The sequence below is a fragment of the Polaribacter litorisediminis genome (assembly GCF_019968605.1).
Taxonomy (GTDB): Bacteria; Bacteroidota; Bacteroidia; order Flavobacteriales; family Flavobacteriaceae; genus Polaribacter; species Polaribacter litorisediminis.
Map to the genome: position 1 here is coordinate 1,583,082 of NZ_CP082966.1, position 461,373 is coordinate 2,044,454.

Sequence of the window (461,373 nt, forward strand, 5' to 3'; positions counted from 1 at the left end):
TTTTTATGGTAATCACCCTTAAAACATATTCAATAGAAAAAAGAATTGTAATCACCCATTCAGAAATATTTAATTGATCGTGATATTTAGTATCAAAACTTTCTACACTTTCTAGCATGACCAGTATAATACTCGCAATAATGGCTACCAATAATATTACATCAAAAAGTTTGCCTTCTTTGGTATCTGCTTCATAAATAATTTCATGAAGTCTTTCTTTCCAAGAGGGTTTATTTGCTGAATTTTTCAATTTTAAATTAAATTTCTACTACAATACTACAAATATTATATGAATTGTTGATTTTTTTACGCCTGTTTTTCTCTTTATTCATTGGGGTTTCTAAAATAAATTCAAAAAAAACAATTTTTTTAAAACCGTATCTACTTTCTTCTCGTAAGTATTGGTGAGATTCAATTAAAAATAACTTAAAACTCACAAAATGAAAAAAAGTAAAATTTTAGTAGCAACCGTTTTCGCAGCGATTATCGGTTTAATTACAATCGCAGCAGATCATATTGATGCGCCTGCAACCAGTGGAACCAATGCGGACATTACAGACTTCTATGCCTTTCAAGGAGAAAACACACGCAACCTTGTTTTTGTAGCAAATGTTCAAGGGCTATTGAGTCCATCTGCATCAGCAACTGCCTCTTTTGATGAAAATGTGTTGGTAGAATTTAATATTGACACCAATGATGACAAAGTTGAAGACTTGGTGATTCAAGCAATTCCGAGAGACGGAAACATGTATTTTTTCGGTCCATTTGCACCATCATCAACAGGATTAAATAGTAATATTAATGAAATGGCAACAAAAAATGAAGTAGCAATTACTTCTTATGGAACCAGTGCAACAATCTCAGAAAGCAATGGAATGAAATTTTTTGCAGGGCCAAGAGATGATCCTTTCTTTATGGACTTTGCACAATATGGAGCAATTCTTGGCGGAAATGCATCTGGCTTTAACAATCCTGGGGCTGATACTTTTGCCGGCAGTAATGTACTTTCTATAGTCATTGAAGTACCTAAAAGTCAAATTGGAGGTTCAGGGACCATCAACACTTGGGTAACTACAAATACAAAACAATAATTATAATCAACTTTAAAAATAATATCATGAAAATTTATAAAATTAAATACATAGCAATTGCAATCTTTTCACTATTCATAATAAGCTGCGACAATAATGACGAGAACACGATGACCCCAGTAGCAACAGATTTTTCTGGAACGTTTTCACAAAAAGATCAAATGGGTAGACCAGCAGTAAACACTGTTTTTGTTTCAGCGGATAGCAAAGATGCTTTTAATGTTACCATTCCTTCTCAACAAGGAGCTATGTTTCAATCCATGTTCGAAACAAATTTAACCGGTTTAAGTCCTGCGTATGCAAATGCAGGAGATGCGAATGCATTAGGATTGGATGCACCTTCTTTTACCAGTTTACTAGCTACTGATGTATTAAATGTATCTTTAGACGGAACTACAACTTTCTTTGATGGCACCAACGTTTTAACAGGACGAGCTTTAGCAGATGATGTAATTACGGTGGAGTTATTGTTGATTTTTGGTGGAGAAGATTTTTCTGAAAACCCTACCCTGTCGGATGATCATGTAAGTGCAAATGATAAAGAATTCTTAACCTCTTTTCCTTATTTAGCATCTCCATGGTAAAATACTGAAGACACCCTCTTCAATTAAAAAACCGGCATGCTTTGAGGGGTGCGTGTCGGTTTTTACCTTTTAACCACTCCAATAATAAAACTACAAATTATGAAGTACATCCAACTTATTTTAATATTTGTAACTATTTCAATCACAATTAGTTGCAATAACCATAAAACCAAACAAATAACAAACTCTAAAGATTACAATAGCTTTCTAAACTTAACTGAAAATACATCTTTAAAAAATGCAATAAATGATTTAAATTTTTGGGGAAACAAATTAAAGCAGGCACCTAGCCAATATCCTTATCATTCAAAAATAGCTGCTGCAAATTCTAATATATTTAAACTTACAGGAAACATCCAACAGTTAAAAGAAGCAGAAAAGAATTTAATAACTGCCAATGAAAAAACAAATTACAACAATACAGGCTATTTAAGAAGTTTAGCAACCAATTATATTTCTCAACATCGTTTTCAAGAAGCTCTAGAATTATTGACCAAAGCGGAATTTATCGGTGAAAAATTACAACAAACGCACTTGATGTTAATAGATGTTTATTTAGAACTTGGCAACCTTCAAAAAGTAGAAGAATATTTATCGAAAGTTCAAAATTTTAAAGATTTTGACTATTTAATTAGGGTCTCTAAGTACAACGATCATATTGGTAATTTAGACAAAGCAATTGTGTATTTAGAAAAGTCTTTAGATATTGCGACATCGTCTAAAAATAAAAATTTAATGCAATGGAATTACACCAATTTAGCGGATTACTATGGTCATGCAGGTAGAATTAAAGAATCTTACAACGCCTATTTAAAAGCATTATCCATCAACCCAAATAATACGTATGCTAAAAAAGGAATTGCTTGGATTGTTTATTCTTATGAACGGAATCCTAAAGAGGCTTTAAGAATTCTAGAAACCGTATCAAGAGAAAATGCTGGGCCAGAATCTCATTTATTAAAGGCTGAAATAGCAGATTTTATGGGAAATAGAAATGAACAAGAAAAACAAATAACTCTATATAAATCTAAAGTGACCAATCAAAATTATGGAGCTATGTATGCAAAATACAATGTGCTTTTATTTGCTGAGGATGATAGCAACCAATCAAAAGCAATAGCAATTGCTAAACAAGAGGTAGCATCAAGACCCACAGCACAATCTTATGACTTGTTAGCTTGGTCTTTTTTCAAAAATGGGAACCATAAAAAAGCAATGCAGATTGTTAAAAACCATGTAATTGGCAAAACTTTTGAACCCGAAGCTTTGTTACACACAGCATATATTTTAAAAGCCAATGGTAAACATACAGAAGCAAAAAAGTTAAAAACTGAATTATTAGGAGCCATTTATGAATTAGGTCCGAATTCTGAACAAGAAATACATACTATATAATGAAATATTTAATAACATTTTTACTTTTGATTCCAATAAGTTTACCGGCATTTGGTCAGGCTTTAAAAGGAAGTGTTGTAAACTCTTTTAATGAACATTTAGAAAATGTTTATGTTATAAACGTAAATTCAAATTCGCATACCCATACCAATGAAAACGGTAGTTTTATGCTTGAAGAAACAGTTTTAAATGATACTATTCAAGTACATATTCTAGGCTTTGAAAAAAAAATAATTCAAGTTAGTAAAGAACATTTAGAAAATGGAATTATCATTGAGCTCACCACAAAAATTTTCCAGTTAGAGGAATTGGTTTTACGCAAAGAAATCAACGCATTGCAAACAATGGCAAAAATCGATTTACAAGTGAATCCTGTAAATAATTCTCAAGAAATTTTAAGAAAAGTTCCAGGATTATTTATAGGACAACACGCCGGAGGAGGAAAAGCAGAACAGATATTTTTAAGAGGTTTTGATATTGATCACGGTACTGATATTACGCTTTCTGTAGACGGAATGCCGATCAATATGGTGTCTCATGCACACGGTCAAGGATACTCTGATTTGCATTTTATAATTCCTGAAACCATACAAAAAATAGATTTTGGTAAAGGACCTTATTATGCAAATCAAGGTGATTTTAATACAGCGGGATATGTAAATTTTTCTACCCATACCAATATTCGTAAAAATATGATTTCGGTGGGATATGGAGATTTTAACTCCGTAAGAACTTTAGGGATGTTTCGTATTTTAGAAAACAGTAAAAACAGTAATGCCTATGTTGCAGTTGAATATATCGAAACCGACGGACCTTTTGAATCTAAACAAAATTTTAATAGACTCAATATTTTTTCAAAATACCATACTTTTTTAAACGGAAAAGATCAGTTGACATTAACAGCATCACATTTTACAAGTAGTTGGGATGCTTCTGGTCAAATACCACTTAGGGAAGTTGAAAACGGAAATATATCACGATTTGGTGCCATTGACGATACGGAAGGAGGTTTTACATCTAGAACAAATCTAAATGTTCAGCTAAACAAAACTTTATCAGACAAATCTGTATTTAAAGCCAATGTTTTTTATTCAAAATATGACTTTGAACTATTTTCTAACTTTACATTTTTTCTTGAGGATGCTGTAAATGGAGATCAAATAAGACAATTAGAAGACCGCAATATTTTTGGGATGAATGCTAAAATTATCAATTCTAAAAATTATGGTGATGTAGAGGTGAAATTTACTAAAGGAGTTGGTTTACGGCATGACTTTATTAAGGATAATCAATTATCTAGAACTAAAAATAGAAGTGAATTGTTAGAGAGAATTCAATTTGGCGATATAAAAGAATCTAATTTATATGCATTTTTTAATTCAGAATTTGAACTTGGAAAATTTAAGATATCACCGGCCGTTCGTTTGGATTATTTTAAATTTTTATACAATGATCATTTAAGCGATGTTTATAAAACGTTATCTAAAACGAAAGCAATTATCAATCCGAAGTTAAACTTTTTATATACCCAAAATGATCACTTACAATGGTTTTTAAAATCCGGAATCGGTTTTCACTCAAATGATGCAAGAGTTATTTTACAACAAAATGCAGATAAAATTTTACCAAAAGCATATGGTTTAGATATTGGAAATATCTGGAAACCCGCCAAAAAATTAATAATCAACACCGCTGCTTGGTATTTATTGTCTGAAGAAGAATTTGTATACGTAGGTGATGCTGGGATTATAGAACCTTCAGGAAAATCAGAACGTTATGGGATAGATGTTGGGTTGCGGTATCAATTCACAAATCAATTCTTTTTGGATTCAGATGCAACTTTTACAAATGCTAGAAGTTTAGAAAATAGTGCCGGTGAAGATTATATTCCTTTAGCACCCAGTTTTACAATGTCGGGAGGATTGTCTTTTAGGGATTTAGGAAATTTTTCTGGCGGATTTCGGTATCGTTATTTAGCAGACAGACCTGCCAATGAAGATTATAGCATTATTGCCGATGGGTATTTAGTAAGCGATTTTAACATCAATTATAAAAGGAAAGACATTATTTTTGGTATATCGGTAGAAAATATTTTTAATGTAGCTTGGAATGAAACACAATTTGCTACCGAAAGTAGATTACAGAATGAAGAAGACTCGGTAGAGGAAATACATTTCACACCCGGAACCCCATTTTTTGCAAAAGCAACAATTACCTATCAATTTTAGTTTGTGATCTTCTATCATAGTTGTTTACTGATAATAATTCAATAATATTTAATACATAGTTTGGTTAGTTTTAGTTGGATGGGAAGCCTGTTGCAGAAATGTAGCAGGTTTCTCGTTGGCGTTTATTCAACTTTACGGTGTCTTTTCCCAATTTCAGTTAAATACTGTTAACAATATATTAAAACACCTTTTTTGATGAAACGTTTTTAAAGATCAGACGTCTTTTCAATAGATAACAAATAACTAAAAAATTTCTATTATGAAATCATTAAAATCAATCATTGCCATTATCGCTATTAGTTTAGCCACTACTTTTTCTACAACAGCAACAGAAAAAGAACCATCAAAAATTACAAAAAAATTAAGAACAGAAATTGTTTCTATGCTAGGAGATAAAATTCCGTTTGTACTTGAAGAAACTAGTTCCGCAGAAATTTCTTTCGTCATTAATAACAAAAACGAAATTGTAGTTCTTTCTGTAGACTCTAAAGTAAGTGAGTTAAGCAATTATGTAAAGGGAAAACTGAATTATAAAAAAGTAAAAGTACAAGGAACTTTAGAGGGAGAAACGTATACAATACCTTTAAAAATAAATGCTGCAAAAAATTAACAATAAGTTGGTTAGTTGGTGCCCAAGATTAGTTTTACCGCTAACTTGGGCATTTTTTTTCTGCTAATCTTCGTATTGTTTCATTTCATCATCATAAAAAAAACCCGCTTTATCCATTCAATAATAGCTTTCAAAGAAGGCTATAAAATTAGGAGTATCTTGTTATTTTTCTAATTTCAGTTAAATACTGTTAACAAAATATTAAAATACATTATTGATGAAACGTTTTTAAAAATCAGACGTCTTTTCAATAGATAACAAATAACTAAAAAATTTCTATTATGAAATCATTAAAATCAATCATTGCCATTATCGCTATTAGTTTAGCAACTACTTTTTCTACAACAGCTTCTGAAAAAGAACCATCAAAAATTACAAAAAAATTAAGAACAGAAATTGTTTCTATGCTAGGAGATAAAATTCCGTTTGTACTAGAAGAAACTAGTTCCGCAGAAATTTCTTTCGTCATCAATAACAAAAACGAAATTGTAATTCTTTCTGTAGACTCTAAAATAAGTGAGCTAAGCAATTATGTAAAAGGAAAATTAAACTATAAAAAAGTAAAAGTTGAAGGAACTTTAGAGGGAGAAACGTATACAATACCTCTAAAAATAAATGCTGGAAAAAATTAACAACAAGTTGGTTAGTTGGTGCCCAAGATTAGTTTTACAGCTAACTTGGGCATTTTTTTTTGCTAATCTTCGTATTGTTTCATTTCATCATCATAAAAAGCACCCGCTTTATCCATTAAATCAGCCAATTCAGTTGCAATGTCTTCTTCATTTTCTCCTGTTAAATCCTCAAACCACTCTATTTCATCATCTTTAAGGTTAATCATAAAACGCGGAAATTCTGTATGCAACACAAAAACATCTTCCGGATACTCACTATTATCTGCTAATAAAAATTTGGGTAAAGTCATTTTTTCTTTTAATTTGATGCAAATTTACAAATATCTTTCCTTAACGATGTTTAAATGATGAATTTGATGTCCAGAAAATAAATACCCTAAAGCTCTCACAGACATTTCATTTCCAGAACCAACACCAATCCGCAACAAAGCTTCCTCTGAAAAGCTTTTATACAATAAGATTGTTCCTGCTCTTACAACAGCCATTTCTTCCAATAAATCCTCAAAATTTCTTACATCTACAGCTGCATTTTCAACAAATAAATCTTCATCAAAACCTGGTAAAGAAGTTTTATCGCTTCTAGAAAAACATAAGGCTCTATAACAAAAAACACGTTCTGTGTCTATAATATGCTGAATTAATTCTTTTAGTGTCCATTTTCCTTCAGCATAGGCATAATTTTGCTTTTCTACAGGCAAATTTTCAAATGTTTTTTTAAAAGCAGTTTGCGCTAATTCTAAATTCTCAATAATTGATTTTCCGTTTTTCTCAATAGCCTGAATATATTGTGCATAATAAGGCGCGTATTCGTTTTTAGGAATCATATCTATAGGTTTGTGTTTTTTGTGCTACGAAATTAATCATTTTTTTGCCATCAAATAAAACAACTTATTTAAGCGAGTAATTCATTTGGAAAAAAGTTTTGAGAATTTGAAGCATTCATAGAACATAAAACTAACCGTTGTAACATTCCCAAAGCAAAACTTTGTTACGATTTTTACCCTAGTTTATACAATCCTATTTCATCGAATCATTATATATTTACAAAAATTAATAGTCATGTTTTTTAGGCTTTTTTCATATTTTAAATTTATACTAAAATCTACAAATCAACATGGAGTGCATTCGCCTTTTATGTTTGATTTTGTAACCAAAGGTTTATATAAAAAAAGGAACTTAAACATTCAATTAGACGATTTTAATTTTGACGTTAAGCGCTCTAAAAAAGAAGAAGAAATCTTAAAAAAAGTTATAGGATATTTTCAGCCTTCTGCTGTAATCACAAATTTAAAAACTACAAGCACCTGTATAAACAACAATCTTAACTTATTGTATTTTAAAAATTTGAAAGATTTGAAAGACATAAAAGTATCTACATTAAGTGTAAGTCATCCAAATAGTTTTATCATCATTAAAAATATTCATCAGGATAAACTAGTCTTTCATTATTGGACAGAAATTACGCGTTTACATGAAGCAACGGTTACTGTAGACTTGTTTTATTTTGGTATAATTTTCTTTAGAAAAGAACAAGCCAAAGAGCATTTTATAATAAGAGTTTAACAGTTTAACATAAAGAAACTTTGTAACTTTGACACTTTAAATCTTTGTAACTTAAGTAAAATGAAAATATATACAAAAACTGGCGATAACGGCACAACAGCTCTATTTGGCGGAACGAGAGTAAAAAAATACAATTCGCGCATAGAGAGTTATGGAACAGTAGATGAGCTAAACGCTTATATTGGTTTGATTAAAGACCAAGAAATTAGTGAAAAAGTGAAGGACTCATTGCTTAAAATTCAAAATGAATTATTTACTTTAGGAGCAATGTTGGCAACTCCGCCCGAAAAAGAAACATTAAAAAACGGCAAGGAACGTTTAAATATTCCAAAAATTGATGATTCTTCTATACTTTTTTTAGAAAATGAAATAGATGAAATGGATACTGTGCTTCCACAAATGACGCATTTTATACTTCCTGGAGGACATCAAGCGGTGTCATTCTGTCACGTTGCTAGATGTGTTTGTAGACGGGCAGAACGATTATCTGTAGCGCTAAATGACGAAGAACCTTTGAACGAAAATATTTTAAAGTATTTAAACCGGCTTTCTGACTATCTTTTTGTGTTGGCACGAAAATTGACTCAAGATTTGGAAGTAGCGGAAATCAAATGGATTCCCAAAAAAAATAGTTAAGTTCTTTTTTTATCGATTTTAAAGAAATTAGATTTTTTTACACTTTAAAATACTGATTTAAAGTACATTAAAAATACAACTAATATATTAAACGTAAATTTCTTAAAAAAGACTTGCATAATTGAGTAAAAAAATTATTTTTGCACAAAATTAAACATTAAGAAAATGTATTGGACATTAGAATTAGCATCTTATCTAGCAGATGCACCCTGGCCAGCAACCAAAGACGAATTAATAGATTATGCTATTAGAACTGGATCTCCTCTAGAAGTGGTAGAAAATCTACAAGATATAGAAGATGAAGGGGATGCATATGACTCGATTGTTGAAATTTGGCCAGACTATCCTACAGAAGATGATTATCTTTGGAATGAGGATGAATACTAAACATAATAACAACTATAAAGTCTCAAAAGAGACTTTTTTTTGTTTAGTTAAAAAAATACTTTTTTACAATTGATAATAAATTGATTTACAATCAAATAATACAGCTAATTTTTAGCTGATAAAAACTTATATAGCATGAATATTTTAAATTCAGTAATTAAACTTTTTGTAGGTGATAAACAGCAGAAAGATTTAAAAAGCTTACAGCCTGTTGTGGAAGATGTTAAGAAATTTGAAATGGTAATTTCAAAACTTTCTCATGATGAATTAAGAGCGAAAACCCAAGAATTCAAGAACATCATTAAAACAGCTTTAAAGGAGTTTGATGATAAGATTGCAACCTTAGAAATAGAAGCCAAAGGTGCTGATATTGACAGGCAAGAAGATATTTATACTGAAATTGATTCTTTAAAAGATGAGTCTTATAAAATTTCTGAAGAAACATTATTAAAAATAATGCCAGAGGCTTTTGCCGTAGTAAAAGAAACTGCAAAACGTTTTGCAGAAAATAAAGAAATTGAAGTAACAGCCTCTCCTTTTGATAGAGAAATATCTGCAGAAAGAGACAATGTTACCTTAGAAGATGACAAAGCATATTGGGCAAATTCTTGGGATGCTGCAGGAAAACCAGTTACTTGGGATATGGTGCATTATGATGTTCAATTAATTGGAGGTTCTGTATTGCACCAAGGTAAAATTGCAGAAATGATGACTGGTGAAGGGAAAACTTTGGTTTCTACCCTACCCGTTTATTTAAATGCATTAACAGGAAATGGCGTACACTTAGTAACGGTAAACGATTATTTGGCAAAACGTGATAAAGCATGGATGGGCCCAATTTTTGAGTTTCATGGTTTGTCTACAGATTGTATCGATTATCATCAACCAAATTCAGATGCCCGTAGAAAAGCTTATAATGCAGATATTACATACGGAACCAATAACGAATTTGGTTTCGATTATTTACGTGATAATATGGCGAGTTCTAAAGACGATTTGGTACAAAGACCTCCAAATTATGCCATTATTGATGAAGTAGATTCTGTTTTAATTGATGATGCAAGAACACCTTTAATTATTTCAGGTCCCGTACCACAAGGAGACCGTCATGAATTTACCGAATTAAAACCCTTAGTTGCCGATTTAGTTTCTTTGCAAAAACAACATTTAGTAAGTGTTTTAGCAGAAGCTAAAAAGTTATTGGCAGCTGGAAATACTAAAGAGGGTGGATTTTTATTACTAAGAGTGTACAGAGGTTTGCCTAAAAACAAGGCGTTAATCAAGTTTTTATCGCAAGAAGGAATTAAACAAATTCTTCAAAAAACGGAAAACACCTACATGGCAGACAATAATAAAATGATGCCAGAAATTGATGAAGATTTATGGTTTGTAGTGGAAGAAAAAAACAACCAAATCGATTTAACGGATAAAGGAATTGCACATTTATCAGAAAAAACAAATAACGATACATTTTTTGTACTCCCAGATATCGGAGTTAAAATTGGCGAAATTGATACGGCGGATATAACTACAGAAGAAAAAGCAGCAAAAAAAGACGAATTATACAAAGATTTTAGTATCAAAAGTGAACGTATTCATACCATGAATCAACTTTTAAAAGCCTACACCGTTTTTGAAAAAGATGTGGAATATGTGGTCATGGATAATAAAGTAATGATTGTAGATGAACAAACGGGGCGTATTATGGATGGCCGCCGTTATTCAGATGGTTTACACCAAGCAATTGAGGCAAAAGAAAATGTAAAAATTGAAGATGCTACACAAACTTTTGCAACGGTAACCTTACAGAATTACTTTAGAATGTATCGTAAACTTTCTGGAATGACAGGAACGGCAATTACAGAGGCTGGCGAATTATGGGAAATCTATAAATTAGATGTTGTAGAAATCCCTACAAATAAACCAATCCAAAGAGATGACAAAGAAGATTTAGTATACAAAACTGCGCGTGAAAAATACAATGCAGTTATTGAGGATATCGTAAAATTAGTAATACAAGGACGCCCAGTTTTGGTGGGAACAACTTCTGTAGAAATTTCAGAATTACTAGGTAGAATGTTACAAATGCGTAAAATTCCTCATAATATATTAAATGCAAAATTACACAAACGAGAAGCAGATGTTGTTGCCGAAGCTGGTAAGTCTGGAGTCGTAACTATTGCTACCAACATGGCAGGACGTGGTACTGATATAAAACTATCTCCAGATGTAAAAAAGGCAGGTGGATTAGCTATTATTGGTACAGAAAGACATGATTCTCGAAGAGTTGATAGACAGTTAAGAGGGCGTGCAGGTAGACAGGGTGATGTTGGATCTACACAGTTTTATGTAGCCCTAGATGACAATTTAATGCGTTTGTTTGGTTCTGATAGAATTGCCAAAATGATGGATAGAATGGGCTTAAAAGAAGGTGAAGTAATTCAGCATTCCATGATCTCGAAATCTATTGAAAGAGCGCAAAAGAAAGTTGAGGAGAATAACTTCGGAATTAGAAAACGTTTGTTAGAATATGATGATATTATGAACGCTCAACGTGAGTTTGTTTATAAAAGAAGACGTAACGCTCTGGATGGAAAACGTTTACAGGTTGATATTGCCAATATGATTTATGATACTTGTGAATCGATTATCAACGAAAATAAAGCCACAAAAGATTTTCAGAATTTTGAGTTTGAATTGATTCGCTTCTCTTCTACTACCTCTCCTTTCTCTAAGGATGAGTTTGAGAAAATGTCTGACAAAGATTTAACAGATAAATTGTATGATGTTGTAACAGAACACTACAAAAATAAAATTGAGAGAAATGCAGTTTTAGCGTTTCCTGTAATTAAAGATGTTTATGAAAATGAAGGTGATCGTTATGAACGCATTGTAGTTCCTTTTACAGATGGCAGTAAATCTTTACAAGTAGTAACCAACTTAAAAGAAGCTTACGAAAGTGAAGGAAAAAGTTTGGTAACCGATTTCGAGAAAAACATCACTTTAGCCATTATTGATGAAAACTGGAAAGAGCATTTGCGTAAAATGGATGAGTTAAAACAATCTGTACAAAATGCATCTTACGAGCAAAAAGATCCTTTATTAATTTATAAGTTTGAAGCTTTTGAGTTGTTCAAGAAAACGGTTGATGAAATCAATAAAGAGGTTTTATCATTCTTGTTTAAAGGAGAATTGCCTGTTCAAGATAGGTCTCAAATTTCTGAAGCCAGAAATCAAAAAAGAGAACGCCTAAATACAAGTAAAGCAGATGTTCAAAACTCTACGGAACAAGCAATTCAGAATTCTCGTCAGTCACAACCTGAGCCTATTGAAACAGTGGTAAGAGAGCAACCAAAAATTGGTAGAAATGAACGTGTTACCATTAAAAACATCATGAGTGGCGAAGAAAAAGAGGTTAAATACAAACAAGCAATTCCTTTAATTGAAAAAGGTAAATTTGTTTTAGTAAATAAATAATGATGAATAATCCTATTTTAAATCCTTCTAAGAAAATAGTAATATTCCTTTTAATAGCATGGTGTATTGGTGTTTTATTGTTAGTTTTAGCAAGTACTAATCTTTTTACGGAATCTATGTTTCAAAGAAAATATACGATTACAAATGGTCTAATTTTTAGTGCAACGATAACTGCTTTAGTGGTGACAAAAAATTATTTAAAAAGTAAGAAATAGATTTCTGAATAGAAGAATTCATTACAATAGTAAGTTTAAAAACTCAAATACAAAAATCCGTTCAGAAAACATCTAAACGGATTTTTTTAGTTGATAAAATGAATGCAATGTTATTCTTTGATAAATTTAGTAGTATAATTTGATTCTTCCGAAGAAATTTTAATCAAATACAAACCACTAGATAACTCTTGGATATTTAGTTTTTCTAAATTGCTATTAAATTCAATAATCTTTTTTCCAACCACTGAATAAATTTCAACTTTAGTAATGGGTTTGATAGATGAACTTATATTCAAAATATTTTTACTTGGATTTGGAAATATTTTTACTGATTGTTGTAAAATAGTATCTTCTGTGCTTAAAGTACAATTAGATCCGACTGTATAAGAGAAGTATTTAGTAACTGCTAATCCGCCTGCAAAAGCAAACTTACAGGCATAACTTATGGTTTGTCCATTTGTTAAACCACTAACTGTTTGAGAAAACTTTTTAGTAGATACTTCGTTCATCATCGTTTCGGCAAACGGAGATTGTCTAAATAAATAAGCCACAACCCCTGTTTTATCTGTATCTAATAATTCGAATGTAATGGTAACATTAGAGCCATTGGTTTCAAAACTATAGGTATAACCAATTGAAAAAGCCCCGTCTATAGCTTCACTATCAGTACCAGAACATTCAGAATTAGAGTTTACCAAAGTAGTTGCTTCTAAGACCAATGGGTTATTTGAAGCCAAATTACCTGACAAATCTTTGGCAATGACAGAAAAAGAATAAAACGTTTCTTCCTCTAAATCATTTATAATATAAGATTTTTGTACCCCTGAATCTCCGTTTACAGTTTTTATTGTATTTCCATACGTTATCTCATAAACTACTTTACCAGATTCATCTGTGGCATTCAATAAAAGTTCTACACTAGATGCGGTTATATTTCCTATGGAAGCAGTAAAGTTTTCTGGAGCAGTTACATCAGAAATACTGCCTGTACAACTGTCTCCCACTACATATTGAAAATATTTTGTAACAGAGAATCCACCAGCATAAGCAAATTTAGCTGCATAACTGATGGTTTCTCCTGTGGTTAACCCACCAATTGTTTTAGAAAATGTTAAACCTGATACTTCATCAAATTCAGTTTCCATAAAAGGATTTTGTTGCCATAAATAGGCCACAACCCCTACTTTATTTGTGTCTAGTAACGTAAATGTAATCGTTACACTGTTACCTATGGTTTCAAAATTAACCTCATATCCTTGAGAAAAATTTCCCTGTTGTGCTTCCGCAGAAGTTTCAGTACAAGATTTTTCTTCATCGACCGAAATAGTGACAGGTTCAGAGGTAGTTTTTGCCCCCATATTGTCCGTAGCTATTGCAGTAATTTCGTGACTGCCTACACTAGCTCCAATCCATACAAAAGTAAAAGGTGCGGCAGAATCTTCTCCTATTTTATTGGTGCCATCAAAAAATTCCACTACTTGAACGGTACCATCTAAATCAGTGGTGATTGTTGTGATGTTAATATCTTCTCCTTCTTTAAAAGTAGTTCCATTACTTGGTGAAGTAATAGAAATTGAAGGACTTAAATTACCTTCCGCAGATACAAGAATTAAAACTTCATCAAAAGCTGAATATGTGCCATCACTAACTGTTAATTTACATTTATAGACTCCATTTTCAAGATTGGAAATATTTGGAGATACCGTCGTTGTGCTATCGAAATTGATAATTGATGGTCCATAAACCTGTTCCCAACTATAGGTAATTGTTTCTCCTTCTGGATCCATACTTAAAGAGCCATCTAATGTTGCGGTGGTTAATGGCGAAAGTACAGAAACATTTTCTCCTGCATTTGCCACAGGTGGAACAAAAGTTAAGTCACTTTTATATGAAAAAGTCATCCTTCCTAGATTGAATTCTCCGCTTTCGATAAATAGGCGTAAAATATGCTCACCTTTTGTTAATTCGATATCAGTAGCAGTATTAGTTATCCAATTTTCCCAGTCATTAGAAGTTTGCACAGAAATACTTGGACTTATCTTATTACCTTCTATTTCAAAATAGAAAGGGCCTCCTCCGCTAGAATTACCAGAAGCAGCTCTAAAACTTAAATCATAAATACCCGCTGTTTCTACATGAATAGAATATTCCATCCACTCTCCTGCGCCAAGCTCTCCAACCGTTGCTCCTTCTCCATTTACGATATTAGCATCTACATTTTCTTCTGTTCTAAAATTCCCATTATTTCCTATAGAGTTATCTACGTATGTTATATTTTGACCAATACCACCTTGAAATTTATCATAAAAACCAGGTTCTATAACGCCAGGAATCACCATTGGAGTTCCGGAATACGGAACTTGTTCGCCAACTTGAATATTAACAATATTGGTTACATTAAACTGATTATTAACAAATACTTTTGCATAAAAACCATGAACGCCTAAAGTAAGATTTGTTGCTTTTATTTGGTAAGGAGCCGTTGTAGTTTCACCAATTGAATTTGCGCCATCAAAAAATTCTACTTTTGTAACCCCTTCTCCAGTAATTGTTGCAGATAAATTTACGCTTCCACCAGGAAAAGCTTGGTCAAAATCTGATGATAAAACGCCAGAAACATCGATATCTCTGCTCGTTTTCATTTGGTTTGCAGGCACAATTAATTTAAATCCGTCAGAAAAAGAAACTGTGATTTCTGAATCAGAATAATTATGTGCAACATAGGTAGTTTCTCCATTTTGTTTAAATACAGCTGCAATTGGGTAATCTGCAGTAATTGTGGCATCTACAATTCCCATTGCATTTACTCCATGCAACCAATGATAAGTTTGTGCATCAGAAACACCAAACTTTAAATTTCTTTCTGGGTAGGCGTTATATAAATCTACAGCTTTTTGAGGATCTGTAAATGATAAATATTTCCAATACGTATCATGCCATAAATTATCATTATCCTCTCTACTTAAAACGCCCGTATTCGATTCAATTTCTGCCCAAAGTTTTTTAGAATATTCTTGATTGTGACCTAAATAAAAAGAACCACCATGAATGGGATACATTTCTATACCATAAGAAGCAGCGATATCTGCCGTCCAGAATGTACCATTATCGTAAGAATTTCCCCAAACTCTAGACACTAAACTATATTGTTGCGTTGCTTGAAAATTACGCTCGTACACATCAAACCAATACTCCTCTATAGCAGTTTGTTCTGTTGTATAAATATAAATCCCTAAATCCCTAATGCTATTATTTTCAGTAATGGTTCCCCAGTGGATTAAAGAAGAAGCAAACTGCATACTTTCTGATGTAGATTCTTGATCATTTCCTTGTGGAAACGTTGCAAAACCATTTGCCCAACTATGCCCAGCATAAGGACTATAGTTTCTTAGAAATGGAAATTGAGTGTCATTTCTATCAAAAGAAGCAGCATCTCTAATTAGAGTATTAATCATATCGCCCCATTCTGCAGCCCAACCTGGATCAAATTGTTCCATAAAAGCGGCGGCGTGAATGAAATATCCCCAATGAAAATGATGATCATTCAAGTTATTATCTTGACCATGACCTGCAGGATATCCTATCATTGCAGACCAATCGCTATTATAATAAAACAAGAAAGCTACTTCGCCAGACTCATAACTTAACCAATCTTCTAATCGCTCTTTAATCGTAGCAATCATTTTATCTCTCGCCTCAATATTTCCTGTTTGATTTGCTATTCTGGCTGTTTGAATTAATCGATTCATTACTTGACCTTCATTGTAAGAATCTGTCCACGTTGCTAAACCATCATTCTCTATTTGAGAAATTTTTGCATCTAAATCCGAAGGACTAAAACCTTCACTATAATTTGCTAAATAAGGAATTGTTGGTAAAATACCTTTGTAAGTATTTTCTACCGTAAAAGTGTTGCCATCTAACATTTTTAATGCTCCTCTTATAGAACTATATTCATATGTATTCGGAGTTGGAGAATTAGACGCTAAATTATACCATTGGTGTGGTAATAATCCTAAAAGCATGTTAGAATGCGTACCTTCCTTTACATCTACAGATGTTGTAAAAGTTGTAGTAACTTTAGAATTACTTTCATTGTAACTCCAAGAGGTTTCTGTATTGGTAGGGAATACATACGCATATTTCTTTAAATCTTGTGCTACAGCATTAACGTTACTTGTATTTTGTGGTAACATTGCCATAGACCAATAATCCTTGCCATTTAAAGTGGATGTATATACATTGCCTGCTTGCTCCCAGATACTTCCCAATGGTGCGTAAAAAACAAAATCTGCTCCTGCTGAAGCATTTTCTATCGTTAACATTTCATTTGTAATACTAGCAGAACCAGAATTTACTTTAATAGAAACGATATCGTCAGCATCTTTTTCAAAGTATAAAAAAGGCATTCCGATACCTGAAGTAGCTTTTAACTCATGATTATTATCTTTCCAATTCATGGTCATTGTCCAATCTGAATAATCAGAAACTGTTGTTCTAGGCGCATTTAATCCTGTTAATCCTACTTCGATTGGTGCAGAATCTCCTATCACACCAAAAGGAATGTAGGTAACAATTAAACCTGAATTTGTGGTTTTCATGGTCATTGGATAATTGAACAAATTATCTGCATGATTTTCTTTTATCAGTTTAGACCACCAATCATTTGTAGGTACTGGTTTCCCGATAGCGTTTCCGCTTAATTGAGGTGTGCCCGAAGGAAAACCATTTCTACCTGCAGCATCTGTTCCAGGATGCATGTTGGCATAACTACCACTGCCTACCTGAGTTGTTTGAGCTGTTGCTATGGTAGAAAAAGCTAAAATAAAGTAAATAAAAAGTATATAATTTTTCATAAAAAGTTTAAATAAAAATTCTGTAATATATTTCGTCAAAGTTAATTAATTTAAAAAATAAACGACTAGATAACACACTACAAAAACAATACAGCACTTGTTTTTCATGAAATCGACCACAACATACACTGTAACAAAATTTCTTTATAAATTATTAACCAGATGATTACATGAAGTTGTTGCACAATACTTATGTTTTTAAAGCACGTTCAAAACATAAGACTAAATCAATCAAATTATATACTTAAAAAAATTGATAAGAATCTAAAAACAAATTCTTTTAAAAAAAAATAACCGTTTAGAGAATTTCTAAACGGTTAAACTATTATTAAAATCCATTGTTGTCCGATAAAAGATAAAAAGACCGCTTTCGCTGTTAGAATAAAGAACAAAGACTTGAATGTAACTAACTGAAAAACAATATTATTACGATTTTAAATTTTTCGATACATCATAAATTCTAAAGCGGTTTTAAAAGCAAGGTATACTACTTTAAAAGCTCTTGAAAATCAATACTATCAATACTTTAAAACACTTTAGCTAATTTTAATCGGACAACACTAATTAAAATCTAAAAAACAGTTACTTTTAATCAAAATCGGTATCCATTTTTAAATAATCAAGAAATTCTCTTTTTGTATCTTTTTCCTTAAATTTACCACCAAACTCTGCCGTTACGGTAGAACTTTCTATGTCTTTTATGCCTCTAGAATTTACACATAAATGTTTAGCATCAATTACGCAAGCAACATCTTGCACTCCTAAAGCTTCTTGCATTGCTTGCACGACTTGCATTGTTAAACGTTCTTGAACCTGTGGTCTTTTTGCAAAATATTCCACAATTCTATTCATTTTAGATAAACCAATTACCTTACCTCCAGAAATATAAGCAACATGTGCTCGTCCAATAATGGGCAATAAATGATGTTCGCAAGTAGAATAAACAACAATGTTTTTTTCCACTAACATTTCACCATAATTGTAATTATTATCAAACGTAGATGCTTTTGGCTTATTTTTAGGATTCAATCCCATAAAAATCTCATTTACAAATGCTTTGGCAACTCTTTTGGGAGTTCCTTGTAAACTATCATCTGTTAAATCCATCCCTAAGGTGGTTAAGATATCTTTAACACTTTCTTGGATTTTTTTAATTTTTTCTTCGTCAGAAATATCAAAAGCATCGGCTCTTAATGGCGTTTTTGCAGAAGTTGCTACGTGGTTCTCTCCTATTTCTTCTATTCTGTCGTCATTCATTTTGTCGGTCAATTCAAAGATTTCAATCAAAATTGTAGTGCAAATTTAAGGGTTTGAAACGTATTATTTTAACTTTTTGCATCAATTATAATTATGTTATGATAAAATTATGATAAACTAAATTTTAGCGCTTTTATGCAAGCTCATAAAGTTTTGATCATGATTATTTAAAAATTTAAAACAATAAATTATACGCAAATATTTTAAAAAATTCTACTGTTTTAAAGTTTGGAATGGTGCTAAATAAAATCTATATGAAATTCTTTACTACGATCGATAAAACAAATGGTAATGATGACAAGAATACTGATTTAAAAAATATTTCGTGTTCAAATTATTTCAATGTTTCCACCAATTCTGATAAAGAACAATTTGTTTGTTCTCCTAAAATCATATTTTTTAGGGTAAATTCTTGTTTTTCCATTTCTTGAGATCCTACTAAAACAACGAATTCAATTTCACGTTTATTTGCGTAATTCATTTGTTTTTTCATTTTAGCAGCATCCGGAAAAAGTTCTGATTTCACATTGTTTTCTCTTAGTAAAGTTATTGCTTTCATACAATACAAAGCTTCAGCTTCCCCAAAATTGACGAACAATACTTTTGGTTTTGGTAAACTAACCGCTTTAAACAAACCTAACTCTTCTAAAACTAGATAGATTCTATCCAATCCAAAAGAAATTCCGACTCCCGAAACATCTTTTAAACCAAAAATACCTGTTAAATCATCATATCTACCACCGCCGCCAATAGAACCTATTTTAACACCCTTTGGTGCAGAAACTTCAAAAATAGCACCTGTATAATAATTTAAACCTCTTGCTAAGGTAACATCAACTTCTAAATTAGCAGATTTTAAGCCTAAGACTTCCACAGAATTTATCACAAAGCGCAACTCTTCAACTCCTTTTGTTCCTTCTTTGGATGTTGCTAACATTTTTTCTAAAGCGTCTAAATTCTCTTCATTATTGCCATCAAAGGAAAACAACGGTTGTACTTTTTGAATTGCTTCAACAGTAATTCCTTTAGACAACATTTCTTGCTCTACTTTTTCCTGACCAATTTTATCTAATTTATCTAAAGCTACTGTAAAATCAATTAATTTATCTTGGGCACCAATCACTTCTGCAATTCCAGATAATATTTTTCTATTATTAATTTTAATGGTAGTATCTAACAAACCTAAATGAGTAAAAACAGTATCATATAATTTTACAAACTCAACTTCTTGCCATAAAGATTTACTACCAACCACATCGGCATCACATTGAAAAAACTCTCTAAAACGTCCTTTTTGAGGTCTATCTGCTCGCCAAACAGGCTGAATTTGATACCGTTTAAAAGGAAATGTAATTTCATTTTGATGTTGTACTACATATCTTGCAAAAGGAACTGTGAGGTCATAACGAAGTGCTTTTTCGGAAATTTGACCAGTAACTTTTAAACTATCTTTTGTCGCTAATAATTTTTCATCAGCTTTGGATAAATAATCCCCAGAATTCAAAATTTTAAAAATCAAGCGATCTCCTTCTTCACCATATTTCCCCATTAAGGTTGATGAATTTTCAAAACTTGGTGTTTCTATAGGTTGAAATCCGAAGGTTTCAAAAGAAGTTTTAATCGTGCTCATTATATATGAACGATTTGCTACTTCTGTTGGTGAAAAATCTCTTGTTCCTTTTGGGATGCTTGGTTTCATTAAAAAATTTTTAGTTAGTTTTTGGTTTTTAGTTTTCGTAGTGCTACTCAAAACTAATCACTTAAAATTGCACATTTACAATTAAAAATTGCGTTTGCAAATATCGTGAAAACTTATAATTCTTTACTGATTGTATCACTTTTATTTTGATTTCTTAATGCGTTGATGGATGCATTTAACTCGAACCCAAGTAAAAGAATGATTGAGTTTAACCAAATAAATAACATTAAAATTAAAAGCGTACCAATAGAGCCATATAACTCGTTATATTTAGCAAATTCGTTTACATAATAACCAAATAAATAAAAGGTTAAAATTGATAAAATAGTAGTAAAAAATGCACCAGGAGAAAAGAATCTAGAATGTTTTCCTTCTTTTGTTCCGTATAAATAGAGCATTGAAACGGTCATAAAAATCATGAGTATAAAAATAATTCCACGCCCCAATTGCACCCAAATTAAATTATCTTCTAGCCAACCAATTGTTACAAATTCTTGTAAAACTAATTCGATAAATATGATTAAAACTACAGTAATGAGCAAGAAAACAACAATCACAATAGATACTAACATGGCTATAAAATAAGATCTAACACTGTTTCTTACTTCCTTAATATGATAGGAATATTCGAACCCGCCAAATATTGCATTGATACCATTGGTCATTAAAAAAATGGATCCAATAAAACCAAAAGACAACAAGCCTCCATATTGGTTTTTAATAATATCAACCAAAACAGAATCTACGGCATCAAATGTTTTTGGCGGCAACACATCTGCTATTAAAGATAGTAAACCTTCTTGAGCTCCTGGTATGGGTACAAACGGAATTAACGTAAGTATGAATAACAAAAACGGGAAAATCGCCATAAAAAAACTGTAGGCAATTCCGCTTGCCCTTGTGGTTAAAGCGCCTTCAATAATACCAATAATATACATTTCTAAGACATCATATAAAGACATGCCTTCTAATCCTGGAATTTTAATTTTCTTCCCGAATCTTACCAAAATATTTAAAATTGGTATTTTTTCTAGTTTGTCTTTAATTTCTTTGCTCATCAATGACTTTTCTAAGGAAAAAATCTATTTACTATTTACATTTATAAATAAATCTTTAAAAATAAATTCTTTTACAATTGGTGTTATAGAATCTTCTAAAAAGATACGATCTGTGCCAAAACCTAAACTTGCAATTAGTCCGTAATTTTCATGAAACACTAATGTTTTATAACGATTTTTATCTTTTTTAAGTTGATACATTTTATACGCTAAACTCTTCGATTTATATATATTTGGAATTTTGTTAAAAGTGTCTAAATCTACCAAAATTACATCCTTTTTTAAGTGATGTCTTAATGTAATATTTTTCAAAGAATCGCTTTTTTGTATATATTTAAAACTAACGATCGAATCTGTTTTGTTACTATTTAATTTTATTTTTTGAATTTTATTTTGTCCTAATTCATACCCATACATCGAGATGCTCTTTTCATTTCCTTCGCAAGAAATGAAAAGAAAAACGAGAAAAAATAAGGGATACATCAAATTTTTCATTCAATAATAATTTTATGGTTTAATAAAAGTCCGTCTATGGTATTTCTACTAAATTTTGCGTTTTTTAATCGGTTCTGTTGCGGATTGATGTTAAAATTAGAGGCAGTTCTAAAATCTGATTTTTCTAAATCCGTTTGATCAAAAATTGCTCCTTGTAAATTACAGTTGTCAAAAACAGCATTTATCAACCTAGTTTCAGTAAAATCTGTTTCCTCTAAATTACAATTTTTAAACTTTGTATCAGAAAGTTTTAATTGATAAAAAGAAGAGAAATTTAATTGACAATCTATAAAGTTTATTTGTAATAAAAACTGATTTACCTCATTAAACTTTACTCCTATCATTTTACAATTTATAAAACGTACATCCTTAAAAGCGGTATCTTTTACAACAGCGTTGCTAAAATTACAATGGATAAACTCACATTCTACAAACTGAATATTTGAAGCATGCACGTTCTCAAAATTACAATTTGAAAATGTACAATTGTCATATTCGCCTTTTTTGATTTTTATTTTGGTAAAATCAATTTTTGAATATGCTTCGCTGTCAAAAAAATCTTCCATATTTTTTTATCATGTTAAATTTAACAGTCAAAATTGTTTCATAATCAAAATTCAACTTGAACTTCTAAACCATAAATTTTAGAGCGCTTTTAAGCTCAAATCCAAATTATAAACTGAATGTGTTAAGGCGCCTGATGAGATAAAATCGACACCGCATTCTGCATATTTCCTGATGGTTTTTTCGTTAATTCCGCCAGAAGATTCAGTTAAACAACGATCTCCTATTAACTGAACTGCTTTTTTAGTATCTTCATAATTAAAGTTGTCAATTAAAATTCTATATACGCCTTCGTTAGAAAGGATTTCTTTGATTTCTGTTAAACTTCTCGCTTCTACAATTATTTTGATTGCTAACTTTTTATCGGCCAAATATTTTTTTGTTTTTGTAATTGCTGCTGTAATTCCACCGGCAAAATCGATATGATTGTCTTTAATCATGATCATATCGTAAAGAGCAAATCTATGATTCTCCCCTCCTCCTATTTTTACAGCCCATTTTTCTAATGCTCTAATTCCCGGGGTTGTTTTTCTAGTATCTAAAATTTTTGTGTTGGTTCCTTTTAATAAATCAACAAAAAAAGCGGTTTTTGTAGCAATTGCGCTCATTCTTTGCATGGCATTTAAAACCAAGCGTTCTGCCATTAAAATAGATTGAGATTTGCCAGAAACGTGAAAAACAACATCGCCAAATTTTACTTTTGTACCATCTTTTATAAAAGTTTCTACTTCTAAATCTTTATCAACATAGCTAAAAACTTGCTTTGCAAATTCCACACCAGCAATAATTCCTTCATCTTTTACCAGCAATTTTGCTTTGCCTTTCGCATCCGCAGGAATGCAAGAAAGTGAGGTATGGTCGCCATCTCCAACATCTTCACGAATTGCATTTTTTATAATTAACTCTAATTCCTTTTCAAATTGTGCTGTCGATATCATATTTTCTTGAATTCTGCTGTAAAAATAACAATGATTTTGAACTTTATGGAAGTTCTATTGAATTTATGTTTTAAAACTGATAAATTTGTAGCGGTAATGATAAAAAACTTCTCGTTACAATTCTGCCAAAAAGCGAAATACCAAGAAGTGAAAACCTTAAAAATTATGAAAATTAAATTGCTAGCCATTGGTAAAACGGATCATAAAAACTTAATTCCTTTGATTCATGAATATCAAAATCGTTTAAAACATTATGTAAAGTTTGAGCTAGAGGTTATTCCTGATCTTAAAAATGTAAAAAATTTAAGTGAAGTTCAGCAGAAAGAAAAAGAAGGAGAATTGATTTTATCGAAACTACAAAACACAGACCAGTTAATTTTGTTGGATGACAAAGGAAAACACTATACATCCATTGAATTTTCTAAATATTTACAAAAAAAAATGAATGCTGGCTTAAAACAATTAGTTCTAGTGATCGGCGGCCCTTATGGTTTTTCTGATGCTGTTTATAAAAAGTCACAAGGAAAAATATCACTCTCTAAAATGACATTTTCTCATCAAATGATTCGTTTATTTATTGTGGAGCAATTGTACAGAAGCTTTACGATTTTAAAGAATGAACCTTATCATCATGAATAAAAATCTGTTAACATTGTTTTAGTTTTAAAAACTCTTGAGGAGAATATGTTGTTATTTTTTTAAAAGCAGTAAAGAAAGGGTTATAAGATGCAAATCCTGTTTTGTAGGCTAAAGATTCAAACGTTTCTGTATTTAAAAAACCTTCTTTTATGAGTTCTATGGCATCTTGTATTCTACTATTCATTCTATATTCTGAAAAAGAAATTTTAGAATGATATTTAAATAAATATACGATATGACTTGCAGGAACTCCTAATTTTTCTGCAATATCACTTTGAGAAATTTTTGGATTTCTAAAAATTAATTTTTCTGTACTCAATTGATCTACTTCATAAATATAATTTTTAATGTTTGCTCTAATCTTCTCTTGTAATTTCTCATCTTGAGTAGTTTTTTTAGAACTTGTTTCTAATATCCAATTATCATCTGGGGTGGTTACTATTTCTTTCTTTTCAGATACAATTTCGTTATACTTTAATAAAGTACTATTCAATATCGGAAGTCCAAATAATATTTCTGGAGATATTAAGATTTTAAAAAAAATAACCAACCAAAACACCAACGAAAAAATAGCCATCGTTTTTCCGGAAGCACCTATACCCTGTCTAAATTCTTGAAATAAAGAAATTAAAACCATAATACTAGGAATTATATTAATTATATAAAAGAATATAGTCCAATTTTTTATCAAAGAAAAGTGTTCATTATTTAAAAGCAAGGTTTTTCTGAACCATATTTTTTTTCTCAACAAATTAAAAGCTATTACTAAATAAAACATTATAAATAGTAGCACAAAAAAGAAATTCGTGAAAGGTCCAAAATAGAATATAAAACTATTATCTAAAGCTTCGATTGCATTGATAAGATATAAAAATACAATGAAAATTAAATGTTTTAAATCTTTAAGGTTATAAGATTTTGCCTGAATTGTTAAGTATTTATAGTATAAATAATAACAAGGAACCAGAATTAAATAGAATATTGAATTTTTACCTGTAACGGGTTTAAAAACTGATTGTAAACCTAAGTGATAACTACCATGAATAAAAAACCTAAAAAAAACAATACTAATAATTAAAACTAAAAAAAGATTACAAAAAGGATTAGATTTATAAGACCTTAGCAATAATGCAAGGGTTACAAAACCAATGATCGCAGTGAACAAAAATAAAAATGATTCTAACAAATCTATTATGGGGATTTTAAAAGTGAAAGATAATATTTCTTTTTAAATATTATTTACTGATTCGTTAAAACTCTTACTGATTTACTGAAAATAGCGATATATCAAGGGTTTACAGAAGGTGATATATTATTTTTTATTATATTCGGACTACCAATTGGAATGAATTAAAAAAGTCCAATTATAATCCTACAAGCTTGCCAGTACAATTTTAATAGAAGATTTATAATTTTCAGTTCTATTCGGGGGAATATTATAAGAGTATATTTTAAATCTACCTAAAATTAAAGCTGGCAAGTTTCTTTAAATACTTTTTTCTTTAAGCACTTTTTTTTAGCAACTATTTTCCATATATCTTTTAGACTACTTTTTAAATTTGTCTTTTAATTTTACAGCGTAAAATAATAGCTACAATTACTTGGGTTATTACCTGATATTACCATGAAAAACAAAAAACATCCATCCTTTTAGCATTTTTTAGCTTTTGAAATTTACATGCTATATTTTAATATTTTGTTCTGATGGGTTCTTAAATATTCATTTATAAATTGATTACATTTGTCATAAATTAAATAGTTTTGATGAAACTCGTCTTCGCAACCAACAACTTAAATAAACTGAAAGAAGTACAAGAAATGTTACCGCAATCAATTCAATTACTGAGTTTAAAAGACATTAATTATTTTAATGAAGTTGAAGAAACAGCCATAACTTTAGAAGGAAATGCAAAATTAAAAGCCAACGATATTACCATTAAATTTGGTTTTAATTGTTTTGCAGATGATACGGGTTTAGAAGTAGCAAGTTTAGATGGCAAACCTGGAGTATATTCTGCACGTTTTGCTGGTGAACCAAGTAATTCTGAAAATAACATGCAAAAATTATTATTAGAATTAGAAAATAAAAAAACGAGAAAAGCACAATTCAGAACGGCAATCTGTTTAAATATTGACAAAAATCAATATATTTTCGAAGGAATTTGTAAAGGTGAAATTCTAAAAGAGAAACAAGGCGAAAAGGGTTTTGGATATGATCCTATTTTTAAACCAGAAGGATTTCATCAATCTTTTGCAGAAATGAGTGCTGAAGAAAAGAATAAAATTTCACATCGGGGAATTGCCATTCAAAAATTAGTCAGATTTTTAAAGAACTATAAATAAGGTTTTCAGACCTCAATGATTTTATAAATCAATAGAGGATTTTCATCATAATGGAACAAAAATTATACACAAAACACTTTATATTCTTATCAGTTTCGCTGGTGATTTTGTTTTTTATAAACATTAGTTTAGGCTCTGTTTCCATACCGACAAAAGAAATTATAAATTTCTTAACAGGTAATTCAACATCCAACGAAAGTTGGGATATTATTTTGTTTAATTTTAGAATTCCGAAAGCAATCACAGCTATTTTAGTGGGTTCAGGATTATCTATTTCTGGATTATTAATGCAAACCTTATTTAGAAATCCGTTAGCAGGCCCTTTTGTTTTAGGGATTTCTTCTGGCGCAAGTTTAGGCGTTGCGTTGTTAATTTTAGGTTCTTCGGTTTTTGGAGGATTTTTTCTAAGCAGTGCTGTTTCTAATTGGTCCTTACCAATTGCATCAAGTTTAGGTGCTTTTTTAGTATTATCAGCAGTAATTATTGCCGCTAATAAAGTTAAAAACACCATGTCTATTCTTATTATTGGTTTGATGTTTGGTAGTTTAACATCGGCGGTTATTAGTGTTTTAGCGTACTTTTCTGAGGCCGCAAAAATTCAGCAATATTTATTTTGGAGTTTTGGTAGTTTAGGAAATTTATCTTGGAACGAAATCAGTGTTTTTATCATGATATATATCCTTGGCTTATTAGCAACCTTAACCATTATAAAACCTTTAAATAGTTTTTTATTAGGAGAAAATTATGCAAAAAGTTTAGGCATCAATATAAAAAAAAGTAGAATTATTATTTTATTAATTACGAGTGTATTAACGGGCGTTATTACGGCTTTTTCCGGACCTATTGCTTTTGTAGGTTTGGCGGTTCCGCATATTGCCAGGATGTTTTTCACAACCTCTAATCACAAAATATTAATTCCGGCAACGGCAATCATTGGCGCAATTATTTTGTTAATTTGTGATGCTATTGCACAATTACCAACGAGCGAGTTTACCTTACCAATTAATGCAATTACCTCTCTTTTTGGAGCACCTGTGGTTATTTGGTTATTAATGAGAAAAAAGAAGATATTTGTATAAAATTACAAACTAATCCTCCAAGAATTAAAGGGTTAGAAAGTTGGTATAGGTAATAATAAAAATGGTGAGTACTCGTATTTACAATTCAGAAAATAAACAATTACAAAATTAAACATCAAGATAAAAATATTGTCCTAAAAACTGAAAACCTAACCATAGGCTATCAATCTAAAAAAGCGCAAACTATTGTAGCTTCAAATCTTAATCTTGCTATTGAAAAAGGCAAACTAGTAACTGTTTTGGGTAAAAACGGAATTGGAAAATCTACTTTATTAAGAACCATTTCTAAAGTACAAGAACCTTTAAACGGAAATGTTTTTATCAATACTAAAAATGTAAAAGACTTTGCTAGCAAAGAACTCGCTGCTGTTTTAAGTTTGGTGTTAACAGAACGTTTACCCGAAAGTCAAATGACTGTTTTTGAACTCGTTGCACTCGGAAGACAACCCTATACAAATTGGATTGATACACTCTCTGATCTCGATTTACAAAAAATACATTGGGCCATAGAACAAACTGAAATTGAGCATTTAAAAAATAAGTTTTTTTTTGAATTGAGTGATGGTCAGTTACAACGTGTTTTAATTGCCAGAGCTTTGGCACAAGATACAGACCTTATTATTTTAGATGAACCCACTGCTCATTTAGATTTGCATCATACCATAAAAATATTTTCTTTACTGAAAAAATTAGTGGATGAGACTTCTAAAACCATTATTCTTTCGTCTCATGAAGTAAATTTATGCATTCAATTTGCAGATGAAATCGTTTTATTTACCAATGAAAAAGTTCAAATAGGCACCCCAGAAACCTTAATACATGAGGACGCTTTTGATGATTTATTTCCGAAAGATATTATTAATTTTAACAGAAAATTACAACAGTTTATCATAAACAAAAAGTAATTTTGATTTTGCTTAAACTTTTTGTTACTTTTGAGAACGAATCTCAAATAATTTAATACTTTTTTAATTGATGAAAAAAATACTTTATGTTGCTAGTGCTATCGCTTTTATGGCTTGTAGTTCTAGTAAAGAGGCATCTAAAAATACAGATGCAAATGTAGATCAGGCTGAAAAATATGCCGCAACAATTACTGCAAAAGAACTAGGAACACACCTTTTTACATATGCTTCAGATGAGTTTGAAGGAAGAAATACAGGTGAACCTGGTCAAAAAAAGGCAGTAGAATATTTAAAAAACTTTTATGTAACAGAAGGCATTATTTCCCCTTTAGGAGGCGATGATTATTTTCAAGAAGTACCCGCAGAATGGATAAATAATAACACGCGAAGAGGAACTTTTAAAGATTCTGAAAACGTCGTTGCTTTTATTGAAGGAAGCGAGAAACCAGAGGAAATTATCGTGATATCTGCTCATTTAGATCATGAAGGTATCAAAAATGGTGAAATTTATAATGGTGCAGATGATGATGGCTCTGGAACTGTAGCTCTTTTAGAAATTGCACAAGCTTTTCAAATGGCTACAAAAACGGGTAAAGGTCCTAAAAGATCAATTTTATTTTTACATGTAACGGGTGAAGAAAAAGGTTTATTAGGTTCTAAATATTATGCAGATGAAGATCCTTTATTTCCATTAGCAAATACTGTTTGTAATTTAAATATTGACATGGTTGGTAGAATTGATGACCGACACAAAGCAGACCCTAATTATGTTTATTTAATTGGTTCAGACAAATTAAGTACAGAATTGCACGAGTTGTCTGAGGCAGTGAATAAAAAATATATGAACATTAATCTAGATTATAAATATAATGATGAAAATGATCCTAATCGTTTTTATTACAGATCAGATCATTACAACTTTGCAAAAAACAATGTGCCCATTATTTTTTACTTTAATGGTACGCATGCAGATTACCATAGACCGACCGACACTCCAGACAAAATTAATTATGAGTTGTTAGAAAACAGAGCTCGTTTGGTTTTTCATACAGCTTGGGAAGTTGCTAATAAAGAAACTAGAATTATAGCTGATAAAGCGGAAGTTAAAGAAGCATCAACAGGAAAATAATTTTCTTTTTTTCTAAATATTTTAAACCAAGTGATGAAAATTACTTGGTTTTTTGTTTTAATCAACAGTAATCTTACCTTTATTTTGATCTAACAAAAGAACATCAAAATGGCGGACTAATACCATCTGCAACTTGAATTTACCATAATAAAACACCCTTTTTTCTTTTACGGTAAATTCAAATCATAAATGGTATAAATTCGTTTCAATTGGTGTCACATTTAAATATGATATACCGCTTTACATGGACATTCAATCAACATTAAGATCTAATTTAAAGTAATAATCTACGAACTTCTATTCAATTATTTGAAGAGTTTTAATTTACATAAACATTCGCTTTGTACTAAAATGATGCTCAGGATAAAATTCGTTTTTAGCACAACAAAAGGATACCCAAATTTCATCATGCAAATAGGTTAAGAAATATTTTTTAATTTTATTCTCTCTGCTCTAATCCAATAAAAAATAGAGAAACTAATTCTAAATTTAATGGTAATGAGCATAACAAATTGAACGAAAATACAACTGCAGATATGTAAAATAAAATTTAAAAATAGGAGTCTGACTAAATAGTTCTAATGCTTATTTTCCTTCAACAATTCAGGAAACTTACTTTTAAACTTATTTAATCTAGGTACAGAAACTGCTTTTACATAGCCTTGATTTGGGTTTCTTCTTTCAAAATCTTGGTGATATTCTTCAGCCTTATAAAATTCAGTAAACTTGGTAACCTCTGTCACTATTTTACCATTGTATTTTTCTACATTTAATTTGGCAATCGCATCGTCTATAATTTTCTTTTCAGAAGCATTGGAATAAAAAGCAATAGAACGATATTGGGTTCCATAATCTGGATGTTGCCCGTTTACAGTGGTTGGATCATGAGAACCAAAAAAAACTGTAACTAAAGTTTCGAAACTCACTTTTTTAGGATTGTAATATACAGCAACAGTTTCTGCATGCCCCGTTCTTCCTGTTCCGATTGATTGGTACGTAGGATTTTTTGTTTGTCCGCCCGCATAACCAGAAACGGCTTCCTCTACTCCTATTACACTTTCAAAAATAGCTTCTACACACCAAAAACAACCACTAGCAAAATATGCGATTTGAGTATTTTCTGAAGGAATGTAAAGTGGCTTTTCTTTTATGGAATCTTCCTTTTTAGAGAAACCCAAACAAGAAATTAATAGGAGAGATATTGCAATGGTAAAAAATGGTTTTATAAATTTCATAGTATCATTAGTTTTTAAATGAATTGTGTTAAATTTTAGTTTTCAAGTTGATTTCATTACCAGATATCTATTCAAATCTTCCGAAAACTATATAAAAAGCTCGAATTCCATAAACCAGATATACTAGCATTTGCTAATTTTCTATTATAAAATTTGCACCAAGAAAAAGCGAATATCTTCTTGGCACAAATTTCCGAACTTTTAATCCGATAAAAAAACTCGAATCATTTTTTTTGTCGCAATTACATACCACTTTATACAATTTGTTTACAACTTTAGCATTTTATTAAGAAACCATCTTGTAAAACAGTAAGTAGATACTTATTTTTGTGACTAAATCTAAATAAATAAATGGAGCATTTTATAGTTTCTGCACGTAAATACCGTCCTCAAAATTTTGTGGATGTTGTTGGGCAACAAGCCATTACAAACACGTTAGATAATGCTATAAAAAATAATCATTTAGCGCAAGCGCTATTATTTACAGGTCCGCGTGGTGTTGGGAAAACTTCTTGTGCTAGAATTTTAGCAAAGAAAATTAACCAGCAAAATGCTGAACTTTCTGAAGATGAAGATTTTGCATTTAATATTTTTGAATTGGATGCAGCTTCTAATAATTCTGTGGATGATATTCGGAGTTTAACAGACCAAGTTCGTATTCCGCCACAAACTGGACAATATAAAATATACATTATTGATGAAGTTCATATGCTCTCTGCATCTGCATTTAATGCTTTTTTAAAAACTTTAGAGGAACCACCTGCACATGCTATTTTTATTTTAGCAACTACAGAAAAACACAAAATAATTCCGACTATTTTATCTCGTTGCCAAATTTTTGATTTTAAGCGAATTGGTGTTTTAGATGCTAAAAACTATCTAAAAATTATTTGTGAAAAAGAAGGAATAACAGCAGAAGATGATGCGTTGCATATTATTGCTCAGAAAGCAGATGGTGCCATGCGAGATGCACTTTCTATTTTCGATAGAGTGGTTAGTTTTTCTGGAAAAAACTTAACGCGACAAGCGGTTACGGAAAATCTGAATGTATTAGATTACGATACGTATTTTAATATGACAGATTTGTTGTTAAACAATAAAATTCCGGAAGTTCTAAATGCCTTCAATACGGTTTTAGCGAAGGGCTTTGAAGGACATCATTTTATAAACGGATTGGCTAGTCATTTTAGAGATTTATTAGTGGCTAAAGATAAAATAACCATAGAATTATTAGAAGTTGGTGATGCCGCTAAAAAGAAATATTTAACGCAGTCAATAAAAGCAAGCATTCCTTTTTTAATGCAAGCTATTCACAAAGCAAATGATTGCGATTTAAACTATAGGGCGAGTAAAAATAAACGATTGCTGGTCGAGTTAACTTTAATGCAGATTGCCTCTATCACTTTTGATGGAGAAAAAAAAAAGCCAGCTAATTACATAATTCCAGCAACATTTTTTCAAGCACTTTCTCCTGCACCAAAGAAGATTATAAAAATTGTTCAGAAAAAAGTTGCACCTTTAGAAACTCAAAAACTTTCAGAACAAAAACCAAAACTAGAAAAACCGGTTCTAAAGTCTGCCCAAAGACGCACATCATCACTTTCTTTAAAAAGTATCCATCAGAAAAAAGTAGTAAAAAAATCTGTTGTTGAAGAAAATTTTGACAATCACCCAAAAGATTCTTTTACAGAAAAACAATTACAAGATCTTTGGATATCTTATATCACTTTTCTTCAGCAAAAGGGAGAAAGAAGTATCGCTTCTATTTTTGCCACTGATGTTCCTAAATTAGAACCTAATTTTAAAGTTTCTTTTTCAGTGCCGAATAAATTAATGGAAGAACAGTTTAGAAAAGGAAGACCAAAATTATTGAATTTTCTGCGTAAAAAATTGAATAACTACGGAATTGATATTTTTGTTAAACTTAATGAAACCATTGAAAAAAAGTTTGCCTATACACCTTTAGAAAAGTTTAATAAAATGAAAGAAGTGAATCCGTTATTAGAAAAATTACGTCAAACTTTTGAGTTAGACTTGTAACAAAAATGTATAGGACTATTAGATTTAAAAAAAGTGGCTTATTTTTCTTGAAAATCCATTTCTTTGCCCAAATAAGACAATACCAAATCTTTCATTTCTAATCCAAGTTTTTCAAACTCTGCAATTAAAAGAATATCGTCACCTTTTTCAATGAACAATGGAATTGATTTTTCTTCTTTTCCCAAAAGTTTAATGGCATTCTGATATTCTTCTTTAGAGTTAATACTAACCTCATGAATTACAGGGCTTTCCCTAAAAGCCTCACTTAAATTAATAAAATCATCATTGGGTGTAAAAAATGTTTTTCTTTGCTCATCCGTTGCATTTTTAGCTTCAACAGAAGATGCTATTTTATAAGCACCATGTTCTCCAAAATCTTTAGAAAAATTCATGATGGCATGGTTATTTACTGCATCACTACCCGAAATGGCTATTAAATAACCAACATCATTTAACTCTATATTATCCGTTAAATTATCATCATAGATATCCATGATAATCGCTTCTAAATCCTCTTCTAGAGCTTGCTCAATAAAATACTTATTCGAATCAATTAATACAATACGTTTCCCTTTATCTCTTAAATATCCGGCAATTAGTCTAGAAGGATTTGAAGCACCTACAAATAAAATTGCATCTGAACTCTTTAAAAACACGCCTACCATTTTCGCAAATAATCTAGCTGTGGTAGCATTTAATAATACGGTTCCTAATACAATCATAAACACCAAAGGGGTAATATATTCAGCACCTTCCACGCCTTCTTTTAAAAGTTTACTTCCAAATAATGAGGCAATTCCTGCTGCTACAATTCCTCTTGGACCTACCCAACTAATAAATAATTTTTCATTTAATTTTAATTTTGAATTCATGGTACTTGCAAAAACGGCTAAAGGTCTAATTACAAAAACAATAATCGCAAACAAAGTAGCAGTTTTCCAGGTATATAAAAGCATTAAATCATTCATATTAATGTTTGCTGCGAGCAAGATAAATAGAATTGAAATCAATAATACGCTTAAAGATTCTTTAAAATAAAGCAATTCTTTTAAGTTTTTTAATTTTCCGTTTCCTAAAACCATTCCCATTACCACGACTGCTAAAAGGCCTGATTCATGAGCAAAAACCTCTGATTCTACAAAAACCAATAAAACAGTTGATAAAGAAACTACATTTAATAAATAATGAGGAATCAATTTTTTATTAATTGCATACGCCAATGCATGGGCAAATGTAAAACCAAAAGTTGTACCGAATAACAAGATTTTACCAAATTCAATTAAAGCTGTTTTGGTAAAACCGCCGCCACCGCCAACACTAATAAACTCAAAAACTAAAACGGCAACCAACGCTCCTATAGGATCAATTAAAATGCCTTCCCATTTTAAAACAGTAGAAATATCTCTTTTTAATGGAATATTTCTTAAAATTGGTGTGATTACAGTAGGACCTGTAACAATGATTAAACCTGCAAAAAGAAAGGAAAGATCCCAACCTAAATCAAAAATATAATGTGCTAAAATACCTGCGCCAAAAAATGTAATTGCCGATCCTAAAGTAATTAATTTTGTGATTACAGGACCTACATTTTTAATTTCACTTCTTTTTAAAGTCAATCCGCCTTCAAAAAGAATGATACTAATTGCTAAAGAAACAAAATAATACAAACTCTCTCCAGGAAACAATCCTTTTTCACCGTTCCAAACAGGTTCTATCCATTTAGTGCCATCTTCGCTAAAATAAGTAGCAGCAATTGGTCCAACCAGTAATCCTATTAATATTAAAGGTAATATTGCCGGAATTTTTAGCTTCCATGCAACCCATTGTGCCAATATTCCTAAAATAATAATTCCTGCTAATTCTATCATATTTTTAAATCCTTATGAATTGCTAAATTTAAGCATGTTTAGCCATCTTTAAAATTAAATTCAAAGTTTTTTTCTTAATCACAAAGATTATCAACAAAACAATCAAAATTATAAACAAGTTATTATTTGTTGAAATTTAATAAAACAACTATTCGTTTCGGTTAAGTATAAAATGAACAGGATCTTAGAACATTTATTATTTTAATTTTAGTGTTGTCCGATTAAAATTAGCTAAAGAGTTTTAAAGTATTGATAGTATTGATTTTCAAGAGCTTTTAAAGTAGTACACCTTGCTTTTAAAACCGCTTTAGAATTTATGATGCATCGAAAAATTTAAAATCATAATAATATTTTTTTCAGTTAGTTACAGCCAAGTCTTTGTTCTTGATTCTAACAGCGAAAGCGGTCTTTTTATCTTTTATCAGACAACAATGATTTAATTTACTGGTATTATTTAAAGATTGGAACTTTCTATGATTATAAAGAAGAATAATTTGCGCAACACTGTTTAATTTATATCTTTAGCTTTTAGCTTTACCAAAACAAACTTGAATGCCCATAAAATCAATACTATTTTTTTTAGTCGGATTTGTAATCGTTGCGATAGCAGCCAATCAAATTGCTAAAGTCTTTCAAAAAATTAAATTCCCTCTCATTACAGGTTTAATCATTACAGGTATCATTGCTGGTTCTTCCGTTTTAAATTTTATTCCGGTTGATGCCATCGATAAACTACACTTTTTAAATGAAATTGCATTGGCTATTATTGCATTTTCTGCGGGTTCTGAACTTTATTTGAATGATTTAAGAAGTAGAATACAAAGCATTAAGTGGATGACTATTGGTCAATTAATAATCACTTTTGTGATTTCTTCTTTGGTCATTTATTTTGTAGCAAATTCAATTCCTTTTATGGCTGGTTTGCCTGCAAAAGCTAAAATAGCGATCTCTATTTTATTCGGAACTATTTTTGTTGCACGTTCGCCTTCATCTGCCATAGCCGTTATTAATGAAATGCGGGCAAATGGTCCGTTTACCAAAACGGTAATGGGTGTAACGGTTGTAAAAGATGTTTTAGTAATTATCCTGTTTGCTATTTGTTTCTCCATATCAAAAGCGTTTATCAATGGCGATGAAATTGGTATTTTCTTTTTGGTCATTTTATTTTTAGAGTTGGTTGCTTCTTTCGGAATTGGATATCTTCTTGGTAAGTTGCTACAAATCCCTTTTAATTATAAAATTCCGCAAAGTTTAAAAGCTTTTATCATTGTTATTATTGGTTACGGAGTTTATATTTTTGCTTACTATGTAAAATTAGAAACGGCTATTTATTTGCATCACGAGTTTGTTTTAGAACCACTTTTAATTTGTATTATTGGTAGTTTTGTGTTGACTAATTACAGTAAACATCGAATTGAGTTTTCTGAATTGTTAGAAGAAATTAGTCCTTTTATATATATTGTTTTCTTCACTTTAACGGGTGCTTCTTTATCGTTACAAGTGCTATATAGTGTCTTCGGAATTGCATTTGCCTTGTTCTTTTTACGTTTACTAACGATGTTTTTTGGTGGAATATTTGGTGTTTATGCAGCCAAAGATAAAAAGGAATATCGCTTTATTGCTTGGATGCCTTATTTAACGCAAGCCGGGGTTGCCTTGGGTTTGGCAACCATTATTTCTAACGAATTTCCTACTTGGGGTTCTGAATTTGAAGCCATCGTTATTGCTATTATCGTCATCAATCAATTAGTTGGACCACCGTTGTTTAAATGGGCGTTAAATTTTGTAAAAGAAAGTCATACCAAAGCCAGTTTGCAACAGTTTGATGGCACAAGAGACGCCGTAATTTTTGGTGTAGAAAGTCAATCTATTGCATTAGCTAATGAACTAGAAAAGAAAAATTGGGAAACTCGTTTAATAGGATTTGATACCACGGATTTTAATAAGCAAACTAATTTTGAATATGTGCATTTAGAAGATATTTCTTTAAAAAGTATCTTATCACTTCAATTAGAAAAAACAGAAGGAATCGTTTTAATGTTAAGTGATGAAAAAAATTATCAATTAGCAGAACTAATTTACGAAAACATTGGCACAAAAAATGTGGTAGTCCGGTTAAACAAAAGAGAGAATTTTGATAAATTTCATCAATTAGGAGCCTTAATTATCGAACCTGCAACCGCCATGGTAAGTTTATTAGATCATTTTGTACGTTCTCCAAATGCCACCTCTCTCCTATTGGGTATGGATGAAAATCAAGATTCTATGGATGTAGAAATTAGAAATGAAGATATTCACGGAATGCGTTTACGAGATTTACGTTTACCTTCTGATGTGTTGGTTTTATCCGTTAGAAGAAGAGGTCAATTATTAGTTTCTCATGGATATACTCGTTTGCGTTTGGGAGATATAATGACTCTTGTGGGCTCTAAAACAAGTTTAGAAGCCTTAAATTTTAGATTTGATACTTAATAATCATGTTTCATAATTGTAAATAATGCTTTTAAATTTGATAAAGTTTTTGTCTGTTTTACACTAAAAATAGGAATATGTTTTACTTTTACATTTTAAACCATATCGATGTTAGGATTACAATTTGAAACCACAACTTCTTGGGCAGAAATAGCCAAAGATAATTTACAACAAATACTTACAGATCATGCTTTTTTAGAACAAAAAGCAGCCTCAAACGCCGTTTCTATTATTATCAATTATTCAGAAGAAACTGAATTGGTAAAAGAAATGAGCAATATTGCTATTGAAGAAATGCAACATTTTAAAATGGTACATTTATTAATGGTAAAACGAGGAATGGTTTTAGGACGTGAGCAAAAAAACGATTATGCGATACGCTTGCAGAAATTTTTTCATAAAACAAAAGATAGAACCAATGCTTTGGTGCAACGTTTATTAGTGGCAGCTTTAATTGAAGCGCGAAGTTGTGAGCGTTTTAAAGTGTTTTCTGAAAATATGGAGGATGAAGAATTGTGTAAATTCTATAACAACTTAATGATTTCTGAAGCCAACCATTATACTACTTTTTTAAAATTTGCAAGAGCATATCAAGATAGAAAAATTGTTGATGAAAAATGGAATTCCTTACTAGCTTTTGAAGCAGAAATGATGAAAGAAAGAGGCAATTTGGCTAAAATTCATGGGTAGAAATACTCAAAGTTCAATATTTAAAATTCTAAATTTTGAACTTGAATCTTGAATCTTAAACTTTAACCCTTCACTACAAAATGTTCTCTAAAGAAGAAGCTGCTGCTTTGCGAAAGTTATTTTGGACCAGTTTTGGAAAATCTTTTCCAAGAAAATGGTTACTATACAACACTAAAATAAAAGGGTTCTCCTTTAAATTTGTTGCGGATAGAAAAAAAGCAATGGTTTGTTTAGATTTTGAACATCCGGAAGATATTGCGAATGAATTGTTGTATGACCAATTAATTTCTTTAAAAAACCTATTAGAAACAGACTTTTTACCAGATGTTATTTTTGACGAAAACTATCAATTAGATTCAGGTAAAATTATTAGAAGAATTTATGTTCCTTTTGATAGTAAGTTTAGCATCTATAATAAAAATACTTGGCGAGATTGTTATGAGTTTTATGTTGATAACATGAATCAATTTGAACTCTTTTTTTATGAATATGAAGACTTTATACGTCAAGCAATTTAAAACCTAACTTTCTCTTCATACTTCAATACGCCCGCGTTAAGGATTGTAGTGAAAATCCTTTTCATTTGTTTAAATGAAAAGATTGTAGCGAAAAGCCTGACCAAGTTTTTTTACTTGGTAACGCCCAAAAAAACATACCTATATTATTTGATAAATTTTATGGATAATGGATAATTCGGAACCTCATGATTACTAGCCCTTATAGCATTTATAATTGGAAATATCAGATAGAAAACACCGATTGTAATTAAACCTAAAATACCTAAACCCAAAAATAAAATCAAAGGAATACAAATTAAAATGTATAAAAACATGGATATTCTAAAGTTTAAAATTGCTTTGCCATGCGCATCCATTCCTAAAATTTCATCTTTTTTAGTGAGCCATAAAACTAACGGAACAATGAAACCTCCAATACCAGTTGCAAAATCTAATAATTGACTTAAATGTGTTAAAACCAATAGCTGTTTATCTTCTTTCATTTTGTTGATTAATTTTGTTATACCTCTACAATTAGGCGTACAAATTCTTGTTTCGTTACACGAATTAATTACAAAACTAAACATCTATTTTAAATAATCCGTATCCGAAGTTCAATAAATTTTTAAAAATAAATGAATTCAAATGGCATTTATCATTGTAAATTATAGTGATAACATGTGTTTTTTACTATAGTATTTTATCAAAAAAAACAGTAACTAAGTCTTTACTTTTCCTTTTATTAAAAGAAAAAAATGATCTTCTTTAACATATTTTCAAAAAATAATAGTGTTATTTTTTATGAATTAAATTAAAAATCACCCTTCTTTTATATGCGCTAATATCTAAATTGTATGAGCAAATTCTAACTAAAATTTAGCGTTAAATTTGTGTTGAATAAATTAATAATTAAAACTACATATATGGATTACTTGAACATAGAGAAGGAAAAAATATTACCTGTAGTAACTGAATTGAATGTTTTATTAGCCAATTATCAGGTATATTATCAAAAATTAAGAAATTTTCATTGGAATATTTTAGGAAAAAATTTTTTTGATTTACACAGCAAATTTAAAGAAATGTACCACGATACAAGGATAAAAATTGATGAAGTAGCAGAAAGAATTATCACCTTAAAATATCATCCGATAAGTAAACTGTCTGATTATTTAGAAGTCTCAAAAATAAAAGAATCAAGTCCGTTATTATCTGATAAAGAAATGGTTGAAAATATCATTGGAGATCATAAAATTTTATTAGAACAATTAGGAAAGGTAATTAACAGAGCAGAGAAAGCAACAGATCAAGGTACCGTCGATTTAATTCGTCCTTATGTTAGGCGGTTAGAAAAATCTACATGGATGCTAAATACTTGGTCTAAAGACACCAAAAAGGAAATGAATACAACTTTTGTAGAATAATAAAATTTTTTATTATATCGTATTTTTGTATTTTTAACGATGAAGCTCAACACATAAAAAGTGTTGGGCTTTTATTTTGTGTAAAATCTTTATGTATTTTTACATCATGATTCAAAACGATACTATTATTGCATTGGCAACTCCTTCTGGAGTTGGTGCAATTTCTGTAATAAGACTTTCTGGTGACAATGCTATTGCTATTGTGGATGCATTTTTTAGATCCATAAAAAAAGGAAAATCATTAAAAAACCAGAAAACACATACCATTCATTTAGGACATATTTTGGATGAAGAAATTATTTTAGATGAAGTTTTAGTTTCAATTTTTAAAAATCCACGTTCTTATACTGGAGAAAATGTAGTAGAAATATCGTGTCATGGATCTACTTTTATTCAGCAAGAAATTATTCAATTATTTTTAAAGAATAATTGCAGAATGGCAGATAATGGCGAGTTTACCATGCGCGCATTTTTAAATGGTAAAATGGATTTGAGTCAGGCTGAAGCTGTTGCCGATGTAATTGCTTCTAATTCTGCCGCAAGTCACCAAATGGCGATTCAGCAAATGCGAGGCGGCATCACCAATGAATTAAAAGAATTACGCGGACAATTGTTAGATTTTGCAGCTTTAATAGAACTTGAACTCGATTTTTCTGGAGAAGATGTAGAGTTTGCGGACAGAACAAAGTTTAAAGAATTAGTGGCTAAAATTACCTTTGTTTTAAAACGATTAATTGATTCTTTTTCTTTTGGAAATGCCATGAAAAACGGAATTCCCGTAGCTATTATTGGGGAACCTAATGTGGGAAAATCTACCTTACTAAATGCACTTTTAAATGAAGAAAAAGCCATTGTTTCTGATATTGCGGGCACTACTAGAGATGCCATAGAAGACGAAATTATTATTGACGGTGTTGCCTTTCGATTTATTGACACTGCTGGCTTAAGAATTACAAAAGATGTAATAGAAAATATTGGGATAAAAAAAGCGTATGAAAAAGCAGATAATGCACAACTCATTATTTTGTTAATAGATGCCAATAAATTTAGTACGGCTCAAGACTTATTTCTAACTGAAATCCAAACAATAAAAACTCGTTTCCCCAATAAACGTTTGTTAGTCATTGCAAACAAAATTGATCATCTTTCTCTAGATCAAACTACTATCCTACAATCTGAAATTGAGAATTTAATTCTAATTTCTGCAAAAAATAAAACGGGTATTGATGCTTTAAAAGAAGAACTTACGTCTTTGGTAAATATTGGTGCTTTGAGTAATAATGAAACGATTGTAACCAATTCTCGTCATTTTGAAGCCTTAAACAATGCTCTACAAGCAATTACCTCTGTAAAACAAGGCATCGATTTAGAAATTTCTACCGATCTATTTTCAATTGATATTAGAGAATGTTTACGATATTTAGGTGCAATCACAGGAGATTACGATGTTGATAAAGATATTTTGGGGCATATTTTTAGCAACTTTTGTATTGGAAAGTAATTACCTTTCTTTTAACACATAACTAACTGATATTATGTAATTTAAAATATTTTACTTGCTTTTAGTTGTTGCCTATTCATTCTTTTTTAATTAAATTTATTGTCCAATCGTTGCCTTTATTGATTATTTGTTGCCCAAATTGGTAAATTATTATTTATATAAATAATTATGCACTATAGCGCTACATAATGTATCATATAAGGCTCTACCTCACTCCTAACCCAAAAACCCAAACAGAAAGAGTCGTAAATAAAAAGACAAAACAATGAGCTGAAACTATTTGCGCTCAATGACAAATAGAAATGCAAAATGGAATTTATGGATTTTAAGATATTGAAAAGTTAAAAAGCGGCTTTATCAGTTATGTAAAAATATTAGCAGAAACAAAAAACAATAGTGATGGTAACTATGGCAACCAGAATAGCTTGTTAAACACTTATATAAATTTTGTCCAAATGATATTACTTTTAAAGATGTAGATAAAAATTTTGTACAAAATTTTAGAAATTATTTTGATAAGGATGCAATTGCTAGAGCTGGAAAAAAACTATCTCAAAACTCTAAACATTCATGTTTTGGAAAATTTATGTCAAGTTTAAAACAAGCTATTAAAGATGATATTCTAAAAAATAAATCCTGGTCAAAATGTAAAGCATTTTAAACAAGGCGAGCCTCCTCATCGTGAATTCTTAACATTAGATGAATTACAAAAAGCAGTAAAAATAGAATGCGAAATTCCTATTTTAAAACTGCCTTTATTTTTTCAACATTAACCGATTTAAGGTGGTCAGCTATAGAAAAATTAAAATAATCTGAAATTTAACACTTCAAAGAAATGGGACATTACATAAGATTTACCCAAAAGAAAAACGTTGGAAAGGTATGCAATCTCGCTGTAAACCTTTAACTGTGCAATTATTTCCTTACTTCAAAAACTATTGCACCATATTCCAAACTATTACAACATTTATGGCTGATACGTGGTAAATCTAGTGCTATACTGTTGCTTTGTTGATTTTAAATTGTTTATATAAATCGTTTAAATTAAAACCCATCACAAATAGCTCGTATGTAACCGAAATATTGAAAACTCTTTCCTTTCCCCCTTTCACATTCCTTTTAAAACCCAATCCCAAACGGTCGTTTTACCCCTTATTCTTCCCAATGGATCAGTCAACAAGGCATATATCGTTGGCCTATCGGCACGCTATATGCTTAGTTATTGGCTGTAGGTTTTTGTTTTTTCAATTTATTGAATCATTGAATATTCTTTTAGCTTCTTTTATGTTAATTCTCGCCTTTGTTCCGTGCTTTTCTAATAAATGGAGTAAGTTACCACCATTAAGTAAAGTTAAAGGTTTTCCTTTAGCATCAAGGGTTAAAATAACTTATCATTTCGGGCATTGAAAAAATAAATAGATATTAACTAATTTAAAAAAGCAACTTGTACCCCTTGTTTATTATATACTCGATGTGTGCCCAGTATGGACATCTTTAATTTATCGAAAGATAAATAATTAATCTAGAGGGTGCAAGACCCTTATGGGCAAGGGGTAACCCTTCGGCTTCGCTCAGGACATGCCAAGCAGAAACCGCACCAGCCTGCCGGAAGGCAGGTACAGAGGCATAAGTATTTGGGTCAGCGAGCACATCTTTGTAACGCCCAAAAGAGTAACAAAAGGGTAAATATGTAGACACTCCATATCATTAAAACTAAATTTATGGATTTTTGTTGATGAATAAATCTTATAAAACAAAGCCTCTCATTTTTGCAAGGCTGTTTCATATTTAGAAACATTGTTGTCCGATAAAAGATAAAAAGACTGCTTTCGCTGTTAGAATAAAGAACAAAGACTTGAATGTAACTAACTGAAAAACAATATTATTATGATTTTAAATTTTTCGATACATCATAAATTCTAAAGCGGTTTTAAAAGCAAGGTATGCTACTTTAAAGGCTCTTCAAAATTAATATTATCAATACTTTAAAACACTTTAGCTAATTTTAATCGGACAACACTAATTTAGAAATGCTGTGCTATATTATATTATTTTTTTGAATGACGAAAGTCATTTTATTGCCGTTTTACTTATCTTATATTTGACCTGCTTGCTCAATTAATAATTAGCATTAATCTAAAACTTAAGTATATGAAAAAAATTATTTTAGGCTGCTTGATAGTTGTCATAAGTGCACTATTTACGACATGTCAGGACAAGAAGGAATCTATAGATGCTTATTCAGGTGCTACCAAGAAAAGCATTTCGAATATGAAAGCTACCAGCAATAGCGATTGGTGGCCTAATCAGTTAAACTTAAGTATGCTTCGTCAAAATGCTGCTTTATCGAACCCTATGGGTAAAGACTATAATTATATCGAAGAATTTAACAAACTTGATTACGACGCGCTTAAAAATGACATTCGTAAAGTATTGACAGAGTCACAAGATTGGTGGCCTGCAGATTATGGTAACTACGGTGGCTTGTTTATTAGAATGGCATGGCACAGTGCAGGTACGTATCGTACGGGCGATGGACGTGGCGGTTCAAGGTCTGGTCAGCAACGTTTTGCTCCCCTCAACAGCTGGCCTGATAATGTTAATTTGGATAAAGCAAGACGGCTTTTATGGCCTATAAAACAAAAATATGGTGATAAAATTTCATGGGCTGATCTATTAATACTTACAGGTAATGTAGCTCTTGAATCAATGGGTTTTGAAACTATTGGTTTTGCAGGTGGTAGAGAGGATGTGTATGAGCCTAATATGGATGTATATTGGGGTAAGGAAACCAAATGGTTAGATGATGAGCGTTATAAAGGGGATCGTGAACTTGAAAATCCTTTAGCTGCTGTGCAAATGGGATTAATTTATGTGAATCCTGAAGGACCAAATGGTAATCCCGATCCTGTTCTTGCTGCCATAGATATTCGTGAAACGTTTGGTAGAATGGGGATGAATGATGAAGAAACAGTCGCTCTTATAGCTGGAGGACATACCCTAGGAAAAACACACGGTGCAGGACCCGCTTCTCATGTTGGTCCTGAGCCTGAAGCCGCAGATATTGAAGAGCAAGGGTTTGGATGGAAAAGTACGTATAAATCAGGTAAAGGAGCTGATGCTATTAGTTCTGGTCTAGAAGTCATTTGGACCTCTACACCTACCCAATGGAGCCATTTATTCTTTTTTAATTTATTTGAAAACGAATGGGAGTTGAGCAAAAGTCCAGCAGGAGCACATCAGTGGGAGGCTAAAAATCCAAAAATGATGGTTCCAGATGCTTTTGATTCAGAAAAAATGCATAATCCTACGATGCTAACGACAGATTTATCATTACGATTTGACCCTGTTTATGAAAAAATCTCAAGAGAGTTTTATGAAAATCCTGATAAATTTGACAAGGCCTTTGCACGTGCCTGGTTTAAGTTAACACACAGAGATATGGGGCCAAAGACGACTTATTTAGGACCAGAGGCACCAAAAGAAGATATGATCTGGCAAGACCCTATTCCTGCAGTAAATCATGAGTTGATTACTGCTAAAGATATTTCTGATTTGAAAGCATCGGTTTTAAATTTTGGTTTAACAATCAGCGAAATGGTTTCTACAGCTTGGGCTTCAGCCTCTACATATCGTGGGTCTGACCGCAGAGGTGGTGCTAATGGTGCAAGAATACGCTTAGCACCTCAAAAAGATTGGAAAGTAAATAATCCAGAGCAATTAGCAAAAGTTTTGACGGTACTTGAAAAAATTCAAAGTGACTTTAATGCTAAATCTGGCGCTAAGAAAGTATCCCTGGCCGATTTAATTGTTTTGGCAGGTAATGCAGGAGTTGAAAAAGCAGCTTCAAACGCAGGGTATCCTATTGAAGTTCCATTTACACCTGGACGCATGGATGCCATCCAAGAGCAAACAGATATAGCGTCTTTTGAGTTACTAGAGCCTATGGCTGACGGTTTCCGAAATTATTTAAAAACTCCATATAAGATTTCCACAGAAGAGTTGTTACTTGATAAAGCACAATTACTCACACTAACACCACCTGAAATGACTGTTTTAGTCGGAGGTATGCGCGCTCTAAACGCTAACTTTGATGGATCGAAACACGGCATATTTACAACAAATAAAGATAAATTAAACAACGATTTCTTTGTTAATCTTTTAGATATGAGCACGGAATGGAAAGCAACTTCAGATACAAAAGAAGAATTTGAAGGTAAAGACAGAAACACTGGAGAAGTTAAGTATACAGCTACCCGCGCGGACTTAATCTTTGGTTCAAATTCCGAATTGAGAGCTTTGGCAGAAGTTTATGGTAGTAGCAATGCCAATGAAAAGTTTATAAAAGACTTTGTCGCTGCATGGGAGAAAGTTATGAAACTAGATAGGTTTGACTTAATCTATTAATAAGTCTTAATTTAATAGCTTGCGTAATTAAAGTATCTGCTTACTCAAAAAGCCAAGAATGATTTTTCAGCAATAAAACCAGTCCTTTTGGGCTGGTTTTACTGTTTTTCGAAAGCGGCAAAGCCTAAACGATTTGAGAAGAACAAATTTATCGGGAAAAACCTACAATTTCTTATACCCTAAGCATAATATTTTAAAACTGAAAGCAGCCAAGTTTTCAACTTCAACAGCAATTTATCTTATATACTCAGTTGTTAGGAATAGCTTATGCCTCTTTTTCAGGATTTTGAATTGAAAAGTCGGTATAAAATCAATTAGCCGATATTTGTTATAAAATATTCGAACCAATAATTTGGTTACAAGTTTTGTAATTTTTAAATGTGTACCAACGTGTTTGTAATCGAGTAGGTAAAGGGAGTTTCACCCTAAACCTCTCACAGAACCGTGCTTGAAAGTCTCCCCTCACACGGCTCTTCTTATACAAATCTAAGCGATTTTTACGTTATTTATAAATTCATCCTCAAATTAATTGAGTTGATAAATAAATAACTGCGTATAAGCTAAGCCCTTTGCTCCATTTCCATTACAGAAACTTCATCACTACTGCGGCTTAGTCTGCCTCTGCTTATAACTTCGGTATGCTACCTCTTGGTTGTTCCAATTGAGTATTTCCCTTTTTACTGGAAGCGAATCCTCTAGCGGTAGCCTTAAACAAGTCTGACATTTATAAGCAGTTTCCCAAGTTCCGTAAATAAGCCTAAATAAAGGTCTTGCCACCTGAATGACGCCAGACTTACAGAAAATAAATAGGTTACTTCTGTAATTATTATACTCTAATTGAATTCAATAATTTTCACTCAGTATCATACTTCGTAGCTTTTGACTGGAGGTTTGCAACTTCTCGACACCTCATCAGCGGTTCATTTTCATTCAACTCCTTTATTCATACCTGCCAACCTCATGGGCTGGATTCTCCTAAACGCTCAGCACCATAACTGTTAATTACAGCACCTTTAGGTGGTTTAAAGTCTCGCTTATACAACGACTCTGATAGACCTACCATCATCTTATTTACAGCATTCAGTCAGTTTATTGCCGTGACTGATTCTTGGCACACTATGGTTTGTTGCGTGGTTTAAGCACCTAATTTAGCAAATAAAAACCGAATAGAAAATCCGCAAGGATTTTCGTAAGTAGGCTAGAACTAGCAATAAATTATATACGGTGTTACCAGCTGGGTTTTGTTCTTTAATCCATTTAAAGTCTTGTGTCAATTAGCATTAAAGTATCTTGTATTAAATTGTCTAATTCACTTGCAGTAATAGTATGTGGGTTTATTCCGATTATCGAATAGTTAGGTGCAGGATTTCCGTGATGTGGCATCCAGGAAACACTATTTATCAGATTCAAATTATTGATTATATCAGAGCGATTTCCATTATCTCTGAAAATCACACCTGATGTATCTAAAAATGAAATTAATCTACCGAATGTCTGTTGTCCAGTCATTGTTCGCAATTCTCTATAGAATTTAAAGCGTAAATGAGATTCTAAAACGTTTCTCAACCATCCGAGAACTGTATCTTTTATAGAGTGGTCTGGATTAGTTCGGAAATTTTCTAACGCTTTGAGATGTTTGAAATAATCATTTTGTACTAATTCCTCAAGGTTGCAAGGTTCTAATTCAGATGAATTGGCTGAGAAGTTTTGTTTAATTCTCAATGTACTTTTATCTGCAATAGGAATGTCTTTTCCAATGGCGTGCAAAAAATATTCATTATGACTTAGAACAATTACTTGTTTAAGTTGAGATAAAGCTGATTTAATTATACCAATAGTATATGTTCTTCTATTTGTGTCTAAACTTGACAAAGGATCATCAAATACTAGTATTTTATTTTGATGATTTGGGTCTATATCAAGCTTTGATAAGAAAAAAGCTAAAGCAATTGTACTTTTATCTCCTTCACTCAAACATTCTTTTGCGCTAAGAGGTTGATTAGTATCAAATGAAATGGGATTGCCATTAATCGTAAGCGTGTAATTTATCTTACTTTGAGTAGCTCTTCCTCGTGGTGCAATATGCTCTACAGTATCAATTCTAAACGGTGTTTTGAAAATAGCACCTAAATAATGATTAATTCTGGTTTGATAACTGCTGAAGAATGCGGTTGCTGCTGTATTTTGTTGTTGAATTAATATTGGATATGCAGTTGTTAGCGCTCTCAAACGTTGCTTTTCAGCAACTATTTGATTGCAAATTTGAACAATAGCTGGCTCAAACCTTTTCTTAATTCTCTTTAATCTATCAACTTCTAATTGAGCATTTTCTATTGTTTGAATTCCGCCTTTAAATGCGGTTATAGCAGTATTGTATAATGTAACACTTTGATTATATGCAGTGATATTCGTTGTTAAATCTTGTATTAATGTTTGAAAAGTGGTTAATGAACTTGTATTTATGGCTGTTGTTGGATTTTGTATTTTTTGTTCCACTAATGAAATTAGAGTTTGAAACTCTGTCTGTAATTCACTAGCATTTGAAATCAATGAATTTATTGGCGCTTGAACCGTATTCGGTAAATGATTTGCCCAAAATGTAATTTTACTATTATTAGATGTGCAACCAGTATTTATGCCTTGAATGGTGGCGTCCAAATTAAAATTTTGAAGTGATGTTAGATGTGTTCTTAACCTAACTAAAAATGCATTGAATTCTTCTTTAAACTTACTTGTGTAAGCACTAATAATATCCATACTATTATTAATACTTTGTTGGCAGAATGGACAATTTAAATCTGTTTCGTTTTTAGATTCTTTAGAAGTAATATATTTATAACCAGTTTGAAGCCAATTTTCGGCTGATTGAATGGTATTATCATTTAAATCTTGACAGTGACTTGCAAATAACTGTTCTAATGTTTGATTTTGAATAGACTGTATGGTTGTTTGTAAATCTGTGAGTAAAGTTGTAAAATTAATATTTGCATTAACAGGCGCAATCGGTATCGTTAATTGTAAAGTTTGGATTATAGAATTTGCCCTTGCATTTGTTAATTTCAATTCTGCAGCTGTAATCGCTGGGTCAATTCCATTGAAATCTGTTGATGGTATTGACAAAAAGCTGGTAATTAATTCAGAAGTAATATTGTTGCCAACTTGCTGAATTAATTGTGATTCTAGAATAGTTTGATTCTGTCTTGAATTTGCTTTATCTAATTTATTTTGCTCTATTTGATTTTGAATAGCAACACCTTGAGCACCAATAACAAATTGGTGAAGTTGTTTTTTATGTTCTTCGTTAAAGTCAAATCCAGAGTATATATTTTCATTAACAAAATGAATGTCAAAAATTTCAATATTAGGAAAGGGTCTTGTCCATCCAGAAGCTCCAAAAGTGTGATAGATGTTTGGTGTTCCAAGCTGTGTTATTTGAGCAGCTTGATTTTGAGTATGAGCTGTAGAAATTCTACTTCTAATTATTGAAGGATTATCCGAAGTAAGCGACCTAAGTACAGAAGTCAAAGTTGTTTTTCCGCCACCATTATCTCCATAAATTAAAGTAAGTTTTTTGAAATTAACTTGTCCTGTGGCTGTGTAATTACGATACTTTCCTATTGATACAAGTTTCTCAATTTTATTAATCATATTCTAATTTTGCTTTGATGCGCAATGTTTCTTCAACCTTGTTGCCAACGGTCTTGTGTATGGTTAGTTGCGTGGTTAAACAACTAAGTTAGCAAACAAATCACAGATAGAAAATTCCAGCGGAATTTTCGTAAGTCGGCAGTGACCTAGCAATTAAATATACACGTTGTTGGGCTTAGTCTTTCTTCTATTATTTAATTGTTTTAGGGAAATGTTTATCGAAAAAACCTTTTTTATTTAGTAACACTATTAATGCTAATAGCATTGCATAAATAATAATTCCTGTGTAATCGTAAATCCAAGAGGGGAAATTTGAAATCTTAATATTATATAAACCACCTATTTCCCAATTTGTTCCAAAAAACGTAAAATTAACCCAATTAACACCACTATGGACGCCAACTACTAACCAAATAGAACGAGAATAATAATATAAGAGAGAAAAAACATATGAAAATCCAAAAAGACCTATAAAATAATGAGCATCAAACTCTCTTGCTATAAAATGCCCAAGTGTAAATATTAATCCCATTATAACAAAAATGATATGCGGATTTATGTATTTTTTTAATTTTTCAATTGGGTATGCTCGTGTTCCAAGTTCTTCAATAAAAGAATTCCACGCTATAAAACCAATAAGAAAGTAAATGTAATATCCAACATAAGTAAGAAATGAAACGCTATCGGGAACAGTAATAGGATTGTATTCTATGGTTTCTGCACTTATACCATAAATTATGTTTTTACTCGCTACTATTATTACACCAAATAGGAAGCCGAAAAATAGATTTCGTCCAATTTTAGGTTTAAATCCAAGTTGACTTAATGGTTTTTGATGAATATATTTTTGCGCTAACCAAATTATGGTGATGGAACATATTCCAAATAGAAAGAAAAAGAAAATGAGACCAAAACTTGGTTTAAAGTTTAAACCCGTATTCTCTTGAATATTTATCCCAAATAACGATGCTAACTTTACTAAAGGCAACATTATTGCAACAGATAAAAATACAACCATTACTACTACCAATATTTTAACTGCTAAATATTTTTTATATTTTTTTCTTATCATTTTTATCATAAGACAAAAGTATTTAGTTTAAATAAGATAGAATTGTATGAGACTAACCTTTCAGTATTTTTTTAAATTGACTAGGCGTTATTGATAATTGCTTTTTGAAGATTTTATTGAAATGACTTTGGTCAAAATAACCATTATCTAAAGCAATATTCCTTAATTTATCTTCAGAGTTAACTATTTCTTGAATAGTATGCTCAAATCTGATTTTTTCAAGATATTCAGACAATTTGTAACCTGTTTTCTCTTTAAATTTTCTGATAATATAATTGGGGTGCAATTGAAATTCTCGTGCAAATTTATGTAATGATATATTTTCTGTTGGATTGTCGTTAATATAATCTATAACATTATTAATCCATTTCAATTTACCTTTCACTTTATTGCACTCAAAATAATCTGTAATGGTTTCATAGCATTTTAAATCAATAATATCTTTATCCTCATTTTGATTTATTGAAACAAGAAGTTTAGAGATGCTAATGGATATTTGTTTTTCAAATTCATTTGTAGGAAGTTGGATGTTGTTTATTGAGGTAAATAAATCTGAGTTTCTTAATTCTAAATTGAGGCAACTATTACTATTTGTGTTGAACACATTTGAATGTTCATACTCGGCTCTTCGATAAAGTAAAGTTCCTGAATTTACAATACTTTTGCTATTACTTTTTTCCGTATAATTTCCTGATAACAGCAAACATAAATATGGTTTGTTGTGACTATGATTAGGAATTATTTCGTCCTTATTATGATGAGTTATTGAAACATTAAAGTTTTCAGTAGTGATGTTTTTTTGTTTTACTCCATAATATATGTTCTGTTTATTGTTCATTTTCGATTAAGCCCAACAATTATATAACCTCATTGCTGTTATATCGTATATAGTTATAATTGTCACATTTTTTTTTAAATCTTTGTCGATCTTTGTAAATGTAGTGAAATCAATTTGATTTTTCCGTTGACTTTAAAAATTCCGAAAAGTACAAAAAACAGCTATTTGCGAGTTTTAAATACTCCCAATCGTTTAAAAAGTTGTTTTCTAATTAAAGAATACTCAAAGCAGAACGAATTTGTAAGATTGCGAATTATTAAGAGTCACACAAAAACATTGGTTCCTCCCCTTATCCTTCCCAATGGATTAGTCAACAAGGCATATAGGAGCCTATACCGAAACACGGCGCAGGTCGGCACACCATATGCTTAGTTATTGTACTTTCGTTGTTTTTATTTTTCCAAATATTTTAAAATTGTTTTCGCCTTTTGGGTATAGCGTACCAAGTCATTTCTTATCAGTAATCTATAGGCACCAATCAATCCTATTTGTGTTTTTAAATATTTATTATTCTTCATTTCATTCCATTCTACATTATATTTCCATGAATAATTTAATTCTATAGAATTGTTCCCTGCAAAATAATCTCGATTTAATAGTGGGCTATGGAATTTTGACATTTCATCCCGATAGTCATACCAAGCGGTTTTAAGGATTCGGTTTTTAAAAAGTTCAGCCCAATTATTACGAATATAATAATCATCTAGTAGTCTTTTTAACTCAACATCATTAAATAATTGAATGTTATTACTGTTTATTAAATCATTATATGTTGCAGATATTACAGTTAAATTTGGAATAAATCCAGTAAAAATGATTGACTTCATAAGTCTAGAAGTATCTACCTCCATCAAATTATTATCCAAAAAATCAGCAAGGTAAAATCCTTCTGTTTCGGCTGATGTATTAATCGTATTAAGTCTCTCTAAATTTTCTAAATCTTTTTTTAGGTCAACCTTTAAATTTTTTAAATACGATTTTCTTATACGAGTGTTCTTTCTTTCCTCATTCCAATTATTAACCTGAAGTGCCAATAAAATTCCAATCATCACAAGAACAATCTCACCAATTACATATTTAAAATACCTGCCTGCGGCAAAGGCAGGCTTTCCAGTTTTGCCTGCCTGTCCGGTAGGCAGGTTTTCCATAAGCAAGTTTTGTCTAATTTTTCTAAAGAATTTTATCATTGTTTAGCGGTTTCTGGTAATGAAGCACAACCTTTTGGCTATGCGCAGTATTGATATATCGCATTTATGTTTTACGTTTTAAAATTAGTCTTTTCTAGTAAACTATCCCAAGGACTTTTTATGTTTTTCCTTGTTATTTTAATTTCTTTAATATCAGGAAAAGTATTCATAATTCCTGCGATCTGTCCTATTGCATCTTGCATCATAAGTTTTTTTTAAAAAATTCAAAGTCAATGTTTTAAATGATTTTAAGAATTTCTTTTTTTCTATAGTTTTTTTCTAGTATTATGTCATTCAATCCCTATTAGGCTAACATTTTTAAAAAATTGATAAACTCCACGCTCAAATCCATTTATCTAAATTATTTGTTAGTTTCATTTTGTTAACAATAATAAAAACTCATAATTATGATTACAAAAACAATACAAATTACAGAAGTTTCAATTGATGAATTAGCAGATAAAGTTGCTGATAAGTTGTTGCTAAAAATTGAAGATTATTTAAAAAAAAATAGCAAAAACCAAAAATGAAGAATTGCTGACGAGGCAAGAAGTAGCAACTTATTTAAGAATAAGTCTTGTAACAGTTAGTTCTTGGTCTAAACATGGCATAATAAATCCCATACGTATGGGAAATAGAATATTATTCAAAAAACAAGATATATTAGATGTATTAGAGAAACAATCAATAAATAAAAAAAAGCGGCAAATATAAGTGCCTTGCTTCATCTAACGCACAAAGTCACTTTTTTCATAGCACATCTTTTTTCTTTTAAATAAAGGATTAACAGCGCAAAACCTTTATCTCTCCCCTGCTCTAATTGTTTATAATAAAGACTAAAACAAAAGATAAAAATACAGAATTTAATGCAGCCATATCATATGTGTTAAATAATGCTATTGGGGTTCTGCACCAAATTTTAGTACTGATTATACTTTAGCTTTATGAAGCAGAGGAAACTTATCAAGTGCTCAAAATAAAACTACTTATTTGACGACAGCAGAAAAAGTTAGTTTCTGTTTGGATGATAATTCAGCGGAGGGAATGCAAACGCTGATAAAAAAGCGATGTTGTTCGTGTAAAATCCTAACAAAAAAAGAATCAACTTTAGATGGTGCTGATAGATTTGGAACGCAAACAGTTTCAATACCAAGTAAAAAATTTCAGGTTTAGATTTTTCATAATTAAATCCTGTTTTCGAATATAGCTGAAAAATGGCATAAAATAATTCTCCTATTTCTCATTGGCATTATCCATTTTTTAGTTGATTCCTAAAAATTTCCTTCAGCCTTTTGCTAAGTAATATAATTAATCCGATCAGTATCTATTTTAGAAATAAATTAAAACTGTAGGGTTTCCCCTAAATTAATAGAAATGTCTGCATTCATTTTTTTAGTAAACAGTATTTTTTTGGTCGAAAAAGAAATATTTCAACGTTTCATCAATTCATTACTATTTTGTTATCAATTTTAACAAACTTAAATCGAAGTGTTTACGTAATAAAAGTTAGTGAAATTCACTAATTAGAGAAGATAAAGGTTTTAACTCGTTTTCTTCCATAAAATGTTGATGAGGATAACGATTGGAACACGTTAACTTTACATTATTTGGTAGTTTAAATTCAACACAAGTAAAATCTTGTTCGTCTTTAGACCACGAAATTGTAAATTCTATATCCCTTTTAATTAAAATTTTATAAAGTAAATAGGAAGTTTCATTTGTAACATACAAAGCATTATTAACTTGTTGATTTTTAAAAAAACATAAGCCTCTTAAACTAGTATATCTAAAATTAAAAAGCGGAATTTCAATTTTAGTATCTATTTTTTCTGTTTCATTTTCTAAATTAAAAATAAGGTAGTGCTCTAAATTTAATTTCCAACTTACACCCGTATCTTTAAGCTCTTTTTTGTTGAGTATTTCCCAACTTTTTACTTTTTTTAATAGGGCTTTAGAACTTTCAGGCATGGTCAATAACAAATAAGAAACATTATAAATGCGACTATTCCTGTCTTTTATAAAAGGAAAATAATACCTGTTTTTCTTCTCTACATAGTCCAAACGCTTTTGAAATTCATTTTTTTTCAAACGCCCAATGAGTACACTTTTATCAAAAGTTTCTCTTTCACCTAAATATTGTTGATAGTGCATTCCAACAAATCTTTGCACCTTGTTTTTAGCTGTTTTATCAACAAGCATATTTCCTATATAATTTTCTAATAATCCCGATTTTGTTGGCAATAATGGTAGGTCTTTAAAACCATTATTTTCTTTTTTTAATTGATTAAAATTAGTATCTTTTAGATTTGAGGGATATAAAATTATCGATTTTAAATTTCTTTGGTTGTTTTGTTTTCTTGCATTTTTAATTTCATCTTGTTTTATGAACTCCTTAAAAACCAATAAAGGATTGTCTGTATATTTAGAGTTTTCAGCGTATTTGCTACTGTCTATAATTTGATAATTAGGATAAAAATGAAACGAAAGAAGGTTCTCTTTTTTCGTTACAAGCGCTATAGTAGTCAAAGATTTTTCTTTCTTATAATGTAAAGAGATTTCTTTATGCTCTTTGCTTGTTAATTTTATAGTAGTAAAATCATTAAGACACACATTAACTTTGATTTTTCCATTATGCAAGCCTATTACATTTTGGTTTTTTATCTTAAAATTTGAAGATTCTTTGATGATGTCAATAATTTTAAAAAAACACCAATAGGCATATAAATCATCAATCTTATTATAGTTTACTGTAAAAAAATCATCCTTTGAAGTTTCAAAATCATTTTCTAATAAGCAATAAATTTGTAAAAAATCTTTGTATCCAGCTGCTTGGGTTAAGGTTGATGAAAAGTAAGTTTCTTTTTCAAAATCACCAACTTTGGTAAATGGTATATTATTTAAAACAGCATGCAATCTACCCGTGTAAGTGGTAATTTTTTGAATTACTTTTTCATTGTTAGAGATGCTGTTTTTATGTAAATCTTTTTTTAAATCAGTCAATCTTATAATTATTTGATGACCCATATATTTTACAAATCTGTTTTCATAATTATCGTAGCTTACCTTTTTTTGTAATGTTAAAGCATGAGAAAAATATTGACCAGAAATTAATTCAATACCATCCTCTTTATTATTTGAGATATACTGTGTGTTTTTATTGAGCCATGTTTTATTTCTTGACGAAGATTTTCTTACTTTATCTATTTGTTTTACTTCTTCTTCGGTGATAATATTGTGTTTAGGATTTCGTTGAATTATTTCAAAACTTTTTATCAAATCTTCAAATAAAGCATCTAAAATAAACCACCACTTCGTATGAGAAGTATTGCCATTAGGTTTTTGTTTTATTTTATTATAAAGGTTTGTTAACAGGTTATAAATTAGTTTATAAACTATTCTAGAACAATCCTTTTGTAGCAATTTATAGTCTGTCTTATAATCTATTTGTTTAGGAAAAACCTCAAAAGATAGTTGTAAAACTTCTTTGCCATTAGGCGATAAAATTTTAATTTCATGCTTCCCTATAGCCCCGTCAAACGATAATTCTATTTCAAGAGTTCTTATAGAATGTAACTTTTTGCTCAATCTTTTAGAATACGCTACAAGTTCGTTATCAAGCCAGAGAGAATATTCTTTTGGATGTTTTATAGGATTTAAAATAGCCATGCAACTAGCAACTTGCCAATCGTATAAATAAATTTTTTCTGAATTTTCTACAGACTGTTTTTGTCCTAAAATGCTAAGCTTAAAGTTTTCTGTTACTATTTTAGAATCCTCTAATTTTTTATTTTCTGATGTGGTAACATCAAAGGTTCCATGATTTTTAATAGCATAACGATATTTTTTTGTTTGATTTTTTATCATACCCAAAAAGAGGTAAATCGATTTTCATCAAAGCGTTCTAACATAAATATTAATTTTTCTGTAGATTTTGGATAGTTTGATTTTTTTAGAATTGATTTTTTATTTTTTTCTAAGTATTCTAAATCTGGATATGAGGTGGCTACTTCTTCATTGGCGAGCAGGTTTAATAAGCCAATAATTACTTTTTGAGTACGGGTAGAACTGCCATGTACCCTTGGTAAAATTTTTTGCATAATTTGAAAGTCAATAGCTTCTTCTTGTTTAAGCAATTGCTCTTTTTTTGCATAAAGTACATAAAAAATAATCTCATCTCTAACTCTGTACGCAAAATGCAGGTTAGCAATTTCCAGTATTTTATTCATTTTTTTTAACATTTCAAGCGCTTCTTCAACTTGTAATTTGTCTGTTTTTGTGAGTTCTATACTTGCTATATATTCACTTTTTAAATTGGCATTTGTAAAATTTGTAAGCTTGTCAACTTTTTGTTTTTGTTTACGAATCCAGTCTAATTCTACTGTATTCATTTCAATAGAATTGGCTCTATCAAGCACTTTTCTTGAAAAAGGATAGGTAGTCTCATCCATGTTTACAGTACCTATTAAGTATAGATTTTCTGGCCAATAGATGTCATCATATAAAAAAGCGTTGTTGGCATCTTTTAATTGATTTTTTAATAGTAAAAAATCGGTTTTAACTTCATTGGTTTTTGTTCTAAAACGGGTTTCTACAATACTTAAAAAATCTGCAAAATAATGTTCTACTCTTGCCAAATTCATTTCATCAAGAATAAAAAAATGGGGCTTATTAATATCTTCTTTTGCCTTTATAATGGCTTCTGTAAGTGGTTTAGAAATAAAGTTTCCTTGTAAAGAAGTGTAACCAATTAAATCTGAAGCATCCGTCCAATCGGGTCTTACAGGAATTTGAATTACTTGATCTTTACTCATGCCAATTGCTTCTGCAAATAGTCTTGGAAGCTGTGTTTTACCAGTACCCGAGATACCTGCTAAAATTACAAATGGTTTGGTTTTTAAGGATAGATAAAAATTGATGATTTCACCTTTATTAAAATAGAATCCCTTTTGTTCTATGTAAGTTTCTATATGGTCTAAATGAGATTTTATATTTAAAGAAGTAGTAGCAGTTAGATTGCTTGATTCAGCTTCGGATATTTTCTTTTCAATATTTGATTTACAGGTATCAAGAATTTTGATAATGCTTTCTTTATTACTTAATGTTTTGAGTTGGTTGATGTTTATGAGGATATTTTTTTTATCAACGATACTTGTACTATTGTCATGTATGCATTTTGCTTCATTATTTTTGATAGAATTCCATTCCCAATTATCTGGTATTGTTAGTATTTTTAAAATTTCAAATCGGGTAATTGAGTTCCACTTACCATCAATATTATCTTTAAAAAGTGTATCTCCTTGTTGAATATTAGATGCTATCTCTTGGGTATTCGATTTTGTAAATAAAACCCACCTACTCTCTTTATTTACAATAAAAACATAATCATCTAAAGTGAGATTTTTAAATTTTTCTTCATTCCAATAGAAGTATTTATCGTTATGACTAAAAAGTTTTTCTGCATTTTTTGCTGCTGCGCTTTCTATTTCATAAACTATAACTTGTGCTGTCATTTAAGGTATTTTATTTTAAGCTTCTTTTTAAAAAATTTAGCGTTAAGGTATCATCGTTAATCAACCTTTTAACTTTTTACAAAAGAATTTTGTTTGTTTGAAGTGAATTTTCTAGGTTAATGGTATATCGCTTGACTATGCAATCTAGGAGGAAATAAAATTCACTGTAATTTTACTTAAAAATAGCTATTATATAATTTTTAATAATTATCTATTTAAAAAAAAATGTGGTTCTCAAAGGTAACAAATAATAACGCTTTCTCATAAAATTTAAGTGCTTAATATCTTTGCGTAACGTCTAGATTTAAAATTAAGGTTATAAATTTCATTATTTAGGCAATAAAAAAAGACAGTATTTTCAAACAGTCTTATTTCAGTTTTGTGTTGTTTTGGAACTACTGGCAATGTTTATGTCTATCGAAAGTTGCGTGTTTGAGTGCGAGGATTTTCCGAAGAAAAATCAGAAGCTAACAAACAAAACAACTCTCATTGGTTAAGCTAAAACTAGCAATTTTTTATATTCGGATAGCACAAGTATTTTATAAAGATTTCAATTGTTTTAAAACATTTTCAAGTTTAAACATTCTACCTTTCAGTGTTTTAATTTTAATTCCGTTTTTGTCTGCTAAGATTAAAGAAGGTAAAGCTTTCGTTTCCTATTTTTTTTCAAATCTTTTATAATCTTTATTCACTTTACTATTTATATCAATTACATTGGGCAAGTCAATTAAGAATATTATTAGATTTTGTTCAGCATACTCTTTAAATTCCGAATTTTCAATTACGTTCTTGTCCATTTTTTTACAAGGAGCACACCATTCACTTCCTGTTAAAATTATTAGAATCTGTTTATTTTCCTTTTGTGCTAATTCTTTTGCTTTATTCCAATCCGTAATCATTTTCACTTCTTGCGAAAATCCAAGTTGAACTAAGTATAAAAAGTATATTGTATTTATTAAGTTTCTCATTTTCTTTTTTGTGCCTAAGGTTCTAACAAAGGATTAATTGCTGCGTTGAAGCACTAAACTTAATAAATAAAAACTAACAAAGAAAATTCACGAGGATTTTAGTAAGTAAACAAAAAGCAAAAAAATAATTTTATAGGGTGTTGGCTTTTTGTCTTAAAATTCACTTTATCTTTCGAATTAAACATATTTATGCTTTATTTCCTCCAAATATTTCTTACTTAATTTCAATGTATTGATATAAAACATTGCCAAAATAATTAATGAAATTAGTATAGAAAAAATAATAAATAACTCCATACTTCAGTGCAAACGCATTAAAAACCATAATAATTGTATTTATATTTTCCATTTAAATTATTGTAAATCAATGATTTATTTATTGTTTTTGTTGCTTTAAAATTGTATACTACATTGATAATCAGTAATTTATATATCTTGAAAACAACAAACAAACTTAAGACCATATTTGGTCAAATACCCGATTTTAGACGCTCACACAAGCAGCTTTACGATTTAGAAAGCATCCTTGTTATTGGAATAATTTCAGTGATTTGTGGTGCAGATAGTTGGAATGAAATGGAAAACTATGCACAATCCAAAGAAGATTATCCGTATCAAAACTTGCTAGTTTAGTAGATAATTCTAAAATTTTACTGTAATTGCTAGAATCGTTGGCTAAGGTTCTTTCTAATTCCTGCCTAATTTGTTTTTCTTCCATCATTACATTGTTTTAATTCTGGCGTTTAATTCGGCTATGCGTTCCATCATTTTGCTAAATGATAGAGTATTACCATAAAACATACTTTCTTGCATGGTTTTATAATCTTTCTCCCAATCTTTAATTGTTTCCTCTGGTGGTAGAATGTTAATTAATTGAGGGTTATGGTTTGCGTAGTCAATTCCTCTTATTGCATTGAAATTCTTTCTGTGTGCTACAATTGTATTGTATAATTCAATAGCTTTCAAAGCTTCTGTGCCATGAATTGTATCCATTAGTTTTTCTAAATCATACAGATGACGACTCATTCTTTCTACTCTTATAAACTGAGTGTCTTTTTGAAATTCCTCATGCAATAGGAATATCTTCTCCAAAAAGGTTCGTTTAGGAGAAACAACAGGTATTGTTATTTCTGTTTCTGCAAAGGGAAGTTCTCTAAATTCCTCAGAAACCATAGAAATAATGGCTTTGTTTTCTATAGGCTCCATTAAGGAACGTGCGCCAACTTCTATCAATACTCTTGGTCTTAAATAATCGGATGTTTCTGTTAAAGATTTATATCGTAATTCAATAATTAATAGATCATTGTCTGTCTCTTTTGTTTCTTGGACAACTAATTCATAATCTTGAACACCTAGTTTAATTAAAACCTCATTGATGTCTTTATAAAATCATTACCAATAAAAGAACAAGATGCTTTACGTAATTTTTTTACTTGAGTTTTACTTAATTCACCTTCAAAGCCTAAATGTTTTCTGTCAATTACTAAGTCAATATCTTCTGAAAAACGTTCAATTAAATTCCATGCTTTACTCAAAGATGTTCCTCCTTTAAAAACAATATATTTTGAATACGGCAATGAAAATATAATATTCAATGATAAAGTTACCCACCAATCTTTTTCAACTGCAGAAGATGGAAGCCCAGTTTTTTCACTGACTTGATTGAATATGTTCAGTTTATCTTTTTCACTAAGTTTTATAAACGTTTTCATATTTAATTATTCTTCAGGATTTTTGATATCCAAACAGGAGCTAGTTTAGCATCATGTTCTACAATTTCTGGTTTTGTTTTTTCAAGATGTATTTTAATTCTTTCTAATTGCTTTGTTGTTACATTGTCTTTTCCAATTTCCTTAAGCGCTTGAATAATTAAACTTGTCATTTCTCCTTTTACTGCTAAGTTTTTTGGAGATGTTCGCTTGAGTTTTATTGTTCTTTTACCAACTACTATACTTCTTGGAGCTCCGTCAGTTAAGAAAACAATATTCATTGGAATTTGAGTTGATAATCCTAATTTATTAAGGGCTGTTGTTCCTGTTGGAATAATTCGTGCTTTATCTCGTTCTGCAATTGCAAGGGCTATTTCTTCTATCGTAGGATATAAAACTCCTAAAAGTTTGTCTTGTTTTGGGTATAAATATATTCCATGAGCTAGTCTTACTAAGAACTTTTTGTTTTCAAGTCTTAATAATGATTTTTTCACAACTTCAACATTTCCTATATCATCAAAGTTAGATGGGAATAGAATACTCCCTCTTTTCATTGATTTTATTTCGTTTTCAATTTTAGTTTGAACTGATTTAGTCATTCCTCACTTATTTATGTCCCAAATTTAGCAATTATTTGGGACAGTTATTTGATTTATGTTGAATATTATTCTTGGAGAGGGCAGAGTTTTAAAAGTACTTGAACGCACGGCTGGCTTTTTTTTCGCTTGTGGCTAAGGCTGTATATAAGTATTGTCGATATATCACATAAATGTTCTCTATTTGAAAAATAGTCTTTTCTAGTAACCTGTCCAGAGTACTTTTTATGTTTTTTTATGAATGTATCCAAAAATGAAAGTATATGTAATGAAACTGGGCCAGTAAGAAATCTAAATATTCTGTTATGATGACTTTTTTATTTTAGTCTCGGTAACGCATTACACAATTTATAGGCATAAAAACTACCAATCAATTTCATTTTTATTTTTAGATTTTAAAAATAAATTAGTTTTCGAAAAATGCTCATTTCCAAACCAATACCCTCTATTAGCACTTAAAGGCGATGGATGTCCGGATACTAAAATATGATGTTTATTTGTATCAATTAGTTTTAATTTTTTCTTTGCAAATCCGCCCCAAAGAAGAAAAACCAAATTTTCCTTTTCATCAGAAATTTGTTTGATCACCGAGTCTGTTAAAGTTTCCCATCCTTGTTTTTGATGACTACCAGCTTCGTGTGCCCTTACGGTTAAAGTAGCATTCAACAATAAAACACCTTGTTTCGCCCATTTTTCAAGATTTCCACTTTGTGGATATTCCTTCCCTAAATCCGTAGAAATTTCTTTAAAAATATTTTTTAAAGAAGGCGGATGCGTGATGCCATCTTTTACTGAAAAGCACAATCCATTTGCTTGGTTTTCCCCATGATATGGATCTTGACCAATAATAACTACTTTTAAATCTTCTAAGGAACAAAAGTCAAATGCAGCAAAAATATTAGATTCTTTAGGGTAACATGAATTATTTTGATACTCTAATTTCACAAAACTAGTGAGTTCTCCAAAATAAGGTTTCTCAAATTCTAATTGCAAAATATTTTTCCAACTATCAGCTATTTTTACTTGCATAGTTTCTTATTTTTGTAAGAATTCCAAAGATAGTATTTTGAACAAAAACATATCAGAAAAAACATTACAAGATTTAGAGTTTTCAACGGTTTTACAGCATATGTCAGAATTCTGTATTTCTGGTTTAGGGAAAGAAAAGGTTTTTGAAATTAAACCCATTCAAAACAAAAAAGAGCTCTTTAAGGAACTTGATTTAGTCAATGAATATCTGTCTTCTTTTCAAAGTGAAAACAGAATTCCTAATCATGGTTTTGATAATATTATAAATAGCGTAAAGCGTTTAGCTATTGAAAATAGTTTTATAGAAACAGATGCTTTCTTAAAAATTGCTACAACTTCACTAACGGTTAATGAACTTATTAAATTTTTTAAAAAGTTACAGGTTCAGTTCCCAACGTTCTTTGCGCTCTCTCAAAAAATTGAGTTCATCACGTATGTAGATGATGAAATTAAGAAAATCATTGATATTTCTGGCGAAGTAAAAAATAATGCCTCATCGGCTTTAAAACAAATTAGACGAGATATTAATAATATTCGGGGTAAAATTGGTGCTAGTTTTTCAAGTGCATTATCAAAAGCTATCTCTGCTGGATATTTAGACGATATTAAAGAAACTGTGGTAGATAATCAGCGAGTTTTGGCGGTTTCAGCTATGCATAGAAGAAAAATTTCTGGTAGCTTGTTAGGTTCTTCAAAATCTGGAAATATCGTATACATTGCGCCTCAAGCAACCCTTGCTTACAGTAGAGAATATCAAAATTTAATCTATGAAGAAAAGCAAGAAGTTGTAAAAATATTAAGAGATTTAGCTACAACAATACGTCCTTTAGTTCCTTTATTAGAAGACTATATTGAATTTTTAATTCATATGGATACCATTGGAGCAAAAGCAAAATATGCGAAAGAAATAAATGCTGTTTTGCCAAAAATATCCAGAGAAAAAAGAATATTTTTTAAGAATGCCTATCACCCTATTTTATGGCGAAAAAATTTTACTCAGAAAATACATACAGTTGCTCAAAGTATTGAACTGAATGAAAAACAACAAATTATTGTAATTTCTGGTCCCAATGCAGGTGGAAAAAGTATCACGCTAAAAACAATTGGTTTACTACAAATCATGTTACAAAGTGGTATTTTAATTCCTGTTGATGAACGCAGTGAAACCTATATTTTTGACACTATTCTAACGGATATTGGAGATAATCAATCTATTGAAAATCAATTAAGTACTTATAGTTATCGCTTAAAAAATATGCGTTATTTTTTACGGACTTGTAATGAAAATACTTTGTTCTTAATTGATGAGTTTGGTACAGGTTCAGATCCGGAGTTAGGGGGCGCTTTGGCAGAAATATTCTTGGAAGAATTTTATTATAAGAAGGCTTTCGGAATTATTACTACCCACTACTCTAATTTAAAAGTACTCGCAAACGAATTAGAGAATGTAACCAATGCAAATATGCAATTTGATGAACGTACTTTAGAGCCGCTGTATCGCTTATTTGTTGGTCAGGCTGGTAGTTCTTTTACCTTTGAAGTGGCACAAAAAAACGGAATTCCTTACAGCATTATCAACAAAGCAAAAAAGCGTGTAGAAACTGAAAAAGTTCGATTAGACAAAACTATTTCCAAGCTTCAAAAAGAAAGAAATACGCTCCAAAAAAGATCTGATAATTTAGAAAAACAGCAAGTTCAAGGTCAAGAACATTTAGATAATTTGCAAGAAAAAGAGCAACGTATTCAAGATAAATTATCTGGCTTTCAAGAGTTATATGATAAGAATCAAAAAATGCTTTCTCTAGGAAGAAAAACAAATGAATTATTGAATAAATACTTTCAAACCAATAACAAGAAAGAGCTAAACAGTAATTTTAATAAATGGGTTAGCGATGAAAAAGTAAAACATCTAAAAAAGAACCCAGATGCCCCAAAAACAAAATCACAAAAACAAAAAGCAAAAATTGTTGAAAAACAAATAGAAGCCGTAATTCAAAAAGTTGAAAAAGAGGTTTTAGAAAAAGTTATCGAAGTTAGAAAAGAGAAAAAAATAGAAGCGGCAAAAGTTGCTAAAGAAAAATCTTTATACATTTATAAAGTGAATGATAAAGTGCGCATCAAAGATTCTAATTCTGTAGGAACCATTGATAAGATTGATAGAAAAAGTGTGACCATCAATTACGGATTTTTCACAACCAAAACATCTGTTGAAAAATTAGAATTGGTGCAACAAGCAAAAAAGTAATTTTTTAAGGAAAATAAAGAATTTATTGAAACGAACTATCCTCAAGGCAGAGTCATACAGGTAACTGCCTTCCGTTAGGTTTCGCTCGTTTCATACTCAATCGAGTTGAGCTCAAGCTTTGACCTAAAAAGGTCAAAAACCTAAATTCTATTATTTAGATTCCCGTTTTCACGGGAATGACAATTTCAACGGAAACCCCGACACACAACATCGAGGAATTCTTTTCGAATAAAAAAAGCCTATCAAAAATTGATAGGCTTTTAAATAAAAATTTAACTACTAGTAATAGATATATATTATAATACTCTAACGTTTACTGCGTTTAATCCTTTTTTTCCATCTTGTAAGTCAAATTCAACTTCATCGTTTTCACGAATTTCGTCAATTAATCCTGACACATGCACAAAATGTTCTTTGTTTGATCCTTCTTCAGTGATAAATCCAAATCCTTTAGATTCATTGAAAAATTTTACGGTACCTTTATTCATTATAAAAAATTATGTTGTTATCAATTTAATTATTGACAACATTTTGAATGGCAAAGATAGGCACAATAACTGGTGAAATAGCCAAAAGATATGTTTTATTTCAGAAATTTGACTTTTACTTAATCGAAACAAAAAAGCATAAAAAAGCCTATCAAATTTGATAGGCTTTTAGATAAAAAATTAACTAGTAATAGATATATATTATAATACTCTTACGTTTACTGCGTTTAATCCTTTTCTTCCATCTTGTAAGTCGAATTCAACTTCATCGTTTTCACGAATTTCATCAATTAATCCTGACACATGTACAAAATGTTCTTTGTTTGATCCTTCTTCAGTGATAAATCCAAATCCTTTAGATTCATTGAAAAATTTTACGGTACCTTTATTCATTATAAAAATTATTGTGTTGTTAAGCTAATTACTAACAACGTTTATATTAGGTACAAATATAACGATAAATAAATTTATTTACATAAAATTAAAAAAATTAATTTAAATTTTTATTAAAGCCCACCAATATTGGCTTTAGCGAGATTAAATTCTTCTAAAATTCCTTTTAAAACCTCCTTTACTGGTTTTATTTGATGAATTAAACCAGCAATCTGACCAATTTCTAACTCTCCTTGTTCTAAATCGCCCTCAAACATCCCTTTTTTGGCTCTTGCTCTCCCTAATAATTCTTTTAATTTTTCTTTGGATGGGTTATTTTGATATAATTCTTGTATTTCTTCATAAAACTTATTCTTTATCAAACGGACTGGTGCCAATTCTTTTAAAGTTAATTGAGTATCACCATCTTTCACAGCAACAATGGTTTGCTTAAAATTTCGATGCGCAGAAGATTCTTCTGTAGCTGCAAATCTACTTCCTATTTGCACACCATCTGCACCTAAAACCATTGCTGCGAGCATTCCCCGACCAGAACCAATACCGCCAGCAGCAATTACAGGAATTTTCACTTGTTCTTTTACCATAGGTATCAATGTAAACGTTGTGGTTTCTTCTCTTCCGTTATGGCCGCCAGCTTCAAAGCCTTCGCACACAACAGCATCTACTCCAGCAGCTTCTGCTTTTAAAGCAAATTTCACCGAACTAACTACATGGACAACCGTAATTCCTTTTTCTTTTAAAAAAGCAGTCCACGTTTTCGGATTTCCAGCGGATGTAAAAACAATCTGAACACCTTCTTCTATAATAATCTCCATGATTTTTTCAATATCAGGATATAACATCGGCACATTCACTCCAAAAGGTTTGTCCGTTGCTTTTTTACATTTCTGAATATGCTCCCGTAATATATCAGGATACATAGAGCCAGCGCCAATTAAACCTAAACCGCCTGAATTAGAAACTGCCGAAGCGAGCCTCCATCCAGAAACCCAAATCATTCCTCCTTGTATAATAGGATATTGTATACCGAATAATTCTGTGATTTTATTTGTCATTATTGTTTGATGAATTTTATCGTTTTTTCCTGATTCCCTTTTTGAATTTTTAATAAATAAATTCCTTTCTCTAAATTAGAAACATTAATTTTATCTGAAATTAATTCCCGATTTTCCAAAATTTTATTTCCTAAAATAGTATAAATGTGAACATTGTATTCCTTAAAATGATCCCCATTACTTAAAATCGTAAAAAATTGTTTTGCAGGATTAGGATAGATGTTAATACTTATTTCCTCAAAATTAGGTACTGACAAAACAGTCTTGTAAGCTGCTTGAAAATTAGGAATTCCATATCCTTCTTGGTCTGTAGGATTTGAAAATCGATCTGAAACGGCTCTAATCACCTCCATGATTTCAAAGTTATTCTTGTTAGGAAAAGCTTGCCAAAAACAAGCTATTACTCCTGCCATTACTGGAGATGAAAAAGAAGTTCCGTTAGAAGTAGTAGAATTTCCAGAAGAAAAATTAATAATAGCTGTACCTTGACCTTGTGCCAAAACATCTGGTTTTATTCTATCGTCTGCTGTTGGACCAAAAGAACTGAAAGAAGCAATATTTCTTGAGGCGTCTACTGCTCCAACAGAAAATACAGATGCTGCATCTGCCGGAGCTCCAATATATTTCCAGGCATCATTACCACTATTCCCCGCAGCATTTACCAAAATCATTCCACGAGAAGCTCCTATCTCTGCTCCTCTTGAAATAAAGGTCGTTTTCCCATCCATATCTGCATAAGAATGGTTGTGATTAGGATTGTCAAAAGTTGTATATCCTAAAGATGTATTTATTATATCAACGCCTAAACTATCTGCTCTTTCTGCAGCTTCAACCCAAAGTGTTTCTTCTAAAACCGTTTCTGTTTCTGCAATTTCAGAAATGAATAAATAAAATTTAGCATTGGGTGCAGTGCCAACAAACTCGTTTTCTAGACTCCCAGCAATTGTTGATAAAACATGAGTTCCATGGCTATGTCTGGTATAATAATTCGAATTTCTATCCGCAAAATTATATCCTCCTAAAATTTGATTGTTATCTCTTATTTTCTGAAAAGCTCCCAATGTATTTACATTCGGAAAACCAGCATCAATAATAGCAATTTGCATTTCATCACCTGTAAAACCAGCCTGATGTAAAAAATCTGCATTTAACATTTTCACCTGATTTTCTGTATCTCCATAAATAAAATCGGTGTTGCCCTTTAAAAATTTATTTTGATGATTTTCTTTTGTCTTTTTACTGCTTAATTTTGCCCCCGAATTTAAATCCTTATTCGCATATTCTACTTTTTCTATAAATGGTAAAGTAGAGAATGTATCTTCAAGGAGCGCCTTCGTTGCTTGTACGTGAATTGCATTGAGCCATTTCGATGTACCAAGAACAGTTATTCCTGCAGTATTTTCTATTTCTTTTAAATATATTTGGTGAATTGGAACATCTTTTTCGTCTAACGTTATATTTTGTTTTGTTCTTCTATCTAAAGCTCTTTGAGAAAGCATCAAAGTTGGGTCTGCTAAAAAATTTGCCGAATTTGGTTTGTCCTTTAAGAACAACCATGCATCTTCTTGCTGTTGAGAAAACAACGAAAAGGTGCATATAAATATAAGAATGAAGCGTATTTTTTTCATGATGTTATGTTGAACTATAAAAATACCAATTTAAAATGCATAAAAAAAGCCTCATGAATTAAAATGAAGCTTTTCAAAAATAATAGTTCTTTAAATCTATCAGCTTAAATAAGCATAAAATTTTCCTCTTTATACAATTTTGATTTAAGAGATTACTCCAGAACCTAAAAGCTCTTCATTTTTATACCAAGCAACAAATTGACCTTCTTGAATTGCAGATTGTTGATTCTCAAATTCTACATACAACCCCGTTGCTACCTTGTATAAAATTGCTTTTTCTAAAGTCTGTCTATATCGAATTCTTGCTTCAACTTGCAGAATTTCTCCTGGTTTTAAAGCTAAATCTTCACGGATCCAATGAAGTTCTTCATTAGAGACAAAAAGTACATTTCTGTACAATCCTCTATGGTTTTTTCCTTCGCCCGTATAGATTATATTTTTTAGAACATCGGTTTCTATGACATATAACGCCTCTTTTGTGCCACCAACATTTAATCCTTTCCGCTGTCCTTTGGTAAAAAAATGCGCTCCTTGGTGTTTCCCAACTATTTTTCCATCATTTTGTAAATAAGAGAACTTTGTTGCAAAATAATGAAGTTCTGCTTCTTTGTTTTTAAACGTTGGCGTTGCTTTTGTGAATTGCTCAAAGTCTGAAGGAATATTTACAATAACACCTTCTTTAGGTTGCAATTTTTGTTGTAAAAATTCAGGTAAACGAACTTTACCGATAAAACATAAGCCTTGAGAATCTTTCTTTTCGGCTGTAATTAAATCAGCGGCTTTCGCAATCGCTCTTACTTCTGGCTTTGTTAATTCGCCAATAGGAAATAATGCTTTTGTTAATTGTTTTTGAGATAACTGGCATAAAAAATAAGATTGATCTTTATTCGTGTCTTTGCCTGCTAACAATTTATAAACAGATTTACCATCGATAATTTCTTCTCCTTTTCTGCAATAATGACCAGTGGCTACATAATCTGCACCTAACTTTAAAGCGATGTCCATAAATACATCAAACTTTATTTCTCGGTTACAAAGTACATCAGGATTTGGTGTTCTTCCTTTGCTATACTCATCAAACATATAATCTACAATACGTTCTTTGTATTGTTGGCTTAAATCTACTACTTGAAAAGGAATTTCCAACTTTTCAGCAACAATCATGGCGTCGTTACTATCCTCTAACCAAGGACACTCATTGGAAATAGTTACTGAATCGTCATGCCAATTTTTCATAAAAAGACCAATAACTTCAAAGCCTTGTTCCTTTAACAAATAGGCAGTAACACTAGAATCTACTCCTCCGGAAAGCCCCACAACTACTCTTTTCATTTTTTAATTTTGAGTTGGCAAAGTTACGGATTTGAAAATGATTTATGGATTGAAAGAATTGATGTGTTTATTGCAGAAATTGATGAATTCTAGTTCGTGTCAATTCTTGATCATTATTTGTAGATTTAAATATGAACTTATAACTTTACCGGTAACAAAATTTCCTTCCAAGAAAATTCTACTTCTCGTTCTTTATGTATTTTTCCTTTTCAAGATTCTCTTTGCTTGTTATTTCTCCATCTAAATAATACTCCCACTTCCCTACTCTTTTTCCGTTTTCATAAACTCCCGTCTCTTTTAAATCCCCATTTAATTCAAAATATTTTGCCTGCCCATTGGGCATTCCATTTTTGAAAGTGACTTCTTCAATTAAAATTCCATCGCTCGAATATTTTTGTGAGATGCCATCTTTTAAGCCATTTTTATATATCGATATTTCTGTAGATTTTCCATCTGGATAATAATTAATAAGTTTTCCTTCTAATTTTCCATCTACATAATTTTCCTCAGACAAAACGTTTCCATTAGCAAAAAAGTAAGTCCATTTTCCAACTCTTTTTCTATCCACCAAAAAACCTTTACTCTGCAGAATTCCACCCAAAGTATAAAATGAAACGGCAACTTTATTACTGCTAGCTGAAAATGTTTTAATAATTGTTGGGTTTTTAGAATCTGAAATGTCATAAAATTTAAAAACACCAACTTCTTTACCATTTTTAAATTGTCCTTGATATCGGATTCTGTCATTTGGATAATATTTTTTCCAAACGCCAGTTCTTTTATTGTTCGCATCAAATTGATTAATTTTTTGCGCAATAACAGATTCACTTAAAAAAAAAGAAGTGAAAAAGATAAAAACAACACAAACCCGTTTTATATTTATCATTTAAATAGAATTTTAGAGTAAATATACATAAATCATTTAAAAATGAGTATTCATAATTTAAAAGAACAACTTGATAGAATGAGTGCTTTAAAAGAAGACCGTCAAAGAGTTGCCAATTTTGTTTTAGAAAACCAACTTCTATTTAAAGATTTGGTTACGATTACTTTTACCGTTGAACAAAAAATTTCCATAAAAGCAGCTTGGGTTTTAGAATGGATTTGCACAAACCATCATTTAGAGTGGATTTTACCTTATTTAGATGAATTTTCCATAAAAATAGCAACCTTAAAATATGACAGTGCGATTAGACCTTGTGCTAAAATTTGCGAACATTTAGCCATTGCTTATCATGATAAAAATAAAAATGAAGTTCAACATAAATTAAAAAGTATACATATAAATGCCATTATAGAAACAGGTTTTGATTGGCTAATTACGCCACAAAAAATTGCCGTAAGAGCGTATACCATGAGTTTCTTATATTATTTTGGTTTAGAAAAAGACTGGGTACACTCGGCTTTAAAAAATTTAATTTCAGAAAAAATTATTCATGAAAGTAAAGGAACAAAAGCACTTGGGAACCATATTTTAACATTGATAAAAAAACAACAAATTATTTTAGGTAGATGATATAGCTCATTGAGAACGTTTTTTTTTCGGTTTAGCTTTGTTTCTTAAACTTCTTTAATATGGAAATTAAGACCTTAAAAATAAAGCACAAAACAAGTTTTCATCTTGTTGATTTTATTAATAGAAAAATTGAAGCTGATAAACACAATGAAATTGGTGTTCCTATTTTGCTCATTATGTATAATACAGGTATCGCTTCTTTAACTGCAGGATTATCACTTTATATCAATATTTCTTATATAATTTTAGCTATTTCAATCATTACAGCAATGTCTGCATTAGTGGCAGTCTTAAATTTAATGAAATTTAAATTTATAGTTTGGTTTTGTTTAATTAGTATATCGATCAATATAATTCTATTAATCTATCAAATAATAATACTGCAATAAACAAGTTTAAGCGTTAAAAAATATGTCATAAAAATTTTTCAGGAATTCATACCAAATTAGACTTTCAAATATTTATTTTTGCAGTTAACAACAGCATAAAAAATGAATTTAACTCAATTAAATGCCATCTCCCCTATTGACGGGCGTTACAGAAATAAAATATCTAAACTTTCTAACTATTTTTCTGAAGAAGCTTTGATAAAATACCGCGTTCGGGTAGAAATTGAATATTTTATTGCGCTTTGTGAAATTCCTTTGCCTCAATTAGCGGATTTTAATGCTGATTTATTCGTAGATCTGCGTAAAATTTATTTAGATTTCTCAACAACAGATGCTCAAAAAATAAAGGATATCGAACACATAACGAATCATGATGTAAAAGCTGTTGAGTATTTTATCAAAGAAAAATTTGATGCGTTAGGTTTACAACAATTTAAAGAGTTTATTCACTTCGGATTAACTTCTCAAGATATTAACAATACTGCCATTCCGCTTTCTATAAAAGAAGCAATTAACGATATTTTTGTACCGCATTTACATGAAGTTATACAAAAATTACAATCCTTAGCAATTGAATGGAAAGACATTTCTATGTTGGCAAGAACACACGGTCAGCCAGCATCGCCAACAAGATTAGGGAAAGAAATTGATGTTTTTGTAGTTCGTTTACAAGAACAATTCAATTTATTCAATAACATACCGAATGCCGCTAAATTTGGTGGTGCAACCGGTAATTTTAATGCCCATAAAGTTGCTTACAAAAATATTGACTGGAAAGCTTTTGGATCTAAATTTGTGCAAGAAAAATTAGGTTTAAAACATTCTTTTCCGACTACGCAAATAGAACATTACGATCATTTAGCTGCTTTGTTTGATGCGTTAAAACGTATGAACACCATTATCATAGATTTAGATAGAGACTTTTGGACCTATGTTTCTATGGATTATTTTAAACAAAAAATTAAAGCTGGTGAAGTCGGTTCTTCAGCAATGCCACATAAAGTAAATCCGATTGATTTTGAAAATTCTGAAGGAAATCTAGGAATTGCAAATGCAATTTTTGAACATCTTTCTGCAAAATTACCCATCTCTAGATTGCAACGTGATTTAACCGATAGCACAGTTTTACGTAATGTTGGTGTACCTATTGGCCATACCATTATTGGTTTTACAGCTACTTTAAAAGGTTTGAATAAATTACTTTTAAACAAACCAAAATTTGAGCAAGATTTAGAGAATAATTGGGCGGTTGTCGCAGAAGCAATTCAAACAATTTTAAGACGTGAAGCCTATCCTAATCCTTATGAAGCTTTAAAAGGATTAACGAGAACAAATGAGAAAATCAATCAAAAAGTAATTGCAAATTTTATTGATACGTTAGAAGTTACATCAGAAATAAAGGAAGAATTAAAAGCAATTACTCCGTCTAATTATACAGGAATATAAATTATGATGAATATAGAACACAGAAAAAAGAATAGAGAGATGTGTACTTTTAAACAATCTAAAGGAATAGTCCTTTTCTTGAGTCTATTTATTCTTCTCTTTACTCTTAATTCCTGTAAATCAGAATTCGAAGATAATTCAGACCGATTTAAACTGGGTGTTTTCGAAATTCCTGCTGGAAAAGGTTTTGTAAAAGAAACGATTATCCGAAAAGACAGCATTCAAATTAGCAAACATGGCGATCATATAGATACTTTGTCTATAAAATGGAAAAATAATTTTTTCTATACCTTAAAGTATATCAATCCTAAAAACGACTTACAAAAAGATCCGATGTTTGTTCAAATTAATAAATTGAAAGAAAATTCTTATGATTTTACAGTGAAAATAGGTTTTTCAAAATTCTCTAAAAAAGCAACAATGTTTAAAGTAAAATAATATGGAAATATTTTTACAAGCAGATACTTGGATTGCTCTACTAACACTTACTTTTCTAGAAATTATATTAGGAATTGATAATGTTATTTTCATTTCAATATCCGCAAATAAACTACCAGAAAATCAAGTAAGAAAAGCTACTTTAACGGGGTTAGCTTTGGCAATGATTACAAGAATATTATTGTTGTTTAGTGTTTCTTATTTAATCGCCTTAAAAGATCCTTTTTTAACGATAGATATTGGTTGGTTTAAAACAGGATTTACGGGCCAAAGTATTATTTTATTTCTTGGTGGTATTTTTTTATTATACAAAAGCACCAATGAAATACGCCAAAAAGTTGAGCATACCAATGAAGAGCAAATTTTAAAAACACCGAAAGTTATTTCTTTTAAAAGTGTTATTGTGCAGATAATTTTAATTGATATTGTTTTTTCTTTTGATAGTATTTTAACAGCTGTAGGTATGACAAATGGTGTTGATGGAGCCTTAATAATAATGGTTATTGCAGTGATTCTTTCCATTATTATGATGATGCTTTTCTCGCAACCCATTAATAAATTTGTCAATAGAAATCCAACGATTCAAATGTTAGCTTTATCCTTTTTAATTTTAATAGGTTTTATGCTAATCACAGAGGGCGCACATTTATCACACACCGAATTTTTTAACAAAACTGTAGGTGTTATTCCTAAGGGATATTTGTACTTTGCGATCGCATTTTCATTAGGAGTAGAAATGTTGAATTTAAAATTAAGAAAGAAAAAAGAGTAATATCAAACCGTTTAAAAAACATATCGTCCTTTTATTTCTGATTGTATTTTTTCTACCATCGGGCGTGCAAATTATGCATGCTTTAGAAAATCACATCCATCCTGTATGTAGTTCTAAAATAGAAAATCATCTTCATGAAGAAGTTGTCAATTGCGACTTTCATTTCTTTAAATTAAATCAAGGTTATTTATTTCCAGATACCTATAAATCAATTTTACCAGTTACAAAAACAGCTATTATTGATGTTCAATATCATTTCTTATTAGAGTATCAACCTTTATCTTATCCGCTTCGAGGTCCACCAGTTTACCATTAATTATTCTTATTAATTATTAATACTAAAGCATAAAAATGACTCGAAAATTCTTTTTATGTGCATTATTTTGTTGTGTAGCTTTTGCGAGTAATACACAAACGAAAGCACGTATAATTTCGCAAGATTGTAAATTTACTTTTACAGGTAAAGTAACTGATTTCCATGACAGTACTCCTATTATTGGTGCATCTTTATATATAGAAAACTTAAATAGATATACCACATCAGATTTAGATGGTAATTTTGAGTTTAAAAATTTATGTAAAGGCAAGTATATTGTTGAAATTAAACATATTTCTTGCGAAACTAAAAGGGTTATAATCAACCTTAATGAGAATTTATACAAAGATATTTTTTTAGAACATCATTTAAATGAATTGAAAGAAGTTATTGTTAAAACAACTTCAAAATCTGAAAAAACGAGTATAGAGCAATCCATTAAAAAAGCAACAATTGATAATTTTACGGATAAATCTTTAGGCGATGCATTAACCAATTTAAGTGGTGTATCTTCTTTAAATACCGGCAATACTATTGTAAAACCCATGATTCATGGTTTGCATAGTAGCAGATTATTAATTATTAATAATAATGTAAGAATGTTTGACCAAGAATGGGGAGATGAACATGCGCCTAATATTGATATTAATTCCAGTGAAAGAATTGATGTCATAAAAGGGGCAAATACATTAAAATTTGGGAGTGATGCTATTGGTGGTTTAATTTTAATTAGACCTAAAAAATACACGGTTATAGATAGTATTTTTGGTAGCACAATAACCTCTTTTAATTCTAATGGTTTAGGTGGCAATATTAATTCTGAAATTGTAAAAACTTACAAATCAGGTTTGTATGCTAAAATTCAAGCAAATTACAAGCAATTTGGGGATTTTAATACCCCAGATTATAATCTTACGAATAGTGGCTTAAAAAACATAAACACTTCTTTAAGATTTGGTTACAACAGTTATGAAAAAGGTTTTAATGTTTATTATAGCTATGTAAATAATGAAATTGCTATTTTGCAATCTTCGCACATTGGTAACGTGAACGATTTGGTGAACGCTATAAATAGTCAAGAACCCAGAGTTATTGAAGATTTTTCTTATGATATCAATTTTCCAAACCAATCTATTGTACATCATTTGGGTAAAATTGAAGCCTATAAACGTTTTAAAAATCTTGGTAAACTATCGATTCAATATGATTTGCAAATTAATAGGCGAAGAGAGTTTGATTTAAGAAGAGGCGATTTAAAAGATACTCCAGTAATTGATTTGAGGTTATTTACAAACTCATTTCAAACTGATTTAGAAATAAATTATTTTGAGAACCTTAAAATTAATACCGGTGTTCTCGCAAGATATCAACAAAATGATGCCATTGCCGGCACCGGAACGAGCCCTTTAATTCCTGATTTTGATAAATACGATGCTGCTATCTATTCTGTAGTAAATTATAATTTAGATGAAACTAGTGAGTTAAGTGCAGGTATTCGTTATGATTTTTCTAAAATAGAGGCAAGAAAACGGTACGATATTGAAGATTGGGAAGAAACCTATAATTATGATGAAATTTTTCCTGAATTTGAGACAGGTACCATTAATGGAACACGAATTTTAACAAAACCAAATTTTACGTTTCATAATATTTCAGCCAGTTTAGGATATTCTAAATTGTTTAAAAATGATGTAGCACTTCTAATTAATTATGGATTGGCTACAAGAGTACCAAATCCGTCAGAATTATTTAGTGATGGCTTGCATCATTCTGCTGCCAGAATTGAAACTGGTTTGTTGACTATGGACAAAGAAACTGCCAATAAATTTATTATTTCTTTAGAGAGAAATAATGATAATTTTGGTTTTGTAATGAGTCCGTATTTTAAACAAATAAGCGGTTTTATGCAGTTAATTCCTGTGGGTATTACCACCACTATTCGAGGTGCCTTTCCTGTTTGGGAGTACAATCAAATAAATGCTCAAATTTTTGGAATGGATTTTGATATCAACAAGAAAATCACCAATAATTTTCAATATCAAGGTAGTTTAAGTTTGTTACGAGGAAATAATTTGACGGATAATATTCCCCTTATTCACATGCCCTCTGCAAATTTTAACAATCGTATTACGTATAAAAATGATCGGTTAAATCAATTATCAATTAGTTTAAAACAAAGAACTGTATTACAACAAAATCAATTTCCAGATTACAATTTTTACACATTTAACGCAATACTACAAGAAGATGTTTTTGTAGATATTAGCGGAACACCACCTAGTTATTCACTATTTAACCTAAACACTTCTGCTGTTTTCAAAACCTCTGAAAAAGGAAGTTTAAAGGTTGAATTTAATGTAGAAAACGTATTTAATGTTGCCTACAGAGAAAACTTAAATAGGCTTCGCTATTTTGCTGATGAATTAGGTAGAAACTTCAATTTAAAAATAAAAATAAATTATTAAAAACACAAATTATGAAAACTTTAAATACAATTAAATTAGTCGCAATATTATTTATTTCAAGCATCTCAATTTCTAGTTGCTCTGATGATCACGACCATGATGATCATGACCATGAAGAAGAATTAATTACAACAGTTACCTACACTTTAACCAGTGATACTGATATTGTTACCTTAGAATTTAAAGATTTAACGGGTGGAAGTATTGATGATGCAACTTTTAATGTTTCTACACCATTAACTGCAAATACTACATATACAGGGTCAATTCAATTATTAAATGAAACTGAATCTCCGGCAGATAATATTACTGCGGAAGTTGAAGCAGAAGGAGACGAACATGAGTTTTTCTATGCAACTTCATTGAGTGGTTTATCAATTACTAAAAGTGATGCTGATGTAAATGGAAATCCAATAGGAATAGAAACCATAGTAACCACAGGCAATGCTGGTTCAGGAACTTTAACCATTATTTTAAAGCACGAACCAACAAAACCTAATAATGGCTCTTCTGCAGACGCAGGCGGAAGCACAGATGCTGAAGTAACTTTTAACATTACAGTGCAATAAACAAGTTTTTTATTCTACTAAAAAGCAGCTATTTCTTTAGCTGCTTTTTTATTTTTATAAACTGAATAATTCTTATTACATTTCAAACAAAATTTTTAAATATGTCTAAAGAACTTCTTTTAAATGATATAATTCTTGGTTACAGAAATTTAATTGCAGAAAGGTATGAATACAAAGATTTAAAAGAAAAATATGATTTTCCAAAAACTATCAATGAAAAAGTAGTAAATGATATAAAAACTTATTTTTTAACGTATATCTATCCTAATTTAGAAAAAAGAGCTGAATTAGATGAGGCATTTAGCACTTTAGACGACTTTATAAAAAACCCTCAAAAGTTATTAAATTTAGTATTAGAATCCTTAAAATTACTTTTTACCCATGGCAGGCATCTTCCCAAAATATTTAATGCGGGTTTAAAAGCGATGAAATCTTTTAGAGGAGCCACAAAATTTGAAAATGCTATTGTACTAATAGCCGCTCAAGAAAATAGCACGCCCCCTTTTACAACCAAAAAAATAAGTAAATTAATTCAACTTTTGCCTTACCACGAAATTGAAGAATTTATGAAAAACACTGAAAATTTTTTCAATATTATTTATGATAAAGAATTGGTTGAGAAGATTAAAGAAATCATTTGCTTTTTAATTTTAAAAATGAAGAAGAAACCTAAAATATTCTCTAAAAAAGAAATTATAGGTTTAACTTTAGCTTTAGAAACTATTTCTAAAGGAGAAGAACTGCTGAATACGTTAACTCAAAAAGATCAAGAAATTTTAATTGCCTTTGTTTTGCAAATAGAAAAAGATTATTTGCAAGAAATATTTTCAAAATAAGCTACTGTACATATTTAGTTTTTTTGATACTGCTCAATGATATAAAAGCACCTAAAAAGAAAATACCTAAAGCTAAAACACTCGTTTGAATTGTAAAAAAAGAAGTTAACAGTCCAAAGGTCACCATTCCTACAACCAAAGCTATTTTTTCTGTAACATCAAAAAAACTAAAATAAGATGCATGGTCTTTTGTTTTAGGTAATAATTTTGAATACGTAGACCTTGCTAAAGATTGAATAGCGCCCATGACCAAGCCAATTAAAGCCCCTAAAACGTAAAAATAAATATCTATGTTAGGAGTATCTTTGGTTAAATTAAAACCAATAAAACAAACCAAACCCCATATTACAATGGCTATTTTTAAAGTTTTAATATTCCCTATTTTGTTAGAAAGTCTTGAAAAAAGAAAAGCTCCCAAAATACCTACAAACTGAACTAATAAAATAGTTCCTAATAGATTTAAAGTAGGCAAGCCAAGTATTGTTCCGAAAATACCCGCCATTAAAATAATCGTCTGAACACCAATACTCAAAAGAAAAAAAGAAATCAAAAATATTTTAAGTTCTTTGTAAGCAAATAATTCATTGGCTACTTTTTTAATTTCTCTAAGACCTTTGATAAAATAATTGTCTTTTGGTAGCGATACTTTTTCTGTGTTTGGCAATTTTGCGTAGGTAATTTGGGCAAAACCCAACCACCAAATACCAACTAAAACAAAAGAAAGCTGAGAGCCAAATTGTTTGTCAAAAAAACCAAAAACTTCAGTTTCTATAAGCACCAAACAAATAAGCAGTAAAATTATAGAGCCTGAATACCCCATCATAAATCCTTTTGCACTCACATTATCTTGCTGTCCTGGATGTGCAATTTCTGGTAAATATGCATTGTAAAAAACAATACTCCCCCAAAACCCGATACTGGCTAAAATTGTAAATAAAATACCGACCCAAAGCGTTTCTTTACCTGTAAAAAAGAATAAACACATGACAGAGATAGACCCTAAGAGGCAAAAACCTTTTAAAAATTTCTTTTTGTTACCAGCATAATCTGCAATACCAGATAACATTGGGGACATTAAGGAAACCACTAAAAATGAAAAAGCTAAAGCATAATTATACAAAGAAGTAGAATTCCATAATAATCCTAAAAATTCTATTTTATTATCAGCATTTGCGAACCCTTCTGAAGTTGTTAAACCGGCATAATATATAGGAAAAACAGCAGTACTAATCACTAAAGAATACACAGAGTTTGCCCAATCATAAAAAGCCCAAGCATTTATCAATTTTTTGTCTCCAATTTTTAACATATATCTATTTTATAAAAAAGCCATTCAAAATTATTTTTTTGAACGGCTAAATATATGAAAACTTATGTTAGGTCTAGTTTTTCATTTACAAATTTCCTTTTGCGTTATATGTTGCTGCATATTTTTTAGCAGTTGGCAAATAATTTTTTAAATCTTGAATTCTAGATTCATTCGAAGGGTGTGTACTTAAAATTTCTGGTTGAGAACCACCTTTAGAGGTTTGACTCATTCTTACCCAAACTTCTGCAGCTTCTCTTCCGTCATAACCTGCCATAAGCATAAAAACAAGTCCTAGTCTATCCGCCTCTTGTTCATGAACTCTGCTAAATTTTAAAACTCCTAAACCAGAAGTAACACCAAAAGCTGTGTTCCAAATTTGCTGGGTCTTTGTACTTTCTCCAGAAGTACCTAAAGCAACAGCCAAACCACCAATTTGCTGCAGTTGTCCTTGAGACATTCTTTCTTGTCCGTGTTTTGCAAACGCATGAGCTACTTCATGCCCCATAACGGCGGCAACTCCGTTTACATTGGCACAAATAGGCATGATACCTGTATAAAAAACAACCTTACCTCCAGGCAAACACCAAGCATTTACTGTTTTATCCTCTATCAAATTAAACTCCCATTTATAAGCATCTGCTTCCGCTTGCATATTATTTGCGCGCATAAAACGATCTACTGCCGCTGCTATATTTTTACCAACTTCCTTTACCTGATTGGTCATTTCTCTATTCGTCGAAAGCTTGTTTTCTTTCAAAAAGCCCTGGTATTGCGCAAAACTTGCTGGCAAAACTTGAGCATCACTTACAAAATTAACACGTTTTCTTCCTGTAATTGGCACTGTACTGCATTCAGAAAAAAGAAAAACGGCTACTACTAAAACTATAATTTTTTTCATTTTTTTTAACTTTTTGATTCTCATTGTAAGACACTAAACCTGTAATTTAGTCACTTACTAAATGGAATATTAATTGCTATAAAATTACATATTCTATGGGTACCAAAAAAATAATTCTCATTAATGCTATTTTTCTCTAAACGCAAGATTTTACCCCCAAGTATACGGATTCCAAAGACGGTTAAATGGGTGTTTAAAATAATCTATTTAATTTCAGAAAGGTTCGCTTTATATCTTGCAGCAAAACTATTCACAACACCTATTGATTATAAAACTCCCAAAAGAGAATTAGGAATGGAAGATGCTTCTCAAAAAAAGTTGCATCATGTTGCATCCATCAAAAAAGATATTCATGTTTTGTCTTATGGATTTTCAGATAAAAAAGTTTTGTTAGTTCATGGCTGGGCAGGCAGAAGCACTCAACTTTTTATGATTGCCAATACTCTTTTAGAAAATGGGTTTATGGTCATTTCTTTTGATGCGCCTGCTCACGGAAAATCAACAGGAAAAACAACGAACTTATTAGAATATATAGAAACCATTAAAAGTATTTGTAAAGAATATGGCCCTTTTGAAGCTGCTGTTGGTCATTCTTTTGGTGCAATGGCAATTATGAACGCCCAAGCAAATTTAGTGCTTTTTAAATGTCTGGTAACCATAGGTTCTGGAGATAAAGTTGCCGATATTTTACTTAATTTTGCGAATAATTTAGGGTTAGATGCTATTTTTGGACAAAAATTAATTGATTCTTTAGAAAAGAAATGGAATATAAATCTAATGTATTATGACACTAATGAAGTTGCTAAAAAAGTAAAAATACCCGTTTTGGTAATTCATGATACCAAAGATGGAGATGTTTTTGTAAGTTGTGCTCTAAATATTCGTCAACATTTAGAGAATGGAAAACTAGATATTACCACTGGCTTAGGACATACAAAAATTCTTCGGGATAAAAATACAACCCAAAAAATAGTTCACTTTATAAAACAAAACACATGAAAAAAATAGCAAGTATTTTAATTTTAGTACTAATGATTAGCTGCGCAGGAAACGCACAAGATACATCAAAAGAAAAAAAAACCTATAAAATTGTAAAAACAGAGGCTGAATGGAAAAAATTACTTTCTCCTTTGCAGTATACTGTTTTGCGTGAAGCAGGAACAGAAAGACCTTTTTCAAGTGAGTTTAATAATAACAAGAAAAAAGGAACTTTTGTTTGTGCCGCTTGTGAAACCCCTTTATATAAATCTGAACATAAATATGATTCAGGTTCTGGATGGCCTTCATTTGATAGAGCTATAAAAGAAAATGTAGCATTAGATGTAGATTATAAAATTGGCTATGCAAGAACGGAGTTAAAATGCAATACTTGTGGTGGTCATTTAGGTCACTCTTTTGATGATGGTCCTAAAAAAACGACCGGAAAACGTCATTGTATTAATGGAGCTGCAATGAAATTTGTGGAGGATAAATAAATTAGCGGATCTCCTTTAAAAGAGTATCTTTAAAAATTTAAAACGATTTTAAAGATGAAAAAGATGAAATTTCCGAGTGCACAAACGGTTTTACTGATAATAGCTACTTTTGTTTCCGTTTTAACTTGGTGCATCCCCTCTGGGCAATATGAAAGATTAGCCTATAATGAAGAAAATAACTCTTTTTTAAAAACAGATAAAGAGCATTCTGTTGTTTTAGAGGCTACGCAAAAAACATTAGACGATTTACAGGTTAATATTCCTTTAGAAAAATTTACTTCTGGCGCTATTTACAAAGCTATCAGTATTCCTGGAACGTATCAAAAATTAGAAGCGAAGCCACAAGGAGTTATTGAACTAATTTTATCGCCTTTAAAAGGAATTATAGCAGTTGCTGATATTATTATTCTCGTTTTATTTATTGGAGGACTCGTTGCTATTGTAAATTTCACAGGTGCTTTTGAAGCAGGAATTACCAGACTTTCTAAACTTTTAGAGGGTAAAGAATATATTCTAATTATTGCGGTAACTTCTTTAATTGCATTAGGTGGCACTTCTTTTGGTTTGGGAGAAGAGACGATTGCCTTCTACCCTATTTTAGTTCCTATTTTTATCGCTGCAAAATATGATGCGCTCGTTGCTTTAGCCTCTATATATGTGGGTACTAGTATCGGTACAATGATATCTACAACAAATCCGTTTAGCACCATAATTGCTTCTAATTCTGCGGGTATTAGTTGGACAACAGGAATTGAAGGAAGAATTATAATGCTGTTCATAAGTTTAATTATTTGTATTTTATATATTATAAGATATGCACAAAAGGTAAAAAAAGATCCTTCAAAATCTATTATTTTTGATCAGAAAGAAAGTATCGAGAAAATATTTACCTTTCAAGAATCATCAGAAACCATCCATTTTAATTTTCGTTTAAAATTAGTGCTTTTTATTTTTGCTTTATGCTTTGTTGTCATGGTTTATGGGGTGATTAGTTTAGATTGGTGGTTCTTAGAAATGACAGGAGTTTTCTTTGTGGGTGCAGTTCTCATAGGATTTTTATGTAGAATAAATGAAACTATCTTTGTAAATACATTTATAAAAGGAGCTAGTGAATTGTTAAGTGTTGCTTTTATTATTGGATTAGCAAGAGGAGTTACTATTTTAATGGAAGATGGTTTAATTAGCGATACATTATTATATTATGCGAGTTCATTTACAGACGGCATGAATAAAGGGCTGTTTATAAACGCTATCATGTTTGTTTATAGCGGATTAGCATTTTTTATTCCTTCATCATCAGGAATGGCAGTTTTAACAATGCCCATTATGTCTCCTTTAGCAGATACGGTCTCTTTAGGTAGAGAACATATCGTAAATGCTTATCTTTTAGGCATCGGTTTATTCAACTTTATAAACCCAACAGGATTGGTTCTAGCTTCTCTTGCAATGATAAAAGTAGGATACGATAAATGGTTGAAATTTATAATTCCTTTAGTGCTAATTTTAATAGGAACATCGATGATTTTCTTGACAATTTCAGTTTATTTATAAGTATTCATTTATCGGTATCCAACGAAAAAAGTAGTTTCAAATTGATAAGCAATCATTTGCAAGTCTAATGAGTATAAAACCTTGTCAAAATCTTACTTTTTTATTTTTTTATTCTAGTTTTTATTCATTTCCTCAACTTTTTCATCAGTATATTTTTAAATAGAGATTAAATCTTTAAAAAGCGAACTCTAATTTTTATATTTGTAGTTCCAAATTAAAGTAGATACAATATGTTTAACAATTTAAGCGAAAAATTAGATAAAGCCCTGCACACCCTAAAAGGTCATGGTAAAATTACAGAGGTAAACGTTGCAGAAACTTTAAAAGAAGTTAGAAGAGCTCTTTTAGATGCCGATGTTAACTTTAAAATTGCGAAAGATTTTACTAAAAGAGTGCAAACCGCTGCTATAGGACAGGATGTTTTAACAACCTTAAATCCTGGGCAGTTATTAGTAAAATTGGTAAAGGATGAACTAACTAAATTAATGGGTGGAGACACGGTTGGTATTAATTTAAGTGGCGCACCAACAGTAATTTTAATGTCTGGTTTACAGGGTTCTGGTAAAACTACTTTTTCAGGAAAATTAGCAAACTACCTAAAAACTAAAAAATCAAAACAAGTTTTATTAGTAGGTTGTGATGTTTATAGACCTGCTGCAATAAATCAATTACAAGTTGTTGGAGAACAAATTGGTGTAGAAGTGTATGCAGAAGTTGGTAATAACAATCCTGTTGAAATTTCTCTGAATGCTTTAAAACATGCCAAAGCAACTGGTAAAAATGTAGTGATTATTGATACCGCCGGACGTTTAGCGGTAGATACAGAAATGATGAATGAAATTTCTAACATTCATAAAGCTGTGCATCCTCAAGAAACCTTGTTCGTAGTAGATTCTATGACAGGGCAAGATGCTGTAAATACGGCAAAAACATTTAATGACATTTTAAATTTCGATGGCGTTGTATTGACCAAATTAGATGGAGATACAAGAGGTGGTGCCGCTTTATCTATTAAATCTGTAGTCGATAAACCAATTAAATTTATTGGTACTGGAGAAAAAATGGATGCGATTGATGTTTTTCATCCTGATAGAATGGCAGACAGAATTTTGGGAATGGGAGATGTTATTTCTCTTGTAGAAAGAGCCCAAGATCAATATGATGAGGAGGAAGCTAGAAAATTACAAAAGAAAATTGCTAAAAATCAGTTTGGTTTCGATGACTTTTTAAGTCAGATTCAGCAAATTAAAAAGATGGGAAGCATGAAAGATTTAATGGGTATGATTCCTGGAGCTGGCAAAGCGATGAAAGACGTAGATATTGATGATGATTCTTTTAAAGGAATTGAAGCTATTATTTATTCCATGACGCCGTCTGAAAGAAGTACACCAAGAACGATAAATGCAAGTAGAAAAAAGAGAATTGCCAAAGGTTCTGGAACCTCTATTCAAGAAGTAAATCAATTGATGAAGCAATTTAATCAAATGAGTAAAATGATGAAGATGATGCAAGGCGGTGGTGGTAAAAAAATGATGCAAATGATGAAAGGAATGCAATAATTCATTGCAATATTTGTAAAACAAAAAGCATACGCAGATGAATTCAGAAAGTCATTAAAATAGATCATCTTGTGAAAATTTAAATAAGAATAGTATCAGAATTTATATTTTAAAAGAAAAATGATTTTATTAGACGGAAAAAAAACTGCAGCAGAGATTAAAGAAGAAATTGCTTTAGAAGTTAGAGAATTAAAAAATAACGGATATGACACACCACATCTTGCTGCAATTATTGTAGGCAATAATGGGGCAAGTATTACGTATGTAAATGCAAAAGTAAAAGCTTGTGAAAGAGTTGGTTTTGAATCTACATTAATTCGATTACCAGAAGAAATTACTGAAGATGAATTATTGAATGAAATCGCTATTTTAAATATTGATAATGATATTGATGGTTTTATTGTTCAATTGCCTTTGCCAAAACATATTGATGAGCAAAAAGTAATTATGACAATCGATCCAGATAAAGATGTAGATGGATTTCATCCAACAAATGTTGGTAAAATGGCTTTAAATTTGCCAACTTTTATTTCTGCAACTCCTTTCGGAATATTAGAATTATTAGACCGATACCATATTGAAACTTCGGGTAAACACGTGGTTGTTTTAGGCAGAAGTCATATTGTTGGTAGCCCAATGAGTATTTTATTATCTCAAAAAAGAAAAGTTGGTAATGCAACGGTTACGATGTGTCATAGTAGAACAAAAAACTTAAAAGAGATTACATTACAAGCAGATATTATCGTTGCTGCAATTGGTATTCCAGAATTTTTAAAAGCAGATATGGTTAAAGATCACGTTACTATAATCGATGTAGGAATTACCCGTTTAGCAGATTCTAGAAAAAAAAGTGGCTACCGTTTAGTGGGTGATGTTGCTTTTGATGAAGTTTCAAAAAAAGCTGACTTTATTACTCCTGTTCCTGGCGGAGTTGGGCCCATGACCATTGCCATGCTTTTGAAAAACACACTACTTGCTTGTAAAAGAAAAAATTAAATGAGAGTCACTAAAGCTAACAATTATTTTTCTGAATATTTTCAAATATTGATAGGAATTGTATTGACTAGTCTTGGCTTAAAAGCATTTTTATTACCCAATGGTTTTTTAGATGGTGGCGTTACTGGTATTGCTTTATTAGTAAGAACTCAAGTAGATATTAACATGTCTTACTTACTCGTTATTATTAGTATTCCTTTTTTAATTCTTGGATATTTTACGGTTTCTAAAGCCATTGTAATTAAATCTATGGTTAGCATACTTGGTGTAGCTTTATTTATTCATTTTGAAAATTTTCAGACCATTACAAATGATAAATTATTAATTTCAATTTTTGGAGGATTATTAGTAGGTTCTGGCATTGGAATTGCGATTAGAAATGGTTCTGTGCTAGATGGTTCAGAAATTCTCGGTGTTTTTATTAATGATAAATTCGGCGTAAGTATTGGTAAAGTAATTATGCTGTTTAACATTGTATTATTTTCTATAACGGCCTTTGTCATATCAATTGAAGTTGCCCTCTACTCTATTCTAACCTATATTATTGCAGCAAAAGTAACGGATACCGTTATAGAGGGTTTTGAAGATTTTATAGGAGTTACTATTGTTTCTAAAAAATACGATTTAATTAAGGTTGCTATTTTAGAAGAAATCGGCGTTGGTTTAACCGTGTATAAAGGAAGTTCTGGTTTTGGAAGCAAAGGACATACGGAAGACTTCGATATTATACATACTATTATTAATAGAATTGATATTAAAAAAATGTATCGAATTATTAACGGTATTGATGCGGAAGCTTTTATTGTTGAGTTTGATGTAAATAATGTAAAAGGAGGCGTTTTAAGACATTACTTAAATAAGAGGAAAAATGCTAAATTTTTAAGTTTAAAAGAATCCGTTTTAAATAAAGAAAAATAGATAAAAGCTTTATTTCATTTGTTACTTAAACACAAAAAACTCTTTCCAATAGAAAGAGTTTTTATATTATTTTTTTTAAAAAGATATACTTTATTTAATATCAGGATTTAAATAATCTGGTAATGTAGGATTGTTAGGATCACTAAAATCATTTGTTGGATCACCATCATTATTAGCGTCTTCATCTGCCGTAAAAACGCCATCGCCATCATCATCTACATCAAAATAATTAGGGAAACCATCTAAATCAGTATCATCATTAAAAAGATTGCCATCATTATCAACATCTTCTTCAATCGTTGGTACTCCATCATTATCGTGATCTGTATCTGGAACAAAATCTAGCAAATCAATGTAAAAAAGCAAATTTGTATCGACTAAAGAACTTGTATAGTTCTGTGGATTAGAAGACGGATATGCCAATCCTGAAGGTATAAAAAGCACTCCTTTTCCTCCATTTAAGTACGTGATTGGACCATTAAAAATACCACCCGTATCTGGATCTTTTTTAAGTTCACCTCCTTTTAAATTGGTGTATCCATAAGACCAACCTTTTATTACCGATAATAAGTTAAACCACAGTCCTCTTGTATTGCTATCAAAATTGGTATCACTAAAGGATGTACCAGACATTGTTCTGCCTGCATATTTCACAAAAACAGAATCTACTTTTGTTGGATACCCCTTATCAGGATCAGCGCCTGCATCTCCTTCTATAGCCACATAAACATATAATTTGTAATCTATAGCATTTTCTGTAACCTCCATCACTTTTAGATGTTCTGTATCATCAAAGATCGCAGTTTTACCAGTGACCAATGGCTTAACTGAATCCACCTCGGTATCATAATAATGATTCTTTAAAAATTTAACTATCGAATCGTTATCAGAAACCGCTAAAGCTATATGATTAACATCAGCAAAAGGATTCACTATAAAATTATTATCATCGCCGCAAGCGTACATTAAAATTGCTACAATTGCAACCGCAAATATATTTTTAATTTTTGCCATTTATTCTCAAAATTTTAAGCGTGCAATTTACCATTTTTATACCTTTGTAAAAAGACAAATTATACATTTTAACTTTTTTTATGAGAATAGATAAATACTTATGGTGCATTCGTGTTTTTAAAACAAGAAGTATAGCCACTACCGCTTGTAAAAAGGGACAAGTAAAAATGGATGGCAAAAATGTTAAGCCCTCTAAAGATATTTTTGGAAATGAATTGATTATCGTTAGAAAAAATCAGATTAATTATCAAATAAAAGTTTTAGATTTACCTGAAAGTAGAGTTGGTGCAAAATTAGTAGATATTTATAGAAAAGATACTACCCCAAAAGAGGAGTTTGCCAAAAATGAACTTTTAAAATACGCTAAAGATTACTATCGTAAAAAAGGAACAGGAAGACCTACTAAAAAAGATCGAAGAGATATAGAAGATTACACAGAAGATAGCGAAGAAAACGTATGATAGCAGAAAACAACATCATCTTAAATACATTGCAAATTAATCAGAAGGTTAAAAGAATTGCTTACCAAATATATGAAAGTAATAGTAACGAAAAAGAGGTTATTATTGCAGGTATTGTTGGTAACGGATATATTTTTGCCGAAAAAATTGTAAAAGTTTTACAAGAAATTTCTCCCTTAAAAGTCATCATTTGTGAGGTGCATATTCATAAGAAAAAACCTTTAGAATTAATTACAACTTCTTTGCAAGTTCATGAATATAAAAATAAATCTTTAGTTTTGGTTGATGATGTTTTAAACTCTGGTACTACCTTAATTTATGGTGTAAAACACTTTTTAAATGTGCCTTTAAAAAGATTTAAAACGGCGATATTAGTGAACAGAAATCATAAGAAATATCCTGTTAAAGCAGATTTTAAAGGGGTCTCACTATCAACCTCCATAAAAGAGCATGTACATGTTGATTTTTCAGAAAATGAATCGAAAGCGTATTTAGTTTAAAAGCTTTTCTAACTCTATAGCAACTTCACTTTTAGTCTTATCGTCTATTTGAATCGTCATTTTTGCCTGTTCGTAAAAAAAACGTCTTTCAAAGAGGTGTTTCGCAACAAATTCAGGAATTTGATCATTGTCTAAAGAAGCTATTAACGGTCTTTTAGATTTCTTTTTGATCAATCTTTTTACCAGCGTAGCAATACTTCCGTTTAAATAGATAGAAATGGTATCTTCTTTGTTTATTTCTTCCATATTATTGCCATAACATGGGGTTCCTCCTCCTAAAGAAAGTATAAAATTTTGGTCTTGAGAAAGTATTTCTTTCAAATATTGATGTTCTTTCAACCTAAAATAAATTTCTCCTTTGTTCTTAAAAATATTAGTAATCGACATGTTTTCATGTTCTATAATGTAATCATCTAAGTCTATAAAATTCATTGCCAAACTTTTAGCCATTTTTTTACCAATACTAGATTTACCAGACGCCATATACCCTAATAAGACAATTTTCATTATTATTTATTTTAGACAAATATCGTTAAAATTTATTCAATTTTATATTTCTATTTTAAACTATAGGTAGTATATTTGCACCTCATTTAATTTAAGACCTGGTAGCTCAGTTGGTAGAGCATCTCCCTTTTAAGGAGAGGGTCCTGGGTTCGAGCCCCAGCCCGGTCACTAAAAAGTTAAGCGCCTGCTTAACTTTTTTCTTTACAAGTATAAAAATGCGCACGTGGCGAAATTGGTAGACGCGCAGCCTTGAGGGGGCTGTAAACGCAAGTTTGTGGAAGTTCGAATCTTCTCGTGCGCACTTAATTAATGTTTTGTTTTTCTGTAGTTTAAAGCTAAAAAAATAAAAACATTTACTTTAAAAAAATCCTCAAAAAAAACTTTCGTACCGCTTTTTACACCCTTTAATAAATTTAATATTTTGTACACAAAGCCTAAAATAGTTATTCTAAAACATTGTTGTCCGATAAAAGATAAAAAGACCGCTTTCGCTGTTAGAATAAAGAACAAAGACTTAAATGTAACTAACTGAAAAACAATATTATTATGATTTTAAATTTTTCGATACATCATAAATTCTAAAGCGGTTTTAAAAGCAAGGTATACTACTTTAAAGGCTCTTCAAAATCAATACTATCAATACTTTAGCTAATTTTAATCGGACAACACTAATTCTAAAAACTAAAAATGAAGCAGGAAAACAAGTACCAGATTTAAATAAATATTGGTATGTTAAGTTTTCTTGCAGAAATCCTAAAACTGGAGAGATGAAGAAATTTCGGTTAAAAAAAGGGATCAATAAATATAAAACGCTTAAAGAAAGAAAATATGCGATTAAACACCTTCGCATAGCTGCGGAACGTGTTTTACAAGATGGTTACAGTCCTTTTCAGCGAAGAGAAATAGATGTCATAAAGAACAAACTTACACCACTAAAGAAGTTATTGAACTGGCTTTTAAAGAAAAAACATGGTTTGGAACACGATTTTTAAAATTAAAAAAGGAATTAAAATTTAGCATAGATTATGGCATCTATTCATTTAGACATATTGCCGTAATTCATTTATGTACTACCTACAAAAAAAAATCGGTTTAACCGATCTTGAAGCGAAAACAAAATGCTACCAATTACAAGGCATAAATCTTTAGACAGCCTTTCAAAATACCTTCGTGATATTGGAGCCAGTCTGACTAAAGACTATAGTGATGATTATAGTTTAGATTTTAAAAACCATTCAATTTTTTTAAACAGGCAAATAACAGCACGGTAATTGGTTTACAGCTTGTAAGCAGCAAGAAGTAATAGGATTCTACAACGGATCATTCATAAATATCGCACTTGTTTGGCAATAAGTGCGATATTTTTTTAAACAAGCAAATAACAGCAAAATTATAGGTTTAAAGGGTGTCAACGACGGCTTGCAATAGATTTACAAAGGATCAGCCACAAATATTGCAATAGTTTTGGAGAAGGTAGCAATAGTTTTTTGAAACAAGGAAAACAACTTTTTAAACCATGTCTATTATTTAAAACTCTTAAATAGCTGTTTTCTGTACTTTTCTGGATATTTAAACTCAGCGGAAAAATCAAATTGATTTTACTATTTTTACAAAGATTTAAAAAAGAAAAAATAATAACAATTATAACTATATGCGATATAACAGCAATGAGGATAGATGATTGTTGTATGCTATAACCACAGACAAAAATCACTATGAAATTAAAAAATTTGAAATTTGAAAATATTATAGAAGATGCAAAGAGTTTTATTGTAACAGAAAATGATAGTTATAGTGAAACTTACCCTGAATTTTTAAAGTATTTTGAAAAGATAGAAATGATAGAAAAACATCATTTAATTATTTCAAGTCATTTTGCTTATGGTTGGATGCCGACAATTATAAATTTAGACACAACACGAATAGATAAAGTTTTGTTTTTGCTAAATGCTGTAAAATCTGGACATTTATTAGATAAAGATGAAATTCTTATCATAAAAAACTGCATCAACAATTCATTAGTCGGTACATCAAAATTATTACACTTCATAAAACCTGAAAATTATGCAATTTGGGATAGTAGAATTTTTAGATACTTAACGGAAAAGAAAAGTGATTATGGAATTGGAAATCCTGAATATTATCTTGAATATATAGACGGATTAAAGATAATTTCTGAAAATGTGAACTATGAAACAATTCACTCTTTAATTTCAAGGAATTTTGATTATCCGTTATATCCAACGAGAGTGATTGAAATAATAATGTTTGAAACTGACAGGAAAAATCAATACGAGTTAAAAAATAATAGAAAATGAGATTTTGGTCTGGATTAGTCTTATCATTATTAGGAGGCTTAGTTGGAATAGGTATTTTTCGTGAATGGATAAAATTAAATTTTCCTGGTTTAGATGATTCAATACTCGATATTGTTTCAGTAATAGTGCTTATAATCGTATTAATTATTACCGCATTTGCCCATTTAAAACAATCAAAAGATTTAAAGAATATAGAAGTCGAACAAAAAGGACGAATTATTGAACTAAAACAGAAAAAAAACTTACTAAATGATTTAAAAAATATTGAAAAAATTAAAGTAATGTTGACAGGAATACAAGGTGACAGAGAGTCCATAAGATTTGCAAATTCAATTAAAAATATTCTTGTTGAGGCGAAATGGGAAGTTGAAGGAGTATGGGAAGATATAATAATTGGAGGTGTAGGTTTTGGAATAACTATACGTGAAAGTTCTTCTGACTCAAACTCTATTGGAAAAATCATGAATGAAATAATGAATAAAAATCAAATAAAGAGTAGAATTATATTCAAAGCTGACCTCGAAACAAATTGCATTGAAATTATTGTTGGCTCGCGTCCTTAATTCAATAATTTGAAACTAAGTTGAATTAAATAAAACTACAACCAATAACCTTCCAATAAGCTAACGCTTTATGCCTTGTTGACTGATCCATTGCTAAGAATAAGGGGAAAACCAACATTTGAGTGTAACTCGTCAGAATGCGCAATCTTAGATCTTAGACATTCGTTGTACTTTGAGTATTCTATAATTAGAAAATATTTTTTAAAATGATTGTTAGTATTTAAAACTTGTAAATAGCAGTTTTCTATACTTTTCGGGATTTTTAAATTCAACGGAAAAATCAAATTGATTTTACCATTTTTACAAACATCTATAAATATCTACAAAGATTTTAAATATAAAAAATAATAACGATTATAGTTACATGCGATATAACAGTAATGAGGATATATGAATGTTGCCAGTAATTGAAAAATCATGTAGACAAAGAACAATCAATATGAAACACTTATATAATTTAGGTAAAACTATGTAATTGAGATAAATCTAAAATATTATATTCCATGTTATTAACTTTAAAGATAACATAAGAAAAAGCATCTAATTCTGATTTCTCGACTTGTAAAATAACTTCTTCACGATTTGGTACAATTACTATTCTATTATTTGATTTTAAAATATTGTAATTAAAGTCAATTAACTCAACACTACCTGACTGTAAAATAAAACTAGCGGTAGATGAGTTATTTATAATAAATTGATTATCAATCTTATTATAAGTAATTATCACATCTCTACTCATTTTAATTATGTTTGAATATCGCCAGATATGATCAGCTTTATCAAAATGCTTTAATTTAAAAACAAGTCTATCAATTGAAACATAAGGATTATTATTAAAAAAACTTTCCTTATCTACTGCCTCTATTCGACTTTTCAATGCATTACTAAATGCGACCATAACATTCTTCGAAAAATCTTTATATTCGAAGTTCTTACTCGAGGTATAAGGTAAATACTTCTTTTCTATAATCTTACCAATCACACAACTTTCTCCGTGGCAATCTAATTCATGAGTCCAAGTTCCACATTTGAAAGTTTTTTTATCAGAATCTCTACATTGAGATTTAATAAATGAAGTCGTGCAATATTCAAAATGCATTAAAATCCATTCTTCAAATGATATAGATGAAAAACCAATATTAACAGTTTTTTTACATTCTACTTTATTCTTGGATAATAAATATGCATTAGAATGATCTGAATGTCCATCTTTATCATATACTGCCCATAATTCCGAATATTTTTTTTCAAAATATGCTAATTGAGCCTTTCTTATATAACAAGTAGGTTGAGCTTTATATTTATCTTCTATTATATAATCCAGTGGTTCCTGTATAATAGCCTTTCTAATTGATCTTTTTTTTGCTCCTTTTCTTAATTTGAAATTAGCAACTTCTTCATCAATTTGCAGCTGTTCTTCTTTAGGAATTGGTAAAATTGTAATAAAAATATTTTTATTATTTTCTAGAGTTTCATTTTTTAAATTATGGAAATAGTCAGGTTCAGATCTTTGTCCTTCACATACAATTAAAATTGTTTTTCTAAATTCTTGTGACATAAATTAAAAGAATTCTTTTAATGATTTTATTTGTGGCACACCTCCAAATTTGCCCGACAAATACCATTTATCAAAAGAAGTATCTTCTCTTAAATTTTCAAAATCTTGTAAACTATATAAATCAGTTTCTCCTTTTTCACTCTTTTCAGTAATCCATACTTGATCTTTTCTAATTAAATCTTTATCTAAAAGAGAAATGTCATGAGTTGTAAAAATTAATTGTGCATGATTTTTATTAATAACTGAATCTTGAAAAAGCATTACAATCATTTTTGTTATAAATGAATGTAAACTAGTGTCTAACTCATCAATTATAAGAACAGAACCATCTTCCAATGATTCAATAATTTTAGCACCTAATACAAATAAAGATTGTGTTCCTATCGATTCTTCTAATAAAGATAAGTTAGTAGAACCTATTAAATCATTACCATCATATAAATCATGAACACCACTAATATAAAAATCACTTTTTTTCCATAAATAGTCTATTTTTCTTTCAGGAGATTTACCTTTTTTATTAATATTGATACCTGTTATTTTTGTGTCAGCATAATTAATTAATTTCTCCAGTTTAAATTTTAAAGATTCATTTTCTAACAAATCTTCAGAAACCTTATCATTTAATAATTCATAATGAATTTTATTAGTGCTATTGTAAACATACATTTTTTTAAAATACAAATAAACGTCACTAATTACTTCATGAGGTTCATCAACTCCAAATTTTGATAATAATAACTGATTTTTAAAAACTGTAATTTCTTTCTTGCCAAATTTATCACCCAAGAATCCTTTTTGTATGTTTTTATCAGTTTCAGTGCGTCTCTCAAAAAGTACAACTTCTCTTTTTTGAGGATAATAACACAAAGATTCTTCTAAAACATTTTTATGTTCTATTTTAGTTACATACTTATATTTAATAGAATCTATTAAAAACTCAATTGCAATTTCTACTGGAGAAGTATTAGTTTCCTTATTAAATTTAAAAGGATCATAAATTAAAAGAGAATCATCAACAGCTGGTTTTTTTAAAATTAGATTTCTTAATTCAAAAAAAGCTCTTACAATATTAGATTTACCGGATGCATTTGCTCCATACATTAATGATGTTTTTAAAACCTTAAAATCATTAATTTCGAAATAATTAAAATCTTTAGCTTTAGAACTACTCGCTTCTAAAGTATAAATTACTTCCTCTTTATAAGATCGGTAATTCTTTAATTTTATATTTAAAATCATCTTGTTGTAATTTTTACGCAAAAATACAAATTAAACACGTAAAAAAATCCTTTTAGCCTTTGTATTTTACGTAAAACATTCAAAATAAAATTTCTAAAAAAATAAATTTCAAATTACTATGATTACAGTTTGTTCTTTTTTAGTGAATAATTAAATAATTAATAAACTATTGTTGACTGATTGAACCAAGAACTAAAATTATAGGAATATATAAAATTTCGAAATAAAAACTACTGGCAGTTAAGTAAGTAAGGGGAATTTCACCCCAAACTTCTCACAGGACCTTACGTGAACCTCTCAATTCATAAGGCTCTTATTATGCAGTCAATAGTTAGGTTAACTGATAACTCAACGCCCAATGATAAAACATATTTGGATAATCTTTAGTAATACGTCTTAACCATTTTATGGCTAAAACTCGACTTCTTTTGAAGCGTTTATACTTGTTCAAAATCCATTTAATAAAGGGATGATGGAGATAATAAAAAACAGGTTTTAGAGAGTTACGCTTTATTTTCCCATAATAATTTATCCAACCCCTAATTTTAGGATTTAGCATAAATGCTAGGTCTTGGAAATTAGATTAAGTTTTGTTATGAATGTTCAATTTCCTTAATTTTTTTAGAATTCGCTTCTTAAATTTTCGGCTCATCTTATAATCCCATTGAAACTTACTAATGGTTCAAAGCGTTACCCTTGCCCATAAGGCACTTGCATCCTCTAGATTAATTATTTACCTTTCGATAAATTAAAGACGCCCATGCTGGGCACACATAATAGCTAAAAAACATAGGCAGACAGTGGTTTCAGCAAGTTCCTGCTTCAATACAAGCTTAGTCTCTGTGGACAAGTTTGAAACTTCGAAATGCTCTACGTTTCTTAGCCTAAACGTTAGGAATAATTTAGTTGTATAAAAAAGAATGGAAGGAACAATTGTACTTATTTTAATAATTATAGCGTTTTCCACTAGTCGAAGTATAATGATTAGGAGGCTCCATAAAGATCTCAGAAAACCGTTCCCTCAATTCAAAAAACAGACCTTTGGGTATTATATGTTTTTCGATGTCGAAACAACAGGACTACTTCCACTTATTATAGACTACAGAGTAAAGAAAAACAGGCTTCCCAATGTAGTGCAAATTGCATGGTTAGTTTTTGATTCTGAAGGAAGTTTTATAAAAAGGGAAAGCTTTATTATTAGACAAGATTACCCCATACCAAGGTCATCAACCAGAATCCACGGAATAACTGATAAAAAAGCTGCTGAACAAGGTGTAGAATTTAAACATGTCGCTGAACTTTTTCTACAAGACTATTCAAATGCCGAAATAATTATAGCACACAACGCCCGGTTTGACGTTCTAGTAATGCAAGGAATGCTTGTGAAAAACAACCTGTATGTAAATCTAAACAGTAAAACAATACATTGTACAATGTTGAACACAACTTCAATGTGTAGATTACCTAAAAAACACGATTATCCAGGATATAAATGGCCTACTCTTGAAGAATTAACAAAGCAAGTCTACATTGGTTCTCAACGATATTCTCTAAAATTAAAAGGTTTTCATAATGCGAGTAAAGATGCCTAGTTAACAGCGAAATGTTATTTCAAATTAAAGAATCAAAATTTTAAGTTTAAGAACAATAAAGGAAAAGTATGGGAAGGAGTCAATCTTTCAGATAAAATGAGGACCTTAGAATTGCGTGAAGATGTTTATGCAATCTTAGATAGACCGAGAAAGAATCAAAAAATTGAACCTTATTATGAATACCATATTTTCAGAATATCTATAGTACTTATTTTATTTTGGATACACTTTATGATGTTTAATATAGATGATTCAAGTGACGAAAAAGGTGAATCTGTGAATAACTATTCTACACTTGAAGATGTCAACTTAAGACTAGAACCAACTTCAAAATCACAAATTATCAAAGTTTATCTTAAGAACACTGAATTCTTATCTAACGATTCCATTTCAAATGGATTCATAATGGTGGTTTCAAAAGAAAACAAAAAAATTGGATGGATACACAAAAAACATACAAGATAAAGTGAATCAACTATTGCCAATTACTAAGCATATGGCGTGCAGATAGGCCAACGCTATATGGCTTATTGTCCCATCAATTACTAAGGATAAAGGGGTAAAACAATCGTTTAGGTTTGGGTTTTAAAAGAAGTGCGACTTGGGAAAGGAGGTTTTTTTTAATATTTCTATTGCATACGAGCCATTTATAATACGTTTTTAATTTAAACGATTTAAATAATAGCTTTCCTTTTACATCATTTTTAAGTGTGTTTCCCCAATAGTTTTCACTAATTGATTTGCCACAGCAGCTTGTTTAGCATACAATTCCCAATTGGCTATCACCTCACTACTTTTTCGTATAATTTCATCCGCTTTTTTAATATTATTTGCCTTGGCAATCGTCATTAAATCAGCTTTTGTTATTTCTTTGTGTTTACCATTAATACTCAATGTGTGTTGGCTTACCCAACTATTTGTTGGGTCGTAAGAGAAACAAACATCATAGGCTGGCGCTAATTCCCATTTTTGCCCTTTTTTTAATCTGAAAGAAAAATTCTTTGTATGGTCATCATAATTAGTCGCTAAAACATTAAATACCATTCTCCTAAACATTTCTTCTGCTTCTGGATATGGCAATCGCAACAATCGCATGGTTTGAAAGAGTTGCTCATAACTATACCCATACAAATTATTATAATCATAGTGCTGTAAACCACACCAGGTTTGAATGTGATGTTTTGTATTCCCGTCTCTATCGAAACGTTTGGTCATAAAATGTGCTCTACCATTTTCTTCCAACAACTTACATTGCATCATATCTATACCACAGTCTTTTGCCATCAAATAATACGCATATTCTACACGACCCCAACCATGAGTTTCACCAAATTGCGCATCACTAACACCGTCTAATTTAAGCAACCAATGCTCAAATCCTTTTGGAACAGTTGTTTGCCCTGATTTTACAGCACCCGTTTTTTCATTGTAAGCAATTACTGCTTTTGGGCGCGCACCACCTGCAGAAGTTCCTACTTTTAAAACCTCGGTTAATGCTTTTTTTTCATCATCATGTAAATTGGTATTTAAATGTACTTTCTTAGACAACATTTTATGAGCCGATGCTACCAAACTACTTACCTCAATATCAAAACTTTTTTGTGGTGCTATTTGCGCAGGTTCAAACTCTAAAGCGCCCATAGTTCTAGTACCAATAAAACAAAGTTGTTCTACAGGATTCATGCTATCTGCTGGTCGTCCATTTTTTGCCAACCATACATTTATTAATTGATTTCCATAACGATCTGGCAATGCATCTGCTAACAAACCTGGCAACCCTTTAAAAGTGGCTATACTGTCATTTTTACCTTTTCGTAATTCTGGAAATGAAAAGATACGTGAACCTTCTGAAGTAGGCATTTTAATAGGCGAAATGTCCCATTGTTTTTTAAGAAAAGTTGGGCTGTATTGAAAACTTGCTAATTGCTGCTCCGTATCCCAACGAACAGCGCCCACCAATTCTCCCCATATTTTTATTTCTGCTACATCTACCATCCTAAATCATCTTCTTTTTCTGTTCCTTTTTTTACTTTGCTACTGGCACGCTCACGTTGTTCTTTCTTTAATTTAGCATACGCCAAAGGACTAATTTCTTCTACTACGTTAAACGCATCTAACACATAAAAAGCATCTAAAGCTCGCAACACTTGTATTAAACTGGATAATGTAATGGATTCTCCGTTTTCAATTTTACTAATCGTCCAACGATTTAACCCTGCATCTTCAGCAACTTGTTCTTGGGTTTTATTGAGTTTTAGTCTTGTTTTTTTTATAAAAAAACCGATCTGCTTTACAATAGCAGCATCTGTCATTTGAATCCATTCTGTGTTAGCATTTCCCATCATTGTGTAGGTTTTTAAAGTATTTTGCGAGCATTTACTAACAAATGTACAATTATTATTTAACATGTAATGATAGTATATACTATCATTGATTAATAAATACTCTATTAATGATAGCTTTTACCAACATTTTAAAAATCTCTTGCGATTGATGTATTGGAATGGTGTGAAAAATTCTAAAATCCATACTTGATGATGTAACTCCTAAGAATAAAACAGCATCCTTTTTAGCCGTTTGAAAAAAATAAAAAAACACTAGAATTTTAATAAAAAATGTGATTGTAAATCATTGTTGTCCGATAAAAGATAAAAAGACCGCTTTCGCTGTTAGAATCAAGAACAAAGACTTGAATGTAACTAACTGAAAAACAATATTATTACGATTTTAAATTTTTCGATACATCATAAATTCTAAAGCGGTTTTAAAAGCAAGTTATACTACTTTAAAAGCTCTTGAAAATCAATACTATCAATACTTTAAAACACTTTAGCTAATTTTAATCGGACAACACTAATTGTAAACATAGATTCACCAAAAAAAATATTTATTCTTTCTTTTTCATAGCAATTTACCACCTCTCAACGATGTGGTTTTTTTTTTGAAAAAACTGAATTAAAGTACGTAGTCCGCTGCCAATGGCTATTTGCTTTTTTATTGTTCTAATTTTTAAAAATAACTAGGTTTACATAAAATAAGCAATGTACCATTAGAGCTTTGGCTACAAGTATTATGACAAAAAACCAACTATTCGGCTGGCGCGCGGAATACCACAAAAGACTGAGGTGTATCGGCACAGGAAAGCTGTAAATGAAAAAATTAAAAAAAGGATTGTAAAAATAGATTGGAATTTCATCATTGGGATGGACACGGATTACAAATCCGCGTCAGCGGGGGAAAAGTTGAAATTTGCATCTTGTTTATTTTTATTATTGAGCCAATTATAAACTTCTTTTTCATATTCCTTGTATTTAATCATAAGTACAAACTTTTTTCTCTTTTTATTTAACAATCAATCCATTCTCCCAAAGTGCCAAAATAACGTCCATTTGAGACCCAAGAAAAAAAAATTTTACAAGCGTAGAAGATGACGTAAATTGGTTTTAAATATACTGAATTGCAAAATAATCGTAAAAATATATGTAACTTTAACCGACCTTTAAATCATTGAAAAACAATTATTTAATAAAAACGTCAATGGTAGTGATTCCGATTTTTCATCGGAATTGTATCGAGAACTCATTGAAATTGTATCGAGAACATTTTAGAAGTAAAGAAGTAAATAGAAATTAAAAGCTTCTCGATACAAAATTTATATTCTCGATATAATTTATTCTTATTTTAATCGAATAAATCACTCGAATTGGAAGAAATTTCACTCGAAGTGACAATCGGTTTATTAAGAATGATCATATTCTTTGTCAGTTCGAGACCCAAGAAAAAAATTTTTACAAGTGTAGAAGATGACGTAAATTGGTTTTAAATAAACTGAATTGCAAAATAATTGTAAAAATACAAGTAACTTTAACAGATCTCTAAATAACTGAAAAACAATAATTTAATAACAACGTCAATGGTAGAATTAGACCTTTTATTACCAAGTTCTAATTTGTCCCAAAGTTCTTTTGGGCTGTATACCCTATTTGGATTATTTTTTAAAATTGAAACTGCTTTTAAAGCATAGTTTTTATTTTTTTCTGACCTTGTATACTTTCCTCTAGGAATACCTTTTACCAAACCCTCTTCACACAAACCTAAAAAAGTACCTTTTGGACAGCCTTTTTCTTGTGAACTTTTGGTGTAAAAAACTTCTTTTGCAGATCTTGACCATATTTCTATTATTGAATAGGAATCCCTATAATTTTGAACACTTTTTAAAGCTGTTAAACCGTATTTATTCTTCTTTTTCATAGTTAAGATCATTCTCAGCAACCAAACCCAAACTCTCAACTTCTTGCTCTGCATAACCAACACTAACCTGCCCATTCATTAACATAGGCAACAACCAATCTCTTAATTCTGATAGTTTTTGGTTTTGTCTTGAATTTAATTCTCTTTTATTTCTATGATTTGACGAAATTTCTTCAAACTTATCTTCCAAGTCTTTTGGAGGTTTTACTAATAAAAGTTCTTTAATTCCTCTTACGTTTAAACTCTTAAAAAACGAGCCTGTATCCGTGTTCAACTTAATTTGCCTTTGCATTTCTGCTCCTTGAAAAGTGTAATATAAAAATGTAGGGTTAATTGTTTCTGGTCTAATTGCGGTAATATTTCTTCCAATACCAGCTTTAACTCCTTTTGGGATTTGAGCCAAACCTGCAACTCTACCTGCATTTGTAATTACGAGATCATTTTCTTTTACTTCAATTCTAGTTGTCCATCGTTTATATTCTTCCTTTGAAACAAAATATTTCTTTGACAAATCTATTAACCCATCTTGTTTTATGTTTTCTAATTGTAGTAAATAATATTCTCTATTTTCAAATAAATAATCTGATTTTTTTGAATGCAAACAATCTACAATTTTACAAAAAGAAGATAATTTCTTTACCTCCCAACCCTCAGGAATCTCACGCTTCAATTCTTCATTAAAAACCATTTCACCACCAGAAGACTTATAGGGTTTGCCATTTTTATCAGGAAAATCGAACTGTACAAACCAATAATCATAGAGCGTTTTTGCCATCGCTTCTAATTCTTGGTTTATCTTATTGTTGATTTCTATTTTAGTATCTAAATCTGAAAGAACTTTGGCGATTTGTTTTTGGGTTGATAGTGACCTGCTGCTAAACTTTAAATCTCCCAATAATCCTAAGTTTAAATTAGGTTGTGAAGATTGTGAAGAAAGATTATTTATATATCGATTTATATTATTTTGGGAGAAAAAATAATATAAATAGTGAACATCAGCTTTTGCCTTATCTATTCTTACAATACCAACTGCTTGATTTGTGTTTGCGGGTAAATCTTTTTTTCTAACAATACTTAGTTTTCCGAGATATGCACCAGCAATTGAAAATAGTAAGTCATTTTCTTTTAATCTAGATCTTTTAAGTTTTTCATCTGTTTTTTCATCAATAAATTGAAATAAACTATTATCTAAATGTTTAAACTGACCAACACTATCAGATTTTACAAAATTCACTCCTTTTGATGTAAATTTGCCTCCAACAGTAGTTGGTGTTGTACCTTTTGTTATAACTTTTGAAACACTTTCTAAATTAGCACTATTCATACTTCAAACTCTTTAAATTATTCTGAATTTCCTTTTCCAAACTTTTAGATTCAGAAAATAAACTTTCTAAATTGTTTTCAAAGGTTTTCATTTTAGCAGCAAAATCCTCCGCAGAAATGTCTATATATTCAATTTTTACTTCAAAATATTGTCCTGCACTTAAACTGTAATTTTTAACTTTAATATCCTCATAAGAAACCACTACCGAAAAATCTTCTTTTGCTTCTTTGGTATTAAAAACATCAATGATTTGTTGTTCTTCGGCATCACTTAAAACCGTTTTTTGGTTTTTACCGTCTTTCACTTTGGTGCCTAAATTAGAAGCATCCACCAACACCACATCTTTGGTATTTGCTTTGTCTAAAAACAAAATACTTACATTGGTGCCCGTAGTTGCAAAAATATTAGAAGGCATAGAAACCACGCCTGCTAACATTTTACTTTCTACTAATTTTTGGCGTATTTTTTTATCAATTCCACTTTGAGCAGTTATAAAACCTGTAGGTACCACAATGGCTGCTTTACCAGTTGCGGGTTTTAGGGTGTGCATAATGTGCTGTATAAACAACAAATAAATTGCCATAGAGTCTTTCTTGCTTTTCGGAATGTTTGGGATTCCTGCAAAAAAGCGGTCTTTGTTGGCTTTGTTATCTAAATCTGCGCTGTAATCAGAAAAGTCTAATTTAAAGGGCGGATTCGAAACAATATAATCAAAGGTTTCTAACTGTCCGTTTTCTTGTTTATGATACGGACTTAAAATGGTATTCCCTTGAATAATATTTTGGATAGAATGTACGAGGTTGTTTAAAATTAAATTCAAACGCAACAAGGCAGAGGACTTTTGAGAAATATCTTGCGAGTAAATGGTACATTTTTCTTCGCCAATGGCATGTGCAATATTCATTAACAAGGTTCCAGAACCTGCACTTGGATCATAACAGGTGGCATTATTTACATTTTTGTCTGTTACCAAACAAGCTGCCATAATTTTTGCAACTGCATGAGGTGTAAAATACTCTGCATATTTTCCGCCAGCATTGGTGTTGTAATCTTTAATTAAATACTCGAAAATAGTAGCGAAAAAATCGAACTTCTCTTCAAAAATTTGCTCAAAACTAAAGCTCACTAATTTATTGACCAAGGCTTTGCAAAAAGCATCTCTGTTGTCTGTTACGTATTTACTAATATTCTCGAACAATACTATACGTTCTCCACCTTGTGTTAACACTGAGAAAATATTATTATTTGCTCTGGCAACATCTAATAAGGTTTCATCAAAAATATCTGCAAATTTGTCTTTGTTTTGTTGCTCAAACAAACGTGATAGTAAATTTTTAGGCGCAATTAAAGCCGTGTTTTCGCTAATTTGCATACTTAATAGTTCTAACTCATCATCAGAAAATTCTTTAAGCGCATCATCTATATTTTCTGCTTCGGCTAATTTGGGTTCTATTTTTTTAAGTTCATATACATATTTATCATTCAAGAATTTATATAAAAATACTTGGGTGATAATTTTAAATTCATTTCCATCATTGCCTAAACCATAATTGGCACAAACGCTTTTTAAATCGTCTATTAATGCTTTGGTTTTGGTTTCAAATTGTGCTGTTTTTGTCATGCTATTTATGTACTTACTTTTTTTAATTGATTCTATTTCTGTTTAACACGCTAATCACTAAACGAGTAACGGTTTTCATTTCTTCTGGCTTACTAGAAGCTATAAAAAGCGTTAAACTCGCTAAAGTATCGTTGCTAATTATGGGTTGGTTATCGCTATTAAAAAGCAGCTTATTTTGTTGTAAAAACTTTAAAAAACAAGCTGCTGCAATCCGTTTGTTTCCATCTACAAACGAATGATTTTTTACTACAAAATATAAAAGCATGGTTGCTTTTTCTTCTATGGATGGATAAAAATCGTCTTCTCCAAAACCTTTTCCTATTTGAGCAACAGAACTTTCAAAACTTTTATCTTTTTCTTTTCCAAAAACATCCGAATCAAATTCGGTAAGCATTTGGTTAATTAATTCTTGATACTCAATTAAACTAGGGTAATTTGCTTCTTTAGTAGTGAACCCTTTTGCATCTAATTGTTCGTGATCATAATCATCTAACAAACTTAAACCCTTGGCAAAAACTGTAAGCCATTGATTGTCTTCCGTTTTTTCCTCAATAGCTCTACTTAAAATCTGAATACCACTTTTTAAGACTTTTACTTCTTGCTCTTTTTGATCTAATCGTTTTTGATTAATGGCATAACCTTGTACTAAGTAATCTTTTAAAATACTGTTTGCCCATATTCTAAATTTTGTGGCTTGTTGTGATTTTACTCTGTATCCAACAGATATAATAACGTCTAGGTTGTAGTATTTTACTTCTTTTGATTGAACTTTTCCCTGTATAGCTCCATGTTGAGTGGTGTGTGCAAATTTTGCACATACCACTTTTTCATCTAGTTCTTCTTCTTTAAAAATATTACGAATATGCCTACCAATAACTGTTCTGTCTCTTTCAAATAAAACAGATAACTGCTCTTGAGTAAGCCAAACAGTTTCCTTTTCAGATTGAATACTTACTTCAATTTGATTGGTACTAGATTCGTATATAATTATTTCATTCATTTTATACCATTTATCAGCGAGCGCCTTTTTTACAATCTTTTTTCTTTTCCTTTAAGCAACATAGCCATTATATTCGTTGATATATTCTTTTACTAGAATATTATTAATGCGTTTTACATCGGTTGCATTGATGTTGATGTTTTGTTTATTTTTAAATTGATTGATCACCAAACGCATCATCATTTTTTCTACATAACTTTCATTTTCTAAAATTTTAGCGTTTTGTAGAATCTCATTGTCAACATCTGACTTTAATCCTTTTAAGGCTTCAAACAATTTACGCTCGCTATCGGTTAACGGATCTTTTTCTAATAAGCGTTTATGAATACGTGCATACTTTGCATCATAATCGTATTTCGCTTTTAAAAGTTGATTTTCTCTTTCTAACTTTTTTGCGGCATCATAAATTTTATTTAATTCTTTGATGTTGGCTTCCATTTCTTCTTTAGAAACTTCACTTAAATTTTTCTTCTTAAACAAGCGTTCTAACTCCTCTCGTAGAGAAATAAATTCAGGGTCTTTTTGATCGAAATTACCACCCAACATTTCACGAGTTTTACCTAGTATATCTTTTAACTCGTCTGCCAAAACCATTTCTTCCTCTTTTATTTTCGTAAAGGCAAAAATGATATCTTCTAAAGCCGTATTTAAAATATTGTTGGTTTCGAGGTTGTTTTCTAGTGCTATTTTTTTGTTGATGAGTGCCAAACGATCATTCGTTATTCTTGATAAAACCGCTAATTTTCTAAAATCTAGTTTTTCTAACAATTCAAAATTACCAGACAAACGGATTAAATTATAGAGTTCTTTAGCGTTGTTTAAAACCTTGGCAATTTCTCTAATTTCTGTACGATCATTAATTTCTGTTATTTGCTGATTAAATACTTCTGCATTATTGGTATCAAACTTAAAAATAACATCTTTTATTTCTTCGATCTCTTTTTCTATTTCTTCGGATGATTTAAACAGGTTCGAATAATGTTGCATTTCATCGCCCAACTCACTTTGCAACTCGTTAAAATAATCTTGATTTGTTTTATCGAACTCTTTTTGAATATCAGCAAAATCGACCACAAAACCATATGTATGATTTTTATACGTTCTGTTAACTCGGGTTAAGGTCTGCAATAAATTGTGCGATTTTATTTTACGACCAATGTATAATTTCTTCAATCTTTTGGCGTCGAAACCAGTGAGTAGCATATTGTACACAAAAAGTAAATCGATGTTGCCTGCTTTAAAATCAGACACCCAATCTTTACGATCTTGTTTGGTGCCAACATCGTGCAAAATTACAGTAGCCTTATTTACTTTACTTTTCTCTAAACGCTGTTTTCCATATTTTTCTGGATCTTCTGCTGCTTGTTGAAAGTAGGTTTCTGGTTTGATGACATATTTTTTATGAAAGATTTCTTGCATCATTTTAGCTTGATCCGAAGAATCACAAACGACCATTCCGCCAATAGTAGCATCATCCATAGAAATTCTTGCTTTTTCCAAATCCTGAATGATATAATTAAGCATCGGTTCTACAAATTTATGGTGTGCATAGATTTTCTTTTTATCTGCATCCCCTTGCAATACTTTAATTTGCTCTAAAGTTTCTTGAAGTGTTAGTTTGTATTTGGTTTCTATTTCTTCACGAATTAAGCGTAAGGTATATCCATCTTTAATGGATAAATTATAGTAATATTTATGAATATAATCGCCAAATAAGGTTTTAGAATTGTACTCTTTGCCTAAAAGTGGCGTTCCTGTCAATCCTATTTTAATAGAATGTTTGTCTGCTAATTCTAAATTTGCTAAAAAACTTCCTTTCGGATTGTAACTTCTATGCACTTCATCTAAAAAGAAAATACGCTGAACATTTAAATTGTAATCGTTGTTTTTAATCACATCAGGATCGTCTTTAAACTTCTGAATATTAACAGCCGTAATTTCTGCTTTACCTGAATTGTTATGAATTACGTTGGTCGATTTAATATCTCTTGTAAAAGCTTCTCTACTACTAATTTTATGCACAGTTAATCCACGAGAAGTAAATTCTTTTGCAGCTTGATTCAACAAATCAATTCTATCAACAATAAAATAAAATTTAGGAATGATATTTTTTTGCTGATAGTAATCTGTTAAATGTTTTACATTAAAATACGCCAAGGCAGTTTTACCTGAACCTTGTGTGTGCCAAATGATCCCTTTTTTAATTCCGTTTTCTAACTTATTCTCAATGGCTTTTGTTGCAAAAATTTGGGGGTAACGCATTACATGTTTTTCCAAACCATTTTCTTCTTCTACATAGGCAAAAGCATATTGTAAGATAAATTGCAAACGTTCTTTCTGGAATAGCGAAGTACTTATGGAATTTGTGGGTGTATTTGGATTTTTATTGGAGGCAAATTCTTTTGAATTTTTAATACTGATAAGATTGTTGTCTTGCAGTACAAAGTTTTCTATTTCTTGGGATACTGGAGATAGAATTTTATTTAAATCAAACTGTTCTTCTTCTCTAAAATAATTGAATATTGGTTTTCTGTAATTTGTTGTGCTATAAAAAGCACCTTCTAGCATTTGAGTATCATTATCACTATATGGCATATTGTTAGAGAATACCATTAACTGTGTTAAGTTGATAAACTTTCTGAATTTCTTATTCTGAAAACGTCGTTGCATTCTTTTATGTTCTGCTAAAATTCCATCTCTGTTGTTTGGTTTTTTAACTTCAATAAAAATTAATGGCATACCGTTTATTAAGAGGATAATATCGGGTCTAAAATTATCCTCGTCTTTTTCATAAGGTAGTTCTGTAACTATGTGAAAAGAATTGTTTTCAAAATTCTTAAAATCGATGAGTTTAATTCCAGATTGATCAATCAGTTTCTTATAAAAAGCTCTTCCTAAATCTTCGTTTTCTAAGGTGAGCGAAATTTCTGTATAAAATTTTTCAGCTTCTTTTTGAGAAAGGTTTGTGTTTATTTTTTTGACTTGTGTGTAAAAAATATCCTTAAAAATATTAGTGCTAGTATCCCAATGTTGTTCTTTTAAAGACAGGTATTCATATCCTAGTTGGATTAAATGGAGAATAGAAGGTATTTTTACTCTAGAATCTTCGTTGAATTTCATAGCAAATGAATGTGCCTCCAATTTAAGAAAATTGCTTCATAAAAAAACTAATTTAATAAAATAAAGCAATCTTTTTAGGATATCTCTAATTATGTGAACACAGAGATACAGATTGTTTAAGGAGTGTAAAAAAAGAATAGCCAACCATATATACTATAAACCTCTTAAAATGAATATCTAAAGGTTTAAATTTTGCTTAAATAAAACAAAAGGGTGTCTCTTAACTTTTAAACGGCAGTTTATTTCCTAAATAAACTACCCTATTTGTATTCAAATCAAAATAAGGAAACTGCCCCATTGAATTTGGTGGTAAATTTTTAATTTATATTGCAATAGTTTTTTAAAATTATTGCACTAAATAGCTATCATGTGTTTTGTAGTAACAGATTACTCATAGTTCCATAGCCTTTCCCGAATTTCTGTTTGAAAGCGTTATTGCAATATTTATTTTGCACAGTAACCCCAAAAAGCTAAATTTGTAAGGGTAAAGGCAGTAAATTATTTAAAGCACGAATCTAATAGGATGATAGGCATTTTAATCGAAAAGAATTCCTCGATGCTCTGCGTCAGGGTTTCCGTTGAAATTGTCATTCCCGTGAAAACGGAAATCTAAATAATAGAATTTTGGTTTTTGACTTTTTTATGTCAAAATGCAACAAGCGAAACCTGCAGGTAAGCAGTTACCTTTATGGCTCTGCCTCGAGGAGAGTTCACTTTAGATTTTTTTTCTACTTCTTCACAAATTATTAACCTTTCTAAAAAGTTTTATACCTAAATTTGTTTATATGCAAAGAGCTCTATTCATTCTGTGCTTATTTTTAAGTTTAAGTGCATTTTCTCAAAAAGATAGTATTCGTACTACAATTTTAAAAGGTCAAATTATTCATGCAGAAAATAATACTGCATTAAGCGCCGCTCATGTTTTAAACCTAAATACGGTGGAAGGAACAATAACCAATGAAAAAGGTTTTTTTGAGCTACCGACAAAAGTAAATGATACTATTTTAGTCTCTTATTTAGGGTTTTCATCTATCAAACTAAAAATCACAAACGATTTATTAAAAAGCGGAAATGAGCTAGAAATTGCACTCTTTGAAAAACCTGAAGAAATAAGAGAAGTGATTATAAAATCTACCAATTTAATTGGTGTATTAGAGATTGATATCAAACAAGTTCCTAAAGACCGATTTACGAGAATTCATATCAACGGTTTGCCGCAAACTTACGAAGTTGGTAAGCCTAACAAAAATGATTTCTCCTCTCCTATTGCTGCGTTGTTTCAGCCCGTAGATTTTTTATATAATTTATTCGGAAAAAAACCAAAGCAACTAAAAAAATTACAAAAGCTTAAAAAAGAAGATAATTTGCGTAAAATGTTAGCGGGTAAATTTGATAGAGAAGTAATGATGGAATATCTACAAATGGATAGACAAGAATTAACGGAACTATTATCAGATTGTAGTTACTCTGAGTATTTTATAAAAAAAGCATCTGATTTACAAATGATTGAAGCGGTATTAGATTGTTACGAAAACTATAAGGCTATGAAAAAAGGAAAAATTGAACGCAATAGAATTCCTGAAAAAAACTAGTTTTTATTATAAATTCTTTGCGCTATACTAATTTTCCAACGGGATGTTCCAAAAAAGAGCTTTAATGACTTTTTTATAATTGAAAAGAGCCAAAAACAAATATGCTTTTGACTCTAATCAACTATTAAAACTAACTAAATAATATTAAAATACGGTGGTAATATATTTGTAATTATATCTTCTTCTAGAATTCCAAGTACTTCTCTTTGATTGAAAAATCTCTCCAGAATTATTATTTTTTTTCTCTTCGTTATTGGTGTCTTTTGACTTCATTATTGATTGTTTTTGTTTCTTATAAGACGTATATTAAATTGATTCGTTACAAGTTTTTTTTTGTTTAACACAATTTTAAGAAATAACGAATACCAAAAAAATGATGCAAAATTAAATCTCTATATATTGATGAGTTCGTACCCTTTCATATCAATGAAAACAAACGTCACGAAAGCTGTAATCTATTTTTCACCTTCTTATACCGAAAAAATTATCGTTTTCTTTTGCGGTAATTTTAAACAATAAAAAGAGAATATTAGGGCTAAAAAAAAAGCATCAGCGATTTACAAATATGTTCTTCTGGTGTATTCTTCTTATCGAAAAAAGAAATGATAAAATCCATATAAAATTCCATGAACCACACCTTATTGGTTCAAAAAATAGAAAGTAAAAAGTCTAAAATAATGCTAAGAATGGGCATTTATAAATTGGAGGAATTTAAAGACAGACATTCTATACATTTCATCAAATACCGCCGTAATAAATTGTTGCTTTTCGCTTACTTGTTATCAAGAAAATTACTGTAACGAAGGCTATGTCCTTTATTTTTAGTTCAATTCAGCAAAAATAATTTAAATCATACTACCCTATTTTAAAATTAAATGGATGTAACTTACTGTTAATGTTACTGTTAATGTTACTGTTACTGTTACTGTTGCTGCTGTTCTTGTTTTTTAGTTAAGGTATTACTTAAGGGCGTTTGCTCTTGATTTTTAAAGACACTTAAAACAACCTTTTTATCCGTATTTGGGATTTTTTTTTCTAAATTAATTTTTAATGATTTTTTACTAGTATTCATACAAAAAATTTTAACAAATATACAATTGCAAAAATAAAGTGACTTTTAAAAATTAGAAAACCTCACAAAAGATGAAATAAGTTCAACTTTAGTGAGGCTTTAAAACTAAATATATTTAAACTTTAAAACTATGATGCTTCTAAAACTTCTTTTACTTTATCTGCAGCTTCTTGAAATTCTGTAGCTGAAATAATTTCCATTCCAGAATTATCAATTAACTCTTTTGCTTCTTTAGCGTTTGTTCCTTGTAATCTGCATATAATTGGAACATTAATTTTGTCTCCCATATTTTTATAAGCGTCTACAACTCCTTGAGCAACTCTATCACAGCGAACGATTCCTCCAAAAATATTGACTAAAATTGCTTTTACGTTTTCATCTTTTAAGATGATACCAAAAGCAGTTTCCACCCTTTGTGCATCTGCAGTACCACCAACATCTAAAAAGTTAGCAGGCTCTCCACCAGATTCTTTAATTAAATCCATCGTTCCCATCGCTAATCCGGCTCCGTTCACCATACAACCTACATTACCATCTAAATCTACATAATTTAAACCAGCAGCTTTTGCTTCCACTTCAATTGGGTTTTCTTCACGTAAATCGCGCATTGCAGCATAATCTCTATGTCTATACAATGCATTTTCATCTAAAGAAACTTTGGCATCTACCGCCATTATTTTAGAGTCAGATGTTTTTAAAACAGGATTAATTTCAAACATTGAAGAATCAGAACCAATATAAGCTTTGTATAAATTCATCACAAATTTGGTCATTTCTTTAAAAGCCACACCAGACAATCCTAAATTAAAAGCTATTTTACGAGCTTGAAAAGGCATCATCCCAATTAAAGGATCTATTTCTTCTGTAAAAATTAAATGCGGTGTTTTTTCAGCCACCGTTTCAATATCCATTCCACCTTCAGTAGAATACATAATCATATTTTTACCCGTTGCTCTATTTAACAATACAGACATGTAATATTCATCTGGTTCTTCGTCTCCAGGATAATATACATCTTCGCAAATTAAAACCTGATTCACTTTTTTACCTTCTGCAGAAGTTTGCGGAGTAATCAACATCATTCCAATAATTTCATTGGCAATGCTTTCCACCTCTTTTAAGTTTTTGGCTAATTTAACTCCTCCACCTTTTCCACGTCCACCAGCATGCACTTGCGCTTTGATAACGTGCCAACCAGTTCCGGTTTCTGCGGTTAACTGTTTTGCAGCATCAACAGCTTCTTTATGGTTACTGGCTACAATTCCTCTTTGAATTCTAACGCCAAAACTATTTAAAATTTCTTTTCCTTGATATTCGTGTAAATTCATCTGTATCGTGTTTTAAACGGAAACAAAAATACAAATTCAAAGAAGAAGTTTATAAGTTTTTTCATAAAATTATTACGGGTTAAAAAACAGCTCATTACCGAGCATTTCCCTAAGATAGTTAGAGCGCTTTTAATCCTATTTTAATCAACTGAAATAATTTTAAGAATTTATTAACATTTATAGATGTTACATTTCTGCAACAGGCATGTCTTTATATTGGTCCTTTCTACTATATATCAAATAAATTTTATTAAAAATTTCATTTTATTCATGATAATAATTTGAACAACATTTTTAAATCATTCCTCCAATGTTAATAAATCGGATATGCTTCTTAAGTATATCCGATTTTTCATACTTTCGTATTTCGATATATAAAATATGATTGTAACCAAAAATATCCATAAATATTATGGTGATGTTGAAGTTTTAAAAGGTCTTGACTTACATATTAAAAAAGGTGAAATTATTGCTATTGTTGGGCCTTCCGGCGCCGGAAAAACAACACTATTGCAAATTTTGGGTACCTTAGACAAACCGAACAAAGAAGAAGATTTTGAGTTATTAATCAACAATATTTCTTTAAAAAATCTTTCTGACAAACAACTTTCTGAGTTTAGAAATAACCATATCGGTTTTATTTTTCAATTCCACCAATTATTACCAGAATTTACAGCCTTAGAAAATGTATGTATTCCTGCTTTTATCGCAAAAAAATCAAAAAAAGAGGCAGAAGCCAAAGCCAAAGAATTATTAGAATTTTTAGGGTTGTCCCATAGAATGAATCATAAACCCAATGAACTTTCTGGCGGAGAACAACAAAGAGTAGCTGTTGCTAGGGCTTTAATTAATAATCCTGCAGTTATTTTAGCAGATGAACCTAGCGGGAATTTAGACAGTGCTTCTGCAAAAAATTTACACGAACTCTTTTTTAAATTACGAGATGAATTCGGACAAACCTTTGTTTTAGTAACACATAACGAACTTTTGGCAAATATGGCAGACAGAAAGTTAACTATGAAAGACGGAAAAATTATTTAAATATTGTAACAATATTCTCTTTTTAACAAGGGGTTAAAACGCCTTGCAAACAAAAAACATGAAAAAAACTTTTTTTGAACTGATTAGTTATCTTAAAAATCCTATTTTAGAGAAAGATTCGAATACAGATTTTATTTATCGAATTAAAAAATTTGGATTTATACTGTTAATTTGCCTGTTATTGGGAATGGCATTCACTCCAATATTTTCAATTATCGAAGCTTTGGGCTTGGTAAATATGGAAGAACATGCCATGGAAGATATGATGAAAATGTTTTCTAAACCCGTAATTTTTCTTTTTGCTGTAATCATAGCTCCTATTTTTGAAGAACTAATCTTTAGAGCACCTTTAACCTTATTTAAAGATCCTAAAACTTTTAAAATTGTATTTTATGTTTTTGCAATTATTTTCGGATTCATACATATTAGTAATTTTAATATTACACAAAATGTTTTAATATTAACGCCAATTTTAGTGGCTCCTCAAACAATTTTAGGAGGTATTTTTGGCTTTATAAGAGTTCGTTTTGGTTTGGGCTGGAGCATGGGTTTACATGCCTGTTATAACGGAACTTTAATGTTGCTTACTTTTTCTGCTGATTTATTTTAAAATGAAAAAAGGAGAAATTAAAGAATTTTTAGACCAAAAAGTAATTTTATACAACAACCCTAAATTTATAGAATCTGATCCGATTCAAATTCCGCATTTGTTTTCTAAAAAAGAAGATATAGAAATTGCAGCTTTTTTAACAGCCACCATTTCTTGGGGAAACAGAACGATGATTATTAAAAATTCCTATAAAATGATGGAATTGCTAGACAATTCTCCGCACGATTTTATTTTAAATCATCAAGAGCAAGACTTAAAAACATTGGATAGTTTTGTGCATAGAACGTTTAACGCCATTGACTTTAAACAATTTATAAAATCTTTACAACATATTTATCAGCAGCATCATGGATTAGAAAAGGCTTTTGTCATAAAAGACAACACTAAAACATATCAAACTGCCATTCATCAATTTAAAAAGTATTTTTTTGAGGTTCATCATCAACAAAGAACTCAAAAACATGTGTCGGATCCCTTAAAAAATTCTGCTGCAAAACGCATTAATATGTTTTTACGTTGGATGGTAAGAAATGACAATGCTGGTGTAGATTTTGGAATCTGGAAAACACACTGTGCTTCAAATTTATCTTGTCCTTTAGATGTACATTCGGGCAATGTTGCTCGTAAATTAAAGTTATTGTTAAGAAAACAAAACGATTGGAAAGCACTAGCCGAATTAGATACAAACTTAAGAAAACTAGATAAAAACGATCCTGTAAAATATGATTTTGCTCTTTTTGGATTGGGAGTTTTCGAAAATTTTTAAACAGAAATAAACATCATATTAATAGTTATTTTTTGTAATAAATTAGATAACTAAGCCGTTGTAGATTTTGGAATCTAAAAAATACACAGTGCTTTAAATTTTTCTTGCCCGTTAAATGCACTTTTTGGCAATATTGCGTGTAAGTTGAAGATATTGTTAAGAAATCAAAAACGATTAAAAAAACACGTGTGGAATACTATAAAATTTGAGAAATCTAGATAAAAGCAATGCTGTAATTAGAGTTTTGCTCTTTTTAAATTGAGGGTTTTCGAAAAGTTTTAAATAGAAATAAACAACAGCCCAATAATTATATTATTTGTAATAAATTGGTCTTCTAAAACTTAAAGTAATGAAAAAAACACTTTTTATCATAGCAATCTTATATCATCAACTAAATATTGCTCAAGACCATAGAATCCCATTAGACACCACAGTTATCACTACAAATTCTGTTGTCATTAAAGGAAAAACTGTACCCTATAAAGCAACGACCGGTATGCAACCAGTTTGGAATGAGACGGGTGAAATTATTGCCTCCTTATATTATACCTATTACAAAAGAACTGATATTAAAAACGATGAACAAAGACCTATTGTCATGTCTTTTAACGGTGGTCCAGGATCAGCTTCTGTCTGGATGCATATTGCCTATACTGGCCCTAAAGTTCTAAAAATAGATAAAGAAGGGTTTCCTATACAGCCTTATGGCGTAAAAGACAATCCAAATTCTATTTTAGATGTAGCGGATATTGTTTATATAAATCCAGTAAATACAGGATACTCAAGACCTGTAGTCGCGAAAGGTAAAAAGCTTGACAAATCAAAATTCTTCGGAATTAACGCAGATGTTAAGTATTTGGCAGGTTGGTTAAATACCTTTATCACCCGAAATAACCGCTGGAAATCTCCAAAATATATTATAGGAGAAAGCTATGGCGGAACCCGTGTTATGGGTTTAGCGGCAGAATTACAAAATAGCCAGTGGATGTATTTAAATGGTGTTATTATGGTTTCGCCTGCAGACTATAAAGTTTTAAGAACAGAAAGCTCTGTAGATTATTCCTTAAACCTCCCCTATTTTACAGCTGCAGCATGGTATCACAAAATGCTACCCGAAGCACTGCAAAGTAAAGATTTATTAGAAATTTTACCTGAATCAGAAAAGTATGCCATCAATAATTTGTTGCCCGCGATTGCCAAAGGCGGATTTATTTCAGAGGATGAAAAAAATAGCGTTGCCGAAAAAGTAGCCTATTATGCTGGTTTAAGTAAAAAAGTGATTCTTCAAAATAATTTGGAAGTTGCACCAAGTTTCTTCTGGAAAGAACTTTTAAGAGACAAAAACGGACAAACTATTGGTAGATTAGATTCTAGATATTTAGGATTAGACAAACGTGAAATAGGTATACAACCTGATTATAATTCGGAGTTAACTTCTTGGTTGCATTCTTTTACCCCAGCCATCAATTATTATATTAGAGAAGAGTTAAACTTTAAAACCGATGTAAAATACAATCTTTTCGGGTCTGTTTCTCCTTGGGATAACACCAACAACAATGTACGAGAAGGTTTGCGACAAGCAATGGCTCAAAACCCCTATTTAAAGGTGCTCGTGCAATCGGGTTATTATGATGGTGCAACCACTTATTTTAGCGCAAAATATACCATGTGGAAAACAGATCCTAGCGGTAAAATGAAAGATCGTTTCTTTTTTAAAGGATACAGAAGCGGACATATGATGTATTTACGAGCTGAAGATTTAGAAAAAGCGAACAACGATTTAAGAACATTTATAAGCAACAGCTTGTCTAAAAACAGCTCTGCCAAATACTAAATAAATGCAGTTTAAAAACCCAGAAGTTTTATACTTTTTAGCCTTGCTAATTATCCCTATTTTAGTACACCTTTTTCAGCTACAAAAATTTTTAAAAATACCATTTACAAATGTTGCTTTTTTACAAAAACTAGTGCAACAAACTCGTAAAAGTTCGCGCATAAAAAAATGGTTAATTTTAGCCACAAGACTCTTATTATTTTTAGCGATACTTCTTACTTTTTCGCAACCTTATTTTAGTGATAAAAAGACAGAAACGAATCAACATACTTTTATCTATTTAGATACTTCTTTAAGTACAAATACCGAAGGAGAAAAAGGAAATTTACTACAAATAGCTGCACAAGAAATTATTGAAAATGCTTCTAAAAAAGATAACTATTCCTTACTAACGAATTCTGATTTTGATGCAGAAATTACGTATGATGAACTTAAAAACAAGCTACTAAACGTTAAAAATAGTTCTAAAAAAATCGATATAAAGACAGTTTTATTGAAAATAAACACGTTAACAAAAAATAAAACAAATACTTTATATAAACATATATTAATATCTGATTTTCAGAATACTTACACAGACGAGTTTACAAATGTAACACCCGCAATTTCAGGAATAAAACTAACGGCTAGTAAAAAAAATAATCTTTCTATAGACAGTGTTTTTATCAACAATACAAATACATCAAAGTTAACCGTAAACATTCTTGTAAAAAATCAAGGTCCGGCTAAAACCAATATCCCCATTGCTATTTTTAATGATGAAAAACTAATTAGCAGACAGTCCTTCTCTATTGATAAGAATACCCAAAAAATTGTTTCATTTACGTTTCAGAATCAAACAAAATTCTTTGGAAAAATAAACCTAACTTATAGCGATACTTTTGCTTTTGATAATGTCTTTTATTTCAGTTTAAATTCGGCTAAAAAAATAAACGTTTTAAGCATCGGAAAAGCAGCTAAATTCTTATCGAAAATTTACACTAAAGAAGAATTTAATCTCACACAATCATCCTTACAAAATGTTAATTATAATGCCATAGCAAAACAACAAATTATCATCTTAAATGAGTTAGAAGAAATACCAGAAAATATATATAAAAGTCTGATTAATTTTTCTGAAGGAGGAGGAACTATTGTACTCATTCCGAATACAAAATTAGAACTTAAATCTTATAATTTATTTCTAAATAAAATTGCCGATGCAAAAATTGAATCTAAAATTGTAGACACCTTAAAAATTACAACTATCAATTTTGAACATCCTTTATTTAAAAATGTGTTTTCTAAAAAAGTAACTAATTTTCAATACCCGATGATCAAGAGCTACTACCCTATTCTTTCTAAAAACAAGAGTACAATTATCTCCTTTGAAAATAATTCATCCTTTATAAGTCAAATTAAAGAGTCTAACGGCAATATTTTTTGGATATCGAGTTCCTTATCAAAAGAGAATAGTAACTTCTTAAATTCGCCTTTAATAGTGCCTGTTTTTTACAATTTTGGAAAATTAAGTTTTCAGCATTCCAAATTGTACTATTATTTAGATGAAATAAACACAATTGATGTTGAAACTGATATGAATAAAGATGAAATTTTATCCATTGTAAACTCAAAATCATCTTTTATTCCGCCACAACAAACGTTTCAAAATAAGGTAACTATCTCTACAAAAAAGAACCCCTCTAAGGCTGGATTTTATCATATTATAAGAAAAAAAGACACCTTACAAACTATTGCTTTTAACAATCCTAAAGAAGAAAGTATGCTTTCTTTTTTAGACATAAATGGCTTAAGGGAAGTAAATGGGTCTAGTAATTTTTATGCTTCTATTGAAGATTTTTTTACCGATTTAAACGAAAAAAATGAAGTTCAGTGGCTTTGGAAATGGTTTTTAACCTTGGCAATTGTATCTTTGCTTTTAGAAATTTTGATTTTAAAATTCTATAAACCATGAGTACCCTTCTTAAAAATGCAACGATTATAGATGCCACAAGTCCTTATCACCTTCAAAAAAAGGATATTTTAATTCGTGATGGAAAAATTGAAAAGATTGAAGATTTTATTCTTGAAAAAGCGCAAGATACTATTGTCAATATAGATAATTTACACGTCTCTTGCGGTTGGTTTGACACAAGTGTTTCTTTAGGTGAACCTGGTTTTGAAGAGCGAGAAACCATAAAAAATGGGTTACAAGTTGCTTCAAAAAGCGGGTTTACAGCTATTGCAGTAAATGCCAACACAGATCCTGTGATTGATTCTAAATCTGATGTTGCTTTTTTAATCAATCAAGCTACCAATAGTGCCACCAATTTATATCCTATCGCTGCTTTAACTCAAAAAAGTGAAGGTGTAAATATGGCTGAATTGTACGATATGCAACAAGCTGGCGCCATTGCTTTTGGAGATTACAAAAAACCTATTAAAAATGATAACCTAATGAAGGTGGCACTTTTATATGCACAAAACTTTGATGGTTTGGTTTTAAGTTTTCCCAAAAATAATGCAATTGCTGGTGAAGGCATTGCCAACGAAAATGTGAACAGTACAAAATTAGGACTTAAAGGAATCCCAGCTTTAGCGGAGCATATTCAAATAGCAAGAGATTTATTTTTATTAGAATATACAGGAGGCAAATTGCACATTCCCACAATTTCAACTTCAAAATCTGTCGATTTAATTAAGGATGCGAAGAAAAACGGATTGCAAGTAACCTGTAGCGTTGCCGTGCATCACTTGGTTTTAACCGATGATGAACTGCATGGATTTGATAGTAATTTTAAAACAAACCCACCTTTAAGAACAAAAGAAGACATAAAAGCGCTCCAAAAAGGTGTTAAAAATGGTGTTATCGATATCATTACTTCAGACCACGATCCTATAGATATAGAACATAAAAAAGTAGAATTTAGCGAAGCAAAAGATGGCATTATTGGTTTAGAAAGTGCTTTTAGCGCTCTCAATACTGTTTTACATGTAGCGGATTTCATCGACTGTTTAACTGTAAAACCAAAAGCTATTTTCGGAATTAAAAATCACACTATAAAAGAAGGAAATATTGCCGATCTTACTTTGTTCAATCCAACAGAAGAAATAATTTTTACCAAAAAACATATTTTATCCACTTCTAAAAACAGCGCTTTTATCGATAAAAAATTAAAGGGTGTCGTGTATGGTATTTTTGCAAATCATCAACTTATTTTAAACGCTTAATAGTATGGAAAACTTCACCGCTAAGGAAGGAAAGACCATGGCAATTGTTAGTTATTTTACCATTATAGGTCTTGCTGTTTCCTTTTTTTTAAATAAAAATAAAGAGAATTATTTTACAAGCTTTCATATTAGACAAAGTATTGGCCTGCATCTTTTATACTTTGCAAATAAATGGATTGTTTATGAATATATTGCATATAATGTTGGTTGGGGTTTTAGAATTTTAATTTTAGGACTTTTTATCTATGCAATTTTGGGTGCCTTGCAAGAGGAAGAAAAATTAGTTCCTGTTTTTGGTGAGAAGTTTCAAGAATGGTTTAAAAATATTTAAAATAAGAATTTATTTACTATGAATAATAATTTAAAGTATATCGTAAGAAAACCCTTAAAAGAAGTAGCCAATCCGCCTCTGCTAATATTACTGCACGGTTATGGAAGTAATGAAAAAGATTTATTTTCTTTTGCCGAAGAATTACCAAAAGAGTTGCTTATTATTAGTTTGCAAGCTCCATACGAAATGGGTTATGGTGCCTATGCTTGGTACGCTATTAATTTTGATGATATTCAGGGAAAATTTTCTGATTTAAAGCAAGCCAAAGAATCTGTTGATAAAATTGCCTCTTTTATAGATGAAATAAAAATAAAATTTAACACCAATACAAGTAAAACATTTTTATTAGGTTTTAGTCAAGGTGCTATTTTAAGTTATTCGTTAAGCTTCTTTTACCCTAACAAAGTAAATTACGTTATTGCTTTAAGTGGCTATATAAACACGGAATTATTACCAAACGAAATTTCTAAAAACATAGAAACGGCATATTATTGCTCGCACGGTGCTGTAGATCAAGTTTTACCTGTAGACTGGGCTAGGAAAAGTGCACCTTTTTTAAATAATTTAGGTTTACAAAATGTGTATTCTGAATATCCGGTAGGCCATGGAGTGGCTCCACAAAATTTTTATAGTTTTAAATCTTGGATTGAAAAACGATTATAATACCACCCTTTTTCATTATGGTTTATACATGAGAACTTTAAGTTTTCTATTGAAAATAAAATCCGTTTAAAAATTTAATAATATGGGTATTTACAACTCAAAAAAAATCCAGCTAAAAAGCTGGATTTTAATTTTATAAAAGTTATTATTTCTTACTGATTTCCTAATATAATTGGTAAACCGTCTTTACCAGAACCAATAACAACTACTTTACTATTCGGAGACTTCGCCAACTCTAATGTTGCACCAATTCCTTTTTCTTGTAAGATTTTGTCCGTTAAAGAAGCACTTAAAATTTTGTTTGCAATTGCTTTTCCTTCTGCATCAATTTTTTGTCTTTCTGCCTCTTTTTTTGCTTTTGTAAGTCTAAATTCGTATTCTAGAGATTCTTGTTCTTGTTTTAATTTTGTTTCAATAGCGATTCTTATAGTACTTGGTAATTTTACATCCTCTACCAAAACTCTTTTTACTGATAAAAACTGATCTTTTAAAACCAACTGTACTTCATCTAAAATTTCTTGCTCAATTACATCTCTTTTACTTGAATATAATTGCTCTGGTGTGTAACGACCCACAACACTTCTGGCCGCTGCGTTTATTGCCGGATCTAACAATTCGCGTTCATAATCTTCACCTTTAGTTTTTACTAAAGAACCCAAATTTTCAAACTCTGGTTCATACCAAATTGTACCATTTACCTTCACTTCTAGCCCGTTAACAGAAAGCACATTCATTTCATCAGATATTGATTGCTGACGTACTTTTAGTACAATCATTCTATTCCAAGGTGCTACAATTTGAAAACCTTCTCCGTACGTTTTTTCTGTATTAATACCATCTCCTAAAGTTTCAAAAAGTACTCCTCCTTCACCTGGTCCTATAGTAACTGTAGACTTTGAAAAAAGAATAATCGCTGCCACAGCAAGTATAATAAGAAAAACCCCACCTTTTGGAAACTTTAATTCCATTTGATTATTTGCCATTTTATTTGTTTTAAATTTCATCAAATTTACAACTTATAAACATCAATTACAATTGACTTGAATTATATGTTTCTTAAATTTTTCCAAAATACTTTCTAACAAACCACTCGGCTGTCAATAAACCAAGAATAACAAAAACAATCCATTGCCAATCCATTAAGTTTTTTTGTGTTGTTGCTGATTTCTGAACCGTATAATACGATTTATTTTCTAGCAGTTCTTCGATAAGTTCATTCTCTTGATTTTTAAAAAACAACCTCCCTCCTGTTTTGTCTGCTAACTTCTGCAACTTATTTACATTTGCGTTTGTAAACTGCTCTTCAATATCATATTCCGTAATTTTAAAACGACCGTATCTATTGATTTTCTGTCCTAAAACTGAAACTTTATAAGTATAATCACCAGAAATAAGGTTCTCTATTGCTGTTTGATACGATTTATTTACGAGAGAAAAAGGAAGACTCGTAACCTCTTTCGTTTCTATATTTGTCAAAGCAATTTCTAAAGAAGCTCTCGCATCAAATTGATAATTTTTATCCGTATAAAATGCAGAAATAGTGATGGTAGCATTTGCAGGATACAAAGTTTCTGCATTGACAACCAGCCGATCTCTCTTTTTATTAGAAGCTAAATACTGTACTAAATTTCCTATGAATTTATCAAAATCTTCAAAAGAATTCGAATTTAAAAAACTGGTAGCTCTCCATTTCCAGATTCCTTCTCCCAATAGAATAGCAGATTTTTGATTGTTTACATCAAAAGTTGCCAATAAAGGTTGCTGTGTTTCAATTCCGTTGCTGCTTTGATACACCAAAGTTTGATGTTCTTTCGTCATAAAAACCTCTCCAAACTTATCTTTTAAAGGCGGATAATTATTAAAACCAATATCTTCTTGCAAGAAAGTTAAAAATGAATCGTTATAAATTGCACCATAATTTTCCGTTTGATTGATGGCATTTTTTTGAAAACCTAGTTCTTTTTGATTTAAAAAAGTCCAATCTGTTTGTGCACCAGAAACCACTAAATAATTACGATTAGATTGTTTTAATTGCGAAATAATTTTCTGAAATTTATTATTAGGTTGATATAAAATTACCAATTGATAGTCATTTAATTGATTTTTAAAGGTATCAATCTTAAAAACCTCCACAGAACGCTGTTTGTTGCTTTCAATTGATTTTTTAAAAGCACCAATATCTGGATGCACCATGGATGTTAAAAGAAGTACTTTGGTTTGTTCATCAATAACTTCTACAGAGAAGTTTTTTGTATTATTTTTTATATTTTTTTCGTTCTCAATTTTTGAGATCGAAGCCGTATAATACTGCAAACCTTGTTTTAAGGACGTTAAATTTGCGACTATCGTTGCCGATTTTTTAGAGGATGAAAAAGACACGTTTTTTCTAAATAAAGTTTTTCCGTTGCTTATAATTGAAAATTGAGTCGTAACATTTTTATCACCTTCATAATTTAGAAGAACTTCTACAGGAAATTTATTTTTTAAATAACTGTATTTATTCACATTTAGCTGTGTTATTTTAATATCTATATATGTTGCAGTATCACCAATTACTAAAGGGTACATCGCTGATTCTAAATTGATAAACTCATAATCTGAACCGATTGTCTGGTTACCATCAGATATTAGCACAATGGGTGAAATTCTATTTTTTTGTAGATTTTTAATACCAATAATAGCTTCTGATATATTCGTTTGCTTATCTGAAAAAGACAAACTATCGAAGGCTTGTAAAGAATTTCCGAAAGTAAATTTCTGAATCTCAAACTTATTTTTTAACTCACTATTTTCTTCGATTCTTTTGATAATATCGATCACATTTTTATCTTCCTTAAAATAAGAAGTCGATTTAGAATTATCTACCAAAACAGACAAAACTGGTTTTATATTGATTATTTCTGTCTTTTTTATGGTTGGGTTTATCCACAAAAGAAGCAACAGAAAAAGGCTTAATCCTTTTAAAACAAATAAAATAGGTGTTGCACCAATTCTATTTTTAACCTTAAAATAATACTGAAAATAGGCTACTGATAAACTCAATATCAGCGCTAGAAAGATGTATAAAATTACAGTTAATTGCAATACTTTTATTTTAAGGGAAAGATATAAAGAACTATCTAAAAACAGAAAACCTATAACGTTAAATGTTATAGGTTTTTAGTAAATTATTTAATTTTTGGTTTTATATCTTTTTTCCTGAAGCGCTAAAAAAATGAAAAAATATATGCTATAAATTTATCCTATACAATGATATCTTGTATTTTCTTTTACATAACTATGTACTATTCCCATACTTTTAAGTTCATCTAAAATATGATAAACAACCAATATTCATAAAATATTATGCATTTTCTTTAGAATTTGAAAGCTTGTTAAATGCTCTTTTTTTAGTTCGTTTATAACTTTTTGACGTGTGATAGAAATTTCTTTAGTGCTCATAAGGTTTTTGTTTTATGAAGCAAAGACAACAACTAAATGGAAATCAATCCTTTACTATCGAATAACTATCAATTATCTTTTGACGAACTGCTTACCTCCTTAGATAAGTTGTAACTCCTTAAAGCTGTTAAACGCCTGATTACGTTAACATTCCTCCATCTACAGACAAGGTTTGGCCTGTTATATATGCGCTCATATCGGATGCTAAAAACACACAAGCATTTGCAATATCTTCTGGTGTACCTCCTCTTTTTAACGGAATTGAATCTCGCCATCCTTGCACTACTTTTTCGTCTAATTTATCCGTCATTTCAGTTTCTATAAATCCAGGGGCAACTACATTACTCCTTACATTTCTAGAACCCAACTCTAACGCTACGGATTTAGAAAAGCCAATGATTCCTGCTTTTGAAGCCGCATAATTTGTTTGGCCCGCATTTCCTTTTAAACCAACCACAGAGCTCATATTTATAATAGAGCCTGCTCTTTGTTTCATCATGGGTTTAATTACTGCTTTGGTTAAATTAAACACCGATTTTAAATTTACTTCTATCACTTTATCAAAATCCGCTTCCGAAATGCGCATTAACAAATTATCTTTTGTAATTCCTGCATTGTTTACTAAGATATCAATAGCACCAAATTCTGCCAATACAGCTTTTGCTAATTCTTGTGCTGCATCAAAATCTGCTGCATTTGATTGATATCCCTTTGCCGCAACTCCAAAAGCTTTTAACTCTTCTTCTAAGTCATTTGCTGCATCAACAGAAGAACTGTATGTAAAGGCAACATTTGCGCCTTGTTTTGCAAACTCTAGAGCTATTCCGCGCCCAATGCCTCTAGTTGCTCCTGTAATTATTGCTGATTTATTTTCTAGTAATTTCATGATGTTTATTTAGTTATTTTCGTCAGAAAAGATAATTCTGATCAAATATAAAAAAGAAACTCCCGAAATATTGAAATAAATTCAATATAAACGGGAATTTATATACGTTAATCGTTTAAAAAATTATTATTTCTTTAAAACACTCGCTACCATTTCTCCAATTTTTGCAGGCGAACTTACTACATGAACACCATTTTCTGCTAAAATTTTCATTTTTGCTTGTGCAGTATCATCTGCTCCACCAACAATAGCGCCGGCATGTCCCATGGTTCTTCCTGCAGGTGCAGTTTGACCAGCGATAAAACCAACAACTGGCTTTCTATTTCCATCTGCTTTAATCCATTGTGCAGCTTCTGCTTCTAAATTACCACCAATTTCACCAATCATTACAATTGCTTCGGTTTCTGGGTCATTCATTAACATTTCTACCGCTTCTTTTGTGGTGGTTCCAATAATTGGGTCTCCACCTATACCAATAGCTGTTGTAATTCCGAATCCTTGTTTTACTACTTGATCCGCGGCTTCATAGGTTAGCGTTCCTGATTTAGAAACAATCCCTACTTTTCCTTTTTTAAAGATAAAACCTGGCATAATACCCACTTTTGCTTCCCCTGGTGTAATGACACCCGGACAGTTAGGGCCTACTAATCTTGTATCTTTATTCGCAATATATGCTTTTACTTTTACCATGTCTGCCGTAGGAATTCCTTCAGTAATACAAATTATTACTTTAATACCTGCATCTGCAGATTCCATAATTGCATCTGCAGCAAAAGCTGGCGGTACAAATATAATGGAAGTGTCTGCTCCTACTTTTTCTACAGATTCTGCAACTGTATTAAAAACTGGTTTGCCTAAATGTTCTTGACCACCTTTTCCTGGAGTTACACCTCCAACAACGTTTGTTCCATAATCAATCATTTGACCAGCGTGAAAAGTACCTTCACTACCTGTAAATCCTTGTACAATAATTTTTGAATTCTTATTTACTAAAACACTCATGGTTTGTCTTTTTTATTTGTGAAGCAAAAATAGTTCTTTGTTCGTTTTTAAAAAAAGAAAATAAATACTTTCTTTTATGAGTTTTTTCTTTCTTTTAAAAAACGTTTAATTTCTGCCATTTCTTTTAATTTTTCTCTAGATTCCGAAACCGGAGTTCCGAAATAACTTTTACCTCCTAAAACTGATTTCGTTACGCCTGTTTGCCCCAAAATTACAGCGCCTTTGCCAATAGTAATTCCACTATTTGTGCCAACTTGTCCCCAAATAGTAACCTCGTCTTCAATAATTACACAACCGGCAATTCCGGTTTGAGATGCTATCAAGCACTTTTTACCAATAACGGTATCATGCCCCACATGAACTTGGTTATCTATTTTTGTTCCTTCTTTGATTCTGGTATCACCCGTAACCCCTTTATCAATAGTACAAGATGCACCTAAATCTACATAATCTTCTATGACAACTCTTCCTCCTGAAAGGAGTTTATCAAATCCTGTTGTTCTATTTTTATAATAAAACGCATCGGCTCCTAAAACTGTATTTGCATGAATGGTTACATTATTTCCAATAACTGAATTATCATAAATGGTTACATTTGGGTGAATTACACAATTCTTACCAATGAGAACATTATTACCAATAAAAACGTTTGGCTGAATAGTCGTACCCTCACCAATAACAGCGCTTTCAGAAATACTTACTTTGGATGCTATAAAAGGATTAAAATGTTTCGTTAATTTATTGAAATCCCTAAAAGGATCATCAGAAATCAGCAAAGTTTTACCTTCTGGGCAATCTACTTTTTTATTAATTAAAATAGTAGTTGCGGCAGATTTTAGTGCTTTATCATAATATTTAGGATGGTCTACAAAAACAATATCTCCTGGCTCAACAACATGAATTTCGTTGATACCAGAAATCTGAAAATTTTTATCACCAATAAAATCTACTTGTAATAGTGATGCTATTTGCTGAAGTGTCTGTGTTTTTTTGAATTTCATATTCAATAGGCGCTATTAGCTTATGTTCATGTATGATAAGCTAAAATACTAAAGCAACATTGCTTTTATTCTTTAATACGTTCTTGGTAAGTTCCTTTTGTAGTTTCTATTTTTATTTTATCACCTTCATTAATAAATAAAGGCACGTTTACAGTAGCTCCGGTTTCTACAGTTGCTGGTTTTGTTGCATTTGTAGCTGTATTTCCTTTTATACCTGGCTCTGTATGAGTAACTTCTAAAATAACACTTTGAGGCATTTCTACGGAAAGCGGCATGTTATCTTCAGAGTTTATAATAATAGTTACAATCTCTCCTTCCTTCATTAATTCTGGAGTGTCTAAAGCCGCTTCTAATAGCCTTATTTGTGTGTAATCAACTTCATTCATAAAGTGATAAAATTCTCCATCATTATATAAAAATTGAAATTTGTGTGTTTCTACTCTCACATCATCAATTTTTCTTCCTGCAGGAAATGTGTTATCTACAACTTTACCATTTGTAACACTTTTTAATTTTGTTCTTACAAACGCCGGACCTTTACCTGGTTTTACATGCAAAAATTCAATAATTTTATAAATATCATTGTTATATCTAATACACAATCCGTTTCTAATATCTGATGTTGTTGCCATTTCTAACTTTAATTTTTTAATTTGATTTAAAATATCCTTTCATAATACCCCTGTGAGAATCTTTAATAAATTGAATAATTTCATCACGCTCATGCGTTGCTTCCATTTCTGCTTCTATAATATCAATTGCTTGAGAATTGTTATAGTTTCTTTGAAAAAGGATTCTAAATATATCTTGAATTTCTCTAATTTTTTCTGTTGAATAACCTCTTCTTCGCAATCCTACAGAGTTAATACCCACATAAGATAAGGGCTCTCTAGCTGCTTTTACATAAGGTGGCACATCTTTTCTAACCAAAGAACCACCTGTTACAAAAGCATGTTTACCAACCGAAGCAAATTGATGCACTGCTACCATACCTGCTAAAACAACATGATCGCCAATAGTAACGTGACCCGCCAATGTGGTATTATTTGAAAAAACACAACCTTCTCCAACAAAACAATCATGAGCTATATGGCAATAAGCCATAATTAGGCAATTATCACCTATCGTTGTTTTCATTCTGTCTGAAGTTCCTCTATTGATGGTAACACACTCCCTAATGGTAACATTATTACCAATTTCTACAATAGTTTCTTCGTCATTAAACTTTAAATCTTGAGGAATTGCAGAAATTACCGATCCCGGAAAAATTCTACAATTTTCACCAATTCTGGCTCCTTCCATGATGGTTACATTAGAACCAATCCAAGTTCCAGAACCTATAATAACATTATTATGTATGGTTGTAAAGGGTTCTATTACAACGTTTCTCGCTATTTTTGCTTGAGGATGCACATAGGCTAAAGGTTGATTCATATTTTATTTTTTTCTAGCTATTTGCGCCATTAATTCAGCTTCTGCAACTAATTTTCCTTTTGCATACGCATAGGCTTGCATATGACAAATTCCCCTTCTTATTGGCGTAATTAATTCGCATTTAAAAATTAATGTATCTCCAGGCAATACTTTTTGTTTGAACTTAACATTGTCCATTTTCATAAAATATGTTAAGTAATTTTCTGGATCCGGAACTGTGCTTAAAACTAAAATACCACCACATTGAGCCATTGCTTCTACCTGTAAAACACCTGGCATTACAGGAGCTCCTGGAAAATGCCCCACAAAAAAACCTTCGTTCATCGTGACGTTTTTCATACCAACCACATGTTTATCTGAAAGCTCTATAACTCTATCTACCAATAAAAAAGGTGGTCTATGAGGTAAAATATCCATGATTTGATGAATATCTAATAACGGCGGTAAGTTTAAATCGTATTGAGGAACGTAGTTTCTCTTTTCTACTTTTATAATTTTTGCCAATTTTTTTGCAAACTGTGTATTGATTAAATGACCCGGTTTGTTAGCAATTACTTTTCCTTTAATTCTAGTACCCACTAAGGCTAAATCACCAATAACATCTAATAATTTATGACGAGCAGCTTCATTTGCCCAACGCAACGTAAGGTTGTCTAAAATTCCGTTTGGTTTTACAGAAATATTATCTTTTTTAAATGCTACTTTTAATTTTTGCATTGTACTCTCTGACAATTCTTTATCAACATAAACAATTGCATTGTTTAGATCTCCTCCTTTTATCAAATCGTTTTCTAATAACATTTCTATTTCATGCAAAAAGCTGAAAGTTCTAGCATTTGCTATTTCTTCTTTAAAATCAGACATTTTGCACAAAGTAGCATTTTGGGTTCCTAATATTTTAGTACCAAAATCTACCATGGTTGTTACTTGATATTCCTCTGATGGCATTAAAATAATTTCGCTTCCTGTAATATCATCTTTATAAGAAATAATTTCTTTAACAACATACTCTTCTATATAAGCATCTTGTTCTTTAATGCCAGCTTTTTCTAAAGCTTCTATAAAATACTTCGATGAACCATCCATAATAGGTGGTTCAGAAGCATCTACTTCTATTAACAAATTATCGATATCCAAGCCAACTGCCGCTGCCAAAACATGCTCTGAAGTTTGTATTTTAACTCCATTCTTTTCTAGGTTTGTACCCCTCTGAGTTGTTACCACATATTCCGCTTTCGCTTCAATTGTTGGCGCCCCCTCTAAGTCTACTCTGCTAAAAGCAAAGCCATGATTTACGGGCGCTGGCTTTAATGTCATAGAAACTTTATTACCAGTATGCAAACCTACACCTGTTAATGTAATTGCTGTTTTTATTGTTTTTTGTTTCTTACTCATTGTTTTTTATTTTGAGTCTTCAACTCTTTTTCTAGTTGATTAATTTTTAATACTATGCTTGGTAAACTTTTAAAAAGCGCATAACTTTTATTAAAATCTTGTACTTTAAAAGCAGGGGTACCATTTACAATTGTATTCTCTTTTATATTTTTTGAAATTCCGGCTTGTGCTAAAATTTTAACGTTGTTGCCTATCTTAATATGGCCTGCAATTCCTACTTGACCGCCAATCATGCAATTATCACCAATTTTTGAAGAACCTGCAACACCTGTTTGGGCAGCAATTACAGTATTTTTACCAATTTCTACATTATGGGCAATCTGTATTTGATTATCTAGTTTTACGCCTTTTCTTATAATGGTTGCTCCTAAAGTAGCTCTATCTATCGTTGATGCAGACCCTATATCTACATAATCTTCTATAATTACGCTTCCGATTTGAGGAATGGCTGTAAACTCTCCTTTGTCATTTGGCGCAAAACCAAATCCGTCGGCGCCAATAATACTGCCCGCATGTATATTACAATGCTTCCCTATTTGGGTTTCTGAATAAATCTTTACCCCAGAAAAAATAGTGGTATTGTCACCAATTACCGTATTATCACCTATGTAAACATGGGGATATATTTTAACATTATTCCCAATAACAACATTGTCTCCTATATAACAAAACGCTCCTAAATATTCATCATTACCAATCTTTGCAGACTTTGATATAAAATGAGGTGTTTCCCGACCTATTTTATTATTTTTTACTTTATTGTAAAATTCTAATAATTTTGAAAAAGATTGATACGCATCTTCTACTATTACAAGCGTTGCATTAATTTCTTTTTCTGGCTTAAAACTCTTATTTACAATAACAATTGAGGCATTTGTTGCATATAAAAATGAATTATATTTAGGGTTTGATAAAAAGCTTAGTGAACCTTTTTCCCCTTCTTCTATTTTAGATAACTTAGAAACTTCTTGATCAGGATTCCCTTGAACCTCTCCCTCTAAAATATCGGCTATTTGTTGTGCTGTAAATTTCATTAAAGGCAAAAGTATAAAAATTAAAGGTATTTGGCTAATATCATTTTACTTTGGGTAACAAATAAAGTATTTTACCACAGGTTTTGTGAGTGCCTGTAGATTTAATTGATCAGAAGCTTTCGCAATATCCTTTATTTTTCCTTTTTTATTTAAGATAAAAATAGGTTCGTCTAAATTGTAGGCTTGGTTTTTAATTTCTTGAGAAAACACAAAATAATTTATTTCATCTTTAGAAATGCCCAATCTTTTGGCAAACTTATCTCGCTTTTTATCTATCCTTAAGTCATCAAAAAAATCTTTCTGAATTTCTACACGCAATAATTTTCTATCTACAATCATTTGAGATAATAAAGAAAGTACTTTATCACTATGATTGGTCCATTCTTTTATGGCAGATAAAATATCATAATCATCTAATTTAGAAAACATTTCTAAAGTTTCATCTGTAAAATTTTCTTTATTTATTTGATGGTATAAAAAATATTTTAAAGACGTGCTTGCAAACAAATCGATTCCTTTTTCGGCAAGTTCTTTTGCTCGCCTTAACACATTAACCAACATATTTTCTGCAACTAAACCCGTTTTATGCAAATATACTTGCCAATACATTAATCTTCTTGCTACTAAAAATTTCTCTACAGAATAAATACCTTTTTGCTCAATTACTAAGGCATCATCTTTTACATTCATCATCACAATTAATCTATCTGATGAAATATTCCCTTCAGCAACACCCGTATAAAAACTATCTCTTTTTAAATAATCTAATCGATCTATATCTAATTGACTAGAAATTAATTGACATAAAAATTTACGTGGATATTTCCCTTCAAAGATCTCGATAGCCAGTGTTAATTTTCCATCAAACTCGTTATTTAAGCTGTTCATAAATTTAAGTGATATTTCTTCATGAGAAATTCCACTAACAATACTGTGTTCTAAGGCATGAGAAAAAGCACCGTGACCTATATCATGCAATAAAATAGCAATACACAAAGCATTTTCTTCTTCTTTAGAGATACTAATTTGTTTAAATCGTAAAACCCTAACTGCTTTTTGCATTAAATGAATACAACCTAAAGCATGATTAAAACGTGTATGATTTGCTCCCGGATATACTAAATTAGAAAAACCCATTTGTGCAATTCTTCTTAAGCGCTGAAAATAAGGGTGTTCTATAATATCAAAAATTAACGAATTCGGAATTTGAATAAATCCATAAATCGGATCATTTAAAACTTTTAATTTATTTGGTTTTTTTTTGTTCAAAAGACTTGTTTTATCAATCTATCGCAAAGTACGAACAATATTTTTTTTGGCAATATTTTATCATTTTAATACACTTCAAAATAGAACAAAACTGTACATTTAGGCATAAATAGAAAATCTAAAATTGAATTATGAGCGGTATACAAATTTTATGGGTAGATGATGAAATAGAGTTATTAAAACCTCATATCCTTTTTTTAGAACGCAAAAATTATAAAGTTACCACCTGCACAAACGGCGCTGATGCTATTGATTTAGTAGCCAAAGAAAATTTTGATATCGTTTTTTTAGATGAAAACATGCCAGGATTAACAGGTTTAGAAACACTTGCTGAAATTAAACAAAAACAAGCTAATTTGCCTGTAGTGATGATTACAAAAAGTGAGGAAGAATATATTATGGAAGAAGCCATTGGCTCTAAAATTGCAGATTATTTGATAAAACCTGTAAACCCAAGTCAGATTTTATTGAGTTTGAAAAAGAATTTAGATCATTCTAGGTTAATTTCAGAAAAAACCACTTCCAATTATCAGCAAGAGTTTAGAAAAATATCGATGGATTTAGCTATGACAAACTCTTATGAAGATTGGATTGAGCTTTACAAAAAATTGATTCATTGGGAATTAGAATTAGAAAACATTAGTGACCCAGGCATGTTGGGTATTTTAGAAAGTCAGAAACAAGAGGCTAATAGTCAGTTCTTTAAATTTATAAAAAGGAATTATGAAGATTTTTTAACCGCTCATGATAAACCTACTTTTTCTCATACCTTATTTAAAGATTATATAGTCCCAGAATTAAGCAAAGAGCAAAGTGTTTTATGGGTGGTGATTGATAATTTACGCTATGATCAATATAGAATTTTAGAACCTTTAATTAACAATCATTACAAAAAAGATCGAGAACATTCTTATTTTTCTATTTTGCCTACGGCAACTCAATATGCTAGAAATGCTATATTTTCTGGATTGATGCCTTCTGAAATGGAAAAAAGACATCCTAATTTGTGGAAAAATGATACCGATGAAGGGGGCATGAATTTGTATGAAAATGATTTTTTATCCGCTCAAATAAAGCGTTTAGGATTGGATATAAAACATGAATATTATAAAATAACATCCCTTAAAAGTGGTAAAGAATTAGCTGATAATTTTAATGGCACGAAACAAAACGATCTAACGGCATTGGTGTATAATTTTGTGGATACACTCTCTCATTCTAAAACAGAAATGGAAGTTATTAAAGAATTAGCTGGTGATGACAAGGCTTACAGAAGTCTTACTTTAAGTTGGTTTAAGAACTCTCCCCTATATGAAATCATTCAAAAAGCGCAACATTTAGGACAGAAATTAATTATTACCACAGATCATGGAACGATTAACTGCAAGCACCCAACGAAAGTAATTGGAGATAAAAACATCAGCTCTAACCTCCGTTATAAAACAGGTAGAAGTTTAAGTTATGAAGAGAAAGATGTCTATGCTGTTAGGAATCCTAAAGATATCTTTTTACCAACAATTGCAATGAATGCACCATTTATTTTTGCCAAAGAAGATCTATTTTTCGCCTACCCAAACAACTTTAATCATTTTGTAAAATATTACAAAAACACCTATCAACATGGCGGGGTTTCCTTAGAAGAAATGATTATTCCTTGTTCAGTGTATAGTCCGAAATAAAAAGCCCATCTTAACCTTCATATAGGTTCTATGAAAAAAATCACCAAAAATCCTAAAGAGTATCTTCCTGAAGATATTTTATTTCCTAGAATTTAGAAGAAGTAATAACTCACAAAGGCATTGTATTGCATAAGAAATATAAAGATTAAAAACGTTTTCTTATTGTTCATACTATTGATGCTAGTCAAGTTTTAGAAGATTGTTTGTTCGATTTTAAAATAATTAGGAATTTTAGATATTAGGAATTTGTATTCAATAAAAAACCTCACAAATTTTTACAATCTGTGAGGTTTTTAAAGGCAATGTAGCTTTTTGTTTAAAAAGAAGTTCTTTAATCAAAACCTCCACCTACTGGATCTGGGCTAGATGCTTGTGCTTTTTTCGGGTTTAAAATTATATACGTTCCAATGGCGGTTAAAGCAGCATATTTGCTGTAATTACCTATTTTTTTTATAGCTTCTTTTCTTGAAATTTCTTTCTTATTTTCCATTTGGTTTTCTTATTTAATTACTATTTTTTTGGATATTGTTTTATTCTCTGAAATCAATTTAACGGTATAAATACCTGCTTTTAAACTCGCTGGTAAATCGATTTTCTGATCTTTAGTGGATGCTAGTTTAAAGACTCCTTGTCCTAAAACATTGTACAATTCTATAGCTGCTGCTTTATCATTTAAGCCCTGTACATATAAAGTATTATTCGCTGCGTACATTTGAATTTTATCAACTATTGAATCATCAGTACTTAATGCTTTAGAATAACCAATATGCAAGTACAATGTTTTTTGAGTGTTTATGGCATCATCAAAAGATATTTTATAAGTACTGGTTGTATTCGTGATATCTGTAAAAACATCATTTTCTCTGTCTTCAAGCAGTAAAACTATATTTTCTGGTAAGTTTTCATGAAGTGATGAAAGTTGAACTTCGGCTTTATTTGAAAGTACAGTAATCGGAATGATAACTTCTTCTTTATCCTCTAAATTAATAGATTGAATTGCATACTTGTTTGTATTACTTTCATCTACTAAATGAGAATAAAAATCAAAAGAAGATGTACTAAAGTTCCCTAGATCTAAACCAATGTCAAAACCTTTTGTTGCATGGCTAAAAAACTTGATATCTGTTGTTACCGTATGAGCACCATTATTGGCTGATAATTTTATATATTGATGCACTTCCTTGCTAAATGTATTATCGCCTGTTGTTGGTTTTAAACTACGTTTTGCTTCCTTAAATTCAATGGAATTCTGATCGGCTTTTACTTTTATAAAAAATCCTTGTCCTGGTGTAAATGAACGATTTTGAATATCTAACTCACTAACAACAACATATTTATTTTGTGTGCTATTCCAAATGTATAAACCTTTAAATTCATCCTCTAGAATATCATAATTATCATTTATAAAACTGCTAGCACCATTTTTATTTGCTGGATAATAGGTTGTAAAAGGGTTTCCAATGGCATTCCACTCTCCCGGTTTTAATGTTTTAACGTTATTAGTGGTTGTTAAGGTACCCGTAAAACTAACCGAACCATCTGTACTTCTAGAAAGTGCATAGCTTTCTCCTGATGTAAATGTTAAACCTGCATCTAAATCTTCTGTATAATAGTTCCATTTTTGACCTGCTTCCTGACTATCATCATAATACCCTATGGCATATCTACCTGGACTCACAGCCGCATTTACACGAATATCATTATCTGTATTTAATGCAAATTCTTTAATATTTTGACCAGATACTGGTGGTGTAACCAAACTCCATAAGTTTGCTTTTAAACCTCCACGTGAATATTTAACATCTCCCGTAGCAGTGCCTACAACAAATAATACAGAACTATCTTCGTTATCAGAATTCATAATGATAGTACCATTGTTTACCATATTAGTCTTCGACTTTAAAGAAAACGTTGAATTGATAATAATTGTTCCTTCATTTTCCAACGAATTTATTTCTGAAATATCAGCACCAATTTGTAAAGTTGTACCTGATGGAATAAATACATTGTCTGTTGATGTGGGTACAATACCACCTGACCAATTGGCGGGATCACTCCACATGCCACTTACAATTGCAGTGTTAACACCGCATACTAAATTAAAACTCGCCGATGCATCTTTCTGAAAATTAGTAGTTGCAAAATCAATATCAAAAACTCTAATACACGTTAAATTATTATTTCTACAATCCAAATCTTGTAATTTCGTATTGTTACTAACATCTAGTACTGTAAGTCCATTATTAGATATCTGTAATATCTCTAAATTTGTGTTTTTACTTATATCAATACTTATTAAATTATTATTACGTACGCTTATACCTTTTAATTGCGTTAAATTTTTAATTACAGAAGGAATTGTACCATCTAATTGATTAGAATTTAACTCCACTTTGGTTACGTGTTTTTGCCCATTAATTATTCCTGTAGTAACCCCAAACCAAGCCCCAACATTTCTTTTTTGTGTGGCATCTGCTACCCAAGTAACTCCAGTATAACCACTAGATAAATCATTGCTCCAATTAGCACCTTTTGTACTATTGTATAAGGCGATTAATGCTTCTCTTTCTGCATCTGGAATAGAATTATTTGTAACTGCACTACAATTGTCTGAATAAACTACGCCGTTGTCGATAACACCTCCTTCTTCTTGGTAATTGGATAATTGCCAAGCTACTAATTCATCTGTTGGAACTTCTATACAACCTAATGCATTTCTATTTAAGCGTAATCTATTTGCAGTAGGATTAACATTTGTTCCAAAAATAGTTGGAGATACAGCAATTTTCAATTCTGAAATATTATTATATCGTGCTCTAAAATCTCTCAAAACTTCTGAGTTACTTAAATCTAAAGAGTTACTTATTTCATTGAATTCAATATTTAAATTTTCTAAATTTTCTAAATTAGTAATCGTTAGAGGTAAGCTTCTTAAATTATTATACTGTAATTGTAATTTCTCCAAACTAGTAATATTTCCAATTTCATCAGGTAAACTTGTTAAAGTATAAGTTAGTTGAGATCCTACTGGCCTTGTTCTTTGATAAGAAACATTAAGTTCTTTTAAGTTGGCGAAGTTTCCAATTCCTGATGGTAAACTCTCTAAGCCATTATAACTTAAATTTAGTTTCTCTAATGTTGCTATATTTCCTATTTCATTTGGTAAACTTGTTAAGGTGGCTGTATATTGAACTGAATTTATAATCTCTAATTGAGAACTTAAATTTAACTCTACCAAACTTGTGAAATTTCCAATTCCTGCTGGTAAACTCTTTAAACGATTGTTAGATAGATTTAAATACTGTAACTTACTTAAATTCCCTATCTCTGTTGCTATAGTCTCTATACTTCCATTTAATAAATCTAGTCTCGTTAATTCTGTTAAAGCTGCAATTTCTTTTGGAATATTTCCTGATACGTTTATGTAATAAGTTAACTCAATCTTTGTTACATGTTTTTGCCCGTTGATAATTTCTGTTGTAACACCTTGCCAAGAACCAACATTCGTTAATTCTGCAGCATCTGTGCTCCAATTGGTTCCAACCCAAGTGACTCCTGTTGCTGCATCTATTTTATCCCCTCCGTTAGTTGCTATATAAAAAGCAATTAATGCCTCTCTCTCTGTTTGCGGAACTCTAAATCCGGTACAACTATCACTAAAGGCAATCCCATTGTCCGCTGTTTGTGGTCTTTGCGCATACCTTGTATCCCAATTACTTACTTCTGCTATAGGTACTTCTACACAACTGATAAATGGATTGCTACTTATATTAAAATGGTATGATGGACTACTGGTACTAAAATTAGAAACTGGGGCATCTATTCTTAAGTCTGTGATTTTATTATTATTTAATTGTAATCTTGTTAACTTAGTTAAGTTCGTTAAATCTACTAAACCTTCTATGCCACTATACGAAGCTTCTAAGACTTCTAAATTTAATAACTTATTCATTGTTGTTGGTAAACTTCTCAACGTATAAGTAAGAACACCTCCTGTAGTTGCATCTCTTATTTGCATATTCTCTATATACAACTCTTTCAAATTACTTAAATTTCCAATCTCATCTGGTAAACTTGTAATTTTATTATTAGAACTACTTTGTGATAAATACAATTTTTCTAAACTCGTTAAACCACCTATTGTTGTAGGTAATTCCGTTAAATTATTTGCCTCTAATCGTAACTCAATTAAACTCGTTAAACCATTTATTGTTGAGGGAATTTCTGTTAATGCATTATAATTCAGATATAATTTTTCAAGACTAGCTATATTTCCTATTTCATCAGGCAAATTAGTTAAAGTTAATATGTGAACATTTCCTGGTCTTGTCTCTTGATAAGTGATTCTTAACTCTTTTAAATTTGCAAAATTTCCGATTCCTGATGGTAAGCTCGTTAAGCCATTATAACTTAAATCTAACTTCTCTAAAGTCGCTATATTACCTATCTCATCTGGTAAACTTGTTAAAGGCCTAACATAATTAAAGTTACCTAATCTATCTTTATATTGATAGCTTAAATTTAACTCTATCAAACTTGCAAAATTCCCAATTCCTGTTGGTAAAATCTCTATGTTATTATTTGATAAATTTAAATATTGTAACTTACCTAAGTTACCTATCTCTGTTGCTATAGTCTCTATACTTCCATTTGATAAATCTAGTCTCGTTAATTCTGTTAAAGCTGCAATTTCTTTTGGAATATTTCCTGATACGTTTATGTAATAAGTTAACTCAATCTTTGTTACATGTTTTTGCCCGTTGATAATTTCTGTTGTAACACCTTGCCAAGAACCAACATTCGTTAATTCTGCAGCATCTGTGCTCCAATTGGTTCCAACCCAAGTGACTCCTGTTGCTGCATCAATTTTATCCCCTCCGTTAGTTGCTATATAAAAAGCAATTAATGCCTCTCTCTCTGTTTGCGGAACTCTAAATCCAGCACAACTATCACTAAAGGCAATGCCATTGTCCGCTATTTGTGGTCTTTGCGCATACCTTGTATCCCAATTACTTACTTCTGCTATAGGTACTTCTACACAACTGATAAATGGATTGCTACTTATATTAAAATGGTATGATGGACTACTGGTACTAAAATTAGAAACTGGGGCATCTATTCTTAAGTCTGTGATTTTATTATTATTTAATTGTAATCTTGTTAACTTAGTTAAGTTCGTTAAATCTACTAAACCTTCTATGCCACTATACGAAGCTTCTAAGACTTCTAAATTTAATAACTTATTCATTGTTGTTGGTAAACTTCTCAACGTATAAGTAAGAACACCTCCTGTAGTTGCATCTCTTATTTGCATATTCTCTATATACAACTCTTTCAAATTACTTAAATTTCCAATCTCATCTGGTAAACTTGTAATTTTATTATTAGAACTACTTTGTGATAAATACAATTTTTCTAAACTCGTTAAACCACCTATTGTTGTAGGTAATTCCGTTAAATTATTTGCCTCTAATCGTAACTCAATTAAACTCGTTAAACCATTTATTGTTGAGGGAATTTCTGTTAATGCATTATAATTCAGATATAATTTTTCAAGACTAGCTATATTTCCTATTTCATCAGGCAAATTAGTTAAAGTTAATATGTGAACATTTCCTGGTCTTGTCTCTTGATAAGTGATTCTTAACTCTTTTAAATTTGCAAAATTTCCGATTCCTGATGGTAAGCTCGTTAAGCCATTATAACTTAAATCTAACTTCTCTAAAGTCGCTATATTACCTATCTCATCTGGTAAACTTGTTAAAGGCCTAACATAATTAAAGTTACCTAATCTATCTTTATATTGATAGCTTAAATTTAACTCTATCAAACTTGCAAAATTCCCAATTCCTGTTGGTAAAATCTCTATGTTATTATTTGATAAATTTAAATATTGTAACTTACCTAAGTTACCTATCTCTGTTGCTATAGTCTCTATACTTCCATTTGATAAATCTAGTCTCGTTAATTCTGTTAAAGCTGCAATTTCTTTTGGAATATTTCCTGATACGTTTATGTAATAAGTTAACTCAATCTTTGTTACATGTTTTTGCCCGTTGATAATTTCTGTTGTAACACCTTGCCAAGAACCAACATTCGTTAATTCTGCAGCATCTGTGCTCCAATTGGTTCCAACCCAAGTGACTCCTGTTGCTGCATCAATTTTATCCCCTCCGTTAGTTGCTATATAAAAAGCAATTAATGCCTCTCTCTCTGTTTGCGGAACTCTAAATCCAGCACAACTATCACTAAAGGCAATGCCATTGTCCGCTATTTGTGGTCTTTGCGCATACCTTGTATCCCAATTACTCACTTGTGCTGTTGGTACTTCTACACAACTGATAAATGGATTACTACTAATATTGAAATGATAGGTAACACTAGAACGTGCATTAAAATTAGCAACTGGGGCATCTATTTTTAGGTCTGCTATTTTATTATTATTTAATTGTAATCTTTTTAGCTTGGTTAAATTGGTTAAATCTACTAAACCACCTATTCCACTATTCGATGCCTCCATAACTTCTAAATTTAACAACTTATTCATGGTTGTTGGTAAACTCGTTAAGTGGTAAACATATTGGCTATTCTCATAGGAACGCATGTTCTCAAGATACAGTTCCTTTAATGCCCCCAAATCACCAATCTCATCTGGTAAACCTGTAATTTTATTATTAGAATTACTTTGTGATAAATATAGCTTTTGCAAACTCGATAAACCGCCTATAGTTGTCGGTAAACTAGTTAAATTATTTCCCTGTAACCTTAATTCTAACAAATTGGTTAATCCATTGATTGTCAAAGGAATAGATGTTAATCTATTATTGTTTAGTTGTAAAGAAGTCAACTTATTCAAATTCCCAATATTAGTAGGCAACTTTTTTAATTGATTATTATACAAAGTCAACTCTTCCAAATCTACCAAATCACTCATATCTTCCGGTAAATCAGTATTAAAATTAGGGTTATCTTCTCCTAATCTGTTATTGTGTAACCGTAAGAATTTTAGTTTTGTAAAACCACCTAAACCGGCAACTACTTGTAATTCGTTATCATTTAAAAACAAGGTTTCTAAATTGGTCAAATTTGCAAAAGCGGCCGGCGTATTTGATAACTCACAATTGGCAAAATCTAAAAATTGTAATTTGGTTAATTGTCCAAACTCACTGGGTATACTTGCAATATTATTAGGAGCTGCAACCAATCTTGTCAACTCAACCAAACCACCAATTTGAGGAGGCAATAAAGATATTCTTGTACTTGCAAATTCTAAAGTTTGTAACTTTTTTAAATTACCAATAGTTGTGGGTATTAAATCTACTTGAGTATTGCTAAAATATAATTGTTCTAAATCTAAAAAATTACCTAATCCAGCGGCTATTGAAGGTATTTGATTGTTATTAATGTTTAGTATTTTTAGTTTTACTAAATCGTAAAAATCATTTGGTATGGCAGTAATCGAATTATTATTCAAATACAATTCTTCTAATTTTGTTGCATTTTTTAGTTCTGTAGCGATGGTATTAATTCCAGAATTGGGTATATGTAAATGAGTTAACTCTGTAAAAACACCAATTTCTGTTGGCATTGGTCCATTTATTGCTAAACTTGTGGTATGAATTTCTGTAATTCTAGTTTCTCCATTAATAACTTCAACCTCTAACCATTCTGTATCATTTACTCCAGATTTTATAGTACTTGCATACGTGTAAGATTTATTTTCGTACAGTTTTTTTAATGCCTCTCTTTCTTTAGTATTTGGTGTTGCTGTTTTATCTGCTTGGTCGTAAGCTACTATTTTTAAACCCAAATCAAATGAACTACTCCTCAAATTTGTAAAACTAGATACATTTGGTACTTCTATAAATGCCAAGTTTGGCATATCTTTTACACCAAAAGAAGTATTTGAATTCATTACTGATGAAATAATACCATTACTAGGAAGTTTTAGAAAGCTAATATTAGATTCTGAAGTAATTATAGTTCTCATATCAGGAAAAGAACTAAAATCTAATGTTCCTGAAATATTGTTATATCCAATTGAAATAGTTTGTGTTGACAAAGGAAATAGACTTTCAGAAACATTTCCTACAAATTTATTTCGAGTTAGTTGTATATGCAATAAATCACTAAAAGAAGTTAAATCTGGAATATTACCTGAAATATCATTCGTAGATAATTGTAAAACTTGCAGTGTTGATGGTAATTTATTGACATCAATCTCACCAGATATACTATTATTTGCGATTTCTAAACGTAATAATTTGGTTAAATTTTTAAAATCTGGTAAACCACCAACTAGGTTATTACTATTCAAAAATAGTCTAGCAACATGTTTTTGACCATCAACATTATAAGTAGTTACCCCAAACCAAGTAGAAACATCAGAAGTTGAGTTTGGGTCTGTATTCCAATTGGTATTATTGGTCCAGTTATCGCCATTTGTGGCATTGTAAAAATCGATTAAAGCTTGTCTTTCTGCTTGTGATACTTGTGCGTTTATAGCAAGGCTTAAAAATGTAAAAAATAAAATTAATTTTGTTTTCATAATATTTTATTATAATTATCTAATTTTGCAATATAGTTCACATATAAAAGCAATAAAATACCTACTTGTAGGTATTTTTTCAAAAATATTTGTTTCATCATAGTTTTGTAACTGAATCTTTTTTAATGAGAATTAGTGAATTATTTAATAATATATCTTTATTATTTTTGCAACATGAATAAAAACTATTCTCTAAAAGAGCTTTCTAAAATTTCTTCTGAAATTATTTCAGCAGCAAAAAATAAAACACTGCTTTTTTACGGCCAGATGGGTGTTGGCAAAACCACACTCATCAAAGAAATTTGCAAACAATTGAAGGTTACAGATACCATCTCGTCGCCTACATTTTCTTTGGTCAACGAATATCAAACATCAAAAAATAGTAAAATTTTTCATTTCGATTTTTATAGAATTACGCAGGAAGAAGAGGCTTTAGACATGGGGATTGAAGAATATTTTGACAATGATGCTTGGTGCTTGATTGAATGGCCAGAAAATATAGAAAATTTATTACCTTTAGGTGCTGTAGAAATTCATTTAAGTATTTTAGAAGATGGAAACCGCAATATTCAACTAATACAATAACATAAACTATAATTTATGAGTCAATTTTCTCCTTTTAGTAAAGAAGAACTACTACCGCAAACCGAAATGCTGGAAATTAAAAAGAGAAAAGGTGAATTATTTATCGGGATCCCTAAAGAAACTTACACGGGTGAAAAACGTATTTGCTTAACGCCAGATGCCGTTACAGCGCTTTCTGCAAACGGACACAGAATCGTTATCGAAACTGGTGCTGGTGATGGTGCTAATTTTACAGATAAAGAATATTCCGAAGCTGGTGCAAAAATTTCGTACGATTCAGAGGAAGCATTTAAATGCAACATTGTTTTAAAAGTTGCGCCACCAACTGAAGAAGAAATTAGCTATCTAAACCCGCAAACAATTTTAATTTCATCGCTTCAGCTAAAAACACAATCTAAAAAATACTTTGAAAGTTTAGCTAAAAAAAGAATTACAGCGGTGGCTTTCGATTACATTAAGGATGACCAGGACACCTACCCTATTGTAAAATCTTTGAGTGAAATTGCTGGTACGGCATCTATCTTAATTGCTGGTGAGTTGATGAGTGGCGTAAATAAAGGAAACGGTTTGTTATTCGGAAATATTGGTGGCGTGCCGCCAACAAGTGTTGTTATTTTTGGAGCAGGAACTGTTGGAGAGTTTGCCGCCAAAACTGCTTTAGGTTTTGGCGCTAGAGTGAAAGTTTTTGATAACTCAATTACTAAATTAAGAAATTTACAAAGGTATTTGCCCGGACCAATTTATACCTCTACAGTGCAACCAAAATCAATAGCAAAAGCAATAATGCGCTGCGATGTTGCTATCGGTGCCATTAGAGGAAAAAACAGATCTCCTATTGTGGTAACAGAAACGATGATTGAGCAGATGAAAGAAGGTGCTGTTATCGTGGATGTTAGTATCGATAGAGGTGGTTGTTTTGAAACCTCTAATGTTACTTCTCATAACTCCCCAACCTTTGTAAAACATGGTGTTATTCATTATTGTGTGCCGAATATTCCTTCGAGATATGCTAGAACAGCTTCCGTTTCTATCAGTAATATTTTTACACCTTATTTATTAGATATCGCCGCAGAAGGTGGTTTTGAAAATGCTGCACGTTTTGATAAAAGCTTACGAAACGGCATGTATTTTTATCACGGAATCTTAACGAATAGAACGGTTGCAGATTGGTTTGATTTACCTTTTAGAGATATTAACTTATTAATCGTATAAAGAGATAACTCAAATACAAAAAGCGTTTGGGATCAGAACTTGTAGTATAAAAATTTTGTTTGATTTTTTTTAAACTAGATTCAAGTAATAATAAAATTTAACTTTACAAACTCTTTAAAATAAGTTCTCATTAAACAGCAAGAAACAACTCAATTTCCATAAATTTGCAATTCAAAATTTTAAAATGCTTCTTAAAAGAATAGGGTATTATTTAGTAGGTTTTTCATTAGGTGCCGTAGGTGTCTATTTCTTTTGGCAGAAAAAAAATGCAACTTTCGATTACGGACCGGATGCCAGAACCTTAAAAACGATCAGAATTAGAAAACGAGTATTTTCTGCTGAAGCTAAAAAATCGATGGAAAAATATAATATAGATACCACCAAAGTTTCTACTATTTTATATTTGGGTGATGTTGATTTCGGAAAAGGGAAACCTAGAGAAAAACCCTGCGCAGAATACTACGTTACAGGTAAAGACGCGTTAAAAAATGTTCATTTGTATGTTAAGCGTTGCGACTCTACATCCACTATTGAGAAAGTAATGGTAGACTAGTTTTTAGATTGAATAGATCTCAACGATCAATAAGCTCCTGAAACTTCTAATTCATTTTGTAAAAAACTCACTCCTTTAGATTACGATAATACAAGTCCTCAATTTTATCAACATTTTTAATTGTTTTTTTTAACCAATCAAAATATAAAATCTCCTTTTCTTGTGCTGATAATTGCCAATCTATATTGGAGCCTCTTAACTTTGTTGTTACCTCTTGAAGAATAATCGCTGCCGCAACTGAGATATTTAAGCTTTCTGTAAAACCAACCATCGGTATCTTTAGAAATCCATCGGCTTGGTTTTTTACAGTTTCCGAAACACCCTCTGCTTCTGCTCCTAAAATAAATGCCGTTTTTTTATGGATATCAAAATCTTGTAAAAAGCAAGAATCATTGTGTGGCGTTGTTGCTATAATTTGATAGCCATTTTTCTTTAAAGCATGGATACATGATGCTGTATTGTTACCATCTGAATTGTAGCGCGTAGAAGTAATCCATTTTTGGGCACCTTTTGCAACGTGTCTGGAGACTCTATTTACATATTTATTTTCAATAACATGTACATCTTGTATTCCAAAAATATCACAAGTTCTAACCACTGCACTTGCATTATGAGGCTGATAAATATCTTCTAAAACTAAAGTAAAATGCTTGGTTCTATTCTCTAAAACATTTTTAAAGGTTTCTTTTCGTTTCTCTGTTAAATAGCCTTCAAAATAATTTAATAGGTTTTTATCAATCATATTTACAAACTTATCATTTATTTATTATATTTTCGAAATATCTAAAAATATTTGGTTGTATATTCTTCAAAATTTTAAAATTAAATCTTGTAAGCCTCACATCCTAAAAACTATAAAATAGATGAAAAAACTTGTTGTGTTAACTGGTGCAGGAATTTCCGCTGAGAGCGGCATCAATACTTTTAGAGGTAGCAATGGTTTGTGGGAAGGTCATGACGTTACTAAAGTTGCGAGTCCTGAGGGTTTTGCTAGAAATCCTCAATTAGTTTTAGATTTTTACAATCAACGCAGAAAACAATTGCTCGAGGTTTTACCCAATAAAGCGCATTATAATTTAGTGGATTTAGAAACCGATTTTGATGTTGAAATAATTACCCAAAATATAGATGATTTGCACGAACGAGCCGGAAGCTCTAAAGTAATCCATTTGCATGGAGAGCTTCTTAAAGTTAGAAGTTCTATTGATGAAAACCTGATTTTAGATTGGAGAAAAGATTTATTTTTAGGCGATTTATGTCATAAAAAAAGCCAATTAAGGCCTCATATTGTGTGGTTTGGTGAAATGGTGCCGATGTTAAACAAAGCAGCTGAAATTGTTCAAAAAGCGGATGTTTTGATCATTATCGGAACGTCAATGCAAGTATATCCTGCTGCGAGCTTGATACATTATACACAACCTAATATTCCGATTTATTTTATTGATCCTAAACCGGCGGTTTCTGAAAATAATTTTGAAAATTTAACCATTATTAAAAATGTGGCAAGCTCTGGAACTACTGAGCTACTTCGCTTATTGCTTTAAGACCTTCCGAAGAGTATTTGATTTTAAATTATGATGATTCACTATTGCATTTATTTTATAAAAAGATCCATTGTTGTCCGATAAAAGATAAAAAGACCGCTTTCGCTGTTAGAATCAAGAACAAAGACTTGAATGTAACTAACTGAAAAACAATATCATTACGATTTTAAATTTTTCGATACATCATAAATTCTAAAGCGGTTTTAATAGTAAGATGTACTACTTTAAAAACTCTTAAAAATCAAGACTATCAATACTTAAAAAACACTTTAGTTAATTTTAATCGGACAACACTAAAAAAGATCTTTTTTAAAACGCAAAATAGCATTTAGAACTATTGTAAGCAAAAGCATTCCTGTAAATTTAGATTAAGAAGGAGTTAATCCTTTAGTATTCAAAAAAATTTAAACCGTTGGTCTTATTTTTTTAAGGTAAATGTAAAAGTTGTTTCAATATTTAAGGTTGATTTTATAGAAATTTCACCTTCATAAGCTTCCACAATTTTTTGAACAATTGACAAACCTATTCCTGCAGATTTAAAGTCGTCTTCCAATTTTTGAAAAGCCATAAAAATTTTATCAAAATAATTTTTTTCAATTCCTTTTCCGTTATCTTTAATTGAAAATTTCCAAAAATTAGGTTCTTCATAACATTTAATTTCTACGAAACCTTTTTCTCCTTTGTCATTAAATTTTACAGCATTTTCAATTAAATGATAAAAAAGTAACTCTAACCTATGCTTATCTCCATAAATGGTTGGAAATTTATCTAATTTTAAAATTTTAACATCATTTGGGTTGTTAATTTTTAAGATTAGACCAGCTACTAAACTATTCAAGTCTACTTTGTAACGCTCTTTTTCTGTTTTACCAATTGTTGAATACTGTAAAATACCACGAATTACGGTATCCATTTTCTCTACATTCTCTCTAATTAAATTGATAATATTTCTTCCGTCTCCCCCCAATTCATTTTCATAATCTGCTTTCATCCAACTAGTTAAAGCATCTATACTTTGTAGTGGTGTTTTTAAATCATGAGAAACCATGTGTGTGTAATCATTTAATTCCTGATTTTGACGCTCTAAGCTAGCGACTAATCTATCTTTTTGTTTATTAATTTCAAGAATATCTTTTGTTTTATCGTCAATAAAACCTGCTAATGCCAAAGAATCTAAATTTTCTAAATTTTTTGCTTCATCTAAATCATAAAACTTTAACGTATTTACAACATTATTTAATTTAGAAATTATTTCTTTTTGCGATTTCGACTCTTGTTTTAACTGTTTATTAGATTCGTAAAGTTCTTCAGAACTAATAGATGCTGCTCTTTGTAATAATATAAACTGATCTTCTGAGTTGGTATAAGATTTATCTACAGCATTTAAAAAAAGATCTAAATCCTTATTAGCTTGTAGCTCTTTTGGCAAATATTTTCTTAATTGTCTTTTTAATAAAGAGTTCATTATTCGCTAATTAGAGTAATTGCCATTGTTTGGTTGTGCAATTGGCAGTTCATTTCACTATTAAAAGGGGCAATTTCTCCATAGGAATAGAATCCACAAACTGTAGTTTCTTTACCAATAACCTCTATTACTTCCTCTACCTCTTCCTCTACTCTTTGATCTAGAACTAATTTTCTACCAATACAACTTACTAAAATTGCTAATTCTGGCTTATTATTTCTATGCTCTAATGCCTGCACTGCTCCAATTTCTGCCGCACTTATAATGTTATCTACATTCGTCATCATCAGCTGCACATAAGAACCTTCTACAATATCACCTGCTAAAATCATCGAGTTTTCTTTTTCATCAATCGTTAAAATTGTTCTTACAATTGATTTATTTTTATCAGAAAATTTTACATTTAAAGGAAACAACAATGCTGCTCCTGGTAATTCTTTAGATTTATCGCCTAAATATTTTTTATATAAATCTAGAGCAGGTTTACCGTCTAATTCATACAAAATATTGTCTTTAGATTTGGTAATTAATCGTTCTGGACCAAAAGGAATCCAACCTCCGTTGGATGCAAAAGAAACTTCTAAATGATCTCCATATAAACCTACAGCTACAATTTCTCCTTCTTTAGGAAGTTCATTGTAAGAAGAAAAAGTTTTCTCAAATCTTTCTGAATCCCCACACAAGCCCCCAGTAATTAAAAGATTATTTTTAGTTGCAGCGTTCATTCCCAAAGCGAGTTGACTTCCATTTATAAAGCTACCTTCAGAAACTACAAAAACATATTTTAAGCCTTCTTCTGGAAATTGTTCTATTAATTGCCTACCAACAGTAAAGCTATCAATTTGATTTCCAGCATCTAAAACATTCGATTTTTTTATAGTAAAATAACTTTTTTCAAATTCAATTGCGGTTATTGTAATAGACTCCTCATCTACAGATTCTGAGGTAATATCTCCAGCAGTTGATCCAAAAACAAGATGACCGTCTTTAAAAACTGCTCTTATTTCATCAAAAACATTTTTGTCTTGCAACATATATCTATCCCCAAAAATCAGAACTAAAGGAGCCTTTAAGTTTTGTTTTTCTGATACATATTCTATGCTATTATGTTTATTTTTCTTTAATTGAACAGTTTTCATTGTTTATTTCTTGAGGGTAGTAGACGGTTCCATGTAAATATTTAGATTTTTCACATAAAAAAATCTCTATAATTGTAAATTTACAAATTTTTAACTAAAAGCTCATTAAAACGTAACAAATTTTAAATTGCCTTTTTTCTTAAATAATTGTACCCTTTTGCTAACTAAATTATTAAAATAATTGACTAACTTTAGTCTCATCACCATTTAAAAGCAGGAGCTTTTTTAAAGTAGTTCCGAAAAAATTTTCAGGAATAAATAGGTTTGTTTTGAAACGTGATACAAATAAATTTACTTCTAACTAAATGAAACCGAGATTCAGATTACTAAAACCTCTTCTAATTTTAAATTTTAGTGTTTTCTAGAAAAATTGTTTTAAATTATTTTTACCAGTTTTTTGTTAAATCGAATTGTGGTAAAACAATATTTTCTTAACTCACTAATTTTTATTAATGACGAATCTAACTTCAGTGCCATCTTCATTTATTTTATGAAGAGCTATCGTTGCTGTGGCATTAAAATGCTCAAATGTTTTATTCATTAAACCCAATCCAAAATGATGCATGGCTCTGCTAGATTTGTATAGCATTGTTAAAGATTTTTCATCTTTTTTTTCTACAATAAAAGTAGGCAATTCGGCATCTGGATATATTTTTCTAACCTCTATATGAATATGATTTTCAATAGATGAAAGCATTTCTATAGGATCTTTATAAGTTGCTAGTAAACCTGGATAACTTGTTTCTATGATTGAAAAAAAATGCTCACCATAAACCAACAATAAATTATCGATAGAAACACTGGTATGTTTACTTAAACTTTGAAGTAATTGTAACATTTCAGAGAAACTGTAAGTACCCACAGATGTATAAATACCGCCAGAATCTAATTGAGATTCTGTAATAATTTTATCTACCGTTTCTAAACCAAATTTATCTTCAACTAAATCTAAAAATTCGGTAAATACAATTCCTTTCATATTATAATTTTCTTAATTCATTTGAACTCCAATATGCTAAAACAGTTTCAATTTTTTTTACATAATCTTCGTACTTTAAAGGCTTTAAAACATAACCAGACATCCCTGTTTTATAACATTCTAATAAATCTTTTTGATTGTTAGATGTTGTTAAAATTATGGTAGGAATATGTTTTAAATCATCATTAGCCTTCAAAATTTTAAGAAACTCTATTCCATTTATTTTAGGCATATTTAAATCAAGAAGAATAATATCTGGAATATTAGCTTTATCCTCTAAAAATTGCAAAGCTTCTTCACCGTTTTTGGCTTCATGTATGGTATGTTTTAGCTTTAATAATGAAATGGTTCTTTTCATTTTCATTATCTCTATTAAATTGTCTTCAACCAATAAAACCTTCAAAATTTTCTCCATTATTACTGTAAAGAATTAAATAAATAAAAATACAAAGCAAAGTAAGTTTAAAATAACTTAATTTTTATTAGAACCTGTTTAAAAGATAAAATGGTTCGTTAATATACCAAAAAGTATCGATGAACCGTTTTTTCTATTTCTATAAGTTAAAAAACATTACCCAACCAATTGACTAAAATAGTCAAAAATTTCACCTTTTGAGATGCCGCCTCCCTTTTCAATTAAATCAAAAACTTCTTGATTTCTTTCTAAATGATAAGGTTTTGAACCTTTAAAAATATCTACTGAATTATCCATAGGATTTTTCATCAACCACTCAAATCCTTTTTGATCTAGTAAATTGATATCCCAATTTACTTTAATCGCAATTCTATGAATTTCTTCTGCATCACACTTAAACAAATTAACCGTTGTTTCAGAAAAATGTTCTACATAGTTCGTTTTAGACATTACATCCTCCCAAACAACATCAGAAAATAGGTTCATCTCTTCTTCTGCCACATTGGGCTGTTCTTTTTTTATCTGATTCCATTCGGTTACATCTATTTTTTGACTTGCTAAAAACAGTGCAAATTCTTTGTGTAAATTCTCAAATTGTTCTTTGGTAAGTTGCCTATATTTCATGGTTCAAAAATACAATTTCAATATTAATTTTAAACCATCATCCTTAAAAAAACATGGATATCAATGTGCTCATAATTCTTACAGTTTTACAAGTGATAATTACACCTATTTAAACCGAACACCATAAGAAACGCCAAAAGATCCGAATACAAAATATTCTCCTTTTGCAAAGGGTTTTTCTTCTCTAAAACCCCCCGTTGTAAATCCCCAAATATTCTTTTTACTTTTTGATGTTAAAAAATACCCGAAATTAATACTTTGAGAATCTAATCTAAAAATTTCTGAGTCTTTAATTTCTATGCCATCAGAATTAGGAACGAAGCGGTCTACTGCTGGTGATGCTCCATAACCAATTTCTACATTTAAATAGTTTTGGGCATCACTTCTATACTTTCTATAAATAACCTACCAGAGGCACTCGTACCAGGAAAACCTGGAGTTACATAAGATCTTAACGCCCAATAACTATTGCCTGTATACCAACCTAAAGAACCTGTGTAAATAGTAGTTTCTGTAGAAAATTTTAACCATCTAAAGCCTAACGAAGCTTCAAAACTTTTTGGTAAAGATTTAAACAATTCTGCTCCATATCTAGCACTAGGGTTTAACGGACTTTGAGACCAACCTCCACTAACGTATGCATACAAACCTTTTACGATTCTAGGATATAAATCTATTTCTAATTGATAATTATCGGTTAAAAATCTATTTGTATAATTTATTTTTGCATTGATACTTCCGTATTTAGTTTGCCTAGCATATTGCACAGTTGTATAGTGCATATGATCTCGATCTTTATTCTGATACACTTCTAAAGAATAATCTATACTTAAGGTATTGAAACTTAAATCGCTCTCTAAAGAATTTTTATAATTTAAAACTTCTTCATTATCAGGATGCAATTTTACAGCCTGTTTCATTGTAATTAAGGCTTCTTGACTATTATTAGAATTTAGTTCTGCTTTTGCTTTTAGTTGCAAAAGATCGGCATCACCAGGGAAAACTAGTAATGCTTTTTGCACTAATTCTAACGATTTAAAATATTTTTCTGCGTACTGTTCATTTTTAACATAGGCGATCCAATCTGTTTTTCGTTCCTTGTCTTTATTTAAAACAATTCTTAAGATTTCATCAAACCCCATAACTATAATCTATAAAATGAATTATTTTATTGTGAGCTTCATCTTCTGATTTTTTTTCTAATTTGTCATATAAATTGACATCTATTTTTTTCAAAATACAGAGCGCCTTGTATCTAATCTCAAAGTGATCATTGTCTATATGACTCACAGCAAATAAAGTATCTTTTTTTGTTGCTGTTTTTTCTAATAAATTAAAAAAAGCTAATTTTTCTTTTATCGTTAAATCGCTATATCTATTTTTCAGTATTTCTTTAGCTTCAACAATCTCAAAATATGTTAATGTTTCGATTGTTTTCAACTTTATCTCCAGGTTCGCATGGTTTAATAGTGATAACATAATTTCTTTCGTGTCTAAAAGATTAAAATGTTTAACAAGAGTTAACACAAATAGTACAACATATTCATTTTCAGATTTTAACCATTTTGAAATGTCCTTTATTTTACGATCTTCAATTTTTTTTATTTCACCTAATAATTGTATTTGATCCCATTCTGATAAAGGCAATTTTAAATCATCTAAAAAATTTAATCCTTCCAATTCAAATAGTTCTAAGAAATAAAGGTGCGCCTCTCGCCTAACTTCTTCTCTTTTATGGTTGATAAATTTTTTTATTAAAGGTGCTACTTTCGTAACTTTAAATTGCCTTAAATCTCGAATACCTTCAACTACCAAGTACCAAGTACCATTTTTTACTTTTTAACTTTTTAACAGCATACTCTAATAAACCTAGCTTGTAGACTAATTTTTGCATTGTAACCACCATTTCTCCCGAAACTTCTTGCCTTAAATCAAAAAAAGTGGCAGTCATTATTTTTCTTTTTCTTTTACTTGGTAGCCCTTTTTTAAACTTCTTTAAGATCTTTTTTTGCTCACTGCTAAATTTTACACCTTCTTCATCTGCGTATAAAAATTCAATAAGCAACTTTTCTACGAATTCTGTATGTTTCAAGTTCTTTTTCACGATTTTCCGTGTATGATTTCGTACTACTTTTAGAAAGATAACTAAAAACACGATGATAATAATTAATAGTACAACTAGCGTCCAGATTAACTTCTCTACTATGGGAAACATCATAAAACCAAAAATAATGAACAATTAATTTACAGCAGCATTCTTTTTACTCTAATTAAAAGTTCACTTAAACTTAAGGGTTTACACATAAAATCGTTGGCTCCTAAATTAAATGCCCTTAAGACCATATCTTCTTGTCCGGATGAAGAAAAAACCAATATTGGTGTTTTACTATTTAACTGATTTCTTACATGACTAACCACTTCTAAACCCGTCATATAATCCATCATAATATCCGTTAAAATAAGGTCAGGATTTTCATTTTCAATAAATTCTATAGCCTCTTTTCCGTTTTTAGCCATCAGCATTTTAAAACCCTCTTTTTCTAAACGTGATTTTAAAAGGAGAGATAAAACAGAATTATCTTCTGCAAGCACAATTTTATTTTTATTTTTCACACCAAATAGTTTTCTAAAAAACAAATTATTTTAAACAAACTTAATAAAATATAAGTAAAAGCTTAGTAATAGTTTTTATTTATATTTGTATTTTATTTAAAAACAGAATTAGCCTCGCAAAACAAGCAAAGTAATATGGAAATTGAATCAATTTTAAAAAGTGATGTTGTAGACTTAACCTCTATAAAAAGTTTTTTTGCTTCGGATAAAGATATGCTCATTCAATTAATTAATGTGTATTTATCGGATACAATTCCAAGATTAGAAACTTTAGAAAAAAGCCTTACTGATTTAGATTATGAAGCAGTTAGAGGTATTTGTCATTTTTTAAAATCGTCATTAGGTTTAATGGGAGTTAGCTGTTTAGAAGAAGTGGCTATCCTTGAAAAACTAGCACAGAATAATGAAGATGAAGCAATTATTAAGCAAAAACTGAGTGCTATTATTCCTGTTATAAAAGAAAGTATTACCGAATACAAAATGATTTTAAACAAACTTGATGCTTTATAAGCTATCAATTTTATAGATGATAAAAGAAATACAATTACGCGTAAATTTAATTGAGGAGCGCCAAGAAAATAACCTCTTATATAAGGCTTCTAAACAATTAGGGATTGATAAAAATAAAATTTCTGCTGTAAAAGTTCTCCGTAAATCTATTGATGCTCGTAAAAAAGACATCATTTTTAACTACAAAGTTGCGGTTTATATCAACGAAGAAGTTCCTGAAAAACCTGATTATATTTTTGAATACCAAGACGTTTCTAACGCCAAAGAAATTCATATTATTGGTTTTGGTCCGGCAGGAATGTACGCCGCTTTGCGATGCATTGAACTAGGGTATAAACCGATTGTTTTAGAACGCGGAAAGAATGTTCAAGACAGACGAAGAGATTTAAAAGCCATCAATCAAGATCAAATTGTAAACGAAGATTCTAACTATTGTTTTGGTGAAGGAGGTGCAGGCACTTATTCTGATGGAAAACTCTATACAAGAAGTTTAAAACGTGGTGATGTTCGCAGAATTTTTGAAAATCTTGTTTTTCAAGGTGCAACCTCTCAAATTCTAGTAGATGCGCATCCGCATATTGGCACCAATAAATTACCCAAAATAATACAAAACATTCGTGAAACTATTTTAAAATTTGGAGGTGAAATACATTTCGAAACTAAAGTAATCGATTTTGTGGTGAATAACAACAAACTACAAGCTATTCAACTTCAAAATGGCAAAGAAATGACTGTAAATGCTGTTATTTTGGCAACGGGTCATTCGGCTAGAGATATTTACGAATTATTGCATAAAAAAGATATTGCTCTTAAAGCCAAATCTTTCGCAATGGGTGTTCGAGTGGAACATCCGCAAGAAATCATAGATCAAATTCAATACCATTGTTCTGGAAAAAGAGATGAACTTTTACCCGCTGCGGCGTATAGTTTAGTGCATCAAGTAAATAACAGAGGTGTGTATTCTTTCTGTATGTGTCCAGGCGGATTTATTGTTCCGGCAGCCACTGCAAACGGAGAAGTTGTGGTCAACGGAATGTCGCCTTCTAGAAGAAATAATAAGTTTGCCAATTCAGGAATTGTTGTAGAATTAGATATTGATAAAGATTTTAAAAAATACGAGAAATTTGGCGCTTTAAAAGGATTAGAATTTCAAAAAGATTTAGAGAAAATTGCTTTCTTTGCAGGCGGAAGAACACAAACAGCCCCAGCACAGCGGTTGGTAGATTTTGTTGATGGAAAACTCTCACCAGAATTAAATGATACTTCATATCAACCTGGATTAAATTCGGCTCCTTTACATTCGCTTTTACCAAAAATAATAGGAAGTAGATTGCGAAAAGGTTTTGTGGCTTTCGGACAAAAAATGCATGGTTATTATACCAATGAGGCCAATATTGTTGGGGTAGAATCTAGAACATCATCACCCGTAAATATCCCAAGAAAAGAAAATTTAGAGCATATAGAAATAAAAGGGTTGTTTCCTTGCGGAGAAGGTGGCGGATATGCAGGTGGTATTGTTTCTGCTGCCATGGATGGAGAACGGTGTGCAGAAGCTGCTATTTTAAATTTATAGAAGAATTGCAATGCCAATTCAGTAACAATCTATAACTTTACAGCTTATACCTTAAAACAACTGCATGAAAATTACTATTGGCCGAGAAGATAAAGCTGATTTTCCTGAATTTTTTTTAGAAGACATCGACCTTAAAATAGATTCAGGTGCTTATACATCTTCTATACATTGCTCAAATATTAAAGAAATTGAATTGGATGGAAAAAAAGTACTTAAATTTACACTTTTAGATCCAGAGCATATATTGTACAATAATAAAGAATTTATTTCAGAGGATTACACCTCTAAATTAGTAAAAAGTTCAAATGGAATTTCTGAAATGCGCTTTCGTATTCATACAAAAATCATCATTTTTAATAAAAATTTTCCTATTTATTTAACATTAAGCGAACGTAAAGACATGAAATTCCCCATACTTTTGGGAAGAAAATTTTTAAATAAAAAATTTATCATAGATACTGTAAAGAAAAATTTATCCCACAAAATAAAATATAATAAAATATGAGAATTGTAATTCTATCAAGAAACCCAAAGTTATACTCAACAAGAAGGTTGGTTGAAGCCGCTCAAAAGAGAAAACATGAGGTTTTTGTAGTAGATCACTTAAAATGTAATATTGAAATTGAGAAGAAAGCTCCTAAAATATATTATAAAGGTGAATATTTAGAAAATATTGATGCTATTATTCCTAGAATTGGTGCTTCTGTAACTTTTTATGGTACAGCAGTAATTCGCCAATTTGAAATGATGAAGGTTTTTACAGCTGTTTCTTCTATTGGTCTGGTAAGATCTCGAGATAAATTGAGTAGTTTACAAATTTTAGCAAGAGCTGGTGTTGGTTTGCCAAAAACAGTTTTTACAAATTATACAAAAGATGTAGAACACGTAATAGATTCTGTTGGAGGCACTCCTCTTGTCCTAAAGTTATTAGAAGGAACCCAAGGTTTAGGAGTTGTTTTAGCAGAAACTCAAAATGCAGCAACTTCGGTTTTAGAAGCTTTTAATGGCTTAGGTGCTAGAGTTATAGCACAAGAGTTTATCAAAGAAGCTGGCGGAGCAGATATTAGAGTTTTTGTAGTTGATGGCAAAGTGATTGGTGCGATGAAAAGACAAGGTAAAGAGGGTGAATTTAGATCTAATTTACACAGAGGAGGAAACGCATCTATCATAGAATTAACCGATGACGAGGAAAGAACTGCCTTAAAAGCTACGAAAGCAATGGGGTTAGGTGTTGCAGGTGTAGATATGCTGCAATCTTCTAAAGGACCTTTAGTTTTAGAAGTAAATTCTTCTCCTGGTTTAGAGGGTATAGAAGTAGCAACTGGTAAAAATATTGCGAAAGAAATCATACGTTATTTAGAATTAAATGTCGAATAAACCTTTTATACTTTTAGGAAAAGTAATTCCGGAAGGAAAACGTACTGTAATAGATTTAAAAATCGCTAAATTACATACAAGAACTACCGTGAATGTTCCTGTAATTATAGAGCGATCTCAAAATCCTGGTCCTGTAGTTTTACTACTATCGGGAATTCATGGAGACGAAACAAATGGAGTTGGTATTGTTAGAGAAATTATCAATCTAAAATTAAACAAACCCAAAAAAGGAACTATTATTTGTATTCCTGTTTTTAATATTTTTGGGTATTTAATACAAACTAGAGAATTTCCTGATGGTCGTGATTTAAACCGAATGTTTCCAGGAACTATTAATGGTTCTTTAGCAAGCCAATTTGCCTATCAATTTACAAAAGAAATTGCTCCTTTAGTAGATTATGTAATCGATTTTCATACAGGTGGCGGTGAGCGCGACAATATTGCACAAATAAGATGCAGTAAAGATGATGAAAAAGCGCTAGAACTAGCTAAGGTTTTTAACCCGCCGATGATTGTTTTCTCTGAAAATATCACAAAATCGTTAAGAGAAACTTTGCATAAAATGGGGAAAACCGTGTTACTTTTTGAAGGAGGAAAATCTAATGAATTGAATCCTACTATCATTAATGAGGGTGTAAACGGAACTAAAAATATTTTAATTCGACTTGGTTTAATCGAAGGAGAAATTACAGTGAAAGCAGTACCTGTTTTTGTTTATAAATCGAAATGGTTAAGAGCTTCAGATTCTGGCATGTTTAAAATAATGGCTAAAAATGGTTCTTTTGTAAAAAAAAGAGAGATTTTAGGGGTTATTCAAGATCCTTTTGGCGAGTTTAAAAAGAAAATATATGCACCTTTTAACTGTCATATTTTTTGCATTAATAAAACCCCGATTGTAAACAAAGGAGACGCTCTCTTTCATGTAAGTATTACTGATTAACCTATCATACCTGATTTCTAAACATATCGTACCGAAACTTCATAAAATTGTACGACTAAATAGTATATGTAGATTTAGAAAAATCTATATTTTTTTAGTAATTTTAAAGAATTCTAAAAATTGTATTTATCAAAAATGAAATCTTCAAAAGTTCATTTTTAAAAAAGTAGATAATCATGTCTAAAAAAGCAAAAAAGGATTTAGAAGTTCAAGGTCTTACCAATTTAATTATAGATGCTACTTTGGGTGTTACAGATGTGGTGGAAGCTATGCACAAAAAAATTGTACATCCTCCATTTTTACCGTCTACACCCATTCAAAACTTAATTACCAGTATTGCTACTATCACTTATAAAAACATCCGATGGAGTACGTTATTCGTGGGTAAAAATCTACATAAAATACTTGGACAATTAACCCCTACCATTGGTAATTTAAAAACTTCTGATAAAAAAGAAATCATACTTTCTGCTTTAAATGGTGTTATTGGTGATTATTTAGAGGATCAAGAAAATCCATTAAAAATAGAAATGCAATTTCGGTTTCAATCAAAAGCATTAAAGGTTTGTTCTGAGGATTTGAAAGCTACTTACTCAAATATTAATGGTAAAATTCTTTTGATGATACATGGATCTTGCATGAGTGACATTCAATGGACGCGAAAAAATCATAATCATGAAAAAATTTTATCCAAAGAGTTAGAAAAAACACCTGTTTACTTGCATTACAATTCGGGCAAACATATTTCTGCCAACGGTCAAAATTTAAATACTTCTTTAGAAGAACTATTAAAAAATTGGCCTGTTCCTGTTGAAGAGCTTATTATTATAGCGCATAGTATGGGTGGTTTAATTGCGAGAAGTGCTATATATTATGGACAACAAGAACAAAAAAACTGGACTAATCTGCTGAAAAAAGTAGTTTTTTTAGGAACTCCTCATCACGGATCACAGATTGAAAAAGCAGGCAATTATTTAGATATTATTTTAGAAACGGTTCCGTATACAAAACCTTTAGCTAGATTAGGAAAAATACGAAGTGCTGGTGTAACTGATTTACGATATGGCAATCTTGTAGATGAAGATTGGCAAAATAATGATCGCTTTGAGCTAAAAAGAGACCAAAGACAAAATATTCAGTTACCGAAAGAAATTGAATTTTATAGCATCGCAGCAATTATAGGAGAAAAAAAATCTTCTGCATCCTCAAAAATATTAGGAGATAATTTAGTTGATGTAAAAAGTGCATTAGGTCAACATAAAAACCCTGATAAAAACTTATCTTTTAAAGAGGAAAATACTTGGATTGCTTATGAAAATAATCATTTAGATTTGTTGAGTAATCCGAAAATAACAGCTAAATTAAAGAAATGGTTACTTTAGAAATTTCATTTATTTTAAACCGTAAAAATTCATTTTTACAATAAAACTTGTGAACTCAATTAAAATAAATCATTGTAAGTTAGCAAAATCAACTAAAAAGGGTCACTAAAGAACCGTTAAAAAACATACATTTACAACATGCGAATAGACATTATTTCCGTAGCACCTAATTTGTTAGAAAGTCCTTTTAATCATTCGATTATAAAACGTGCCAAAGAAAAAGGTTTGGCAGAAATTAAAGTTCATGATTTAAGAACTTATGGTTTAGGCAATTACAAACAAATTGATGACACCCAATTTGGTGGTGGCGCAGGTATGGTAATGATGATAGAACCGATAGCGAATTGCATTAAAAAACTACAATCTGAACGTGTTTATGACGAAGTTATTTACATGACCCCAGATGCCAAAACATTAAATCAAGGAACGGCAAATACGCTTTCTTTAAAAAAAAATATACTTATTTTAACAGGTCATTATAAAGGCGTAGATCATAGAATTAGAGAATTATTTATCACCAAAGAAATTTCAATTGGAGACTATGTTTTAACGGGTGGTGAATTAGCTGCCGCTGTTTTAGTAGACGCTGTAATTCGTTTAATTCCTGGTGTAATTGGTGATGAGCAATCTGCATTGACAGATTCTTTTCAAGATAATTTATTATCTCCGCCGGTGTATACAAGACCTTCGGATTATGAAGGAAATAAAGTTCCTGACATTCTATTATCGGGTAATTTTCCTAAAATTGAAGATTGGAGAAGTGACCAAGCTTATAAAAGAACAGAAGAAATAAGGCCTGATTTGTTAGATGAATAAAACGCACAAAATTTTTGAATTATGTATTGTAATTCCCTGTTATAATGAAGGCAAGCGCTTAAAATTTCATGAATTCAATCTATTTTTAAAAAAACACAAACAGGTACTTATCTGTTTCGTTAATGATGGTTCTTCGGATAACACAAATGTTGTTATACAACAATTTAACGCTTCTTTTTTAGAAAACAGCACACTACTCTCTTTAGAAAAAAACCAAGGAAAAGCAGAAGCCGTTAGACAAGGAATATTATTTGCAAATAAAAACTTTTCTTTTAAAAATATTGCATATTTAGATGCGGATTTATCAACCTCATTAGAAGAATGTTATAGAATTAGCCAACAAATTAAAGAGGAAACTATCTTTGCCTTTGGTTCTAGAGTATCAAAAATAGATACAAATATAGAACGAAAAAAATATCGTTTTTTAGTTGGACGATTTATTGCAACCTTAATTTCTATACAATTAGATTTAGCAGTTTATGATACGCAATGTGGTTGCAAAGTTTTTAAAAATGAAATTACAGCCCCTCTTTTTAAGGAGAAATTTATTTCTAAATGGCTGTTTGATGTTGAAATTTTTCATCGGTTAATTGTTCTTTATGGAAAACAAAATATGAAAATAATCTGTAAAGAAGAATCTCTAAATTCTTGGATTGATACTGATGACAGCAAAGTAAAAATGACTTATTTCTTAAAACTTTGGTTAGATTTATTAAGGATTAGAAATAGATATAAATCTGTAAAACAAATAATGAAATGAAACATTCATGATTAATTTTTAAACACACAGCGGAATGATTATTTTGCGTTGAAAACACAGACCATGGATAAATCAATCAGTTTTGAGCAAGTTGTAGAAAAAGGTTGTGGTATAGACATCCACAAAAAGATTTTAGTAGCGACAATTCGAGGGACAAACATTACAGAAGAGACTCGTAGTTTTGATAGTTTCACAGAAAACATAGAAGAACTTCGAGATTGGCTTTTGAAAAATAAAGTTACTCATGTAGCTATGGAGAGTACAGGTGTGTATTGGAAACCTGTTTTTAATATTTTGGAAGAAAACTTTGAGGTTATTTTAGTCAATGCCCGCCATATTAAAAATGTGCCAGGTCGTAAGACCGATAAAGCAGATAGCAAATGGATTACAAAGTTACTTTTGAGTGGTTTGTTACGAGGCAGTTTTATCCCTCCCAAGCACACCAGAGAGTTACGAGATTTAACAAGGTACAGGAGAAAACTTACGGGTTATATTGCTTCGGAAAAAAATAGACTTCAAAAGATATTAGAAGATGCGAATATAAAGTTATCAAGTGTTGTCAGTAGTATGAGTGGTGCTACAGCCACAAAGATTATCAATGCAATGATTGATGGCGAGGATAATATAGATGAGTTAATGAAATTTCGTCATGGAAAACTTGCTTGTAGCAAGGAAGATTTAGCGAAATCTTTAAAAGGGTGTTTAACCGAACATCATAAATTTATGTTAAGTACTATTAAGTCTTGTATTGTAGAAAAACAAGCCACTATAGAAATGTTGGATTCACGTATCGATGTCCATTTAAAGAATAACGAACAAAATTTGTCTCTTGAATTGTTACAAACAATTCCAGGAGTAGGTAAAGATGCGGCATCAGGAATATTAGCAGAGATTGGCAATAATATGGATCAATTTCCAAGCGAAAGGCATTTAGCTTCTTGGGCAGGAATGAGTCCAGGAAATAATGAAAGTGCAGGTAAAAAAAAAAGTAGTCGCACAACCCATGGCGATAAATATTTAAAAGTATTATTAGTACAATGTGCATGGGCTGCAACAAGAACAAAGAACACTTATTTAAGAAGTAAATACGACAGTTTGGTAGTTAGAAGAGGTAAAAAAAGAGCATTAATAGCAGTAGGACATAAGATCCTTGTCGCAGCCTATTTTATACTAAAAGACCAAGTGGCTTATAAAGATTTAGGTGTAGAGTTTTTAGACAATAAGAGAAAAGTAAATCAAATACAACATCATATCAAGCGATTAAAGGAGCTAGGTATTGATACAGAACAATTACAAGTTGCATAAAGGTCGATTTTTACTGGAGGTTGAAATATCCTATCAAAAATAGGAAACCCCGAAAATGAAACTGACAACAAACGCTAAGCACACAGCAGTAAGCCATAGAGCTTGAAGATGAAAATTTAACTTTCTTGGTGTTTGCAACTATTTTTTAAAACACTCATTATGAGAATAAAACAGAATTATAAACAGATGAAAAAACTCATCAACAAAAAACATTTTTTTTTGATTTCAATTATCATTTTAATTATTTGGCGAGCTTTTTTAAATGGGGCAATTCCATTAATGGATAAAACAGAAGCACGTTATGCAGAAATTGCCAGAATTATGGCAGAAACAAACGATTATATTACACCTCAAATAGATTACGGAATTCCCTTTTGGGCAAAACCACCGCTTTCAACTTGGCTCTCGGCATTAAGCTTCGATGCTTTTGGTGTTTCAGAATTTACTGCCAGATTACCTTACCTTTTATTTAGTATTTTATTAGTTTTTTTAATAGGAAAATACGCCACAAGGGAGAAACTTCCATTTTTTCTACCCGGCTTTATAGTGCTTACAATTCCCCAATTTTTTATTCATGCGGGCGTTGTTTCTACCGATACTTTACTAGCTTTTTCTGTAGCATTAGTCATGCTATCTTTTTGGGAAGCCATCACCAATCCTGAAAATAAAATCTGGAAGTATGCAATATTTGTTGGTTTCGGTATTGGTTTATTAGCAAAAGGCCCTATCGTCTTTATTTTAACCTTACCCCCTATTTTTATGTGGGCATTAATTTCAAAATCATTTAAAAAAATATTTTCTACAATTCCAATTATTTTAGGAATATTAATGATTACCGCAGTAGCTGGTCCATGGTATTATTTAGCAGAACAAAAAACTCCAGGTTTTATTGATTATTTTATTGTAGGAGAACATTTTAAACGTTTTTTTGATAGTAGTTGGTCTGGAGATAAATATGGTTTTCCAAAACAACAACCTTTGGGAATTATTTGGATTTTTCTTTTGCTATTTGCGATGCCTTGGATACAGGTTGTAATAGGTAAATTATGGAAAAACAAAAAACAATTATTTTCTAATAAATGGATTCTTTTTTTGGGCGCTTGGCTAGTTTGGACACCTTTATTTTTTACGGTTTCCAAAAGCTTAATTCATCCTTATATTTTACCAGTTATGATTCCCATTGCACTTTTAGCCGTTTATTTTTGGAAAGATATAAAACAAAAAGCATTCATTATTACGGTTAGTTTAATTGTTCCTGTTGCATCAATGATTACTTATAGTATTGGTTTATATGATAATAACATTGAAAATTATGCCAATTCAGATAAATATTTAATACAACATTGTGAACAAAATAGCAGTGAATTATACCATTTTAACACTAAAAGTTATTCAAGTCAGTTTTATAGTTCAGGAAAAGTAAAATCTATTCATTTGAATGAATTAAAGACCATCATAAAAGAAGAAAATAGATTCTATTTTATTATTTCTAAAGGTGATGAAGAAAAAATGAAGTCCTTATTATCTGAAAACTTTCAATTAATTGATGGAAATAGAAAAAAAAGGCTTTATTTACATCCATAAAAAAGTAAAATCAGAAGCTTAAATTTTAAAATGCAAATTCATTATAGTTTATGATGCATATAAAACATTCGGTAAAATAAATTTAAATAATTTTACTCTTATTTTATAAACTTTTTATTACTTTTGCAACCGGAAAAATAACCTCTGACGAAAAAATCGTGAACGTTGTTTTACAAAACTATAAATTATAAGATATGGAATCTTTAATAAAATTTGTTCAAGACGAATTTATAACAAAAAAGGAATTTGCAGAATTTACTGCGGGTGATACAATTACAGTGTATTACGAAATCAAGGAAGGCGAAAAAGTACGTACTCAGTTTTTTAGAGGTGTAGTAATTCAAAGAAAAGGAGTTGCAGCTTCTGAAACATTTACAATCAGAAAAATGTCTGGTACTGTTGGTGTAGAAAGAATTTTCCCTGTAAACTTACCTTCTATTCAAAAAATTGAAGTTAATAAAAGAGGTAAAGTACGTAGAGCTCGTATTTACTACTTTAGAGGTCTTACTGGTAAAAAAGCTAGAATTACTGAAAAAAGAAGATAATCTCTTTTTAAAAAGTTATATGATAAAGCGTTGTGAAATTCACAACGCTTTTTTTTTATTCAAACAACGTTGCGTTTACATTCCTTTGTTCACAAATGTTCATAACTATGGTTAATATTATGTTGATTTCTAGTTAATTAAAAAAAACTGCTAATTCACATACGCTGATTCCATTTATATTGATTTTACAATTTAACTGAATGAATTCCATTTTGGACATATAATGCCGTAATAAATCGTTTCTTTTTCGCTTTCTTTTTTAAAAAAAATTATTGTAACGAAAGATATCCAATTATTTAAACGCCATCATAAATCTAAATCGATATAACAGATCATTGTTGTCCGATAAAAGATAAAAAGACCGCTTTCGCTGTTAGAGTAAAGAACAAAGACTTGAATGTATCTAACTGAAAAACAATATTATTAAGATTTTAAATTTTTCGATACATCATAAATTCTAAAGCGGTTTTAAAAGCAAGGTATACTACTTTAAAGGCTCTTCAAAATCAATACTATCAATACTTTAAAACATTTTAGCTAATTTTAATCGGACAACACTAATAATACCATTTTAGACATCTAATGCCGTAATAAATCGTTTCTTTTTCGCTTACTTTTTATTAAAAAAAATGACCGTAACGAAGGCTTCGCTAATTGTTTTTTAATTTCAATGAACCAAAAAATAATTCAATTTATTTACACGGCATTTAATAACTAAATTGGTATAAAAGATATAAAATTGAAAAAATGTAAATTTATACGTGAACGTTCTTTAAATTGATGCTCCTTAATAGTGCATTTTTGAAAGATGTATCACTTTAAAAAAGAATTCTTTTACAAATGTTATTAAAAAAATAGAGAAAGATAATTTCTTCCGAAAAAAGAATTGTACCTGTATTCTTATCTATTTTAAATTCTTAGAAAATAATCTCAAAACTATTTAAAAAAAATTATATCGTGACCAGTATTTGTTTGATATGGTTTTATATTTTTCACTTCTTCGAAATCGATTTCAAAAATTATAATAAATGCAATAAATCGCCTTAATTAATAGCATTTTACCAATAAAAATGCCAACTTAAATTCATAAATTTGTTCGCTTTCAAAACAATATAGTTTTCTTTAGAAAGTATATTATTCTTACAATTATTTAAAATACAATTTACATGAGCAAAACAGCTAAAATTATATATACAAAAACAGATGAAGCTCCAGCTTTAGCAACCCGTTCTTTCTTGCCAATTGTAAAAGCATTCACAAAATCTTCTAACATAGAATTTGAAGTTAAAGATATTTCTTTAGCAGCTAGAATTCTTGCAAATTTTTCTGATTATTTAACAGAAGAACAAAAAGTTGAAGATGCTTTAGTTATTTTGGGAGATTTAGTTAAAAATCCAGAAGCAAATATTATAAAATTACCAAATATTAGCGCTTCCGTAGCACAATTAAAGGCAGCTATTGATGAATTACAAACCTTAGGGTATGCTTTACCTAATTTCCCTGAAGATCCTGAAACAGAGGAAGAAAAAAATATTTTAGCAACGTATAACAAAGTAAAAGGTTCTGCCGTAAATCCAGTCTTAAGGGAAGGAAATTCAGACAGAAGAGCTCCAAAAGCTATTAAAAATTACGCTCGTAAAAACCCACATTCTATGGGTTCTTGGAGCCCAGATTCTAAATCGCATGTAGCAACCATGTCTACTGGTGATTTTTTTAGTAACGAGAAATCGATTACTATAAAAAAACCTACATCTATAAGCATACAGCATATTGCAGAAAACGGCGCAGTAAAAGTTTTAAAAGAAAGCTTTGCCTTATTAGAAGGAGAAATTATTGATGCTACTATAATGAGTAAGAAAGCATTAATCGATTTTTTAGAAGAAGAATATGAAGATTCTTTAGATAAAAATGTATTGTTTTCGTTGCACATGAAAGGTACAATGATGAAAGTAAGTGACCCTATAATTTTTGGTCATGCAGTAAAAGTATTTTTCTCTGACCTATTTAAAAAACATGGAAAGACTTTTAAAAAAATCGGTGTTGATGTTAATAATGGTCTTGGAAATCTGCTCAGTAAATTAAGTGAATTACCAAAAGAAAAACGAGATGAAATTAGAGAAGATTTAAGATATGCTTTTGATCACGGCCCTGAAATAGCGATGGTAAATTCTGATAGAGGAATTACTAATTTGCATGTACCTTCAGACATCATTATAGATGCTTCTATGCCTGCCATGATAAGAACTTCTGGTAAAATGTACAATTCACACGGAAAATTACAAGATACCAAAGCAATTATTCCTGATAGTTCTTATGCCGGAATTTATGCAGCGACGATAGATTTTTGTAAAAAGAACGGCGCTTTTGATCCCACAACTATGGGAACAGTTCCTAATGTTGGTTTAATGGCTCAAAAAGCAGAGGAATATGGTTCTCATGATAAAACTTTTGAAATTGCAAAAGCAGGAAAAGTAATTGTGGTAGATGATACCACCGGAAAAACTTTAATAGAGCATGCCGTAGAAGAAGGAGACATTTGGAGAATGTGCCAAACGAAAGATTTACCAATTCAAGATTGGGTAAAATTAGCAGTTACAAGAGCAAGAGCTTCTAAAACTCCCGCGGTTTTTTGGTTAGATAAAGACAGAGGTCATGATGCAGAAGTGATTAAAAAAGTTAAAAAATATTTACAAAATCATGATACCGATGGTTTAGATATCCGAATTTTATCACCGATAAAAGCTACCGAGTTTACCCTAGAAAGAATTGTAAAAGGACAAGATACGATTTCTGTTTCGGGTAATGTTTTGCGTGATTATTTAACAGACTTATTCCCTATTTTAGAAGTAGGTACTTCTGCTAAAATGTTATCAATAGTTCCTTTAATGAATGGTGGCGGTTTGTTTGAAACTGGCGCTGGTGGTTCTGCTCCAAAACATGTACAACAATTTTTAGAAGAAAACCATTTACGTTGGGATTCTTTAGGTGAATTTTTAGCACTAGCAGTTTCTCTAGAACATTTAGGAAACACCACGAATAATCCAAAAGCGCTCGTGTTGGCAGAAACCTTAGACGAGGCAACGGATACGTTTTTAGAACATAATAAATCACCATCAAGAAAGGTAGGTGAAATAGATAATAGAGGTTCTCATTTTTATTTAGCATTATATTGGGCTCAAGGTTTGGCGAATCAAAATAAAAACATCGAACTAAAAAATGAATTTACGAAGTTAGCAGAATCTTTAAGTAAAAATGAAGATAAAATAGTTTCTGAATTAAATGAAATTCAAGGTAATCCTGTAAATATTGGAGGTTATTTTATGCCCAATGAAGAACTAGCCAACCAGGCTATGAGACCCAATAGCACTTTAAACAGTTTTTTTTAGTTAAAGTTTTACATAAATTTTCTTAAAATATTAACAAAAAGAGTGCTATTTAGCACTCTTTTTTTAGTTAGTTTTGAATCCTAATCAATCTATGAACCAATGAACAAGAAGCGTATTGCCATTTTTACTTCTATAGGATTAATTCTAATTTACTTTATTTACAGCTATTTTTCACCCGCAAAAGAAGGTGATATTTACATTACTACAAAAGTAAAAAAGGGAAATTTTATTAGTGAAGTCATTACTTCTGGCGAAGCACAATCAACTAGCCTGAAAAAAATTAACGGTCCAAGTAATCTTAGAAAATTCCGACTCAATAATATTAAAATTCAAGATTTAGTGGCTGAAGGTAGTATCGTTAAAAAAGGTGATTATGTTGGAAGGCTAGATCCTAGTGGCGTAAATGAACAAATTTTAGATGCGCAATTAAATTTAGAAACAGCCGAATCTAAATTTACACAACAACAATTAGATACGACTCTTTCATTAAAACAAGAAAGAAATGCCATAAAAGATTTACGTTTTAGTATGGAAGAAACCTCATTAGAACTAAAACAATCTATATATGAGCCACCAGCAACTATTAAAAAACTAGAAATAAATCTAGAAAAAGCTGAGAGAGATTTAAAAGAGAAGCTAGAAAACTACAAGATTAAAAAGAGACAAGCCAATGCAAAAATGGTTGAAGTAGGTACACAAGTATCTAAAATTAGAAAAAAATTAGATGATTTATTAAAATTACTAAAATCTTTTACCATTTATTCTGATGGAAATGGTATGATTACTTATGATAAAGAATGGGATGGTACCAAGAAAAAAGTAGGTTCTGATATTAGCCCTTGGAATCCTACGATTGCCAGTTTACCAGATTTAACAAAAATGGAATCTAAAACCTACGCAAATGAGGTTGATATCAGAAAAATAAAAAAAGATTTGCCTGTAAAAATTGGTTTTGATGCATTTCCTGATATAGAAATGGATGGAATTGTAACTGATGTTGCTAATGTTGGTGAAAATAAAAGAGGTTCAGATATAAAGGTTTTTCAAGTTTTGATAAAATTAAATGGATCTAATACCAATATAAGACCTGGCATGACAACCTCAAACAAAATATTAACTTTTGAAAGAAAAGATGTTTTAAGTGTTCCTTTAGAAGCTATTTTCTCTAAAGATTCAATTACCTATGTTTATAAAAAGACTGGGTTTTCTGTAGCTAAAAAACAAGTGAAGATTGGCGATTCTAATAACGACTCTGTTATAATTTTAGAAGGCTTAACAGCAGAAGATGTTGTATATTTAAACAAACCAGAAGGTTTAGATGATGATCAAATAGCAAAATTAAATTAGTTTTTTTATGATTGATAAAATCTATATAGAAAAACTAAAATCTAATTTTAGCGAAGCTGTACGTGTAATTTTAGCCAATAAAGTAAGAACCTTATTAACATCTTTAGGTATTATTTTTGGTGTTGCTGCAGTGATAACAATGCTTGCAATTGGTAGTGGTGCAGAAAAAGAAATTTTAGCACAATTAGAGTTGGTGGGTGTTAACAATATTGTTATTACCCCGATTCCGGATGAAGCAGAAAATGAGAATACTGAAGATGAAACAGATGCCGGTGGCATTTCTCCCAAAAGGTTTTCTAAAGGTTTAGATATGTTAGATGTGAATAGCATCAAAAAAAATCTGCCCTCGGTAAAAAAAATAAGTCCAGAAATTATTCTAGAAACCTACGTGATTAAAAAAGGAAGGCAAAGTCCTGTAAAATTAATTGGTGTTTCTTCAGACTTTTTTGCTACCTCAAATATCGATATTGAAAGTGGTAAAAACTTTTCTGATGCACAAATAGCGTATTCTTTACCCGTTTGTATTATTGGTAAAAAAATTGAGAAAAAACTATTTACTGGAGAAAGTGCTATTGGCAAACAAATAAAAGTGAAAGATGTTTGGTTACAAGTTATTGGTGTTATCGAAGAAAAATTTATATCAGAAAATGCTCAAGAAAATTTAGGAATTCGAGATTTAAACCAAGATGTTTATATACCCATTACTACTTTCTTAGTGCGTTATAAAGATCGTAAAATTATTAGTGATAAACCTATAGAAACTGGAGGTGGTATGATTTTTATCAGTGGAGATCAACAGGGTCCAAAAAAGAAAATTCCTAGAGGTAATTATCATCAAATCGATAAATTAACGATTCAAGTAAATAATTCAGCAGAATTAAATTCAACTGCAGATGTATTAAGCAGAATGCTTAAAAGAAGACATAATGATATGTTGGATTTTGAGATTTCTATACCCATCCAACTTTTAAAACAGCAACAAAAAACCAAGCAGATATTTAATATTGTTTTAAGTATTATTGCTGGTATTTCTTTATTAATTGGCGGTATAGGAATTATGAATATTATGTTGGCGTCTGTTTTAGAGCGAACAAAAGAAATCGGAATTATTAGGGCAATCGGCGCTACCCAAGAAGATGTTATTCTGCAGTTTTTAACAGAATCTGTTTTGGTAAGTATCGGAGGCGGTATTGTTGGAATTTTACTAGGCATTTTTGCCTCCTATATTTTAGAAATAACCACTGGCATAGAAACTATTTTAACTTTAAGTTCCATTCTACTTTCTTTTTTTGTTGCCACCCTTATTGGATTAATTTTTGGCATTGCGCCTGCAAAATCTGCTGCGAGTAAAAGCCCTATTGAAGCTATTAGACACGAATAACTATGAAAAATATTTTAATTACTTTTTGTTTTTTACTATCTATTTACACACATAGTCAACAACAAATTACATTAGACCAAGCTATTGAAATTGCTCAAAAAAAATCTCCTGAATACAAAGCGCTCATCAATCAAAACCAGGCTAGTTATTGGAGATTTAGAAATTTTAAAGCTAGTTTTTTACCACAATTGCGTTTAGATGCTACTTTACCTTCATACTCTAACTCTATCAATAGGCTTACCAATGATCAAGGTGAAGATATTTTTGTACAAACCAATCAATCTAGATTGCAAGGAAATTTATCTTTAAACCAAAATTTAGGTTTTACAGGGGGTACATTATCTTTTAGTTCTCAAGTAGAAAGAGTCGATCTTTTTACAAATGATGCAACTAGATTTGCAGTAGTTCCGTTTTCTATAAACTACAGGCAAAATTCTATCTTTTACAATGAGTTTAAATGGAATAAAAAGATTGAACCCTTACTTTATGAAGAAGCGAAAAGAGATTTTATTGAAGGTATGGAAGCTATTTCTCTTAACACTACCAGAAGGTATTTTGCTTTACTAAAAGCACAAGTTCAAGCAAAAATTGCACAATCTAATTTTTCTAATCAAGATACTTTATTTCAAATTAGTAAAGGAAGATTTAAAATGGGTAAAATTGCTGAAAATGATTTATTGCAAATTGAATTATCCGTTTTAAATTCTAAAAATGAAGTAACCACTAACGAAATTGACATCAAAAGAACCTCGCAAAACTTAGCCCGGTATTTAGATTTAGAAACGGAAAACCTTTTGTTAAACGCCCCCAAAGAATTATCAATATTTACAGTTACAGTAGAAAAAGCTTTAGAGGAAGCTAAATCGAATAGAAAGGCAGTGATTGAATTTAGAAGAAGACGTTTGCAAGCCGAACAAGATGTGGCAGAAGTAAAAGGTAATAATAGACTGCAACTGCGTTTAAATGCTAATTTCGGAATTTCGCAACAAGGTGATGATTTTAATAACTTGTTTCAAGATTATAATCAACAACAAAATGTATCGATTTCTGTGGGAGTTCCTATATTAGATTGGGGGGTTTCTAAATCTAGAAGAAAATTAGTAGAAGCGAACAAAGATTTAGTAAACACCAATGTTGAACAAGATGAACAAGAATTTGAACAAGAGATTTATTTACATACGTTAAACTGGAAAAATCAACGTAACTTTTTAGAAATTGCTCAAAAAGCACAAGAAATAGCTACAAAAAGATACGATATTACTAAAAAGCGTTTTATTTTAGGTAAAATTACGATAACAGATTTAAACATCGCTTTGCAAGAAAAAGATAGAGCTGCTTTAAGTTATTTGAATTCTTTAGAAAAATTTTGGACTGATTACTATACCTTAAGAAGATTAACATTATATGATTTTATCAAAAATGAAAAAATTGAAGTTGCGGATTTAATATATGATTAATCTCTTTATTTTAACATTTTCTTACGATTTTATAATAGTATTTTTGTAGATAAATTCAATGAATTCATTCAACAAAAAATAACAATTTGAAAAAGATTTACTTTCTATTTTTTTTACTATCGCTTTCTATATATAGCCAGGAAAAATTTACAGTCAGTGGCACTGTTTACGATGATATCAGCAACGAAACCCTCATTGGAGTATCTGTATATTTTCCAGAATTAAACGCAGGCACAACCACGAATGAATATGGTTTTTATTCGATCACAATTCCTAAAGGCACTTATAAAGTTCAAATTAGTTACTTGGGTTTTACGACCATTATTGAAACTATCAACTTATCAGAAAAATTAATCAAAAACTTCAATTTAAAAGAGGCATCTGAGAGTTTAGATGAAATTATTATTGAGGCTGATATTGAAAAAATAAATGTTCGTTCTCCTCAAATGAGTGTCAATAAATTAACATCGGCAACCATTAAAAAAATTCCCGTTGTTTTGGGCGAAGCTGATATTATTAAATCTTTGATTTTATTACCCGGCGTTACGAGTGCTGGTGAGGGCGCCTCAGGATTTAATGTAAGAGGCGGAGCTGCAGATCAAAACTTAATTTTATTAGATGAAGCTATTGTTTTTAATTCTTCACATTTATTTGGTTTTTTCTCGGTTTTTAACCCTGATGTAATTAAAGATGTTAAACTATATAAAGGAGGAATTCCTGCTCGTTTCGGAGGAAGATTATCATCCGTTTTAGATATTTATCAGAAAGAAGGAAACAGTAAAGAGTTTAATGTAAATGGTGGCATTGGCTTGGTTTCTTCAAGATTATTAATAGAAGGCCCCATTGAAAAAGAAAAAAGTTCTTTTGTTGTGGCAGGTAGAGCCTCTTATGCGCATTTATTTTTACCGCTTTTTGACAATGATAATAAGGCCTATTTTTACGATTTAAATGGTAAATTCAATTATCGTATTAATGATAAAAATAATGTATTCTTATCTACTTATTTTGGAAAAGATATATTTGGAGTGAGTGATAGCTTTGTGAATGAATATGGTAATAATGTCTTAAACTTGCGTTGGAATCATCTTTTTTCTGATAAAATTTTCTCTAATTTATCTTTAATCTATTCAGATTATTTCTACGGATTAATTCTTGACTTTGTTGGTTTTGAATGGGATTCTGGTATTACAAACTACAATTTAAAATATGATTTTAAACATTATTTAAATGATAAATTTACATTGAGTTATGGTATCAATAATATATACAACAGATTTAATCCTGGCGAAATTATTCCTAATAGAGAAGATTCAGGCATTCAGCCAGAAAAATTAATAGACAAATATGCCAACGAGTTTGCAGTTTATTTAGATGCTGAGCACAAAGTAAGCAACAAATTAAATTTACAATATGGTATTCGTTTTAGTAATTTTACACGTTTAGGGCAAGATGAATTAAATGTTTACGAAAATAATCAAGCGGTTATTTATAACGCAGAATTTAAAAAATATGAGTCCGCAGAAGCAATTGCCACAGAATCTTTTAAAAGAAGCGATGCATTAGCGACCTTTAGTAATTTTGAGCCAAGATTTTCTTTGTCTTATGTGCTGAATGATGCTACCTCAATAAAAGCAAGCTATAACAGAATGGCGCAATATTTACATTTGCTAACCAACACTGCCTCTCCTACTCCATTAGATGTTTGGGCGCCAAGTGGTCGTTTTATAAAACCCCAATTATTAGATCAATATGCGTTAGGATATTTTAAATCCATCAAAAACAGTGATTATTCTTTAGAAACTGAAGTTTTTTATAAAGATATTCAAAATAGAATCGATTATATAAACGGTGCAAATTTAGTTGCCAATAACGAGATTGAAACTGTAATTTTAAACGGACAAGCAAGAGCTTATGGTTTAGAGGTTTTATTCAAAAAGAATGTAGGAGATTTTCAAGGTTGGTTTGCATACACTTTATCAAGATCAGAACAACAAACTTTAGGCAGAACAGCTAACGAGCCGGGTATTAATAATGGTGAATGGTATCATTCTCCTTTTGATAAAACACATGATATTTCTGTAAATACAAGTTATGAGTTGTCTAAAAAATGGTCGTTAAATGCCAACTTTTTACTACAAACTGGCCAACCTACAAATTACCCTGTTGGGCAATATGAAGTGCAAGGTTTAAATGTTCCTATTTTTGATGATAATAGAAGAAATGCAGATAGATTGCCAGCCTATCACAGATTAGATGTATCTGCTACTTTAACCCCTGATAAAAATAAAAATAAAGAATGGCAAGGAGAATGGGTTTTTGGCCTCTATAATGTATATGGAAGACAAAATGCGGCTTCTATCAATTTTAGACAAAATACAGAAACCTTTAGAAATGAAGCAATTCAGACTTCTATTTTTGGTTTAGTACCCTCTGTAACCTACAATTTTAAATTTTAAAGCCATGAAAAAGAGATATATACTACCTTTATTAATGCTAATCTTTTTTGCTAATTGTGAAAAAGTAGTTGATATTGATGTACCTTCTATCGAACCAAAATTAATTATAGATGCTTCTTTTGAAGTGTATTTTGATGAAAGTCCAGTAACAGCAAATACAACTGTAAAATTAAAATTATCTGCCGATTATTTTGATGAAGTCATTCCAACCGTTACCAATGCTACTGTTTTTGTGACCAATTTATCAGACAATACGATTATTAACTATGCTGATACCAATGCAGACGGAAGTTATGAACCCATAACAGCGTTTATCCCACTTGATAATACAGCGTATGAATTAACTGTAATTCATGATAATGAAACCTACAAAGGAAAAGCTACAAAAATAAAATCTACGCCGTTAACAAGTGTTGTTCAAGGAGATGAAACTTTATTTTCTGGAAATGAAACCGAATTAAAAGTAGATTTTACGGATGTAGGACCCGAAGAAAATTTTTATTTATTCGACTTTACAAATAATTTATTTACCTCTATTGAAGACCGTTTCTTTAATAATGTGGATTATAATTTCTCTTATTTTTATGGTGAGGATGATATTGATTTACCAACTGTGGTCACTATAAAAATGTCGGGAATGTCTAAAGACTATTACACTTATTTTAGAATTTTGGTAGGTCAGAGTGGTCAAAATTCTGGAGGTCCTTTTGAAACTGTTCCATCTTCTTTATTAGGTAATATGATCAATACCACAAATGACGATAATTTTCCTTTAGGCTATTTTCATATTGCAGAAACTGATACTTTTACCTTAGTTTTGGTTGATAAAAATGAATAGTAACGAGCTGTATCCTTTAAATATTATCCGCTTAAAGTACTTCGATATTTTATATTTTAGAACATATTTTTTTTACTACTACTTTCTTAAAAGGTTTTTAAAATTTTAAGCTAAAATTGTAAAAAATCACTATTTTTGAGAGATGACTTTTATAAAAACAACAGAACAAGATTCTAAATACAATCATCTAGAAATGATGTCTGTATCTTCATTATTAAGAAATATAAATCATGAAGACAAGGAAGTGCCTATGGCAGTTCAAAAATCTTTACCACAAATAATAAAATTAACGGAACAAATTATCGCTAAACTTAAAAACGGCGGAAGACTTTTTTATATTGGTGCTGGTACTTCGGGTAGATTGGGTATTTTAGATGCTTCTGAATGTCCACCAACATTTGGCGTTTCTCATGAATTAGTCATCGGATTAATAGCAGGAGGCGATAATGCCATTAGAAAAGCCGTTGAATTCGCTGAAGATTCTAAAACACAAGGTTGGTTAGATTTACAAAAACATAAAATATCAGATAAAGATGTGGTGGTTGGTATTGCTGCTTCAGGCACAACCCCTTATGTAATTTCTGCGTTAGAAAAATGTAATGAACATCATATAATTACGGGTGCTATTTCTTGCAATACCAATAGTCCGTTATCTGCCGCTTCGCAATTTCCTATTGAAGTAATTGTAGGACCAGAATTTATAACAGGAAGCTCTAGAATGAAAGCAGGAACCGCACAAAAACTCGTTTTAAACATGATTTCTACCGCAACCATGGTTCAGCTTGGTAAAATAAAAGGCAATAAAATGGTTGATATGCAATTATCTAATGATAAATTGGTAGATAGAGGAGAAAAAATGTTAGTTAATGAGCTTCATATCGACCAAAAGACGGCAAGCGACTTGTTAAAAGAGTTTGGAAGTGTTAGAGAAGCTATAAAAAATTATCAAAAATGAGTACAGATGTAAATTTATTGGGAAAAGCCTTGATTAAACTTGGCTTTCTTTTATTATTATTTATTGCTTCGCCAGTTTTATTAACAATGAGTTTTAAAGCTATTGATAAATTTAATGAAGCTCCAAACCTATATTTTGCATATGTATTTGTTGTGTTTAGTATTTTACTCTTGATTTTTACAATTTATTACGCTTTTAAAACTTTTAAAACTTTGCAAGACGCTTTTTTTAATGACGATAAGAAAATTAATGGTTAGTAATTGCTGAAGTTCAAATCAAATTCAAGTGAAGTTAATGATGCAACTATAATAATTGGGGTATCCTGATACGATTGTTAGACCCGCTTATTGGTGAAATTCTAGTAAGGGTTTACACAAATTTGGTATTGGTGAAGAACATACTATTAAAGCTAGACATTCAGCACTTCTTTTATTAAAAAAAAGTAAAAAAGATTTTGAAAATATAATTATCTCTGAAAATTCACTATTTAATATTCTAAAAAAAACATCAATTTATATACCCAACAAATTGTAAAGAAGTTTTCCTATCTTAAAATAATTTCAAGTTTAATTTTAAAACTTTAATTTCATAATCTACTTACTTTAGATTTTCTACATTCCACAAATCAAATAACACCTTATTTATTAGTTATTTACACTTTTATATTATTTCTGCTTAACCTATATTATATTTTTTGGCATGCTCTTTGAAATTACAATATCCAAACGCGAAAGTCGAAAAGCATAAAGAGTAGACAAAACCTTAAAACCAGATATTATGAAAAAAGGGATACTTATTTTACTAGCAATGTTCATGATGGTTTCTACTGTTGAAGCCAAAAAAGACCACAATTTTCCAAACAACAATAGGTTTTATTATTCTTATGACAATGCCGTTAACTTTGTTGAAAGAGATGTAGAATTCTTCATATTTCCGAATGGTGAATTTGATTTCGATGTATTAAGCAATAATCGATTCAATTTAAATATTGATAGAAATTTTAGAGGACAAATTAGAAGAATTGGTACAGTTAGAATTTCTTATGATCGATTTAATAATGTAACTAGAATTGGAAATATATTTTTAAGTTATAATAGAGGTCGACTAATTAGAGTTGGAAACTTAAGAGTTAATTATAATAGATGGAATGAACCAATTTTTAGCGGATTTGTTAGAGACAACTATTATTTTGATAATGGCATAAGATTCAACTTAAATCTTGGAGTAACCTATAATTTTAACGATCGTTTTTTCTATGGAAATAACTTTAGGACAAATTACACTCAATTTAGAGAAGATAGAAATTTCTATTATTACAAATCAAATCCGAATGCAAGCATAGGAAAAAGAAGTACTATTTTAAAAAGAAGAAAACAAGTTTCTGTAAACAATGGTGCAAGAAGTACAGCCACTAGAAATTCTAATCAATCTTACAGAAAACAGACAAGAGGCATTGCTATAAAAGAAGGTAGAAACGAAACTACCGCTGATAAAAGAGCAACTAGAAACTCTGTTACACCAGGTAAACAACCTACTATAAAAAGTAAAAGAGAACCTATAAATCGTGAAAATAGAATTAAAAAAGATGCTAGAAACATCCAACCGACTAAGGGTAATTCAAATAGAAAAATAGAAAGAAAATCGATACATAAAAATACAGAAGTTAAAAAAAGACTGCCTTTTTAGGCAGCCCTTTTTTAACTTTATTTATATAATGCTTTTATTGTTTAAAGGTATACGAAACGCCAAACTGAATCATACTTGTAGTCATTTCATACCCAATCATACTTCCAGGAATAGCTCCTAAAGGGTTGGTATTTGCATTCCAAGGACCTCCCATAACATCTGGAGTAGGATCTAGCATGCTCCCTTCAGTTTTACCATCACTCGTTCCATAATGATATACACCATTTAACATTAAACTATCCGTTAATGGATAACTAAAGCCAAATTGGAAAGCATTTGCAATGACAGCCGTTGCAGGAATAGAGAAAAATGCCAATTCGTTGGCAATAGGATTGCTACTATTTGTATATCCTATTCTTAAAGGTAACTTTTCAATTCCTTTATATTGTAACCCTATTGAAATAATATTGATATTTTCCCATCCAAATCCTTTTACTGCTCCTGTTGGAAAATTTGCGCCAGGACCACTTGTTGCAATTTCCCATCCATTATCTGCAAAACCATCAGTGTTTTCATAATCTACCATTCTATAATCAATAGCGAAATCAAAATCACCTTTTGAATATCCTAAACCAAATGATAAAATTGCCGGATAATCCATATTGAATGCTGTATCAGGCGCTGAAGTGCCATTTAAATAGGTGTTCTTAAACTCTAAATCTGAAAAAGATTGTGCAGTTTTATAGGATGCTCCTAACTTAAATCCCTTTGGAGAGTTGTAAAACATTCCAAATTGCGCTCCAAAACCAAGCGAACTCGCTTTATCAGAAGTTGGATATCCCAAAGTTTGACTTGGAGATGATAGCGGACTAGGAGCCAATTCTAACGCCGCATAATTAAATGTAGGTTGTACACCAATAGAAAAAGTTTCAGTAATTTCATAAGACCACGTAAACCCCACTTGCAAAAGCATATAATCAGATTCTACATGACCAAAACCTCTGGCCGCCTGAGGATAATTAACAGGATTTGAGTTTTCTAATGGATTAAATGCAGAACTCATCGGATTGTTTGCCTCTTCAGGAAAAGTAACTCCAAAACCACTAATACCAAAAGCAGAGACACCAAAAGTATGCTTGCTATCTTCTTTTCCCCAAACCATAGCGATTGCAGGCATAAGAGAAATACCTCTATCATCTTCTGTAACGCCAGATACACCAGGTGCTCCAGGGCCTAACATTCCAGCTGGTAGGCTTGAACTTAATTCTGGCGAAGAAGAAAAAAATCCAATATTAAAATCTATTATTTTACGATCAAAAGTAGAAATCGTTGCCGGATTCCATTGCAACGCTCCAGAAATATCTAGCGGCTGCGCTGTTGATGCACCTCCCATAGACATGTTTACAGCTCCTACACCTTGCATAATATGACCAGTTTGTCCATAAACTACTGCTGAAAGAAATAAAAATGCACATTTTAAAAAATATTTTTTCATAATTTCATTGTTTTTAAAAGTTAATTAAGCTCTAAATTTACTTATTACTATTCAACTTTTATATGACAATCATCATGAAAAATGATATGATGCAAATAAGAAAAAATAAGACAAACTAAACTACTATGACCTTGAAGTCCATAGGTTTAAAATCTGACTAAAGTCAGCAATACGTGATTACTCGAATGAAAGCAACCTATTAGTGAGTTTTTATCTATACTTTTTTAACTGAAAGAAAACTCAATAAAGGTTTTTAGAAGCTAAAGCGAGATGCACACTAAAGTACATAGTTTTAACCATATTTGAGACTAATAAAAAGTTAACGAATCAATTTTTTATATTTTATACGTTTCGGCATTAAATCTCCACCCAAGCGTTTTTTCTTATTTTCTTCGTAATCAGAGAAAGAACCTTCAAAGAAATAAACTTCACTATTGCCTTCAAAAGCTAAAATATGAGTACAAACCCTATCTAAAAACCATCGATCGTGACTAATGACCACGGCACAACCTGCAAAATTTTCTAAACCTTCTTCTAATGCTCTTAATGTATTTACATCTAAATCGTTTGTGGGCTCATCTAATAAAAGCACGTTTCCTTCTTCTTTTAAAGTCATGGCTAAATGCAATCTATTTCTTTCTCCTCCAGAAAGTGTGTCCACTTTTTTATTTTGCTCACTTCCAGAAAAATTAAAGCGACTTAAATACGCTCTAGAATTTACTTGCTTCCCTCCCATCATGACTAAATCTTGTCCGTCAGAAAAGTTTTCCCAAATAGATTTATCAGGATTTATATTTGAATGTGCCTGATCTACATAGGCTATTTTTACTGTATCACCGACCTTAAAACTTCCTTTATCAGGCTTTTCTTCACCCATAATCATTTTAAAAATTGTGGTTTTACCAGCACCGTTTGGCCCAATAATTCCAACAATTCCTGCTTGTGGCAAATTAAATTCTAAATTATCATATAATAATTTATCACCAAAAGCTTTAGAAACACCGTTTGCTTCAATTACGTTGGTTCCTAAACGAGGTCCATTAGGAATATAAATTTCAAGTTTTTCATCAACTTGTTTTTGATCTTGGCTCAATAATTTATCGTAGTTCTTCAAACGAGCTTTTTGCTTTGTTTGACGACCTTTTGCTCCTTGGCGAACCCATTCTAGTTCACGCTCTAATGTTTTTTGACGTTTAGAAGCCGTTTTACTCTCTTTCGCCATTCGTTGAGATTTCTGATCTAACCAAGAAGAATAATTTCCTTTCCAAGGAATTCCTTCTCCTCTATCTAACTCTAAAATCCAACCCGCAACATTATCTAAAAAATATCTATCGTGCGTTACGGCAATTACGGTTCCTTTATATTGCGCTAAATGGTGCTCTAACCAATGCACAGACTCTGCATCTAAATGGTTTGTTGGCTCGTCTAACAATAAAATTTCTGGCTCTTGTAATAATAATCTACACAATGCAACACGTCTTTTTTCACCTCCAGAAAGCACACTAATTTTTTTATCAGGCTCTGGAGTTCTCAAGGCATCCATGGCAATTTCTAATTTGGTATCTAATTCCCATGCATTTGCAGCCTCAATTTTATCTTGTAATTCTGCTTGTTGGTTCATTAGTTTTTCCATCTTATCGGCATCAGAATACACTTCCTCTAAACCAAACATGTCGTTTATTTTGTTGTATTCATCTAAAATTGCAACCGTTTCAGCAACCCCTTCTTTAACAATTTCTAAAACTGTTTTCTCAGGATCCAATTTTGGTTCTTGCTCTAAATAACCCACATTATAACCTGGAGAAAAAGTTACATCACCTTGAAAATTCTTTTCTACACCTGCAATAATTTTTAATAAAGTTGATTTCCCAGATCCGTTTAAACCAAGAATCCCAATTTTTGCACCATAGAAAAAACTTAAATAAATATCTTTTAAAACTTGCTTCCCTGTAGATTGGTAAGTTTTAGAAAGTTTATTCATTGAAAAGATTACTTTCTTATCATCACTCATTATTGTTATTTTTTATAAAATTTAAATTAAAAATTGCTACCGAAAACTGTAGACTTATTTTATACTCTTCCTTTTAAGGCATTAAAAACCCACGCGATACAGAAAAAGCCAATTCCTACGGTTGCAAAACCCCAACCAGCAACATCTTTGTATCTATAGGCACCCAATAAGATTAATACTACCCCCATAATAAGCATTAAAAGAGTTGCCCAACCAAGGACTGTATTTTTATTCATTCCCATATTTCCTAATTCATTAGTTTATTGGCAAATATCGTAATTTATATGATATCGTCAAATTATAGATTTGATTAAAAATATTTAAACTTAAAAGGAAGTTAAAGAATTAATAACCAGTAATTTAATTTCTTGCAAGCGTACGCAAAGCTACCCATTGCTTCATCTTTTCTCTAGAATCGCAAGCAGGATACCCTACGACTGATTTGCCAGCTGCAACATCACTTATTACCCCAGAGCCTGCACCTACTTTAGCCCCGGCATGTAGGGTAACATGATCTTTTATCGAAGCACTTCCTCCAATAATAACACCATCTCCCAAAGTTACAGAACCAGCCAAACCACTATTTCCTGCCATGATACAGTATTTTCCTAAAACCGAATTATGCCCAATTTGCACTAAATTATCAATTTTGCACCCATCACCTAGAATCGTAGAACTAAATTTTCCTCGATCGATACATGAATTAGCACCTACCTCTACATCATTCCCGATAACAACATTGCCAATATGTTTTATTTTTACTAAACCTCTACCGTCATTGGTTGGTCTATATCCAAAACCATCAGCACCAATACTAACATTCGTATGAAAAATACATCGACTTCCTATTTTACTTCGCTCCCGAATAACGGTTCCAGACCAAATAACGGTTTCATTTCCAATGACAGTATCATCAAAAATAGATACATTCGGATAGATAATTACATTTTCTGCGATGATAACATTTTTACCAATAAAGACATTCGCCCCAATTTTACATCCGTTTCCTAAAATAGCAGTTTTGTCTATGACCGCTGTAGGATGGATATCTGTTTCAAAACAAGGGGATTCTGGCTCAAAAGCATCTAATAAAATTGCCATGGCTAAATCAGGATTTTTAACTTTTATAAATGCTTTTCCTTCTTCTGGAATGATCTTTATTCCGTCATAAACAATGGCTACACTAGCATTTGAGTTTTCCCATAAAGCGGCATATTTAGAGTTTCCTATAACGGTAATATGTCCTTTTTTTGCATTTTTAATGTGCTCTGGCGCAACTATTTGGTCTTTACAATTACCAATAAGTTCACCGTTAACCAGCGAGGTAATTTCTTCAACAGGGAATGATTTCATACGTAAATTTAAAAAGTTTGGTTAAAAATACTATTTTTAACGGTTAGTTCTTAAATATTATAAATAAAATTCAAAAACTAAGAAGGTTTTATAATTCTGCAGCCAATCTAGCCCCTTGATCAATTGCCCGTTTTGCATCTAATTCTGACGCAAAATCTGCACCTCCAATAACATGCACACTTTTACCTGCATCGAATAACGGTTGATACAGTTCTTTAAGCGGAGTTTGACCCGCACAAATAACAACATTGTCTACCGCTAATATTTTAGCTTCCTCATTTTGAGTATAATGCAATCCTTGATCGTCTATTTTTGTATACGAAACCTCACCAATAAACTGCACTTTTTTCTTCTTTAAAGTAGCTCTATGAATCCAGCCGGTAGTTTTACCTAGATTGCCACCAAACTTACCTTTGCTTCTTTTAAACATAAAGATTTCTCTTGGTGATGGATGAAATTCAGGTTGAACACCTTCTGTTCCACTTCTTGCTTTTAGCGTTTTATCGATACCCCATTCTTTTAACCAAACATCAATATTTTCTGCTGATGATTCCCCTTCGTGTGATAAATATTCTGAAACATCGAAGCCAATACCTCCTGCGCCAATCACAGCAACTCTTTTACCAACAGGTTTTTTATCTTTTAAAACATCAATATAACTCAATACTTTTGGATGCTTACTGCCTTCAATTTTTAATTCTCTTGGTTTGATTCCTGTGGCAATAATGATTGTATCAAAATCTGATTTTAACAAATCACCCGCAGAAACTCGAGTATTTAAATTTACGGTAACCTTGTGCAATTCAATTTGTTTTTTGAAATAACGAAGGGTCTCGTAAAATTCTTCTTTACCCGGAATTTGTTTTGCCATATTAAATTGACCTCCAATTTCTTTATCAGCATCAAATAGCGTAACTATATGCCCTCTTTGAGCCGCAATTGTAGACGCTGCTAAACCTGCAGGTCCTGCGCCAATTACGGCAATTTTTTTCTTATTTTTTGTTGGATAATAATTCAATTCTGTCTCATGACACGCTCTAGGATTTACCAAACAACTTGCCACTTTACGCTGAAAAACATGATCTAAACACGCTTGGTTGCAACCAATACAGGTATTTATTTCATCACTTTTATCTGCTTTCGCTTTGTTTACCCACTCTGGATCTGCCAAAAACGGACGTGCCATAGAGATCATATCTGCATCTCCTTCCGATAATATTTTCTCAGCAGTTTCTGGCATATTAATTCGATTGGAAGTAATTAACGGAACTGACAATTCTTCTTTCATTTTTTTTGTAACCCAAGTAAATGCTGCTCTTGGAACTGATGTTGCAATCGTAGGAATTCTAGCTTCATGCCAACCAATTCCCGTATTGATAATCGTTGCCCCTGCTTTTTCTATTGCTTTACCTAATTGAACCACTTCTTCCCAAGAACTTCCATTCTCTACCAAATCTAACATCGATAATCGATAAATAATGATAAAATTGGTTCCTACAGCTGCTCTCGTTTGTTTTACCAATTCGATAGGTAAACGCATTCTATTCTCGTAAGTTCCGCCATATTTATCAGTTCTTTTATTGGTTCGTTTTGCAATAAATTGATTGATTAAATACCCTTCTGACCCCATAATTTCAACACCATCATACCCAGCTATTTTTGATAATTTAGCACTTTTCACAAAATCACGGATTGTTCTATTGATGCCTGATTGCGTTAATTTAAATGGTTTAAAAGGAGTTATTGGCGATTTAATCTTTGATGGCGCTACATTAAAAGGATGGTATCCATAGCGACCTGAATGTAAAATTTGCATACAGATTTTACCATCTTCTTTGTGAACAGCCTCTGTTATTTTTTGATGCTCCTTGGCGTGTTTTTTAGAAGACATTCTCGCCGAAAAAGGTCCTGTCCAACCTTGTATGTTGGGTGAAATACCGCCAGTAACAATTAAACCAACTCCGCCTTTTGCCCTTTCTGCATAATATTTGGCTATTTTATCAATTCCGTTTTTTTCTTCTTCTAACCCTGTGTGCATAGAACCCATTAAAATTCTGTTTTTTAATACAGTAAATCCTAAATCTAATGGCTCAAAAATGTGCTTATATTTCATTCGTTTTGTCTTAAATTTATTATGCATGCATAACAGTTTGCAATATATACTTATTTTTCGAAAAGAAAAAGCCAAAGAAATCGATTCTTTGGCTGATTATATTTTTAAAATTAGTGTGTCCGATTAAAATTAACTAAAGTGGTTTAAAGTATTGATAGTATTGATTTTCAAGAGCTTTTAAAGTAGGACACCTTGCTTTTAAAACTGCTTTAGAATTTATGATGTATCGAAAAATTTAAAATCATAATAATATTGTTTTTCAGTTAGTTACAGCCAAGTCTTTGTTCTTGATTCTAACAGCGAAAGCGGTCTTTTTATCTTTTATCGGACAACAATGTTTTAAAATAGTAAGTATAATTTTGAATGCTAACTAGAACTTAAAACAAGCATCTTGCTAAAAAAGGATTAATTCATGGGAACATCAATCACTAACAATTTACTTTTTATCGTTGCTTTAACAGGAACGCTCTCGACGGCAGAAATTCCAACGGCATCTCTTTTTTCTAAAGTTTCATCAGCAATGGTAACATTACCTTCTATTAAGAAAAAATAGGCGCCATTTTTTAGGTGATATTGAGTTTCAAAACCTTCTTCTAAATCAATCATAGAAATATAACCTTGCTGATTGATGGGTAAAGAACCTGCGACAAAATTATTTTTTGGAGAAACCAAAACTTGAAAATTATTTTTACGTGCTGCTTCATCAAACTTTTTTTGATTGTAATACGGCGTTACATTTTCTACTTCTGGAAAAATCCAAAGTTGTAAAAAATTAGAGGCTGTGGTTTTACTATCGTTAAATTCTGAATGTGTTACGCCCGTTCCTGCGCTCATTACCTGGACCTCTCCTACCTCAATAGACCGTTGGTTATCCATACTGTCTTTATGAGAAAGTGCACCAGAAATAGGAATTGATATGATTTCCATGTTTTTATGTGGGTGTTTCCCGAAACCCATTTTAGGTTGTACAAGGTCATCATTTAAAACACGTAACATGCCAAAATTCATTCTGTTGGGATTTTGATAACTTGCAAAACTAAATGTATGGAACGATTTTAACCATCCATGATTTGCGTATCCTCTTGATGCTGCTTTGTGTATAACTTTTTTCATTGTATGTTTCGTTTTTATTGTTTAATTAGAGTTTTGCTTTAGGGATTGAGGCATTTGTTGAAGCTCATTTTCTTTTTCAGAAAATAGCGACTGCCGAAAGCCCGACCCTTTTCGGGGAAAGCCCAAATATTAATATAAGTACCCCATTTTGCCCTGTTGATAATCTCTCATGGCTTCTAAAATTTCGGTCTGCGTATTCATCACATAAGGACCATATTGGGTTATTTTCTCTTGAATAGGTGCTCCTGACAAAATTAAAACGGTACTTGCCTTTGTAGCTTCAAATTTAATTGTGTTTCCGTCTTGATGAAACGTAATCATTTGATTTTTTCCTTTCTGAAGAACTTCTGCATTATTGACTAAAATTTCACCTTCTAAAAGATAGATTAACGATTGATGATTTTCTGGAATATCAATTTCCATACTTCCGTTGGCATCTACATTTGCTGTAAAAACATTGACGTCTGTTTGGGTTTTTATCAATCCTTTTTGGTCTAATTGATTTCCTGCAATCACATTTAACAGTACTTTTTTATCGTCTGAAAAAATCTTCGGAATTTGCTCATCCTCTAAATGTTGATAATTTGGAGTCATCATTTTATCTTTCGCTGGCAAATTTAACCACAATTGAATGCCCTCTAAATCGCCGCCTTTTTTAACAAATGCTTTTGTTGGTCCTTCGGCGTGCACAATTCCACGTCCAGCAGTCGTCCATTGAACTCCGCCCGCTTTTACCACCATGTCATTTCCTAAAGAATCTCTATGCAACTGTTCGCCTTTAAACAATAAAGTTATTGGCTCAAAACCTCTGTGTGGATGTGGTCCTAAATCAAAAGGATTCGAAAATTCGCTAATGGCGTAAGGCCCATAATGATGTAATAATAAAAAGGGATCTACATTTTCTATTCCCTCTGTAGGAAGTGGTTGACGCAATTTTATGGGCCCCATATTTACTAACGGACTTGCTACTTTGTGCTGTACTGTTTTATATTTTTTCATGGTTTGTAGTTTATCACTATGCTCTCGATACCATTCAGATGAAAAATCGGAATCAATCGAACTAATATTTTATTCCTATTCTTCTATTAAAATACTTTCCAAGGAAACTAATTTAGTAAATTTTTTTATCTTATTTTATCTAACAAATCACTTAAAATAAGTGCTTCCTCTGCCGTTATGTTTTCTAAAAAAGATTTGTTTTTATTTTGGTCTATGACCGATAATAAATCTAATCCTACATCATTAATTTTAACATAAACGACTCTTCTATCTTGTTCGCAACGTTCTCTTTCAATGAGGTTTTTATCACATAACTTATCCATTAAGCGCGTTGCATTTGGCGCTCTTTCTATCATTCTATCTTTTACAATTTGTACTTTAATCTTATCTTTTGCCCCGCGTAATATTCTTAAAATATTATATTGCTGCGGCGAAATTCCGTAGGGCTTAAAAAATTCATTTTCTTTACTATTTAACCAATTGGAAGTATATTTTATATTGATTAATGCTTTTACTTTATGGTTTTCAAATTTTGATGCTATGTCTTTAGAAATGTCTCCCATTTTTGCGTATTCTGTGTTTAATTGGCTATATTCGATGTTAGCGCAGTCGAAAATTAAAAAAGATATTCTTTTACAAGTAGAATTACTTAAAATTTTTCGTTAATTGTTTCTTTATTCTTTGCTATCCTTGTTGTTGTTTGTAAAAAAGTAACCAAATAGGCATATCAAAAAATAGGTTTCGTATAATTTCCATGCTTTTAAAATCTAAAACATTTTAAGCTCTTAATTTTAAATCTTGCATTATTTTATTAAATTCTTCTGTAGTTGGTGTTAAAAAGATTTTATCATCCACAAATAAAGTAGGATATTTAACTGCTCCATTATACAAATCTTTACTATGTTCCCTTGCTGCGGTATCTTGCGAAACATCTTTATAGATATAAGGAACGTCTGTTGAATTTAAGAAGTTTTTAAAAGCTACCGTGTAAGCATGCCCTTTTCTTCCATATAAAATTATGTTCATTTTTACTGATTTATAGCCTGTTCAAATTTTTCCACTTGTGCTTCCAATACACTAAATACATCTTTATTTATAATTTGACCATCTTTAAAATTATCATAAAAACTTGATAATGAGAAATCTGCTACAATATTTCCTCCCATAAATGGAAATCCGCTTTTTGCAATAGCCAAAACGGTTGCTCCTCCTCTGCCTCCTGGAGATGTTGCCATCAATAACATCGGAATATTCTTCCATACCTTCTGCTCAATTCTAGAGCACCAATCATACACATTCTTAAAAGCTACCGAAAAATTACCGTTGTGTTCGGCCAAGGATAAAATAATGCCGTCTGCGCTATGAACCGCCTTTAAAAACTCAATTGCCTTTTTAGGAATTCCGTTTTTTGTTTCTTCATCAATCCCATACATCGGTAACTCAAAATCATTTAAATCTAAAATTTCTAGTTCAACATTTTTAACCAAACTAGCTGTATATGTTGCTAACTCCTTATTGATTGATTTTTTACTATTACTACCGGCAAATACAATTACTTTTTTCATGATTTTTATATAATTTTTGATTCTATTAAGGTTTCTCCTTTTACCATTTTTGCAACAGGACATTTACCTGCAATGATTAATAATTTTTTTCTTTGTTCTTCGGATACTTCTTTTTCAAAGGATATTTCTTCTGATAAATAGGATTTATTATTTTCTTTAATTTGAAAAACGTTCACCGTAATTTTACCAACATCCCAACCTTTTCTTTCGGCATACATTCTTAAAGTAATAGCAACACAACCGCCAATTGCAGTTAATAAATATTCTACCGGAGTTGGTCCAGTATCACCTCCTCCAGATGGAACAGGTTCATCTATCACAGCAAAGTGATTTCTCATTTTAGCTTCTGCCAAATAGTTTTTTTCAAATAAAGTAACGTTCGATGCTGTTTTCATGGTTTGATTTTAAATCCATGGCAAACTTACAATAAATATTTTTATTTTCCAAGGGAAATAAACCCGATACATATTTATTCGTTTTTTCGGATAGAATCTATTTGCTTTTGCAGTCTTTGTATGTCTTTCATTTTTTTTTGCTGTGCAGATAAAAGCTGAATAGAATCTAATATTTCTCTATTTTTCTCTAAAATGGTCTTCTCTTTTTCAAAATAAATATTAATATGTTCACTAGCCCTCCATGCTTCATGCAATTGGTTGTAGATTTCTTCGTTCCAAGTGCTTGGTTTTTTTGCATTAATCCATATAACATCTCTGTATTCACTATCTACCAGCGCCAAATCTGGTGTTGCGGAGCCATCAAACTGCGTCGGATTAGTATTGCTAATTGTAGAGATTGTTCCTAAAAAAAACATCCGTTTTCTACCCGCAATGTTTTTAATATACGGTCTAAATTCTACCGGACTATTTAGGCTCCAATCGTATTCTTTCTTCGATTCCTTTACTTTTAAAGGCATGGCGGAAATACCTGCATATCCTTGTTTTTTGGAGGCATGATCATAATAATAAATTTTATCTGTACCATCTGCAGGAATAAAAACACTGTAACTTAAAGTGGTTCTTTGTTTGCCAATTGGCTCTAAACCAAACCAATGATACAAGCCTGAATAGGCTCCGGTTTTAGTATCTTCAAAATTAAAATCTGTTACATAAGGTTGGTTATTTTGATCATTTGGCATGGATGGAATTTTTACAGCACTATTCATATTCCATGGTAAAGGATCCGAAAAGCCTCCTAAAAACTTTAAACTTTCTGCTTGTAACCGTGATACTTTTTCTGACAAAATATTTTGTCTGGTTAAATATGGGTGGTTTTTCATTTCTTGGGGAGAAATAAAAGTTCCTTTCCCAATCGTAATTCGCTCTAAATAATCGCTAAAATCATGCGCTCCTTGATTAATAACCATTACACCTCCAAAACTTGGGTATGGAAAAAAGAAACCTTTCCACTGTATTAAGCTGACTACTTGCACCCAAATACCTTGATCATTTTTCATGTAATAAGTGTCACTTGGTTCGTAGTTAAACAACATCCAAGGGTTTAAACGCTGTACAACAGCATTGTAAGTATTTCTACTAAATCTTAGAGATTCGCCAATCGAAAATGTAACTGAAATTCTATTTTCACTAGCAAAACGAGGAAAAGGAGTCGTACTAGAAACCGAAAAAAGCTCTTCAGTATTCTCTTTTATTCCTTGCCAAATATATTTTTCTGTTGGCTGAATTGCCATAGTCCATTGGTTTGAGTCATCTACTCTTACCAAATGAGGCAAAGAAATATCTTTGGTTTCGCCCACCGACTCATTTGCCATTGAAAATATATTTCTTAGAGGTTGAATTCTTTCATTTTGAGTTAAAGGCAATTCTACAATTTCATAGCGATTTAAATTATTGAATACATTGTATGTTTTCATGTAATTGTACAGATCATAATGAAAAACACTAAAATAAAGTGCTCCATAAAAAAATACGCTAAGCAATAGCGACCCTATTTTTCTTGCAATACCCGCAGACTTTATAAAACTTCGAAGACCTAAAAAAAGAATTGTAAAACAGAGTACAATGATAAAAATATATTTTCTAAAAAATAATAAGGCAGGCTGATAGTTATCTCGTAAAAAGAATAATAACCCCACTATAATGAAACTAAAAAAGAGAACTCTCTTTTTTTGCTTTGCTCCTTTTTTCCAATAATTTTTAATCATATCTATTTATTTTTTTGACCTCAACTCACGAATTATATCCTTTCTCCTTTTTGAAATTAAAATACATCATTCCTTGAATACTCCATGAATTTGTAAATATTGCAACAACATTATTGTTCTTACATCAATTATATGTGCTGTTTCAATCATTTTTAAAGCATCTTCAAAGCGTATTTCTAACACTTCTATTTCTTCATTTTCTGATGCCAAGCCTCCCCCATTGTCAATTTTACTGTCCTCATTATAGGAGGCTATAAATAAATGAGTTTGTTCCTTCATTAATCCAGGGGATAAAAAAACGGTACTCACTTTTTTTAATTCAGAAATTGTATATCCTATTTCCTCTTTTGTTTCTCTTATTACTGTTGCTTCTGGTGATTCATTTTGATCAATCGCACCTCCACAGACTTCAACTGAAAATCCGTTGTTTACACCTGCAACATATATCGGTATTCTAAACTGCTTCGATAAAAGCACTTTTTTCGTTTCTTGATTATAAAGTAAAACAGCAACACCATCGCCTTTTCCATAAACCTCATGGGTTAACCGTTTTATTTTTCCATTTTTAAAACTAAAATCGAAACTTACTTGTTCTAATTTAGCCCAAAAATTTGAAATTACTTTATAAGATACATTACTAATTTTCTCTTTATTTTTCATTTTTCAAACTTTTTCTTGTTTCTTAATTCTATGCCTCTCTTTTTTATCTCAAAGATAGTATTTGAAATATAAATATATTATCAGGTTTTATAAATCATACATCAAAAATAATATTTTTGATGTTGAAAATCAGTAATTTTAGAGCCGTAATTCCGCCGTTTTCAAATATTTAGAAATCTTAATTTTTCTGCATAAAATAGGTACTTTACTCGCTCTTAATCCATTTTATATTGGTTGTTAAAAAAATATACTATTCATACTTTTTAAATATATTTGACAAAACTTATTCAAATACTCCTAAATGAAAAAATTATTACCCGTTTTAATTCTTTTTTTTACATTATATTCATACTCTCAAAAGGAAGCTAATTTTTGGTATTTTGGTAATAATGCGGCTTTAGATTTCACTTCTGGAGAACCAGAACTTGTATCGGGTAGTCAATTAAACACTACAGAAGGCTGCTCTTCTTTTTCTGACTCTCAGGGCAATTTACTATTTTATATAGGTGCTCCTACAACAGAAACTAGAAATTTAACAATTTGGAATAAAAATAACCAAGCGATGCCTAAAGGCACTGGTTTACAAGGTGATGCTTCAAGTTCTCAGTCTGCGTTAACAGTACCAGCCCCAGGAAATCCAAATATTTATTACATTTTTACGGTCGGTGCTCAATCTAGTGGTAATGCTGGTTTTTGGTACTACACTTTGGACATGGCCGAAGAAGGAGGTTTAGGAGATATTGTAGATGGTCCAATTGTTTTAGGAGATGGCCTAAATCATCCACGTTGGTCAGAAAAAGTTACGGCTGTAAAAGGAGAACAATGCAATACTTTTTGGGTAATTTCTGCACTTGAAAATAGGTTTTATGCTTATAAAGTTGATCAGTCTGGGGTTGATATCACCAATCCAATAATTAGTACTATTAATGGCTTTAATGCATCAAACGACCCTAGAGGGTATTTAAAGGTATCACCTGATGGTACAAAATTAGTATCTGCTAATATGTCGAGTGGTACTTTTTTATTCGATTTTAATAATGAAACGGGAGAAGTTACCAATTTTAATAATTCAACCTTAGCAAATAGCCTTATTTTTGATGGCAATGCTTATGGAGCAGAGTTCTCTCCTTCTAGCAATAGATTATATATTTCTACGGGAGGTTTTCAGCAAAACACTGAAGAAAACTTGTATCAATTTGATCTGTCACAACCCACCATGACGGCTATTAATAGTTCTAGATTTTTAGTTTTTAACTATAGAAATACAAGAAGTGCTTTACAATTAGGCCCTAATGGTAAAATATACTGGTCTTCTGATGGAGGGACAGGTTCCTTCGGAAATATCGGAAACAATACCACTAATAGTATTAGCGTCATTAATAGACCTGAAGAATTAGGAGCCGCTTGCGATTATTCGCATCAATCTGTGCTCGTGGGTAAAGGAAATGTAAACCCTACGCAGGGTCTGCCTCCTTTTATTTCCTCATTGCTTTTACCTATCGAAATTATAGACTCTGAAACAGGTAATGTTATCAATAACGAAGACTTACAGTTTTGTGTAGGGGATGATAAAACAATTATTCCTGAAACCGTAACAGGTACTAATATAACTTACGAATGGACTTTTGATAACGGCGCAGCAACAAACGTCATAAGTACAGACCCTGAGTTAGTTTTATCCAATTTACAAAAAATTAATTCAGGTACATATGCACTTAAAATTGAGTTAACCGATGCATGTGGAAATGTGACCCAATTTAATGGAGATTTCAATATCGAAATTTTCGAAGCTGCAGTTGCCAACAAGCCATCAGATATTTTTTTCTGTGACACGGACAGAGATGGTTTTAATACATTTGATTTACAAGCAGCGAAAACAGATGAAATTTTAAACGGTTTAGATCCTGCTATATTTGAGGTTTTATATTATCTAAACCCGGCAGACGCAGACTCTGGTGCTAACCCATTACCTAATCCATACACAAATCCAACTGCTTTTAGCTCACAAACTATTTATGCAAGAGTGCAAAACAAAAATGCTCCCAATGCTTGTTTTGAAATTACCGAATTTATTTTAGCGGTAACCGACCTACCCATTCCTACCCAACCTGAACCTTACAGAATTTGTGATAATTTAGAAAGTGGAAGCGATACAGATGGCATTGTAAATACCTTTATTTTAAGTGATAAAGACAATGAAATTTATGGTTCTTTAGACACAACACAGTACAATATTAGTTACCACACAACCCAAAATGGTGCGGAAACTAATGATGCATTAACCATCATTAATAAGAATGAAAATTACACGGTAACAAACACTAAAACCTTATATGTTAGAATAGAAAACAAAGACAATACAGACTGTTATGATGCTGGTGTTACTTTAGAGTTAGTTGTAGATGCTTTGCCTATTCTGAAAGCAAATCCTGAAATTGATCAATGTATCAGCGAAGACAACACAAACCCTACCGTTAATTTAACAGTAGCTGAAATTAATATTTCTAATAACTATGAAAATGAAAATTTCGAGTATTATGCAGATGCAAATGGCTTCAATCTAATTGCTAATCCGACTTCATACCCTGTTCAAGTAAATACACCTTCACCTCAATCTGTATTTGTAAAAGTTATTTCTGAATTTGGGTGCTCTAAAGGTTTAATTGAGTTAAAACTTAATGTTGGTACAACTGTAAATAACGCTTTTAATGATCTTCAACTTCCTGAATGTGATGATTTTTTAGATGTAAACGGGAATAATACTACCGCTAATGATGACACAGACTTTACTACCAATTTTCGCTTAAATAAAGAACAAATAGAAATCGACATCAAAGAAAATATACCAGATTCAGAAAATACAACCATTTTTTTCTATGAAAACGAACAAGACAGAACAAACTCTTTAAATGAAATTGATATCTCAAATTATAGAAACAACATTGATAAAATTGATGTTACAACGATTCCCGAGGGAATTCAGTTCCCAATCTATTATAAAATTCTAAGTAATATCAATAACAATTGTCAAGGTTTAGGTGAATTTAATGTACAAATTAATGCCGTTCCAAGGGTTAATTCCACTCCAATTTTTCCTATAATAGCATGTGATACGGGTGATGGTGACGGAAATTACTTAAATGGAAGCAATACAAATATTGATTTAACTCAAAAGATTGATGAACTCTTTCTTGGCACCAATCAAAATAAAGAAAATTTTGAAGTCACTTTTTACAAATCCGTAAATGCGGCTCTTGCTGGAGATATAACGAATCCAGATTTTATAAGCAATCCAAATGAATTTACAAACGATATTCCTGCTGGATTTTCCGAAGGAGACATTGCAACACAGACCATTTTTGTGCGTCTTCAAAGTACAATAACAGGTTGCGCGAATGCACACGCAAGTTTTGAGGTAATCATTAATCCTTTGCCAATTATTGATGATGAAATTCCGGTTTTAGCAGTTTGTGATACTGGCTCAAATGATGGTAATGCTAGAAATGGATTCGCTCAAAACATAGATGTTTCTATCAGAGATTTAGATATTTTAGGGAGCAGAAATCCTAATGATTTTACAATTACGTACCACAAAAATCAATTAGATTTAGAAGACTTAACTTCTCCCGGAATTGACAAAACTAACTATGATTCAGACCCTGACAGAATAATATTTAATCCAATAACGAGCATAAGTGAGGAAAATTTATTTGTCAGAATTATAAACAATGCTACCGGATGTCTTTTTTATCAGGCTACTTTAACCATTATTGTAAATCCTGAACCTTCTTTCGAAATCATTACTGACCTTCAGGAATGTGACAACAATAATGACGGTGACGATGCCAACGGAATTGTGCAAAACATTGATTTAAATAGTAAAATTCCTGAAATATTAGGAAACACGCAAAACCCTGATAATTTTACTGTAACTTTTCATGCTTCGCAAGCGGAGGCTACGAATGGAAATAACCCCATAGCATCGCCTTATGAAAACACAAACCTTACAGAAACGATCTATGTGCGCATTGAAAATAAAAATACTTTATGCTTCAATGATGAAGCCACTTTTAATGTAATTGTAAATCCGTTGCCAGATTTTACAATCACCACTCCTCAAATTATTTGTTTAAAGGATACACCTTTAAACCTTGTTGTAGAAAGTCCAAGAGATGTGTATACATACATTTGGAAAGACGAAAAAGGGAACTCTTTAAACACAACTTCTGTTGACAATATTGATATTACAACGGGAGGAATCTACCAAGTAACAGCAACTACAACAAACGGAACTTTCTGTAAGAGAACTGAGTTTATTACTGTAAATGAATCGGACCCAGCAATTTTAGACAGCAGTTTTGTAACCATTATTGATGAAGGAAATAATTTAAGCAATGATGGTAATTTATCAATTTCTATGGATACCATAACTAATAATTTAGGCTTAGGAGATTACCAATTCGCTATCCTAAATACCGACAATGACCAAAGAATTCCTTTTATAGGTTTTCAAGATGAACCTCTTTTTGAGAACTTAGAAGGTGGTATTTATCAAATTATTGTCAATGATAAAAATGGCTGCACGCCAGATACTACTTTGTTGGTTTCTGTAATTCAGTTTCCAAAATTCTTTACTCCAAACGGCGATGGCCAAAATGATTTTTGGGTGATAAAAGGTGCTAACAAAACGTTTTACCCCAATGCAAGCATCAACATATTTAATAGGTTCGGAAAATTAGTAGCACAAATTCCGATTGACAGTCAGGGATGGAATGGACTGTATCAAGGTAAGCTACTTCCTTCAGATGATTATTGGTTTAACGCGACACTCGTTCCAGCCGATCTTACAAAACAACCCATCAATAAAAAAGGTAATTTCTCATTGTTAAGAAAATAAAAAAAGCAAAACCTCTTTGAAATATTCAAAGAGGTTTTATCATAAATCCAATAACTGCATTAGGCCACTATCCCTATATTAACTACAATTTTTTTAGCTGTTTTAGAAGTTTCAAACTGATTTGAAGTATTATTTGTTCCGCTTGCTTTCAATGCTTTATCACCTGCAAAAAATGTTTTATGAGCATCCCCTAAATCAGAACCCGCCATTCTTTGATGTTTTACACAGGAAACTCCTTTTCTAATTTCTTGCCGTTGAACACCTTTTACATAGGCTAACATTCCTTCTTCACCAAAATAACCTTCAGTAAGCTCATCCATATGCAAAGCTGTTGTATGATAAGTTGGCAACGTAATTAAATGATGAAAAATACCCGCTTCTCTGGCTCCATCTTTTTGAAAAGTTTTAATCTTTTTATCCGCTCGATAACTTAATTCAGAAGTATCATACATTTCATCCATCAAATTATTTCGATCATAGGCTGTCATATTTTCTCCTTCTGCAATCATTTCATCGTACACCTGATTTCTAAAATTTAACGTCCAATTGAAAGAAGGAGAATTGTTGTACACCAACTTTGCATTGGGCACTACTTTTTTAACTCTGTTTACCATGTGTGCAATTTGCTGAACATTTGGAGTCGGAGTTTCTATCCACAATAAATCTGCACCATTTTGCAGACTTGTAATACAATCTAACACAACTCTATCGATGTTTGAACCCTCTTTAAATTTATACAATCCGTTTGGCAATCTTAATGGTCGTAATAATTTTCCGTCTCTTTTTAATAAAACATCATCCTCGTTGGCTTCTTTTAAGGTAATTTCTTCTGCATCTACAAATGCTAAATATTGAGAAGCTAAATCTCCTGGCTTTAAACTTACCGGTAATTTTTGCGTTAAACCAGCTCCTTCAGAATCGGTTCTAGCAACAATAATACCTTCATCCACGCCTAATTCTAAAAATGCATATCGAATAGCATTTAATTTCGCAATAAAATCTTCGTGCGGCACTGTTACTTTTCCATCTTGATGCCCACATTGCTTTGCATCAGAAACTTGGTTTTCAATTTGAATTGCACAAGCGCCTGCTTCTATCATTTTCTTTGTTAACAAATAGGTTGCTTCCTCATTCCCAAAGCCAGCATCAATATCAGCAATAATCGGCACAATGTGCGTTTCAAAATTATCTATCTCATCTTGTACATCTTCCCCGTTCTCTAATCTTTTAAACAAATCATTTAATTCAATAGCATCTGCCTGACGAAGAAAATCATAAATTTCACTTATCAAAGAAGGAACCGCAGTTTTTTCATGCATCGATTGATCTGGTAAAGGTCCAAATTCTGAGCGCAATGCTGCCACCATCCATCCTGAAAGATAAAGATAACTTTTGCTAGTCGTTTTGTGATGCTTCTTTACAGCAATCATTTTTTGTTGCGCAACAAACCCATGCCAGCAACCTAAAGATTGAGTATAATTTGAAGCATCAAGATCATACGCGGCCATATCTTTTCTCATAATAGCAGCTGTATATTTCGCAATATCTAAACCTGTTTTAAAACGATTTTGGGCCATCATTCTGGCTGAATTTTCTGCGCTGATTGCATTCCAAGAAGTGCCATATTTTTCTTTTAGATTTCTTACGGTTTCTAAAGCCGAGCTGTAGTTGCTTTTCGCTAAATTTTTCATAATTTCGTGTTTTAATTGTTAAAATTTTCTTGATTTTGATAATTTAGTCTCGCATGCTATTGCCGTAGTAGCGAGACATTTTTGTTTTTAAATGTAATTATAGGCTGATAATGTTAAAAATTCTTGATACTCTTTTGATAGCACTAATTCATCAAATAAAGTAATTGCTAATTCAAATTTTCCTTTGGAAAAATGATGTTCGCCAACTAATTTTTTAATTTTTATCAATTCTTCTTTTTTTAATTGTTGATACATTTCTTCTCCAAAAAAACGTCCATCCTCTAATTGAACCTTATTGTGTAACCAAAGCCAAACTTGTGTTCTAGAGATTTCTGCTGTTGCAGCATCTTCCATTAAATTATAAATTGCGGCGGCTCCATTTCCTCGCAACCAACTTTCCAGATACAAAATACCTACGTTAATATTTTTACGAACTCCATCTTCTGTAATGGTTCCTTTTGGCAACTCAACCAAATCCTCAACACTTACATGTACATCATTTCTTTTTACATGAATTTGATTTTTTGTCACCATATGTTCATTAAAAACATTCATTGCCACCGCAACCAAATCTGGATGTGCTACCCAAGTGCCGTCATGACCGTTTTTTACTTCTTGCTCTTTATCTGCTCGTACTTTTGCAAAAGCAATATTATTAGCAATTTCATCATTTTTAATCGGAATTTGTGCTGCCATTCCACCCATTGCATGGACATTTCTTTTATGGCACTTTTGAATAACGCTTAAAGAATATGCTTTCATAAAAGGTGTTTTCATGGTTACTTGATCTCTATTAGGTACCATAAAATTTTTATGATTTCTAAACTTTTTGATGTAAGAAAAAATATAATCCCAACGGCCACAGTTTAAACCAGCCATGTGATTTCTTAACTCATAAATAATTTCATCTAATTGAAAGCTTGCGGTAATTGTTTCTATTAAAACTGTTGCCTTAATGGTATTTTGCGGAATATTTAAATAATTTTGCGCAAATACAAAAACATCATTCCACAATCTTGCTTCTAAATAGTGTTCTAATTTTGGTAAATAAAAATAAGTTGCCGAATTTTGGGCTTGTAACGCTTTTATATTATGAAAAAAATACAATCCGAAATCTACCAAAGAACCAGACATTTGCTCACCATGAATCAAAAAATGTTTTTCATTTAAATGCCATCCTCTTGGCCTCACCAATAAAGTTGCAGTTTCTTTGTTTAATTGATACGTCTTGTCTTTTTTCTCATTGTAGAATGAAATAGTTTTGTTGATGGCATCCCTTAAATTAATTTGACCCTGTAAATTATTATGGATGTTGGGCGAATTACTATCTTCAAAATCTGCCATAAAAGTTTTGGCGCCAGAATTCAAAGCATTAATCACCATTTTACGATCTACAGGCCCTGTAATTTCTACTCTTCGGTTTAATAAATCTTCTGGTAACGGCGCACAAACCCATTCAGATTCTCTAATATTTTTGGTTTCTTCTGGAAAAGAAGGATAGTTTCCTGCATCAAAATAAGCCTGCTCAACCTCTCTTTCTTCGAGTAACTTGAGTCTTCTTTCATTAAATTTTTCGTGTAGTTCTAACAAAAATAATTGAGCTTCATTTGTTAAAACATCTTGATAATCATCAATTTTAAAACCTTTAAAACTGATTTCTTTTGTACTAATATTTTCCTCCATAATTAGATTTTTTTAATTTCTACACTGCAATAGTATAAAATATTTTTAAACTCCACAAGCGAACGTTCGCTAAATTGTAAAAAAACTTTATTTTAATTCATTCGCTATTTATTCATATCTTTGATTTTATGATAATAGAAGACGAATACATTCGATTAATCTTTGGTTTAAAACTGAAACAAATTAGGACAGAGAAGAATCTTTCTCTTTTTGGTTTGGCAAAATTATCTGGGCTTTCTAAGTCTTATTTAAATGAAATTGAAAAGGGAAAAAAATACCCTAAAACTGATAAAATCTTATTGCTTTCTGAAAGCTTAGAAGTTCCTTATGACCATTTTGTCTCCTTAAAATTGGATAAAAATCTTGCGCCAATTGGCGAAATTTTACAATCTAAAATTTTAAAAGAAATTCCGTTAGAGCTCTTTGGTATTAAAGAAAACAACTTAATTGATATTATTGCAAATGCCCCTGCAAAAGTAAATGCATTTATAAGCACCATTATAAAGATTGCTCAAAACTACAACTTAACAAGAGAAAGTTTCTTTTTAGCGTCTTTGCGCTCTTACCAAGAAGCGCATAATAATTATTTTGAAGACATTGAAATCGCTGTTGAGAAATTTGCTAATTCGTATCATATAGACTTATCAAAAAGAATAAAATCTGTTGATTTAGAAGAAATTTTAATCGAAGAATTTGGCTATACTATTAATGATCATGAACTTTCTAAATATGATAATTTAACTGTTTTAAGGAATATTTATATCCAAAAAAAGAAAATACTTTTAATAGACAGAAATATTTCTGAAGCACAAAAAACATTTATTTTCGCTAAAGAATTGGCGTATAATCATCTAAAAATTAAAGATAGACTTTACACCTTTCCTTGGATTAAATTTGAGAATTTTGACCAGGTTTTAAATAATTTTACAGCTTCTTATTTCGCTGGTGCTTTAATTATTCCTAGAGAAATTCTAACAGAAAAACTCACAAATTTCTTTGAACTTAAAGAGTGGAAACCTTTAAAATTACATCAAATAATTAATCATTTTAATTGTTCTCAAGAAACTTTTTATCAGCGTTTAACTAATATTTTGCCCAAGTTTTTCAAAATCAAAAACTTATTTTTCCTGCGCTTTACGCACAAAGAGCATCAATCGGAATACAAATTAAGTAAAGAACTACACATTACACAGCAACAAGCTCCGCATGCCAATAGAAATAATGAACATTACTGCAGACGCTGGGTCGCTATTAAAATGATTCAAGATTTAGAAAACTCATCAAAAGAAAGAGCCACTTTTGGCATTCAAATTTCGTCCTATGAAAATCAAAAAAACGAATATTTGGTGCTTTCTTCTGCAACACCAGATCCTTTTAAAAAAGACATCAACAGAAGTGTAACCGTCGGAATGTTGCTTTCACCTCATTTAAAAAAGAAACTTAAGTTTTTAAATGAAAACACTTTTCAGAAAAATATTGTTGGCGTAACTTGTGAGACTTGTGGGGTAAAAAATTGCGCAGAAAGAATTGCAGCACCCATCCGTTTAGAAAAAGAAAACGAACATAAAGAAATTGCCGAAACAGTTGACAATATTATTAATTCTTACAATTAAAATTTTCTTATTTTAGCCTATACTAACAAAAATTTTTTATGGATATCAACTTCAATAAAAACGAAGATTACAACAAACTTTTAGTGTCTGATTTAAAAAGACGTTTTGCCAAAGTAAAATTAGGCGGTGGTCAAAAAAGAATAGACAAACATCACGAAAAAGGAAAAATGACTGCTCGAGAAAGAGTTGATTATTTATTAGATAGCAAAGCTAAATCGATTGAAATCGGTGCTTTTGCAGGTCAAGATATGTACGCCGAACATGGCGGCTGTCCTTCTGGAGGTGTTGTTGTTAAAATAGGATACATTAAAGGTAAGCAGTGTATTGTAGTTGCCAATGACGCTACTGTAAAAGCAGGCGCCTGGTTCCCTATTACCGGAAAAAAGAATTTACGGGCACAAGAAATATCCATAGAAAATAGATTGCCAATTATTTACTTAGTAGATTCTGCTGGAGTTTATCTACCTATGCAAGATGAAATTTTTCCTGACAAAGAACATTTTGGACGTATTTTTAGAAACAATGCTGTAATGAGTAGCATGGGAATTACACAAATTTCTGCTGTTATGGGAAGTTGTGTTGCGGGTGGTGCTTACTTACCAATTATGAGCGACGAGGCTTTAATTGTAGATAAAACTGCTAGTATTTTTCTTGCTGGAAGTTACCTTGTAAAAGCTGCTATTGGCGAATCTATTGACAATGAAACTTTAGGAGGCGCCACGACACATTGCGAAATTTCTGGGGTTACAGATTACAAAGCCAAAGATGATAAAGATGCTCTTGATAAAATAAAATTTATTGTTGATAAAATCGGCGATTATGACAAAGCTGGTTTTAGTAAAACCGAATCTTTTCCTCCCAAAGAGAAAGAGGATGATATTTTTGGAATTCTGCCAAAAGAGCGAAATGCTCAATATGACATGTTAGAAATTATTAAGCGTTTGGTCGATAATTCTGAATTTGAACAATACAAAGAAGGCTATGGACAAACCATTTTAACAGGGTATGCAAGAATAGATGGTTGGGCTGTAGGTATTGTTGCCAATCAGCGAAAATTAGTAAAAACTAAGAAAGGAGAAATGCAGTTTGGCGGAGTTATTTACAACGATTCTGCTGATAAGTCAACCCGATTTATTGCCAATTGTAATCAGAAAAAAATACCTTTAGTTTTCTTACAAGATGTTACTGGTTTTATGGTAGGATCTAAATCAGAACATGGCGGTATCATAAAAGATGGTGCAAAAATGGTCAATGCTGTAAGCAATTCTGTGGTTCCAAAATTCACTATTATAATCGGTAATTCTTATGGTGCAGGAAATTATGCCATGTGCGGTAAGGCGTACGACCCAAGATTAATTGTTGCTTGGCCAAGTGCAGAACTCGCGGTGATGAGTGGTAATTCTGCTGCGAAAGTTTTATTACAGATAGAAACAGCATCACTTAAAAAACGTGGAGAAGAAATTACGCCTGAAAAAGAAGCTGAACTTTTTGATAAAATAAAATCACGTTACGATAACCAAGTATCTCCTTATTACGCAGCGGCAAGAATTTGGACCGATGGCATTATCAATCCGTTAGACACCCGAACTTGGATTTCTATGGGAATTGAAGCTGCAAACCATGCTCCTATTGAAAAGAAATTTAACATGGGCGTTTTACAGGTCTAAAAAAATATTGCTATGAAAAAGAACATGCTATTATGGTTTGTTTTCATTAGTTTGAATTCTTTGGGCCAGAAAAAAATTCATCCGTTAGAAACAGAAAACAATTACGTTAAACTTTCTATTTATAAAAAAATATCTAGCGAAAAACTCACTAAAAAAGACTCTGCTAACTTTAAATTTATCAAAGGAGATACTTTAGTTTTTGTAAAGAATTTAAAAAAATTAATTCGAAAAAGCTCGAGAAATAAAAATGCCTCCTTAATGCATGCAAGTCGAGCTTATATGCCTTTACATCAATACAAAAAAAGGCACTCAGAAATAATTACCAAACAAGATTCCTTAAACTTTAGGCTTAAAGACAAAGACACTTTAATTTTAATAAGTAACAAAAAATTTTATCAAAATAAGCAAGGAGTTTCCATTCCCTACGAACCTAAAGGTGATGAATTTTTGAAGGTGTATACCGATATCGTTTATAAAAAATATCAAAATACAAACAACACGAATCAAAAAACGAGGGAATATATGCGCTTATGGAAAAAACTTATCAAAATATATTTTGCACCTGGCTTGCATTCTTACTACAAAAAGGCTATCCAACAAGAAGTAAAAAAACTATCGAGTATAGATTCTTTACAAATACTGTATACCAAAAACATCAAAGAATCAAACTATATTATTTATCAAATTAACGATGAAAATTCAACAAGATATTCAAAGGAAATAAAAGGCAATAATGCGCTAGATTATTATCTTTTTTGGAATAATGGACGAATTTATGATGCTAAACTAGCCATCAATCTTAAAAATACCGACGAGGATAAAAAGATTATTGGTAATCATTTAATTCAATATTTTTATCAAACGTTAGGTAGATTTTTTACAACCTCTACACTGCCTTGTAAAAGTATATTTTCTAGTTGTACATCAGACAGCAAACAACTTACAAAACAAGATTTAGAACTTCTTAAATATCATTATTCTTATGGTATTTGCAAATTTACAGATCTTAAAACTTTTGAAGAAAATCATGCAAAAGCAAAAGAAGTTTTAAAAAACGGTGGTCAGATGTTATTCACTCATCTTGATTAAAATTCAAAAGTAATTTATGATTATTATCACAATTAGTCATTTTTTTATATCTTATTTTTGCCATAAATTTTCATAAAATGAGTAAAGCTATTTATATAAGTACTATAGAGTCTAACAGCGGTAAATCTTTAATTTCTTTAGGAATTTTAAGAATGATGTTAAATCAATCTTCTAAGGTTGGCTATTTTAGACCCATCATCTTTAAAGGGGAAAATAGCGAATACGATAACCATACAAATACAGCTTTAAAATTCTTTAATTTAGACATCGATTATAAAGATTGTTATGCCTACGAACAACACGAAGTTGTAACATTATTAAGCGAAGGAAAAACAGAAGATGTTATTCACAACATTATTGAAAAATACAAATATCTAGAATCTAAGTTTGATTATGTTGTCATTGAAGGAACAGATTTTTCTGGTGAAGGAGGTTTTACAGAACTAGATGTAAACCTAATGATTGCAAAAAATTTGGGAGTACCTGTGCTCATTGTGGGTGCTGGAAATGGCAAAAAGAAGAAAGATTTTATCAACTCAATTCAACTTTCCTATAAATCTTTTATTCAAAAAGAAGTAGATGTTATTGGTGTTATTGCAAATAAAGTAGAAATTGATGAGCTTGAGTATATCGAGGATGAATTAAAAAAAGTAATTCCAGCCCAAATTCACATAGATGTCGTTCCGAAAGTTAATTTTTTATCCTATCCTACGGTAAAAGAAGTTACTCAAGAATTAAATGGCCGTGTTCTTTTTGGTGAACATTTGTTAGACAATGCCATCGGAAGTTTTAGTACAGGTGCTATGCAGCTCCGAAATTATTTAACAAGAATCCAAGAAAATGCATTGGTTATTACACCAGGAGATAGAGCCGATATCATTTTAGGAGCATTGCAAGCGAATGTATCTAGTAATTATCCTAAAATTTCTGGAATTATTTTAACAGGAAGTTTAATCCCTGAAGAATCTATTTTAAAATTGATTGAAGGTGTACAATCTTCCATTCCCATTATTTCTGTAGATGGTGGTACTTTTGAAGTCTCAAATCAAATTGGTGCAGTTAGACCTAAAATTTACGCAACCAATACAAAAAAAATAGTGCTGGCTTTAGACACTTTTGATACTTATGTAAACGTAAAAGGTTTAAAAAATATTTTAAGGAATTTTAATTCAGAAAAATTAACGCCAAGTATGTTTCAATATAATTTGTTACAAAAGGCTAAAATGAATAGAAAACATATTGTTTTACCAGAAGGTACTGACAAAAGAATTATTGAAGCCGCAGCAAGATTGCAGTTGTTAAATATTGTCGATTTAACATTATTAGGTGATAAAAGAACAATTCAATCTAATTCAGACGCACTTGGTTTGCAATTAGATTTAAACAAATTAAACATACTCAATCCTGAAGATTCCATACATAACGATGCTTTTGCAAAGACTTTATATGAAGCTCGTAAGCATAAAGGAATGACGGAAACAACTGCGAGAGATTTAACCAAAGACGTTTCTTATTATGGTACTTTAATGATTTTAAATGGTTTAGCAGACGGTATGGTTTCAGGTGCAGTCCATACCACCATGCATACCATAAAACCAGCCTTGCAAATTATCAAAACGAAACCAGGAGTTTCTGTGGTATCCTCTGTATTTTTTATGTGTTTATCCGATAGAGTTTCCGTTATGGGAGACTGCGCTGTAAACCCGAATCCGAATGCAGAACAATTGGCAGAAATTGCTATTTCTTCTGCGCAATCTGCAGAAGCCTTTGGCATTAAAGCAAAAGTAGCGATGTTATCCTATTCATCTGGAGATTCTGGTAAAGGTGAAGAAGTAGAAAAAGTAAGAAAAGCAACAGCCATTGTAAGACAATTGCAACCTGATTTATTAATTGAAGGACCTATTCAGTATGATGCAGCTGTAGATATGTCTGTAGCAAAAACAAAATTACCAGATTCTAAAGTTGCGGGTCAGGCATCTGTCTTAATTTTTCCTGATTTAAATACCGGAAACAACACCTATAAAGCCATTCAACGAGAAACAGGCGCTTTGGCAATTGGACCGATGTTGCAAGGGTTAAATAAACCAGTAAACGATTTAAGCAGAGGTTGCACCGTAGATGATATTTTTAACACGGTTTTATTAACAGCTATTCAAGCAAATCAAGAATAAATATGAATATTTTAGTTTTAAATGCTGGTTCTTCATCCTTAAAATATCAGGTAATCAACATGCCTGCTCAAGAAGTAAAATGTGTGGGGTTAATTGAAAGAATTGGTTTGGATGATGCCATTTTTACACATGAAAAAGGAAATGAAAAATATTCAGAAATACAAGCGATTAAAAGCCATACAACTGGATTAGAAAAAATTGCAGCAATTCTTTTAGATCCTAAAAAAGGTGTTTTAAATTCTGTGGATGACATAAAGGCTGTTGGACATCGTGTAGTTCATGGAGGAAATAAATTTAGCAAACCAACGCTTATAAATCAAGAGGTTAAAGATAATATTCGTAATTTATTTGATTTAGCCCCTTTACATAATCCTGCAAATTTAATGGGTATTGAAGTCGCAGAAACTATTTTTACCGCTGCAAAACAAATTGCAATTTTCGACACTGCTTTTCATCAAACCATGCCTAAAGTTGCTTATCAATATGCCATTCCTAATATTTATTTAGAGAAATATAAAATTAGAGCCTATGGGTTTCATGGCACAAGTCATAAATATGTATCTGAAAAAGCCATTGAATTTTTAAATAAAAAATCTTCAAAAATCATTACCATACACCTAGGAAACGGTTGCAGTATGTCTGCCATTAAAAACGGAGAAAGTATCGAGAACTCTTTAGGTTTTGGCCCAATGAATGGCTTGGTGATGGGAACGCGTGCTGGAGATATCGATCAATCTGTGATTTTCTTTTTGATGAAAAACCTAAAAATGACGCTAGAGGAAGCTAATAATTTAGTACAGAAAGAATCTGGAATGAAGGGTTTAACCGGGTATTCTGATATGCGTGAAATATCTGAAAAAGCTGAAAAAGGAGATAAAAATTGCCAAGACGCTTTAAATTTAGCTGGTTATAGAATTCGTAAATATATAGGAAGTTATAGTGCTATTTTGAATGGTTTGGATGCAATTGTTTTCACAGCAGGCATCGGCGAAAATTCAGCAATTATGAGAGCATTAGCTTGTGAAAATTTAGAGTTTTTAGGAATTGAATTAGATACAGAAAAAAATAAAATTCGCTCTAAAGAAATTAGAGAAATTCAATCGGAAACCTCTAAAGTTAAAATTTTAGTAATTCCGACAAACGAGGAAATTGAAATTGCAAAACAATCGTATCAGCTTTTAAAATAAAAAATGCCACGAGTTCAAAAAATAAATTTATGAACTCGTGGCAAATTTTTTCTTTTCCTTTTTCTAATTTTTTATGATTCTTTTTGTACCAAATTTACCACTTTCAGATTCTATTTTTAATAAGTAAACTCCGTCTACTAAATTTTCGATATTCATCTGGTTTTTAGTAGTTGAAAGTAATTTCTGCCCTATAAGATTATAAATTTCCATACTTTTTAAAGAAAAACTGCTGTCATCAACCTTTAAAAAAGAACTTGCTGGATTTGGGTACACAGAAAATGTCAACGAATTAAAATCTTTGTTACTAGCTGTTGCCTCGCCATAATTATACGTTGTTCTGTTAGGCGTTGTTCCAGAAGAATTACCTGATTTGGTTAGTATTTTGTTTATTATACCATTTGGCTCTGTTAAATAATCGATTCCTGTCTTATCTTTAAAAGGATGTATATAACTAGATATTAATTCAGCCGTATTAAAAGTAGCTGTTTGTTCATAACGCGTTACAAAACTTCCATTCTCCAAATAAGATTCTTTTTCTGTAATCAAATTACCATTGGTATCGTAGGAATACTCACTTTTATATTCAGATATCCAAGCAGTGCCATTCCAAGATCGTCCATCCTGTAAAATTAGATTGTTATTTCCATCATAAGAGAAAATTGTACTGTCAGAAGAAACCCAATTTGTTCCATCCCAAGCATCAGAATCAAAAGAACTAATAGTTCCATTTGCATTATAATTTATAGTAATTTTAGCATTATCATCAGAAACAACCCAGTCAGTTCCATTCCACTCATAACTAGTACCACCTGACAACCTATTATTTGTATAGGTCAAATCAATTTTATAAGAATTCACCCAAGCAGAACCATTCCAATCTTCATCTAAAATTAGAATTAAATCACCATTAGTATTGTAAGTGTAATTTGATCTATTTTGCTCTGAATCTGAACCCCAAAAATATTCATATAACACAACAGTAGCTTTATTATCAGCATTGTAGGTATAAGAAGACTTATCCAAAGGTAGCCATTGAGAACTTGTTGAATCCCAAGAAAGGTATGTTTCTTCAGTTACGTTGCCACTAGCGTCATAACTATATTCTGTTCTAGAGCTATTTTGCCAACTGGCGCCATTATAACTCTCTGTTAAATTTGAAGTTAACTTTGTTTGGCTTGCTAAAGATAAGCTCATAAACGTAAAAAGTAAAAATGTAATTTTTTTCATAATATCTATTTGTTTTTTTGAGTTGGCAACATACTTTATATTATGATAAAAAAAAATACCTATCACTAGGTATTTTTTAAATAAAAACAATCTTTAAAAAATTGGCAAATCAGTTTACAAATTTCTACATTTGTAAGCATTTTAATTAAAACAATTAACAGAAATGGGTAGAGCATTCGAATTAAGAAAGGGTCGTAAAATGAAGCGGTGGTCTGCAATGGCAAAAACATTTACCAGAATTGGTAAAGACATTGTGATGGCTATAAAAGAAGGGGGACCAAATCCTGATGCAAATTCACGTTTAAGAGCTGTAATGCAAAATGCAAAAGCAGCAAATATGCCTAAAGACAATGTTGAGCGCGCTATAAAAAAAGCAACCGATAAGGATACCGCAGATTATAAAGAAGTTCTTTTTGAAGGATATGCGCCTCATGGAGTCGCTATTCTTTTAGAAACTGCAACCGATAATAATAACAGAACTGTTGCCAACGTTAGAGCTGCTTTTAATAAAAATGATGGAAATTTAGGTACTTCTGGATCCGTAATTTTTATGTTTGATCATGTCTGTACGCTTACTCTTAAAAAAGAAGATATTACAATGGATATGGAAGAATTAGAACTAGAACTAATTGATTTTGAAGTTGAAGAGGTTTTTGATGATGAAGAGGGAATTATTATTTATGCTCCTTTTGAGCAATTTGGATCTTTACAATCTTATTTTGAAGAAAACAATATCGAGATTTTGTCTTCTGGTTTTGAAAGAATACCAACAACCACTGTAAAACTAAATGAAGATCAAAAAGCAGATGTAGAAAAGCTTTTAGAAAAATTAGAAGAAGATGATGATGTGAATTCTGTTTATCATTCTATGGAAGAATAAATCTTTATAAGAATATAAAAAAGTAAAAGAGCATCAAAATAGATATCCTTTTCTTTTAAGTTAAGGTTTTACACAAGGAATTATTAAAATAGAATTATCCGAAGGAAACCGATAATAATTCTTGACCTAGTTCGTGTAAAGCTTTTAAAACTTTATTGGCTTGTTCTTCTGACGCAGCTTTTTTACCTGTTTTATACTGCCTTAACAAAGAAGTATTAATTCCTGCTTTTTCTGCAATGTTGGAAATTTTTACTTCTGGTAATAATTCAAAAACAGATTTGATATCTAAATGATATTTAAATGTGGGATTTTTAGCAATTTCCTTTAAAAAATCTTCTTCTAATTCTTCAGCCAACTCATAATAATCTTTATAAGCCAACGTAATACTCTCTTTTAATTCAGATAAGTTACTGCCAAAGGCAGATACAACACCTGGAATATTGGAGGTTGTGCCCCAATAAGTACCATCTTTATGTTTCTCTACAGAAACGTTTACGTTCTTTTGCATTTTGTTTCTTTTAATTTAAAAGTTAAATTTTATCAAGTTCAAGTTAAACAAGACGAAAACTTACTTAAGTCCTGCCTGTCTCAGAATACTCGCTACAGTTCCTTTTGGAATATCTTTTTTAGGATGTGGAATTGTAACAATTCCTTTTAAAGTTGGGTGTTTAAAATGATGGTGGCTTCCTTTGGTCCTAACCAATTGCCAGCCATTCTTTTGTACCAACTTTATCAAAGAACTTGATTTCGTAATACAAATATATAACAATTTTGATACGTAACAAAATAGTTACCTTTAGCTTTACTATTTTATAAAAAAAAATTTATCATTTTATGGCAGCATAAAACAAAATTATAAAAACAAAAAATCCCAAACTTTTATCAAGTTTGGGATTTTTCAGGAGTTTAACCTATGTTAAAATTTGTTATCACCATCGAGTAAATTCCCAAGACCACCTAAAACACTGCCTTCTCCTTTAGTTCCTGTTCCGGTTTTGGGTGCCATTGCTAAAACTCTACCCGCTAATCTACTAAACGGTAAAGATTGAATATATACAGTTCCAGGCCCTGTTAAGGTTGCAAAAAACAAACCTTCGCCACCAAAGACCGTATTTTTAATACCACCAACAAACTGAATATCATAATTTACATCTTGTGTAAAACCAACAATACAACCCGTATCTACTTTTAAAATCTCTCCTGGCTTTAACACTTTTTTCGCCATGGTACCTCCAGCATGAATGAATCCTAAACCATCACCTTCCATTTTCTGCATGATAAAACCTTCGCCACCAAACAAACCTCTTCCCAGCTTTTTAGAGAATTCTATTCCGATGGAAACTCCCTTTGCTGCGCATAAAAACGCATCTTTCTGACAAATAAACTTGCCACCGAATTCTGTTAAATCAATCGGAATAATTTTCCCGGGATATGGAGATGCAAATGAAATTTTCTTTTTCCCCAATCCGTCATTGGTAAAAACAGTCATGAATAAACTTTCGCCCGTTAAAATTCGTTTTCCGGCAGAGAATATTTTTCCTAACAGTCCTTTTTCTTGATTAGAGCCATCTCCTAAAATCGTATTCATTTTAATTTGATCTTCCATCATCATAAAAGTGCCAGCCTCAGCAACAACGCCTTCTTGAGGATCTAACTCAATTTCTACAAATTGCATTTCTTCTCCAAAAATTTGGTAATCTATTTCGTGTGAATTCATATTTTTTCTGATTAATTAATTTGATGTACTATTTATGAAATATTTTAATTACAAAAATAGTGCATGTGAGCGATTCCTGTTTTTTAGAATAAAGTTACAAAAAAAATAAGATTGTTTTAAAAAATAGAAAGCCGTGATATCTACCACGGCTTTCCTTGAACATTTATAGAAGTAATAATCCCCCAATCATATTTTCTTGAACATTCAGTTTTAAGAACTACAAATCTAAATTTATTTTGAAGGTTGACCTAAAAACATGTAGAACTAATCTACTACAAAACTATTTTTAAAGCGTAAAATCTACTACATTTACTTAAAAACATAAAAATAAAATCTTTTGATCGCTACGATGCTTTTAATTTTTAAATAAATAGTTCCTCTTAATTAAAAATTATATTTCAAATGAATTCATCTTTCTCTTCATTGATTTCTATCATAGAAAAGAAAGCTAAAAAAATAGGATAGTTTTTAAAAAACGAAAGCCGTGATTAAAATCACGGCTTTCTTTGAACATTTTTAGAAGTAATAATCCCCCAATCATAATTTCTCAAACATTCAATTTTAAGATGCACAAATTTATCATTATTTCAAAGAATTCTTTAAAAAATCATACAACTAATATACTACAAAACTAATTTTATAGCATAAAATCTACTACATTTGTAAAATAAAGATAGAAAAATGAAAAAAGAAAATCTTATCGGTGTTATCATCCTTTTATGTTTCTTAATTTTCTCACATACTGGAATAGCTCAAAAAAAAATTATTAAAAATGGGGATACTTGGGAATATTATGATCAAGGATACCTAGAGAATGATTGGATGTTATATATTGAAAAATACCAGTGGAAAAAAGGAAATACTCCCATTGGCTATGGTGATAAAAAGATTACGACAAACATTAGTTTTGGCGGAAATGAGGATCAAAAACACACCCTGAAATATTTTAAAAAAGAAATTGAAATTCTCGATAATGAATTTCTAGGGTATGAAATGAGAATACTAAGGGATGACGGTGCTTTAATTTATGTAAATGGCAAGGAAATCCTAAGAAATAACATGCCAAACTCTACCATCACTAATGCTACCTTTGCTATCAACACGATTGATGGTGTTGATGAATCTGAATACTATATTGCCGTTTTTGAAAATTCTATCTTTAAAAAAGGTAAAAACACGATTAGTGTTTCAATCCATCAAGCGTATCCTGAGTCTAGTGATTGTATTTTTAGCCTAGAACTGATAGGCCATACATCCCCTCAAATTTTATCAAAATTAGTAGAAAGTAAAACCATCACAAACGAACAATTAAAGCAAAATTTAAAAGAATTAAATACCAAATTTGAATATGAAAAAGTAGTCCTTAAAAACGAAAATTTAGCTAGTAACAATAGCAATTTAACCATCTCATTGCTGATTATTATTATTCTTTTTATTCTGAGTTTGGTGATTATTTATTCGTTAATAGAGAATAGGAAAAAAAAATCAAGAGAAAATATAAAAGAATTATTATTTCTAAAAGAAAAAATTTTAGACAAGGAAAAAGAAATGCTCGTTTTAAGCACTAAACTTTTAAACAACAAGCAATATTTTAAAGAAATAAAAGCAGATATAAAAAGTTTACAGACCGAAGATAAGGCTGGTTTAAAAATGATTATTTCTGACATTAACGAAGTATTATTAAAAGAGGATGAATGGCTGAGTTTAAAAAATCATTTTGAAGCAGTTTATGATGGTTTTTATAACAAGCTCTTGGCATTACACCCAGATTTAACTGAAACTGAATTAAGGCATTGTATGTTTATAAAATTACATTTGCAAACCAAAGAAATTGCAAGAATATTGCTAATCGACCCAAGGTCTGTGCAAACCACAAGGTATCGAATTAAGAAAAAAATGAATTTAAATGAAGATGTTGATATTAGAAAATATTTACTGAATATTTAAAAGTTTTGCACTACAATGTCTTTATAAAAATAAATAGAAATACTATAATAATGAAATACTTAACACCAGAAATAGCCGCTTTTTCGAAACAATTTGAAACCACTAAATCATTAGCTCGCACAAATGTTTCTTGTGGTATTTTTCAGGATTGTGATTATAAAGAGGAAAGACCTAAATTTTATCAAAAGAAAAAATAAATTATTTTTTCACTTTTAAACTCCACTGAAAAATAAATTTCGATACCACGACTCCATCTTCGTTTTTTCCTTCGGATGTTAAAACAATAACTTCTCCTTCTCCAGTTTTTATAGAGGCTTGAATCGCCTCTTTTATAGCAAGTCCTCCCGAGCAAGAAAAGGTAATTTTACCGGTTGCTTTTTTAAAAAAATCTGCTTCTTGATGGGTTACCAACATCGATACTTTTCGTTTAGATTCATCTATAGCTTTCATTACTAAAAGTCCTGTGGGTAATTCTGCCGCCATCCCTTGCGCTGCCCAAAACATACTCTTAAACGGATTTTGATTCATCCATCGATGTTTTATAGACACTACAACTTCATTCTCAGTAATAGATCGCACTCTAACACCCCCAAAAAAAGCCAAGGGAAGCTTAAAAAAATTATAAAGATTGACTTTTGCAGGTGTAAATTTCATGTTTTATCGTTTAAATATATGAATGCTTTTATTTTTTTTTATTTTCTTAAATAGATGTACAAGATAAGTATTTTTTCATGAAAACTGAATAAAATCAATGCTTTTGAGCATATTATGCCATTTATTTAATATAAAAATAATGTTAATAAAATGTTAATTATAGTACTATGTATTGCATAATACTATCTTTAAAATATATATTTGCATACCCTAGTATTATTCAAATCAATAATTATGAAACATAACAACGAAAAAACCAACGCATTTTTAATTCACATTTGTGCATTTGCAGGTTTTATATTTCCTTTTGGCAACATTATCACTCCATTAATTGCTTGGCAAACTTTAAAAGACAGAAGTTTATTTTTAGATGAACAGGGCAAAGAAGCTGTAAATTTTAACATCAGCTATACCCTATATGTATTTCTTTTATCGCTCTTATTTATTCCGTTTGCGTTAGGTTCTATATTTAACAGAAATCATAATGGTATGCATTGGAACAATTTTAACCTCAACTTCGATTTTGATTTTGATAATCTTTTTGGGTTTATAGGGTTCGGCTCTATTGCTGGCATTATCTACCTCATCGGTATTGCTCTTGTGATTGTTGCATCCGTAAAAGCAAGAGAAGGAGAAAATTACAAATATCCATTCACTATAAAGTTTATAAAGTAAGCCTTTACGCTAAGCCTATATTAAAACAAAATTTGCATAGAAAACAAAAAATATAAAATGATTTTAATCAAAAAAATAACGCTCACACAACAGTTCCCTTCCGAGTTTAAATTAAGCTCGACAAAATTGAAAGTTAGGATGGGCATAAAATATTCACAATATGAAGATTGAAAACACAAAAGCACAAATGCGAAAAGGTGTTTTAGAATTCTGCATCTTATCTATCTTAAAAAATGGTGATGCCTATACTTCTGAAATTCTTAAAACCCTAAAAAGTGCAGAAATGATTGTGGTAGAAGGAACCATTTATCCGCTATTAACCCGCTTAAAAAACGCAGGTTTATTAACGTATCGCTGGGAAGAATCAACCTCTGGACCCCCAAGAAAATATTACGTTTTAACAGAAAACGGGGTCATGTTTTTAAAAGAATTAAATAAAACATGGGACAATTTAGTAATCGCAGTAAACCAAGTAACTACTATAAAATCAACTACAAATGAATAAGACAATTAACATAAATTTAGGCGGATTTTTCTTCCATATAGATGAAGTTGCCTATCAGAAATTAAATCGATATTTAGCCTCTATTTCTAGGTCGTTAAGTGATGATCCGCAAGGTAAAAATGAAATCATTGCTGATATTGAAGCACGTATTAGTGAACTTTTATCCGAAAAAATCACGGACGCAAGACAAGTTGTTAATGCAGCTGATATTGAGGATATTATCACAATCATGGGGCAACCTGAAGATTATGCAGAGGCGGAAGAAAGTTACAACGAGCCGGCATACTCTTACAAAAGAAACAAGGCTTCTAGTAAAAAATTGTTTAGAGATGGCGATGATAAATTTTTAGGAGGTGTTTGCTCTGGTATTGGTCATTATTTTAATATTGATGTAATTTGGATTCGTTTAGCATTTATCGTTCTACTATTCAGTGGTTTTTCTCCTTTAATATATATAATTCTTTGGATTTTATTACCGGAAGCAACGACCACTGCAGAGAAATTGCAAATGGAAGGAGAACCCGTAAATATTGATAATATTGAAAAAAAAATTCGTGAAGAGTTTCATAATGTCTCAGAAAACGTTTCTGAATTTGCCAATCAAGCATCGGATACGTTTAAAAAAGGTGCCGATAAAATTAACAAATCTTTTTCAGCAAAGACAAAAAAAAATAATGGTATTAGTGATTTTGTAGATACACTTGGTAAAATAATTCTTGCAATTTTTAGAGTAATAGGCAAGTTTATTGGTATCCTTATCATCTTTATTTCTGCCGCTGTTATTTTATCTCTAATTATTGGAGGGTTTTCTGTTGGAAGTTTAGAATGGTTGCATGTAGATGGCGAGTTTTTAAATTATCCACCCTTTTTCTATGATGCAACATTACCGATATGGTTGCTTACTTTATGTGTGTTTTTGTTGATAGGAATTCCATTTTTAATCTTATTTATTTTAGGATTACGAATCTTATCGAGCAATGTTCAAAAAATGAATAAACCTACAAGGTTAACGCTTTCTGGAGTTTGGATTATTTCTTTATTGGTTATTATTTTTACGGCCATAGATTTTGGAAGCTCTCATGCTGTTCGAGGACAATCTGTAGAAAAACAAGCACTAAATATTGTGGCAAACGATACGCTTACTTTAAAAATGGTGAATGATGATACTCTTTATTATCGTCAGAATATTAGAAGAAGTACGTATCGAGAAGAAGTGACCATCAATGATGAAAAAATGGTGTATGCAAGTAATATAAAAGTCGATGTTAGAAAAAGCACCTCGAACGAAAGTTCAATAGTGATTCAAAAAATATCTAGAGGAAGAAACAAAAACAAGGCTAATTTGAATACCAAAAAAATAAAATATAAATATCAGTTAGAAGATCATACCATTGTTTTAGATGCTTTCTTTTTATCAGATTATAACAACCTTTGGAAAGAAGAGGTGATTAACATCACCCTCTATATTCCTGAAAATGTGGTAATTTATTTTGATGACTCAACCAAGAACTTTTTATATCACATCGATAACACGACTGATATTTATGACCAAGACATGGCAAATCATCATTTTATCATGACCGAAAGGACGCTTAAATGCACAGATTGCGTTGGTAGTAATGATGAAAATGATGATGATGAAAATAAAAAAGTAGAAGCGGGTGACACAGAAAACACCACCTCTGCATCAGAGATAACAATTTAAATACAATTCAGCCAAAAAAAACAACCATTCAGTAACAAGATTTTCTTTTAAACAGCCTATAACAAGATCTTTGAACGGTAAAACAAAAACAATAATTATGAAAACAATAATTCCCAAATTACTTAGTATTCTTTTTATAGCTACTCTTTTTAGTGCATGTAACGCAAACATGTTTAATGGGGTCAGCGGAAACAGAAATGTAAGAACAGAAAATCGCAGTGTACAAGAGAATTTTACAAGCGTAAAGGTAAGTACTGGTTTAGAACTTTATGTAACTAAAGGAGTAAAACCTAAAATTACCGTTGAAGCCGATGAGAATTTACAAAACATTATTATTACGGAAGTAAAAAATGGCGTTTTAAATATATATTCAGAAAAAAATATATGGAAAGCAGCAGCTAGAAAAGTATATGTAACTGCCAAAACTTTAGAAGGCATAACGGCAACTAGTGGTGCAGAAGTATATACCCAAGAAACCATTGCTGTAAATACTATTGATATTAATGCTTCTAGTGGTGCACAAATAGAAATTTCTTTGGATGCCAATTCTGTGGAAACGAATGCAACAAGTGGTGCTCATATTTATGTTATCGGACTTACAGAAAACCATACTTCTAGCGCAACAAGTGGCGCTTCTATTGATGCTTATAAATTACGTAGTAAGCAAGTAACAGTAAATGTTACTAGTGGTGCCGACATTAATATTTATGCATCAGAATCAATAAATGCAACCGCTACAAGTGGTGGGGATATCGATTTTAAAGGGAGCCCTAAAAAAATAAATAAAACAAAAAATTCTGGTGGAAGTATTTCCGCCAAATAAGAAAATAAAAGCAAATTTTACATTCATGGGCGATTCCGAAAAAAGTGAAAACAGTTTTAAATAAGTTACTTTTAGTAATTCTGATAGCAAAAAATTTAATCAAAAAGAATTTAGAAAAAACCGTTAGAAAAGTTTATAATTTCAAAAACAATTCGATAACCAATTTCATTGAGATAAGATCTTACTAAAAATTTGATGTATACAGCTAGTGTATTGTCATAAAAAACAGCAATCAACCAAAACCAGATTTCTTGAGGCTGGCAACAGCCTTAAGATTTTAATAATAACACGAATCATGAATTCATTTTTTACCTTTTTTAAACAGTCATCCATTTTAAAAGCAATATTGGCAATTGTCCTATTTATTTTTAATTTGATGACCACTGTTAAAGTTGATAAAATTTCAGAAATATACAAAACACTAAAATCTGAAAACAATACTATTTTTGAGAGCGAATTTCAGACCAATAAAATGGAAAAATTAGAACCGGTTATCACTGAAAATTTTGAATTTTATTCTGATGGTTCAGAGATTGACAAAAGAGAAGAATTTGTACGTAGTGCGAAGACTAATCTGGATTTAAATCCAGGAACATATTCAAGAAACCTGACAAACAATTCTTTAGCCGTTTTTGTACTTAAAAATAAAATTGATGAAACAGCCTTTTAAATTTTAAGTATAAAGATACAACAACATAAAAATTTATGAGAAAGCTAACTTCTCATATAATTACTAATACTTGGTTTTATTAGTTTACTTGGTAAGTCGTCGTTTTTACAAAACGGCGCTTACTTTTTTTAATTATATGCTGACTTTTATCTGAAGAACAGCTACAACTAATACCGATTTAGCTATTAAATGCCGTGTAAATAAATTGAATTATTTTTTGGTTCATTGAAATTAAAAAACAATTAGCATAGCCTTCGTTACGGTCATTTTTTTTAATAAAAAGTAAGCGAAAAAGAAACGATTTATTACATCATTAGATGCCTAAAATGGTATAACAGGTAAATTTAATAGTTCGATATGTATCCATCATGAAAAATCTAGCCCGCATTCATTCAGTAAGTTAATGAAGAAGTTTGTAAATACCGCAAAGTAACCCACCAGAAGAATAAATGATATTTGGACTTCTTCATAAATAAAGCGTTGAAAACCTACAATCAAACATTATGCAATGAACCCTATTCAAAAATTCTGTAAAACTAGTTTCATACCAATAAGTTTGGAGTGTAATATTAAATTAGTTTAACAAAATATGTACTTTTCTTTTTGTAGATTTGCAACTATAAAATGAGACAATTTTTCAGTAAAATAACATCTTTTATATTAGCCTTTTTAGTGCTTTTATCTACCTTATCTTTTGCGGTAGATAAGCATTACTGTGGTGATTTTTTGGTTGATGTTTCTTTTACAGGAGAAGCACAAGTTTGTGGATTGAAAATGGAAAACACATCTTTAACAAAAAAGAAAAATTGTTGCAAAGATGAAGTTCACAAATTTGACGGGCAAGATGAATTACAAAATCATAAAGTAGAAAACATCACTTTTAAAAATGAACAGTTTTTAACTGCATTTATAATTTTATTCAAAGGTTTAAATATAGAAAATAATGCTGATCATGATTTCTACAAAGATTTTTCACCTCCAGATATTCCTTTAAATTATCAGATTTTATATCAATATTTTTTAATTTGATTTTACTTTTTTAACAACCAACAATCATCTTTTTAGATGAAAATAGTCTTGTTCCAAATTTATAATCAATACATCATGAAAAAATATATTATAAGTAGTCTTTTGCTATTTATGCCACTCCTACTCTTTTCTCAAACTACATTTAAAGGAATGATTATGGATAAAAATAACCCTAAAGATAATTTAGGAGTTGAAGGTGTTTCTCTGCACTGGCTAAACACAAAGGTAAGCGCAATTACAAATACAAAAGGCTGGTTTACCATACCCTATAAACCTGAATATAAAAAATTAGTCGTTAATTACTTAGGTTATAAATCTGATACAATTAACATTACAAATTTAGAGCCCATTCATTATTTTTTAAAACCAGAAAGTGAGTTAGATGAAATTATCATTGAGAGTAAAAGAAATACTGTTCAAAGATCTTTTCTATCAACGACTAATATGTTTACAGTAAACTCCGAAGAATTGCTCAAAGCCGCTTGTTGTAATTTAGCGGAAAGTTTTGAAACAAATCCGTCTATAGACGTAAGTTTTTCGGATGCATTAACTGGTACAAGACAAATTCAAATGTTAGGTTTAAAAAGTCCTTATTTATTAATTACACAAGAAAACATTCCTGCAATTAGAGGTGCTAGCCAAGTTTTCGGACTCACATTTACACCCGGAACATGGGTAGAAAGTATTCAAATTACAAAAGGTGCAGGCTCTGTAGTCAATGGGTTTGAAAGTATTTCTGGTCAAATAAATGCCGAATTGGTAAAACCTTTTTCCGATAATAAGTTCTTTCTAAATGCCTATTCTTCTTTAAATGGAAGATTGGAATTGAACACACATTTTAATGAGCGTATTTCTAAAAAATGGCAAACAGGTTTGTACATTCACGGAAATTACAGAGGAGAAAAATTTGATAGAAATGGGGATAACTTTTTAGATATGCCATTATCCAATCAAATAAATATCATGAATAGGTGGCAATATACCGATGCAGAAAAAGGTTGGGTAAGTTTTCTAAATGTTCGTTTTTTAAATGATGAAAAACAAACGGGAGAACTCAATTTTAATCCCACTAGAGATCAAGGAACCACCAATGCTTGGGGAAGTGAAATTGATACACAGCGTTTTGAAACTTCTGCTAAAGTAGGGTATGTTTTTCCTGAAATGCCTTTTCAAAGTATCGGTTTTCAAATAGCATTTAGCAATCATCAGCAAGATTCTTATTTTGGTTTAAATGTATATGATATTGAGCATGAAAGCGTCTATGCGAATCTAATTTTTAATTCAATTATTGGCGATACAAGAAACAAGTTTAAAACCGGACTTAATTTTACCTACGATAAGTTTGATGAGCTGGTAAACACCATCGATTTTGATAGAAATGAAAATGCTTTAGGCGCATTTTTTGAATATGCCTTTGATAACTTAGAGAACTTTAGTCTTACAGCAGGTTTGCGAGTTGATACCCATAATTTATTGGGTACTTTTATAACACCTCGTTTACATGTAAGATATGTGCCTTGGGAAAAAGGAGTTTTTAGAGCATCTGCTGGAAGAGGGAAAAGAAGTGCTAACATTTTTGCTGAAAATCAACAATTATTTGCGAGTTCTAGACAAATAAACATTGATGACGTTGGCGGAAATATCTATGGATTAAATCCTGAAATTGCTTGGAATTATGGGGTTTCTTATTTACAGAAATTTAATTTATTTGAGAAAAAAGGAGATGTTACTTTTGATTTTTATCAAACAAATTTTCAAAACCAAGTGGTTGTAGACTGGGAAAATGCGCAAGAAATATCATTTTATGATTTAAACGGTAAAAGTATTGCAAATAGTTTTCAGGTAGAAGTAAATTATAATATCGCTAAAAACTTTAATGTAAGAACTGCCTATAAATATTTTGACATTTCTACAACATATAAAAGCGGAAATTTACAGAAACCGTTACAGCCTGAAACTCGTTTTTTTGCAAACCTGTCTTATGAAACAGAATTATCTGATACAGAATCGCAATGGCGGTTTGATGTAACTTTTAATAACATAGGGCAGCAACGAATCCCGAATAGAAGGTTACCTATTGATGCATACCAATTGTTAAATTCACAAATAACAAAAGTGTTTTCCAACCAGTTTGAGGTGTATGTTGGCGGTGAAAATTTAACGAATGTTCAGCAAAATAATCCTATATTAGGCAGCGAAAATCCATTTGAATTGAATTTTGATACTACTTTAGTGTATCAACCAATTTTTGGACGTGCAATTTATGCAGGATTACGATTTAAAATCAAATAAAAATAATATAATAAAACCTCACAGGTTTAAAAACCTGTGAGGTTAGAAATCAAAAAAAATGAAAAAAATAATAGGTATATTAAGTCTACTTTTAGTAAGTTTTTCAGCACAATCTCAGGAAGTTCAAAAAAATAAAAACGCAAAAGTATTTTTTGAAGTAGACGGAATTTGCGGCATGTGTAAAAAAAGAATTGAAACAGCAGCTTTAAAAACAAAAGGCGTAAAATTTGCAATTTGGAGCGTGGAAACACATCAATTAAGCCTAATTATGGATGAGCGGAAAACATCTATGACCGATGTGCAACAAAATATTTTAAAAGTTGGACACGATGTTATTGGTGCTGATAAGAAAAAGTTAATTGCAAAAGAAGAAGCGTATAATTCTGTACATCCCTGCTGCAAGTACCGAGATGAAGAAATCATTTTGAACCATGAAGGGGAATTAAAAAAGCAGAAAAAGAAAAATTAGTCGCCTTACTCCTATTCCAAAATGCCTATTTCTTCTTTAAATACTCCTCAATATCAGCAATATGATGTTGCAAGGCCTGCGCAGAAATCTGAATCTCTTTAATCAATAAAGCCAAAGAAACGATGAGCAAAATAAGTGCCGAACCAAATACCCAAACCGCTACCCTATGAAAATCGACATAGATTAAAAACATGGTTAACACACAAAATAACAAGCTTGTAATACCAAAAATTTGCATATATCTTGTTAAGTTTAAGCGTAATTTTAAATTCTGAATTTGTCTTAACAAAGAATCATTTTTCTTTTCCAAATATTTATCATGCAAACTTCTAATGACAGCGGCATACGCCAAAAACCGATTGGTATAGGCAAGCATAATCAATGAAATTGCAGAAAATAATAAAGCCGGTGTAGTAAGTGTCAATTCTTCCATCAAGAGCAAAAATAAAGTTATTTTTCAACGTGAATACTTTCCGAATCATTTTCTTTATTTTTGAACTATGAAAAAAGTAGTTTTTTTATTCGTTTTAGTTTTTAGTAGCTCCTATTTTAGTCAAGAATTACCTGACAATTTTGTGTATTTATCCGATATAGATCATACCATAAAATCTGAATTACGTTATCTAAACAATAATAATTTTATAGGAAAACCTATTAACGGTTATGAGAACAATTGTGTCATTATAACCAAAGAAAGTGCAATCAATTTAAAAAAAGTACAAGCTGAACTTTTAAAAAAAGGACTAAGTCTAAAGGTTTTTGATGCCTACAGACCACAACAAGCAGTAGATCATTTTGTAAAATGGGCAAAAGTTTTGAAAGACACTTTAATGAAAAGAGAATACTATCCAAACGTGGATAAAAGTGAATTATTTGACTTGGGGTATATCGCCTCAAAATCTGGCCACACAAGAGGTAGCACCATCGATTTAACAATTATAAATTTAAAGACGGGTAAAGAATTAGATATGGGCAGTCCTTATGATTTTTTTGGAGTGCAATCACATCCATTTTATCCAAAAATATCAAAAGCACAAAAAGAAAACAGAATGCTTTTGCGAAAACTCATGTTACAAAATAATTTTAAACCTTATGAAAATGAATGGTGGCATTTTACACTTAGAGAAGAACCTTTCCCAAAAACATATTTTAATTTTCCTGTAAAATAGTCAAGTTTTAACAATTTCTAAACAATTCCCTTTAAAATCGGCATTATATTTGTGCTAAAAGTGTTCAACATTACTCATTATTAGAAACTTATGAAACCATTTTTTAATGTACTTTTTATCTCTTTTTGTTTATTGATATCTTTCAAAGCTCTGGCTCAATTGGACATCAATAAAGGAACCAAAGAAAAAGGAAAAACAAAAGCTATTGTTTTAAATAATGCCAAAGAGGTTAAAAAACCCGAATCGATATCATTAAATGGTATTAACGGATTTAAAAAAGCTTTTGATAAAGAAAACGAAAAGTTAAAAAAGCAGCAAAAAGAAGATAATTTAAATAACAAAGGAATTTTAACACAAGCCAAATTGAAAGAGCAACGTTTTTTAAAAACTTTCAAAAAGATTAATGGTCGATATATTATTCCGAAAATAGATCAAGATTTAGGTAGTTTTAGAACCCAATCTAAAAGTGTTAACATTATTTGTAGAGATTATCAATATCCAGATGGTGATCGAGTAACTATTTATGTAAATGATATTCCCGTTGTTTATAATATTGTATTAGAACAGAGTTATAAAAAATTCAATATACCACTAGAATTAGGTATCAATAAAATTGTTATTGAAGCGTTAAATCAGGGGTCTTCTGGTCCAAACACGGCGGCTTTTAAAGTGTACAATGATGCAGGAATCTTAATTTCATCTAATGAATGGAATTTAGCAACAGGCGCAAAAGCAACTATACTCATAGCCAAAGACAAATAAAACGCAATCGCAATCGTTTGCGCTAAATTCACAAAGCCTAGTTTTTTTATTCTATTTAAAACAGTTATTTTTGTATTTCGATAAAAACTACAATAATATTATTATACAATAAATAACAATAGTTAAGAATGAAAGAAATCACCAAACAAACCTATTTAGATTGGTACAAAAACATGCTTTTTTGGCGCAAGTTCGAGGACAAATTAGCATCTGTTTACATTCAGCAAAAAGTTAGAGGCTTTTTACATTTGTATAATGGGCAAGAAGCTATTTTAGCTGGTGCGTTGCATGCTATGGATTTATCGAAAGATAAAATGATTACTGCCTACAGAAATCATGTGCAGCCAATCGGTATGGGAGAAGATCCTAAAAAAGTAATGGCTGAATTATACGGAAAAGTTACAGGAACATCTAAAGGAATGGGAGGTTCTATGCATATTTTCTCGAAAGAATTTCGTTTTTATGGTGGTCATGGTATTGTTGGTGGTCAAATTCCTTTAGGTGCAGGAATAGCTTTTGCAGATAAATACAAAGGAAGCGATGCGGTTACCTTAACGTGTTTTGGTGATGGTGCTGCAAGACAAGGCTCTCTACATGAAGCTTTTAACATGGCGATGTTATGGAAATTACCTGTTATTTTTATTGTTGAAAATAATGGATATGCCATGGGTACTTCTGTAGAAAGAACTGCAAATCATACTGATATCTGGAAACTTGGTTTGGGATATGAAATGCCTTGTGGACCCGTAGATGCCATGAACCCTATTAAAGTAGCGGAAGCTGTAGATGAAGCAATACAAAGAGCAAGACGTGGTGATGGCCCAACTTTTTTAGAAATGAAAACGTATCGATACAGAGGTCACTCAATGTCAGACGCGCAACATTATAGAACAAAAAATGAAGTTGAAGAATATAAGAAAATAGATCCTATTACTCAAATCTTAGACGTTATTATGGAAAAAGAATATGCGACCGAAGAAGAAATTGATGTAATTAAAAAAGATGTGAAAAGGATGGTGAATGAATGTGAAAAATTTGCAGAAGACTCACCATACCCAGAACCTCAGCAATTATACGATATGGTTTATGAACAAGAAGATTATCCTTTTATAAGTTAAAATATGGCTACAGTAATAAATATGCCAAGACTAAGCGACACCATGGAAGAAGGTGTTGTGGAAAAATGGTTAAAAAAAGTTGGAGATAAAGTTGAAGAAGGCGATATTTTGGCAGAAATCGAAACAGATAAAGCTACGATGGAATTTGAATCATTTCATGAGGGAACTTTATTATATATTGGTATTCAAGAAGGTGAAACTTCTCCTGTTGATGTTCTTTTAGCTATTATTGGCGAAGAAGGTGAAGATATTTCCGCACTTATAAATGGTGCTCCTGAGACTGCAAAAACGGCAAATAAAGAAGAAGTTAAAGAAGATGCGAAAGATGATGAAACAACTTCAGAAACTTCCAATACAGAGATTGCTGCAATTCCTGATGGAGTGCATGTAATCTCTATGCCACGTTTAAGTGATACCATGACAGATGGTACTGTGGCTTCTTGGTTAAAAAAAGTTGGAGATAAGGTTGAAGAAGGTGATATTTTAGCAGAAATAGAAACAGACAAAGCAACCATGGAATTTGAATGTTTCTACGAAGGAACCATCTTATACATCGGTGTTCAAGAAGGAGAAACAGCTCCTGTAGATAGCTTATTAACGATTATTGGTCCTGAAGGAACCGATATTTCTGCAATTGTTGCCAATGATGATGCTGCGGAAAACGCACCTGCTAAAAAAGTAATTCCTTCAGAAAAGGAAGAAGATAAAAAGGAAGCAAAAAAAGAAGAAAATATTGTTGAAACGAGTGCATCAACAAGCACAAATACTTCAGGCGGACGCATATTTGCATCTCCTTTAGCAAAGAAAATAGCGGCTGACAAAGGCATTAATTTAGCAGATGTTTCTGGTTCTGGTGAAAACGGTAGAATTATTAAAAAAGATATAGAAAACTACACACCTGCTGCAAAACCAGCTGAAGTTGAAAAATCAGAAAAAACGGAAACAGCTCCTGCAATGAATTTTGTTGCTGCTGGCGAAGAAAAATCTGAAGAAGTTAAAAACTCTCAAATGCGCAAGGCAATTGCAAAAGCTTTAGGAAGTTCTAAATTTACGGCACCAGATTTCAGTTTAAATATTGAAGTGGATATGGATAACGCAATGGCTTCCAGAAAAATTATCAATGCAATTCCAGATGTAAAAGTATCCTTTAATGATATGGTTGTAAAAGCCTGTGCAATGGCTTTGCAAAAACATCCTCAAGTTAATACTTCTTGGACCGATAATAATACAATTTATCACAGTCACATTCACGTGGGAGTTGCTGTTGCCGTAGATGATGGTTTATTAGTGCCTGTTGTAAAACACACCAATACTTTGAGTTTAACGCAAATTGGCGCATCTGTTAGAGATTTAGCGGGAAAAGCAAGACATAAAAAAATAGCGCCAGCAGAAATGCAGGGAAGCACGTTTACAGTTTCTAATTTAGGCATGTTTGGTATCGATAATTTCACTTCAATCATCAATCAACCGAATTCAGCAATTTTATCTGTAGGTGCCATTGTTGAAAAGCCCGTTGTTAAAAATGGACAAATAGTGGTTGGAAATACAATGAAATTAACGTTAACCTGTGATCACAGAACCGTTGATGGAGCTGTTGGAGCTCAGTTTTTACAAACATTAAAAACATTTATTGAGAATCCTGTTACGATGTTAGCATAGTTTCTAAAATAATACATACTAAAAAAGCTCGATCTGATATTTCAAATCGAGCTTTTTTTTTGAAGTAACTTTCCTGCTGTAAATTTTAAATCCTCAACAAAAACAGCAATTTTGCAAGTCTTTTTTGTGGTTTCCTTTGTTACTAAGCCACATAAAATAAAAGGGCGTAAATACTCTTTGTTATAGGTCTAAAAACAACTTTTCAATTCACTCTTAAAGTAAGATATTCTTAAAAAAAATCGCAAAAAAAAAGACTGCCTTTTCAGACAGCCTCTTTTCTAATTATACAAAGAATTCAACTATTATTTAGAAGCTAATAACTTAATTGGTAAAGTATATACTTCTGAAGTTGTAGCAGTAGATACTTTCTTATAGTTTAATCTATTTTTTACGAATGCATCAATACTCTCGTTTTTAGTATCTACATATAAAACAACGATTTCATTTTTACTGTTAATCATAATTTTTACAGTAACTTTTTCCGTTTCTTTTAATGAAAATTCAGAATTCTTAAGCAATTTCTGAACATCTTTAGTGATCGTAGTCATTACTCCTTTTTTGTCAGCAGGAGTTTCATTATTTGCCGATACTAAGCTGCTAAATCCTATTAAAAAAGCAACAATTAAAGTTTTAAATTTTAAGGTATTCATTTTTTTATTTTTATAATTTGATATGGTTTGTTTGTTAACCGAGACAAAATTACCCCCTATTAAAAGTTAAAACTGTTAGAGCTCCCTTAAAAAAAACGTAAATAAAAGTTAAAAAAAGGGCTAAAATAAGGATGTTTACAATTTCTTAACTTTCTGTTTTTCAAAAATTTACAACCGTTTTTTAGACATCCATATGAATTCAAAACAAACCAAATCAATATGATAAGAAACAAGTAATTTATTTGTAAAGTTCTTCAAAATAATAAAGATTATTTACATTCTTCATTTATTTTTTTTAACAGCGAATTTTGATTGAATAAAATCTAAACCCTTTGAATTATTAGCCGAATATTATCTTTTTGTATGAGAATATATGACAACAATAATTTGACTCAAAAACGATGTAAGAAATATCGCTATCAATCATCCTTTTTATATGAGATGATATGTAAAGAAAACCCATTCCTAATCCATTTAAACCTTTCCTTTCGTTAAAAAGGTGAACTGTTCACTTAAATAATTTAAAGTTTTAAAACATCATCAAAAACCGAAATTCTATTATTAGATTCCCGTTTTCACGGGAATGACCATTTCAACGGAAACCCCGACCCAGAGCATCGAGGAATTCTTTTCGATTAAAAATAACTCTTAAAGGTTTTTCATTATAGATCTTTTTATTGTTTTTTCCGCTTGTTTAATAGGTCTTTCATTATGGTATATTACGACTCTAAATGTATCTCCTAATTTTAATTTAATCCATTTTGAAATTGAAATAGCAGTTTTAGTTTTGTCAAGATTAACATTTTTTGATACATCTAAAAGTTCAATTATTTGATGTTGTTGATTCATAAACTTTTCAAGTGTTTGAATATTCAGTTTTGAGTTTAGTGGATTCATAGATTTAAATGTTTTCATTTTATTTAAATCCTCATTGTAAGAAACTGATTTGCTAAAATATGTTCCTAACCAATTACTTTTAAATATTTCTGAACTTTTATGTTGTGAAGCCTTTATCTTTTTCGTTATTTCCGGAATATAAAAATCTCCCTATCTATTAAGGTGTTCAATGCACTCTAGAGCACTCCAACTTTCATTATTTTGTTTCCAATTTAGTGAAGCTAAAGTTTCCTCTTTTAATAGTTCTACGCTATTCAAATTCTCACGTGAAATCTACCATTGACGTTTTTATTAAATAATTGTTTTTTAGTGATTTAAAGGTCGATTAAAGTTACTTGTATTTTTACAATTATTTTGTAATTCAGTATATTTAAAACCAATTTACGTCATCTTCTAAGCTTGTAAAAATTTTTTTCTTGGGTCTCGAACTGACAAAGAATATGATCATTCTTAATAAACCGATTGTCACTTCGAGTGAAATTTATTTTTCAGAAATTTTGTATCGAGAAGCTTTTAATTTCTATTTACTTCTTTACTTCTAAAATGTTCTCGATACAATTTGAATGAGTTCTCGATACAATTTCAATGAGTTCTCGATACAATTCCGATGAAAAATCGGAATCACTCGAACTGACACTTGGATTTACTTTAAAAATCGAAATCTAAACTCGACCTATTTTATTTTTCGTAGGAATTCAAAAGAGATGCAACGGCTAAGTGTCCAAAGCTTGTCCTCAACTTGATTGGGGAACTCAATAATAAGTCTGGACACGAAAGTGAAATCGCTTGTAGAATTCAAGACTACCAAAACCAAAATATATTTTGGTTGTAGGTAACTCGCATAGCGAAAAAGTAAGTCTAGATTTTTGGTGAAGCCTGTGCTGAACTAGATTCAGTATTCATCAATGGAAAAGAAAAGAAGAATAAAAGAAAAATATACTTTTAACTAGTTTATGTAAAAACATTATTAGGTTTTTTAAACTAAAAGATTGCTTCAATCGTGCCTCTTTCGCAATGACGTGCTGCCCCTAGAACCGTCATTGCTAATAACGAAGCAATCTCTTTTTTGGATATGCTAAATCAAAAGATTGTTTTTTGGTATATAGGTTCTCGATACAATTTCAATGAGTTCTCGATACAATTTCAATGAAAAATTGAAATCACTCGAACTGACACCTCGATTATCATTGACGTCTTTATTAAATAATTGTTTTTCAGTGATTTAAAGGTGGGTTAAAGTTACTTGTATTTTTACAATTATTTTGCAATTCAGTATATTTAAAACCAATTTACGTCATCTTCTACGCTTGTAAAATTTTTTTTCTTGGGTCTCTAATAGACTTTGTAATAATTTTTCAGTTGCTATTGTCATGATATTATTTTTTCACAAATGTCTATGTATTATCTGATAAAAAAATTGATTGAAATTAAGATTTTTTAATTCTTGATAAAGTTTCAGGAGTCATCCTTAAATACGACGCAATATATTTATTTGGTATTTCCTGAAATAATTGAGGACTTCGTTTTAAAACTCTCTGATATCTTTCAACAGGAGAGGACGTAAGAATATCTCTTTCTCTTTCCATTTGTTGTAAAACAAAGTTTTCTAAAATAGAAATCCAACTATTTTTATTCTCGATTGATGATTCTATGAAAGATTCATAATCTTTTTTAGTGATGACTTTAACAGTTGTTTTTTTTAGCGCCTGAATATAAAAGTCAGATGGCTTTTCATTCAAGAATGAATCTAAGGAGGCTATAAGGTTGTCTTTATAACCAAACCTAATTGTGTGTTCTTCGTATTCATCAATTACGAATATTCTCAAGCTTCCATTGATGACTAAATAGATATTAGTGTCAATACTTCCTTTTACTTTTAAATATTCATTACGCTCTAATGCTATCTCTCGATCCCAAAGATTCTGCTCGTTTATTTTATCAATTAAATTAGTAATCGGATTCATGTTAGCTTTCGGTAACGATTTTGTGCATTATTAGCTGTGTGGTTTGGCAACTAATAACCGAATTTAAAGTTTTGGTAAGTGAGCAAAAAGAAAGCAATTAATTTTGTACTATTTTGTGTTTAATTATTTTCCCACCTGCTTTTGAATCCAATCCATAAGTTCATCTTTATTGATTGAATCCCAAGTTGATTGTGTATTCTTATGTTGTGACGGATTGTCTTCAGGTTGTAATACAATTAATTCAGTATTTTCATTTCCCGCTATTCTCAATTCAGCTAAAAAGCCAACGATATCAGTCGAATTATTTTCGTAAAGTGTTCTTAGTTGTTTTGTCAGCTTATATTTTATTGCTGGTTCTATGTAGGCTAGAACGCCATAATCTTTGTAAATCTTAACATTTTCGTTCTTTTCATCAAAGTAACTATACGATGAGAAGTTGTGATAATTTTCGGGATTCGTTTTTGGTGTTCCTCCCAAGTTCGTTTCCAATAGATAATTTATAAATTTTGGTTCCCAAAGGTCAATTCGGTTAATTCTTATATCACGTTGATGTTGATACCATTTTCTTGTAAAATCCATCGTAAAATTGCAAGCGACAATGCCTTTAATTTTAAGTTGAAATTTAAAATCACTCTCTTTCATAAATTTAATGTAACGCATGGCTCTATGTCCAACTAAACTTGCTCCTAAAAAGAAAATGTTGTCGTTTGGTAAATTATATGTTTCGAATACTTCTTTAATTAGCTCATGCGTAGAAATCATAGATGATTTAGAAAAGTAAAAGTCAAGAGGTATTTCGGTTGAAACTGACAATACTGCAAAGTCTTTTTCCGATGCTTGCGTATACATCTGCTTTGAGCTCCTGTTCTTCTGGTCATACTTTGAATCTTCGAGGAAAATGAGCACACCTTTTATTTCCTTATTTTCAGGAAGCATTAAGGTATACCCTCTTTCAATAAAAGGGAAAAAGTCGTTTTCTTCGATTCCAACTCTTAGGCTATCATTTTTTAGGGGTTTGTAATATTCAACCATTTTCTGTGAAAAAGATTTCGTACTAAAAACAATCAGGAAGAGTAAAAATAATACCTTATAGGGTGTTTTCATTATCGTTTGTTTTTAACTCTGACTTACGTCAATTTGACCAGCTTATTTACATTTATTTACAAACAAATATTATTCAATTCAAATTTATCAATTTGCTTTTGAATTCGCTTTACCAAACTTAATTTTCTTTCTTGATCAAAGTGTAGCTATCCTTATGGTTTTTTATAAAGAATTCCCTTTGTACTGGTATTTCAAATAATAACTGCTAGTTTTCTTGCATTACCTGGTATTGCTCAACTCTCAAAATCAAAACAATACCAACATATTTCATTTTTTGTCATGAACTGAGAAATAAATTACAAACATCTTGGCGCAAATAAAACACTTATTCCTTAGATGAATACCTTTATTTTCTAAAACGCTCAAATACTACCACAATCCTTTTTATGATAAAAAACCCCTTATTTAATTGTAAATTTGAGTATCAATAATTCTCCCTATTATGAAAACAGAAACCATCAAACAAGCAGTAATTCTTTTAATCGCTGTCATCGGCTTATACCTTTCAGGACTTAACTTAATAAAAATTTCTAACATACAATCTTTGTCGGATGTAGTAACGGTCATGACTTTCTTTGCTTGTTTCTTCCCAGCTTTAATTTTGACAGCAAACTTATCTGCTAAAGCTTTAAAATCATTTTTAAAAGTTGCAACACATTAGATTTAAAATTTAATAGCGATTAACATGAATACATTCCCCTAAAATGATTATCGCTATCAGTTTCCTCCAAAAAAACTTAATGAGTTTCTCTTTAAGTTTTTTTTATATAACCAAGTATCTTTCCTGAACTTTAATCGTTAACTTTTACATATTTTTAACGCCTTACTACCTTTTTAGGCGCTTTCAATGTCAATTTATAAAAATTTTAAAATAGAAATTACAAGTATTATCGCCCTAATAAAAACAGTTATTCCTTGAATTAATACCTTTATTTTCTAAAACGCTCAAATACTACCACAATCCTTTTTATGATAAAAAACCCCTTATTTAATTGTAAATTTGAGTATCAATAATTCTCCCTATCATGAAAACAGAAACCATCAAACAAGCAGTAATTCTTTTAATCGCTGTCATCGGCTTATACCTTTCAGGACTTAACCTAATAAAAATTTCTAACATACAATCTTTGTCGGATGTAGTAACGGTCATGACTTTCTTTGCTTGTTTCTTCCCAGCTTTAATTTTGACAGCAAACTTATCTGCTAAAGCTTTAAAATCATTTTTAAAAGTTGCAACACATTAGATTTAAAATTTAATAGCGATTAACGTGAATACATTCCCCTAAAATGATTATCGCTATCAGTTTCCTCCAAAAAAACTTAATGAGTTTCTCTTTAAGTTTTTTTTATATAACCAAGTATCTTTCCTGAACTTTAATCGTTAACTTTTACAGATTTTTAACGCCTTACTGCCTTTTTAGGCGCTTTCAATGTCAATTTATAAAAATTTTAAAAGAGAAATTATAAGTATTATCGCCCTAATAAAAACAGTTATTCCTTGAATTAATACCTTTATTTTCTAAAGAGTACAAATACTACCGCGATCCTTTTTTGGCTATAAAAACCATCATTTAATCGTAAATTTAAGTAATGATATTTTTCATTAATTTAAATTTCCCTAATCATGAAAACAGATACCCTAAAACAAACAGCTCTCTTTTTAGTCTGTGTAATCGGTTTAACTTATTCAGGATATAATTTAATCACATCGACGAGTATAACTTCTTTATTAGATATGTTAAATCTTATCGTCTTTTTTGCTTGTTTTTTTCCTAGTTTAATTTTGTTAGTAAATTTATCTACTAAAATTTTAAAAGCATTTACGAAACCTGAAACGCGACAAATTTAAAAGTTAATAATCATCAACAGGAATTCAGCTCCCCCAACCTTTTGTATGAGAAAACAATATTCCCCCAAAGCCAAAAAAACTTAATGAGCTTCTCTTTAAGTTTTTTTTTGATTAAAAACTAAGTGACTTTCCTTTACTTTAATCACTAACTTTCACAGCTTTATAACACGATACTTTCCTTTTATTTGCTTTTAATTATAATTTATAAAAATTTTAAAAGAGAAATTACAAGCATAATTACCCAAATAAAAACACTTATTCCTTAAATGAATACTTCTATTTTCTAAAACACTCAAATACTACCGCGATCCTTTTTATGATAAAAAACCCCCTATTTAGTTGTAAATTTAAGTAATGATATTTTTCATTAATTTAAATCTCCCTAATCATGAAAACAGATACCCTAAAACAAACAGCACTTTTTTTAGTCTGTGCAATCGGTTTAACTTATTCAGGATATAATTTAATCACATCGACGAGTATAACTTCTTTATTAGATATGTTAAATCTTATCGTCTTTTTTGCTTGTTTCTTTCCTAGTTTAATTTTGTCAGTAAATTTATCTACTAAAATTTTAAAAGCATTTACGAAACCTGAAACGCGACAAATCTAAAACTCAGCAATCATCTACAGGAATTCAGCTCCCCCAACCTGTTGTATGGCGCAATACGTATTAAAAAACTCAAAATAATTTCTTTCTAGACTTTCATAATTCCTTTTAAAGCTTCTATCAATTTAGTAATCTTCTGTCAGGGCACATCGTTTATTTTTATCTTACTTTTAAAAAAAATACCGTTAAGAAGGCTCTAGTAGTTGTTTTTAAATTCAATTAATCTAAAAGGTAATTGAATTTATTTACACTAAATTAATGGTCAGTACAGCTCTATTGTAACACTTTTTAACAGGATATTAAAAAACATAAATTATCATTTCTGCAACCTAAACGATATAAATTTCATATCACATAATTTATGTTTACTCAAATTTTTGAAGTGACAATTTATAAAACATAGTCTTTCAAAACCTTCCTAAATTTTATGCAATACCGTATATTTAGAAACTATAAAAAATTTTAAATATAAAATATGCGAATAGGTATTATTATTGGACGAATAGGGGGTGTTGATGGTGTTGCTCTTGAAACTGAAAAATGGATAGATGTTTTAAAGAAGCTAGGTCATGAAGTTTTTATTATGGCTGGAGAATTTGAATCTTGGAACATAGATTATGAACATGACTATTTGTATCCAGTTTTGTCCTTTTTTTCAGTGGAAGCAGAATGGGAACAACGCAAAGCATTTTTCGAACCTGATAAAGAGCCAGACGCATTATTAGAACATGTTGAGAATGCTTCTAATATGATTTATAAAACCATGCTTACCTGGGTTAAAGATAAAAAAATTGATGCGATTCTTTCAGAAAACGCCTCTGCCCTTCCCTGCCATTTATCGATGGGTGTTGCTATAAAAAAACTGATTCTAAAAACAGGTTTACCTATTGTAACGCATGATCATGATTTTCATTGGGAACGTGGCCAGCGGTATGTTTCTGTGCATCCTGAAATCAACCAATATGTTGATGACAACTTTCCTTTATTACTTCCTGATGTAAAACACGCTGCCATTAATACATTTGGCGTAGAAACTTTTAAAAATAGATTTAATCTTGATGCTACTTTGGTCCCTAATGTCATGGATTTTAATCGAATTTACGGTGTACCAACTCCAGAAAATGAATTTTTCTTGAGAAATATTGGTGTTAAAGAAGATGACATTGCTTTATTACAGGTAACTCGTATTGTAAGGCGGAAAGGAATCGAAACTGCGATATCCTTAATTGATAAGCTAGATGATAAAAAGCTAAAACTAGTCATTACCGGTAATAATAATGATGATGAAAATAAAGAATATTATAATGAGTTAATTGATCAAATTCATGAATTAAATCTATCGAATCAAATCATTTTTGCGGCGCACAAAGTTTTAGATCATAAAGATTTATCTGATGTGTATGCGCATGGTAGAGCTGCTACTTATTTTAGCACGTATGAAGGTTTTGGAAATGCTCTTGTTGAAACAGTACTTGCCAAAAAACCCATATTCGTCAATAACTACAAACCTGTATACATGCAAGATATTGGAAATAAAGGATTTGAAACAGTCATGATCGAAGACAGCAATCTAACCCCAGAAAGTGTGCAACAAATGTCCGACATCATCTACAACCCAAAGCGATGCCTAGAAATTGGTGAGTACAACTTTAAGCTTGGCAAAAAATATTTTTCATATGATGTACTTGAAGAAAAATTAAGTGCCTTATTTACATTTTAAGAAACTAAAAAATGACTCAAATAACAACAGCAAAAATTACCAATATCTTAAAAGAATTAAAGAATGAAAAAATAAATACGTGGTTTGATCTCGGTTTATTTATGGATAAATTTAAAGAACAAAACTTCCCATTAGCTTTTAATGACGATGCATCAGCGTTTAATTCTCATGTAGAAAAAGGAGGTATTGCTTTCCTTACCTTTTATTTTACGATAGATGGCATCACTGTAGAAACTGAAAAGTATGCTAAAACTTTTAAAAGCATTTATCCAAATATCCCTATCCACTTTATTGCAGGAGACATAAAAGAGGAGGCAGATGAGTTGATTCCTGAAGATGCCTTTAAAAAAATAATTCCAGAAATGGAAGCTTTTAATGCTTGGCCTTTATATGATGACTTCTTTAAAATTAAAATGGAGCGCGGAAGTAGCGAGTATAACGATCTCATCGGTAAGTTTTGGAAAGAAGTTTTAGTGCTCGTCGAAAAATTAGGAACCTATATTGAAGAAAATGATATTTCGCTGTTATATCTTATCAATGTTTGTTCTAATCCTGGCAATGTCTCTTTAGCCTTGGCTACCGTTTTAATTTCTGAGTATTTAGGCATTCCTGTTATCAATAATAATCATGATTTTTACTGGGAAGGTGGGCATAGAAAAGAAGAAATCAATAAGAAAGGCCTAAAAAAAGGACCAAGAGATTTCTTTTTTCATAATGCACACATCGGTGAATTTTTCTCGATTATTGAAACGATTTATCCTTGGGCAAGTCGCTCTTGGATGAACGTAAACATTAATAAAATTCAGCAAAATCACCTCATCAAAATTAATGGTCACAATCCGGCAAATGTGGCGCTATTAGGCACAGCGGTAGACACCAAATTACACCAAATGAGTAAACGCGACATCATAAAAGCGTTTATGCAAGTTTCCACGATTTTTGCAAATAAAAAAGAGACCATAACAGTTCATACCGCAGCAAAACACAAAGAGAGTAAGCGATCCTTAAAACCGATACTTTTAGGGCATAAAGCGATTAAAAAATTAGATTTTGTAAATAATAATATTGTTTTTTTACAACCCACTAGAGTCATCAGTAGAAAATCTATTGAGCTTAATTTCAAGCTTATCAAGCGGCTATTTTCTTATAAGCCATTTGCTGAAAAATTTATTCATAATTCACAATTAAAATTATCGCTCATTGTTTCTGGACCAATTCCGCATGGGCAACAAAATTATTATCATGATTTAAAAAAGGACTTTACTAATTTCCTAAAGGAGCTTCCCAAAGAATTTAAATCGAAGGTACTTCTTGGGTTTTTATTTAGTGAATTTGACAAAAACGAGTTTAAGAAAAAATATAAAAAACCTTTAGATATTGAGCAACTTTACGATGTAGCTTCCTTAATTTTATTACCTAGTCAAACGGAAGGAAGAGGCTTACCCATTATAGAAGCTGCGGCTTGTGGTACCCCCATTTTTTGCAGACAATATGAACCAAGAGAAGTGTATGATCAAGTTATTGGACGCCATCTCGATGAGTCGCTTCGTCTGAAGGTTTTAGAATTTAAAGGATCAAAAATACCTAAACAGCTAGCAGAAAATATTTGCGACCATGTATTTTATCCTCAAAACAGAATCATTGACGTTACCCACAACAGAAACGTTATTAGAAAACGCTATAGTATTGAATCTTTGCAAGAAAACATGCAATATATTCTAAAGCGAATGCATTTGCAGTTGAATTCTATATCATTTCAAGACAACCCTCAAGTGGTTAGTTTATTAAAAACCTATAAAACATCTGTGAATTTTGAGAATGATGATCTCAAAGCAATTCTTAATAAAAAAACTCGGCATTACTTGCCAGGCTATGGACGCTTATCTTTTATGTTGTATCTAAAATCCTTAATTGACCCAAGCTTTTTTAGAGTTGAAGAACAACTTATTAAAGGAAGAGTCATGGGCTATGCGAGCATGATGGAAAATGACATTCCGGATTTGGTCAACACGAATTTAGAACTCATTCATAAGTATTATAATGCCATCGATGATATTTTTAAATATGTTGATGGGGAAATTTCAATACGACATGATCATGCGCTCTCTTATCGTCATAGAAATAAAAAATCTTATGCCTACCAAGCATTCACCTATCAAGAAATAACAGGTTTGGTAAACATGATTTACAGTGATATTTTTAAACCCAAACATCTTCCAGATTTAACATTAGCACCGCAATTTTTTGCAGATTGGGAATTGGCCTTATTTCAGCTCACCAACAGCAAATTTCTCGGTATCGATGATCGAAAAATATTAACTAAAAATTTAAAAAAGAATGTACCTAAAGGGTATTTTCCTGGTCGTTATATAAAACACGAGTTAGAATATTTTGTATTGCAACCCATAAGAGCACAGCTAAAATTAACAATAGAGCAAGAACTAACGGCAGAAGTGCTTCAAACGAAAGTTGAAAAATTAGAAAAAGTGTATATTTTTATCCATGAGGAAAGAATAACGAAATGGTTCTCGAGCGCAAATATTAAAGACTATTTAGAAAGTGATAGAGAACCTGAATTAGGCCTCCTTTATAAGGCTGGAGTAGTTCAAATAATTGAAACGAAACAATGGTCAGAAGGAGTGCATTTTCCGCAAATGGGCGCAAAAGCAATTAAGATTTTACGAGATATTAAAGCCGCAAATGGTTTTCTGATTACCAATGGTGAATATGCAGCAATGATGACTGATATCGTAGAAATTGACCACTTCCATATAGGAAAGGTTCAATATGAAATGACGGCTAAAATTATGGGCATCCCCAAAGGCAGTGGCTTTATTCAATTTGTACCTGCAGGAGTCCGCACAACCTTGGCGTATCCTACGCCTATTCAAACAGCGAAAGATTTTGATTTGGCACTCAAGAGTTCTTTATTTGAAGAATTAAAAAATACGCTTGGAGAAAAGGAATTATTAGATCTTATTTCTAAAGATGCTATTGAAAACGGAACCCCTATTGCGACATTATTAGATACCATAAAAGAAAATTTAGAGGACACTAAAACAGCTCAAAAAGTAAAATCATCGTTTGCTGGAGGTGTTTATGAAGATGGTTTACCTTGGAGTGGTGTATTGGCTGAAATTGATACTAAAAAACATCATTGGAAGTTTGCAGCACACATTGCCAATAGAGACCCAAAAAATGTTCCTGCATTGATCAAGGAATATCAAAAGAAAAGTAAAAACCCAAACAAAATAGAATTAGCTTGGAATGGAGGTTACATCTTAAACCCTGAATTGGTTGGAAAACTAGGCTTACCCGAAACCTATATTGGTTCTCCTTTGGGCTTATTAATCATGAATAACAAGGTGTTTTGTCCGCCACTTTTTAACAAACCCGCTTTTATCATCTATAAAAATGGAAATGTCGATATTAGAAAAGTAAATAGTAAAGCAGGTTTTATCATTGTAGATAAACAATATCAACTAGAATTTAAAGCTTCCAATTATAACAAACATGGTAATAAAACTCCTTGCTTTTACGATTTGTCATATGCTGAAGAAACTATTAAAGGAAACGGAAATACAATTGTAAGAATAGCAGGAAATACGGTTAAACAAATTATTAAAACAACCGATAAAGAAACTGTCCCCGTTATTCCTGTAGGCATCACCTTATCAATTCCTTCAAATTTATTTGATGAAAAACGATTTATAGAGGGGAAATCGATACATATTAAATTATTAGAACCAGTAACAAATCCTTATAAATGGGATGAAATATCTTATGCTATTGAAGCTGGCCCCATGTTAATTGACCAGGGAAAGCAAATCTTAAATATGGAAGATGAAGGCTGGAAAACAACCAACTCCATTAAAACACAAGCCGCTAGATTAGATTTTACAGATATGAGAGGCCCAAAAATAGCGGTAGGAATTACTAAAGAAGGAAAATTGATGGTACTCATGGTCAATGGTAGAATTAGAGAATCTGTTGGAGCAACTCATTTTGATATGGTTGATATTCTTTTAAAATATGGCATGGAGAAAGCGATGGGATTTGATCCTGGAGGAAGCAGCACTTTAGTAGTTGATGGTAAAATCATGAATATTTCACCTTATAATAAAAATTATGAGAAAGATATTTATGCCCTACCTCCAGAACCTCGATTTGTTGCCAATGCTATTCTAGGTTGGATTGAAGGATAGTTTGTTATAAGCATCAAATCTATCCTACTTTTTTAAAATTCTAAATTGGCTAAATAAAAATGCGTTATTTTTTATCAGAAGAAATATCATATGTAGTATGTGTAAAGAATGAAAGTATCATATCTGCAAAAAATGGTACTATTTATGGCACCGTAAAACGACTTATAAACGGCCGTTTCTGCCAAATATTTTAACTGTTTTTTTGAAAGATAAGTTTTATCTTTGCACTCAATTTAATAATTAAAAATGAAGAAATTAAGCACGCTATTTTTTAGTATGTTCATGATGATTGCATGCACGCAAGAACACGCTAAAGAATATCTTACCATATCAGGAAAATTAGAAAACAACAAAGATTCTATTATCTCAATAGCCAGTAGAGAAGGTATTATAAAAAAAATAACGCTTAAAAAAGACGGCTCTTTTAAAGATACTTTAAACATACAGAAAGCCGCTATTTATACCTTAACAAGTGCAAATAAAATGTCCCCTATTTATTTAAAAAACGGATATAATATTTCATTAACAGGTAATGCTGATGAATTTATGGAGAGTTTTAAATTTTCTGGTGAAGGTGCATCCAACAGTAATTTTATTTTGGCGCAAATAACAAAGAACCAAACGATGGGGAATCCTCAACTAATCTTGGATTTAGAAGAAGCAGCTTTTCGAGAAAAAGTAGCTGCTATAAAGTCTGAGTATGATAGTATTTTAGAATCTTACACAGATTTAGATAGTACTTTATACACCTCTGTAAAACAACAAAATGAGCAATTAGTTGTGTATTTTGATAATGCCTATGCGAAAAACAAAGTGATGGGAAAAGGAAAGCCTTCTCCTAAATTTGAGAATTATATAGACATAAAAGGGGGTAAAAAATCTTTAGATTCTTTTAAAGGAAAATATGTTTATATCGATGTGTGGGCTACTTGGTGCGGACCTTGTATTCAACAAATACCGTATTTACAAAGTTTAGAAAAAGAATACCACGATAAGAACATTGAATTTGTAAGTATTTCTACAGATGAAGCAAGAAGAAGCGGTGGCTCTTGGGAAGCCGCAGAAAAAAAATGGAGAGATTTTGTAAAAAAGAAAAACATGAGTGGTGTACAGCTTTGGTCTGGACAAGATTATTCTTTTCAGCAAGCATATGAAATCAACGGAATTCCTAGGTTTATCTTAATTGATCCTGAAGGAAAAATCGTAGATGCAAATGCGCTAAGACCTTCGGATCCACAATTAAAAAATTTACTAACATCTTTAGGTCTTTAAGGTTTTAAAACAGCATATAAATAAAAAAGGGAAATTCTTTAAAGAATTTCCCTTTTTTATTTATATCACTATTTTATGCTTAAAAAAAATTACTCTTTGTACACGCCCATATTTGCATATTTGTCCATTCTTTTAGAAACTAAATCTGCATCATTTAAATCTTTTAATTCATTAAATGCGGCAACAATTTGCTCCTGTACTGATTTAAAAGCTTCTTCTCTGTTAGAATGCGCTCCGCCTACCGGCTCCTTAATTATAGCGTCAATTAACTTTAACCTTTTCATATCGGTACCTGTTAATTTTAGTGCGGCTGCTGCTTGTTCTTTAAACTCCCAACTTCTCCATAAAATAGAAGAACAAGATTCTGGAGAAATTACGGTATACCAAGTATTTTCCATCATATAAACCCTATCTCCCACTCCAATACCTAATGCTCCACCAGATGCACCTTCGCCAATTACGATGGTTATAATAGGAGTCTTTAAACGAGTCATTTCAAAAATATTTCTTGCAATTGCCTCACCCTGTCCACGTTCTTCTGCTTCTAAACCAGGATATGCCCCAGGAGTATCTAACAAAGTAACTACAGGAATTCCAAATTTTTCTGCCATTTTCATTAAACGCAAGGCTTTTCTATATCCTTCAGGATTTGCCATTCCGAAGTTTCTGAATTGTCGCGTTTTAGTATTGTATCCTTTTTGCTGACCAATAAACATAAAAGATTGATCGCCAATTTTACCCAAACCACCAATCATGGCTTTATCATCTTTTACATTTCTGTCTCCATGAAGTTCCATAAAAGTATCTCCACAAATGGCTTTAATGTAATCTAATGTATACGGTCTATTTGGGTGTCTAGATAATTGTACCCTTTGCCACGGCGTTAAATTTTTGTAAATATCTTTTTTGGCAGTGGCTAATTTCTTTTCAATTTTTTTGCAAGTGGCAGTAACATCTACATCACTTTCTTTGCCAATAATTTCACATTTTTGAAGCTGATCTTCGAGCTCTTTAATTGGCATTTCAAAATCTAAATATTCCATTTTGCAGTTCTTTTACTTTCGTTAATTGAATAAACAAACATACTACAAAATTTACTTTTTCATACTAATTGATCTTATTTTTTTGATTTTAGTCTTTGCTGAAGTTTATGTTTTATCACCGATTTATTTTTGATAATTCCGTTAAATAGTACCACGCCCAAAACAATACAGGCACCAAAATAAAACTCAGGTTGCATTTTTTCTTTATCCCCAAAAATAAAAAGAGCCAAAATAATAGCATAAATAGGCTCTAAATTAATCGTTAACATTACTGTATAAGGTGATATGTATTTCATAACTCTTACAGAAGCTATAAAAGCATATGCTGTACAAATACTGCTTAAAATAAATAAGTAGCCCCAATCTAAATACGATAATTTAAAAAAAGAAACAGAGAAACTATTATTTAAAAACAGATAAACGGTTACAAACAAGGTTCCAAATAAAAGTTGATATAATGATATATTATTGGCATCGTATTTTTTTACAAATAGGCCGTTTAAAACTGAAAAAAGCGCCCCTAAAAAAGAAGAAATCAATGCATAGATAATGCCTAGTTTATACTGAGTTTCAAAATTAAAAATGATATACAAACCTGCTATGACAATCAAACCGAGGATAATTTCTAACAATTTTATTTTCCTTTTAAAAAAAAAGGGTTCTATGAATGATGTAAAAAAAGCACCTGAACTCATGGTTACCAAAGCTACCGAAACGTTGGAAACTTTTATGGCTTTAAAAAAAAATATCCAATGCAAGGCGATAATAATTCCTGAAAACAAAAATTTTAGCAATCCCTTTTTATCAACATAAAAAGATTTCTTTTTAAACAAAAAATAAATCATGATAAAAATTACCGCCAAACCCATTCTAAAAAATACTAAAGGAATGGCATCAATGGTAATTAACGCACCCAATATGGCGGTAAAACCCCATATAAAAACAATAAGATGCAGTAATAAATAATTCTTTAGTTTACTTTCTAGCATTAAAATAGAGATAAATGGCAACGCAACCAAAAAAGAAGTTAGGCATCCACACATATAAAAGTGAATTTACACCAGCCACAGCGCCTAAAACTTCAGAAATTTTCATTAAAAAAACATAGATAAACATCAAACCAATACCAATGGCTAAATTAACTCCTGTACCTCCTCTTCGTTTTCTATAGGCTAGCGCTACGGCAATGACTGTTAAGATATAAGATGCCATCGGCAAACTTGTTCTTTTATGAAATTCTACCAAATATGCATTTAAATTTTTAACACCTCTCTTTTTAGAAACCTCAATAAATTTATACAATTCATCTGAGGGCATTTCTTGCGCTAAAGCAGATTTATAAATTAAATCTTTGGGTGTAAAACTAAAAACAGTATCTATTTTCCGCCCAGAAAAGATACTATCTCTGTCCTTATAAATTTTTCGTAATCTCCAGTTTTGTAGAGCAAAAGTAGAATCTTTGTTTTGATACTTTATATTATCTGCAACTAATTTTGATTTTAATTGCAAACCATCATAAACCTCTGAGGTAAAATCGTACCCTGAGTTTGTTTCTGTGTTAAAATTTCTAATAAAAATATACGTACTGTCCGTTAATTGTAAACTAAAATCACTTATGTATTTAAATTCTTGTTTCTGACTTCTGGTATTTATAAACTCTTTCTCGAATTTTTTTCTTGTTATACTGCTATTAGGCACCACAAAATGATTCATTAATAAAGATAATAAAGTAACCAAAGTAGCCCCCAAAAAATAAGGATATAAAAAACGCTGAAAAGAAACTTTGGCGTTTGTTATCGCTATAATTTCTGTATTATTAGACAATTTAGAGGTAAATAAAATTACCGCAATAAAGAGCGCCAAAGGCATAAAAGTATTGGCATAATAGATAATGAAATTCTTGTAATACTCATCTGCAATTTGATAAAAGCCTAAATCTACATGTTCTAGAAAATTATCAATTTTTTCAGAAATATCGATTGCCAACGCTATAGGAATCAAAATTAATAGGGTAAACAAAAATGTTACCAAGAATCGTTTTAATATGTACCAATCAATTATTTTCAAATTTTTGATATTAGTTTTTAGTTTTTAGTGCATCGTTTTTGGTTTATCGTAGTTACAAATAATCACCAACCAAAAACAATCAACTACAATCTTTTATCCATTTGTTTTACCATCTTATCTTTCCATTCCCTAAAATCTCCTGCTAAAATATGTTTTCTCGCTTCACGTGTTAACCAAACATAAAAGCCAAGGTTGTGAATAGAGGCAATTTGCTTACCTAACATTTCTTTAGCAACAAATAAATGACGTAAATATGCTTTAGAATGATAAATACCTACCTCTGTAATACCCATTTCATCAATAGGAGAAAAATCATGTTCCCACTTTTTATTTTTAATGTTGATGGTTCCATGCGCCGTAAATAACATTCCGTTTCTAGCATTTCTGGTTGGCATTACGCAATCGAACATGTCAATACCCAATGCAATATTTTCTAAAATATTGATGGGCGTACCAACTCCCATTAAATAACGAGGTTTATCTTCTGGTAAAATTGCCGTAACTATTTCTGTCATGGCATACATTTCTTCAGCTGGTTCCCCTACCGAAAGACCTCCAATTGCATTTGCTTGCGCGCCCGCATTGGCAATATATTCAGCAGATTGTTTTCTTAAATCTTTATATGTACTACCTTGCACTATCGGAAAAAAAGTTTGCTCAAAACCGTATTTAAAAGGTAGTTTTTCAAGGTGATTCATACAACGATCTAACCATCTATGCGTCATATGCATAGAACGTTTTGCATAATTATACTCACAAGGGTACGGTGTGCACTCATCAAAAGCCATGATAATATCTGCACCAATTGTACGCTGTGTTTCCATGACGTTTTCTGGAGTAAAAAAATGCATAGAGCCATCAATATGACTTTTAAACTTTACCCCTTCTTCGTTAATTTTTCTTCTTCCTGATAACGAATATACTTGGTATCCACCTGAATCTGTTAAGATATTTCGATCCCAATTCATAAATTTATGCAAACCACCAGCTTTCTCTAAAATCTCTAATTTAGGTCTTAAATACAAATGATAAGTATTTGCCAAAATAATGTCAGGATTCACCTGATTCTTCAATTCATTTTGATGGACACCTTTTACGGTACCTACGGTTCCTACGGGCATAAAAATGGGCGTTTCTATGATTCCGTGATCCGTAGTAATAACTCCTGCTCTGGCTTGACTCTTTGGGTCTGTTGTTTTTAGGTCGAATTTCATTGAGGGCAAAGATAGTATTATTGTAAGAAGCTAAAAATTAAAAGATTCTTAAAGGTTCAGAAAAAAGTAAACAACTATTTCACAAATTTTTGCGTACACTTTTTCTTTTAAATTAAATGTTTTTGGTTTTCGATTAAAATCTTTTTTTCTTTTTTGATGAAAAACCCAAATTACTTTTTTTATTTTTTGGTGATGATTTTCTAAAAGATGCACTTTTTTTATTAAAGTCATTTTTGGCAGGCGCACTCTTTCTTTTTGGCTTTGCCGACTTTGGTTTGTCTTTTACTACAGAGGCTTCTTCTGTTTTTGAGGAGGATGAAATCATGGCATTAATTTCTTTCATTTCATCTTCCGTTAATTCGCGCCAATCGCCAGTTTGCAAATATCCCAAATCGATGTTCATAATTCGGGTGCGTTTTAACTTGGTTACTTCGTACCCTAAATATTCACACATTCTTCGAATTTGACGATTTAAACCTTGGGTTAAAACAATTTTAAAGATTTTTGCACTGATCTTTTCTACCAAACATTTTTGAGTTATGGTTCCTAAAATCGGAATTCCATTGCCCATTTTCTGAATAAAATCATCTGTGATTACCTTATTTACAGATACAAAATATTCCTTTTCATGATTGTTTCCTGCTCGTAAAATTTTATTGACAATATCTCCATCATTCGTCAGGAAAATCAATCCTTCAGAAGGTTTATCTAAACGCCCAATAGGAAATAATCTTTCGGGGTAATTGATATGTTTTACAATATTATTAGGTTCTCTATCATCTGTTGTAGAAACAATCCCAACAGGTTTATTTAAAGCAATGTATACCGTAACATCTTTTGGTTTTACATCCCGTCCGTTTAATTTTACCACATCTTTTTTACCAACTCTATTTCCTAATTGTGTTGGTTTTCCGTTGATCGTGACTCTGCCCTCTTTGATGAATTTTTCCGCTTCTCTGCGCGAACAAATTCCGGAAGAACTTATGTATTTATTAAGGTTGATAGATTGTTGATTGTTGATATCCAAAAGAAACAGTTTTTTGCAAAAATACATAATTCATTTCAACAAGGGTTCTAACCCCTTGCAATTCATGCATATTTATCTATAATTCTATCGTCCTAAAAGTTAAATTAATTCTAGGTACATTTACCTTTTTAGTAGGCGGTAATCTGTGCATCCAATGGGTTTGCGTCTGTTCTTTCATCACCAACAAACTTCCTTTTTCTAAAATAATATCTATTCTTTGTTTATTTTCTTTGTGTTTAAAAGAAAATTTTCGGGTTGCTCCTAAAGATAGTGATGCGATGGCACCATTTTTTTTGAGCATTTTTTCACCATCTGAATGATAGGCCATGCCTTCATCTCCAGAATGATATAAATTCAACAAGCAAGAATTATACGTTTCGTTGCTTTCTTTTTCAACAATTTCTTTAAGTTCCAGTAATTCTTGAGTCCAAATATTAGCCGTTTTTGTCACTTTAGAATAGGTATAAGAATATTCTGAATCTCCGTACCAAGCTACTTTTCTTTTGGTGATGATTTTCTTTCCAAACATCATGGCTTCATCATTTTTCCAATGAATCGTCTTTAAAAATTGCTGATAATAAAAATCGCTTTGCATCGCATTTAAAATAATACCATGATAATTGGCAACCCCATCAAAGGGTAAAATATTTTTTATTGTATCCGAAGAAAATAAATCCATGCCCTAAAAATACTCAAAAACCATAGAATGCAATAATTTGTTTGTTACTGCTTTTTAAAAACTTTAAGGTTGCGTATTTTTACACCATGGAATTTAAGCTAGTATCAGAATTCTCTCCCACAGGAGATCAACCACAAGCCATCAAAGAACTTTGTGAAGGAATCAAGTCAGGAGAAAGGTTTCAAACCTTATTGGGAGTAACCGGTTCAGGAAAAACATTTTCTATAGCAAATGTTGTCAAAGAAGTGAAAAAACCAACGTTGGTTTTGGCGCATAACAAAACATTAGCAGCCCAATTATATTCCGAATTCAAACAATTTTTCCCGGAAAATGCGGTAGAATATTTCGTTTCTTATTACGATTATTATCAGCCGGAAGCCTACATTCCAGTTACTGGAACCTATATAGAAAAAGATTTATCGATTAATGAAGATATAGAGCGCTTGCGTTTAAGCACCACCTCTTCACTACTCTCTGGCAGAAGAGATGTATTAGTGGTGGCTTCGGTTTCTTGTTTATATGGAATTGGAAATCCCACCGAGTTTAAGAAAAATGTCATTCCCATTCAGGTTGGGCAAACACTCGCTCGCACCAAATTTTTACATCAATTGGTACAAAGTTTGTATTCTAGAACCGAACACGAAATAAAAAGTGGGACTTTTAAAGTAAAAGGAGATGTGGTGACTATTTATCCTTCATATGGGGATAATGGGTATCGTGTTCATTTTTTTGGTGATGAAATTGAAGAAATAGAAGCATTCGATTTAGAGAACAATGCCATTTTAGAAAACTTCGACGAACTTCATATTTATCCTGCCAATTTGTTTGTGACCTCACCAGATGTGTTGCAAAATGCCATTCATCAAATTCAAGAAGATATGATGAAACAGGTCGATTATTTTAAAGAAATTGGCAAACATTTAGAGGCAAAACGTTTAAAAGAACGCACAGAATTTGATTTAGAAATGATTCGAGAATTAGGTTATTGCTCTGGTATTGAAAACTATTCTCGTTATTTAGACGGCAGAGAACCTGGTACAAGACCGTTCTGTTTGTTAGATTATTTTCCTGATGATTATTTAATGGTGATTGATGAAAGCCATGTAACGGTTCCGCAAACCCACGCGATGTATGGCGGCGATAGAAGTAGAAAAGAAAACTTGGTAGAATACGGATTCCGTTTGCCTGCTGCGATGGATAACCGACCTTTAAAATTTGATGAATTTGAAGCTTTGCAAAGGCAAACTATTTTTGTTTCTGCAACGCCTGCTGATTACGAGTTGCAAAAAACGGAAGGTATTTTTGTAGAACAAGTTATTAGACCTACGGGATTGCTGGATCCTATCATTGAAATTAGACCGAGTTTAAATCAAATTGATGATTTAATTGAAGAAATACAAATTAGAGTAGAAAAAGACGAACGTACTTTGGTGACGACGTTAACCAAAAGAATGGCAGAAGAACTCACTAAATATTTAACAAAAGTTGCCATTCGTTGTAGATACATTCATTCTGATGTAGATACTTTAGAGCGGGTAGAAATTATGCAAGATTTACGGAAAGGTTTGTTTGATGTTCTCATTGGTGTAAATCTTTTGCGTGAAGGTTTAGATTTACCAGAGGTTTCTTTAGTGGCCATTTTAGATGCCGATAAGGAAGGTTTTTTAAGAAGTCACCGATCCATAACACAAACCGTGGGTAGAGCTGCAAGAAACGTAAATGGACTCGCTATTTTATATGCTGATAAAATAACCAATAGCATGCAAAAAACCATTGATGAGACGGATAGACGTAGAGAAAAACAAATTGCCTATAATACCAAAAACAACATTACTCCTACTCAAATTAATAAACGAATTGAAGATACGTTAACGAAATCTGCCGTTTCTAGCTATCATTATGACAATGCTAAACAAGTGGCTGCAGAGCAAGATTTACAATATTTACCGAAAGAAGAAATAGAAAAACGAATTAGAACGAAACGCAAAGAAATGGAAGCTGCCGCCAAACAATTAGATTTTATTGTGGCTGCTAAATTAAGAGATGAGATCGCTGTTTTAAAAGAAAAAGTATAATTTTTTGTAGTCGTTTAGAGAACTGAATGTAAAAATAAAGTCGATAAATATTCTTATAAAAAATCATTGTTGTCCGATAAAAGATAAAAAAGACCGCTTTCGCTGTTAGAATAAAGAACAAAGACTTGAATGTAACTAACTGAAAAACAATATTATTATGATTTTAAATTTTTCGATACATCATAAATTCTAAAGCGGTTTTAAAAGCAAGGTATGCTACTTTAAAGGCTCTTCAAAATCAATATTATCAATACTTTAAAACACTTTAGCTAATTTTAATCGGACAACACTAATAAAAAATATAAAAATTACAAATCATGAAAACCACTAAAACACCAAACTTTTTTATACTCATGATTTCTTTGGTGCTAGGGCGTGCATTGTTTAATCAGTTCAACTTTGAACAAATGCAGTTTGAAAACAATGCATTGGCAGCTGTTTATAGCATCACTTTTGTATTGAGTGTCTACTTTTTAGTTAAGGATTGGAGAAAAACTCCAAAAAAATAGCGTTCATTTCGTTAGAATCGTCTAAAAAAAATTGAAATCCCCATTATTTCATTTTACAATCTTCATTTATATTGGATTAAATTTATGGGTACGGTAAAGAAACTCCTATCTATTTAATGTTATCATAATAAAAAAATGATACAATGCACAAAGTTTGGCTCTAGGCAAGCATTTTTATAACTTTGCATCATGAAAGTTAGGATACATACATTGCGTAACTTTAGAATATTTAATTTCAATTTTTTGGTTTTTAGAAATCAATCTGAAAAATTTATTCCTCCTCATCGGTTTTTTTAAACACTTTACACCCAAATTTTATTTTTTCTTTGTAGAAGTTTTACTTCAACTTAAAAATAACGGTGCCTTCTCGCCTCCTAAATTATCAGTATTCTATAAAACAATTTATACATTATGACGATTAATACCTTTGATGCCTTTAACAGGATGTCATTTTTAACAATCAATAGAATTACCAAATTTTTACATGAACATTTAGAAGATTGTAAAGATGATAAAACTGCTATACGGCAATCATTATTATATGCAGCAAAAGAGATTCCTAGTTTAGGTGGTTTTACATTTATCGCAACAGAAAATGATAACATCGTTGGTGCTCTTGTTGTTAATAAAACGGGCATGAAAGCGTATCAATCAGAAAATCTCATAGTGTATTTGGCGATTCATAAAGATTATAGAAATAAAGGTATGGGATCAAAGTTAATAAAAGAAGCTGTAAACTATTGTAATGGTAATGTTACACTTCAAATCAATAAAGAAAGTTCAGCAATTAAAGTATTTGAAAAAAGCGGATTTACTTCCGAGAAAATTCAAATGACATTACACAAAGATGAATAAAAAAATTAGTGTTCATAATAACAATCATTTAATCAGAAAAATATGAAAATTTTAGTAATTGGTGCCGGAAACATGGGACTTACCTATGCAGAAGGAATGTCTAAATCGAAGTTGTTAAAGAAGAAAAATATCATGGTTTTGGATAACTCTGAAAAAAAGTTGGAGGAACTCAATGAAATAAATCATTTTGATGCTTTTAAAGAATTAGAAGACTGTGTGCCTGAGGCAGATATTATCTTTATTGCTGTAAAACCGTATCATGCAGAGAACTTATTTAAAGCTTTAAAACCATTTTCTAAACCTGGCCAAGTTTTAGTATCAATTATGGCAGGTGTAAACATAGAAAACATCAAAAAATATTCTGGTTTAAATAAAATAGTAAGAGCGATGCCTAATTTACCTGCGCAAATAGGAAAAGGACTTACCTCTTATGTTACGTCGAAAGAAGTTTCTAGAATAGAAAAATTAACGATAGAAAGTTTGTTAGACACCACTGGAAAATCGATGGAAGTAGATACCGAAAAATTTATTGATGCCTCTACAGGAATTTCTGGTAGTGGCCCAGCCTATGTTTTTTACTTTATGCAAAGTATGATGGAAGCTGCACTGCAAATGGGTTTCTCTAAAAAAGATTCTACAGTTTTAGTAAGTCAAACATTTACAGGTGCGGTAGAATTATTCAATCAATCTAACTTATCACCAAATTCTTGGATGGAAAAAGTAGCCTCTAAAGGTGGTACTACACGTGCCGCCCTCGATTCTATGGAAGACAACAATGTAAACGAATTAATAAAAGATGCCGCTTTTGCTGCTTTTAACAGAGCTGTAGAATTGGGTAAAGAACATTAAGAATGCACAAAGAAAGAATTGTAATAAAAGTAGGAACCAACGTAATGACCAACAAGGATAACAGAATTGTTAGACCGGTTTTAAGACGTTTGGTAAAACAAGTAGCCGAATTATACGAACGCGATATTATATGTATCTTAGTTTCATCGGGCTCTGTTATTGCCGGAAAAGAGGTTTTAGGAGAATCTTCCATCGAAAATGAAACTCAAAGAAGACAGGTATATTCTGCCATTGGGCAGCCTAGAATGATGCGTCATTATTATAATATTTTTAATGACTACGGCATGAAATGTGCTCAAGTGTTGCCAACCAAAAGAGATTTTTCTCCAGGTATTCATCGCCAAAATATGATTAATTGTTGCGAAGGACTTTTGTCTGAAGGGGTGATACCGATTGCTAATGAAGATGATGCCGTTTCGGTAACCATGTCTATGTTTTCGGATAATGATGAGTTGGCGAGTTTAATTGCACAATTAATTAACGCAGATAAATTGATTATTTTAACAGATATTGATGGTTTATATACTGGGCATCCTGATGCAGAAAGTAGCGATTTAATTAGCAATGTAAACCCTAATGAAGACTTAGATAAATACATACAAGATACCAATAAAAAACCTGGTGAAGGACGAGGCGGAATGGGGTCTAAATTAGATTATGCGCAAGAGGCCGCATCCCATAATATTCCTACATTTATAGCCAACGGAAAAAGAGATAATACCATTATTGATATTATAGACGGGAAGTCTGTAGGTACCAAAGTGTCACTTTAAAATTTATACAATGAAGTTACTAGATACAAACTTAAAAAATAACGTTTTAGCAAGCATGACGAAGATTCTTGATACACATCGAGAAGCCTTGTTAGAAGCCAACCAAAAGGATTTGGATGCTTTTCAAAAAGAAGACCAAGCGATGTATGATCGTTTGATTTTAAATAATAAAAAAATTGATGGTATGATTACGGCTATCAACGAAGTAAAAGCACAAGAAGACCCTGTAAATCAAATTATTAGTGACAAGCATTTAGAAAACGGCTTGCAAGTTACCAACAGAACTGCTCCTTTTGGTACCATTATGATTATTTACGAATCGAGACCCGATGTAACGATTGAAGCCGCTGTTTTGGCCTTTAAAGCAAACAATAAAATTCTTTTAAAAGGTGGAAAAGAAGCTATTTTCAGCAATCAATTATTGGTTGAGTTTTGGCACAAAGCTTTATCCGAAAATAATCTTAGTACCGATTATATAAAGCTCATGCAATTGAACCGAACTGAAACACAAGCCTTTTTAAAAAACCCAACCGAACCGTTAGATTTAATTGTTCCTAGAGGTGGCGAGCGTTTAATTAGTTTTGTAAAAGAGCATGCTACGTGTGCTGTGTTAATTAGCGGAAGAGGTAATAATTTTTTATATGTGGATGCACAGGTCGATTGGCATCAAGCGCTTAGCGTAATTATCAATGCAAAAACTGATAAAATATCTGCTTGTAATGCGTTGGATAAAATTTTAATCAACAAAAAAATTGAAAATTACGAAGCAAAGTTACTAGAATTGCAAAGTGTTTTAAAAGAGAAAAATGTCTCTATTTTGGTAGACGCAGACAGTAAAAAAGTACTAAAAGATGAAACCCTCATCATCGATAAAAATATTTGGAAAGAAGAGTTCTTAGCCCTGAAATGTTGCATTGGTTCTGTGGATGATCTAAACGAAGCGATTGAAATGATTAATGAGAATTCTGGTGGACATTCAGCAGCAATCATGACCAAAAATGATGACAATGCTTATAATTTTATGCAACAAGTAGATTGTGCTGCGGTGTATAAAAATGCCTCTACTCGTTTTACTGATGGCGGACAGTTAGGTGTTGGTGCAGAATTGGCTATTAGTACCGACAAGTTGCACCATAGAGGCCCTTTAGGTTTAAAAGAATTAGTAACTAATAAATACTATATTTTTGGTGAAGGCCAAATTCGCGGATAGTTTTCATCCATATTTTTTTTAGTTTATTTTATCAATTCGAGTGGTTCTGCTTTTAGTGAGCGCCACTCGAATTTATTTTTTTAAAAAGCTCATAAGTTTACGGTTTTAGTGGGTTTACATAGAACTACTAATTCCAAATTGGAGTGTCTACCTTTGATGTGATGTACTTTTCGAACTCGTTGGAGGAATCGATATAGTACAATCATATTTACATGACATTGGGATTAAAGATATTGCGATAGTTCATACCGAAATTGCAATGCAGGCTAAATGGAAAAATCAATACGAAAACTGGACAACTACAAAGGCTGCAAATCAAACTTGACAACTGTTCTTTGAAAACACAAACAATATATTAAGTACTAAAAGTTTTAACTTTCTTCTGAATGTTTTAAAAAGAACCCAAACAGATAAAAAAAGCATCAGAGGATTTATTGCCAAAAGAAACTATTGTAGCCCATAAGACTGGCCATTCAGGAAAAAATAATCATGGTTTAACAGGGGCTGTAAATAATATAGGAATAGTGTTTTTAACAGATGATTCTTACTTCTATCTAAGTGTTTTTGTATGTGATTCTAAAGAAAATGATAAAACAAATCAAAATATTATTGTTAAAATAGCAAAAATAACTTGGGACTATTTTAAAACTAACTAAACAACCTACAATTCTATCGGACGCCTCCGCTAAAAATTAGCCGAAAGTCTTAGGGAACCTTCACACTAGCAAAGGCTGCACTTAGTTTTATCAGAAAATAATAGATTATTAATATAATTGAAGTTTAGACTTCAGCGTATTTACTAATCTTTATGCTCCCTTTTATTCTTGCTGATTATTTTATCAAATTTATGAAAGGACCAACTTAAGCCATCTATAATTAATTTCTAGTTCTAGCGAATTTTCTATTAGATTTTTATTTGCTAAATTTACGCTCAATCAACATAAAAAACTATATGATAAACACATAAAGCGTAACGCAATAGAGATTGCTGAAAAAGAGTATTTGAACTAAAAACACCCATGTTCAAACAGCGCATTTGATTTTTTACCGAAACGAAAGTGAACGCAGAAAAAAGCAAAAGATTTATTTTTTAACACTCAAAACAAAAAATGAATACCTTCAATGACATAAAAGAATTAGTTACTTCTTTGAAAAGAGAGGAAAAACTAATATCTGAAATGTTTAGTAAAAGAAAATCCATTGATTACAGGTTAAGTGATGCGTTAGAACTTGTTGATTATGAAGAAAGTCGTATTGATTTATTAATACAAAAATCTGTCATAAGAGAAAATGGTGGTCTATTAGAACTTGATAGTCAATTTTTGGAGTTTTTTGAACAAGTTCTTTCTGTTAGTGAAGAAATCAACCTCTCTTATATTGATGAAAACATTAAAAATATTAAAGAAAATATAGGTTATTTCTTAAATGAAAATAACGAAACTAGAAAATATAGTTATCTAAGACTTATCAAAAAGACGTTTCGAAATATGGGACTTATCACACTACGAAGTGTAGTTGATTTAAGACGAAATATAGAAAACACTTTTAAAAATGAATCGAATTACAAAAACAAACAATTAAAGTTAAAAAATCTTGATGAAAAAAGAACATTAGTAACCAACTTGATACAACAAACATTGGCACTTATTAATCAGGAAGAAATAACTTTTTTTAATAGAGCATTAGATGAAGAATTAAATAGAATTATTATTTCATTAAAACATCAGTTAGGGGAATGCTCACATAATTTAATTGAAATAGAAAAACAGATCATTGATTATCTAAATCAAATAAAACAGCAAGGAAAGTTTTTAGAAAAATTACGAAAATTAAAATATTTGAAAGATAATTTCACGATCGAAGCAGAAACTGACATTAGAAAAATAATATCAAACAAAAATCAAGTAATTTTTGAAACAAGAACAAACCAATCTTTAAATTTATCCATTAATTTTCTTAGAGAAAATGAAAAAGCTTTTGAATCCATTAAAAAAATTGCTAAAAAGCATAAAAATAGATTACACTTCAAACCAGAAATAGCAGATCGTATTTCTACGGAAAACCTTGCCAATAATACTGAGGAAGAAATAATGATAAACTTAGACGAAATTCGAAATCGTTTCGTTGCTACAAGTGATAATTTATTCAATTTTATTTTAAATTATGATTTTAATAAAGAGGTAGATTTTAATGAACGCGTAACAATATTCTGTCAAATCGTTTCTCAATATGAGCAAGAATTAACAATAAAAGACAATTTCAACATTACCAATGGTATCGAATACGCTATGGTATTTTCAAAATAAATTTTAATGATTACAAAATATACATCAGAAATATTTGACGTGCTTCGAAAAGGACAATTTATATGCTCAAATAGTCCGGACAATGAAATTCAAAAACTTTATAAGGTTTTAGAAGATGATCAAACTTTTGAAGATTTATACGAATACTTTTATCAAATCAACTACATCTTAGAACTAGGCAATGAATATTTCTATTTCAGTCGCATAGAAAATAATACTGATTTAGATAGAAAACTAGAAAAAGCATTTCATTGGATTGATATCTTAGATTTTTTTAAAACTTATGATTCTTCTTTTGATGTAGGTTTTCGATTTTCACCATCAGAAATCGTTAATCAACTAAAAAACAATGCAGATTTAAAAAACAAATTAGAAAAATTTAAAAAAATAAGTGTTGACAAAAAAAGTTACTCTGATAGCATAAAAAAAATAATAGAAAAACTTGAAAAAGATAATTTTATTACATTAGAGAATGAGATTTCAGAAACGTATAAAGTACTTACTTCATTAAATTACTTAAAAGACATGATAACAACTATTAATATTCCTGAAGAAATAGAAAATGAGATACCTGAATAAAATAGTTTTTATAAATAGTGCATCTGTGCAATATGCCGAAATTGAATTAGACGGAAATGTGCATTTCATAGGAACACAAGGTGTAGGAAAAAGTACTTTACTTCGCGCTATTCTATTTTTCTACAATGCAAATAAAACAAAACTTGGAATACCAAGAGAGAAAAAAGGATTTGATGATTATTATTTTCAATATCAAAACTCATATATGATATATGAAATTATAAAAGACAAAATTCCTTTTTGTGTTTTAGCGTACAAGGTAAATGGAAAAGTTGCATTTAGGTTTTTTAACTCTGAGTATAAACGCGAATTATTTATTGATAAAGATAATAGAGCTTTTGAAAGTTGGGATGCAATTAGAAACGCTTTTGGTACAGCTATTTATTATACCAGTCTAATAAAAAGTTATGAAGATTTTCGTAGAATTATTTATGGAGATAATAGCGGCTTAAAGCCAGAATTTAAAAAGTATGCTTTAATAGAAAGTAAGCAATATCAAAATATACCAAGAACAATTCAAAATGTATTGCTAAATACTAATTTAGAAGCAAAATTTATAAAAGATACCATCATTAATTCTATAAATGAAGAGGAATTTGTTATCGATATAGAGAATTATTCTAAAAATCATTTACGTGATTTTGAAACTCAAATTAATGATATTAAAATATGGTTCAAAAAAAATAGAAAAGGGCAAATTGTAGTTAGAAAACAGGCAGAGAAAATTATTGCTAGATTAAGAGTCTATAATTTTTTAAAAAGAGAAAAAAAAGAGCTCGCTTATGGTTTAGCATCTAGACTCAATTATATAGAAAACGAAAAGCCAATTTTATTTTCTAATTATTCGAAAGAAAATAATGAATTAAATGAGTTATCAAAAAAGAGAGAAAATTTAATAAAAACGCATCGAAGAAGAGAACAAGATATTATTTCTGATATAAAATTAATCACTACAGAATTAGGCAAATCAAAACTGAGACAGGCTGAATATGATGATAAAAATATCAAGAAAATAATTTCGAAAGTTGCAAAGAAAGATGGCTTAATTATAAAACAAAAAACTTTAGAAGAAGAAAAAAATCTTCTAAAATCTGAATTCGCAGAAATTAGTCAAAAATTTCAAGCGCTCATTTCCCAAATTCAAAATCAACAACAAGAGTTTACCAATACACAAAACGCAGAAATTCATAAAATAGAGCGAACTTTTGAAGGGCATAAAACTTCAATAATAAATGCCTACCAAAAATTGACACATCAAATTAAAGAAGAAAACAAAGATGAGGTAACAAAAGGTTACAATGCCCTAGAAACCATAAAAGAAAATGAAAATAGCATAAAGAGAAGCAAATCAGAATTGAAATATAAAATCTTTTTCTCTGCAGAAATTGAGATGAGTAAAAACGATAAAAAAACATTGGAATACAAAATTTCAAGTTCTAAAATTATAGTTTTAAATTCTACAAATCAAACGGCTACAATTCTTAAAGAATGGGAATTAGAGACAAAAGAAGTGGAAAGAATTCACCATATATCCGTTGAAAAAGAAAATGAAAAAAAGCAAAAACTAGTTTTAAAAATCGAGAAAATCGAAAACAAAATTAAACAGAGTAAATCCTCTCTATATGGCTGGCTAAATGAGAATATTAATGATTGGCAAAATACCATAGGAAAGGTAATCGATGAAGACAATGTTTTATTTCACACAGAACTAAATCCTAAAATAATTGATAGCACTTCTACTACTCTATTTGGTATATCATTAAACTTAAACACCTTAAAAAACAGCATAAAAACGGTAAAAGAGTACAATCAAGAAATTGACGAATATAAAAATCAGATTATTGAAATTAAAAATGTCGTTCAACAACTTCATGTAAATAAGGAGGATCGTTTAAAAAAATTGAAAACAAAATTTAAGAAAAACTTAAATCATCTTAAAGAAATTATCGCAGAACATGAATATATAATATTGCAAAACGAAGAAAAATTAAAGAAAAATAAGATTGATTTGGATGAATGGATTTCAAAATCTACATTGAAAAAAGAAGCTACTTTACTAAAACTAGAAAATAATTTAGACGAAATTGCTATAAAGAAATTAAAAGCTGAAGACAACCTAAAAATTATTAAGAAAGGAATAAATCGCAAAATAACCTTAAAGGAAAAGGAACGAAATTCTGAAATTAAATCTTTGGAAGAAATCAAAAACAAGACAATTTCAGAAATAAATAATTTAATTTCAAATAATAAAGAAGCATCCGATAACCGTATTAAAGAATTAAAGCAAAAACAAACCTCAGAATTAGACAATAAAGGAGTTGACACGAATAGACTGCATATAATTGATGATGGATTAAGCGAAATAGAAAAGGAGTTAGCTTATATTAAAGAGAATGAAACAACCGTTATTGAATACTATAAAGATAAAAGAGAACTCTTCGATAAAGTGCCGCAATTAAAAGTTGATAACGCTAGTTTAGAGAAAAAGCGAGCATCCATAGTTCATGATCATAAAATGGAATTAAATAAAATTAACACCAAATATGCTAAACAAGAGGACTTTGTAAAATCAATAAAAAATACCATTGAAGCATTTGAAAATGACTTAAAAGAATTTGAAAGTTTTAAGCTTTCAGATGCTTTCCTAGATATTCGAAACTATTATAATCAACCTATCGGTACTTTTGATACGCAAAAAACAGGAATAGTTTTAATTAAAGAAATTGTAAATAAGCACTCAAAAAACCTTCAAACTTATGAAGAATTAAGACAATCTATTAATCTATTTAATGGGAACTTTAATGAAGGAAATATTTTCAGTTTCAATATAAAATTAATTTCAAAAGAAAATTTTCTAAGCTTTGCTTCCGATCTAAAAGAATTTATCGAATTAGATAAAATTAACGAATATGAAAAACGTGTCAATGAAAGATTTGCACATATTATTCGCTTAATAGGTAGAGAAACAAATGAGCTGAACTCTAAAAAAGGAGAAATTGAGAAGATTATTAAAAAAATTAATGATGATTTTATTGGCAAAAACTTTGTGGAAGCTATCAAAGGAATGGAAATGAAAACTTTAGAAAGTTCTCATCCAATCGTAAAATTATTAATTCAGATAAAAGAATTTAATGATGAAAATAGTCTTGCTTTAGGAGCAACAAATCTTTTTACTTCGTCCGAAAGTAATTCAAAAAATCAAAAAGCTGTAGATTTATTAAAACAACTAGTCAAAGAATTAATAAAGTCCAAAAACGCAACGCTAACACTTTCAGAGTCTTTTGATTTACAATTTAGAATCATAGAAAACGATAATGATTCTGGTTGGGTTGAAAAACTTTCTAATGTTGGCAGTGAAGGAACAGATGTTTTAGTTAAAGCCATGGTAAACATTTTACTTCTAAATGTTTTTAAAAATAGTGCTTCTAAAAAATTCAAAGACTTTAAATTACATTGTATGATGGATGAAATAGGAAGACTTCATCCAAATAATGTTAAAGGTATTTTAAGATTTGCCAACGAAAGAAACATTTTACTGATTAATGGCTCACCAACAAGTCAAAATGCTACAGATTATCGATACACATATAAACTTGCAAAAGAACAGTCAAAAAGCAATACTAAAAAATACATCACAAAAATTAATCGATTGGTTAAAGTAACTAACAAAGTTCTTAATGAATGAAATTAACATTAAAAATAGCAAAAATATTAGTCAGACTCATCAATGAAGAATCAATTCCAAATAGTTTTGCTAAAGGAAGATTAATAGATGATTTAGTTGCTGAAAATATTATTTACAAAAAAGGGAAGCATAAAAAATCTCTAGAGTTGGTAAATAAATCAAGTTTACATACTTATTTAGCAAATCAGTTACAAATTAATGATTTGAATAATTATATTTTGGCTTTAGAAAATGAAAATTCAACGCGGGCAGAACTTGTAAAAATTACAACAGATTCAAAAAAGTCAAAAGAGAGAGCTTTTAAGGGCTTTTTAGTGAATAGTTATACTTATATAAAAGCTGAGTTGAATAATAAACGCATAATCATTAATCCTGATAAAGGAAGCTTCGTTTTTATATATGACTTTGAAACTTTCAAAATTCCAAAAGAAATAACAGTTATTGGCGTTGAAAATTCCAAAAATTTCAGTCAGATCCAAGAACAGCATTACTTATTTAAAAATATGAATCCTTTGTTTATTTCTCGTTATCCTCAAAATCAAAATAAAGATTTTATTAAATGGATGAATTCTATTCCAAATAATTATGTACATTTTGGAGATTTTGATATTGCAGGAATTGGAATTTATTTAAATGAATATAAAAAGCATTTATTAGGAAAAGCTACATTTTTTATTCCTGAGAATATTAAAATCGATTTAAGAAATAATGGAAATAGAGAACGATTTAATACGCAAAAAATTAATTTCAATATTGACAAAATACAGGAATCAAAAATTTTAGATTTAATCGAATTAATTAAAAAAGAGCAAAAAGGTTTGGACCAAGAATATTATATCGCTGCAACTCGCAAACGATAAATTTGAAACCTAGTTACAAGTCGCTACGACCACTTTTATCACCAAAAATTGAAAAAGATTATTTCTTGCCAAACCTCACTGCAGAGCTCAATAACCAACATCTTAATCATAAAATAACACTACAAACTTATTGGGGACTACAATATAGGCAGAAAAAACTACCTCTTTGCGGGAAGTCATGAATCTGCACAAAACATAGCAATGTTTTACTTGTTTTTTGCAACATGTAAATCCCTAAACATAAATCCATATCATTGGTTATCTGATGTCATTGATTGAATCACAGAATATAAAGCAAATAAATTGTTTGAATTGTTACCTCAAAATTGGAGCAAAAAATTAGATGCAGTTTACAGAACGCTTACTTAATTTGGTGTAATATCATTCATAATTTAAATTTACAGGTTTCAGACTAAAAATCGAATCGATTACAAATAGCAACTTCTTGATTCACTATGAAGAAGGAAAAAATTTTCAAATTAGCTGTCAATTGAGCTGAAGAGTTCCCTTTTGTCCAAATTAGATGTAATTGATTTTAAAAAACGCATCATAAATAGCTCTTATGCGATAGAACTATTGAAAACTCGCTCCTTTACTTGGTAACCCTCCTTTTAAAACCAAAACTTTCGTTTTACTCTTTATCCTAGCAATGGCTTAGTCAACAAGGCATATAGTGTTGGCTTATCGGTGGGTCATAGGCTTAGTTATTGGCAACTAGGACATTCTTGTCTGTCAATGGTTTGAGAACATTTTTCAATGCAATCATTCCGTTTGCTGCATAAAAAGAGTTTTTTTTTTAATAATATTTTGTTATAATTTTCATTCATCTTCAATCTTTTTGATGTAAATAAATAGCATGCGCTTTTCTTCCTCAATATCAAAATTTGTTAGTAATTCCAGCCCCCTAACAAATCCAATAGAGTTTTCCTTTATTTTTTCAATTGTTTCAACTGTTGTTTTTAATTCGTTACTATCTGCTTTTACTTCAGTTGTTTTAATAATAAATTCTGAAGTTATTACTGCTCCATTAAAGAAAGCACTTACCTGCCTTTGTGCCTTTATTTGTGCAATTCTAGTTAAAATGCTATTACTTTTACCTGCCTTTTCTAAAGAAAGAACTGAGATGATATATTTATTATCATAATCTTCTATAACTTTAACACCCTCAAAAGGTGCCGAGTTATACATTCTTTTTATAAAATTGGTTAAAGATACTTTATCGTCATTAAAACCTTGCCCGTATGTAACTACTGATAAAATTAATGTTACAATTATTAGTATAGTTTGTTTCATTTTTCTACTCTCTTTTTTAAACTTGTGCTTCTTAGTTTTCTGAGTTGTTTATCATATTCATTAAATATCTTACGTCCGTCCTTCGCAGTTTTTTTAGCTAGTTTCAAGAAACTATTATAGTCTTTCTTTTTACCTATTTCAATTTTTGCAGCTTGGTGGATTACCTTATTTCTATCGCCACACCAGTTATTTATTTGTTTATTCATAATTTGCTTTAATAAAGTATCCGTTTCGATTGTACGAAGTGTATCAAGCAAATTCCCTATTGTATTAAATGATACAGGCTGTTTTGTTAATTCTCCAATTCTACTTTCAAGTCTATCACTAATTAAACTCTCTATTAAAGCGGTTGCTTCAAGAAAAAATGAGTGCTCGATAGCTGTATTATAGCGACTCATTACCGCCTTTATAATTTCATATCTTTCGTATGCAGATATATCAAGAATTGTTGCTCTTATTTTCTTTTTGCCCATTGTTGCTTTATATTTTTTTTATAGTATGTTTCAATAATTTTTTTTTCTAAAAACAAAGGATTTGTATCTGCCGTAATTTTTAGTTTTGAAGTGATTTTAGAATAAAAACAACAGATTAATATTTTAGATATTTTATCCAATTGCATCATAATGGGCCAAGCTTCATTTCTACTTGTATTTTTTGATGGCATATAGCACAAATATTTTTCTGGAGGATAACAAACAGCTAGTAATCTTTTGGGTATTTGATGCGCATTAATTACCCCTTCTTTATTTGCCCCTGCCTTCCCAACATAGAGCAAATTTCCCAATGTATCTTTTGAAAAATCGTAAACAATATATACGCCAGGTTTGTATAATAGATTAGCCTTAACGATTGTAGCAGCAAGTGAAATGTGCACATCTGGCTGAAAAACAAACTCATCATAATGTAAATTCTTGAGAAATTTATTATATTTTATGAAATGAGCCTTATGCAACATATTTTGGTTTTATTTAATAGAATAACGTAGATATTATAAAGTGATATTAATACTTGAAATTTTACTAATATCATCTAACTTAACATTCAAACTCCATTTATTTTACAAAGAAGGCTATCTTGTAAATATTGATACCTAAATAAAAAAACATTAAAATTCGAATCTATGATTATGAGTTTTAGTTTATAGGTTTTATTGTATATTCTGTAATTTGTTTGATTTCGTCTAGCGTTTTTTTGTCAAAAAAAGTAATCCAAATTATTGAATTTTCATCGAAGAATTCTTTTGGTATATCTTTGTAGTTGTAGCTGGCGTTGTAAAAGTTGTAAAAGTTAAGAATAATATTTTTATCACCTCCCTGAATGTTTCTATATTTATATTTTAGATTAAATCTCCAATTAAACATATTTGTCCCCAGCCCGTCTAAATAATCTTCAACAACTTCTGGAGTGCGATATTTGTCGCGCACATAGTTCATAAAACTAGGGCCCACCCATCCTGTTAAAAGGGACCAACTTCTAGGAACATTTGCGTTAGCCCTAGCACCACCACTCAAACCATTAGAAATCCTCAATATTTGAAAAAAATCAATAAGAACCATATCTTCTAAATAGTGTGAATTCCGAAAATATGACCTATCAATACCTAATATATTATCGCCTGTTAATTTATTTAAACCATTATTTATTTCAAAATTTAAAACTATATCTCTGATAGAAATTATAAAATCTTGTATAAGGTAAATACTTTTCGGATTTCTAAAATAAACAGGCCTTGGAGGATTAGATTTATTATCTTCATTATAGCTTAGCATTAAATCGAACTTTTTCCCGACACTTTTATAAGAGTTTACTTCATCTTGTGTCATTGATAGTTTAAGAAATGTGTTGTTAAAATAGCTTGCAAAGGCATCAAAATTCTTGTTTAACTTAATTTTGACTGTTAACGGTATTTTATAGTTCAAGTCGTCTTTTAACGGATTACCTGAGGAATATATTGAATAATCAAATGATTTTTTTAGTATTGCCTTAGATATTTCAATAATATCGTTTACTGCTTTTAATTCTCCTTTTGCAATAAGCTCTTGTTGCATCATATTTGCTGCAAACAAGCCTCCTTTAAATTCTATATTAATTCCTTTGCTTTGTGAAAAAGATTCTAATTTTGTAATAGAAACCGTAGTTTTTAACATAACAAATATGTTTCCATTTGGCAGTTTTTCCTCAGATAATAATTCAAAAGACTTGATATTTCCATTTGTAATAGAAACAATTTCATCTTTTACTAAATCATCATTAAGAATTGTTGCATTAGAAGAAATAAAAGTACCAAAAGATTGATCTATAGCATCTCTTAAAGCATTTTGTCTGGCTTCTCCCAGGGTTTTTCCTTGACCACTTACAATTAAAGTTACGGTTTTGTCAGAGTTATTAGAAGGTAAATTAGATTTATCATTTAATGCCTCACTTGTTGTGCTGTCGGAAATTGAATTACTTTCCCTTAAAGTTGGAGAAAGAGAACTTTTAGTTTCCTCTAATAATTTAGTAATTTCTAATATTAACTTTTTCTTATCTTTTTTACTAAAGAATTTAAGAGGTTTCGTTTGAATAAAATTCAAATATTCAGTATATCTATCAAACGCTAGTTTATAATTTTTTAATTGGTAATAAGAATTAGCATTCATTGATAACACATAGACTTTAACGTAATCATCAATTTTTCCGAAGTCATTATTCAATAATTTTTCAGTGTATTCTAAAGATTCTTTATAATTTTTAGCTGAGTATAAATTTTGTGCTAAATTATATTCATTTTCTTGACCAAAAATACTTATTGTGACTATAAACAATAAAATGGGTAAAATGTGTTTCATTAATATATTTTTTATTGGTTTTGCTACTCTTACTTTTTGTAGTTATTTGTTATAATTATCGCCAGCTTTCTTTACTCATAAGCAGTATTTTTATGCTAATTTTATTACGATACATTATAAATTCTTATTTATTACTCTTTCTGCTCTAATTTCTAATTCAGAGTATTAAATAAGTTTATAGCATGTTGTATTCTATCTAAGTCGTTAATCTCATGTATTCTGCAAAATGTATCAATAGCCCGCATCCAATAATTAAATGAACACCGTTTATTATTGTTTGGGTTGTTGTTTTTCAGGTTTAATGCAAAACGCACTTGTGATGCAATGCAAGGGCTTATTTGAGTTTGAGTATTATGAAACATTAATATCCTTATCTCCAATTTATGTTATTATAATTTATTGTTTTGGGGTTATTTTTAGCATGTTCCAACGCAATATCTCTATATGCATCTATCTTTTTTTTATCTAAATCTATATTATCCTGATAAACTTTCAATGCCAGTTTCAATTTATCATTTTCAATTTGATTTATTTTCAAACTAATCTCCTTAGTGAACGTTACAACTTCATAATAGCAAGATGCATTTGGGTTAATGTCAGTAATTATTTTTAACAATTCTTCAGCTTGTTTTATGTTTTGTTGCCCAGACCAAAGTAATTTAGCTTTACTAAGTTTTGCGTCGCAATCAGTATTAATTTTTTGTTGAAATAGGTTGTCAATTAATTCCGATGTTTTAAAATAACATTCTTTACAGACTTCTGGCACAAGAGCTAGTTTATAAATGGCTTCATCATATTTTTCTTGCTTAGCTAGTGTTTCTGCATCTTTAATTATAAAATCACATTGTGTGGTATAGTAATTCAGTATTTTAATTTTACCTTTTTCTAAAAAAGAGATGATTTCATTATTTTTTGGTTTGATATTTTTAATAGCATTTATTAATGCCTTATTTTCATTGGTTCCAACTCCTTTTACACTAACTATTGTATTCGAAAAAATAGTGTTGGTAACAGCATCACCTATAAAAAAGGTAACATCAATGTTTTGGGCAATCATTTGTGGCGGCCCTGGCACAACATCTTTGGTGCCAATATTTAAAACGGCTGTAATAATAAACCTTGCGCTTGCTGCACTGGCTCCCATACCGTTATTTGTGGTTATTTGACTCAATTTAGTTTCTAAAGCTTTTTTTGCTCCTTTTGGAATTTCAGTATTTTCAGGTAGGTAAGTATTTAATATAATACGCCCAAAATCGTTTAATTTTATTTGTTCTTGTGCATTAAGTTGCATTGCAAAAACAATTGCTAATATAAATTTTATCTTTTTCATTATTTATTATTTTTCACCCAAGACAAGAATTGCTTCACCAAGTCCACGAGTCATTAATTTAACTTGAAAATTAAAAGGTGCTGCTTTTAAATATTTTTGTAAGTCCCTAGTAAATCGCCTAGCATCAATAGCTCTATCTCTTTCATCAAAAAGGGGTATTCTAACTTGTTCATAGGATATCAAATTCTCTGAAGAATTACTTTCATTGAACTTGCCTTTAACGGTATTTAATGTTAGCCAATCATAAATTAAATCTCTCAGTTCTTCGCCCTCAAACTCACTTTCTAAATCATATTCCCAAGTATCCCATTTTCTTACAGTTAATCTAATCTCTCTTCCATTTTCAAACATATCATCAAAGTGCTTTTGTAATTGGCTTGCAAATACATCAATATTTGCGAGTATAGCATTTTGAAGTAATACAGGTACAACGTCCGCATTATTTGGCGAACTGTTTCCTGATGAAGCTGCTATCCTTTTATTGGTGTAGGCATCAAATGCTTCTAAGACAAAGGACACCACTTTTCCTTGTTCTGCTTTTGATACTTTCCACCAGATTTGAATAACAATATCTGCTTTAGCTCTGTTTTTTAACATATCTAAAGGACTTTCTGAAAGCCCAGCGCCTGAGGAAGAACTGCTGGTCATATTGTTTTCAGCAGTGCGTTGTTCTATCGCCTTTAATTCTTGTTCAACATCTTTTAATGGGAAACCTCTTTCAATCATTAAACCTCCAATTTTTGAAATTACTTGACCAATTTCTGTATCTTCTTGAAAGGCTTGTTTGTAATTAGGCACTTTTAGTTTGGTGCCTTGATTGTCAAACTCTGTCATAAAATAGCGTTGTGCACACCAGTTATCACTTGGTAAAATCATTAGCGTTGGTTTTTTTGCTTGAGAAAATAAAAAACCTGAGGAAACTAACATTCCAAACACAATTGTTAAAATAATTTTTTGTTTCATATTAAAATCCATTATTTAATGATTTGATAATTTTTTGTTCTTCGAGATATTTTCTTAATAAATCTTTCGAAATAGAAACCTCATAGACTTTCCATTTTTTGTTACCTGTCTGTTGGATTACTACATTAGCCATATTCGCTTCACGTGTATATTTGCTCCAAACACCTTTTTTAGAAAAAAAATCATTTTCAACCTTTCTAAATGCATCAATTGATTTTTGCGCAGAAAGTAATGGTTTTTGTGCTATACAACCATTTTTTCCTGGCACACCTGAATAAAGTATCGCATCAATTGCATCTTTGCGCGCTTGTATCTGAGAATATCTTTTACCCTTCTTTGTATTCCATATTTTAATAGTTATGGAGCCACTATTTTCAACCGAAACACATTCAACCAGATAAGCAAATTGCTTTTGTGCATAAGTTGTGAATGATAATATTATTAAACTAAAAAAAAGTAAGATGAATTTATTCATAATTTTTCTTGTTAGATTTATTAGAAGGTCCAACTTAATTGCCTGCTAGACTCCTAAATTAATTATTAGAGTTTGAAAAAAAATAAACCATCAAAATAGTTCATATTAAAGAAGGTTTTTTAACTCAACACTTTATTTAAAGACGATTTTATTCTTTATTATTTTCCAATTTGATTGAAAAATCAATTGGATTAAATTCAAATTTACCTCTAAAGCTCGGATTACCAGTTGCGTCGCCAGATTTTCGTACAAAATAATTTCCAAAAATATTTTTATCAAAATCTGTATACCATAAAACAACAGTTAATTGATCATAAATGCCGCTCTCATATATAACAATTTTTATTTTTTTCTCAATAGTGCTGGTAATATTTTTATTGGTTAGTAATTGTTTATTGTTTGAGTAAACTAACATAGCATAATTAGAAACCATACCAGTTCCGCCATAGCAATTTTCAGAAGAAAAGTAAAAAAGGCCATCTTTAATTCCATCAGAATTGAAATCAGTTTCTACTGATTGAACTTGTTCAAGGCCATAATAAACTTCGGGATTTTCTTCTCTCCATTTTTGAAACTCATAACCTTCTCTACAAGGTTTCCCTACTTCTCTGTTTAATAATAATTCTTTTTGCCATTTTTCCGATTCAATTTGTAAATCAGTTTTTTTTTCTTGATTATTGCAACTGATTATCATTAATGCAGTTACGATAATTGATAATATGTTTTTTTTCATAGATTTTTGTTTAGGTTATTAGTTAGAAAAATGTAAACTATCGCTATCTTCAATGGGCATTACATAGTTTCTGTTTACTAAATATTCAGTTTTGCACTTGCCTTTGTTTTGTATTTATACTTTCATTTTATCCTTTGTTTTGATAATAATCTTACCTACAAAATATTAGGAAACAAATTAAAAAAATATTAATTCATTTTAAAATGAAACATAACTAATTTTACAGGATACAATATTACTAATTAATAGGTTAAATTGTCAAATAATTGAATGTTCACATTTTATAAGGCTAGTACAGTTTAACATATTTTTATTTTGATTAAAAATAATTAATTGCACAAATGTAAAATATGATTTTTGTCATAAATTAACGCCCTATTGCTTTATAAATGTGCAGAATATATTATTTCAAAAGTTATCGCCAATGATAAAATTTAGAAATTATAGTATATAACATCTAGCCAGAAAAAGGACGAACAATCAGAAAATATTATCACATCAGAGTTATACCTAAATTTTTCACAGTCAAAAAAATAATTATATTTTCCTTTTTTAAATCTTTTTGCACCTATGTTTTTGTTTTTGAATACATTCCCATCAATTCGATTTTTTGGTTTAACTTTAAAGCTCATAAACAGCACTTTAGACTAATGGGTTTTCTTACTTGCCCATTACACAAATACATTCCCATATTTTTTTTCAAAATTACCAGCAATATTTTAATATTCTTTACGGGTTTCCTCATTCTGGCTAATTTTTTTTTAATCTTTAGAATTTTGTACACACCTAAGTCCAATCATCAGAAAAACCTCAGTAAAAAGAAGGCTGTTCCTAAAATTCAAATAGTGGCATTGAAATGTAAATTTTATTATCCATCTATTTCTATTTTTAGATTTAAACAGGTTGTTTAAAGTTTACTTCCTCTTAATTTTGGCAATTGCACCTATTGAATTATTTTTTAATTCAATGAAAACCAAAATTCTATTATTTAGATTCCCGTTACCCAATCTATTTGAGCATAAATTTCACGGAAATGACAATTTCAACGGAAACCCCGACGCAGCCCATCGAGGAATTCTTTTCGATTAAAAATAATTGACATCGTATTTATGATGGTACTTTTTTTGATAAAAAGTAAGCGAAAAAGAAAAAAATCATCATTTTATTTCACGGTAAATTCAAATCATAAATGGTCTTATCATTTGAAATTACGGGTAAAAGACTAAAAATCGAATCGATTACTAATAGCAACTTTTTGATGAAACTGTGGAGAAGGAAGATTTTTTCAAATTAGCTGTCAATTGAGCTGAAGAGTTCCCTTTTATCTAAATTAAATGTAATTGATTTTAAAAATGCATCATAAATAATCCGTATGCAATAGAAATATTAAAAACGCTCTCCTTTCCCCAGTCACACTCCTTGTACAACCCAAACCCAAATTGTCGTTTTCCCCCTTATTCGATTCAATGGATCAGGCAACAATGCATGTAGCTTTAGCCTATCGGCGAGTCATAGGTTTCGCTATTTTGCTTAGTGCTTTTTCAATATTTCTATTAATTTTTTATTTACATATATATTTTCTCTCCCAACTTTTTCGGATTTTAAAATTCCAATTTTCTCCAAACCGTTTAGATATCTTGAAGCAGATTTCCTTTCTACCTTTAGTTTTTTTACTACGTATTCAATTTTAGAATAGGGTTGTTCAAAAAGTAATTCAATGAGTTCTTTTCTGTATATTTTTGGTTCTTTGTTTTGTACAATCTCAATTGTCTCTGAAAGTAAATTATTGATAGCGATTATTTTCTGAATTGTTCTATCCGATGTTACTTCTATTGCTTTTAAGATATATATAATGTACTCTTCCCATTCATCGGATTTATTCACTTTGTTTAGTAATCTATAATAATCTGATTTGTGCTCATTTATATATGAACTCAAATATAATATAGGTATATCAAGAAGTTTATTTAGTATCAGATATAAAATATTTAGTATTCGTCCTGTTCTTCCATTTCCATCATAAAAAGGATGAATACTCTCAAATTGATAATGCAATATCGCTAAGTTTATAAGAGGAGGTAAGTCGTTTTGTTTTATATTAAAATGGTCAAGGAAATTTCCTAATAAATCTAAAATCTCATCTTTTTCTTGAGGTGGAGTATATACAACTTCTCCTGTTTTATCATTTTTTAAAACAGTTCCTGCCATACTTCTTATTCCAGCATTATTTTCAATAGTAGTCTTTTGTAAGAATTCAATATCTTTCAAACGTAAGAATCCTTGTTTTTTAAGTAAGTCTTGTCCAGAAAATATTGCTCTTCTATAATTAATTACTTCTTTTACTTGAGATCCTTGTTTTGTTTTTGTTGCTAAAGCTTTATAAAGTTCATCTTGAGTTGTAATTATATTTTCAATCTCAGAACTATCTTTTGCTTCCTGAAGAACTACAGCGTTCATAAGCATTTCTTGGTTAGGCATTGTTTGTGCAATCCCTTTAAGTTCTCCTAATGACTTTGATGATTTACTTAATTGCCTATATATTTTTAGAGTTTCTACTTTTTCTCTTTTGGGAGGTAGCTTATCAAGTTTTTTTATAGGGTGCATTAAATCTTATGTTTTTAGTATATGTACCAAAAATACAAAAAAAAGAACATATAAGGCAATCGTAAGATATTTTGTCTCGCATTATGCGCAACGACCGGATACACGTTTTATTTATATATGGCTAGAATTGTTATTATTGTTTCTTTTTTAAATCTTTAAAATTTTGGCCACACCTGCGTACTTTCATCAGAAAACCACAGTAAAAAGAAGACTTTTCTAAAACTCAAATAGTGGCATTGAAATATAAATTTTATTATCCATCTATTTTTACTTTGAGCTTTAAAGAGGCTGTTTAAAGCTCATTTCCTCCTAATTTTGGCAATTACATCCATCTAATAATGGTTTAACTCAATGCAATTAAACATTCAAACTAAAAGCGAATCTATTACGATTAGCACCTTCTTTATGCACTATGAAGAAGGAAAAGTTTTTAAAATTAGCTATGAATTGGGCTGAGGATTCTTCATGTTTAGATTAGAGAAACTTTTTCACTTGATCCAATTTAAGTTCCTCACGTTTAAAATTATGACATAAAAAAACCTCAATTCGTTAGAATTGAGGTTTAGTTGATAAGAAAGGCGGCGACCTACTCTCCCACAAAAATGCAGTACCATCGGCGCTATTGGGCTTAACTTCTCTGTTCGAGATGGGAAGAGGTGAGCCCCAATGCTATAACCACCCTAAGCTTGCTGTTATGAAAAGAGTAAAACATTTATAATTAAATATTTTGCTCATTGAATACTTAAATTCTTTAATAACAAATGAATTAACATATGATAAAATAATATTGTAAGTTTTTTTCGATACTGAAACGAGTTCAGAATACTTGTAAAAAAAAGAGTTGCCTCCCGCCTTACGGCGGGAGAAGCGTACATAAGTCTATGGGTTATTAGTACTACTTGGCTATGACATTACTGCCTTTACACCTATAGCCTATCAACGTGGTAATCTCCCACGACCCTTTAAAGAAATCTCATCTTGTGGTGGGTTTCGCGCTTATATGCTTTCAGCGCTTATCCCTTCCCGACGTAGCTACCCAGCCATGCTTCTGGCGAAACAACTGGTACACTAGAGGTCAGTCCAACTCGGTCCTCTCGTACTAGAGTCAGATCCACGCAAATTTCTAACGCCCACAGCAGATAGAGACCGAACTGTCTCACGACGTTCTGAACCCAGCTCGCGTGCCACTTTAATGGGCGAACAGCCCAACCCTTGGGACCTTCTCCAGCCCCAGGATGTGACGAGCCGACATCGAGGTGCCAAACCCCCCGTCGATATGAGCTCTTGGGGGAGATCAGCCTGTTATCCCCGGAGTACCTTTTATCCTTTGAGCGATGGCCCTTCCATGCGGAACCACCGGATCACTATGCTCTTGTTTCCAACCTGATCGACCTGTATGTCTCTCAGTCAAGCACCCTTATGCCATTGCACTCTACGCACGGTTACCAAGCGTGCTGAGGGTACCTTTAGAAGCCTCCGTTACTCTTTTGGAGGCGACCACCCCAGTCAAACTACCCACCAAGCACTGTCCTCATCTCTGAGTTAGACTCTAGAGAAGCAAAGGGTGGTATTTCAAGGATGACTCCACAACGCCTAGCGACGCCGCTTCATAGTCTCCCACCTATCCTACACATTACTTATCCAAAGCCAATACTAAGCTATAGTAAAGGTTCACGGGGTCTTTTCGTCCCGCTGCGGGTAATCGGCATCTTCACCGATACTACAATTTCACCGAGCTCATGGCTGAGACAGTGTCCAGATCGTTGCACCATTCGTGCAGGTCGGAACTTACCCGACAAGGAATTTCGCTACCTTAGGACCGTTATAGTTACGGCCGCCGTTTACTGGGGCTTCATTTCAGATCTTCGCCGAAGCTAAACCCTCCACTTAACCTTCCAGCACCGGGCAGGTGTCAGGCCTTATACATCATCTTTCAATTTAGCAAAGCCCTGTGTTTTTGATAAACAGTCGCCTGGACCTTTTCACTGCGGCCCATCCGAAGATGGGCGACGCTTCTCCCGAAGTTACGCGTCGATTTTGCCTAGTTCCTTAGCCATGAATCTCTCGAGCACCTTAGAATTCTCATCCCAACTACCTGTGTCGGTTTACGGTACGGGTTCTTATAATCTGAAGCTTAGTGGGTTTTCTTGGAAGCCTTTAGGCACACTATCCAATCGTCCGAAGAGTCATGGTACTATCGACCTTCTCCAAAATCTGCGGATTTGCCTACAGATCCTATAAATACAGTCTTCAACGTACTATTCCGTCAGTACGCGGTGCTTTCAATACTCCGTCACCACATCGCAATTATAAGAAGTACAGGAATATTAACCTGTGAGCCATCGACTACTCCCTTCGGATTCGCCTTAGGACCCGACTAACCCTCAGCTGATTAGCATCGCTGAGGAAACCTTAGTCTTTCGGTGTGCGGGTTTCTCGCCCGCATTATCGTTACTTATGCCTACATTTTCTTTTGTAACCACTCCAGCATGCCTCACAGCACACCTTCTACGCAGGTTACAATGCTCCCCTACCACTAACGTATATCTAAACGTTAATCCATAGCTTCGGTAATATGTTTATGCCCGATTATTATCCATGCGAAATCGCTCGACTAGTGAGCTGTTACGCACTCTTTAAATGAATGGCTGCTTCCAAGCCAACATCCTAGCTGTCTAAGCAATTTCACCTCGTTATTTCAACTTAACATATATTTGGGGACCTTAGCTGATGGTCTGGGTTCTTTCCCTCTCGGACATGGACCTTAGCACCCATGCCCTCACTGCTGAGAAACATTTTATAGCATTCGGAGTTTGTCAGGAATTGGTAGGCGGTGAAGCCCCCGCATCCAATCAGTAGCTCTACCTCTATAAAACTTTTACTCAACGCTGCACCTAAATGCATTTCGGGGAGTACGAGCTATTTCCGAGTTTGATTGGCCTTTCACCCCTACCCACAGGTCATCCAAAGACTTTTCAACGTCAACTGGTTCGGTCCTCCACTGTGTGTTACCACAGCTTCAACCTGCCCATGGGTAGATCACTCGGTTTCGCGTCTACTACTACTAACTAAACGTATTAATACGCTTTCATTCCTAATGAATGAATCTCGCCCTATTCAGACTCGCTTTCGCTACGGCTCCATGTCTGAAACATTTAACCTTGCTAGAAACAGTAACTCGTAGGCTCATTATGCAAAAGGCACGCCGTCACAACTAGAAGTTGCTCCGACCGCTTGTAGGCGTACGGTTTCAGGATCTCTTTCACTCCCTTACTTAGGGTTCTTTTCACCTTTCCCTCACGGTACTAGTTCACTATCGGTCTCTCAGGAGTATTTAGCCTTACCGGATGGTCCCGGTGGATTCATACAGGATTACTCGTGTCCCGCACTACTCAGGATACCACTATCAATAACTTCGCTTACTTTTACGGGACTATCACCCTCTATGGTCTGTCTTTCCAAACAGTTCTAATTCTCTTAGCATCAAATATTGTGGTCCTACAACCCCAATACTGCCGTAACAGCATTGGTTTGGGCTAATCCGCGTTCGCTCGCCACTACTAACGGAATCACTATTGTTTTCTCTTCCTCCGGTTACTTAGATGTTTCAGTTCACCGGGTTTACCCCTATTGCTAGGTGACATGTCTTCAACATGCCGGGTTGCCCCATTCGGATATCTACGGATTATAAGGTATGTGCCCCTCCCCGTAGCTTTTCGCAGCTTATCACGTCCTTCGTCGTCTCTGAGAGCCTAGGCATCCGCCATACGCCCTTACTTAACTTATTGTACTTTTTGCCGTGATACATCTCTGCATCACAACGAGCTCTTTTTATTCTTTATAAAAATTGTTCTGTATATCGCTATACAAAACTCTCTATCTTTTTGATTCTTACGATATCATTTTACCATTATGTCAATGAACTGTGTGGCGAGTCGCCACTGACAAGTTTTTAAACTCTCAGCAACAATCTGCCTACAATACACTGGAAATAATTTAACTTATCTCCAGGCATTGCCTGGTGGAGAATATCGGAGTCGAACCGATGACCTCTTGCGTGCAAGGCAAGCGCTCTAGCCAGCTGAGCTAATCCCCCCTTTTTCTTCTAGTGGCAGTCAACAGGTTTTAGTCTGCAGTCGTGAGCCGACTAAAATTGGGTGCATAACCACTTCTAGAATTTCCTTATATATTAAAAAATTGTAGTCCCGGGCAGACTCGAACTGCCGACCTCTACATTATCAGTGTAGCGCTCTAACCAGCTGAGCTACGAGACTATAATAGCTTAAATATATTGTTTTTTTAAAATTAACAGCAAAGAGTAAAATTTCCCTTTTGTAACTCACCATCTTTCTCTAGAAAGGAGGTGTTCCAGCCGCACCTTCCGGTACGGCTACCTTGTTACGACTTAGCCCTAGTTACCAGTTTTACCCTAGGCGGCTCCTCGCGGTGACCGACTTCAGGCACCCCCAGCTTCCATGGCTTGACGGGCGGTGTGTACAAGGCCCGGGAACGTATTCACCGGATCATGGCTGATATCCGATTACTAGCGATTCCAGCTTCACGGAGTCGAGTTGCAGACTCCGATCCGAACTGTGATATGGTTTATAGATTCGCGCTCTGTTGCCAGATGGCTGCTCATTGTCCATACCATTGTAGCACGTGTGTGGCCCAGGACGTAAGGGCCGTGATGATTTGACGTCATCCCCACCTTCCTCACTACTTGCGTAGGCAGTCTCATTAGAGTCCCCATCTTTACATGCTGGCAACTAACGATAAGGGTTGCGCTCGTTATAGGACTTAACCTGACACCTCACGGCACGAGCTGACGACAACCATGCAGCACCTTGTAATATGTCCGAAGAAAAAACTATCTCTAGTCCTGTCATACTACATTTAAGCCCTGGTAAGGTTCCTCGCGTATCATCGAATTAAACCACATGCTCCACCGCTTGTGGAGGGCCCCCGTCAATTCCTTTGAGTTTCAGTCTTGCGACCGTACTCCCCAGGTGGGATACTTATCACTTTCGCTTAGTCACTGAGGTAAACCCCAACAACTAGTATCCATCGTTTACGGCGTGGACTACCAGGGTATCTAATCCTGTTCGCTCCCCACGCTTTCGTCCATGAGCGTCAGTACATACGTAGTAGACTGCCTTCGCAATCGGTATTCTGTGTAATATCTATGCATTTCACCGCTACACTACACATTCTATCTACTTCCATATGACTCAAGTCAACCAGTATCAAAGGCAGTTCCATAGTTAAGCTATGGGATTTCACCTCTGACTTAATCGACCGCCTGCGGACCCTTTAAACCCAATGATTCCGGATAACGCTCGGACCCTCCGTATTACCGCGGCTGCTGGCACGGAGTTAGCCGGTCCTTATTCTTACAGTACCGTCAAGCTCGTACACGTACGAGTGTTTCTTCCTGTATAAAAGCAGTTTACAACCCATAGGGCAGTCTTCCTGCACGCGGCATGGCTGGGTCAGAGTTGCCTCCATTGCCCAATATTCCTCACTGCTGCCTCCCGTAGGAGTCTGGTCCGTGTCTCAGTACCAGTGTGGGGGATCTCCCTCTCAGGACCCCTACCTATCGATGTCTTGGTAAGCCGTTACCTTACCAACTAACTAATAGGACGCATAGCCATCTTTTACCGATAAATCTTTAATTACAAAATGATGCCATCTCGCAATACTATGGGATATTAATCTTCATTTCTAAAGGCTATCCCCCTGTAAAAGGTAGGTTCTATACGCGTTACGCACCCGTGCGCCGGTCGTCATCTGTGCAAGCACAATGTTACCCCTCGACTTGCATGTGTTAAGCCTGCCGCTAGCGTTCATCCTGAGCCAGGATCAAACTCTTCATTGTATATTTTTAATATTATAATGAATAAGTTTCAAAAGAATTTGTCTAATTATTTAAACATGGTTATTCTACTCTTTGTTTACGCTGTCAATTTCAATATTTTCAATGAACTCTTAGGGAGTCGCATGAATGCTATAAACACTCACTATGAATCCTAATTTGTAGAAACACTAGAATCGAACTAGTTGGCTCCTCGCAAAACCTTTCCAAAATCTCTTGATCTTTTTTGATCTTTTTTGCTATCTCTGTTAGCGGGTGCAAATCTAAAACTTATTTTTAATCTGACAAGAAAAAATAAATAAAATTTTAATTCTTTTTCTAAACCCTAAACTTGAATTTTTTTACCCCCGAAATTTCGGACTGCAAACATACCACAAGTTTATAATATCAACCTAATAAAAATTTAATTATTTTTTAAATATTTGTTAACATCTAAAAAATAAAATAACCTCAATTAAACCAATATAACTAACGCAAATCTCAATGAACTTCGCCAACCCTATTTCCGTTAGCGGGTGCAAATATACAACCTGTTTTAACAATAACAACTGTTTTTTTTAACTTTTTGTGTGTTTAATTTTTAAAAGGATTTTAACCCTTTGAAAATAGGCTTTTTATCCATCAAAATAATTTTATACCTTTTTGAAGTTTATTCATTTTTAACTCTAAAGTGTATTGGAAATTCTAATTATAAAGTTCTTATGCACTACTTTTTTAAACTTCGTTGAGTAGATTTTAAATAAAACTCTTGATTTAAAATGCCTAAAACCGGGTTAGGGATTGCAATGACATCCTTTTGTGAGGTACGAACAAAAGATATAATGGAAAGCCCGACCACGCTTTTTTGCGTGGGAACCCCCAAAAAAAAGAATTAATTTTTATTTACTGATTTTCTATCTTTCTTCTTTCTCATTTTAGCAAACATTATTTTGTATTCTTCAACGTCTATCTGTGCTTTTTTAGCAATGATAATTTTACTAAAGTCGAGCTTTAACTTGGTTTTCTGTTCTTTTAATTTATCGTCTAGAAATGCTCGTTGCAAAATATCCTCAATTAAAAAATCTTCATTTATGGTTTTTGGATGGTATTCCGTTTTTAATGAAAGTTTAAACATATTTGCTGTTGTATTGTACCAAAAAGCTTTCCAGCCACTTCTTAAACCTTTGATATTGTTAAAAACAGTTTCGCCAGTTTGACGGTGAATTAATTTGATAAGAATACGACCTTCTGTAGTGGTCATCTTTTTTATTTGATCAGTAAACTCCCCTTCAATATATTTCTGAATTAATAGGGTGTACTTTTTTCGTTTCCTTTTGGATTGAATCTTACCTAATCTAGCATTTAAAGTATCTAATCTCTGTGATGCTAGCATTGCAAACGGATATGCTTTAAACACTTTTTTGCGAAACCATAGGTAATAAATCAGGTCTTCTCGCGATTTAAACTTTTGTTTTGGCAGTATAGAAAACCCCTGCAACTTTATCGTTAAGCTATCTCCTGGTTTTACAAAAATATACTCGTCTATATTTGTAGGTAAAGAATCTATTTCTCTTTTTTGAGAAAAAGTTATCAAAGAGAAACCGATAATATATATGTATACTAGTTTTTTCAAATATGTATGTTTTTGCTATATTTTAATTCTTTATAATTACTCAAACTCTTTTGAGTACCCTACATAATCTTTAGCAAAAAGGAGTCCAAAGTTCATTTATTCCTTAATCTTATCTATAAAATCTTGTTCGGAAATAATTTTAATTCCGAGATCTTGCGCTTTTGTTAATTTACTTGGTCCCATATTATCTCCGGCAACAATAAAATTTGTTTTTTTAGAGATGGATGAACTTACTTTACCTCCGTTATCTTCGATTGCTTTTTTGAGTTCATTTCTACTCATTTGATGAAAAACACCTGAAACCACAAAAACTTGACCTTTTAATTTATCCGTTTGATTTTCTAAACTTTCGGCAGAAACTGCTAATTTTACACCCGCTATTTTTAAACGATTGATTAAATGAATGTTTCCTAAATTAGAGGAAAAGTCGATAATACTTTGTGCTATTCTATCGCCAATTTCATCCACCTGAATTAATTCTTCAAATTTAGCTGTCATTAATTTATCGATGGATTTAAAATGTTTTGCTAATTTTTTAGCGACGGTTTCACCAACAAAACGAATTCCGAGCGCAAATAATACTTTTTCAAACGGAATTTCTTTTGATTTTTCAATTCCCGAAATCATATTTTGAGCAGACTTTAACGCCATTCTGTCTAACGGAATTACCTGCTCTACAGATAAATTATATAAATCTGCGTAATTTTCTATTAAACCTTCTTTTCTCAACAAATCTACTGTTTCCGAACCTAAACCATCAATATTCATGGCTTTTCTACTTATAAAATGCTGAATTCTTCCTGTAATTTGTGGTGCACATCCAAATTCATTTGGGCAATAATGTTTTGCATCACCTGGTGTTCTAACTAATTCAGTATTACATTCAGGGCAATGGGTTGCATATATTGTAGGCTGCGAGTTTTCTGGTCGTTTTGTAAAATCGACAGCAATAATTTTTGGAATAATTTCTCCTCCTTTTTCGACAAAAACAGTATCTTTTTCCCTAACATCTAACTTTTCAATTTGATCTGCATTGTGTAAAGAAGCTCGTTTTACTATGGTTCCTGACAATTGCACGGGTTCTAAATTTGCGACTGGGGTAATTGCGCCTGTTCTACCCACTTGATAAGTAATTTCATTTAAAATTGTAGACACTTGTTCTGCCTTAAACTTATAGGCAATTGCCCACCGTGGCGCTTTTGACGTATAGCCTAATTCTTCTTGCTGTTGCAAATTGTTTACTTTTATAACCACCCCATCCGTTTCATAGGGTAAATTATATCGTTTAGAATCCCAGTAATTTATAAATTCAAAAACTGCATTCATTGTTTTTGCAATCATGATTGTTTTAGGAACTTTAAACCCTACTTTTCTTGCTTGTTCTAAACTTTCAAAATGTGTTTTATATTTTCTTTCTGATGTTAATACTTGATATAACAAACAATCTAAAGGACGTTTAGCCACTTCTGCACTGTCTTGTAATTTTAAACTTCCACTTGCTGTATTTCTAGGGTTTCTGTATTCTTCTTCTCCATTTTCAACACGTTCTTCATTCATTTTATTAAAACCCAATAAAGGTAAAATGATTTCTCCTCGCATTTCGAAATCTTGAATAAAATCAGAATTGATACTTAAAGGAATCGAACGAATAGTTTTTACATTATTCGTTACCTCATCACCCTGCACCCCATCTCCTCTAGTAACCGCTTTTATAAATTGACCATTCTGATAGGTTAAATTAATCGAAGCTCCGTCAAATTTAAGTTCACAGGTATATTCAACTTCTGATGTTCCTAGCATTTTATGAATCCGTTTTTCCCAATCCAATAAATCATCCTTTGAATAGGAATTCACTAAAGAATACATTCTATTTTTATGTACAACCGTCTTAAAATTTTTGGTAATGCTACCTCCTACTCTTTGTGTTGGCGAATTTGCATCGAAAAAAACAGGATTCTCTTTCTCTAGCTTTTCTAATTCCTTAAGTTTTACATCAAAATCAAAATCAGAAATCGTTGGATTATCTAATACATAATAATTGTAATTATGCTTGTTTAATTCATCACGAAGTTGTTGTATTTTTTGCTGAATAGTCATTATTTTTTTTCATTTAAAGATTTCATTTTTGGTTTCCCAAAAACAAGACAATATCTTGCAAGTTGCCTTCTATAGAACAACATCAAAAATATAACAATAATTGAATATTTACCTAAAATTAGTTTCCATTTTATTTATAGCAAAAGCACTATGTAACATAAGTTACATACAGCAAATACATGATTTTTGTCATAAAAAAAAATAGAAATACGACCTAAATTTGGCATATAAATTATAAAGGATGAAAAATTTAGTTATTTTAGGAGCAGGCACTGCTGGAACCATGATGGCAAATCATTTGGTCTCTAAACTCCCCAAAAAAGAATGGAAAATTAGCATTGTAGATCAATATAAAACTCATTATTATCAACCTGGCTTTTTATTTTTACCTTTTGATATTTACAATGAAGATCAAGTTAAAAAAGTTGGAAAAAAATTTATTCCGAAAGGTGTAAATTATATTCAGCAAAAAATTGAAAAAATTGATGCAGAAAATAATTTAATTGAACTAGATAATGGAACACTAGCTTATGACCTTTTAATTATTGCAACTGGATCTAAAATTGCTCCAGATGAAGTAGAAGGAATGATGAGTACAGAATGGAAAAAATCTATTTTTGACTTTTATACGTATGAAGGTGCTTTAGCACTTAGAGATAAATTAAGAGACTGGAAAGGTGGAAAATTGGTTGTACACATCACTGAAATGCCCATTAAATGTCCGGTTGCACCCTTAGAGTTTGCCTTTTTAGCGGACTCTTATTTTGAGAAAAAAGGAATGCGAGATAAAGTTGAAATTACTTATGTAACGCCTTTATCGGGTGCTTTTACGAAAGAAATTAGCTCTAAAGCCTTAGGTTATTTATTAGAAGAAAAAAACATAAAACTAGTCACAGACTTTGCCATTGAGAAGGTTGATTTTAAAAATAAAAAAATTGTAGATTATGTAGATCAAGAAGTGCCTTATGATTTACTCGTAACCGTACCTACAAATATGGGTGATGAAGTTATGGAACGTTCTGAACTTGGTGATGATTTAAATTTTGTACCTACACATCCTAAAACATTGCAATCTATTGATCATGAAAATATCTTTGTAATAGGCGATGCAACGAATGTACCAGCTTCTAAAGCTGGCTCTGTAGCACATTTTCAGGCAGAAACCTTAACCGATAACATTCTACTTTATATCAATGGAAAACCCTTAAAAGAAGAGTTTGATGGGCATGCAAATTGTTTTATTGAAACCGGAAAAAACAAAGCTTTATTGATTGATTTCAATTATGAACAAGAACCCGTAACCGGTACTTTTCCTTTTGCAGGTATTGGTCCATTACGACTCTTAAAAGAAAGCATTCTAAATCATTGGGGAAAATTAGCCTTTCGGTGGATTTATTGGAACATGCTATTAAAAGGAATTTCTATTCCCTTTGTATCTAGAAACATGAGTACTTCAGGAAAAAACATTAACAAGTAAACTATATAAAATGATAAAAACAATAAAACAAGTAGAACTTAAGGTAAACAATGAAGGGTATTTAACAGACTTTTCTCAATGGACAAAAGAAATTGGTGCAGAAATTGCCAAAGAACACGAAATTGAAATGACAGACAAACATTGGGAGGTTATTAATTGGATTCAAGAAAAAGTGGCGGCCAACGAACCTCTTTCTATAAGAGGAATTAAAAAAAGTGGCGTTATTGATATAAAACAATTTTATGCGCTATTTCCTGGAGGTCCTTTAAAAGTATCTACTAAAATAGCCGGAGTACCAAAACCTAAAAGTTGTATTTAATTAAAATATAGAGATCATGGCAAAAACGAAAGTTAGAAAAATGCTTTTCATATTATCAAAAGCAACCATAGAAAATGTATATGCTGCATTTATTATGGCAAATGGAGCAAGAATGGAAGGAATAGAATCAGAAATATTCTTTACATTCTTTGGTTTAGAAGCAATTCAAAAGAAAAAATTAGAGCATTTAAGAGTTGCTACAGTGGGGAACCCAGCAATGCATATACCAACTATGTTAGGCGGTTTACCAGGAATGGAAGCGCTGGCTACTAAAATGATGAAAAAAGAAATGGAGAAATTAGACATGCCTCCTGTAGGTGAGTTTCTTGAAATACTTTCAGATTCAGGTTGTAGACTTTGGGCTTGTAAGTTAGCAGTAGATATGTTTCACCTAAAAAAAGAAGATTTAATTGATGAAGTAGAAGATATTATTACCATTGGTGATTTTTATGCGAGGGCAGATCAAGATAATACACATCTATTATTTATTTAGAAAAAATCATTAAAGAGCTTTAAAAATTCGCCTTTTTCAAGAAAAATTAAACTTTTTCAAGAAAAATTATGGTTTCGTGTTTAAAGTTTGTACTTTTAAGATACATCAAAAATGATTTAAAAGAATGAAATACACGATTAAAATACATAAAATTTCTACAGTTGATGAACTTGAAAATGCTTGGAACATAGAAGATTTTAAAGAGCTTTTGAGAAGATTTGATTTTGCGAATGACACTATAAACGATCTCAAAGAATTAAGAGAATTGCTTTTTATGGCAATTGCCGATCAAGACCCAAGCGAAGCCGCCAGAATTGTATTGGATTATAAATTATCTGATTATTTAAATGAAGGACAAATAGATTCCCTTTCTTATGAAATGTTGGTTGATAAAATTTCTGAAGAGTACCCAAGAATTCGTTTACACAAAACACTATTTTGCGTTAATCAGCTTTTGTATAAAGCTTTCAATGGAAAATTCCCGAACACAAAAGCTACGATTGTAGACTTCGAAATATTTCCTAAAAAAAATGCTGATGAAACCATTACAAAAGAAATTGCGTTAAAATGTTTTACTCAAAATTTAGATAGTCATAATGTAATTCTGCGATTATTTGGAAAGCAATTAGACGGAGAGGAACAATTTGAAGAAGCAAATGATATTATTTGGAATTTAGAAAAAAAGGAAATTGGCTATACATTAACTACATCTGAATATTTTATGAGCAAAGATGAATTTTTGAAACCAGAATTTGATAGTGAGATTGATTTTTTTTCAGAGGATTAAATAGTGATTTAAAAAATCTAAACCTAATTCAATAAGAAGTTGATTCAATATTAAGAATAGGGTGCAAAACAACAAATTCTGCGTCTATTCTGGTGAATTTCAACTAAGATTGAACTTCTAAAAATAAACCCAAAACATAACTATGTTTTGGGTTTTTCGCCTATTTTTAGGTATATCTTTTTATGCTAAAATAAAAGATTAATCCTAATAATTACCTTCAAATATTCCCGAAAAAAAGTACATAATTGAAAGTAAAGTAGCATTAATAGTAGGTAAATCTTCTCACTTTTGCAATGTGTTTCGCCAAACGCATTACTTGATGCGAATATCCGTATTCATTATCATACCAAACATAAAGAACAATGGTTTCGCCGTCTGTAATCGTTGCTTTGCTATCAAAAATTGATGGCGCTGTTGATCCAATAATATCTGAAGAAACCAATTCATTGTCTAATGAATATTTAATTTGTTCCACTAAATCGCCTTCTAAAGCATTTTGTTTCACTATTGCATTTATAATATCTGTAGTAACTGGCCTTCTTAATTGTAAGCTTAAAATTGCTAAAGACCCATTTGGCACTGGCACTCTAATAGCATTAGACGTTAATTTACCCTCTAAAGCTGGCAATGCTTTTGCTACTGCTTTACCGGCTCCAGTTTCTGTAATCACCATATTTAAAGCTGCGGCTCTACCTCGTCTATATTTACTATGCATATTGTCTACCAAGTTTTGATCGTTGGTATAAGCATGAATCGTTTCTAAATGTCCTTTTTTAATTCCGAAATTATCTTCTAAAACCTTTAAAATAGGCGTAATTGCATTCGTTGTGCAAGATGCCGCTGAAAAAATATCGAACTTATCAGGATTATTTTGTTTATGATTAACACCATGCACAATATTTGGAACTCCTTTTGCAGGAGCTGTTATTAAAACTTTGCTAGCTCCTTTCGATTTTAAGTGCCTGCTTAATTCTACATCATCTCTAAAAGCGCCCGTATTATCAATAATTAAAGCATCTTGAATTCCGAATTCTGTGTAATCTATGTCTTCTGGATTGTTCGCTGAAATCATAAAAACGGTAGTTCCGTTTATAACCAAAGCTTTGTTTTCAAGGTCTGTTTGTACGGTACCTAAAAAATCTCCATGAATCGAATCTACACTTAACAAAGAGGCTCTTTTCTCTAAAACAGCCTGTGTAATTTCTCCACGAGTTACAATAGCTCTTAAGCGTAATTGAGAACCTTTGCCCATTTTTGTCATGAGCTCTCTTGCCAATAAGCGACCAATTCTACCAAAACCATATAAAACAACGTCTTTAGGTATAATGTTTTTGGCTTCGGTTGCATTTTTTAGTTTCTTTTTAATAAAAGCAACTTTGTCTTGGCTCCCTTTTGGATTTAGATAACATTCATAAGCCAACTTACCAATATCTAGCTTAGAGGATGGCAAATCTACCTGTTGAATTGCTTTCGCAATGCTTAACGCATCTAAAATTGTGATGGGTTTGTTTACAAATTCTTTTGCATAATTAATTAAATTTAAAATTTCACTTGCTCTTTTATCTACAAGTGGGTTTCTAAACATAATCAATTCAATAGATTTATCATACCATAAATCGTGTACAATATTTATAAATTCTACGGTAGCTCTCTTTGTTAGTGCTTGGGCAGTTACTTCTTTTTCGTAATCTAAAATTGATGGCATAGTTTGATTAATTAAAATTTTTGACAAAAGTATTTCTTTTTTTGAAAACACGAAATCGATTTCGCTGAAATTTTTAAACAAAAAAAATCCTGATGATTATATCAGGATTTTAATGAATTATTTATTGATAATTTTATCGGATACCATAGCTTTCAATTTCCCCTTGTAAATTAATAAATTCAACATACAAAGGATTTCCACTTCCGAAATTACTATTGTCTATCATACTTTGTGCTTCAGATGCCGATAAAACAATTTTATTATTTATTTTAATAATAATAAATCCTTTTTTTATTCCATAATAGCTTAAATTTTCATTTCCGACTTCAATGATTTTAGCGCCTCCTTTAAGATTATATTGTTGCTTTTCTTTTGCGGATAAATCTTTCAATGAAATATTTAAAACACGAGATATATACGTATTTCGCTTATTTAAAATAATTTTTTTTTTCAACAACTTGCCATCTCTTTCGATTGTAACATCAACCGTATCCCCAGGTCTTTTAGCGGTTAATTGCCCCCTTAATTCTGAAAATTTAGATATTTTAACTTCATTAATACTTTTTATAATGTCACCAGATTTTAATGGCGACTTGATTGCTCCTTCTTCGTTGAATACCTCGCCTACTTTAACACCTTCCTCCTTGTATCTACTATCTACTGAAATTCCTAAAATAGCCTCTTGCACCATACCAAATTCTAATAAGTCGTTCACAATTTTATTCGCAATGTTAGACGGAACTGCAAAAGAATATCCTACAAAAGAACCTGTTTTAGACGAAATTGCAGTATTAATTCCTACTAATTCTCCTCTTGTATTTACCAAAGCTCCTCCACTATTCCCTGGATTTACGGCAGCATCCGTTTGTATAAAAGATTCTATATTTCCGTTTCCTTCTAAATCTCTACCTTTTGCACTCACAATACCCGCGGTAACTGTTGATGTTAAATTATAAGGATTACCAACGGCTAAAACCCATTCACCAATTTTAATAGTATCAGAATTCGCAAAAGGCGTATATGGCAACTCTTCGTCTACATTAATTTTTAACAAAGCAATGTCATTCGTTTTGTCAGCACCAATTATTTCTGCCTTGTACTTCTTTTTATTGTTTAATGTTATCTCTAAATCATTAGCTCCTTCAATTACATGGTTATTCGTTACAATATATCCGTCAGGAGAAATAATTACACCACTTCCTGTTCCTATTTGTTCATATTTTCTTGTTCCACTTCCGTTTCCAAAAAATATATCTAACGGATTGAATTGTGTGCGTACAGATATATTTTTAACATGAACTACAGAATGTATTGTTTTTTCGGCTGCCACTGTAAAATCAATTACATCTGCATTTATAGATGTTGTATTTGTTTTGAATGCTGGTTTGTAATTTGTTTGCACAGATTGCACAGAATTTAATGGTAATTTCTCGGCAGGCAGTGTATCTTCAAAAAACACTTTATAACCGCCTAAAGTGATGGCGCCTCCTAGAACTGCCATTCCTATTAAACTAAAAAATTTTTTCATAATTTTAAATTTTTGGTCAATCAAAAATACAATTTTAACATTTTTGAAAATTTTGTTTAACTCGCTTTTAACTCATTTTAACCACGTTTTAACAGACTTCCCGTGTTCTTGAAAATAGTATCTTTGTTTTATGAATTTGACTTTTTATAAATATCAAGGAACAGGAAACGATTTTGTGATGATAGACAATAGAACAAAAATCTTTCCAAAACAAAACACTGACATTATTTCACGAATTTGTGACAGACATTTTGGTATCGGCGCAGATGGCGTTATTTTGATTGAAAATGATGAGCAATTCGATTTTAAAATGATTTACTTTAATGCGGATGGAAGCCAGACCTTTTGTGGAAATGGCGCCAGATGTGCTGTTGCTTTTGCAAAAAAATTGAATCTTATTGATGAAAAAACCACTTTTTTAGCGGTAGACGGATCACATTTTGCAGCAATAAAAAACGATATCATTTCTTTACAAATGATTGATGTAGACGAAATAAAAGTACATAAAAATACTGTTTTTATGTATACAGGAACGCAACATCATGTAGAAATAGTAGATAAACTAGAAACCTATCCTGTTTTTGAAAATGGTAAAAAAATTAGAAATTCTTATAACGAACCTGGAAGTAACGTAAATTTTGTAGAACAATTAAATGACCATACTTTTAGGGTAAGAACCTATGAAAAAGGCGTTGAAAATGAAACTATGGCTTGCGGAACCGGAGTTACTGCGGTTGCCATAGCCATGCACAAAACAAATAGAACAACTAGTAACATCGTTTCTTTACCAGTTCAAGGTGGTCTTTTAGAGGTTTCTTTTGATGAAAAAAACGGGATATACAGCAATGTCTTTTTAAAAGGGCCCGCTCAATTTGTTTTTAAAGGAGAGATTTTTTCTAGCTTGCATAAGATTGTTTTTTAATTATATCACAATATTTAAAACCACACACTATTTTTCTATGACTTTAAAAGGTAAACAAATAATTTTAAGAGCTTTAGAACCAGAAGATTTAGAATTTCTATACCAAATAGAAAACAATGAATCTTTTTGGGAAGTAAGTCATACTCAAAAACCATTTTCTAAATATATACTAAAACAATATTTAGAAAGTGCTCATTTAGATATTTATGAAACGAAACAATTACGATTCTTAATTGAGGAAGTATCCACAAAAAAACAATTGGGTATGATTGATATTTTTGATTTTAATCCGCAGCACAAAAGAGCCGGAATTGGCATTTTAATTCATCCTGATTTTCAGAAAAAAGGGTTCGCGTCAGAAGCGCTGTCACTCTTAATAAAATACTCTTTTTCTCATTTACAATTGCATCAGTTATATGCTGATATTACTGCAGACAACATAAAAAGTATGGTGTTATTTAAAAAATATAATTTCTCTAAAATGGGTGTTAAAAAAGATTGGATTATATCTCAAGGAAAATTTAAGGATGAAATTTCATTTCAATTGATAAAAGTGTAATTTTGCAATTGTGATTTAAATTAGAAAAAATTGAATAAAAAAATTATTTACTTACTAGCATTCTTTTTGATACTTGGAGGTATTTTAGGATATAATTACTATCAAAAAATATTTGGAAAAGCGATTACAAAAAACAGCGAACTTTTTATTGATGCCTCAGATAATTTGTTAGAGGTTCAAAAGAAAATTTCTGAAGTCTCTAATAATCCAAATACTTTTCTTTGGGTTGCAGCCAGAAAAAATTTCTCGAAACCCAAACCCGGAAGATACCTTTTAAAAGAAGACATGTCTAACAACGATTTGGTAAATATGCTAATAAGTGGCAATCAAACACCCGTAAAAGTATCTTTTAATAACCAACATAGCTTAGAAAAATTTGCCGGTAGAGTTGCTGAACAACTTGAAATAGATTCTCTTGCCATTCTTACTTCTTTTTATGACGAAAACTTTTTAAAGAAAAATAATTTTAATAAAAAATCTATTTTTCAAATTTGTATACCGAATAGTTATCAATTTTATTGGACGGTTTCTGCAGATAATTTTAGAGACAAATTACTTGTTGAATATCAAAAATTTTGGACTTCTTCTAGACAAGAAAAAGCGAAAGCCTTAAAAATGTCTAAAAATGATGTAATTACTTTGGCTTCTATTATTCATAAAGAAACGGCTATGAAAATAGAACGACCAATTGTGGCTGGTTTGTATTTAAATAGATTAAAAAATGGTTGGCCTTTGCAAGCAGATCCTACGATTATTTACAGTATTAAAGAACTAAAAGGCCAAGATTATGTTGTAAAAAGAGTTTTAACAGTCGATTTAGCCATTAATTCGCCCTATAATACATATATCAATAGAGGTTTACCTCCTTCACAAATTGCCATGCCAGATATTTCTGCTATTGATGCAGTTCTAAACGCAGAAAAACATAATTACTACTATATGTGCGCTGATATTAACAAAATTGGGTATCATCAATTTGCAAAAACTTTAGCACAACACAATAGAAATGCTGTTAAATATCAAAATTGGTTAAATAAAAAAGGAGTCAATAGATAAACTCGCATTCTATACCTAACCTAAACACTATTTTCTTTAACTATTGAATAAAGGAAACGCTGTCGCTTAATCAAAATACTAAAAATTTCACATTTTATGGATGTTATTCACAATTACCAAAAATTAACACACTGATTTACAGTTGCTTTAAAATATAGTTTAAATTTGTACTTGTAATAGAAAACGTTTTATGATGATGAAAAAGTTTTTATTTTTTATAAGCAGTATACTACTTTTGTTAAATACCACTTCCGTAAAGACCTTAAGTGATACAGATAAAACGATTATATTTCCTGATAATATAGCGTATAACATTCCTTATTTACAAAGAGATTTTATGGCTTTTAAAGAAGCGATAGCCTTTAAAGAATCGCAAGGAAAGTATATGGCTGTAAATTCATTAGGCTATTTAGGGAAATATCAATTTGGAAAAACAACTTTAGAACGATTTCGTATTTATGATACTCGTTCATTCTTAAAAAATCCTGAATTACAAGAAAAAGCATTCATAGCTTTATGCCAAGTAAACAAATGGATTTTAAGAAGAGACATTAAACGTTCTATCGGTAAAACTATCAACGGAATTAAAATTACGGAGTCAGGTATTTTAGCGGCAGCTCATTTAAGTGGTGCCGGAAATGTAAAAAAATTCTTACGAAGTAACGGAACTAAAGGGTTTTCTGATGCCTATGGAACTTCGATTCAAGTATATTTGAAGAAGTTTGCTGCTTATGATGTTTCTAATATTATTCCTAACAGAAAAGCAACCGTTTAAAATTAAGACTACTTCTGAATTATAAAAATAGCGGGTTTTTTATGTAAATCTGGCTGTTGGTGCTTCCAGTCCGCAATACTCATTGTTTTTATATATTCCGTTGGTAAAGTGATATCTGCTGCAATGCATAAACTTGTTAAGGGCGATAAAGTAGCTTTTAAATCGGCAAACATTTTTTCATTTCTATAGGGTGTTTCTATAAAAATTTGCGATTGCCCTTTGTCTAAAGATTGTTTTTCTAATTCTTTGATTGCTCTTTTTCTATCACCTCTATCGATTGGCAAATACCCATTAAAAGCAAAATTTTGTCCATTCATTCCAGAACTCATCATTGCCATTAAGATAGAAGATGGCCCAACTAAAGGAACCACTTGTATGTTTTTTTGATGTGCTAACTTTACAATACTCGCTCCAGGGTCTGCAACTGCAGGAACACCGGCTTCTGATAGCAAACCTACATTGGTTCCGTTTTCACAAACATCTAAATACTTTTGGATTTCTTCTGGAACAGCATATTTATCTAACAATTTTATACTTAAAGTTCCTTGCTGTTTTTTAGGTGATATTTTTTTGATAAACCTTCTAGCAGATTTCTCGTTTTCTACAATATAATAGTCAATCTGTTCCACTACTTTCTTTACAGATAACGGCATTACTTCTAAAGGTTCTGTTTCACCCAAAGTTGTAGGGATTAAATATAGTTTACCACTCATTACATATATTTTAGACACAGATTTTACATATTTCCAATGATAAAAAAGTGTTTTTATTTTATTTTAGAAAATTTATTTGCTATCAATTCACAAGCCTCATCTAACATTCTATATACGTTTTCAAAACCATCTTGCCCTCCGTAATAGGGATCTGGGACAGAAATATTTTTATTAGGAAATGTTTCATTTAAAATCATTTTCACCTTTTCCCTATCACTTTTACTTCTCGCTAAGGTCAAAATATTTTTATAATTACTTTCATCCATCGCATAAATAAAGTCAAAAGTATCAAAATCTCTTATGGTAAATTTTCTTGCTTTTTGATTGGTGATGTCAATATTATATTTGTTTGCCACCTCAATTGAACGTTTATCAGGAAGATTACCAACATGGTATGCTGCTGTTCCAGCAGAATCTATCATGACATTATTACTATCAATTTTAGATCGTAAAATACCTTCTGCTAATGGCGATCTGCAAATATTACCTAAACAAACCATTAAAACTTTTTTCATTACATTTATTTAAGGTGAAAGATAAGAACCAAAATCTTTATAAAACTTTAAGAACAAAACTTTTAAAAGTAAAAAAAATGAAATTATTGTTAATTAAAAAGTTAACTTTTTGGTTAAATCGTCCACGTATTTTCTAAATCTTTTGTCGGTCTCTGTCAAATTATCAACAGTTTTACAAGCGTGTAAAACGGTAGCATGATCTCTTTGCCCTATTTGATTGCCAATGCTTGCCAACGATGTTTTTGTTAATCTTTTAGCAAAATACATTGCTAGTTGACGTGCCTGAACAATATGCCTTTTACGAGTTTTAGATTGTAAAGTAGCCACATCCATATCAAAATATTTAGAAACTTCTTTCTGTATATAATCAATAGAAACTTCTTTTTTAGTATTCTTAACGAATTTATCTACAATTTGCTTTGCTAATTCTAAAGAAAATTCTCTTCTGTTAAAAGAGGCTTGGGCTATCATAGAAATTAAAACACCTTCTAATTCTCTAACGTTCGATTTTATATTTTTAGCAACATATTCAACAATATCTTCTGGCATTTCTACTCCGTCTCGATACAATTTATTTTGTAAAATAGAAATTCTAGTTTCGTAATCAGGTGCCTGCAGCTCAGCAGATAGTCCCCATTTAAAACGAGATAGTAAACGTTGTTCAATATCTTGCATGTCTACGGGTGCTTTATCCGAAGTTAAAATAACCTGTTTGCCGTTTTGATGTAAATGATTAAAAATATGGAAGAAAACATCTTGAGTACCTGCTTTTCCTGATAAAAATTGAACATCGTCTATAATTAAGACATCTATCATTTGATAAAAATGAATAAAATCATTTCTTGTATTCGATTTTACGGAATCTATAAATTGTTGCGTAAATTTCTCTGAAGAGATGTACAACACGGTTTTATCCGGATATTTATCTTTGATATTAACCCCTATGGCATGCGATAAATGAGTTTTTCCTAAGCCTACTCCACCGTAAATAAGTAACGGATTAAAAGAAGTTCCGCCCGGTTTATTGGCCACTGCCATTCCTGCTGAACGCGCTAACCTATTGGAGTCCCCTTCTATAAAATTATCAAAATTATAATTAGGATTTAATTGTGATTCTATCTTAACTTTCTGTAAACCAGGAATTATAAAGGGATTTCTTAATTCTCTTTTATTAAATTCTAAAGGAGCAGCAATTTTTTGAGGTTTTAAAGGATCTCTGTTAGAACTCGGTATTTTAACAATTTGAGGTCTATTACTGCTATAATTATTTTCCATTTTTACATCGTAAATTAATTTAGCATCATTGCCTAATTGTCTTACCAATGCAACTCGTAATAATTTAATATAATGTTCTTCTAGCCATTCATAAAAAAATTTACTGGGTACTTGAATTGTTAATGCCTCTCCAGAAAGCTTTACAGGCTTTATAGGCTCAAACCAAGTTTTGTAGGCTTGTGGCTTAATATTGTCATTTATAAAAGACAGACAGTTAGTCCAAACGGCTTCAGCAGTGAGATTCATTTAATAAAATAGATTACTTTTCTGGGTACGAAAATAGATTATAATAGTATTCTTCTTGTTCTAATTGGGGACTACAAAAGTGTGAATAAAATTCATGATAAAAAAACCAATATGCTATTGATTATTAATTATTTTTTATGTAAAATGAGCTAAAATTAATGTTTAAACAAATTGAAAAAATCCTTTACACAAACGAGAGTTCGATATTCAGAAACTGACCAAATGGGTGTTGTTTATCACGGAAATTATGCGCAATTTTTTGAATTGGGTAGAACCGAATGGTTACGTAAACTAGGTGTTACTTATAAAGATATGGAAATTAGTGGACTGATGCTTCCTGTAATTTCTCTGACTTGTAATTTTATAAAATCAGCAAAATATGACGATGTACTCACCATCGAAACTATTTTATTAAAAAAACCAATGGTCAAGATTGAATTCGATTATAAAATTACAAATCAAAATGATGAGTTAATTTGTACAGGAAATTCTGTTTTAGCTTTTATGAAAACAAAAACTAATAGACCAACCAGATGCCCAGATTATTTATTAGCAAGTTTAGGTTTTTGATAAAAATTAAAATAAAGTTGCTTTCACCATTCTATCATTTCCAAAAATGTCTTTGCGTAATACTACCGTTTTAAAACCTTTGTTTTTTAACAACACGATTGTATCCAATCCTAAATATTGATTGATTTCAAAAAAAAGAATGCCGTTTTTAGTTAGTTGCGCTTTCGCTAAATCTGCAATTTTATCATAGAAGATTAACGGATTTTCATTAGATACAAATAAAGCCAGATGAGGTTCATTTTGTATTACATTATTTTGTATCGCTATCTTTTCTAATTCTCTTACATAAGGCGGGTTCGATATGATAACATCATATGGCTGTGATAATTTTTTAGTTTTCAAAATATCTAGCTTCCTAAAATTAACAGCAACTTTATTTACTTCCGAATTCTTTTTTGCCACTTTTAAAGCATTCTCAGAAATATCAATTGCAGAAATGATACAATTTTCTAAATTTTTAGCCAACGAAATAGCCATACAACCAGAACCTGTTCCGATATCCAAAATAGAGAGTGAATTCTCTTGATATTCTAAAATATCTTGTAGCTTCTTAATTCTTAATTCTTTAATTTCTTCTAATATCCAAGCAACTAATTCTTCAGTTTCTGGTCTTGGAATTAAAGTATTTTCATCCACCAAAAAAGGCAAACCATAAAACTCTGTATGACCAATAATATATTGTAAAGGAATTTCATTTTTTAATTTTTTAATGGCTTCTTTTAAAATTAACAGCTGTTTTTGCTCTATTTTAAAGTCTGGTTTTAAAACAGTATCAATTCTTTTTAATTGAAGATATTCATCCATCAACAAAAAGAAAAAAGAATCAATTTCTGTTTTAGGATACTTTTCTGAAAGCTCATCAGAAAAAAAGCTTTTGAATTCTTTTAAAATCATATCTTTTTGATCATCCATACATTACAAGAATAATGAGCGGTATTGCCCATGGGCTTCTCTAAATGTAAAAAACCATATTTTTTATACAGTTTTACAGCAGCTTCCATGTAGGGCAACGTTTCTAAATAACAGTTTTCAAAACCAAACTCCTTTGCTTTATCTAAACAAACTGCTATTAATTTTGCACCTAACCCTTTGCCTCTTGCCGAAGGTAGAAAATACATTTTTTGTAGTTCACAAGTATTTCCTTCAAAATTATCTAATTGCGCTATTCCTGCGCCTCCAATAACTTTATTTTCATATTCTAGAACAAAATATTTCGCTTTTTCTTTTTGATATGTTTCAAACATTTGATCGGTAGCTTTATCCTCATAAGCCGTCCCAACTTTTGGGGCACCCATTTCTAAAATTACACTCCTTACCACATTAGCAAGTGCTGCATTATCTTTCGCTTCAATTTCTCTAATGATAAAATCTTTACTTGTCATTTAATATGTATTTTTGCCGGAGCAATTTACCAATTTTTTTAATGATTTCTGATGAGAAAAGTACGCTATTTTTTAAGCTTAATTTTTGTGATTTTTAGTTGCACTGTAAATAAAGAGCCTATTTTCATAAAAGTTGATGCTATAAAAATTATCAGTTATGATGCAGATATGGTAACATTAAAAGCCGTTGCTTTTTTTGAAAACCCAAATGATGTTGGTGGTAAGATTTCTGCGGATAGCCTTAATATATTCGTCAACAATATAGCCGTAGCAGAAGTGTTTTTAGAAAATTTTAAAGTACCTGCAAAAAATGAATTTTCTATTCCGTTAACCGCTAATATTCCCACTAAAAAACTATTAAACACCAATAAAAATGGTCTTTTAGGAGGCTTATTAAATTCTTTAATTACCAATAAAGTGAATGTTAGAATTAAAGGAAATTTAGACTATGTTGTTTTCGGATTCAAAAAAGAATTTCTGATTGATAAAACCGAAGTCATAAAAATTAATTTTTAATCTAAAAATAGTATAATTTCCCTCTAAAAAACAAAGTTATTAATCACGAAATTTATATAAAACGTTGTTTACAAATTGCTAAAAATGGCATAGGAACTGCACGTCCAAATCCGAGTGTTGGTGCTGTAATTGTTTTTAATCATAAAATTATTGGAGAAGGTTTTACGGCTGCTTATGGCGGAAATCATGCAGAAGTAAATGCCGTTAATTCCGTAAAAGACAAACAACTTCTTAAAGAAGCCACTATTTATGTAACCCTAGAACCTTGTGCGCATTTTGGTAAAACACCTCCTTGTGCAGATTTGTTGGTAAAACATCAATTTAAAAATGTGGTCATTGGTTGCGTAGATTCTAATAGTTTGGTTGCCGGAAAAGGAATTGACCGTTTAAGAAAAGCAGGTATTCAGGTAACTGTTGGTGTTTTAGAGGCTGAATGTAGAGAACATCACAAACGTTTTTTTACAGTTCAAGAGCAAAAAAGACCTTATATTATTTTAAAATGGGCAGAAACTAGTGATGGATTTATCTTTCCTGAACTCGATTCAGTAGCTGTAAATTTGAAAAGCAGATTGCTTCAACAAAAGGAAATACTTGGTAATGACGAAAAAATTCAAAAAGTTCAGGCAAAGCCCATTTGGATTTCAAACAACATTTCGCAACAATTAGTGCATAAATATAGAAGTCAAGAACAGGCAATATTAGTGGGCACTAATACGGTTATTGCAGACAATCCTAAATTAAATGTAAGAACTTGGACCGGGAATAATCCGACAAGAATTGTATTAGACAAAAGCTTAAGAATTCTGAAAAGCGTACATGTGTATGATGGGAGCGTAAAAACAATTTTCATCACTGGTAAGAATATCTCTGAAATAAAAAGCAAAGAATCTCAGTTACCAGAAAACAAAGAAAACATCATTTTTGAACAAATTGATTTTACAAAAAGCGTCGCCAAACAAATTTGTACCGTTTTACAGAAACACAAAATTCAGTCTGTAATTATTGAAGGTGGCGCACAAACTTTACAAACTTTTCTTAACGAGAATCTTTGGGATGAAGCTCGCGTTTTTATAGGCGCTAATGCATTTAGAAAAGGAATTAAAGCGCCTGTTTTATCAGCTAAATTAAAAACAATTACAAAAATTAAAAACGATTTTTTAAAAATTTACACCAATGATTAAAAACATCCTCTTCGATTTTGGCGATATTTTTATCAACTTAGATAAAAAAGCTACTTATAAAGCCATGGCTGCTCTGGGCGTTACTGAAATTTCTGATGAAATGATAAACGTTTATCATCAATACGAAAAAGGTTTGATGAGTACAGCGAATTTTATTGATTTTTATAATGTTAAATTTGGAATTCCGAAAGCCGATTTAGTTGCTGCTTGGAACGCAATTTTGCTAGATTTCCCTGAAAAACGTTTAGACTTTTTAAAAGAAATTGCTGCCAGCAAAAAATACAGATTATTTTTATTAAGTAATACCAATGATTTACACATAAAATGGGTGCAAAATTCTTTAGGAGAAAGATTCTACAATGAATTTAAAGACTGTTTTGAGCAGTTTTATTTATCACACGAGATCAATTTTAGAAAACCCGATTCAGAAATTTATGAGTTTGTTTTGAATGAAAATAATTTAGTAGCACAAGAAACTTTATTTGTAGATGATTTAAAAGAAAACACAGAACAAGCCCAAAAATTAGGCATTCATGTTTGGAATTTAGTTCCAGAAAAAGAGGAAGTAACAAGTCTATTTACAAAAAACAAATTTCTTTGATGTATCTTTTTTTAAGCATCCTTATTTCTACTGGATTATTTGTCATTTTTAAATATTTTGGTATCTATAAAATAGATGTTTTAAAAGCCATCTTTATCAATTATGTTGTTGCTTGCGCCATTGGTTTTAGTTTGGCAGAAAGAGATTTTCCTATTGTAGAAATCCCCACTCAACCTTGGTTTTTATGGGCTATTTTTTTAGGGGTATTATTTGTTTCTATCTTTTTTGTAATGGCAATGACAGCTCAAAAAAACGGTGTTTCTGTGGCCTCTGTTGCAGGTAAAATGTCTGTTGTAATTCCGGTTTTTTTTGGTATTTTTTTATATAACGAATCCGTTACTTTTTTAAAAATAACTGGAATACTTATAGCTTTAGTCGCTGTGTATTTAGCCTCTGTAAAAGAAAAATCAGAAAGTTCTAAAAATGCTAGTTTGCTGTTCCCTATTCTACTTTTTCTGGGTTCTGGAACTATTGATACTTCTCTAAAATATATAGAAGTGATGTATGTACCTAAAAACGATGTAGCTATTTTTTCTGGAAGCCTATTTAGTATTGCCGCTATTTTTTCATTGGTAATTTTATTAATTAGGACACTAAAAACCCGAGAACCATTTGGATTAAAAAATGTTATTGCAGGGATTTCTCTTGGGATTCCTAATTATTTTTCAATTATCTTTTTAATCAAAGCGCTACAAACTGAAGGTTTTGAAAGTTCTACATTATTTACAATCAACAACGTTGGTATTGTCATTGCATCAACCTTAGTAGGAATATTTCTTTTTAAAGAAGAATTTAGCATCAAAAATAAAATTGGTGTTGCTTTAGCCGTAATAGGAATTGTAATTGTAGCTTTGGCTTAATGGAAAACGACCGTTACAAAACTATTTTAGTGCCCTCAGAAGAGACCCTCTTTAAAGACAGAAATAGCAAGTTTTTTGGCTATGCGTTTCCTGTTTTAAATGAAGAGGATGTAAAAGGTTTTTTAGACGATTTAAAGAAAAAACATCATACAGCAAGACATTTTTGTTATGCCTATCAACTAGGCGTAGAAGAGATAAAATACAGAGCCAATGATGATGGTGAGCCGAACAATTCTGCTGGAATGCCAATTTATGGTCAAATACAATCTTTTGAAGTTACTAATATCTTAATCGTTTCTGTTCGTTATTTTGGGGGCACAAAACTAGGTGTTGGTGGTTTGATACATGCCTATAAAACTTCTGCCCAAATTACTTTAGAAGCCTCGGAAATTGTAGAAAAAACAATCGATATTTTATACCAATTGAATTTTGAATACGACATGATGAATAAAGTCATGAGAATTATCAAAGAGAAAAATATCGAAATTGTTCATCAAAAAATGGAGTTATCTTGCGAGTATACCATTGCTATCAGAAAAAAAGATTCTGACACTATTTTTAAAATATTTAATCACTTATATAAAGTTACCATTAAAATTTTAGAGTAAGATTTAGAATAATGAACCTGTTATTTTGCCTTAATTACTGTATACTTCATCTCTATAACACGTATTATTGAATAAAAAGGTCTGTTATAATTTTCTAAATTTATTTATTGTACTTAAATTTAAAATTCATAAAATAGTACTGCTAAAATACCTAAGAATATATCAGATACCCTTAAAATAATTATGAAATCAAATAAAAAGCCTACCTACAAAGAATTGGAAGACGAAATTTCTAAACTTAAATTACAGTATTCAATCCAAAAAGAAAAAAAAAACGATAACGCTACTTTAACTGAAGATAGCGAGTTTACTTTGTTAGAACACGGGCAGAACTTGGGACTTCTGTTTAAAAATATGCCAAGCGCATTTGTGTACGCCAAAATCATTTATAACAAAAACAAGGCTATTGATTTTGAATTTATTGAAGTTAATGATGCTTTTGATGCACTAACTGGATACCGTAATGTTGTCGGAAAAAGAGCCTCAGAATTTATGTTTACCGTCAAGGGTTTAGACGCTGGTATGCTAGAAATGATTAGTAGCGAATACGCCATAGGAATCCCTAAAAATTTAGAATATTATATAAGTGTTTTGGACAAATGGATTTTAGTGAAAATATTTTCACCAAAAAAGGACTATTTTATAGCTGTATATTTAGACATTACCGTTCAAAAAAAGGAAGAAGAAAAACGAATAAAAACCGAAGAAAAAAAGAGACCCAAAGAGAAAGAAGAAGAAACCTATCTTTTTAGTACTTTTAGCAACATGGGCGAGCCTGTTTTTGTGAAAGACAATCAAAGTAAGTTCGTTTTTGTTAATAACGCTTTTTGTGTACTTTTTAACCTTAAAAGAGCTCAAATCATCGGGAAAACATTTGTTAATCGATATACACCTGAAGAGCAAGATCTATTTTTAAAAATTGATAGGCAAGTGATTCTTCATGGACAGGAAAATATAGAAGAAGAATTACTTACATTACGCAATGATCAAATTCGAACAATAGCTACCCGAAAGACACGATTTATAAATTCTGAAGGAAAACGGTTTCTTATTGGAATAATTCATGACATTACTGAGCGTTACCAGGCAGAAAATAAATTTAAAGTAGCTGAATTAAAATTAAAAAAAATTAAGAATGAATTAACCGAAGCACAGAAATTAATACATGCTGGTAGCTGGACATTTAATATTACAACTCAAAAATCAGAATGGTCTGATGAAACGTTTCATATCTGGGGGTTTGATTCAAAAAAAGGTGCTCCTGACTTTAAGACCATTTTGAATAGAATTCACCCTGATGACGTAAAATCATTTCATAGTGCTTTTACTAAAACTACTACTCTTGGGCTACTGCAGGATATTGAATTTAGAATTTGCCTTCCTAATGGAGAACAAAAAGTAATACGAGGTATTTACACTGCTGTGTTGGCAGCTAATGGTAAAATAATTAGTGTATTAAGTACTAGTCAAGATATTACCAAACAAAAATTATTTACAAAGGATCTTGTAAATCTTCAAAGACTTGAAGCTATCAGTGAAATGTCTTCTTCTATTGCCCACGACTTTAATAATTCGTTACAAAGTATTACTGGAAATTTAGAAATTATAAAACTACAAAATAATTTATCAGAAACTTCGAGAGAACGCCTTAACAATATTGAATATACGATAAAAGATGTGTTTCGTAGAGTGCATGTATTACAATATTTTGGTAGTACAGAGCATATGCCTAAAAATACAGAACCTATTCATTTAAATAAACTCGTTCAAGAAAGTTTAAAACAATTTGGCCCACTTTGGAAAGGTTACAAAGAAAAAGAAGGATTAAAAATTAATATAACAACCGATTTCGGTGATATTCCAGCAATTAATTGTAATAAAAAAGAATTAAAAATAGTGCTCCATAATTTAATTAAAAATAGTGTTGAAGCTATACCTAAAAACGGAACCATCCATTTTAAAACAAGCAAAAACTCAAAAAACATATCTTTAACAATTACAGACACTGGGATAGGTATGGACGAAGAAACCAAATTAAAAGTGTTTCAACCCTTTTATTCAACAAAAGGATTAACTGCAGGTAGAGGTCTCGGAATGAGCAGGGTTTATAACATTGTAAAAAAGCACAAAGGAAATGTTTTTGTTAAATCGTCTGAATTAAGAAAAGGAACGACCATAGAAATTTTATTGCCGATTAACTTGCAACAAGAAAGCAAGAATATTTCTGAAAAAAAACAAGCGCCTAGAAACAAAACAGCACTAAATATTTTATGGGTAGATGATGACATTGATATAAGAGAAAATTCTAGTGAATTATTAGAATTAATTGGTTACAACTGCAATCATGCAGCTAGTGGGAAAGATGCTTTAGAATATCTAAATAAAAATACCTGCGATATAGTATTTACAGACATTGGTATGCCTGAAATGAATGGATGGGAACTTACTTCCGCTATTAAACAAACTTTTGGTGAAAAAATAAAAATTATAATCGTGTCGGGTTGGAATATTGATGAGGAAATTAAAAATAAACATGATGTTCATTTTGTTTTACAAAAACCTTTTACACTAGAAGAATTAGAACAAGTTCTTAAAATAATCTAGTTTTTGATAACAAATAAAGATGCAATAGATTTAAATCATTGTTGTCCGATAAAAGATAAAAAGACCGCTTTCGCTGTTATAATAAAGAACAAAGACTTGAATGTAACTAACTGAAAAAAACCTTTTAACTTCTGGATGTAACCTAAAAATATCCTTGGCTGTAATACTTTTAACAGCACTAATTATCTTTTAAACTGATTTCATACAAACGCTCTGAATCGCGAAATAAACAGGATTACCATCCATACCAATTTTCAAAAAATGAACTTCCTACCTTTCTGATATTTTCAAACAAACTTACTTAAATGAATTTGAACTTTCTGGGTTAAAAACTGTTCTTTATATTTTATAAGATAAACAAAATGATATCATAAAACTTTGAAGATGAATTTTATACATACATTCGCTCATTAAAAATAAAAGCACATATCTGCACGCTACATTCGAGACAGCGCCTCAGAGAATTCTTTCGATTAAAATAGTAATCGACCGTTTAAAAAACAATATACCTCCATTATTGGGGCCAATTACTGTTCATCTGCACTTACTATTTATTCACCGTTTGTTCCATTCGATTTGTCGTGAATTCCATCCCTAAAATTAATATATTTCGTAACTTTACTAAGTAGAACAAATTAATTATTTAAAAAACCCCTTAAACCATAAAGTATGAATACTTTTAATCGTTATTCTCTATTACTTGTGCTGATTATTTTTAGTGCCTGTAACAACAAGTTCACAGAACAACCTACAGATCCTAATGATTTGACTTTAAATGACTTAGAAATTTCACCTAATTTTGATTGGGAGAATACACAAGACGCTAAGGTTACAATATTCACAAAAGACAACGCTGGTAATGCTGTACCGAATGTTAAGGTTAGTATATGGACTAATTTTGAGGAAGAAAATGGTGTTGAAATTATAAACGGGGCAACTGATAACCAAGGAGAATTTAAAGTTGATTACAACTTTGAAGCTGATATGGAGGAAGTGGTTTTAAAAACTGACTTCATCGGTTTTATACCGGAAGCAAAAGTACCCATAGAAAACGGAAATATTTACTTTACATTCGGAGGCACTAGAGATAGTCAAAAAAATCAAAATGCTGGTTCTAAATCTTTTTATTCTAAAGTGGATCGCACACTAAAAAGTAAATTTAGTGCCAATATTAATATCAACTATCTTGGTAGCTATGACGGAAATGGAGTTCCTGATTATTTAGAAGACGAAGGCGATTATATTAGTCCTGAATTTTTAAATGATGTAAATGCAGCTCTACCAGAAAACCGTCCTGTTCCGACATATCACCCTGAATATTTAGTAGATGGCAATGAGCAAAACATTGTCGTTTTAGAAGAAGCTGAAGTTTGGGTAACTTTTGTCTCGGAAGGAGCAGGTTATAGAAATGTGTTGGCATATTATACGTATGATCGAGATTTTCCGCCAACAACAACTGCAGACATAAAAGATTGTTATGTAATCTTTCCGAATGTATCTTTTCAAGGTTCTGGAGGTGGATTATATTCAGGGGATAAAGTATCTTTAGGTACTTTCCAAAAAAACACTGTAATTGGTTGGATGTTAATGCGTGATGGTTGGAATGGTCCAAGTCAACAATCTACAGAAGGTAGAGGTTTATTATATTCCAATTCAGAATTAAATCCAGAACCCGATGTAGAACACCAACAGCACACTGTATTGCTTTTAGATAAAGAAAGAGATGTAATTTTAATTTCGTTCGAAGATTTAATTCGTCCTGGTGGAGACAATGATTTTAATGATGCCGTTTTTTACGCAACTGCAAACCCTATTGAGAATATAGAAATAGAAAATATACAAATAGCCAACCCTGATCCTATAGATACGGATGAAGACGGAATTAATGATAGTTTTGATGACTATCCAGAAGATCCTAATTTAGCTTTTAACAATTATTTTGCTAGTAGTGGTTTATACGGAACTTTAGCTTTTGAAGATCAATGGCCATCTAAAGGAGATTACGATTTTAATGATTTAGTAATTGATTATAATTTTAACAGAATCTCTAATGCAGCAAACAAAGTCGTTACCTTACAAGGTAAGTTTATTGTTAGAGCTATTGGTGCTAGTTTTCAAAATGGTTTTGGTTTTACCATCGAAGGGCTAAATCCTTCACTTATTGAATCTGTGTCGGGTACTCAATATACAGAAGGATACATTCAAAATAATGCCAACGGAACCGAAGCAGGACAAAGCAGCGCCACCATTATTGTATTTGATAATGCTTGGAAACATGGTTTTGGTAATACCACACAAAATGAGCCTTACAGGGCTGGTGATACAATTACTGTAAATATAAACCTAGTAAACCCTATCGATGCAGATGAGTTTGGTATGGCCCCATTTAACCCATTTATTATCGTAAATAAAGAAAGAGGAAGAGAAGTACATTTAGCCAATTATCCACCAACTGATTTAGCAGATCTATCTTACTTTGGTGAATCTTCTGATGATACGCAACCTGCTGCAGGAAAGTATTACAAGACAGAACAAAATTTACCATGGGCTATTAATTTTCCGAGTAAATTTGAATATCCTATTGAAAAAGTTAGCATAGAATTAAGCCATTTAAAGTTTGTTCCTTGGGTGTTAAGTGAAGGACTTGAGTATAATAACTGGTATAAAAATGAAACAGACTTTAGAAAAGATGCTAATATTTATCAAGAGCAGTAAAAAAACAGCTAATGCATTATACGGAAAGAGGTCGCAAGCAAAGCGATCTCTTTTTTTTTGATAAAAAGAATGACATGAATACTTTACAGTAAGAATTTCATAAATTTATAGTGGCGTCTTACTTATTTAACGATTACTCAAATTAAATGGATGTAAAAACTAAAAACAACGCTTAATTTTATCAATTAATTCATCAGGTTTATAAGGTTTAAAAATTACCTCACTAAAACCAATTTTTAAATAATGTGCTTTGTCTTCTGGAGTGGCATTTCCTGTTAAAGCTAAAAACGGAATCTCCTGGTTTTTTTGGAAAGTAGCTTTTTGTTGAATTAAAGTTTCACCTGTAATTTCTGGCATATTAATATCTAAAATAACCATATCAAAAACTTGTTCATTGATCAAATTTAAAGCCTCTAAACCATCTTTTGCAGTGGTAATGCGTACCTCTTCCTTTTGTAAAAAATAGGACGTTATTTTCTGATTTAACAAACCATCATCCGCTAATAAAATGTGTTTTCCTTGTAGGCTTTTTAACCCTTTAGATGGCAACTCAATTTCTTTCGATCCTGATTCCTTTAAAACTTTTTGAAACGGAATATCAACAGAAAAAGTAGTTCCTATATGTAATTCACTTGCTACAGATATAGCACCATTCATAGCCTCTACTAGTAACTTTACAATGGATAAACCCAAACCTGCACCTCCAAAAACCCGATTGTCATCGAGTTCTGTTTGACCATATTCCTCAAATATTTTTGCAGTTTGCGCTGCGGTCATTCCTCTTCCAGTATCCGTAATTTTAAAACGAACTTCTGCCTGTTCTTCGCTTTCAGAAACCAATGCTAACTGCAGAGAAATACTTCCCTTTTTAGTAAACTTTAAGGCATTACTCATTAAGTTTGATAAAATTTGATTGACTCGCACGCCATCTCCTATTACAATTTCGGGTATGTTTTCTGAGGTTGCTATTTTTAAAGCTACTTGCTTATTTTTATGTTGATATTGATAATTTATAAAACTACCTTTTAATAACTCTTTTATATTTATTTCTTCTGAAGCCAATTGCAATTTACCTGCTTCAATTCTAGATAAATCTAAAATATCATCAACAATTACTTTTAAATTTTTACCCGCTAATGCAAGATAATTGATATACTCTTGTGCTTTTTCGCTTAATTTTTCTTCGGATATCATTGCTGTATATCCTAATATTGTGTTTAACGGATTTCTCACCTCATGACTCATCATTGCCAAAAAACGCGTTTTTTCTTCATTCGCTTTATCCGCAACTTTTTTTAAAATAGCCAATTCTTTATTTTTTTCTAAAATTTCTCTTTTCATAAAAAATAAATCATTCCTATTTTGATTTAGTTGCTTTACAACTTTGTAGACATTTGTGCGGTTATGAATTAAAACAGAAACAACTTCATCTGTTTTAAACAACTCTAAATCTACTTGATATTCTATGTCATCCGTGCTAATAATCATTCCTTCCATCGTAATATTTTCACGAAAAGGTAATGCCTCTAAAGTACCAATTAAATATGGGCATGCCGTAAAAATAGAAGAATTGGGTGTAAACTCATTTTGCGCAAATTTACCCGCAATAATATTTTTTATAACTCCCGAAAAAGTAATATTTAATTCAATGAAAACATTTTCAATTTTGGTTGATCTCAAAAGCTTTATTTTAAAGATTGTTTGGCTAATATGTTAAAGGCATCTTCTACCTGGTCATTTTCTTTTGCACTTGTAATCATATCAACAGGAATTTCGATGGTCTTTTTAAGAATATTAATTTCGTCTGCAGTTAGCAAGTCTTTTTTATTCCCTACCACCGTAATTGTGGATAAACCCGATAATTCCTTAATCATCTCAACCTGATTTTTTATATTTAGGTAGGTCTCTTCTCTACTTAAATCGAACACATATAAAGCGGCGCTAGCTCCTAAGAAATAAGCTTTTGGTACTTTTTCATCATCTTTTATACCCGCAACATCCCAAATTAATAATTTAATTTGGACTCCATCAAGCCTCACAATTTTTGAACTAACTCTAACTCCAATAGTACTTATATAATCTTCAGAAAATTCATTGAACACAAACCTTCTAATTAATGAGGTTTTACCAACTCCAAAATTACCTACTAATAAAACTTTTTTTGCAATCATTTAATACAACAATTTAAACACTTGGTTTAATTTTAATAATATATTTTTTGATCATAGTATTTAGTCTTTCTTCATCCGTTAAATAACTTCGATCTCTTAAAATAATTTCTGCCAATGAATTTACATCGTCTTGTAGTCCCTCTTTAAAGTCACGATTTATGGCACCAGAAGCTGCCGTTGCAATATAGATTGTTTTAAAATTCTGAATAGATAATTGAAAGTTTTCAAATTTAATATCCTCTAAATTTTGCCCTTCTTTAGAAAAAGCATCTTCTGCAAACGACTTAATAGCGGTTAGCATACCGGAAACCATGTCTTTATCCGCAATGTTTCCTCGTGAATAATTACCTGCCAACAAACCTGAATCTTTTTCAATCACAAAAACTTCTTCTATAATTGGTTCAAAAACTTCTTGCAAAACATCTTCTGCGTCGGTTCTCTTTCCTTTAAACAAGCGTTTTATAATGTGTTTAATTGAAAATTTGTCGTTAATTGTTTGATTGATTGAATCTGAAAGCTTAGAAACCTCTGCAATAATAAATTTCTTAATTAATTTACCGATAATTGGGTAGAGCGCTTCTACTACTTCATCTTGAGAGTCTCTAATTTGTGTTTTTATGGTTTCTGTGATGGTTCCACCAAAATATACTGGGAAGTTTTCTTTTAAATCTTCAATTTTTTCATCGACAACTGGAGAAACTTTGCGTTTAAATTTATCGCTTTCTAAAAGTTCATCCCTTAAATCATTAAATCTTTCTCTATCTTCCTTTAATAGAAGCTCTTTTAACAACTCAAAACGATTCTCTTTTATTTTATCTGCCGTCGATTTTTCCATTTATGCTTGCAACATCTGTGCAATTTTCTCCAAAGCTTTCCCTAATTTTCTTCTATCTGTTTTTTCATCATCAAGATCTGCTAATTTCTTCTCTAAATCATCATTTAAATCTTGAAACTTATGATCTACTAAACTTTCTAAATCAGATAATTTATTTTCGATATTATGAACTGCTTCCGCTAAATCCTTGTGATGCTCTTCTTGAAGCTTTTTTATTTTATCATAAACCTCTGCAAATTCAGAGTCGTATTGTTGAATATTTTCTCCAAAAATTAAATCTCTTACAGCTGCTATTCTACTATCAACGTGCTGATTAGCAACTTTATGATTTGTAGTATTTTGATTTTCAACTACCTCATTGTTTTGTTCAGGATTTTGTTCCATAATTTTATTATTCTTGTTTTGTAATTACAAATACGTTTAAGATTCACCAATAAAAGACAATAAATAAGAGCCTTAGAAACAAATATACATTAAAAAATAAATTATATTCCCTTTACCTCAATTTTTAACCCATCATAGGATAAAAATACATTTTTAGGCAACTGTTTAGAAACGGTTTCATGAAAACCTAATTTATGACTAATGTGCGTAAAGTAGGTCGTTTTAGGTTTAATTTCATTTACAAAATCTAACGCATCTTGCAAATTGAAATGTGTCGGATGTTTTTCAATCCTTAAAGCATTAATGACCAAAACCTCTAAATTTTTAAGTTTTTCTTTTTCTGATTCAGCCACACTTTTTACGTCAGTTAAATAGGCAAAATCTAAAATTCTGTAGGCGGTAACGGGCAAGTTTCCATGCATAACTTCTATGGGAATTACTTGTAAATCTTGCACCAAAAAAGGAGAATTACCTACCAAATTGGGCTGCACACTTGGTGCTCCAGGATACCTGTTTTCTTTACTAAAAATATACTGAAAACGTTGCTCTAAGCTTTCTAAAGTTCTCTGATTTAAATAAATAGGCATCTCCCCTATTTTGTAACAAAAAGGACGTAAATCATCTAAACCAGCAGTATGATCGGCATGCTCATGTGTAAAAAAAACACCATCAATATCCTGCACATTTTCACGCAACATTTGTTGTCTAAAATCGGGACCGCAATCTATTACATACGTTAATTCATCCCAAGAAATTAAAATTGAAGAACGTAAGCGTTTATCTTTCATATCCTTTGATAAACAAACCGGATCTTTACTAGCAATCATAGGAATACCTTGAGAAGTACCTGTACCTAAAAAGGTGATTTTTAACAGTTTTTTATTCGTATTCATTAGAACAAAAATAAGATAAAAATTGACTCGTAGCGTTCTTATTTAGTACATTTGTTTGCAATAAAACATACCCAATATGGCAATATCTTTAAAAGGAGATCAAGAAATTAGTAGTGTACCTACCACTAAAAACAAAGCTTTAAGAATAAATTTAAACAGAGATATTTACGGAACTTTTGCAGAAATTGGTGCAGGACAAGAAACTGCTCGTAATTTTTTTAGATCGGGAGGGGCTTCTGGCACGATTGCAAAAGCCATGAGTGCGTATGATAAAGATTTTTCTGATGCTATATATGGTATGGAAGAAGACAAACGTTATGTAACACAACCTCGTTTGCAAACCATGTTGCGTCATGAAATTGATTTAATTGAAGATCGATTAAGTAGACAAAAACATCCTGATAAATTATTTTTTAGTTATGCCAACACAGTAACCACAATCGATTTTGCAAGAAAATTTAAAGGTCATGGTTGGGTTGGTGTTCGATTTCAATTAGATCCTTTAGAAGATTATAATGAAATTGTTCTACATCTTCGTTTTAAAGAAACAGACGCGCGTTTGCAGCAAGAAACTTTAGGTATTTTAGGTGTAAATTTAATTTATGGTGCTTTTTATTTAAATGATAATCCTAAAGAATTGGTAAAATCATTTTATGATAATTTAGGAAATCATCAACTAGAAATAGATATGATTAACTTTTCGGGACCACGTTTTATGTATGTAGACAATCGATTAATGAGTCTACAGCTTCTTAAAAACGGAATGACGAACGCAGTAATGTTTGGTCCGGATGGTTTTAACTTACTACCTGCACAAGTGCTTTACAAAAAGAATATTTTAGCTTTACGTGGTAGTTTTAGACCTGTTACAAAAGTAAATATGGACATGTTTGAGAAGTCCAAACAATTATTTTTACAAGAGAAAAAAGTATCCGAAGAAAAAATACAAGTTATTTTTGAAATTACTTTAAGCAACTTATCCGCCGAAGGTAAAATTAACGAAAGAGACTTTTTAGATAGAGCAGAACTTTTATGTTCTCTGGGACAAAATGTAATGATTACCAACTTTCAGCAATATTTTAAATTGGTTGAATATTTTAGTGAATTTACCAAAGAAAGAATGGCTTTGTCCATGGGCGTTTACAATTTAATTCAAATTTTTGATGAAAAATATTATAGAGATTTAAGTGGTGGTATTCTCGAAGGGTTTGGTAAATTATTTCACAGAGACTTAAAGGTTTATATGTATCCTTATCACGATCAAGAATCTGATGAGTATCTGAATAGTGAAAACTTAAAAGTACATCCAAGAATGAAAGAATTGTATAAATTCTTTAAACAAAACGGCAGATTGGTAGATATCCAAGATTTTGATAAAGAGAGTTTAGATATTTTTTCTAGAACCGTTTTAAAAATGATTATGGAGGGTAAAAAAGGCTGGGAAGAAATGTTGCCAAAAGGAATTCCAGAAACCATAAAGCAAAAACGTTTATTTGGATATTCTAGATCGATGGCGAGAAAATAACTCTTTTAAAAACATCACATTTAGAATAACTATTCTAAAATTATTTTGAAAATACCAAAAATGGTCTTGTGCTAAAAATAAGCATAAAAGACCATTTTTCTTTATGATGCTACCCTACTATTTTTAGATCATTATAAAGTGCCACGCCGCTAAAAAACTTCACCAAATTATTTTTAAAAACATTAAACCTTTTTCTTATTTTGTTGTCTTATAAGAAAATGTTTTTTTGACAGACGATATTACTTTAGTTAAACAACTTCAAAATAGTAAAACCAGAGACAAAGCGTTTCGGATATTGATAACTCAATACAAAGAGCGCTTGTATTGGCATATTCGTAAAATTGTTGTTGTTCATGATGATGCAGATGATGTTTTGCAAAATACTTTTGTCAAAATTTTTAAAAATATAGATAAATTTAACAACCAAAGTAAATTATATTCTTGGATGTATAGAATTGCAACCAATGAATCGATCACTTTTATAAATAAAAAAGCAAAAAAAAGAAATGTAGCTTTTTCTGATTATCAAGAAAAACTGACCAATACTTTAGAAAGTGATGTTTATTTTTCTGGTGATGAAATTCAGCTTATTTTACAAAAAGCAATTGCTACGTTACCGCAAAAACAGCAACTAGTTTTTAATATGAAATATTTTGATGATCTTAAATATAATGAAATATCAACCATTTTAGAAACTTCTGTTGGAGGATTAAAAGCATCTTATTTTCATGCAGTAAAGAAAATTGAAAAATATATTAAAACAAAAACTAATTAAACCTTCTTAAAATTTAAAGGTCTAAACTACAATGAAAAATGAGATAAAAAATAGCGAATCGTACATCCGCCATAAAGTTGGAACAGCAACTGGGTTTTCTACTCCTTCAAATTATTTTGATGGTTTGGAAGAGGTTATAAATGCGAAAATATCCGAAGAAAAATTTAGCAAAGAAACTGGTTTTAAAGTTCCTGAAAATTATTTTGACACTATAGAAGATAGTATTTTAGCCAAAGTTTCATCAACCAAAAAGAAGACTAAAGTCGTTACTTTTAAACAACGGATTTTTAAAATAATTCCTTTTGTTGCGGCAGCTTCAATTATGTTGTTTATTGGTTTAAATTCGTTTGTTTTTAACACGAATGATACGCTTACCCTAGACACGCTTTCTAACAATGACCTAGAATATTGGTTAGATTCAAATACGTTAAGTACGCATGATATTGCTTCTATTTTGCAAGATGATATTTTAGATGAAAATGAATTTTATTTTACAGATATCAAAAATGAAAGTTTAGAAGAATATATAAATTCTCTAGACAGTAATACTTTTTGGAATGATCTTAATTAAACACATATGATGAAAAAAATAATACTATATATTTCTATTTCTCTTTTTTGTTCGCTTTCCTTAAGTGCACAGAGCAAAAAAGAAGGAAGAGAAAAAATTAGAACTTTAAAAATTGCTTACCTTACTGAGCAGTTAAATTTAACGGCAAACGAAGCTCAAAAGTTTTGGCCTGTTTATAATGCCTTTGATAAAGAACAGCATACTTTAAGAGGTTCTTATCGGTTTAGCTTAGAACAAGCGATTCAAAAAAACGAAACTCTTGATAATATTAGCGAAGAGGACTCAAAAAAATTGGTAGCTCTAAAATTAAGTACGGACAAAAAATTATATGAGATTCAGAAAGATTTTATAAAAAAAATAGAACGGATTATTTCTAATAAAAAAATTATAAAATTACAAATTGCAGAAATTGAATTTGGAAGAAATTTAATGCGGAAATACAGACGAAGAAAACCTTAATTATAAAAATTAATCGTATAAAAAAGGGAGCAAATTGCTCCCTTTTTTATTTTATTAAATTCGTATAAACATATAACTCTGGTTTATTTGCTGTAAATTCTTTTAGCCAAATGATTAACTCTTGTATCTCATAAGGTAATAATCTTTGCAATGATTTTTCTAATTCTTTACAAAATAAATCTGAATTAAAACTTACTTTACGAAGCACAGTCTTTGTGTACTCAAACATAGCTCTAGCCATTTTTATAAATTTTTGTTAGTAATTAAACGTAAAATCTTATTATATATTGCTGTATGTAAAAGTAATAAAAAAAATCAACATTTAAAATTGATGTTGGTCTTAAAATTTTGTTTAAAAAATGTTAATTTTATAAACTGTTAATTTTATCAATTAACGCTTTTGCTTTTGTTTCTAACTCTTGACTTATTGCTTTAAAATGAGCTTTCTTATTTTCTACATTACTGGTATTTATTTTTGCAACCAAAGCATCAAAAGTTTCAATTGCTTCGTCAATAATTTCATCACCTTTTGCAGATTCGTTTTTTAAGGTAGTAACGTCTAATGCGTATTCTATAACATCTCCTAAAACGTAATTAATATCTTTTTTTAAATTTTTTATGCTAGCCATAATTTGTTATTCTTTTAATTGGTGCAAAGTTAGTTTATTTATTTAAAAAAGCCCTACAACATCCTTTATATTTGAAACAGTTTTATAGGCTAATTTAGATGATTCTTCTATAGAAACCTCTTCATGAACCCAAGTAGTATGAAATGGTACATGAATTGCAGATGCGCCAATTTTTATAAGTGGTAATACATCTGATTTTAGAGAATTACCAATCATCAATAATTCAGATGGATGAATCTCTAAATGCTTTATCAACTTTAGATAATCTTTTTCTTTTTTATCACTCATTACTTCAATATGATGAAAATATTTTAACAAATTAGATTTTTCTAACTTTCGCTCTTGATCTAATAAATCGCCTTTTGTAGCCACAATCAGTTTGTATTTGCCTTCCAAAGATTGCAATGCCTCCTCCACTCCTTGCAATAATTCTATTGGTTTTTCTAACATTTCTTTACCAATATTTAAAATTGATGCAATTGTCTGTTGTTTTATTTGATAGTTAGACAATTCTAAAGCACACTCAATCATAGAAAGTATAAACCCCTTTACACCATAACCATAAAATGCTAGATTCTTAATTTCTGTTTGAAAAAGTTCTTGGTCTATTTTATTTTTAGTTTCGTATTTCGATACTAGTTGTGCAAAGTCTTCCTCTGCTTCTCTAAAATAGGTTTCGTTTACCCATAAAGTATCATCAGCATCAAAAGCAATTACTTTTATATTTTTATACATGCTTATTTAGATATTGTTTTGCTTTTTCTAAATCTTCTGGAGTATCAATTCCTACTGCTTCTATCGTTGTTTCTACCATTTTTATTTTCTTACCAATTTCTTGATACCGAATGGCTTCAATTTTCTCAGCGGCTTCTAAAGGCGTCATTGGCGTTTTATAAAAATCTAACAACGCTTGTTTTCTAAACGCATAAACGCCTTTGTGTTTGTAATATTTTACAGAAACTTCTTTATCTCGATGAAAAGGAATTACACTTCTAGAAAAATATAGGGCTAAATTATTTACATCCGTTATTACCTTAACATTATTAGGGTTTTCAATATCTTTTTTATTGGTAATTTGTACTTTGAGTGAAGCTAAATCGATCTCTTTTTTTACATCAACTTTAAAAACATTAATTAATTTTGATAAAGAAATAGCATCTATAAAAGGTTCATCTCCCTGCACATTAACAACAATATCAGCCGCTATAAATTCTACAGCCTCGGCAATTCTATCAGAACCACATTCGTGTTCGGTTTTACTCATTATTACTTTACCACCCACTTGATCTATCGCTTTAAAAATAACATCCGAATCTGTTACAACATACACCTCTTCAAATAAATTAGTCTGCAATGCAGCTTCATAAGTTCTTACAATCACCGATTTTCCGCCTAAATCTTTCATTAGTTTTCCTGGAAAACGAGATGCACTATAACGCGCAGGAATCATAGCTATTACTTTCATAAATTCTTTTTATTAAGCTATAAAGATACTATTTAAAAGGGATAGCCTTAAATTAAGTTTTTAAAAAATGAGTATTTTTTAGCAATTAAATGAATCAAATTTTCTTAAAAATTAGAAACTTAAAAATAAAAGACCTCGCTTTAGAATTGAACTTTACGGAAAAAATATATTAATTTTCATTAAAACTGTGATATTTATGCGTATTTTTCTGTTCTTAATATACATTTAAGTTAAAAAAAATAAAATTATGGGTCTTTTCTGGGATTTAATTCAACAAAGTGAGATAAACGAACAAAGCGAAAAAGCAGCGAATCTGGAACAGAGAGTTGCAGCATTAGAAAACGAACTTTCTAAAACCCAACAACTTTTAAGAAAAACATTGATCACTTTAGAAAAACATCTGGGTAAAGATATTGATGGTGATGGAAAATTAGGGTAATTGTATTTTTTTCATAGAGATGTGTTTCTTGAAGCAATCCTTTAAAATAGTTTAAAAAATTAGAAACTGATTTATTTTATAAGGAATTGATTTCAAATTGTATTTTTACGCGAGGAATCGCAAGGTATTCGTGTATAGTAACCCATATTACATGTTGTGAATTGATTTCAAATTGTATTTTTACGCGAGGAATCGCAAGGCGATGAAGAGTTTCCGATGAAGCTTTTCAGTTGTGAATTGATTTCAAATTGTATTTTTACGCGAGGAATCGCAAGAAAATGTAGCAAGGTTAGAAAACGAAATTAGTTGTGAATTGATTTCAAATTGTATTTTTACGCGAGGAATCGCAAGCATTCCCAGAGGATGTAGTTTTGTGTGCTAGTTGTGAATTGATTTCAAATTGTATTTTTACGCGAGGAATCGCAAGATCCCCACCATCAGTTGTAACATTCCAAGTGTTGTGAATTGATTTCAAATTGTATTTTTACGCGAGGAATCGCAAGCTCCAAAACCAAAAGACAAACTATTTAAACGTTGTGAATTGATTTCAAATTGTATTTTTACGCGAGGAATCGCAAGAAAAAGTATGAATCTTCGCCCATTGAAAACGTTGTGAATTGATTTCAAATTGTATTTTTACGCGAGGAATCGCAAGAAAGTTTGGTATTTTTGAGGGTTGATTTACGTTGTGAATTGATTTCAAATTGTATTTTTACGCGAGGAATCGCAAGCTAGTAAATTATTATATTCAATTATTGCATGTTGTGAATTGATTTCAAATTGTATTTTTACGCGAGGAATCGCAAGTTTAATAATAACCATTCTTTTACTTTACGCGTTGTGAATTGATTTCAAATTGTATTTTTACGCGAGGAATCGCAAGCTAATACCACTTTAAGCTATGATTTAAGAAGTTGTGAATTGATTTCAAATTGTATTTTTACGCGAGGAATCGCAAGAAATATACCAAAAAGGATTGAAGCCTAGTTGTTGTGAATTGATTTCAAATTGTATTTTTACGCGAGGAATCGCAAGCAGTGATGGCTAAAAAAAGTTATACTACTGGTTGTGAATTGATTTCAAATTGTATTTTTACGCGAGGAATCGCAAGTTTAAAGAAATAGAAGAAAACATGGATGTAGTTGTGAATTGATTTCAAATTGTATTTTTACGCGAGGAATCGCAAGAAATGATAGAAATGTAAACTTAACTAATATGTTGTGAATTGATTTCAAATTGTATTTTTACGCGAGGAATCGCAAGATATGTAATTTCTAAAAGTCATAATTAATCGTTGTGAATTGATTTCAAATTGTATTTTTACGCGAGGAATCGCAAGCTTACTTCTTAAAGTGCTTCGTTCCGCTGGGTTGTGAATTGATTTCAAATTGTATTTTTACGCGAGGAATCGCAAGAGTAAAACTCATCGAACGTTGTAAAGATACGTTGTGAATTGATTTCAAATTGTATTTTTACGCCAGGAATCGCAAGGACTTTAGATAGTTTAGTTTTAGGGGATGGGTTGTGAATTGATTTCAAATTGTATTTTTACGCGAGGAATCGCAAGCTGGATTGATGATTTTATTAATTCTAAAGGGTTGTGAATTGATTTCAAATTGTATTTTTACGCGAGGAATCGCAAGTAAATTTTTATATTCCATAAAACCATTCTTGTTGTGAATTGATTTCAAATTGTATTTTTACGCGAGGAATCGCAAGGTTTACATCCGTTTCTTTATAAATGTTTTGGTTGTGAATTGATTTCAAATTGTATTTTTACGCGAGGAATCGCAAGGCTTCTAAAGTAATATCATTAGCGATAAACGTTGTGAATTGATTTCAAATTGTATTTTTACGCGAGGAATCGCAAGAGATAGCGTAATTTCTTACGATGTAGCGCCGTTGTGAATTGATTTCAAATTGTATTTTTACGCGAGGAATCGCAAGTATATTTGAACTCTTTCATACTTTGTATTAGTTGTGAATTGATTTCAAATTGTATTTTTACGCGAGGAATCGCAAGTATTGCAAAAACTTCTACTACCACCTTTGGGTTGTGAATTGATTTCAAATTGTATTTTTACGCGAGGAATCGCAAGTATTCTTTTGACACCATAAACGGCTCAGCTGTTGTGAATTGATTTCAAATTGTATTTTTACGCGAGGAATCGCAAGGACGTTTGACGAATTCAATGCAACGATTTCGTTGTGAATTGATTTCAAATTGTATTTTTACGCGAGGAATCGCAAGTAGGAACAAGAAATAATCCAATAAACTATGTTGTGAATTGATTTCAAATTGTATTTTTACGCGAGGAATCGCAAGGAGTTACAAAATATTAGCCACAAAGGAACTGTTGTGAATTGATTTCAAATTGTATTTTTACGCGAGGAATCGCAAGTTTGATGAAAAAGTAATATCGTTTCTTGGTGTTGTGAATTGATTTCAAATTGTATTTTTACGCGAGGAATCGCAAGACGGAGTTGAATTACTACTATCCCTTGCACGTTGTGAATTGATTTCAAATTGTATTTTTACGCGAGGAATCGCAAGATTTTCATACTTTTTGTTTATTTATTCATTGTTGTGAATTGATTTCAAATTGTATTTTTACGCGAGGAATCGCAAGCAAAAACAGGAACGCCAACAAGAATAGATTGTTGTGAATTGATTTCAAATTGTATTTTTACGCGAGGAATCGCAAGAGCAGTTCCAGGAGTTAATGCAGCGATTGTGTTGTGAATTGATTTCAAATTGTATTTTTACGCGAGGAATCGCAAGTTACCAATGAGCATTGTAAATGGTTGCTTGGTTGTGAATTGATTTCAAATTGTATTTTTACGCGAGGAATCGCAAGACGATTTTACAACATCGGTTAAAGTTAATTGTTGTGAATTGATTTCAAATTGTATTTTTACGCGAGGAATCGCAAGGTCAATCCCAAAATATTGAGTAAAATCAATACTTTGGGATTCTTTTTTTGAATTGGAAAAATTACTCTGTTCATATTGTCGAATTAGCATTTTTTCCGTTTTTTTATTTGTACTACTTTGTTCGTTTCCATAAAAAGATTGCTTCAATCGTTCCTCTTGCGCAATGACAAAATTAAAATAATTGTAATTGTTGTGTGGGTTGTGGTACATCTACTTCCTTAATTCCGTGAAACAATTCCATATTGCCAAACTGCTTGTCTGTAATTTCTAAAATACAGACTTTACCGTGCTTTGGCAAACTTCTTTTTACTCGTTTTGTATGTACTTTAGCATTTTCTCTACTGGGGCAGTGTCTTAAATAAATTGAAAACTGAAACATGGTAAAACCATCTGCAATTAATTTTTTACGAAACAGACTTGCAGCCTTGCGCTCTCTTTTCGTTTCGGTTGGCAAATCAAAAAAAACGAATACCCACATAATTCTATACGCGCTAAATCTATTTACTGACATTTTTTTAATCTAATTCAGGATATTTTATCTGCCTTAATTCTCCTGTAAAACATTTATATAAACTCGCCGTTGTTGTGGTTACTGCCACAAATAAAGGTCTTACTACTCCATCAATTAAAACATCTTGTGTCGCAATGGTTAAAATATGTGCTTTGGCTTGTTTGGTTAACTCAAAATGATCTCGAAAACCATTTACATAGTTATACACCAACTTATCTACAAAAGGTCTATAAGGCTCCATAATATCGTCTGCCAAACAATAGGCATTGTATTTATTTTTATGAAACAACCCCAAAACGGGTAACATTCCGCTACTCACCAAGGCTCTAGCTACAATACTTCTTAAAACAGCATATCCAAAATTTAATAAATTATTGGGTGCTTCTCCAAAACGCTGTCTTGAAAAATTATTAAATAAATGTTTCCAATAATATTGTGCTGCCATTCCTTCTCTATTAGTAGTATCGCCACTTTTTACGGTCAGTTTATATTCGGCTAAAGGTTCTGAAACTTTATTATTTAAAACTAACAAAGCTTCTTGATTGGCTATTTTCTGTTCGACAGTTTGCTTCCATAATTGCTTTTTTAAAGGTTCTGATGCTACTAACTGATACTTTATTCTTTCGGAATATTCTGAATGCCCATATAAGGGCAACATCATTCCAAAAGGCAAATGATGTTCATCGCAACTCACCACAGCTACATTATTTCCTTGTAATTGTATTAAAAGCTGATTACTTATTGTTATTTGATAATGATCCAGCATTAATAGAGCAATATCTTCAATAGGGACAGTTCCTTTTATTAATTTGGTTTCTACTTCTTGAACAACTAATTGCTTTTGTTTGAGTTTTAAATAAGATGGCTTTCCAATATATATGGTTCTTTTAATCATAAATCAAATCATTAATATTCTCCTAAATGCACTATTTCTCCAATATGATTAATTCTAACTTTAACGCAATTAAGTAATCTCTTATCTGTTAGAGATTTTATGTGAAAATAAGCAACATTCTTAAGTGCCTTAATCTCCTTCTTAGAAGAATCCAAATGATGCCTAAACACAAAATCCCTAACTATGTTATTTCCATAATTTATGGAAGATAAGGACTGAACATAGTGCAAATTCTTACTAATTAATTTTTGATTTATTCCATCCATTAAATCAACTTCTTTTGGATTAAAATCATCCGTAGGAAAAAGAAACATTTCATTTTGTTTCATTGTAAATAAAAACTTCCAACCAATATTAGCATTAAGTCCTTTATCTATTATTGGCAAACCTGCATTAACTCTTGCTATAGCCCCAAATAACGAAACCACTTGTTCTTGTAAATTACCTTTTTCGTCTTGATAAATAGCAACGTGATGATTATTTCCTGTACTCACAAAATCTACTTTTATATTTTTCACATTTTTATCTAAAATATCTTTTCCAAAATGGTCTTTTTTAGCGTGTAAATTCTCTGCATTCTTAACACCACTAATTAAAACTCTTTTAATTGAAATTCCTTTTTCTTTATTTAACCAAATAGGGTTTTTCCCTAAATCTGAAAATGCTTCTTTAGGTTTATAATTATACTCAGTTAATCTGTTTTCTAAAATTCTACGTATACCAAAATCAATAACTTTTTGAATACTTTTTAAATCTTTAAAGTTGTCTGGATTAACTTCTTTTCTAATCGTATAATTATCTTCAAAAGTTTTTGTTTTCACTTGCTCTGGCATTACTTTTCCTTCTTTAAAATAAATCGGATTTTTAGCGAGTGTATTTTTTCCTGTAAACGCTTTTTTAGCATCTCCATTAAATTCTTGTAATCTTTTTAAAAGAGCTTTTTTATACAATGGTTTTGTAACTGTTTGTATTTTCTCTTCTGTAAATTTTGCGTTAACTTTTTCCACCTTTATAATTTCTTCTTTTAATTTTCCGTAGATAGTTTCTTTATGTAACTGCCCTCTTGGTGTCAACTGAGTTTTTACTAAAAAAACATCTTTTCCTTTTAATTTTGTTTTATTTTTATTTTTTGTGACTACTTTATTTTTAGCTTTGAATGAAATTAAAATTTGTTCTAAATGCTCTTTTGCTTCTGCTCTAAAATTATCTACAGGAGCAATAAATTTTCTTTGGCTTCCTCCGTTTTTTTGTTCGTACCTTCTAGTTATTTTTTTTCTAATTCCATTTAAACTAATTTCTTGCTTATATTTTTTAGCATGTTTTTCGCTACTTGTATCATCTCTTGAAGCATTTAAATTATTTAAATATTGAATGTGATTTTCGGTTGTAAAAGCTACCGCCAATGCATCCATTGCGTGATGTCTGTGGTCGTTTCTTTTTGTCCAATCTATAATTTTCTCTACTTTTTTATCGTATTTTCTTTCTTGAAATTCTGTTAAACCTAAAGCTCTATATTTTGGCAGGTTTAATTCTTTCATCACATTAATTAAATCCCAATCTTCACGTAATTTATCAGTAATTCTGCCTGTTGTTGGTGTTACTTTCCTAAAAACTTCTTCTAGAATTTGTTTTGCTTTTTTTGCTATGTATTGGCTGTTTCTTAAATCTCTTTCGATAAAATCTTCTGGTAAATCTTTTTCTGATAGTAGCAGCTTTATATATTTGCCTTTCGAAATTTCTTTTAAATTATATACGCTTTCTACTCTTACTTTATAGTTCTCTAAATCAGCATTGTATTTATCACTAATAAAATCGAAAGCTAACATATCTGCTTTCTCTAAATTTACACTTCTGTAGGCTAATGTTTTATTAGAAAAAGAATCATCAAATAATTTTGCTTTAGGTATAACATGTTCAATATCAATTTCTTTTGAAAATAATTTTTCTCTTGGAATATGTTTATTTGTAAATAAGGTTTTATAAGCATTACTCTTTAACTCATCATATAATTTATATTTAACAACATCATTTCTTGTTGGGTTTTTTATTCGAAATTCTGATTGTAAAATCTTTCTAATTTTTTCGTTTTCTAAAGTTGCTTTATTAATATATTCTGTGGCATCCGCTCTTTCTTTAGCAGATTTTTTCAACTCTCTTGCTAATTCAATACGTATCTCATCAGGTTTACCATATTCATCAACAATTTGATTGATAACATTAATCATCTGATTCAGAATTTTTTCTACAACAGGATTTCTTAAACTATTTTTTGTTAATAAATCTAATTTATCTTTTAAAACACGGTTTTCTAATTCTTCTTTGGTTAATGAGTTCGAGTGATTGTATTGCGCTAGCTTAGAGGCTTCAGAAAATTCGTGACCCTCAACTAAAAAAGGTAAAATCTTTTTTATTGCTCTTGCACTTAAACTACCATAATCTTGTTGTAAAGAAACTTTTGCCATTAAAGTTGCATACTCTGGCTTAAAACCATATTTCTTATGTAATATTTTCTTTAAAGCAACATTCGTGTTTCCGTAAATTCTTTTGTCTTCTGCTAAAATTTTATCATCATCTTGAGCTGCATATAATAAATGCCAAAACTGATAACTCTTTTGTTTATCAAAATCATTACCCTCTATATTGGCATCAAACTCTAAAATCTCCTCATCTATCCCTACGGCATTAAAAATTGCTTTTAATTCGTAATTAATTTCTTTAGGCGTTTTCTTTTCCCAATCCTCTCCATAGCCTTCAATAATTGCTATTTTCTTATAAACTTCATACAATTTTTGATTTGTATTATTTCCTTCAATTCCTTCAGAGAAATTTGTTTTCCAAATTTTTGTATTTAAACCAACAAAGTCTAGCACCTCTTTTTCTGATAGTTTTCCAAAAAGATTTAATTTTTCAAATAACATTATTTTTAATTCGTGTTCCGCTTCACGGACTTCTTTTGTGGTTTTATTAAAAAATTGGAGATTATTTATAACTGACCAAATTTTAAATTCTTGAAATAAAGGTGATGATTTTGGGACAGCCTTATGATGTTTCTCAAACCTACAATCAGAAATTAAATGTTTTTGAGATTTTAATTTTCGTTGATAAAAAATAACTACATCACGAATTTCTTTTTTTAATTCTGACGTTAATTCTGCATGGAACATTGCTTGTGTTTCCCAAATTTTCTCAAATTCATCTAAATAATCTTGTCTATAAAAAACCTGATTTCTTAATGATGTATGATTGTCTTTTACAATTTGTGTATATAAATTTTGCCCAACAGTTTCATTATTAAAATACAACTCTTTGCTTCTGTCACTAATTGCACCTAAATATCCACTAGATTTATTAAGATTATTATTTATTTCAACCAAAACATAAGCAACTTCTTCTACCTTTAATTGCTTAGATATTGCATCACTTCTCCATTTGTAATGTTGCTTTTTTACTTCGTCTCTTTTTCCTTTATTTTCTGCTGTATAAATTCCATGAATTGCTAGAAAACGTTTTCTACTATTTTGTTGCCCTTGACCTTCTATTTTTTGATAAAACTCAACTGTTAAAATTTCTGGGTAGAATTGTTTTTGGAAGTTCCAAATAGCATCAAATTCAGTTTCTAAATCAGAACGATAAAAATCAGGAATAAACTTTTTACCCTTTTCTAATAAGTTAGTAACATATTGCCCAACTGTAAGATTATTATCATACAATTCTTTTGCAATTGCCATTCCGTCTATTAAACTTCCCTCCTCTTCATTTTTAGCTTTTCTACTACTTTTATAACCACGCTTTTTATTTATAGATAGTAAAACTCTTGCAAATTCATCTAAATTAATTTTATCTGTTGCTGATTTTGCTCTTAAAGATAATGTTGTATGCGTTGTATTTTCTCCAACTTCTGTCAATAGAGTTTTCTCTGAAATGATTTTATTTTTGATTAAAATTTCAATGAGGTTTTTTCTACGAAGTTTAAAACGTTGTAAATTTCTTCTTGCTCCTCTTTTTAGAGTTCTACTTGCGTTTGGTGACAAACCTTTTCCAGCTAAAAAATCTGCCTCAGGATTTTTTGATTCAGAAACTTTACCACTTTTATCAATTTTACTAAAATTATCATATTGAATAATTCTAACTCCTAATTTTCTGATTTCTGATTTTTCATTTGATTTTTCTGCTTCGTTTACCAAAGCCCAACCTATAGATGTAGTTCCTAAATCTAGTCCTAATATTCTTTTCATATATCTGTGTTTTTTAAATTTGCTATAAAACTATGTGAAAAACATTTAACGATTGTACGTAAACCCGTAAATCGGTTAATTATTTTTATTGTATATTTGAGGACAATTTGAAATCAATTCACAATAAGGATTATTCCGTTGTGAAAACATTTAAAGCGGCATTATATGTATTTATAATGTCGCTTTCTCTTTATTAAGGTTTTGAGAACAGATATTTCTTATTCATTGTGGCTTTATGACAATACATTAAAATCAATAAACATTTAAGTAAACTCTATAACAACCTGAGTTCTTTTCATAAAAAGCAATTTGTTTCCTTAACCGTTTGATATTTTATAAAGGGTTTTTAGCTAAAAGTTATGTGCAACTAAACCTACAACAATATGTTAAAAGAAATTAGTAAAGTTTCTATATCTAGAATGTTCAATTTTACTTATCCACAAACATTCTTTTTCGTAAGTTGCTAGCTTTGTGGATTTAAGTCCTTATTTTTTTCGAACGTTAATTTATAGCCTTGGCAAAAAATAATACCATTTTAGACATCTAATGCCGTAATAAATCGTTTCTTTTTCGCTTACTTTTTATTAAAAAAAATGACCGTAACGAAGGCTACGCTAATTGTTTTTTAATTTCAATGAACCAAAAAATAATTCAATTTATTTACACGGCATTTAATAACTAAATTGGTATAAATATGCTTGAACCTTGCTTGGCTATTCCAATATTCCCATAAAAATTGAAACATAATACAATCCTGTCAATATGAAAACAATACCAGCAATTATTCGCATTACTTTTTCAATTTTCGCAATGCTATTATAGAACACACTTACTTTTCCTGCTGTAAAAGCCAATAAATAAGTAAAAAGAATCACTGGTAATCCTGTTCCAAAGGCAAATACAATTGGCAAATAAAGTCCGTCTGCTGATGCAATAGACATTGGAATTAACATACCAAAAAATAATGCACCACTATACGGGCAAAATGCCAAAGCAAAAATAACACCTATAAAAAAAGAACCTAAAAGTCCTTTATCCTTAAATTTTTCGGATAGTTTTTCTTGAAAATTTATTTTTCCTAAAAAATTAAGTTTGATAATATTTAGCATAATTAAACCAATGATGATCAATAAAGGGCCTAAATATTTCTCTCCATGTTGATTGAAAAATCGAGCGATATAGAATTTACTTGCTCCAAAATATAAAATCAGACCAATGGCAGAATAACTAAAACTTCTACCCAAAGAGTAAAGAAATCCGCTTAAAAACACTTTACGTTTACTAGAAATCTGTTTAGAAATAAAAGCGGTTGCAGTTATGTTGGTCGCCAAAGGACAAGGACTAATAGCTGTCATTAGTCCGAGAACAAATGCTGATAAAATTGGAATATTATAATTTTCTAATAGCCATTTCAAAAAGTCCATTAAAGTGTTTTTAATTCCGTTTCTATTTTAGTTCAGTTCTTTAGAAAATATTTCTTGATCATTTCCATTCATAAAAGCAAAGTCGGTTAAATTTATTTGCGTCTCCTTTCCGTTTTTAATCATGTTTAATATTAATGCTGTTCCTGATGCCTCAAATTTTTCAGCGATTTTTTCATTTTCTTTTTCATCCACATTAATGACCTGAAATGTGATTTTTTCAGTTTGTAACTCTTTAGCAAAATAAGTGTTTAACGTATACTTTGTATTTGCTTCAATGGCATTACACGTCATACATCTGCGTGTAGAGTGAAAATCTAAAACTTCCATTTTAGAGACAGATTTATCTATAGAAGTTGATTTGTTTTTATTTTGATGATTGCAAGAAGTAAGTAGTAAACTAATGGCTAAAACGATTAAAAATTTGATTGTTTTCATTTTCATTTTGATAGATGGTTTATAAAATAGTATTAAATATATATCCTGAAATAATAATGCAAAGTGTAACGACACCAAAAAATATAGCAATCAATTTTAAAGTCATCACTTTTTTTAGGAGCATCGCTTCGGGTAAAGATAAGCCCACAACCCCCATCATAAAAGCAATGGCAGTTCCTAAAGGAATCCCTTTAGATACCAATACTTGAACAACTGGGAGTATGCCAGAGGCATTAGAGTACATGGGTACTGCCAAAATAGTTGCTATAGGAACTGCAAATAAATTGTCTTTGTTCATATATTGTTCAAAAAATCCTTCAGGAATGTAACCATGCATTAATCCGCCAATGGCGATTCCTACCAATACATAGGGAATAATACCTTTCAGAATGGTTTGTACTTCTGCCCAAATAAAAGGCAAACGTTGCTTTAAGGTTTGTTTTTCGGCTATAAATACTTCTTGTTCTTTTTTTGCATTGGCTAAAACTTCTTTTACCCAAGGTGTTAAATAACGTTCTAATTTTAATTTCTGAAGAATTATACCAGAAACCGTTCCTAATAAAACACCACTTACAACATAGATAATCGTTGTTTTAAGACCGAATAATCCTATAAAAAGTCCAATTGCCACTTCGTTGACCAATGGAGAAGTAATTAAAAAAGCAAAAGTGACCCCCAAAGGAATGCCGCCTCTTACAAAACCAATAAATAAAGGCACAGAGGAACAAGAACAGAAAGGTGTTACCACACCAAAAAGACTTGCCACGAGGTACTCTAAACCATATAATTTATTTCTTGATAAATAGTTTTTAACCTTGTCTATAGGAAAGTAGCTGTTCACGATTCCCATAAAAAAAATCACAATAAAAAGCAGGATTAAAATTTTTATAGTATCGTAGATAAAAAAGTTCAAGGCTTCTGCCAAATGGTGTCCTTCCTCTAAATTAAAGACCTCATAAACCAACCAATCTGTAATACTTTGTACCCAATTGAACATGATAAAATTTGGTTATTTTAAAAGCGCTAACACTTCTTCTTTAGAAGGCACCCTACCCTTTATGGTAATTACACCATCGATGACTAGTGCCGGAGTAGTCATAACATTAAACTCCATAATTTTCATAATATCTTCCACTTTTTCGATGGTTGCATCAATTTTATAATTGGAAACAACCTCTTTTACAACATTGGTCATCGATTGACATTTTGGACATCCCGTTCCTAATACTTGTATTACTTTAGTCATATTACTTTTATTTGTTTATCACCAATAAACGATATTATTATTAAAAAATATCAATCAAAAAATTGCTGAAATAATGATTTTGCGATTTGCCAGTTTTCTTGATGGATACAATACTTTATTTTAGGTGGTTTTAATTCGCCCTGAATAAGACCAGCATTTTTTAATTCTTTAAGATGCTGAGAAATCGTAGATTGCGCCAAAGGAAATACAGCTACCAAATCACCCGTAAAACAACAAGACTGATTTTCGAGATGTTTTAAAATAGCAATACGTGTTGGATGCCCAAGAGCTTTTGCAAATTTCGCTAAAGATTCGGTATCTTGATGGTATGCAATTGGTTCTATATTTCTCTTCATAATTCTTATCGCAAATACACGATTGATTCTTAAATTACAGAGTAACAAAAGTTACCCACAATTCTTTTTTAGGAATAATATTTTTTCTTGAACCAAAAAGAAACTCGAACCAATAAAATTAAGGCAGGAACTTCTACTAAAGGTCCAATAACTCCTGCAAATGCTTGCCCTGAGTTCAATCCAAAAACTGCAATCGCAACGGCAATTGCCAATTCAAAATTATTACCCGCTGCTGTAAAAGCCACCGAAGCGGTTTTATCATATGTAGCTCCTGTTGCTTTGGTTACAAAAAAGCCAATGATAAACATGATGGTAAAATAGAGTATTAAAGGAACGGCAATAATCAAAACATCCATCGGGATTTCAACAATTAACTCTCCTTTTAAAGAGAACATCACTACGATTGTAAATAATAGCGCTATTAAAGTGATGGGTGCAATGGTCGGAATAAATTTTTGTGTATACCAATTTTCTCCTTTTAATTTTACGAATACAAGTCTACTTAAGATCCCCATGACAAATGGAATCCCTAAATAAATAGCGACACTTTCTGCAATGGTTGCGATTGAAATATCTACAATAGCCCCTTCAAATCCGAAATAAGGAGGAAGAACGGTTATAAAAATCCATGCATAAAAACTATATGCAAATACTTGAAAAACACTATTTAAGGCAACTAAACCAGCTCCATATTCGGTGCTTCCTTCTGCCAAATCATTCCAAACCAAAACCATGGCAATACAACGCGCCAAACCAATAAGAATTAATCCAACCATATATTCTGGATAATCACGCAAAAAGGTAATGGCTAAAAGAAACATTAATACAGGTCCAATAATCCAATTAAGAAGTAAAGAAATAGACAGAATTTTTGTATTTCTAAAAACTTTTGGCAATAATGCGTAATTGACTTTCGCCAAAGGCGGATACATCATTAAAATTAAACCAATTGCGATGGGAATATTTGTGGTTCCGCTATTGAATGAATTGATAATTTTAGGGAAATTTGGAATAAAATACCCGAGTCCTATTCCGATTGCCATTGCCACAAAAATCCACAGCGTTAAGTTTCTATCGAGAAAACTCAATTTTTTTGATGCCATTTTTTATAATTTTATTTGGGAAAAAACATAGCATAATTCGGTCGCTATTTGTATACTTCTTTCATTGTATTTTTCAGCTTGCTGTGGTGTATTATCAAACGCTTTCGGATCTTTGTACATAACAGGAATGCGCTTTTCTGCACCTAAAATAATGGGACATGCTTCATTCGCAGCATCACAAGTCATAATGGCCGCAAATTCAGATTTCGGATTAAATACATGGTCTAATTTTTTAGAAAAACCAATGATAGGGTGCTCGTTATCCGCATATTTTATGCTATATACCGGATTTTTTCCTTCTGAAAGTTGATCAATTTTAAACCCTGAATTCTTTAAAGTTTCCGCCGCCATTGAGAACAATGCTGTAGCTTCTGTTCCTCCTGAATAACAAAACACATTTTTAATATCAAAGTAGCAAGCCATTGTCTGAGCCCAGACCTGTGATAAATGACTTCTGCGAGAATTATGAGTGCAGATAAAGTTGATTCTAATTTCTTGGTGATGTATAACTTTGTACTGAATATATTCTATGAGTGGTTTTAAAACTTCTTTACGCTCATTTGAAATAGTTTGATGATTTAATTCTTTGATTACATTTTCTATTTCTGAAAATAATTTTGCTTGCATGGTTCTACTATTATTTAATTTTTAAAATGATCAATAATTTTTTTAATTTTAACAGCAATCTTCTTTGTTAGAAATATCTTGATTTAAAAACGGCAAAATCGTTGCTTTCATTTTGGTCCAATTTCCAGCGTGAATACAATAACAAACACTCGTTCCCTCTACATTTCCTTTAATTAATCCTACCTGTTTTAGTTCTTTTAAATGCTGTGAAATTGTTGCCTGCGCTAGTCCAATTTCATTGACCAAATCTCCGCAATAGCATCCATCAATTTTAAAAAGTTGTTGCAAAATAGCTACTCTCGCCGGATGTCCAAAAACTTTTGCTAAAAGTGCAATTTCATTTTGTTGGTCGGTAAACATTTCAGTTTTAGCTAATCCCATTTTTTATTTATTGCAATATTACGATTAATATTCAAATAGCCAAAAAATTCTAGGTTGTTTGCTAAAATAATTTCCTAGCGTTTCTTTTATATATTTAAAATGAAGTGGCATCTTCTGTTAAAAATTTATTTTTAAGAATATGTTGCTTTAAAAAAATGCCGTAATAATTAGATTCATATTTCTATCCTGTAAAAAAGAAAAAATAACGATTTTTTTATGAGAGCTCCTGCTCAACCTCAAAAATTATTTAAAAAGACCTTGTATTTTAATTTAAGGTTTTGTTAACAATTGTCATTTTCTGAAATCGTAATTTTGAATCAATTAAAATAAACAATCAATAATCATGAAAAAAATTATATTATCATTATTTGTAGCAACTTTTGCATTCTCTGCAACGGCACAAATTAAAACACCAGCGCCAAGTCCGGCGCAAAAAATAGAACAAACAGTTGGTTTAACACAAGTAACTTTAGAGTATTCTAGACCAAGCATGAGAGGAAGAAAAATCTTTGGTGGACTAGAGGATTTTGGAAAAGTTTGGAGAACAGGTGCAAATGCCAATACAAAATTAACGTTTTCTACCGATTTTATGATTGATGGAAAAACAATAAAAGCAGGAACCTATGCTTTGTACACGATTCCAGGAGAAAAAACTTGGGACATTATGTTGTATTCGGATGCCACAAACTGGGGAAACCCTGCAAAATGGGATGAAACCAAAGTAGTTGCTAAAGTAACGGTTGACAGCGTGAGCCTCCCTATGGATGTGGAAACATTTACAATTACTTTTGACAATTTAACCAATACTTCTGCTCATTTAGCAATAATGTGGGAAAACACTATGGTAAGTCTACCTTTTGAAGTACCTACAGATGCTATGGTATCGAAACAAATAGAAAGTCTTATGGCAGGTCCTTCTGCACAAGATATGTATGCTTCTGCAGTATACTATTTAGAAGCAGGTAAAGATATAAAACAAGCACAAACTTGGATTGATAAAGCCATAGAATTGACCTCTGATGCGCCAAAATACTGGATGTTACGTCAGCAGTCTTTAATTCACGCTAAGGCAGGAAATAAAAAAGGAGCAATCGCAGCAGCAAAAGCTTCTTTGAAGTATGCTGAAATTGCGAAAAACGCTGGTTATGTAAAAATGAATAAAGCATCTCTAAAAGAATGGGGAGCTATGTAAGATTCCTTTTTCTTATCATAATATTCTAAAATCTCAAGTTTACGACTTGAGATTTTTTTATGGTCCATAAATTCATATTGGTTTTAATGCTTTTAAACTACCTTTGTTAAAAAAACATACGCATGCAGTTTTCAGAATTACCATTAGACAAATTAATTTTAAAAGCAGTTCAGGAAGAACGATTTCATACGCCAACATTGGTGCAAGAAAAAGCAATTCCCGTAATTTTGGAAAAGAAAAATGTAATCGTTGCTGCACAAACAGGAACTGGTAAAACGGCAGCATTTGCTTTGCCAATTATACAATTACTACTTGGCAAAAAAGAGACTGAAAAAAGAAAAAAAAGAATAAAAGCGATTATCGTAACACCTACTAGAGAACTAGCCATTCAGATTGAAGAAAACTTTCATAGTTTCTCGAAATACACTGATTTAAAAACGACCGCTATTTTTGGAGGCGTTTCTTTAGATCCTCAAAAAGAGATTTTAAAAGCAGGTATTGATATTTTAATTGCAACGCCAGGGAGATTAATCGACTTACAAATACGAGGTGCCGTTGATCTTAGTTATATAGAAATCTTTGTTTTAGATGAAGCCGATTTAATGTTGGACATGGGCTTTATAAATGATGTTAAAAAGATAGAGAAATTATGTCCTATTAAAAAACAGACCCTTCTTTTTTCTGCCACCATGCCAGATAAAATTGTAGACCTCGCAAAATCAACCTTAAAAAACCCTGTAAAAATTCAAATAAATCCCGAAGAAACTACAGCAAAAAATATTGGTCAGTTAGTCTACAAACTTCCTAAAAAAAATAAAACAGATTTGTGTTTGCATTTATTACGCAATACTATTAACGGGAGAATTTTAATTTTTAGACGTACTAAATTCGGTGTTGATAAATTGGAACAAACACTTCTTAAAAACAACTATCATGTGTTCAGTATTCATGGTGATAAAACTCAAATTGTAAGAAATAAAGCCATTGAAAACTTTAAAGAGAAAAAAGCCAGCATTTTAATTGCTACGGATGTTGCTGCTCGAGGAATTGATATTAGCAACGTCGATGCGATTATTAATTTTGATATTCCGAATGTACCTGAAACCTATGTGCATAGAATTGGTAGAACGGGTAGAGCTGGCAAATCTGGAATTGCATTTTCTTTTTGCAGTCCCGATGAGGACGCTTACCTCTACAAAATTGAAGAAATTCTTGAGAAAACGATTAAAGTGATTACAGATCATCCTTACCCGCTAACACCTCCTAAAAAGGTAAAAGTGCAACCAAACACGATTAGTAAAAATAAAAAAGGGAGAAAATCTGAGGCTTCTAAAAAAAATAAAAAACGCTGGTACTAGTTCTCTAAAAATAAAATCGAGGTTACGATTATCTAATATAAATAATCATTGTTGTCCGATAAAAGATAAAAAGACCGCTTTCGCTGTTAGAATCAAGAACAAAGACTTGAATGGAACTAACTGAAAAACAAAATTATTACGATTTTAAATTTTTCCATACACCTAAATTCTAAAGCAGTTTTAATAGCAAGGTGTACTACTTTAAAAACTCTTAAAAATCAAGACTATCAATACTTTAAAACACTTTAGCTAATTTTAATCGGACAACACTAATAAAAAATGCTCATTCCATGCGACACACTAAAACGTATACCCAATCAACATCAAAATAACTGAGTAAATTCGTTTATTTTTAGGCATCTAAAGAGAATGTTTTTAAAATTTATAGGAAATCATTGAGAAACCCAATGGGTATAAAACAAAAAAAAAGCTCGTTATTTCTAACGAGCTTTTTTTAAATTATATAAGTTAATTTCTTATTCAGAAACCACTTCAAAGCTAACTTCGGCAACTACCTCTCTATGCAAACGCACAGAAGCTTCGTATTTACCCAATCTTTTTACAGAACCACCAGTCACTTTAATAAATTTCTTATCGATTTCTGTACCTGCTTTTGCTAAAGCTGCTGCTAAATCAATGTTGTTTACAGAACCAAATAATTTGTCTCCTGAACCTGTTTTAGATGCAATTTGTATTTCATATCCTTTAATTGTTTCTGCTATTTCATTAGCATCTGCAATTAATTTAGCCTCTTTATAAGCTCTTTGTTTTAGATTCTCTGCCAATACTTTTTTTGCAGATGAAGTAGCTAAAATTGCTTGTCCTGTAGGGATTAAAAAATTTCTACCATATCCGTTTTTTACAGATACCACATCATCTTTAAATCCTAAGTTTTCTATGTCTTGTCTTAATATCAATTCCATGATTCTACCTCTTTAATTATTTTAACATATCACCAACATAAGGCATTAGCGCTAAATGGCGACACCTTTTAATTGCTTGCGCAACTTTACGTTGATATTTTAATGAAGTTCCTGTTAAACGTCTTGGCAAAATCTTACCTTGTTCGTTTACTAAATACATTAAGAAATCTGCATCTTTATAATCGATGTACTTGATACCTTTTTTCTTAAATCTACAGTATTTAGCTTCTTTTTTTGTTTCAATATCTAACGGAGTTAAATATCTAACGTCAGCAGATTTACCACCTTTTGCTTGTTGTTCTATTGATGCCATACCTTATTTTTTTGTAGATTTAACACGTTCAGTTCTAATTTTTGCCCATGCAGCAGCATGTTTGTCAAGTCTTACGGTTAAATAACGCATAACGCTATCATCTCTTCTAAACTCTAACTCTAAAGCACTGATTTCTTCACCAGCTATTTTGAACTCTAATAAGTGATAAAAACCACTTTTTTTCTTTTGAATTGGATATGCTAATTTTTTTAAGCCCCAATCTTCTTTTGAAATCATTTCGGCACCTTTAGAAACCAAATAGTCGTTAAACTTTTGTACTGTTTCCTTTATCTGAGTATCAGATAAAACGGGATTCAAAATGAAAACAGTTTCGTAATGATTCATAATTGATAATTTATTGTTTATTTTTAAGGGTGCAAATATAATAACTTTTTTATATTTACGACTGCTTTTTAGAACTTTAAAAAATTATTTAAAATACTGATATGCAAATACCTGAAATACCCAACTTAATTCACTTCGCGATTCCATTTTTTATAGCCACTGTAATCCTTGAAGTCATTTTAACGATTAGCATAAAATCTAAAGAATACGAATTAAAAGATGCTAGCACTTCTATTTTAATGGGTTTGGGTAATGTTTTTATAGGGTTGTTTACAAAGACAATAATTTTAGGCGTGTTTTTATTTTTCTATAAATTTAGATTTTTTACAATCCCATTTGTTTGGTGGTCTTGGGTTCTTATTCTATTTGCTGAGGATTTTACCTATTACTGGTTTCATAGAATTAGTCATGAAAGCAGGTTCTTTTGGGCGAGCCACGTAGTACATCATTCCTCAAAAAAATATAATTTAAGTACGGCTTTACGACAGACTTGGTCTGGTAGTTTTTATACGTTTGCCTTTTGGATTCCCTTAATTTTAATTGGATTTCACCCTGTAATGGTATTAGTTCAAATATCTATTAGTTTAATTTATCAATATTGGATTCATACTGAATTAATTGACAAAATGCCAAAATGGTTTGAAGCTATTTTTAACACACCGAGTCATCATAGAGTGCATCATGCTACAAATCCGCAATATTTAGATAGAAATCATGCCGGTATTTTTATTATTTGGGATAAGCTTTTTAATACTTTTGAGCCAGAAGTAGAACAGCCCAAGTATGGACTGGTAAAAGATATTGAATCGTATAACCCCATAAAAATTGCTTTTGCAGAATGGTATTTGATGTTTACCGACTTTTTGACATCAAAAACGGGCATCATCAATAAATTAAAATATTTTACAAAACCACCGGGATGGAAACATGATGGAACGGGAATATCTTCTGTAGACTTAAGAAAAGAATGGGAGAAAAAAAATAGGTAAGTTTACACATACCTATTTTTGTTTTATCATATCGACTGGTTTTTTGTTAATCAAAAATACCTTCTAACTCTTTGTAAACAATTTCACCTTTTACAATGTTTAACCCTTTAGATAAGGATACATCTGTTTCACAAGCTTTTTCCCATCCTAAATTTGCAATTTTCAAAATATAAGAAAGTGTAACATTTGTTAATGCAATTGTAGAGGTATATGGCACAGCTCCAGGCATATTAGCAACACAGTAATGCACTACATCATCTATAATATAAGTAGGAGCTTCATGTGTGGTTGCTTTGGTCGTTTCAAAACATCCGCCTTGATCTACAGCAACATCTACAACGACCGTTCCTGGTCTCATTTCTTTTAACATATCTCTGGTAATTAACTTTGGAGCCTTCCCTCCTTTTACCAAGACACCACCAATAATTAAATCATGAGTTTTTATCAATTGTCGGATACTATATTCGCTAGAAAAAGCAGTGGTAACATGGTTTGGTAACACATCATTTACATACCGTAAACGTTTCATGTTGATATCCATAATCGTAACATGAGCACCTAAACCTGCAGCCATTTTAGCCGCTTGCACCCCTACAACTCCAGCACCTAAAACTAAAACTTTACCGGGTGCCACTCCGGGAACACCGCCCAATAAGATTCCACGACCTTTAATTGGTTTTTCTAAATATTTTGCTCCTTGCTGAATTGCCATTCTTCCTGCAACCTCAGACATTGGTGTTAATAAAGGTAACGTTCCTTCTTGATCTTCAACAGTTTCATAGGCAATACATATTGATTTACTGTCAATCATCGCCTTGGTAAGAGGTTCACTAGAGGCAAAATGAAAATATGTAAATACAATTTGATTTTCTTTTATCAAAGGATACTCCGATGCAATAGGTTCTTTTACTTTTACAATCATATCACTTTGACTGTAAACATCTTCTATAGTAGGTAAAATGGTTGCCCCTACATCTTGATATACTTTATCAAAAAAACCACTACCCTCCCCGGCAGTAGATTGTACAAAAACAGTATGATTTCTTTTTGTTAATTCAAAAACACCTGCTGGCGTCATGCCAACTCTACTTTCGTTATTTTTAATTTCCTTAGGAATTCCAATTTTCATGCTAAAATCGATTTTAGTTTTAAAAATGTTAAAAGTAATATCTTTTTTAGTATTCATAATCATAAATGTTTCAAGATTTAATTTTTACCGATTCATAAATTTTTATCATTGTTGTCCGATAAAAGATAAAAAGACCGCTTTCGCTGTTAGAATCAAGAACAAAGACTTGAATGTAACTAACTGAAAAACAATATTATTACGATTTTAAATTTTTCGATGCATCATAAATTCTAAAGCGGTTTTAATAGCAAGGGTACTACTTTAAAAACTCTTTAAAATCAAGACTATCAATACTTTAAAACACTTTAGCTAATTTTAATCGGACAACACTAAATTTTTATCTTAAAAAAATGAGAATAAGTAAATAAATAGAAATCGATAACTAAAATGAATGACAAAGCCGTTGCAAATACAACGGCTTTGTTAACAAAAAATAAAGTTTCATTTTATCGATTAATTAAAATCGAAGCGAATTCCCATCGATATATTTCTAGTTTCCGTATTTTTAAACAAAGGATTCAAATCGTATTTCAGATACAAGCTAGTAGATTTATACCCCACATAAGTACTCAAACCATAATTTATAGTATTCATATTAAAATTATCGTATTGTATTTGTTTTATATCGATATTATCTGTGTCCACATATTCTAAATATTGTCTTGTGCCTAACTTAAAACCAACAAAACCGCCAACTCCCAAACGAACAGCTCGGTTCGTTCTATCTGACACGCCACCATCTTTGTACACTCTATTTTTAGATAAATCCCACTCTAAATGCATTGGAAAATTCATTTGCACATGACGTAATCTACTTTCTGATAATTGATTTGAAAATGTTGCAATTTCAGTAATCTCATCATTTTTAACATGCAGCCTATTGTCCTCTAATCGTAAATTATTCCAAAGAAATGAAAAACCATATTTAAAATACAATTGAGACGGTTTTTTAGATATTCTTGTTTTCCATGTAAAACCTATTTCATAAAAACGAGATCTCCAAAATTGATATTCAGAATTATTTAAAGATGAAAAATCGTTATCATTTAAAACATTATTAACGCCAAGCGCAAATACAAACTGCGTGGTTGTTCTGTTGCCAAAACCTCTATTTTTTCTTCTATTAGGATTATCTTTAGTTTCTTTATTATCTTCTTCATTTACAGAAAAACGAAATGTTTTGCGCCCCACTGTAAATGTATTTAACGCATCTTTATTAAAATTTTCTTCCTCTGAACTGGCAATTTTTCCGTTTGTTTTATCTTGCACTAACTCTTGCAATAAACGTTCTTGCGCGCCTACTAATGTTTCAATTTTTCTTGCATGATACGCAGCAACCTCTTTCTTTAAAGTTTCTGCCATAGTTTTTGTAATTTCTTCTTTCTCTAGTCTTTTATCAATATGAATCACTTTTGCTTTTAAAGAATCTTTTTACAGCTTGGTAATCTTCTCGATTCTTTGTGATATTTTCATAACTTCTTTCTCAAATGTTTTCTCTTGAGATTGCGTAATCGTTGCACATAACAACAATAAAATTAGTACTGTTTTTTTCATTTTAATAGATTTTAAATTTATATTCTTTGGTTTATATTTAAATTGTTATTTAATTTTACATAGAGATTGCTTCGTAATCAACAAAGACAGTGCTAATCATTTCTACTGGTAATTGCAGAGGCAATATCTGTAACTCTTCTTTTTAATGATTTCATAAAATTATTCTGAAAAACATCGTCATCTATCGTGCGCTCTACTTCTGCTAGAATAGTATTTGGATCTACACTTAAATTAGATTCCTTCAGCTGATTTTGAATCGTTTTTAAAACACCTGCCCTATTCACATTATATTTTGCATAATATTTTTTTACATCTTCTGGAGAATTTGTTACCGCGTATAACAAATCTTCGCTATTAACTTTTATGCTGACATTGGGGTTTTGTTTTAATCGTTCTATCTTATTTTTAATTGGTTCCTCCCTCGCCAGATGTACAATTGGTAGCGCTTCCATCTTTGCAATGATAATTTTTTCTTTTTCTGAAACTATCTTTATTTTTTGAGATTTCTTATACTTTTTAAGTGCATTATTATTCTTTTTTACAACAGCATTTGTATTCAAATCTATTTCTTTATCAACCTTATCTTTCTTTACAATTGCTTCCTCTGATGGAACTTCCTTAATAAATTTATCAATATTTGTATTGATTATTGTTTTGTCAATTGGAGAAACTACTACTTCATTTTTCGGAATAAAATCTTTTGTATCCTCAGAAAATAATTGAATTCCGATTGAAACCAACAATAAAATACTTGCTGCTGCGCTTATATAAAAAAACCAACCAATTTTCTTTGGTTTGGGTTGCTCATCTAGTTGCACAGATAAACGCTCCCATGCAGAAGCTGATGGTTTAAAAGTTCTATTCTGAAACTTATTTTGTATGTTTTTATCTATTTTATTTGTTTCCATTAACTGTTCTATTCATTTTAATATAATTTTGTTGCAATAATTTACGTGCTTTAAATAACTGCGATTTTGATGTACTTTCAGAAACGCCTAATTTTTTAGAAATTTCAGAATGTTTATACCCTTCAATAGCATATAAATTAAATACCATTTTGTATCCTGCTGGCAATTGATCGATTAATTTTTGAATATCTTCTACAGAAGTGTTTTCTAAATTTTCTGTGGCGACATCATTAAAAACATACTCTTCATCAGATAAATCGACGAAGTTTTTCTTTCTTAAATAAGAAATGCACGTGTTTACCATAATTCGCCTTATCCATCCCTCAAAACTACCTTCGTGTTTAAAAGTGTGTAAATTGGCAAATACTTTTAAGAAACCTTGCAATAATAAATCTTCTGCATGATGCAAATCTTTTACATATTGCCTACAAACCCCCAACATTTTCGGAGAATGCTCCTCAAACAAATGCTGTTGCGCTTCTCTATTATGATTGCTAGCTTTTTTAATGAGCGTTTTTTGTGAGTTATGTAGTTTTATAATTTTCAAGCCTCTTGTTTCTGTTTTTACTGCCTTACAAATATATAGACTACAAAACTTTTAAAAAGGTTGCTTGGAAGTTTAAAAATTTTTTAAAAAAATTATTTTTTTATTGAATACTTACAAGTTTGTTTATCAAACTTGAAATAAACAATATATTGTATCAGCCTACTATTAAGATTGCTATTATGTCATAAAAGAGTCTATTATTTTAGAAATAAACATTAACTTTATTTTTGATAATCAATATGGCATAGATTTTGTCATTTTAATGTGAAATCAAGCACACTTATGAAAAATAGATTCCTAGTATTCTTGCTACTTATACCGCTTATGTTGTTTTCTAGAACACATAATAATTCAGAATACCAAACGATTTCAGGTTTTATATCTCATAAAAATGATCGGCTTTCAAACGTTTCTATTTTTATTGAAGGCACAATGCGATTTACTGTAACAGACTCAATTGGCTATTATAATATTAAAGCCAAAGTAGGAGAAACGATAAGCTTTAGTTATGTTGGGCTAAAAAAAGTGTGGGTTTTAATTGAAGACGTTACTACGGTACTAAATATCAATTTAGAACTTGAAAACACGATTACTGGTTTAAAGCCAAAAAAAGTTTTAAAACTTGGAGGTAGTGATATTGGCAATGATGCAGCTCCCTATAATATTAGAAAAATTGAAGGAAATAGCTTAGATAAGTTCGCTCCTTCATTAACAAAAGCAATTGAAAATAAAGTACCCGAATTGCTTGTAAAAATAAATCAATTTGGTGAAGAAATTGCCTATTTAAAAGGACGAGAGCTAGAAGGACCCGCTCTTTGGGTATTTGATGGCGTTACTTTTGGATTACCAATACCTGTTTATATTTCTGAAGTAGAAGAGGTTTTAGTCATAAATTCCGAAGAAAAAGGGTTTATAATTCTAGTAAAAACCAATATTGATTATAAAAAAGTAAAAGGTATTAATTATGATGATTATTACTTAACAGATGCTGATTATTATAGGAATGACGCTATCCAATACAAAAAAATAAAAACTAAAAAACCAAAGTACTTAGAGGAGTATCCGAAAAGAGTGAATTCAAAAAAAGCACTCGAAATCTATTTAAACCAATACCCAAAATATAAAAATGAGGTTAACTATCATTTTAATGTATTTAATTATTTTAAGAAAGAAAAATTTAGTGAAAATAATATGTTAAAGGTACTTACCGATTTTGAAGACTTCTCCCCCAATAATCCAGAAGATTTAAAAGGAATTGCTTACAAATATCAAGAGCTAAAGGAACAAGAAAAAGCCTTAGCTGTTTATAAAAAAATAGTAAAATTAAGACCTGAATATAGACAATCTTATAGAGATTTAGCAAATACATATATATCCTTAAAACAATATAGAGACGCATGGTTAGCGTATCATTATTACCTAAATAAAAATTTTAAAATAGAAGATAATGATATCGGAGAAATTATGGGGTCTGAAATAATAGCTACATATAATCTAGATAAAGAAGATAAAAATTCGACCCAAAAAATTAAAATTGAGAATTCGAAAAAAAATATTGAAAGTGATGTTAGACTAGTTTTTGAATGGAATACTTCTGAAGCAGAATTTATTCTTGAATTTGTAAATCCAGATTTATTGCCCTATGCTGTTGAAAATTCTTCTTCGGATAATATTGATTTAATTATTGATCAAAAAAAGAAAGGATATACATCAAAAGAAGTTTTTATAGAGAATTTAAAACAAGGAGATTGGCTCGTAAATCTTACCTATCTAGGAAATAAACAATCGAAACCAACAATTTTTAAAATTACAACCTATTATAATTGGGGAAGACCAAATCAAACTGAAAAAATAGAGGTGTTCGATTTTACGCAACTCAATTTAAAAACAGCTTTATTAAAATTGAATGGAAAATGGCTTTAGAAAAATTTGAAATACGAGAGGACATAAAACGAAAAGGTTATTTACAATCCTAACATTCAATACTTATTTTAACTTAAAGTAATGCTATTTATCATTCGAGAAGATGAAGTTCTACTCCTTTTTTAATAAGCATCTACATCCATAATAAAACGTATGGGTCTAAATTCTTTGACTGCCTCAAATGTATTTCTTATCTTAATGACTTTATTTTTTGTATCGGCCAAAGATTGTTTTGGCGGAATTTTAATCACAATATTTTTAATATATTGATTTCTAATTCTAGAAACTGCGGGTGCAGTAGGTCCTAAAACAAGTTCCCCAAAAGAACTATACAGAGCCTTAAACAACCAATTTACACCAGTATCAACTTTGTTATAATCTCTATGTTTTAACGTAATTTTTATCAATCGATAATAAGGAGGATATTTATATTGCCATCGCTCTTGCAGCTGTTCCTTATACATTTCTAAATAATTTGTGGTAGCAACCTGCTGTAGTATTTTATGATATGGATTATATGTTTGAATCGCTACATTTCCTTGTTTTTTACTTCTACCCGATCTACCAGATACTTGCACCATCATTTGATATGCTCTTTCATGTGCTCTGAAATCAGGGAAATTTAGCATCGTATCTGCGTTTAAAATTCCGACTAATGAAACATTTTCAAAATCTAATCCTTTAGAAAGCATTTGAGTTCCTACTAAAATATCGATTTCTTGAGCTTCAAAAGCACCAATTATTTTTTGATATCCAAATTTACCTCGTGTGGTGTCCAAATCCATACGACCTATTTTAAAATCAGGAAATAAATCTTTTAACTCTAACTCTATTTGCTCTGTTCCAAACCCCTTGGTATCTAATGTATTGCTACCACAGGCACTGCAACTATTAGGCATAGCACGCTGATAACTGCAATAATGACAGCGTAATTCATGTTTGAATTTATGAAATGTTAGGGAAACGTCACAATTGGGACACTGAGGAGAAACACCACAGGTTTTGCATTCTACAACTGGCGAGTATCCTCGTCTATTTTGAAATAAAATTACTTGTTCCTTTAAGTCTAAAGCCTCTTGAATTAATTTTAGCAATTGATCAGAAAAATGACCTTTCATTTCCTTTTTTCTTTGCTTTTCCTTTACATCAATCAGCTCGATTTTTGGTAATTGAACATTTCCAAAACGTCTGTTTAATGCAACAAAACCATACTTTTTTTGTTGGGCATTAAAATAACTTTCTAAAGATGGGGTTGCAGAACCTAACAAGATTTTTGCTTTGTGTAATTTTGCCAAAACAATAGCGGCATCTCTAGCATTGTATCTTGGTGACGGTTCAAATTGTTTGTAAGAGGTTTCGTGTTCCTCATCAACTACAATTAATCCTAAATTAGAAAAAGGCAGAAAAACAGAAGAACGTGCCCCTAAAATAATGCGCGCTTTTGTTTTGTTTTCTAGAACATTATTCCATACTTCTACTCTTTCATTCATAGAATATTTAGAATGAAACACAGATATCTGCTCTCCAAAATAAACTTGTAATCGCGTAATTATTTGAGTTGTCAATGCTATTTCTGGCAATAAAAACAAGACTTGTTTTTCGGCATCTAAAACTTCTTGAATTAACTTTGTATAAACTTCCGTTTTACCAGAGCTTGTAATTCCGTGTAAAAGTATTACGTCTTTTTCTTTAAAGTTTTGTTTTATTTCTGATACTGCAATTTCTTGAAATTCATTTAACTTTTTTAATGCATTAGTATCGCCTTCAAAATTTATTCTATCGGTTTGTATCTCATAAAATTCAAGGATATTTTTATCTACCAAAGACTTTAAAATAGTAGGTGAAACCGCCGCTTTTAGTTCTAAATCTTTTGCCTTTATCGGTTTTTTTGTGGTGGATAATTGAAAGAAGGTTAAAACTGCCTCTCGCTGTTTTTTTGCTCTAGAAAGTTCTTGCAACAACATATTTAAAGAAGTATCAGAGTTATACGCTGCATGCAAACGAACATATTTCACCAATTTTGGTTTGTACTGCTCGTAAATTTGTTCTTTAATATAGATGGCTGTTTTTTTAATCAACTCATTCACCAAAGGCATCACTTTTTTCTTACCCAATATTTTGGCAACTTGATGAATCGTTAATTGTGATTGATGTTGTAATGCTTCAAAAATTAAATATTCATCATCTTCTAAAATGGATTCCTCTTTAAACGTGTCATTTTTATAAATGATGGTTTCACTTTCTAATAAAAAAGCAGAAGGTAAAGAAGCTCTAAAAACATCTCCTAAAGAACACATATAATAACTAGCAATCCATTCCCAGTGTTTCAGTTGCAAATCATTCACTAAAGGTACCTCATCTAAAATTTGATGGATCTCTTTAGCCTCATATAAGGTTGGAGCGGTTTCATGAATATTAAAAACTAAACCTGTATACATTTTTGATTTACCAAAAGAAACGGCAACGCGCATTCCTTTTTTTAAAAAGCTAGCTTCCTCATCCGTAACTGCATACGTAAAAGTTTTCTCTATAGGAATAGGTAATATGACGTCTATATAATAAATCTTATAAAATATTTAACATTTAATGCTTCAAATCTAACTAAAAAATTGTATATTTAACACATATAAGAAAATAATTAATCCCCCAAAAATTATGACTTCACAAGATTGGAAAGCTCTCGGTAAATACGTTTCTGTTTACAATAATGACATTTTTGTTATTGATACAGGAAAATCAAAAGAAACCATTGTTATTCTGCATGGACACCCAACATTAAGTTACGATTATCACGCAATTATCCCTGAATTGGCTAAAAATTATCGAGTTGTAATTCACGACCACCTTGGTTTTGGTTTTTCAGACTGTCCGGATGAAATGCAATATTCTTTAATAGATCAAGCAGATATAGCGCTTCGTTTGTGGTCTTTTTTAGGCTTAAAAGAAGTTACTATTTTAGCTCATGACTACGGAAGTTATGTTGCGAAAGAAATTTTAGCTCGCAAAAACAACAACTTAATTCCTTTAAAAATTAAAAAAATAATCTTGTGCAGTAGCCATGAAGATTTAGACAGTCTAGAAATTTCTAATATCAATTCATTACTCAACGAGAAACAAAAAGATAAACAATCATTTAATCTTAGAAAAATAGGCTTTCGAAAAGTAAAAAGTACGTTGTCCAATAAATTTTACGACCTCAATAGCTCTCGTAGCCAATATGAGGAGGCAAAGAAGATACAAATAACAAGTAACTTTATAAAAGATCGATATATTTATTGGCATAGATGGACAGAAGCTTTGAGAGTAACTGAAATTCCTGTTAAAATATTTTGGCAAAAAACTGATACTGCTGCTCTTAAAGAAATTGCAATTGTATTAGCGGTTGATAAAGTAAATCACAACATAGAATGGCTTGAAAACACCAATGCTTTTTCAATAAAAGAGACTCCAAATAAATGGTTACATTTAGTTTTTGGCATCCACAATCAGAAATCAAGAATTGCTGCATTTTTCTAAAAACCGCAAACAATCGTAAAAATGGACTTAAATACGTGGAAAGCCCAAGGCGCATGCATTAATGTACTTCGTAAAAAAGTTTTTATCATAGATAAAGGAAAACATCATACAAAAAACATTCTTTTACTTCATGGATTTATAACTTCTTCTTATTGTTATCACAAAATTTTAGATGAGCTTTCTAAATATCACAGAGTTATATTAATAGATTTAATTGGCTTTGGGTTTTCAGAAAAACCAAAGGAACAATACTTTACCATTTTACAACAAGCAGATATTGTTCAAGAAATTTTAAAAAAATTAGATATTAAAACAATTTCTTTACTGGGTCATGATTACGGCGGTAGTATTATAAACGAAATACTAGTTAGAAAAAATCTAGAGCAAATTGATTTTCAGATAGAATCAATTATTTTTTGTAACGTAAATATGAGAATAGATGTTTTAGAATTTTCACCTTCTCAAGAGAACCATTTTATGGCGCTGAGCAAAGCGCTAAAAAAATTGATGTCTTCTAAAGGAATGTTTAAAAAAGATATTAGAGCATTATTTTTTGATCAAGAAAAAATATCAGAAATAGAATTAGAGAACTTTTGGCTTTTAATGCAAGAAAATGATGGTTTAGATATTGTTGATTATGTGGATAATTATATGGAAGAAAGAAAAACATTTTGGAATCGATGGCACAGAGCTTTAAGAAACTCTTCCATGCCCATAAAATTAATTTGGTCTAAAAACGATACGGTTGTGCTGCCTATGATTGCAGAATTTATTGCCTTAGAAACACCAAATAGTCAATTATCAATGATTGATACTTGTGGACATTTACCAATGCTAGAAAAACCTAAAGATTTATTGGATTTAATTTTGAAAACATAAATAATATATTGATTGACTCATTTTAATTGTTTAGCTATTTATTTTAAAAGCATTATTTTTTTTATTTCTATGGCTTAATTTTAATGATTCGTGGACACTCTATTTTTTTTAGAAATTGTATAAGTTCAAATAATAATCATAAAATTCATTTAGGTAATTAATTTTAAATCTTAAACCATTTTGGTTCGTGCTAGATTTATTTCAAAAGTAAAACTGATTGATTTTTAGATCATTTCATCAAAAAAAACCATGATTTTTACCAATATTTTTTCTAGTATTTAATTACTTATACAGAAATATAAATTACATTTATAAAAAGCTTAAACCTCGAGCTATGGTTACCGGACAAGATTGGAAGAGTTATGGGAAATATGTCAAAATTCAAAATCAAAATGTATTTGTTTTAGATACAGAAGATGAACGTTTTACTAAAGAAACAATTGTTATTATTACTGGATATCCTTCTAATAGTTATGATTATCATAAAACATTGCCCATATTAGCAGAATATTATAGAGTTGTAATTCATGACCATTTAGGGTTTGGCTTCTCAAAGGCACCGATTCCCTATTGTTTGTCACTTATCGATCAAGCAAATGTTTGTTTAGAACTTTGGACTAAGCTAAAATTAAAACATTTTATTATTCTAGCAGATGGTTATGGTGCTAAAGTTGCCAAAGAAATATTGTATCGTAAAAATGCTAATCTTATATTATTTAATATTAAGAAATTAATCATTTCTAATAGTGTATCCAATCAGTTTTATGCCGATTTAAATACCATTGCCGCTTTTATAAATAACAAGGAATCTGTTAAATATAAAGAAGTTTTACTGAATTATAAAAATGAAATTTTACTTAAAAGTATTGAGGGAGACAAGGTACCTATACATCATAAAAAAAGTAAAGTAGCTACTCTAAAACTTGCGGAACTAGAGAATCAAAAGGAGATTTTAGTTTTAAGTAGTTATAATGATGAAGACTATTTATATTGGCATCGATGGATGAATGCAATTCAAGAAACATCCCTTCCGATTTTTATTTTTTGGCGTAAAGATGATATTGCGAATATCAAAAACACCCTACTCCATATTGCATCCAATAGATATGATAATATTAAAGTAATTGAAAATAAAAAATGTTTTGTTTTAGATAAAGAACCCATTAGTTGGGCATTGATGATATTAAAAGAAATTGACAAAGCAATTTATGATATTTTGAAGATAAAATTTAACACGATCGTATAATACTTAAAAATGCAAATTTCAGACTGGAAAGAAAATCATATAACCATAAAATTATTAAATGAAGAATTTTCATATATCGATACTTTATCTCAAAAACCAGTAATCTTAGTGATTCATGGCTATGGTTCTAGTTCTTATGATTTTCATAAAGTTTTAGGAGACCTTAAAGAATCGTATAGAGTTTTAATGCCCGATTTAATTGGCTTTGGATTTTCATCCAAACCAAAAAACTATTATTTTTCTATTGTTGAACAAGCACAAATTTTAATAAAACTTATAGATACATTAAAGATTCAAGAGTTCTCAGTAATTTGTCAAGGATTTGGTGCCAGTGTTTTATGCGAAATACTTTCATTGATACAAATAAAATCTGTAGAAATTGAAATCCATAAAATTTGGTTTTTAAACCTAAGTTTATCCATCGAATTAAGCATGGATATCGAAAAACAAAGGGCCATTGAAAATTTTATTACCACTACATTCTTAAAAATCTCAAGTACTTTCGGGATATATAAAAAATACACAAAAGATTCATTCTTTAATCCGGATGCTATTACTGAAGAAGAATTAAAAACAGGATGGGAATTATTAAATTACAATAACGGATTAAAAACTTTAGATTTTGTTAAATATTGGATTATTGAAATTAATCATTGTACCACAAGATGGCTAAAAGTATTGTCTGAGACAACCTCTACGATCGATATAATTTGGGGTTTAAACGATATTTTAAAAGACTATGAAACACCCGAACGTATTCAATTTTTCTTAAAAACCACCCAACAAATGCATTTAATAGATAAGTGCGGTTACTTTATTGCCTTAGAAAAACCCAAAGAATTTATGGCTTTTATTTTAAATGATGAACTAAAAAAATAAAATAACGTTCTCTTCTATAAATACGATTTAATTTAAATTAAAAAAACAAGTGAAAATGCTTTTTCATAGTTAGCAGTATAAACCGTTTTCAGACAGAATGCTATAGCAATAGTTAAAGAAATACCACATTTTTAGTTTCTGAAGAGCTCAACTTTTACGTTAAATCAGCATATAGAAGTATACTAAAAAAGATGATTCTTAACAATCAATAACGAATACAAACCCATTCATTTTTATAAAAGCGCCCAAATATTGAACGCTTTTATGATCTAATAGTACTAGTAATACTAATAGTAAAAAACACTAAATATTTTCAGCCAACCAATCTCCTACTTCTTTTGTTCCGTATGCTTTTCCTCCGTCAGATAAATCTTCGGTAACCACGCCTTTATTTAAAGCATTATTTACAGCCTCTCTAATCGTTTTTCCTTCTTCCAATAATCCAAAGTTTTCGAACATCATGGCAGCGGATAAAACAGTTGCCATCGGGTTTGCAATATTTAAACCCGTAGCTTGCGGATACGAACCATGAATTGGCTCAAATAAACCAATATTAGCGCCCAAAGAAGCACTTGGCATTAAGCCCATAGAACCAGAAATTACAGACGCCTCATCTGTTAAAATATCTCCGAATAAGTTTTCTGTAATTAATACATCATAGCTATTTGGCCATTGTACCAAACGCATGGCAACAGCATCTACAAATTCATAAGAAACTTCTACTTCAGGATAATCCTTTTCCATGGCTTGAACAGTTTCTCTCCATAATCTTGAAGTTTCTAACACATTTGCTTTATCTACACAACACAATTTTTTAGACCGTGTCATTGCGAGCTCAAATCCTTTTTTTGCCAAACGGATTACCTCTGCTCTGGTATATACGCAATTGTCAAAAGCCGTTTCTCCATCATCTCTCCTCCCTTTTTCGCCGAAATAAATACCGCCTGTTAATTCACGTAAAAAAACCAAATCGGTTCCTTCAATACGCTCTCTTTTTAAAGGTGATTTATCTAATAAAGAAGGAAATGTAAATGTTGGTCTCACATTCGCAAACAAACCTAATTTTTTACGCATTTTTAACAATCCTTGTTCTGGACGCACTTTTGCTGATGGATCATTGTCGAACCTTGGGTGACCAATAGCACCAAATAAAACAGCATCCGAAGAGATACAAATTTCGTGAGTTTCATCTGGATAAGGTTCACCAACAGCGTCAATGGCTGCAGCTCCTGTCAAAGCAGGTCTCCAATTAATTTCGTGATTGAATTTTTTTGCAATAGCATCCGATACTTTTACGGCTTGCGCTATAACTTCAGGACCAATTCCGTCTCCTGCTAACAATGCGATATTTAATTTCATAATATTTTAAGCTTTTGGCATTTCGCTATTGGCATTTCGCACAATAAAAAACCGATAATTTAATTTCTATTTATTTTTTAATTATTTAAATATTGTATCTGCTATGTCACATCGAGTGAAATTCTTTTTTCAAGAAATTTGTTTCGAGATGTTTTATCATATAAAATACTCTTTTTGTTTTCCTCCAAAATTTTCTCGATACAATTTTCTCAAAAAAGTCGAAAATAAATCGAACTGACAAACTCTTCGTACTCAGACTAATTTACAGCAAACAAGCTAACTGAAAACTACGACTGCATACTGCCAACTTTTTAAATAATATTGAGCATTTTCTCCGTAGCTTTAATCGCTGAAACTGTTTGATCTGAATCTAAACCACGCGTAATAAATTCATTATCCTCTCTTTTCCAAGTAATTATAGTCTCACACAATGCATCAGAATGACTTCCTGGAGGAATTCTCACGGCATAATCGATTAATTTTGGCAACTCTTTTTTACTATGGATTTTATATAATTTTTTTAAAGCATTCATAAAGGCATCAAACTGACCGTCCCCTTGGGCATGTGCTTCATACTGCACACCTTCTACCTTTAATTGCAAGGTGGTTGATGGTTTCATTCCTTTTGCATGTCCTAATACATAATTTTCTACAATTACGCGTTTTTCAATGGTATCACTGTCTAACACATCAGAAATAATATAGGGCAAATCCTCTTGAGAAACCACTTCTTTTTTATCACCCAACTCAATAATTCGCTGCGTAACTTTTTTTAATTCCTCATCATTTAAACTGATGCCTAAATCTTGCAAATTCTTTTGAATATTTGCTTTTCCAGAGGTTTTACCTAGAGCATATTTACGTTTTCTACCAAAACGTTCTGGCATTAAATCGTTAAAATATAAGTTGTGTTTGTTATCTCCATCTGCATGAATTCCTGCGGTTTGCGTAAAAACATTGGCACCAACAACAGGTTTATTTACCGGAATTCGAAACCCTGAAAATGTTTCTACTAACTTACTAACTTTGTGTAAGGCTTTTTCGTTTGTTGCTATTTTTACATCAACCAAAAAGTCTTTAATAACAGCTAAAACACTAGCCATTGGTACATTTCCTGCGCGTTCACCCATTCCGTTAATGGTTAAATGCAAACCATTAGCCCCTGCTTTTACAGCTGCCATCACATTGGCAACTCCTAAATCGTAATCATTATGACCATGAAAATCTAGATGCATTTTTGGGTATCTTTTACGAACCTCCTGAATGTATAAAAAGGTTTCTTCAGGTGTTAAAATTCCTAAAGTATCTGGTAATAAAATACGTTCTATTTTTTGAGTGCTTAAAAAATCTAAATAATCAAAAACATAGTCCTTGGAGTTTCGCATACCGTTAGACCAATCTTCTAAATATACATTGGTTTTAATATCATTTATGGCCGCCAATTCTATGGTAGCTTTGATATCTATAAAATGTTCTTCGGATGTTTTTTTAAGTTGATGTGTTAAGTGATTTAGAGAGCCTTTCGTTAATAAATTCTGAACTTTTGCGCCCGCATCAATCATCCAATCAATAGATTTTCCGTTATCAACAAAAGTTAAAACCTCTATACTGTCTAAATAATTATTTTCAGAAGCCCAAGATGTAATTTTTTTAACAGCTTGCAATTCGCCTTTAGAAACTCTTGCTGAAGCAATTTCTAAACGATCTACTTTTAATTCTTCTAGTAATAATTTTGCAATGGTTAGCTTTTCTGAAACCGAAAATGACACGCCTGATGTTTGTTCGCCATCACGCAATGTGGTATCCATTATTTCAATCTTTCTCTTGGTCATTATTTTTTAGTATCAGCATACAAAAAGGAAAAATCTATCATTCTAATTTAGAAGAAATTCCATACTTTTCATCGAAAGAATATTTAACTTTATAAGATGTATCCCTTTGCTCGAAAAGACAAAAATGGGTTTCATCAGTGGGTTAAATTTTTTATTTTGTTGATAAACATGCACCTAAAAAGGTCTTGTTTTTGCAAATTCAACAATTTCCTCTTCTATATTTTTCAGGTAATCGATATCATCAAAACCATTGAGCATATTGTCTTTTTTATAGGTATTGATATCGAAAGATTCAGATGCTCCAGTAGTTAGTAAGGTTACTTTCTGATTCGGTAAATCTACTTCAATTTCCGTTTTCGGATCCGCCATAATAGCATCAAACAACATGTCTGCAAACTTTGCTGATACTTGCACAGGTAAAACCCCTACATTTAAGCAGTTATTTTTAAAAATATCTGCAAAAGCAGATGAAATTACGCAACGCAATCCGAAGTCATATACAGACCAAGCTGCGTGTTCTCTAGAAGAGCCTGAACCAAAATTTCTGCCTCCAACTAATATTTTAGAACCGGCATACATTTCTTTATTTAACGGGAAATCTGCTTTTGGCGTGCCGTCTTGATTGTATCGCCAATCACGAAAAAAATTCGTATCAAAATCTACCCGTTCCGTTGCTTTTAAAAATCGTGCAGGAATTATCTGATCTGTATCTACATTCTCTATGGGCAATGGATATGCCGTGCTTGTTAATGTTGTGAATTTATCGTAAGCCATGTTTTTTTAGTATTCAGTTGCCAGTATCAGTTGGCAGTAATTAGTTAATTTTAATAAAATATTTTAAATTCGTCTAGTTTTGTGACTGTAAACTGCCACTGAAAACTGCTAACTCGCCATTAGCGTGCGAGGATCTGTAACAACTCCTTCAACCGCAGAAGCTGCAGCGACTAAAGGACTTGCTAATAACGTTCTAGAACCAGGACCTTGTCTTCCTTCAAAATTTCTGTTAGATGTAGAAACTGATAATTTTCCTGCAGGAATTTTATCATCATTCATTGCCAAACAGGCAGAACAACCAGGTTCTCTCAATACAAAACCTGCATCCAAAATTATTTTATCCAATCCCTCTGCTTTTATTTGATCGACCACTTTATGAGATCCAGGAACCAACCAAGCTGTTACAGTATCTGCTTTTTTTCTTCCTTCAACAATAGAACAAAAAGCTCTAAAATCTTCAATTCTTCCGTTGGTACAAGAACCTAAAAAAACAAAATCTATGGGTTTTCCTATCATAGAGTCGCCTTCACTAAAGGCCATATATCCTAAAGATTTTCTATAGGTTTCGATACCTCCTTCTAAACTTTCTGCTGTGGGTATCGATTTTGTGACACCCATTCCCATTCCTGGATTGGTTCCATAGGTAATCATAGGTTCAATATCGGATGCTTCGTATGTAAATTCTTCATCAAAAACAGCATCTTCTTCTGTGTATAAAGTTTGCCAATAATTCATGGCTTTGTCCCAATCAGCTCCTTTCGGTGTTTGAGAACGTCCTTTTAAATATTCGTAAGTTTTTGCATCTGGAGCAATCATTCCTCCTCTTGCCCCCATTTCTATAGATAAATTACAAACGGTCATTCTACCTTCCATAGACATATCTTCAAAAACTTCGCCAGCGTATTCCACAAAATAACCTGTTGCGCCAGAGGTTGTTTGTTTTGCTATAATATACAAAGCAACATCTTTTGGAGTAACGCCCAAACCTAATTTACCAACTACGTTAATACGCATTTTTTTAGGTTTCGGTTGCATAATACATTGTGTTGATAAAACCATTTCTACTTCCGATGTTCCAATACCAAAAGCAATTGCACCAAAAGCGCCGTGGGTTGATGTGTGAGAATCTCCACAAACAATGGTTGATCCAGGTAAGGTTATTCCGTTTTCCGGACCAATAACATGAACTATTCCGTTATTTTCATCTCCTAAACCCCAGTGAGAAATTCCGTATTTCGCGGCATTTTTTTCTAAGGCATTTAATTGGTTTGCTGACAAAGGGTCTTCTACTGGCAAATGCTGATTCATAGTTGGTGTATTATGATCTGCAGTTGCAAAAGTTCTTTCTGGATAAAGCACCGAGTTATTTCTACTTTCTAAACCTAAAAAAGCCACCGGACTAGTAACTTCATGAATAAAATGACGATCTATAAAAAAAACATCTGGCCCGTCTTTTATACTGCGTACTACATGAGAATCCCAAACTTTATCAAATAATGTCTTTGCCATTTTTGTATTTTTTTCTTGTATTTAATTTCAGCTACCAAAAGTATTGTTTTTATTAGAAATGTAGTTTTTTGTTTGCCTTTTGTTATGATAGTCAGTTTGTTTGTTACGATTTATCACACTGTAAATTAAATGATTACCTTATTTACAACTACGATGTCTACTTATTTTGAAGTTTTTTTTATGATTACATATTACCATATATGATTATAAATTACAGTCATGATTGCTTATTTTTAATTTTTATTTCTTCTCTTTGAAATAACACTAATAGAAACTGATGAGAAGCTTTAAAAAGATTATGGTTTTATAATTGCAGAAATCGGAAATTGAATGTAACGCTTATAAATATGTTCTCTATAATTTTTTTTCTTAAATCAGAAAAATCACTCGAACTGATAGCGCGTTTTTAAGGTTACCAATCAAGGAAATTAATTCACCTACTCTCACATAAAATTGAATTTAGCGTTTATCATTAAAAGGATTTATCCTGAACTTGATTCCGAAACAATGAAAAAATAATATTCTAAAGAGAAATTTGTAATGTATGAGCTTGATAAATTGTTGAGGCCTCTATAATTTTTCACCCTTTGTGCTGAAGGTAAGTGCCTTTTTAAATTTAATAAAACAACTTATACTTGTTTTAAAATTTTATCAATATTTTCCTTATGCGCCAAATCTGATCCTTCACTTAAAGTAGCAGCAACTCCGCAAGCTACACCCCAACGTAACATGTTTGTTGGTGTTTCATTTTTAGTGATGGCATAAATTAAACCTGCTACCATGCTATCTCCTGCTCCAATAGTACTTTTTACAGAAATTACAGGGGCAGAAATATATTCAATTCCGTTTTTGTGTGCTATAAAAGCGCCGTCTTTTCCTAAAGAAACCACCACATATTTTGCAGTTTTAGAGGTAACCAATTGCAAGGCAAATGTCTCTTGCTCTTTTGCGGTCATAGTTTGTTTACCTGCTAAACGTGCCAATTCTTTCTGATTGGGTTTTATTAAAAACAATTCGTTTTTTAATACTTCATTAAAAACAGGACCGGATGTATCTACAATTACTTTTACATCTTTTGCAGTTAAGTTTTTAATAATTTTTGAGTAATAATCTATCGGTAATCCCTTGGGCAAACTACCACTAATCACAAAAATATCGTTGTTTGCAACATGCTGATTAATTAAGGTCTCTACCGTTGCCAATTCTTTTTCATCAAAAGGACTTGTAGGCATTCCGAATCGATATTGCAATTTGGTTTTGGTATTAAAAACTGCAAAATTTTCTCTCGTTAAATTAGAAATTTCGGTAGCAATTACTTCTATATGTTGCTCTTCTAATAAATCTATTAAATGCTCGCCTGTTTTACCTCCATAGGGAAACAAACAATGACTTTCTACTTTTAAGCGATGTAAAACTCTAGAAATATTAACACCACCGCCACCTGGATGATACGTAATATCAAAACATTCCAATTTATCAAAAGGAATCATTTCGGCAACTTTTGCGCTTTTGTCTAAGGCTGGATTTATGGTGAGTGTTACTACTTTCATTTATTTCATTTTAGTACCAATAAAGATATGATTTTTTATTCTTTTTTCCTTCACTTTTATCCTAACACCGACTGAATCAAATAATCTCAGATTCTTTTAAATAATGCTGTATCATGTTCAACTAAAAAAATTCATGCCTATCAATATAAAATTATGCGTATGATTATTTTAAGTTCAAAATCATTTTTAAGAAATCTTAGACCACTAGAATTGACAATGCTTTTTCGTGGTTCGAAAACTTGCAAATTGAGTCCATATTAAAATTTGGTATACAGAAAATTTACACAGAACTAGATTCAGCAAAAAAGATAAAGTAATTGTAAATTAGGGATATATGAACCTATAAAAGTATTAGTTTGACTATCACTTTTGAAATTAAATCCAATAAGTGTTTAACATTCTTAGACTTTACAAAAAAATAAAGAGTATTTTAATTTGGGGTGATGCACTCTAAAATAACATTGACTCGATTGCTGATAAGCAAGTTCGGTTTTTTTAATAGCTTTATAGTTAATTCAACTAAAAAAGCAGTATTACTTGAACTAACAACTTCAAGGTACAATTATATTTTAGAAAAATATTAAATTACACTTCTAAATAACGGACTTTGAAAATTTTTGAAAAACGAATGTGTTTATTCAATTAATACTATCAAAAGATACTATCATACATAAACTATTATCTATAATTTTCTTCTCTTACAGGGCAATCTTCATAAAAATCTTTAAAAGTTTTGTTCGTATGGTATCGGTCTATTAAGACTTTATACACCATAAAAACGATCGCGATTTGACCAATAATGGAAGTATAAAAAATCCAACCAAAAGAAAAATTCATGGCAGAAGTAATTACAAATAAGAATAATAAGACAGTGGTAATTCCGATGTATGTGTATGCTGTAAGTTTCATAATATTTTATTTTGATTAAAGATAACTAATAAATAGTAAACAAAATAAAATTTAACAAATTATAACATTTGTAAAGAAAGTATTTCTCCTGATCTATTCATTTCTAATCTTATGCACCTCTAAAATTCAAACACTTTTTTAAGCTACTATCAACACAAAATTAAGTTTAGGATATCCTATAATTAAATTGAATTATTTTTTGATTCATTGAAAATAAAGAATTTCTTGAAACGAACTATCCTCGAGGCAGAGCCATAGAGGTACCTGCCTGCCGGCCTTTAGATTTGTAAAACAAAAATATTAACTTAAAAAAAATCATAATTGAATTGATCTTTCTTTTTTTGCTTCTTTTTTTCTTTGTTAATAACTCTAATTTTGTTGATAACTAAATACATAAAAAAGAACGGGGTGAACTTTTCTGTCGGCTAGATTAATGACCTATTGCCTGTATTAGTCCTCGTTCTTTATTAACCAGGTTACAAGGACCAAATAGAATACTAGAATTTACCTTATAAAGGTGTTAGTCAAGGTAACCATTTTAAACTTTATAAAATTATGAATATTAAAGACACAGTTGGCATCGACATGAGCAAATTAACTTTCGATGCAAGAATCCATTCCAGTCAAATTGAAAGTGAATTTCAAAATGACAAAAAAGGCTACAAAAAATTGGTTGATTGGACTTACAAGAATTCTGAGTTACCAAAAGAGAACATCATTTTTGTGTTTGAACACACTGGACTTTACTCTGATGGTTTTTATCCGTTTATTTAGCATCAAAACACATTCCTTTTTTTCTAGTTCCAGGTCTTGAAATTAAACAATCAATGGGAATGACAAGAGGTAAAAGCGATAAAGCAGATGCAAAAAAGATAGCAAAATATGCTTATCGAATGAGAGATGAGATTACACCTACAAAGCTTTCGTGTAAGGAAGAACAAAGCCTTAAGCACCTTCTTTCTCTCCGCCAGAGGTTAGTAAAGCAAAGAGCTGGTTTTAAAGCTTCGCTTAAAGAACAAAAGCGTGTGCTTGTTAAAAAAGATAATAAAACACTCCTATCCACTCAGCAGAAAATGATTAGCTACTTGACTAAACAAATTCAAGAAGTAGAACATGAAATGATGGATGTTTTAAAGAGTAACCAAAGCATGCTAAATAATTATAAGCTAATAACATCCATTAAAGGTATCGGATCTCAGACAGCTCTGTTTATGATAGCATACACAGCTAACTTTACTAAGTTCAAAAACCATCGAAAATTTGCATCTTATTCTGGTATTGCTCCATTTCAAAATCAATCTGGAACTAGTATAAGAGGTAAAACTAAAGTGAGTAATCTGGCAAATAAAAAAATAAAAAGTCTTCTTGATTTGTGTGCAAAAACAAGTATCCAACATAATGCTGAAATGAGAATTTACTATGAAAAAAGAGTAGCAGAAGGAAAGAATAAAATGAGTACAATAAATATAATAAGAAACAAATTAGTATCAAGAATATTCGCGGTTGTTAATAGAAAAGAGCCTTATATAGACACCATGAAATATGCTGCTTAAAATTGTTGATAACTTTAACATTTCTTGGCTGGTTTAATCATAGAATACAGGCAGGTTTCGCTCGTTTCATTTTGACCTAAAAAGGTCAAAAACCAAAATTCTATTATTTAGATTCCCGTTTTCACGGGAATGACAATTTCAACGGAAACCCCGACGCAGAGCATCGAGGAATTCTTTTCGATTAAAAAGAATTAACATGGTCGTAAAAAAGTAATTTTTTTTAACAAAACAAGCAAAAAGAAACGATTTATTCGGGCATTATTTTTCTAAAATAGCATTATTCTATCTTTTGTTTATTTGGGAATAATATCTTTAATCAAATCACTTACAACTACTCGTAAAATGTTGGGTTATTTGCTAGTATTACAAAATTCTATTACCTCATCAAAGATTTCTTAATCTATTATTGATGAACTGCAGTCTGTAAAAAACACATATTAAAATATAATACATTTATCAATCATAGTTGGTTCTTAAACCTTTATAAAATGAAATAGTTTATGCTGAATGAAAATTTTCTGTAACAAAAACACTAAATTTATGGTCTAAAATAGGACTAACTTTAAGAATAACAAACTATGAAGATTCGAGCAACAGCACTTTTACTAATTTTAATCCTAACTAGTTGTACCTCACAAAAAAATTCTGAAACGTTTATGACTGCAACCTCTGGTCGTTATTTATTTAATGCCAATGAAGTCTTAGAAATCTACTTTAAGGAAAGTATTATGCTTGCAAAATGGCGCGGAAATGATGCCTTAGAATTGTTAAAAGTAAATGACAGTTCTTTTTACATGAAAGCCTTAAACGAAAAAATTGTGTTTGTAAGTCAACCTAAAATGCATATTGAACTCGCTCCAAAAACAGAACATGATGGAATATTATATCATTTTGAAAAAATGGAAAAAGGTAAAAAAACCCCAGACGAACATTTTAGAGCAAAAGAATATAACAAGGCTTTGGCAGGGTTTATAAATATTCAGAAAGAAGATTCCTTAAATCCATATATCAAAGAAAATAGATTAAACAGTTTAGGGTACACCTTTATTAGAAATAAGGAGTATAATGCCGCCATTGAAGTTTTAAAAATAAACACTATTTTATATCCAGAAAGCTCTAATGTTTATGATAGTTTGGGTGATGCTTACCTTGCTCAAAAAGACACACTAAATGCTATAAAATATTACCGAAAAGCCCTAGATATAAATCCTGAAAAAAGGAATTCAAAAAAAGCCTATAAAAAATTAACCTCTAAATAATGGATCCTTTTAGCCATGATTAGATGAGTATTAAAATAATTATAATATTTCTATTTAGGTCAAAAACAAAGAAAACCAATTCTGATAACAGTTTTTCTCTACTATATCTTTTTTATAAATTACGCTATCTTTAGAACTTAAATAAAAACCATGAATACCGCCAAAGAATACTTTGATGAATACGCTGAAAGTCATCAAAATAAAACCAACCAAATCATTCATTACATTTGTGTGCCCATAATTTTCTTTAGTGTTATTGGCTTACTGATGAGCATACCTGCTACTCTTCTAGAAAATACTTTTAAATTACACAATCCATTATTAGAAAATTGGGCCGTAATTGTAGGCGTTATTATTTCATTATTTTATCTAAAATTAGGCTTTTGGTATTTTATTGAAATGCTCTTTGTAATACTACTTTGCGTCATTGGTAATTTTTGGTTAGGCAATCAAATAAACTTATTATATGGGGCTATTACTATTTTTGTTTTAGGTTGGATCGGGCAATTTTACGGCCATAAAATAGAAGGTGCAAAACCATCATTTTTAAAAGATTTAGAATTTTTATTGATTGGTCCGCTTTGGGTGATTCAGAAATTAGGAAAGAAGAAATAACAGATGAAAACAGCAATAACCTTCGAAGATTTTTTAAAAGTTGATATCAGAATCGGAACAATTATTGAAGTCAACGATTTCCCAAAAGCCAGAAAACCTGCTTATCAATTAAAAATTGATTTTGGCGCTTTGGGTATCAAAAAATCGAGCGCACAAATTACTGATTTGTATACCAAAGAAGCCTTATTGCATAAACAAGTGAGTGCTATTGTTAATTTTAAACCGAGACAAATTGCCAACTTTATGAGTGAATGTTTAGTTTTGGGAGTTTATAATACGAATGGAAATGTGGTTTTGTTAAAAGCTTCAAAAAAGATTAAAAATGGAGAGCAAGTTTCTTAAAGTCATTACGAACCATAGTTAAGTAATCTTTTAGTTACAATTCGCTAAACATTTATAAAGATTGTTTCACCAAACAAAAAAAGTTTGATTCGCAAAAACGAAATTGATTAGTTCTTAGGATTATTCAAAATCACTAAAGCTCCAATAACGCCAGGAATCCATCCGCAAAGCGTTAGCAAAAAAATAATAAAGAAAGAGCCACAACCTTTGTCTATAACTGATAAAGGAGGAAAAATAATGGCGAATAATACTCTGAAAAAACTCATTTATAATTTAGTTAGTTATACAAATGAGACGTTTCATCCTTAATTTTGTTACAACAAAAAACCACAAATTCACGCATTAAAAATTAGTGAATTTGTGGTAAAACATTTTTAAAAGTAAACTCTTATTTTATTATCTCCTTATTTCTAAAAAAAAATAGATAATTTAAAACTTCTCGATACAATTTTGAAAAAAAATCAAAATCACTCGAAGTGACATTTTATTAAGAATCACAAGCGTTTATTTAAAATACAAACTGCTAATTAAAGACTGAAAAACTACCAACTAAAAAAGCTACATATGGTCTCCAAAGAAAATAGCGTTCATTAACAACTTATTGGTTCCGAACCAAAAGGCTCTAAAATTGGTGTTATCTGTAAAAATAATTACACGACCACTACCCATTCTTTGAACTTTAAAAGGAACCGTATTTTTAATCACTTTTGCATTTTCTTTAGAAATATAACCACTTAATAAAGGGTTCGAAGTATACTGAATTGGATTATTATAACTACGTTTATCTGCTTTTACAAACATGGTAGAATTTCTAAATAAAGCAATTTTATCATTTTTATATCCAAAATTTATAGGGTGAGAACGATCAACTTTCGCCTCAAAAATAGCACCTCCAATAACCTGCGCGCCCGATTGTAAGGAACGATCTTCAAAAGAAACATCTTTAATTGTATCTGATTTTGAGCTGTCAAACTCAAGGTTCATCATTTTATTACTAGACAACCATCGTGCCGTATTTTTGTAACCGATAAGGATTCCACCATTTTGCACCCAAGTCTTTAATTTTTCTACAGCAGATTTTTCTAAACCACTACTCGGTATTACAATATGCGTGTATTTAGCAATTTCCATCCTTCTAAAATCTTTTGTATCCAAACGTGATATTGCCATATCAAAACGCTGATCTAACAAATGCCAAATTTCTCCAGAATCGTTACCCGCAACTCCATCGCCCACTAACATGGCTACTTTTGGTTTTGTTATATTTCTAAAATTATTAGAACCTAAATCAATTCCGTCATTTAAACCTGTGTTTACACCCATTATTTTAACATGACTTTCTGTGACCACTTTATTTAAAAATTGGTGCATTTCTTCTGCATTCAATTTTTGATTTTGAACTGGTATAAAGATCGTACCATACTCATAAGCAGTTCCGCCATTTGTAAAGTTTTTCATAGAAACTTTTGCACGCAAACCTTTCTGTAAAATTGTGTTTAAAGCTTTTGGCGTATAAAATTCATTCCATGGCATTAGGTAACCATATTCGCTTTTAGAAGAAACATTCCCGGCATTCATTTTTAGATCTGTAATTTCATTTCCTGCCTTAGAAAGTGAAATATTTTCAGCATAATCTAATCCAAAAGCATGATTAAAGGTCCATGCCGATACATCGTAAAACAAGCTATCTTTAAAGGTTTTACGCACATCAAACATCGCTTTTATCAAACGTTGATTTTTCTGATTCATAGGAACCACGTAACTATATCCTTTTTTAAAGGTTTTTCCGTTTTCTGTAAAATCTGCCTTTAATTCATGGATTTTAATCTGTTGTTTTTTCATCACTTCGGCTAAATGAAAACTCTTGGCTCCATCTTTTTCATCACCAAAAACAATCGCCTTTTTACTACCCGTATTTCTTGCTTCTTCGTAAAAATCTTGCTGATATTTTAAAATTTTTACACGCATTTTTCTTGCCGCTTCTAAAGTTGACAACGCTGCTGTAAACTGATTTCTAATCGTATAAGGAAAGGTTAAAACTCCGTTGATGGTTTCCTGTGCATGTCCTCTAGAACTTCCTTGCTCAAACAAAATACCAATACCACCATTAATGTCTGGAAATGTAGATCCTTTTCCATAATAAAAGTCATCAAAACTTTCTTCAGAATAGTATAAAGAACCTATTTTATCCAAAGCTTTTGCATGGTAGGTTCCTATTTCTCTCGTTAAATCCTGATTCATTTGTGGTGTTAACGGATTTGTTCTACTCGGAATTCCAGGTTGAAAAAAGAAGCTAGAATTGCTTCCCATTTCATGATGATCCGTTAAAATGTTCGGCAACCATTTATGAAAACTTGCAATTCTTGCCGTACTTTCTGGCAATTGCACGGGCAACCAATCTCGGTTCATATCAAACTGATAATGGTTGGTTCTTCCTCTAGGCCAAATCTCTGAATACTCTCTATCATTAGGATCTGGATTGATGTTTTTACTTCTGTTGGTATTTGCCCAATAAGCAAAACGCTGCAACCCGTCAGGATTGAAAGAAGGATCGAACAAAATAACCGTGTTTTTTAACAAATCGTCAATTTCACTTCCTTGTGCTGCCGCTAAATAATAGGCAACTGCCAAAGCTGCATTAGAGCCACTAGGTTCATTTCCATGAATTGAAAAACCTTGATACACCACAATTGGATTGTTAGCAACATCTACTGAAGCATCATTTGTCCCATCAATATGAATTTTTCTAATATTTTCTATATTTTGATGATTTTCGGGCGATGAAATCGTTAGTAAAAGTAAAGGCCTGTCTTCATAGGTTTTTCCTCTATTTTCTAGGGTAATTCTATCCGAAGATTTCGCTAAAACCTTCATATACTCTACTAATTTATCATGTGTAATATGCCACTCGCCTACTTCATGACCGATGACAGATTGCGGAGTTGGTATGTTTTGATTGTACGTGACATTTTTTGGCAAATAATAAGATAAATCTACTTTTTTTTGTGCATTTAGTAGCGTGGATAAAAATAGGAAAACTATGAATATTTTTTTCATGGATTAAATTGTTTAGTATTTTACAAATATAAACATACAGAAAGATTTTTTTAACACTTTAACAGTTGATTTAAATTGAGTAAATTGTTTTCCTATAATCAAGAATCTCACAGCAAATCCTTACAACAAACGAATACAAACAATAAAACCTCTACATCAATTCAATTTTTTCAATTTTACTTTAGCTTAAAAAAAGCAATATATTTACATTTCAAAAAAAACGCAAAAATTTCTCAGAAAAAATCCATGCAAACAACCAAATTGAGTCCTGAAAGTATATTGCCTCTTACCTGCTCTCGAGCAGGAACTTGCTGTTTTGGAAAAGCTGTCATGTTAAATCCATGGGAGTTATTAAACCTAAGTATAGAAAAAAAGAGTACGCCGAAAGAATTTCGTGATTTGTATTGCGACTTTGGTGGTATTCAACTTCGATTTGACGGAAAAAAAGATAAAAAAGGACAAAAAGCTTGCAGTCAATATAACGATTCTATTGGATGCAGCGTTCATCAAGGCAGACCATTAGCATGTCGCTTATATCCACTAGGTCGTCAAATTCAATTTGATACAGCCCACTATATTTATGAAGGGGATAAATTTCCGTGTTTAACGGACTGTTCTGAAGTTTTAAAATTACCCAAATTAAGCGTAAGCGAGTATCTTAAAGGACAAAAAACAACTCCATTCGAAAAGGCGCAAGATGCCTATTTAGTGGTGATGCAAAACATTGCTGATATTGCTTTTGAGTTATTGTTAGATTCTGGTTTAGCTGCATCTGGAGAAACGAGAACCTTGGCTGCATGGAGAACTTTAAGTACCGACACTCCTGATATTTTAGCAAAAAAAATAGGAAAAGAATGGATCAATTGCTTAATGATACCTGCAATAACCGAAGAGATTAACAACCCTATTTCTTTTGCTCAAAAACACAATGATTTGCTTGAATTAAAAGCGCAAGAAACATTTGGAGCTTTAAAAACAGATCAAGAACTTCATGAAGCTTCTGTGTTAATCATGGCAGTTGCCTTGCATTTGTCGAGAGGTTTAGGAGCAGACACAAAAGGAATTGCTGAACATTGGATTGAAATAGCAAAAAGCCATGGCGCCCAAGAATAATTTTTTAGTTTAAAATAACTATTAGAGGTTGTTTTAATAATTGTGATCATTTATTTTAGATTTTCAATTCTATTTTTATCAATTCAATAAAAATTCACAAACTCTTAGGCTATTTTCTCTCATTGATTTTTTTATTCAGATATTTGTAAACAAGATATTTTTTACATTTTTTGATGATAACTACTGCTACTTTAGAGACTTTACACAATTCACTTTCTGGTGATGTACTTTTTGATAATTTACACAAAACGTTGTATGCAACGGATGCATCGGTCTACAGAAAAATTCCCTTGGCAGTTGCTTTTCCGAAGGATGAAAATGATCTTAAAATTTTAATTGAATTTGCTGTAAAAAATAGCATCACTTTAATACCAAGAACCGCAGGTACTTCTTTAGCGGGGCAGTGTGTTGGCGAGGGTATTGTAGTGGATGTTTCAAAACATTTTACCGAAATCATTTCTTTTGATGAACAAGCAAAAACCATCACCCTTCAACCAGGGATTGTTCGAGATTCTTTAAACGATTTTCTGAAACCCTACGGACTGTTTTTTGGTCCGAATACCTCAACTTCTAATCGATGTATGATTGGTGGAATGGTTGGCAACAATTCATCGGGCAGCACCTCCATAAAATATGGGGTTACTCGTGATAAAGTTTTAGAGATTGACGCTATTTTAAGCGATGGAAGCACTGCCATTTTTAAAGAAATTACCTCCAAAGAATTTATCGCTAAAACAAAAGAAAACACTTTAGAAGGACAGATTTATAAATCGATTTATTCTGAACTTATTTCAAAATCTACGCAAAAAGAAATAAAAAAAGAATTTCCAAAAGAAACAATTCATAGAAGAAATACAGGCTATGCCGTTGATGAGTTTTTAACTTCAGATTTGTTCGGTGGCACGGAACCCACCCTGAACGTGGCAAAATTTTTATCTGGAAGTGAAGGAACTTTGGCGTTTTCTACTTCCATCACCTTACAATTAGATGATGTACCACCAACAAAAAGTATCATGGTCTGCTCTCATTTTAAGAGTATAAACGAAAGTTTATTAGCAACTGTTACTGCGATGAAACATAATTTATACAATTGTGAATTGATGGATAAGACCATCTTAGACTGCACAAAAAATAATCGGGAAATCGCTAAAAACAGGTTCTTTTTACAAGGAGATCCTGAAGCGGTTTTAATGTTAGAAGTTTCTGCAAACACTATTGAAGAAGCAAAAATTTTAGCAGATAACCTAATTACTGATTTAAAGAAAAATAACTTCGGATATCATCATCCAAAAGTATACGGAACCGATATTGCAAAAGTCCATTATTTAAGAAAAGCAGGTTTGGGATTGTTGGGGAATATGGTTGGGGATAAAAAAGCAGTGGCTTGCATCGAAGATACTGCCGTGGCTTTAGAAGATTTACCAAATTATATAGAGGAGTTTACCAAAATAATGGATACATATCAGCAAAGCGCTGTTTATTATGCACATGCAGGAGCTGGCGAATTGCATTTACGTCCTATTTTGAACTTAAAGAAAAAAGAAGACGTCGTTTTATTTAGAAAAATTACCACAGACACGGCAGAATTAGTTAAAAAATATAAAGGTTCTTTTTCTGGCGAGCATGGAGACGGAATTGTACGCGCAGAATTTATTCCATTAATGATTGGCGAACAAAACTACCAATTATTAAGACGCCTTAAAAAAGCATTTGATCCGAATAATGTCTTTAATCAAGGAAAAATTACGGATGCTTTTTCTATGGATAAAAATCTACGGTATGAAGTTGATAGAAAAGAACCTGAAATTGAAACGATTCAAGATTTTTCTGATAGCGAAGGAATTTTAAAATTAGCAGAAAAATGTAACGGTTCTGGAGATTGTAGAAAACCTGTAGAAGCGGGCGGAACGATGTGCCCAAGCTACAGAGCTACAAAAAACGAGAAAGATACCACAAGAGCAAGAGCCAACACCTTGCGTGAATTTTTAACAAATTCTCAAGAAGCCAATAAGTTTAACCATAAAGAATTAAAAGAGGTTTTCGACTTGTGTTTAAGCTGCAAAGCCTGCGCTTCAGAATGCCCGAGCAATGTAGATATTGCCACCATGAAAGCTGAGTTTTTATATCAATATCAAGAAACAAATGGCTATTCTTTTAGAAATAAAATGTTCGCAAATAATGCCAAATACAATAAGCTAGGTAGCAAATTGCCAAAGATTACCAACTTTTTTACCAATTCAATTTTAGCAAAAAAAGTTTTAGGAGTGGCTGTAGAACGTTCTGTTCCTAAACTGGCAAATGAAACTTTAGAGAGTTGGTTTAAAAATCGAAATGTCATTTCGAGCGCAGTAGAGAAATCTCAAAGAACTGTCTATTTATTTAAAGATGAATTTACAAATTACTACGATTCAGAAATTGGAAAAGATGCTGTTTTTCTATTGGAAAAATTGGGATATGAAGTTAAAAATATAGCGCATGATGAAAGTGGAAGAAGTCATATTTCTAAAGGATTTTTAAAAGAAGCAAAAGCAATTTGCAACAAAAATATTGCTGTTTTCAAAGATGTAATTACTGATAAAACTCCATTAATTGGCGTTGAACCCTCAGCAATTTTAACGTTTAGAGATGAATATATTCGTTTGGCAGATGATAAATCATCCGCAGAAAGCATAGCAAAAAATACGTTTACTTTTGAAGAATTTTTAGCCAAAGAAATCGAAAAAGAACATATTGATGTATCATTATTTACATCAGCAAAGAAAGATATTAAAATTCATGGGCATTGTCATCAAAAAGCGTTGTCTGGCACACATTCCAGTTTTCAGGTTTTGAATATTCCTGAAAATTATTCGGTAACCATTATCAGCTCTGGTTGTTGTGGAATGGCTGGCAGTTTTGGGTATGAAAAGGAACACTATGCCGTAAGTATGCAAGTTGGTGAAGACACTTTATTTCCTAAAGTAAGAAATTACCATGCTGATACAGAAATAGCTGCAGCAGGAACAAGTTGTAGACATCAAATTTTTGACGGCACAAAACGTATTGCCAAACACCCGATTACAATTTTAAAAGAAGCTTTGAAATAGTTTTCATTTGGCAGTCTCAGTTGGCAGTCTCAGTTGGCAGTAAAATGCTCACTGAAAACTGAGACTGAAAACTGAATACTGATTACTATTCTTTTCGTACATTTAAACTCTAATCATTCTAGTTTGCCAAAACAATCAAAAGTAACAGCAATGTTTGCGCTCATTATTGCAGGAGAAGCCATTTTTCTATTACCCTTTATTTTGATGCGTGTTTTTAAACCTGTTATTAGGGAAGTATTTTTGATTTCTGATGCTCAAATTGGTGAAGCACAGGCTTTATACGGAATTACAGCTGTACTATCGTATTTTTTTGGTGGATTTATTGCTGATACATTTGAACCTCGAAAATTATTAACATTTTCTTTATTATTAACGGCTTGTGGTGGTTTTTGGATGACCATGATTCCGTCTATATTTGGATTAAAATTACTGTATGCTTTTTGGGGAGTTTCTACCATTTTATTCTTTTGGGCTTCTTTAATTAAAGCCACTAGACAATGGGGCAATAAAAACAATCAAGGATTATCTTTTGGCTTATTAGATGGTGGAAGAGGATTTTTTGCTGCCACAATAGCGCTGTTTGGAGCAGCAATATTAACCTTCTTTTTCCCTGATAAAGGAGTTGAAATTACTTTTGAAAATAAAGTAGAAACGTTACAATACATTATTGGCGCTATTACATTTATTGTATTTTTAGTCGCATTTTTAGTTTGGAAAGTATTACCAAAAGAAGAGCTAAAATTTGAATCTGGGAAAGAGTTTCAATTCAATTTTAAGAAAGCATTTGCCTTGATGAAACAAAAAAAGGTTATCTATCACTCCCTCATTATTTTTTGTGCCTATTGTTCGTATAAATTAACAGGAGTTTATGGAACTTATGCCAAAGATGTTTGGAACTTCAGTTTGGAAGAAGCTACTTATTTTGCAGTTTCAATTCAATATATAAGACCTTTTGCCGCTATTTTTATTGGTTGGATTGCCGATAAATTTGTACCATCAAAGCTATTAGTTCCAAGTTTTTCTATATTAATACTCGTCTCCATTATTTTAGGTTTCGGACTTTTTGAAAATCAACCTATATTTTTATCATTTGCTGCTTTTTTATTTATCGCTTTTGGAACCTATTCTTTAAGGGGATTGTATTTTGCAATTATGGAAGAAACAAAAACCCCCATTCAATTAACAGGAACTTTAGTCGGAATTATATCTGTAGTTGGTTTTACTCCAGACATCTTTATGTCTTTATTTAACGGTTATATGTTGGGAGAACACCCGACAATTATAGAATATCAAAATTTATTTACAATATTTACAATTATTCCTTTAGTGGGTTTATTCGCTGCTTTAGGTTTTAGAAAAAGTATATCAAAATTATGAGCAAAAAAAACAAGTATGTAGCGGATGAAAATCGTTACGAAAAAATGAAATACAGAAGAACTGGAAATAGTGGTTTATTATTGCCAGAGCTTTCCTTGGGTTTATGGCACAACTTCGGAGATCATGACAATTTCAAAAATGCTAGAAATTTATTGAAATGCGCATTTGATAATGGAATTACCCATTTTGACTTAGCCAATAATTATGGTCCACCTCCTGGATCTGCAGAAAAAAACTTTGGAAAAATCCTGAAGAAAGATTTCAAGAATTACAGAGATGAGTTGATTATTTCATCAAAAGCTGGCTATGGAATGTGGCCTGGTCCTTATGGAGATTTGGGTTCTAAAAAGTTTTTAGTAGCAAGTTTAGATCAAAGTTTACAAAGAATGGGCTTAGATTATGTAGATATTTTTTATCATCATAGACCCGATTATGATACACCTTTAGAAGAAACTATGGGTACTTTAGATTTAATGGTAAAACAAGGCAAAGCATTGTATGTGGGGCTTTCTAATTATCAACCAGAAAGAGCTGCAGCCGCTTTTAAAATTTTAAACGATTTAGGAACATCTTGTTTAATTCATCAACCCAATTATAATTTATTTAATCGATGGATTGAAGATGGATTATTGGATTTATTAGGTGATTCTCAAGTTGGTGCCATTTGTTTTTCTCCGTTGGCGCAGGGAATGTTAACCGATAAATATATCCATGGCTTACCAAAAGATTCAAGAGCTGTAAAGGATAGTCCGTTTTTAAACACAGATCAAGTTTTAGAAATGCTTCCAAAAATTAAAGCACTCAATGAAATTGCTAAAAACAGAAATCAGAGTTTAGCTCAAATGGCCATTTCTTGGATTTTAAAGGATGATAGAATTACCTCTGTTTTAATCGGAGCTAGTAAAACCAGTCAGATTTTAGACAGTGTTAAAGCAATTGAAAACACTAGTTTTTCTTCTGATGAGTTGCACGCAATTAACAACGTTTAAAACTACAAAAGGTAAATCACTGAATTTAATTGTTTTACGATTTTTTTAAGACTTTTTAATAAATTAATAATTATTTTTGTTTAATATTTAACTATTTAAATTAAACAAAATGAATCAAAAGAAAATAATTATTAAGTATGCAGTATTAATAACTTTAATGATTGGTGGTTTCTTTCTACTCTCGACATTATTTGGTTTGGAAGAAAATCCATACCTAAGATTTTTAAATTTATTATTTGTACTCATTGGTATTCGTGAAGTCATAAAAAGAAACATCGAAATTCATAAAGAAACCAACTATCTTGTAAATTTAGGTTTGGGTTTACAGACATCAGTACTAGCAGTAATTTTTTCAATAATAGGTGTTATTGGATATATAGAACTAATCAACCCTAATTTTTTGCTAGTCATGAATAACTCCTTCTTAATTGGGGGTGATTTATCGCTAGCAGAAATATTTATCACACTGTTAATTGAAGGAATGGCTTCTTCATTTATTGGGTCTTTTATTGTCATGCAGTTTTACAAAAATCATGATAAGATTGTTTCAGTTGTATAAAAAAACACCTTATTTGAATTAAATAGTAAATAGTCGTCTATTACCAATTGGCATTTAAAATGCCGTATAAAATTAGTTTGTTTTTGGACCATTTTCTTTTTAAGTTGAAATAGAAAGAAAAAAAGTGCATTCTATGGCAATCATTTCAATGCAGAATTGTTCTCATCTTTCAAGAAATAAATATCAGAAAAAATGCAAAAAAAAAGACTGCCTTTTAAGACAGCCTCTTTAAGGTTGAAAAAAAACGAAACTTTAATCTTTAAAATCTTCATCACTCAGTAAAGCGAAAAATTTATCTAAATTTGGTAAAATAACAATTCTAGTTCTTCTGTTTCTTGCTCTGTTTTCTTTGCTATTATTTTCTACCAAAGGCATTGTAGAACCTCTACCAGAAGCTATTAATCTTTTACCTTCTATATTATACTTGTTTTCTAAAAGTCTGATAATCGATGTTGCTCTTTTTACGCTTAAATCCCAATTATCTTGCACCATGGCATTGCTTATAGTTCTAGAATCTGTATGACCTTCAATCATCACATCCATACTAGGTTCTGATTTTATAATGTTTGCCAATTTTTCTAAAAGCGGATACGCTCCTTTTTTAACATTATAGCTTGCTGTGTTAAATAATAGTTTATCTGACACAGAAATCATGACCACTGTTTGATCTATATGGATATCAATATCATCAGAATTTGTTAAATCTGAAGTATCCATAGACTTTTTTAGACCATAAGAAACAGCAATATTTAAGGAATCTTTTAAAGTTTTTGCTTCTGCCAAAAGAGCAGGATCTACTTTTTTAAGTGTTTTCCTCATATTTTCTTTTGTTTTGTTAGATATTACCGCTGTCTTCCCAACCATATCTAATTTAACATCATTTTGCTTTTTTAAAGAAACGTTATCACTCTTTAAAGAATTAATTTTATCATTATAAGTAACAACGCGTTCTTCAATTTTTGCGAATCTCGCTTCTAACTTTTCTTTCTCTATAGTTGTTTTTTGTAAGTTTCCTATAGTGTTATCATACTTTGTTTCTAGTTCCACATACTTCTTTTTTGAAACACACGATGCTGTTAATATTGCCAAAATAGCGATTGGCATGAATAATTTTTTCATAATTACCATTTTATAGTTAACCTTTAAACGTTTAAAAGTACACTATATTTTATGGATCAATTTATCTTTCGAATTATGTATGTTAAAAATTAAAAAACCATAAGAAATGACTCTTATGGTTTTGTTTTTGTAATTATTTTAAATCTTAAGATTATTGCAAACTCGCCAAACTACTTTTAATAGTTTCAATTTTAGCTAAAGTATCGGCTTCTTTTTTACGTTCTAAAGCAATTACTTGCTCGGGTGCATTCGCAACAAAACGCTCGTTAGATTCTTTTTAAAAATAAAGAATTTTTACTAATGTAATGGCTCTTTAAATTTGTAGTCCTTATTTATTTATGATCTGGAATATAGATTTTAACATCTAAAATAAGCAAATAGAAAAGCTAGTTGGTTTTTAAATTACTAAAAGTAAAGTCTAGTAAGTGATCTTAAATACTATTAATTTTTTTCTCTTAAAGGTCTCTTACCAAAACGTTTTTTGTAAATAGTAGAAAAATGAGAGGTATGCAAATAGCCCACTTCTAAAGCAACTGTTTTTAATAAAACATTGGGGTTTAATTCAATAATTCTAAACGCTTTTTTTAATCTAATTTCTTTAATTAAATTATTTGGGGTCAGACCTGTTTCGCTTTTTATCCTTCTATGTAAAGTACTTCTTGAAACATTTAAAAAAGCAGCTATATCCTCACTCACTAATTTGCTGTTACTACTTTCATTCTTTATAAATTCTTCCACCCCTTTAATCCAATCGCTTTTAACAATTTGTCTATCTATTAAAGTTTCTTTTTCTAAATATTCAGTTCGTTTTTTGTAATTTCTTAAGGCATTTTTTATTCTAATAATTAGCTCCTCTCTTTCAAAAGGTTTGTTTAAAAAATCATCTATGCCTAAACGTAAAACTTCTAATTTACTTTTGCTTTCAGTTTTAGCGGTAAGCATTAAAATAGGCGTATCAATATTATTCTCTTTTACTTTTTTTATCAGTTCAACACCATCCATAATAGGCATCATATTATCTGTTAAAATAAAATCAATTTTACGAACCTCTAATATTTCTAAGGCTTCTTGTCCGTTTTCTGCTTCTAAACAGTGGTAATCTTTTAAAATTGATTTTAAATAAACTCTCATTTCATAATTATCATCTACAATAAGAAGATGTAATCTTTCATTTATGAAAGGTATTTCTACCTGTAATGGTGTATTAATTAAATGGGTTGGCTCTTTAACCGAATTTCTAGAGCTTTCTATTGCTAAAGGCAGTTTTATTGTAAAAGTACTGCCTACGTTTAATTGACTATCAATTTTTAATATACCTTTATGTAAGTTTATAATTTCTTTACTAAAAGCCAAGCCAATACCACTTCCACCAGCTTTGTTTATACTATTATTTACTTGATAAAATCGATTGCAAATCAAATCGATATCTTCTTTAGAAATGCCAATTCCTGTATCTGATATAGCTAGTAAAACATGATTTCTTTCTTGTTGTAAAGATATTGAAATCGCCCCCTTTTTAGGCGTGTACTTTATGGCATTTATAATAATGTTATTTAAAGCTCTTTCAAAAAAAACAGTATCTATTTCTACCCAAAACGTATCTTTAGGGATAGTAGTTTTAAAAAGAATTTTGCGTTGTTGAAACGCAGCTTCAAAGGATAAATATAATTTACGCACTAACGCATTCAAAGAAACTTTTTCAATTTCTAGTGTAAAGTTGGGCTCTTTCATTTTGGCTAGATCTAAAACATCATTGACAATTTTTTTTAATTTGTTAATTTGTTTGTTTAATCCTTGTTCAATGTTACTGCTTTCTTTCTCTAAAACAGTATTTTTAAATTGATGAAGTTTATCAATTTCACCTTTCATTAAGGTTATAGGGGTTCTAATTTCATGAGAAACATTGATAAAAAACTGTGATTGAAAATTATTCAAATTTTCTAATTCTTTTCGTTGTTTTTCTAATTTTGCCTCATTTGCAATATTTTCTTTTTTAAAGTATTGTACCAAAAAAAAGAAAGCAAAAAATTGCAATAAAATTAGTACTGGAGAACCAAAAGCACCTTCTGGATAATATGATGATAACTTTACAGGAATTACAAATAATAAGTAAGAAATTATAAATGTGCCGTATAAAACATAATTGTTATTTGTAAATAATAATAAAAAAACAGGAATTATAATATACATATACTCTAAATAAATACCTTTTTCTATAACGTTTGTAAACATAATAATGCCGTAAATAAGAAAGAAAAAGAATAAGAAAACAGCAGTCTTGTACATTTTTTTAAATTGAAAAAAAAAGGTAATTATTAGTCCTAAAAAAACACTAAAATGAGTAAGGATTTGGGATGTGGGGTTTTCAATTAAAAAACCGTCTTTAGCCATAAAAACAAGCTCTATGATAAACCAATTAAAGCAAAAAATATTTAGTAAACGAACTCTTTTAGTTTCTAACTTTGTTAAGTTATCGTCTACACCTATATCTTTAATTTTATTATAAAAATCTTTCAATTTCATTACATTAGTATCTGTAGAATTCAAAAATAGAAAATAAGAATCCCAAATTCTAATCCTTTTTAGACTTAATATTTCTATTGCTACAAAATTGACTGCTATTGCTACAAAATTGACTATTCTTGATACAGTTGTGATGAAGATTGAAACAATAATGCTATTTCTTTTCTTCACTTTTGTTCCATCTAAAAACATAATGATGAAGAGCAGAGATTTAAAAATAAAAAATCAATCAAGTAAATTTAAATTTACGTTGATTCTATTACTGTTAGGAACATTTCTTACGGTAAAAGCACAACAATCGATTACTTATACACCAAACCCTCTAAATTTTCAGAGTACAGATGTAGGGCAATTTAGTGGTATGGAACTTACTCCAACCTCTAGCGATGGAGCGAGCATTTATGAAATAACTAACATCACCATTACAGGGTCTAATGCAAGTGAGTTTGATGCATCTGGTAATAATATACCATTTTATGTAGATCCAGAATTTCCATTACCAATTATGATAGGTTTTGGTCCTACTTCAGCAGGAAATAAAACAGCAGTTTTAACCATTGTTTCAAATGCCCCAGATAGTCCACACATTATTAATTTAAGTGGTAGTAGTGAAGTGGCATTAGTCCCAGAAATTAGCTACAATGCTACTATTGATTTTGGAGGTATTGATATTAACACAACAACTTCTCAAAATTTAATAATAGAAAATAAAGGTAATTCTCCTTTAACCATTTCGAACATAACGATGCTAGAAGATTACTTTGATAAAACACAGTTTTCATTACCTACAGATTTAAATTTGCCAATAATAGTGCCAGCTTTTAGCACAGCAGATGCAATTTCCGTTAGTTTTTCTCCAGAAATGACAGGAGCAATTAGTGGCAATAATAACAGAATGGCAAGAATTGAAATTAGTAGTAATGATACCAGTAGCCCAAATATTGTAAACTTGCAAGGAGCTGTATTACAGCCAAATTTAGAAATTAACTTTTTACCTGAACCTTATGCTTTTGGAGATGTTAATTTAGGTGAAACGTCTACACAGAATATTACCATTAACAATACAGGAGCTGGTACTTTAGTTGTCTCTAACTTAAGTATTACGCCTATCGTTGGTAGCGATTTTTCGCATCCTGAAGATTATACGTTAATCTCGCCAACTACATTTCCATTTAACATTGCTCCAAATAGTTCGCAAGATATTAGCATAGCATTTACACCAAGAGATATGGGTTTTAGATATGCTAGACTAAGTATAGAAACGGTAAATGCTACAAACGAAATTATTAATATTACGGCAAATGGTGTTAATTCTAATTTCACATCCTCTACGTCTAATTTAACATTTAGCGAATTAAGAGTTGGTCAAGATGAAACGTTAAGTTTTAGCATCACCAATAATGGGAATCGTAATTTAAATTTATCAAGTGGTATCATTAGTGGCGCAGATGCTAGTTCATTTAGTATTGTATCAGTCAATGAAATTAAAACCGTTGGTCAAGGAGAATCGAATGCTGTTACTGTTTTTGTTAGATATACTCCTGCAGAAAGCAAAACACACCAAGCAAAAATTACGTACACGAGTGATGCTCCAAACAGTCCGCATGAAATTACATTAACCGGTAGTGCCATAGATTCAGATTTACAAATTTCTACAGATAATATTGATTTTGGTGATGTAAACATAGGGCTAACAAAAACACAAACCATTACACTTTCTAATACAAATGGAACAGATGCTGTAACTATTGACGACATAAGGATTCGTGTTAGTCCTGACTGGTTAAAGTTTAGCCTTTCTGAAATTGATTTTCCTTTAATTATTGATGCAGGTGCAGAGACCTCTTTTCAAGTTAATTTTTTATCTACTTCAGGTGGGAATAAAACTGCTCAAATAGAGATTGTTAGTAACGATACTAACTCACCACAAAGCATAAATTTAACAGGAAACACCTTAACTCCAGGATTGCTTGTAAGTAGTCCAATGTTAGATTTTTTAGATACACAAGCAGTGGTGCAATCAAGAACCAAATTGTTTCAGATTACCAATGATGGTGATGGAGATTTATTGCTTACAGATATGACTATTAATGGCGCTAATGCTGCTGATTTTCAATTTGAAGACATTACTCTTCCTCTAACAATTGCGGCATCCAATAGCAAAACCGTTCGTGTAATTTTTAGCCCACAAACTGCAGGTACAAGAGTAGCAACTTTAACAGTTAAAGGAGATTTTGTAGAAGATAAAATCATTGGCTTATTAGGAAAAGGCAATACCCCTTTAATTAGTGCAACCAACAGTGGTGTCTTTGGACAAGTAAGACATAATCGTACCCAAACTAAAGTCATAACTTTAGCAAATTCAGGCACAACAGATTTAGTGATTACAGAGGCAACGATTACAAATACGGCTAATGCTATTTTTAGTTTGCAAGATGTTACGCTACCTATAACAATTAGCCCAGGAAAAACGTATGATATTGAGGTTCTTATAGATCCTACATCAACAGAAATAGATCGTAGTAGTGAAGCAAACTTACAAATTGTGCATAATGATACTACAAAAGAAAGTCTTTTCACAATAGCATTAACAGCAACTCCAACCGATTTTAAAATACCAACGTTTACGGTAGCTTCAAATCTTTTAGAATTACCAACAACGGAAGCTGGCGAAACTTCTGCTACAAACTTACCGATTACCAATAATGGTACTGGAGATTTAATTATTACTAGTGGGTTTTGGGGTATAGGTAGCTCAGGTGCTATGTCACTGCATACCAATACATTTCCAATTACAATCCCTGCTGGAAGTACAAGTAATATAGAGATATCGTTTAGTCCTTTAGAAGGTGATACACATCAATCTAGATTACAATTAGTAATGAATGATACAGATTTTCCATATTCATTATATCATAAATCTAATACTGCTGAAATTATTGTAACAGGAGGTGTTTCGGCCCCAGGATTTCAGGTAACAAATGAAGAACAAAATCCGATAACGTTTTTAGATACGAGTCTTGGTAGAACAAGCAAACAAACCATACATATTACAAATGTTGGTACTGAGAATTTAGATATATTTAAAGCTAGTGCAGACGGTAATCAAGGAATGTTTCGAATAACAAGTTCTAATTTTCCGCAAACTAATATCGCTCCAGGAGAAACTGTAGCATTAACAGTAACCTTTACACCAACTGGAGAAGTAGGGCTAAAACAAGAAAATATTATAATAAATACAAATATACCAAGAGCGCCATTTTTTTCAACTACATCTTTTGAAATTCCAGTAGCTGGTCTTGCTGTAAAAGCTGAAGAGGTAATTGTAGGAGGTATGCATTTTAGAGCAGATAATTTAACAATCGAATCAGATATTGCAACTTTAGAAGGTAATGTATCAGCAGGGAATAGTTTAGAGTTTGATAGTGTTGTAACTATTAATTTAAACACGAATGAAATTACAGGTAATGGAGATATTTATGTAACAAACATTCCGAAAATTGGCCCTTTTGGAGGAGAAAAAGTGCTTTTACAAAAAGGTGCATATAGTTTTGTAGCTAATATTGATATACCTGAAATTGATTTAACAAGCGATGCAGATACTACAAACTTTGTTTTTGAGATGGTGGGTATTCCTCTAGAAATTACTAAAATAAAAATATTAGCAAACGGTGACGGGGTAGAACTTGGTGGTAAAATACCATTGCCAGCTGCCGTATTTGGTGTAGACCAAGGTGTTAATATGGAAGCTATACAAATCTCTAAAACCAATGGAGTAAATGTTACAGGTTCAGTAGGTATTAGTCCTTATATAGATATTTTTGGCACCTTTGCTTTAAAAGATGCAAACATTACTTTTGATACGTTTACAAACTCCTATAGTGGAGCAGCTACAGTAGGTTTTGATTTATTAGGCAAAGAAATAGGGATTGGTGCAGAAATTGAAATTATTAATGGAGGTTTAAATAAAGTTGCTTTAGAAATAGAAGTAACTCCAGGAATACCAATTGCACAAACAGGTTTTGCTTTGTCCGGTGGAAATGGTTTTATTAGTGGTTTGCAAGAACCCCCCGTTTCCTTTGGTTTAGGAGTAGATATCTCTCCTTCAGTTCCAGGTTTAACAGATGCAATGCGTTTTAATAATATGACAATTGCCTATACTATTGGTACGTCTTTAGACGCGAGTGGAGGGCTACAGGTTTTAGGAGCAGATGTTGCTGAGGCAGGTTTAAAAATGACATCTAAAAGTCTTTCAGTAGCGGCTTATGTAGATTTATTTACCATTTTCGTGGGTAATTTAGATGCGAAAATAGAAAATATTGGTAATCAACTTTTCTTAGAAGCAAATGCAAAACTTGCAGTAACAATACCACAAGCACCTTGTTTTGTTTGCGGACCAATTAATTCAGTTTTACCATTTACAGTTGGTGAAGCAGAAGCGCATTTAGATAATTTTGGTATGGATGCAACAGTAGACGTATTAGAAATACTAAGAATGAATGTTGCTATGAATCAAGTAGGTAAGGTAACTTTGGGTGCAAATTTTATTAGTGCTAATGATAAATTAGGGAAAGTTGCAGGGAAGTCTCAGCTAAAAAGTGCTTCTAACTTAGTTTTTGAAAACGATCAAATTGCCCAAGCAAAAGATCATTTAGAGGGTCAAAGTTTAATTATAGAAGCAAAAAAGAATTTGTTTGCAAAGTCAGCATCGTCATCTGCGTTATCAGATATACCTTTTAGTTTAACACAAAGTCATGAAAATGTTATTGTAAGAGTAGAGGGTACAACAAGCACACCAAGTTACACACTTATTTTACCTGATGGAACAGAAGTGACTCCCGAAAATGCTGAAAGTTTAGGGGTGTTTTACAGTACTTTCGACGCAGAAAAAAAAGCATATTATATTCTAAAAAACACACCTGTTGGCACGTATTACTATAGAATAGATGATGCTGATACTTATCAATTTGATGTAGTAACTTCTGAATTTGCCCCACAATTAAGCAACATAAATATTAATCATAATACTACAACAAATGATATCCTTATATCTTGGGAAGATACAGACCAAGATTCTGATGCAACCATAGCGTTTTATTATGATACAGATGATGAAGGAGGCGATGGCTTATTAATACAAAGTGGTATTAGTGAAAATGATGACACAGATCAAATTACTTGGAATGCAAACGATTTAAAAAACGGAACCTATTATGTTTATGGCAGAATAGATGATGGTACAAATACCGCAACAATTGTGTATGCAACTGATACTTTTACAATCAACAATCCATCCTCAGTGCCAACCACAACATTAGTCGCAGAAAAATTTGAAGATACTATTGCACTTTCTTGGACCAGTGTTCCAGAAGCAGACCAATATATTGTTTATATCGATGAAAGTGCGTTAACACTTTTTAGCCCAAGTCAAGGCGTTGGCGCAAATACATCATTTGATTTTAAAGATATTTTGCCAGGTAGAACATACAACTTTGCAGTAACAGCTCTTTTTGATGATGGTACAGAATTGATAGAATCTAACCTATCTAATATTGAAACTATTAATTTTATTAGTGCAAAAAGTAATAATATACCAAAAATAGAGACAGAAGATTTACCAGCGATATCAACTTCTATGAGTGAATACCCAACCAAAATTGAAGTTTCTGACCCAGATACAGCAGACGTATTAAGTTTAACAATGATAGAATTTCCTGAAGGGATGACATTAACAGGAAACATGTTAAACTGGTTTCCAACAAAAGATCAAAAAGGGAAACACCAAGTAATTTTAGAAGTAAGTGATGGTAATGGAGGCACAGATACAAAAAGCTATACAGTAACTGTTTTTGAGGCTCCTATAAATACTTTTTTAGGTACCACAAATAATTTATGGAGCGAAGCTAGTAATTGGTCTTTTGGTACAGTACCAACTACAGCAGAAAACACTATGATAAGTGCAGGAGTAAGTGCAGTTGTAGATGAGGTAGCAAATGTAAATGAATTAATCATAGATGGTACTTTAATAATATCACCAGAATACGCTATTACGATAAACGATATATTGACGCAAAATGGAACGCTAACTGTACAATCTAACGCTACACATAGTGGTTCTTTAATATTAAAAGAAAATTATACTGGAATTGAAAAAGTAACCTATCAAAGGTATGTAACTTCTGATTGGCATTTAATTTCATCTCCAGTTAATATGTTCGAAATAAGTAACTTTAAAGATATTGTAGACACTAATGGAAACAAATATGCATTATCAACATATGACAATAGTTTAGCATCTAATAGGTATATTTATTTTACCGATGAAACCGGTAGTGAAGACATTAATTTGCCTTCTAGATACTTACTTGAGGGAAAAGGCTATTCAGTAAAGAAATCTGTTGCAGGAACCATTAATTTTTCTGGTTATTTAAATACTAATTTTGAAACTAACTTTACACTTTCAGACAACAGTTCTGGCGTAGGTAACAAATGGAATTTAGTTGGAAACCCCTACACATCATCAATAGCTTTAAATGATGATGCAGATGCTACCAATAACCTTTTAACAGTAAATGCAGGTAATTTAGATCCTACAAGAGTAGCTGTTTATCAATGGAATGCAGTTACAGCTTCTTATGACATTATTAACCATTCAGATGAAGTTGCTAAATATGCAGCACCTGGTCAAGGCTTTTTTGTAGAATCTGTAGATGGAGGTGCAATTCTTAGTATTCCAGAATCTATACAAAAACATCAAACAGCTAATTTATTTTCTAAAACAACATCAACAACACCAGAAATAGTACTTTCTATTTCTAAAGAAAATACAACAAAAAGTACTAAAATTAAATATTTAGAAAATACCACAACAGGTTTAGATCCTGGTTATGATGCAGGAGTTTTCTCTGGAGAATCTAGTTCTTTTAGTATTTTTACGGAGTTAGTAAGTGATAATACAGGTGTGCCTTTTGCCCTACAATGTTTACCAAATACAAATTTAGAAACTATGGTTATTCCTGTAGGTGTTTTATCTGAAGCAAACAAAACAATAACTATTTCTGCGGAAAGTGTAAACTTACCATCAGGTATTTACACCTATTTAGAAGACACAAAAACAGGTGCTTTTATCAATTTAAATGAAGAAGATTATATGCTAACTACCCAAACAGCTTTAGAAGGAGCAGAACGATTCTTTTTACATACAAAATCGAATGCTTTAACTACAGACAATGAAGTATTTAGTGCAGTCATCAAAATTTATAAAAAAGATAACAATACTTTAAGAATTACAGGAATGTACAATGAGCAATCAAAAATAATAGTGTACGATATTTTAGGGAAAGAAGTTTTTACAACAAATTTTGTAGCTAAAGGAAGTAATGATATTGCGTTGCCAAACTTAAAATCGGCAGTTTATATAGTCTCCTTAATATCTGAAAAAGGCACCAAAACTCAAAAAATAATAATAGAATAATTCATAAAAAATTAAATTTAATGATACCTCATGACACCATAGAATAGAAGAATTTAGTGTCTATGAGGTTGTTATTAAAAAACATTGTTGTCCGATAAAAGATAAAAAGACCGCTTTCGCTGTTAGAATCAAGAACAAAGACTTGAATGTAACTAACTGAAAAACAATATTATTATGATTTTAAATTTTTCGATACATCATAAATTCTAAAGCGGTTTTAATAGCAAGGTGTACTACTTAAAAAATCTTGAAAATCAAGATTATCAATACTTTAAAACACTTTAGCTAATTTTAATCGAACAACACTAATTAAAAAATAATCATATTACCATTAAAAATAATAAAAAGATGAAAAAACAACTAGAAGATCAAGCAAAAAGTCCTGAAAAAATCACAAGAAAAGAGGCAATACAAAAAATTGGAAATTACGGTAAATATGCTACATTGACAGCTTTGGGCACCTATTTAATTTTGTATCCTAAAAAAGCACAAGCCGCTAGTCCAGAAGCACCTGGTTCTGATTTTGAAAGAATTGTTGATCAGAATGGTAATAATTTTATTAAAAAATTTATTAAGAAATAAATTAATTTTTATTCCGAATTAAAAATTAAAATCAAAAAAAACGAATTGCTCTATTCAATTCGTTTTTTTTGATTTTAATTCCTATAAATTACAACTCTTAAAATAAAAACTTACAAAGTGTTTTTCTCTTTATTTGAACATTTATTGCAAACTCGCCAAACTACTTTTAATAGTTTCTATTTTTGCTAAAGTATCGGCTTCTTTTTTACGTTCTAAAGCAATTACTTGCTCGGGTGCATTCGCAACAAAACGCTCGTTAGACAACTTCTTAGTAATTCCGAATAAAAAACCTGATGCTCTTTTTAGTTCAGCTTCTAGTTTTTTAATTTCTGCTTCAACATCTATACTTTCAATAGAAATTGGTATAAAATACTCATTCGATTTTACCCGAAAAGAAGCGCCTTCTACTTTTTCTGAAACACTCGTAATTTTTGATGCATTGGTTAATTTCTGAGTAATACCATCAAATTCCTTCGATTGCTTTTCTGCATCTATTACAAACAATTCTACCGCATCTTTAAACGCAATATTTTTATCTTTTCTAATGGATCTAATTCCGGATATAACCTCTGCTGCGAATTCAAAATCAGTAATAATCTTTTCATCAAAATTTTTCAGAATCGGATATTTTGAGATAATTAATGCTTCTTCCGGAGTTCTTTCTGCAATATATTGCCAAATTTCTTCCGTTAAAAATGGCATAAACGGATGCAATACTTTTAAATTATTTTCTAAAACTTCAATAATGGCATCAAACGTAATTTTATCAATGGGTTTTTGATATGCGGGTTTTACAATTTCTAATAACCAAGAAGAAAAATCATCATTAATCAATTTGTAAATCGCCATTAAAGCATCAGACAAACGGTATTTAGAAAAATGGTCTTCTATTTCTGCTAATGTTTTTTGAAATTTTGCTTCATACCAAACTAAACCAACTTTTGAAGTTTCTGGCTGTGGTAAACTTGCATCAACCTCCCACCCTTTTATCAAACGGAAAGCATTCCAAATTTTATTTGCAAATCCTTTTCCTTGCTGACATAAATCTTCCTCAAACATTAAATCGTTTCCGGCTGCAGAACTCAAAAGCAAACCAACTCGTACACCATCTGCACCATAATCATCAATTAATTTTAAAGCATCTGGAGAATTCCCAAGAGACTTCGACATTTTTCGTCGTTGTTTATCTCTCACCAATCCTGTTAAATATACATTCTGAAAAGGTTTTTCACCTTTATATTCATATCCTGCTACAATCATTCTTGCCACCCAGAAAAACAAAATATCCGGACCTGTCACTAAATCGTTTGTTGGATAATAGTATTTAATTTCTTCATTTTCAGGGTTCCGAATTCCATCGAAAACCGACATTGGCCAGAGCCAAGAAGAAAACCAAGTATCTAAAGCATCCTCATCTTGACGTAAATTCTCAATTTTAAAAGACTTCTCGACTACACCCGAAGAGACCGCTAATTGATAAGCTTCTTCCCTACTTTCTGCAACCACAAAATCTTCTTTTCCGTCTCCATAAAAATACGCAGGAATTTGTTGACCCCACCAAAGCTGACGAGAAATATTCCAATCACGAACGTTTTCCATCCAATGACGATAGGTGTTTTCGAATTTTTTGGGATATAAATTGATTTCAGCATCTTCACCTAAAACCGCATCAATAGCCGGTTTTGCTAAATCTTTCATTTTCAAAAACCATTGATCTGATAATCTTGGTTCTATGACCGCTTTTGTTCTTTCAGAGGTTCCTACTTTATGGGTATGAATTTCTGTTTTTACTAAAAATCCTTTTTCCGCTAGTTCTTCAGAAATTTCTTTACGCACAACAAAACGATCTTTTCCTTGGTAATGCAATCCGAAAGAATTTAAAGAAGCATCTTCATTAAAAATATCGATTACTTCTAAATTGTGCTTATCTCCTAAATTCTTATCGTTTTCATCGTGGGCAGGCGTTACTTTTAAACAACCTGTACCAAATTCAATATCTACATACTCATCTTCAATAATCGGAATGATTCGTCCACAAAGTGGCACCACCGCTTTCTTTCCTTTTAAATGCGCAAAACGCTCATCATTCGGGTTGATACAAATGGCTGTATCTCCGAAAATAGTTTCAGGTCTTGTTGTCGCAATAACCAAATATTCATCCTCTTCTAACCTCTCCGAAAGAGAGGAACTCTCACTGTTGTGAAGCGCTTGTTGCTGCACTCCCTTTCCTTCGGAAAGGGTTGGGGATAGGATTTTGTATTTTAAATAATATAAATTTCCTTGTCTTTCTTCGTGAATTACCTCTTCATCAGACAACGTAGTCTTTGCCTCCGGATCCCAATTCACCATTCTAAATCCTCTGTAAATTAAACCTTTGTTATATAAATCAACAAAAACTTTAATCACAGATTCAGACATTTCTGGATCCATGGTAAAAGCAGTTCTTTCCCAGTCGCAAGAAGCACCTAATTTCTTTAATTGTTCTAAAATTTTGCCGCCATATTCATTCTTCCAATCAAATGCATGTTGCAAAAATTCTTCTCGAGTAAGATCACTTTTGCTAATTCCTTGCTCTTTTAATTTGGCAACAACTTTTGCTTCTGTAGCAATCGAAGCATGATCCGTTCCAGGAACCCAACAGGCATTTTTACCCAATAAACGTGCACGTCTAATCAAGACATCTTGAATGGTGTTATTTAACATGTGCCCCATGTGTAAAACTCCGGTAACATTTGGAGGAGGAATTACAATGGTATAAGGCTCTCTTTCGTCTGGTGTTGAATGAAAGTAATTGTTCTTCATCCAGTAGTCATACCACTTATCTTCTACCTTACTTGCATCATATTTAGATGGAATTATCATACTTTGGAATAATTTTTGGGATATAGCTGACAAAAATACAAAACTCTATTTTGTAGAGAAAATTAGTAGTTGATTTTTTAAAACAAAATAATAGTCTTAATTTTACTTCATAAACCATTTATGATGAAAGCTTTCGGAACCTTATTGCTCACTTTTTTTATTTCCATATCATTTAATGCCCAAGAATTTAAGTTTGAAAAAGAAACCATTGATTATGGCAAAATTCATAAAGGCGCTAAAGGTGAAAGAATTTTTGTTTTTACCAATACTGGTGATGCGCCTTTAATTATAAAAAACATTCAATCTTCTTGTGGTTGTACAGTGCCTAAAAAACCAGAAAAACCAGTAATGCCAGGAGAAAAAGGCGAAATTAAAGTTTCTTATGATACCAGTAGGTTGGGAGGTTTTTCTAAAACTGTTACTATTTTTTCAAATGCAAAAAATTCTAGAAAAGTAATTAGAATTAAAGGTTTTGTGAATAACGGTGGTTCTTTACAAAAAGAAAAAAATATGCTTTCTGATAGTTAAATCTTTTTCTCTAATCTAAATTCAAATTTCATTTTTATCCCTTTTCGTTCAATTGTCATTCTTATTTTTGCTTTGTCTTTGGTTCTAAATTTTTGAATAATTTCACCAAGTTTATACTCGTAAGTTGGTTTGTTGTTGATACTTAAAATAATATCATCTTTTAATAAGCCCGCTTTGTCTGCAGAAGATCCTTTTACGACGTTATTAATTTTAAAAGAAGGTTTAAATTTATACGAAAAACTTGTTATAAAACTGACCGAATTTTTTGAATCTAATTCTTGATTAAAGGCATCTGATATTGGTCTTGTATCTTTTTCTTTTACCAACTGTTTACCTGCATAAACTACCTCTAAACCACTCATGTTATAATTAAAATCGTCTTTTAACGACCTGTTTTTTTTAAGTTTAATTTTTTTATTAGGATAATCAAACCACACCGTAAATCTTCTTAAAATTCCACCACCAATGCTGCCATTTCGGCTTTTAAAACCTCTTGCATTTTTTGTAGAAATAGAGTCTAAAAAAGAAACTGTAGGTTTATCTAGCTCAAATGATTGTAATTTAACTTTCGGAATTCTACTTCTATTTCCATAAATATGACCACTTAAGCCTTCTCCTAAAATATCAGGAAAATGACGAATGGGCGTTTTAATATTTTCTTTACTATCCTCAAAAAGCCATAAAGCATCGCTTCCGCCAGAATCTATCAAAAGTTTTACATCGGTTAATTTCGTACCAACAGTATCTATCTGAATTTGAGCATTGATGTAAGGCTTCTTCCTATAAAATTCAATATCAAAAGTTTCGCACTTTCTACATTTTTTGTAAGTGTATGTTTTTGGGTTATAAAAATCAATTTTTTTGGAGTTGTAATTAATTTTTACAATAAAATTCTTTAAAATATTATACCCAATAATTCCATGAATGGTGGTTCCCATTTTACTAGACAAGTCGAAATAATCTGTTAAAATTACATAGATAACTTCATTGTTACTTAGCACGTTTTTAATCGAAACTTTATTGTTTTTAGAAATCAGAGCTTCTACAGATTCACCAAGACCTAACCCACGCAATTGCACGTTTTCGACATTGTTTAAGCCAATACTATCATTCTGAGAAATGTTAAAAAGTATTGTTTTACTAACCCCTGAATCTAGAATAAAAGACAAATTTTTACCATTTACTTTTAAGGGAACAACAATTAAATTATTTATCAATTTAAAATTAACACGTTGATGATTTTCCCTTTCATTTAAAAAGCGAAAACCATCTTGAGCATTTATATCCGCAGAAAGTAGCAGTATTAGGGCAATTGAAAATAAAAAGAGTTGCTTCAAGTATTATATTTTAACAAGTAATCTATTTTAATAATAATTGAAGATACAAATTAAGATTTGGACTCTTCTTTTTTTAATAAATTTTTAACCTTTAAAGAATTCTAAAATAAAACACGCATCTAAAATATATTTCGCAAATTTGTGCTTTCATAAAGTAAAAACAATAATATATGCCGTCAATATCTAAAAAAGGAACACAAATGCCAGAATCACCAATTAGAAAATTGGTACCTTATGCAGAAGATGCTAAAAAAAGAGGAGTTAAAGTATACCACCTTAATATTGGTCAGCCAGATATTAAAACACCCCAAATAGCGCTAGATGCTGTTAAAAACAATACGATTGAAACGTTATCCTATGCTAGATCAGAAGGTTCTGAAATCTATAGAGAAAAGCTTGCCAAGTACTATGTAAAAAACGACATTCATGTAACTTCGAATGATATTGTTGTTACTACTGGTGGCTCTGAAGCACTACTTTTTACCATGGGTAGTATTACAAATCCTGGTGATGAAATTATAATTCCTGAACCATTTTATGCAAATTACAATGGGTTTTCTACTGCTTCTGGCGTTACTGTGATTCCAGTAATTTCATCGATTGACACCAATTTTGCATTGCCAAAAATTGAGGAATTTGAGAAATTAATTACAAAAAACACCAAAGCTATTTTAATTTGTAATCCAGGAAATCCTACAGGTTATTTATATTCAGAAGAAGAAGTTGAAAAATTAAAACAACTTGTTTTAAAACACGACTTATTTTTAATTGCAGATGAAGTTTACAGAGAATTCACCTATGATGGCTTAACACATAACTCTGTAATGTCTCTAGACGGTTTAGAAGAAAACGCTATTGTAATAGACTCTGTTTCTAAACGTTATAGTATGTGTGGCGCCAGAATTGGTTGTATCGTTTCTAAAAACAAAGAATTTATAAAAACGGCTATTAAATTTGCACAAGCACGTTTAAGTCCGCCAACCTACGCCTTAATTGCTAGTGAAGCTGCCTTAGAAACGCCACAAAGTTATTTTGATGATGTAAAAGAGGAATATGTGGCAAGAAGAAATACGTTAATTACTGAATTAGAGAAAATTAAAGGGGTAAAAGTTGCCAATCCGAAAGGAGCTTTTTATTGTGTAGCCGCGTTACCAGTAAAAGATTCTGATCATTTTGCACAATGGTTGTTAGAACGTTTTAATTATAATAATGAAACCATAATGGTTGCGCCTGCAAGCGGATTTTACTCAACACCAGGTGAAGGAAAAAATCAGGTTAGAATTGCCTATGTTCTAAATAGAAAAGATTTAATTACATCTGTAAAAATATTGGCGGAAGCTTTAAAACAATACAATCAATAATGCTAAACCTACAAGTATTTTAAATCCTTGCAGGAAAAATTCATGAATATTCTCAAAAATATATCGCTTAAAAAGTATAACACGTTTGGCATTGCTGCCAATGCCAAACGTTTTATTACGATTAATTCTGTTTATGAATTGCAACAACTTTTAAAAATTGAAAAAAATATTTTTTTAATTTCCGGAGGAAGCAATATGTTATTGACCAAAGATATTGAGCAACTCGTTACCCACATCAATATCAAAGGAATTTCTATTGATAAAGAAGACCATTTCGCTGCCTATATTACTGTAAATGCGGGCGAAAATTGGCACGATTTTGTGCTTTGGAGTGTATCTCAAAATTATGGAGGTATTGAAAATTTATCTTTAATCCCTGGCAATGTGGGCACGTGCCCTATTCAAAATATTGGTGCTTATGGCGTTGAAGTTAAAGACACCATTACCCAGGTCGAAGCACTCGAAATTGAAACTGGAAAATTAGTTTCTTTTTCTAATATAGCATGTAAATTCGGTTATCGGAATTCAATTTTTAAGAATGCGGTAAAAGGAAAATATATTATTATTTCTGTTAGTTTTAGACTCACTAAAAATGAGCACAATTTAAATACTTCTTATGGTGCCATTGAAGATAAATTCGCATTAAAAAACATTAAAAACCCTACTTTAAAAGATATTTCTGATGCCATCATTGCTATTAGAAAATCGAAACTTCCAGATCCGAAAAAAATAGGAAATAGTGGTAGTTTTTTTAAAAATCCTGTAATTTCTAAATTACAATTTTTAGAACTTCAAAAAGCATATCCAAAGATGCCCAATTATACTGTTTCTAATGATGAAATTAAAATCCCTGCAGGTTGGTTAATTGAACAAGCTGGTTTTAAAGGAAAACGTTATGGCGATTTCGGTGTCCATGAAAAACAAGCGTTAGTTTTAGTTAATTATGGCAATGCCTCTGGGAAAGAAATATATCAATTAGCACAAAATATTCAAAAAAGTATTTTAAATATATTTGGAATTTCTTTAGAGATTGAAGTGAATGTTATTTAAATAATATATGTTTAGAATATGTAAACATTTATAGTATCGAGGTAAAAAAAATCAATTTAAAACAAGCTTTAAATCTTATTAAAAGCGAGTAAAAATTACCCAAGCAAGTAGGGTTTACGCAGTAAAAAAACAAGACAACCTTACATAAACAACTGTACTATAAGTTTTTAATTATCTATTTGTTTTTAGGCATATAATTTGTATACTTATAATTTCATAAATAATGTTTAAAATGACAAAAAATATTACAATCTATAACAGAATAAATATTGGTTTAGCAGTTACTATAGTTCTTCTTTTAGTTTTTGCCACCAATAGAATTGATAAAAGGCATTTTGAGACGATACAAAATACTATTGCAACTTTACACACAGACAGAGTGGTTGCTCAAGATTTTATCTATAAAATGAATACTATTATATATCAAAAACAACTTCTCAAGGTAGATGAAAGTGATAAAAATAAGAATTTAAATAAAGATTTTTATGCGCTGTTAGACAATTTTTCCCAAACAAAACTAACCATAAAGGAAGCTGAAATTTTTGAGAAGTTAAAAACAGATTTTGCTCATCTAATTTTAAAAGAAAAGAAAGTAGTCGAAGGAAGCATGCTAAAAGACACGCTCATCAATCGTTTAAATAGTATAAAAAATAACCTAGTTCATTTATCTGAAATTCAAATTTCTGAAAGCAAACATTTAACAGGTTTAGCTCAAAAATCTTTAGACACTAATAATTTAATGTCTAATTTAGAAATTGGTTTCATCGTCTTAATAGGCTTACTACTGCAATACACCATATTTTACAGAGTAAAAAAATCAAAAAATACGGGTCATGAATAAAACCGAAGCTGCCTTAAAAGAACGTATAAAAGAATTAACTTGTTTATATGAAGTTTCGTCTATTATTAGCGATGCCGCAGATCAAGGTATTGAAGAGGCTTTAAGAGCCATTGTATTTAGTATAAAAAAAGGATTTCAATTTCCGTTAGGTACCCATGTTACCATTAACACAGATACATTTAATATTTCTACGACAGAAAAAATTAATAAAAGTGTTAGTATCAGTGCTAAAATTAACGTTTTTAAAAAAATTAAAGGAACGCTGTTTGTTTGTTTAGCTCCAAATACATATACCAAAAAAGATTTTTTGAGCGAAGAGCAATTATTAATAGACAATATTGCCATAAAAGTGGGTAGTTTTTTAGAGCGAATAGAAATTCAAAAAAATGAAACCTCACTAAAACGACAAATGGAACATGCAGACCGTTTAAGTATTGTTGGAGAAATAACAGCAGGCATAGCGCATGAATTAAATACACCTTTGGCTAATATTTTAGGATTTGCAGAACTATTAAAGAATGATTTGCAAGAAGAAAATAGCGATGTAGATACCATTATAGAAAATGCTATTTATTCTAGAGAGGTTGTAAAAAAACTCATGTTTTTTTCTTGTAAAATGCCTCAAGAAATGGAACTCATAAATTTTGTGCCCATTATTAAAAATGCCGTTAAATTATTAGATGCAACCTTTAGAAAAGAAGACGTACAATATTTTATACACATAAAAGAAGAAGAACTTTGGCTAAAAGCAGATTCTATTCAGCTTACGCAAATCATCTTTAATCTTTTAATGAATGCTATTTATTTTTCTCCAAAGAAAGGCCATGTAACCATAGAAGCCCACAAAACTAAAAAAAATATTGTTTTAAAAATTTCTGATGAAGGAAAAGGACTCACAGAAGAAGATTTGTCTAAAATTTTTCAACCTTTTTTCACAACAAAACCTATAGGCGATGGTTCTGGTTTAGGCTTAAGTGTTGTGCATGGTATTGTATCTTCTCATAGGGGAAATATAAGTGCAAAAAACAATAAAATGAAAGGCGCTGTTTTTACAGTAGTACTGCCAATAAATTGATGTTAAGAATATGCAATTACGTAAAGAAAATATTTTAGTAGTAGATGATGATATTCATATTTTAGAACTCTTACAGCGTCATTTACAATCGTGGAATTATCATGTTTATAAAGCTATTTCAGTAAAAGAGGCCGTAGAAATTTTAAGAAATACTCAAATAGATTTATTAATAACAGATTTAAAAATGCCAGAAATAGGCGGATTTGAGTTGATTCAATTTGTCTCTGAAAATTATCCGGAAATACCAAAGCTAATTGTTACCGGATTCCCTTCGGTACAAGATTCTTTAGTGGCTATAAAGTCTGGTGTAGTAGATTATTTAACAAAACCATTTACAAAAGATGAATTAATGGCTGCGGTTGATAAATCAATGAATTCCAAAAATGAATTGACCATTCCTTCAACTAATTTAAAACAAGCAGGTAAAAATTCTTATGGAGAAATTATCGGTAATTCAGAAAAAATTAATGATGTTATTCAAATAATTGAAAGAGTAAAAAATAATAAAGCTACTATTTTTATAAAAGGAGAAAGTGGTACAGGAAAAGAGTTAGTTGCGCGTGCTATTCACTATCAAGGTAAATATGCTAGAGCTCCTTTTATTGCAGTAAATTGCGGCGGTATTCCTGATAATTTATTAGAAGCAGAATTGTTTGGCTATACAAAAGGGGCCTTTACAGGCGCAGATAAAGTAAGAGACGGTTTTTTTCAGGCAGCAAACGGAGGCACTATTTTTCTAGATGAAATTGGTAATGCTCCTAAATCTGTTCAAACAAGATTATTAAGGGTTTTACAAGAAAAAGAAGTCGTAAAAGTCGGTGCTCAAAAACCAGAAAAAATTGACATAAGAATTGTAACCGCAACCAATAGTAATCTTCGAGAAATGATTAAAAACGATACTTTTAGAGAAGATTTATTTTATAGACTTACCGTTGTGGAAATTGAAGTAGCTCCTTTGAGAGATCGGAAAGAAGACATTCCTTTACTAGTAAATAAATTTTTATATAAATATGGACTTGAATATAAAGATAGGTTTATAAAAATAGCTCCAGAGGCCTCTAAAGTTTTAGAGCGTTATAGTTGGCCCGGTAATATTCGTGAACTCGAAAATGTAATTCAAAGAGCTGTAATTATGTGCGATCGAATTATTGAGATAAAACACCTTCCAGATTCTTTAAAAATTAATATCGATTTTTCTAGTGATGCATTAGTTTCTCTTAAAGAAATAGAAAAACAACACATCCAAAAAATATTAAATGCTACAAATAATAACAAAACAAAAGCTGCTAAAATTCTAGGTATTACTAGAAAAACACTTCGACAAAAACTAGACAATTAAAACGGTTCTTAAATACCCTATCGGGTAATTATTACACACTTTTTATTAAACTAAAACTCCTTAATAATTAATTAAAGTACTTCAATTCAAATAGTTAATGCTTTAATTTAAAAAAAATATTTCTTTGGCACATACATTGCTCTTATAATTGTAGTAATTAAAGTATAATGTATAATTTAAATAATTTTAAAATGAAGAAATATTTAATAACAACTGTTATTGCATTCATCACTATTTTTAGTGTAACTGCACAAGAATCAAATGGAACCTTAAAAATAGGAGATCTTTTAGAAATTGTAAAACCTTCAGGAAATGAATTTAAGCATATTAATTTTCCGAAGAAAAATTTTATTATTAAAAGAGGAGGCATCGCCAGTAACAAATTAGTAAAAGGAGAAAAAGTAGTAGTTACAAAAATTACCAAAGAAAAAAATGGTGGTACTATCATTAGCATAAAACAAGAGGATGGTGGTCGATTTTATAATGCGATACCGAGTGTTACTGTAAATTTTGAAGATGCTCTAAAATCTGGAGAAATTAAATTCGTGAAAAGTTAGTGCGTTCATTTTTATGTTTAATAAATTATAAACCTTAGCAGTTAAATTGCTAAGGTTTTTTTTTGTAGCAAGATTAATGTTTGCGATGAGTAATACCATTTTAGACCTATAATGCCGCAATAAATCGTTGCTTTTTCGCTTACTTTTTATTAAAAAAAATTACCGTAACGAAGGCTAAGCCAATTCTTTTTTAATTTTAATAAATCAAAAAATAATTCAATTTATGTAGACTGAATCATACCTATAAATGATATAATTGGTTGTTTAAAATAAGAATATATTCTACTCTAGACTACAAATCTCTTCCTCAATTTTAGTTCAATCTAAAAAATAACATCAAATTTATTAGGCAGTTCATTTTTACTTCGAACCGTGATTTTCGCAAAACATAGCAATGTTTTACCTGTTTTACATCCTTTAAAATCCTAAACATACATCTAAATTATGGATTTCATCAAAGAGTATTAGACTAATTCTGTATTGAAATGACCTTAATAAAACGCCCTTTTTTCCTTTCTATTTCAATATGACAAGAAACCGTAACAAATGCTATTTTCTATTTTTCTATAAAGAAAAAAATCATTATGCCATTTTACAGTAATTTCAAAACAGCATTGGTATAAGGCAAATAAGTTACCTGAATTGTTACCTTAAAATTGAGGTATAAGATACATGCAGATTACCGAACGCGTACAATGAAAAAAACCAATCTATAAATAATTATGATAGATTTTTTGGTTGCCATTTAGAATATGTATCTTTGCAAATATTTATAATTTCATGAAATTACTACTCATTACTTTCGTATTATTAGCTGTAGGGATAGCAGGCATTGCTATTAAAATTTGGGCAAAAAAAGATGGCGAATTTGCAGGCACTTGTGCTAGCCAAAACCCAATGCTCAATAAAAATGGAGAAGCTTGTGGCTTTTGCGGAAAACCAGCAGATCAGTTTGATACTTGTACTGAACCCGAACATAAATAAATAGGCTAAAATCAATGATTTTAACTGTAGCTTTCTACACTTTTGTAGTATTTGCAGGCATTCAAATAACATATTATCTTCTTTTCTCTTCATTTCTTTTTAAACAAAAAAAAAGAAAACACAAAACAGATCAAGTTCCGGTATCTGTAATTGTTTTTGCAAAAAATAGTGCTGCTAAATTACAAGAAAACTTACCTTTTATTTTAGCACAAGACTATCCTGTATTTGAAATTGTCATCATCAACAATGATTCTATTGATGATACGTTAGAAGTAATCGATACTTTTAAAAAAAAACATACACAAATTAAAATTGTAAATGTTGCCAATAATGAAGCTTTTTGGAATAATAAAAAATATAGTTTAACCCTTGGTATAAAGGCATCCAAATACGATCATTTAGTATTTACAGATGCAAATTCTAAACCCATTAGTGAGCATTGGATCTCTGAAATGAGTAAAAATTTCACCATTAAAAGAACTATTTTTTTAGGGTATGAAAAATATAGAAATGAAAAATCTTTTACCAATCTTCTAATTCGATTCGAGAATTTAATACAGGCGATGAAATGCTTTTCATTTGCAAGATATGGCTCTCCATTTATGGCATTTGGCAATAATCTGGCTTATAAAAAATCAGCGTTTTTTAAAGTTAATGGGTACATCAATCATATAAAAATAAGACATGGTGTAGAAGATTTATTTATTAGAGATGCTGCCACAAAAAAAAATAGCTCCTTTATTGTGTCTGAGGATAGTTTTATAGAGACGGATGCTCCTAAATCTTTTAACACTTGGTTTCAAGATTTAAAAATTAAAAACTCTTTAATAAAACATTACAAATTTAAACATCGCTTTTTATTACACTTTTTCACGATTACAAAAGCAATATTTTACCTATTAGCAATTGTCTTATTGTTCTTTTATCCCTGGGAAACAATAGTACTTGTAATGCTTACTTATTTTTTAATCCAATTTCTTGTCATTGGTTTATCTGCTAAAAAACTTAAAGAAACTCAATTAATATTTTTCTTACCTTTATTAGAAATTAGCTTATTATTGATTCAAATTAGTATATTTAGTGCTAATTTGATTTCAAAACATATTCATTGGAAATAGACCAAACTAAAATTGACAAAAATATTGCAAAAGCAAAAGAGGGCAACCAAGCTGCATTTCGTTTTTTGTTAGATACCTTTTGGGGTAGTGTTTATAATTATCAATTAAAAAGAACAAAAAGCGAAAATGAGGCTGAAGATATAGCAATCCAAACCTTCTCGAAAGCTTTTGATAAAATACATACTTTTGATGACAAATATGTATTTAAAACTTGGTTAATTACCATTTCTAAAAACGTTCATATAGATTTATTACGGAAGAAAAAAACATCTATTTTTACAGAAACCACAAAAGAGCAAGAAGATAAAGTCTATTTGGTTGCAGATGAAAACCCTACTCCTGAAGATAAAATTATTAGAGAACAAAATTTAGCAAAATTGTTAAGAGACATTAAACAATTAAAACCTAAATACCAAGAAGTTATTCAATTACGGTATTTTCAGGAATTGAGTTATAAAGAAATTTCTACGCAAATTAATGAACCAATGAACAACGTAAAAGTAAAATTATTACGTGCAAAAAAGTTATTAGCTGCTATTATTAAGAAAGCATAAATGAAAAAATCGTTTTTACAATCTTTAGGTCCTGGTTTATTATTTGCTGGTGCAGCAATTGGTGTATCACATTTGGTACAATCTACAAAAGCAGGTGCAGAATTTGGTTTTGGTTTATTTTGGGCTTTGTTATTAGTGCATATTTTTAAATACCCTTTCTTTCAGTTCGGTCCGCGTTACGCAGCTGCCACTGGTGAAACCTTGTTAGATGGTTATAAAAAACTAGGCAAAGGAATGTTGGCAATTTACTATGTTCTTAATTTTGGAACAATGTTTACCATACAAGCAGCTGTTACCATTGTTACTGCTGGCTTAGCTTCACAACTTTTTGGTCTTACCAATAATCTTGTTGTTTGGTCTGTTATCCTATTATTGATTAGTATTTTAATCCTAGTTATCGGTAAATATAAATTGTTAGATAATTTGATGAAATACATTATTATTATTTTAACAATTAGCACTATCGCTGCTGTTTCAGTAGCTTTATTTAGCTCTAAAGAAGCTTTTGATGTAACGCAAATTATACCTTCCGGAACGGTAGAAATCACTTTTTTAATTGCATTTCTAGGTTGGATGCCGGCACCATTAGACGTTTCGATTTGGCATTCTATTTGGTCTGTAGAAAAAAGCAAAAATACTTTTATCAAAATAAAACCAAAAGATGCTATTTTCGATTTTAATGTAGGTTATGCAGGTACTTTAATTTTAGGGATTTGTTTCGTGCTTTTAGGGGCTTTAGTTATGTATAAATCGGGAGAAACTTTTTCTAATAAAGGAGGAGTTTTTGCATCGCAGTTAATTACTTTATACACTAAAAACTTGGGCAATTTTTCTTATATATTTATTGCTGTTGCTGCATTTACCACCATGTTTAGCACAACGATTACAACGCTAGATGCTTCACCAAGAGCCATGAACAGAAGTTCAAAATTACTATTTAACAAAGAGTTTAAATTTGGTTATTGGTTTTGGATTCTTCTTCTCTTTACAGGTACCTTTATAATACTTCAATTTTATATGGAAAACATGGGAGGTTTGATAAAAATAGCAACTATTTTATCTTTTTTAACGGCTCCTTTTTATGCAATCTTAAATTATATTTTAATTACAGGGAAACATACGCCAAAAGAACATCAACCTAAATTATTTACACGAATTTTAAGTATTATTGGTATCGCATTCCTTGTAGGATTTAACTTTTGGTTTCTAAAAAATTTGTAGTCATTTAAAATATTCTGATAAATAATATCGCTTTCGATTCCTAGACATACATTGCAAATTTTAAAAATAGATGGGCAAGGAATAAATACCTTTAAAATCTGTACTTTTTTACAATTTACTTTCCCTAATTTCTTCGTAAATTTGCATTCTAAATTCAAGAAAAATGGCGATAGAATCTGTAGTACTTCCTGAAAGACCCAAAAAACCAAAATGGTTACGCGTAAAATTACCAGTTGGTAAAAAATATACTGAATTAAGAGGTTTGGTGGATAAATATAAATTAAACACCATTTGTACCAGCGGAAGTTGTCCGAATATGGGAGAATGTTGGGGAGAGGGAACCGCAACTTTTATGATTTTAGGGAATATATGTACGCGTTCTTGTGGATTTTGTGGCGTAAAAACAGGAAGGCCAGAAACTGTAGAATGGGATGAACCTGAAAAAGTTGCACGATCTATTAAAATTATGGGCATTAAGCATGCTGTAATTACATCGGTGGATAGAGATGATTTAAAAGACGGTGGGTCTATTATTTGGGCAGAAACTGTAGAGGCTATTCGTAGAGCAAATCCGAATACAACTTTAGAAACTTTAATTCCAGATTTTCAAGGCAACACCAAACAAATTGACCGCATTATTGAAGTGCATCCCGAAGTGGTTTCTCATAATATGGAAACGGTAAGAAGATTAACTCGTGAAGTTCGAATTCAAGCAAAATACGACAGAAGTTTAGGGGTATTAAAATATCTTAAAGATAACGGAATGCGCTCAAAAACAGGTTTGATGTTGGGTTTGGGTGAAACTGAAGAAGAAGTAATAGAAACTATGAAAGACTTGCAAGGTGTTGGTTTAGATGTGTTAACAATTGGACAATATTTACAACCTACTAAAAAGCATTTACCACTAAAAGAATTTATAACACCAGAACAATTTAAAAAATACGAAACTATTGGTCTAGAAATGGGCTTTATGTATGTAGAAAGCGGACCATTGGTACGTTCATCTTACAAGGCTCATAAACATGCTAAATAAAAATAATAGGATATCCATCTTATAAAAAATTTATACCAAAAATATATTGAAAATAAAATGGGAGTGTAATTTAAACTCTGTCTGTTAATTTTCGCTTTAACTATGACTTTAACATTTCCGATTGGATTCGAGCGTAGTCGAATCCAATCGGAATTGAAGTTTTACATTGCTGTACTTTCGTTATGGAGTGTCTAATCTTATTAGGTTAGCCTCAAAATCAGACTTTAATGCCAATAGCGCTTTTCATTTTTCTTTAGCGTTTAATACCATTTTAGACATATAATGCCGTAATAAATCGTTTCTTTTTCGCTTACTTTTTATTAAAAAAAATGACCAGAACAAAGGCTAAGCTCATTGTTTTTTAATTTCAATGAACCAAAAAATAATTCAATTTATTTACACGGCATTATACATATAAATTGGTATAATTTATCATTTCTCCATTCATTTAATTGAATTGCTAATAAAACTCCAATTACTACCAATACAATTTCGCCAATTGCATAAAGTAAATATTTGCTGAACTTGTTTTCAATCAATAAGCTTTGTCTCATCTTTTTAAAAAATTTTATCATTGGTTAGTGATTTCTGATCATGAAGTGTAAGGTGTTTGTGTATGATTAGTTGTATGATTTCAGCACTAAATTTAGCAAATAAAAACCGAATAGGAAATCCGCGAGTACTTTTGTAAGTAGGCTAACTAGCAATGAATTATATATATTTTTGTTGCTCTATGCTTTGCTTTAAATCAAATTTATACATTCATAATAATTTCTTTTATTTGTTCCATAGTAAAAGGCTTTTGTAAAACAAAATTAACGTCATGATCATTTTTAGTATTTTCATCAATGTCCCAACCTGTTACAACTACAATTTTAATTTTATCTCCGCATGTATTCCTAATGTTTTTTGATAACTCCCATCCATTCATTTCAGGCATCCCAATATCTGTAAATACGATGTCGCATTTGTTATGATTTAGATACTTCAAGGCATTTTTTCCTCCATTTGCAATACCGCATTTATGACCCATTAATTCTATCAATTCACTAGCATTTTCTCTTATTGATAAATCATCATCTACCCATAAAACATTATAATGTTTATTTACCATTTTTCTATTTTTGCTAATTTCTTCTATTTCATTTTGTTTACTTATTGGGTACACAATTTCAATTATTGTTCCTTTGCCTAATTCCGAAAATTTAACACCAATATTACCTCCATGTTTATTTATTAAGCCGTAAACACCGCTCATTCCAAGCCCTCTTCCTTCCTTAAATCCTTTTGTAGTATAAAACGGTTGAAATATTTTTAATTTACTTTCTTCATCCATTCCAATACCTGTATCTGTAAAAGTAATGAATACACTTTTGGCTTTTATGCATGTTTCAATAATAATATTTCCGCCTTCGGGCATTGCTTCAATACTATTTTTAATTAAATTAAAGATTACCGATTTTAACTCTCCTTTATTACAATTAATCTTTGGGGAATCTGCAAAAACTGTTGTTATATTTATTTTTAATCCAATTTTTTCTATGTTGTCTTTCCAAAAAGGTTGTGATTCATTTAAGCTTTCTTTAAGAATTGAATTTAAATCTATCAGTTCAGATTCTACGTTTTCATTTACGGTATCACTAAAACTTTGCAACGCATTAACCCTTTCAGAAACGTCGGTTATAACATTCATAATATTATTTAACTTGTCAAGACTAGAATCTGATAACCCCTTTTGAATTTTTACAATTTCTAAATTCCCAATCATTGATTGAAGTGAATTATTAAAATCATGAGCTATAGAAGATGCCATTTCCCCAAATGCTATAAGTCTTTGATGCTTTATATGTGCCTTCTCCAATCGTTTTTGCAAGGAAATTTCCTGCACCGTTCCAACCATTCTAATTAGATTTTCATCTTCATCTAAAAAACATTTTGCTCTTGAAATAACTGAAATAACCGAATTATCTTCTTTAACAATTTTATTTTCAAGATAGAAAGTTGTTTTATTAGCTAAGGTTTCTTGTATGGCTTTTTCATAACGCTCCTTATCATCTGGATGTACATGATGAAGCGCTAGTTGATAAGAAGGCATTGTTGAACTAGGTTTTAAACCTAATAAGATAAACATCATGTCCGACCATTCAACTTCATTTGTCACCACATTCCATTCCCAACTGCCCATATGAGCCATCTCTTGTGCTTCACTTAATAATTGAATATAATCGGAAAGTTTTCTTGGCTTTTTATCTTGTTGCTCATTTCCATTGCTAGTCTTTTTCATTTTAATTTAGATTGATGACATCTAATAATCATAAATATTTTGCGTTTATGAATAATTCTCTATCGATAGTGATTTTTAAGGATTCGCTTTAGCGATTAAAATAAATACTTTGCGGCTTTCAGAAACATCAACGTCCGAAGGGACTTGACATTGGTAGAAAGATGTGACTGTCGTATATGGATTGCACTTAAGCATTGGCTTTATTTAGTGATGGGCTTGTTTTTATTTAAAAAACTCAATGTATTTAAATAAAACATGTTGAAACCTTTTAGGAAGGATTTGCTTAACATCTCTTTCTAAAACCTTTATACATCTTTGTAAATGTAGTAAAATCAATTTGATTTTTCCGCTGAATTTAAATTTCTCATTTGATAAAGATTTAGGATTAGCTTCATTTTTCTACTAGAAAATGTGTCTAAACAAATGTAATACGATGTTTTGCCACCCTATAAAATAAGAATACTATGTTAATTTACCTTCTGTATTCTTAGAATCATGCTGTCAGAAAAGTTCTATTTAATACAATTTTTTATCCTTAATCAAAGTATACGATTCAATATAGGACTTCATTTCAATAAAAAATAGTAGATTAATATCAAGCACCTTATTTCAAATTCATAACCCTAAGGTCAAGGGTTCAAATTCGGTTTTCGCTACAATTTTAAATCAGTATAAAACTAAATTTATCTAACCAGCGTAGGTCACAAAGTTTCTGGGAGTTTCGTACAAGGTAATTTTTAAATCTAAATGATCTGGAAGCTGTTTTCTTAATTTATCATAAATAACCACGGCTATATTTTCTGCGGTTGGGTTTAGCGCTCTAAATTCTGGCACTTCAATGTTTAGATTTTTATGATCAAAGCAATCTTCAATTTCAGATTTTATAATATTCTTTAAAATTCCTAAATCATACACATAGCCCGTTTCTTTATCAATTTCACCTGTTAAAGATACGATTAGCTCATAATTATGACCATGAAAATTAGGGTTGCTACATTTGCTAAAAACTTCAAAGTTTTTTTCATCAGACCACTCTTTTTTATACAATCTGTGTGCTGCATTAAAATGTGCTTTTCTATGAACGGTAACTTTAGGCATTTGTAAGTTTTTGATAAGATTCTTTAAAAATTATTTTAAACCACTCCGTGTAGTTTGAAGGATGCGCTTCAATATCATTTTTAACGTCTTCTAAAAGCATCCATTTATAGGCTTCAGCTTCTTCTTTATTAATATGAGGTTCGTCATCAAAATATCCAATAAGTACATGGTCAAATTCATGCTCTGTTAAACCATTATCAAAAGGAGCCTTGTACACAAAAGAAAACACTTCTTTTAAAGGGGTTGTAAACCCCATTTCTTCTTGCAATCGACGTTTACCTGCTGCTAAATTACTTTCACCGTCTCTTTGATGAGAACAACATGTATTGGTCCATAATAAAGGAGAATGGTATTTTGATGCTGCTCTTTGTTGCAACATTAATTCTCCTTTTTTATTGAAAATAAATACCGAGAAAGCCCGATGTAAAAGAGCTTTTTCGTGCGCTTCCATTTTTGGCATTAACCCTATTTGGTTATTTTTTTCATCAACTAAAACAACTAATTCCTCCATAATGACAAATATACTCCAATCAAATATTTTTAAAACCTAAATTTATTATAAAATCTTTAGAATCTTCTATTCTTCTACTTTGATAATTTATATTTGAGGTTCTAAATGTTAAGCTTCAAAAATTGAAAAAACCTATTAAAATATTGGCGATAATCCTAATTGTTTTCTTGTATCAATGCAATCAGAAATCAACAAAAGAAAAAAATACGGAAGAAAACAAGAAAGAAGAAAAACTTAAACATAAGAATGGTTCTAAAACAAATTCAGATCTCGAAAACAAAATTATAAAACCTTGGGATAGCCTAAACAGCAAAAATACAGAAGCCTTTTTGACAGAATATGGCAAACAAAACCCAGAAACCAAAGTTATTATTAAAACAAAATTTGGCGATATAAAATTGAGATTATATGAAGATGTACCTGTACACAGAGCTAATTTTATTTTTCTTACAAAAATTAAATATTTTAATACCACCGTTATTTATAGAGTAGCAAAAAACTTTGTGATTCAAGGTGGTAATTCTGATAATATGTACACTCAAAAACAGCGCAGAAAATACGGAAATTATTTAATGAAACCAGAGTTTAAAGCGCATAGAACTCATAAATATGGCGCTTTAGCAGCAGCAAGACAATGGGAAAAAAACCCTAATAAATTATCGAGTCCTTTTGAGTTTTACATGGTTCATAAAAGAGATGGTGCACATCATTTAGATAATGAACATACCGTTTTTGGCGAGGTTATTTCTGGTTTTGATACCCTAGATAAAATATCTAAAGTAAAAGTGGGTGTTGATGAGTGGCCCGTGAATGATATAGCAATGACCATTGAAATTTTGAATTAAGAATTATAAAATAGCTGTTTTTATAGATTTTTTTGATAGGGATTTCAACTATTTTTTCAAGTTCAATGGATCCAACAAAAGATCATCTCAATTTACATTATATTGGATAAAAACCGCAACTTAATTTACAAAAATTGGCAAATTCGTGGCTTAAAACTTTTAACGTATTTTATAAAATTCCAGTTTCTGTTGTATTTTAACGTGTATATTGATTTTTAATTTATGTTGCAGTAAAACCTTTGGAATTCCTGAAATCTGTGTCTTACTTTACAATGGCTATCATTATAAAAAGTTTAGAATAAAACCTATATTTGCACCTCAAATTTTGTAGATGAGTTTTTTAAAAGAAATAGCACGTAGAAGAACATTTGGTATTATATCCCATCCAGATGCAGGTAAAACGACTCTTACTGAAAAGTTATTATTATTTGGTGGTGCCATTCAAGAAGCAGGTGCTGTAAAAAATAATAAAATTAAAAAAGGCGCAACTTCCGATTTTATGGAAATTGAGCGACAAAGGGGAATTTCTGTAGCCACCTCCGTATTAGCATTTATTTACAAAGACAAAAAAATAAACATTTTAGACACACCTGGTCATAAAGATTTTGCAGAAGATACGTTTAGAACCTTAACGGCTGTAGATAGTGTGATTGTTGTAATTGATGTTGCAAAAGGTGTTGAGCCACAAACCGAAAAATTAGTAGAAGTTTGTAGAATGAGAAGCATACCAATGTTGGTTTTTATCAATAAATTGGATAGAGAAGGTAAAGATGCTTTTGATTTACTAGATGAAGTTGAGCAAAAATTAGGTTTGCGAGTAACCCCAATGAGTTTCCCAATCGGAATGGGATATGACTTTAAAGGAATTTATAATATTTGGGAAAAGAAATTAAATCTTTTTTCTGGCGATAATAAGCAAACTATCTCCGAAGGTGTTCAATTTGATGATCTTGCAAATCCTGAATTAGACAAAATTGTTGGCAAAAAAGCCGCAGATACTTTACGCGAAGAAATCGAATTAATTAGTGAGGTTTATCCTGATTTTAATAGAGACGAATATTTAAGAGGAGAATTACAACCCGTATTTTTTGGTTCTGCCTTAAATAATTTTGGAGTAAAAGAATTGTTAGATGCCTTTATTGAAATTGCTCCTGCACCGCAACCTAAAAAAGCGGAAGAGCGTTTGGTAGATTCTAAGGAAAAAAAAATGACCGGTTTCGTGTTTAAAATCCATGCCAATATGGATCCTAAACACAGAGACAGATTGGCTTTTATCAAAATAGTATCAGGAATCTTTAAAAGAAATTCGCCATATTTACATGTTCGAAATGGTAAAAAAGTAAAATTTTCGAGTCCGAATGCATTCTTTGCAGAAAAGAAAGAAATTGTAGATGAGTCTTTTCCTGGAGATATTGTTGGGATTCATGATACGGGTAATTTTAAAATTGGTGATACCTTAACAGAAGGAGAAGTCTTAAATTTTAAAGGAATTCCTAGTTTTTCTCCAGAACATTTTAGGTATGTAAACAATGCAGACCCCATGAAATCTAAACAATTATACAAAGGTTTAGATCAATTAATGGATGAAGGTGTTGCGCAATTATTTATTTTAGAAATGAACGGGCGAAGAGTAATTGGTACCGTAGGTGCTTTACAATTTGAAGTAATACAATACCGATTAGAACATGAATATGGTGCGAAATGTACCTATGAAAATTTAAACGTACACAAAGCTTGTTGGGTTGAACCTGATAATATTAAAAGTGAAGAGTTTAAAGAATTTAAGCGCGTAAAGCAACGCTATTTGGCCAAAGATAAACAAGGTCAATTGGTGTTTTTGGCGGACTCTGCTTTTACCATACAAATGACACAGAGTAAATATCCTTCGGTAAAATTGCATTTTACAAGCGAATTTAAAAATTAAACAAATGAGGAAGATACTATTTTTATTAATTATTACTTTTTTGAGTTTCAATAGCTTTTCTCAAGATTTTAATTTAGATAATTTAGAAGGAAAAGAATTAAAAAACAGCATTCGTTTAAATTACATTTTAATTGATCAACCCGATATCACCTATACTTATGGTCAAGGTAGTACATATAAATTAGACCCAAAAATGGGTTTATTTGGTTTAAATTATAACATCCCTTTAAATGATTGGTTGTATACAGGTGCTGGTTTTCATGGAGCAGTCTATGGAGATCAAGGTGGATTATTTACTTTGGGTATTAATTTAGGAGTCAATAAACAACTTTATAAGAATTTATATTTTGATGCAAATATCCATTTTGGTGGCGGAGGTGGTTTTAGAAGTTTGGTTAATGGCGGTGGTATTATTTATCCAAATGCTGGTTTACAATATAAAACAGATCAATTTGCTCTTGGTCTTCAATATGGTTACGTAAATTTCTTTACAGGCATTCAAAAGGGAGATAATATTTCTTTCTTTGTCGAAATACCAACAACATTAAGAACTACTTCTTATAAAGATGCTCAAGAAAAATTTGAAGTAAACAATACTTCAGAAGATGAATATTGGCAGAAACCTGCTGTAAAAAGTGTACAACAAATAACTTTTGATTATCTTTTTCCGATAGGTTCTACCAGAAATGATGGAAATGGTAACTTTAACAACACAACTCCTATTACCCAAACATTAAGTCTTTTAGGTTTTGAATATCAGCGTTATTTAACAGAAAGCGCTTTTATTTACGCACATGTAGATGCAATGTATGGTGGCTTAAGAGCTGGTTTTATGGATGTGTTTTTCGGAATAGGTAAAAACTTTATAGAATCAAAATATATAAACTTATTCGCGAAAGCTGGTATTGGAGCGGCAGGCGGTAGAGTTTTTCCTGAAGGTGGTTTAACCATGTACCCTAGTTTAGGGGCAGACGTAAAAATTACCAAAAAAATGGGTATTAGTCTCCATGGTGGTTATCATAGATCTGTTGGTGGAACTTTTGAAGCCTATACAGCTGGTTTTAGTTTAAAATATTATGGTTTAAGTGGAGGGATAAAAGATCCTTATTCAGCAGAAAAAGTAAAACAAATAAAAACCCAAGGTGTTCAAATAGGCTTTCAAAATCAAACTTATTTCGATGTTGCCATTCTTGATAAACCTGATAATGATTTACAATTATTGGCTGTAAAAATTAATTATGATATTAACAAGCGTTTTTATGTAGCTGCTGAAGCTTCATTTGCCTATTTAGGTGGTGCAGGTGGTTATGCTCATGGAATTTTTGGAATAGGTTTAAAATCAAATAAATTTTTGAATGGTAATTTTTCTTTATTTACAGAAGCCTTAGGGGGTGTTGCAGGTGGTGGAGGTGTAGATTCTGGTGAAGGCATTTTAGTAAAACCAACTGTTGGTATTAATTATCATGCAACAAATGATTTATCATTTCATGCTTCTGCAGGACAAATGTGGTCTCCTGCTGGAAGCGTAAATTCATCAAACATAAATATTGGGTTGGCTTATGGTTTTTCAGTCTTAAACGCAAAAAAATAAAAGGGTTTCGAGCTTATTCCTATACAAAACTCATAAAAAATCTTGATAAAAAATCGAGATTTTAAAAAATATCAGTTCGAGCGCAGTCGAGAACTAGTAAATGAATAAAATTCTCGACTGCGCTCGAGAATTAAATTTAAATGAAGATAATGAACAACGGAATTTATGCAAAATTCACCACATCAAAAGGTGATATTTTAGTACAACTAGAACATGAAAAAACACCAGGAACTGTAGGTAACTTTGTTGCTTTGGCAGAGGGTAATTTAGAAAATGCTGTAAAACCGCAAGGAACACCGTACTACGACGGATTAAAATTTCATAGAGTAATTCCTGATTTTATGATTCAAGGAGGATGTCCTCAAGGAACAGGAACTGGAAATCCTGGATATAAATTTGAGGATGAATTTCATCCTGACTTAAAACATGATGCACCTGGTAAATTAGCGATGGCCAATTCCGGACCCGCTACTAATGGAAGTCAGTTTTACATTACACACGTTCCAACTCCTTGGTTAGATGGCAAACACACCGTTTTTGGATCTGTAATTGAAGGACAAGATGTGGTGGATGCAATATCTCAAGGTGATGAAATGAAAATAGAAATCATTAGAGTTGGTGAAGAAGCGGAAAACTTTAATGCTGTAGAATCTTTTAGAAAATTTGAAGGTGCAAGAGCAGAACGCGAAGCAGAAGAAAAAGCAAAGCAAAAAGAAATTTTAGATGCTATAGCCGCTGGGTACGATGAAACCGAGAGTGGTTTGCGCTACAATATTATTCAAAAAGGAAATGGAAAACAAGCTACAAAAGGAGCCAACGTTTCTGTACATTATAAAGGTCAGTTATTAGATGGCACTGTTTTCGATTCGTCTTACAAACGTAAAAAACCAATTGATTTTTCGGTAGGTGTTGGCCAAGTTATTGCTGGCTGGGATGAAGGGATTCTATTGCTACAAGTAGGTGACAAAGCACGCTTGGTAATTCCTTCGAATTTAGCGTATGGAGAACGCGGAGCTGGAGGAGTAATTCCGCCAAATGCTACATTGATTTTTGATGTGGAACTGATGGATGTAAAGTAAAATTATACTACCAAAAAGCTTCTTAATACGCTGTACTAAGAAGCTTTTTCTATTTAAATTAAAAATTAGCACTTATTTTAATAATAGAATTTGTATATTTAAAAATTACTTTTCACCCCAAGTAAATTATGTCCGATTTTTCAGAAAGACGAGTAAAACTACTACACCAAATCAGTATTATTACGGTTGGTATCGCCATATTTTGCGGTATCCTATCCATCTATTTAGAAATCACTGAATTAATTTATTTTCATTTTTTAACAGCTTTTATATATCTATTTTGTGTCTATTTGACTAAAAAAGGACTTTTAAAAATTCCAAGATTAATTTATTTTATTACGCTTAATATTGCCATAACAGTAACTGCTTCTTTTATTGGTCAAGATGGTGCTGTTGAGTTTATGCTCATGTTTGCTTTGGCACTGCCTTTTCTTAGCTTTTCATCTGCCCGAGAAAAATGGTATATAATTATATTTTCTTTCTTTTCAATTTCACTTTGGATCCTTTTATATATCACAAAATTTAATTTAATCACAACTTTTAAAGTAGATCCTGAAGTAGCCGCAAATTTAATCTATCCGATATCTATTATTTGCACACTTTCTTTAGTGACTTTTCAATTGGTGTATTTTTCTTTTCAGAACTCGCTGCAATCGTCATCAGTTCATATTAATCGAGAAGAAGCCGTTGAAGCATCCAATGCAAAATCAAAGTTTTTAAGCACTATGAGTCATGAAATTAGAACGCCTTTAAATGCGGTTATTGGGCTCTCTCATATTTTAAGTGATAATAATCCTCGTAAAAATCAAATAGAAAATATAAACGCACTTAATTATTCAGGAAAAATACTACTCAATTTATTAAATAACGTGCTAGATTTTAGCAAAATGCAATCTACAGAAATCGAATTAGATGCTATTCCGACTGATTTATTATTAGCTGTAAAACAGATTAAAAAAATTCATGAAATTAGCTGTTTTCGAAAAGGAATTGTCATGAATTTAGAAATTGACAACACAATTCCTATTGTTATATTAGACATCGTTCGATTTAATCAAGTCATTAATAACTTGGTAACAAATGCCATAAAATTTACAGACAAGGGTAGCGTAACGCTAAAAATTTCTAAGAAAAACGAAACAACAGATAGCATAAACATTGTTACAGAAATAGTTGATACAGGAATTGGAATTCCTTTAGATAAGCAAGACACTATTTGGGAAGCTTTTACACAAGCCTCTAGCACTACAAATCGTTTATATGGCGGCACGGGCTTAGGCTTACCTATTGTAAAAAGTATTGTAGAAGCAATGGACTCTAAAGTTCTAATTGAAAGTGAGATTGGCAAAGGAAGTCGCTTCTATTTTGAGATGCACCTAAAAAAAGCATTAGACGGAGAATTACAAAATCTAATCGAGACTAAACAACATAATTTTAAGGGTGAAAAAGTTCTATTGGTAGAAGACAATCTTATAAACGTAATGGTTGGTAAACAGATCTTAGAAAAAGCAAAACTTACCGTAGCTGTTGCTAACAACGGTCTTATTGCCGTAAATATGGTCAAAGAAAATGACTATGATATTGTGCTTATGGATATTCAAATGCCCGTAATGGATGGGTATACTGCTACCAAAGAAATAAGAAAATTTAATAAAAAAATACCTGTCTTAGCACTTTCTGCATCTGTTTTTATGGAAGTAAGAGATAAAATAAATGAATGTGGTATGAATGGTTTTATCTTTAAACCATTTGACCATCAAGATTTATTAAACCAAATAGAACAAGCAATTAATAGCTAAACTAATATATTTAAAAATGCAAAAATTCTCTCAAAGAAGAATAAACCTTGTATTTAGGCTTACGATCGTAAATATAGGGTTTGCCATACTTTGTACTATAATTTCTGATAAGTTTGATTTCATTTGGTTGAGAAATTATAATGCTATCAATATTTTTGCATACATCATAGCCGCTTTTTTGGCAAAAAAAGAACGATTAACATCGGCAAGAATTATTTATCTAATAACAAGCAATATTGGTATTGCTATTATCGCATCTTTTGTAGGTAGAGGGGGCAGTATAGAATTCATTTATATGTTTAACATAGGCCTGCCTTTTATTCTATTTTCTTACAGAAGAGAGCGTACTTTATTAATGATATTTACCATATTGCCCTTAGTATTATGGATCTTATTATTTTTAACTGATTTTAATCTTTTTGCTTCAAAAAAATTAGATGTAAATATAGCAAAAGAATTTATATACCCAATTTCAATCATTAGTATGGTGTCTTTGGTATTATTTCAATTGATTTATTTTATATTACTCAACAGTCGTTATTTTGGTGAGATTCGTAAAAAAGAAGTAGAGGCTTTAGAAGCTTCTGATGCAAAATCAAAATTCTTGAGCACGATGAGCCATGAAATTAGAACTCCTTTAAATGCTGTCATTGGTCTTTCGCATATTTTGAGTGATGATAACCCTCGCAAAGACCAAATAGAAAATATAAATGCACTTAATTACTCCGGAAAACTACTACTAAACTTATTAAATAATGTACTCGATTTTAGTAAAATGAAATCTACAAAGATCGAGCTTGATAATATTCCTGCAAACTTATCTGAAGCTATAAAACAGATTAAAAAAATTCATGAAGCTAGCTGTTTCAAAAAAGGAATTTCTCTGAATATAGAAATTGACGATGCGATTCCTTTGGTTTGGTTAGATGTTGTGAGATTTAATCAAGTGCTTAATAATTTAGTTACAAATTCAATTAAATTTACAGATAAAGGGAGTGTCACTTTAAAAATTAGCTCTCAAAATCAAACGAACAAAACAGTAGATCTATTAATAGAAGTCATCGATACTGGTATCGGAATTGCTGAAGATAAACAAGATGGTATCTGGGAAGCTTTTGTACAAGCCTCAAGCACTACAAATCGCTTATATGGCGGAACAGGATTAGGCCTACCCATTGTAAAAAGTATTGTAAAAAGCATGGGCGATGATGTAAAAATAGACAGTCAAGTTGGCAAAGGAAGTCGTTTTTATTTTAATTTAAAATTAGATATCGCATCTGAAAAAGAATTAGAAAAAACGATTGAAAAGAGAACCCATAACTTTCAAGGTAAAACAATCTTATTGGTAGAAGACAACCTCATAAATATAATGGTTGGTAAACAAATTTTAGAAAAGGCTCAATTACAAGTAGAAGTAGCCTACGATGGTTTAACGGCTGTAAATATGGCAAAAAAGAACAACTTTGACGCCATATTAATGGATATACAAATGCCTATTATGGATGGTTATACAGCTGCTAGAGAAATCAGAAAGTTCAATACCAAAATCCCTATTTTAGCACTCTCAGCCTCTATTTTTATGGAAGTTAAAGACAAAATTCATAATAGTGGGATGAATGGTTTTATCTTTAAACCTTTTGACCCTGAAGATTTATTAAATCAAATTGAAGATGCAATACATAATTCATTATAATGTTCTCTTTTTTAAATGAATTGTACCCTTGTATTCTTTGAAATTACTGCAATCAAAAAAAAATAGAAATTATTACCCAAGGAGGATTGACACAATAAATTTATAGACAAATTAAAAAACTATTCTTCATCAACAACATCATTTTTGCGCTCTTTTATTTTACGAGTTCCTTCATACAATTCGTATTTTACAAACTTACAATCTAAATCTGCGTTCTTTAAAGCAATTCTTTTAGAAGTTCTTAAACCAACTGCCTTTAAAGCTTGCACGTCAGAAGTAATTAACCATGCCGTAGAACCTGGATAATTGTGCTTAAGTGTATCTCCAATTTTCTTATAAAATTCATCTACATCTATATTTAAACGCTCTCCATAAGGCGGATTAAACAAAATTGTTGTGTTTCCAAAAACCTCTTTCGTCGAGTTGAAAAAATTAACATGATGTACACCAATAAACTCATCTAAATTGGCATTTTCTATATTGGCCTTTGCTTTCTGAATGGCAGATGGTGCTTTGTCAAATCCCATAATTTTAAAATGAGAAGAACGTATTTTCTTTAATAACGATTCTTGAATTATAAAGTATAAATCTTCATCGTAATCTTTCCACTGCTCGAATGCAAATAACTTTCTATTGATGTTTGCCGGAATATTATTGGCAATCATACAAGCTTCAATTAAAATTGTGCCCGAACCACACATGGGGTCTATAAAATTTTCTTCTCCGGTATAACCTGATAATAAGACCATACCCGCCGCCAAAACTTCGTTAATCGGTGCTATATTTGTAGCGGTTCTATAACCACGTTTATGCAAAGAATCTCCTGAAGAATCTAAAGAAACCGTTAACCATTCTTTCTGAATATGAATGTGGATTTTAACATCCGGATATTTTAAATCTACATTCGGTCTCTTATGGTATTTATGTCTAAAATAATCTGCAATAGCATCTTTAGATTTTAAAGAAATATAATGCGAATTGGTGGTAAAATTTTTAGAGTTTACAACAGCACCAATAGCAAAAGTGCCTTCTGCATCTAAATAGTTTTCCCACTTAATTTTCTGAATAGCATCATACAAATCTTCTTCATCATAAATCTTACAGGTTTTTATTGGTTTTAAAATTCTTACCGCCGTTCTCAAAGCAATATTTGCCTTGTACATAAAGCCTTTATCACCTCTAAACGAAACACTTCGTACAGATTCTTTTACATCTTGTGCTCCTAAATTTTTTAGTTCTTCTGCTAAAACACTTTCTAAACCAAAAAGTGTAGTGGCCGTCATTTTAAAATCTTTATCCATACCCATAAAATTGACCACAAAAATACATTTTTATTCATAGGATTTATAGTATTTAAAATTTTCATTTTTTGAAACGTAAGATTTAGTTACTTTTGCACACTGAAACTCATAATGGTCATTTGATACAGAAGAATCCATAGCCACTAATAAAGTTATTAAAAACCAGATTATTACAAATTTTACAAAAATGAAGACTAAAGACTGGTTTACAGATTGGTTCAATACTCCTTATTATCACATTCTTTACAAAGATAGAAATGATGCGGATGCTCAGTTATTTATGAAAAATATAACCACATTTTTAGCATTGCCAAAAACTACGCATATTTTAGATTTACCTTGCGGAAAAGGTCGTCATTCAGTTTTTTTAAATTCACTTGGATATAACGTTACTGGAGGTGATTTGGCTGAAAATAGTATAAAAATTGCCAAACAATTTGAAAACGATACTCTAAAATTTAAAGTACATGATATGCGGCAAGCTTTTAACAATCAATATGATGCCGTTTTTAATTTATTTACAAGCTTTGGCTACTTTGAGGACGATCAAGAAGATCTCTTAATTCTTAAAAATATCAAAGAAGGCTTAAAAAATGACGGTTATTTTGTATTCGATTTTCTAAATGCTCATAAAGTAAAAATGAATTTGGTAAAGCAAGAAACTAAAATTGTAGATCAGATTACTTTTAATATTAAAAGAGAAATAAAAGATGGTTTTATTATTAAAAAAATTTCTTTTTTTGCAGACAACGAGGAGCACTCTTTTATAGAACGTGTAAAATATTTAGATGTAAAAAAAATGACTTCTTATTTGCAAAAAGTCGGTTTTGCAATTACCAATGTTTTTGGAAATTATCGTTTAGAAAATTATGATCCACAAACTTCAGATAGGTTAATTTTAGTAGCAAAATGAGTTATATATTATTAATTGCATCTGTTTTAATGGGTTCTTTATTGGTTTTTATTTTAAAACCGAATAAAAAGTCAGTTCGTTTATTATTAGCTTTTAGCGGTGCTTATCTATTATCTGTTACAATTTTACATTTGTTACCAGAGGTGTATATCGACACTTCTAAAACAACTAAAATCGGAATTTTTATTTTAATTGGTATAATTTTACAATCGGTTTTAGAGTCGTTTTCTAAAGGAGCAGAACACGGTCACATACATATACATTCTGATGGAAAACAATTCCCTTCGCTTTTATTTTTAAGTTTATGTCTGCATGCTTTTTCTGAAGGATTGCCCATTCATCATGCAGGTGAAAACTTGCTATGGGCTATTGTGGTGCATAAAATTCCGATTGCAATTGTACTCACTAGTTTTTTATTAGAAACTAAATATTCTAAAAAAATAGTGTTTACTTTTCTAATTTTCTTCGCACTAATGAGTCCTTTAGGTGTACTTTTGGGTAATAAAATTCCGTTTTTTATTACCTATGCCACAGAAATAACGGCCTTAATTATTGGGGTGTTTCTGCACATTTCTACGATTATTCTTTTTGAAAGCACTGAAAACCACAAATTTAACTTACAAAAGTTTATTGCCATTCTTCTAGGGGTAATTTTAACCCTGTTTACTCTATAGATTTTACTTATATTTAAGTATTTTAAAATCACTACTTATAGGTATAAAATTGTTTCAAATATTTGTGATATTTGAATGTATTAAAAATTAATATTGATGAAAGAATTAAAATTTAAATTGATTACGCCAAAAGAAGAAATTATTTTTAAAAAATTATTAAACTTCTATTTAGCTGATAAAAATCAAAAGCACAGTTATGTAGATAAAAAAGGTAAAAAATTTAAAATAAAAACTCCTCTACCCAATAATAAATTTAGAGTAGAAAAAATATTCTTATATGAAGTTATTGGAAATGACTGTATTTTTATACACATAACTGATGATAAGGGAATTCCTAGAAGATATGATCATAAAGTTTTTATTGGAGAGATAACATTTAACTTAGCAGATATTGAGTTTCATTCGGATAGAAATGATTTAATTAATTATGATGAAATTAAAGTTATTATTTATAACAGTACAGATATTTTATCATCTCCTAGCGACCTACCTATTTATAGTTCAGATATTTTTGACATTGACAAAAAGGCTACTTTACCCGATGAGACAGGAAGTGGAGTAATCGTTGAAGGACCATAAATGAAAATAATAAAATTAAAAAAAATAATTATACTGCAAATCATTTTATTCTTGATTTGTAGTGTCTCATACAGTCAAAATACTAAATTAGATTCCGCATATTTTTATTTTAAAAAGGCAAAACAATTTAATTTTGAAAACAAACATTTTATAGCATATAATAATTATATAAAATCTCTTGATATCTATAAAACATTAGATTTGAAAGATAGCGTTGCAAAATGTAATTTAGAATTATTTGAACTAATTAAATCTCAAAATAATTTAAAAAAAGACTCCAAACCATACTTAGACGATTACTATGATTACGCATTAAAAAAAAAGGATTCTTTTGGATTGCTAAAAGCGGTAAATAGATATGCACAATATTTTTGGAATGCTGATTCTGTTTACCTTTCTAAATCTTATTATTTAAAAGCCTTACAACTAACCAACAATAAAAAACTATCAAAATATAAAGTAAGTACCTATTCTAATTTAGCGCATTTGCATACTGAAAAATATCCTGACACTGCTAAATATTATTTTGATAAAACATTAAATTTAAAAGATTTAATGAATAATAGGCAATTGGTTGGAACCTATATAAACTATTCAGCATTTTTAAAAAATCAAAAACAATACAATCAAGCTTTTGCATATTTAAAAGAAGCAGAAGCTATAGAACTTAAACAATATCAATTAAAATATAATAAAATAATTTACAGCGACTTTGCCAATATGTACAAATTACAAGGCAATTATAAAAAAGCCTACCAATATTATGAAAAATATAATATTGCTCGAGATAGCTTAAACAATACTGCTCAAAATGTAGCGATATCAGATTTAGATAAAAAGTATAAAACCGCAGAAAAAGAAAAAGAAAACTTACAATTAAAACAAGAAAATATAGCTATAGAACAAGAAAAAATTAAAAATCAAAACTTTCTTATTGCCACAATTCTTTTACTTATTTTAGTGAGTATCATCGCTACGCTAATTATCAAAAACTCCAAAAGAAAGAGAGAACTTGCAGAACAAGAGAAAAAGCTAGAAACGCAAAAAAATCTAACACTCCTAAAAGAACAAGAAATAACCACCATAAACGCAATGGTAGATGGTCAAGAAAAAGAACGAAAACAAATTGCAGAAGATTTACACGATAATTTAGGTTCTATTTTAGCAACTTTAAAATTACATTTTGATAATTTAAAAATTAATAGAGAAAAGAAAAAAATTAATCAAGATGAACTGTTCAATAAAACAGAAAAACTAATCGATGATGCCTATTTAAAAGTGCGTAGCATAGCGCATGCCAAAAATGCAGGAGTGATTGCAAATAAAGGGTTGCTGGTTGCTGTAAAAATGATGGCAGAAAAAATATCCTCTGCAGATAAACTAAAAATAGAAGTGATTCATTTCGGTTTAGACAAACGTGTAGAAAATAATTTAGAACTCACTGTTTTTAGAATCATCCAAGAATTATTAACTAATATAATTAAACATGCAGAAGCTCAAAACGCAACCATCAACATTTCTCTATATGATAAAAACCTAAATATTATTATTGAAGATGATGGAAAAGGTTTTGATATTAAAAAAGTTAATTTACAAAACGGAATGGGCATCAGCTCCATAAAAACGAGAATTGAACATTTAAAAGGAACTTTTACTGTTGATGCAACTATAGGAAAAGGAAGTGCTATACTTTTAGATATTCCTATTGTGTAAATAGGAATATTAAGTTTTTAAGTATAATAAATCCATTATTTTTATTTTTTTATCATCCAAGTTACTGAAATTCCATTTCGAACTATTGGTGCAATAACATATGATATTTCCACCATCACACCCTTTTAAATCACTGAAAATAATAAACTTAACCCACTAAAATTTATGGCCATTCTTTTAGTGGTAATTTTAACCCTACTTACTCTATAGATTTTACTTATATTTAAGTATTTTAAAAACCCTACTTGTAGGTATTTTAAATGTTATCTATTTTGTTGATATTTAAAATTAATTTAAAAACTAAGTAAATGAAAAATCAGAAGTATAAGATTGCCAAATCTTCAACAACAGACAATAATGGAGAGTTTGATGATCTGTTTTCCTTAAAATATGCTCCACATAGCAGAATTTTTTCATATGAGCAAAACGAAAAATTAATTCTAGTCTATTTTTTATCACATGCAAACACTAAAATTGATGAGAATATTACTTTTCTTAAAGATCCTCTTGGATTTCAAATTGTTATTAGTACTACTGAGCCAGAGAGTAATAAAGGTGATGTAATTGCTGTGCAAATAATAATAAAATGTGACAATTATAATGAAGTTGTAACGCAGATAGATAAGAAAGAAACTATTTTAATTGGTATAAACAATATTATTAATAATTCTATTACATCAGATTATAGATATGGTGGATTATCTACAGATCCGATTCCAGAATATCCGCCAATTCATGGTTTAATAAAATGATATTATTCTTTATGAAATTTTTATTTTTTTTGTTTCCTCTTACTTTATTTTGTCAAACTAATTTATCAGTTAAAAAACTTAATGATTCTATAGAATTAGCCATACAATATAGAGATGGAGAAAAAGCAAAAAAATTAATAGACATGCTATCTTCGAAAGATTTATCTTCTTTTGAAGATAGATTTTTATTAAATAAAAATATCTTTTTTTATCATTTTATACAAAAAGAATTTGATAGTTGTCAACAACAAATTTTAACGATTAATAGATATAAGCAAAAGCTTTCAGAAAGAACTAAAGCAAAACATAATGTTAATATTGCTTTTTTAAAAAGTTCACAAAATAAAATAGATTCTAGTGCAATTTATTTTGTAAAAGCATTAAATTTTTACGAAAAAGACTCTACTGAATATCTTGATAAAAAAACAACTATTTATTCTGGTTTGTACTCACTTTATAGACGAATAGGCAATAAAGAAAAAGAACTAATCTATTTAAAATTATATGTAAAAGAATCAAAAAAAAATAAGTCAAAAAGAAGTATTGCGTATAGCTTAAATAGTTTAGCCGTATTTTATGACAATAATAATGAGCCAAAAAAAGCTTTAAAAAATTTTAGAGAGGCCCTAACCTATATAGAATCAGAAATCGGAGCTCAAGCAATTTATCAAAATATTGGTTCAATTTATTTAAACCACTATAATAATATTGATTCTGCTTACTACTATAATAAAAAAGCTATTAATCAAAATACTTCAAAAAGAACTTTGGCTCATATTCATTATGATTTGTCTATTATAGCAAAAAGAAAAAATGATTTACTACTAGAAAATAATGAACTGCAAAAAGCTTTAAAAAACATAAAATTAGATCCTTTTCAAGAATTAGAGGTTAAGATTTATAAAGATTTATCAGAGAATACTAAAAAACTCAAAAATTATAAGGAGTCTTTACTTTATTTAGAAAAATATGATTCATTGAATAATGTTATAAAAAATCAGTCTTTAATTGAGAAGGTGGAAGATATTGAAATTAAATACCAAACTGAAAAAAAAGAAAGGGAAAATCTTCAATTAAAAGTTGATAAAGAAAAAAATAAAAGTTACTTAATAGTATCAGTATTGTCTTTAGTTTTAATAAGTATCATTGGTACACTAACCTTACAAAACTCTAAAAGGAAAAGAAAAGTCTTAGAACAACAAAAAGAACTCGAAAAGCAAAAAAACCTAACGTTAATAAAAGAACAAGAAATAACCACCATAAACGCAATGGTAGATGGGCAAGAAAAAGAACGAAAACAAATTGCCGAAGATTTACACGATAATTTAGGTTCTGTGTTAGCAACTTTAAAATTACATTTTGATAATTTAAAAATTAATAGAGAAAAGAAAAAAATTAATCAAGATGAACTGTTCAATAAAACAGAAAAACTAATCGATGATGCCTATTTAAAAGTGCGTAGCATAGCGCATGCCAAAAATGCAGGAGTGATTGCAAATAAAGGGTTGCTGGTTGCTGTAAAAATGATGGCAGAAAAAATATCCTCTGCAGATAGCATCAAAATTGAAGTTGTTGATTTTAATCTTGTTAAGCGCTTAGAAAATAATTTAGAAATTACTGTTTTTAGAATTATTCAAGAACTAATGACCAATATTATCAAACATGCTAATGCAAAAAATGTTACGATAAATATTTCTTTATTCGATAAAAATTTAAATATTATAGTAGAGGATGATGGCGTAGGCTTTGATATAAATACAGTTGAGCTAAATGATGGTATGGGGATCCATTCTATAAAAACAAGGATTCAGTATTTAAAAGGTACTTTTACTATTGATACAACTTTGGGCAAAGGAAGCTCCATAATTATGGATATTCCGATTCTATAAATACCTACATATAGGTATTTTTAAAGCATACACCATTTCTTATCTTTGAAAAAAATAGTGAATGATAACAATAATAATGGCAGAAGACCATCAAATGTTAATTGATGGGGTAAAATCTTTCTATGAGTATGATGAAGAAATAAGCATAATTGACACAGCAAACAATGGTGATGAATTGGTGAAATTAGTCACTTTAAAACAGCCTAAATTAGTGATAACGGATATTAGAATGCCAGTAATGGATGGCATTCAAGCCACAAAAGCCATCAAAAAAAAATTTCCTCATATTTATATTTTGGCAATGACCATGTTTGATCAACCAGATGCTATCAAACAAATGATTGATGCAGGTGCAACTGGTTATATTTTAAAGAATTCTGGAATAAAAATGCTCTCAAAAGCAATATTTGCGGTCACCAAAGGAGAAACTTTTTTTGATCCAAATGTGGCTTTTAACTTTATGAATGATTATATCGATGATAATGTTACAGTCGGAGAATCTCAAAACATCATTTTATCAAACAGAGAAAAAGAAATTTTACAACTAATTGCAGATGGAAAAACTTCTAAAGAAATTTCTGAAAACCTATTTATTGCCAAAACAACAGTAGATACTCACCGAAAAAACATGATTAGAAAATTAAATTTAGCTAATGGAAATGAATTAATTAAACACGCAATTGAAACGAAATATAAGTTTTAATTCCCTACTTCATTAAAAAACTTAATTCGCATTAAACGCAATTCTTCTTCATCATAATCACCATCAAATTCATTCAGCGCTTCTTCAATATCATCGGTTTCAGCTTCCATAAAGTACTCATAGATTTCCTCTTGTTGCTCTTCATCTAATAGTTCGTCTAAAGCATAATTGATATTTAACTTTGTGCCTGAAAAAATAATTACCTCCATCTCTTTAATCAATTCATTCATTTCTAGACCTTTTGATTTAGAAATATCTTCTAATGGTAATTTTTTATCTGTATTTTGAATAACAAACAATTTTAAACCTGAATTTAAACCCGTACTTTTTACAATTAAATCATCTGGTCTTAAAATGTCATTTTCATCCACATAATCAGAAATTAATTTCACAAAATCTTTACCAAATTTTCTTGCCTTGCCCTCTCCTACGCCATGAACCGTGGCGAGTTCTGGTAAAGTAATTGGATATTTTAAAGCCATATCTTGCAAAGAAGGATCTTGAAAAACAGCAAATGGAGGAACTCCTTGTTTAATGGCTACTTTTTTTCGTAAACTTTTAAGCAACAGCACTAAATTTTCATCGGCTATACCTCCTAAAGATTTAGCATTTGTTATGATGACATTATCATTTTCTGCACTATAAGAATGATCTTCCGTCATCATAAACGAGGTAGGATTTTGAATATAATAATCCCCTTCTTCTGTTAATTTAACAACGCCATATTGCTCTATTTCTTTTTTAATAAAATGAACTACTAAAACTTGGCGAATCAAAGCCATCCAATAAGACGCTGGCTTATCTTTACCAATACCAAAATAAGATTGTAAATGTGTTTTATGTGAGGTTAGTAATGCGTTTTCTTTTCCTATTATTGTATTGACTATTTCTTTAGACTTGTATTTCTGCAGTGTTTCTTTAACCACTTTTAAAAGTATAACAACATCATCTTTCGCTTCATGTTTTTTCTTCGGGTTTCTTGAGTTATCATCCATATCTGCTCCTGCACCATTTATTTCGTCAAAATCTTCACCAAAATAATGCAACAAATATTTACGTCGATTCATAGATGTTTCTGCATAACCCACCACTTCTTGTAATAAAGCATGCCCTATTTCTTGCTCTGCAATTGGCTTACTCGCCATAAATTTCTCTAATTTTTCGATATCTTTATAAGCATAAAAAGCCAAACAATAGCCTTCACCGTCGTCACGACCTGCCCTACCCGTTTCTTGGTAATAGCTTTCTAAACTTTTAGGAATATCATGATGAATTACAAAACGAACATCAGGTTTATCAATTCCCATTCCAAAAGCAATGGTTGCTACAACAACATCACAATCTTCCATTAAGAACATATCTTGATGTTTTACTCTAGTTTTAGCATCTAAACCAGCATGATAAGGAACTGCTTTGAGACCATTTACCTGCAAAACCTGAGCAACTTCCTCAACTTTTTTACGGCTTAAACAATAAATAATACCAGATTTACCTTCTCTTTGTTTTACAAAACGAATAATATCTTTCTCAACTTCTTTTGTTTTCGGTCTTACTTCATAAAATAAATTAGCTCTATTAAAAGAAGCTTTAAATCTATTAGCATCTGTAATTCCTAAAGTTTTTAAAATATCTTCTTGTACTTTTTCAGTGGCTGTCGCTGTTAAACAAATAACAGGAACCTTATCGATAGCACTAATAATGTGTTTTAAATTCCGGTATTCTGGTCTAAAGTCGTGACCCCATTCAGAAATACAATGCGCTTCATCAATAGCCACAAAAGATATTTTTTGTGTCCTTAAAAATGCAACATATTCTTCCTTAATCAAAGATTCTGGCGCAACATACAACATTTTTGTAATACCACTTGCGATATCTGCTTTAACGCGCGCGATATCCGTTTTATTTAAGGACGAATTTAAAACATGCGCTACGCCGTGTTGTTCAGAAATACCCCTAATGGCATCAACTTGATTTTTCATCAAAGCTATTAAAGGCGAAACCACTATAGCAGTACCTTCTGCCATTAAAGCAGGCAATTGATAGCATAGAGATTTACCTCCGCCTGTTGGCATTATCACAAAAGTATTATGATTGCTTACGATACTTTTTATTACTTCTTCTTGTAATCCTTTGAACTTGTTAAATCCAAAAAATTTTTTAAGAGGACCATGTAAATCCATTCAATATAAATTTTGTTAAATTAAAAAGACAAACCTTATAATTATATTATTTGTCTAAACTTATTTTTATAGTAAATTTGTCTTGATAATATATCTAAAGATATAACTTTTTTTTATTCTGATAAAATACTAAACACTTGAAAAATCAATCTTCAATTATTACAAACGCCAAAAAAACAATTTTAGCAGAAAGTAAAGCCATTGCTAATTTAGCAAATTTAATTAATGTAGATTTTGAAAATGCCATTAAATATATTTATAATTTTAAAGGTAGAGTAATTGTTACAGGAATTGGAAAAAGTGCCAATATTGCCACAAAAATTGTAGCTACTTTTAATTCTACAGGAACACCAGCCGTTTTTATGCATGCCGCAGACGCTATCCATGGAGATCTAGGCAATGTTTTAGAAGATGATATAGTCATCTGCATTTCTAAAAGCGGCAATACACCAGAAATAAAAGTATTAGTGCCTTTAATTAAAAATTATGGAAATAAAATTATTGCTATAACTGGCAATATTGACTCATTTCTAGGAAAAAATGCTGATTTTACTTTAAATACTTTTGTAGAAAAAGAAGCTTGTCCTAATAATTTGGCCCCCACAACAAGTACTACTGCACAATTAGTGATGGGTGATGCTTTAGCGGTTTGTTTGTTAGAATTAAAAGGCTTTACAAGTAAAGATTTTGCAAAATATCATCCAGGAGGTGCTTTAGGAAAACGACTTTACTTAAGAGTTTCTGATTTAATAGAAAACAACGAATTACCTCAAGTTACTGAAAATGATTCTATTGCAAAAGTAATTATAGAAATATCGGAGAAGCGTTTGGGAGTTACAGCCGTTATAAAAGACCATAAAGTTATTGGTATTATTACAGACGGAGACATTAGAAGAATGTTAAGTAAAACAACAAAAATTGATGATTTTGTAGCAAAAGATATTATGGGCAAAAACCCAAAAACGATTCATAAAGACGCTATGGCAATTGAAGCTTTAGATGCCCTAGAAAATAATAGTATCACTCAAATTTTAGCTGTAGATGACGATAATAATTATGCAGGAGTTGTACATTTACATGATTTAATTAAAGAAGGTATTTTTTAATGGCTACACAACAAAAAGAAATGTCTTTTTTAGGACATTTAGAGGAATTAAGATGGCATTTAGTGCGAAGTGCTTCAGCGATTTTTATTTTTGCTATCATCTTTTTTATTTTTTCTGAGCAAGTTTACAATCATTTCCTACTAGCACATTTAAAATCGGACTTTTTTACCTATCAACTATTTTGTGACTTCTTTAATTTATTTGGTATGGAAAGTGATTTTTGCAGCGTTAATTTTGCTGAAAAAAAACTACAAAGTATAAAAGTTACTTCTCAATTAATGAACTCTATTTGGTCTTCATTTATATTAGGTATCATTGTTTCCTTTCCTTATTTACTTTGGGAAATTTGGCGTTTTGTTTCCCCAGGATTAACCCCTAACGAAATTAAAAGATCAAGAGGTTTTATTTTTATCGCATCTTTGCTGTTTTTTATCGGGGTTTTATTTAGTTTCTATGTCATAGCGCCCATCTCCATTAACTTCTTATACAATTATCAAATTACAGATGCTATTGAAAACAGCTTTACACTAGAATCTCATATAGGACTGGTTACAAACATGTTACTAGGAGTTTCTGTGTTATTTGAATTACCTGTATTAATTTATTTCTTAACAAAAATCGGACTCATAACACCAGAATTTTTAAAGAGATACAGAAAACATGCTTTGGTGGTTGTACTAATTGTCGCCGCAATTATTACACCTCCAGATGTAGCAAGTCAAGTTATAGTTGCTATACCAGTGCTTATTTTATATGAAGTAAGTATTACCGTTTCACGAAGAGTTATAAAAAATCAAGAGAAAAATGCCAAATAAAGTTCAAGAGTTTAATGAGTATCGTCAGAAAATGAACGATAAAATTTTAGCGGATGACAATAAAGTCATCAAGCGAATTTTTAATTTAGATACAAATACATTTAAAGAAGGTCATTTGCCTGTAAAAACCAAAGAGTTGCTAGGTTTAGTAGCTTCTGCAGTTTTAAGATGTGATGATTGTATAAAATATCATTTAGAGTCTGCCATGAAAAATAACGTTACCAAAGAGGAAATGATGGAAACGATGTCTATTGCTACTTTAGTAGGAGGTACTATTGTAATTCCCCATTTAAGAAAAGCGGTTGAGTTTTGGGAAGCGCTAGAAAACGAAGCTAAAAACGTATAATTGTTTAAGAATGTTTTAAGAATTTCATAGTGTTATATTAAATACATTTACAAGACTAAATAATTCTATAGTGATACATCAGAAAAACATGATTTTAAGAGCAGAAAACATTCAAAAAATTTACGGCGCAAGAAAAGTTGTAAAAAGCATTTCTTTAGAAGTAAAGCAAGGTGAAATTATCGGTCTTTTAGGACCCAATGGCGCTGGAAAAACAACATCTTTTTACATGATTGTTGGAATGATTAAACCCAATGCTGGTCATATTTATTTAAATGATGAAGAAATAACCAACGACGCAATGTACAAACGTGCGCAAAAAGGAATTGGGTATTTAGCGCAAGAAGCATCTGTATTTAGAAAATTATCTGTAGAAGACAATATTTTGTCTGTTCTGCAATTTACAGATTTATCAAAAAAAGAACAAAAAATAAAATTAGAGTCTTTAATTGAAGAGTTTAATATTGGTCATGTTCGTAAAAATAGAGGAGATTTACTTTCTGGAGGAGAAAGACGTAGAACAGAAATTGCTCGTTGCTTGGCTTCAGATCCAAGTTTTATTTTACTAGACGAACCTTTTGCAGGAGTAGATCCTATCGCTGTAGAAGATATACAAAGCATTGTTGCACAATTAAAAACTAAAAATATAGGTATTTTAATTACAGATCATGATGTGCAAGCTACTTTGGCTATTACAGATAAAACGTACTTGATGTATAATGGTAGTATCCTAAAAGAAGGCACGCCAGAAGAACTAGCTGCTGATGAAATGGTGCGAAAAGTATATCTAGGAAAAGATTTTGAATTAAAAAAGAAAAGAGTTTTTCAATAAAAGCAAAAAATCCTAAGACAATTTTTTGCTACACATGTTCTTTTATTGAAAAATGAAAAGAAACCCCTTTAAAACCATCTGCTCTATCTTTTAAATAAATTTCACCCTCTAACCTTTCAACTATAGATTTAACGGTTGCCAAGCCTATTCCTGTGTTTTCATTATTGGTGTTTTCTAAGGTTTCCAACATCACAAAAACTTTTTCCCAATATTTTTCATCAACTCCTGGACCATTGTCTTTGTATGTAAGATGATAATATTCTCCTTCTTTCATGCAGGCTACATCAATTTCAACCTTCTCTTCATCACAGAATTTTCTGGAATTTGAGATTAAATTCTGAAAAATTTGAACAAATCCTATTTTAGAGCTTTTAATATTCATATTAGTAGCGCTTAAAACCATTTTATTTTCAAAATCAGTATGACTAACAATACTTTCTAAGAGTGTTTTTAAATTAAACTCCTCGTAAATAATATTTTCAGTATTTACCTTTGTGTATTCTAAAATATCATTAATCAAAGCACCCATATAAACCATTCTTCCATCTATGAGGTTTAAATATTCTTCTGCTTGTGTATCTTTAAATAGATTGATATGGTCTTCTTTTAACAGATCAATCAAATAATTAACACCACTAATAGGAGATTTTAAATCATGTGTTAATCGATAAGCGAAATTATTTAATTGTTCATTTAGGTTTGTTACTTTTTTATTTAATTCTTGAAGCTCATAATTCTTCTTTCTTAATTCTAGTAAACTAACGACTTGTTTTGCAAGTAATTTTAAAGAATTTTTTTGAGCTAAATTCAACTCTCTCGGTTTACTATCAATAACACACAAGGTACCTAAAGGAAATCCTTCTGAAGTATTTAAAGGTGCTCCTGCATAAAAAATTACATTTGGGTTTCCTGTTGTTAAAGGGTTATCAAAAAAACGTTCGTCTTTTGTAGCATCATTTACAATAAATAACTCGTCAGGATTTAAAATGCTATGTGCACAAAAAGCAAAATCTCTTGACGTTTCTCTAGCATCCAATCCATGATTGGATTTAAACCACTGCCTGTCTTTATCTATTAATGAAATCAGTGCTATGGGAGAATTACAAATACCGGATGCAATTTTAGCAATGGCATCATAATCTTCTTCTGGTAAAGAATCTAAAATGTTATAATTATCTAAAACATTTAACCTTTCTGCTTCATTTTTCGGAAGGACGGCTTTCTTCATGAATTTTAACCTTTGGACGTCAAATTTTTGAATACAGACAAAACTACATATAAAATAATAATTATAGGAATCGAGAGATAACTAAATATAAATATTAACAGTGTTGAAGAAATTAAAAACAAATAAATAATCCAGTTTTTTTGAAGAGAATAGTCTTTAAATTTTAAGGAAAAAAGGGGAATTTCTGCATTCATTAAATAGGTTAAAACCAACGTAACTATGCTTAAAAAATAATGATTACTCATTAAATTACTAACAAATTCTATATCCGAATATTCATGAATTAGCGGCAGAGAAATCACAAATAAGCTCATTGCTGGTGTTGGCAACCCTATAAAAGAGTCAGATTGTCTGGTGTCTAAATTAAATTTAGCCAATCTATAACAAGCTCCTAAAGTTAAAAATAAACCTATAAATTGAACTGGCGCGAATTTAAATCCTATCCACATCATCGCTTCTGTACGCTCTGCCAAAGTACTAAAACTACCACTTTCTGATAATAAATTAAACATGATAACACCTGGCACCACACCACTAGTAACCATATCTGCCAAAGAATCTAATTGTTTGCCTAATTCTCCAGAAACTTTTAACAAACGCGCTACGAACCCGTCTAAAAAATCAAATAAAATGCCGATCACTACAAACAAACCAGCCATTATAAAATCGCCTTCAACAGCAAACACTGTTGCGATAGTTCCGCAAAAAAGATTGCCTAATGTTAATAAATTCGGAATGTGTTTTTTTAAGTTCATTAAAGTGAATTTTGGCTAAAATAACAAAAGGAAATTTCTTAATTTTCTAAATTGATTAAATATTTATCATATTTGTAAAAATATTAACGGTATGCCTGTTTTCGAATCTAACTTCTTACCCACCATTCCTTTTAGAAATGGTCATTTTAATACCATGTACAGACCGCTTTTTATGAAAGACAAAGCTGTTTACCAAAGAAAAAGAATTAAAACTTGGGATCATGATTTTTTTGATTTAGATTTTTCTTGTGTCGGTTCAGAAACTTTGGCGCTGCTAATTCATGGTTTAGAGGGCAGTTCTGAATCTAGATACATGGCATCCCACACAAATTATTTAAATTCGAAAGGAATCGATACCGTTTGTTTTAATTTAAGGGGCTGCAGCGGTGAAGATAATTTACTACTTTCTACTTATCATAGCGGAAAAACAGAAGATGTAGATTTTGTTGTAAAATATCTTTTAAAAAATTACAGCTATAAAAACATCATCATTGTCGGTTTTAGTCTAGGCGGAAATTTAACGCTAAAATATTTGGGTGAACAAGGAGAGGCTTTATCCCCAGTCGTAAAAGGAGGAATTGCATCTTCCGTACCTATAGATATTGCGAGCGCCGAATTAGAAATGGATAAACTAAAAAATAAGTTATACATGGAAATGTTTTTTAAAACCATGAAAAACAAAATTTTAGAGAAAGCGCATAAATTCCCTGAATATCAATTAGATAAAGACAAATTATTCAAAGCTACTAAATTTAGACATTTAGAACATTTGTATAGCGTACCTGTTTTTGGTTTTGATAGCCCAGAAGATTATTGGGAAAAAGCAAGTTCCAAACCGTATTTATCAAAAATTATACGTCCAACTTTGCTCATAAATGCCAAAGATGATACTTTTTTATCTCGACAATGTTTTCCTTTTGAAGAAGCCGAAAATTCTGAATTCTTTTTTTTCGAAGAAACCAAATTTGGCGGACATGTTGGCTTTATGACCTCTTTTAAACCTCAAGAGAATAGATGGCTAGAACACAGAATTACCCGTTTTATAAAAGAAAATATAGGGATTGATATTGCCTAAACAATATCTACAAAAAACAATAGTTATTTTAGTATGATTTAAGATATTTGTTACTAATAAACTTTGCAACTGTTGAAATATAAAATTATACTCCTTTTATTCGTTTTTCCACTATTTTTAAATGCACAAGCATTCAGAAATTACTCAAATGAATTTTTAAATATTGGGGTTGATGCTGCTGCCTTGGGAATGAGTAAAGCTGTGGTTGCTACTACCAATAACGTAAATGCAATTTACTGGAATCCAGCTGGTTTAGTGGGCATTGAAGATTATCAAGGTTCTTTAATGCATGCTTCTTATTTTGCAGGAATCGCAAATTATAATCACGCTGCCTTTGCCATGCCCATTGATCGAGAAAGTGCCATTGGTATTTCTATAATTCGATTTGGAGTTGATGATATTCTAAATACAACAGAACTTATTGATAATGATGGAAACATCGATTTTAATAGAATTAGTCTTTTCTCTGCAGCCGATTATGCTTTTAATATTGCCTATGCCCGAAATTTAATTTTTAAGGATCTTAAGTTTGGCGTCAATGCAAAAGTTGTGAGAAGAATAATTGGCGATTTTGCATCTTCATGGGGTTTTGGCTTTGATGCCGGTCTACAATTTGAAAGAAATAACTGGAAGTTTGGCTTAATGGCTCGAGACATTACCACAACATTTAATAGCTGGGCAATTAACGAAGAGGAATTTAACAAAATTAGAGATGCCATTCCTGGTCAAAATCAAGAATTACCTGAAACTACGGAGCTTACCAAACCAAAATTGCAGTTAGGTGTTGCCAAAAACTTTAGAATAGGAAAACTTTTCAACTTGCAAACAGAAGTAGATTTAAACATTCGTTTTGAACAAACCAATGACGTTTTTTCATCCGAAGCTGGTAGTATAGGTCCTGCGCTTGGTTTTCAATTAGATTACGATCAATTAGTTTATCTGCGTTTAGGAGTTGGTAATTTTCAATATATCACAGAATTTAATGATGCTAAATCGCTCTCAGCACAACCAAATTTTGGTCTAGGCTTTCACTATAAAGGGATTCGAATAGATTATGCTTTAACAAATATCGGCAGTGTTGGTAATGCTCTATTTTCTAATATTTTTTCCATCACTTTCGATTATAGTTTCTTTAGACCTTAATTTATATGCAAAAAAAATACTCAATTCTCCTCTTTTTTTTACTATTCATAACATCGCTACAGGCACAAATAAAACTTTCTGTGTATTCAGAAATTAGCATGGTAACAGCAGGGCCAGGAACTGAATTATACGAAGCATTTGGTCATAGTGCCATTAGAATTAAAGATCCTGTTTTACGTTTAGATTTAATTTATAATTATGGAATGTTCGATTTTAACGCTCCTAATTTTTATTCAAATTTTACCAAAGGAAAATTACTTTACTTGCTTGCTAGATACGATTTCAAGTATTTTTTAGCCAGTTATAATAAAGACAAACGCTGGGTAAAACAACAAGTTTTAAACTTAGATCAGCAGCAAAAACAAGCGTTTTTTGCATATTTAGAAAACAATGCATTGCCAGAAAATGCTACCTATTTATATGATCCCTATTTTAATAATTGTGCCACAAAATTAAGAGACATCACCACAACTATTTTAGGCGATAAGGTAAAATTTAGTGATCATCATATTGATACAAACCAATCTTTTAGACAATTAATGGACAAAGAAATTCCTTGGAATACTTGGGGAAGTTTTGGTATTAACTTGGCTTTAGGAAGTAAATTAGATGCAAAAGCAAACTTTACACAATATATGTATTTACCTGATTATGTGTATACTATTTTCAAAAACAGCACTGTCTATGTAAAAAATCAACCAAAAAAAATCGTAAAAAGAGAAGATATCTTATTAGATTTTAAAGAATTAGAGCAAGAAATTGCAATCTTAAATCCGTTTTTAATTTTTAGTACTATTTCTTTGATTGGTATTTTTTTTACTTTTAGGGATTTCAAAAAGAAAAAGAGAACAAAATGGATTGATTTTGCATTACTTTTTACAACAGGTATTATTGGCATTTTAATCACCTTTCTGTGGTTTTTTACAAATCACTCCACAACGCCAAATAATTTTAATGTTTTATGGGCATTTGCCCCAAACATAAGCATCGCATTTTTAATGCTGAAAGAGCATCCAAAAAAATGGCTCTCCACCTACTTTAAATTTTTAGGGGTTCTTTTGATGTTCATTCCGATTCTTTGGCTTTTAAAAATTCAATTGTTCCCAATTTCAATAATTCCATTCTTACTATTCCTTTTTTTTAGATACCTCTTTTTATCAAAAAAACTGAATTAACAATTTATTATTGTAGGCTCATTATGATAAAACGCTACTTGCAGGAATCGTATTTTTTTTAATTTAAACACAATAATTAAAGCAAAAACACTCATAAAATTAATACTGTTATACATATGGTTAAAACAGTAAAAGGTTTAAAATTATGACAAATAGCTTCCAATAAAGCTGCAAGAAAAAAACATCGAATATGCCATGAATTCTAATGATGAAGAAATTTAATTTATCTTGGGCGTTACCACACAAGAAAAATGTGTGGTCAGGCTTTCCATTATATCTTTTGCTTAAAAAAGCAAAAGGATGCCATTTCAATCCTTAACGCAACCTGTTTATGATAAACAATGAGAATTTACAAATTATAGCATATCAAAAAGTGTATGCAAAAGATTTTTACGATTTAAATGTCGCTTGGTTAAAAAAATATTTCTATGTAGAACCTTATGACGAAAAGGTATTAAGCAATCCAAAAGAGTATGTACTTGATCCTGGTGGCTTTATCTTTTTTGCAAAATATAACCATAAAATAGTCGGAGTTGTGGCACTTATCAACCAAAAAACTTTTTTTGAATTGAGTAAAATGGCAGTTTCCTCAGAATATCAAGGTTTAAAAATTGGTCAAAAATTAGTTGCTTTCTGCATCGAATTTGCAAAAAATAAAGCATGGAAAAGCATTACTTTATATTCTCATAGATCTTTGGTACCTGCAATTAATTTGTATAAAAAAATAGGTTTTATTGAAATTGAATTAGAAAAAGAGGTGCATTACGAAAGAGCAAATATCAAAATGTTTTTAGAACTTTAAAAGGCAGTAGTTTTCAGAAACAATTTTCAGAGGAAAATTTGAAAAATTCACAGAGCATTATAAAAAACTCTGAATTGCTAATTCATATCCTTTTAAACCAAAACCAAATAAAACGCCTTTTGCGGAAGGAGCAATATAGCTATGTTGCCTAAACGCTTCACGAGCGTGAATATTTGAAATATGAACCTCCACAACGGGCGTTGTAATTCCTTTTACAGCATCTCCAATACCTACAGAAGTATGTGTGTAGGCTGCTGCATTTAAAATAATGCCGTCATAATCAAAACCAACTTCGTGTAATTTATCAATAATTTCACCTTCAATATTCGATTGAAAATAAGACAATTCCACATTCTTAAACTTTAGTGCAAGATCACTAAAAAAATCTTCAAAAGTTTTAGAACCATAAATTTCTGGTTCTCGTTTTCCTAATAAATTTAGGTTTGGACCGTTTATAATAAATAGTTTCATAAATTTTTATAAAGTTGTAAATATATACTTTATTTTTAGCAAATGAAATGGCAACACGCAATTAGAGATTATCAATTATATTTAAAGATTGAAAGAGGTTTATCTCAAAATACCCTAGATAGTTACACTAGAGATTTAGAAAAACTTACGCTTTTTCTCGACGAAAATGACATCAATTGTTCTGCTATTTCTATTGATGAAGTTACAATTCAGCAATTTATTTATGAGGTTGCAAAAAAAGTAAATCCTAGAAGTCAGGCAAGAATTATTTCTGGATTGCGCAGTTTTTTTGATTATTTAGTGTTTGAAGATTATAGAGAAACAAATCCTACAGATTTAATTGAAACACCAAAAATCGGAAGAAAATTACCGGATACTTTATCCGAAGATGAAATTAATGAACTCATTTCAGCCATCGATTTAAGCCATCCTCAAGGCGAAAGAAACAGAACGATTATAGAAACTATGTATAGCTGTGGTTTAAGAGTTAGTGAACTCATCACCTTAAAAATATCAGATTTATTTTTTGACGAAGGTTTTATAAAAGTAACGGGCAAAGGAAATAAGGAACGTTATGTACCCATTCATTACACCGCTCAAAAATATATTTCTATGTATATTCATGAAATTAGAACGCATCTAAAACCTATTAAAAATTTTGAGGACACCTTGTTTTTAAATAGAAGAGGCAAAGGTTTAACACGACAAATGATTTTCACTATTTTAAAAGACTTATCGGTTAAAATTAACTTAAAGAAAAAAATAAGTCCGCATACATTAAGACATTCTTTTGCAACTCATTTATTGAAAAATGGTGCCGATTTAAGAGCAATTCAACAAATGTTAGGGCACGAGAGTATTACTACTACAGAAGTTTATGTGCATTTAAATACAAGTTATTTAAAAGAAGTCTTGGAGACGTATCATCCCAGAAAAAGATTAAATTAAACTTTAAATACCTCTAATGAATAAAACCAATAAGAAACAACGGGTTGACATCATCACAAAACAAAAAAAATCTTGCTTTTTTAAAAACAAGATTTTTTTAAATATATTTTAATTCGGGTAGATTTCCTCAAGAGTACCTCTTTTATTAGGGAATATCAATAGGGGCTTCGCTTTTTATTTAGCAACATTCACGGCTCTAGTTTCTCTAATTACAGTTACTTTAACTTGACCAGGATACGTCATATCATTTTGTATTTTTTGAGAGATACTAAAAGATAATTCAGCAGCTTTGGTATCGTTTACTTTTCCACTTTCTACCATAACACGTAATTCACGTCCGGCTTGAATAGCGTAGGCTTTTTGAACCCCCGTAAAACCAAAAGCAATTTCTTCTAAATCTTTTAAACGCTGAATATAAGAATCTAATACTTGGCGTCTTGCTCCTGGTCTTGCTCCTGAAATGGCATCACAGACTTGTACAATTGGTGATAATAAACTTTTCATCTCAATTTCGTCGTGGTGCGCTCCAATCGCATTACAAACCTCTTCTTTTTCGCCGTATTTTTCGGCCCACTGCATTCCTAAAAGTGCGTGTGGTAATTCGCTTTCTGCATCGGGTACTTTACCAATATCATGCAATAAACCTGCTCTTTTGGCTAATTTTGCGTTTAAACCCATTTCGGAAGCCATAATACCACAAAGATTAGAGACTTCTCTAGAGTGCTGCAATAAATTTTGTCCATAAGAAGAACGATATTTCATCCGTCCAACCGTTTTTATTAATTCTGGATGCAATCCATGAATTCCTAAATCTATAACGGTTCTTTTACCAACTTCTATAATTTCTTGGGTAATTTGTTTTTCGGTCTTTTTTACAACCTCTTCAATTCTAGCTGGGTGAATTCTACCGTCTGTAACCAATTTATGCATGGCTAAACGTGCAATTTCTCTACGAACTGGATCAAAACAAGAAAGTATAATCGCTTCAGGTGTATCATCAACAATAATTTCTACACCAGTTGCAGCTTCTAAAGCTCTAATATTTCGTCCTTCTCGTCCAATGATTCTTCCTTTTACATCATCAGACTCTAAATTAAATACAGAAACACAATTCTCTACAGCTTGCTCTACGCCTACTCTTTGAATCGTTCCTAAAATGACTTTTCTTGCTTCTTGTTCTGCAGTTAATTTTGACTCTTCTATAGACGTTTGAACAAAGGCCATTGCTTCAGCTTTTGCTTTATCTTTTAAAGAGGCTACCAGTTCTTTTTTAGCTTCTTCGGCAGATAGACCAGAAATTTGCTCTAACATGTCTACATGACGTGTGTGCATTTTATCTAGATCTTCTTCTTTCTTTTCTAAAAAATCTAATTTAAAATTATAGTCTTTTTCTTTTTGAGCAAGAGATTGATTTAGTCGTTTGTTTTTATCAAATTCTGAAGCGACTTTAGATTCTCTATCTCTAATTCTTTTTTCAACATCAGAAATCTTTTTTTCTCTTGCTAAAATTACTTTTTCATGTTCAGATTTCAATTCTATAAACTTTTCTTTTGCTTGTAAAATTTTATCTTTTTTAACTGATTCTGCATCAATTTTTGCTTCTTTTAAAATTGTGGCCGCCTCTTTTCTTACGCCGTTTAACATTTTTTTACCTTTCGATTTTTCAATAGACTTGAAGATTGAAAAACCTATTACTATACCTACTATAACTCCCAAAACAATGGGAAGTATCATTACATCCATAATTTAAATTTATATATAAAAAAAGCCTACGTTAGATAGGTTTTTAAACTCCAAAATGACATTTATAGGATTAACTAACTGTTCAAGGATCCGCTTAAGACACCGAAAATGATACTGAAATAATTCAGTATGAAAATTCGGAACTAACGGCATGCTCTAGTAGTTATGACTCATCCTTCATAATAGAATAGTGTTGAGTTTAATAAACAATTACTAACGTAGGCAGTGTGTTGTTAATGTGTATTTTAATGAACTTATTCTAAATGAGCGCTTACTAATTTTGTAAGATCATTTAATTTTTGAATTTCTTCTTGTGTTGTATCGGTTTTATCCAAAGATAATATTTCTAATTTAGAAGCAAATTGTAATGCAGACATTGCTAAAACATCTTGTTTATCGCTTACTGCATAATTTTGCTCGTACATCGCAATTAATTTGTTAATAGCAATAGCCGCTTTGCGCATACCTTGCTCCTCCCGTGTGTTATTTACACTTAAAGGATAGCTTCTACCGGCAATTATTATATTAATCTTTAGTTTATTACTCACAATTTAAAGAACTTTATTCTTGTAACTGAACAATGCATTTATCAATTTCTCTAATCAATGAATTTATCTTCAGTTTTGTATCTTTAGTATTTGAACTGCTGCCTTCAATAGTTTTTGCAATTTTCAACAAATCAAACTCTTCTTTTTGACTGGCTAAATTTTGCGATGTTTCTAAAAGTTGATGTTGTAATTTATGGTTACTTTGAAGCAAAATTTGATTTTCTCTCTTTATAAATTCATATTTAGAAAGAAGGTTTTTCAACGTTTTCTCTAGTAAGTGAATTGCTTCTAGTGTATTACTCATTTTTCTATTAGAATAATCTATCTGCACAAAGTTAGCATTCTGTTTTAAACTTTACAACATTTTCTTACTTTTTTACTAATCAACTGAATTTAAACATATTACAAAAAGGAAGATTTTTACTATTTTTACATAAAATTATTGTCTTTTGAAACCTATCTTCCTACTGTTATTTCTATCCTTGCACTTTGTATTATTTGCCCAAGAAAAATATCCTGAAAACTATTTTAGAACGCCATTAGATATTCCGATTCTATTATCGGGTTCTTTTGGGGAATTACGCAACAATCATTTTCATTCAGGTGTAGATATAAAAACGCAAGGTAAGGAAGGTCTCAATGTTTTTGCAACTGCAGACGGCTATGTTTCTAGAATAAAAGTGCAACAATTTGGTTACGGAAAAGCCATTTATATTACACACCCAAATGGGTATACTACTGTATATGGTCATTTAAGTAAGTTTAGTGAACCTATTGAAAAATATGTAAAATCCATACAATACAAAAAAGAAAATTATGAAACTGGAAATTTGTATTTTAAAGACAAAAAATTCCCAATAAAAAAAGGCGAAATTATTGCGCTTTCTGGAGATACAGGCGGTTCTGGAGCACCACACTTGCATTATGAAATTAGAAATACGGCTTCAGAAAATATTATCAATCCCTTATTATTTGGATTGGAAGTTAAAGACATCAAATCTCCAACCTTTCAATCTTTAAAAGTGTATTCCTTAAGTGCTGATGCGAGAGTAAATCAACAAAAAAAGAGTTTTCAAATTCCGATAAAAAACACAGGAGAAGGAACCTATATAGCAGATAGAATTACAGCTAGTGGTGTGATCGGTTTTGGAGTGAGCGTTTTTGATCGATTTAATGGTGCTCCTAATAAAAACGGAATTTATAGTTTAGAAATGCTTGTAAACGGCAAACGTTTTTATTACCATGATGTAGAAACTTTTTCGTTTTCTGAAAGTAAATATCTTAATTTGCACATCGACTATGAGCATTATAAGAAATATAAAAGACGTTATCAAAAAACACATAAAGTAACGGCAAACAAACTTTCTACCTACAAAAATTTGATTAACAGTGGTAAAATTAACATTAAAAAAGGGTTCAACTACACCATAGAAATTATTGCAAAAGACTTTGCGGGCAATTTAAGTGCTATAAAAATACCTGTTGCGGGAAAAGAGAGTAATACTATTTTTACCCAACAAGAAGACACCACAAACTATAAAATAGCGGCAAAAAAATTCAATAAATTCACAAAAGACAACGTTACTATTGCTTTTCCTAAAAACACCTTTTATAAAGATGTGTTTTTAGATTTTAAGGTTGATAAAAAAATTGCCAAAATACACTCGCCAACCATTCCTTTAAACAAAAGTTTTACCCTAACTTTTAATGTTGCTGAGTATTCTGAAGCAGAAAGAGAACAATTATATATTGCAAGTTTAGAATATCCAACATACCCAATATATAAGTATACCAGAAAAAGAGACAGCACTTTTTACACCACCACAAAAACGTTAGGAAACTACACCTTGCTATCTGATGATGAAAAACCTACTATCCAGTTGTTGTCATTTAAAGATGAGCAATGGCTTACGAATGCGAAAACTATCAACGTAAAAATTAGTGATAAAGATTCTGGAATCAAAGATTACAGAGCCACGATTGATGGTGAATGGATTTTAATGGAATACAATCATAAAAAAGGAATTTTAACGTATAATTTTAATGATAAAACATTGGTTGGTAGCAAACATATCTTTAATCTTGTAGTTTCAGACAATGTTGGGAATACGAATACACTTTCTGCAGCGTTCTTTAAGAAATAAATAAACTAATTTTTGTGAAAAACATCTTTCTATTTCTATTCATGGTTCCTGGTTTTTTAGTTGCTCAAAAAACAACCATTTTAAAAGGTACTGTAAAAAACAGTCAAAAAAAGGGCATAGAAAAGGTTTCTATAAAATTTGGCAAAACAGGTACTGTTTCTGACGAAGATGGGAATTATCAATTAAGAATTCCTCTTGACCAAGAAATTACAATTATGTTTAACCACATTTCTTACCAAAAATTGACTACCAAAATTACAGCCAAAAGTCGAAATGTAATTCGCTTCTCGCCTATTTTAACCTTAAAAACAGAAAATTTAGATGAAGTTGTAATTAAAGACAAAAGAAAAGTAGCGGCCGGAATTACAAATATTGATGTTCTAAAAGCTAAAAATATTATTGGTCCTAATGCGGGTGTAGAAAATGTATTGATGACATTACCCGGCGTAAATAACAATAATGAATTAAGTACGCAGTACAATGTAAGAGGTGGTAATTTTGATGAAAACCTTGTCTATGTAAACGGAATTGAAGTATACAGACCATTTTTAGTAAGATCTGGTCAGCAGGAAGGATTGAGCTTTATCAATACAAATATGGTGCAGAATATTGATTTTTCTGCGGGTGGATTTCAAGCAAAATATGGTGATAAATTATCGTCGGTTTTAGATATCACCTATAAAAAACCTGCGGAAACGGCCATCACTATTGATGCTAGTTTGTTGGGCGCAAGTGCTACTTTTGAAGGACTTTTTTTAGATAATAAATTAAGTGCCATTGCCGGAGTTCGATACCGAGATAATAGTTTATTTGTAAATAGTAAACAAATTGAAATTAACTTTAGACCCAGGTTTACGGATGTTCAAACCTATTTATCTTATCAATTTTCTGAAAAATTCGAATTAAATTTTTTAGGGAATTTCTCTTTAAACAACTACAATTATAAACCGATCTCTAGAAGAACTCGTTTCGGAACGGTCGTAAACCCTATTGAGTTGATTGTTTTTTATGAAGGTCAAGAACAAAATAATTATTTAACACTTTTCGGCGCGTTATCTGGTGATTATAAAATAAACGACAATTTTAAAATTACCACAACAGCATCTAGATATAATACGCAAGAAGAAGAGTATTTTGATATCTCTGCTCAATATAATTTAGGGGAAGTAGATGCCAATATTGGTTCTGAAAATTTTGGTGAGGTTGAATTTTCTCAAGGAATTGGCTCTCAATTAAATCACGCTCGTAATGATTTAGATGCTTTAATTACCAATGTTCAAATTCGAGGAACCCTTAAAAAAGAAAATATACAATGGAATTTCGGTGCAAAATATCAAAAAGAAGATATTATAGACAGAATTAGAGAATGGGAAATTATTGACTCTTTAGGTTTTGCGATAAGACCTCCTTTTCATTCATCCAACAATCAGCCTTACGAACCCTTTGAAGGTGAAATTGCACCCTATCAAAATATAAGAAAAGATAATCATGTTGCTATTCATAGATTCTCTGGTTTTGTACAGTTTAATCAACGTTCTTTTTGGAACGATCATCAAATATGGTATAATTTAGGTGTTAGAGCCCATCGTTGGTCTGTAACAGGGAATGGTGTTGCCTCTAATAATCAGTTTATACTTAGTCCTAGAGGTCAGTTTGCCATAAAACCAGATTGGCAAAAAGACATGTTATTTCGGGTTTCTGGCGGATGGTATTCGCAACCCCCATCATACAGAGAATTACGAGATTTTGATGGAAATATAAATGTAGATGTAAAAGCTCAAAAATCAATTCACTTTGTAACTGGCATGGACTATAGTTTTGAAATGTGGAACCGTCCTTTTAAGTTAACTACAGAAATTTATTACAAAGATTTAACAGATGTAAATGCTTACACAATTGATAATGTTAGAATTCGTTACAGAGCAGACAACGCTGCAACTGCCTTTGCCACAGGTCTTGATGTACGCCTTAATGGAGAATTTGTTCCCGGAAGCGAAAGCTGGGTTAGTTTTGGATATTTAAAAACTGAAGAAAACATTAATAACAGAGGATCTATTGCAAGGCCTTCTGATCAAAGAATTAAGTTCGGAATTTTATTTCAAGATTACGTTCCTAATCTACCAGATTTAAAAGCCTATTTAAATTTAGTCTATAATTCGGGCGTTCCTGGCGGAGCACCTTCTTATTCTGATCCTTATAATTTTCAACAGCGATTGCGAGATTATAGACGTGCAGATTTAGGGGTTTCTTATATTTTTGCGGATGCTAATAAACGTTATACAACGGGCTGGTTGTCTAAATTTAAAGAATTGTCCGCAGGTTTAGAATTGTTTAATATGTTTGATATTCAGAATGCAATTACAAATACCTGGGTACGAGATGTATACTCTAAAACACAATTTGGGATACCCAATTTTATGACGGGTAGAGTTTTAAACTTTAAAGTGGCTATGAAGTTTTAAAATTAAGAACTCATATTTTTTGATGTAAAAAATTTATAACCAAGCCCAAATATTCATGATTTTTATGAATAATAAAGACCAACTCGTATTCTCAAAAAAAGCGTTGAAACCTGTTACAACACTTTGTGATCTTCTAGTTGCGCACCAAATTCCTTTTTATAAATACGAACTACAATCAGAAATAAACTGATTAAAAGCGGCCCAAAAATTAAGCCAATAAAACCAAATAATGGCACACCAACAATGACACCTATTAAGGTAATTAAAGGATGCACATTGTCTAATTTTTTTAAAATAAAAAGTCTAATGACATTGTCTGTAAAACCAACGACAAGAAAGCCGTAGATTAAAATTCCCCAAGCAGCAAATTCTTTTCCTGCAGACATCGTTAAAATAAAAACAGGCAAAATACCAACTAAAGTTCCTACAAAAGGAATCATAGAACCTATGGTTACAACGATAAACCAAAAAAACGGGTCTTTAATACCGAAGATTAAAAATCCTATCAAAGCAATAATTCCTTGAGAAATTGCTACTAAAGGAATTCCTATGGCATTAGAACGAACCATGGCTTGTGCTTCATTACCGATAATTTTTAAGTTTGTTTTGCTAATAGGAATGTATTCGTATAATGAATTTCGAAGTTCAGAACGATTTGTAAACATATAATACAACATAAAATACATTAAGCCAATCGCTATCGTCATATTAAATGTACCGCCTGCGAAGTTTTCAAGATTATGGGCAATATAAGATGAAATTTCTGAAACGTTAATTTCTGATGATAAATCATACCCAAATTTACTTTCAAAATAGCTCACTTGACTTTTAATAACTTTTGCAAATTGTTCTGAATTCTCTACAGCTTTTCCAATTTTATCGCCTAACATTAAAACAATAACGGAAACTGGCAGTAAAATACATACAAAAGATAAAACCATTAAAAAAGCTGCCGCTAAATCTGGTTTCCATTTCTTATTAACCAAATAAACCATCCATTTTCTTAATAATACATAAATAGTAATTGCACCTAAAACCCCAGAAAAATATGGAATTATTTCTTTAAAAATTAAAGTAGCAAATAAAACGATCAGCAATAAAACAAAAATTTGTCTTATTATTTTTGGTGGAATAAAATTTTTCATCTGTTTAAACTTTATTGCAATTTAGAGAATATCTCTTTCAAAGTTTATATCTATCCATATTATTATTTATAAATGATTTTGATTAGTGCCTTTACAATGATATTTTGATGCCGTTCAGAGCGCTAAAATTCTTCTCTATGCACTAAATCCATCGAAAAAGCGGGTAAGCAAATAGCAATATAATGGCAGGCTATATCAAAAGGATTTGAATATTGAACGCGTGTATTTTTTTCTATTTTGATAGATTGTCCGGCTTCTAAAACAATAACTTCATTGTCAATAATAAATTGTTTTTTACCGCTGATGATATACGTGTATTCATCAAATTCTGGTGTCTGAAAAGGTTCTTTCCAGCCCGAAGGTGCTACCATATGTGCAATACTTATCTGAGAATTTTTATCTGTTGCGTTGCCGAAATGTTCTTCAATTAATTTGCCATCTGTTGTTGGAACAACAAATGGACTTTTTTGAATGATATATTTTTTTTTCATATTGATTGGTTTTGCACAAGCGATTGCAGCGGCATCCTTTTTATGCCAAAAGAGATACTTTTTATTTATCCTAACACAACAACCCACTTAAATTTATGTAATTAAAAAATAGAACTTAAAAAGATATAGCGGAAAGCGCGGTTTTGTCTTTTCAATAATATGGACAAAATTTGCCCTAATCAAACCAAATTGTAAAAGATTTAATTTTTGCCAAATCAGGAATTTGCTCTAAAGACACTTTTTGTGTACTAAAATCTCGTAAACCTAATTCCTCTTTATCTATGGCTATTGTTGCATTTAGTTCATCTAAAAATAAAGTAACAGATTGCAGCGTAGACTCGGGTCTTAATCTATTATTCGCATGTATTTCAGAAAAACTAGAATTAAGATTCGTGCCTGCTTCTGTTTTAAAACGTGAATCATGAATTTCTATGCTTTTAATAGTTGATGTGGAATCTAATTGCTCTTTTGGCACAATGGTTAGTAAAAGCTTTCCTCCTTTTTCAAAAATTAAAAACTTATCGTCATCTTGAAAATAGTTATCTCCCAAAGCACCTTCACTTAAGTAGGTAACAATAGAATCGTTTTCGAAAATACGATCTAATTCTTTAATGGTAGTAGCCGATGTAATGAAACCAACCTTCCCTTTTTCTATTTTAAATTTATCATTATTCGAACAACTTGTTATTAAAAATACCGCAACGATGAGCGTTAGAACACTTCTTTTTATCATTATTTTTGTTTTTATAAACTATAAAACGTCTGTTTTTTACTTTTGTTATTTAATTACCTTTTTTAATATTCCGAAAACTGCTCTTATAAAGGTTGCACTCGTTAGTACTTTTACTAAAGGATTCATTCTAGCACTGGCACTAGAAGAAGTTTTGGTTGCTGTTCTCTTAGCTTTTTCTCTTTCTAATTTTTCTTTTTCCTTCTTTTCTATAGCTTCTTTTATGGCTTTCTCTTCGGCTAAATTAATTTTTTCAATTTTACTATTTAGCATTTCATAGGCACTTTCTCTATCTAATTCTTGATTATATTTATGGATTAATCTAGAATTCTGAATCACACTATTTAATTCTACATTTGTTAAAATGTCCATTCTACTCATCGGCGCACGCAACATGGTTCTTGCCAGAGGCGTTGGAATTCCTTTTTCGTTTAAAACGGATACAAAAGCCTCTCCAATTCCTAATTGCGTTAACACTTCTTTGGTGTCGTAATATGCTGAACTCGGGTAATTTTCGGCTGCCAATTTAATTGCTTTTCTATCTTTTGCCGTAAAAGCTCTTAGTGCGTGTTGTACTTTTAAACCTAATTGTGCTAAAATATCTTCTGGCACATCTTTAGGGTTCTGCGTTACAAAATACAACCCAATTCCTTTAGATCTTATTAATTTTACAATGCTCTCAATTTGATTTAACAAGGCTTTAGAAGCTTCTTCAAAAACCAAATGCGCTTCATCTATAAAAATTACCAGTTCTGGGCTGCCAGCATCTCCTTGCTCTGGAAATGTTTCATAAACCTCTGCCAACAATTGCAACATAAATGTTGAAAATAATTTGGGTTTATCTTGAATATCAGTGAGTCTTAAAACAGAAATAATACCTCTTCCATGTTCATCAATTCTGGTTAAATCTTCTACTTCAAAAGATTTTTCTCCAAAAAACAAATCGCCTCCTTGTTGTTCTATTTCAATAATTTTACGCAAAATTGCACCCGTTGAAGCTGTTGAAATTCGGCCATATTCATTTTGAATTTCTTCTTTGCCTTCTTGCGTAATATATTGTAACATCTTTTTAAAATCTTTGATGTCTAACAACGGAAATTTATGATCATCACAATATTTAAAGATAATCGCTAAAATACCAGCTTGTGTTTCTGTTAAGTCTAAAATTCTAGATAACAAAACTGGTCCGAATTCTGAAACTGTGGCACGCATTTTTGTACCTGCTTGTTCAGAGATGGATAAAACTTCGATCGGAAAACTTTTTGCTTCAAACGGAAAACCAATTTTGGCATGTCGTTCATCAATCTTTGAATGCCCTGAACTGGCTTTTGCCAACCCAGATAAATCTCCTTTGATATCCATTAACAAAACAGGAATCCCTTTTTCCGATAAATTTTCAGCTAAAACTTGTAGGGTTTTTGTTTTTCCAGTTCCGGTAGCACCGGAAATTAAACCATGCCTGTTAAGGGTTTTTAGTGGAATTTTTATGATAGCATCTGTAATAGTTTCCTCTCCTAACATTGCTGCACCTAGCTCTATATAATCACCTTTGGTTTTGTAACCATTGTTTATATAATCAAAGAACTCTTCACGTTCGCCCATTTTTTAACTAAATTTCGATAAAAATAATCAAAGTTTAATTGTTAGGAAATTTTTTGTGAGTTTTGTTAAAAAATGTTTTAGTTAATCCAATTTTTAAAATCTTTTACACGTTCTCTACTTACAATAATTTCTTGTTCGTTGTAAGAGTTTAAAATTAATTTTAAACGATAATTAGCATAGGCAACAATATCTTTTATCGCATTTATATGAACAATAAAAGTTCGGTTTACTCTAAAAAAATAGTTTGGATTTAAATCATTTTCTAAGCTTGGACTTCCTAGTAATTTTGTGACTAATTTTCTTAGGCCGCTTTGTTAAAGAATGATTAATAATATAATTGCTGTCAGAAGTTTTTAGAAACGTTGCGTTTTCAAAACTATAAAAGCAATGAATGTCATCTACCCTTATAATTTTTATTTTCTTTCCTATTCTAACTGTAAAAGATTCTTTATAAATTTCAAGAGTATAAGTAGACACTCCACTCCTTTTAAACTCCAAACCGAAACGGTCGTTTCCGCTTATCCTTAGCAATGGATCAGTCAACAAGGCATGTAGCGTTGGCCTATCGGCAGGCCATATGCTTAGTTATTGTGCTTTCGTTATTTATTTCTTTGCAACAATTCGGCTTCAATTTTTCTCTGTACCTCCTCATTTTCTTTTATTCCTCGTTCATAATTAGTATTTATCCAATAATAAAATCCCAAAGCTTGTTTAAGAGCTTCGTGGAAATAAGTATCATCTTGTGCTTCTTTTAAGTTTACTGGCTCTGACTTTGACTGCCCAAATGATGTCCTAACATACTTAAATACTTCACTCATATGCAAAGTTTTCACAGGCTCATAATCTGCTCTTAAGTCTTCGGTTATGTAGAAATACTTAAAATCATACAATTCCGAAATGGCAATTCTAAGTGAGTCATTCTTAATAATATCTATTCCTTTAGATTTTAAGTTTTCATAGGCAACAGTTATAGGTTCAAATGTACCTCTTCCGATTAATTTATTGTAAGACATTCTTAATGAATCAGTTAGAGGTGCTCTTTGTTCTAAATGAATTAATACTTCTCTATTGAGTTTAAATTTGTTTTGATTGAACTTAATTTTCGAGTTAAGATTTATGACGTCCTTTTTAAGATTGACTAGAATTTCGATTAGTATATTCGATTCAAGTTTTCGTTCTATTCTGTCATTATTCCAATTATTGATTTGTAGGGCTAATAAAATACCAATCATTACTAGAACAATTTCTCCAATCGCATAAATTAAATACTTACTGAATTTATTTTCAGAGAGTAAATTCTGTCTAATTTTTCTAAAGAATTTTATCATTAGTTATCGGTTTGTCATAATGAAGCACAACAATTGCATATGCTCATTATTGATATATCACATACATGTTATACATTTGAAAAGTACTCTTTTCCAACAGAATATCCAAATTGCTTTTTATGTTTCTTCTATTTATGTGAATGGTTTTGGTATCGATTTCTGTTGTTCTTTGTAGAGCTATATCCTTAATACTTTATAAATATCTCAAATTTATGTTGTTTCCACACAATGGGATCCAAAAGTATGGCAAAGAAATTATAAAACGTAAAATTCTCAGATATGGCTTTAAAAAATATTTCCAAAAAAGGGCTTAGAACACTTTTGCCTTAAAAGAAAGATACTAGCTTGAAAAACTCTTTTAAGAGTTTGAAGTAGCAGCAATCGTTTAAAAAGTTATTTTCTGAGTTGAGAATCTTCTAATCATTATTCGTTCATTAATTTTGAGTCCGACTTAAAAATTAAACTAAACTAAAAAAAATTGCATATGTGGGATACTACTTGCCCAAACTCAAAAAACGAGCCCTAAAATGCCATCCAAAAAGACTGAACATTTAAAAAACGTATCATAAATAGCTCGAATACAATAGAAATATTGAGAACCATCTCCTTTCCCCAGTCACACTCCTTTTAAACCCCAAACCGAAACGGTCGTTTCCGCTTATCCTTAGCAATGGATCAGTCAACAAGGCATATAGCGTTGGCCTATCGGCACGCCATATGCTTAGTTATTGTGCTTTCGTTATTTATTACAGATATTATTTAATTTTAATAAATTCATTTTTTCCGTTTCGAGTCATCGTTAAACTCTTTATTTCACCTTTTTTCTTATTGAATTCAATTAGTACTGAAGCGTCCTTGAAGAAAAATTTAGCTTCTTCATAGGGAACTAACTATACCTTTTTACCATCAGGAAATTCCACATAAATGCGCATATTTTCTAATAGCACAATTAAATCAAAACTCTCTCCCTTATATGTGCCAATGTAATTTTTTAAAATATCCTGTGATAGCGTTATTTCTTTATAAACCATTTCTGCTGGAAGGATTGGTAATGCTTGTATTTCTGGGTGATGAATTTTTAATTCTTCATAGATGGCCTTTAGAAGATTTGTGGTTTTTGCTTGAATATTGTTAAGTACTCCTAAAGAAAATCTTTTGCCTCCTAAATCGTATAAAACAAGATTCCTGCCTTTAATTGACTGAATAAATTCAATAATGTTTGATTTGAGTTTCTTTTCAGCTTCATCTTTAGAAAGTGTATTCAATGAGGAAAACTCTCTACTAGCTACAAAATTATTTATACTAATTAAATCTATCTTATCTTGTTCGTATAGGTAAAATTTTTCATACTTCATCAAATCATCGAAAACATGGCTCAATGCTCCCTTTAGAAATTCTACATTTTTATTATAATAATTCAATATTTTTGAATTAAGATTTTCATTATTTGATAGAGATGTAATACCAAGGTTATTCATCTTGAGATATGTTAATTCACTCGTTCTAAAATTTAGATTTACAGGAGTAATAATCATATAGAGACTATCAAGGGATAATTTATGAATGTCCTTGGTATTCATTGCTGCTTCTTGATTCTCAATATTATTTTTGAGCTTTTTGATATGATCACCTAGTGTGAAAAGGTCCCCTGTTAATTCAGACTTCATTTCGGTTAAAAATTGGTATCCTAATTTGGAATTTTTCCTGTTATCATTCAAATTATTTAATTGCAAAGCGATCAAAATTCCAATAACAACAAGGAGAATTTCACCAATGGCGTATTTAAAATACTTTCCTGTTTTGTTTTCCATAAGTAAGTTTTGACGAATTTTTCTAAAGAATTTTATCATTGGTTAGTGATTGGTTAAAATGAAGCACAAAGTTGTTGAATATGGTTTGTTGCGTGGTTAAGCAACTAATTTAGTAAACAAATACGAACTAGAGAAAATTCCGAAAGAATTTTCCAAATAAGAACTTGCCAAAGCAATTAATTATAAGGTGTTGAACTTAGTTAATTATTTTTTACTTACAATCAATGTTCCAACAATCGCAGCAAAAACGCCACCAATAACAGATACAAATAGAGCAATCATTATAGTCATAATGGAACCTTTAGAATCTAAAGTTTGTCCATATTGCCATCCTCCCCATAATCCAAGTAAACATCCTGTTACAATTAAGCCTATAAGCGAAAATATATTTTTAACAACTCCATTAGTAGAATTGGATTTGTCACGATTAGAATCCATATCAGGTTTATCTAAATCAGATTCTAAAAAAATTTTATTGGGAATTGCAATCCACAGGATAATATAAATGATAAATCCGATGCATAAAAATAAGGATAAGATTAACCAAAGAATACGTACTAACAACTCTGAAACGCCAAAATAATCTGCTAAACCTGAGCAAACACCACCTAAGACTTTTTTATTGGTATTTCTATATAGCTTTTTATTAGAATTAGATTTTTTTTGGTTATTCATTTAAGATTTGTTTTATTAAGCACAAAGTTGTTGTATATGGTTTGTTGCGTGGTTAAGCAACTAATTTAGTAAACAAATACGAACCAGAGAAAATTCTGAAATAATTTTCCAAATAAGCACTTGCCAAAGCAATTAATTATAAGGTGTTGGCAATAGTTTTTTTATTCCTTTTTCCTCTCATCTATTTTCTCACTAACTCTTTCAACTTCTTTTATTAAAAGTTTAATTCCAGGGTTATGCATTCCATTATGTCCAAATCCTTGGATTTCGAATAATTGCGTTTCGGTATGTCCTACAGTTTTCATTAACCTTTCTAAATATAGATTTTCTTCATATCTAGTGGGGGAATCAATATTCCTATCTCCTGTGATTAAAATTAAAGGGGGTGCATTTTCTCTCGCCTTATTCAATGGTGATAATTCGTCAACTATAGTCTTAAACTTAGGTAAACCTTTTTCTTCTCTTACAGTGAAATGAGTAGCTGTTTGACCGCTTAAGGAAATCATACCTGCAATGTTATCAGCATCTACATTAAAATTATTTAACCACTGTTTGTCCAAACCAAGCATTAAGGCAAGATAACCTCCTGCGGAATGTCCAGAAACAAATATTTTGTTAGAATTTCCGCCGTATGATTCAATATTATTAAACACCCAAGCGACGGCTGCTGCTGCATCCTCAATATAAGTTGGCGCTTTTACTTTTGGTGATAAACGATAATTAACACTTATAATACATAAATCAGCATTCATTAATGCCTCAGGAAAATACTTGTTTCCATTCTTTAATCCTCCGCCGTGAAACCAAACAACTGTATTGAATTCTTTTGTGTTCTCTGGGTAACGTATATCTAATTTACAACGTGATTTAGTATACGCATCCGTGTTTATTGAGTCAGCATAATATGATACATCTAAGACCTCTTTGAATGTTGGTTTATCTTGTCCAATTAATTGGGTTGAAATTAAAAGTGTTATCGAAATAAATAGTGCTTTGATCATATTAACAAATTTATATTATTTTGGTAAATGTTAGACTCTTTTAATTTTTGTCAACGTTTAGTAATCGAGTAGGTAAAGGGAGTTTCACCCTAAACCTCTCACAGAACCGTGCTTGAAAGTCTCCCCTCACACGGCTCTTCTTATACAAATCTAATAGATTTTCGTGTTATTTATGAATTCCTCCTCAAATTAATTGAGTTGATAAATAAATAACTGCGTATAAGCTAAGCCCTTTGCTCCATTTCAATTACAGAAACTTCTTCACTACTAAGGCTTAGTCTGCCTCTGCTTATAACTTCGGTATGCTACCTCTTGGTTGTTCCAATTGTGTATTTCCCTTTTTACTTGAAGCGAATCCTCTAGCGGTAGCCTTATACAAGTCTAACATTTATAAGCAGTTTTCCAAGTTCCGTAAATAAGCCTAAATAAAGGTCTTGCCACCTGAATGACGCCAGTCTTACAGAAAATAAATAGGTTACTTCTGTAATTATTAAACTCTAATTAAATTCATTACTTTTCACTCCGTACCATACTTCGTAGCTTTTGACAGGAGGTTTGCAACTTCTCGACACCTCTTCAATGGTTCACTTTAATTCAACTCCTTTATTAATACCTGCTAACATCATGGGTTAGATTCTCCTAAACGCTCAATACCACAACTATTAATTGCAGCACCTTTAGATGGTTTGAAGCCATCGCCTATACAACGACTTCGATGGACCTACCATCATCTTATTTACAGCATTCAGTCAGTTTATTGCCGTGACTGATTCTTGGCACACTATGAGTAGTTGCGGATTTAATACCGCTAATCTGTCCGATGGCAAGATACTTAATTAAAAGCAAAAACGGTTCAAGTTCGCACCTAAACCGCTATTGCTTTTATACCTTGTTGGCTGTAGTTTTTTTCTTCTATTTTAACGTTACAAACCATTCATTAAACTTCTGGCTCATTTGTTTTGGGTGGATTTCGGTTAAAAAGTGCTTTCCTTTTCCTAAATAAACATAGGTTGCATTTTTGAAGTTTTCTTTGGCGTATTCAACTGCTTTTCTTCTGTTTACCAATCCTTTTTTTGCGTAGAAATATAATATTGGGATTTGTGTTTCTTTCACACCGTTTGATATGGTGTCTAACAAGGTCGCAAAATCGCTTTCTCCTTTGCCTTTGGTGTAGGACAGTATCGCTGGGTCAGGACCGTTAGTAATGGCATATCGTCTTTCATTTTCGTCCCAAGGTTGTGTATAATACTTGTAGGCTTCTTTAGGTAATTTTCTGCCCGTGAAGAAGTTTACGGCTAATTTTTTACCTGCAAAATTCTTTTTCACCATCAACTTTTCGTTTCCTTTTTTCGACCTTGTTAGCTTCATAAATGCTTTAAAGCTAAACGGCAATTGGTCGTAAAAAACTTCGGCTGGCATAAATGGTGCTTCAAAAAGTGCGATTCCTTTTACATTGTGTGGTTCTCGAATGGCATACAAGATTCCTACAAGTGAACCAATGTCCTGAATAAATAACGTTACATTTTTGAGTTGTTTGGCTTCTATAAAATCAGTAAGCATTTTGTACTGTACTTCAACAGAAACATCACGGTCTTTTGGAAAACTTGATTTACCGAAACCTAAAAAATCAAGTGCGATTACTTTCTTGTTACTGTCAATATTGGGAATGATATTACGCCATAGATAAGCATTTGCGGGTAAACCGTGCAGTAATAATACCGGATCTCCTTCTCCTGATTCTACATAATGAATCGTGTCTGCTCCTAAATTTATAAATTTAGACTCAAAAGGGAATTCTGCTGAAATACCCTTTTCAACTTTAGTGTTTTTTCCTGCATATACGTCTTGAGCATTTACTTTATGAAGAAGTAAAGGGCTGAATACTAGAAGTATTGTTGTAATTATTTTTAGGTTCATATTATTTCTTTTTGAGGTTTTTGAAAAGTCTGATAAATATGTATATATGGCTTATAATTGTAATTGGACCCACAATTACAGACATCCACCAAATACCGCCTATATCATAATTGTAAAACTCTTGTGCGGAGGCTTGCGGTAATGCAGTCATTAAATCAGCAAACCCCCATAAGTTAAAAATCCAAACTAAGGGAATTGCATACTTCCATTTAACCTTTAAGGCATAAGTCGTAATCAAAGCTAAAATTGCCACACTGTAATCCCAAACCCCTATTGTGAGAGCTAAGTCTTTAGGGAATTCATCATAGATTTGATTGTCCACCATGAACATCATTCCTAAGTATCTTATTCCGTGTAGAAAAACAAAGGGAATTAAGGCTTCTCGAATTGGTAGTTTAGATACCTTAGGCAGAATAAACCATCTAAGTGCAAAAAATACCATTAAAAAGGCAGCAAGTGTTTGTAAATTGAAAATTGTAAAATTGTCCATTTTGTTATTTTTTATTTGTGATTATTTGTTGTTTGGGATTGGTTTTTTGTTCAATTGCTTAAAAATGAACTTGGGTGCTAGTCTGCTCATTAGTTTGAGTTGTTTTGAAATCCCTGGCGTGATTTCTTCTTTGCCATTAATGAAATCTTTCCAAAAAATGTTGGCTAACTTTTCGGGTGGCATTGGTTTCAAGTTATCATCTTCGGCAATATCAGCTCCGTGTGCCAACGGTGTGTCAACAACAGGAGGTAAAAGTTCTATCACTTTTATATTATGCGGTTGTAGTTGCGGTCGAATGGCTTGTGACCAAAAATGCAAAGCCGATTTTGTCCCTGAATATACAGGTGCTTGCGAAAAGGTAACATAAGCCAAACCCGAAGAAACATTGACTAGAACTGCGTTCTTACTATTTTTAAGTTGTGGTAAAAAGTAGTGCAATAGTCTTATGGGCGAATTGTAATTGATTTCAATTTCTTGCATTTGTTTTTGCAAGTCATTGCTTTCGTTTCCTGCATCTACTAAATTCATTATTCCTGCATTGTTGACTAGTACATCAATACCTCCAAATTTTTGTTGGATATCGTCTGCGAGCATCCTTACTTCGGCATCAACCGTAACATCACTTTGATAGATATGTATTTGGGGATTTTCTTGTTTTACTTTTTCGAGTTTAGCAAGATTTCTACCTGTTATGATTACGGTATTGTCATTTGCTAAGAATTTTTGAGCTATAGCAAGTCCAATGCCTGAACTTCCACCCGTTATAAGTACGATTTGTTTTGATTGTTTCATTTATATTTCCTATTTTTGCTATTAAATCAGTAGCAAAAGTAAGGTAAATAATTTTTACTATCAAAATAGTAGTGAAAAAATGGAAAATAATTTTAGGTCAGGCTGTCCTATTGCTTCTACCTTAGATATTGTAGGGGATAAATGGTCATTACTAATTATAAGAGATATGTTACTTCAAGGGAAGAGGACTTTTAAAGATTTTTCGAGTTCTCCAGAAGGAATAGCACCCGGAATTTTGTCGGCAAGATTGAAGTGGTTGGAAGAAAATGAGCTAATTACCAAACAGAAATTGCCTGATAATCAAAAAGAAAACATCTATTTGTTAACAGAAAAAGGTATAGAGCTAACTCCAATAATAACAGAAATTATTTTGTGGAGTGATAAAAACTTAAGAGTTCAAAATGCAGAAATGTTCTCGATAGCCGAAGCAGGATTTAATCAAGACAAATCAAAAGTTACGGAAGGTATTCAAAATAATTATCGTCAGCTTGTAGAAGAAATTTTAGGCTGAGCAGTGTTCTTTTAAATTACTGCCAACAATTGTACATGCGCATTGTTGTTATATCGCATATATGTTCTACTTTTTAAAATTAGTCTTTTCTAGCAAACCACCCTAATGACTTTTCATGTTTATTTTATTCATATGCATAGTTTTAGGATAAATTTCTGTTGTTTTTGGAGCATTATGCCCTAAGTAAGAATTCATTTACCCTGAAACCTTGAAACCTTGAAACTTTGAAACCTTGAAACCTTGAAACTTTGAAACTTTGAAACTAATACTAGTCAATCCAACTCTTAAAATCTTTTACACGTTCTCTACTTACAATAATTTCTTGTTCGTTGTAAGAGTTTAAAATTAATTTTAAACGAGAATTAGCATAGGCAACAATATCTTTTATCGCATTTATATGAACAATAAAAGTTCGGTTTACTCTAAAAAAATGATCTGGATTTAATTGTTCTTGCCAATATTCAAGAGAATTATCTAATAAAAAATTTCTATTTTCTTTGGTATGAATATAGGTTGATTTGTTTTCACTGTAGAAACATTCTATTTCATCAATATGAATAATTTTAATGTGCTGTCCCACTTTTATAGACACTCTTTTTTTAAACTTTTGATCTACTGGATTGATCAATAATTTACGAATATCCTCCATATTCACCTGAACATTCGCATGTTTGGGTTGCTGTTTTTTAAATTGATTTACAGCAACTTCCAATTCCTCATCATCTAATGGTTTTAACAAATAATCGATACTATTTAATTTAAATGCTTTTAAAGCATATTCATCATAAGCGGTTGTAAAAATAATGGCAGATTTCACTTCAATTTCATCAAAAATCTCAAAAGATAATCCGTCAGAAAGCTGAATATCTAAAAATATTAAATCTGGATGTTCGTTATTTTGCAACCAATTTAAAGACTCTTCTACAGAATGGAGCATCTGCTGTACTTCGATATCTAATGCTGCTAACATTCTGTTTAATCTTCTAGCAGCGGGCTTTTCATCTTCTATAATTAATACGTTCATTGTTGTTTGTATTTTAAAATTTCCACAAGGTCTGTTTAAGATTATCAAATTTTAATTGCATTCTAATTTTCAATTCTCATCACTTTATAATGATTATTTATTTTAAAAATTTTTAGTGCGCTCTTCGTCTTCTTTCATCAATTGTTTAATTTTTCTTTCTTCCCAGTCACTACTCATTAAGGATTTAAAACCAAAAACACCCAACCAGTGAAAAAACATACCAATACCCCAAAAAAGCCAGGTAGAATATACGCCGAAGTTAGAAAACGCTTGTTCAAAAGTATACCCGCTTTTCATGAGGCCAAATACAATCAATCCGCTTAAAAAAATGTTGACTAGAATATAAACGGCAAAATGAATATAAAAAGCTTTCATCGCTTTAACTCTCTTTTTTGCTCTTAAATAATTTTGTTCTTCTCTAAAATTTTGATCCATAATATCGTCTTATTTATTTTGTTCGTCCATGATTTGTTTAATTTTCTTTTCTTCCCATTTTTGCCCAAATCCGAATAAATTAAATCCAAAAACCCGCAACCAATGAAAAAAAAGTCCCACTCCCCAACCTAAAGCAGAAAACCAAAACCAATGAAAATGTGGCTCAAATTTTAAGTTGATAAAAACCAAGGTAGAAATCACCACACAATAAATGGTTAAGTGCGTATAAAATCCTTTGATATCCTTTACTCTTTTTTGAGCATTTTCATAACGTTGCTCTTTGCTGTTTTCTGGTTCCATATTACTTTTAGGTATTATATTCTTTAATAAATTGTTTTATCTTCCTTTCTTCCCATCTTTTATTAAAAATCTGGCTCAGTCCAAAAGTAGTTACAAACTGAAAACCAATACTTAATCCCCAAAAAAACCAAATAATATAATTGTATGGATTCAATAAAGCTTCCCTAAAACTATCGCCATTATGAATATTCCCTGCTATAAAAATAGTTGTTAAAAAAATATTTACCAATATGTAAGCTGCCAAATTTTTATAAAATTTACTAATTTTATTTACTTTTCTACGCGCTAAAACATATCGTTGTTCTTGTGTTAATTCGTTTTTCATTATCTTCTTTTTAACTGATTTTCTTTTTCCAATATTTCTTTAATTTTTCTATCCTCCCAATTTTTACCAAGAAAAATATTATAATTATTAACTTCTAAAAAGTGAAAAGTTAGACCAATTCCCCAACCAAACATTGGAAACCAAAACCATTGAAATCCTGGCGAAAATCTTAAATTGATAAAAATTAAAAAAGGAATTACCAAGCAATAAGAGGCTAAATTTTGATAAAATTCTTTCAGTTTCTCTACTTTTTCAACTGCTTTTACGTATTTACTATTTTCTAAATCATCTGAGTACTTCATATCGTTTATTTTATATAAGAGCGGCAAGCTCACTTTAAATGTTTTGTTATTATTTTCTATTTTCACCCCTTTTTGAGTGATTAAACCGTAGCGATCTACTATATTTTGTAGACCTACTTTGGTACTTTTCCCAATCGCTTCTTTTGGGTTGATATTATTTTCGATAATTAAATATCGGTCTTCTTGATATATATGAATGGTTAGCGGTTTAGAAGGTGAAACCACATTATGCTTTACAGCGTTCTCTAACAATAACTGCAAGGAAAGCGGTACAATTTTTAGTTCAGTATCACTGATATTATCCGGAATATGAAACTTTACAGCTTCTTCAAAACGCATTCCCAGAAGCTGCATATATATATTAGCGAATTTTAATTCTTCAGAAACAGGCACTAAATCTTTATTTCGCTGCTCCAAAACATATCTATAAACTTTAGACAATCTGGTAGTGAATTTTTCTGCTTGCGCAGGATTTTCGCCAATTAAGCTCGTTAACACATTTAAACTATTGAATAAAAAATGTGGATCTAATTGATTTTTTAAAGACTCAAATTTTGCAGTTTCTGTCTTCGCAACAATTTCTTGTTTTGTGCTTTCTTGTTTTACAGACTTTTTCCACTGAATCATAAATCCTCTAGCATGCAAAAATGCAGAGACTCCAAAGGAGAGGATTACATAAAAAACATGCTGCCAAATGCTATTTCCTTGAAAAAATCGATCAGGATTGTTACCCGAAATCAGAATAAAATTCACATAATTAATGGCTAAAACTATAGGAATTGTATAAACTATTGTAGCAATGATACCCGCCCAAATTCTAGTATTTGTATGGTCAATCCAATTCCATTTTTTACTCAAATAATCATTAATAACACCTTGCGCAAACCCCAATCCAAAAGAATACATTCCAGAAATTAAAAAAGTGTATCCCATTGCCTTTGCAGAAAAATTTTGATTGATTAGCGTAAAAAATACTGCGAAAATTAGCGTTATTTTAAGGCTAATAATCAATCCGTCTTTGTAACTTTTCTTGGCAGTGGTGCTATCGTCGATCATCATAAATCTTGTATATTTCTAAAATTTGATTTCTAAAGATACATCTTTATTGGAAACTGAAAACTTTGCGTCTTCAAAATTAGGAGGCCCAAAAGACATTATATTGTTCGATGCGCCATAATCTTCTAAAGGCATTCCGTTGGCGGCAAAATCCATTTTATCATTGCTGTTTTTATCATGATAACAGGTAATTGCATATACACCAGGCTTCACATTTTTAAAAACAACGATACTTTTACCATCCACAACGTCTACTTTATCCCCTAGAACAGGTGTTCCCATAAAATTTTCTTTGTTATATAATGCAAAACCAACTTTACCTTCGTTTGAAGTTACATTGACAACTGTTGCGGTAATGGTTACATTTTTTTGAGCTGTTATTAGGTTTGAAATAAATAACGATGTTGCGACTAAAAGAGTTGTGATAATTTTCATAATTTTAAATTTTAAAGATTCATATTTAATTATGGTACAAATATGCAATCGACATAGCGTTTTATAAATTAAAGAATACCGAATTGTATTTTTTTAAGGATGAGTCGTATTTTTATTTGATATGCTACTTTAAATTGAAATAAATATGTCTTAAAATAGAAAAATCAGAAATCTCACTATTCATATATCATAAAATTAAAAGCTATTTATTATTGATTTATTAGCAAAAACAAGGAATATATTATTTTTTAATAAAAATGACTAAAAAGTATTCTTGCTTCATCAATAAAAAACAAAAAACATTTACATTTACCACGATGATTACTTCGAGAATAAATAAAATATGTACTACAAAAGGTCCCAGCTTGCGCTTGCGCAGTCGCCGTCGCTAAAATTCTTATTAGCCATACATCGACCTATTATAGCAACTAACCTTTATTTTTTTATTGTGAATATTTCTAACAAAACTTACTTTCAATTATTAGTTATTTTAAAAACTAGCCATAAAAGCGTTCGCCGTTTGTTTTTAATTCGCCCTTTGGGTGTTTAAAAGTTACAGAATTTAGGTGAGTCCAATTCTACAATCAAAAAAAAAACCAAACAATAATTTTATAACTAAAAAATACAATTTAAATGGAAATTGTAATCGCTAATATATCCCATATAAAATACGCAGACATTATTTGCGATACTATTGCAGATGCTGCACAAGTTAGAGGAACAGGAATCGCAAAACGACAACCTGCATATATTGCCGCAAAAATGGAAAATGGCAATGCCGTTATCGCTTTAGAGCATGGCAAATTTGCGGGCTTCTGCTACATAGAACAATGGGGTCATGGAAAATTTGTTGCCAATTCAGGGTTGATTGTGCATCCAGATTTTAGGAATCTTGGGCTTGCCAAACAAATTAAAGAGGTTATCTTTAAGCATTCTAGAACAAAGTTTCCTGATGCAAAGATATTTAGTATTACAACAGGATTAGCAGTGATGAAACTAAATAGCAATTTAGGATACAAACCTGTTACGTTCTCTGAACTAACAACTGACTCAACTTTTTGGGATGGTTGTAAAACTTGCAGAAATTATGACATTTTAACCCGAACAGAGCGTAAAATGTGCATGTGTACAGGCATGTTATTTGATCCTAAAAATCAGAACAAAAAAGAATCTGTAAAGTTTAAAGAAAACGTATTTAAGAGATTAAAAAACATGAAACAAAACTTGTTTCTAAAAAAAGATAAAAAATGAAAAAATTAGTAATTGCATATAGTGGTGGTTTAGATACTTCTTATTGTGCGGTAAGTTTATCTAAAAAATATGATGTTCATGCCGTAAGTGTCAACACCGGAGGATTTACAACCTATGAAATCAAAAAAATTGAAAGTAATGCTTATAAAATGGGCGTTTCTACTTACAAAAACATTGATGCCGTAGCTACTTTTTATAAAAAGGTTGTAAAATATTTAATCTTTGGTAATGTTTTAAAAAATAACACCTACCCGCTTTCTGTAAGTGCAGAAAGAATTATACAAGCCATAGAAATTGTGGAATACGCAAAAAGTATTGGTGCGGAATATATTGCCCATGGAAGCACAGGCGCAGGAAATGATCAGGTTCGTTTTGATATGATTTTTCAAACCTTGGCGCCAAAAATTAAGATTATTACACCCATTAGAGATCAAAAATTAACAAGGCAAGAAGAAATTGATTATTTAAAATCTGAAGGAATTCATATGCCTTGGGAAAAAGCACAATATTCAGTAAATAAAGGTTTGTGGGGAACGAGTGTTGGTGGTTCTGAAACGTTAACTTCTACAATGCCTTTGCCCGAAAGTGCCTATCCGTCTCAACTAGAAAAAGACGGAATTCAAAAACTGATTTTAACCTTTAATAAAGGGGAACTAGTGGCTGTAAATGGAAAAATAGATTCGTCAGAAAAATGTATTGAACTGCTAAATAATATTGCTTCTAAATACGGAATTGGAAGAGATATTCATGTTGGCGATACCATTATAGGAATTAAGGGACGGGTTGGTTTTGAAGCTGCTGCGGCCTTAATCACCATAAAAGCACACCATTTGTTAGAAAAACATACGCTTACAAAATGGCAAATGCAGCACAAAGAGTATTTATCTAGTTTTTACGGAATGCATTTGCATGAAGGGCAATATTTAGATCCGGTAATGCGAGATATGGAGGCTTTTTTACAAAGTAGCCAACAAAAAGTTACCGGGAGTGTTTTTATCACTCTAAGACCTTATACTTTTGCTTTGGATGGAGTTTCGTCTCAACATGATTTAATGAGCGCAACATTTGGAAGTTATGGAGAAGAAAATAAAGGTTGGACGGCAGAGGAAGCAAAAGGTTTTATCAAAATTCTAGGAAATCAGAATAAAATTTATCAACAGGTAAATCATACAAAATAATGTTAGAAGTAGGTATTATTGGCGGTGCGGGATATACAGCCGGAGAATTAATACGGCTATTATTAAATCACCCAAAAACCCATATTAATTTTGTGTATAGCACTTCTAATAGTGGTCATAAAGTATATAAAATACATCAAGATTTATTAGGGAGTACTGAAATGAATTTCACCAATACAATTAATACGAATATTGATGTTTTATTTTTATGTTTGGGTCATGGAAATTCGACTGCTTTTTTGCAAAAAAACACCTTTTCTGAAAACACAAAAATCATTGATTTAAGCAATGATTTTAGATTAACTGCTGATAAAAATTTTGATGGAAAAAAATTTATTTATGGGTTACCCGAACTGCAAAAAGAAGCAATAAAAGAAGCTAAATACATTGCAAATCCGGGTTGTTTTGCAACCGCTTTGCAGCTGGCAATTTTACCTTTAGCAGCTCATAAATTATTGCAAAATGATGTTCATATAAATGCAGTAACTGGCGCAACCGGTGCAGGAACTTCATTATCTGCAACAACACATTTTACATACAGAGATAATAATTTTTCGCATTATAAAGCATTTACGCATCAACATTTAGAAGAAATAAATCAAACCGTAAAAAAATTACAAGCTGATTTTAATTCAGAAATTAATTTTGTACCTAACCGAGGAAATTTCTCAAGAGGAATTTTTGCAACTACCTACACAGAATTTAAAGGAAGCATTAAAGAAGCGATAAAAATGTATCAAGAATATTATAAAGATGCCAAGTTTACTTTTATCTCAGAGACCGATATTCATTTAAAACAAGTGGTAAATACTAATAAATGTTTTATCCATTTGGTAAAACACAACAATAAATTATTAATAACAAGCATCATCGATAATCTTTTAAAGGGAGCTTCTGGTCAGGCAATTCAGAATATGAATTTAATGTGCGGATTTGAAGAAGCTTTAGGATTAAATTTAAAATCGAATTATTTTTAGCAAAGAAATATACTTCTTTGTGTTTTTCTTCAAGGATTTAAAACCGCGAAGACCTAAAATAAAATTAATATGGTAAAAATTAAATATCTACAAGGTCAAAAAAAAACCGTGCAGGATAAAAGTAATGATATGAAAATAGCAATAATTGGAGCAGGAAGTTTAGGACAATCTATCGCAAAAGGATTGTTGAAAAATAAAATTGTAAGCTCTTTATATCTTACAAGAAGAAATGTAGATGCTATCAAAGAATTTGATAGATATAAAGCAGTCACTTTAACTACGGATAATGAAGAGGCCGTTAAAAATGCCGACATCATAATCTTTGCAGTACAACCAAGACACTTAAGAGATATTTTAGAAAGCTTAAAATACAAATTAAGCAAAGAGCAAATTATAATTTCTGTAATTACAGGTTTTTCAATAGGAAAAATTGAAAATATTATTGGCGCAAAACATTATATTATGAGGGCTATGCCAAATACGGCTGCTGCAGTTCGGCAATCTATGACCTGTATTGCCGCTAATGAACGAGGAACAGAAAAAGTATCAGTGGCTTCTACTATTTTTAATAGTCTTGGCACTTCTATGATCATTCCTGAAGAACAAATACAAGCAGCAACTGTTATTTGCGCAAGCGGAATTGCCTTTTGGATGCGTTTGATAAGAGCAACCACCCAAGGTGCAATTCAATTAGGTTTTGAAGCGAGTGAAGCACACGAATTGGCGATGCAAACTTGTTTTGGAGCCGCTTCTTTATTAAAAGAATCTGGCAATCATCCTGAAGTAGAAATAGACCGAGTTACTACACCAGGAGGTTGTACTATTGAGGGTTTAAATGAAATGGAACATCAAGGTTTAAGTTCTTCTTTAATTAAAGGAATTAACGTTTCTTTTGATAAAATTAATCAAATAAAAAGCTAAAATAATGCCATTATTTAACGTGTATCCACTGTATAATGTTACGCCTGTTTCTGCAAAAGGGGTGTATGTTTATGATCAAAACAATACAGAATATTTAGATTTATATGGAGGTCATGCCGTTATTTCTATCGGTCATGCACATCCAAAATATGTGGAGGCCATTACAAATCAAGTAGCAAAATTAGGCTTTTATTCAAATGCAGTTCAAAATCCTTTACAAGTTGAGCTAGCCAATAAAATTGAACAACTTTCTAGTTGTAAAAATTACGAATTATTTTTATGTAATTCTGGTGCGGAAGCCAACGAAAATGCTTTAAAATTAGCCTCTTTTAAAACGGAAAAATCAAGAGTGATTGCTTTTAAAAATGGTTTTCACGGAAGAACTTCTGCTGCGGTTGCAGCAACGGATAATAAAAATATTATAGCCCCTATAAATGCGCAACAAAAAGTTACAATTTTAGATTTGAATGATCTTAAAACTGTTAAAACCGAACTCGAAAAAGGAGATGTTTGTGCTGTCATTGTAGAATTTATTCAGGGAGTTGGTGGTTTAGACCAAGCAACATCAAATTTCTTTGAACAAGTTGATGTGCTTTGCAAACAAAACAACACCATGTTTATTGCAGATGAAGTACAGTCTGGTTATGGAAGATCTGGAAAATTTTTTGCTTTTCAACATTATAAGGTGACTCCAGACATTATATCCATCGCAAAAGGAATGGGTAATGGTTTTCCGATTGGTGGCATTTTAATTCATCCAAATATTGAAGCAAAATTCGGAATGTTAGGCACCACTTTCGGTGGAAATCATTTAGCGTGTGCGGCAGGATTATCAGTTTTAAAAGTCATTGAAGAGGAAAATTTGATGGATAATGTGAACGAAATGTCTGCTTATTTTATAAAAATTGCAAACACAATTCCTGAAATCAAAAACACAAAAGGAAAAGGATTAATGTTAGGTTTGGAATTCGATTTTGAAGTTGCCGATTTAAGAAAAAAATTGATTTATGAATATCATATTTTTACAGGCGGTGCGGCGAATAAAAAATTATTAAGAATTTTGCCTCCATTAAATGTACATAAAAAACATCTCGATCATTTTTTTGACGCTTTACGAAGTGCATTAAAAAACACAGGAATCAATTAATATGCTCAAAAAGAAACGCATTTTACTAAAAATTGGTTCGAATACGCTCACCAAAGAAACCAATAATATTTCACGAGGAAAAATTGAAGATATTGCCAATCAGATTGCAAAACTCAAAGATACTTGTGAGTTTATTATTGTAAGTTCTGGCGCTATTGCAGTTGCAAAACAGTTTGTAAAATTAGAAAGTAAGCAATCAGACATTTTTGTAAAACAAGCATTGGCTTCTATTGGTCAACCGCATTTAATCAGGATTTATCAAGAAATTTTTAGAGAATATGGTTTGTTAACTTCTCAATGCCTCCTATCCTATTCAGATTTTGAGAAACAGCAGAGCAAAACCAATATTGTCAATACCATTAATGTTTTGGTTCAGAATAACTACATTCCAATTATCAACGAAAATGATACGGTAGCCACAGATGAAATTCAATTTGGAGATAATGATAAGTTAGCCGCTTTAACCGCAGTTTTATTAAATGTTGATTTGTTAATTATTGCGACCAATACCTTTGGGATTTATACAAAAGAATCCATCAAAAATAATGCTCCAAAAACGATGGAAGAAATTACCAATTTTGATGATTTATACAACGAGGTTGTCAATTCGAAATCTTCACACGGAAGTGGTGGAATGCAATCGAAAATTGAAGCAGCATCCTTAACTAAAAAAGCCAACATAGAAACTTGGATTGTCAATGGTTTGGAAGATCATTTCATTACAAATGCTTTTGAAAATAAAGTTGCGTTCACAAAAATAAAATAATTGAATAGCAAGGGGTTTAAACCCCTTGTCAAAAAAATAAAAATGAAAAATTACACGGCTATAAACGACATCGATAATATTAATTCTTGGATTCAAGAAGCGAAAGAAATAAAAGCAAATCCTTTAAAAAATATCGAATTAGGAAAAAACAAAACCATAGGCTTATTATTTTTTAATTCAAGTTTACGAACACGTTTAAGCACACAAAAAGCGGCCTTAAATTTAGGGATGAACCCTATTGTGATGAATGTTTCTGGGGATGCTTGGGGAATTGAATTTGGCAACGGGACTATTATGAATGGTAACACAGCAGAACACATTAAAGAAGCTGCTGCCGTAGTTTCTCAATATTGCGATGTGATTGCAGTGAGAGCATTTCCAACATTAACCGACAAAGAAAAAGACGAATCTGAACACGTTTTAACATCGTTTGTAAAATTTGCTTCTGTGCCCATTATCAGCATGGAAAGTGCTACAGGCCATCCGCTACAAGGTTTAACAGATGCACTTACAATTTCTGAAAATACTAAAAAAAAGAGACCGAAAGTAGTTTTAAGTTGGGCGCCGCATATTAAAGCGCTACCCCACGCAGTCGCTAATAGTTTTACACAAGCCATGCAAAAAATGGACGTAGAATTCGTCATTGCAAATCCTGAAGGATATAATTTAAATCCAGAAATTACAAAAGACACACTCATTATTCACAATCAAGAAGAAGCGTTTAAAAATGCTGATTTTGTGTATACAAAAAATTGGAGTTCTTATGATGATTATGGAAAAGTATTAAACACAGACCCCAATTGGATGATTACAAAAGACAAAATTGGCGAAGCTAAATTTATGCATTGTTTACCGGTAAGAAGAAATGTTGTGGTAGAAGATGCGGTATTAGATTCTGGCAGTTCTTTAGTAATTGAACAAGCAAATAATAGAACTTTTGCCGCGCAATTGGTTTTGAAAAAAATATTGGAAGATTTATAGAAAGTAATTAAATAATACGAATATCATTTCGAGTAAAACGAAGTGGAATCGAGAAATCTTACTAAATAAATTAGAATTTGCATGAAAGATTTCTCCACAAGTTCGAATTACAGGATAAATAAAACACGAAAATAACACAAGAGTATTTTTCCCCTTTCGGGGAATTTAAAAGGGCCTTATGCAAAAACTATCAATCATAAAAATTGGAGGAAATATCATAGAAGATGAAACTTCTTTAAATGCTTTTTTGAAATTATTTGCGAATCTCGAAGGAAAGAAAATTCTGATACATGGCGGTGGGAAACGTGCTACGCATATAGCTTCAAAATTAGGCGTTAAATCTAAAATGATAAACGGTAGACGTATTACTGATGCTGCAACTTTAGAGGTAATTACAATGGTTTATGCCGGTTTGGTCAACAAAAATATAGTCGCCAAATTACAATCTTTAGATGTTGATGCCCTTGGTTTAACGGGTGCAGACGTCAACAGTATAAAATCTGATAAAAGACCCGTAAAAGAGATTGATTTTGGTTTTGTAGGTGATGTAAAAAAAGTGGCTCATAATTCGATTGACAAATTGATAAAAGCTGATTTTACGCCTGTTTTTTGCGCCCTTACCCATGACGGAAATGGGCAATTACTAAATACAAATGCCGATACTATTGCAAGTGCAATTGCCGTTGGAATGAGCAAAATTTATGAAACATCCATCTATTATTGTTTTGAATTAAATGGAGTTTTACAAGATTTTAAAAACAAAGAATCTGTCATCAAAAATATCAATTCAGAAACGTACCAAGCATTATTAAAAGACGGTATTATTACTGATGGAATGATACCTAAATTAGACAATTGCTTTGATGCATTAAATAATGGTGTTCAAAAAGTACTGATTGGAAATTTATCCATGTTCACCAACGAAAACGAGTTTTTTACAACAATTACATTATAACAATTACATTATAACGATGACAATTGAAATATTAACACAAAAAGCAATTGCATTGCTAAAAAGTTTGATTGAAACACAATCATTTTCAACAGAAGAAGAAAATACTGCTACCTTAATTGAAGGCTGGTTTGTAGAAAATAAAATTCCGTTTAAAAGAACAAAAAATAATATTTGGGCAACAAACAAATATTTTGATAAAAACAAACCCACGTTATTATTAAATTCTCATCACGATACTGTGAAACCAAACTCAGCATACACAAATGATCCTTTTAAGGCAATCGTTAAAGACGGAAAATTATACGGTTTGGGTTCTAACGACGCTGGCGGTTGTTTGGTTTCATTAATCGCAACTTTTACGAATTTTTACGCACAAGAAAACTTAAAATACAACTTGGTCATTGTTGCTTCTGCCGAAGAAGAAAATAGCGGTAAAAATGGATTGAATAGCACGTTACCGATTATTCCACCTATTGATGTTGCCATTGTAGGCGAACCAACTTTAATGAATTTTGCCGTTGCAGAAAAAGGATTAGTCGTTTTTGATGCTGTAGTTGAAGGAATTCCAAGTCACGCAGCGCATCCAAATGATAACAATTCCATTTATAATACTATTGAAGTTTTACAGTGGTTTAAAGATTTTAAGT

The 461,373-nt window shown here is 31.0% G+C and carries 398 protein-coding genes, 4 tRNA genes, 3 rRNA genes, 3 pseudogenes and 1 CRISPR repeat array (2 of these 409 running past the window's edge); of the genes and pseudogenes, 212 read left to right on the forward strand and 196 right to left on the reverse strand.

Annotated features, from left to right (window positions below; translation table 11 throughout):
• Positions 1 to 250: the beginning of an ion transporter gene (locus K8354_RS06820; RefSeq protein ID WP_223446618.1), read on the reverse strand. The gene continues 596 nt to the left of window position 1, outside the view; 250 of the gene's 846 nt are visible here — the first part of the coding sequence; its start codon is at positions 248 to 250; its stop codon lies beyond the left edge, outside the window.
• Positions 251 to 440: 190 nt separating this feature from the next.
• On the opposite strand from K8354_RS06820, the gene K8354_RS18590 reads away from it, so the two are divergent.
• The 6 genes from K8354_RS18590 (at position 441) to K8354_RS06845 (ending at position 6,540) form a co-directional block, all read left to right on the forward strand.
• Positions 441 to 1,091: a DUF4331 family protein gene (locus tag K8354_RS18590; protein WP_254713043.1), complete on the forward strand. Its 651-nt coding sequence runs from the start codon at positions 441 to 443 to the stop codon at positions 1,089 to 1,091.
• 26 nt (positions 1,092 to 1,117) lie between these two features.
• Positions 1,118 to 1,675, forward strand: coding sequence for a DUF4331 family protein (locus K8354_RS18595; RefSeq protein ID WP_254713044.1), 558 nt, complete (start codon positions 1,118 to 1,120; stop codon positions 1,673 to 1,675).
• A gap of 99 nt (positions 1,676 to 1,774) precedes the next feature.
• Complete coding sequence (locus K8354_RS06830) at positions 1,775 to 3,070, forward strand: tetratricopeptide repeat protein (RefSeq protein ID WP_223446620.1); 1,296 nt, start codon at positions 1,775 to 1,777, stop codon at positions 3,068 to 3,070.
• A complete protein-coding gene (locus K8354_RS06835; RefSeq protein ID WP_223446622.1) occupies positions 3,070 to 5,298 on the forward strand; it encodes a TonB-dependent receptor in 2,229 nt (742 codons plus the stop codon). The genes K8354_RS06830 and K8354_RS06835 overlap by 1 nt, the downstream gene beginning before the upstream one ends.
• 259 nt (positions 5,299 to 5,557) lie before the next feature.
• Entirely contained in the window at positions 5,558 to 5,908 is a 351-nt protein-coding gene (locus tag K8354_RS06840) for a hypothetical protein (protein WP_223446624.1), read from the forward strand.
• 281 nt (positions 5,909 to 6,189) lie between these two features.
• Complete coding sequence (locus tag K8354_RS06845; RefSeq protein ID WP_223446627.1) at positions 6,190 to 6,540, forward strand: hypothetical protein; 351 nt, start codon at positions 6,190 to 6,192, stop codon at positions 6,538 to 6,540.
• Positions 6,541 to 6,602: 62 nt separating this feature from the next.
• Here K8354_RS06845 and K8354_RS06850 read toward each other — a convergent pair whose 3' ends face one another.
• Both K8354_RS06850 and K8354_RS06855 read right to left on the reverse strand, forming a co-directional pair.
• Positions 6,603 to 6,830, reverse strand: coding sequence for a DUF8828 family protein (locus K8354_RS06850; RefSeq protein ID WP_223446629.1), 228 nt, complete (start codon positions 6,828 to 6,830; stop codon positions 6,603 to 6,605).
• A gap of 24 nt (positions 6,831 to 6,854) precedes the next feature.
• A complete protein-coding gene (locus tag K8354_RS06855; protein ID WP_223446631.1) occupies positions 6,855 to 7,364 on the reverse strand; it encodes a DinB family protein in 510 nt (169 codons plus the stop codon).
• A gap of 235 nt (positions 7,365 to 7,599) precedes the next feature.
• On the opposite strand from K8354_RS06855, the gene K8354_RS06860 reads away from it, so the two are divergent.
• The 5 genes from K8354_RS06860 to K8354_RS06880 all read left to right on the forward strand — a co-directional run bounded on the left by K8354_RS06860 (position 7,600) and on the right by K8354_RS06880 (position 12,818).
• Positions 7,600 to 8,103 (forward strand): hypothetical protein, encoded by a 504-nt coding sequence (locus K8354_RS06860; RefSeq protein ID WP_223446633.1) that lies wholly within the window; start codon positions 7,600 to 7,602, stop codon positions 8,101 to 8,103.
• Between the two features lie 60 nt (positions 8,104 to 8,163).
• Positions 8,164 to 8,739 (forward strand): cob(I)yrinic acid a,c-diamide adenosyltransferase, encoded by a 576-nt coding sequence (locus K8354_RS06865; protein ID WP_223446635.1) that lies wholly within the window; start codon positions 8,164 to 8,166, stop codon positions 8,737 to 8,739.
• Between the two features lie 165 nt (positions 8,740 to 8,904).
• Positions 8,905 to 9,126: a DUF2795 domain-containing protein gene (locus K8354_RS06870; protein ID WP_065318236.1), complete on the forward strand. Its 222-nt coding sequence runs from the start codon at positions 8,905 to 8,907 to the stop codon at positions 9,124 to 9,126.
• A gap of 135 nt (positions 9,127 to 9,261) precedes the next feature.
• Positions 9,262 to 12,603 (forward strand): preprotein translocase subunit SecA, encoded by a 3,342-nt coding sequence (gene secA, locus K8354_RS06875; protein WP_223446637.1) that lies wholly within the window; start codon positions 9,262 to 9,264, stop codon positions 12,601 to 12,603.
• Positions 12,603 to 12,818, forward strand: coding sequence for a hypothetical protein (locus K8354_RS06880; RefSeq protein WP_223446639.1), 216 nt, complete (start codon positions 12,603 to 12,605; stop codon positions 12,816 to 12,818). Before secA ends, K8354_RS06880 begins: the two co-directional genes overlap by 1 nt.
• A 110-nt stretch (positions 12,819 to 12,928) precedes the next feature.
• On the opposite strand, the gene K8354_RS06885 is transcribed toward K8354_RS06880, so the two are convergent.
• The 7 genes from K8354_RS06885 to nadC form a co-directional block, all read right to left on the reverse strand.
• Entirely contained in the window at positions 12,929 to 17,674 is a 4,746-nt protein-coding gene (locus tag K8354_RS06885) for a glycosyl hydrolase (protein ID WP_223446641.1), read from the reverse strand.
• 588 nt (positions 17,675 to 18,262) lie between these two features.
• Positions 18,263 to 18,931: a GTP cyclohydrolase I FolE gene (gene folE / locus K8354_RS06890; protein ID WP_223447623.1), complete on the reverse strand. Its 669-nt coding sequence runs from the start codon at positions 18,929 to 18,931 to the stop codon at positions 18,263 to 18,265.
• A 334-nt stretch (positions 18,932 to 19,265) separates the two neighbouring features.
• Positions 19,266 to 20,630 carry a histidine--tRNA ligase gene (gene hisS / locus K8354_RS06895; RefSeq protein WP_223446643.1) on the reverse strand — a complete coding sequence of 455 codons (1,365 nt, stop codon included), beginning with the start codon at positions 20,628 to 20,630 and terminating at the stop codon, positions 19,266 to 19,268.
• 113 nt (positions 20,631 to 20,743) lie between these two features.
• The gene (locus tag K8354_RS06900) at positions 20,744 to 21,688 is read right to left on the reverse strand and encodes a YihY/virulence factor BrkB family protein (RefSeq protein ID WP_223446645.1); all 945 of its coding nucleotides are present in this window, start codon (positions 21,686 to 21,688) and stop codon (positions 20,744 to 20,746) included.
• A gap of 24 nt (positions 21,689 to 21,712) precedes the next feature.
• Complete coding sequence (locus tag K8354_RS06905) at positions 21,713 to 22,183, reverse strand: hypothetical protein (protein ID WP_223446647.1); 471 nt, start codon at positions 22,181 to 22,183, stop codon at positions 21,713 to 21,715.
• The gene (locus K8354_RS06910; RefSeq protein ID WP_223446649.1) at positions 22,180 to 22,749 is read right to left on the reverse strand and encodes a pentapeptide repeat-containing protein; all 570 of its coding nucleotides are present in this window, start codon (positions 22,747 to 22,749) and stop codon (positions 22,180 to 22,182) included. Before K8354_RS06910 ends, K8354_RS06905 begins: the two co-directional genes overlap by 4 nt.
• A gap of 78 nt (positions 22,750 to 22,827) precedes the next feature.
• Positions 22,828 to 23,685 carry a carboxylating nicotinate-nucleotide diphosphorylase gene (gene nadC, locus K8354_RS06915; protein ID WP_223446651.1) on the reverse strand — a complete coding sequence of 286 codons (858 nt, stop codon included), beginning with the start codon at positions 23,683 to 23,685 and terminating at the stop codon, positions 22,828 to 22,830.
• A 165-nt stretch (positions 23,686 to 23,850) separates the two neighbouring features.
• Between nadC and rlmH the strand changes: the two genes are divergently transcribed.
• Complete coding sequence (rlmH, locus tag K8354_RS06920; RefSeq protein ID WP_223446653.1) at positions 23,851 to 24,324, forward strand: 23S rRNA (pseudouridine(1915)-N(3))-methyltransferase RlmH; 474 nt, start codon at positions 23,851 to 23,853, stop codon at positions 24,322 to 24,324.
• Between the two features lie 7 nt (positions 24,325 to 24,331).
• On the opposite strand, the gene K8354_RS06925 is transcribed toward rlmH, so the two are convergent.
• Complete coding sequence (locus K8354_RS06925) at positions 24,332 to 24,961, reverse strand: helix-turn-helix domain-containing protein (protein WP_223446655.1); 630 nt, start codon at positions 24,959 to 24,961, stop codon at positions 24,332 to 24,334.
• 1,127 nt (positions 24,962 to 26,088) lie between these two features.
• On the opposite strand from K8354_RS06925, the gene K8354_RS06930 reads away from it, so the two are divergent.
• The 4 genes from K8354_RS06930 to K8354_RS06945 all read left to right on the forward strand — a co-directional run bounded on the left by K8354_RS06930 (position 26,089) and on the right by K8354_RS06945 (position 29,780).
• The gene (locus K8354_RS06930) at positions 26,089 to 26,667 is read left to right on the forward strand and encodes a non-canonical purine NTP diphosphatase (protein WP_223446657.1); all 579 of its coding nucleotides are present in this window, start codon (positions 26,089 to 26,091) and stop codon (positions 26,665 to 26,667) included.
• A 50-nt stretch (positions 26,668 to 26,717) separates the two neighbouring features.
• Entirely contained in the window at positions 26,718 to 27,746 is a 1,029-nt protein-coding gene (locus K8354_RS06935; protein WP_223446659.1) for a FecCD family ABC transporter permease, read from the forward strand.
• A 107-nt stretch (positions 27,747 to 27,853) separates the two neighbouring features.
• Positions 27,854 to 28,651: an ABC transporter ATP-binding protein gene (locus K8354_RS06940; RefSeq protein WP_223447625.1), complete on the forward strand. Its 798-nt coding sequence runs from the start codon at positions 27,854 to 27,856 to the stop codon at positions 28,649 to 28,651.
• Positions 28,652 to 28,721: 70 nt separating this feature from the next.
• A complete protein-coding gene (locus tag K8354_RS06945; protein ID WP_223446661.1) occupies positions 28,722 to 29,780 on the forward strand; it encodes a M28 family metallopeptidase in 1,059 nt (352 codons plus the stop codon).
• Between the two features lie 578 nt (positions 29,781 to 30,358).
• On the opposite strand, the gene msrA is transcribed toward K8354_RS06945, so the two are convergent.
• Entirely contained in the window at positions 30,359 to 31,015 is a 657-nt protein-coding gene (gene msrA / locus K8354_RS06950) for a peptide-methionine (S)-S-oxide reductase MsrA (RefSeq protein ID WP_223446663.1), read from the reverse strand.
• A 351-nt stretch (positions 31,016 to 31,366) separates the two neighbouring features.
• Between msrA and dnaX the strand changes: the two genes are divergently transcribed.
• Positions 31,367 to 33,055, forward strand: coding sequence for a DNA polymerase III subunit gamma/tau (dnaX, locus tag K8354_RS06955; RefSeq protein ID WP_223446665.1), 1,689 nt, complete (start codon positions 31,367 to 31,369; stop codon positions 33,053 to 33,055).
• A 38-nt stretch (positions 33,056 to 33,093) separates the two neighbouring features.
• On the opposite strand, the gene K8354_RS06960 is transcribed toward dnaX, so the two are convergent.
• Positions 33,094 to 34,923, reverse strand: a complete 1,830-nt coding sequence (locus K8354_RS06960; RefSeq protein ID WP_223446667.1) for a cation:proton antiporter — start codon at positions 34,921 to 34,923, stop codon at positions 33,094 to 33,096.
• A 552-nt stretch (positions 34,924 to 35,475) separates the two neighbouring features.
• Between K8354_RS06960 and K8354_RS06965 the strand changes: the two genes are divergently transcribed.
• From K8354_RS06965 to K8354_RS06975, 3 genes are all read left to right on the forward strand, one after another.
• The gene (locus K8354_RS06965) at positions 35,476 to 37,395 is read left to right on the forward strand and encodes a cation:proton antiporter domain-containing protein (protein WP_223446669.1); all 1,920 of its coding nucleotides are present in this window, start codon (positions 35,476 to 35,478) and stop codon (positions 37,393 to 37,395) included.
• A gap of 108 nt (positions 37,396 to 37,503) precedes the next feature.
• Positions 37,504 to 38,085 carry a MiaE family protein gene (locus K8354_RS06970; protein WP_223446671.1) on the forward strand — a complete coding sequence of 194 codons (582 nt, stop codon included), beginning with the start codon at positions 37,504 to 37,506 and terminating at the stop codon, positions 38,083 to 38,085.
• Positions 38,086 to 38,165: 80 nt separating this feature from the next.
• Positions 38,166 to 38,603 carry a DUF4268 domain-containing protein gene (locus K8354_RS06975; protein ID WP_223446673.1) on the forward strand — a complete coding sequence of 146 codons (438 nt, stop codon included), beginning with the start codon at positions 38,166 to 38,168 and terminating at the stop codon, positions 38,601 to 38,603.
• Positions 38,604 to 38,746: 143 nt separating this feature from the next.
• Here the strand turns inward: K8354_RS06975 and K8354_RS06980 are convergent, their stop codons facing one another.
• Positions 38,747 to 39,085, reverse strand: coding sequence for a DUF4870 domain-containing protein (locus tag K8354_RS06980; RefSeq protein WP_223446675.1), 339 nt, complete (start codon positions 39,083 to 39,085; stop codon positions 38,747 to 38,749).
• A 420-nt stretch (positions 39,086 to 39,505) separates the two neighbouring features.
• Here K8354_RS06980 and K8354_RS06985 point away from each other — a divergent pair, with 420 nt between their 5' ends.
• The 4 genes from K8354_RS06985 to katG all read left to right on the forward strand — a co-directional run bounded on the left by K8354_RS06985 (position 39,506) and on the right by katG (position 45,914).
• Complete coding sequence (locus K8354_RS06985) at positions 39,506 to 40,006, forward strand: Dps family protein (protein WP_223446677.1); 501 nt, start codon at positions 39,506 to 39,508, stop codon at positions 40,004 to 40,006.
• 106 nt (positions 40,007 to 40,112) lie between these two features.
• Complete coding sequence (mnmE, locus tag K8354_RS06990; protein ID WP_223447627.1) at positions 40,113 to 41,507, forward strand: tRNA uridine-5-carboxymethylaminomethyl(34) synthesis GTPase MnmE; 1,395 nt, start codon at positions 40,113 to 40,115, stop codon at positions 41,505 to 41,507.
• Positions 41,508 to 41,967: 460 nt separating this feature from the next.
• Positions 41,968 to 42,168, forward strand: coding sequence for a phage integrase SAM-like domain-containing protein (locus K8354_RS18800; protein WP_223447629.1), 201 nt, complete (start codon positions 41,968 to 41,970; stop codon positions 42,166 to 42,168).
• Positions 42,169 to 43,658: 1,490 nt separating this feature from the next.
• Complete coding sequence (gene katG, locus K8354_RS07000) at positions 43,659 to 45,914, forward strand: catalase/peroxidase HPI (protein WP_223446680.1); 2,256 nt, start codon at positions 43,659 to 43,661, stop codon at positions 45,912 to 45,914.
• Positions 45,915 to 47,171: 1,257 nt separating this feature from the next.
• Here the strand turns inward: katG and K8354_RS07005 are convergent.
• From K8354_RS07005 to K8354_RS18665, 5 genes are all read right to left on the reverse strand, one after another.
• Complete coding sequence (locus tag K8354_RS07005) at positions 47,172 to 49,562, reverse strand: AAA family ATPase (protein WP_223446682.1); 2,391 nt, start codon at positions 49,560 to 49,562, stop codon at positions 47,172 to 47,174.
• Positions 49,563 to 49,752: 190 nt separating this feature from the next.
• Positions 49,753 to 50,634 carry a CPBP family intramembrane glutamic endopeptidase gene (locus tag K8354_RS07010; protein ID WP_223446684.1) on the reverse strand — a complete coding sequence of 294 codons (882 nt, stop codon included), beginning with the start codon at positions 50,632 to 50,634 and terminating at the stop codon, positions 49,753 to 49,755.
• Positions 50,635 to 50,686: 52 nt separating this feature from the next.
• Positions 50,687 to 51,472: a helix-turn-helix domain-containing protein gene (locus K8354_RS07015; RefSeq protein ID WP_223446686.1), complete on the reverse strand. Its 786-nt coding sequence runs from the start codon at positions 51,470 to 51,472 to the stop codon at positions 50,687 to 50,689.
• A gap of 392 nt (positions 51,473 to 51,864) precedes the next feature.
• Positions 51,865 to 52,659 carry a DUF6090 family protein gene (locus K8354_RS07020; RefSeq protein WP_223446688.1) on the reverse strand — a complete coding sequence of 265 codons (795 nt, stop codon included), beginning with the start codon at positions 52,657 to 52,659 and terminating at the stop codon, positions 51,865 to 51,867.
• Positions 52,660 to 52,730: 71 nt separating this feature from the next.
• Positions 52,731 to 52,865, reverse strand: a complete 135-nt coding sequence (locus K8354_RS18665; protein ID WP_302850525.1) for a hypothetical protein — start codon at positions 52,863 to 52,865, stop codon at positions 52,731 to 52,733.
• A 201-nt stretch (positions 52,866 to 53,066) separates the two neighbouring features.
• Between K8354_RS18665 and K8354_RS18670 the strand changes: the two genes are divergently transcribed.
• Both K8354_RS18670 and K8354_RS18805 read left to right on the forward strand, forming a co-directional pair.
• A complete protein-coding gene (locus tag K8354_RS18670; protein WP_302850526.1) occupies positions 53,067 to 53,189 on the forward strand; it encodes a hypothetical protein in 123 nt (40 codons plus the stop codon).
• A 4-nt stretch (positions 53,190 to 53,193) separates the two neighbouring features.
• On the forward strand, positions 53,194 to 53,373 hold the full coding sequence (locus tag K8354_RS18805; RefSeq protein WP_223446690.1) for a helix-turn-helix domain-containing protein: 180 nt from the start codon (positions 53,194 to 53,196) through the stop codon (positions 53,371 to 53,373).
• Positions 53,374 to 54,165: 792 nt separating this feature from the next.
• On the opposite strand, the gene K8354_RS07035 is transcribed toward K8354_RS18805, so the two are convergent.
• From K8354_RS07035 to K8354_RS07045, 3 genes are all read right to left on the reverse strand, one after another.
• Positions 54,166 to 56,523 carry a DUF2357 domain-containing protein gene (locus K8354_RS07035; protein ID WP_223446694.1) on the reverse strand — a complete coding sequence of 786 codons (2,358 nt, stop codon included), beginning with the start codon at positions 56,521 to 56,523 and terminating at the stop codon, positions 54,166 to 54,168.
• Positions 56,520 to 58,169, reverse strand: coding sequence for an McrB family protein (locus K8354_RS07040; RefSeq protein WP_223446696.1), 1,650 nt, complete (start codon positions 58,167 to 58,169; stop codon positions 56,520 to 56,522). Before K8354_RS07040 ends, K8354_RS07035 begins: the two co-directional genes overlap by 4 nt.
• Positions 58,170 to 58,825: 656 nt before the next feature.
• Positions 58,826 to 59,137: a thioredoxin family protein gene (locus K8354_RS07045; protein ID WP_223446698.1), complete on the reverse strand. Its 312-nt coding sequence runs from the start codon at positions 59,135 to 59,137 to the stop codon at positions 58,826 to 58,828.
• Between the two features lie 435 nt (positions 59,138 to 59,572).
• On the opposite strand from K8354_RS07045, the pseudogene K8354_RS07050 reads away from it, so the two are divergent.
• Positions 59,573 to 59,746: pseudogene (locus tag K8354_RS07050) on the forward strand (transposase family protein); the annotation flags it as partial.
• A gap of 111 nt (positions 59,747 to 59,857) precedes the next feature.
• Here the strand turns inward: K8354_RS07050 and K8354_RS18600 are convergent.
• The 4 genes from K8354_RS18600 to K8354_RS07065 all read right to left on the reverse strand — a co-directional run bounded on the left by K8354_RS18600 (position 59,858) and on the right by K8354_RS07065 (position 62,471).
• Entirely contained in the window at positions 59,858 to 60,514 is a 657-nt protein-coding gene (locus tag K8354_RS18600; RefSeq protein WP_367890428.1) for a nucleotidyl transferase AbiEii/AbiGii toxin family protein, read from the reverse strand.
• Positions 60,499 to 60,849, reverse strand: coding sequence for a nucleotidyl transferase AbiEii/AbiGii toxin family protein (locus K8354_RS18605; protein WP_254713045.1), 351 nt, complete (start codon positions 60,847 to 60,849; stop codon positions 60,499 to 60,501). Before K8354_RS18605 ends, K8354_RS18600 begins: the two co-directional genes overlap by 16 nt.
• A gap of 2 nt (positions 60,850 to 60,851) precedes the next feature.
• On the reverse strand, positions 60,852 to 61,445 hold the full coding sequence (locus K8354_RS07060) for a DUF6088 family protein (RefSeq protein ID WP_223446699.1): 594 nt from the start codon (positions 61,443 to 61,445) through the stop codon (positions 60,852 to 60,854).
• 360 nt (positions 61,446 to 61,805) lie between these two features.
• Entirely contained in the window at positions 61,806 to 62,471 is a 666-nt protein-coding gene (locus K8354_RS07065; protein WP_223446700.1) for a uracil-DNA glycosylase, read from the reverse strand.
• 37 nt (positions 62,472 to 62,508) lie between these two features.
• Here K8354_RS07065 and K8354_RS07070 point away from each other — a divergent pair, with 37 nt between their 5' ends.
• Complete coding sequence (locus K8354_RS07070; RefSeq protein ID WP_223446702.1) at positions 62,509 to 64,716, forward strand: endonuclease MutS2; 2,208 nt, start codon at positions 62,509 to 62,511, stop codon at positions 64,714 to 64,716.
• Between the two features lie 296 nt (positions 64,717 to 65,012).
• On the opposite strand, the gene K8354_RS07075 is transcribed toward K8354_RS07070, so the two are convergent.
• The 6 genes from K8354_RS07075 to K8354_RS07100 form a co-directional block, all read right to left on the reverse strand.
• The gene (locus K8354_RS07075; RefSeq protein ID WP_018943662.1) at positions 65,013 to 65,204 is read right to left on the reverse strand and encodes a cold-shock protein; all 192 of its coding nucleotides are present in this window, start codon (positions 65,202 to 65,204) and stop codon (positions 65,013 to 65,015) included.
• Positions 65,205 to 65,405: 201 nt separating this feature from the next.
• Positions 65,406 to 65,597, reverse strand: a complete 192-nt coding sequence (locus K8354_RS07080) for a cold-shock protein (protein WP_026778088.1) — start codon at positions 65,595 to 65,597, stop codon at positions 65,406 to 65,408.
• Positions 65,598 to 65,710: 113 nt separating this feature from the next.
• Entirely contained in the window at positions 65,711 to 66,652 is a 942-nt protein-coding gene (locus K8354_RS07085) for an NAD(P)H-dependent flavin oxidoreductase (protein ID WP_223446704.1), read from the reverse strand.
• Positions 66,652 to 68,280 (reverse strand): S8 family serine peptidase, encoded by a 1,629-nt coding sequence (locus tag K8354_RS07090; RefSeq protein ID WP_223446706.1) that lies wholly within the window; start codon positions 68,278 to 68,280, stop codon positions 66,652 to 66,654. Before K8354_RS07090 ends, K8354_RS07085 begins: the two co-directional genes overlap by 1 nt.
• Positions 68,281 to 68,424: 144 nt before the next feature.
• Positions 68,425 to 69,612, reverse strand: coding sequence for a tRNA 2-thiouridine(34) synthase MnmA (mnmA, locus tag K8354_RS07095; protein ID WP_223446708.1), 1,188 nt, complete (start codon positions 69,610 to 69,612; stop codon positions 68,425 to 68,427).
• Positions 69,613 to 69,790: 178 nt separating this feature from the next.
• Entirely contained in the window at positions 69,791 to 70,498 is a 708-nt protein-coding gene (locus tag K8354_RS07100; protein ID WP_223446710.1) for a toxin-antitoxin system YwqK family antitoxin, read from the reverse strand.
• Positions 70,499 to 70,540: 42 nt separating this feature from the next.
• Between K8354_RS07100 and K8354_RS07105 the strand changes: the two genes are divergently transcribed.
• The 9 genes from K8354_RS07105 (at position 70,541) to K8354_RS07145 (ending at position 78,359) form a co-directional block, all read left to right on the forward strand.
• Positions 70,541 to 71,128, forward strand: a complete 588-nt coding sequence (locus K8354_RS07105; RefSeq protein ID WP_223446712.1) for an adenylosuccinate lyase — start codon at positions 70,541 to 70,543, stop codon at positions 71,126 to 71,128.
• 59 nt (positions 71,129 to 71,187) lie between these two features.
• Positions 71,188 to 71,517 (forward strand): hypothetical protein, encoded by a 330-nt coding sequence (locus K8354_RS07110; RefSeq protein WP_223446714.1) that lies wholly within the window; start codon positions 71,188 to 71,190, stop codon positions 71,515 to 71,517.
• A 102-nt stretch (positions 71,518 to 71,619) separates the two neighbouring features.
• A complete protein-coding gene (gene purB, locus K8354_RS07115; RefSeq protein WP_223446716.1) occupies positions 71,620 to 72,963 on the forward strand; it encodes an adenylosuccinate lyase in 1,344 nt (447 codons plus the stop codon).
• A 3-nt stretch (positions 72,964 to 72,966) separates the two neighbouring features.
• On the forward strand, positions 72,967 to 73,401 hold the full coding sequence (locus K8354_RS07120) for a hypothetical protein (RefSeq protein ID WP_223446718.1): 435 nt from the start codon (positions 72,967 to 72,969) through the stop codon (positions 73,399 to 73,401).
• A 1-nt stretch (position 73,402) separates the two neighbouring features.
• Positions 73,403 to 74,173, forward strand: a complete 771-nt coding sequence (locus tag K8354_RS07125; RefSeq protein ID WP_223446720.1) for a TerC family protein — start codon at positions 73,403 to 73,405, stop codon at positions 74,171 to 74,173.
• Positions 74,174 to 74,246: 73 nt separating this feature from the next.
• A complete protein-coding gene (locus tag K8354_RS07130; protein WP_223446722.1) occupies positions 74,247 to 74,489 on the forward strand; it encodes a hypothetical protein in 243 nt (80 codons plus the stop codon).
• 35 nt (positions 74,490 to 74,524) lie between these two features.
• Complete coding sequence (locus K8354_RS07135) at positions 74,525 to 76,954, forward strand: TonB-dependent receptor (RefSeq protein WP_223446724.1); 2,430 nt, start codon at positions 74,525 to 74,527, stop codon at positions 76,952 to 76,954.
• Between the two features lie 11 nt (positions 76,955 to 76,965).
• The gene (locus K8354_RS07140; protein ID WP_223446726.1) at positions 76,966 to 77,523 is read left to right on the forward strand and encodes a type 1 periplasmic binding fold superfamily protein; all 558 of its coding nucleotides are present in this window, start codon (positions 76,966 to 76,968) and stop codon (positions 77,521 to 77,523) included.
• Positions 77,524 to 77,624: 101 nt separating this feature from the next.
• On the forward strand, positions 77,625 to 78,359 hold the full coding sequence (locus tag K8354_RS07145; RefSeq protein ID WP_223446728.1) for a hypothetical protein: 735 nt from the start codon (positions 77,625 to 77,627) through the stop codon (positions 78,357 to 78,359).
• A gap of 1 nt (position 78,360) precedes the next feature.
• On the opposite strand, the gene K8354_RS07150 is transcribed toward K8354_RS07145, so the two are convergent.
• Both K8354_RS07150 and K8354_RS07155 read right to left on the reverse strand, forming a co-directional pair.
• Positions 78,361 to 79,668, reverse strand: coding sequence for an MFS transporter (locus K8354_RS07150; RefSeq protein ID WP_223446730.1), 1,308 nt, complete (start codon positions 79,666 to 79,668; stop codon positions 78,361 to 78,363).
• Between the two features lie 85 nt (positions 79,669 to 79,753).
• On the reverse strand, positions 79,754 to 80,566 hold the full coding sequence (locus K8354_RS07155) for a M48 family metallopeptidase (protein WP_223446732.1): 813 nt from the start codon (positions 80,564 to 80,566) through the stop codon (positions 79,754 to 79,756).
• Positions 80,567 to 80,755: 189 nt separating this feature from the next.
• On the opposite strand from K8354_RS07155, the gene K8354_RS07160 reads away from it, so the two are divergent.
• The 6 genes from K8354_RS07160 (at position 80,756) to K8354_RS07185 (ending at position 87,065) form a co-directional block, all read left to right on the forward strand.
• Positions 80,756 to 81,565: an alpha/beta fold hydrolase gene (locus tag K8354_RS07160; protein ID WP_223446734.1), complete on the forward strand. Its 810-nt coding sequence runs from the start codon at positions 80,756 to 80,758 to the stop codon at positions 81,563 to 81,565.
• Positions 81,562 to 82,041 (forward strand): peptide-methionine (R)-S-oxide reductase MsrB, encoded by a 480-nt coding sequence (gene msrB / locus K8354_RS07165; protein ID WP_223446737.1) that lies wholly within the window; start codon positions 81,562 to 81,564, stop codon positions 82,039 to 82,041. The genes K8354_RS07160 and msrB overlap by 4 nt, the downstream gene beginning before the upstream one ends.
• A 54-nt stretch (positions 82,042 to 82,095) precedes the next feature.
• Positions 82,096 to 83,592, forward strand: a complete 1,497-nt coding sequence (locus K8354_RS07170) for a YfcC family protein (RefSeq protein WP_223446740.1) — start codon at positions 82,096 to 82,098, stop codon at positions 83,590 to 83,592.
• Positions 83,593 to 83,822: 230 nt separating this feature from the next.
• Complete coding sequence (ffh, locus tag K8354_RS07175; RefSeq protein ID WP_223446742.1) at positions 83,823 to 85,151, forward strand: signal recognition particle protein; 1,329 nt, start codon at positions 83,823 to 83,825, stop codon at positions 85,149 to 85,151.
• A gap of 120 nt (positions 85,152 to 85,271) precedes the next feature.
• A complete protein-coding gene (gene folD / locus K8354_RS07180) occupies positions 85,272 to 86,147 on the forward strand; it encodes a bifunctional methylenetetrahydrofolate dehydrogenase/methenyltetrahydrofolate cyclohydrolase FolD (protein ID WP_223446744.1) in 876 nt (291 codons plus the stop codon).
• Positions 86,148 to 87,065 carry a YitT family protein gene (locus tag K8354_RS07185; protein WP_223446746.1) on the forward strand — a complete coding sequence of 306 codons (918 nt, stop codon included), beginning with the start codon at positions 86,148 to 86,150 and terminating at the stop codon, positions 87,063 to 87,065. It abuts the gene before it with no gap.
• 90 nt (positions 87,066 to 87,155) lie between these two features.
• On the opposite strand, the gene K8354_RS07190 is transcribed toward K8354_RS07185, so the two are convergent.
• Positions 87,156 to 88,079, reverse strand: a complete 924-nt coding sequence (locus K8354_RS07190) for an FKBP-type peptidyl-prolyl cis-trans isomerase (protein WP_223446748.1) — start codon at positions 88,077 to 88,079, stop codon at positions 87,156 to 87,158.
• An 80-nt stretch (positions 88,080 to 88,159) separates the two neighbouring features.
• Between K8354_RS07190 and K8354_RS07195 the strand changes: the two genes are divergently transcribed.
• Entirely contained in the window at positions 88,160 to 88,540 is a 381-nt protein-coding gene (locus K8354_RS07195) for an RNA-binding S4 domain-containing protein (protein WP_223446750.1), read from the forward strand.
• Complete coding sequence (locus K8354_RS07200) at positions 88,537 to 89,040, forward strand: phosphoribosyltransferase family protein (protein ID WP_223446773.1); 504 nt, start codon at positions 88,537 to 88,539, stop codon at positions 89,038 to 89,040. The genes K8354_RS07195 and K8354_RS07200 overlap by 4 nt, the downstream gene beginning before the upstream one ends.
• Here the strand turns inward: K8354_RS07200 and K8354_RS07205 are convergent.
• Positions 89,032 to 89,547 carry a shikimate kinase gene (locus tag K8354_RS07205; RefSeq protein ID WP_223446775.1) on the reverse strand — a complete coding sequence of 172 codons (516 nt, stop codon included), beginning with the start codon at positions 89,545 to 89,547 and terminating at the stop codon, positions 89,032 to 89,034. The genes K8354_RS07200 and K8354_RS07205 overlap by 9 nt on opposite strands.
• A gap of 95 nt (positions 89,548 to 89,642) precedes the next feature.
• On the opposite strand from K8354_RS07205, the gene K8354_RS07210 reads away from it, so the two are divergent.
• The 5 genes from K8354_RS07210 to K8354_RS07230 all read left to right on the forward strand — a co-directional run bounded on the left by K8354_RS07210 (position 89,643) and on the right by K8354_RS07230 (position 92,428).
• A tRNA-Lys gene (locus tag K8354_RS07210) sits at positions 89,643 to 89,715 on the forward strand.
• Positions 89,716 to 89,764: 49 nt separating this feature from the next.
• A tRNA-Leu gene (locus tag K8354_RS07215) sits at positions 89,765 to 89,848 on the forward strand.
• 466 nt (positions 89,849 to 90,314) lie between these two features.
• Positions 90,315 to 90,539: a hypothetical protein gene (locus K8354_RS07220; protein ID WP_223446777.1), complete on the forward strand. Its 225-nt coding sequence runs from the start codon at positions 90,315 to 90,317 to the stop codon at positions 90,537 to 90,539.
• A gap of 723 nt (positions 90,540 to 91,262) precedes the next feature.
• Positions 91,263 to 91,865, forward strand: a complete 603-nt coding sequence (locus K8354_RS07225) for a hypothetical protein (RefSeq protein ID WP_223446779.1) — start codon at positions 91,263 to 91,265, stop codon at positions 91,863 to 91,865.
• Positions 91,862 to 92,428, forward strand: a complete 567-nt coding sequence (locus K8354_RS07230) for a hypothetical protein (RefSeq protein WP_223446781.1) — start codon at positions 91,862 to 91,864, stop codon at positions 92,426 to 92,428. Before K8354_RS07225 ends, K8354_RS07230 begins: the two co-directional genes overlap by 4 nt.
• A 457-nt stretch (positions 92,429 to 92,885) precedes the next feature.
• On the opposite strand, the gene K8354_RS07235 is transcribed toward K8354_RS07230, so the two are convergent.
• From K8354_RS07235 to K8354_RS07245, 3 genes and pseudogenes are all read right to left on the reverse strand, one after another.
• Positions 92,886 to 93,989 carry an RloB family protein gene (locus K8354_RS07235; protein ID WP_223446783.1) on the reverse strand — a complete coding sequence of 368 codons (1,104 nt, stop codon included), beginning with the start codon at positions 93,987 to 93,989 and terminating at the stop codon, positions 92,886 to 92,888.
• Positions 93,990 to 93,992: 3 nt separating this feature from the next.
• The gene (locus K8354_RS07240) at positions 93,993 to 95,231 is read right to left on the reverse strand and encodes an AAA family ATPase (protein WP_223446785.1); all 1,239 of its coding nucleotides are present in this window, start codon (positions 95,229 to 95,231) and stop codon (positions 93,993 to 93,995) included.
• Between the two features lie 331 nt (positions 95,232 to 95,562).
• A pseudogene (locus K8354_RS07245) lies at positions 95,563 to 95,796 on the reverse strand (group II intron maturase-specific domain-containing protein); the annotation flags it as partial.
• A 355-nt stretch (positions 95,797 to 96,151) separates the two neighbouring features.
• Here K8354_RS07245 and K8354_RS07250 point away from each other — a divergent pair.
• Both K8354_RS07250 and K8354_RS07255 read left to right on the forward strand, forming a co-directional pair.
• Positions 96,152 to 96,823: a 3'-5' exonuclease gene (locus K8354_RS07250; protein ID WP_223446789.1), complete on the forward strand. Its 672-nt coding sequence runs from the start codon at positions 96,152 to 96,154 to the stop codon at positions 96,821 to 96,823.
• 96 nt (positions 96,824 to 96,919) lie between these two features.
• Positions 96,920 to 97,288: a hypothetical protein gene (locus tag K8354_RS07255; RefSeq protein WP_223446791.1), complete on the forward strand. Its 369-nt coding sequence runs from the start codon at positions 96,920 to 96,922 to the stop codon at positions 97,286 to 97,288.
• Between the two features lie 228 nt (positions 97,289 to 97,516).
• Here K8354_RS07255 and K8354_RS07260 read toward each other — a convergent pair whose 3' ends face one another.
• The 7 genes from K8354_RS07260 to K8354_RS07290 all read right to left on the reverse strand — a co-directional run bounded on the left by K8354_RS07260 (position 97,517) and on the right by K8354_RS07290 (position 108,139).
• Positions 97,517 to 98,818: a type II toxin-antitoxin system HipA family toxin gene (locus K8354_RS07260; RefSeq protein ID WP_223446793.1), complete on the reverse strand. Its 1,302-nt coding sequence runs from the start codon at positions 98,816 to 98,818 to the stop codon at positions 97,517 to 97,519.
• Entirely contained in the window at positions 98,812 to 99,168 is a 357-nt protein-coding gene (locus K8354_RS07265; RefSeq protein ID WP_223446795.1) for a helix-turn-helix domain-containing protein, read from the reverse strand. The genes K8354_RS07260 and K8354_RS07265 overlap by 7 nt, the downstream gene beginning before the upstream one ends.
• Before the next feature lie 1,519 nt (positions 99,169 to 100,687).
• A complete protein-coding gene (locus K8354_RS07270; protein WP_223446798.1) occupies positions 100,688 to 101,074 on the reverse strand; it encodes a DUF6979 family protein in 387 nt (128 codons plus the stop codon).
• Entirely contained in the window at positions 101,058 to 102,398 is a 1,341-nt protein-coding gene (locus tag K8354_RS07275; protein ID WP_223446800.1) for a restriction endonuclease subunit S, read from the reverse strand. Before K8354_RS07275 ends, K8354_RS07270 begins: the two co-directional genes overlap by 17 nt.
• Complete coding sequence (locus tag K8354_RS07280) at positions 102,391 to 104,019, reverse strand: HsdM family class I SAM-dependent methyltransferase (RefSeq protein WP_223446802.1); 1,629 nt, start codon at positions 104,017 to 104,019, stop codon at positions 102,391 to 102,393. Before K8354_RS07280 ends, K8354_RS07275 begins: the two co-directional genes overlap by 8 nt.
• A gap of 22 nt (positions 104,020 to 104,041) precedes the next feature.
• Positions 104,042 to 105,019 carry a virulence RhuM family protein/type II toxin-antitoxin system death-on-curing family toxin gene (locus tag K8354_RS07285; RefSeq protein ID WP_223446804.1) on the reverse strand — a complete coding sequence of 326 codons (978 nt, stop codon included), beginning with the start codon at positions 105,017 to 105,019 and terminating at the stop codon, positions 104,042 to 104,044.
• A gap of 51 nt (positions 105,020 to 105,070) precedes the next feature.
• Positions 105,071 to 108,139 (reverse strand): type I restriction endonuclease subunit R, encoded by a 3,069-nt coding sequence (locus tag K8354_RS07290; protein WP_223446807.1) that lies wholly within the window; start codon positions 108,137 to 108,139, stop codon positions 105,071 to 105,073.
• A gap of 785 nt (positions 108,140 to 108,924) precedes the next feature.
• Here K8354_RS07290 and K8354_RS07295 point away from each other — a divergent pair.
• Entirely contained in the window at positions 108,925 to 109,731 is an 807-nt protein-coding gene (locus K8354_RS07295) for a carboxypeptidase-like regulatory domain-containing protein (RefSeq protein WP_223446809.1), read from the forward strand.
• A gap of 144 nt (positions 109,732 to 109,875) precedes the next feature.
• Here K8354_RS07295 and K8354_RS18675 read toward each other — a convergent pair whose 3' ends face one another.
• From K8354_RS18675 to sucC, 3 genes are all read right to left on the reverse strand, one after another.
• A complete protein-coding gene (locus K8354_RS18675; protein WP_302850527.1) occupies positions 109,876 to 110,004 on the reverse strand; it encodes a hypothetical protein in 129 nt (42 codons plus the stop codon).
• 649 nt (positions 110,005 to 110,653) lie between these two features.
• Positions 110,654 to 110,803 carry a hypothetical protein gene (locus K8354_RS07300; RefSeq protein WP_223446811.1) on the reverse strand — a complete coding sequence of 50 codons (150 nt, stop codon included), beginning with the start codon at positions 110,801 to 110,803 and terminating at the stop codon, positions 110,654 to 110,656.
• A gap of 128 nt (positions 110,804 to 110,931) precedes the next feature.
• Entirely contained in the window at positions 110,932 to 112,131 is a 1,200-nt protein-coding gene (gene sucC / locus K8354_RS07305; protein ID WP_223446813.1) for an ADP-forming succinate--CoA ligase subunit beta, read from the reverse strand.
• A 381-nt stretch (positions 112,132 to 112,512) separates the two neighbouring features.
• Here sucC and K8354_RS07310 point away from each other — a divergent pair, with 381 nt between their 5' ends.
• The 8 genes from K8354_RS07310 to K8354_RS07345 all read left to right on the forward strand — a co-directional run bounded on the left by K8354_RS07310 (position 112,513) and on the right by K8354_RS07345 (position 120,586).
• Positions 112,513 to 113,172 (forward strand): ABC transporter ATP-binding protein, encoded by a 660-nt coding sequence (locus tag K8354_RS07310; protein WP_223446815.1) that lies wholly within the window; start codon positions 112,513 to 112,515, stop codon positions 113,170 to 113,172.
• A gap of 58 nt (positions 113,173 to 113,230) precedes the next feature.
• Positions 113,231 to 113,782, forward strand: a complete 552-nt coding sequence (locus K8354_RS07315) for a CPBP family intramembrane glutamic endopeptidase (protein ID WP_223446817.1) — start codon at positions 113,231 to 113,233, stop codon at positions 113,780 to 113,782.
• Position 113,783: 1 nt separating this feature from the next.
• Complete coding sequence (locus K8354_RS07320; RefSeq protein WP_223446819.1) at positions 113,784 to 114,548, forward strand: TIGR02757 family protein; 765 nt, start codon at positions 113,784 to 113,786, stop codon at positions 114,546 to 114,548.
• Between the two features lie 349 nt (positions 114,549 to 114,897).
• Positions 114,898 to 116,382: a S10 family peptidase gene (locus tag K8354_RS07325; protein ID WP_223446821.1), complete on the forward strand. Its 1,485-nt coding sequence runs from the start codon at positions 114,898 to 114,900 to the stop codon at positions 116,380 to 116,382.
• A 4-nt stretch (positions 116,383 to 116,386) separates the two neighbouring features.
• The gene (locus K8354_RS07330; RefSeq protein WP_223446823.1) at positions 116,387 to 118,336 is read left to right on the forward strand and encodes a BatA domain-containing protein; all 1,950 of its coding nucleotides are present in this window, start codon (positions 116,387 to 116,389) and stop codon (positions 118,334 to 118,336) included.
• Positions 118,333 to 119,592 carry a dihydroorotase gene (locus K8354_RS07335; protein ID WP_223446825.1) on the forward strand — a complete coding sequence of 420 codons (1,260 nt, stop codon included), beginning with the start codon at positions 118,333 to 118,335 and terminating at the stop codon, positions 119,590 to 119,592. Before K8354_RS07330 ends, K8354_RS07335 begins: the two co-directional genes overlap by 4 nt.
• Before the next feature lie 4 nt (positions 119,593 to 119,596).
• Positions 119,597 to 119,923: a hypothetical protein gene (locus K8354_RS07340; protein WP_223446827.1), complete on the forward strand. Its 327-nt coding sequence runs from the start codon at positions 119,597 to 119,599 to the stop codon at positions 119,921 to 119,923.
• A gap of 18 nt (positions 119,924 to 119,941) precedes the next feature.
• Entirely contained in the window at positions 119,942 to 120,586 is a 645-nt protein-coding gene (locus K8354_RS07345; RefSeq protein WP_223446829.1) for an alpha/beta hydrolase, read from the forward strand.
• 152 nt (positions 120,587 to 120,738) lie between these two features.
• Here the strand turns inward: K8354_RS07345 and K8354_RS07350 are convergent, their stop codons facing one another.
• From K8354_RS07350 to K8354_RS07395, 10 genes are all read right to left on the reverse strand, one after another.
• Entirely contained in the window at positions 120,739 to 121,569 is an 831-nt protein-coding gene (locus K8354_RS07350) for a prohibitin family protein (protein ID WP_223446831.1), read from the reverse strand.
• A gap of 73 nt (positions 121,570 to 121,642) precedes the next feature.
• Positions 121,643 to 123,670, reverse strand: a complete 2,028-nt coding sequence (locus K8354_RS07355) for a VWA domain-containing protein (RefSeq protein ID WP_223446833.1) — start codon at positions 123,668 to 123,670, stop codon at positions 121,643 to 121,645.
• 496 nt (positions 123,671 to 124,166) lie between these two features.
• Entirely contained in the window at positions 124,167 to 124,913 is a 747-nt protein-coding gene (fabG, locus tag K8354_RS07360) for a 3-oxoacyl-[acyl-carrier-protein] reductase (protein ID WP_223446835.1), read from the reverse strand.
• A gap of 126 nt (positions 124,914 to 125,039) precedes the next feature.
• A complete protein-coding gene (sucD, locus tag K8354_RS07365) occupies positions 125,040 to 125,915 on the reverse strand; it encodes a succinate--CoA ligase subunit alpha (protein ID WP_223446837.1) in 876 nt (291 codons plus the stop codon).
• Positions 125,916 to 125,989: 74 nt separating this feature from the next.
• Complete coding sequence (locus K8354_RS07370) at positions 125,990 to 126,916, reverse strand: UDP-3-O-(3-hydroxymyristoyl)glucosamine N-acyltransferase (protein WP_223446839.1); 927 nt, start codon at positions 126,914 to 126,916, stop codon at positions 125,990 to 125,992.
• A gap of 65 nt (positions 126,917 to 126,981) precedes the next feature.
• Complete coding sequence (efp, locus tag K8354_RS07375) at positions 126,982 to 127,548, reverse strand: elongation factor P (protein WP_223446841.1); 567 nt, start codon at positions 127,546 to 127,548, stop codon at positions 126,982 to 126,984.
• A 16-nt stretch (positions 127,549 to 127,564) separates the two neighbouring features.
• Positions 127,565 to 128,350, reverse strand: coding sequence for an acyl-ACP--UDP-N-acetylglucosamine O-acyltransferase (lpxA, locus tag K8354_RS07380; protein ID WP_223446843.1), 786 nt, complete (start codon positions 128,348 to 128,350; stop codon positions 127,565 to 127,567).
• A 3-nt stretch (positions 128,351 to 128,353) separates the two neighbouring features.
• On the reverse strand, positions 128,354 to 129,745 hold the full coding sequence (locus K8354_RS07385) for a bifunctional UDP-3-O-[3-hydroxymyristoyl] N-acetylglucosamine deacetylase/3-hydroxyacyl-ACP dehydratase (RefSeq protein WP_223446845.1): 1,392 nt from the start codon (positions 129,743 to 129,745) through the stop codon (positions 128,354 to 128,356).
• Positions 129,742 to 130,779, reverse strand: coding sequence for a UDP-3-O-(3-hydroxymyristoyl)glucosamine N-acyltransferase (gene lpxD, locus K8354_RS07390; protein ID WP_223446847.1), 1,038 nt, complete (start codon positions 130,777 to 130,779; stop codon positions 129,742 to 129,744). Before lpxD (K8354_RS07390) ends, K8354_RS07385 begins: the two co-directional genes overlap by 4 nt.
• A 45-nt stretch (positions 130,780 to 130,824) precedes the next feature.
• Complete coding sequence (locus tag K8354_RS07395; protein WP_223446849.1) at positions 130,825 to 132,048, reverse strand: HD domain-containing protein; 1,224 nt, start codon at positions 132,046 to 132,048, stop codon at positions 130,825 to 130,827.
• Between the two features lie 131 nt (positions 132,049 to 132,179).
• Between K8354_RS07395 and porX the strand changes: the two genes are divergently transcribed.
• Positions 132,180 to 133,727: a T9SS response regulator signal transducer PorX gene (porX, locus tag K8354_RS07400; protein ID WP_223446851.1), complete on the forward strand. Its 1,548-nt coding sequence runs from the start codon at positions 132,180 to 132,182 to the stop codon at positions 133,725 to 133,727.
• A 331-nt stretch (positions 133,728 to 134,058) separates the two neighbouring features.
• Here the strand turns inward: porX and K8354_RS07405 are convergent, their stop codons facing one another.
• Together K8354_RS07405 and K8354_RS07410 are read right to left on the reverse strand one after the other, a co-directional pair.
• On the reverse strand, positions 134,059 to 134,217 hold the full coding sequence (locus tag K8354_RS07405; RefSeq protein WP_223446853.1) for a hypothetical protein: 159 nt from the start codon (positions 134,215 to 134,217) through the stop codon (positions 134,059 to 134,061).
• A gap of 9 nt (positions 134,218 to 134,226) precedes the next feature.
• Positions 134,227 to 142,275 (reverse strand): leucine-rich repeat domain-containing protein, encoded by an 8,049-nt coding sequence (locus K8354_RS07410; protein WP_223446855.1) that lies wholly within the window; start codon positions 142,273 to 142,275, stop codon positions 134,227 to 134,229.
• A gap of 174 nt (positions 142,276 to 142,449) precedes the next feature.
• Here K8354_RS07410 and tsaE point away from each other — a divergent pair, with 174 nt between their 5' ends.
• From tsaE to K8354_RS07425, 3 genes are all read left to right on the forward strand, one after another.
• Entirely contained in the window at positions 142,450 to 142,860 is a 411-nt protein-coding gene (tsaE, locus tag K8354_RS07415; protein ID WP_223446857.1) for a tRNA (adenosine(37)-N6)-threonylcarbamoyltransferase complex ATPase subunit type 1 TsaE, read from the forward strand.
• A gap of 15 nt (positions 142,861 to 142,875) precedes the next feature.
• Entirely contained in the window at positions 142,876 to 144,072 is a 1,197-nt protein-coding gene (locus K8354_RS07420; RefSeq protein ID WP_223446859.1) for an alanine dehydrogenase, read from the forward strand.
• Between the two features lie 184 nt (positions 144,073 to 144,256).
• Entirely contained in the window at positions 144,257 to 144,625 is a 369-nt protein-coding gene (locus tag K8354_RS07425; RefSeq protein ID WP_223446862.1) for a DUF4258 domain-containing protein, read from the forward strand.
• 67 nt (positions 144,626 to 144,692) lie between these two features.
• Here the strand turns inward: K8354_RS07425 and K8354_RS07430 are convergent, their stop codons facing one another.
• Positions 144,693 to 145,367 (reverse strand): TrmH family RNA methyltransferase, encoded by a 675-nt coding sequence (locus K8354_RS07430; RefSeq protein WP_223446864.1) that lies wholly within the window; start codon positions 145,365 to 145,367, stop codon positions 144,693 to 144,695.
• 121 nt (positions 145,368 to 145,488) lie between these two features.
• Here K8354_RS07430 and K8354_RS07435 point away from each other — a divergent pair, with 121 nt between their 5' ends.
• On the forward strand, positions 145,489 to 146,169 hold the full coding sequence (locus K8354_RS07435) for an SIR2 family NAD-dependent protein deacylase (RefSeq protein ID WP_223446866.1): 681 nt from the start codon (positions 145,489 to 145,491) through the stop codon (positions 146,167 to 146,169).
• A 418-nt stretch (positions 146,170 to 146,587) separates the two neighbouring features.
• On the opposite strand, the gene K8354_RS07440 is transcribed toward K8354_RS07435, so the two are convergent.
• The 9 genes from K8354_RS07440 to K8354_RS07480 all read right to left on the reverse strand — a co-directional run bounded on the left by K8354_RS07440 (position 146,588) and on the right by K8354_RS07480 (position 153,404).
• Positions 146,588 to 147,634, reverse strand: a complete 1,047-nt coding sequence (locus K8354_RS07440) for a sensor histidine kinase (protein WP_223446868.1) — start codon at positions 147,632 to 147,634, stop codon at positions 146,588 to 146,590.
• Positions 147,634 to 148,773, reverse strand: a complete 1,140-nt coding sequence (locus K8354_RS07445; protein ID WP_223446870.1) for an FIST signal transduction protein — start codon at positions 148,771 to 148,773, stop codon at positions 147,634 to 147,636. Before K8354_RS07445 ends, K8354_RS07440 begins: the two co-directional genes overlap by 1 nt.
• Positions 148,774 to 149,212: 439 nt before the next feature.
• Complete coding sequence (locus K8354_RS07450; protein ID WP_223446872.1) at positions 149,213 to 149,752, reverse strand: heme NO-binding domain-containing protein; 540 nt, start codon at positions 149,750 to 149,752, stop codon at positions 149,213 to 149,215.
• A gap of 1 nt (position 149,753) precedes the next feature.
• Entirely contained in the window at positions 149,754 to 150,167 is a 414-nt protein-coding gene (locus K8354_RS07455) for a response regulator (protein ID WP_223446874.1), read from the reverse strand.
• Positions 150,168 to 150,323: 156 nt separating this feature from the next.
• A complete protein-coding gene (locus K8354_RS07460) occupies positions 150,324 to 150,791 on the reverse strand; it encodes a DUF6495 family protein (RefSeq protein ID WP_223446876.1) in 468 nt (155 codons plus the stop codon).
• Positions 150,792 to 151,153: 362 nt separating this feature from the next.
• Positions 151,154 to 151,933: a YaiO family outer membrane beta-barrel protein gene (locus tag K8354_RS07465; protein ID WP_223446878.1), complete on the reverse strand. Its 780-nt coding sequence runs from the start codon at positions 151,931 to 151,933 to the stop codon at positions 151,154 to 151,156.
• Positions 151,923 to 152,606, reverse strand: a complete 684-nt coding sequence (locus K8354_RS07470; RefSeq protein ID WP_223446880.1) for a hypothetical protein — start codon at positions 152,604 to 152,606, stop codon at positions 151,923 to 151,925. Before K8354_RS07470 ends, K8354_RS07465 begins: the two co-directional genes overlap by 11 nt.
• Positions 152,596 to 152,895 carry a hypothetical protein gene (locus K8354_RS07475; RefSeq protein WP_223446882.1) on the reverse strand — a complete coding sequence of 100 codons (300 nt, stop codon included), beginning with the start codon at positions 152,893 to 152,895 and terminating at the stop codon, positions 152,596 to 152,598. Before K8354_RS07475 ends, K8354_RS07470 begins: the two co-directional genes overlap by 11 nt.
• Before the next feature lie 140 nt (positions 152,896 to 153,035).
• Entirely contained in the window at positions 153,036 to 153,404 is a 369-nt protein-coding gene (locus K8354_RS07480; protein ID WP_223446884.1) for a response regulator transcription factor, read from the reverse strand.
• Positions 153,405 to 153,539: 135 nt separating this feature from the next.
• Between K8354_RS07480 and K8354_RS07485 the strand changes: the two genes are divergently transcribed.
• From K8354_RS07485 to K8354_RS07580, 20 genes are all read left to right on the forward strand, one after another.
• Positions 153,540 to 153,914 (forward strand): Hpt domain-containing protein, encoded by a 375-nt coding sequence (locus K8354_RS07485; RefSeq protein WP_223446886.1) that lies wholly within the window; start codon positions 153,540 to 153,542, stop codon positions 153,912 to 153,914.
• A gap of 16 nt (positions 153,915 to 153,930) precedes the next feature.
• On the forward strand, positions 153,931 to 155,487 hold the full coding sequence (locus tag K8354_RS07490) for an NAD(P)/FAD-dependent oxidoreductase (protein ID WP_223446888.1): 1,557 nt from the start codon (positions 153,931 to 153,933) through the stop codon (positions 155,485 to 155,487).
• A 64-nt stretch (positions 155,488 to 155,551) separates the two neighbouring features.
• Positions 155,552 to 155,992, forward strand: coding sequence for an ATP-dependent zinc protease family protein (locus K8354_RS07495; protein WP_223446890.1), 441 nt, complete (start codon positions 155,552 to 155,554; stop codon positions 155,990 to 155,992).
• Complete coding sequence (gene rimK, locus K8354_RS07500) at positions 155,989 to 156,864, forward strand: 30S ribosomal protein S6--L-glutamate ligase (protein WP_223446892.1); 876 nt, start codon at positions 155,989 to 155,991, stop codon at positions 156,862 to 156,864. The genes K8354_RS07495 and rimK overlap by 4 nt, the downstream gene beginning before the upstream one ends.
• Positions 156,854 to 157,804, forward strand: a complete 951-nt coding sequence (locus K8354_RS07505) for a succinylglutamate desuccinylase/aspartoacylase family protein (protein ID WP_223446894.1) — start codon at positions 156,854 to 156,856, stop codon at positions 157,802 to 157,804. Before rimK ends, K8354_RS07505 begins: the two co-directional genes overlap by 11 nt.
• A gap of 176 nt (positions 157,805 to 157,980) precedes the next feature.
• Positions 157,981 to 159,186 (forward strand): PGAP1-like alpha/beta domain-containing protein, encoded by a 1,206-nt coding sequence (locus K8354_RS07510; RefSeq protein WP_223446896.1) that lies wholly within the window; start codon positions 157,981 to 157,983, stop codon positions 159,184 to 159,186.
• A gap of 138 nt (positions 159,187 to 159,324) precedes the next feature.
• The gene (trmD, locus tag K8354_RS07515) at positions 159,325 to 160,002 is read left to right on the forward strand and encodes a tRNA (guanosine(37)-N1)-methyltransferase TrmD (RefSeq protein WP_223446898.1); all 678 of its coding nucleotides are present in this window, start codon (positions 159,325 to 159,327) and stop codon (positions 160,000 to 160,002) included.
• Entirely contained in the window at positions 159,995 to 160,762 is a 768-nt protein-coding gene (locus tag K8354_RS07520) for a glycosyltransferase (RefSeq protein WP_223446900.1), read from the forward strand. Before trmD ends, K8354_RS07520 begins: the two co-directional genes overlap by 8 nt.
• A 63-nt stretch (positions 160,763 to 160,825) precedes the next feature.
• The gene (locus tag K8354_RS07525; RefSeq protein ID WP_223446902.1) at positions 160,826 to 162,067 is read left to right on the forward strand and encodes an IS110 family RNA-guided transposase; all 1,242 of its coding nucleotides are present in this window, start codon (positions 160,826 to 160,828) and stop codon (positions 162,065 to 162,067) included.
• A gap of 159 nt (positions 162,068 to 162,226) precedes the next feature.
• Positions 162,227 to 163,651 (forward strand): ArnT family glycosyltransferase, encoded by a 1,425-nt coding sequence (locus K8354_RS07530; protein WP_223446904.1) that lies wholly within the window; start codon positions 162,227 to 162,229, stop codon positions 163,649 to 163,651.
• A gap of 194 nt (positions 163,652 to 163,845) precedes the next feature.
• Positions 163,846 to 164,196 carry a 50S ribosomal protein L19 gene (gene rplS, locus K8354_RS07535; protein WP_223446906.1) on the forward strand — a complete coding sequence of 117 codons (351 nt, stop codon included), beginning with the start codon at positions 163,846 to 163,848 and terminating at the stop codon, positions 164,194 to 164,196.
• 1,166 nt (positions 164,197 to 165,362) lie between these two features.
• Positions 165,363 to 167,582: an NADP-dependent isocitrate dehydrogenase gene (locus tag K8354_RS07540; protein WP_223446908.1), complete on the forward strand. Its 2,220-nt coding sequence runs from the start codon at positions 165,363 to 165,365 to the stop codon at positions 167,580 to 167,582.
• Positions 167,583 to 167,681: 99 nt separating this feature from the next.
• Entirely contained in the window at positions 167,682 to 168,929 is a 1,248-nt protein-coding gene (locus K8354_RS07545) for an efflux RND transporter periplasmic adaptor subunit (protein ID WP_223446910.1), read from the forward strand.
• A gap of 7 nt (positions 168,930 to 168,936) precedes the next feature.
• Entirely contained in the window at positions 168,937 to 170,310 is a 1,374-nt protein-coding gene (locus K8354_RS07550) for an ABC transporter permease (protein ID WP_223446912.1), read from the forward strand.
• 2 nt (positions 170,311 to 170,312) lie between these two features.
• Entirely contained in the window at positions 170,313 to 171,767 is a 1,455-nt protein-coding gene (locus K8354_RS07555; protein ID WP_223446914.1) for a TolC family protein, read from the forward strand.
• Positions 171,768 to 171,853: 86 nt separating this feature from the next.
• On the forward strand, positions 171,854 to 174,223 hold the full coding sequence (locus K8354_RS07560; RefSeq protein ID WP_223446916.1) for a TonB-dependent receptor: 2,370 nt from the start codon (positions 171,854 to 171,856) through the stop codon (positions 174,221 to 174,223).
• A 4-nt stretch (positions 174,224 to 174,227) separates the two neighbouring features.
• Positions 174,228 to 175,061: a DUF4249 family protein gene (locus K8354_RS07565; protein WP_223446918.1), complete on the forward strand. Its 834-nt coding sequence runs from the start codon at positions 174,228 to 174,230 to the stop codon at positions 175,059 to 175,061.
• Between the two features lie 142 nt (positions 175,062 to 175,203).
• Complete coding sequence (gene murQ / locus K8354_RS07570) at positions 175,204 to 176,016, forward strand: N-acetylmuramic acid 6-phosphate etherase (RefSeq protein WP_223446920.1); 813 nt, start codon at positions 175,204 to 175,206, stop codon at positions 176,014 to 176,016.
• Complete coding sequence (locus K8354_RS07575; protein WP_223446922.1) at positions 176,013 to 176,273, forward strand: DUF6095 family protein; 261 nt, start codon at positions 176,013 to 176,015, stop codon at positions 176,271 to 176,273. The genes murQ and K8354_RS07575 overlap by 4 nt, the downstream gene beginning before the upstream one ends.
• 520 nt (positions 176,274 to 176,793) lie before the next feature.
• Complete coding sequence (locus K8354_RS07580) at positions 176,794 to 177,702, forward strand: hypothetical protein (RefSeq protein ID WP_223446924.1); 909 nt, start codon at positions 176,794 to 176,796, stop codon at positions 177,700 to 177,702.
• Positions 177,703 to 177,736: 34 nt separating this feature from the next.
• On the opposite strand, the gene K8354_RS07585 is transcribed toward K8354_RS07580, so the two are convergent.
• The 13 genes from K8354_RS07585 to K8354_RS07645 all read right to left on the reverse strand — a co-directional run bounded on the left by K8354_RS07585 (position 177,737) and on the right by K8354_RS07645 (position 191,112).
• A complete protein-coding gene (locus tag K8354_RS07585; RefSeq protein WP_223446927.1) occupies positions 177,737 to 179,137 on the reverse strand; it encodes an OmpP1/FadL family transporter in 1,401 nt (466 codons plus the stop codon).
• A 319-nt stretch (positions 179,138 to 179,456) separates the two neighbouring features.
• The gene (gene ettA / locus K8354_RS07590) at positions 179,457 to 181,148 is read right to left on the reverse strand and encodes an energy-dependent translational throttle protein EttA (RefSeq protein WP_223446929.1); all 1,692 of its coding nucleotides are present in this window, start codon (positions 181,146 to 181,148) and stop codon (positions 179,457 to 179,459) included.
• 59 nt (positions 181,149 to 181,207) lie between these two features.
• Positions 181,208 to 181,390, reverse strand: coding sequence for a CAL67264 family membrane protein (locus K8354_RS07595; RefSeq protein ID WP_147119565.1), 183 nt, complete (start codon positions 181,388 to 181,390; stop codon positions 181,208 to 181,210).
• A 118-nt stretch (positions 181,391 to 181,508) separates the two neighbouring features.
• Positions 181,509 to 182,501 carry a UDP-3-O-(3-hydroxymyristoyl)glucosamine N-acyltransferase gene (gene lpxD / locus K8354_RS07600; protein WP_223446931.1) on the reverse strand — a complete coding sequence of 331 codons (993 nt, stop codon included), beginning with the start codon at positions 182,499 to 182,501 and terminating at the stop codon, positions 181,509 to 181,511.
• Between the two features lie 88 nt (positions 182,502 to 182,589).
• Positions 182,590 to 184,614, reverse strand: a complete 2,025-nt coding sequence (locus tag K8354_RS07605; RefSeq protein WP_223446933.1) for an NADPH-dependent 2,4-dienoyl-CoA reductase — start codon at positions 184,612 to 184,614, stop codon at positions 182,590 to 182,592.
• A gap of 405 nt (positions 184,615 to 185,019) precedes the next feature.
• Entirely contained in the window at positions 185,020 to 185,727 is a 708-nt protein-coding gene (locus tag K8354_RS07610) for a pirin family protein (RefSeq protein ID WP_223446935.1), read from the reverse strand.
• A gap of 129 nt (positions 185,728 to 185,856) precedes the next feature.
• Positions 185,857 to 186,726 (reverse strand): pirin family protein, encoded by an 870-nt coding sequence (locus K8354_RS07615; protein WP_223446937.1) that lies wholly within the window; start codon positions 186,724 to 186,726, stop codon positions 185,857 to 185,859.
• A 125-nt stretch (positions 186,727 to 186,851) separates the two neighbouring features.
• Entirely contained in the window at positions 186,852 to 187,289 is a 438-nt protein-coding gene (locus K8354_RS07620) for a MarR family winged helix-turn-helix transcriptional regulator (protein WP_223446939.1), read from the reverse strand.
• Positions 187,290 to 187,503: 214 nt separating this feature from the next.
• Positions 187,504 to 187,752 (reverse strand): glutaredoxin family protein, encoded by a 249-nt coding sequence (locus K8354_RS07625; RefSeq protein WP_223446941.1) that lies wholly within the window; start codon positions 187,750 to 187,752, stop codon positions 187,504 to 187,506.
• Between the two features lie 2 nt (positions 187,753 to 187,754).
• Positions 187,755 to 188,291, reverse strand: a complete 537-nt coding sequence (locus K8354_RS07630; RefSeq protein ID WP_223446943.1) for an NADPH-dependent FMN reductase — start codon at positions 188,289 to 188,291, stop codon at positions 187,755 to 187,757.
• A 5-nt stretch (positions 188,292 to 188,296) separates the two neighbouring features.
• The gene (locus K8354_RS07635; RefSeq protein WP_223446945.1) at positions 188,297 to 188,686 is read right to left on the reverse strand and encodes an OsmC family protein; all 390 of its coding nucleotides are present in this window, start codon (positions 188,684 to 188,686) and stop codon (positions 188,297 to 188,299) included.
• A 74-nt stretch (positions 188,687 to 188,760) separates the two neighbouring features.
• The gene (locus tag K8354_RS07640; protein ID WP_223446947.1) at positions 188,761 to 190,452 is read right to left on the reverse strand and encodes a hypothetical protein; all 1,692 of its coding nucleotides are present in this window, start codon (positions 190,450 to 190,452) and stop codon (positions 188,761 to 188,763) included.
• Between the two features lie 66 nt (positions 190,453 to 190,518).
• Positions 190,519 to 191,112 (reverse strand): NUDIX domain-containing protein, encoded by a 594-nt coding sequence (locus K8354_RS07645; protein WP_223446949.1) that lies wholly within the window; start codon positions 191,110 to 191,112, stop codon positions 190,519 to 190,521.
• 301 nt (positions 191,113 to 191,413) lie between these two features.
• Between K8354_RS07645 and K8354_RS07650 the strand changes: the two genes are divergently transcribed.
• Complete coding sequence (locus tag K8354_RS07650; protein WP_223446951.1) at positions 191,414 to 196,009, forward strand: T9SS type B sorting domain-containing protein; 4,596 nt, start codon at positions 191,414 to 191,416, stop codon at positions 196,007 to 196,009.
• Positions 196,010 to 196,068: 59 nt separating this feature from the next.
• Here the strand turns inward: K8354_RS07650 and K8354_RS07655 are convergent, their stop codons facing one another.
• A complete protein-coding gene (locus tag K8354_RS07655) occupies positions 196,069 to 197,700 on the reverse strand; it encodes an isocitrate lyase (protein WP_223446953.1) in 1,632 nt (543 codons plus the stop codon).
• An 87-nt stretch (positions 197,701 to 197,787) separates the two neighbouring features.
• A complete protein-coding gene (gene aceB, locus K8354_RS07660; RefSeq protein WP_223446955.1) occupies positions 197,788 to 199,383 on the reverse strand; it encodes a malate synthase A in 1,596 nt (531 codons plus the stop codon).
• A gap of 128 nt (positions 199,384 to 199,511) precedes the next feature.
• On the opposite strand from aceB, the gene K8354_RS07665 reads away from it, so the two are divergent.
• The 5 genes from K8354_RS07665 to K8354_RS07685 all read left to right on the forward strand — a co-directional run bounded on the left by K8354_RS07665 (position 199,512) and on the right by K8354_RS07685 (position 207,110).
• Positions 199,512 to 200,996 carry a helix-turn-helix domain-containing protein gene (locus tag K8354_RS07665; RefSeq protein WP_223446957.1) on the forward strand — a complete coding sequence of 495 codons (1,485 nt, stop codon included), beginning with the start codon at positions 199,512 to 199,514 and terminating at the stop codon, positions 200,994 to 200,996.
• A 38-nt stretch (positions 200,997 to 201,034) separates the two neighbouring features.
• Positions 201,035 to 202,663 carry an acyl-CoA carboxylase subunit beta gene (locus tag K8354_RS07670; protein ID WP_223446959.1) on the forward strand — a complete coding sequence of 543 codons (1,629 nt, stop codon included), beginning with the start codon at positions 201,035 to 201,037 and terminating at the stop codon, positions 202,661 to 202,663.
• A gap of 12 nt (positions 202,664 to 202,675) precedes the next feature.
• Positions 202,676 to 203,752 (forward strand): hypothetical protein, encoded by a 1,077-nt coding sequence (locus K8354_RS07675; protein ID WP_223446961.1) that lies wholly within the window; start codon positions 202,676 to 202,678, stop codon positions 203,750 to 203,752.
• A gap of 77 nt (positions 203,753 to 203,829) precedes the next feature.
• Complete coding sequence (pta, locus tag K8354_RS07680; RefSeq protein WP_223446963.1) at positions 203,830 to 205,923, forward strand: phosphate acetyltransferase; 2,094 nt, start codon at positions 203,830 to 203,832, stop codon at positions 205,921 to 205,923.
• Between the two features lie 2 nt (positions 205,924 to 205,925).
• Positions 205,926 to 207,110 (forward strand): acetate/propionate family kinase, encoded by a 1,185-nt coding sequence (locus tag K8354_RS07685; RefSeq protein WP_223446965.1) that lies wholly within the window; start codon positions 205,926 to 205,928, stop codon positions 207,108 to 207,110.
• A 63-nt stretch (positions 207,111 to 207,173) separates the two neighbouring features.
• On the opposite strand, the gene K8354_RS07690 is transcribed toward K8354_RS07685, so the two are convergent.
• Complete coding sequence (locus K8354_RS07690; protein WP_496559640.1) at positions 207,174 to 208,427, reverse strand: T9SS type A sorting domain-containing protein; 1,254 nt, start codon at positions 208,425 to 208,427, stop codon at positions 207,174 to 207,176.
• Positions 208,428 to 208,500: 73 nt separating this feature from the next.
• On the opposite strand from K8354_RS07690, the gene K8354_RS07695 reads away from it, so the two are divergent.
• Positions 208,501 to 209,217: a YebC/PmpR family DNA-binding transcriptional regulator gene (locus tag K8354_RS07695; protein ID WP_223446969.1), complete on the forward strand. Its 717-nt coding sequence runs from the start codon at positions 208,501 to 208,503 to the stop codon at positions 209,215 to 209,217.
• Positions 209,218 to 209,311: 94 nt separating this feature from the next.
• Here K8354_RS07695 and K8354_RS07700 read toward each other — a convergent pair whose 3' ends face one another.
• The 3 genes from K8354_RS07700 to K8354_RS07710 form a co-directional block, all read right to left on the reverse strand.
• Positions 209,312 to 209,725 carry a type II toxin-antitoxin system HicB family antitoxin gene (locus tag K8354_RS07700; protein ID WP_223446971.1) on the reverse strand — a complete coding sequence of 138 codons (414 nt, stop codon included), beginning with the start codon at positions 209,723 to 209,725 and terminating at the stop codon, positions 209,312 to 209,314.
• Between the two features lie 60 nt (positions 209,726 to 209,785).
• Positions 209,786 to 209,953, reverse strand: a complete 168-nt coding sequence (locus tag K8354_RS07705; protein WP_223446972.1) for a type II toxin-antitoxin system HicA family toxin — start codon at positions 209,951 to 209,953, stop codon at positions 209,786 to 209,788.
• A 180-nt stretch (positions 209,954 to 210,133) separates the two neighbouring features.
• The gene (locus tag K8354_RS07710) at positions 210,134 to 210,934 is read right to left on the reverse strand and encodes a TIGR00266 family protein (protein ID WP_223446974.1); all 801 of its coding nucleotides are present in this window, start codon (positions 210,932 to 210,934) and stop codon (positions 210,134 to 210,136) included.
• A 681-nt stretch (positions 210,935 to 211,615) separates the two neighbouring features.
• On the opposite strand from K8354_RS07710, the gene K8354_RS07715 reads away from it, so the two are divergent.
• Positions 211,616 to 212,881 carry a helix-turn-helix transcriptional regulator gene (locus tag K8354_RS07715; protein WP_223446976.1) on the forward strand — a complete coding sequence of 422 codons (1,266 nt, stop codon included), beginning with the start codon at positions 211,616 to 211,618 and terminating at the stop codon, positions 212,879 to 212,881.
• Between the two features lie 50 nt (positions 212,882 to 212,931).
• Positions 212,932 to 213,078 carry a hypothetical protein gene (locus K8354_RS07720; protein ID WP_223446978.1) on the forward strand — a complete coding sequence of 49 codons (147 nt, stop codon included), beginning with the start codon at positions 212,932 to 212,934 and terminating at the stop codon, positions 213,076 to 213,078.
• A gap of 1 nt (position 213,079) precedes the next feature.
• Here the strand turns inward: K8354_RS07720 and K8354_RS07725 are convergent, their stop codons facing one another.
• A complete protein-coding gene (locus K8354_RS07725; protein ID WP_223446980.1) occupies positions 213,080 to 213,535 on the reverse strand; it encodes a DUF4442 domain-containing protein in 456 nt (151 codons plus the stop codon).
• Between the two features lie 234 nt (positions 213,536 to 213,769).
• Between K8354_RS07725 and K8354_RS07730 the strand changes: the two genes are divergently transcribed.
• The 8 genes from K8354_RS07730 to K8354_RS07765 all read left to right on the forward strand — a co-directional run bounded on the left by K8354_RS07730 (position 213,770) and on the right by K8354_RS07765 (position 221,703).
• Positions 213,770 to 214,210 carry a DUF4870 domain-containing protein gene (locus tag K8354_RS07730; protein ID WP_223446982.1) on the forward strand — a complete coding sequence of 147 codons (441 nt, stop codon included), beginning with the start codon at positions 213,770 to 213,772 and terminating at the stop codon, positions 214,208 to 214,210.
• 160 nt (positions 214,211 to 214,370) lie between these two features.
• A complete protein-coding gene (locus tag K8354_RS07735) occupies positions 214,371 to 214,715 on the forward strand; it encodes a PadR family transcriptional regulator (protein ID WP_223446984.1) in 345 nt (114 codons plus the stop codon).
• Positions 214,708 to 216,420 (forward strand): PspC domain-containing protein, encoded by a 1,713-nt coding sequence (locus K8354_RS07740; RefSeq protein WP_223446986.1) that lies wholly within the window; start codon positions 214,708 to 214,710, stop codon positions 216,418 to 216,420. Before K8354_RS07735 ends, K8354_RS07740 begins: the two co-directional genes overlap by 8 nt.
• A 97-nt stretch (positions 216,421 to 216,517) precedes the next feature.
• Entirely contained in the window at positions 216,518 to 217,243 is a 726-nt protein-coding gene (locus tag K8354_RS07745) for a head GIN domain-containing protein (protein WP_223446988.1), read from the forward strand.
• Between the two features lie 295 nt (positions 217,244 to 217,538).
• Positions 217,539 to 217,913, forward strand: coding sequence for a hypothetical protein (locus K8354_RS07750; RefSeq protein ID WP_223446990.1), 375 nt, complete (start codon positions 217,539 to 217,541; stop codon positions 217,911 to 217,913).
• 624 nt (positions 217,914 to 218,537) lie between these two features.
• Entirely contained in the window at positions 218,538 to 218,942 is a 405-nt protein-coding gene (locus K8354_RS07755; protein WP_223446992.1) for an HYC_CC_PP family protein, read from the forward strand.
• Between the two features lie 75 nt (positions 218,943 to 219,017).
• The gene (locus K8354_RS07760; RefSeq protein ID WP_223446994.1) at positions 219,018 to 221,234 is read left to right on the forward strand and encodes a TonB-dependent receptor; all 2,217 of its coding nucleotides are present in this window, start codon (positions 219,018 to 219,020) and stop codon (positions 221,232 to 221,234) included.
• 58 nt (positions 221,235 to 221,292) lie between these two features.
• Positions 221,293 to 221,703 carry a heavy-metal-associated domain-containing protein gene (locus K8354_RS07765; protein ID WP_223446996.1) on the forward strand — a complete coding sequence of 137 codons (411 nt, stop codon included), beginning with the start codon at positions 221,293 to 221,295 and terminating at the stop codon, positions 221,701 to 221,703.
• A gap of 25 nt (positions 221,704 to 221,728) precedes the next feature.
• Here the strand turns inward: K8354_RS07765 and K8354_RS07770 are convergent, their stop codons facing one another.
• A complete protein-coding gene (locus K8354_RS07770) occupies positions 221,729 to 222,136 on the reverse strand; it encodes a DUF2721 domain-containing protein (protein WP_223446997.1) in 408 nt (135 codons plus the stop codon).
• Positions 222,137 to 222,203: 67 nt separating this feature from the next.
• Here K8354_RS07770 and K8354_RS07775 point away from each other — a divergent pair, with 67 nt between their 5' ends.
• The 4 genes from K8354_RS07775 to K8354_RS07790 all read left to right on the forward strand — a co-directional run bounded on the left by K8354_RS07775 (position 222,204) and on the right by K8354_RS07790 (position 226,411).
• A complete protein-coding gene (locus tag K8354_RS07775) occupies positions 222,204 to 222,872 on the forward strand; it encodes a M15 family metallopeptidase (protein ID WP_223446999.1) in 669 nt (222 codons plus the stop codon).
• A 90-nt stretch (positions 222,873 to 222,962) separates the two neighbouring features.
• Positions 222,963 to 223,634 carry a hypothetical protein gene (locus K8354_RS07780; protein ID WP_223447001.1) on the forward strand — a complete coding sequence of 224 codons (672 nt, stop codon included), beginning with the start codon at positions 222,963 to 222,965 and terminating at the stop codon, positions 223,632 to 223,634.
• A 128-nt stretch (positions 223,635 to 223,762) separates the two neighbouring features.
• A complete protein-coding gene (pdhA, locus tag K8354_RS07785; RefSeq protein WP_223447002.1) occupies positions 223,763 to 224,752 on the forward strand; it encodes a pyruvate dehydrogenase (acetyl-transferring) E1 component subunit alpha in 990 nt (329 codons plus the stop codon).
• 3 nt (positions 224,753 to 224,755) lie between these two features.
• Positions 224,756 to 226,411, forward strand: coding sequence for a dihydrolipoamide acetyltransferase family protein (locus K8354_RS07790; protein ID WP_223447003.1), 1,656 nt, complete (start codon positions 224,756 to 224,758; stop codon positions 226,409 to 226,411).
• A gap of 302 nt (positions 226,412 to 226,713) precedes the next feature.
• On the opposite strand, the gene K8354_RS07795 is transcribed toward K8354_RS07790, so the two are convergent.
• From K8354_RS07795 to K8354_RS07810, 4 genes are all read right to left on the reverse strand, one after another.
• Positions 226,714 to 227,061 (reverse strand): hypothetical protein, encoded by a 348-nt coding sequence (locus K8354_RS07795; protein ID WP_223447004.1) that lies wholly within the window; start codon positions 227,059 to 227,061, stop codon positions 226,714 to 226,716.
• A gap of 648 nt (positions 227,062 to 227,709) precedes the next feature.
• Positions 227,710 to 227,976: a hypothetical protein gene (locus K8354_RS07800; RefSeq protein WP_223447005.1), complete on the reverse strand. Its 267-nt coding sequence runs from the start codon at positions 227,974 to 227,976 to the stop codon at positions 227,710 to 227,712.
• A 1,409-nt stretch (positions 227,977 to 229,385) separates the two neighbouring features.
• Entirely contained in the window at positions 229,386 to 229,922 is a 537-nt protein-coding gene (locus K8354_RS07805) for a Crp/Fnr family transcriptional regulator (protein ID WP_223447006.1), read from the reverse strand.
• Between the two features lie 123 nt (positions 229,923 to 230,045).
• On the reverse strand, positions 230,046 to 231,026 hold the full coding sequence (locus K8354_RS07810; RefSeq protein WP_223447007.1) for a hypothetical protein: 981 nt from the start codon (positions 231,024 to 231,026) through the stop codon (positions 230,046 to 230,048).
• Positions 231,027 to 231,468: 442 nt separating this feature from the next.
• Between K8354_RS07810 and K8354_RS07815 the strand changes: the two genes are divergently transcribed.
• The 7 genes from K8354_RS07815 (at position 231,469) to K8354_RS07845 (ending at position 240,682) form a co-directional block, all read left to right on the forward strand.
• On the forward strand, positions 231,469 to 231,687 hold the full coding sequence (locus K8354_RS07815) for a hypothetical protein (protein WP_223447008.1): 219 nt from the start codon (positions 231,469 to 231,471) through the stop codon (positions 231,685 to 231,687).
• Positions 231,688 to 232,051: 364 nt separating this feature from the next.
• Entirely contained in the window at positions 232,052 to 232,270 is a 219-nt protein-coding gene (locus K8354_RS07820) for a hypothetical protein (protein WP_223447008.1), read from the forward strand.
• A 380-nt stretch (positions 232,271 to 232,650) separates the two neighbouring features.
• Positions 232,651 to 232,875 carry a hypothetical protein gene (locus tag K8354_RS07825; RefSeq protein WP_223447009.1) on the forward strand — a complete coding sequence of 75 codons (225 nt, stop codon included), beginning with the start codon at positions 232,651 to 232,653 and terminating at the stop codon, positions 232,873 to 232,875.
• Between the two features lie 388 nt (positions 232,876 to 233,263).
• On the forward strand, positions 233,264 to 233,488 hold the full coding sequence (locus tag K8354_RS07830; protein ID WP_223447010.1) for a hypothetical protein: 225 nt from the start codon (positions 233,264 to 233,266) through the stop codon (positions 233,486 to 233,488).
• Positions 233,489 to 233,960: 472 nt separating this feature from the next.
• Positions 233,961 to 235,205 carry a glycosyltransferase family 4 protein gene (locus K8354_RS07835; protein ID WP_223447011.1) on the forward strand — a complete coding sequence of 415 codons (1,245 nt, stop codon included), beginning with the start codon at positions 233,961 to 233,963 and terminating at the stop codon, positions 235,203 to 235,205.
• A gap of 11 nt (positions 235,206 to 235,216) precedes the next feature.
• A complete protein-coding gene (locus K8354_RS07840; RefSeq protein ID WP_223447012.1) occupies positions 235,217 to 239,410 on the forward strand; it encodes a phosphodiester glycosidase family protein in 4,194 nt (1,397 codons plus the stop codon).
• A gap of 246 nt (positions 239,411 to 239,656) precedes the next feature.
• The gene (locus tag K8354_RS07845; protein ID WP_223447013.1) at positions 239,657 to 240,682 is read left to right on the forward strand and encodes a TlpA family protein disulfide reductase; all 1,026 of its coding nucleotides are present in this window, start codon (positions 239,657 to 239,659) and stop codon (positions 240,680 to 240,682) included.
• Positions 240,683 to 240,771: 89 nt separating this feature from the next.
• On the opposite strand, the gene K8354_RS07850 is transcribed toward K8354_RS07845, so the two are convergent.
• The 6 genes from K8354_RS07850 to K8354_RS07875 all read right to left on the reverse strand — a co-directional run bounded on the left by K8354_RS07850 (position 240,772) and on the right by K8354_RS07875 (position 246,712).
• On the reverse strand, positions 240,772 to 241,725 hold the full coding sequence (locus tag K8354_RS07850; RefSeq protein WP_223447014.1) for an acetyl-CoA carboxylase carboxyltransferase subunit alpha: 954 nt from the start codon (positions 241,723 to 241,725) through the stop codon (positions 240,772 to 240,774).
• 74 nt (positions 241,726 to 241,799) lie between these two features.
• Positions 241,800 to 242,714 carry a DMT family transporter gene (locus K8354_RS07855; RefSeq protein ID WP_223447016.1) on the reverse strand — a complete coding sequence of 305 codons (915 nt, stop codon included), beginning with the start codon at positions 242,712 to 242,714 and terminating at the stop codon, positions 241,800 to 241,802.
• Positions 242,701 to 243,792, reverse strand: coding sequence for an LptF/LptG family permease (locus K8354_RS07860; RefSeq protein ID WP_223447018.1), 1,092 nt, complete (start codon positions 243,790 to 243,792; stop codon positions 242,701 to 242,703). The genes K8354_RS07855 and K8354_RS07860 overlap by 14 nt, the downstream gene beginning before the upstream one ends.
• An 83-nt stretch (positions 243,793 to 243,875) precedes the next feature.
• Positions 243,876 to 245,006: a tRNA guanosine(34) transglycosylase Tgt gene (gene tgt, locus K8354_RS07865; protein WP_223447019.1), complete on the reverse strand. Its 1,131-nt coding sequence runs from the start codon at positions 245,004 to 245,006 to the stop codon at positions 243,876 to 243,878.
• Positions 245,007 to 245,139: 133 nt separating this feature from the next.
• Positions 245,140 to 246,033, reverse strand: coding sequence for a 23S rRNA pseudouridine(2604) synthase RluF (rluF, locus tag K8354_RS07870; RefSeq protein ID WP_223447022.1), 894 nt, complete (start codon positions 246,031 to 246,033; stop codon positions 245,140 to 245,142).
• Between the two features lie 76 nt (positions 246,034 to 246,109).
• Positions 246,110 to 246,712, reverse strand: coding sequence for an alpha-ketoglutarate-dependent dioxygenase AlkB family protein (locus K8354_RS07875; RefSeq protein ID WP_223447023.1), 603 nt, complete (start codon positions 246,710 to 246,712; stop codon positions 246,110 to 246,112).
• An 86-nt stretch (positions 246,713 to 246,798) separates the two neighbouring features.
• On the opposite strand from K8354_RS07875, the gene uvrB reads away from it, so the two are divergent.
• From uvrB to K8354_RS07930, 11 genes are all read left to right on the forward strand, one after another.
• Positions 246,799 to 248,787 (forward strand): excinuclease ABC subunit UvrB, encoded by a 1,989-nt coding sequence (gene uvrB, locus K8354_RS07880; RefSeq protein ID WP_223447024.1) that lies wholly within the window; start codon positions 246,799 to 246,801, stop codon positions 248,785 to 248,787.
• A 317-nt stretch (positions 248,788 to 249,104) separates the two neighbouring features.
• Positions 249,105 to 249,296 carry a hypothetical protein gene (locus tag K8354_RS07885; protein WP_223447025.1) on the forward strand — a complete coding sequence of 64 codons (192 nt, stop codon included), beginning with the start codon at positions 249,105 to 249,107 and terminating at the stop codon, positions 249,294 to 249,296.
• Between the two features lie 411 nt (positions 249,297 to 249,707).
• Complete coding sequence (locus tag K8354_RS07890) at positions 249,708 to 250,151, forward strand: GNAT family N-acetyltransferase (RefSeq protein ID WP_223447026.1); 444 nt, start codon at positions 249,708 to 249,710, stop codon at positions 250,149 to 250,151.
• Positions 250,152 to 250,193: 42 nt separating this feature from the next.
• Positions 250,194 to 251,000: a pyrroline-5-carboxylate reductase gene (proC, locus tag K8354_RS07895; protein ID WP_223447027.1), complete on the forward strand. Its 807-nt coding sequence runs from the start codon at positions 250,194 to 250,196 to the stop codon at positions 250,998 to 251,000.
• Positions 251,001 to 251,002: 2 nt separating this feature from the next.
• A complete protein-coding gene (gene proB / locus K8354_RS07900) occupies positions 251,003 to 251,773 on the forward strand; it encodes a glutamate 5-kinase (protein WP_223447028.1) in 771 nt (256 codons plus the stop codon).
• Between the two features lie 10 nt (positions 251,774 to 251,783).
• Complete coding sequence (locus tag K8354_RS07905) at positions 251,784 to 252,983, forward strand: glutamate-5-semialdehyde dehydrogenase (RefSeq protein WP_223447044.1); 1,200 nt, start codon at positions 251,784 to 251,786, stop codon at positions 252,981 to 252,983.
• Positions 252,984 to 253,417: 434 nt separating this feature from the next.
• Positions 253,418 to 253,639: a serine hydrolase gene (locus tag K8354_RS07910; RefSeq protein ID WP_223447046.1), complete on the forward strand. Its 222-nt coding sequence runs from the start codon at positions 253,418 to 253,420 to the stop codon at positions 253,637 to 253,639.
• Positions 253,640 to 254,092: 453 nt separating this feature from the next.
• Positions 254,093 to 255,289, forward strand: a complete 1,197-nt coding sequence (locus K8354_RS07915) for a hypothetical protein (protein ID WP_223447048.1) — start codon at positions 254,093 to 254,095, stop codon at positions 255,287 to 255,289.
• Between the two features lie 6 nt (positions 255,290 to 255,295).
• Positions 255,296 to 255,868, forward strand: coding sequence for a condensin complex protein MksE (locus tag K8354_RS07920; RefSeq protein ID WP_223447050.1), 573 nt, complete (start codon positions 255,296 to 255,298; stop codon positions 255,866 to 255,868).
• Positions 255,852 to 259,553 carry an ATP-binding protein gene (locus K8354_RS07925; RefSeq protein ID WP_223447052.1) on the forward strand — a complete coding sequence of 1,234 codons (3,702 nt, stop codon included), beginning with the start codon at positions 255,852 to 255,854 and terminating at the stop codon, positions 259,551 to 259,553. Before K8354_RS07920 ends, K8354_RS07925 begins: the two co-directional genes overlap by 17 nt.
• Complete coding sequence (locus K8354_RS07930; RefSeq protein ID WP_223447053.1) at positions 259,550 to 260,413, forward strand: DUF7281 domain-containing protein; 864 nt, start codon at positions 259,550 to 259,552, stop codon at positions 260,411 to 260,413. Before K8354_RS07925 ends, K8354_RS07930 begins: the two co-directional genes overlap by 4 nt.
• An 819-nt stretch (positions 260,414 to 261,232) precedes the next feature.
• Here K8354_RS07930 and K8354_RS07935 read toward each other — a convergent pair.
• From K8354_RS07935 to ligA, 16 genes are all read right to left on the reverse strand, one after another.
• Positions 261,233 to 261,706 carry a hypothetical protein gene (locus tag K8354_RS07935; RefSeq protein ID WP_223447054.1) on the reverse strand — a complete coding sequence of 158 codons (474 nt, stop codon included), beginning with the start codon at positions 261,704 to 261,706 and terminating at the stop codon, positions 261,233 to 261,235.
• A complete protein-coding gene (locus K8354_RS07940; protein WP_223447055.1) occupies positions 261,703 to 262,179 on the reverse strand; it encodes a hypothetical protein in 477 nt (158 codons plus the stop codon). The genes K8354_RS07935 and K8354_RS07940 overlap by 4 nt, the downstream gene beginning before the upstream one ends.
• The gene (locus tag K8354_RS07945; protein WP_223447056.1) at positions 262,161 to 262,661 is read right to left on the reverse strand and encodes a hypothetical protein; all 501 of its coding nucleotides are present in this window, start codon (positions 262,659 to 262,661) and stop codon (positions 262,161 to 262,163) included. Before K8354_RS07945 ends, K8354_RS07940 begins: the two co-directional genes overlap by 19 nt.
• 178 nt (positions 262,662 to 262,839) lie before the next feature.
• Positions 262,840 to 264,534: an outer membrane protein assembly factor BamD gene (locus tag K8354_RS07950; protein WP_223447057.1), complete on the reverse strand. Its 1,695-nt coding sequence runs from the start codon at positions 264,532 to 264,534 to the stop codon at positions 262,840 to 262,842.
• 370 nt (positions 264,535 to 264,904) lie between these two features.
• Positions 264,905 to 265,864 (reverse strand): hypothetical protein, encoded by a 960-nt coding sequence (locus K8354_RS07955; RefSeq protein ID WP_223447058.1) that lies wholly within the window; start codon positions 265,862 to 265,864, stop codon positions 264,905 to 264,907.
• 6 nt (positions 265,865 to 265,870) lie between these two features.
• Positions 265,871 to 266,827, reverse strand: coding sequence for a DUF6175 family protein (locus K8354_RS07960; RefSeq protein WP_223447059.1), 957 nt, complete (start codon positions 266,825 to 266,827; stop codon positions 265,871 to 265,873).
• Position 266,828: 1 nt separating this feature from the next.
• Positions 266,829 to 267,302, reverse strand: coding sequence for a hypothetical protein (locus K8354_RS07965; RefSeq protein WP_223447060.1), 474 nt, complete (start codon positions 267,300 to 267,302; stop codon positions 266,829 to 266,831).
• Between the two features lie 148 nt (positions 267,303 to 267,450).
• Positions 267,451 to 268,035, reverse strand: coding sequence for a hypothetical protein (locus K8354_RS07970; RefSeq protein ID WP_223447062.1), 585 nt, complete (start codon positions 268,033 to 268,035; stop codon positions 267,451 to 267,453).
• A gap of 1,530 nt (positions 268,036 to 269,565) precedes the next feature.
• Positions 269,566 to 270,639 carry a Fic family protein gene (locus K8354_RS07975; protein WP_223447064.1) on the reverse strand — a complete coding sequence of 358 codons (1,074 nt, stop codon included), beginning with the start codon at positions 270,637 to 270,639 and terminating at the stop codon, positions 269,566 to 269,568.
• A 573-nt stretch (positions 270,640 to 271,212) separates the two neighbouring features.
• Positions 271,213 to 271,322 (reverse strand): 5S ribosomal RNA (rrf, locus tag K8354_RS07980).
• A gap of 186 nt (positions 271,323 to 271,508) precedes the next feature.
• A 23S ribosomal RNA gene (locus tag K8354_RS07985) occupies positions 271,509 to 274,427 on the reverse strand.
• A 231-nt stretch (positions 274,428 to 274,658) separates the two neighbouring features.
• Positions 274,659 to 274,735, reverse strand: a tRNA-Ala gene (locus K8354_RS07990).
• A gap of 104 nt (positions 274,736 to 274,839) precedes the next feature.
• Positions 274,840 to 274,913, reverse strand: a tRNA-Ile gene (locus K8354_RS07995).
• Between the two features lie 82 nt (positions 274,914 to 274,995).
• Positions 274,996 to 276,514 (reverse strand): 16S ribosomal RNA (locus K8354_RS08000).
• The 16S, 23S and 5S rRNA genes sit together here with 2 tRNA genes alongside, the layout of an rRNA operon.
• 868 nt (positions 276,515 to 277,382) lie before the next feature.
• On the reverse strand, positions 277,383 to 278,123 hold the full coding sequence (locus tag K8354_RS08005) for a DUF4294 domain-containing protein (RefSeq protein ID WP_223447066.1): 741 nt from the start codon (positions 278,121 to 278,123) through the stop codon (positions 277,383 to 277,385).
• Positions 278,124 to 278,219: 96 nt separating this feature from the next.
• On the reverse strand, positions 278,220 to 280,220 hold the full coding sequence (gene ligA / locus K8354_RS08010; protein WP_223447068.1) for an NAD-dependent DNA ligase LigA: 2,001 nt from the start codon (positions 280,218 to 280,220) through the stop codon (positions 278,220 to 278,222).
• 241 nt (positions 280,221 to 280,461) lie between these two features.
• On the opposite strand from ligA, the gene sqr reads away from it, so the two are divergent.
• The 4 genes from sqr to K8354_RS08030 all read left to right on the forward strand — a co-directional run bounded on the left by sqr (position 280,462) and on the right by K8354_RS08030 (position 283,296).
• Complete coding sequence (gene sqr / locus K8354_RS08015) at positions 280,462 to 281,697, forward strand: type III sulfide quinone reductase, selenoprotein subtype (protein ID WP_223447070.1); 1,236 nt, start codon at positions 280,462 to 280,464, stop codon at positions 281,695 to 281,697.
• Positions 281,698 to 281,707: 10 nt separating this feature from the next.
• Entirely contained in the window at positions 281,708 to 282,016 is a 309-nt protein-coding gene (locus K8354_RS08020) for a TusE/DsrC/DsvC family sulfur relay protein (RefSeq protein WP_223447072.1), read from the forward strand.
• A gap of 16 nt (positions 282,017 to 282,032) precedes the next feature.
• On the forward strand, positions 282,033 to 282,509 hold the full coding sequence (locus K8354_RS08025; RefSeq protein ID WP_223447074.1) for a DsrE/DsrF/DrsH-like family protein: 477 nt from the start codon (positions 282,033 to 282,035) through the stop codon (positions 282,507 to 282,509).
• Between the two features lie 124 nt (positions 282,510 to 282,633).
• Positions 282,634 to 283,296, forward strand: coding sequence for a hypothetical protein (locus K8354_RS08030; RefSeq protein WP_223447076.1), 663 nt, complete (start codon positions 282,634 to 282,636; stop codon positions 283,294 to 283,296).
• 262 nt (positions 283,297 to 283,558) lie between these two features.
• Here the strand turns inward: K8354_RS08030 and K8354_RS08035 are convergent, their stop codons facing one another.
• Both K8354_RS08035 and K8354_RS08040 read right to left on the reverse strand, forming a co-directional pair.
• The gene (locus K8354_RS08035; protein ID WP_223447078.1) at positions 283,559 to 285,001 is read right to left on the reverse strand and encodes a glyceraldehyde-3-phosphate dehydrogenase; all 1,443 of its coding nucleotides are present in this window, start codon (positions 284,999 to 285,001) and stop codon (positions 283,559 to 283,561) included.
• A gap of 133 nt (positions 285,002 to 285,134) precedes the next feature.
• Positions 285,135 to 286,529 carry a trypsin-like peptidase domain-containing protein gene (locus K8354_RS08040; protein WP_223447080.1) on the reverse strand — a complete coding sequence of 465 codons (1,395 nt, stop codon included), beginning with the start codon at positions 286,527 to 286,529 and terminating at the stop codon, positions 285,135 to 285,137.
• A gap of 130 nt (positions 286,530 to 286,659) precedes the next feature.
• Here K8354_RS08040 and dapF point away from each other — a divergent pair, with 130 nt between their 5' ends.
• The 4 genes from dapF (at position 286,660) to K8354_RS08060 (ending at position 289,841) form a co-directional block, all read left to right on the forward strand.
• A complete protein-coding gene (gene dapF, locus K8354_RS08045) occupies positions 286,660 to 287,451 on the forward strand; it encodes a diaminopimelate epimerase (RefSeq protein ID WP_223447082.1) in 792 nt (263 codons plus the stop codon).
• 37 nt (positions 287,452 to 287,488) lie between these two features.
• Entirely contained in the window at positions 287,489 to 288,010 is a 522-nt protein-coding gene (locus K8354_RS08050) for a GNAT family N-acetyltransferase (protein WP_223447084.1), read from the forward strand.
• Between the two features lie 30 nt (positions 288,011 to 288,040).
• Positions 288,041 to 289,066 carry an endolytic transglycosylase MltG gene (gene mltG / locus K8354_RS08055; RefSeq protein WP_223447086.1) on the forward strand — a complete coding sequence of 342 codons (1,026 nt, stop codon included), beginning with the start codon at positions 288,041 to 288,043 and terminating at the stop codon, positions 289,064 to 289,066.
• A 193-nt stretch (positions 289,067 to 289,259) separates the two neighbouring features.
• Complete coding sequence (locus K8354_RS08060) at positions 289,260 to 289,841, forward strand: peptidoglycan-binding protein LysM (protein ID WP_223447088.1); 582 nt, start codon at positions 289,260 to 289,262, stop codon at positions 289,839 to 289,841.
• 8 nt (positions 289,842 to 289,849) lie between these two features.
• Here K8354_RS08060 and K8354_RS08065 read toward each other — a convergent pair whose 3' ends face one another.
• The 3 genes from K8354_RS08065 to dnaA all read right to left on the reverse strand — a co-directional run bounded on the left by K8354_RS08065 (position 289,850) and on the right by dnaA (position 292,590).
• Complete coding sequence (locus K8354_RS08065; RefSeq protein ID WP_223447090.1) at positions 289,850 to 290,554, reverse strand: SAM-dependent methyltransferase; 705 nt, start codon at positions 290,552 to 290,554, stop codon at positions 289,850 to 289,852.
• A 53-nt stretch (positions 290,555 to 290,607) separates the two neighbouring features.
• Positions 290,608 to 291,069: a low molecular weight protein-tyrosine-phosphatase gene (locus K8354_RS08070; RefSeq protein ID WP_223447092.1), complete on the reverse strand. Its 462-nt coding sequence runs from the start codon at positions 291,067 to 291,069 to the stop codon at positions 290,608 to 290,610.
• 93 nt (positions 291,070 to 291,162) lie between these two features.
• The gene (gene dnaA / locus K8354_RS08075) at positions 291,163 to 292,590 is read right to left on the reverse strand and encodes a chromosomal replication initiator protein DnaA (protein WP_223447094.1); all 1,428 of its coding nucleotides are present in this window, start codon (positions 292,588 to 292,590) and stop codon (positions 291,163 to 291,165) included.
• A 171-nt stretch (positions 292,591 to 292,761) separates the two neighbouring features.
• Between dnaA and K8354_RS08080 the strand changes: the two genes are divergently transcribed.
• Positions 292,762 to 293,160: an acyl-CoA thioesterase gene (locus K8354_RS08080; RefSeq protein WP_223447096.1), complete on the forward strand. Its 399-nt coding sequence runs from the start codon at positions 292,762 to 292,764 to the stop codon at positions 293,158 to 293,160.
• Between the two features lie 6 nt (positions 293,161 to 293,166).
• Here the strand turns inward: K8354_RS08080 and prmC are convergent, their stop codons facing one another.
• Both prmC and K8354_RS08090 read right to left on the reverse strand, forming a co-directional pair.
• A complete protein-coding gene (gene prmC, locus K8354_RS08085) occupies positions 293,167 to 294,054 on the reverse strand; it encodes a peptide chain release factor N(5)-glutamine methyltransferase (RefSeq protein ID WP_223447098.1) in 888 nt (295 codons plus the stop codon).
• Positions 294,051 to 294,542 (reverse strand): GNAT family N-acetyltransferase, encoded by a 492-nt coding sequence (locus K8354_RS08090; protein WP_223447100.1) that lies wholly within the window; start codon positions 294,540 to 294,542, stop codon positions 294,051 to 294,053. The genes prmC and K8354_RS08090 overlap by 4 nt, the downstream gene beginning before the upstream one ends.
• Before the next feature lie 51 nt (positions 294,543 to 294,593).
• On the opposite strand from K8354_RS08090, the gene K8354_RS08095 reads away from it, so the two are divergent.
• The 7 genes from K8354_RS08095 (at position 294,594) to K8354_RS08125 (ending at position 303,627) form a co-directional block, all read left to right on the forward strand.
• Positions 294,594 to 295,058, forward strand: coding sequence for a hypothetical protein (locus K8354_RS08095; RefSeq protein WP_223447102.1), 465 nt, complete (start codon positions 294,594 to 294,596; stop codon positions 295,056 to 295,058).
• Between the two features lie 89 nt (positions 295,059 to 295,147).
• On the forward strand, positions 295,148 to 296,239 hold the full coding sequence (ribD, locus tag K8354_RS08100) for a bifunctional diaminohydroxyphosphoribosylaminopyrimidine deaminase/5-amino-6-(5-phosphoribosylamino)uracil reductase RibD (RefSeq protein WP_437440126.1): 1,092 nt from the start codon (positions 295,148 to 295,150) through the stop codon (positions 296,237 to 296,239).
• The gene (locus K8354_RS08105; protein ID WP_223447104.1) at positions 296,232 to 296,840 is read left to right on the forward strand and encodes an HAD-IA family hydrolase; all 609 of its coding nucleotides are present in this window, start codon (positions 296,232 to 296,234) and stop codon (positions 296,838 to 296,840) included. The genes ribD and K8354_RS08105 overlap by 8 nt, the downstream gene beginning before the upstream one ends.
• Complete coding sequence (locus tag K8354_RS08110) at positions 296,837 to 297,700, forward strand: EamA family transporter (RefSeq protein ID WP_254713047.1); 864 nt, start codon at positions 296,837 to 296,839, stop codon at positions 297,698 to 297,700. The genes K8354_RS08105 and K8354_RS08110 overlap by 4 nt, the downstream gene beginning before the upstream one ends.
• Positions 297,700 to 298,308: an IMPACT family protein gene (locus tag K8354_RS08115; RefSeq protein WP_223447109.1), complete on the forward strand. Its 609-nt coding sequence runs from the start codon at positions 297,700 to 297,702 to the stop codon at positions 298,306 to 298,308. The genes K8354_RS08110 and K8354_RS08115 overlap by 1 nt, the downstream gene beginning before the upstream one ends.
• A gap of 183 nt (positions 298,309 to 298,491) precedes the next feature.
• On the forward strand, positions 298,492 to 300,912 hold the full coding sequence (locus K8354_RS08120; RefSeq protein ID WP_223447111.1) for a response regulator: 2,421 nt from the start codon (positions 298,492 to 298,494) through the stop codon (positions 300,910 to 300,912).
• Between the two features lie 669 nt (positions 300,913 to 301,581).
• Positions 301,582 to 303,627 carry an LruC domain-containing protein gene (locus K8354_RS08125; RefSeq protein ID WP_223447114.1) on the forward strand — a complete coding sequence of 682 codons (2,046 nt, stop codon included), beginning with the start codon at positions 301,582 to 301,584 and terminating at the stop codon, positions 303,625 to 303,627.
• A 159-nt stretch (positions 303,628 to 303,786) separates the two neighbouring features.
• Here the strand turns inward: K8354_RS08125 and K8354_RS08130 are convergent, their stop codons facing one another.
• The 5 genes from K8354_RS08130 to K8354_RS08150 all read right to left on the reverse strand — a co-directional run bounded on the left by K8354_RS08130 (position 303,787) and on the right by K8354_RS08150 (position 307,910).
• Positions 303,787 to 305,307, reverse strand: coding sequence for an ATP-binding response regulator (locus K8354_RS08130; protein ID WP_223447116.1), 1,521 nt, complete (start codon positions 305,305 to 305,307; stop codon positions 303,787 to 303,789).
• Between the two features lie 5 nt (positions 305,308 to 305,312).
• Entirely contained in the window at positions 305,313 to 305,798 is a 486-nt protein-coding gene (locus tag K8354_RS08135; RefSeq protein WP_223447118.1) for a Rab family GTPase, read from the reverse strand.
• Positions 305,799 to 305,811: 13 nt separating this feature from the next.
• Positions 305,812 to 306,633 (reverse strand): cell envelope biogenesis protein OmpA, encoded by an 822-nt coding sequence (locus tag K8354_RS08140; RefSeq protein WP_223447121.1) that lies wholly within the window; start codon positions 306,631 to 306,633, stop codon positions 305,812 to 305,814.
• Positions 306,634 to 307,017, reverse strand: coding sequence for a hypothetical protein (locus K8354_RS08145; protein WP_223447123.1), 384 nt, complete (start codon positions 307,015 to 307,017; stop codon positions 306,634 to 306,636). It abuts the gene before it with no gap.
• A 101-nt stretch (positions 307,018 to 307,118) separates the two neighbouring features.
• Complete coding sequence (locus K8354_RS08150; protein WP_223447125.1) at positions 307,119 to 307,910, reverse strand: MBL fold metallo-hydrolase; 792 nt, start codon at positions 307,908 to 307,910, stop codon at positions 307,119 to 307,121.
• Positions 307,911 to 307,986: 76 nt separating this feature from the next.
• Between K8354_RS08150 and K8354_RS08155 the strand changes: the two genes are divergently transcribed.
• From K8354_RS08155 to K8354_RS08170, 4 genes are all read left to right on the forward strand, one after another.
• On the forward strand, positions 307,987 to 309,435 hold the full coding sequence (locus K8354_RS08155) for a TonB-dependent receptor (protein ID WP_223447127.1): 1,449 nt from the start codon (positions 307,987 to 307,989) through the stop codon (positions 309,433 to 309,435).
• Between the two features lie 226 nt (positions 309,436 to 309,661).
• Positions 309,662 to 310,210, forward strand: a complete 549-nt coding sequence (locus K8354_RS08160) for an RNA polymerase sigma factor (protein WP_223447129.1) — start codon at positions 309,662 to 309,664, stop codon at positions 310,208 to 310,210.
• A gap of 31 nt (positions 310,211 to 310,241) precedes the next feature.
• Complete coding sequence (locus tag K8354_RS08165) at positions 310,242 to 310,781, forward strand: hypothetical protein (RefSeq protein WP_223447131.1); 540 nt, start codon at positions 310,242 to 310,244, stop codon at positions 310,779 to 310,781.
• Between the two features lie 9 nt (positions 310,782 to 310,790).
• Entirely contained in the window at positions 310,791 to 311,240 is a 450-nt protein-coding gene (locus K8354_RS08170; RefSeq protein WP_223447133.1) for a sensor of ECF-type sigma factor, read from the forward strand.
• Positions 311,241 to 311,286: 46 nt separating this feature from the next.
• Here K8354_RS08170 and K8354_RS08175 read toward each other — a convergent pair whose 3' ends face one another.
• The 4 genes from K8354_RS08175 to kdsB all read right to left on the reverse strand — a co-directional run bounded on the left by K8354_RS08175 (position 311,287) and on the right by kdsB (position 313,334).
• On the reverse strand, positions 311,287 to 311,481 hold the full coding sequence (locus K8354_RS08175) for a hypothetical protein (RefSeq protein ID WP_223447134.1): 195 nt from the start codon (positions 311,479 to 311,481) through the stop codon (positions 311,287 to 311,289).
• Between the two features lie 127 nt (positions 311,482 to 311,608).
• A complete protein-coding gene (locus K8354_RS08180; RefSeq protein ID WP_223447135.1) occupies positions 311,609 to 311,869 on the reverse strand; it encodes a hypothetical protein in 261 nt (86 codons plus the stop codon).
• Positions 311,870 to 311,911: 42 nt separating this feature from the next.
• The gene (locus K8354_RS08185) at positions 311,912 to 312,604 is read right to left on the reverse strand and encodes an HAD family hydrolase (RefSeq protein WP_223447136.1); all 693 of its coding nucleotides are present in this window, start codon (positions 312,602 to 312,604) and stop codon (positions 311,912 to 311,914) included.
• Entirely contained in the window at positions 312,597 to 313,334 is a 738-nt protein-coding gene (gene kdsB / locus K8354_RS08190) for a 3-deoxy-manno-octulosonate cytidylyltransferase (RefSeq protein ID WP_223447137.1), read from the reverse strand. Before kdsB ends, K8354_RS08185 begins: the two co-directional genes overlap by 8 nt.
• A gap of 247 nt (positions 313,335 to 313,581) precedes the next feature.
• Here kdsB and K8354_RS08195 point away from each other — a divergent pair, with 247 nt between their 5' ends.
• Positions 313,582 to 313,773: a hypothetical protein gene (locus K8354_RS08195; RefSeq protein ID WP_223447138.1), complete on the forward strand. Its 192-nt coding sequence runs from the start codon at positions 313,582 to 313,584 to the stop codon at positions 313,771 to 313,773.
• A gap of 78 nt (positions 313,774 to 313,851) precedes the next feature.
• A CRISPR array of direct repeats spans positions 313,852 to 316,707; the repeat unit is 46 nt; unit sequence GTTGTGAATTGATTTCAAATTGTATTTTTACGCGAGGAATCGCAAG.
• 172 nt (positions 316,708 to 316,879) lie between these two features.
• Here the strand turns inward: K8354_RS08195 and cas2 are convergent.
• The 11 genes from cas2 to K8354_RS08250 all read right to left on the reverse strand — a co-directional run bounded on the left by cas2 (position 316,880) and on the right by K8354_RS08250 (position 327,920).
• Positions 316,880 to 317,218, reverse strand: a complete 339-nt coding sequence (gene cas2, locus K8354_RS08200) for a CRISPR-associated endonuclease Cas2 (RefSeq protein ID WP_223447139.1) — start codon at positions 317,216 to 317,218, stop codon at positions 316,880 to 316,882.
• 4 nt (positions 317,219 to 317,222) lie between these two features.
• Entirely contained in the window at positions 317,223 to 318,113 is an 891-nt protein-coding gene (gene cas1 / locus K8354_RS08205; protein ID WP_223447140.1) for a type II CRISPR-associated endonuclease Cas1, read from the reverse strand.
• 11 nt (positions 318,114 to 318,124) lie between these two features.
• On the reverse strand, positions 318,125 to 322,348 hold the full coding sequence (gene cas9 / locus K8354_RS08210) for a type II CRISPR RNA-guided endonuclease Cas9 (RefSeq protein ID WP_223447141.1): 4,224 nt from the start codon (positions 322,346 to 322,348) through the stop codon (positions 318,125 to 318,127).
• Positions 322,349 to 323,061: 713 nt separating this feature from the next.
• Positions 323,062 to 323,772: an aromatic aminobenezylarsenical efflux permease ArsG family transporter gene (locus K8354_RS08215; RefSeq protein WP_223447142.1), complete on the reverse strand. Its 711-nt coding sequence runs from the start codon at positions 323,770 to 323,772 to the stop codon at positions 323,062 to 323,064.
• Between the two features lie 27 nt (positions 323,773 to 323,799).
• Positions 323,800 to 324,207: a nitrophenyl compound nitroreductase subunit ArsF family protein gene (locus K8354_RS08220; RefSeq protein WP_223447143.1), complete on the reverse strand. Its 408-nt coding sequence runs from the start codon at positions 324,205 to 324,207 to the stop codon at positions 323,800 to 323,802.
• Positions 324,208 to 324,226: 19 nt separating this feature from the next.
• Positions 324,227 to 325,204: a permease gene (locus K8354_RS08225; RefSeq protein ID WP_223447144.1), complete on the reverse strand. Its 978-nt coding sequence runs from the start codon at positions 325,202 to 325,204 to the stop codon at positions 324,227 to 324,229.
• A gap of 12 nt (positions 325,205 to 325,216) precedes the next feature.
• Entirely contained in the window at positions 325,217 to 325,453 is a 237-nt protein-coding gene (locus tag K8354_RS08230; protein WP_223447145.1) for a thioredoxin family protein, read from the reverse strand.
• A 50-nt stretch (positions 325,454 to 325,503) separates the two neighbouring features.
• Positions 325,504 to 325,809 (reverse strand): ArsR/SmtB family transcription factor, encoded by a 306-nt coding sequence (locus tag K8354_RS08235; RefSeq protein ID WP_223447146.1) that lies wholly within the window; start codon positions 325,807 to 325,809, stop codon positions 325,504 to 325,506.
• A 68-nt stretch (positions 325,810 to 325,877) separates the two neighbouring features.
• Positions 325,878 to 326,912: an ACR3 family arsenite efflux transporter gene (gene arsB / locus K8354_RS08240; protein WP_223447147.1), complete on the reverse strand. Its 1,035-nt coding sequence runs from the start codon at positions 326,910 to 326,912 to the stop codon at positions 325,878 to 325,880.
• 3 nt (positions 326,913 to 326,915) lie between these two features.
• Positions 326,916 to 327,539 carry an arsenate-mycothiol transferase ArsC gene (locus K8354_RS08245; RefSeq protein WP_223447148.1) on the reverse strand — a complete coding sequence of 208 codons (624 nt, stop codon included), beginning with the start codon at positions 327,537 to 327,539 and terminating at the stop codon, positions 326,916 to 326,918.
• A 48-nt stretch (positions 327,540 to 327,587) separates the two neighbouring features.
• The gene (locus K8354_RS08250) at positions 327,588 to 327,920 is read right to left on the reverse strand and encodes an ArsR/SmtB family transcription factor (protein WP_223447149.1); all 333 of its coding nucleotides are present in this window, start codon (positions 327,918 to 327,920) and stop codon (positions 327,588 to 327,590) included.
• Positions 327,921 to 328,263: 343 nt separating this feature from the next.
• On the opposite strand from K8354_RS08250, the gene K8354_RS08255 reads away from it, so the two are divergent.
• The gene (locus tag K8354_RS08255; RefSeq protein WP_223447150.1) at positions 328,264 to 329,112 is read left to right on the forward strand and encodes a DUF2911 domain-containing protein; all 849 of its coding nucleotides are present in this window, start codon (positions 328,264 to 328,266) and stop codon (positions 329,110 to 329,112) included.
• Positions 329,113 to 329,234: 122 nt separating this feature from the next.
• Positions 329,235 to 330,470 carry a DEAD/DEAH box helicase gene (locus K8354_RS08260; protein WP_223447151.1) on the forward strand — a complete coding sequence of 412 codons (1,236 nt, stop codon included), beginning with the start codon at positions 329,235 to 329,237 and terminating at the stop codon, positions 330,468 to 330,470.
• A gap of 476 nt (positions 330,471 to 330,946) precedes the next feature.
• On the opposite strand, the gene rplI is transcribed toward K8354_RS08260, so the two are convergent.
• The 3 genes from rplI to rpsF are packed head-to-tail and all read right to left on the reverse strand — an operon-like array spanning position 330,947 to position 332,051.
• On the reverse strand, positions 330,947 to 331,393 hold the full coding sequence (gene rplI / locus K8354_RS08265) for a 50S ribosomal protein L9 (RefSeq protein ID WP_223447152.1): 447 nt from the start codon (positions 331,391 to 331,393) through the stop codon (positions 330,947 to 330,949).
• Positions 331,394 to 331,409: 16 nt separating this feature from the next.
• The gene (gene rpsR / locus K8354_RS08270; RefSeq protein WP_223447153.1) at positions 331,410 to 331,706 is read right to left on the reverse strand and encodes a 30S ribosomal protein S18; all 297 of its coding nucleotides are present in this window, start codon (positions 331,704 to 331,706) and stop codon (positions 331,410 to 331,412) included.
• 3 nt (positions 331,707 to 331,709) lie between these two features.
• On the reverse strand, positions 331,710 to 332,051 hold the full coding sequence (gene rpsF / locus K8354_RS08275; RefSeq protein ID WP_223447155.1) for a 30S ribosomal protein S6: 342 nt from the start codon (positions 332,049 to 332,051) through the stop codon (positions 331,710 to 331,712).
• A gap of 101 nt (positions 332,052 to 332,152) precedes the next feature.
• Between rpsF and K8354_RS08280 the strand changes: the two genes are divergently transcribed.
• On the forward strand, positions 332,153 to 333,040 hold the full coding sequence (locus K8354_RS08280; RefSeq protein WP_223447156.1) for a sterol desaturase family protein: 888 nt from the start codon (positions 332,153 to 332,155) through the stop codon (positions 333,038 to 333,040).
• 46 nt (positions 333,041 to 333,086) lie between these two features.
• On the opposite strand, the gene ald is transcribed toward K8354_RS08280, so the two are convergent.
• From ald to K8354_RS08300, 4 genes are all read right to left on the reverse strand, one after another.
• Positions 333,087 to 334,169, reverse strand: a complete 1,083-nt coding sequence (gene ald / locus K8354_RS08285; RefSeq protein WP_223447634.1) for an alanine dehydrogenase — start codon at positions 334,167 to 334,169, stop codon at positions 333,087 to 333,089.
• Between the two features lie 453 nt (positions 334,170 to 334,622).
• Complete coding sequence (locus K8354_RS08290) at positions 334,623 to 335,579, reverse strand: hypothetical protein (protein ID WP_223447157.1); 957 nt, start codon at positions 335,577 to 335,579, stop codon at positions 334,623 to 334,625.
• Positions 335,580 to 335,815: 236 nt separating this feature from the next.
• Positions 335,816 to 336,631, reverse strand: a complete 816-nt coding sequence (locus K8354_RS08295) for a hypothetical protein (RefSeq protein WP_223447158.1) — start codon at positions 336,629 to 336,631, stop codon at positions 335,816 to 335,818.
• The gene (locus K8354_RS08300; protein ID WP_223447159.1) at positions 336,618 to 337,178 is read right to left on the reverse strand and encodes an RNA polymerase sigma factor; all 561 of its coding nucleotides are present in this window, start codon (positions 337,176 to 337,178) and stop codon (positions 336,618 to 336,620) included. The genes K8354_RS08295 and K8354_RS08300 overlap by 14 nt, the downstream gene beginning before the upstream one ends.
• Before the next feature lie 282 nt (positions 337,179 to 337,460).
• Here K8354_RS08300 and K8354_RS08305 point away from each other — a divergent pair, with 282 nt between their 5' ends.
• Positions 337,461 to 339,101, forward strand: coding sequence for a DUF2135 domain-containing protein (locus tag K8354_RS08305; RefSeq protein WP_223447160.1), 1,641 nt, complete (start codon positions 337,461 to 337,463; stop codon positions 339,099 to 339,101).
• A gap of 122 nt (positions 339,102 to 339,223) precedes the next feature.
• Here the strand turns inward: K8354_RS08305 and priA are convergent, their stop codons facing one another.
• On the reverse strand, positions 339,224 to 341,665 hold the full coding sequence (gene priA / locus K8354_RS08310) for a replication restart helicase PriA (protein WP_496559642.1): 2,442 nt from the start codon (positions 341,663 to 341,665) through the stop codon (positions 339,224 to 339,226).
• Positions 341,666 to 341,756: 91 nt separating this feature from the next.
• On the opposite strand from priA, the gene K8354_RS08315 reads away from it, so the two are divergent.
• The 4 genes from K8354_RS08315 to K8354_RS08330 all read left to right on the forward strand — a co-directional run bounded on the left by K8354_RS08315 (position 341,757) and on the right by K8354_RS08330 (position 345,621).
• A complete protein-coding gene (locus tag K8354_RS08315) occupies positions 341,757 to 342,617 on the forward strand; it encodes an alpha/beta fold hydrolase (RefSeq protein WP_223447162.1) in 861 nt (286 codons plus the stop codon).
• A gap of 21 nt (positions 342,618 to 342,638) precedes the next feature.
• A complete protein-coding gene (locus K8354_RS08320; RefSeq protein WP_223447164.1) occupies positions 342,639 to 343,496 on the forward strand; it encodes an alpha/beta fold hydrolase in 858 nt (285 codons plus the stop codon).
• Between the two features lie 334 nt (positions 343,497 to 343,830).
• On the forward strand, positions 343,831 to 344,742 hold the full coding sequence (locus tag K8354_RS08325) for an alpha/beta fold hydrolase (RefSeq protein ID WP_223447166.1): 912 nt from the start codon (positions 343,831 to 343,833) through the stop codon (positions 344,740 to 344,742).
• A gap of 9 nt (positions 344,743 to 344,751) precedes the next feature.
• Positions 344,752 to 345,621, forward strand: a complete 870-nt coding sequence (locus K8354_RS08330; protein ID WP_223447168.1) for an alpha/beta hydrolase — start codon at positions 344,752 to 344,754, stop codon at positions 345,619 to 345,621.
• A 303-nt stretch (positions 345,622 to 345,924) separates the two neighbouring features.
• Here the strand turns inward: K8354_RS08330 and leuB are convergent, their stop codons facing one another.
• The 6 genes from leuB to K8354_RS08360 all read right to left on the reverse strand — a co-directional run bounded on the left by leuB (position 345,925) and on the right by K8354_RS08360 (position 353,554).
• Positions 345,925 to 346,980, reverse strand: coding sequence for a 3-isopropylmalate dehydrogenase (leuB, locus tag K8354_RS08335; protein ID WP_223447170.1), 1,056 nt, complete (start codon positions 346,978 to 346,980; stop codon positions 345,925 to 345,927).
• Positions 346,981 to 347,291: 311 nt separating this feature from the next.
• Positions 347,292 to 348,812 (reverse strand): hydroxymethylglutaryl-CoA lyase-like TIM-barrel protein, encoded by a 1,521-nt coding sequence (locus K8354_RS08340; RefSeq protein WP_223447172.1) that lies wholly within the window; start codon positions 348,810 to 348,812, stop codon positions 347,292 to 347,294.
• Positions 348,813 to 348,986: 174 nt separating this feature from the next.
• A complete protein-coding gene (leuD, locus tag K8354_RS08345) occupies positions 348,987 to 349,586 on the reverse strand; it encodes a 3-isopropylmalate dehydratase small subunit (RefSeq protein WP_223447174.1) in 600 nt (199 codons plus the stop codon).
• Between the two features lie 108 nt (positions 349,587 to 349,694).
• Positions 349,695 to 351,095, reverse strand: coding sequence for a 3-isopropylmalate dehydratase large subunit (leuC, locus tag K8354_RS08350; protein WP_223447176.1), 1,401 nt, complete (start codon positions 351,093 to 351,095; stop codon positions 349,695 to 349,697).
• A 629-nt stretch (positions 351,096 to 351,724) separates the two neighbouring features.
• Positions 351,725 to 352,645: a 1-phosphofructokinase family hexose kinase gene (locus K8354_RS08355; RefSeq protein ID WP_223447178.1), complete on the reverse strand. Its 921-nt coding sequence runs from the start codon at positions 352,643 to 352,645 to the stop codon at positions 351,725 to 351,727.
• A 678-nt stretch (positions 352,646 to 353,323) separates the two neighbouring features.
• Positions 353,324 to 353,554, reverse strand: coding sequence for a hypothetical protein (locus K8354_RS08360; protein ID WP_223447180.1), 231 nt, complete (start codon positions 353,552 to 353,554; stop codon positions 353,324 to 353,326).
• Positions 353,555 to 354,109: 555 nt separating this feature from the next.
• On the opposite strand from K8354_RS08360, the gene K8354_RS08365 reads away from it, so the two are divergent.
• The 5 genes from K8354_RS08365 to K8354_RS08385 all read left to right on the forward strand — a co-directional run bounded on the left by K8354_RS08365 (position 354,110) and on the right by K8354_RS08385 (position 357,323).
• Positions 354,110 to 354,328 carry a hypothetical protein gene (locus tag K8354_RS08365; RefSeq protein WP_223447182.1) on the forward strand — a complete coding sequence of 73 codons (219 nt, stop codon included), beginning with the start codon at positions 354,110 to 354,112 and terminating at the stop codon, positions 354,326 to 354,328.
• Positions 354,329 to 354,381: 53 nt separating this feature from the next.
• Entirely contained in the window at positions 354,382 to 355,107 is a 726-nt protein-coding gene (locus K8354_RS08370) for a transposase (protein ID WP_367890424.1), read from the forward strand.
• Between the two features lie 578 nt (positions 355,108 to 355,685).
• On the forward strand, positions 355,686 to 356,366 hold the full coding sequence (locus tag K8354_RS08375; RefSeq protein ID WP_223447184.1) for a tetratricopeptide repeat protein: 681 nt from the start codon (positions 355,686 to 355,688) through the stop codon (positions 356,364 to 356,366).
• Between the two features lie 150 nt (positions 356,367 to 356,516).
• Positions 356,517 to 356,981, forward strand: coding sequence for an Mpo1 family 2-hydroxy fatty acid dioxygenase (locus tag K8354_RS08380; protein ID WP_223447186.1), 465 nt, complete (start codon positions 356,517 to 356,519; stop codon positions 356,979 to 356,981).
• Positions 356,982 to 356,984: 3 nt separating this feature from the next.
• Positions 356,985 to 357,323, forward strand: a complete 339-nt coding sequence (locus K8354_RS08385) for a tRNA-binding protein (RefSeq protein ID WP_223447188.1) — start codon at positions 356,985 to 356,987, stop codon at positions 357,321 to 357,323.
• A gap of 107 nt (positions 357,324 to 357,430) precedes the next feature.
• Here K8354_RS08385 and K8354_RS08390 read toward each other — a convergent pair whose 3' ends face one another.
• On the reverse strand, positions 357,431 to 357,589 hold the full coding sequence (locus tag K8354_RS08390; RefSeq protein ID WP_076686390.1) for a YqaE/Pmp3 family membrane protein: 159 nt from the start codon (positions 357,587 to 357,589) through the stop codon (positions 357,431 to 357,433).
• A 292-nt stretch (positions 357,590 to 357,881) separates the two neighbouring features.
• Positions 357,882 to 360,380, reverse strand: a complete 2,499-nt coding sequence (locus K8354_RS08395) for a M14 family zinc carboxypeptidase (RefSeq protein WP_223447191.1) — start codon at positions 360,378 to 360,380, stop codon at positions 357,882 to 357,884.
• Between the two features lie 246 nt (positions 360,381 to 360,626).
• On the opposite strand from K8354_RS08395, the gene K8354_RS08400 reads away from it, so the two are divergent.
• The 5 genes from K8354_RS08400 (at position 360,627) to K8354_RS08420 (ending at position 367,504) form a co-directional block, all read left to right on the forward strand.
• Positions 360,627 to 361,493 carry a YkgJ family cysteine cluster protein gene (locus K8354_RS08400; protein ID WP_223447193.1) on the forward strand — a complete coding sequence of 289 codons (867 nt, stop codon included), beginning with the start codon at positions 360,627 to 360,629 and terminating at the stop codon, positions 361,491 to 361,493.
• 173 nt (positions 361,494 to 361,666) lie between these two features.
• Positions 361,667 to 364,579 carry an FAD-binding and (Fe-S)-binding domain-containing protein gene (locus K8354_RS08405; protein WP_223447195.1) on the forward strand — a complete coding sequence of 971 codons (2,913 nt, stop codon included), beginning with the start codon at positions 361,667 to 361,669 and terminating at the stop codon, positions 364,577 to 364,579.
• A 123-nt stretch (positions 364,580 to 364,702) separates the two neighbouring features.
• A complete protein-coding gene (locus tag K8354_RS08410) occupies positions 364,703 to 365,956 on the forward strand; it encodes an MFS transporter (protein ID WP_223447197.1) in 1,254 nt (417 codons plus the stop codon).
• Complete coding sequence (locus K8354_RS08415) at positions 365,953 to 366,945, forward strand: aldo/keto reductase (protein ID WP_223447199.1); 993 nt, start codon at positions 365,953 to 365,955, stop codon at positions 366,943 to 366,945. The genes K8354_RS08410 and K8354_RS08415 overlap by 4 nt, the downstream gene beginning before the upstream one ends.
• A gap of 109 nt (positions 366,946 to 367,054) precedes the next feature.
• Positions 367,055 to 367,504 (forward strand): hypothetical protein, encoded by a 450-nt coding sequence (locus K8354_RS08420; protein WP_223447200.1) that lies wholly within the window; start codon positions 367,055 to 367,057, stop codon positions 367,502 to 367,504.
• A 252-nt stretch (positions 367,505 to 367,756) separates the two neighbouring features.
• Here K8354_RS08420 and K8354_RS08425 read toward each other — a convergent pair whose 3' ends face one another.
• The 3 genes and pseudogenes from K8354_RS08425 to K8354_RS08435 form a co-directional block, all read right to left on the reverse strand.
• Complete coding sequence (locus K8354_RS08425) at positions 367,757 to 368,623, reverse strand: OmpA/MotB family protein (protein WP_223447202.1); 867 nt, start codon at positions 368,621 to 368,623, stop codon at positions 367,757 to 367,759.
• Between the two features lie 151 nt (positions 368,624 to 368,774).
• Positions 368,775 to 368,900: pseudogene (locus K8354_RS18815) on the reverse strand (hypothetical protein); the annotation flags it as partial.
• Positions 368,901 to 369,064: 164 nt separating this feature from the next.
• Positions 369,065 to 371,317 (reverse strand): ATP-binding response regulator, encoded by a 2,253-nt coding sequence (locus K8354_RS08435; protein WP_223447204.1) that lies wholly within the window; start codon positions 371,315 to 371,317, stop codon positions 369,065 to 369,067.
• 22 nt (positions 371,318 to 371,339) lie between these two features.
• Here K8354_RS08435 and K8354_RS08440 point away from each other — a divergent pair, with 22 nt between their 5' ends.
• Together K8354_RS08440 and K8354_RS08445 are read left to right on the forward strand one after the other, a co-directional pair.
• On the forward strand, positions 371,340 to 378,620 hold the full coding sequence (locus tag K8354_RS08440; RefSeq protein ID WP_223447206.1) for a choice-of-anchor D domain-containing protein: 7,281 nt from the start codon (positions 371,340 to 371,342) through the stop codon (positions 378,618 to 378,620).
• A gap of 348 nt (positions 378,621 to 378,968) precedes the next feature.
• Positions 378,969 to 379,202 (forward strand): hypothetical protein, encoded by a 234-nt coding sequence (locus K8354_RS08445; RefSeq protein WP_223447208.1) that lies wholly within the window; start codon positions 378,969 to 378,971, stop codon positions 379,200 to 379,202.
• Positions 379,203 to 379,343: 141 nt separating this feature from the next.
• Here K8354_RS08445 and K8354_RS08450 read toward each other — a convergent pair whose 3' ends face one another.
• The gene (locus K8354_RS08450) at positions 379,344 to 382,064 is read right to left on the reverse strand and encodes a valine--tRNA ligase (RefSeq protein WP_223447210.1); all 2,721 of its coding nucleotides are present in this window, start codon (positions 382,062 to 382,064) and stop codon (positions 379,344 to 379,346) included.
• Between the two features lie 123 nt (positions 382,065 to 382,187).
• On the opposite strand from K8354_RS08450, the gene K8354_RS08455 reads away from it, so the two are divergent.
• Positions 382,188 to 382,592, forward strand: coding sequence for a DUF1573 domain-containing protein (locus tag K8354_RS08455; protein ID WP_223447642.1), 405 nt, complete (start codon positions 382,188 to 382,190; stop codon positions 382,590 to 382,592).
• Here the strand turns inward: K8354_RS08455 and K8354_RS08460 are convergent.
• Positions 382,589 to 383,929, reverse strand: a complete 1,341-nt coding sequence (locus K8354_RS08460; protein WP_223447212.1) for a retropepsin-like aspartic protease — start codon at positions 383,927 to 383,929, stop codon at positions 382,589 to 382,591. The two genes, K8354_RS08455 and K8354_RS08460, sit on opposite strands and share 4 nt — an antisense overlap.
• 170 nt (positions 383,930 to 384,099) lie before the next feature.
• Here K8354_RS08460 and K8354_RS08465 point away from each other — a divergent pair, with 170 nt between their 5' ends.
• From K8354_RS08465 to lipA, 11 genes are all read left to right on the forward strand, one after another.
• Positions 384,100 to 385,290: a pyridoxal phosphate-dependent aminotransferase gene (locus K8354_RS08465; RefSeq protein WP_223447214.1), complete on the forward strand. Its 1,191-nt coding sequence runs from the start codon at positions 384,100 to 384,102 to the stop codon at positions 385,288 to 385,290.
• Positions 385,291 to 385,332: 42 nt separating this feature from the next.
• Positions 385,333 to 386,340, forward strand: a complete 1,008-nt coding sequence (gene murB, locus K8354_RS08470) for a UDP-N-acetylmuramate dehydrogenase (protein ID WP_223447216.1) — start codon at positions 385,333 to 385,335, stop codon at positions 386,338 to 386,340.
• A gap of 232 nt (positions 386,341 to 386,572) precedes the next feature.
• A complete protein-coding gene (locus K8354_RS08475) occupies positions 386,573 to 387,181 on the forward strand; it encodes a hypothetical protein (protein ID WP_223447219.1) in 609 nt (202 codons plus the stop codon).
• Complete coding sequence (locus K8354_RS08480) at positions 387,174 to 388,256, forward strand: sensor histidine kinase (protein ID WP_223447221.1); 1,083 nt, start codon at positions 387,174 to 387,176, stop codon at positions 388,254 to 388,256. Before K8354_RS08475 ends, K8354_RS08480 begins: the two co-directional genes overlap by 8 nt.
• Before the next feature lie 10 nt (positions 388,257 to 388,266).
• Positions 388,267 to 389,595 (forward strand): sigma-54-dependent transcriptional regulator, encoded by a 1,329-nt coding sequence (locus tag K8354_RS08485; RefSeq protein WP_223447222.1) that lies wholly within the window; start codon positions 388,267 to 388,269, stop codon positions 389,593 to 389,595.
• Between the two features lie 191 nt (positions 389,596 to 389,786).
• Positions 389,787 to 390,152: a hypothetical protein gene (locus K8354_RS08490; RefSeq protein ID WP_223447224.1), complete on the forward strand. Its 366-nt coding sequence runs from the start codon at positions 389,787 to 389,789 to the stop codon at positions 390,150 to 390,152.
• A 780-nt stretch (positions 390,153 to 390,932) separates the two neighbouring features.
• Complete coding sequence (locus K8354_RS08495) at positions 390,933 to 391,136, forward strand: membrane or secreted protein (RefSeq protein WP_223447226.1); 204 nt, start codon at positions 390,933 to 390,935, stop codon at positions 391,134 to 391,136.
• A gap of 14 nt (positions 391,137 to 391,150) precedes the next feature.
• Positions 391,151 to 392,254: a glycosyltransferase gene (locus K8354_RS08500; RefSeq protein ID WP_223447228.1), complete on the forward strand. Its 1,104-nt coding sequence runs from the start codon at positions 391,151 to 391,153 to the stop codon at positions 392,252 to 392,254.
• Positions 392,245 to 392,808, forward strand: coding sequence for an RNA polymerase sigma factor (locus tag K8354_RS08505; RefSeq protein WP_223447230.1), 564 nt, complete (start codon positions 392,245 to 392,247; stop codon positions 392,806 to 392,808). Before K8354_RS08500 ends, K8354_RS08505 begins: the two co-directional genes overlap by 10 nt.
• A complete protein-coding gene (locus K8354_RS08510; RefSeq protein WP_223447232.1) occupies positions 392,809 to 394,029 on the forward strand; it encodes an NRAMP family divalent metal transporter in 1,221 nt (406 codons plus the stop codon).
• A 163-nt stretch (positions 394,030 to 394,192) separates the two neighbouring features.
• A complete protein-coding gene (gene lipA, locus K8354_RS08515; protein WP_223447234.1) occupies positions 394,193 to 395,062 on the forward strand; it encodes a lipoyl synthase in 870 nt (289 codons plus the stop codon).
• A gap of 392 nt (positions 395,063 to 395,454) precedes the next feature.
• On the opposite strand, the gene K8354_RS08520 is transcribed toward lipA, so the two are convergent.
• The 4 genes from K8354_RS08520 to idi form a co-directional block, all read right to left on the reverse strand.
• Positions 395,455 to 395,616, reverse strand: coding sequence for a hypothetical protein (locus tag K8354_RS08520; RefSeq protein WP_223447237.1), 162 nt, complete (start codon positions 395,614 to 395,616; stop codon positions 395,455 to 395,457).
• A gap of 200 nt (positions 395,617 to 395,816) precedes the next feature.
• Complete coding sequence (locus tag K8354_RS08525) at positions 395,817 to 397,346, reverse strand: hybrid sensor histidine kinase/response regulator (protein ID WP_223447239.1); 1,530 nt, start codon at positions 397,344 to 397,346, stop codon at positions 395,817 to 395,819.
• A gap of 687 nt (positions 397,347 to 398,033) precedes the next feature.
• Positions 398,034 to 398,444, reverse strand: a complete 411-nt coding sequence (locus K8354_RS08530) for a 6-pyruvoyl trahydropterin synthase family protein (RefSeq protein ID WP_223447241.1) — start codon at positions 398,442 to 398,444, stop codon at positions 398,034 to 398,036.
• Positions 398,437 to 398,955: an isopentenyl-diphosphate Delta-isomerase gene (gene idi, locus K8354_RS08535; RefSeq protein ID WP_223447244.1), complete on the reverse strand. Its 519-nt coding sequence runs from the start codon at positions 398,953 to 398,955 to the stop codon at positions 398,437 to 398,439. The genes K8354_RS08530 and idi overlap by 8 nt, the downstream gene beginning before the upstream one ends.
• A gap of 122 nt (positions 398,956 to 399,077) precedes the next feature.
• Here idi and K8354_RS08540 point away from each other — a divergent pair, with 122 nt between their 5' ends.
• From K8354_RS08540 to K8354_RS08565, 6 genes are all read left to right on the forward strand, one after another.
• Positions 399,078 to 399,800, forward strand: coding sequence for a peptidylprolyl isomerase (locus K8354_RS08540; RefSeq protein WP_223447246.1), 723 nt, complete (start codon positions 399,078 to 399,080; stop codon positions 399,798 to 399,800).
• A 331-nt stretch (positions 399,801 to 400,131) separates the two neighbouring features.
• Positions 400,132 to 401,724, forward strand: coding sequence for a peptide chain release factor 3 (locus tag K8354_RS08545; protein WP_223447248.1), 1,593 nt, complete (start codon positions 400,132 to 400,134; stop codon positions 401,722 to 401,724).
• 4 nt (positions 401,725 to 401,728) lie between these two features.
• Positions 401,729 to 403,315: a hypothetical protein gene (locus K8354_RS08550; protein ID WP_223447250.1), complete on the forward strand. Its 1,587-nt coding sequence runs from the start codon at positions 401,729 to 401,731 to the stop codon at positions 403,313 to 403,315.
• A 149-nt stretch (positions 403,316 to 403,464) separates the two neighbouring features.
• Positions 403,465 to 404,394 carry a peptidylprolyl isomerase gene (locus K8354_RS08555; protein WP_223447252.1) on the forward strand — a complete coding sequence of 310 codons (930 nt, stop codon included), beginning with the start codon at positions 403,465 to 403,467 and terminating at the stop codon, positions 404,392 to 404,394.
• A gap of 128 nt (positions 404,395 to 404,522) precedes the next feature.
• On the forward strand, positions 404,523 to 406,193 hold the full coding sequence (locus tag K8354_RS08560; RefSeq protein WP_223447254.1) for a response regulator: 1,671 nt from the start codon (positions 404,523 to 404,525) through the stop codon (positions 406,191 to 406,193).
• Between the two features lie 16 nt (positions 406,194 to 406,209).
• On the forward strand, positions 406,210 to 407,886 hold the full coding sequence (locus K8354_RS08565; protein ID WP_223447256.1) for an ATP-binding protein: 1,677 nt from the start codon (positions 406,210 to 406,212) through the stop codon (positions 407,884 to 407,886).
• Between the two features lie 119 nt (positions 407,887 to 408,005).
• Here K8354_RS08565 and K8354_RS08570 read toward each other — a convergent pair whose 3' ends face one another.
• Positions 408,006 to 409,187 carry a THUMP domain-containing class I SAM-dependent RNA methyltransferase gene (locus tag K8354_RS08570; RefSeq protein ID WP_223447644.1) on the reverse strand — a complete coding sequence of 394 codons (1,182 nt, stop codon included), beginning with the start codon at positions 409,185 to 409,187 and terminating at the stop codon, positions 408,006 to 408,008.
• 187 nt (positions 409,188 to 409,374) lie between these two features.
• On the opposite strand from K8354_RS08570, the gene K8354_RS08575 reads away from it, so the two are divergent.
• From K8354_RS08575 to K8354_RS08605, 7 genes are all read left to right on the forward strand, one after another.
• Complete coding sequence (locus K8354_RS08575) at positions 409,375 to 410,100, forward strand: class I SAM-dependent DNA methyltransferase (protein ID WP_223447258.1); 726 nt, start codon at positions 409,375 to 409,377, stop codon at positions 410,098 to 410,100.
• Entirely contained in the window at positions 410,097 to 410,774 is a 678-nt protein-coding gene (locus K8354_RS08580) for a ZIP family metal transporter (RefSeq protein WP_223447260.1), read from the forward strand. The genes K8354_RS08575 and K8354_RS08580 overlap by 4 nt, the downstream gene beginning before the upstream one ends.
• Before the next feature lie 96 nt (positions 410,775 to 410,870).
• Complete coding sequence (locus tag K8354_RS08585; protein WP_223447262.1) at positions 410,871 to 411,353, forward strand: hypothetical protein; 483 nt, start codon at positions 410,871 to 410,873, stop codon at positions 411,351 to 411,353.
• The gene (locus K8354_RS08590; RefSeq protein WP_223447264.1) at positions 411,354 to 413,066 is read left to right on the forward strand and encodes a sensor histidine kinase; all 1,713 of its coding nucleotides are present in this window, start codon (positions 411,354 to 411,356) and stop codon (positions 413,064 to 413,066) included.
• Positions 413,067 to 413,374: 308 nt separating this feature from the next.
• On the forward strand, positions 413,375 to 413,818 hold the full coding sequence (locus K8354_RS08595) for a hypothetical protein (protein WP_223447266.1): 444 nt from the start codon (positions 413,375 to 413,377) through the stop codon (positions 413,816 to 413,818).
• A gap of 11 nt (positions 413,819 to 413,829) precedes the next feature.
• Positions 413,830 to 415,707, forward strand: coding sequence for a sensor histidine kinase (locus tag K8354_RS08600; protein ID WP_223447268.1), 1,878 nt, complete (start codon positions 413,830 to 413,832; stop codon positions 415,705 to 415,707).
• A 61-nt stretch (positions 415,708 to 415,768) separates the two neighbouring features.
• Positions 415,769 to 416,410 carry a response regulator gene (locus K8354_RS08605; RefSeq protein WP_223447270.1) on the forward strand — a complete coding sequence of 214 codons (642 nt, stop codon included), beginning with the start codon at positions 415,769 to 415,771 and terminating at the stop codon, positions 416,408 to 416,410.
• On the opposite strand, the gene K8354_RS08610 is transcribed toward K8354_RS08605, so the two are convergent.
• Positions 416,407 to 418,590, reverse strand: coding sequence for a RecQ family ATP-dependent DNA helicase (locus tag K8354_RS08610; RefSeq protein ID WP_223447272.1), 2,184 nt, complete (start codon positions 418,588 to 418,590; stop codon positions 416,407 to 416,409). The two genes, K8354_RS08605 and K8354_RS08610, sit on opposite strands and share 4 nt — an antisense overlap.
• 137 nt (positions 418,591 to 418,727) lie before the next feature.
• On the opposite strand from K8354_RS08610, the gene K8354_RS08615 reads away from it, so the two are divergent.
• From K8354_RS08615 to lptB, 4 genes are all read left to right on the forward strand, one after another.
• Entirely contained in the window at positions 418,728 to 419,696 is a 969-nt protein-coding gene (locus tag K8354_RS08615; RefSeq protein ID WP_223447274.1) for a KpsF/GutQ family sugar-phosphate isomerase, read from the forward strand.
• A complete protein-coding gene (tatC, locus tag K8354_RS08620; protein ID WP_223447276.1) occupies positions 419,696 to 420,511 on the forward strand; it encodes a twin-arginine translocase subunit TatC in 816 nt (271 codons plus the stop codon). The genes K8354_RS08615 and tatC overlap by 1 nt, the downstream gene beginning before the upstream one ends.
• On the forward strand, positions 420,501 to 420,857 hold the full coding sequence (locus K8354_RS08625; RefSeq protein WP_223447278.1) for a carboxymuconolactone decarboxylase family protein: 357 nt from the start codon (positions 420,501 to 420,503) through the stop codon (positions 420,855 to 420,857). Before tatC ends, K8354_RS08625 begins: the two co-directional genes overlap by 11 nt.
• Positions 420,858 to 420,945: 88 nt before the next feature.
• Positions 420,946 to 421,686: an LPS export ABC transporter ATP-binding protein gene (gene lptB, locus K8354_RS08630; protein WP_223447646.1), complete on the forward strand. Its 741-nt coding sequence runs from the start codon at positions 420,946 to 420,948 to the stop codon at positions 421,684 to 421,686.
• Between the two features lie 28 nt (positions 421,687 to 421,714).
• On the opposite strand, the gene K8354_RS08635 is transcribed toward lptB, so the two are convergent.
• Together K8354_RS08635 and K8354_RS08640 are read right to left on the reverse strand one after the other, a co-directional pair.
• On the reverse strand, positions 421,715 to 422,914 hold the full coding sequence (locus tag K8354_RS08635) for a GAF domain-containing sensor histidine kinase (RefSeq protein ID WP_223447280.1): 1,200 nt from the start codon (positions 422,912 to 422,914) through the stop codon (positions 421,715 to 421,717).
• A 5-nt stretch (positions 422,915 to 422,919) separates the two neighbouring features.
• Positions 422,920 to 423,669 (reverse strand): CDP-alcohol phosphatidyltransferase family protein, encoded by a 750-nt coding sequence (locus K8354_RS08640; protein WP_223447282.1) that lies wholly within the window; start codon positions 423,667 to 423,669, stop codon positions 422,920 to 422,922.
• A 91-nt stretch (positions 423,670 to 423,760) separates the two neighbouring features.
• On the opposite strand from K8354_RS08640, the gene K8354_RS08645 reads away from it, so the two are divergent.
• From K8354_RS08645 to K8354_RS08660, 4 genes are all read left to right on the forward strand, one after another.
• A complete protein-coding gene (locus K8354_RS08645) occupies positions 423,761 to 424,744 on the forward strand; it encodes a YheT family hydrolase (RefSeq protein ID WP_223447284.1) in 984 nt (327 codons plus the stop codon).
• 72 nt (positions 424,745 to 424,816) lie between these two features.
• A complete protein-coding gene (locus K8354_RS08650) occupies positions 424,817 to 425,887 on the forward strand; it encodes a putative type IX sorting system protein PorV2 (protein ID WP_223447286.1) in 1,071 nt (356 codons plus the stop codon).
• Between the two features lie 5 nt (positions 425,888 to 425,892).
• Positions 425,893 to 427,062: a lipoprotein N-acyltransferase Lnb domain-containing protein gene (locus K8354_RS08655; protein WP_223447288.1), complete on the forward strand. Its 1,170-nt coding sequence runs from the start codon at positions 425,893 to 425,895 to the stop codon at positions 427,060 to 427,062.
• 331 nt (positions 427,063 to 427,393) lie between these two features.
• Positions 427,394 to 427,864: a GNAT family N-acetyltransferase gene (locus K8354_RS08660; protein ID WP_223447290.1), complete on the forward strand. Its 471-nt coding sequence runs from the start codon at positions 427,394 to 427,396 to the stop codon at positions 427,862 to 427,864.
• 57 nt (positions 427,865 to 427,921) lie between these two features.
• Here K8354_RS08660 and aroQ read toward each other — a convergent pair whose 3' ends face one another.
• Positions 427,922 to 428,335, reverse strand: coding sequence for a type II 3-dehydroquinate dehydratase (gene aroQ, locus K8354_RS08665; protein ID WP_223447292.1), 414 nt, complete (start codon positions 428,333 to 428,335; stop codon positions 427,922 to 427,924).
• Positions 428,336 to 428,377: 42 nt separating this feature from the next.
• On the opposite strand from aroQ, the gene xerD reads away from it, so the two are divergent.
• A complete protein-coding gene (gene xerD, locus K8354_RS08670; RefSeq protein ID WP_223447294.1) occupies positions 428,378 to 429,283 on the forward strand; it encodes a site-specific tyrosine recombinase XerD in 906 nt (301 codons plus the stop codon).
• A 174-nt stretch (positions 429,284 to 429,457) separates the two neighbouring features.
• Here xerD and rny read toward each other — a convergent pair whose 3' ends face one another.
• From rny to K8354_RS08685, 3 genes are all read right to left on the reverse strand, one after another.
• The gene (gene rny / locus K8354_RS08675; RefSeq protein WP_223447295.1) at positions 429,458 to 431,026 is read right to left on the reverse strand and encodes a ribonuclease Y; all 1,569 of its coding nucleotides are present in this window, start codon (positions 431,024 to 431,026) and stop codon (positions 429,458 to 429,460) included.
• A gap of 254 nt (positions 431,027 to 431,280) precedes the next feature.
• Positions 431,281 to 431,574 carry a cell division protein ZapA gene (locus K8354_RS08680; RefSeq protein WP_223447297.1) on the reverse strand — a complete coding sequence of 98 codons (294 nt, stop codon included), beginning with the start codon at positions 431,572 to 431,574 and terminating at the stop codon, positions 431,281 to 431,283.
• Positions 431,575 to 431,587: 13 nt separating this feature from the next.
• Entirely contained in the window at positions 431,588 to 431,878 is a 291-nt protein-coding gene (locus K8354_RS08685) for a hypothetical protein (RefSeq protein WP_223447299.1), read from the reverse strand.
• A 145-nt stretch (positions 431,879 to 432,023) separates the two neighbouring features.
• Here K8354_RS08685 and K8354_RS08690 point away from each other — a divergent pair, with 145 nt between their 5' ends.
• Together K8354_RS08690 and K8354_RS08695 are read left to right on the forward strand one after the other, a co-directional pair.
• Complete coding sequence (locus K8354_RS08690) at positions 432,024 to 433,718, forward strand: M23 family metallopeptidase (protein WP_223447301.1); 1,695 nt, start codon at positions 432,024 to 432,026, stop codon at positions 433,716 to 433,718.
• Between the two features lie 14 nt (positions 433,719 to 433,732).
• Positions 433,733 to 436,180, forward strand: coding sequence for a TonB-dependent receptor (locus tag K8354_RS08695; protein WP_223447303.1), 2,448 nt, complete (start codon positions 433,733 to 433,735; stop codon positions 436,178 to 436,180).
• Between the two features lie 113 nt (positions 436,181 to 436,293).
• On the opposite strand, the gene K8354_RS08700 is transcribed toward K8354_RS08695, so the two are convergent.
• The 12 genes from K8354_RS08700 to K8354_RS08755 all read right to left on the reverse strand — a co-directional run bounded on the left by K8354_RS08700 (position 436,294) and on the right by K8354_RS08755 (position 448,162).
• The gene (locus K8354_RS08700) at positions 436,294 to 437,325 is read right to left on the reverse strand and encodes an AI-2E family transporter (RefSeq protein WP_223447305.1); all 1,032 of its coding nucleotides are present in this window, start codon (positions 437,323 to 437,325) and stop codon (positions 436,294 to 436,296) included.
• A gap of 122 nt (positions 437,326 to 437,447) precedes the next feature.
• Positions 437,448 to 437,816, reverse strand: a complete 369-nt coding sequence (locus K8354_RS08705) for a cupin domain-containing protein (protein ID WP_223447307.1) — start codon at positions 437,814 to 437,816, stop codon at positions 437,448 to 437,450.
• A gap of 175 nt (positions 437,817 to 437,991) precedes the next feature.
• Positions 437,992 to 438,549, reverse strand: coding sequence for a hypothetical protein (locus K8354_RS08710; protein ID WP_223447309.1), 558 nt, complete (start codon positions 438,547 to 438,549; stop codon positions 437,992 to 437,994).
• Between the two features lie 45 nt (positions 438,550 to 438,594).
• Complete coding sequence (locus K8354_RS08715; protein WP_223447311.1) at positions 438,595 to 440,148, reverse strand: helicase HerA-like domain-containing protein; 1,554 nt, start codon at positions 440,146 to 440,148, stop codon at positions 438,595 to 438,597.
• 77 nt (positions 440,149 to 440,225) lie between these two features.
• Positions 440,226 to 440,363 (reverse strand): LytTR family transcriptional regulator DNA-binding domain-containing protein, encoded by a 138-nt coding sequence (locus tag K8354_RS08720; protein WP_223447648.1) that lies wholly within the window; start codon positions 440,361 to 440,363, stop codon positions 440,226 to 440,228.
• 384 nt (positions 440,364 to 440,747) lie between these two features.
• A complete protein-coding gene (locus tag K8354_RS08725; RefSeq protein WP_223447312.1) occupies positions 440,748 to 441,476 on the reverse strand; it encodes a DUF6090 family protein in 729 nt (242 codons plus the stop codon).
• 890 nt (positions 441,477 to 442,366) lie between these two features.
• Positions 442,367 to 443,287, reverse strand: coding sequence for a DUF6090 family protein (locus K8354_RS08730; RefSeq protein WP_223447314.1), 921 nt, complete (start codon positions 443,285 to 443,287; stop codon positions 442,367 to 442,369).
• A gap of 204 nt (positions 443,288 to 443,491) precedes the next feature.
• Complete coding sequence (locus tag K8354_RS08735) at positions 443,492 to 443,962, reverse strand: PspC domain-containing protein (protein WP_223447316.1); 471 nt, start codon at positions 443,960 to 443,962, stop codon at positions 443,492 to 443,494.
• A 161-nt stretch (positions 443,963 to 444,123) separates the two neighbouring features.
• Positions 444,124 to 444,963: an alpha/beta hydrolase gene (locus K8354_RS08740; protein WP_223447318.1), complete on the reverse strand. Its 840-nt coding sequence runs from the start codon at positions 444,961 to 444,963 to the stop codon at positions 444,124 to 444,126.
• A 912-nt stretch (positions 444,964 to 445,875) separates the two neighbouring features.
• Positions 445,876 to 446,880 carry an alpha/beta fold hydrolase gene (locus K8354_RS08745; RefSeq protein ID WP_223447320.1) on the reverse strand — a complete coding sequence of 335 codons (1,005 nt, stop codon included), beginning with the start codon at positions 446,878 to 446,880 and terminating at the stop codon, positions 445,876 to 445,878.
• 1 nt (position 446,881) lies between these two features.
• Positions 446,882 to 447,370: a DUF8737 domain-containing protein gene (locus K8354_RS08750; protein ID WP_223447322.1), complete on the reverse strand. Its 489-nt coding sequence runs from the start codon at positions 447,368 to 447,370 to the stop codon at positions 446,882 to 446,884.
• Between the two features lie 21 nt (positions 447,371 to 447,391).
• On the reverse strand, positions 447,392 to 448,162 hold the full coding sequence (locus tag K8354_RS08755) for an SDR family oxidoreductase (protein WP_223447324.1): 771 nt from the start codon (positions 448,160 to 448,162) through the stop codon (positions 447,392 to 447,394).
• A 79-nt stretch (positions 448,163 to 448,241) separates the two neighbouring features.
• On the opposite strand from K8354_RS08755, the gene K8354_RS08760 reads away from it, so the two are divergent.
• Complete coding sequence (locus tag K8354_RS08760; protein ID WP_223447326.1) at positions 448,242 to 448,673, forward strand: winged helix-turn-helix transcriptional regulator; 432 nt, start codon at positions 448,242 to 448,244, stop codon at positions 448,671 to 448,673.
• A 268-nt stretch (positions 448,674 to 448,941) separates the two neighbouring features.
• Here K8354_RS08760 and K8354_RS08765 read toward each other — a convergent pair whose 3' ends face one another.
• The 6 genes from K8354_RS08765 to K8354_RS08790 all read right to left on the reverse strand — a co-directional run bounded on the left by K8354_RS08765 (position 448,942) and on the right by K8354_RS08790 (position 452,550).
• A complete protein-coding gene (locus K8354_RS08765; protein ID WP_223447328.1) occupies positions 448,942 to 449,697 on the reverse strand; it encodes a LytR/AlgR family response regulator transcription factor in 756 nt (251 codons plus the stop codon).
• A gap of 102 nt (positions 449,698 to 449,799) precedes the next feature.
• Positions 449,800 to 450,132 (reverse strand): 2TM domain-containing protein, encoded by a 333-nt coding sequence (locus K8354_RS08770; RefSeq protein ID WP_223447330.1) that lies wholly within the window; start codon positions 450,130 to 450,132, stop codon positions 449,800 to 449,802.
• A 9-nt stretch (positions 450,133 to 450,141) separates the two neighbouring features.
• Positions 450,142 to 450,432 (reverse strand): 2TM domain-containing protein, encoded by a 291-nt coding sequence (locus K8354_RS08775; RefSeq protein ID WP_223447332.1) that lies wholly within the window; start codon positions 450,430 to 450,432, stop codon positions 450,142 to 450,144.
• 7 nt (positions 450,433 to 450,439) lie between these two features.
• Positions 450,440 to 450,757: a 2TM domain-containing protein gene (locus tag K8354_RS08780; protein ID WP_223447334.1), complete on the reverse strand. Its 318-nt coding sequence runs from the start codon at positions 450,755 to 450,757 to the stop codon at positions 450,440 to 450,442.
• Positions 450,757 to 452,115 carry a 2TM domain-containing protein gene (locus tag K8354_RS08785; RefSeq protein WP_223447650.1) on the reverse strand — a complete coding sequence of 453 codons (1,359 nt, stop codon included), beginning with the start codon at positions 452,113 to 452,115 and terminating at the stop codon, positions 450,757 to 450,759. The genes K8354_RS08780 and K8354_RS08785 overlap by 1 nt, the downstream gene beginning before the upstream one ends.
• Positions 452,116 to 452,133: 18 nt before the next feature.
• Positions 452,134 to 452,550, reverse strand: a complete 417-nt coding sequence (locus tag K8354_RS08790; protein WP_223447336.1) for a DUF2141 domain-containing protein — start codon at positions 452,548 to 452,550, stop codon at positions 452,134 to 452,136.
• 633 nt (positions 452,551 to 453,183) lie between these two features.
• Here K8354_RS08790 and K8354_RS08795 point away from each other — a divergent pair.
• The 9 genes from K8354_RS08795 to K8354_RS08835 form a co-directional block, all read left to right on the forward strand.
• Positions 453,184 to 453,801, forward strand: a complete 618-nt coding sequence (locus K8354_RS08795; protein ID WP_223447338.1) for a GNAT family N-acetyltransferase — start codon at positions 453,184 to 453,186, stop codon at positions 453,799 to 453,801.
• Positions 453,798 to 454,979, forward strand: a complete 1,182-nt coding sequence (locus K8354_RS08800) for an argininosuccinate synthase (protein ID WP_223447340.1) — start codon at positions 453,798 to 453,800, stop codon at positions 454,977 to 454,979. Before K8354_RS08795 ends, K8354_RS08800 begins: the two co-directional genes overlap by 4 nt.
• Positions 454,979 to 455,956 carry an N-acetyl-gamma-glutamyl-phosphate reductase gene (gene argC, locus K8354_RS08805; RefSeq protein WP_223447342.1) on the forward strand — a complete coding sequence of 326 codons (978 nt, stop codon included), beginning with the start codon at positions 454,979 to 454,981 and terminating at the stop codon, positions 455,954 to 455,956. The genes K8354_RS08800 and argC overlap by 1 nt, the downstream gene beginning before the upstream one ends.
• A gap of 69 nt (positions 455,957 to 456,025) precedes the next feature.
• Complete coding sequence (gene proC / locus K8354_RS08810) at positions 456,026 to 456,877, forward strand: pyrroline-5-carboxylate reductase (protein ID WP_223447344.1); 852 nt, start codon at positions 456,026 to 456,028, stop codon at positions 456,875 to 456,877.
• 4 nt (positions 456,878 to 456,881) lie between these two features.
• Complete coding sequence (locus tag K8354_RS08815) at positions 456,882 to 458,024, forward strand: aspartate aminotransferase family protein (protein ID WP_223447347.1); 1,143 nt, start codon at positions 456,882 to 456,884, stop codon at positions 458,022 to 458,024.
• Between the two features lies 1 nt (position 458,025).
• Complete coding sequence (gene proB, locus K8354_RS08820; RefSeq protein ID WP_223447349.1) at positions 458,026 to 458,790, forward strand: glutamate 5-kinase; 765 nt, start codon at positions 458,026 to 458,028, stop codon at positions 458,788 to 458,790.
• A 42-nt stretch (positions 458,791 to 458,832) separates the two neighbouring features.
• Positions 458,833 to 459,771, forward strand: a complete 939-nt coding sequence (locus tag K8354_RS08825; RefSeq protein WP_223447351.1) for a Rossmann-fold NAD(P)-binding domain-containing protein — start codon at positions 458,833 to 458,835, stop codon at positions 459,769 to 459,771.
• A 178-nt stretch (positions 459,772 to 459,949) separates the two neighbouring features.
• Complete coding sequence (gene argB, locus K8354_RS08830) at positions 459,950 to 460,726, forward strand: acetylglutamate kinase (protein ID WP_223447354.1); 777 nt, start codon at positions 459,950 to 459,952, stop codon at positions 460,724 to 460,726.
• 16 nt (positions 460,727 to 460,742) lie between these two features.
• A protein-coding gene (locus tag K8354_RS08835) for a M20 family metallo-hydrolase (protein ID WP_223447356.1) crosses the window boundary here: on the forward strand, positions 460,743 to 461,373 show its 5' portion. The gene runs 437 nt beyond the window's last position; 631 of the gene's 1,068 nt are visible here — the first part of the coding sequence; the start codon lies at positions 460,743 to 460,745; its stop codon lies beyond the right edge, outside the window.

Bases quoted from the DNA above. Each gene is read 5' to 3' on its own strand.
- K8354_RS18590 (WP_254713043.1), top strand. From the start codon at position 441: ATGAAAAAAAGTAAAATTTTAGTAGCAACCGTTTTCGCAGCGATTATC.
- K8354_RS18595 (WP_254713044.1), top strand. From the start codon at position 1,118: ATGAAAATTTATAAAATTAAATACATAGCAATTGCAATCTTTTCACTA.
- K8354_RS06830 (WP_223446620.1), top strand. From the start codon at position 1,775: ATGAAGTACATCCAACTTATTTTAATATTTGTAACTATTTCAATCACA.
- K8354_RS06835 (WP_223446622.1), top strand. From the start codon at position 3,070: ATGAAATATTTAATAACATTTTTACTTTTGATTCCAATAAGTTTACCG.
- K8354_RS06840 (WP_223446624.1), top strand. From the start codon at position 5,558: ATGAAATCATTAAAATCAATCATTGCCATTATCGCTATTAGTTTAGCC.
- K8354_RS06845 (WP_223446627.1), top strand. From the start codon at position 6,190: ATGAAATCATTAAAATCAATCATTGCCATTATCGCTATTAGTTTAGCA.
- K8354_RS06850 (WP_223446629.1), bottom strand. From the start codon at position 6,830: ATGACTTTACCCAAATTTTTATTAGCAGATAATAGTGAGTATCCGGAA.
- K8354_RS06855 (WP_223446631.1), bottom strand. From the start codon at position 7,364: ATGATTCCTAAAAACGAATACGCGCCTTATTATGCACAATATATTCAG.
- K8354_RS06860 (WP_223446633.1), top strand. From the start codon at position 7,600: ATGTTTTTTAGGCTTTTTTCATATTTTAAATTTATACTAAAATCTACA.
- K8354_RS06865 (WP_223446635.1), top strand. From the start codon at position 8,164: ATGAAAATATATACAAAAACTGGCGATAACGGCACAACAGCTCTATTT.
- K8354_RS06870 (WP_065318236.1), top strand. From the start codon at position 8,905: ATGTATTGGACATTAGAATTAGCATCTTATCTAGCAGATGCACCCTGG.
- secA (WP_223446637.1), top strand. From the start codon at position 9,262: ATGAATATTTTAAATTCAGTAATTAAACTTTTTGTAGGTGATAAACAG.
- K8354_RS06880 (WP_223446639.1), top strand. From the start codon at position 12,603: ATGATGAATAATCCTATTTTAAATCCTTCTAAGAAAATAGTAATATTC.
- K8354_RS06885 (WP_223446641.1), bottom strand. From the start codon at position 17,674: ATGAAAAATTATATACTTTTTATTTACTTTATTTTAGCTTTTTCTACC.
- folE (WP_223447623.1), bottom strand. From the start codon at position 18,931: ATGAATGACGACAGAATAGAAGAAATAGGAGAGAACCACGTAGCAACT.
- hisS (WP_223446643.1), bottom strand. From the start codon at position 20,630: ATGAAACCAAGCATCCCAAAAGGAACAAGAGATTTTTCACCAACAGAA.
- K8354_RS06900 (WP_223446645.1), bottom strand. From the start codon at position 21,688: ATGAGCAAAGAAATTAAAGACAAACTAGAAAAAATACCAATTTTAAAT.
- K8354_RS06905 (WP_223446647.1), bottom strand. From the start codon at position 22,183: ATGAAAAATTTGATGTATCCCTTATTTTTTCTCGTTTTTCTTTTCATT.
- K8354_RS06910 (WP_223446649.1), bottom strand. From the start codon at position 22,749: ATGGAAGATTTTTTTGACAGCGAAGCATATTCAAAAATTGATTTTACC.
- nadC (WP_223446651.1), bottom strand. From the start codon at position 23,685: ATGATATCGACAGCACAATTTGAAAAGGAATTAGAGTTAATTATAAAA.
- rlmH (WP_223446653.1), top strand. From the start codon at position 23,851: ATGAAAATTAAATTGCTAGCCATTGGTAAAACGGATCATAAAAACTTA.
- K8354_RS06925 (WP_223446655.1), bottom strand. From the start codon at position 24,961: ATGGTTTTAATTTCTTTATTTCAAGAATTTAGACAGGGTATAGGTGCT.
- K8354_RS06930 (WP_223446657.1), top strand. From the start codon at position 26,089: ATGAAACTCGTCTTCGCAACCAACAACTTAAATAAACTGAAAGAAGTA.
- K8354_RS06935 (WP_223446659.1), top strand. From the start codon at position 26,718: ATGGAACAAAAATTATACACAAAACACTTTATATTCTTATCAGTTTCG.
- K8354_RS06945 (WP_223446661.1), top strand. From the start codon at position 28,722: ATGAAAAAAATACTTTATGTTGCTAGTGCTATCGCTTTTATGGCTTGT.
- msrA (WP_223446663.1), bottom strand. From the start codon at position 31,015: ATGAAATTTATAAAACCATTTTTTACCATTGCAATATCTCTCCTATTA.
- dnaX (WP_223446665.1), top strand. From the start codon at position 31,367: ATGGAGCATTTTATAGTTTCTGCACGTAAATACCGTCCTCAAAATTTT.
- K8354_RS06960 (WP_223446667.1), bottom strand. From the start codon at position 34,923: ATGATAGAATTAGCAGGAATTATTATTTTAGGAATATTGGCACAATGG.
- K8354_RS06965 (WP_223446669.1), top strand. From the start codon at position 35,476: ATGCCCATAAAATCAATACTATTTTTTTTAGTCGGATTTGTAATCGTT.
- K8354_RS06970 (WP_223446671.1), top strand. From the start codon at position 37,504: ATGTTAGGATTACAATTTGAAACCACAACTTCTTGGGCAGAAATAGCC.
- K8354_RS06975 (WP_223446673.1), top strand. From the start codon at position 38,166: ATGTTCTCTAAAGAAGAAGCTGCTGCTTTGCGAAAGTTATTTTGGACC.
- K8354_RS06980 (WP_223446675.1), bottom strand. From the start codon at position 39,085: ATGAAAGAAGATAAACAGCTATTGGTTTTAACACATTTAAGTCAATTA.
- K8354_RS06985 (WP_223446677.1), top strand. From the start codon at position 39,506: ATGGATTACTTGAACATAGAGAAGGAAAAAATATTACCTGTAGTAACT.
- mnmE (WP_223447627.1), top strand. From the start codon at position 40,113: ATGATTCAAAACGATACTATTATTGCATTGGCAACTCCTTCTGGAGTT.
- katG (WP_223446680.1), top strand. From the start codon at position 43,659: ATGAAAAAAATTATTTTAGGCTGCTTGATAGTTGTCATAAGTGCACTA.
- K8354_RS07005 (WP_223446682.1), bottom strand. From the start codon at position 49,562: ATGATTAATAAAATTGAGAAACTTGTATCAATAGGAAAGTATCGTAAT.
- K8354_RS07010 (WP_223446684.1), bottom strand. From the start codon at position 50,634: ATGATAAGAAAAAAATATAAAAAATATTTAGCAGTTAAAATATTGGTA.
- K8354_RS07015 (WP_223446686.1), bottom strand. From the start codon at position 51,472: ATGAACAATAAACAGAACATATATTATGGAGTAAAACAAAAAAACATC.
- K8354_RS07020 (WP_223446688.1), bottom strand. From the start codon at position 52,659: ATGATAAAATTCTTTAGAAAAATTAGACAAAACTTGCTTATGGAAAAC.
- K8354_RS18665 (WP_302850525.1), bottom strand. From the start codon at position 52,865: ATGATGCAAGATGCAATAGGACAGATCGCAGGAATTATGAATACTTTT.
- K8354_RS18670 (WP_302850526.1), top strand. From the start codon at position 53,067: ATGATTACAAAAACAATACAAATTACAGAAGTTTCAATTGATGAATTA.
- K8354_RS07035 (WP_223446694.1), bottom strand. From the start codon at position 56,523: ATGATAAAAAATCAAACAAAAAAATATCGTTATGCTATTAAAAATCAT.
- K8354_RS07040 (WP_223446696.1), bottom strand. From the start codon at position 58,169: ATGACAGCACAAGTTATAGTTTATGAAATAGAAAGCGCAGCAGCAAAA.
- K8354_RS07045 (WP_223446698.1), bottom strand. From the start codon at position 59,137: ATGAGAAACTTAATAAATACAATATACTTTTTATACTTAGTTCAACTT.
- K8354_RS18605 (WP_254713045.1), bottom strand. From the start codon at position 60,849: ATGAAAACGTTTATAAAACTTAGTGAAAAAGATAAACTGAACATATTC.
- K8354_RS07060 (WP_223446699.1), bottom strand. From the start codon at position 61,445: ATGACTAAATCAGTTCAAACTAAAATTGAAAACGAAATAAAATCAATG.
- K8354_RS07065 (WP_223446700.1), bottom strand. From the start codon at position 62,471: ATGCAAGTAAAAATAGCTGATAGTTGGAAAAATATTTTGCAATTAGAA.
- K8354_RS07075 (WP_018943662.1), bottom strand. From the start codon at position 65,204: ATGAATAAAGGTACCGTAAAATTTTTCAATGAATCTAAAGGATTTGGA.
- K8354_RS07080 (WP_026778088.1), bottom strand. From the start codon at position 65,597: ATGAATAAAGGTACCGTAAAATTTTTCAATGAATCTAAAGGATTTGGA.
- K8354_RS07085 (WP_223446704.1), bottom strand. From the start codon at position 66,652: ATGACAAATAAAATCACAGAATTATTCGGTATACAATATCCTATTATA.
- K8354_RS07090 (WP_223446706.1), bottom strand. From the start codon at position 68,280: ATGAAAAAAATACGCTTCATTCTTATATTTATATGCACCTTTTCGTTG.
- mnmA (WP_223446708.1), bottom strand. From the start codon at position 69,612: ATGAAAAGAGTAGTTGTGGGGCTTTCCGGAGGAGTAGATTCTAGTGTT.
- K8354_RS07100 (WP_223446710.1), bottom strand. From the start codon at position 70,498: ATGATAAATATAAAACGGGTTTGTGTTGTTTTTATCTTTTTCACTTCT.
- K8354_RS07105 (WP_223446712.1), top strand. From the start codon at position 70,541: ATGAGTATTCATAATTTAAAAGAACAACTTGATAGAATGAGTGCTTTA.
- K8354_RS07110 (WP_223446714.1), top strand. From the start codon at position 71,188: ATGGAAATTAAGACCTTAAAAATAAAGCACAAAACAAGTTTTCATCTT.
- purB (WP_223446716.1), top strand. From the start codon at position 71,620: ATGAATTTAACTCAATTAAATGCCATCTCCCCTATTGACGGGCGTTAC.
- K8354_RS07120 (WP_223446718.1), top strand. From the start codon at position 72,967: ATGATGAATATAGAACACAGAAAAAAGAATAGAGAGATGTGTACTTTT.
- K8354_RS07125 (WP_223446720.1), top strand. From the start codon at position 73,403: ATGGAAATATTTTTACAAGCAGATACTTGGATTGCTCTACTAACACTT.
- K8354_RS07130 (WP_223446722.1), top strand. From the start codon at position 74,247: ATGCATGCTTTAGAAAATCACATCCATCCTGTATGTAGTTCTAAAATA.
- K8354_RS07135 (WP_223446724.1), top strand. From the start codon at position 74,525: ATGACTCGAAAATTCTTTTTATGTGCATTATTTTGTTGTGTAGCTTTT.
- K8354_RS07140 (WP_223446726.1), top strand. From the start codon at position 76,966: ATGAAAACTTTAAATACAATTAAATTAGTCGCAATATTATTTATTTCA.
- K8354_RS07145 (WP_223446728.1), top strand. From the start codon at position 77,625: ATGTCTAAAGAACTTCTTTTAAATGATATAATTCTTGGTTACAGAAAT.
- K8354_RS07150 (WP_223446730.1), bottom strand. From the start codon at position 79,668: ATGTTAAAAATTGGAGACAAAAAATTGATAAATGCTTGGGCTTTTTAT.
- K8354_RS07155 (WP_223446732.1), bottom strand. From the start codon at position 80,566: ATGAAAAAAATTATAGTTTTAGTAGTAGCCGTTTTTCTTTTTTCTGAA.
- msrB (WP_223446737.1), top strand. From the start codon at position 81,562: ATGAAAAAAATAGCAAGTATTTTAATTTTAGTACTAATGATTAGCTGC.
- K8354_RS07170 (WP_223446740.1), top strand. From the start codon at position 82,096: ATGAAAAAGATGAAATTTCCGAGTGCACAAACGGTTTTACTGATAATA.
- ffh (WP_223446742.1), top strand. From the start codon at position 83,823: ATGTTTAACAATTTAAGCGAAAAATTAGATAAAGCCCTGCACACCCTA.
- folD (WP_223446744.1), top strand. From the start codon at position 85,272: ATGATTTTATTAGACGGAAAAAAAACTGCAGCAGAGATTAAAGAAGAA.
- K8354_RS07185 (WP_223446746.1), top strand. From the start codon at position 86,148: ATGAGAGTCACTAAAGCTAACAATTATTTTTCTGAATATTTTCAAATA.
- K8354_RS07190 (WP_223446748.1), bottom strand. From the start codon at position 88,079: ATGGCAAAAATTAAAAATATATTTGCGGTTGCAATTGTAGCAATTTTA.
- K8354_RS07195 (WP_223446750.1), top strand. From the start codon at position 88,160: ATGAGAATAGATAAATACTTATGGTGCATTCGTGTTTTTAAAACAAGA.
- K8354_RS07200 (WP_223446773.1), top strand. From the start codon at position 88,537: ATGATAGCAGAAAACAACATCATCTTAAATACATTGCAAATTAATCAG.
- K8354_RS07205 (WP_223446775.1), bottom strand. From the start codon at position 89,547: ATGAAAATTGTCTTATTAGGGTATATGGCGTCTGGTAAATCTAGTATT.
- K8354_RS07220 (WP_223446777.1), top strand. From the start codon at position 90,315: ATGAAGAAATTTCGGTTAAAAAAAGGGATCAATAAATATAAAACGCTT.
- K8354_RS07225 (WP_223446779.1), top strand. From the start codon at position 91,263: ATGAAATTAAAAAATTTGAAATTTGAAAATATTATAGAAGATGCAAAG.
- K8354_RS07230 (WP_223446781.1), top strand. From the start codon at position 91,862: ATGAGATTTTGGTCTGGATTAGTCTTATCATTATTAGGAGGCTTAGTT.
- K8354_RS07235 (WP_223446783.1), bottom strand. From the start codon at position 93,989: ATGTCACAAGAATTTAGAAAAACAATTTTAATTGTATGTGAAGGACAA.
- K8354_RS07240 (WP_223446785.1), bottom strand. From the start codon at position 95,231: ATGATTTTAAATATAAAATTAAAGAATTACCGATCTTATAAAGAGGAA.
- K8354_RS07250 (WP_223446789.1), top strand. From the start codon at position 96,152: ATGGAAGGAACAATTGTACTTATTTTAATAATTATAGCGTTTTCCACT.
- K8354_RS07255 (WP_223446791.1), top strand. From the start codon at position 96,920: ATGAGGACCTTAGAATTGCGTGAAGATGTTTATGCAATCTTAGATAGA.
- K8354_RS07260 (WP_223446793.1), bottom strand. From the start codon at position 98,818: ATGGTAGATGTAGCAGAAATAAAAATATGGGGAGAATTGGTGGGCGCT.
- K8354_RS07265 (WP_223446795.1), bottom strand. From the start codon at position 99,168: ATGATGGGAAATGCTAACACAGAATGGATTCAAATGACAGATGCTGCT.
- K8354_RS07270 (WP_223446798.1), bottom strand. From the start codon at position 101,074: ATGAAAAAGAAGAATAAATACGGTTTAACAGCTTTAAAAAGTGTTCAA.
- K8354_RS07275 (WP_223446800.1), bottom strand. From the start codon at position 102,398: ATGAATAGTGCTAATTTAGAAAGTGTTTCAAAAGTTATAACAAAAGGT.
- K8354_RS07280 (WP_223446802.1), bottom strand. From the start codon at position 104,019: ATGACAAAAACAGCACAATTTGAAACCAAAACCAAAGCATTAATAGAC.
- K8354_RS07285 (WP_223446804.1), bottom strand. From the start codon at position 105,019: ATGAATGAAATAATTATATACGAATCTAGTACCAATCAAATTGAAGTA.
- K8354_RS07290 (WP_223446807.1), bottom strand. From the start codon at position 108,139: ATGAAATTCAACGAAGATTCTAGAGTAAAAATACCTTCTATTCTCCAT.
- K8354_RS07295 (WP_223446809.1), top strand. From the start codon at position 108,925: ATGCAAAGAGCTCTATTCATTCTGTGCTTATTTTTAAGTTTAAGTGCA.
- K8354_RS18675 (WP_302850527.1), bottom strand. From the start codon at position 110,004: ATGAAGTCAAAAGACACCAATAACGAAGAGAAAAAAAATAATAATTCT.
- K8354_RS07300 (WP_223446811.1), bottom strand. From the start codon at position 110,803: ATGAATACTAGTAAAAAATCATTAAAAATTAATTTAGAAAAAAAAATC.
- sucC (WP_223446813.1), bottom strand. From the start codon at position 112,131: ATGAATTTACACGAATATCAAGGAAAAGAAATTTTAAATAGTTTTGGC.
- K8354_RS07310 (WP_223446815.1), top strand. From the start codon at position 112,513: ATGATTGTAACCAAAAATATCCATAAATATTATGGTGATGTTGAAGTT.
- K8354_RS07315 (WP_223446817.1), top strand. From the start codon at position 113,231: ATGAAAAAAACTTTTTTTGAACTGATTAGTTATCTTAAAAATCCTATT.
- K8354_RS07320 (WP_223446819.1), top strand. From the start codon at position 113,784: ATGAAAAAAGGAGAAATTAAAGAATTTTTAGACCAAAAAGTAATTTTA.
- K8354_RS07325 (WP_223446821.1), top strand. From the start codon at position 114,898: ATGAAAAAAACACTTTTTATCATAGCAATCTTATATCATCAACTAAAT.
- K8354_RS07330 (WP_223446823.1), top strand. From the start codon at position 116,387: ATGCAGTTTAAAAACCCAGAAGTTTTATACTTTTTAGCCTTGCTAATT.
- K8354_RS07335 (WP_223446825.1), top strand. From the start codon at position 118,333: ATGAGTACCCTTCTTAAAAATGCAACGATTATAGATGCCACAAGTCCT.
- K8354_RS07340 (WP_223446827.1), top strand. From the start codon at position 119,597: ATGGAAAACTTCACCGCTAAGGAAGGAAAGACCATGGCAATTGTTAGT.
- K8354_RS07345 (WP_223446829.1), top strand. From the start codon at position 119,942: ATGAATAATAATTTAAAGTATATCGTAAGAAAACCCTTAAAAGAAGTA.
- K8354_RS07350 (WP_223446831.1), bottom strand. From the start codon at position 121,569: ATGGCAAATAATCAAATGGAATTAAAGTTTCCAAAAGGTGGGGTTTTT.
- fabG (WP_223446835.1), bottom strand. From the start codon at position 124,913: ATGAAATTACTAGAAAATAAATCAGCAATAATTACAGGAGCAACTAGA.
- sucD (WP_223446837.1), bottom strand. From the start codon at position 125,915: ATGAGTGTTTTAGTAAATAAGAATTCAAAAATTATTGTACAAGGATTT.
- K8354_RS07370 (WP_223446839.1), bottom strand. From the start codon at position 126,916: ATGAAATTCAAAAAAACACAGACACTTCAGCAAATAGCATCACTATTA.
- efp (WP_223446841.1), bottom strand. From the start codon at position 127,548: ATGGCAACAACATCAGATATTAGAAACGGATTGTGTATTAGATATAAC.
- lpxA (WP_223446843.1), bottom strand. From the start codon at position 128,350: ATGAATCAACCTTTAGCCTATGTGCATCCTCAAGCAAAAATAGCGAGA.
- K8354_RS07385 (WP_223446845.1), bottom strand. From the start codon at position 129,745: ATGAGTAAGAAACAAAAAACAATAAAAACAGCAATTACATTAACAGGT.
- lpxD (WP_223446847.1), bottom strand. From the start codon at position 130,779: ATGAAATTTACAGCACAACAAATAGCCGATATTTTAGAGGGAGAGGTT.
- porX (WP_223446851.1), top strand. From the start codon at position 132,180: ATGAGCGGTATACAAATTTTATGGGTAGATGATGAAATAGAGTTATTA.
- K8354_RS07405 (WP_223446853.1), bottom strand. From the start codon at position 134,217: ATGGAAAATAAGAAAGAAATTTCAAGAAAAGAAGCTATAAAAAAAATA.
- K8354_RS07410 (WP_223446855.1), bottom strand. From the start codon at position 142,275: ATGAAAACAAAATTAATTTTATTTTTTACATTTTTAAGCCTTGCTATA.
- tsaE (WP_223446857.1), top strand. From the start codon at position 142,450: ATGAATAAAAACTATTCTCTAAAAGAGCTTTCTAAAATTTCTTCTGAA.
- K8354_RS07420 (WP_223446859.1), top strand. From the start codon at position 142,876: ATGAGTCAATTTTCTCCTTTTAGTAAAGAAGAACTACTACCGCAAACC.
- K8354_RS07425 (WP_223446862.1), top strand. From the start codon at position 144,257: ATGCTTCTTAAAAGAATAGGGTATTATTTAGTAGGTTTTTCATTAGGT.
- K8354_RS07430 (WP_223446864.1), bottom strand. From the start codon at position 145,367: ATGATTGATAAAAACCTATTAAATTATTTTGAAGGCTATTTAACAGAG.
- K8354_RS07435 (WP_223446866.1), top strand. From the start codon at position 145,489: ATGAAAAAACTTGTTGTGTTAACTGGTGCAGGAATTTCCGCTGAGAGC.
- K8354_RS07440 (WP_223446868.1), bottom strand. From the start codon at position 147,634: ATGAACTCTTTATTAAAAAGACAATTAAGAAAATATTTGCCAAAAGAG.
- K8354_RS07445 (WP_223446870.1), bottom strand. From the start codon at position 148,773: ATGAAAACTGTTCAATTAAAGAAAAATAAACATAATAGCATAGAATAT.
- K8354_RS07450 (WP_223446872.1), bottom strand. From the start codon at position 149,752: ATGAAAGGAATTGTATTTACCGAATTTTTAGATTTAGTTGAAGATAAA.
- K8354_RS07455 (WP_223446874.1), bottom strand. From the start codon at position 150,167: ATGGAGAAAATTTTGAAGGTTTTATTGGTTGAAGACAATTTAATAGAG.
- K8354_RS07460 (WP_223446876.1), bottom strand. From the start codon at position 150,791: ATGAAATATAGGCAACTTACCAAAGAACAATTTGAGAATTTACACAAA.
- K8354_RS07465 (WP_223446878.1), bottom strand. From the start codon at position 151,933: ATGGGGTTTGATGAAATCTTAAGAATTGTTTTAAATAAAGACAAGGAA.
- K8354_RS07485 (WP_223446886.1), top strand. From the start codon at position 153,540: ATGGAAATTGAATCAATTTTAAAAAGTGATGTTGTAGACTTAACCTCT.
- K8354_RS07490 (WP_223446888.1), top strand. From the start codon at position 153,931: ATGATAAAAGAAATACAATTACGCGTAAATTTAATTGAGGAGCGCCAA.
- K8354_RS07495 (WP_223446890.1), top strand. From the start codon at position 155,552: ATGAAAATTACTATTGGCCGAGAAGATAAAGCTGATTTTCCTGAATTT.
- rimK (WP_223446892.1), top strand. From the start codon at position 155,989: ATGAGAATTGTAATTCTATCAAGAAACCCAAAGTTATACTCAACAAGA.
- K8354_RS07505 (WP_223446894.1), top strand. From the start codon at position 156,854: ATGTCGAATAAACCTTTTATACTTTTAGGAAAAGTAATTCCGGAAGGA.
- K8354_RS07510 (WP_223446896.1), top strand. From the start codon at position 157,981: ATGTCTAAAAAAGCAAAAAAGGATTTAGAAGTTCAAGGTCTTACCAAT.
- trmD (WP_223446898.1), top strand. From the start codon at position 159,325: ATGCGAATAGACATTATTTCCGTAGCACCTAATTTGTTAGAAAGTCCT.
- K8354_RS07520 (WP_223446900.1), top strand. From the start codon at position 159,995: ATGAATAAAACGCACAAAATTTTTGAATTATGTATTGTAATTCCCTGT.
- K8354_RS07525 (WP_223446902.1), top strand. From the start codon at position 160,826: ATGGATAAATCAATCAGTTTTGAGCAAGTTGTAGAAAAAGGTTGTGGT.
- K8354_RS07530 (WP_223446904.1), top strand. From the start codon at position 162,227: ATGAGAATAAAACAGAATTATAAACAGATGAAAAAACTCATCAACAAA.
- rplS (WP_223446906.1), top strand. From the start codon at position 163,846: ATGGAATCTTTAATAAAATTTGTTCAAGACGAATTTATAACAAAAAAG.
- K8354_RS07540 (WP_223446908.1), top strand. From the start codon at position 165,363: ATGAGCAAAACAGCTAAAATTATATATACAAAAACAGATGAAGCTCCA.
- K8354_RS07545 (WP_223446910.1), top strand. From the start codon at position 167,682: ATGAACAAGAAGCGTATTGCCATTTTTACTTCTATAGGATTAATTCTA.
- K8354_RS07550 (WP_223446912.1), top strand. From the start codon at position 168,937: ATGATTGATAAAATCTATATAGAAAAACTAAAATCTAATTTTAGCGAA.
- K8354_RS07555 (WP_223446914.1), top strand. From the start codon at position 170,313: ATGAAAAATATTTTAATTACTTTTTGTTTTTTACTATCTATTTACACA.
- K8354_RS07565 (WP_223446918.1), top strand. From the start codon at position 174,228: ATGAAAAAGAGATATATACTACCTTTATTAATGCTAATCTTTTTTGCT.
- murQ (WP_223446920.1), top strand. From the start codon at position 175,204: ATGACTTTTATAAAAACAACAGAACAAGATTCTAAATACAATCATCTA.
- K8354_RS07575 (WP_223446922.1), top strand. From the start codon at position 176,013: ATGAGTACAGATGTAAATTTATTGGGAAAAGCCTTGATTAAACTTGGC.
- K8354_RS07580 (WP_223446924.1), top strand. From the start codon at position 176,794: ATGAAAAAAGGGATACTTATTTTACTAGCAATGTTCATGATGGTTTCT.
- K8354_RS07585 (WP_223446927.1), bottom strand. From the start codon at position 179,137: ATGAAAAAATATTTTTTAAAATGTGCATTTTTATTTCTTTCAGCAGTA.
- ettA (WP_223446929.1), bottom strand. From the start codon at position 181,148: ATGAGTGATGATAAGAAAGTAATCTTTTCAATGAATAAACTTTCTAAA.
- K8354_RS07595 (WP_147119565.1), bottom strand. From the start codon at position 181,390: ATGGGAATGAATAAAAATACAGTCCTTGGTTGGGCAACTCTTTTAATG.
- lpxD (WP_223446931.1), bottom strand. From the start codon at position 182,501: ATGAAATCATTCCCTGTTGAAGAAATTACCTCGCTGGTTAACGGTGAA.
- K8354_RS07605 (WP_223446933.1), bottom strand. From the start codon at position 184,614: ATGAAATATAAGCACATTTTTGAGCCATTAGATTTAGGATTTACTGTA.
- K8354_RS07610 (WP_223446935.1), bottom strand. From the start codon at position 185,727: ATGAAAAAAGTTATACACAAAGCAGCATCAAGAGGATACGCAAATCAT.
- K8354_RS07615 (WP_223446937.1), bottom strand. From the start codon at position 186,726: ATGAAAAAATATAAAACAGTACAGCACAAAGTAGCAAGTCCGTTAGTA.
- K8354_RS07620 (WP_223446939.1), bottom strand. From the start codon at position 187,289: ATGGGAGACATTTCTAAAGACATAGCATCAAAATTTGAAAACCATAAA.
- K8354_RS07625 (WP_223446941.1), bottom strand. From the start codon at position 187,752: ATGAACATAATTTTATATGGAAGAAAAGGGCATGCTTACACGGTAGCT.
- K8354_RS07630 (WP_223446943.1), bottom strand. From the start codon at position 188,291: ATGAAAAAAGTAATTGTATTTGCCGGTAGTAATAGTAAAAAATCAATC.
- K8354_RS07635 (WP_223446945.1), bottom strand. From the start codon at position 188,686: ATGAAAACAGCATCGAACGTTACTTTATTTGAAAAAAACTATTTGGCA.
- K8354_RS07640 (WP_223446947.1), bottom strand. From the start codon at position 190,452: ATGATTAAAAATTATTGGAAAAAAGGAGCAAAGCAAAAAAAGAGAGTT.
- K8354_RS07645 (WP_223446949.1), bottom strand. From the start codon at position 191,112: ATGAAAAATAAAGAGAAAATTAGTAATGTATCTTATAAAGTAATTTCA.
- K8354_RS07650 (WP_223446951.1), top strand. From the start codon at position 191,414: ATGAAAAAATTATTACCCGTTTTAATTCTTTTTTTTACATTATATTCA.
- K8354_RS07655 (WP_223446953.1), bottom strand. From the start codon at position 197,700: ATGAAAAATTTAGCGAAAAGCAACTACAGCTCGGCTTTAGAAACCGTA.
- aceB (WP_223446955.1), bottom strand. From the start codon at position 199,383: ATGGAGGAAAATATTAGTACAAAAGAAATCAGTTTTAAAGGTTTTAAA.
- K8354_RS07665 (WP_223446957.1), top strand. From the start codon at position 199,512: ATGATAATAGAAGACGAATACATTCGATTAATCTTTGGTTTAAAACTG.
- K8354_RS07670 (WP_223446959.1), top strand. From the start codon at position 201,035: ATGGATATCAACTTCAATAAAAACGAAGATTACAACAAACTTTTAGTG.
- K8354_RS07675 (WP_223446961.1), top strand. From the start codon at position 202,676: ATGAAAAAGAACATGCTATTATGGTTTGTTTTCATTAGTTTGAATTCT.
- pta (WP_223446963.1), top strand. From the start codon at position 203,830: ATGAGTAAAGCTATTTATATAAGTACTATAGAGTCTAACAGCGGTAAA.
- K8354_RS07685 (WP_223446965.1), top strand. From the start codon at position 205,926: ATGAATATTTTAGTTTTAAATGCTGGTTCTTCATCCTTAAAATATCAG.
- K8354_RS07695 (WP_223446969.1), top strand. From the start codon at position 208,501: ATGGGTAGAGCATTCGAATTAAGAAAGGGTCGTAAAATGAAGCGGTGG.
- K8354_RS07700 (WP_223446971.1), bottom strand. From the start codon at position 209,725: ATGCAAAAGAACGTAAACGTTTCTGTAGAGAAACATAAAGATGGTACT.
- K8354_RS07710 (WP_223446974.1), bottom strand. From the start codon at position 210,934: ATGAATTCACACGAAATAGATTACCAAATTTTTGGAGAAGAAATGCAA.
- K8354_RS07715 (WP_223446976.1), top strand. From the start codon at position 211,616: ATGAAAAAAGAAAATCTTATCGGTGTTATCATCCTTTTATGTTTCTTA.
- K8354_RS07720 (WP_223446978.1), top strand. From the start codon at position 212,932: ATGAAATACTTAACACCAGAAATAGCCGCTTTTTCGAAACAATTTGAA.
- K8354_RS07725 (WP_223446980.1), bottom strand. From the start codon at position 213,535: ATGAAATTTACACCTGCAAAAGTCAATCTTTATAATTTTTTTAAGCTT.
- K8354_RS07730 (WP_223446982.1), top strand. From the start codon at position 213,770: ATGAAACATAACAACGAAAAAACCAACGCATTTTTAATTCACATTTGT.
- K8354_RS07735 (WP_223446984.1), top strand. From the start codon at position 214,371: ATGAAGATTGAAAACACAAAAGCACAAATGCGAAAAGGTGTTTTAGAA.
- K8354_RS07740 (WP_223446986.1), top strand. From the start codon at position 214,708: ATGAATAAGACAATTAACATAAATTTAGGCGGATTTTTCTTCCATATA.
- K8354_RS07745 (WP_223446988.1), top strand. From the start codon at position 216,518: ATGAAAACAATAATTCCCAAATTACTTAGTATTCTTTTTATAGCTACT.
- K8354_RS07750 (WP_223446990.1), top strand. From the start codon at position 217,539: ATGAATTCATTTTTTACCTTTTTTAAACAGTCATCCATTTTAAAAGCA.
- K8354_RS07755 (WP_223446992.1), top strand. From the start codon at position 218,538: ATGAGACAATTTTTCAGTAAAATAACATCTTTTATATTAGCCTTTTTA.
- K8354_RS07760 (WP_223446994.1), top strand. From the start codon at position 219,018: ATGAAAAAATATATTATAAGTAGTCTTTTGCTATTTATGCCACTCCTA.
- K8354_RS07765 (WP_223446996.1), top strand. From the start codon at position 221,293: ATGAAAAAAATAATAGGTATATTAAGTCTACTTTTAGTAAGTTTTTCA.
- K8354_RS07770 (WP_223446997.1), bottom strand. From the start codon at position 222,136: ATGGAAGAATTGACACTTACTACACCGGCTTTATTATTTTCTGCAATT.
- K8354_RS07775 (WP_223446999.1), top strand. From the start codon at position 222,204: ATGAAAAAAGTAGTTTTTTTATTCGTTTTAGTTTTTAGTAGCTCCTAT.
- K8354_RS07780 (WP_223447001.1), top strand. From the start codon at position 222,963: ATGAAACCATTTTTTAATGTACTTTTTATCTCTTTTTGTTTATTGATA.
- pdhA (WP_223447002.1), top strand. From the start codon at position 223,763: ATGAAAGAAATCACCAAACAAACCTATTTAGATTGGTACAAAAACATG.
- K8354_RS07790 (WP_223447003.1), top strand. From the start codon at position 224,756: ATGGCTACAGTAATAAATATGCCAAGACTAAGCGACACCATGGAAGAA.
- K8354_RS07795 (WP_223447004.1), bottom strand. From the start codon at position 227,061: ATGAATACCTTAAAATTTAAAACTTTAATTGTTGCTTTTTTAATAGGA.
- K8354_RS07800 (WP_223447005.1), bottom strand. From the start codon at position 227,976: ATGAAAACATTTAAATCTATGAATCCACTAAACTCAAAACTGAATATT.
- K8354_RS07805 (WP_223447006.1), bottom strand. From the start codon at position 229,922: ATGAATCCGATTACTAATTTAATTGATAAAATAAACGAGCAGAATCTT.
- K8354_RS07810 (WP_223447007.1), bottom strand. From the start codon at position 231,026: ATGAAAACACCCTATAAGGTATTATTTTTACTCTTCCTGATTGTTTTT.
- K8354_RS07815 (WP_223447008.1), top strand. From the start codon at position 231,469: ATGAAAACAGAAACCATCAAACAAGCAGTAATTCTTTTAATCGCTGTC.
- K8354_RS07820 (WP_223447008.1), top strand. From the start codon at position 232,052: ATGAAAACAGAAACCATCAAACAAGCAGTAATTCTTTTAATCGCTGTC.
- K8354_RS07825 (WP_223447009.1), top strand. From the start codon at position 232,651: ATGAAAACAGATACCCTAAAACAAACAGCTCTCTTTTTAGTCTGTGTA.
- K8354_RS07830 (WP_223447010.1), top strand. From the start codon at position 233,264: ATGAAAACAGATACCCTAAAACAAACAGCACTTTTTTTAGTCTGTGCA.
- K8354_RS07835 (WP_223447011.1), top strand. From the start codon at position 233,961: ATGCGAATAGGTATTATTATTGGACGAATAGGGGGTGTTGATGGTGTT.
- K8354_RS07840 (WP_223447012.1), top strand. From the start codon at position 235,217: ATGACTCAAATAACAACAGCAAAAATTACCAATATCTTAAAAGAATTA.
- K8354_RS07845 (WP_223447013.1), top strand. From the start codon at position 239,657: ATGAAGAAATTAAGCACGCTATTTTTTAGTATGTTCATGATGATTGCA.
- K8354_RS07850 (WP_223447014.1), bottom strand. From the start codon at position 241,725: ATGGAATATTTAGATTTTGAAATGCCAATTAAAGAGCTCGAAGATCAG.
- K8354_RS07855 (WP_223447016.1), bottom strand. From the start codon at position 242,714: ATGCTAGAAAGTAAACTAAAGAATTATTTATTACTGCATCTTATTGTT.
- tgt (WP_223447019.1), bottom strand. From the start codon at position 245,006: ATGAAATTCGACCTAAAAACAACAGACCCAAAGAGTCAAGCCAGAGCA.
- K8354_RS07875 (WP_223447023.1), bottom strand. From the start codon at position 246,712: ATGGATTTATTTTCTTCGGATACAATAAAAAATATTTTACCCTTTGAT.
- uvrB (WP_223447024.1), top strand. From the start codon at position 246,799: ATGGAATTTAAGCTAGTATCAGAATTCTCTCCCACAGGAGATCAACCA.
- K8354_RS07885 (WP_223447025.1), top strand. From the start codon at position 249,105: ATGAAAACCACTAAAACACCAAACTTTTTTATACTCATGATTTCTTTG.
- K8354_RS07890 (WP_223447026.1), top strand. From the start codon at position 249,708: ATGACGATTAATACCTTTGATGCCTTTAACAGGATGTCATTTTTAACA.
- proC (WP_223447027.1), top strand. From the start codon at position 250,194: ATGAAAATTTTAGTAATTGGTGCCGGAAACATGGGACTTACCTATGCA.
- proB (WP_223447028.1), top strand. From the start codon at position 251,003: ATGCACAAAGAAAGAATTGTAATAAAAGTAGGAACCAACGTAATGACC.
- K8354_RS07905 (WP_223447044.1), top strand. From the start codon at position 251,784: ATGAAGTTACTAGATACAAACTTAAAAAATAACGTTTTAGCAAGCATG.
- K8354_RS07915 (WP_223447048.1), top strand. From the start codon at position 254,093: ATGAATACCTTCAATGACATAAAAGAATTAGTTACTTCTTTGAAAAGA.
- K8354_RS07920 (WP_223447050.1), top strand. From the start codon at position 255,296: ATGATTACAAAATATACATCAGAAATATTTGACGTGCTTCGAAAAGGA.
- K8354_RS07925 (WP_223447052.1), top strand. From the start codon at position 255,852: ATGAGATACCTGAATAAAATAGTTTTTATAAATAGTGCATCTGTGCAA.
- K8354_RS07930 (WP_223447053.1), top strand. From the start codon at position 259,550: ATGAAATTAACATTAAAAATAGCAAAAATATTAGTCAGACTCATCAAT.
- K8354_RS07935 (WP_223447054.1), bottom strand. From the start codon at position 261,706: ATGAAACAAACTATACTAATAATTGTAACATTAATTTTATCAGTAGTT.
- K8354_RS07940 (WP_223447055.1), bottom strand. From the start codon at position 262,179: ATGGGCAAAAAGAAAATAAGAGCAACAATTCTTGATATATCTGCATAC.
- K8354_RS07945 (WP_223447056.1), bottom strand. From the start codon at position 262,661: ATGTTGCATAAGGCTCATTTCATAAAATATAATAAATTTCTCAAGAAT.
- K8354_RS07950 (WP_223447057.1), bottom strand. From the start codon at position 264,534: ATGAAACACATTTTACCCATTTTATTGTTTATAGTCACAATAAGTATT.
- K8354_RS07955 (WP_223447058.1), bottom strand. From the start codon at position 265,864: ATGAAAAAGATAAAATTTATATTAGCAATTGTTTTTGCAATGCAACTT.
- K8354_RS07960 (WP_223447059.1), bottom strand. From the start codon at position 266,827: ATGAAACAAAAAATTATTTTAACAATTGTGTTTGGAATGTTAGTTTCC.
- K8354_RS07965 (WP_223447060.1), bottom strand. From the start codon at position 267,302: ATGAATAAATTCATCTTACTTTTTTTTAGTTTAATAATATTATCATTC.
- K8354_RS07970 (WP_223447062.1), bottom strand. From the start codon at position 268,035: ATGAAAAAAAACATATTATCAATTATCGTAACTGCATTAATGATAATC.
- K8354_RS07975 (WP_223447064.1), bottom strand. From the start codon at position 270,639: ATGCACCCTATAAAAAAACTTGATAAGCTACCTCCCAAAAGAGAAAAA.
- ligA (WP_223447068.1), bottom strand. From the start codon at position 280,220: ATGACTATTCAGCAAAAAATACAACAACTTCGTGATGAATTAAACAAG.
- sqr (WP_223447070.1), top strand. From the start codon at position 280,462: ATGAAAAATTTAGTTATTTTAGGAGCAGGCACTGCTGGAACCATGATG.
- K8354_RS08020 (WP_223447072.1), top strand. From the start codon at position 281,708: ATGATAAAAACAATAAAACAAGTAGAACTTAAGGTAAACAATGAAGGG.
- K8354_RS08025 (WP_223447074.1), top strand. From the start codon at position 282,033: ATGGCAAAAACGAAAGTTAGAAAAATGCTTTTCATATTATCAAAAGCA.
- K8354_RS08030 (WP_223447076.1), top strand. From the start codon at position 282,634: ATGAAATACACGATTAAAATACATAAAATTTCTACAGTTGATGAACTT.
- K8354_RS08035 (WP_223447078.1), bottom strand. From the start codon at position 285,001: ATGCCATCAATTTTAGATTACGAAAAAGAAGTAACTGCCCAAGCACTA.
- K8354_RS08040 (WP_223447080.1), bottom strand. From the start codon at position 286,529: ATGAAAAAATTTTTTAGTTTAATAGGAATGGCAGTTCTAGGAGGCGCC.
- dapF (WP_223447082.1), top strand. From the start codon at position 286,660: ATGAATTTGACTTTTTATAAATATCAAGGAACAGGAAACGATTTTGTG.
- K8354_RS08050 (WP_223447084.1), top strand. From the start codon at position 287,489: ATGACTTTAAAAGGTAAACAAATAATTTTAAGAGCTTTAGAACCAGAA.
- K8354_RS08060 (WP_223447088.1), top strand. From the start codon at position 289,260: ATGATGAAAAAGTTTTTATTTTTTATAAGCAGTATACTACTTTTGTTA.
- K8354_RS08065 (WP_223447090.1), bottom strand. From the start codon at position 290,554: ATGAGTGGTAAACTATATTTAATCCCTACAACTTTGGGTGAAACAGAA.
- K8354_RS08070 (WP_223447092.1), bottom strand. From the start codon at position 291,069: ATGAAAAAAGTTTTAATGGTTTGTTTAGGTAATATTTGCAGATCGCCA.
- dnaA (WP_223447094.1), bottom strand. From the start codon at position 292,590: ATGAATCTCACTGCTGAAGCCGTTTGGACTAACTGTCTGTCTTTTATA.
- prmC (WP_223447098.1), bottom strand. From the start codon at position 294,054: ATGATTTTAAAAGAATTCAAAAGCTTTTTTTCTGATGAGCTTTCAGAA.
- K8354_RS08090 (WP_223447100.1), bottom strand. From the start codon at position 294,542: ATGACAAGTAAAGATTTTATCATTAGAGAAATTGAAGCGAAAGATAAT.
- K8354_RS08095 (WP_223447102.1), top strand. From the start codon at position 294,594: ATGAGAAAAGTACGCTATTTTTTAAGCTTAATTTTTGTGATTTTTAGT.
- K8354_RS08105 (WP_223447104.1), top strand. From the start codon at position 296,232: ATGATTAAAAACATCCTCTTCGATTTTGGCGATATTTTTATCAACTTA.
- K8354_RS08115 (WP_223447109.1), top strand. From the start codon at position 297,700: ATGGAAAACGACCGTTACAAAACTATTTTAGTGCCCTCAGAAGAGACC.
- K8354_RS08120 (WP_223447111.1), top strand. From the start codon at position 298,492: ATGAAATCAAATAAAAAGCCTACCTACAAAGAATTGGAAGACGAAATT.
- K8354_RS08125 (WP_223447114.1), top strand. From the start codon at position 301,582: ATGAATACTTTTAATCGTTATTCTCTATTACTTGTGCTGATTATTTTT.
- K8354_RS08135 (WP_223447118.1), bottom strand. From the start codon at position 305,798: ATGATTGCAAAAAAAGTTTTATTAGTAGGTAATTTTGGAGTTGGTAAA.
- K8354_RS08140 (WP_223447121.1), bottom strand. From the start codon at position 306,633: ATGGAAAAATCGACGGCAGATAAAATAAAAGAGAATCGTTTTGAGTTG.
- K8354_RS08145 (WP_223447123.1), bottom strand. From the start codon at position 307,017: ATGGAACAAAATCCTGAACAAAACAATGAGGTAGTTGAAAATCAAAAT.
- K8354_RS08150 (WP_223447125.1), bottom strand. From the start codon at position 307,910: ATGAATACGAATAAAAAACTGTTAAAAATCACCTTTTTAGGTACAGGT.
- K8354_RS08155 (WP_223447127.1), top strand. From the start codon at position 307,987: ATGGCAATATCTTTAAAAGGAGATCAAGAAATTAGTAGTGTACCTACC.
- K8354_RS08165 (WP_223447131.1), top strand. From the start codon at position 310,242: ATGAAAAATGAGATAAAAAATAGCGAATCGTACATCCGCCATAAAGTT.
- K8354_RS08170 (WP_223447133.1), top strand. From the start codon at position 310,791: ATGAAAAAAATAATACTATATATTTCTATTTCTCTTTTTTGTTCGCTT.
- K8354_RS08175 (WP_223447134.1), bottom strand. From the start codon at position 311,481: ATGGCTAGAGCTATGTTTGAGTACACAAAGACTGTGCTTCGTAAAGTA.
- K8354_RS08180 (WP_223447135.1), bottom strand. From the start codon at position 311,869: ATGGCTAGCATAAAAAATTTAAAAAAAGATATTAATTACGTTTTAGGA.
- K8354_RS08185 (WP_223447136.1), bottom strand. From the start codon at position 312,604: ATGTATAAAAATATAAAAGTAATTGCTTTTGATGCTGATGATACTTTA.
- kdsB (WP_223447137.1), bottom strand. From the start codon at position 313,334: ATGAAAGTAATAGCTATGATTCCTGCGCGTTATAGTGCATCTCGTTTT.
- K8354_RS08195 (WP_223447138.1), top strand. From the start codon at position 313,582: ATGGGTCTTTTCTGGGATTTAATTCAACAAAGTGAGATAAACGAACAA.
- cas2 (WP_223447139.1), bottom strand. From the start codon at position 317,218: ATGTCAGTAAATAGATTTAGCGCGTATAGAATTATGTGGGTATTCGTT.
- cas1 (WP_223447140.1), bottom strand. From the start codon at position 318,113: ATGATTAAAAGAACCATATATATTGGAAAGCCATCTTATTTAAAACTC.
- cas9 (WP_223447141.1), bottom strand. From the start codon at position 322,348: ATGAAAAGAATATTAGGACTAGATTTAGGAACTACATCTATAGGTTGG.
- K8354_RS08215 (WP_223447142.1), bottom strand. From the start codon at position 323,772: ATGGACTTTTTGAAATGGCTATTAGAAAATTATAATATTCCAATTTTA.
- K8354_RS08220 (WP_223447143.1), bottom strand. From the start codon at position 324,207: ATGAAAACAATCAAATTTTTAATCGTTTTAGCCATTAGTTTACTACTT.
- K8354_RS08225 (WP_223447144.1), bottom strand. From the start codon at position 325,204: ATGTTCAATTGGGTACAAAGTATTACAGATTGGTTGGTTTATGAGGTC.
- K8354_RS08230 (WP_223447145.1), bottom strand. From the start codon at position 325,453: ATGACTAAAGTAATACAAGTATTAGGAACGGGATGTCCAAAATGTCAA.
- K8354_RS08235 (WP_223447146.1), bottom strand. From the start codon at position 325,809: ATGAAGAGAAATATAGAACCAATTGCATACCATCAAGATACCGAATCT.
- arsB (WP_223447147.1), bottom strand. From the start codon at position 326,912: ATGGCATCAAAAAAATTGAGTTTTCTCGATAGAAACTTAACGCTGTGG.
- K8354_RS08245 (WP_223447148.1), bottom strand. From the start codon at position 327,539: ATGCAAGCAAAATTATTTTCAGAAATAGAAAATGTAATCAAAGAATTA.
- K8354_RS08250 (WP_223447149.1), bottom strand. From the start codon at position 327,920: ATGGGATTAGCTAAAACTGAAATGTTTACCGACCAACAAAATGAAATT.
- K8354_RS08255 (WP_223447150.1), top strand. From the start codon at position 328,264: ATGAAAAAAATTATATTATCATTATTTGTAGCAACTTTTGCATTCTCT.
- K8354_RS08260 (WP_223447151.1), top strand. From the start codon at position 329,235: ATGCAGTTTTCAGAATTACCATTAGACAAATTAATTTTAAAAGCAGTT.
- rplI (WP_223447152.1), bottom strand. From the start codon at position 331,393: ATGGAATTGATATTAAGACAAGACATAGAAAACTTAGGATTTAAAGAT.
- rpsR (WP_223447153.1), bottom strand. From the start codon at position 331,706: ATGGCATCAATAGAACAACAAGCAAAAGGTGGTAAATCTGCTGACGTT.
- rpsF (WP_223447155.1), bottom strand. From the start codon at position 332,051: ATGAATCATTACGAAACTGTTTTCATTTTGAATCCCGTTTTATCTGAT.
- K8354_RS08280 (WP_223447156.1), top strand. From the start codon at position 332,153: ATGCAAATACCTGAAATACCCAACTTAATTCACTTCGCGATTCCATTT.
- ald (WP_223447634.1), bottom strand. From the start codon at position 334,169: ATGAAAATTGGAATTCCTAAGGAAATTAAAAATAACGAAAGTAGAGTT.
- K8354_RS08295 (WP_223447158.1), bottom strand. From the start codon at position 336,631: ATGGAAACAAATAAAATAGATAAAAACATACAAAATAAGTTTCAGAAT.
- K8354_RS08305 (WP_223447160.1), top strand. From the start codon at position 337,461: ATGAAAAATAGATTCCTAGTATTCTTGCTACTTATACCGCTTATGTTG.
- K8354_RS08315 (WP_223447162.1), top strand. From the start codon at position 341,757: ATGACTTCACAAGATTGGAAAGCTCTCGGTAAATACGTTTCTGTTTAC.
- K8354_RS08320 (WP_223447164.1), top strand. From the start codon at position 342,639: ATGGACTTAAATACGTGGAAAGCCCAAGGCGCATGCATTAATGTACTT.
- K8354_RS08325 (WP_223447166.1), top strand. From the start codon at position 343,831: ATGGTTACCGGACAAGATTGGAAGAGTTATGGGAAATATGTCAAAATT.
- K8354_RS08330 (WP_223447168.1), top strand. From the start codon at position 344,752: ATGCAAATTTCAGACTGGAAAGAAAATCATATAACCATAAAATTATTA.
- leuB (WP_223447170.1), bottom strand. From the start codon at position 346,980: ATGAAATTAAATATCGCATTGTTAGCAGGAGACGGAATTGGTCCTGAA.
- K8354_RS08340 (WP_223447172.1), bottom strand. From the start codon at position 348,812: ATGACCAAGAGAAAGATTGAAATAATGGATACCACATTGCGTGATGGC.
- leuD (WP_223447174.1), bottom strand. From the start codon at position 349,586: ATGGCTTACGATAAATTCACAACATTAACAAGCACGGCATATCCATTG.
- leuC (WP_223447176.1), bottom strand. From the start codon at position 351,095: ATGGCAAAGACATTATTTGATAAAGTTTGGGATTCTCATGTAGTACGC.
- K8354_RS08355 (WP_223447178.1), bottom strand. From the start codon at position 352,645: ATGAAAGTAGTAACACTCACCATAAATCCAGCCTTAGACAAAAGCGCA.
- K8354_RS08360 (WP_223447180.1), bottom strand. From the start codon at position 353,554: ATGAAACTTACAGCATACACATACATCGGAATTACCACTGTCTTATTA.
- K8354_RS08365 (WP_223447182.1), top strand. From the start codon at position 354,110: ATGAATATTAAAGACACAGTTGGCATCGACATGAGCAAATTAACTTTC.
- K8354_RS08370 (WP_367890424.1), top strand. From the start codon at position 354,382: ATGGGAATGACAAGAGGTAAAAGCGATAAAGCAGATGCAAAAAAGATA.
- K8354_RS08375 (WP_223447184.1), top strand. From the start codon at position 355,686: ATGAAGATTCGAGCAACAGCACTTTTACTAATTTTAATCCTAACTAGT.
- K8354_RS08380 (WP_223447186.1), top strand. From the start codon at position 356,517: ATGAATACCGCCAAAGAATACTTTGATGAATACGCTGAAAGTCATCAA.
- K8354_RS08385 (WP_223447188.1), top strand. From the start codon at position 356,985: ATGAAAACAGCAATAACCTTCGAAGATTTTTTAAAAGTTGATATCAGA.
- K8354_RS08390 (WP_076686390.1), bottom strand. From the start codon at position 357,589: ATGAGTTTTTTCAGAGTATTATTCGCCATTATTTTTCCTCCTTTATCA.
- K8354_RS08395 (WP_223447191.1), bottom strand. From the start codon at position 360,380: ATGAAAAAAATATTCATAGTTTTCCTATTTTTATCCACGCTACTAAAT.
- K8354_RS08400 (WP_223447193.1), top strand. From the start codon at position 360,627: ATGCAAACAACCAAATTGAGTCCTGAAAGTATATTGCCTCTTACCTGC.
- K8354_RS08405 (WP_223447195.1), top strand. From the start codon at position 361,667: ATGATAACTACTGCTACTTTAGAGACTTTACACAATTCACTTTCTGGT.
- K8354_RS08415 (WP_223447199.1), top strand. From the start codon at position 365,953: ATGAGCAAAAAAAACAAGTATGTAGCGGATGAAAATCGTTACGAAAAA.
- K8354_RS08420 (WP_223447200.1), top strand. From the start codon at position 367,055: ATGAATCAAAAGAAAATAATTATTAAGTATGCAGTATTAATAACTTTA.
- K8354_RS08425 (WP_223447202.1), bottom strand. From the start codon at position 368,623: ATGAAAAAATTATTCATGCCAATCGCTATTTTGGCAATATTAACAGCA.
- K8354_RS08440 (WP_223447206.1), top strand. From the start codon at position 371,340: ATGATGAAGAGCAGAGATTTAAAAATAAAAAATCAATCAAGTAAATTT.
- K8354_RS08445 (WP_223447208.1), top strand. From the start codon at position 378,969: ATGAAAAAACAACTAGAAGATCAAGCAAAAAGTCCTGAAAAAATCACA.
- K8354_RS08450 (WP_223447210.1), bottom strand. From the start codon at position 382,064: ATGATAATTCCATCTAAATATGATGCAAGTAAGGTAGAAGATAAGTGG.
- K8354_RS08455 (WP_223447642.1), top strand. From the start codon at position 382,188: ATGAAAGCTTTCGGAACCTTATTGCTCACTTTTTTTATTTCCATATCA.
- K8354_RS08465 (WP_223447214.1), top strand. From the start codon at position 384,100: ATGCCGTCAATATCTAAAAAAGGAACACAAATGCCAGAATCACCAATT.
- murB (WP_223447216.1), top strand. From the start codon at position 385,333: ATGAATATTCTCAAAAATATATCGCTTAAAAAGTATAACACGTTTGGC.
- K8354_RS08475 (WP_223447219.1), top strand. From the start codon at position 386,573: ATGACAAAAAATATTACAATCTATAACAGAATAAATATTGGTTTAGCA.
- K8354_RS08480 (WP_223447221.1), top strand. From the start codon at position 387,174: ATGAATAAAACCGAAGCTGCCTTAAAAGAACGTATAAAAGAATTAACT.
- K8354_RS08485 (WP_223447222.1), top strand. From the start codon at position 388,267: ATGCAATTACGTAAAGAAAATATTTTAGTAGTAGATGATGATATTCAT.
- K8354_RS08490 (WP_223447224.1), top strand. From the start codon at position 389,787: ATGAAGAAATATTTAATAACAACTGTTATTGCATTCATCACTATTTTT.
- K8354_RS08495 (WP_223447226.1), top strand. From the start codon at position 390,933: ATGAAATTACTACTCATTACTTTCGTATTATTAGCTGTAGGGATAGCA.
- K8354_RS08500 (WP_223447228.1), top strand. From the start codon at position 391,151: ATGATTTTAACTGTAGCTTTCTACACTTTTGTAGTATTTGCAGGCATT.
- K8354_RS08510 (WP_223447232.1), top strand. From the start codon at position 392,809: ATGAAAAAATCGTTTTTACAATCTTTAGGTCCTGGTTTATTATTTGCT.
- lipA (WP_223447234.1), top strand. From the start codon at position 394,193: ATGGCGATAGAATCTGTAGTACTTCCTGAAAGACCCAAAAAACCAAAA.
- K8354_RS08520 (WP_223447237.1), bottom strand. From the start codon at position 395,616: ATGAGACAAAGCTTATTGATTGAAAACAAGTTCAGCAAATATTTACTT.
- K8354_RS08525 (WP_223447239.1), bottom strand. From the start codon at position 397,346: ATGAAAAAGACTAGCAATGGAAATGAGCAACAAGATAAAAAGCCAAGA.
- K8354_RS08530 (WP_223447241.1), bottom strand. From the start codon at position 398,444: ATGCCTAAAGTTACCGTTCATAGAAAAGCACATTTTAATGCAGCACAC.
- idi (WP_223447244.1), bottom strand. From the start codon at position 398,955: ATGGAGGAATTAGTTGTTTTAGTTGATGAAAAAAATAACCAAATAGGG.
- K8354_RS08545 (WP_223447248.1), top strand. From the start codon at position 400,132: ATGAGTTTTTTAAAAGAAATAGCACGTAGAAGAACATTTGGTATTATA.
- K8354_RS08550 (WP_223447250.1), top strand. From the start codon at position 401,729: ATGAGGAAGATACTATTTTTATTAATTATTACTTTTTTGAGTTTCAAT.
- K8354_RS08555 (WP_223447252.1), top strand. From the start codon at position 403,465: ATGAACAACGGAATTTATGCAAAATTCACCACATCAAAAGGTGATATT.
- K8354_RS08560 (WP_223447254.1), top strand. From the start codon at position 404,523: ATGTCCGATTTTTCAGAAAGACGAGTAAAACTACTACACCAAATCAGT.
- K8354_RS08565 (WP_223447256.1), top strand. From the start codon at position 406,210: ATGCAAAAATTCTCTCAAAGAAGAATAAACCTTGTATTTAGGCTTACG.
- K8354_RS08570 (WP_223447644.1), bottom strand. From the start codon at position 409,187: ATGGATAAAGATTTTAAAATGACGGCCACTACACTTTTTGGTTTAGAA.
- K8354_RS08575 (WP_223447258.1), top strand. From the start codon at position 409,375: ATGAAGACTAAAGACTGGTTTACAGATTGGTTCAATACTCCTTATTAT.
- K8354_RS08580 (WP_223447260.1), top strand. From the start codon at position 410,097: ATGAGTTATATATTATTAATTGCATCTGTTTTAATGGGTTCTTTATTG.
- K8354_RS08585 (WP_223447262.1), top strand. From the start codon at position 410,871: ATGAAAGAATTAAAATTTAAATTGATTACGCCAAAAGAAGAAATTATT.
- K8354_RS08590 (WP_223447264.1), top strand. From the start codon at position 411,354: ATGAAAATAATAAAATTAAAAAAAATAATTATACTGCAAATCATTTTA.
- K8354_RS08595 (WP_223447266.1), top strand. From the start codon at position 413,375: ATGAAAAATCAGAAGTATAAGATTGCCAAATCTTCAACAACAGACAAT.
- K8354_RS08600 (WP_223447268.1), top strand. From the start codon at position 413,830: ATGAAATTTTTATTTTTTTTGTTTCCTCTTACTTTATTTTGTCAAACT.
- K8354_RS08605 (WP_223447270.1), top strand. From the start codon at position 415,769: ATGATAACAATAATAATGGCAGAAGACCATCAAATGTTAATTGATGGG.
- K8354_RS08610 (WP_223447272.1), bottom strand. From the start codon at position 418,590: ATGGATTTACATGGTCCTCTTAAAAAATTTTTTGGATTTAACAAGTTC.
- tatC (WP_223447276.1), top strand. From the start codon at position 419,696: ATGGCTACACAACAAAAAGAAATGTCTTTTTTAGGACATTTAGAGGAA.
- K8354_RS08625 (WP_223447278.1), top strand. From the start codon at position 420,501: ATGCCAAATAAAGTTCAAGAGTTTAATGAGTATCGTCAGAAAATGAAC.
- lptB (WP_223447646.1), top strand. From the start codon at position 420,946: ATGATTTTAAGAGCAGAAAACATTCAAAAAATTTACGGCGCAAGAAAA.
- K8354_RS08635 (WP_223447280.1), bottom strand. From the start codon at position 422,914: ATGAAGAAAGCCGTCCTTCCGAAAAATGAAGCAGAAAGGTTAAATGTT.
- K8354_RS08640 (WP_223447282.1), bottom strand. From the start codon at position 423,669: ATGAACTTAAAAAAACACATTCCGAATTTATTAACATTAGGCAATCTT.
- K8354_RS08645 (WP_223447284.1), top strand. From the start codon at position 423,761: ATGCCTGTTTTCGAATCTAACTTCTTACCCACCATTCCTTTTAGAAAT.
- K8354_RS08655 (WP_223447288.1), top strand. From the start codon at position 425,893: ATGCAAAAAAAATACTCAATTCTCCTCTTTTTTTTACTATTCATAACA.
- K8354_RS08660 (WP_223447290.1), top strand. From the start codon at position 427,394: ATGATAAACAATGAGAATTTACAAATTATAGCATATCAAAAAGTGTAT.
- aroQ (WP_223447292.1), bottom strand. From the start codon at position 428,335: ATGAAACTATTTATTATAAACGGTCCAAACCTAAATTTATTAGGAAAA.
- xerD (WP_223447294.1), top strand. From the start codon at position 428,378: ATGAAATGGCAACACGCAATTAGAGATTATCAATTATATTTAAAGATT.
- rny (WP_223447295.1), bottom strand. From the start codon at position 431,026: ATGGATGTAATGATACTTCCCATTGTTTTGGGAGTTATAGTAGGTATA.
- K8354_RS08685 (WP_223447299.1), bottom strand. From the start codon at position 431,878: ATGAGTAATACACTAGAAGCAATTCACTTACTAGAGAAAACGTTGAAA.
- K8354_RS08700 (WP_223447305.1), bottom strand. From the start codon at position 437,325: ATGAAAAATTTTATTCCACCAAAAATAATAAGACAAATTTTTGTTTTA.
- K8354_RS08705 (WP_223447307.1), bottom strand. From the start codon at position 437,816: ATGAAAAAAAAATATATCATTCAAAAAAGTCCATTTGTTGTTCCAACA.
- K8354_RS08710 (WP_223447309.1), bottom strand. From the start codon at position 438,549: ATGATAAAAAGAAGTGTTCTAACGCTCATCGTTGCGGTATTTTTAATA.
- K8354_RS08715 (WP_223447311.1), bottom strand. From the start codon at position 440,148: ATGGGCGAACGTGAAGAGTTCTTTGATTATATAAACAATGGTTACAAA.
- K8354_RS08725 (WP_223447312.1), bottom strand. From the start codon at position 441,476: ATGATAAAATTCTTTAGAAAAATTAGACAGAATTTACTCTCTGAAAAT.
- K8354_RS08730 (WP_223447314.1), bottom strand. From the start codon at position 443,287: ATGGAAAACAAAACAGGAAAGTATTTTAAATACGCCATTGGTGAAATT.
- K8354_RS08735 (WP_223447316.1), bottom strand. From the start codon at position 443,962: ATGAATAACCAAAAAAAATCTAATTCTAATAAAAAGCTATATAGAAAT.
- K8354_RS08740 (WP_223447318.1), bottom strand. From the start codon at position 444,963: ATGATCAAAGCACTATTTATTTCGATAACACTTTTAATTTCAACCCAA.
- K8354_RS08745 (WP_223447320.1), bottom strand. From the start codon at position 446,880: ATGAACCTAAAAATAATTACAACAATACTTCTAGTATTCAGCCCTTTA.
- K8354_RS08750 (WP_223447322.1), bottom strand. From the start codon at position 447,370: ATGGACAATTTTACAATTTTCAATTTACAAACACTTGCTGCCTTTTTA.
- K8354_RS08755 (WP_223447324.1), bottom strand. From the start codon at position 448,162: ATGAAACAATCAAAACAAATCGTACTTATAACGGGTGGAAGTTCAGGC.
- K8354_RS08760 (WP_223447326.1), top strand. From the start codon at position 448,242: ATGGAAAATAATTTTAGGTCAGGCTGTCCTATTGCTTCTACCTTAGAT.
- K8354_RS08765 (WP_223447328.1), bottom strand. From the start codon at position 449,697: ATGAACGTATTAATTATAGAAGATGAAAAGCCCGCTGCTAGAAGATTA.
- K8354_RS08770 (WP_223447330.1), bottom strand. From the start codon at position 450,132: ATGGATCAAAATTTTAGAGAAGAACAAAATTATTTAAGAGCAAAAAAG.
- K8354_RS08775 (WP_223447332.1), bottom strand. From the start codon at position 450,432: ATGGAACCAGAAAACAGCAAAGAGCAACGTTATGAAAATGCTCAAAAA.
- K8354_RS08780 (WP_223447334.1), bottom strand. From the start codon at position 450,757: ATGAAAAACGAATTAACACAAGAACAACGATATGTTTTAGCGCGTAGA.
- K8354_RS08785 (WP_223447650.1), bottom strand. From the start codon at position 452,115: ATGATCGACGATAGCACCACTGCCAAGAAAAGTTACAAAGACGGATTG.
- K8354_RS08790 (WP_223447336.1), bottom strand. From the start codon at position 452,550: ATGAAAATTATCACAACTCTTTTAGTCGCAACATCGTTATTTATTTCA.
- K8354_RS08795 (WP_223447338.1), top strand. From the start codon at position 453,184: ATGGAAATTGTAATCGCTAATATATCCCATATAAAATACGCAGACATT.
- K8354_RS08800 (WP_223447340.1), top strand. From the start codon at position 453,798: ATGAAAAAATTAGTAATTGCATATAGTGGTGGTTTAGATACTTCTTAT.
- argC (WP_223447342.1), top strand. From the start codon at position 454,979: ATGTTAGAAGTAGGTATTATTGGCGGTGCGGGATATACAGCCGGAGAA.
- proC (WP_223447344.1), top strand. From the start codon at position 456,026: ATGGTAAAAATTAAATATCTACAAGGTCAAAAAAAAACCGTGCAGGAT.
- K8354_RS08815 (WP_223447347.1), top strand. From the start codon at position 456,882: ATGCCATTATTTAACGTGTATCCACTGTATAATGTTACGCCTGTTTCT.
- proB (WP_223447349.1), top strand. From the start codon at position 458,026: ATGCTCAAAAAGAAACGCATTTTACTAAAAATTGGTTCGAATACGCTC.
- K8354_RS08825 (WP_223447351.1), top strand. From the start codon at position 458,833: ATGAAAAATTACACGGCTATAAACGACATCGATAATATTAATTCTTGG.
- argB (WP_223447354.1), top strand. From the start codon at position 459,950: ATGCAAAAACTATCAATCATAAAAATTGGAGGAAATATCATAGAAGAT.